Genomic DNA, 461,373 nt, shown 5'->3' on the forward strand with positions numbered 1-461,373 from the left:
CAACAGCTTGGGCGGCCGACGCAGCGTGCCCGAGTCGAGCAGCGCGGCGAGCGCGTCGATATCGAGGCCGTTCTGATCGACGGGAATCGTGCCCACGTCGGCCTCTTGCAGCTTGAGCGCCTGCAAGGTCGCGGGATAAGCGGGCTGCTCGACCAGCACCACGTCGCCGGGCGCGACCATCACGCGCAGCAGCAAATCGAAGCCTTGCTGCGAGCCGGTCGTCACCAGCAAGTCCTGCGGCGTGCAAGACACGCCGCGGCGCGTCATCAGGTGCGCGAGTTGTTCTTTGAGGACAGGCAGGCCGTCGGTCGGGCCGTATTGCAGGCAGAGCGTGGTGTGTTGCGACGCGCGCGATGCAGCGGCATCGAGCCCTTCACGATCGAACAGATCACTCGCCGGATAGCCGCCGGCGAACGAGATCATGCCGGGTTGCGCCAGATACTTGAATAGTTCGCGGATCGGCGAACCGGTCGGCGCTTCGAATGCGGGATTGAACGTGAACATGGTGACGGGCCGCTTCTCAGGAAGAAAGATCGTCGCCGATTGTGGCCATCGGCGAGTTGGGCGGCAAACGATATCTACGCACTACGTATTGCGTTTTCCGCATCACCCCGATGCACGCGGCTACACCACGTTCTTCTCCACGATGGGCCGGTTTTCCAGCACACGCGTGAAGCTCAGCGAGCCCAGATCGAGCGTCGTATAGCGGCCATGCAGAATCAATTCGCTGATGCCGCGCCCCGTTGCCGGACCTTGCTGCAAACCGTGACCGCTAAAACCGTTGGCGAAAATGCAGTTATCGACATCCGGGTGATAGCCGATGATCGCGTTCTGATCGAGCACGTTGTATTCGTAGTAGCCGGACCAGCAATTCTGCACGCGCAGCGCTTCGAATTGCGGCACGCGATGCGCGAGCGTCGGCCAGATCACGTCGTCGAAGAGTGCGTGATCGACTTCGTCGAGCGGCAGGTCGTCGGGGTCGTTATCCGCCGACGGCGACGTGCCGCAGATAAACGATTTTCCTTCGGGACGGAAGTACACGCCGCTCGGATCGATCAGCAACGGACACCGTTCGAGCTGCCCTGGCGAGCTGACGTTGAAAATACTGCGGCGCCGCGCGTAGACCGGAATGTCGATGCCGACCATCTGCGCGACTTTGCGCGACCATGCGCCGGCAGCATTGACCATTACGTCGCAAGCGTAGGTCTCGCCGTCTGCGGTCTGCACTTGCGTGACGCGTTTGCCGTCGCGGTGAATGGCAATGACATCGGCGGCGATGTACCGCGCGCCGAGCGACTGCGCCTTCTTGCGTAGCGCCTGCACGAGTCCATAGCCGTCGAACCAGCCCTCGCCGCTTTCACCGTATGCGCCGGCCACGAGGTCTTCTGTGTTGAGCCAGGGAAAGCGCGCTTGCAATGCGTGCTGGTCGAGCAGACTGATGTCGGCGCCAAGACTCGTTTGCAGCGCGTGATTCTCGCGCAGCGTGGTCTCGCCGGCCGGTGTTGCGAGAAACAGATAACCGCCTTCGTGCAGATCGATCGACGGTTTCGCGCCATCGACCTCGAGCCGTTCGCCGATCGAGCGCAAAAACTCGATGCCGTATAGCGACATCTGAATGGAAAGCGGTGTGGAGAATTGCTGACGAATCGACGCCGCCGATAACGCCGACGACGAGCGCGCATAAGTCGGATCGCGTTCGATCACAGTCACGCTGACTGTCGGATCGGACAGCCGCAAGAAATACGCAATCGAGCTGCCGATCACCCCACCGCCGACGATCACGACTTTGGAACTCACGTCTTACTCCACGAGTAGCGTGGCCGCTCGCAAACGCCGGCGGCGCAAACGGATTGCTGAAGAGGTTCTGTCAGTTAGCAACGGCGCAGGAATGCGCCGTTGCTTTTGCACTGGTCAAGCGAGCGGTATCAGCCGATATTGAAATCGATACCCTGCGCGAGCGGCAACGCCGACGAGTAGTTGACCGTATTGGTAGCGCGGCGCATATAGGCCTTCCACGCATCCGAACCCGACTCGCGGCCGCCGCCGGTTTCCTTCTCGCCACCGAACGCGCCGCCGATTTCCGCGCCGCTCGGTCCGATATTGACGTTCGCGATGCCGCAGTCGCTGCCCGAGTCGGACAGGAAGCGTTCCGCTTCGCGAAGATCGGTAGTGAATACGCACGACGACAGGCCGTGCACCGCCGCGTTGTTCGCCTCGACTGCGTCGGCGAAATCGCTGTAGCGCAACACGTAGAGAATCGGCGCGAAGGTTTCCTTCAACACCACCGACGTTTGCGACGGCATTTCGACGATAGCCGGACGCACGTAATAGCCGTTTTCATAGCCCTTCACGTCGACGCGCTCGCCGCCGAACACCTTGCCACCTTCGGCCGTGGCCTGCTGCAGTGCTTCCTGCATGCGGCCATACGATTGCTTGTCGATCAGCGGGCCCATCAGCGTGCCCTTTTGGAGCGGGTTGCCGATCGGCACCTTGCTGTACAACTGCTTCAGACGCTCGATGGTTTTGTCGTACACGCTCTCGTGCACGAACAAACGGCGCAACGATGTGCAACGCTGACCCGCCGTGCCCACCGCCGAAAACAGAATGCCGCGCATGGCGAGTTCGTGATCCGCCGTTTGCGTGACGATGCCCGCATTGTTGCCGCCGAGTTCGAGCAGCGAGCGGCCGAAGCGCTTCGCCACTTCCACGCCGACCGTGCGGCCCATTTCCGTGCTGCCCGTCGCGCTGACAATCGACGCGCGCGGATCGGCCACCAGCTTCGCGCCTACATCACGGCCGCCGTTGATCAAGGCGGTGAGGCCGGCCGGCGCGTCGCCGAACTCTTGCAGCGCTTCGCTGAGAATCTGATTGACGGCGAGCGCGGTGAGCGGCGTCTTTTCCGACGGCTTCCAGATCACCGCATTGCCGCAGACCAGCGCGAGTGCAGCATTCCACGACCACACCGCGGCCGGAAAATTGAACGCCGAGATCACGACGCAGGTGCCCATGGGATGCCACGTCTCCGCCATGCGATGCCCCGGACGCTCCGAGGCGATCGTCAGGCCGTACAACTGGCGCGACAGACCGACCGCGAAATCGCAGATGTCGATCATTTCCTGCACTTCGCCCAAGCCTTCCTGAAGAATCTTGCCGGTCTCGAGCGTGATGATGCTGCCGAGCGCCTGCTTCTTTTCACGCAGACGGTTGCCGAGCAGACGCACCAGTTCGCCGCGCCGCGGCGCCGGCACGTTGCGCCAGGCGGTGTACGCCTCTTTCGCCTGGGCAAGGGCCGTGTCGACTTCCGCCACCGTGTTGCTGGCCACACGGCCGATGAGTTCGCCGGTGATAGGCGAGTGAACCGCGATGTCGCCGGCTTGCGCCGCGTGGGCGATGCCGAGGTCGGCGAGGATGGTGGAAGCGTCCATGAAAATCCCTTTAATTTCCGATGCGAAACAAGAGTAAGTTCGGAAACTATACACGCGGGCTTTTATGGCGGCAAGGGTATTTGCCCGGAGCGGGCCGGGGCAAAGCCCGCAAAGTCTTGCTGTGCCTATGCGGGTCGGCCCGCCGAATCAATTGTTTCGCGTTTTAGCGGACCGAGGCATTAACTCACGCCCGCACATTGGCTCTGACACATTAGTTTCTTATTGGAAATACATGGCGCCGCCAGAAAGTGCACCCCGAACGACGTCTGGCCCGGCAGCTTGATCGTTACCGATAAATGGCGCGCGATTGAACGCCCGCAACTATCGGCCTTAAACGCCTGCCATCAGCCGGTCGACCAGCACGCGCGCGAACGGCGGCAGGTCTTTGAGGTTGCGCACGCAGATCTTGAGCTTGCGCTCGGCCCAAGGGTCGTTCAGTCCGACCGTGGCGATCTGCATCGTCTTCCTGTGCCGCAGCGCGACCGATTCCGGCACGATGCCGATACCCACTCCCGCTTCGATCATCCGGCAAGCGGCTTCGAAGTTGCCGACCTGGATGCGCAGTTTCAGCCGCGCGCCGAGCGCATCGGCGGCACTCGTGATGAACGCGTGGATCGCGCTAGAGGTCGGCAAGCTCACGAAATTGGCCGTGAGCACTTGCGCAAAGTCCACCGACGCCAGACGCGCCATTGGATGATCGCGCGACGTGACCAGCACGAGCCGGTCGTCGCGATACGGCAGCATTTCCAGATGCTCCGCATGCACGTTGCCCGCGACGATGCCGATATCCGTCGCGCTATCCGCCACACCCTTGACGATTTCACCGCTTAACACTTCGCGCAGGTCGATGTTGACGTCAGGATGATCGCGCAAGAAATGGCTCAGCACGGCCGGCATGAATTCGCTGATCGCCGTGGTATTGGCCCAGATGCGTACGTGTCCCTTGATGCCTTCGCCGTACTCCTGCATGTCGCCGGCCAGATGCTCGACCCGTTCGAGCACGAGCCGCGCGTGATGCACGAAGGCTTCGCCCGCGGGCGTAAGCGTCACGCCCTGGCTGGTGCGATAGAGCAGCTTGAAACCCAGTTGTTCCTCGAGATTCTTGACCCGGTTGCTCGCCGCCGGCGCCGACAGGTGCGAACGCTCCGCGGCGCGCGCCAGATTTTGCGTGTCGGCGATATTGATGAGCAGACGCAAGTCCACGAAATCGAAATGCATGATGACGGCCTGGTTGAAGCGCCGCTGGGCGCTCGCAAGACAAAGGCCAATCTTAACCGGGTGTGAAGAAAGTGCCGGACGGTTTCGGATGAGCCGCCGGTTTTGCCCGCAACTTCGCACATCGATTTCGTATATATAGCCAGGCACGGCACTTGCTTTATGTTGCGGCTCGACAGGCAAGAACACATGGCAATTCAGGCCGCCCTGTCACGGCTGGCGCCACGGACACCCGCGACCCGGTCCAACCGAATATTTCAGGCATAAGCATCATGAGTCGCGTATTACTGGTCGACGACCAACCCGAGGCATTGTCCGCGCTACGCGCCGTGCTGGTCGGCCGTGGTTACACGGTCGCCACGGCGGCGGACGGCGCCGAAGCTTTTGAACGACTGCAACGCACGCGCGTCAGCGCGGTGGTGTGCGACTGGCGCATGCCCAACATGGACGGCGCCGAACTGATCGAATCGATGCAGGCACGCAGTGAACTCGCTTCCGTACCCGTGATTCTGACGAGCGGCAGCGGCGAAGCGCCCGCCTTCCCCGTCAAAGGCTTTCTGAGGAAACCATTCGCGCTGGACAAGCTGCTCTCGTTGCTAGCCGAATGCGAAAGCGATGCGGCGATGCCCGCGGTCTGCTAAGCGCTTAGCGGCCCGCTGGCGAGCGCCGTCGATGCACTCGCTCGCGCGCGTCGCGCACAAAAGCGGGGCACGCGGTGAGTTCGCGAGCGCAGCGGTGCGGCGTCGAGGTGCGGTTACTTTGAAACGCGCTCGCGTCGTAAAGAGCGAATCGACGGACCTCCTCATGCGCTCGATCGGCTACACCGACTTTTCGAACCACTCTCCGCTCGGCGTGAGCTCGGCATCGGGCGAGATGTCCTCTAGCGTCTGCTGACTCGTTTCGATCCGCAGCGCAAGGATCGCCACGCTCAGCAACAGCAGGACGCCGCCGACCATCGTCAGCACGCCAGTCACACCGAAGTGCGTGTACAGCAGCAGCGCCACGTAAGGCGTCGACATGGAGGCGGCGCGTCCGCATGTGCCGGCGACGCCCGTCCCCCGCAACCGGTGCGCGGTCGGAAACAGTTCCGGGATATAGCCGAACAATCCGAGCGTGCATACCGTATAGATCGCCGTCACCAGTGCGAACCCCACAATGGAAATCGCCGCCGGCGCCCGCATCTGCACGTACACGAACCCGAGCGCGATCGTCACGAGCGAGAACAGCACGATGCCGTTACGCCGGCCGATCCGGTCCGTGACCAGATACCCGACCACCGCGCCGGCCGGTGCCCCGAACGACATCAGCAGCACGAATCCCAACGATTGCACGATCGTCAACCCTTCCTTGACGAAGAACGTCGGCAACCACGCGACGAACCCATACAGCGACATGTTGATCGCCATGCAGGTGAGCGCCGCCACCAGCGTGCGGCCGATCATGCCACGCGCGAACAGCGCAGAGAACGGCGCGGCCGGCACCTGGTGGCTCATCACGCGGGCCACCGGCGGCAACTTGCCGACCCGCGCTTCGACTTGCCGCTCGATCGCCGACACCGTCGCCTCGGCTTCGTCGAGCCGTCCGACCGTTTCCAGCCAGCGCGGCGATTCCGGCATGCGGTGCCGCAGAAACCACACGACGAGCGCACCAATCCCGGCAATCGCAAACATATAGCGCCAGCCGAGATGCGGAATCACCCAGTAGCCGATCGCCGTCGCGCCGAGGAGGCCGGAATTGATGATCAACGCGAGCAGTGAAGTCCAGCGTCCGCGCGTGGCCGGCGGCACGAATTCGCACAGCGTCCCGGCCGCCACCACCAGTTCTGCCCCAAGCCCCACGCCCATGATGAAACGCAGCAGGATCAGCCAGTAGATATTCGGCGCGAAACACGCGGCGATCGACGCGAGACCGAAGATCGCCAGATTCGCCTGATACGAATAACGCCGGCCGAAGCGGTCGCCGAGATAACCGGACAGACCCGCGCCGATCATCATGCCCATGAAGGTCGCGGAGATGAAAAACGAGCCGAGCCGCAAATCGGTGAAGCCGCTCTTGACCATCGCGGCTAACGCGCCGTTAGCGAGATAGATATCGAATGCGTCGAGGCAGGCGCCTGCGCCGATCAGGCCGAGAATGTTCCAGTGAAAACGGCTGATGGGCAGGCGATCGAGCCGCGCGCCGGAATTGACGGTTGCCAAATTGTGTCTCCTGATGGGTCCGCGCGCGGTTGGACCGCGCGCGCAAAACAGTGATGCATGGCTGTCTTTTTATGACGACGGCTCTTTGCATGGTGTTGAGTCACGCGGCGCGGATGCGTCCCCCCGCGTGACGTCAAGATTGCGTCACGCCGCGTCTTCAGGGAATTGGCATTATTGGAAGCCGATGTTTTGTCGCGGTTAATGGACGGCTCGCGGCTTCGCGTCCGCGATGCGCTCGCCGCAGCCTACGCGCCCGCGAGGATTCTCCGCGCCTTCAGGATCACCGGCATATCGACCATCTTGCCGTCGACCGCCACCGCCGCGCCCTGGCTCGTTTCCACTGCGGCGAGTACGCGTTGCGCCCAAGTCTTGTCCGCGTCGCTCCATGCGTACGCGCGATGCACCGCATCGATCTGCTTCGGATGAATGCACAGCTTGCCGCCGAAACCGAAGCGCCGGCCGCGACGCGCATCGGCTTCGATGGCCTCGGTATCGGTGATGGTGGTCGACACGCCGTCCACCGGCGCGCCGATGCCGGCAAGCCGCGAGGCCAGCACGATCTGCGAGCGGTACAGATGCAGTTCCTCGCCGTCGCCGTCGATACCCAGATCGATCTGAAAATCCAGCGTGCCGAACGCGATGCGTTGCACGCGCGGCGCGGCGCACAACGCCGCGAGGTTCGCAAACCCACGCGCGGTTTCAACGATCGGCAGCACGTTCAATGTGGCATGCGCCGTCGCCAGCACCGCTTCGATCTGTTCGCGCGTCTCCGCTTTGGGCAACACGATCCCGGCGACACCCGCCTGTCCGGACAGCGCGGCGACATCCTCGGTGAACCAGGGCGTGTCCGAGCTATTGATGCGCACCCACGCGGGCCGTGATGCTTCGCCCGATACAGCGGCTAACACCGCCGCGCGCGCCGCCGGTTTTTCGTCGGGCTGCACAGCATCTTCGAGATCGAGAATCACCGCGTCCGCGCCGGCCGCATGGGCTTTTTCGAAGCGCTCAGGGCGGTTGCCCGGCACGAACAGATAAGAGCGCGGCAGCGCGCCGCTCATGCTGCCACCGTCGCGTCGGACTCGGCTTCAAAGACCGATCCGACCTGCGTTTGTTTCGCGATTTGCCACGCATTGCCGAGCAATCGCGCGGCCTCGCCTTTGGAGGCCGCGCCCGAAAATGCCGCCAGCCGATGCAGCTTGGTGGCGATTTCATCGCGCGACAGCGTATTGCCGGGGTCGCCTTTCGGTTCGTCGACGCGGCCTTTGAACGTGCGGCCGTCGGTGGTCGTGACCGTTACCTTGCCGATCCAGCGCGCGGGATAAGCGGCGTCCACTTCGGCGTCGAAAGCCATCTCGACGTTGTCGCGGAAGGCGGCGATCGCATCCGCGTCGAAGCCCTGCTCGAATTCGGTCACGCCCGCATAGCCGTGATGCGCGACGAGCCCCAGCACCGTGCCCATGTTGAACTTCGCCTGATGAACGGTGCGCGGCGCGACGACCGCGCCGAGCACATCGAGCGCGCCCTGATGGACGTGCGCCACGACCTTCGCGATATCGCGCGGCGCGAGACGGTGTTCCTGCACCACGGCGAGCAACGCGTCGGCGGCGGGATGCGTGTGGCGGCATGCCGCGTGATACTTGAACGACGTCTCCGCCGTCGCCCAGCGGCTGCCCAGGCGGTCGACCAGACGCGCCGGGTCGGCGTCGCTCGACATGCCCGCCGCCATGCCTTGCGCGCCTTCGAGAATGTGCGTCGCGCCCTTGAAGCCGTCGGCGGCGAGTTGCGCGGCCATCAGTCCGTTGGCCGCCGCCATGGCCGTGTGCAGTTGTTTCGAGTCGGCGGCGTCGCGCAGAAACTCCCACAGGCCGCTTGCCTGCGTACCCGCCGAGCCGAACGCGTCGAGCATTTGCACCGGCGACAAACCGAGCAACCGTCCCGCTGTCGCGGCGGCCGCGACCGTGCCCGCCGTACCCGTGGTGTGAAACACCTTGTAGTGCGTGCGCCCAAGAAACTCGCCGATGCGGATGCCGACTTCATAACCCGCGACCGCCGCCGCGATCAAGTCGCGCCCCGACTTGCGATGCGCTTGCGCCAGCGCGAGCGCCACCGGAAACACGACCGTCGCGGGATGAAACACCGAGCCGTTGTGCACGTCGTCCTGTTCGGCGAAGTGCGATGCCGCGCCGTTGATCATCGCCGCGAAATACGGCGTGGTGCGGCTGCGGTCGATCAGCACTTCGCATGCGCCGTCGTTCGACACGCCGCCGGCCTGGCGAGCGAAGCGCGCGATCGTCTCGACCGGCCGCGCGCCTTTGCCCGCCAGCGCCGAGCCGAGCCAGTCGACGTAAAGGTTGACGGTGCGCTCCACCACGGCGTGCGGAATGCTGTCGAACTCGAGTTGAGCGGCAAAGGTGGCAAGCGTCAAACTGGGATGGTCGTTCATGTGAGGTCGCTTCGAGTTCGTTCGGGTTGCCGGCGTGGCGTCGGTCGCACTCCGGCACAGGAAACATTCAGATCGTGCCTGCGGCTCGCAGCGCGTCGATCCGCGCGCTGTCGTAGCCGAGTTCGCGAAGAATCGCGTCGGTATGCTCGCCGAGCGCGGGAACCGGATCCATACGCGGGTCGATATCCGTCGGCAAGCCCGGCGGCAATAACGCGGGCACCACGCCCGCCGGCGTGCCAACCTGATGCCAGCGCTCGCGGGCCTTTAGTTGCGGATGCGCCCATACGTCGCCGAGCGAGTTCATTTGCGCATTGGCAATACCGGCGCTATCCAGCCGCTCGATCACTTGCGCCGCGCTCAGCTTCGCAAAAGCCGCGACGATCACCTCGCGCAACGCGTCACGCGCCGACGTGCGTTTCGAGTTGGAGTTGAAGCGCTCGTCGGTGGCGAGATCGGGTTGCATCAATACGCGTTCGCAGAAGAGCTTCCATTCGCGCTCGTTCTGCAGACCGAGCATCACCGTCTTGCCGTCGCCGGCCGGGAACGGGCCGTACGGATAGATCGTGGCGTGCGCCGCGCCGGAGAGCGCGGGCGGCGCTTGACCGTCGATCGCGTAATAGAGCGGATAACCCATCCACTCGACCATGCTCTCCAGCATCGACACGTCGATGCGGCAACCTCGCCCCGTGCGGCCACGCAATAGCAGCGCGCTGAGAATGTTCGAGTACGCGTACATGCCCGCCGCGATATCCGCAATCGAGCAACCGGCCTTGGCCGGCTCGCCCGGCGAACCGGTGATCGACAGAAAACCGGATTCGCTCTGGATCAGCAGGTCGTAAGCTTTCTTGTCGCGATACGGTCCGTCGGAACCGTAGCCGGAAATATCGCAGACGATCAGCTTCGGATACTTCTCGCTCAGCGTGTCATAACCGAGACCAAGCCGATCCGCGGCGCCGGGGGCGAGGTTCTGCACCAGCACGTCCGCGTCGGCGACGAGGGCATCGAGAATCTCCGTCGCGGCAGGCTGCTTCAGATCGAGCGCAAGACTTTCTTTGGAACGATTGGTCCAGACGAAATGCGACGACAGTCCATGCACGCGTTCGTCGTAACCGCGCGCAAAGTCGCCAACGCCGGGCCGCTCGATCTTGATCACCCGTGCGCCGAGATCCGCGAGTTGGCGCGTGCAGAACGGCGCGGCGATCGCGTGTTCGAGCGTGACGACTTTGATACCGTCGAGTGGTCTCATGTTGTTGGCGCCCGAACGTCAGAACGAACGCGGCAGCCCGAGAATATGCTCGGCCACGTACGAAAGAATCAGATTGGTGGATATCGGCGCGACCTGGTAAAGCCGCGTCTCACGGAATTTGCGCTCGACGTCGTACTCGCAGGCAAAGCCGAAGCCGCCGTGGAATTGCAGACATGCATTGGCCGCTTCCCACGACGCATCGGCCGCGAGCAGCTTCGCCATGTTCGCCTGAGCGCCGCACGGTTGATGCGCGTCGAACCGGCGTGCCGCCTCGAAGCGCATCAGGCTGGCCGCCTCGACATTGATGAACGAGCGCGCGATCGGAAACTGCACGCCCTGGTTCTGACCGATCGGACGGCCGAATACGATGCGCTCTTTCGCGTATTCGGTGACCTTGTCGACGAACCAATAGCCGTCGCCGATACATTCGGCGGCGATCAGCGTGCGCTCGGCATTCAGACCGTCGAGGATGTACTTGAAGCCCTGCCCTTCTTCACCGATCAGATTCTCGGCGGGGATTTCGAGGTTGTCGAAGAACAGTTCGTTGGTCTCGTGATTGACCATGTTCAGAATCGGCTGCACGGTCATGCCGTGACCGATCGCTTCGCGCAGATCGACGATAAAGATCGACATGCCCTCGGATTTCTTCTTCACGTCCGCAAGCGGCGTGGTGCGCGCGAGCAGGATCATCAGATCCGAATGCTGCACGCGCGAGATCCACACCTTTTGTCCGTTGATCACATAGCGGTCGCCGCGCCGCTCGGCGGTGGTCTTGATCTTCGTGGTGTCCGTGCCGGTGGACGGCTCAGTCACGCCCATGGATTGCAGACGCAAATCGCCGCACGCGATCTTCGGCAGATACTTGTGCTTCTGCTCTTCGGAACCGTGGCGCAACAGCGTGCCCATGTTGTACATCTGGCCGTGGCAGGCGCCCGAGTTACCGCCAGCGCGATTGATTTCTTCCATGATGACCGACGCTTCGGTCAGCCCGAGCCCCGAGCCGCCGAAGTCCTGCGGAATCAGCGCGGCCAGCCAGCCGGCTTTGGTGAGCGCGTCGACGAAAGCTTCCGGATAGCCGCGTGCTTCGTCGATCTTGCGAAAGTACTCGCCGGAAAATTGCTGGCACAGATCGCGAACGGCTTCGCGAATGTCCTGAAAGGAATCCTGCTGCGTGGTTTGCATAAACGAATCTCTTGGGGTTCAGGCGAAGCTCAGGCGATAGCGGCCGTGGCGCGCATAGTCAGATAGCCTTCGTGGTCTTTGGCCCACAACTCGATGATCTTGCCGTCGGCGGAAGGCTTACCGCACACCGTGAAAGCCTGGCCGGCGAAGGTCGGACGCACCACCTTGAAAGCGAAACTTTGCAGCGTGGCCTGCGGTTGTTCGCGGCGCACAAGGTCGACCAGCAGGGTTGCAATCAACGGACCGTGGACGATCAGGCCTGGATAGCCTTCGACTTCCGTGACATATGGATAGTCGTAGTGAATGCGGTGACCATTGAAGGTCAGCGCCGAGTAGCGGAACAGCATGACGGCGTCGGCGTCGATCGCGCGGCGCCACGTTTCGCCTTCCGGCGCGAGTTGCGGTTGCGGTGGACGCGCGCCTTCCTGCGGCGCGTCGCGATAGACGATGTCGTGTTCTTCTTCGAGCTTCAGTTCGCCGCCGGCTTCGATAGTGTGCTGCACCGTGACGAACACGAGACGGCCGGAGCGGCCGGTCTTGTCTTCGATATTGGCGATGGTCGAAGTGCGCGTGGCGTGGTCGCCCACCTTGAGGGGCGCGTGAAAAGTCAGGCGGCCGCCGGCCCACATGCGGCGCGGCAGCGGCACGGGCGGCAGGAAACCGCCGCGCTTCGGATGGCCGTCCGGGCCGACTTCGGACATTGGCGCAACCGGTAGAAAGTACAGCCAGTGCCACAGCGGCGGCACGCTGCCGCCGCTTTCTTCGCGATCGAGCGTGGCGGCCATCGCCTTCAATGGAAAGGCGGTGATGTCGTCTTTGAGCACCTCCTGCTTGTCGAGCCAGTCGTCGAGTTTCTGTGGGGAAGCAGACATGGGCACCGTCTCCGTATACGCGTATTGGGCTTAATAGAGTCTTACTATGAACGAGGCAGCATGTGCTGCGAAGTTTGCATTTTCGAAGCGAGTGTTTGGATTTGCTTAAGGCTCGCTGAATCGCCGCGTGGCGGAGCACTGCGACCAAATCCGTCCGCACATCATGCGCTCTTGCCGAGACACCGGCTGCGAACAGCGCGGAATTGAAAAGCAAGAGTCGGGGTGTGCGGCATCACGCCCGTGCTTACACTCAATCATGGCTACGATCGCGTGATGGAGAAATTATGGACACGGTTGCGAAGGTTAGTGAGTCGCGCACGCTGGATTTGGCGTTGGACCTGAAAGCTGGCGCGGGACAGAAGCCAGAGGTGAAAGGCACTGAAACGGAGACGCGCGGCTCGCCTGCGCAGCGTATCGGTGCGATCGACTGGTTCGATGTCGAAGCAGAATTGAACGCGTACGGCTGCGCGATGCTGCGCAATCTGCTCAGCTCAGAGGAATGCGATTCGCTGACCGCGCTCTATCCGCACGATGCCTTGTTTCGTAGCCGCGTCGTCATGGCGCGCCACGGTTTCGGCCGCGGCGAATACAAGTACTTTGCTTATCCGCTGCCGACGTTAATCGCCGATTTGCGCCGCGAGCTTTATCCGCGTCTCGCACCGGTGGCGAATCGCTGGAATCAGGCGATGGGGATCGACGTCCGGTATCCGGCCGCGCACGCGGCATTTATCGAGCGTTGCCACGCCGCCGGTCAGACGCGCCCCACGCCGCTGATGCTCCAATATGCGACCGACGACTACAACTGTCTGCATCAGGACCTCTATGGCGAACACGTATTCCCGCTGCAGGTCGCGATTCTGCTGTCCGAGCCCGGCGCGGACTTCACCGGCGGCGAATTCGTCATGACGGAGCAGCGGCCGCGCATGCAGTCGCGTACGGAAGTGGTGCCGCTCCGCAAGGGCGATGCGGTGGTGTTCGCGGTCCATCACCGGCCGGTTCAGGGAACGCGCGGTGCGTATCGGGTGAATCTGCGGCATGGTGTGAGCCGCTTGCGCTCGGGCCAACGACACACGCTCGGGGTGATTTTCCACGATGCGGCGTGAGGCAGGCCGGGGTTTGGCTTGCCTTGGTTCGACGTCAGCTGCTGCGTTGCGGCAAAAATTCGACACACGCAATTTTGACCCGGTATCATTCGGGAAAACCCGAGCCCGCTGGATGCGCTGCACCACCCTTTGCAGCGCTTTCGGCGTGTCTGTTCGAGTGTTATCGCCCGTCGACGGACGGGGTTGTCAGCCGGTGATCCCGGCATGGCAGCCCAGTTCGGCGATACGAAGGTGGCGGGCCCGCGCGCCCGCCCTGCCGCAATCGGCCAAAAGCCGGTGGCGGCCAATCAGCCTGGATATCATCGATCATGATTGCCGCCGCGTTATCGCGTGTTGCCGACCGTCTGCTAGCCGCGGACGCGGGACTCGTGCGCCTCCATACCGCGCTGCGCGTCGCGCTCGCCTGCCTGCTCGCCGGCGTGGCCACTATCGCGTGGACCGTTTCCCAAGATCAGCCCATTACGCTTGCCGCGCCCGGCATCCTCTTTGCGATGGTCGCGCCGTTGTTCGTGCGCGATGCGCAGCGGACTGCCTGGTTCGGCACGCTCTTCTATCTTTATCTCTGCGCTTGCGTGTGCTTTGCTACGGCGAGCGTGTTGAGCCACTATCCGCTGGCCGGCGATGCGGGCTTCCTGGTGGTGATGTTCGTCGGCATGTTGTGCCAGGCATGCGGACCGCGTGCATTGGGCTGCGCGATGCTGGGCGTGGTGTGTTTTTACCTCGGCCTCTATCTGCATCCTTCGACGGCGCATCTCGTGCAGTCGCTTTTGCTGTCCGCGTTCGGCCCGTTGATGGTCGCGCTGGTGGGCCGCGTAATGGTGCCGATGCGAGCCGCGGCGAGCTTTCGCCTCGCCGTTCATACGGTGACGCTGCGCGCGTCGCGTGTCCTTCACGCTCCGGTTGCCGCGCATCTCTCCGCGTTGAATGAAGCCGCACTGTCGCTCGAAGAACAGTTGGCGCTGCTGAATCCGTCGAATGCGGAAACGATTCGTGAGCGGATCGTCGAAGTGGAAGTCGCTGCTGGACAATATGCGTTTGCATCGGGATCTGTGGATGATGGCGTCAAGGCGAGTGCCTGTGTATTACGTCACGCGATTGCGCGCCTCAAGGAGATTGCGCAACGAGGCGACGCGCGACGCGTTTCGTCTGCACCGGCGAGCACTTCAATTACGCTGACCGCGGCGCAGCGCTTCGCCGACTTGCGCAGCAAGCTCTGCTGGCTCCCCGCCACGCGCGCCACGACCGCTGCATTGCTTGCGATGCTGATAGGCCATTCGCTTTCGCCGGAGCGCTGGTTCTGGGCAGTCATTACGACGTTCGTCGTGTTTCTTGGCACACGGTCGCGCGCGGATACGGTGTATCGCGGTGCGCAGCGTCTCGTGGGGACGCTCGCCGGCGCGCTCGTCAGCGTGTTGCTGGTCGCACCGCTGCATGATTCGCCAGTGTTGCTGGTGATCGCGATGGTGCTGTGCATATTCGGCTGGGCTTACTACATCTTGAGCGCGTATGCGCCGGGCGTGTTTTTCATCACCGTGCTCGTCGGACTGGTCTACGGCGAACTGGGGTTTGCGATGGGGCCGCTGGTCGAACTGCGGATCGAAGAAGTGCTGGTGGGCTGCCTCGTGTCGTTCGCCGTCGCGATTCTAATGATGCCGCTTGCAGCGACACGGCATGTCGAGGCGAGGCTTGCGGCGGTGCTGGGCGCGCTACGCGACGTCGTGCGGCTCTCTGGGGCAGGCGCGCAAGCGGGTGACGCGGTTGCCGCAATGCGTAAGCTCGATCGCGGTTGGCATGATCTGCGGATCGCGCTGCGGCCGCTGCAGACGCAGCGAGTGGTGGTGTGGAATCCGGATGTCGAGCTGGCGACGGGTTCGTTGTTGTGTTGCCTGCATTGGGCGCGGGTTCTGAATGGGCCTGCGCGACGCGGCGTATTGCAGGAAGCGGTAGCGCTCAATGCGGCGGAGGTAAGCGCGGCGCATGTCGAGTCGATCGTGGCGCGGCTCGATACTTTGATTGCGCGTTATGGCGGCGGTGCAACGGGCGCTGCGCGTGGCGGGTCAGATGATCGTGGACCGATGATGCCTGCCGTTGCTTTCGACTTGAACCGGGCATCGGCACTTACACAACTGGACGGCGCCGTCGCGCAGTTGTTCGATCGGTTGACGCAGCCGGTTTCGGATGGGCGGCGCGTTTTCAATTGGGCGTTGAGGGGGAAGAGTGTGTAGAGGGCTTGGGAATGGCGGTAGGTGGAAACTTGTCCACAGAAATTGTTCGCAAGTCCGTGGGTAAGTCTCTCCCCACAGCGCTGAACCCCACTCCATAAGGCTTTGCGGGCCATATGATGGGAAATTGAGCATTCCCCGCAGGCCGCCAAACATCGTTCCCCCGCGTTTCCCCTCAATGGGAAAGGGCCGACATATTAGACATGTGTTTTTTGTAAAGCATTCAAGCTAACGGCGATCCCTAACCAGACCTAACACGGCAAATGACTTGTTTAAATTCGGACAGGTGAGTTTTCTATGCTGCGGTGTGGGCGCATGGGGGACGACATGGATTTTCCCCACGGAGTCTGGTGTTGGGGCGTGGATATACCAGCTACACGATGCTGGATATAGTGGAATGGCCTCGTCCCACCCTCGGTGGTAGTGCACGAAGGTGCTCCGCCTGAGAGCGTGGCAGTATCAGAGCTCCTGATCTGCAGTTGACCGGAGGCCGTCATGAGCGTCGCGTTGCTGAGCATCGATCTTGCAAAAAATATCTTGCAGCTGTACGGCGTGGACGAACGCGGTCATCCAGTGTTGAGTCGGCGAGTCAGCCGCAACAAGCTCCTCGAATCCATTGTCAATCTGCCCTCTTGCCGTATCGTGATGGAAGCCTGTGGTGGAGCGCATTACTGGGCCCGCCGGTTCTCGGCGATGGGACATCATGTGCAGATCATTGCGCCCCGATTCGTCAAGCCGTTCGTCAAATCCCAGAAGAACGATCGCAACGATGCGGAAGCGATCGTCGAAGCTGCGTCCCGTCCGACCATGCGCTACGTTGCGGTCAACAGCGTTCAGCAGCAGGATATCCAGTCCATGCACCGCATCCGCAGCCTGCTCATGCGAGACCGTATCGCGCAGATCAACCAGATACGAGGCCTGTTAGCCGAATACGGTGTGGTCATTGCACAAACCGCACTGAAAGTACGGCAGCAGCTTCCGTCAATTATTGACGACGAACGCAACGAGCTCACAGGGTTGGGTCGATCAATGATGCGGGATATGTACGAGCGACTCGTACTGCTGGATAAGCAGATCGCCCGGTATGATGAATTGATCCATCAAGTGCACAAGGCATCCCCTGTCAGTCAGCGACTTGAGAAGATTCGAGGCGTTGGGCCACTGATCGCAACTGCTGTCATCGCCGCAGCGGGGAGTGCCACTGAATTCTCAAACGGCAGACAGTTTGCGGCGTGGCTGGGCTTGACCCCACGCCAGCACTCATCAGGCGGCAAGGATCGTCTGTTCGGTATCACGAAGCGCGGTAACGGATATCTGCGAATGCTGCTGGTACACGGCGCCAGATCGGTCGTCCAGCAAGCCATAAAACATACCGATACGCTCTCCCGATGGATACGCGAGGTTCAGGCGAGACGGGGAACAAACATCGCCGTCGTGGCACTTGCCAACAAGATCGCCAGGACGATCTGGGTATTGCTCGCACGCGGCCTGGAGTACGCACCGCCGGTATGAACGGAGCAACGATCGGATGGCGGCAATTGTTTTACCTCTTCATTGGTTGCACAAGTGATCTGATTCAATGGCAAACAGGTCGGACCGTCGGTGACAAAACCTGCGCAGTCTTAGGGCTCCCGAAGCCGTGGATATAAGTAGGAGTCGCCGGGCGAAATCCATTGGGGCCAGGCACATGCGTGCCACAGAAAGGCCGAATGTATATATGCAATCCTGCACCTGCTCGCTGTAGAAAAGATCGTTTGGCAAACGGGACGAGGCCATGTATAAGGCTGCAACCGCATGTGGCATGGTGGCCCTGACGCGCGACGGGGACACCGTGGTCCGTGATCCTGTCGTCGCCCTCAATGATGACGTTGGGCACGACCTCAGGGTGGAGCGGACAGGTCACTTCGTCGCCCTTGCGGGCCACGCGCACACCGCCATAGCGCATGACTTCGGAGGCGGTGATAACTTCGCCGCCGTGGTCGGTGGTGTCACCGAGTCGGATCAGGTTCATGGCTTGGGCCTATGCTTGACGCTGGCACGGAAAGCTAGCCTCATTGGCTCTGCTCCCGCAAATGTGTGGCGAATGCCGCATGTTCCTCATGGGTCGTAGGGTAGTCCTGTGTGAATTCAACATAGGTATCGGGCGCAACGAATTCGACGCTTCCTTTCAGGGCTTGAGGCGCCAGAACTTCACGGATCGCAACAGTGATGCCGAGAAGATAACGTCCCATCTTGAAAGGGTTACTCGGCCACACCAGAAAATTAGCCCTGCGAATTTGGCCAGGCTGGATTCGAACTACATCATCAGGAAAGTCCGCGCGATTAAGAAGTGCTTGGCCACCGAACCATGACGTGTCGAACTCTAGTTCCTTTTCATGTTTCTTTAAATTGTCGCTGCGGACGCCGGTAACCAGAATCCACGAGTTCCCATTGATTGGGTTAAAAATCCCTTCCCAAGTAGCAGGGCTGCGGAACACAACTTCGCTTTTACCGGAATTCTGGAACTCTAGCGTAAGGACTAGTCTGCCGTCTCTGGGCGCGATCGTTCCTGTGACGTCAAGTTTTGCCAGCTTCGTCCCGTTCGCGTAGAACGAATGCAGATACTTGTTCACTTGTGTCCAACTGGTATAGGGTCCGCCAGGAGGAGCACTATTTCTAAGCGCCTCAAACTGACTCTCCGTTTCCGCGTCCACTTGGCCCTCGAATACGCCGAACCCCGCCATCTTGGCGTCGAATGTATCGCCGCGCATCGTCATTGTGTAGTGACCATTTTCCACTTTTACGCTTGTCACGACATTGCCGGTAGATGAGCCATTAACCGCGAATTGCATTCCATCCTTACCTGCCATTGCAGCACCACCAATTATTGAAGTTGAGAAACCCAACGCTGCCACCAGAAATAATTTTCTAACGTTACGCACTTGGCTACCTTTCCTTGGTCTAGATTACCTTCCAGGTGATCCCGCTTTTCTGCTTGAACCACTCCGAGATATGTTCGAGGTAGTAGGGCGGCGTGCGAGTTGTCTTGTTAAAGTAGACGCCTCCGCCCATCAGGGTGTCTTGCGTTTTGCCCTGCCACGTATCCTTATTCGGGTTTGACAACGCGAGCGGGATATTAACGGTCTTGTCCGGCTTGATGTACTGCTTATGCACCGCGCCACAGGCGTAATAGTACTCATCGGGGAAGCTGAACAAATGCCCGGCTTCGTGCGTGTGGACATGGTGTACCAGAATTGCGACCTCCTTTCCGTTTTTACGGTCTTCGTACCTGACGGATTCTCCCCAATTCGCAGAGTCGGCCCGCACCACGGAGGGATGCAGATTTACTGTTGCATGCGCTTGACCGTTCGGATCGTTTGTCAAAAATTCAACGCGGAAATGTACCGGAATCTTGCATGAACAGGCGTTACCCTTCAGACAGTCCGCCACGGTTAACTTATAGCCATCTTGATTTAAATCTTTCTCTATTTTCGCCTTGGCATCACTTAGAAAATTAGCAATCGACTCTGCTGTACGTGGTTCGATCTTTCGCTCGGGACCTTTTACTAAACCGCATTCCTTGTCGTGGTTGTAGCTAACAACCGTAAATGTTCCGTCTGCGCTGGCTTCTCGCACCTGTCGCGGACGCATCAAAATACGCACCGTCGCGGTAATTTCTTTCTTCCGCGAATCATAGGCTAACTCGAAGTGACCGCAGTAATTTGCATAACATGCCATGAACTGACCGGTGCCAAACAAGTACGGCGTGCCATCTTCGTTCACAGCGAGATAATCCGCACTGTCCACGTTTCTTGTGATGTTCTCAACAATATCCGCGAGTTGCCACGTACATGGTTCGCCCTTGTTCCCCTGTTGAGGCGCCGTACCGGACGCGCTTCCAGCCGTGGCTCCTCCCAGGCTACCCGAGGCGGTAGCGAAACTGACGGGGGCGGTCGGCGCCGCGAGCGATATGTTCGCTGCGTCCGGGCTGGACGGCATGAATGCCGCCGCGTCTGAACTTGTCCCCGATGATTCCAGCGCCGCAAATGCTGTGCAGTTAAATGTAATAGGATGAGTAGCCAACTGCGGAAGGCGGGCATACATCAGCGACGGTCCGGGCACATCCCAGCTCGCCCCCTTCTCCAGAATCACCCCCGGCGAGCCGTTGATAATCCCGCTGCCGTTGATCTGGATATACGACCCACCCGCGCCGATCCAGACTTCCTTCGACGCGGTGATGACGACCTTGCCGTCCGTGCTGCTGATCGTGATGTCCTTCAGGGCGGCGAGCGCCATCTGGTCGCTCTGCGCCTGAATATCGACGCGGCCTTTCGCGGCGACCAGTTTCAGCCCAAGCTGGTAGGCGAACATCGAGATCGCACCGCGCACCGACGCGAACAGTGAGCGCCCCGCCGACACGCTCACGTCACGTCCTGCTGTCACCGCATGATCCTGTCCACTCACGATGTGCGTTCCCTGCGCGGCGGTCATCCCGATGCCCGCCGCGCTCGCAACGACAAGATCGGGCCGCGTCATTTCGGGGAACGGATTTTCACGCCAGTGGGCGGTGTCGCCCCGGATCGCGTCGTTCTGCGCCTTGATGGCTTTCGCGGCGTCGTGCTGGCTCGCGTCCGACGACTGCGCGTTGTGCTGCTGCGCGAGCTGCGCCATGTCCTCGTGTTGCGCGCGCGCCTGCGTCAGGCGCTGCACCGTCTCGCCCATGTCCTTGGCGGGCGACTGCGCGCCGCTGCGCGTCTCGGTGGTCACCAGCATGCCCCGGTTTGCGCGGACCACGCCCCATGAATCGGTGGCGAGTTCCCAGCCGATGCCGCGCGCCTGTTTGCGTCCCTCGCCGGGCACGATGCGCGTGTTGTAACCCACCACCAGCCGCGAGTTCGCCTGATCGCTCGTCACCTGCGCCTGTAACCGGTCCGGTGTGTCGTCCGCAACGAACTGGTTCGACCCGCTCCCTTCCAGATTGCGACTGAGCAGGCCTGACAGGGCATGGTTGTCCTGCAACGGCCACGGCGGCATGTTGTCCGCGTTGTAGGCCTGCCCGATGACGAACGGCCGGTCCGGGTCGCCGTCGATGAAATCCACGATCACTTCCGTGCCGATGCGAGGCAGGCTGATGGCCCCGTGACCATTGCCCGCCCACGGCGACATGACCCGCGCCCAGCACGACGAATTCTCGTCCCGGTTCGGCGAGCGGTCCCAGCGGAACTTGAGCGTCACGCGGCCATACGGCTCGGTGGACACGACGTTTCTATCGAAGCCCGTCACCACGGCGCTCTGCGGTCCGGTGGTGCGCGGCTTCGGGACCGTGCGCGCCGGACGGAATACATTGGTCGCCGGTTGCACGGTGAAGTCGGTGTCGAACCGGTAGACGCCCGGACCGGTCGATTCCATCGTCTCTTCGGCATCGAGCTTCGCGCGGATCACCATGTATTCCTGGTTCGCCTTGCGATACGGGTGGTTCTCCAGATGGAAGGTCGTCCCGCATACGACATTGCGCAGCGCGCCGCGGCCTTCGGCGCGTTCGCCGCGCGCGAACAGTTCCTCGATGCGGATCTGCGCGGACTTCTCGCCTTCGGCCGGGTCGGTGTAGTCGCCGGGCCACTCGTAGCGCGCCAGATCATTGTGGATCGTCTTCTGCGGCTGGACCTTGCGCACCCCGAGATTGGCTTCGGGCTGCTTGAAGTCATAGTCGCCGGTGGTCCAGACGCCCGACTGCAACGTCTGGGCAATATCGAACGCGTCGATATACTCCGCGTCGATCCTGTGGCCCGGCGGGTAGTACGCGAGCGTGTGATACGCCTCGCTCTGCACCGGCTTGTGCGCGCCCACGTGGTCCACGAACACCATCCGGTGAAAGCCCTTCGAGTGTTCGAAAAACCAGTAGATGCCGTTCTCAGCCATCAGCCGCTGCACGAAACTGAAATCCGTTTCGCCATACTGGACCTGATAGTCCAGTCGCGGGTATATCCGGCTGGTGCGCCAGGCGCAGGAAAACGGATAGATCCGCAGCACTTCGCGAATGATGTCGATAACATTCTTACGCTGGAAGATCCGGTAGTCCGAGCGCTGCCCGGCAAGCCAGAGGCCGGGTTGCAGCGTGAGCCGGTAATGGCTCTGCCGGTCCTGCTGTTCGACAAAGCGCGCGCTGGTCACGATGCCGCTGATCTCACGCATGCCGCAGCCGATGTTCGACGTCCACGAAGGGCCGGAAACCCCGCTCATCCCTTCAAGCTGGATAGCCACGGTCAGTGGCCTGCCGATCATGGCGCGCAGGTCGAGGTTCGCCGCGTCGTCGCCGAACATGTCGAGGTCTTGCGGCGTCACCATGTCCAGCGTGTACGTGTAGATTTCCGACAGGGCTTCCTCGCCACGGATTGATCTGAGCACCAGTGCGGGCTCGCCTGACGGCGATTCCGGCAGCGCCGCGCCGCTCACGGTGATGGTGCGGCGGGTCGAAAAATCCAGCATGAGTGTCCTTCCTCCAGGATGAATGAATGCGGCTCACGGCCACTCAGGCCGCTCAGGCCGCGCTGCGGGTGCCCATGCGGGGCGGCCAGAGCGCGACGGGGCCGCGCTGTACCGAGCGCATCGAGGTCTCCACGAAGGTATGCATCGGGACGTGGCGCGCATGGGCCGGAAACGGCCGGCCGGCGATTTCGTCGGGATCGTGGCCGGCGAGGCTCGCGACAAAAAAGGAGAATGTTTCGTCATCCTTCCGGTCGAGGCCTGCTACGGCCTGTGCGGAGGCCCACGCCCGGTACAGCAGAGTCAGGTAGCGGTGGTGAAAGATGTCGAGGAAGTTGACGAGCGTGGCATCCCGCCGGTTCTGCTCACGCTCGCGTGCAATCTCGGTCATGTGAATCGGCAGTGGCCCGTTCGGCCCGAACATGCCCAGACTGAGAAGCCGTATCTTCAGACGCCCGTTGACCTCACGCACGTCGGCAATCTCGCGCGGCGCGAATGCAAGGCTCGGCGCCTGGCCGAGACGGAACGGCTCCGCCTGTGGACGCCGCGCGGTGCCGACCGGGTCAATGTGGGGATCGGCGCCGATACGGCGCAGCAGGGAAATAAACCCGTAGCGCCAGGGTTCGGCCATCAGACGTTCAACGCTTCCCGGTGAAAGCGCCACGCCAGGCATGGGCAGATCGAAGCGGGCGCGCTCCATCAATCACGACGCGCCTGATGCGGCCCGCACGGGAAAGACAGGAGCCGTGAGGCGTGGATACGTAAGACGTGGATACCTGTCGCAGCGTACAGCTTTCATCGTTTGACCTCTTCCCCGAGTTTTTTCAATCATCGGGGATAGTCGTTCGATAGTCAGCAGGACTATTTCGCAATAACGCTGGGAAATGTCAGCGGCGTCCAGTTGCATTGACGGTTATCCACCCCGTCCTGAGCATGTTATGTATCGTGCATCAACACGGGCCACCGGGCTGGCGTCGGCGCAGGCATAAAAAAGCTTGCGACGGGCGCGGGCAACGCGAGCGCGTCTGCAGATCAGGAGGGGAATTGTGCCGACATGCAGAATCAATGAGAGGGTCGTGTACGCAGCCGTGACATCGGACAAATCCGGGAACGCGCAGCAAGCGACAAGATAAAAAAGGGCGACCGGAGTCGCCCTGAATGGTCACGCAAAACACCTGCCCTGTCCCAATGATGCGGACAACCGGAGGCCGTGTGCCAGCAACCAGGTTGTTAAAGTCGAACGGAACAGATGTTTGTTGCTCTTGAGCATCGCGGGCGAGTTTATCCACAGAAATTGTTCGCAAGCCTGTGGATAACCACCCCACAACCGCCCCAACTCCTTGACGCAGAACCCATCTTGACCACTGCGCGCAAACTGCGGAGAGCGAAGCACGGCGAGCAAACCGCCGAGCGCAACCACCGAAGCGGCCGCACTCGTCACGCCGATCAAGCCGACTTCACCGCCGGCCGTCCTGCCACCCGCATCAACGCAATTCGCTCGACCAGCGCGCCAAACAGCAGCCCGATCGTCGCCCACATAATCGCCTGCATACCGAGCGCCGCGACGCGGAATTTCCACAGCAGCACCGCCGGGAAAGCCTCCGGCACTTCGTTGATCGCGGGCATCGACAACTGCACCGCCGCGATGATCACGATGAACACCACTGCCCCCACGATCGAGCCGTTCCAGGCGCCAAGTTTCATCGCCGCACGGCGCCGCACCTTGAGCGAGAACACCATCGCCGCCAGCGAGATCGCAATCATCAGGAAGAACAGCCCCGTGCGCGTCCCGATCGTCTCAGGGTCGCCGACCGAGGGCGGGTTCGCCGGATACTTCAGGTTCGGCACGATCGCGAGAGCAATGAACGCGCCAAGCGCAAGCCATGCGGACAACGCGCGCGGGCTCAACGCGCCCACTCGCCCATAAGCGTAAGCGAACACCAGCGAGAACAAGCCGCCGAATGCCGCGCCGTAAGTCAGCACGCCAGTCAACAAGCCGATTCCCCGCTGTGTATCGCGGCTCACCATCTCAGGCTCGGGCGCCTCGCCTTTCGCGGCCTCGGCCTTTTCTTCGAATGAAATCGCCTGATTGACCTGCGGCTCGCCCACTACCCGGGCGAAGCCGAACGTGAGGAGTCCCGCGGCGATGCCTGCAAGCATCCCGCGTACCAACAATTTACCCACCATGGTCGACTCCGTTAGTGGCAGGGAAAGCCGAGCAGATGGCGGCCGTCGTGCACGAACTCATGCACGTACATGCCCGGCACCAGCGAGGTGGCGCCCTGTTCCGCACCCACGAAGTAAAGCGCGAGCAACAACAGCAAACCGCCGAACACGACCCAGGGCAACAACTCGCGCAGCGGAATCGGCGTGGGTTGGGCAACGGGCTGATTGGCGGGATCGAAAACAGCTTCGGTCATGATGGACATCTCCTGGGGTAACGCGCCCCGATTGTCATTGCAGAGGATTGGTGCGAAGCTCAGGTCTGGCTTTCGGCTTGTGCTGCCGATTACAGTGGCGCGACCGCGCCGGGCTCTCACCGGCTTCCGCGCTTCGCAGTCCCGCTATTCTACGCGCTAAACTTCGGCACCCGGCAACGCAAAACACACGTTTCATGCCGCCGGCGTTCGGCTTCGGGGCGTGGCTTGACAGGACATGAACGGAATGGACACAAGGCTGTTACTGGTCAGCCACGCATCGACCGCGGCCCAACGCGCAGGCCGTTTTCCCGCCGACGACCCACTTGACGCCCGCGGACTCGCCGAAGCCGAAACCCACGCCGCACGCTTGCGCCTGGCGATCGCGGATGACGCGCCGGCTTTCGTCAGCCCGGCCGCCTGCGCGCGCGAAACGACGACGGCGCTGGGTCTCGCGGCATCGGTCGACGCCGGTCTGGCGGATCTGAACTACGGCACATGGCAAGGACGGCGGCTCGCCGACCTCGCCGCCGAAGCGCCGCAAGACGTCGCCGCCTGGACGCGCGATCCGAACGCCGCGCCTCACGGCGGCGAGTCGTTCAGTCAACTCGTGAAACGGGTAGGAGGATGGCTCGAAGCGTTGTTAGACGGCGAGACGGATCGTGCGTCGTCCCATGTTCGCGACGTGATCGCCGTCACCCACGCGCCGGTGCTGCGGGCAGCGATCGTGTACGCGCTCGGGGCATCGCCCGCGGTTTTTCCGCGCATTGAAATCGCGCCGCTTTCGATCATCGAGTTGCGGCACTCGTCGCGCGGCTGGACATGGTGGCCGGCGACATACTAGCCGCTCTCGCCGGGTGGCTTATTTACCCGACACCACCAGACGCAGCTTGTTCGACCCGGTCGGCGTCAGTGTGATATCGGTCCTCTTACCCTTCGCGCCCAGATAAAAGTGCTGACGTCCCGGCGAATTCTGATCGTGCGTCGCGTCCGGCAGACACGATGCGACGTCCGCCGCGACAGCTTGCAGCGCGTCGGCATTCGAGCCGGCATCGTGATGCGGCGTCCACGTGCATTGATAGGCACCGTGACTCGCAGAACATTGCGCGTCGTCGCCGTAAGGTTGCGCGACACCCTTGCCGTCGTCCGATGTCAATGAGGCGAGCCCGCCAGGGGCCGCCGCGACGATCCGCTTCAGGGATGTGCAAGGGCTAGGCGCATCGTCGGCATACGCACCGCCGGTCAGCAAAACGCCCAGCGACGCAGCGGCGAGCGCGGTGGCAAGCAATCGGGTTCTGTTCATGTCGGCGCGGTCCTTGAAGTCACTCGCAGTACCAGCGCGGTAGCACGCTTCATGCCCATGAGCGCTGACTAGTCAAGACCGCGCTTCAGTCACCATCATTACAATCCAGTACCGAACAAAGCCGCCAGCCCCTGCGCCGACCCGAAAATCCCCTTGGCATCGTGCCCGACACCATCGATCACATACGTCCGATGCTTCGCCAATCCTTGGGGATGCCGCAACGCCATATAGCGCGCGTAAGCCAGGCCGCGCCCGAGCCGGTGTTCACCTTGCGTCAGCGCGGCGCACGAGCGGTCGAGCGCCGGATGCTGTGGATCGCAATCCGCGCCGCCGAGCAGCACGGTCACGTCACGCTGCGCGTAACGCGCTTCGAGCGTGGCCGCTGAAGCCGCGTCGCGAGAGCAAGCGGGCAAATCCTCGAGCCCATATTTCCAGCGATTGAACGACGGACACCTCGCCCGATCGAACGCCGCAAACTCGCCGGACACAGCGGACGCAACCGACCCAACCGGCCGCATTGCATCAAAGTACACATACGACGAAGGATTCGCGACCACATAGCGCAGCGCGATACCGCGCGCCGCGAGCGACGCCTCGTCTCGCGCTACTACCGCGTAGCGCTGCACGACCTGCGCGCCGCCCGAGTGTCCCGCGATCACCACCTCGGCGAGCGACGCGAACTGCTCGCGCGACGCCAACGTGTCCACAATCGCGTCGAGCACATCGAACGAACTGATCGGCGCGGGACCTTCGGCGTTCTCGCCGGCCATCCAGCTCGTCCAGTCCCAATGCAACGTGGACGGCGGCAGCTCATGCGCGTCGACATCCGCGCTCGCGAGAAATTGCGGCACGATCAGCAGCGTATCGGCCGCGCTGCCGCCGGCGAGCGAGCACGAACGCTGCGCGAGTTCGAAATACGTGTCGCCGTTGCGCAAGCGGCCATGAATCAGAATCACGGCGCGTTGGACATCGCGCGTCGGCGCGAGCCAGTCGCCGTTGGAAAACACCGGCACGGTGCCGCTGCCGGCTCGCGTCGTGACGCTCAGATGCCGGCTCGCAACGACCGCGACCGGATGTTCATTCGGCGCGCGTTCGTCGTCTGTGATGAAAGGCTGGGTCATGCAATAGGCTCGTGGTCGATCAATGAGTGGCGGGTCTAGCCGCCGCGCCGCTCGACATGCGTCCGGCGCGCGTGAAGTACACCATCGCGAGCGACACGAAGCCGGCAAAAATCAGGTAAAACGCGGGCGTGAGGCTGCTGCCGGTCACGCGCGTCAAGCCGGTGATGGTGAGCGGCGCCATGCCGCCGAACAGCGTCACCGCAATGTTGTACGACAGCGCCACGCCCGCCGAACGGCTGCGCACGGGGAACAAGGTCGCGAGCATGCCGGGATGCGCGCCGGACATCGCGGCGAGGAACAGCGTCGCGATCATCTGCGCGATGAACAGGTGCCCCGGCGTCGGATTCGTCACCACGAAGTGATAAAGCGGATACACGCAGACCATCCACGCCATCACGATGGGATAGAACAGCCGGTATGCGCCAAAACGATCGGCGAGCTTGCCGGACAGCGGAAACAGAAACAGATTCAGCACACCGGACACGAACGCGCCGAGCAAAGCGGTGGACAACGGCAAATGCAATTGCCGTTCGACATACACCGAGAGATAGGAATGCCAAACATAATTAGTCGCCGCCCCGACGATAATCACGCCCATCGCGCAGATCGCCGCGTCGCCGTTGTCGCGGAAGAACTGGCGGATCGTGACGCGCGGCGGTTTGTCCTTGTGTTCGAGCAGCCGCTCGAACTCCGGTGACTCGGCCACGCGATGCCGGATAAAGAAGCCGAACGGCCCCGCCAGCGCGCCGAACAGAAACGGTAAACGCCAGCCCCACGCCACCAGTTGCTCATGCGTGAGCTGCGTGGTCAGCAGATAGCCGACGCCGGACGACAGCAGCAACGCGAACGCCTGGGCCGACATGTTGAAGCTGCCGTAGAACATCTTCTTGTGCGGGGGCGCGTACTCGACCAGCATCGCGGAAGCCGTCGCGAACTGTCCGCCCACGGATAGCCCCTGCAATAAGCGCGCAAGGACCACCAACAGCGGCGCACCGATGCCGATGCTCGCATAGCCCGGCGTGAGACCCATCAGCAATGTACTGGCCGCCATCGAAATGATCAGCAGCGAGAGCGCCTTGCGGCGCCCAGCGCGGTCCGCGTAGATGCCGAGCAGAATGCCGCCGATCGGCCGCACGATAAAACCGACGGCAAACGTCGCAAGCGTCAGCATGATCGACACGAAGCCGCTGCCGCCGGGAAAGAACACTTGCGCGATGATCTTTGCGAAGTAGCCGTAGATCAGAAAGTCGAACCACTCGAGTCCATTCCCGAGCACGGAGGCGAAGATCGCGCGCCGCACCATCGACGGACTCAAGCTGTTCGCTGCATCGGCTCCAGCCGCGGCACCGTCGCGCTGATTGAAAGTCGCTTCGCTCATTGCCCGCATCCCGGAGTGTCGAACATTGCTGACAGCGCGCATACCGACGTCAGCATGCGCGCACCGTCGTGCCCCACGCCCGGCACGATATGAAAGTGCTGCTTCAGGCCGTCCGGATGACGCGACTGGATATACCGGTAGTACGCTTCGGCGCGCGCCGCGCGTTGCGGTCCTTGCGCTTCGGCGGCACAGGTTCTGTCGAGCGCGCTCTGCTGCGGATCGTCATCAGCGCCGCCGACGAGGTAGTCGACCTGGCGCGACGCGTAGATCGCTTCGAGTTGCGCGGGCGTGCGGTCGTCGAGATACGGCGGCCGGTTGTCCATGCCGTATTTCCATTGATTGAAGTCGGGACATTGCGCGGCATCGAACGGCGCGGCAATACCTTGCGCGTTAGGCCGTTGCGCATCGAAATACGCATACGTGGACGGGCTCGCGACCACGTAACGCACGTCGATGCCTTCGCCGGTCAACGCGGCGATATTACGCGCCGCGACGGCGTAGCGCTGCACGACCTGGCCGCCGCCCGAATGCCCGGCGAACACCACATGCCGCAGATTGGGGAATAGCTTGCGATCGGCGAGCCGCGCGACGATCGCATCGAGCACCTCGTAGGAACTGATCGGAAGCGGCGCGCGCGCCGCTTCGCCGCCCATCCAGGCGTCGCCGGTCCAGCGCAGCAAGTCGGCAGGCTCGTCGTGTACGCGCGTGTCGAGCGTGGCGAGGAACTGCGGCGCGATCAGCAGCGTGGCGTCGGGGTCCGCGTGTGCGGTGTCGCGGGCATTCTGAGCGGTGCGAAAGTACACGTCCGCATTGCGCAGCTTGCCGTGAATCACGACGACCGCGCGCGTCACCTGCGGCTGAGCAACGTTCCAATCCTTCGACAGATACAGCGGGAATTGCGCTTGCCCTTGCGGCGTGGCGAGCGTGAAGCGCGTGTTGGAGATCGTCGCCACCGGCTTCAGATGCGGCTCGTAAGCATGGACCGCGAACGCGGATTGCGCGAACGTCATCAGCACTGCCGCGCCTGTCGACATACACAACGCCGCAATACGTCGTGAAAGATTCAAAGTCATCCAGCTTGCTCCTGATAACCGTGCGCAGTCTTGAACGCGGCGCATCGTCAAATCCGTCGTAGGGAAACCGAATACTCGGAACCGGAGGCGAATACCGACCGTCACGCCGGCCTGATTCGGACGGAATGCGATGGACGAGATCGTAGGAGCGGACATGGTAAATGTAAAATACCTGTTTCATGCACCATTCATACTTAGTATGTATGGCATCGAACCGGCCTTCATGCGCTGGTGAGGAGACGAAACACCATGGAGCTGCGGCATCTGCGTTACTTTCTGGCGGTCGCCGAAGAAGGCCAGTTCACGCGCGCGGCAGAAAGGCTAGCCATGCAACAGCCGCCGCTCTCGCAGCAGATTCGAACGCTGGAAGAAGAGATCGGTTTCGAACTCTTTGTGCGCATGCCGCGCGGCGTCACCTTGACGCCGGCCGGTCAGGCCTTCGCGGAAGACGCGCAACGCCTGCTGCAAAATCTGCAGCAGTCTGTCGAAAAGGCGAGCCGGATTGCGCGTGGAGAACTCGGCACGATTTCGATCGGACTGACCAGTTCCGCGTCGTTCCATCCATTCACGACTGAGGCGATCCGCGCGTTTCGCGCGGTCTGCCCCGAGGTCGCCGTGGACCTCGCCGAGTTCAACGCGGCGGAGATCATCGAGCGTCTGGCCGCGGGCCAGATCCAGGCGGCGTTTCTACGCAAGCCGGTCGACGCCCGCGAGGGCGTGGCGTTCGAGTTGCTGCTCGACGAACCGATGGTCGTGGTGTTGCCGGTGGGTCATCCGTTGCTCAAGGGCAAGAAGCGGCCGCAAGTGTCGCTCAAAGCGTTGGCGCACGAAGACTTCATTTTGGTCCGCCGTCCGGGCGCACCCGGCATGTATGCCGACATCCTCGCCGCTTGCCGGCAAGCGGGCTTCGTCCCGCGCATTGCCCGCGAAGTGCCGCGCATGGCGTCGGGCATCAACCTCGTGGCGGCGGGTCTGGGCGTGACCTTGGTGCCCGCTTCCATGCAGCGTTACGACCAGGTGGGCACCGTGTACTGCACGCTCGCGAACCCTTCGAAACTCAGCGCGCCGCTGCACCTTGCCTATCCCGCGGCACTGCACAACAGCGCGGCCACGCGCTTCATTCAACTGGTGAAGGAGCGCGCCGGCGCATGAATCCGTCAACCGGCACGGATTTTGCATTCTCGCCGTACCGGCTGAATAACCAACAGCCATCCATCGACGTCAAATACGCTACGCCATGTCAAACAGACAAGCCGCCGACAAGCCGGGCCGCCTTTCCTCAGGAATCGATGGAATTGACGACATCCTGGGAGGCGGTCTCACGCCCCATCGCATGTACCTTGTGGAAGGTGCGCCCGGTACAGGTAAAACTACCTTGGCCTTGCAATTCTTACTCAAGGGAGTCGAAGAGGGACAGAGAGGTTTGTACATCACGCTCTCCGAGACCCGCGCCGAACTGATCGCGGTAGCGCAAAGCCACGGCTGGGATATCGGCGGCTTCAACATTCTGGAGCTGGTGTCGGACGAAGGTCTCGACCCGCAGTACGAGCAGACCGTGCTGCACCCGGCCGAGGTCGAACTCGGCGAGACGGTGCGCAACGTCATCCAGCAGGTCGAGGAACTCAAACCCTCGCGCATCGTGCTAGACAGCCTCTCCGAATTGCGTCTGCTGTCGCAGAACCCGCTGCGTTACCGGCGGCAGATTCTCGCGCTCAAGCGCTATTTCGCCACCCGAGAATGCACGGTGCTGCTGCTCGACGACAATTCTTCGGAGCCCGGTGACGTTCAACTGCACAGCATCGCGCACGGCGTGGTCAGTTTGGACAATCTGGTGCGCGACTATGGCGGCAACCGGCGGCGCACGCGCATCGCCAAAATGCGCGGCATCAAATTCCGCGAGGGCTATCACGACTTGACGCTCGACACCGGCGGCATCCGCGTGTATCCGCGCCTTGTCGCGGCGGAACACCACGCGCAGTTCGACACAGAGGCGGTCAGCACCGGCACGCAGGGACTCGACGCGTTGCTCGGCGGCGGTCTGATCCCCGGCACCAATGCACTGATGATCGGCCCTTCGGGCGTCGGCAAGACCACTACGGTGGTGTCGTGCCTGATCGCCGCGCTCGAGCGCGGCGAGCGCTGCGTCTACTACGTGTTCGACGAGACACTCGTCACGTTGACGATCCGCTGCGCGACGCTCGGCATGCATCTGGCGCCGCACGTCGAAAGCGGTCTGCTGACGCTGCGGCAGATCGATCCGGCGGAGATCTCGCCCGGTGAATTCGCCAGCGATGTCCGCCGCTCTGTCGAGCAGGACGGTGCGCGCTTTGTCGCGATAGACAGTCTGAACGCTTATCTGCAGGCAATGCCGGGCGAGCGCTATCTGCTGCTGCAAATGCACGAACTGCTCGGCTATCTGAACCAGCAAGGCGTGATCACGATGCTCGTGCTGGGGCAGCACGGCATCATCGGCGAGGTACAGACCGATATCGACATCAGCTACCTGAGCGACGTGGTGGTGCTGTTCCGCTACTTCGAACACCACGGCGAAGTGCTCACCGCCGTGACGGCCGTAAAGAGCCGCGCCAATGCTCACGAGCGCTCGATCCGCCAGTTCCGGCTCGGCAGCAATGGCGTGGAAGTCGGCGAGGCGTTGCGCGACTTCGAAGGTGTGCTCTCCGGACTGCCGGCTTATCGCGGCAACACTGCACTGCTCGGTGCGACGAACCGCGTCCTCGACACGTCCGGGCAGTAGGCTATGGAGCAACGCGTCCTTATTCTTGCGCCGTTTGGCCGCGACGCCGATGTGATTGCCGAGGTGCTGCACAAAGATCAACGCCTCTGCGTGGCATGCCGCGATGCCGATGCGCTCACCGCTGAACTCGACGCCGGTGCGGGCGCCGCGTTGATCGCGGAAGAAGCGCTCACGGGCAACCATGCGGCCCGTTTGTTCGAGTGGCTGGAGCAGCAGCCCGCGTGGTCGGATTTCCCGATTATTCTGCTCGCCGCCTCACGCGTCGGACATCGCTCGGAACGCGGCCTCGAAGTGCTCGAACGGCTCGGCAACGTTGTCGTGCTTGAACGTCCGCTGAATTCGGAGACGCTGCGGCGCGCGGTGGCGTCGTCATTGCGGGCACGCGCGCGGCAATATGAATCGCGCCGCCATCTCGCCGAGCGGATCGAAGCGCAAGAAGCACTGGTGCAGTTGAACGACTCGCTGGAAAGCCGTATCGCCGAACGTACTCAGGAACTCGCCTCCGCCAACAATCGGCTGATGATGGAAATACACGAGCGCGCCAAAGTGCAGGCGGTGCTCGTGCAGTCGCAGAAAATGGAGGCGCTCGGGCAACTCACCGGCGGCATCGCGCACGACTTCAATAATCTGCTGAACGTCATCATGGTGAACGCCGAGCTGATCGCGCGAGTAACCAGCGATGAGCGCCTTCGCAGCATGGCCGCCACCGTCAAGCGCGCGACCGAGCGCGGCGCGAAACTAACGGGACAGTTGCTCACTTTCTCGCGCAACAGCAACCTCGATCTGAAAGCGGTGGACGTGGTGGCGCTGCTGCAAGGCATGCGCGACATCATTACGGTGTCGCTCGGATCGAGCATCCGTTATACCAACGAGTTCGAAGGCCAGGAGATGTGGACTCAGGCCGACGCCAATCAACTCGAACTGGCCATTCTCAATCTCGCCATCAACGCGCGCGACGCCATGCCGGGCGGCGGCCAGCTCGGCATTCGCGTGAAGCAGCGCGAGGCGCCCGATCAGACACTCGCTGAAGGCCGCTACGTGGTGGTCGAAGTCGCCGATACCGGTTCGGGTGTGCCGCCCGATGTGGTGTCGCGCGTGTTCGATCCGTTCTTCACCACCAAGCCGATCGGCAAGGGAACGGGACTCGGCTTGAGCCAGGTCTACGGCATTGCGAGGCAGGCCGGCGGCACCGCGCGTCTGTTCAGCGAGGAAGGCGTGGGCACCACTGTCGAACTCTGGCTGCCGTTGCGCGAACGCGTGGCGCCGCAGGCCGAAGCGGCGTCGAATGCGGAAGCGAACGTGATCGGCGAAAAGCGCGTGCTGGTGGTCGAAGACGACAGCGAAGTGCGTGCCATGCTGGTCGAGTCGCTGAGAATGCTCGGCTACACCGTGACCGAAGCCGCCGACGGACGCGCGGGTCTGAACCGTTTGCAGGACGACAAACCGGACCTGCTGATGGTGGACTTCGCGATGCCCGGCATGAACGGCATCGACGTGATCGCCGAGGCGCGCAAGATGCGCGAGGATTTGCCGGTGATCCTGGCAACGGGTTATGCGGACGTGGACATCTCCGGGCTGGCGGTGAAGCGCTGCACGATCTTGCGCAAGCCTTTCCAACTGGACGATCTGGCGCGGACGGTCAGGCTCGGGCTGGCGGCCTGAGTCACGCCGACGTAACGAACCTGCGCGCATGCCGACGCGCGCAGCCGTGCCGTATCGTCATAAAAAATTCCAGAATCAATAGTTTGCTAACGAATTTTTTGGAAATACAATACCGGCCATGTCGAATCTCGATGCCTTACGCCGGACAGTCAGCAGCACGCTGGTCGTCGCCGCCCGAAAATGGCGGCGCACGAGCCACGGTGTGCTCGCGGCCTTCAATGTTTCCGAGGCCTGCGCCACGCCGCTCCTCACCGCCAGCCGGCTCGGCGCGGCCGTGCGCCAGGTCACGCTCGCCGATCACATCGGTATTGAAGGGCCTTCGCTCGTGCGGCTGCTCGATCAACTGTGCGCCGCGGGCCTGATGCGTCGCGACGAAGACCCCGAAGACCGGCGCGCGAAAACCGTGGTGCTCACCGAAGAAGGCCGCGCCGTCACCGCGAAAATGGAAGAAGAACTGGTCACGCTGCGGGCGCAAGCGTTAAAAGGCGTTTCGCGCAGCGACCTGGAAGCCACTTTGCGCGTGCTGGCCGCGTTCACGGCCGACGCCGGCGAGCGCGCCGATCAGAACAGCGATCGCAGCGGCGATCCGGCGTAACGCGTTGATGGTCTACCCTTCCCTTCGCGATTGGCTGTTCTCCGTCAAGACATTTGCCGCGGCGATGATCGCGCTCTACATCGGCCTCGCGCTCGAACTGCCGCGGCCTTATTGGGCGATGGCGACCGTCTACATCGTGTCGAATCCGTTTGTCGGCGCCACGCGTTCGAAGGCGCTCTATCGTGCGCTCGGCACCATGCTCGGCGCTTCGGCAGCCGTGCTGCTGGTGCCGCCCTTCGTCGAATCGCCGTATCTGTTCAGCGTGATCGTCGCGCTATGGACCGGCACGATGCTGTATCTGGCGGTGTCCGACCGCACCGCGCGCAGCTACGTGTTCCTGCTGGCCGGCTATACGATGCCGATTATCGCGCTGCCTTCGGTGACCAATCCGGGCGGGGTGTTCGACCTCGCGGTCAGCCGCACCGAGGAGATCACGCTGGGCATCGTCTGCGCGAGCATTGTCGGCAGCGCGCTGTTTCCGAGTCGGCTTGCACCCACGATCATCAATCAGACCGACGCATGGTTTCGCGACGCCGCGTTCTACGCAACCGAAACGCTCTCTGGACGAATTGCCGGTTCGGCCATTTCGGGTGCGCGGCAACGCATCGCGGCCACCATCAATGGCCTTGAATTGCTGCTCAGCCAACTGGCCTACGATCACACGCGGCCCGACATATTGGCGCGCGCACATGAACTGCGCGGGCGCATGCAGTTGCTGCTGCCGATCATGTCGTCGCTCGCCGATCCGCTGATCGCGCTTTATAACAGCGGCCGGCAGACGTGGCCCGACGGGCTGGAAAGCCTGCTCGCCGATGTCATCAAATGGTTCAACGAGCCGATGCCCACCGTGAGCGAGGGCGATCACCCGGACCCGACGGCCGATGCATTGCGTGCGCGCATCGCGGCAATGCAGCCACCACCGTCCGCGCTCGCGGGCTGGGATGGCGCGCTGCTCTCGAACGCGTTGTGGCGTATGAAACAGGTGATCGATGTCTGGCAGGACTGCCGCTCGCTGCGCATCATCATCACCCGGGAAGAAGGCTCGTGGCGTCCGCGCTTCCGTCATTGGCGGCTGGGCGGTACAGAGCGCTTCTACGATCGCGGCATCATGCTGTTCTCCACGGGCACGGCCGCGGCGGCCGTGGTTCTCGCGTGCAGTTTGTGGATCGGCTCGGGGTGGAACGACGGAGCGAGCGCTGTCACGCTCGCGGCCGTGGCATGCTGCTTCTTCGCGGCGCTCGACGAGCCCGCGCCGTTCATCTTCCGCTTCTTCGTGGCGACCGCCATCAGCGTGGTGGCGGCGGGCGTCTATCTGTTCGTCGTGCTGCCGCATGTGCATGACTTTCCCTTGCTGGTGATCATGTTCGCCGCGCCGTTCATCTTCGTCGGCACACTGATTCCGCGCCCGCAGTTCAACCTGGCCACGGTGCTGGTCGCCGTGAACACGGCCACTTTCATCAGCATTCAGGACGCCTACGACGCCAATTTTCTGGTCTTCCTGAACAGCAATCTCGCGGGCCTCGCCGGCTTGCTTTATGCGTATCTGTGGACGCGCGCGACGCGCCCGTTCGGCGCCGAACTCACGGCGTCCCGCCTGTTGCGTTCGAGCTGGGCCGACGTGGCGCTCACGGCATCGACACGGCCGATCGAAGATCCGCGCAATCTCGCCGCGCGCATGCTCGACCGCCTGATGCAGTTGATCCCGCGACTCGCCGCGACCGACGACCATCGTCATCCGTCGATCGAAAGCTTTCGCGATCTGCGCATTGGCCTCAACGCGCTCGATCTGCGCCGCCTGACCCCCAATCTGGGCGGCGACGCGCCGGCCGCGATCGATCACGTGCTCGACGACGTGCGTCAGTACTATGAAAGCTGCGTCGACCGCCGCAAGCGCGAGCCGGTGCCGGAGAGCCTCATGTCGTCGATCGACGCCGCCGTGGCGAGCGTCACGGCACAGGGCCTCGCCAACGCCGGGGCACCGAGCCCAAGCGCGCAGACTTCGGCGCGCCGGTTGCGCGAAGCGCTGCACGCGCTGGTCGGCTTGCGTCTTTCGCTGTTTCCGGCCACGCTGACGACGCCCACGCCGCCCGAACCGGAGGCCGCAGCCTGATGCGCTCATGCCGTTGGCCATTTCCTTTCCTCTTGCCCACCTCCCGCGATGATCGGTGAAATCGATATTTTCGGCGTGTTCGTGCCGGCCGTGCTCGTGCTGATGTTGGTCGCGTATCTGATCAACCTGGTCATTCGCACGGTGCTCGCGCGCGTCGGCTTTTACCGCTTCGTCTGGCATCGCTCCATCTTCGATCTTGGCATCTATGTGCTGGTGCTGGGCCTTGTCGTTGTCGTTTCGCACAGACTAATAACGTGAAAAAAACCTGGTTCTCCGTCGGTCAAATTCTGCTGACCCTGATCGTCGTCGTCGCCGCGGCCCTCGTGCTGTGGAAACTGGTTGGCTATTACATGTTCGCGCCGTGGACTCGCGACGGACATGTGCGCGCCGACGTGATCCAGGTCGCACCGGACATCTCGGGACTGATTTCGTCGGTCGACGTGGTGGACAACCAGCAGGTCAAGCAAGGCCAGGTGCTGTTCGTGATCGATCAAGCCCGCTACACGCTTGCGCTGCGCCAGGCGCAGGCGACCGCGCAACAACGCCGCGCCACGCTCGACCAGGCGCGCCGCGAGGACGCGCGCAACCGCAAGCTCGGCAACCTGGTCGCGGCGGAAGTGGCAGAAGAAAGCCGCTCGCGCGTCGAGGCTGGCGAAGCCGCGCTCGCCGATGCGAACGTGGCGATCGACACCGCGAAACTGAATCTGCAACGCGCCACGATCATGAGCCCGGTGGACGGTTATCTGAACGACCGCGCGCCGCGCGTCGGCGAATATGTCGCGGCGGGGCGCGCGGTGGTCTCGGTGGTGGATATGCATTCGTTCCGTGTTGACGGGTATTTCGAGGAAACCAAGCTGGGTGGCATCGACATCGGCCAGCCGGTCGATATCACGGTGATGGGCGAACCGGCGGTGTTGCGCGGACATGTGCAGAGTATCGTCGCCGCGATCGAGGATCGGGACCGCACGCAAGGTTCGAATCTGCTGCCGAACGTGAATCCGGCCTTCAGTTGGGTGCGTCTCGCGCAACGGATTCCAGTGCGCGTGGCGCTCGATGAAGTGCCCGCGGATTTCCGCATGATCGCGGGGCGGACGGCGACTGTGTCGGTGCGTGATCTGTCGCCTGTCGGGAAGAAGCATCCGGATGCGGGCGCGTCGGGGGCGGTGGCGGCTTCTTCATCCGCGTCTGCTACGTCTACTACGTCTGCTGTTTCGACTGGCTCGGCTGGTTCGGCTGCACAGCCGGCGTCGGCGACGGTCTCGTCATCGGGCGCCTCGCAATGAAGCTGTCGCGCGCCCTGCCCTTATTGCCGTTGCTGCCATTGCTGCCATTGCTGCCATTGGCGGTCGCGCTCAACGGATGCATGAACGTCGGTCCCAACTACGCGTTGCCGCAACAGGCGTTGATCAACGCACCGCTCGCCAACGCGCCGATCGAAGGCGCGGACAGCTCGCTGACCACGCGCCAGAACGTGCCACCCGTGTGGTGGAAGCTGTACGACGATCCGGTGCTGAACCGACTCGTCGACGAAGCGCTTCAATCGAATACCGACTTGCGCGTCGCGGCGGCCAATCTCGCGCGTTCGCGTGAAGCGTTGGGCGTAGCGCAGGCACAGGGCGGTTTTTCCGGCAAGAGTTCGGTGGCGATCGAACGCGCGCAGGAATCCGCCGAGCAATACCTGCTCACCGAAAAGCTGCCGGTCGTCAACGAAGGCGACATCGGCATCAGCATCTCGTATGAAATCGATCTGTTCGGCAAGCTGCGGCGCGGCGTGGAGGCGGCGCAAGCGGACACCGAGTCGGTACAAGCCGCGGCCGATCTCGCGCGAATCACCGTGGTGGCGGACGTGGTGCGCTCTTACGTGGAGCAATGTTCGGCCGCTGAGGAACTCAGGATCGCGCAACAATCGCTGGCGCTGCAGAAACAGCGCGTGGATGTCTCGCGCCGCCTGCGCGACGCGGGCCGCGGCAATCAACCCGACGTGACGCGTGGGCAGACCCAGGTCGATACCTTGTCGGCGGATATTCCGCGTTACACGGCGCGCCGCAAGATCGCGCAGTACCGGCTCGCGGCGCTGCTCGCGCGCGCGCCTTCGGATCTGCCGCCGGCCGTGCTCGCTTGCGACAGGCTGCCGCAACTCCGCCAGCCGATTCCGGTCGGCGACGGCGCTGCGCTGCTCAAACGCCGACCGGATGTGCGCGAGGCCGAGCGTCAATTGGCGTCATCCACGGCGCGGATCGGCGTCGCCACCGGGGCGCTGTATCCGACGGTGAGCATCGGGGCGTCGGCGGGATTGACCGGCGTTCTGGAAGACCTCGGCACGTCGCCCACGGCGCGTTGGGGCTTCGGTCCGCTAATCAGTTGGCAGTTCCCCACGAACGGCGCGCGTGGGCGCGTGCGTGAAGCGCAGGCATCGAGCCAGGTGGCGTTGGCAAAGTTCGATGGTGTGGTGTTGACCGCGTTGCGCGAAACCGAAACAAGTCTCGCGACCTACTCGTCGGATTACGCCCGCGCCGATGCGCTGCGTGCCGCGGTCAAGTCGGCGACCGAGTCGGCGGATGAAACGCATCGGCTGTATCGCGCGGGACGTGAGTCGTTTATTTCGGATCTGGATGCGACGCGCACGCTGACGTCCACAAAGTCTCAGGCCGCGGCCGCGGACGGCCAGGTGGCGATCGATCAGGTGAATCTGTTCCTCGCGCTCGGCGGCGGTTGGGAAGTTGATCCGCACAACGCTTCCGTTGGTTCCACGCCTGCGGTTGTGGTGCCGGTCAAGGCGACGCCAACGACGGCGGCAACGAAAGCGCCTTAAGCGCCCTTGATCTGATTGTCCAATGCGGACCGCTCATCAGGCGACCGCCTTGGACAACCCCGCCTGCCGATCTGTCTAGCACGGCGACACCACTCCACACGCACACTCAGACGCGCGCACATTCCGCACTTCCGTCTTCGAATCACGAGCGATCTGCGCGACCAACATCTTCCGCACGCGCGTAGCCGCGCATGAAAATATTGAGGGCCGCAAAGCGATGCTCCGGCCATGTACACGTCTGGTGGCGACGCACGCTCAGCTTACGAATTATTTTTGATTTCCTTTCTTTTGCCTTTCAATTCAGGTTAAATACACGTCACCAACCACTCATTACGGGGACCTGTATGTCGCAATTCATGAAAAGCGCAGCCACGCTCGGCGGCTGCATCGGCATTTTTACGGCGGTCGTCGCCGTGGTGGAATTGCTGGCAGGTTGAGCGCGCGCAGCGGACTCTTTCGTTAGGGGTGAACGCGAAACTCGTCGGCGGCGTCATGTGGGGCGGCGCTTTGCCGCCGCCTGGTGGATTGCCGCCCGCACCCTTGGATAGGTGCCGCAACGGCACACGATGTGCGACATTGCCGTGTCGATGTCCGCGTCGGTCGGCTTGGGAATGTGCTTGAGCAGCGCGCAGGCCGCCATCAATTGAGCGCTCTGGCAATAGCCGCACTGCACCACGTCGAGATCGATCCACGCGGCCTTCAACGCTTGTGCTTCCGGACCCTGCAAACCCTCAATGGTCGTGATCTTCTGCGTGTGCAGGCTCGACATGAGCGTCTGACAGGCGAAGTTCGGTTCGCCGTCCACATGGATCGTACACGCGCCGCAAATGCCCACGCCACAGCCGAACTTGGTGCCCGTCATGCCGAGTTCGCAACGCAGCACCCACAGAAGCGGCATATCCGGCTCGCTCTGTACCGCCACTGCCCGGCCATTGATGTTCAGCGATCCCATGACTGTCTCCCTGCGTTCTTGAATTCGGCCTGCTTCACGCCAGTTTCAACGGCAGCGAGCGCAAGCGCTGGCCCGTCAGCTTGAACACCGCATTAGCCACCGCCGGCGCGACCGGCGGCACGCCCGCTTCACCCACGCCTTGCGGATGCATCTGGCTCGGTATGATGTCCGTGTCGATCACCGGACAATCGTCGATTCGCACCACCGGGAAATCCAGAAAGTTTTTCTGCTGCACCTGGCCGTCGACGAGTGTGATCTCGTCCTGCAACGCGGTGGATAAACCGAAGACAACCGCGCTTTCCATCTGCTGCCGAATCAGATTCGGATTCACCGGCATGCCGCAATCGATCACGCAGATCACCCGATGCACCCGAATCTTCTTACCCGGCCCGATCGACACCTCCGCGACCTGCGCGACCACACTGCCGAACGCCTCGTGCAACGCGACGCCGCGCGCGCGCGGCGCGCCGTCGGCGGCACGCGCTAGCGGATGCTCCCAGTCCGACAGAGCCGCCACGCGCTTTAACACCGCCAGATGCCGCGGATGCTGCTCGAGCAGCGCGGCGCGAAACGCAAGCGGGTCTTTGTTAGTCGCCACCGCAAGTTCGTCGGTAAAGCCCTCGGTGAAGAACGCCTGATGCGAGTGACCCACCGAGCGCCAGAACCCGACCGGCACCGGCAATTCGACGATCTTGTGCGCGACGCGCGCAGCCGGCCATTCGTAGGGCTGATCGAAGGCGCCTTCGCAGGTGGTCTTGTCGATGGGAAGACGCGGCGCGCCGTAGTACCGCGCGAGCGCTTCCGGCACGATCGCCTGACTTGCCGACGTGGCCTGCCATGCCACCAGTTTGCCGTCGTTGTCGAAACCGGCCTTCAGCCGCGACAGGCACGCCGGACGATAGAAGTCGTGGGTGAAATCCTGCGCTCGCGACCAGAGCGTTTGCACCGGACGGCCCCCGCCTTCGCGCGCGATCGCCGCGGCCTGAGCGATGAAATCCAACTCCAGACGACGGCCGAACGCGCCGCCGAGCAGAAGCGTTTGCACATCGACTTTATCCTCGTCGAGTTCCAGTACTTTTGCCACATGGTGCCGCGCGAGGCCGGGCATCTGCGTGGAGACCCAGACCGTGGCTGTACCGTCCGCGACCTGCACGGTGCAGTTGAGCGGTTCGACCGCGCCGTGCGCGAGATACGGCGCACGATATTCCGCGCTGAGGGTGCGCGCCGCGCGGGTCATGGCCGCATCGACGTCGCCGAGGTGGTAATAGGCGTGGCCGTCGCTGTCGTCGAGTGCTTGCGCGAGGCGGCGGTCCACGTCCGCGTTCGACAGCTTCGCCGCCGGGCCGTCGTGCCAGGTCGCGTCGATGGCGGCGACTGCGTTCATCGCGCGGAACGGGTTGTCGGCGATCACGGCGACGCCGCCGGTCCCGCCGCTGTACGGCGCGACGGCGAACGCCTTGAGGAAGCCCGGCATCTTGCGGGCGGCCGTCGCGTCGAACTTCGCCACCGTGCCGCCGAGCGTTGGACACATTACGACACTCGCGTAGAGCAGGCCGTCGGGCAGCACGTCGATGCCGAAGCGCGCCGTACCGTTGATCTTCGACGCCGCTTCGATACGACGCAGCGGTTTGCCGATCAGTTTGAAGTCGGCGGGATCTTTCAGCGTCACCTTGCGCGGCAGCGGCTGCTGCGCGGCCATCGCCGACAATTCGCCGAAGCTCGCCTTATGGCCTGACGGGTGCAGCACCTGACCGCCTTCAGCGCGGCATTCACCGGGCGGCACTTTCCATTGCGCGGCCGCCGCGCCGATCAGCATGGCCCGGGCCGACGCGCCGGCTTCGCGCATGGGCGTCCATAGATCGTTGATGCTCGACGAACCGCCCGTCATCATCGTGCCGGCTTCGCGCACCAGCTTGCGGGTCATCCAGACGGTGGCGCGCTTGACGGTACTGTCGTTGTCGGGGCGAAACGGCAAGTCGTCGATGATGCTTTGCACGCTGTTGTAGATCCTGTCGATGGGCGAGTCTTCGACGCGCACCCGCGACCAGTCGGCGTCCAGTTCTTCGGCAAGCAGCATGGCGAGACCGGTATGGATGCCCTGCCCCATTTCCGCCTTGCACATCATGATCGTCACGCTGTTGTCGGCGGCAATCTTGACCCAGCCGTTGAGCGCCACTTGCGTGCCTTGCGCCGGCAGCGGCATGGACGTGGTCAAACGCTGTCCTGGCGGCAGCACCGACCAGCCGACCAGCAACGCGCCGACAGCGCCGGCGCCGCCGAGCAGAAAGGTTCTGCGTTTCAACATGGCATGGTTCGATCAGCTTGCACGATGGCTGGAAAGCTGTGAGAGCGCGGGTCGGCGCCTGGGCGTTGTTCCTCGGAATAGTAATAAGACGGGCAGCGGAGGTGGGACTTAAATGCGTGGGTTCAAGTCAGGGCGGCTTGGGGCGGGGGATGGGGAGGATGGTGGGGACGGGGGGTTGTCGTGGGGTGTTTCATTAAATGGGGGTGAGCAGGACGAAGTGGATTAGCCGGCGTGTCCTATTTGCGACGTTATCGGATTTCTGATCTGACTCAAATGTAGGCTGCGCGGAGCACGCAATACCGTGAGTCCAGAGCAAAAATAGCAACTTCATCAAATTCTGCCGACTACCCTCTCATACAAATTTTTGTATAATCGTAAATGATCGATGCGAAGTCACTCAAGTTCTGCGGTAACTCACTGGACGACTTGCGCGCGTTCCCGCTTTCCGCGCGACGCGAGGCCGGCCATCAACTCGATCAGGTCCAGCGCGGTCGTGATCCCGACGACTGGAAACCCATGAATACGATAGGCCCAGGCGCACGGGAAATTCGGATTCGCGACGCAAACGGTGCATTCCGGATCATTTACGTCGCAAAATTTGAAGACGCGATCTACGTGCTGCATTGCTTCCAGAAAAAGACGCAAAAGATCAGCAAAACGGATCTGGATCTCGCCGCCAAGCGCTACCGCGAAATGAAAGAGGTTAAGGCATGAGCAATCGAACATTTTCGAGCGTCTGGGACGCTATCGAAGACACGCCCGAGCAGGCGGAGAACATGAAGCTTCGCTCGGTCCTAATGATGGCGATCAAAGACCATATCGCCCGCACCGGCATGAGTCAGGCGGAAGCGGCCAAGTGCTTCTGCGTCACCCAGCCGCGCGTGTCCGATCTCATGCGCGGCAAGATCAATCTGTTCGCGCTCGACGCGTTGGTCAACATGGCGGTCGCGGCGGATATGCGTATCGAGATGCGAGTGCTGGACGGCCCCTCGAAACGCAGCCCAAGCGCCTCCGGCGATAAATCGGCAGCGCGCAAGAAGCCTGCTGCAGCCGCAAAAAAAACGGCAACTGCAAAGAAGCCGGCCACAAAGGCGCCCGCACGGCGCAGCAAGCTCGGCGCCGCCGTTGGCGCGCAGATGCGCTGATAGACAGCTCACGCGCCACATCAGTAGAAAACAGATGCGACGGCCTCGCGCCGCCGCACCTCCCTTCCACCTCACCGCCGGTTCGACCCCGACACGACATCGATCCACACGGCCAGCACGAGAATGCTGCCCTTCACAATCATCTGCCAATAAGCGTCGACGTCGAGCATCGACATGCCGTTGTCCAGGCTCGCCATCACTAGCGCGCCGATCAGCGCGCCGTAGACCGTGCCGGAACCGCCGCGCATCGACGTCCCGCCGATAAAGCACGCGGCAATCGCATCGAGTTCGCCCATCGATCCCGCCGACGGCGAGCCCGCCGCCAACCGCGCTGTGTTGACGATGCCGCCGAACGCGCACATCAGCCCCATCAGCGCGAAGATCGCCAGTTTCACGCGATTGGTATTGACGCCTGAGAGCCGCGTTGCTTCGAGGTTCGAACCGACCGCGTAGATACGTCGCCCGAACACGGTCTGCGTGGCAATCCACGTGAAGATACCCAGCAACGCGAGCAGCAACAGCACCGGCACCGGAATACCGCCATACCGATCGAGCGTGGCAACGAAACCGGCGAGTATCACACCCGCGCCGACCACCTTCACCACGTCCTGCCAGACCGGCACCACGCGCAACTGATAACGCTCGCGATTGCGGCGCTGCCGTATCGTCAGAAAGGCGAGCAGCAGAAAAAGCACCACCGCGAGCGTATCGCCAGCGAGCCGCGGCAAATACCCTTGGCCGACAAACACGAAACTGTCCGACACCGGCGCGATCGTCGATCCGCCGGTCACGCCGAGCAGAATGCCGCGATACGCGAGCATGCCGCCGAGCCCCACAATGAACGAAGGCACGCGGCGATAGGTGGACCACCATCCGTTGAACATGCCGACCAGCACGCCGAGCAGCATCACCACGGGCAACGTGACGCCGATCGGCCAGTGCCGGTTGACGTCGAGTATCGCCGCCACGCCGCCGAGCAAACCGAGCAGCGATCCGACCGACAGATCGATCTCGCCGGCAATGATCACGAACACCATGCCGCACGCGAGCATGCCGGTAATCGACATCTGCCGCAGCAGGTTCGACAGATTGCGCGGCGTGACGAACGCGCCGTGCGTGAGCATCGAAAAGAAAATCCAGATCGCGGCCACGGCAATCAGCAGCGCGAGAATCTTGTAGCGCGCGAACAATTGCTGAATGCGCTGCGGACCGGCGAATGCGCCTCGCGGCGCGGCTTCGTCGGCGCGTTGGGAAGTAACGTCGGGCGTCATGCGGCACTCGCTGCGGTTGGGTTCGTGGATCGCTGCACGGGACGGATCGCGGCGCTGAGAATGTCCTCTTGCGTGAGGCCGTCGTTGATGAAATCGCCTCGCAACTCGCCTTCACCGATCACCAGCACGCGATCGCTGATGCCGAGCACTTCGGACAGTTCGGAGGACACCATCACGATCGACATGCCACGCTGCGCCAGTTGAAAGATCAGCTTGTAGATTTCATATTTCGCACCGACGTCGACGCCGCGCGTGGGCTCGTCGAGAATCAGCACTTTCGGATTGGTCAGCAACATGCGTGTCAGCACGGCCTTTTGCTGATTGCCGCCCGACAGACTCGCAATCGACAACATGGGATGCGCGGCGCGCACCGAAAGCCGCTTCATCTCCGTATGAATCGTATCGAGTTCGGCGGCCGAGTCGATTCGCCCGCCCGATGCGAAGCGCTGCAACACCGCGAGCGTAATGTTATGGCCGACGCTCAGCCCCGGCACGATGCCGTGGCGCTTGCGATCTTCCGGCACCATGCCGATGCCTGCGCGAATCGCATCGACGGGTGCGCGAATCTTCAGCGGCTTGCCGTCCATCACCACGGTCGCCTCGCTCACGCCGGGATACGCGCCGAAGATCGCCTGCATCAACTCCGTGCGCCCCGCGCCGACCAGACCGGCCACGCCGAGAATCTCGCCATGCCGCAGCGCGAACGACACGTCGTTCACACGCTTGCGGCGCGGATTGGTCACATCGAAACAGGTAACGTGGCGCGCCTCGAAGATCACGTCGCCGATCGGATGCGGCTCGCGTGGAAACAGGTTCTTGATTTCGCGGCCTACCATCAACGAAATGATGCGGTCGGTTGTGAGCGCGCGCATTGGCTCGGTCGCGACATGACGCCCGTCGCGAATCACGCTGATCGTGTCGCACACGGCCGCCACTTCATCGAGTTTGTGCGAGATGTACACGCAGGCCACGCCGCGCCGCTTCAGATCGCGCACGATGTCGAGCAGAATGCGGATCTCGGAAGAAGTCAGCGAAGAAGACGGCTCATCGAGAATCAGCAGCTTGGCGCGCTTGTTCAGCGCCTTCGCAATCTCGATCAACTGTTGATGGCCGCCGCCATAGTTCATCACCGGCTGTGCGGCGTTGATTCCGCTGATGCCAAGTTCGCGCAGCAGTTCGTCGGCGCGCTGGTACATCGCGGCGTAATTCATGCGCCCGCCGGGCAGCGTGATTTCATTGCCGAGAAAGATGTTCTCCGCCACCGACAACTCCGGCACCAGCATCAACTCCTGGTGAATGATGATAATGCCGGCGCGTTCGGTATCGCGCACGCTGGCGGCTTTCAACGGCTCGCCTTCCCAGATGATTTCGCCGTCCCACGTGCCCCACGGATACACGCCCGAGAGCACTTTCATCAGGGTCGATTTGCCCGCGCCGTTCTCGCCGCACAGGCCCACGCATTCGCCGGGCGCGACCGTGAGGTCGATGCCGTCGAGCGCCTTCACGCCGGAAAACGCCTTGACGATGCCACGCATCGTCATGAGAGCTTGCGTCATTCGCTATGCCTCGCTGCAAGGCGCGCGGCGGCGCCGATGCGCATGACACGCATCGAGGTCCGCCGCGCACACGTTACGCTCATTGGCTCGCGAGCTGGGCCTGGCTATAGAAGCCGTCCTTGACGACTACATCGACATTGCTCTTGGTAAGCAACGTGGGTTGCAGGAGCACCGTGTCGACTTTCTTCTTGCCGTTGTCATATTGCGAGTTAAAGGCGGGTTTTTCGCCCTTTGCAAGCGCCACGGAGAGCTTGGCCGCTTCGCCGGCAATCAGTTTCAGCGGTTTGTAGACGGTCATGGTCTGCGTGCCGGCAATCACACGTTTCACGGCCGCGAGGTCCGCGTCCTGGCCCGATACCGGCACTTTGCCCGCCATGTGCTGCGCGGCGAGCGCCTGGATCGCACCGCCCGCGGTGCCGTCGTTCGAGGCGACGATCGCGTCGATCTTGTTGTTATTCGCCGTTAGCGCATCTTCGACAATGCGCAGCGCCGTGGATGCGCTCCATTCTGGCACCCACTGCTGACCGACTACTTTGATGTCGCCTTTATCGATGGCAGGCTTCAGTACCTTGAGCTGACCTTCGCGCAACATCTTGGCGTTGTTGTCGGTCGGCGCGCCACCGAGCAGGAAGTAGTTGCCCTTCGGCTGCGCGTTGTAGACGCCTTGCGCCTGCAATTCGCCGACCTTTTCATTGTCGAACGAGATATAGGCGTCGACATCGGCGTCGAGAATCAGGCGGTCATATGAAACGACCTTGATGCCCGCTTTCTTTGCTTCGGCCACTACGTTGCCGAGCGTCTTCGAATTGAACGGCACGATCACGATGACATCGACGCCGCGCGAGATCAGGTTTTCGATCTGCGAGATCTGCCGCGCTTCGCTCGCATCGGCGGATTGCACCGACACTTTCGCGCCGAGTTTTTCCGCTGCGGCGACGAAATAGTCACGATCGCGTGACCAGCGTTCGACGCGCAGATCGTCGATACAGAAGCCAATTTCCGGGTGATCCTTGCTTGCATGCGCGAGCGGCGCGGCAAGCGACAGGCTGGCGAGCACCGCTCCACATACGAGCGAACTCAATACGTTACGACGCGTTGCGAATTTCATCTCTGTCTCCTTCTTCTGATAGCCGGAATACCGGATTGGACGGTTTGCGCTGCGAGCCACAAGACCGGACAAGCGACAACCCAAAGCTTCCTGTTCCGCGGTCGACGTGGCCGCGCGATTTTTTATTTAGTGTTGCAACTTCTTGATGCACTGCTTCCTGAAACGCTGATCAACGTCCGCTGTAAATCGCCTGATTCACGATGTTTTCCATCAACTCCTGATGGCCGCTTGCATGCTGCGGGTTCAGACCGCGCGCCATTGCGTCCTCAGCCAGCGTAGAGAGCGAATAATCGCCGGAAGTAATCTTGCGACCGAACTCCGCATCCCAGCCCGCGTACCGCTGACGTTTGAATTGATCGAGACGATCGTTTTCAATCAGTACCGCCGCGCGTTCGACGGCGAGCGCAAGGTTATCGATCGCACCAATGTGACCGTAGAACAGATCTTCCGGATCGACGCTTTGGCGCCGTACTTTCGAATCGAAATTCATGCCGCCGGTTGTGAAGCCGCCGTGTTTGAGAATTTCGTAGAAGGCGAGCGTCAGTTCTTCCACACTATTTGGGAATTGATCCGTATCCCAGCCGTTTTGCGGATCGCCGCGATTCGCGTCGACGCTGCCGAAAATACCCAGCGCGTAGGCCGTGGCGATTTCGTGATGAAACGAGTGGCCCGCGAGTGTCGCATGATTGGCCTCGATGTTCACGCGAATCTCTTTGTCGAGCCCATGCTGTAGCAAAAAGCCATGCACGGTCGCGACGTCGTAATCGTATTGATGCTTGGTCGGTTCCTGCGGCTTGGGTTCGATCAGCAGCGAGCCTTTAAAGCCGATCTTGTGCGCATGGTCGACGACCATATGCAGAAAACGGGCGAGTTGATCGCGTTCACGCACGAGGTCGGTATTCAGCAAGGTATCGTAACCCTCGCGGCCGCCCCACAGCACATAATTATCGCCGCCGAGTCGTTGCGTCGCATCGAGCGCGTGGCGCACTTGTGTCGCCGCAAACGCGAAAACCTCAGGATCGGGACTGGTCGCGGCGCCAGCCGCATAACGGGGATGCGAGAACAGATTGGCCGTGCCCCATAGCAGCTTGATGCCCGTGCTTTCCTGCTTGCGCGCCAGATAGTCGGCAATGCGCAAGAAGTTTTCGCTGTATTCCTTCAGGCTCGATCCTTCGGGCGAAACGTCGGTGTCGTGAAACGTGTAGTACGGCGTGCCGAGCTTCGAAAAGAACTCGAATGCGGAGTCCGCTTTCTGCTGCGCGCGCTCCATCGCGTCGCCGGCTTGCTGCCAGGGACGTCGAAACGTGCCTTGCCCGAAAATATCCACACCCGGCCAGACGAACGTATGCCAGTAACATACGGCAATGCGCAGATGTTCTTCGAGCGTCTTTCCGAGTACCTTTTTGCTTTTATCGTAATGGCGGTACGCAAGCGGGTTATCCGATTGAGGGCCTTCGTAGCGGATCTCGGGAATGTGTTCGAAGTAAGACATCAGCGTCTCCAGTTTATGGTGCACCGCAACCCGTGCGACGTCGCCGCGCCGGTTGTCAAGGTGACGCCATGCTGCCGCTTGCACGATGCGTCGGCAATTGCGAAATTGCGCAGCGTGCTTGATGTTTCTTACCGCCCATGATTTTGTTTCGCACCGGCGCGCGATTCGGGGCCTAGAATAACCAGACGCTTAAAACCGGTGCCGTTCAAATTAAGCATCTAACAGGAGACGAAGGCGTGACGGGTCGTTGGCCCGCGCGCCGCTCACCGCCATGACCCGTCCGCAAACACCACAGACGACCCATCGGATCGCGCTGCTGTTCAACGCGAACAAGGTCTACGACCGCGAGATCATTACCGGCATCGGCAACTACCTGCTGTCCACGCGCGTGGCGTGGGACCTGTTCCTCGAAGAAGATTTTCGCTGCCGGCTGACGGGCATCGAACGCTTCGACGGCGACGGCATCATCGCGGATTTCGACGATCCCGCCGTGGGCGAAGCGCTGCGCGATTGTCCATTGCCGGTGGTCGCCGTGGGTTCGTCGTTCGAAGACCCGGCGCACTATCCTCCGGATTTACCCTATATCGCCACCGACAACAGCAAACTCGTCTCACTCGCTTATACGCATCTGATCGGCGCGGGTCTCGAGCACTTCGCGCTGTACAGCCTGCCGCAGGCGCAAGAGAACCGCTGGGCGCAACAGCGCGAACTCGCGTTCGCTCATCTGCGTAGCGCGGATGGACACAGCGCCGAGCAGATCGATGGCGAGATGTATCGCGGACTCTCCACCAGCGCGCCGTCATGGAACCAGGCGACCGAACAGCTCACCGCATGGCTGCGGGATTTGCCGAAGCCGGTCGGCATCATCGCCGTGACCGATGCGCGTGCGCGGCATCTGCTTCAGGCGTGTTTGATCGCCGGCATTCCGGTGCCCGAAGAAGTCGCGATCATCGGCATCGACAATGATCCGTTGACGCGCACGTTGACGCGTATTCCGCTTTCTTCGGTGATTCAGGGCACTGAGGAAATGGGCCGCACCGCGGCTCACCTTTTGCATCAGATGCTGCATGGTGCGCGCTTTCCCGGGCGGCGCATTCTCGTTCCGCCGGTCGGCATCAACGTGCTCGAATCGACGAAGCATCAACCGCTGGCGAGTCCGTATGTGATGCGGGCGCGGCACTTCATCCGGCAGTACGCGTGCCAAGGTATTCGCACCGAACAGGTTGCCGACTATGTGGGCGTTTCGCGTTCGTCGCTCGAAGAGTACTTCCGGCGCGAACGGCAGTGCACCGTGCATCAGGAAATTTTGCGTCATAAACTCGATGTCGCGAAAGCACTGCTGGCAAAGCGCGATGCGTCGAGCGCGGAAGTGGCGATCCGTTGCGGCTTTACGTCGCTGCAATACATGTACGCGGTATTTCGACGCGAACTCGGCTGTACGCCGCGTGAATACCAGGAGCAGGCGAATTCGACGTCCGCGCCGGGCTGAGCATGCCTATTCTCTTTTCTTCTCACTGACGACATGATCAGCATCGCACAACTTTCTTCCGAGCCGTGGGGCACATTGCGCGGTGGCGATTCCGTTCGACTCTTCACGTTGCGCAATGCGCACGGTATGAAGGTCGCCATCAGCGATCTGGGCGCGACGCTGGTCTCGTGGCATGCGCCGGATCGTGCCGGCGTGCTCGGCGATATCCTGCTCGGCCACGACACGCCCGCCGAATATGTGGCGGCCACCACTTATATGGGCGGCCTGATAGGCCGCTGGGCGAACCGCATTGCCGATGCGCGCTTCACGCTCGATGGCATCGAGTACACGCTCGACCGCAATGAAGGCGCGAATCTGCTGCATGGCGGCACGGTGGGTTTTCATCGCGCGCTGTGGGACGTGAGCGAGGACAACGGCGCGTTGCTCATGCGGCTGGAGTCGCCCGAAGGCGACGCCGGTTTTCCCGGCAACGTGACCACGCAAGTGCGCTACTCGCTCGACGACGACGGCACGCTGACCATCGCCTATGAAGCGATCACCGATGCCGCGACGCCGCTCAATCTGACGAGCCATCCGTACTTCAATCTCACGGGCCGGCCGGGGGCCGACATTCGCGGCCACGTGTTGTCGATCGATGCCGACCGCTTCTTTGAAGTCGATGCCGCGATGATTCCGTGCAAGCTCGCGGAAGTGGCAGGCAATGCCTTCGATTTCCGGCAGAGCGCGCCGATCGGCGCGCGGCTCGACTGGCCGCACGCGCAGTTGGCGACCGCTGGCGGCTTCGATCATTGCTACGTGCTGCGCGATGCACGCGACGCCGGCAAGAACGGCGCCACTCCGCCGGTGCGCCAGGTTGCCTGCGCTTACGATCCCGGCAGCGGACGCGAATTGACCGTCTCGACCGATCAACGCGGCTTACAGTTTTATAGCGGCAACTGGTTAAAAGGCGACACAGGACGCGGCGGCGTTGCGTATCAAGCACATGCCGGTTTGTGTCTCGAAGCCGGCGGCTTTCCGAACCAGGTCAATATGGCTGAGCAGGACGAAGTGATCGTGCGAGCCGGCAGCACATATCGGCAAGTGACTGCGTATCGTGTCGATGTACGCCAAGGCGTGTGACGCGATTGTTCACCTATTACGAACGACATTACATCACGCCGACTTACTGTTTGTGGCAACACTGAATTACCGTATCAGGGGTTTCCCCTAGACCCCGCCCTTCCTAGAATCCGTGCGTGGTGCCGAAGATTGTTGCGGCACCCAATAAAATATTCTCGGAGGGAAGCATCATGAAATCGCTTATCAAGGCAGTGGCGCTAGTTGCGGTGTTCGCGGCGCCGGTGGCATCGTTCGCGCAATCCGAGCAGCCGGTCACGCGCGCCGAGGTCAAGGCGCAATTGAAGCAGCTCGAACAGGCCGGCTATAACCCCGCGGTCGCAACCGACTCCACCTACCCCGCTGACATTCAAGCGGCCGAAGCTCGCGTGGCCGCGCAAAACAATGGAGCGACGGGATATGGTCCTTCCACCACTGGCTCGTCCGAAACCGGCTCTAACGTTCCTGCTGGAAACCCGAATCTGCAAGGTCAGTAGGACGCAGTCTGCTCCAGGCAATTCGATGCGAGCGCATGGTTCAGGCATGCGCTCGCGTTTGTGCGTCGGATGCGTGACCGTGACAGAGCGACGGTTGATAGCGCTAGCTTCGGTTGAGTTTAAGGGGTACGTTTTTGTGGTCGTTCTGAGGCTGCTGGTGAAGGAGGCGCATGCGATTGTGCATGACGCCTCGCTTCGTTGATGCTTTTGGTTCACCGCTACCCGTTGATCAGTGCCGCACGGCGACCGCTTGCTGCGTTTGCGTTTTTACGATCGACGCGGTTTTCGCAGGCGTTCTTTTTCGCTTGACGACGTTGGCGGTGGGTTGCGATCCGCTCGCGAGCTTGGATGCTTCGGCAAGAAGGCGCGTTGCGTGGCTGGCCGTCAGACGCGCTTGAGAGACGCCCTTTGCGTCGAGCGCGATCACCTGGAACAGCTCGCGATCGCTTTCGAGGTCTTGCTGATATTGCTCCGCAGTGTCGACGAGTAGTTCAAGCATAATCTGGCGGCGGCGTCTTTCGTCACTCGTAATGGGAGGATTCCTACATATCGAGGACGCGAGTGTGATCAGCGTGTTCAGTTGGCTCAATTGCCGGTCGCAGAAGTCGAATGCAGATAGGGCGAGTTTTTCGTACTGGAGTGCGTCGACAGGTGGGCGTGAAACGGGTTGACTCTTAATGGGCTTGGTCATTTTGCGATCTCCCTGATGCTTGCTCAGATCGCCCGACACTCTCTTTGGGAAGGGTGAGCGGGCACGTAGCGGGATTGGAAGACCGGTGTAATGCCAAGCCGGCGAGCCTCGCGGCCCCCCCACCACAGCCCGCCCATTGGCTACAACAGACGTGCAGGGATAGACGCACGCCCGCCTGGGCGGGTGTGCGGGCATTACATTCAGGCTTCCAAACCTGGCCGCCGGGTGTTTCCCAACGGCGTGGTGATTATAAATCAGGTGGGATTATGAGAGGGTAACGGGGCGGGCTAAAGGCTCGGTTTTGGACGATGCGACAGGTTAATGATGTACTTAGGCTTGTGCGTGCAGACGCCGGTTGCGTTGCACTAAGCGGACTGGCGCAGTGCGCGCCATACATTTCCCGATGTCTGGTCAGCGCGACCTATACGACGATGGTCGATAGTCGATCATTCGTCAGTAGTCCCACTGCACCGGCACGAAATGGAAGCGTTCACCCTTCTTTGCAATGTGACCAATAGACGGGAACGCGACATGCGCTGCGGCCAGCAGAGCGCCCGTTTCAGCGGCTTCGTTGAGCAGCGCGATACGCACATCCGCAGCCACCTCCGGCTCGTGCTCGAAGCCATTTTGCCATCGGGGATTATCGAAGTTGACTTCGAAAATCGCGTCGCCTACGAACGTCAGTTTCTCGCCGTTTGATGCGATGTCCACGACGCAGTGCCCGGGGGTGTGTCCGCCCGTCACGCGAGCCGACACGCCCGCTGCGACTTCCACGGTCTGATCGAATCGCACGATGTTTTCGCCATAGAGCTCGACGAACTTTGCAGCAGCCTTGCGGAGTGCGGGAGGAACCGTTTCCGGCATCACCGTCTTGCTGAAGTCCGGATTTTTCCAGAACTCCACTTCCGCAGCCGACACGTGAATGCGCACGTCCGGACGCAGCTTGGCCTTGACGCCATCAACGTTCAGCCCGCCGACGTGATCCATGTGCATATGCGTAACGACAATGTCGGTGATCGCAGCCAGGTCGATGCCAGCCGATTCCAGGCGCATCACCGACCGACCGGCGCGCGAGAAGTATTCGAAACCGTCACCCACGCCCGAGTCGACCAGGATCAGGCGTTCGCCGCTGCGCACGAGCGCGATATTCAGCGCCCAGTCGAACATGTCACGTTGCAGGAAACGACCATCGAACCATTCGTTGCGGTCCGCTTCGCTCACGTTAGTGGACATGGTGGAGGTCGGCAGTGGCAGAACGCCATCGCTGATCAGCACGATATCGACATCACCCACGCGCACGGCGTAGCGGGAAGGCACGAGTTCGCCTGAACCTTCTTTGCCAAGGTTGGCGGTGACAGGCTGCACGTTACGGGTTGTTTCGCTCATGGCAATAGTCCTCTTAAACAATGGGGTAAGCAGCACTGGGCGGCGTGGTGCACTAACACGAGCGTGAATATCGCGCGCTGCGTGTTGCTCGCGTTTAGACACGACCGTGAGACTGAATCTAGTCAGCGGGGTTGAATGCCAGTAGCGTCGCGAATGTGCTCAGCGTGTTGTCCGAACGGCAACAATCGGCGAGTTTGAGGAGGGTACGTGAATGTCAGAACGCGCTCGAGACGAACGCGGAGGCGCGAGAAGTGAATGCAACCAGGCATGTATGCGTTCGACAAGCCATCGATATTTGCGACGGCCGCTGCCATATGTGGGACGGTGCCTGGCCATCATCGGCTTGATGCCGCAATTGCACAATATCCGCCGATGCCGCTTGGGGTTGTCGCCGCGATCGGCATGGATCACGCGCGGGCGTTGCAGGGGATGACCGCGCAATCCGCGCATCGGCGGAATGGCGTCGCCGGTCGGCTGTGAAGGAAGTACGCCGCTGCTTGCTTAGCGGGTGTGAGCCACGTGACTAAGCAACGGCCGCATGGACTCGCGGAACCGAACATCTATCGGTGCGAGCAAATGCAAACTCGGTCTACTGCCTCTCCCGCTCGTCCGGCATATGTCGCCGCATAAAAACATCAATACCATCCACCCGCGACGAAGCAAACGCCCTGACCACCACAACACCCACAATACCCAAAACAACCACCACAGCCGGGATCTCAAACAAGGTCATATCCACGATAAACCTCCTCATAAACCGGGAGCAGCCACGGCGCGCGACACCATCGCCGCGACCACACCTCACACTCCCAGTTTACGAAGACAGACCTCGACCACCAAACGAGCATTTTTCATCGGTATGTGAGAAATACTCGCCGTAGCGCCGATCCGGCGTCACGTTCACTCAATGCCGCTCCGGATAACGCAATCTCGAATGATTCCGGCCATAAGACATGTAAATAGTCATGCCGATCACAAGCCACACAACAAGCCGCACCCACGTAACAAGCGGCAGGCCGGCCATTAGCAGCAGGCAAAACAGAATCCCCAGGATCGGCACGATCGGCACCCCAGGAACCCTGAAAGGACGTGAAGCATCCGAGTCACTGCGCCGCAAATAAATCACCGCGCCGCACACAAGAATGAACGCGAACAAAGTGCCGATACTGACCATCTCTCCGAGCACGCTAATCGGCGTAAGCGCCGCCACGATTGCAACAACCGAGCCAATCAGAATCTGGCTTAAATGAGGCGTCTGAAGACGCGGATGAACTCGCGCGAAAAGAGGCGGCAGCAAACCATCCGTCGACATCGTGAAGAAAATTCGGCTCTGCCCGTACAGCAGCACGAGAATCACCGTGGTCAATCCTGTCAGCGCACCGATCTTGATCAGAATGGAGAACCAGTTCATGCCGATGGCATCCACACCCTTGGCGATCGGATCAGGAACATTCAGTTCAGCGTAAGGCACGAGCCCAGTGAGCACGCCTGCAACGAGTATGTACAAAATCGTGCAGATGATCAGCGACCCGAGGATGCCGATCGGCATGTCCCGCTGCGGTCTTCTCGCCTCCTGCGCCGCGGTGGAAACCGCATCGAAGCCGATAAACGCGAAGAACACCACGGCCGAGCCGCGCAGAATGCCGCTCATGCCGAAGTTGCCGAACTCGCCGGTATTCGCGGGAATGAACGGATGCCAGTTCGCCGGCTTGATGAAAAACAGGCCGAGGGCGATAAAAGCCACCACCACGACCAGCTTGACTGCCACCATGATGTTGTTGAGCCGCGCCGATTCCTTCGTACCGAGCACGAGCATGATGGTAAGAATGGCGATGATCACTATCGCGGGCAGATTAACGATGCCTGTCGCGGTGGTGCCATCGGCCAGCTTGATGACGGTGCCAGGCGCAGTGGCGAGAACGGGCGGGATATTGATCCCTACGTTATGCAGCAAGCTCACGATATAACCGGACCATCCGACCGCCACCGTGGCGGCCCCCATCGCGTATTCGAGGATCAAGTCCCAGCCGATGATCCACGCGAATATTTCACCCAGCGTGGCATACGTGTACGTGTAACTGCTGCCGCACACCGGCAACATCGCCGCAAGTTCCGAATAACAGAGGCCGACGAACGCGCATGCAATGCCCCCGAGCACGAACGACAAGACGATGCTCGGGCCGGCGAATTGCGCTGCGGCGGTGCCCGTCAGAACGAAGATGCCTGCGCCGATGATGGCGCCGATACCCATCGCCGTGATACTGGTGGCGCCGAGTGTTTTCGATAGTGAGTGGCCTTCTTCCGCGTCGGCGCTTCCTACTATATCGGCGACGGATTTCCGTGCCATGTAGCTCGTATCAGCCATGATGAGTCGTCCCGTTCGAATGGTGTTGGGCACGCGCCGACCCGGCTTGCTTCGGCTCGCGGATCACGACAAAAACATCTGTTACTGAAAACTAGCGGGTAAGGTAAGGGGAATGGAAAATTCAGTGTAGTCCGAATTAAAAGCAAAGTGAATATTTGATTCTGTCCCGCCCACGGTTAAAACTTTGCTCGCTTTCTTAGATAATCCTCAAATCTCCACCCGTGCCCCCAACTCGATCACTCGATTGGCCGGCAGCTTCAGATAAGCCGCGACGTTACCCACGTTATGCAACATGACGGAGAACAAGCGCTCTCGCCACATCGCCATGCCGCTATCACGAGTCGGCACGAGAGTCGCACGGCTCAGAAAGTAGGAAGTCTCGGCCGGCTCGAATGCCAGCCCGTAAGCCTTGCAAACTTCGAGTGCGCGCGGTAGATCGACTTCATCCATGAAACCATACGTAATCGTGACCTGGTAGCATTCCGAATCGAGTGAGCGCACGCTCACACGCTCACTGGCAGGCACCCACGGTATCTCCTCGTTGTCGACCGTCACGAAGACGACGCGTTTGTGCAGCACGCGGTTATGCATCAGATTGTTGATCAGCGAATGCGGCACACCGTCAGGATCCGGCGAAAGAAAGATCGCCGTGCCACCGCAGCGAATCGGCGATTCCTTCAGCAGCGTCGCCAGATAAGGTTTGAGCGGCGTCGTCCCGGCTCTCACGCGCGCTTCGGCACGCATCATCTCCCAGCCTCGTCCCCAGGTTGCCATGATCGTGTAGATAATCAGCCCGACCAGAAGCGGGAACCAGCCGCCTTCCATGAACTTCAGCAGGTTCGCGGAGAAGAATGCCGCGTCGATCACGAAGAAGAAACCGGTCGCAGCCACGCACAGCAGCCAGTTGTAATGCCACGCATAGCGAATGACGAAAAACGTCAGAATGGTCGTGATCAGCATCGTGCCGGTCACGGCGATACCGTACGCGGAACCGAGCGCCGTGGATGAACCGAAGCCGAGCACAGCAGCCACGACTGCAGCCAATAATGTCCAGTTGATGCCTGGCACGTAGATTTGCCCCATCTCCCTTTCCGAGGTATAGACAACGTTCATGCGCGGCAGAAAGCCGAGTTGCATCGCCTGCTTGGTCATCGAATACGTGCCCGAGATAACGGCTTGCGACGCGATCACGGTCGCAACCGTCGAGAGCACGATCATCGGATACAGCGCCCATTGCGGAAACAGTTTGTAAAACGGATTTTGCAACGCGCCCGGATCGGCAAGCAGCAACGCGCCCTGCCCCAGATAGTTCAACGCGAGTGCTGGAAACACGAGGCCGAACCACGTCAGCCGGATCGGCTTCGCGCCGAAATGTCCCATGTCGGCATACAGAGCTTCCGCGCCTGTCAACGACAGAACGACCGCGCCCAAAGCAACGAACGCCAGCCACCGATGATGCATACAGAACGCCAGCCCCGTGAGCGGATTGAGCGCGAAAAGAATCGCGGGCGCCCGCATCATGTTGACGATGCCCACCACCGCAAGCACGATAAACCAGAGCACCATCACCGGTCCGAACACGATGCCGATACCGGCCGTGCCGCGTTTCTGCATCAGGAACAGCGTGACCAGCGCGACCAGCGTCACGGGTATCACACAGGTCTTGAGGAACGGCGCGGCCACTTCGAGACCTTCGACCGCGCTCAGCACCGAGATCGCCGGCGTAATCACACTGTCACCGTAAAAGAGCGCCGCGCCCATGATGCCGATGCCGAGCAACGCATGGCGCAAGCGCGGCCGCGCGGCGACAGACGACGCGGCCAGCGCCAGCAGCGCCATAATCCCGCCCTCACCGTGATTGTTCGCGCGAAGAATCAACGTGACGTATTTGAGCGAGACGACGATGATCAGCGACCAGACGATCAGCGACACAATGCCCACCACATTCAGCGCGTTGAGCGACAGCCCGCTGGCCGGATCGAACACCGTCTGCAACGTATAAAGCGGACTGGTGCCGATGTCGCCATACACCACACCCAACGCTGCCAGCGCGAGTGCAGGCGTCGCCGGGCGGTGATGCTCGCGCCCGCCGGAATTGCCCGCATCGGCCGCGGCGGATACTGACTGGCTCATGTCTCGCTCCCAGTTTCGTGTTCTCGCAGTGCAACATATGGATTGGGCCGGTGCACGTGCAGAACCGATTCCTGCTTTTATCAGGCCTCGTTTTTTTCGAGGAGTCGCCTGCGTCCCACGCAACAGTCCGCCTCGCGGAAGCAACTTTCGTACGAGAAACACGCGTTGCAATCCCTAACGCCTGACGCGCATTCATAATGTTCTGATGTTTCGCGTATCTGCCTTTCGCCAGCGCGATCTGTCTCTTTTCCTGAAGGACGGTGTGCCACTAATTCAACATATACCATCGGCCGTTTGCCACGCTACTGATACGTGAAGTAGTGACAGATTTATTTCTTGGGCAGACATGCAAGGCGCAAGCAAGCGCTGCCCTGCTTTGCCATGCGTATCGCGACCATGGCGATGGTCACGATCGGCGCGATGCTCGGCCATGTCATCGGTCATGTGGCGCGCAGGCCCGCGGATCACCCTTTCTTTAGGTCCACTCCGCGTATGACGCCGCCGACCCCCTGTATGATGGCGGGTCCGCGTCGACCTGAACGTCCGGCCAGAGTCCACGCAAACGCATCCATTCACGACAACCCAGAGGAAGATTGGCATGACGGCCGCAACGCAATTCGATCAGGTTTCCATTGTTAAACGAGCCAACGTCTATTTCGACGGCAAGTGCGTTTCGCACACGGTTCTGTTCGCCGACGGCACGCGCAAAACGCTTGGTGTGATCCTGCCGGGCGCGCTCAACTTCGGCACCGACGCGCCGGAACTCATGGAAGTACAGGCCGGTCAATGCCGCATCCGCCTCGAAGGCAGCGACGAGTGGAAGACGTACGGTGCGGGCGAGTCGTTCTCGGTGCCCGGGAAAAGCCGCTTCGATATCGACGTGATCGAAACACTCGACTACGTCTGCAGCTATCTGTAAAACGCGTCGCGTCGCGCGTCATCGACAATCGCCGGTTGGGCACGAGCCATCACCCAACCGGTGAAGAGACAAGCACGGATTGAAGTTTCCGTTACGATCAACGGTGCTCGTATCATGTTCGCTCAGCCACGCACCGACGTGTTTCGACATTGTTCAACAGCGCCTCAAAATCCTCGATGGGAAGCGGGCGGCAGAAATAATAGCCCTGATACGCGTAGCATCCCGCCGCAGCGAGGAAATCCCGCTGAGCCTCGGTTTCGACGCCTTCGGCAATCACACCCAAACCGAGGCTGCGCGCAAGCGCCACGATAGTTCTGGCAATCACGGCGTCGTTCGGATCGACCAGGACGTCACGCACGAATGAGCGGTCAATTTTCAACTGATCCAAAGGCAGCCGCTTCAGGTAGGACAGCGACGAATAGCCGATGCCAAAATCGTCGAGCGCGAATACGATGCCTTTCGCTTTCAGCGCGCTCATCTTCTCAATGATGTCCTGCACGTTGTCGACCAGCACACTTTCCGTCAGCTCCAGTTTCAGCCTGTCAGGCCGCGCGCCGGTGCGAGCGATAATCGTCAATACGTTGTCCACGAAATCGGCTTCGCGGAACTGTTGAACGCTGACATTGACCGCGATCGTGAGATGCGCCATGTCGGGCCGCGTTGCCCATTGCGCCAGTTGCGCGCAAGCGGCCTCCAGCACCCAGCTTCCCAGCGCAAGGATCAGTCCAGTCTCTTCCGCGAGCGGAATGAACTCGGCAGGCGGCACGATACTGCGCTGCGGATGCTGCCAGCGCACCAGCGCTTCCGCGCCTGTCACTCGCGTGCCCACAACCTGCGCCTGGTAGTGGAGCAGGAACTGATTGTCCTGGATGGCGTTGCGCAAGCCCGCTTCCAGCGCGGCTCGCTGCACCACGACGGTCTGCATGTCGGGATCGAAGAAACGCACGGCATTGCGTCCCCGTTCCTTGGACTTGTACATCGCGAGGTCGGCCTGCTTGAGAAGTTCGTCGATCGAGGCCTGATGTCCTCTGAACACGGTGGCGCCAATGCTCGCACTCGTGCGGTACTCGATCTTGCCAAGCTGGTACGGACTGCCCAGAACAGCGAGGATTCTTTCGCCCACGGCCTCCGTCTGATTGGCCGCCTCCTGCCGGTTCTTGTGCAGATTGCCGAGCACCACCACGAACTCGTCGCCGCCCACTCGCGCCACGGTGTCGCTTTCGAGCACGCTATCTGCCAGACGCCGCGCCACTTGCTGCAGCAGCAGATCGCCTTTGTCGTGGCCCAAGGTATCGTTCAACGTCTTGAAGTGATCCAGGTCGATGAACAGCAGCGCGCCGCATGCTTCGTTGCGGGCGCTGGCCGTGATCGCCTGCCTCAGGCGGTCCAGCAACAGCGTGCGATTGGGCAACCGGGTCAACGCATCGAAGAAGGCCAATTCCTTGATTCTCTCTTCTGCGATCTTGCGCTCGGTAATGTCGTGATGCGTGGCGACATAGTGGCTGACGGTGCCGTCGTCGCTCATCACGGCGGAGATCGTGAGCCATTTCGGGTACACCTCGCCGTTCTTGCGGCGGTCCCAGACTTCTCCTTGCCATCCGCCCGCACTGTGAATCGCTTCCCGCATCTCCTCGAAGAATGCGTCGTCGTGGCGGCCGGATCGCAGCACGCGCGGTGTCTGGCCGACGATCTCCTCGGCCGTATAGCCGGTACATTCGGTGAAGGCCGAGTTCACGCGCAGAATGGTGGCGCTCGCGTCGGTGATCATCATCGGTTCCATCGAGTCGAATGCGACAGCGGCAATGCGCAGTTCAGCCTCGACCTGTTTGCGCTCGGTAATGTCGCGGCCGCTCATGCGAAAGCCGATGAACTCGCCCTTGGAATCGGTAATGGGAACCCAGGACGCGGACAGCCACATGAGCGAGCCGTCCTTGCGAACACAGCGAAACTCAAGGTCATTGCCGCGCAAACCCTGTAGCGCCTTCTGGAATTCAGGCGCCACGCGGGGAATGTCCTCGGGATAAATCACGGTGCCCGCAAAATCCGGTAAGGCCATGCACTCGTCGACCGTATAGCCGATGTACGCCTGCACCGCCGAGTTGATCCAGCGCGGCTTGCCGTCGGGTCCCCACCAGATTTCCCAGTTGACCGTACAGTCGGCGATCGCGCGGAATTTCTCTTCGTTCTCGCGCAATTCCTTTGTCATTGCCGAAGCAAGCCGCATCGCCCGGCCGCGGCCGGTCATCATCAGCCAGGTGAGCAGCGCCAGCAACAAGCTAAGGCCCGTGCCGGTGCTGGCGATGAGGAGCGCGGCGTTGCGGCCGAAGCGGGCCTTGAAGTCGTCGTGGGCGCTCATCGAGAGCGTCCAGTCATGTCCGCCGACAACCAGATATTCATAGGCCGACATGTCCGCAGGCCGATGATGACCGGGCGCCTCCGGCGTCTTGTGCAACAGCGTGGCGGCCGACATCTCGACGCCGTCGTAGATAGCGATGGTGAGACCAGGCGGCTGCTCGCCGTACAGGCTGGCGATGACATCGTGCATGCGGAACGACGCGAACACCCAGCCGACCAGGTGCGCGCGGCGCTGGGCGACGCTGTCTTGCGGCTGGCCTCGTGCATAGATCGGCAGGTACATGACGAATCCGGGGCGAGTATTGCCGCCGGAATCCACCGAGAGGCGAACTTTGCCGGAAAGGGTCGCCATGCCGGAGTCGCGCGCCTGCTCCAGGGCGCGCCGCCGGACCGGATCCGCCCATGCATCGAAGCCGGGCGCCGCGCGATTGATGCCGATGAACGGCTCGCGCTGGATGATGGGCGCATAATTCTCGCGCGAGCCTTCGGGCTCGATCGCGTAGTCGGGCACACCGAGCCGGCGCATGGCCGTTATATGCTCGAGCTTTTGCGTCGCCGGCACCCACGCGACGATGCCTATTGCCTGGATGCCGGAGAAGTTGGCGTCGAGATTGAGCGTGCCGACGTAGTCACGAAACCGGCCGCGATCGATCTCGCCCGTCGCGGCGACCAGGCTCTGTACACCGCGTAGCAAGAGCTCGTACGTGCCCATGCGCTGCTCGATCCGGCTGACGGCGTCGCCCAGCGAATAGTTGAACTGGGACAGCAGTTCATGACGCGTGGCTTGCCGCTCGTGGTCCCACAGCATCCAGGTCACGCTAAGCGCGGCGGACAGGACCAGAAACGGAAGCAGGACGAGGCGTGCCCAGTTCACGGCTGCGTCTTGAAATCGACCATCGAATCGGCGAGGTCGGGTTTGAAGTACTTCTCGAAGATGCGCCGCACGGTGCCGTCCGCGCGCATCTCATTCACCAGCGCGCGCCACTTTTCCCGCTCGGCCGGCGAGAGTGCCTTCTTCGACATGATGAGGCCGTGACGGACGGCGGGGTCGTCGAATTCCACGATGGTGGTGACGTCGCGGATTTTCTTCTCATCGATTGCAGGGTAATCGAAAGGCTCGATGATCATGCCTTGAATGCGCCGCAGGATCAGCGCCTGATACAGCGGATCCAAACCGCCGGCCTGGCTGACACGATTTTCGGCGGAAAGCTTGTCGACCAGCCGGTTTGCCGAGTCGCTATAGCGGAAGCTGCGGATAACGCCGAGCTGAAACTGATCGTTGTGTTCGAAGTCGGCCAGCCGATGAATTCCAGCGTCCTTGCGCACCAGCAGATAGTACTTGTTGCTGAAGTACCAGGCGAAATCCGCGTACTCATTACGCTCGTCGTTGGCAATGCCCGACAGGCTGAAATCCAGAGCGCCGGATTCAATCAGCTTCCAGATCCGGGCTCGCGACATCAGGCTGACTCTGATCTGGCAACCGCTGCGGCGAATCAGTTCGTCGGCGAAGTCCTTGTCGATCCCAGTATCTGTGTCGACGGAATAGAGCAGGCCGTGATCGTGTAAAGCGAGCGTAAACGAACGCGAACATTCCGGACCCGCGGCCATGGCGCTGCCCACGCAGCTTAGCGCCAGCAACAAACCCCCGAGGCAATGTCGAATCACAGTGTCTCCGTCGTACGAAGATGACTTGAGTACCACATTCAGTTTTCCCGACGATGGCCCCGGCGAGATCCTGCTATTGGGTCATTTTGAATGCGGCCAACGAGATGCCATTTCTTTACGGACTGGCCAGCATACACCTGTCCGTAGTGCCAGCGGAACATCCAACCGAAAGCGCTCTTCACGCAATATCGGCAACGGGCTGCAGTTCTTGAGACGGCGGTTGTTATTTTTTTGCGCGGAAGCGGATTCTGTCCATTTGGAGAACTTCCACGATCAGACACCTTCTTTGATCGAGTAAGCACAATTCATCAACCAATGGCACTATTCTCCCCACCCTGCTAGATTTTTACTCAGCCGAATCATTGATCGGGAGAGATCGATGGCCGACAGACCGACTTCCAATGCCTCCGCCGTCCGTTCGCTGGTGCTGATTGCCGTGGTCGTGGCCGCGCTGGTCGCGGCCTTCGCCTATACGGCGGGCTGGCTCTCGCCAGGGCGTCTCACGCCGGCAAAGATCGTCAACGGTCTCGCGCCGCCGGGCGGCGCGGCACTCGGCTTCCGGCGCAATCATGCCAAGGGCGTCTGCTTTACCGGCACTTTCGAATCGAACGGCGGAGCTACGGCTCTCTCGAAGGCGCCGATGTTCGCGCCTGGATCGTATCCGGTCACAGGACGTTTTAACCTCGCTACGGCCGACCCCAAAGCGCCGGATGCCACGGTCAGGGTGCGAGGCCTCAGCCTGCGCATCGTCGGACCGGATGGAAGCGAATGGCGCACGGCGATGATCGACGCGCCCTTCTTCCCGGTCGCCACGCCGCAGGCGTTCTACGCCCTGCTTCAGGCGTCGGCCAACACGAGCGATCCGGACGCGATGAAGAATTTTGTCGCCGCGCACCCGGAGTTCGGCACATTCGTCGGCTGGGCCGGCAGCGCGCCGTGGACAGCCTCGTACGCGCAGGACCGCTACAACAGCCTCAATAGCTTCATCTTCACGAATGCCCAGGGGCAGGAGCAGCCCGTGCGCTGGTCCTTCGTACCGGCCGCGCAGCCCGAGGCTGTCTCCCCCGACCAGTTGAAGGCGAAAGGCGCCGACTTTCTCGCCGCGGATATCACGCAGCGGGTGCAGAGCGCTCCGCAACGCTGGACGCTGGTCATCACCGCCGCCAACCCAGGCGATCCGACCGCCGACCCCACCAAAGCCTGGCCGGAAGACCGACGCAAGGTTGAGGCGGGCACACTGGTGGTCAACGCGATCGAGCCCGAGGCCGACGGTCCGTGTCGCGATCTCAACTTCGATCCCACGGTCCTGCCCTCCGGCATGCACGTCTCGGACGACCCGTTTCCGGCCGCGCGATCAGCCGCCTATTCTGTCTCGTTCAACCGGCGGACCGCCGAGGATAAGGACTATCCGCGCCATCCGGCGGGAGGAGCCACGCCATGACGACCCCGATCCACGCTCGCTTCACACCGCTGCAACGCGCGCTTCACTGGCTCATGGCGATCTGCATTCTGGCGATGCTGTTCATCGGCGTCGGGATGGTGTCCACCGTCCGCCCGGATTATCTTTCGCTGGTGTCGATTCACAAGCCGCTGGGTATCGTGATTCTCGTGCTGGCGCTGATTCGCCTGGTGGTGAGGTTCACGCGCGGCGCGCCGCCGCTGCCGGCGTCGATGCCGGAACCGATGAAACTCGCCGCCCGCCTCTCGCATCTCGCGTTCTATCTATTGATGATCGGGCTGCCGCTAATCGGCTGGGGCATGCTGTCGGCGGCGGACTATCCTGTCGTGGTGTTCGGAATACATTTGCCGTCCATCCTGCCGCATAGCAACGGTCTGCACACGCTGCTCTGGAACGCGCACAGAACGCTCGCGCTGTGTTTTTTTGCGCTGATCGTGCTTCACCTGGCGGCGGCGCTGCTGCACGCGCTAGTGAGACGTGACGGTGTATTCGAGGCGATGGCGTCCTGGTCGAGGCGGTGAGACCCGCGCCTCCGGCGATTGAAGCGAAGCGGGCGACCTGCACAGGCCGCCCGCGTCAAACTCTACTGAGTTACCGCATCGTCACGCTTACCGCACCTTCCCCTGCTTCCACGCAGTCAGCAACTGGTCATACTTGACCGTTTCGCCTTTCGGCTTCTCGTTCGCCAGCTTCTTCCACGGTGCGTGCTGATCCGACAACCATTTGTCCGGTGCGCTTTCCGGATTCAATTCCGGCGCGCAGACCTTCATGCCCGCGCGCTGCAGACGGCCGAGTACCTGGTCCATTTCTTTCGCCAGATTGTCCATCGCGGCTTGCGGCGTCTTCTCGCCGGCGACGGCTGTCGCGACGTTCTTCCACCACAGTTGCGCCATCTTCGGATAATCGGGTACGTTGTTGCCAGTCGGCGTCCACGCGACACGAGCCGGGCTTCGATAGAACTCGATCAACCCGCCGTACTTGTCCGCGTTCTTCGTGAAGTAATCGCTATGAATATCGGAATCGCGAATGAACGTGAGACCGGTAATCGACTTCTTCAGCGAGACGGTTTTGGACGTGACGAACTGCGCGTATAACCACGCGGCAGCGCGCTGATTCGGCGGCGTCGACTTGAAGAAAGTCCACGAACCGACGTCCTGATAGCCGTTCTGCATGCCGTCCTTCCAGTATGGACCGTGCGGCGACGGCGCCATCCGCCACTTCGGCGTGCCGTCCGCGTTGGTCACGTTGCCGGGTTTCAGCATCGACGCGGTGAACGCGCTGTACCAGAAGATCTGCTGGGCGATCTTGCCTTGCGCCGGCACCGGCCCCGCTTCGTTGAAGGTCATGCCCGAGGCTTCGGGCGGCGCGAACTTCTTCAGCCAGTCGATGTATTTGGTGGTCGCGAACACCGCGGCCGGACTATTCGTGCCGCCGCCGCGCGAGACCGACGCACCCACCGCATGGCAACCGTCCGGCGTGACGCGCACGCCCCATTCGTCGACCGGCATGCCGTTCGGAATGCCCTTGTCGGCTTCGCCCGCCATCGAAAGCCATGCATCGGTAAAGCGCCATCCCAACGACGGGTCTTTCTTGCCGTAGTCCATGTGCCCATAGACCTTTTCGCCGTCGATATTCTTGACGTCGTTCGTGAAGAATTCGGCGATGTCCTCATACGCGGACCAGTTCACCGGCACGCCCAGCTCGTAGCCGTATTTCGCCTTGAACTTGTCCTGCAGATCCTTGCGCGCAAACCAGTCGGCGCGGAACCAGTAAAGATTCGCGAACTGCTGGTCGGGCAGCTGATAGAGCTTCTTGTCCGGCGCGGTCGTGAAACTTGTGCCGATAAAATCCTTGATGTCGAGACCAGGGTTCGTATATTTCTTGCCTTCGCCGGTCATATAGTCGGACAGCGGCATGATCACGCCATAGCGATAATGCGTGCCGATCAGGTCGGAGTCGGAAATCCAGCCGTCGTAAATACTCTGGCCGGATTGCATCGAGGTCTGCAGTTTCTCGACGACGTCGCCTTCCTGGATGATGTCGTGCTTGACTGAAATGCCGGTGATTTCGGTGAACGCCTTGGCGAGCGTTTTCGATTCGTACATGTGCGTGTCGAGTGTTTCAGACACCACGTGCACTTCCTTGACGCCTGCCGATTTCAGCGTCGCAGCGGTATCGATGAACCACTTCATCTCGTCCATCTGCTGCTGCTTCGATAGCGTGCTGGGCTGGAACTCGCTATCGACCCACTTCTGCGCTTCGGGCGTGCCGGCGATCGACGCGTGGCTCGTGAAGCCAGTCGCGATGACGCCTGCCACGGCGAGCGTGACGATTCGTCTCCTCTGTTGCATGGCTTTCTCCTGTGTCTCCGCACCCCTTGGATCAACTGCCGAGGTCCGCCCGGGGGCATCAACGGAACCGGTCTGTCCAGATACGCAAACCTTCAGGACGCAATGCTGTTCATCCTTTCCACATGACGATCAGCAGCACGAGCATCGACGCCGCAAAACCGGGCCATGCGCTCGCGCGTTCCGCGCTGATGCCAATCCACGCGAGATTGATATACGCCGCAATCAGCAGTCCGATAAAAAGCCGGTCGCCGCGTGTGGTGCCGATCGGCAGGAAGCCTTTGCGTTCGGCGGTGGGCGAGCGGATTTCCCACACGGTCATGCCCGCCAGCATCACCACGATGCAGCCGAAGAAGATCGCCACTTCCGGTGTCCAATACATCCACGTGAGCATCAGACTCTCCCCATCGCAAAGCCCTTCGCGATGTAGTTCCGCACGAAATAGATGACGAGCGCGCCGGGCACGATGGTCAGCACGCCCGCCGCCGACAGCACGCCCCAATCCATCCCCGCCGCCGATACCGTGCGCGTCATCACCGCGGCAATCGGCTTGGCGTTGACGGTGGTGAGCGTGCGAGCGAGCAGGAGTTCGACCCAGCTGAACATGAAGCAGAAGAACGCGGTCACGCCCACGCCCGACTTGATCAGCGGCAGGAAAATCTTGATGAAGAATGCCGGGAACGTATAGCCGTCGATATAGGCGGTTTCGTCGATTTCACGCGGCACGCCCGACATAAAGCCTTCAAGAATCCACACCGCCAGCGGCACGTTGAACAGCATGTGCGCGAGCGCGACCGCGATATACGTATCCATCAAGCCCACGCTCGAATACAGCTGGAAGAACGGCAGCAGGAACACCGCGGGCGGCGTCATCCGGTTGGTGAGCAGCCAGAAGAACATGTGCTTGTCGCCGAGAAAGCGATAGCGCGAGAACGCGTACGCGGCAGGCAGCGCGACCAGTACCGACATCACCGTATTCATCAGCACGTAGATGATCGAATTGATATAGCCCCAGTACCAGGACGGATCGGTGAAGATGACCTTGTAGTTGTCGAAGGTCACGTGATGCGGCCAGATCGCGAACGCGGACATCGTCTCCTCGTTCGTGCGCAGCGAGATCGACAGCATCCAGTAGAGCGGAATCAGCGCGAACAGGATGTACAACGTCAGCACGGCCACGCGCATCCAGCGGTTATTGCGCATGGTCGTCTCCCAGCGTTGCAGGGCCGCCTTTGCCCACGCGCTCCATCCAGTTGTACAGAATGAAACACAGCAACAGGATGATCAGGAAGTAGATCAGCGAAAATGCCGCTGCCGGGCCGAGGTCGAATTGGCCGACCGCTTTCTGCGTCAGGTACTGCGACAGGAACGTGGTTGAATCGCCGGGGCCGCCGCCCGTCAGCACGAACGGCTCGGTGTAGATCATGAAGCTGTCCATGAAGCGCAGCAGCACGGCGATCATCAACACGCCGCGCATCTTCGGCAGCTCGATATAACGGAATACGGCGAAGCGGCTGGCGCCGTCGATTTCGGCGGCCTGATAGAACGCGTCGGGAATCGCGCGCAAGCCGGCATAGCAGAGCAGCGCGACGAGCGGCGTCCAATGCCAGATGTCCATGACGAGCACCGTGATCCACGCGGCGGCGGGACTGGCCGTGTAGTTATATTCGATGCCCGCGTGATTGAGTGCGTAACCGAGCAGGCCGATATCCGGACGCCCGAAAATCTGCCAGATCGTACCGACCACGTTCCATGGAATCAGCAGCGGCATGGCCAGCACGACCAGCGAAGCCGACGCGCGCCAGCCGGACGCGGGCATTGCGAGTGCAAGTCCGACGCCAAGCGGAATCTCGAACAGCAGCACGCAGGCGGAGAAGATGATCTGCCGTCCGAGCGCGCCGCGCAGGTCGTCGTCGTTGATGATGGCGCGAAACCACTCGGTGCCGACGAACACATGTTGCGTCGGGCTGATAATGTCCTGCACCGAATAATTGACCACCGTCATGAGCGGCAAGATGGCCGAAAACGCGACGCAGATGAACACCGGCACGACCAGCAGCCACGCCTTCTGATTGACGGGCTTGCTCATCGCGTGATCCTTTCGTCGTTGCTGAAGAATACGGTTTCCGCCGTGGCGAGCTTCAACCAGACCGCCCCTTCATCGACACGCAGATGCGGTTCGACCTTTGCCCTGAAGACGTGGCCATCGCACTGCGCCGTAACCAGTTGGTAGTTGCCGAGTTGCTGCACACGCAGCAGGTGAGCTTTCACCGCGCCGGCTTCACTGTCGCTCGCGAGGCGCACGAACTCTGGGCGAATGCCGAGCGTCAACCTGCCGTTGGCGTGCTTCAGCGTATCGAGCGTAGGCGGGTCGAGTTGCAAGTGTTGCGTGCCGATCCTGATGCCGTCGGCGTTCAGTTCGACCGGACAGAGATTCATCCCCGGACTGCCGATGAAATAGCCGACAAACGCATGATCGGGCCGCAAAAACAGGGCGCTCGGATCCCCTTTCTGCACGACGCGGCCGTTCGTCATCACGACGACTTCATCGGCGAAGGTCAGCGCCTCGACCTGATCGTGCGTCACATAGATCAACGTCAGCTTCAGTTGCTGATGAATCTTTTTCAACTGACGACGCAGGATCCACTTCATATGCGGATCGATAACGGTTAAGGGTTCATCGAACAGGATCGCGGCGACGTCCTTGCGCACGAGGCCACGTCCAAGCGAGATTTTCTGCTTCGCATCCGCCGACAGATTGTTCGCCTTGCGCGGCAATTCACGCGTCATGTCGAGAATTTCCGCGACTTCGTGAACACGCTGCTTCACGTCATGTGCCGACATTTTCCGGTTACGCAGCGGGAACGCGAGGTTGTCGAACACGCTCATCGTGTCGTAGATCACCGGGAACTGGAACACTTGCGCAATGTTGCGCTCGCGCGGGCTCTGCGCCGTGATGTCGCTGCCGTCGAACAACACCTTGCCCTCCGAGGGCGTCACCAGACCGGACACAATGTTGAGCAGCGTGGACTTGCCGCAACCGGACGGCCCGAGCAACGCATACGCGCCGCCGTCTTCCCAAACCATGCTCATTGGTTGCAACGCGTAGTCGTCGAGCGTGGCCGGGTTGGGTGCATACGCATGCGCGAGATTCTGGAACTCAATGCGCGCCATGAGCGGCCTCCGGGCCAGACACCAGCGTCGTGTCCGCGCCGAACACGAACAGTTCGTCAGGGTCGATGTACACGTCGAGTTCAGTACCCAGATCGATCTGATGCACGCCTTGCAGTTGCGCCACCAGATCGATGCCGCCTTGCCGCGTATGCAGATGCAAGTAGGTTTCGGAGCCGCTCAGTTCGGCCAGTTCGAGCCGGCACGGCACGGCAACGGAGCGCGGCGTTCGCGGCGCGAGTCGCAGATGGCCGGGACGGACGCCGATGCGGACCGTTTCGTTTGCGCTGACAGCCCGCACGCTGGGCCGCCCGAGCGGCACGTCGATACCGATTGGCAGGCGCGCGGCGCCGTCGGCGGTGAGATTGCTGGCGAGCATATTCATCGGCGGGTCGTTGAAGACGGCCGCGACGTCGATATTGGCCGGCGCGTTGTACACATCGAGCGTCGGTCCGTGCTGCAGCACGCGCCCCTTGTCGACGATCGCCGTATAGCCGCCGAGCAGAAGCGCTTCGAGCGGTTCGGTCGTCGCGTAGACGACGGTGGTTTTGCCGTCCGCGAACAACGTCGCCAATTCCACGCGCAATTCCTCGCGCAGCTTGTAGTCGAGATTGACGAGCGGTTCGTCCAGCAAGACCAGCGACGAGCGCTTGACCAGCGCCCGCGCCAGCGCGCAACGCTGCTGCTGGCCGCCGGACAGTTCGCCCGGACGCCGTTGCAGCAGGTGATCGATATGGAGTTTGGCGGCGACTTCGTGGACGCGCCGTTTGACTTCGTCGGCGGGCGTCTTTTGCAGCTGCAGCGGCGACGCAATGTTGTCGAACACCGTCATGGCCGGATAGTTGATGAACTGCTGGTAGACCATCGCGAGGTTGCGTTGCCTCACGCTGACGCCGGTCACGTCGTTGCCGTCGGCCAGCACCCGGCCGGAAGCCGGGCGGTCGAGTCCGGCCATCACGCGCATCAGGGTGGTCTTGCCGGCTTGCGTCGGTCCGAGCAGCACGTTGATCGCGCCGGGGACAAGCCGCAGATCGACGCCGTACAGGTCCGTGTGGGCGCCCGAAACGACCGTCACCCGCTCCAGTTCCAAGACCAAATCGCTCTCCTTTGTTCTAGTGCGTCTCCGGTACCGCGGGTGCCTTCTGGTCCAACTTGGGGCGGACGGCGAGCGCACCCCTTTTTCTGAAAGGAAATCAAAACAACGGGTTCGATGTTCCTTTTTGTTCGTTTACGTTTAAATTGGTGTTAACCATACAATCGGTCGACAACGAAGTTCACCGGCGCTTACCACATTGATAACGATTGCTTTCGTTGATCGTTTTACTTTGCGTCAATCGTAATCTGGATGTCAGCGTAACAGAATGGCAATCCGACCGACGAATAGCCTGCTCGCGCCGCGCGGATAGGACGCAGGTTTGACGCGCGTGGTCAAATGGGGCTTTTGAGGAGGACCGCATGAGTGCTGTCAACGATAAAGAAGCCGCTGACCGGACCGTCAAGCTCTACTCGGTACGCGACTTTTTCCGCAGGCCCGAAAAACACCAGTTCACGATTTCGCCGGATGGCCGGCATCTCTCGTTCTTGACCCGGCACGCGGGCCGCCAGAACATCTTCGTTCAGGAAGTCGGCCCCGATGGCTCACCGTCAGGGGACGCGCGGGCTTTGACCAACGAAACCGAACGCGACGTGCCGGGCCATACCTGGAAGGGAAACGACCGCATACTGTTCGTTAAGGACTTTGGCGGCGACGAAAACTATCACGTGTTGTCCGTGCCGATCCATGGCGGCGAACCGGTCGACCTGACGCCGTTCGACGGCGTCAAGGCGAGCATCGTCGACGATCTCAGAGACGACGACCGCCATATCCTGATTCAGATGAACCGGCGCGACCCGCAGGTGTTCGACGTGTTTCGCGTCGACGTCGTTACGGGCGCCTTCACTCCAATCGCTGAAAACCCCGGGAACATCCTGGGCTGGATGACCGATCACGCTGGGAACCTGCGCGTCGCGACGGCCTCGGACGGCGTCAACACGACCTTGCTCTACCGCGATACCGAAACCGAACCGTTCCGCCCGATCCTCACGGCGGACTTTCGCGAAACGGTGTCGCCGCTGTTCTTTACCTTCGACGATCAGCGCTTGTACGTGCTCTCCAATCGAGGCCGCGACAAGACGGCCATCTTCGAGTTCGACCCGCAAACCGTGCAGGAGGGCGAGCTGCTGTTCGAAACCGAACACGTGGACGTGGGCGGCATGACCTTTTCGCAACATCGGCGCGTATTGACCGCAGCGTGGTATGTGGATGACCGTTTGCATCGGCACTTCTTCGACGAGTGGGCGCGTTCGATCCACGAAGATCTGGCCCGTCAGTTGCCCGGCCAGGAGATCGCGATCACGAGCATCACGCGCGACGAGTCGCGCGCGATCGTCCACGCTTCGAGCGACCTGTCGCCGGGCTCGATCTGGACGTACGATATCGCCAGCCGCCATCTGTCCCGGCTATGTGATCTGATGCCCTGGCTCGACGCCGCGGACATGGCGCGAATGGAACCGATCAGCTTTGTCGCGCGCGACGGGTTGCGGATCAACGGCTATCTGACGTTGCCTGCGGGCGTCGCACTCGGGCAAAAGCCGGAGCGCCCGCTCCCGTTGATCGTCAATCCGCACGGAGGACCTTGGGCGCGCGATTCGTGGGGATTCAACCCCGAAGTGCAACTGCTCGCCAATCGCGGGTACGCCGTCTTGCAGCTGAACTTCCGCGGATCGACGGGCTATGGACGCGCGTTCTGGGAGGCGAGCTTCGGTCAGTGGGGCAAGTCGATGCAGGACGACATCGACGATGGTATCGACTGGCTCGTCGCGCAAGGTCTGGCCGACCCAGCGCGCGTGGGCATCTACGGCGCGAGCTACGGAGGCTACGCGGTGCTCGCCGGCGTCGCATTCACTCCCACGCGCTATGCGGCAGCGGTCGACTATGTCGGCGTTTCGAATCTGTTCACGTTGCTCGAATCGCTGCCGCCGTATTGGAAGCCGATGCTCGACATGATGTACGAGATGATCGGCAACCCGCAAACCGAAACGGGCAAGCAGGCGCTGCACGATGCGTCACCGCTATTCTTCGTGGATCGAATCGTGACGCCGTTATTCGTCGCGCAAGGCGCCAACGATCCGCGAGTCAAGCAAGCCGAAAGCGACCAGATCGTGAACGCCCTGCGTGAACGTGGGATCGACGTCAAGTACATGCTCAAAGACAACGAAGGACACGGCTTCCACAACGAAGAAAACCAGTTCGAATTCTATGAGGCGATGGAGGTCTTTCTCGCGCAACATCTAGGCGGCCGTTCAGCGGCGTAGCGGGCCGACAGCTTCCGCATGGGAAGGCGGTCGGCGCAAACTCGCGTCGGCCCGCCGTGCCGCTTTACAGACCTCTCAGGAACGCGACTAGCAAGTCGCTCACTTCGGTCGAGCGTTCGCGCTGAATCCAATGACCCGCGCCGTCGAGAATATGGCAGCCACGCAACCCGGGTAGCACGCGTGCCAGATTCTCGATACGCGCCCGCGAGCCCGGAAACTTGAGAACGTCGTCTCTCGCGCCGGCCACGAACATCGAAGGCTGCCGGATCACGGCCCCTCGCCACGCAGCCATGAGTTCCGACGAGCGTCGAATACCGCGATACCAGTTGAGTCCGCCTCTGAAACCCGTGCGCGCGAACTCGCCCGCCACATAGGCAATCTCTTCGCTGGTCAGCCAGGCTGGCAGCGTCTCGGGGTCGAGCGTGTTGTCGAGAAAACCTGCGCCGGGTGCCAATATTCCGGCCACGACGCGTTCGGGCCCATCGCCCGACATGCTGAAGGTGATGCGTCGAATCGCGGCTTCGGGATCCGCCTCGAACTCGCGCTCGGCTACACCGGGCGTCTGGAAGTACTGCATATAGAATGTTCGTATTCCTTGGCGATCCAGTGCAGTAAGCAAATCCTCCCGTGCAGGCGGATGAAACGGCACGCTCATGCCGACAACGGCACGGAACAGATCGGGCCGCAACATCGCCGAGTTCCAGGCGACCGGCGCGCCCCAATCGTGGCCGACGATCACAGCCTCGCTTTCACCGAGCACGTTGACGAGTTCGACCATATCGCCGACGAGATGCAGCATCGTGTACGAGTCCGCATCGGGCGGTGCATCGGTGCCGCCATAGCCGCGCATATCGGGTGCGACGGCGCGAAAGCCCGCGGCGGCGAGCGCCGCCAACTGATGCCGCCAGGAGTACCAGGACTCCGGAAAACCATGACATAGGAGCACCAGCGGGCCGTCGCCCTGGGTGGCCACCCGCATGCGCAATGCGCCGACTTGCAGCGTCTCGAGGCGAAGTTCGTGCAAGGTCGGATCCATGAGATTCAGTTTAGCGTGGCGAGCAACGCAGGGTTCCGGCGATCAAGCAACCCTGATGGACCATTTTGCCTAGTGGCCTATTCGCTCGCCTCAAGGGGATACGTGTGCGCGCGCCTCGATGTTAACCCGCTCATGAATGGCCTCGCAATGGCGAACCAGCGCCGGACGCGAGAGCACGTAATGCTTCAACGGCGTGTCGATCCGGTAGAAATAGATGTTGGCGACAAAGCCGTAGATCGCCGCGTCGACGGTTGTCGGCTCGGGCCCGAAAACAAATCCGTCGTTGCCGAGCAGATCCGCCACGACACGCAAATCGTCGATACCTCTCGCATAGACCTGCTCCGGCTCGTAGCGGCCAATGCCTTGGTAGTGATAGCGCAACCGGTTGTATTCGCGCGCGGCTTCGAGGTCGCTTGCGCTCACGTCCGCGTGGGTGGCGAGAATGGCGTCGCGGAAAGACGGCCAGAAGCGGTCGTCGCGCCAACGTGAAAAGCTCATCGGCCAGTACAGGTCGTCGAGCGTCCTTCGGACCAGGAAGTCGAGATTCAATTGTCCCGGCGAAAGCGCGTGGTCAATGCGCAGGTCGTACCGACGCTTCAAATGGGCGATGATTCCGTCGCTATCGCCGATCGTTGCTTCGCCATCGACCAGATATGGCAACTGTCCGCGCGGTGCGAGGCTCGTATCGAGAATGTGCCGATGCTCGAAGTCCATCCCGCAGAGACGCATGAACGCAAATACCTTGAGACCGAAAGGATTGTTATCGGCGACGCCAAACAGGTCGGGATAGGAATAGAGCGTCAGCATGAGAGACTCCTCGCCAAGGCCGTCACTCCGCGAAGAGGTCACTACTGCGGAGCGTGGAAGTGAGCGGATACGATGCGCTCAAGCTTACGCGACTCCCGGTCGACCGTCATGTGATTGGCGTGCGATGACGGTACATGGGCATAAACGGTTTTTCTCCATGCGCTGTACGCCGTCTCTCAGTGCCCCAGACCGCTCCTGGCGATCTGCTGCTCGACGAACTGCGCAAACAGTGAATGCAGATGCGTGGTCGGATGAAGGTCGTCGGCGAACATGTATGTCTGGTCCGCGTTGCTGGTCACGTAGGTTGGCGGCGAGCATAGCAAGGCCGTGTTGTCGGGCGTCTTCTTGGGGTCGCAGGCCTGGCCGGTGTTCGACACGGCAAAGCCATTGGCCTGAAAGTTGGTGATGATCCCGTTCAGCCACGTATAGGCATCGACCTGGATGACTTTTGCCTGCACACCTGCGGTCTGCAACGCGGTGTTCAGCGTATCGTTAAACAATTGCGATAGCTGGCTCAGGTTAGCCCCGCCATCGGATGAGGCAAGGCCGGTTGGCGAGAGCCCGACGTTTGGAAGATTGACCACCACGACGTGCGCGCCGCCGTTCTGGACGATCTGCCCGATGACCTGAGCCAGGGTGTTCGCCGCCGTCTGCACGGTCGGGGCCGCGGCCGGCAACTGCCCGGCGCGAAGTACATCGTTCGCGCCGGCCCAGACGAGCACCAGTTGATTGGCGTTGAAACTGCCATGCGCCGAGAGATAGCTGGACACCTGCTGATTGACTGGCATCTCGACGTTGCCGATCACCGCGGTCAGAAAATTGGACTGATTGGCCGGGGTCGCTACGGTAGCGCCGCCTTCCGCATAGCCCAAGCCGCCCTGCGCACTGAGTTTATGCGTGACGTCGATCGTATAGGCAGCCTTTAGCGTGTCGCCGTAATACTGCGCGACATCCTGAGTCCACACCTGCCCGGGATTCGTCGTGAAACGGCCGCCGCCAACCGCGCTTGCAAGCGGCGCGTAGGTTCCGACGTCGGAAAGGCTGTCGCCGAACGAGACGATTTGCAGATTGATGCCGCCGGCCGGTGTGGCGGGGCTACCGCTATTATTCGAGTCGCCACCGTGGCCGCCGCACGCGGTAAGTAGTGACAGCGCTACTGCAAAAATTGCAGCGCGTACCGTGTCATTTATTCCTCGCATCGCAGCGTCTCCCTGGCTGTCCCGAGAGCCGTTGCGACATTGCGGCTTTATCGCCGGTCGCGCTCTCCCGATAAGCACACTCTTCAAGCAATAAGCGTGCGCTATCGCGGATGACGCTGCTGCGACGTCATGCGCACTTCGAGAATGGGAGCGACGCGAGGCATTGCAGCGCATATGGCCGCCGTCAATCGAAGGATTCCGTATCAATCCGGCGGCCAGTTGCGGCACGCCCCTCATAGCGTGTCGGGCGCATTTCGCCTGCGTAGAATCACGCATTCACTTCGAAACACGCGCTCTTACTACACGCAAAACGGATCCGAAATAGAAATCAAGTGGATCGAGCACTTCATCGCACTTTCCCAGTATCAAAGCTTCTCGCGCGCGGCGGAGTCTCGGAATGGGAGTTGCCGCTTCTGTTGCCGACGAAGAGCTTCGTAGACACGACCGGCGTGCGCGTCAGTCTGGTCGATCCGACCGATGTCCTTGCACAGCAATGCGTGGCGCTGGCGACGACGTCCGCGCCACCCGCTCCGGTCGTTAGCGAGCCCGGTCGATTGCGCTGACAGCCAACTCCCGCGCAAGATCCGCGTAGAGTTCGGCCCACTTCCCTGTCAAGCTGGGATCATCAGTCAGGAAAAGCGGGTGCTCGGCCCAGGCACTAACATCCGCACCTTTCCAGGCCATTTCGAATATCCGCAGTTCCTCGTCCTCGCTGACACCGACGTCGACCAGTTCGCCGAACGAGGCCATGTTGGAGAGAGACACATTGTCGGCCGCGGTGCCGTGGATAGCGGCCAGCGCGCCGGCCGCCCGCTTGCGCGCATCGTCACGGCTGCCGGCAAGCAAGAACACGATGCTTTCGCCGTGCGCGTTGTTGACCACCGCCCGATACAGCGAAGTTTTGCAGCGCTGGCTCAGTTGCGTGCCCATGGTTGCCCCCGGTTCCGAAAACTGTTCGTCGTTCTGCTCCGCCGCCTGGTTTGCGCTGATTTGCATTTCCAGGCGCTGCTGCCGGCGGCGGTACCTGTCGCTGCTCCAGTACAGGTAAATACCGCACACGAGCAGGCAGGCCAGCGCGAGAATCCCGACGCCTCCAAGTATCGCCAGATCCGCATGCGCCATTTCGGGCCTCCTCAGTCTCGCGCGTGCCGTGCCCGCCATTTGCGGGGCTTGCGGGCACGCCATCTATCAGAATACGGCGGCCCCGCTCGACTTTTTAAACCGTCCCACGCATGAATCGCTCGCGGAGGCGAAGAAGCCGTCTGCTCGCATCGCCAGCGTGGCCATGATCTTGCGAGCGCAGGGACGTTGCTTCGAGTATCTGATGGGAATGGCTAATGATCAACAGAGCACACCTCTCTATTGACCAATCGATCGCGCTATAGGACGCTATCAGGCTTATGCCAATGCGCCGGACGACTGTCACGCCGCCGGCGCCATCTTCCGAAACTACTTGCGCCGCATCTATACCCCGGCCAGCGCCGGCAGTTCCAACTCGTGCAAAACGCGTTCGCGCCAGTTGCTCATCTCTGGCTGATAACCCACGCGACTCTGACGCGGCGCGCTTTCCACACGCCTCGGCAGCGGCGCCGGGTAACGCGCACGCTTCTTCTCAAGAATGGCCTGACTCAAGAACTCCGCGCTATACGCTTTCAACAAGTGCGCATGATGTGCTTCGATATACGCGGCGATCTGCGCCTGTTCGCCGTCGATCATGGCCAGCAACGCCAGCGTCTGCGTATCCCAACGAAAGCGCAGGCCGAGTTCATCGAAAGCGGCGTTATAGGCGCACAGTTGCGCCTGGATTTCAGCATGGTGCGCGCTGTCGCCAGCGTCGAATTGCGAGGGGTTCATGGTCGTCTCCGTCAGGCAGGTGGCATGAACGAAGAGTAGAAGAGCGCATAAATAAACAATAGTTAAAGTTTTTTCGAAAAACGATAGTGCTTTGTTTATATATTGGTTTACCCCAAGTGGCCACAACATCGAGGTGCGCGCACCTTGGACAGCGAGCCACCGCCGGCAATCGAGCCATGGGCAAGGGCGACAGCGCATCCATTAGGAATGCCGAATGCAAACCATAAAATGTTTTAACTTTTCCTTATTGCTGTTCTCGCGCAGCATCCACTCAGACGCGCTGCACGACTCATCGCCTCTCACTCGCCGGTTTTACGCTCAACGGGTAAGGGTTTTCGTTAGTGCAGCTCCCTCTGGCCGACCATTGGCGCCTCGCTGCCGCAAATAAAACGGCGATGAAGCGGTTCGATCACGTAAGTCCAACGCGCCATTTGAGCGCGACGGAATATACAGGAGACGGAGACATGGGACATTCCAGCGCATCGGAAAAAGGCCGCACTGCATTCACGCATCACCGCTGGGTGCAACTCGCGATCGGCATTGTGTGCATGGGACTCGTCGCGAATCTGCAATATGCGTGGACGCTGTTCGTCGTACCAATGGACAACGCGCACCACTGGGGACAAGCGGCGATCCAGACAGCGTTCACGATCTTCATCGTCACCGAAACCTGGCTCGTGCCGGTCGAAGGCTGGCTCGTCGACAAGTTCGGGCCGCGTCCCGTTGTCATTGGCGGCTCGCTGTGCGCGGCGCTCGGCTGGATCATCGACGCCCATGCAAGCAGTCTCGCCGAGCTGTATGCCGCGGCAGTCATTGCCGGGATCGGCGCGGGCTGCGTGTACGGCACCTGTGTGGGCACGGCGCTCAAATGGTTTCCGGATAAGCGCGGTCTCGCGGCGGGTTTGACCGCGGCGGGTTTCGGCGCCGGCGCGGCCGTCACCGTGATCCCGATTGCCGACATGATCCAACGCTCGGGCTACCAGCACACCTTCATGTTCTTCGGCATTTTCCAGGGCGTCTGCATTCTGCTGCTCGCCACCATGCTGATTCGGCCGAAGCCGCCCGCCAACGCTGTCGCCGCCAAACGCATCGTTGCCAGCAAGATCGACTACACGCCAGGCGAGATGATCCGTTCGCCGCTCTTCTGGGTGCTGTATCTGATGTTCGTGTTCGTCGCAGCCGGCGGCATCATCGCGACCGCGCAGCTCGGGCCGATTGCGAAGGAATACGGCTTTGCCAAGCTGCCCGTGAATCTGATGGGCATCACGCTGCCGCTGCTCACGATGACACTGTCCATCGACAACCTGTGCAACGGTTTCACCCGTCCCTTGTGCGGCTTTCTGTCGGATCGCATCGGCCGGGAAAACACGATGTTCATGATCTTTCTCGGCGAAGGCGTCGCGCTGCTGGGACTCATGCAGTTCGGCCATAACCCGTACGCCTTCATGTTCTTCGCGGCTGCCGTGTTCCTGTGCTGGGGCGAAATCTTCTCTATCTTCCCGGCCACCTGCGCCGATACGTTCGGCAGCAAATACGCCGCCGCCAACGCGGGAACGCTGTACACCGCGAAGGGCACCGCGTCGATGCTGGTGCCGCTGGCATCGGTGCTGTCGGCGAACGGCGGATGGAGCACGGTGTTCATCTGCGCCGCCGTGGTGTCGATCGCGGCCGCCGTGTCCGCGAAATTTATCCTCGCCCCCATGAGAAAGCGCTGGATCGAAAACTCAGGCGCGCCGGCCAGCGTCGTTATCGCCGAAGCACGGCTGCAGCCGTCGTCCGGCGGCTCGCCTGATTGACTGACCACGTGAGCGCCCCGCTCACGACACACCACACTACGCCCCGCCAACAAGGAGAGATGTCATGGCAGAAGCCGACCAGCCCACAACAGACAACACGTCGACACAACAGGCGACCGAGACGACCGACGGATTCCATCTCGTCATCGACGCGCTGAAACTGAACGACATCGACACCATCTTTGGCCTGGTCGGCATCCCGATCACCGACCTTGCGCGTCTTGCCCAGGCGGAAGGCATGCGTTTCATCGGCTTTCGCCATGAACAGCACGCGGGCAATGCGGCGGCCGTTTCCGGTTACATGACGAAGAAGCCAGGCATCTGCCTGACAGTGTCGGCGCCGGGCTTTCTGAACGGACTGACCGCACTCGCCAATGCGACCACCAACTGCTTCCCGATGATCCTCATCAGCGGCTCGAGCGAGCGCGAAATCGTCGATCTGCAGCAAGGCGATTACGAAGAGATGGATCAGTTGAACGCAGCCAAGCCGTACGCGAAGGCCGCTTATCGCGTGCTGCATGCGGAAGATATCGGCATCGGCGTGGCGCGCGCGATCCGCGCCGCGGTGTCGGGCCGCCCTGGCGGCGTCTATCTGGACCTGCCCGCCAAGCTGCTCGCGCAAACCCTGGACGCCGTGAAAGCGCAGCAATCGCTGGTGCGCGTGATCGACGCGGCGCCACGTCAATTGCCCGCGCCGGAATCGGTCAAGCGCGCCATTGACGTGCTGAAGAGCGCCAAGCGTCCGCTGATCCTGCTCGGCAAAGGCGCGGCATACGCGCAGGCCGACGCGGAGATTCGCGGCTTCGTCGAACAAAGCGGCATTCCGTATCTGCCGATGTCGATGGCCAAGGGCCTGCTGCCCGATACACACGAGCAATCGGCGTCGGCGGCGCGTTCGTTCGTGTTGCAGGAAGCCGACGTCGTCGTGCTGATCGGTGCGCGTCTGAACTGGCTGCTCTCACATGGCAAGGGCAAGACGTGGGGCGCGGAGCCGAAGAAGTTCGTCCAGGTCGACATCTCGCCGACAGAAATCGACAGTAACGTCGCGATCGCCGCGCCGGTGATCGGCGATATCGGTTCGTGCGTGGCGGCGCTGCGTGAAGGCCTCGATGCGAGCTACAAAAAGCCGGGCAGCGAGTGGACCGGCGCGATCGCGGAGCGCAAGAACAAGAATCTCGCCAAGATGGCCGCGACGCTCGACAAGAACCCGTCGCCGATGAATTTCCACAGCGCGTTGCGCGCGATCCGCGACGTGCTGAAAACACGGCCGGACATCAACGTCGTCAACGAAGGCGCGAACACGCTCGACTACGCCCGCAGCATCATCGACATGTACGAGCCGCGCAAACGCTTCGACTCGGGCACGTGGGGAATCATGGGCATCGGCATGGGCTTCGCGATCGGCGCGGCGGTGACGAGCGGCAAACCGGTCGTCGCGATTGAAGGCGACAGCGCGTTCGGCTTCAGCGGCATGGAACTCGAAACCATTTGCCGCTATGACTTGCCGGTTTGCACCATCGTCTTCAACAACAACGGCGTGTATCGCGGCACCGACGTGAACCCGACCGGCGGCAAGGATGTCGCGCCGACCGTGTTCGTGAAGAACGCGCGCTACGACAAGATGATCGAGGCATTCGGCGGCGTCGGCTATCACGCGACCACGCCGGAAGAACTGACGAAGGCGCTGCTCGAATCGATCGCCTCGGGCAAACCGAGTCTGATCAACGCCGTCATCGACGAAGCGGCCGGCACCGAAAGCGGCCGCTTGACCAATCTGAATCCGCAAAGCGCGGCAATGAAAAAGTAATCTGGGCAACCACGGAGATTCAACATGACCAAACCTCTCGAAGGCATCAGGATCATCGACTTCACCCATGTTCAAGCGGGCCCCGCTTGCACACAGTTGCTCGCCTGGTTCGGCGCGGACGTCATCAAGGTCGAGCGGCCGGGTTCCGGCGACGTGACGCGCAACCAGTTACGCGATATCCCTGATGCCGACGCGCTGTACTTCACGATGCTCAACAGCAACAAGAAGTCGCTCACGCTGGACACCAAGAAACCCGAAGGCAAGGAGGTGCTCGAAAAGCTGATCCGCGAATCGGACGTGCTGGTCGAGAATTTCGGCCCGGGCGCGTTGGACCGGATGGGCTTTTCGTGGGAACGCCTGAACGAACTCAATCCGAAGATGATCGTCGCTTCGGTGAAGGGCTTCAGCGACGGCCATCACTACGACGACCTGAAGGTCTACGAAAACGTCGCGCAATGCGCGGGCGGCGCGGCCTCCACCACCGGCTTCTGGGACGGCCCGCCGACCATCAGCGCGGCCGCCCTCGGCGACAGCAACACCGGCATGCATCTGGCCATCGGCATTCTGACCGCCCTGCTGGGACGCGACAAAACCGGCAAGGGCCAGAAGGTCGCGGTGTCGATGCAGGACAGCGTGCTGAACCTGTGTCGCGTGAAACTGCGCGATCAACAGCGGCTGGAACGCGTCGGCTACCTGGAAGAATATCCGCAGTATCCGCACGGCGAATTCAGCGATGTCGTGCCGCGCGGCGGTAATGCGGGCGGCGGCGGTCAGCCGGGTTGGGTGCTCAAGTGCAAGGGCTGGGAAACGGATCCGAACGCGTACATCTATTTCACGATCCAGGGCCATGCGTGGGAGCCGATCTGCAAGGCGCTCGGCAAGCCGGAGTGGATTGACGACCCGGCCTACAAGACCGCGGAAGCACGTCAACCGCATATCTTCGACATCTTCAACACGATTGAAGGCTGGCTCGCCGACAAGACCAAGTTCGAAGCGGTCGACATCCTGCGCAAGTTCGACATTCCGTGCGCGCCGGTGCTGACCATGAAGGAACTCGCCAACGATCCGTCGTTGCGCGCGAGCGGCACGATTGTCGAAGTGCCGCACAAGAAACGCGGTTCGTATCTGACCGTCGGCAGCCCGATCAAGTTTTCGGATCTGAAGCCGGAAGTCACCGCCTCGCCGCTGCTGGGCGAACACACCGAGGAAGTGCTCGCGAGCCTCGGCTACAGCAAGCAGGACATCTTCAACCTGCGCGAAGTGAAAGCGGTTTAATGGTGCTACGCAAGGCCGGGTATCAGCCCGGCCTTGCCGATGCGGCGTCCTGGCGGCGCCGTATTCTATTGAGCATTCGTGTTTTTCAGATCGAGGGGGAGCGCCATGCAAAACGCCATCGACTTCCAGCAACTTGCCAACGCAATCGGCGACGCGATCGTCATTTCCGACGCGCACGGCAGCATCACATTCTGGAACCCCGCGGCCGAACGCATGTTCGGCTTCACGCAAGGCGAGGCGCTCGGCAATTCGCTAGACCTGATCATCCCGGAGCGTCTGCGCGGCCGGCACTGGGATGGCTATCACAAGACCATGGCGACCGGCGAAACCCGCTATGGCAACGACGTGCTGCGCGTCCCCGCCGTGCACAAGGACGGACGCTCCCTGTCAATCGCCTTTACGGTCGCGTTGCTGCATTCGCCGCAGAATGAACTCACCGGCATCGTCGCCGTGATCCGCGACGAGACCAGCCGCTTCCAGGAGGACCGCCTGCTGCGCAAGCGGCTTGCGGAGCTGGAGGCATCCGCCGGCGCGTGAGCGCCCTTGCCACAACACTGCCTTTCGGTCCATCGCTGTAGACTCTGCCAGATCGCGTTTTCAACCAGACCGGATCAGGCAACATGGACCGCATCGACGCAATGAAGGTGTTCGTCGCCACGCTCGACGAAGGCAGCCTGGCGGGCGCGAGCCGTCGACTCGGCCGCTCGCCCGCCGCGGTTAGCCGCGCTATTGCGTTCCTCGAAGAGCATGTCGGCACGGCCTTGCTGCATCGCACGACGCGCACCATCAAACTAAGCGAAGCCGGCGAACGATATGCCGCCGCCTGCCGCCGCATTCTCACCGATCTCGAAGAGGCCGACCTGCTGATCGCCGGCGAGCGCTCCGCGCCGCGCGGGCTGCTCACGATCACCGCGCCGGTGGCCGCCGGCCAGGACATGCTGCAGCCGATCATCGACGAGTTCGTCGACCGCTATCCGGCTGTGTCGGTCCGCCTGAATATGCTCGATCGTCCGGTGAGCCTCATCGACGAAGGGATGGATCTGGCGTTGCGCATCGCTCACCTGCCCGATTCGACGCTGGTGGCGATCCCCGTCGGCGAAGTGCGGCGGGTCGTTGCCGCGTCGCCTCGCTACCTGGCGAAGCACCCTCCCATTACCGAACCTTCCGATCTGGCCCAGCATCAGATCATCTCCATGACTCACTTCGGCCTGGACTCGTGGAGCTTTCCGCCGCCGAACGGTTCGACGATTCCGCGCGTGGTGCAGTTCACGCCTCGCTTTATCGTCAACAGTATTCAGGCAGCCGTGGCCTCGGCGGTCGCGGGGCACGGCGTCACCCGCATGTTTTCCTATCACGTCGCCGAACAGGTCAAGGAAGGCACGCTGAAGATCGTCCTAAACGACAACGAACCCGCCCCGCTGCCGGTCCACTTGCTGACGCCGCACGGACGCCTTGCCGTGCCCAAGGTGCGCGCGTTCGTCGATTTCGCGACGCCGCGTCTGCGCAAGCATTTCACGCAGTCCGAGCGGATTACCGCTCGAAATTGAATCGTTTCGCGGAAGAATGTCTGCCGTGCAGCGGGGATTCTCTCTTCAATCGGTTCAATCTAGACTTACCTCCATCGAGATCACCTGGCGCAAGCCGTCGGCCATTCCGGTAATTCACTGATACGACCGACGCGACGCTCGACTCGGCAATCTTCGCCACGGACACACATCCGCACATGGACGGCGGCCCCAGCGTGGGCGCTCCAGGCATTGTTTGTCGCATTGCGAGGCATTGCGAGCGGTGACCTTCGTACCTTTCGTGTCGAACCGGCCAGCAAGACGAGTCGGCGCGCAACCGAACCGTGGAGGCAGTGATGCAACGTGCAGTCGTCAACGAACCGATCCCGCCGGCATTCAACGTGTGGCGCGGCGCGCTGGCAGGCGCCAGCGCGAGCCTTGTCGGTATCGGCCTCGCGCGCTTCGCCTACACCCCGTTGTTGCCGGCCATCGTCAGCGCGCACTGGTTTCCGGCGTCGACCGCCGCGTATCTCGGCGCGGCTAATCTCGGCGGCTATCTGGCAGGCGCGCTCGCGGGCGGCTGGCTGGCGCGGCGCTTCGACGCGACCACCGTGTTACGCGCGATGATGCTGCTCGCGACCGTCGCGTTCGTCGCCTGCGCCGTTCCGGTTTCGTTTCTCTGGTTCTTCGTCTGGCGCTTCGCATCGGGCCTCGCGGGCGGCGCGCTGATGGTGCTGGCCGCGCCGACGATTCTCGCGCACGTGACTCCATCGCGCAGGGGTTTTGCGAGCGGCGCGATCTTCAGCGGTATCGGTCTCGGCATCGTGGCATCCGGGACGATCGTGCCGATCCTGCTGCGCCAAGGCCTGATGCAAACGTGGTTGGGACTCGCCGCGATCTCCCTCGCGTTGACGGCCGTCGCATGGAACGGCTGGCCCGGACGAGGCGAATCCGTCGCACAGCACGCCTCGCAACACACACGGCATAGCCAGACCTATCCGGCTGCGTCGCTGCGCGCGCTCTACACCGAGTATGCGTTGAACGCCGTGGGCCTCGTTCCGCACATGATCTTTCTCGTCGATTTCGTGGCGCGCGGCCTCGGCAAGGGTCTCGATGCGGGCGCGCAATACTGGGTGCTGTTTGGACTCGGGGCGATCGTGGGCCCGCTGCTGACAGGTCATCTGGCTGACCGCGCCGGCTTCGGTCCGGCATTGCGTGTCGCCTATGTCCTGCAGATCGTCGCGGTCGCGTTGCCGGCTGTCGTGCGTGGCCCGGCGGCGTTGATCGTGTCGAGCGTCGTGGTCGGCGCATTCGTGCCGGGCATCGTGGCGCTCGTGCTCGGCAGGATCAATGAATTGCTCACTCATCATCCGGCGGCCCAGAAAGGCGCGTGGAGCGCGGCAACCACCAGTTTCGCCGTCTTGCAGGCCGTCGCGGCGTACGGTTTGTCGTTTCTATTCGCGCACGACGGCGGCAACTACACGACGCTGTTCGTGATCGGTGCGGCGTCTTTGGCGCTTGCTCTCGCGGTGGACCTATTCGGCGCGCTTCGGTTCGGTCCGAAGCAAGCCTAGCCACTCCGCTGCAGGCGACTCTACCCATTACTCGAACTGTGAGAACCCCATGACCTCCGATATCCGCTTTCTGCAGGCACTCGGCATGCAGCATCCCATCATTCAGGCGCCGATGGCCGGCATCTCGACGCCCGCCCTCGCCGCCGCTGTTTCCAATGCCGGCGCGCTCGGCTCGATCGCCGTGGGTGCGAGTACCGCGCAGCAGGCGCGCGAGTTGATCGTCGCGACACGCGCGCTCACCAGCAAGGCATTCAACGTCAACGTGTTCTGCCATCGGCCGGCTTACAGCGATCCGCTTCGCGAAGCCACGTGGCTGGCGCATCTGCAACCGCTGTTCGCTGAGTTCGGCGCCAGAACACCGGTCGTGCTCAAGGAGATTTACACCAGCTTCGTGGTCGACGAGGCAATGCTCCAAGTGTTGATCGAAGAACGTCCCGCTGTCGTCAGTTTTCATTTTGGGCTGCCCTCGCGCGAATGGATCGACGCGCTTCATCGCGCCGGCATTCTGCTGTTCGGATGCGCGACCACACCGCACGAAGCCTTGCAGATCGAGCAGGCGGGACTCGATGCGATCGTCGCGCAAGGCGCGGAAGCAGGCGGTCACCGTGGCGTCTTCAATCCGGACGACGACGCGATGATCGGCACCCTGGCGCTGGTCCGGCTGATCGCCAAACAATCGACGCTGCCGGTCATCGCCGCGGGCGGCATCATGGACGGTCAAAGCATTGCCGGCGCATTGCTTCTCGGCGCTAGCGCCGTGCAGATGGGCACCGCGTTCGTGCTGTGTCCGGAATCGGGCGCGGATGCCGCCTACCGGCACGCGTTGACCAGTCAACGCGCGTACCGGACGGCCGTGACGGCCGCAATCTCCGGCCGCCCTGCACGCGGTTTGAGCAACCGGCTGTATATCGACGTAGACTCGCCGGACGCGCCGCCGCTGCCCGACTATCCGATTGCATACGACGCCGCCAAAGCCCTGAACGCCGCAGCCCGCGCCAAGGGCAATTCCGATTTTGCCGTCCAGTGGGCCGGCCAGGGCGCGCCGCTCGCGAGAGCGTTGCCCGCTGCGCAATTGGTTGCCACATTGATGAGCGAACTTGCCGAAGCGGAGGGTCAGTCACGCTCGCATTCGTTTGCCGGGAAGACGATATGAACACCCCCTCGCAAGTTTCCGTGCCGTCCGATCAGCCAACGCGCGGCCTCGACTATTCCGCGCGACATGAACGTTACTGGCGCCGCAATCTGGCCGTGTGCGTATTCGGCTCGTTCACCACGCTCGTCAGCCTGAGCATGCTGCTGCCGTTTTTGCCCATCTACGTCCAGCAACTCGGGGTGCAGTCGCAGTCCGCCGTCATCCAGTGGTCGGGCATCGCGTTCGGCGCCACGTTTCTGGGCACTGCTGTCACCGCGCCCGTGTGGGGGCGCCTTGCCGATCGTTATGGCCGCAAGCCGATGCTGGTGCGCGCGGCCGTCGGCATGGCCGTGGTGATGTCGTTGATCGGCATTGCGCACAACGTGCATCAACTCGTCGCCCTGCGTTTGCTCGCGGGCCTGGTGGGCGGCTACTCGTCGGCGTCGACGGTGATGGTCGGCACTCAGGCGCCGAAGGAACGTGCGGGCTGGGCGCTGGGCGTGTTGTCGACGGGCGCGCTGGCCGGCAACCTGATCGGGCCGCTCGTCGGCGGTTTTTTGCCTGGCTGGCTCGGCATTCGCGGCACGTTCTTCGCCGGCGGCGCCATGATCGCGGTCGCCGCATTGCTCACGATCTTCGTCGTCAAGGAAGATTTTGACCCGGCCGCTCATTCCACGCGGCGTCCCGCCGGGCACGCGCCGGCGAGCACGCATCGCAACAACTATCCGGTGATCGCCGCCTTGCTCGTCACCGCGATGATGGTGCTGCTCGCCAACATGTCGATCGAACCGGTCATCACGGTCTACGTGGGCAGTCTCGGCGTGCCGTCACTTCATCTGGCGCGCGTGGCGGGCATCGTGATGGCGTGTTCGGCTTTCGGCAGCATGCTGACGGCTGCGCGCCTCGGCGCATTGGCCGATCGGGTCGGCAGTTGGAACGTGATCGTCGCTTGCCTGGTGTTGACGGGTCTGGTGATGATTCCGCAAGCGTTCGTTCACGCGTGGTGGCAACTGGCGGGATTACGCGCGCTGATGGGCATGACGCTGGCCGGTCTTCTGCCTGCGATTGCCAAACTGGCCCGGCATGCAGTGGAAGAGCACAAGACCGGTCAGATGCTCGGCTATTTGCAGTCGGCGCAATTCAGCGGACAGGTTGTCGGTCCGATTATCGGCGGCGTGATCGCGGTCCATCTCGGGCTGCACTCCGTGTTCTTCGTCACCGGGTCGCTGCTGGTGGCGTGCGCCGCGCTTGCGCAGTGGGCGCGCACTCGTCAGAGTCTCGCTGCCTGAGCGGCGAGACTGCCGCCGTCATTCGCCTGCGACTGTTTTACCCGCCGGATTCTTCACCCGCGCGTGCAACTGCGTGCGAATCTCGCTCGCGACCGACGGCGGCAGCGGAATATAGTCCAGGTCCTCCGCAGCCTGGCTGCCGTTCGTCAGCGCCCAGTCGAGGAATCTCAGCGTTTCCTCGCCGCGCTCCGGTTTGTCCTGCGTGCTGTGCAGCAAGACATACGTCGCGCCGACAACGGGCCATGCGTTCGCGCCCGCCTCGTTGGTCAGGATCGGAAAGCGCGATCTGGACCAGTCGGCGCTCGCGGCGGCGGCCTTGAAAGTTTCGGGTCCTGGCTGTACCACGGCACCCGACGCATTTTCCATGGCCGCGTACGCCATATGATTCTGCTTCGTGAAGTCCCATGCCACGTAGCCGATCGCGCCCGGCAAATGTTGTACGAAGGTGGCGACCCCTTCGTTGCCTCGCCCGCCTATTCCGCGCGGCCAGCGCACTGAAGTCCCCTCGCCGACCTTGCTCTTCCACTCGGGGCTCACCTGCGCGAGAAAGTGCGTCCAGATCAGCGTGGTGCCTGAACCGTCGAGCCGACGAACCACGGCGATAGGCGTGTCGGGCAGCTTGATCGTGGGATTGATGGCGGCGATAGCCGGAGCATTCCAGCTGACGATTTTGCCCAGGTAGATATCTCCAAGCACACGCCCCGAGAGAATCAACTCGCCTGGCTTGATACCCGGCAGATTGACGACCGGCACGACGCCGCCGATTACGGTTGGAAACTGAATCAGCCCGTTCTTCATCAACTCGTCGTCGCTCAGCGGTGCGTCCGAGCCGGCGAAATCGACCTGGCTGACCATGATCTCCTTCAAGCCTTCCGTCGACCCGACAGCGCGATAGCTCACCGTGCCGCCACCCGCACGCTGGTATGCGGTGGCCCATTTCGTATAAATAGGCGCGGCAAAGGTGCTGCCGGCGCCAGTGATGTCAGCGCTGTGCGCCGCGACCGCCAGAAAAGCGCCGGCCACGCCGGCCAACAATGTTTGTGTATAGCTCACGAAAGACCTCACTCGGAATTGTTGTTGAAGCTCATGAAGTGAAGCTCGCCGGGTAACGACGCGTGGCGTGGAGAAACTATTGTCTGGCGGACTTTCTTACGCTTTCTATTTCCACCGGTTGTTCGTCGCGCTGTGGTGTGCCGATTTGAAAGAGGGCTCGCGCAGCGCGGTAATGACAACTTTTCTTATTACAGGTCGGTGACGAGCGGGAAGCAAATTGAATCGCTCTATCAACACAGCACGGAAACGACACACCATTCGATTCGCCATACTGAACAGCGTGGCGTCTTCCTCCGAGCGAAGGTAGGGTGAATCGTCGCGCGAATTCCGTTTTGTCCACAGTACCGGCATGCCCCTCAGGATTTTTACGTTGTAGGATGGATATCGCAGTTGCTAAGCTATCCGACACGCGTCACCTTACGTTCACCTCACTTCCGTCCGCTTCAGGGACTCATGCGACTCGAGCCGATGAACTCCACACCTGACACGCGTGATCCCGCATCTGCAACCGCCTCCACACAGGAGCGGGTCGCAGACAATCCCAACAAACGAGGCGGCACGATTGCGCCGGACATGTCACCGGCAGTGGCTTTTTCGACGCTGGCCACGCCAATGGCCGCGCAAGTGGCGCTACGCATCGGCAGCTTGTGCGTGAGCGCGGATGCGGAAAGTCCGCACAAACTGCGTGTCGTGCTGCGGCGCTTGCGTTCGCTATGGTGGGCTTACGATCCGCTTATCGACAGATCGCGGGCAAGATGGCAGCGGCGTGAATTCAAGGCGCTCGCCGATTCCGCCGGTCAAACGCGTGACTGGGATATCCTGAAACACTTACTGGCGGAAGACGTGTCGACACCGCATGCTTTCGCGGCGCTCATCGAACGTCTCGATCTATTGCGTGGCAATGCACTGTTGCGCAGTCGCGCAACGATTGCAGACGCGAACGCCGAAGCCATGCTGACACAGCGAATAGCGAGTGTGATTCAGCAACTCGACGCGTGCTCGTTCGACGAACCGCTCACGGCGTTCGCCGCGAACCGTGTTGCAACGGCGAAGCGGACGCTGCGAAAACGTTTGAAGCGTGTGCTGGAAAATCCGGACGCCGGTTACGCCGAACTTCACGACGTCCGCGTCGCGGGAAAGAAAGTTCGCTATCTGCTGGAGTTTTTCGCGCCGCTACTCGATAGCAGCAACGAGATCAGCGTCGCGGAACTGACGCAATTGCAGGACGAACTAGGCAAGCTCAACGATATTGTTTCGAGCGAAGCGCTGCTTCTGGCGCATGCGGATCGGCTGGGTGAGCCTGGCATGGTAGGCGACGCAATCGCGTATCTCAGGAATCGCAAAGACCAGCACATGCAGCGTGCGAATGCAGAAATACGCGCACTCAACGACCGGCTTGCCCTTGAGCGTCCCAGCACCGGCGTGAACTGACGCTGACGATATCGCGCTATACGGCGACTGCCAGTACCGCCGAAGCCGGACACAACAGCTCTTATCGTTCCTTGCGGCGGCGAAATGCCCACCATCCCGCGAGCCCGGTAAAGCCGGCGACAAGCAACACCATCACCCAGAAGCCGTGCCGGTTTTCAGCGAGCGGAATACCGCCCACATTCATGCCGAAAAAACCCGCGACGATATTGATCGGCATCGCCAAAACCGTCACCAGCGTGAGCGTAAACAGCGTACGGTTGTTCTGCTCTTCGAGGCGGGAGATGATCTCCTCCTGCAGCAGCCTGACCCGTTCGATCAGCCCGGCCACATCGGAGAGAACCACGGAAAACTCTTCCGTCGACTCGCGCAGATCCTGCACGTCCTCCGCATGAAGCCAGCGCGGCGGCCGTGCCAGCAGGCGGAAGATCGCGCCGGGTTCAGGCGCCAGCATGCGCTGCAAGCGCGTCAGCATACGGCGCATCGCGCCCAGATCGATCCGGTTCTGTGTGGGCCGCTGCGACAGGAACCGGTCCTCGATCCGGTCGACGTCGGCGCTGGTCCGCCGGACGATCTGCACCAACAGGTCAGCCTGGTCATGCATCAGATGAACCAGCAATTCCGCCGGCGACCTGAATACTTCTCCCTCCCGAACCGACGCACGCAGTCGGTCCACCGAGCGCAGCGGCTTGAGACGCGCGGTCACGATGATTCGCTGATTCGCGTAAATCCACAGCGTCGCAATCTCGGAGGGAGTGAACTCGAGATTGAACATGACGTCGTTCACGACCGCGCGTAATGCGCCGTCCGCGTGTTCGATGCGTGTGGAGTGCGAGCCTTCGCGCAATGCGTCGAAAAACGTCTCGGGCAATTCGAGCTGGGCTCTCATCCAACGCTCACTGGCGCTATGTGCGAGATTGAAGTGAAGCCAGAGAAACTCGCTGCCTTCCTTCGCGGGGCCGTGGGCGTCGTGGGCCTGGAGCCATTCGGCGACTTCGTCGGCGTCGATCGAGCGACCGGCGCGATTCGAAGAAAAGAGAAAGCCGCAGACCATGCCGGACGAGTCCGCGCCGTAGGTTTGCAGTAGCAGATCAGATTTCATAGGTCATTCAGCGTTTGCTTCCCATGCGGGATTGGCCTATCCGGCAATCTGGCGGCCAAAATCAGAACCGTGGCTGTCACCACCCGATTCCAACTTCCGGCGCCGCGCAGATTGAACCGGAATCAAAGGTCCGAGCATATCGCGGCGGATCAAAAGAAGGTTAACCCGCTAGTTTTCATGACGTCGGCTTAGCGAATGCTTAAGCTTAGCCAAGCGGATCATTTAATTTGAGTAGTCACAAGAACGTCATATTTCGCCCTTAAGTTGCAGCCAATCGAAGGCGATTGCGTCGCCGTGAGGAGTCTCACCATGAATCTCAAGCAACTTACGCTGGTTGTGTGTGCGCTGTGTGCCGGCGCCGCACACGCCGCCGACATCACGGGTGCCGGTAGCACCTTCGCCGCGCCGATCTATACGAAATGGGCCGACGCCTATCAAAAGACCGGCGGCGGCAAGGTCAACTATCAGGGCATCGGTTCGTCGGGCGGCATCAAACAGATCATTGCGAAGACCGTGGATTTCGCCGGCTCGGACGCTCCGCTCAAAGACGACGAACTGGCCAAGGACGGCTTGTTCCAGTTCCCGACCGTTGTCGGCGGCGTGGTGCCGGCAATCAACGTGCCGGGTGTAAAGGCCGGCGAACTGGTGCTGTCGGGCGAAGTGCTCGGCGATATCTATCTCGGCAAGATCAAGAAGTGGAACGATCCCGCGATCGTCGCGCTGAACCCGAAGGTCAAGCTGCCGGATACCGATATCGCCGTGGTTCGCCGCGCCGACGGTTCGGGCACCAGCTTCATCTGGACGAACTATCTGTCGAAGGTCAACGCAGACTGGAAGTCGAAGGTCGGTGAAGGTTCCACGGTCAACTGGCCGACGGGCACGGGCGGCAAGGGCAACGACGGCGTCGCAGCCTTCGTGCAGCGTCTGCCGGGCGCGATCGGCTACGTCGAGTGGGCGTACGCGAAGCAGAACCACATGACCTATGCGTCGCTGAAAAATGCAGCGGGTACCGTGGTCGCACCGGCGACCGACACCTTCAAGGCAGCGGCAGCAGGCGCGGACTGGTCGAAGTCGTTCTACCAGATTCTGACGAACGAGCCGGGCAAGAACGCATGGCCGATCGTCGGCGCGACGTTCGTGCTGTTGCACACGGCGCAGGACAAGCCGGCGCAGGGTGCCGAAACACTGAAGTTTTTCGATTGGGCGTTCAAGAACGGCGGCAAGGCAGCGGATGATCTCGACTACATTTCGCTGCCGGAATCCGTGACAGCTGAAATCCGCACGCAGTGGAAACAGAAAGTGAAGGACGCGTCGGGCAAGCCGGTCGCGCCGTAAGCGTCGGATTCATGGGGCGCGCGTCGCATGCGCGCGCCTTTCTCCATTGCGCGTCTGACCGGTGGCTAACGTCAGGTCGCGACTTTCGACATCACCGCCGTGGCCGGATCGTAACGGTAGCCCTTCTGCGCGAGCTGGTGCGTCATCGTCGCGGCAATCAGTTTTTGCTGCGTCTCCCGCGAGACCAATTCGTGATCCGGCTTGAGCCGCTCCAGTTCGGATGAAAGCCGCCTGACAAGCGCCACCTCGCCGGTGCTGCGTGCGTCGATGAACAAGATCTTCTCGCTTGCCAGACCGAGCCGCTGCTTGAGGTCTTTTGCATGCGCGACCCACTGCTCGGCTGTCGTGCGAAGCTCGCTCATGGCCTTTGCATGGGCTTTGGCCTGCGTCGACATCTGCCGCTGCAAAGCCGCGACCTCCTCCGTATTGTCGTTCTGCTCGGCACGGGCTGCTAGCTGCTGGGCGCGTTGTGCGTGTTGCGCTATGGCCGCGGTTTGTGCCACGACGCGCTGCTCCAACTCCGCGACATGGCGTTCGGCGGCCTCCGCGCGCTCTCTCACGGCGGAGGCATCCTGCGATAGCCGAGCGAGGTTTGCACTCACGAGTGTCTTCGCCTCGGTCACGGCGCTGATCTGCTCGCGCGCCTCGTCCAGTTCATGCGTGACGCGCTGCAACTCGCTGAGTTGCGCCGACGCTTCCTCGGCCCGCACCCGGGCCGCCTCGCGCTCCGCGATCAGCAGAGCACGCGCTTGTTTCAACTCAGCTTCCACTGCGACGAACTGCGCGTGGTTCTCGCTTGCCTGCGCTTCAACAGCCTGTACCTGCGACGAAGCCGCGTTCAACTCTGTCAGCAAGCGTGCCGACTCTTCTTCCTTGGCCTGATAGGCGCTGTTCAACGCGGCGATCTGCTGCTGGGCTTGATCGCGTTCCTCAGTGGCTCGCGCTATTTCATCGTGCTTTGCCGATAGCTCTGCGGCCAACTCCGCTCGAGCCTTGCGTTCTTCTTCTAGCGAAGCCGTCGCGGCTTGCTGTTCGGCAACTTGCGACGCTGCGCGCTGCGCGAGTTCTTCCACCCGCGCTTCGGCTGCCTGCGCGCGCGATGTTGCCGCGCTCAACTCCTCAGACAATCGCGTCGCTTCTTCCGACTTCGCCTGATGGGCCTCGCGCAAAGCGGCGAACTGCTGTCGCGTTTGATCGTGTTCCTGCGTGATTCGCGTTACATCGTCGTTCCTGGCTGAGACAACCGCGGTCAACTCTTCACGTGCTTTGCGTTCTTCGTCCAGCAACGCGTTCGTCGCTGTCAGACTGGCATGATCCGCCGATGCACGCTGTTCGAGCTCTTCTACACGCGTCTCTGCTGCTTGAGCGCGTGACGCCGCCGTGCTCGCTTCCTGCGACCAACGCGTCGCTTCTTGCGAGCTCGCCTGATACGCGGCTTCCAACGTCGCGACTTGCTGCAGCGCCCGGTCGCGCTCCTGAGTGAGCTGCGTTATTTCGTCGGTCTTGCTGGAGATGGCTGAAGCCAGCTCTTGACGTGCCTTGCGTTCCTCTTCGAGCGACGCCTCATAGGCGCTACGCAGCGACGTGATTTCCTCCAGCGCAAGATCACGCTCCTGGGTGACGCGCGTCATCTCATCGTTCGTGACGGAGACGATCGAAGCTAATTCCTCGCGTGCTCTGCGTTCCTGTTCGATCGATACCTTCGCAGATTCCAACTCCTGGTCTTGCAACGACACACGCCGCGCCAGTTCTTCCGCGCGCGCCTCCGCGGCTTGTGCACGCGACGAAGCCGCGCTCGCCTCCTGCGACCATTGCGTGAGTTCTTGCGACTTCGCCTCATGGGCGTCGCGCAACGCGGCGATTTCCTGCTGAGCGTGATCGCGTTCCTGCGTGACTCGCGTTACCTCATCGTTCTTGCTCGTCACAACCGCGGCCAACGCTTCGCGCGCCTGGCGTTCCTCTTCGAGCAACGCGCTCGCGGCTTCCAGTTTGGTCTGGTCCTCGGACGCGCGCTGCACGAATTCCTCGATGCGTGCCTCCGCAGCTTCAGCGCGCAAAGTAGCCGCGCTTGCCTCTTGCGCGAATCGCGTCGCCTCCTCTGTCTTCGCCTGACAGGCATCGCTCAATGTTGCGGCCTCGTGCCGCGCCTGATCACGCTCCTGAATGACCTGCGCGACTTCATCGGTTTTGCCGGTCAGCGCCGTGGCCAACTCTTCACGTGCGAGGCGTTCCTCGTCAAGCGAGGCCTTTATGCCTTCCAGTTCGGCGTCGTGTGCGGACGTACGCTGCTCCAGTTCGGCGACGTGAGTTTCGGCCGCTTCGGCGCGACCGGCGGCGCTCGCGCGTTCCGCTTCGAGGCGTAGGGCAGCGCTTTCCGACGCGCTCAGCGCGTCCGTCAGCGCGCTGAGACGGTTGCGCCCCGTTTCGATTTCGTCGATGCTCTTTTGATACTCGGCAAGCGCTTCGTCCCGTTCCGCGAGGGCTGCTTCCAGGTCCTGGTTCACCGCGGCGAGGCGTTGATTGAACGCCTTCTCCGCATCGTGCTGGGACGCCGTCCAGATCCGATCCGCGGCGCTGATGACCGTTTCGGCGAGGCCCTCCGGCAATCCGGGCTGGACCTGTGCTTGCGGTGTGTCGGCCTGCCGCGCCTCGCGCCAGCGTTGCAAGGCCGCGACTATCGCCACCAGCGAACCGCCGCGAACCTCTTTCCAGATTGTCACTGGCGAAACTCTTTTGCCCTCTTCGACCATGCGATCGGCAATTGCAGCGATCTGTTCGTCGGTGATTGGGTCTGTGTCCGTGGACATATGCGCCTCAAGAATCAATGTAGCGGGGCGAAAGGTTAAATTTTCAATACGTTACTACGTCTGCGGACGTCCGGCGACGTTCGGGATCCAAGCTAAATGACAGCTAATGGCACGCGGACCGATGATATTAGGGCTCGACGGTCTTCTCGAATGCGCGGAATAGCGGACCATAAGGCCGCTATATCGTCGCGGATCGTTCGCGCAAGAGAGGTATCGGCGATACCGGTAGAGGCGCTTGCCTTGTTAGCCCGCACCGACGTTGCAAGAATGCAGCGGCACCGAGTGGGACACCGTCGGCGAGGAAATGCGAAGCGGCGTCGACATGACACACCTGATACCGAGGTATATGGCAATGCGTATTTCGTTTCTGCATACGATGGATGGGAACCGCCAGGTGTTTGAGCAGGCAGCAAAAACGCTTGGATTGCGGGCCGAAGATCTCCACCATGAAGTGAGAGCGGACCTTCGCGAGGCCGTGGATCAAACGGGGGCGTTTTACGACGAGTTGCGCGCCCGCACAAAGCAGCGTCTTCTCGCGCTGGCAGCCGATTCCGAGGCTGTCGTTCTCACCTGCGGCACGCTCGGCCCCGCGGTGGCCGATATCGCGAGTCCGCCTGTGCCCATCGTCCGGGCGGATGTCGCTTTGGCTGTCGCGGCAGCAGAAGTGGGCGGGAGCATCGTCGTGTTGTGTGCGGCTGAATCGGCTATCGAGTCGACGAGGAAGCTCTTTACGGAGCATGCGAGCAAAAGCGCTGCGTCCGTGGAAGTCGTTCACGTCGGCCACGTTTGGGCGCTGTTCAAAGCGGACGAGATTCAAGCATGCCTCGCGGCGACGGCGTCATCAGCCGACGCCGCGTATGAGGCAGGCGCGAGCGTTGTCGCATTCGCTCATCCATGGATGGCGGCCGCCGCCGGCTTGGTCCAAAAGGGTAGACGGCCGCTCGATAGTCCGAGCGCGGCGCTGCACGCCGCCACACAGCGATTCAGCGAACGCTCGGGAGACGCCTCATGATGCCCGCCTCCACGATAACCGCCTGCGACGACCCACACTTCGAAGCCGTCACGCTTCGAATCCGCTTACCACGGCGATCGTTTATCGCTCTGGCCGAAGCGCACAACGCGTAACTCAGCTTCGTCCACGGCGAACACCGGCGCTGTTTGCAGCTGCTGCTCGTGCAAATCGAGAAGCCTCGTGATCGGCGCACAGTCCGCTGCCGCGATTCGCCAGATTTCCCGGGTCGCGCTACGAGCGGCGGCATCCAGAATACGTTCAGCTTCGAGATAAAGGTCACGCCCCAGCGCGCCGAACCCGGCCTGCTGAAGATACCAGGCCAGGTAAAGCGTCTTCACCAGCTTTGCCAGTAATTCGCCGTTGCCCTTGCCCGCCTGGAATGCGGCCAAAGCGAGATGCCAGCGCAACGACTGTTCGCGCACGTATGTGGTGGTATGCGGCAAAAGTTTGGCTTTACCCAGCGGCTTTCTGCGCACCTGATTCCCCGTTGGTCGTTTTTTACGATTCTGAGACATGGATCGATTATTTTGTCGATGCTGCTTTTAATTTCAGCATCGTAATGCATACGACAACGGAAAATTCATTACCGAGACGATTTAACAGAATTTATTAATATTCCGATTGCATAACGGACTTGTGATTAATCGCAAGCGAGGCTATAGGCATCTGGCAAGCCTATGTTTTACCTATCTTTTCTTAATCGCGATCACCGGGTTTCGGCGCCGGCATGGCGAGGCAGTGATCAAGGCTTATTGGATCGCGAGAGACAACAAAGCGCGCTGCGCAGTATCTGAACTAATGCCTTCCCCGCAAAGGCAACACGATTATCAAACCACGATATCAAACGCGACCGGCGACCCGGATTAATATTGGACGTTACAACGACGCCATCGGCCCTTGCTCGCCCGCGATGATTCAAAGTTTCCGATGAGAAAAGTACGCGAATGCCGCGCTCGCTTCGATCGCGCCAATCCAAACGACCGCTCAGGCCATACCCACGGCTCAAAGTGCGCGCGACGATCCCATTGACAGCGCCTGAAACTCGCCTGCGGACTTGCGGCCCGCCTCAAATGTTATTATCGGAAACAACATTGCCCCTCCAAGCGCGCATTCAGAGCATCAAGCCCCATGGACACCCATCTCGCCAAATCCGCCGATCCGTCCATCACCGACCTCGGCCGCCGCGTCCGCGCCGCCCGCCAGGCGCAGGATCTGACGCTGGAAACCGCCAGCCGCCTGTGCGGCGTGTCCCGCTCGACGCTCTCGAAGGTCGAAAACGGCCTGATGTCCCCCACTTTCGACGTGCTGCAGAAAATCGTCCTCGGACTGAAGATCGAAATCGGCGAGCTGTTCGGCTCCACGCCCAAAGTCAGCGCGAGCGGCCGCCGCGCGCTGACCCGCAAAAACGAAGGCCAGCGCCACGCCTATCGCGGCTATCAGATGGAACTGCTCGCCACCGACCTCGCGCACAAGGCGATGCTGCCGTTTCGTATCCGCATCTCCGCGCACACGCTCGACGCCTTCGACGATTGGGGCCGTCACGAAGGCGAGGAGTTTCTGTATGTGATCAGCGGCAGCGTGTGCCTCTATTCGGAGTTGTATGCGCCGACGCATCTGAATGCCGGCGACAGCCTCTACTTCGACAGCCGCACCGGGCACGCAGCGGTCTCCACGAGCGAAGAAGACGCCGAAGTGTTGTGGATGGCGACCAGCGCCGATATTCCTCAAGCGCCGGCCACCATCGAATCGACGAAGAAGTAAATGCAAGCGCGTGAGCGCGCTTAGCGCGCCGCCAACGCCCGCTGCGCCAGTTGCGCGATATGCATTACGTGACGCCCAGTCCCCTGCTCGATCTGTTCACGGCAACTGAAGCCGTTGGTCAATACGATCGTCTCCGCAGCCGCCGCACGCACCGCCGGAAACAGCGCGTCTTCGCCAATCTTCGTGGAAAGCGCGTGATGCTCCGCGTTGAAGCCGAACGATCCCGCCATGCCGCAACACCCCGTGTCGAGCAGTTTCCATTTAACGCCGAGCTTGTTCAGCAGCGCCGTATCACCCTGCATGCCGAACAGCGCCTTCTGATGGCAATGTCCGTGCACGATCACGTCCGCGGCCAGCGTCGGCCAATCGAACGGCTGACGCGCGACGAAATCGGAGAACAGGAACGTTTGCGCCGACAGCTTCTTCGCCAATGCATGATCGGGCAATTGCTTCAGCAGCTCGTCCTTGAACACCGACAAGCAGCCCGGTTCGAGACCGACTAGCGGCACGCCCGCGGCGATATCGTCCGCGAGATCGTCGAGAATACGCGTGAGAAGTTCGCGTGCGCGTTCGAGCAGCCCGAAGTCATACAGCGGACGCCCGCAGCACAACCGGTCCTTCGGCAACACGACATGCCAGCCCAATTGCTTCAAAACATCGGCGGCGGCCTGCGCGATCTCGGGCGTGAAGTGATCGTTGAATGTATCGACCCACAGAATCACTTTCTTCACGTCGCCGTGGGCATCACGCGCCGATTGCGGCGAACGTCGCGCGATCTGCCTGTATGTGGCATTCGCGAAACGAGGCAGTTCGCGCGTTTGCGCCACGCCGGCCAGCCACTTGCCGATCGAAGACAAACCCGGCGCCGACGTCATGAAGTTCGTCAGACGTGGAAAACGCGCCGCCCACGGCGCCCATTCGCTGATCCGTCCCATGAACAGCGCCTGCCGTGGCCGACGCTTCGTCTCGTAGTAATGCGAAAGAAATTCCGCCTTGTAGGAAGCCATGTCCGTATGCGTTGGGCAATCGGATTTGCAGCCCTTGCACGCGAGGCACGTATCGAGCGCTTCCTTCACCTCGCGGCTTTGCCAGCCGCCGGGGATCACGTCGCCTTGCAGCATTTCCCAGAACAGATGCGCGCGGCCCCGCGTCGAATACTTCTCTTCACGTGTCGCGCGATAACTCGGGCACATCGTGCCGCCTTCGAGCGAGCGGCATTTTCCCATGCCGATGCATCGCTCGATCTCGCGCTGAAAACCGTCGCCTTGCTGGCTCGCAAACGTCAATCTGGTTTGCAACGTGACCGGCTTGTAGGCGGGGCCCATGCGAAGGTTTTCATCGGCGCGATACGCATGCACGACCTTGCCTGGATTCAGACGATTGGCCGGATCCCAGATCGCCTTGAACTGCTCCATCGCTTGCATCAAATCGGGGCCGTACATGATGGGCAGAAACTCGGCCTTGGCCTGGCCGTCGCCGTGTTCGCCCGACAGCGAACCGCCGAACTCGACGACCAGTTCGGCCGCTTCGCGCAGAAACTTGCGCCACGTCGCGACGCCTTCCGCACTGCGTAGATCGAAGGTAATGCGCGCGTGCACGCAGCCATCGCCGAAATGGCCATAGAGGCTCGTCTCGTAACCGTAGCGATCCACCAGCGCCTGGAACGCGCGCAGATAATCGCCGAGACGCAGCGGATCGACCGCGGCATCTTCCCAGCCGACAATCGGGTCCGGCGTGCCGGAATCGACCGACAATGCCACCGCCGACGCGCCTGTCTCACGGATCGACCAGACCTTGGCCTGCAACGCCCGGTCTTCGACAAGCATCGCCGACACATTCGGCCCTGCCTGCCCCGAGGCAAAGTAAGCGGCGGCGGCTCGCGCTTTAAGCATCACGTCGGCTTGCGTGTCCGCGCCGAATTCGAGCACGACCCATGCATCGCCTTCAGGCAGCAACGCGATCTCGTCCTGCTTCAAGCCGCGCGCCTGCAAACCCCGAATGATCGCGCGGTCCAATCCTTCGATGGCGATCGGCCCGCAGCGCATGAAATGCGGCACGGCATCCGCCGCCGTGTAGATATCCGTGAAGCCGACCACGACGACCACGCGCATCGCCGGACTTTTCACGAGGCGCACTTTCGCCTGCAAGGTGAGCGCACACGTTCCTTCGGTGCCGACCAGTGCGCGCGCGACGTTAAAGCCGTTTTCCGGCAGCAGCTGATCGAGATTGAAGCCGGACACGCGCCGCTTGATCCGCGGGAATTTCGCGCGAATCTGCTCGGCGTAGGTATCGCGCAACTGCTTCAGCGCGGCGTAGATTTCACCCTGACGGCCGCCCTCGGCGATGATGCGTTCGAGCTCCTGATCGGAGGTTGGACCGACCCAGAAACGCGCGCCGTCGAAGGTCGCAACTTCCAGCGCCTCGACGTTTTCGACCGTTTTGCCGGCCATCACCGAATGCGCGCCGCACGAGTTGTTGGCGATCATGCCGCCGAGCGTGCAGCGGCTGTGCGTCGCCGGGTCGGGTGCGAAGGTAAGGCCGTGCTGTTCGGCGGCATCGCGCAAGGTGTCGCAGACCACGCCGGGTTCGACGATCGCGACGCGCGCCAGTGGATCGACGGACACGACGCGGTTCACATACTTGCTCGCGTCCGCGACCACCGCGACGTTGACGCATTGCCCGTTCTGCGACGTGCCGCCGCCGCGCGCGAGAAACGGCACGTCGTTACGGCGGCAGGCGGCGAGCGTGGCCAACAGGTCGTCGACATCCGCGGGCACGACGACGGCGAGCGGCACTTGCCGATAGTTCGACGCATCCGCCGCATACAGCGCTTTTGAACCCTGATCGAAGCGCACTTCGCCACGCACATGGCTGCGCAAATCCGCTTCGAGCGCCTGCAGCACAGCCGCGGTGCCGGTGAAAGGCGTGGCCACGCGCGGCGCCCGCTTCAGTGCGCTAGTGCCGTTTTCGTGCAGTTCGTCGACGCCCGCGCCCTGTTCCTCATCAAATGACGTTCCCACTGCGCTCCCCGTCTCACGTGCCTGTGCGCCGCCGCTTCGCGCTCAGGCAGCCTGGCTCGCGGTCATCTTGAAGATGCCCTGTGCGTTGCCCGCGTCGAAACGCAGGTCCGTTTCCCAACGACGCGCGTCCTGATCGAAAGTCCGCTTGCGCGTGATGAACTCGTAGAACGAGCCCGGCACTTCGCGCGTCACGACGCTGCCGTCAGCCGCGCGAAACTCGCGCTGCACGAGGTCGGCACGATACGCCGTCTGAAACACGCGTCCCGAACGCGAGCGCTCCACTTCCGGTTTCATCGGACGACCCTTGGCCTTCTCGTCGTCGGACAATTGAAAGACATCCGCGACGCGGTCCGTGGCATGGTTGAACGCGTTGCCTTCCGTGGCGATCCACGCCATCTCCGCCGATTCGTTCAACAATACTTCGTAATCGGCTTCGCGTGGCGTGTCGTGCTGGCGCGCAAACGCGCCGACGATCACCGGCAGCAATTCGTGCGCGGCGTCGACCGGCAGCACGCCGTCGCGCTCGAGCTCCCACAACTGGCCGACGGCGCGCGGCGTCAACGGATCGCGCGACGCGCCGATCACGTTGGTCACGGCCCGCTGAAACTCCGCCGAGAACCGCTCGGGATGCAATTCGCTGACGAAGAACTGCGCGATTTCATCGGGCGCGTCGTCATGCGCCCACGCGCGGCCGGTCATGCCGAGTCGGTCGAGTGGATAGCGGCCGTTGATGCTGAAGCCGAGCGGACGAAGAATGCGCGCGAACGCGGCTTCGCCCGTCGGCAGCGCGCCGCTGTGCGGCCAGCGCACCGTGCGCAACGCGCCATGATCGAAGTACACGCTGCCGCCCGCCGCGATCGTCTCCTCGGTGTACTGGCGGCCGTTCGCCGAGCGCGCCAGCAGATCCTCGAACAGCGCCATGTTCATCGCCTGCGCGAGCTCGGCGCGCGTGACGATGCCGTCCTCCCATTCATCCAGAATGCGCGGATGATTCAGCGTGGCGAAGAGCCGTGCGGTTTTTTCGGCGCCGAGCAATTTCAGCAGCAGTTGTTCGACATTCGCATTCCTGGTGTTTCGCATAGCGGTTCTCTACGTTGCTTTGATGAGCGCTGATTCGCATGTTCGATCCGACCTGCCGAGCCGGACGCAAGGCGCCGGACGGCACGATCGAAGACGTGATTATTCAAATCGCCGGGCTCGCCGTAAAGCGAGATAAAATCGCCACTTGATGCGTTTTTGGAATCAAGGTGCGAAAGTTCAAGATCCCCAACATGGGCGCGCTGCTCGCCTTCGAAGCCGCCGCGCGGCATGAGAGCTTCACGCACGCGGCGCGCGAACTCTTTCTCACCGAGAGCGCGGTGTCGCGACAGATCAACACGCTGGAGAGCAATCTTGGCGTGCGGCTGTTCGTACGCGTCAAACAGCGCGTCGTGCTGACGAAGGCGGGCAAGGTGTATAGCGCGCAGGTGCGGCGCTCGCTGGAGCAACTCGATCGCGACACGCTATCCATCATCGCGCACGGCAGCGGCGGCGGTTATCTGGAACTGGCGGTTCTGCCGACTTTCGCATCGCAATGGTTGATTCCGCGGCTCGCGGCATTCAACGCGCAGTATCCGGACGTGCGCGTGAACATGGGCGTTCGAACCGGCACGTTCCCGTTCGCCGAGACCCATTTCGAGGCTGCGATTCACTACGGCAAGCCCACGTGGCCGGGCACGTCGGCGGATTTCCTGTTCAGCGAAGAAGTCGTGCCGGTGTGCGCGGCGAATCTGCTGAAGCGGCCCGTTCAAAGCGCCGCTGAGCTGTTGGACTATCCGCTGCTGCATTCCACCACCCGGCCGGACGGCTGGGCGTCATGGTTCGCGAGCGTGGGCGTCGATGACAACCGGGCCATGCAGGGCGTGCGCTACGAACTCCACACTATGCTGATCAGCGCGGCCGCGGCCGGTCTCGGGATTGCGCTCGTGCCGCGCTTTTTCATCGATACGCAACTCGATCAGCTCGGGCTCATGATGCCGCTCGATGCGCCCGCCCTCGCCGACTCGGCGTACTACCTCGTCTATCCGACCGAGTTGAGTCACGGCAAGCCGCTGGCGAGTTTTCGCGAGTGGCTGTTGCATGAGGCCGCGGCCTACAGCGCGGTGAATCCCCTGGTGGGCGGGCCTCCCGATTCCGCTTGAGCCCGCGTTACTCCAAGCCTTAAGCACCAGCTTGTTCCCGCGCTTTGGCCAGTGCGCTCAGATTGCCCTCGCCGAAGCCGTGATGACCTTGACGCTGCACGATCTCGAAGAATATTTCGCCGGCGCGGCGCCGCACGAAAGTCTGGAAAAACAGCAGCGGCACGCCGTCCGCGCCGATTTCGCCGTCCACCAGCACGTGGGTGCGCTTGAGCCGCGCGACATCGAGCCCATGACCCGGCAGACGCGCGTCGAGCTGATCGTAGTACCGCGGCGGCGGCTCGACGAATTCGACACCGTTCGCAAGCAACTGCTCGACGCAGGCGAAAATATCGTCGGTGGCGAGGGCGATATGCTGCACGCCTTCGCCCGGATGGTCCGGCAAATACTCGTGCATCAGGTTGGTCCGGCTCGTGCCTTCCTCGTACAAGGGCACGCGAATCGCACCGCACGGCGACACCATCACGCGCGATTCCGCCGATACATGCCAATTAGCGTGCAACTCGTGAATCTCGCGGAAGTTGAGCAGGTCGCGATAGAAGTCGAGCCACTCCTGCATCCGGCCTTCACCGACCGTTTGCGTCAGGTGATCCACGGCGACGAGGCCGTGGCCCGCATGACTCAAGTCGGCATGCGCCGTGTCGATTTCGATGGGCCGAAAGTCGATGTCGAAGATCGAAATGTCGCCGAGTCCGCCACGCTGGCCGCCGCGCCCGCGCCAACGGTCGACGAAATAGATATGCGAGTCGCCGATGCCCTGAATGGCCGGAATCAGCAACTCGCCCGTGCCGATCTTCTCGCCTTCGAACGCCCATGCGCCGAGTTCGATCGCGCGGTCGAAGGCGCGCTGCGCGTCCGCCACGCGAATGCCGATCGCACAGATGCCCGCGCCGTACTCCTCGGCATAGCGCGCGGCGAACGAGTCCGGCTCGGCGTTGATCAGAAACTGCATCTCGCCCTGACGATAGAGCGTGACGTCTTTGCTGATATGCCGCGCAATCGCTTTGAAGCCGAGCTTGGTGAAGGTTTCACCGAGCGCCTGCGGATCGCGCGCGGCGAATTCCACGAATTCGAGGCCGGCAGTGCCGAGCGGATTATGCTCAGGCGCCGCGACGGCGCGCAGCGCGGCGTCTGGAGTGGGCAAGTCGCTGGGCATGGCAATCTCCTTTACAGTCTTTCGACGCGGTTCGCACTGTTTCTGGTGTCGGTGCAGCCGCCGCCACTTCCGCAGTGAGACACTGCAAGCGTGGTGTGCCGCGGCATCGTGGCCCGCGACGGCTTTTGCACCGTGTTTGTACACCGGGTAGCGGGGCGTTCGCAACCTTCATTTTGTACCGGATGGTTCACACAATGGCGCCGCCGCACGCGTCGCGCTACCCGACCTTCACGATCGAGTGCGAAGCGCCCTATTTGCGGCTCCGCTTCTGCGCCCTCTTTCCTGTTGCCTTGTCCGCGCTCGACGCCATGCGCTGTTGCGCGACCTCACGCACCGCCTCGATAAACGCCCGCCCTACCGGCGACGGCTGCGTGTCCGAGCGCCGGATCAATCCGACCGGCTCGCCGGTGCCGGCGAAGGGCAATGGCAAACGTACCAGCATGCCATGCGCCAGTTCGTATTCGACCGCGCTCAGTGGAACGAACCACACCGCGCCGTTCTCCAGCGTCAACGCGCGGCCCGTCGAAACCGACAACACCTCGATGAACGCCGACAACGGCGGCACGCCCCATGCGCTCAACAGACTGTCCGCCGATTGCCGGATCAATGTGCCGAACGGCGGCAACACAACCGGAAAGTCCTCGAGCGACGTGGCCGGCAACCCCGTGCCCGCCGCCAACGGATGCCCGGCGCGGACCACCGCGATCAACGGCTCGCTGAACAATTGCTCGAAACTGAGCCCGACCATCCGCTCGGGATCGGCCAGCCGCCCGATCGCAAATTCGATCGTGCCCGCTTTCAGGCGCTCGAGCAATTCGGGGTTGGCGCCGGTCGCGAGGCGCACAATCACGCGCGGCCACAGCGTGGCGAACTGCTTCAGCACCGGCGGCATCAATGCCGCCGCGACGGTCGGCAGAATGCCGATTTCCAGCGTGGCCGCGGCCGCGCCTTCCGCGCGCGCCAGCAAATCCACACCTTGGCGCAGCGCGCTAACGCAGGCGCTCGCGTGCGGCATGAAAAGCTGCCCCTCGCGGGTCGGCAGCGCACCGTGGCGGCCGCGCTCGAACAGCTTCACGCCGAGAATCGCCTCGAGTTCGGCGACGGTCTTGGAGACCGCGGGCTGGGTGATCGAGAGGCTGTCGGCCGCCCGCTGGACGCTGCCGAACTGCGCAACGGCCAGAAAGCATTGGAGGTGACGGAATTTGACGCGGCTGTCCGCGAGACTGCGTTGCATAACGACAGGTTATACGAAACGAGCGAAAACGTCATTTTGCATAACCTCTTAGGTTAGATAAAGTCTTTCCATAACGCCGTATCTCACAATTCCTCGAAGGAGACACTGATGGACGATTCCTTTCTCAGCGCGCGTGACTTCACGTCGCATCCCGCTTACGTCTACCCCGACTATGGTTCGTCGGTCAAACGCGGCCCGACGCGTCCGCTGATTCCGCTGAAGGAAAAGCTGCGCGACCAGCGCGTGCCGGTCTACGGCAGCGACGACCTCGGCGCGCTCGATCACGACCTGACACGTAATGCCATGCGCAACGGCGAACCGCTCGGCGAACGCATCATCGTGACGGGCCGTGTGCTCGACGAAGGCAACCGCCCGGTGCGCAATACGCTGGTCGAAATCTGGCAAGCCAACGCCGCCGGCCGCTATGTCCACAAGGCCGATCAGCACGACGCGCCGCTCGACCCGAATTTTCTGGGCGCGGGCCGCTGCATCACGGACAAAGAAGGCCGCTACCGTTTCCTGACGATCAAGCCGGGCGCGTATCCGTGGGGCAACCATCCGAACGCGTGGCGTCCGAACCATATCCACTTCTCGCTCTTCGGCGACCATTTCGGCTCGCGCCTCGTCACGCAGATGTACTTTCCCGGCGATCCGCTGCTGGCGTTCGATCCGATCTTCCAAGGCACGCCGGAGCACGCCCGTGACCGCCTGATCGCGGATTTCTCGCTCGACACCACGCAAGAGGCCTATGCGCTCGGCTACGACTTCGACATCGTGCTGCGCGGCCGTAACGAAACTCCGATGGAGCGCTAAGCCATGACCACCCTCAAGCAAACGCCTTCGCAAACGGTTGGGCCTTACTTCGCGTACGGTCTATGTCCGCAGCAATACGATTTCGACTTCAAGAGCCTGTTCACGCCGGTTCTGGCTGATCGCGAAGCGGCCGGCGAACACATCACGATCGTCGGCCAGGTGTTCGATGGCGACGGCAAGATCATTGGCGACGCCATGCTCGAAGCCTCCCAGGTGGACGCGAACGGGCACTTCCCGGAGTCGCGTGAGGAAATCCTGAAGACCGGCTTTCGCGGTTTCGCCCGCGTGGGCACCGGAACGGGTCCGCACAATCGCTTCGTCGTGGAAACGGTGAAACCGGGCCGCGCCAGTCCGGATGAAGCGCCGCATCTGAACGTGATCCTGACCATGCGCGGCATGCTGTTGCACACGTTCACCCGCATCTATTTCGAGGACGAAGCGGCGGCAAACGAGAAAGACCCCGTGCTGGCAGCGGTTCCAGCGGACCGGCGCGACACGCTGATCGCGCGCCGCGAGCCGAATGTGGCGAACGTTTACCGTTTCGATATCCACATGCAAGGCGCTAAGGAAACCGTATTTTTCGATCTTTGATCGCGGTTTTTCTACACTTTCATATAGCTTTCACATACACTGATCACGATCCTTCTAGCGACTGGATCGCGAAACTCCGAGTAGTTGAGCCCGCTTGCGCGGGCTTTTTTTTGGTCTTTCTTTACTTTCTCGTCTGATGAATGGCGCTCACTGTAACGAGCAGCGCAGCCAGCGGCTGATTCTCACCACGTCGGCGATGTGATCGTGCGCGCCCGGCGCACCCAGCACGACGATGTCCACCGGCCTGCCGCGCACCTTCATTCGCACCACGACGCAGTGTCCGGCCTCGTTGATGAAACCGGTTTTCTGCAGCACGATCGACCGGTCGCCGCCTCGCACCAGCGCATTCGAGTTGTGATAACTCAGGCTCGCCCGTCCGCCGCCGGGTAAAACCACCTGATCGCGATCGGTGGAATAAGCGCGAATCAACGGATAACGGCTGGCTGCGGCAACCAGCAACGACAAATCCCGCGCGGTCGAAACGTTCTGCGGCGACAAGCCGGTGCCATTCACGAACGCCGTATGCCGCATGCCGAGCGAGCGCGCCTTCGCATTCATCGCGGCGACGAAGCCCGGGCGGCCGCCCGTGTAATCGCGGCTAAGCGCGGCCGCAGCGCGGTTCTCCGACGACATCAGGGCGATATGCAGCATGTCATGGCGCGACAACGTCGAACCGACATTCAAACGCGAGCCGGTGAACTTGTCGAAATCCTGGTCCTGAACGGTAACGTTGAGCGGCGCGTTCAACGCATGCTTTGCGTCGAGCGACACGACCGCGGTCATCAGTTTGGATACCGAAGCGATTGGCATGACCCGGTCAGCCTGCTTTTCGGTAAGAACGGTTTGTGTTCGTTCGTCGACGACGTAGACGGATCTGCCGCGAAGCAGCGCGCGCGATTTGGGGGTGTAGCCGCAGCGCGCCAACAGACGAGGGCCCTTATGCGGCATCGACGCACGCGAGGCTGACGCGTGTTGCGTATCGCCCTTTGCCGCCAGGACCGCGGGGCGTCTCACGGCGCGTGGATCCCGCGCATTGCGCGCCGCTTGCCGGCGATGTTTGGGTGTGACTTTGCCGACGTGCATCGTCCGCTTGGGGCTCGTCACGTGCTTGGTCTTGTGCGCGACACGACGCCGAGTCTTGCCGGCGGCCGGCTGCCTCGCTTTGTTCGAGTGTTTGGCTTTCGCTTTCGACGTGTGTTTCGTGGATGGCTCGACATGCCGATTCGCGCGCGCGGACGGCTGGCGTGCCGCCGCGTGCTCCGCGCCAAACGACCCGCCGATATTCAGCCACAACAGGCCGAATACCGCGAAACAACGGAGCCAGACAGGGAAACGAAAAGCCGGAAATTCAGATGAAGGAGTTCGACGACCGTACGGCATGCAGCTTCCAGTTCTGTGCCGCATGCGCCCGCATGAATGGGCACGGAATCGGCAACGACCCGCCGATCTTAAGGCAGATCGTACATGCGATCAACGGCAAAGGACCGCGCCAACTTGCTATGCGACAACTGTACGCAAGCAGAAGACGCCACCCTTAGCCACCCTTAGCAACGGAAATGATCGATGTTCTGTCCAGCGTAAATTGCACGCGCGAGCCAGTCCGGTTTCTCCCCGTGACCGTCCCAGGTATTGCCGTATGCGTCGCGATACATGACGGCCCGGGTTGCGGCCGCATCGGTTTCGATCGCTTCGGCGAGCGCTTCTATGGTAATGCCGTATTCGTCCATGCGCCGGCGAATCCATGCGACCAGGCGCTCACGTGCATTCCCGTCGAAGTCGAGCTGCCGTTGTTCCGCAAGCTCTTTCATAACGTACCAGTGTCGCGGCTAATAATGCTCGCGTTAGAAAAACAAAAGGCTTCGCTAAAACAACGCGAAGCCTATGCGTGATTCAGATGGCTCGAGTGCGAATCGAACTCGCGATGCCTCTCCCGATGCGGGAAAACTCGCACCTGGAAATCATGCCCATTAAATCCTGGATTATGGGGAATTCGTCGGCAACCGGATCGAATTGCGCTCGTGTCTCGCCCCGTGGTTCGGGGCTGCTTCAGCGTATGGAAAGCGATTCTAGCATCCAATTTCTTTTGCTTGCAGCAACGAATTGTTAGTCCGCGATGCACGGCTTTCAATACGCTCGGGTTATCCGGACCGCAAGCAGAAGCGGTAATACTCATTGACAGGAAATGCATGCACAGCAAGGGCAAAAAAGCAGAGCCGCTTCTCTCATGTTATGTTCACTGACTAGCACGCTAGCGCATAGGAGACATTCGATCATGACCGCTTCAACCGCCATCATCACCATCCTCGCCGCACTGCTGTTAGGCGCCATGAGTCCGGGACCGAGCTTCGTCATTGTCGCTCGCAATGCGATCGGGCTGTCGCGCGGCGACGGTCTCGCTACCGCACTCGGCATGGGTGTGGGCGGCGTGTTCTTTAGCGGCATTGCGTTACTCGGTCTCTATACCTTGCTGGCGAGTGTCGAATGGCTCTACGTCGGCTTGAAAGTGGCGGGCGGGCTGTATCTGATCTACCTCGCGTCGAAAATCTGGCGCGGCGCCGCCAAGCCGCTTGCCTTCGATGCCGCGCAAGCGGTCCCGGGCAATGCTCGCAAATCGTTCTGGATCGGCTTGAGCACCCAACTCAGCAATCCGAAGACAGCCGTCTACTACGGCAGTATTTTCGCAGCGCTGCTGCCGCAACATCCGCCGTTGTGGTGCTACTTTGCGTTGCCGCCCGCGATCTTCGCTATCGAAGCCGGCTGGTACACTGTCGTCGCACTGTGTTTTTCGAGCAAGCGGCCGCGCGAAATCTACCTGCAATGGAAAGCCTGGGTCGATCGCGTCGCGGCGAGCGCAGTCGCCGCGCTGGGATTGCGCCTGATCCTGACGGCACACAAAGTGGGCATCTGAAAACGCGTAATGCTCGAACGGTTTGTCGTGCTCCGCAGCACGGCAAGCCGGGGAGCCAAGGCCTTATGGGCAAGCGCTCAACACGCGCCGCGCCCCGCGCCCGACAAAACAGTTACAAGATAAGTGTTGACGCTGATACACCCCGGCGGTTAATGTGGCACCCGAAGTTCAAGAAGTTCGATTGCTGTTCATCAATGTCTCGCTCCCTCAGCGGTATTCGTTGTCCTCTCCCTCCTTGACGCTTCACACGCTCTCGCACAGAGCACATCTTTCTATTTTTTACCTCAAGGATTCTTCATGGATACCGGTACCGTTAAGTGGTTCAACGACAGCAAAGGCTTTGGCTTCATCACTCCGGACAAGGGCGGCGACGACCTGTTCGCGCACTTCTCCGAAATCACCGGCGACGGCTTCAAGACGCTGGCTGAGAATCAGAAAGTGAGCTTCGAAACGAAGCAAGGCCCGAAGGGTCTGCAAGCGGCTAACATCAAGCCGCTGTAAGTTTGAAGGGCTCGGTGTCCGGCAACGGACATCGGGCTGCAGCGACATCCTCGCGGAGCTTTGTCTCCCACAGTTGGCGCGTATCGCTTTGAGCTGCATGTCATTCCAAGCAGCTTGCCTGAGCGCCAAACGCCTCGTTGCACCTCATTCTCCCCTCCGGCTTCAACGCCCATTTTCCGCTTTCCGACTGCATCAGGATTCGGCTCGCAATGGCTTGAATCAGCTCGTCCGCGCGACTCGTACAACGGTCTGCAAGGCAGGCGCGCACTCGAACATCATTAAAATATAAAATGCAAAACAAACATATTCAGCACTACAACGGCTATGCCGTCAAACCCTCGGCGCACCGTTTGCCCGATGGCACTTTTTCATCCAATCTGTTGCTCGAACGCGCTGACAGCGCGCGCACCGAAGGGCGCTACCAGTTCTATTCGCTCGATTACTTCACGAACGAAGAACAGGCCTTGCAGCACTCGGCACGTTGGGCACGTCATTGGGTCGACACGCGCGGCTAAGCCCGCGACCGGCGTGGCATTCGCCACGCCACATCATCACGCGCGCGAGCTTCACGGCTTTTCTTCGGCCTTGATCCGCGCGCGCAATTCGAACTTCTGAATTTTTCCCGTCGATGTCTTCGGCAATTCGCCGAAGCGCACCGCTTTCGGCAACTTGTATCCCGCAAGAAAGAGCCGGCAGTGCGCAATGATCTCTTCTGCGCTCACCTCAGCCCCCTCCTTGAGTTCGACGAAGGCACACGGCACCTCGCCCCACTTCGGATCAGCCATCGCCACCACGGCCGCTACAGAGACCGCGGGGTGACGGTACAGCGTATCTTCAACCTCGATGCTCGAAATGTTCTCGCCGCCGGAAATGATGATGTCCTTGCTGCGATCGCGAATGCGAATATAGCCGTCGGGCATTCGCACGCCGAGATCGCCGGTATGGAACCAGCCGCCCTGGAAGGTGGCTTCCGTCGCGCGCTCGTTCTTCAGATAGCCCTTCATGCAAATGTTGCCGCGGAACATGATCTCGCCGATCGTCTCGCCATCGTCGGGCACGGGTGTCAGCGTGTCCGGGTCGAGCACGGTCACCGCGGCCTGCAAGTGATAGCGCACGCCTTGCCGCGCGTTCAGTTCGGCGCGCTCGCTGTCGTCGAGCGCCTCCCACTCCTCCTGTTTCGCGCAGACCGCGGCCGGCCCGTAGGTTTCGGTGAGTCCGTACACATGCGTGAGATCGAAGCCGATCTCCTTCATCTTCGCGATCACCGCGGGCGCGGGCGCGGCGCCCGCCACCATCGTCGACACGCGATGCTCGATGCCCTCGCGCCATTCGGCCGGCGCATTCGCGAGCGCGCTCTGCACGATCGGCGCGCCGCAGTAGTGCGTGATGCGTTCGCGGCGAATCAGATCGAACACCGTCTTCGCATCGAATTTGCGCAGACAGACATTGACGCCGGCGCGCGCGGCCACCGTCCACGGAAAACACCAGCCGTTGCAGTGGAATAGCGGCAAGGTCCACAGGTAGACGGCGTGCTTGGGCATATCCCATTCGAGGATATTGCTCAGCGCGTTCAGATAGGCGCCACGATGGTGATAGACCACGCCCTTCGGATCGCCGGTCGTGCCGGAGGTGTAGTTCAGCGCGATGGCGTCCCATTCGTCGGCCGGCAGGGTCCACGCGAATTCGGGGTCGCCGGATTGCAGGAACGCCTCGTAATCCGTGGCGCGGATGAATTGAGCCGGGTCGGCCGGCATCGCGTCCGCCACGCTGATCACGCGCAAGTTCGGGAATTCCAGCGCGGCGCGATGCGCGAACTCGCCATACTCGGTATCGACGATCAACGCCTTCGCCTCGCCGTGGCGCAGCATGAACAACAGCGACGATACGTCGAGCCGCGTATTCAGCGTATTGAGCACGGCGCCGGCCATGGGCACGCCGAAGTGCGCTTCTATCATCTGAGGAATATTGGGCAGCAGGGCCGCGACCGTGTCGCCACGCTGGATGCCGGCCCGCTGCAGCGCGCTGGCCAGACGCCGGGCGCGCTCGTAGGTCTCGCGCCAGTTGCGGCGAATCTCCCCATGGACGACCGCCGGCCGCTCACCGTAGACTTCCGCCGCGCGCACGATGAAATCGACCGGCGTTAGCGGGACATAGTTGGCTTCACGGCGCTCGAGGCCTGCTTCGAACATGTGTTTCATCGCATCGTCTCCTGTCGACCAGAGTTAGCGCTTTAGCGCTTACTCTGGTCCCATGCAACATGGTTGCTAAGGCGCTGAGCGCGCCGTCGATTATTCTGATTGATGAACTAGGCTAACAATGGTTATGGTGAACTGTCTGTCATTCAAATGACAGAGTGGCGCGCCCTGGCGCTTCCGCACTCACCTCCGTCCGAAAACCCGCCAGCCGCCATGAACGACGCTCCGCTCACCGCCCCCGCCGATGCCCGCCCACGTAGGCCGGAACGGGTCGCGCGCGCCGATCTGCCGGGCCTGTTCGCTACTTGCGCGTGGTTCCGGGCGCTCGCCGCGGAGCATCAGTCCATGGTGCTCGCCAGCGCGCACGCGGAGCATCTGGAAGGCGGCGCATGGATCGCGCGCCGCCAGGAACCGTCGGACTACTGGATCGGCGTGCATTCCGGCCTCATCAAACTTGCAATCTATAGCCCTTCGGGACGCAGTTGCACGCTTTCCGGCGTGCCGCCCGGCGGCTGGTTCGGCGAAGGCAGCGTGATCAAGCGTGAGTTGCGCAAGTACGACGTGGCGGCGATTCAGCCTTCACTGGTCATGTTCGTGCCATCGGAGACGTTTCACACGCTACTGGGATCCAGCTTGCCGTTCAATGCGTTCGTGATTCGCCAACTGAATAACCGCATGGGCGAATTCATCGCGTCGATCCAGAATAGCCGGTTACTCGATGTCGATGCGCGCGTCGCGCAGTCGCTCGCGCAACTGTTCAACCCGGATCTCTACCCCGACACCGGCCGCACGCTTGCCATTTCGCAGGAAGAAGTCGGCCTGTTGGCGGGCGTTTCCCGTCAGCGGATCAATCAGGCGCTGCAAAACCTCGAGCGGCTGCAGATTTTACGCCTCGCGTATAACCAGATCGACGTGCTCGACCTCGAACGCCTGGGTGCGTTCGGCCGGGAACAGCTCTAGCACCCAACGCCTTGGCAGCCCCTTCAGCTCCGCATGTTTCGGCGGTCGCCTGCGCGCGCCCGTTCGACTGTATTTTGAGCACCCGGATAAAGAAAGCGCCGCACGCGCCGTTATGCGAGCTATGCAGCGCAGATTGCAGCGCGTCCCTATTCCAAGCTCAACGTATTGTCGAATCCGATAATGAACCGTCTGACACTGAAACAGAAGTTGTGGGTGCCGTTGCTGCTGTGCTGGGCCGCGCTCCTGATCGTGACCGTTGTGAACGCGTACGAAGCACGTAACGGTCAAATGGACGCACGGCGCGCCGATCTGGCCGACGTGACCGACATGGCGGTATCGATCGTCGCGGACTATGCGAAGCAAGCCGACGCCGGCAAGCTCTCCGTCGACGACGCGAAGCAACAAGCGATTGCCCGCGTCAATGCGCAACGTTACGGCGCCTCCGGCTACGTGACGATCGTGCGTAGCGACTCGGTCATGATCGACCATCCGATGAGCCCGAAGCTGAACGGCAAGGATATGGGCGGCTTCCGCGACGCCAAAGGCAACGCGCTGTATCACGACATCGCACAGGCCGGCGGCTCGGCGGCCGGCGCCGGCTACCTGCGCTACTGGTGGCCGAAACCCGGCGAAACGACGCCGAGCGAGAAGATCGGGTACGTGAAGCGCTTCGGCCCGTGGGGCTGGGACTTTATCGCGGGCGCTTACATGGACGACATTCAGGCGCAGTTCTACACGACGCTCGCACGCTCGGCCGGCATGCTGGCGGTACTCGGCGTGATCGTGTCGTTCGTGGCGTCGCGCGTGGTGCGCAGCGTGTCGCGCTCGATTGGCGGCGAGCCTTCCGCCGCGGCCTCGATCGCGATGCAGATCGCGCGCGGCGACCTGGCCACTCGCATCGACCTGCGCCGCGACGACACGTTGAGCCTGCTGTTCTCGTTGCGTGAGATGCGCAATCAGCTTGCGTCCACCGTCGCGCGGATCAAGAACTCGGCGGAGACGATCACCGTGGCATCGAAGGAAATCGCCGCGGGCAATCTGGATCTGTCGAGCCGCACCGAGGAACAGGCCGCGTCGTTGCAGCAGACCGCCGCCAGCATGGACGAACTCACCAAGACCGTCACGCAGAACGCCGACAATGCGGCCACCGCGTCCGAACTGGCCAGCGACGCGTCGAGCATCGCCGCGCGCGGCGGTCAGGTGGTCAACGACGTGGTCAAGAAAATGGCGGGCATCACCGATAGTTCGCGCAAGATCGGCGAGATCATCAGCGTGATCGAAGGCATTGCGTTCCAGACCAACATTCTGGCGCTGAACGCCGCGGTGGAAGCCGCGCGCGCCGGCGAAGAAGGCCGCGGCTTCGCGGTGGTCGCGGGCGAGGTGCGCAATCTCGCGCAACGCAGCGCGACGGCGGCCAAGGAGATCAAGGTGTTGATCGATCAATCGGTCGCGCAAGTCGGCGAAGGCTCGACGCTCGCCGGCAGGGCGGGCAGCACGATCGGCGAGGTGGTCGAGGCGGTGCGCCGCGTGACGGCCATCATGAATGAAATCTCGGCGGCTTCGAAGGAGCAGAGTTCAGGTATCGGCGAAGTCAATCTCGCAATCCGTCAGATGGACGATGTGACGCAGCGCAATGCCGCACTCGTCGAGCAGGCGGCCGCCGCGGCCGGTTCGCTCGACGAGCAGACCGAACACCTGCGACATGCCGTCGCCGTGTTCAAGGTCGAGCAAACTGCGTGGTCGGGTCATACGGGCCAGGGTCCACCTGAACGATCAGCGATTAACGGTCAGATAAGGCTGTCGCCGGAATCCGGTGACAGCCTTTTTTATTTGTCGTTGCGAAACTGCGATTTACCCCGCACGCGCATGCCGCTCCTTCGCGTGACAGGCCGCTCGAGGATCGCATCGGTCTCGAACAGCGTGAACACGATGTCGGCCAGCACGCCCGACTTCTTCCAGCGCAGGTAGTAGCGATGCGCCGTTTGATACGGCGCGTAGCGCTCCGGCATCGCGCTCCATGGCGCGCGCGCGTGCAGCACCCAGAGCATGCTATTCACCACCCAGCGGATATCGATGCTGGGACGCCCACGGCGAGGTCCTGGAGCCTTCATCTCAGGTAGCAGCGGGACTATGCGATGCCATTGCTCGTCAGTGAGATCGTAAGTGGTCGGCAAATGAGGCTGCGGCTCGCGAGTGGAATTATTCATGCGGTAAAAGCGCGCGGCCGCTGCATAGGCTGGCGTCGCCGTGAAATAGCGTCTATCAATCAATGGATTTCAGACTAACCGAAGCACGCTCGCGCGAAGGTTAACTCTTGTCAGCCAGCGCGGGACCATGGTTAGAAACTGCAATAAGTTATTGCGCCGAGGACTTTTGGCGCGACGAGGGTGCGGGTCTATCATCGGCGCGCCGGCGCACGGCCAGCGCGCGCGGCGGACTCGAATGAATAATCCATAACCGCATAGCAGATATTTCAATGAGACAAATTAAGCTCCTGAAAACCGCAGCCGTCGTGAGTGGCACCGCCCTTGCGATGACCTCCGAGCACGCCTTGGCACAGAGCTCGATTACGTTGTACGGCGTCGCCGATGTGAGCGTGCGCTATCTGACCAACTCCAACGCCAAAAACGACGGCCGTCTGTTCATGACGAACGGCGCGATCACCAATAGCCGCTGGGGTCTGCGCGGCTCGGAGGATCTGGGCGGCGGCATGAAGGCGGTCTTCGATCTGGAAAGCGGCATCAATCTGCAGGACGGTTCCGCCTCCGACAGCCAGCGGCTCTTCAATCGCAATGCGTACGTGGGCCTGAGCAGCCAATACGGGACGCTAACGCTGGGGCGTCAGAAGACACCGTTGTTCGACCTGCTCGGCGACACCTACGACCCGCTCACGGTCGGCAACTACTTCGAGAACTCATGGTTGCCGGGAGCGCTCGGCGCGGGCCTCTACGCGGACAACGCAGTCAAATACACCGGCAGGTACAAAGGCCTGACCATGGCCGCGATGTACTCGTTCGGCACCAACTCGGAATCGAGCGGCGCGGGCGGTTTCTCCGGCCAGGTGCCGGGCCATCTCGGCGCGGGCACGATGTACGGCTTCACGTTGTCGTATGCGGCCGGCCCGTTGAGCGTCGCCGGCGGTGTGCAGCAGAACAGCGACAACAGCAATCACAAGCAGACCATCTTCAATGCGAACGCGGTGTATGCGTTCAGCACGACGAAGGTGTACGTCGGCTATCTGCACTCGAAAGACGACACGGGTTTCGTCGACACCGCGCTGGCACAGCAGACGCTCGCGCCGGGCGTCGATATCCTGAAGGGCTCGGGCCGCGTCGACAACGGTCCATTCGCCGGCGTCACGTGGCAGGCAACACCCGCGCTCACGTTGACGGGCGCGGCGTACTACGACCACATGTCCAACGCGGCGATCGGCAACGGACAACTGGGCAGCGGCAATCGCTATACGCTGGTGGCGTTGGCTGAGTACGCCTTGTCCAAGCGCACCGAGGTGTACGGAACGGTCGATTTCGACAAGGTATCGGGCGCGGCTTCGGTCGAATTGCCGGGCAAGAACAACCAGACCGGCGTTGCACTCGGTCTGCGCACGATTTTCTAAAAGAGACAGGGCCGCGTGTGCCCAGCACGGCGCGCGGCATCCGGCATTCTCGCCGGGTGCCGACCATCGAATCGCGCGCGCATAAAAAAAGGTGCCGCGTGAACTGCACCCCAAAAGTTGGACATCGATCCAACCTTTGGGGTGTTTTTCATGACGAAGCACAGTGAGCAGCTAAAAGTAAAAATGGTGAAGCAGTACCTGGCCGGGGTTGCTGGGACCGGGGTGCTGGCACAACGATATGGAGTGGGTCGTTCTGTGTTGCGTCGCTGGATAGCGGCCTATGAGCAACACGGACGTGAGGGATTGCGCAAGAAGTTCAGTCATTACGATGCGCGGTTCAGGATGTCGGTTCTTGCTCACATGTGGAAGAAGGATTTGTCACATGAGCAGGTGGCAGCGGTGTTCGACATTCGCAGTCCGGCTTGCATAGCGAGGTGGGAACGCCAGTATCATATTGGCGGTATTGACGCATTGGCACCCCGCCCCCGAGGGCGACGCCCCAAGGTAATGACCCAACCCGATCACGACAAGCCGACCGAAGATGGTGCGCCGGATGAGCGCACGCGCGAGCAGTTGCTCAAGGAAAACGAATACCTGCGCGCGGAGGTGGCGTACCTAAAAAAGCTCGATGCCCTGCTTCAGGCGAAGAAGCAGGCCGCGCAAAAGAAAAAACGCAAATAGTGCAGGCACTTCGGCAGCACCACCCGGTGGCCGCCCTGCTCAAGGCCGCGGGTCTGGCGCGCAGCACGTTCTACTACCAATTGAACGTGCTGACTGCTGGCGACCGGCACGCAGATCTCAAGACCCGGATCAAGGCCGTGTATGAAAGTCATAAGGGTCGCTATGGCTACCGACGCATCACGGCATCGATCCGGCAAACCGGTCAGCGCGTGAACCACAAGACCGTGCAACGTCTGATGGGACAGCTGAAACTGAAATCGCTGGTGCGGGCGAAGAAATACCGCTCCTGGCGCGGCGAAGTCGGGCGTATTGCACCGAACCTGCTGAACCGCGAGTTCAGCGCGCAACAGCCGAACCAGAAGTGGGTCACGGATGTGACGGAGTTCAACGTGCTGGGACAGAAGTTGTATCTGTCGCCGGTCATGGATCTGTATAACGGCGAGATCGTCGCTTACCAGATGAGCGAGCGTCCAGTCTTTGAACTGGTGAGCAGCATGCTCAAAAAGGCGCTGGCAAAGCTGGGCAGGCAGGACGCACCGCTACTCCATTCAGATCAGGGCTGGCAGTATCAGATGTCTGCCTATCGAAGGTTGTTGCATCAACGCGGCCTGACCCAGAGCATGTCACGGCGGGCAAACTGTTATGACAATGCGGCAATGGAAAGCTTCTTTGGCACTCTCAAGTCGGAGTTCTTCCGGCTGAACAGATTTGAGAGCGTCGACGCACTGAAGGCCGGCATCAAACAGTACATTCATTACTACAACCACAAACGCATCAGGCTGAAGTTAAACGGCCTGAGTCCTGTGATGTACAGGACTCAGGCCTCCGCAACCTAGCCGCAAACTGTCCAACTTTGCGGGGTCAGTTCACGAACGGCACCTTTTTGTACAACAACCAGCTTCTGCCGAAGCTTAGAAGCGGTGACGCAGACCGACCGTAGCAGCCGTCTGGTTCTTCGACGACGACGGCAGTTGCGTGTTGTCGCCGCTGTAAATCGAAGCGACACCGCCGTCGCCCATTGCGTGCTGGTACACGGCTTGAGCGTAGACGTCCGTACGACGCGACAGCGAGTAGTCAGCCTGCACGCCGATCTGGTGGTAGCGCACCGATTCCGAACCACCGTTCGCGCCAACGCCGTAGCCCTTGCCGTCCGTGAACGTGTAAGCAACACCCAGGCCCAGAGCCGGGGTCAGGTTGTACTTGCCGTTGACTTCGTAGTTGTTAGCGCGCAGCGATTGCTGACCGCCCACGAAGTTGTCCGAACGCGATTGCGTCCATGCCAGACCGACGGTTGCCGGGCCGAATGCGTACGAACCAGCAACGCCGAATTCACGTTGACGGAAGTTGCCGACGTTGCCTGCCAGCGTGTTGACGTACGAACCGTCCGAAGCGCCCGTGTTACCTGCGCCCGGGTTGTTTTGCTGTGCGTAAGCAGCGCCCAGGTGCAGACCTTGCCACTGGTATGCAGCACCCACGCTGTATTCGCGGTTGTTTGCGAATGCGCCAGCCTGGTTCGAGAAGCCGTACGTGCCGCCGAACGAGAAGCCAGCGTAGTTAGCGCTCGAGTACTTGATCGAGTTGTTGACTGCGTAGCCGCCGTTCGTGTTCAGGTTGTCGTTGTTGAACGGGTGCGCGAAGTACGTACCGCCCCAGCTGCCCGTTGCGGTCAGCGGTGCCAGGTAGTCTTGAGCTGCGTCATATTGACGACCCAGCGTGACCGTACCGAATTGCGCGCTCGACAGACCGACGAACGCTTGACGGTTGAACATGCCGTTGTTGTTAGCGAACTTGCCGTTGTTGATGTTGAAGCCGCTTTCCAACGTGAAGATTGCTTTCAGACCGCCGCCCAGATCTTCCGAACCGCGCAGACCGAACATGCTTTGGTTGATGCCGCCGCTACCGGCTGCCCACTTTGCGTTGTGGTTGACGTTGCTGGTGTACGTCAGGCCCGCGTCCAGCAGACCATACAGAGTCACGCTGCTTTGTGCGTGAGCGACGGATGCGAACGATGCGGCAACCGCAACGACGATGAGACTCTTTTTCATGCGTGGGACTCCTGTTCGATAAATTTACGCGGGGAGCGGGACCTGCCTCGGCAGCATGTGCATCGCACCTGTTGCCGCCCTTTGACCGACCCGTTTCGGATCGCCGGGCACCCTTGAAACGAAGCGTGAGTGTAGGGGGACGCCCTAGTAGCGCGGCCTGCAATTCACGCAACAGGATTTTTCGTAATCAGCAACAATGCAACTGCCTCGTGCACTAAGTCTTTGTTTTCCCAACGTTTACGGCAAAATTAGCTTGATGTCGCACCTGCTATGGCGATAAGTAATTTGCAACTTCTCAATATTGTCAGTTGTATGCAAGCAACAGCGTTTTAATAATCGTGACGTAATCGGGTCGGAGCAATTAGGAAATGAGAGATGTCTGATTGCTCGAAAAGGAGGCAATTAGCCGCATGCACGCGGGCACAGTAAATTTATTTTGGAAAACCGGGAACTTAATTGAATTAATACTGTCGTCGATTACCGCTTAATCGAGTTAGCTGGCATTAACTGGTTTTGACCATGGTTTCTTTTGCGAGGGGTAATTGATTTTGATGGCGTGCTGTTATTCCGGCGCTGTGCAGGGGGAGCGGTTCGACAGCGTTGCAGCTCCGGGCGCGGCGGCTGTGCTGCCGCATGTATGGATGTAGCGAGCAATGGGTCACAGCGTACGGCTCGGCAAGTGCGCATAACACCCGCCAGCGTCATTTAGTGTGAGCGACGCCCGTTTTACAAAGCCTAGACACCTTGTAGGAGAAGGGGAAGCCTTCAGCACGGGCGTTGCCCGGAGGTGAAATGCGGCGCCGACCGCCGCGTGACAGAAACCCGTGCTGAAAGCGGATGGCAAACATCGAACAGCCTTCCGCCTTCATTAAACGGCACGAGCGTGCCATTTTTTTACGCGGAGTTTCCCCTGGTTCCTCGCAACCACGGCCTCATGGGTCGTCTCGCGACCGCCCGCCGGAGCGCCTCCTCGTCCTCGGGCGAAGCGCCCGGTGCGAGCGGATCGATTTCGGGTGGCACACCGGGCAATGGCCGCGGCTGCTCATCGGGTTCGTCCAGCGGTTGATTCGCAGGATCGGCGACGGGGTCAATAGTGGGGTCGGTTTGTATGTTGAGCGTCCTGAGCATGGGAATGTCTCCAACGATTAGCGTGCAACGTGTATTCCCGAGGTTCCAGCGCTGCGGTCAATCTGCCGCGACTTCGCGGGACGGTTTCGATCGGTTGATGTCCGGCTGTAGAAAGTGCCTCAACGCGCGGCGAAACTTTCAACGCCCAACCGCGCGACTGCGCGCGCCGCGCCGTGTCACCAACTATTGCCGATCAAGCCGCGAGCGCGTCGTTTCGCCAGCCGAGCCGGTCAGGAACGGCTCCAGCCCGAACAGCCACGCAAAACAGAAAGTGACACGCGACAACGCGCTGGTCTGCCGCCGAGGCACGCTTCCGCGATCGCTTTCCAGCGGCGTGGGCAACAAGGGTCGAATCTGGGCAAACTCAGCAGCGGTGTGGTCGCGTCGCATGGTCATTCTCGTTATTGATATGGTGTGGAAGCCGTGCTTATGCAAACGACGTGCCACTCTCACGGGGCGGACTTCGGGCCGATTGGATTTCCGATTAGCGCTGCTATCGCGACGGAGTCTGCGCGCCAGAGCGCCAACGGAAAACCGCGAATGACGAGACGAATCCCGGAAGTGAAAGATTAAATCTGACGGAGATTGCACCAACGAGCGCAAAAGGAATAACGAGATTTCCGCAGCGCGAAACGTGTTGTTTAACGCGCGCGCGTGGGTTCCGCATCGATCAATCTCAAGCGCTTCTGAATGCCGCCACCTTATGGCGACGACACCTTTTATCCAACTGAATGGAAATCCAAGGCGCGATTTAATAGCGGAACGGAAGTGACATATTGCCGCGCACACTACCGCCTTCGCCCTATACAAACAAAAAAGGGTTCCGACATTGTGCCGTTAGCTGAAAGGCGTCCGCAGATTAAAGAATATGTTGTCCGCCGAAGGCGATTCCAGCGCCCGCGGTGACTCGCTCGAAAAGCATAATCTGGCCGATCGACCAGAAATGAAGCATAAGGTGTCTTTTCGAACATCTCCTTCCAGCGCGCGCCCTTTTTCGGGGTCGCGCTGCGGCATTCCGGAGAACTCGTGCCGCCACCGCGACCGGAGCAACGCTGGATGCGTAAGGCGCAGCAGAAAACCCCGCGCCCTTAGCGAGGGCAGCGACTTGAACATACCAGCCGTCATTATGACGATTTCATAGAAATTATCACAAACAACTTGACGACGGCCGTGGCTGCGGCCATACTCGTGCCATGATGATTACTTGGAAAACATCACTAATATGAACCCTGAGCCGCATGCTTGGCGACGCTGGGAGATGACGCCGCGGTCAGTGGAGGAAGAACAGTTGCAATCGCTGTTCATAGATCTACTCGTCCACTTACTCAAATCGTTGGACGCCATCTTCGGTGAGACCGGGCTAGACCATCGCCTCTTTCGCTTTGCCATTCCACAGCTTCGTCCGGCGTATCTCGGCGCGGGGATCGACACGGAAGTGCACCAACGAATCAAAAAGCAGCTACCAGAACTGGACGCGTGGAGATGCATCAAGTCCGTGTATGACTTCGGAGTCAGAGGCATCCCCGACGAAACTGGGAAAAGCATGTATGAAATCAACAAGTTCGCTCGGGTGATTACCGCACTGTTTAGCGCGGTCTTCCCTGACAAAGCGAAACTGTTCAACGAACTTGTGTTTCTTTCGGAAGCACGCGTCGAACTCCAGCGCCCTCTCGGCCATGTGACGGTCGAAACCCTAGTGGCCCTTGCTAGCGTTGACGTTCGAACGGTTCGAAACGCGATGGCGGCTGGCGATATTGCGTTCAAGAAGGTTGGCTCGCTGGTCGAGTTCGACCCAGCGTCTGCGCGCCAATGGCTCACCGGTCGCCGCGGATTTGTCCCAACAAAACCATCGATCCACGGTGTCGAGGTTGACAACATCAAGACGCCGACGGAATTCGGACAGTTTCTGGGCGCCGTTAGAGCAAAGCTCGCGGCAGATGGCTGCAGTTCCGAGCCACCAGTGAATGCGTCCACGATGGCAGAGTTAGAAAGCGGGCTATTTAAACTCCCACTAGATTCGGCATTCTCCCTTGCCGATTATTTCGGAATTCAACGGGAGCGCTTCCTGAAGTGCGTGATGCGCGTCTTTTTTCCTGCGCAATATGCCTTGTTATCGTCGTAATCGTTTTGGTTTTTTTGAAAACTGGTTTCTCTTCTACATACCAATTGGAGCCGATATGTCGAATGACACCTCGAAGGGTACCGCCAACATCCTGCATCAATTTTCCGAGTACATAATCCTTCAGCAGGAATACTCAACCCAGACAGCGAACGAACTGGCCGCTCGAAGCCTCGCGAAGCATGGGGTAGAAGCGACCCCAGCAGAAGTCGGCACTTGGCACAAGCTCAACATGGCCGCTACGCAGGGAAAGATGGATATTTACGCCGAACGCATGGAGGCGGAATCATCTGCGCGAGTTGTCGCGACGGCCATGATCGCGTTGGCACAGAATGCCTCCGAATCCCAATTCACTTTCGAGGAAGACGTGGAACAAGACGACGAGAGCGACAGTTGTCATGATGTCGACGACGACCGGCTAACGATCGACGAAATTTACGGGTACGACGATCCTGAAGACAATGCCGAGGCAGCTCTCGACGACGTGCTGAAGATTCAGGAACGCGGAGAGTAGTCCGAGTTCGATGGCCGTCAATCGTTGGCGGATCCAACGTAATACGGCTAGCCAGACCAGAGATTCCTTTCTGCGGCGCGGCGGTCTCATCGACAGGATGCGCGCTCGGGTGAAATGCGCCGCCCGCTGGAAATTGCTTAAGGCGCACGCGGCGCGTTCGATTTGCGATGCCGAAAAGCTATGACATATCGAAGACTTCTTGTGGCTGCGGCGCTCGCGGACCCCATCGGATGGAATCAGCCCAAACGCATCAACGCTTGCTGGAACGCTCCTCCCGAGAGCAATACGCTTTTGAGCTTTCTGAATATTCATGACCCCGTCAACTACCTCACAGCTCCCCCAGTTAGATTTACTTGAAGCCCATCAAGTTTTGGCGCCGAGATTCACGTACTCTACCGCGTTGACTGAAGACGGCCCCGAAGGACATCTGTTCATGGAGGGGTTCACCCATTCTCAAGTCGATCCCACGAAGTGGGCATCAATGGCAATAGAGGCTTGGCCGCTAGTTGCAACGGTGACGTGCTACTACCTCCGGATGTATCCCGTCTTCTCGAATCCCCACGCTCAGCGTTATCTAACGCCGAAGCATCATCCCTTTCAATACGTGGAGTATAGAGACGGCAACGGTCATGACATTCCGTCCACTGCGGACGACGCCATCGCAGAAGTTACGTCGCGACTACCGTGGGGAGTATTTAAGCGGCCAGATGAAGGGTTCGGATTCGCGAAAGAACTCGAGCATGTGGTTCGCACCGTAGGTCGAATTGTGAATACCCAAGCGCTCATTGTCGTGAGCGAGGGAAACTCGCGCCTCGCCGATGGTGAAGTAATCGTATCTGAAGATGATATGGACGCTCTTAGAAGAGCCATGAACCGAATCGACAGGCGCAAACGCGACGGCATTAGTCGCGAGAAGTCGAATTTTGTCTTCAATCATCTTCTCGTAAAGCTGGATCCGGAGCATTTTGGCCGCATTGGGTATTTTCCGGCTGATTCCACTCCGCCCAGCGCCAAGACCTCTTTTTCTCGTCAAGCAACCAAGCTTCGTCGGCAAGCAGACGCGGCCGCGGTCGCCCGCGTACGCGCCAGTTTGCCTTCTCTCGCCGCGGAAGCTCCATCCGTCCTCATGCAGCTGCGGGCCGAGATAGAAAAGGTCACTCTCTCCGAAATGATTGACAAGTTTGATCGATTACTCGCAGAAGATTTGTCCGAATCGGGCTGGCAGACCTTTTTTGAAGCCCATCAGTTCATCCTTGAGATGGTGTTCGCGCGTCCGGTACAATTACTAGTAACCCAGTTTCATGCACAAGTCTCATCACTTATGGGAACCGGTGCGCAAATAGGAGACTTCCTGTTTCGGCGCGCGGGAAGAGGCTTAGCGATCGTCGAGATAAAGAAGCCAGCAACGCAGTTGGTCTCAGTAACCCCGTATAGGAACACGACTGTCTTCGCACCGTCAAAGGAACTAAGCGGTGCAGTGACGCAGGTGCTGTTTCAACAGAGCGCCATACGGTCCAATTGGTTGGTTCACCAAGGCACAACACACCTGCGCGATGCGAGTCCAGATGCAGTTTCATGCATCGTCATAGCCGGACGCCTTCCAACAGAGGAAAATCAACTGCGGAGCTTCGACGTCTTCCGTAACGCGTGCAAGGATGTTGAGGTAGTGACGTTCGACGAATTGCTCGCGAAGCTCCGGCACGTTCGCAATCAGCTAGGAGACTCGAGCCCCGATGGTGCGAGCGTAAGTACCTAACGTTCGCCACGCCCGGCTTGAGCAGAACTGCACGAGCTTCTATCACCATGCATGCTCGAATTCGGTGGAGATTGCAGGAGCTGAGCCGGACTCGAAGCGAGCGTCGGAGTCGGCTGCGCATCGGCTGTCGCTTCCGACAGTTGCCGCTCTTTGGTAACCATACCTCAAACGCCTACTCCGTCCGAGCAAGATGCGCGCACCTGCACCCCGAATCACCTGCAAGTCGTGGGCGACATCTGGCATCCCTTGAGTCGCTGTTGTTGCGCGATGAGATGAGCGCATTGAATGTGAAAGTCAGAAGTGGTGCGCCCTCCGCGAGTGTGCTCGATATAACCGGATAGCCGCAGCACGACGCTCTGCGGCACGATCTGTCGTTGTTATAATTTGCGCCAAGCACGCCGCATCGGATTTCTATTGAGCTGCTGCGCCGCGTCCAAGAACCAATCACCTACAAACGCCGCCGCTGCCATGAACTCCATGGCGCGGTGTGAGTTAGCCGACGAACCGCCGCGTCCTAGTCTAGTGTTCTAACCATGAGCTTAAAACTTTTTCCCCAGATCGCCCATATGACCGTCGTTGAGCAAATTGGTCGTACGCCATACTTAGATCTACAGTGGCAGTTTTTAGACGTGACGGAACTCGCGCGTCGAGCCGATGAGACGAAACCGTACGTCACTCGGGGACAAAAATTTAGCGTTTGGAACGCCGAACGCGATCGGAAACTCTCACCGATCATCAGCTATTCTCCGCCAGATGCTCAGTTCCACAAGCTAGACCGCTATAGCGATTATGTTCTTGGACTTCATGCTAGCGACTTCAAAGCAAAGCATCTGACTGACTTGTGTCGCCGGTTTCAACAATATATAGAGACTGATCTGATCGAAGAGCCAGTTGCCATCTCAGGAGCTGTCATCAGCTCACTTTTGCTCGCCCCACTGCTCAAGTGGAGGGCTTCCGCACAGAATGTCAGTCGCGACCTGGTAGACTCGCTTGAAGATATAATCAACGCAATCTCGGCCAAGCTCCGTCGTGCTTTTAACGCAGATCTCCTTACGATTCAAAACTGGATTTTTTTCACTTATATCGTCATTGCGGATATCGCCGCAGTAGGAATCAGTGCTACTGTGGGTTGCTACTTCCTAAAGGTGTTTCGTTCGACCAGTACTAGCAAATGGATAGCGACGAGGACTGATATTCGGGTACAGTTCGCGGCTCTTATGTTGGCATTCACAATGCGCTTTTACGAATTGGAAAAGCCATTTGAAACTAAACTTGGTTTTAGCCATAGCGTTCTGGCTGAACTCCGTTCTGTTTTTCAGGAGGCCGGGAATGCCGAACTCGAAGCAACATTCACTCCATCGCAGTGGATCTTCCGATGGCTAGTGGACAAGCTAGACGCGGAAGTCTTTAGCCCGCTCCGCCGCACTGAGATTTCAGGATTGGCAGCCTTAAGTCCAACAGAACAAAACTTGGCCGTAGAACTCGTTCGACGGTTTGCAACATATAGAGTGCCAATCACGGTGGAGTCCCTTGCTGGCTTCCTACTTCAGTTCGGCACAACACAACGAATCCGCGGTGCACTTCGTTTGCTGGCGCACGTAAAGTTTTATCCGCTTTGGGAGCTTGCTCACGCGATCGAAAGAACGCTTGCCGCCGAGCTTAATCGCACCGGTGAAGAAAAATTGGTGATCTCGGCTTTCGGCGAGCACACAGGAAGCGCTGCAATCATGAACTACCTCATTGCACACTCTCCGCTAGCTAGCGCGCTCAAGTTTGAACCGAACTTGCCAGCTGCGCTTGCAGCCACTCCAACCGATGGCTGCATTTATATCGTCGACGATTGCCTCCTGAGCGGGACGCAAGGACTCAATACGCTCGGAGACTTAATGGGGACGCGACTCAGAAAAAGTCATCACACCCTACACGCGCCAGAGCTGTCCACGGGAGACAAGAGACGTCTTAAGAATCGCCACCTTCGATTTACATATGGGGTGGTAATGGACGAAGGGATAAAGCGCTTTCAAGGCAAGGACTACGCGAAGACGGGATTAGACAAGCGACAAGCAAAGGTACTTTTTGGGACCATTGAACCGAGCAGCTCGAAGATCTTCAATCCTCTTGGACCGGTTGGCTGGCTCAGCGAAGAAGAACGTGATGACATGAAGGCTTTTTGCGAGGAAATTGGCTACAACGTTCTTGAGCGTCGATCGGCGGAGAAGGCATGGACCGACAACCGACGAAAGGAAAGCGCGTTAGGATTCTCGGACATGCAGCGCCTACTCGTTTTCCCTTACAACGTTCCAAAGACTACATTGACCCTGCTTTGGGAACGATCTATCGGCGATTTCAAATGGAACCCGCTGTTCCCAGGTTTCGATTGAAGATCAACCGCTTATGGCAATCAGCTAGCCGCGCCTCCATACTCTGAGTGCGTAGCAGCTCCGATGGCCCCACGCGATCGCGCAACCGAAAGCTGGCTACGTTTGTTCCGACGTAAGCGCTCAGCAGAGCCGCGTCTTGACCGATGGAGCTATCGCTGAAGCTGAGGCAGACTCGAAGTGCGACATCGAAGTCGGCTGCGGATCGGCTGTCGCTTCTGGCGGTTGCCACGGCACTCGTACCCGTCCCGCGAGCGCGTGCTCCCATCCGGACAAGATGCGCACTTGCACCATAAATCACCTGCACGTTGTGGGCGACACATGGCATCCGACGAGTCGCTGTTATTGCACGATGAGACAGAAGGGCGCAGAGCGCTGTTCGGTCGATTTCCGCTGTATGCAAACACTTTTTGTGTGGCCATCGCAGATATCCGAGCCAGACATCTTCTGATGCTCGACGCAATCGATGCCCGAGCGATTGCCTTTCACACCAGCCACATAGCTAAGCGTGCTTGGTCGAAGAAGTATTTCTTCGCGAGGTTTTCGGTAGACGGCAGGGCGGCGCCGTAGGTGCGGCAGCGCAATCAGGTTGGAAGATATTTCTTCGCGCGACGCGCCGACTTGGAAGGCACAGAGCTCTCATCAGCGAGCACCGCGTGCGCGGACTGGTCGTACTCCCCGCTCACGATTCCGCGAGAACGAGCTGGCTATCGCCACCGCACCCAACTCCGTTTAAGGCTAGTGGGCAGCCAAGGGCTAACAATCCGCGCGCCGATCGTTCTTCGTCGTTATCCTTCTTGCCAGTTGCCGCGCCCTTTCTCTCCGTCGCCGACATCGGGGCCACATTCCTAGCAGTTGCCTGAACTGCCGAGACGTTTGTTGACCGTCTTGTTCGCGGCGGCCTCCTTCGTCTGACCGTCGTCGCGGCCGCCACTTGTTTGGACCGCCGGGTCTCTCGCCCATTTTAGCGCGCCGCGACGCCGGAAATCATGCTTCCAAGCGTAAAACACCGAGGTCTCGCAGTTTTTGACTGCCATGACGTTGCCACGTCTCCCAATGTGCGCCAAGTCGCCAGCGTTACCGGATATCGCAACTCCGTCTGGCGACGCGGGCAAAATGTTATATTTGACAGCTGAAACAAAAAATGCTTTTTTGCATCTGCTGCGATGCCGCTGATCATAACGGATGCAGGAGCAATCGAGCTACACCTACAGAGAGCGGGCCGATGTTCCAGTCAATATCAAAAGAAGCTTTTGAAGCTCGATTTTACGGTCGCACACCGTTCGCACGATTGTTTTCCAGCGAAATTGAATGGTTTTCCGACGAGCGCGACATGACTACGGTTCTCGCCGTCATGCTTCGCTGTGAAATCGACAAGGATTTGAACGCGATTGTACTGGGCCGGGACATGGACCGCCGGTTCCGGGCGATCCACATGATTGTGTCAAAAGATACTCGCGAAGAAATTCTTGAAGCGCTCGATGCTTGCGTCGACAACCTGTTTGAATCACACGTCGACGGGCGATTCCCTCAAGGGGACGAATCCACCCCGTTCGCGATTTTTGATCCCCGTATCGCCGAGCACCGTCGGAACCGATACTACCGCCTGTTGACCGATGATCCCGTCCACTTTCCAGCGCGCGTTATGATGGAGGAGCTGGCGCACTGGTTTAAAGATCCAGATGGAATATTCATTCGTGCCCTTCAAGGCAATGAATTTAACTCACGTCTTTTCGAACTCTACCTGCACGCTGTTTTCTACGAACTCGAGTTCGAAATAAGCCGGGAGCACCCTCAGCCGGACTATTGCCTTCAGAAAGGCTCCAACCAGGTGTTCATTGAGGCTGTGACTGTCGCTGAGATGGAAGGCACGGCGCAACGGGAGTTGAACCCGGAAACAATCGAAGAGGTTCAGCGCCATGCCGCTGAAGAGATGCCTTTCAAATTCTCTCGAGCCCTCTTGAACAAAGTTCGACACCGACCAGAACCCAATCGAGTTCATTACTGGGAGCTGGATCACGTACGAGGAGGACCTTTCGTCATCGCTCTTCACGATTACTCCAGGCCATTGTCAATGGCTTTTTCGAGCTTGGCGTTGCAGGAATACTTGTACGGCGTGCGCGTGACGGAAGATGGGCACTGCGAAAATTTCGAAAGACACGTGCTGGGCGAACGAAGCATTCCGGCAAACTTCTTCGCACATGACCGCCATACACATATTGCAGCGGTCATGCTGGCAACCCAAGCGACCATCCCCAAGTTCAATCGGATGGGTCGCCTCGCTGGTCTACGTAGCCCGAATTCCCTAGCGGTTGTTACCGGGACTCGAACAGACGCGCACGGCATTCCACGGCCATTTCACGCAGTCGTCGAAAAGCGTGACTACACAGAACAATGGCACGACGGTATCTATGTCTTTCACAACCCTCGGGCAGTCCACCCATTGGATCACAACCTGTTCCCGCACGTCATCCATGTATTCAAAACTGACAGCGGAATAGAGCAACTTGTGCCAAGCAATTTCATCGTTTCAAGCATCACCAACATGCTTATCACAGATCCTAGCGGAATCGACGACGCACTCCGGCGCTTTGACGGAACAGATGCTCCGCTGGAGGACAGTCAAACAACCGCAGACCTCGACGCAGGAACGTCAGCCTCATCTCTTGATGAGATAATTTCGTCGAGTGTCGCATAGTGCTCTGCACGCGAACATCGCGTTCATAAGTACGGCCGCTCAACCAATCCAAGACGACAAGATTAACACGCCTTATGCGAACTACCGAATATCATCTGTATCGCATTAAATTCATCAAACCCGCTCAGGTGGCACTCTTTGACCCAGGCATAACGCCGCGAGAGCTCTTTGAACTGGGATTGGCAGCCAGGCCATCCTTAGAGATCAAATACAAAAACACGTGGCACATTGGCAACGTCGAATATCTCACAGATGATGCGGGCCGCTTTGCCGTGGGTCGCATCACCCGCACGACCGTGGAAAAATTTGACGAAAACTCCAAGAACTTTCAAGAGGTGGCGGATGATTCGGGGCCTTACACGTTTGTCTACTTCGACGCCGCTCTTGGGCTTCTCGGCATCGGTCGCAAGGCACGCGTAGCCAACGATGTAGCGTCCATTGCACAAAAGATTGAAAAGCTGATGCAAGCTACTCCGTTGGTAATCGAGAATGAAATTCACGTGAAGGTCGACAAGATCAGAGATCCCAGGTCTTTCGTTCAAAAAATCAACAGTTGTATCTCGGTAAAGAAATTCAAAGCAAATTTCACTGGCCCGAATCCAATTGACGCCGATGAGCTATTTCAGAAACCAATGTCGTACTTTTGTCAGCAGATAGACGGGGAACAAGGAAGCGTAGCCGTTTCTGGATCTGCCCTCAATCCAGAGGCTGTCATTGCTATCGCAAAATCGACTGCCGCAACCGGCAATATGGCCTCGGCCGCTATCCAGGAAGAGCGAGGTAAGGCACCTGTAACAGTTTCCATTCGTGGTGACGCACGGAAAGTCGCTGTCGAGGGAGTTGCTACGAAGGAAAGCACTCTTGACCAGATACGGCGAGCGTATGCCGAGGTCCGAGAATGATCAACGAGATCAAAGTAGCCTCCATGGAAGAACTCGGTCAGCGATTAAATTGTCTTCCCAACAATTACGTTTTTCGAGGACAGGCTAATGCCAACTGGGGCCTGCAATCGTCCTTGGAGCGCGTTCTAGGCAATGCCTGGAACGTCGAGAAAGCGCGAATGTTTGAAGCTCACGCTCTGAACTCCTTCAAGTCAAAGTACCACAACTACTGCGGAGGCGAGCACCGTCCGGCATCCAAGCTTTCTTGGCTCTCCATCATGCAGCACTATGGCGGTCCAACACGGCTCATCGACTTTACCACTAGCCCGTACATCGCATTATTCTTCGCGCTAGAGACTTATAACCCTCAAACCCCGAACGATTTTTCGATCTTCTACATCGATTACAATTCGCTGATGCAAAAATCGATTGACTTCGTTAGCAGCAAAGACAACAAATTCAGGGAAACACGGCTTTCTATCAACGAGCGACAGGACGAGATCTTCGGAGATGTGGTCGATCGATACACTTACGATGTTGCATGGATATCGGAACCGAACGAATCAAACGCCCGTATCGATCGTCAAAACGGCACCTTTCTAATTTCGGGCAGCCTAGAACGCAGAATGGACGAAATTCTGAGCCTCGATCTGTATGCTGGTGTGGACATGATGAAGCTTCGCATCCCACCATCCGCCTTCGAAGGCGCATACGTCGCATTGCGTAAGATGGGGATCAACGCGAAGATGATCTATGGCGACCTCGCGGGGTTATCAAAGTCGATCCGGATGGAATTGCTCGCTTACGCTTGATTTTTTGGAGCGTACGTCGGTGTTCCGATAAGACCATCGAGTCAGCAGAACTGGCATCGAAGCATACGATCGGACTCAATCGCCGCAACTGCTGAATCCAACCATGCCCTTCATTTATTGCGTCGCTCATACGAAGTCTCCCACTCTACTTGTCTGCCAACTAGCTGAAGCGCCCCGCTTCACAAAATTGGACCGGCGCAACAGCACCTCCTCCCTGGTCAGCCAGCCGCGCAGCGACAACGACACTGACCTGCCGAGCGAGAAACATATGCTCACTCGAGCACGTTCTCCCAAACCCAAAGAAGATCCTCAAGGGAGGATATGTTTTTTGAGGGTTGCTAGTGTTCTGTCCCAGAAATAACTTTGTAAATAACTATGTTGTCCTATGATCGAGTGATGTTGAGCGGAGACGATCATGGGACGCAAGGGAATCGAGGTCGTGGTCTCGGAACTGGAGCGGGAGCAATTGCTGTCGATGAGTCGGTCGCGCTCGCTACCTCACTCTCTGGTCCGTAGGGCAAAGATTGTCTTGATGGCCGCCGACGGCCAAACGACAAATGAAATTGCGTTGCTTTGCGAAGTGACGCCGCCGGCGATCACGCACTGGAAAAAGCGATTTGTCGCGCAGGGGCTGGCAGGTCTGCATGACGAAGCGCGGCCGGGGCGACCGCGCGAGCATGACGATGAGGCCGTGGCGGAACTGCTTGCGAAGGTGCTCCACGAGAAGCCAGATGGGGCTACGCACTGGAGCGTGCGTTCTGCTGCTGCGCAAACGGGTATCTCGAAGAGCTCGGTGGCGCGATATCTGTCGCTATTCGGTGTGCAGCCTCATCGATCGAAGAGCTTTAAGCTTTCTACGGATCCGTACTTCGTCGAAAAGGTCCGCGATATTGTCGGGCTGTATCTGAGCCCGCCGACCAACGCCTTGGTGCTGTGTGTCGATGAGAAGACCCAGTGCCAGGCGCTCGAGCGTACGCAGCCTGTGTTGCCCATGGGTCTGGGCTACCTGGAGGGCGTTACGCACGACTACATACGGCATAGCACAACAACCTTGTTTGCTGCGCTCAATGCGGCGACCGGCGAAGTCATCACGCAATGCAAGTCACGTCATCGACATCAGGAATTTCTGGCTTTCCTGAATCACGTTAATCAGGCAGTTCCGGAAGAACTTGAGGTTCATCTCATCGTCGATAACTATGCAACGCACAAGCACCCGAAAGTCAAGGCGTGGCTCGCAAGGCACTCGCGCTATCACATGCACTTCACTCCAACGTACTCGAGCTGGATCAATCAGGTAGAGCGCTGGTTTGGACTGATCACGCAGCAGGCCATCCGGCGCGGCTCTTTCAGAAACGTACGCCAGCTGGTTCTCAGCATCGACCGCTATGTAGAGCAGTACAACCAGCACAAACGTCCGTTCGTCTGGACGGCAACCGCAGATTCCATCCTTCGGAAAGTAGCTCGGCTATGCAAAGTTATTTCTGGGACAGAACACTAGTGAGGATATGCTTACGTAAGAAGAGCGGCAATGCCGTAGGCCCCCAGCGATGTCGCTGAGTGCCTTCTTCATCGCTCATGCAATGACTCCGCCAGACTATTTGCAGGTCCCGCGCCTCTAGCTTCGCCAGCGCGTTCGTTATCTCAGGACCGATCCCCGTGGAACGAATTTCCCTAGCGCGCCACCGGTCACAACCCGTCCACGCTAGCGGTCACCGCCAGCGCCCTTCAGTCGGAAGGACGGGCACTCTCATCGGGCGGCTATCAGCTCGGCCGACGCGTGACATGTAAGGTATAACAGCGCGCCCCCAGCATCGTCAACGCCGCAAGAAGGAAAGACGACGAGACGCATTCGCTCAGTTTTTAAGAACGCAGTTCCTCACAAAGAGTATTTCGGAAGTTTTCCTAGTGAAGTCTTTTGTAACAATACATGGTTGGCAGTGCGAGCATGCTCTCGAACAGACTAACGGCCCAGCAACGCGGAGCAGCAGCGGGTTTCACTCCCAATAACGCGTCAGTCCGCATCAACCGGAGCAGCACTTCGATGGTTCGGGTACGGCAGGCGACGTCGGGTCAACAACACCTAAACAAGCTCAATCAAAGTGGTACGGTCCAAATGTCGTATATCCCGCCGTCAACCTCCTCGTACTGCGAATCTGCGATTCCCGCCAGCGCAGTTAGGCATTCCACATGTGCTCAGTCGCCTCCTCCCCTGCGCCGTAACAACGTGCATCGTCAAAAGTTCCGGTGTCTGTCGGAATACTGACCGCGGCTCGTAAAGTATTCGGCAGCCAGAGAATGCGGTCCTCGGGGCAAATCATCTAGGCCCACTTACCTATATTGATCTGCCCGCGAACAAAGTCCCACGGCATTCCATCAACCAAGAACGCAACCATATGAGCACCGCAGAACGAAATCAGCAAGACTCAAAAAACATTTACAACGAAGTCGCGAAGGCGGCCGTCTGCTTTCTAGTCGACTCCGGACTCGAAGACGCCGACCTGAACACAAGAAATCTTTCCCTCGAGTACGCGTACAAGCCGCTTCCAAGGTTCTGGCGCGACCTCGACCCCACGACCGTGGTCGAAGCCATTTCGGAGCGTTTCCCCAATTGGCGCTCAGCCGCTCAGGATGACGAGCAGAATCCAGCAAACGTATTACTCGACCTCGAAGCGATTGTGTATTGCAACGCGCTCGACGAAGCAAACGCGGAGATGATGATGGCTCTGCCCCTACCCGCACGACCGAAAACCGGGGCAGCGGCCGCTGAATGGATTTTCGCGGAGCTTCGAAAAAGGGGCCTCGCGATTGAGCTGATATTTGCGCAACGGGGCGGCAATCGCTGCGGGGAAGCTGCACTCGAGGTTTTGCATTGCCTTGAGCATGCCGCGATGGGCAAAGAGTACGACAGACTTGGAACGAAGGCCGCTCAACTCTTTCGACGCCGAAGCCTAGCTGCCCTGGAAAAAAGACACGCGCATCCCGAGGTTGAATGATAGACGTGGCGTCGTAGCCCCTTCGACCGGCACTGCGTCGCCGCTAACCGGGCATTGGCGCTGGATGCGTTCCGGATCTGCGTCAGGCCAACGAAATCCTGGGCCAGGCGTCGGCGTATTTGTTAGGCGAAGCTCGACCGCCGAGTCGAGGTGATGATCGCCTTCAATGACGATCACCGACCGGAGTATGGACACTCGAGTCGAGCTTCAAAATGCTGCCGGTCGCCCCGTCGGCGCATCACCTGCATGCGTCTCGCCGCGCTGCTCCGCGTCGGCTGCGGCCGCGGATCGGCGCGATGCATTGCTGCTGTGCATCGACGGCTAGCGCGGCCTGGCGCCTGCGGACGGCGGCCAGTCGACATCACGCGTCGGTACAACTTCTGCTATTGCAGCCGAACTCACAGTTCCAGTTCGCACCAACTCATCAGCCCGAGCCAAAACTCGGCTCAGATTTCCGGCCGTCGCAAGTGCATGGCCGGGCTCGTGAATACAGACCATCCGGCGGATGACCGATGGTTGCGCGCGGCATCGATGCTCATACGGGACCTAGGTACGAAATCTGGCTGGAACCGCGCATACAGCGCAGTTCCCTTTCGGCCACGTTTTATTTCCCGTCGCCACTGTAGCGGCCACCTCTCTCTGAAACGCTTGTGAAAGAAAAGCTCGCTTCACTCGTATTGCAGCCACACGCCGCCGTCGGTCTTCGCGTACTCAAACATTCGCCGCATGGAAGCAAACCACGCATAGAAGCTGCGCTTTCCGATTGCCCGCGCGCACTCGTCCCAAGTCGCAAATTCGGCAGCGAGCTTTGCGGAGGTTACCGGGCCGATAGTGCCGAACTGACCCGGATGGCGAAACAAGTCACGGAATGGGCCAGGGCCATCCGCGCCAGCCATCCGCCAGTGATAACCAACCATATCCGCCAACTGCTCCATGCACTTGGCGAAATCGTCACCTTTCTTCGCAACCGAGAACGATTGCTCCTCCTGGAATTGGTACGCACGGCCGACTTCCAGTCCGTCTGCGGCCTGCGGGCAATCCGGATTTCCAATCACTTCGACGACGTTGTCCAGGCTTTTGGCCCAGAAATCTGCTTCGAACTTCTCGTCTAGCTTCGTCAAACCCTTGCGTGCAACGAAAACGACCGGCATAACACATTCCTTTGATATTGAATAAAAACGCGCCGCCCGATCACGGACCGGGCATAAGGCGCGTCCACGATCAATCTGAATTAAACGTCGCAGATCGTATAGTGCGATTGGAGGGGCATGAAGGGTCGAGAAACTAACTGGTAGATTGAGAGATTTTTTGGAGGCCGAATACTGCCGCGAATGGAAGGAGTATTTCGCGGCAGTTTCGCCGACTTTTGTCAATTGTCGAGCCATCTTCTTGGCTGTGATCTTTGTCGCTGATGCCTTCCTGGTTGCGGCTTCTTCGCACAAACGGCAGAAGTCGCGGCGGCGGCGCCCTCGCCGCTTAAAGCACCGGCGCGAGCGCCAGGTTGCATGTCACTGCTCGAGGAGGCGACTGTGACCACGCCACCTGGTAGCGGCAGACGGCGGCCAGTCGACATCAGGCGCCGGGAGAAACGCCTCGCTGTGTCGAATGCGGCCACGATTCGCTGCCTGCCGGCGCGACCGCATGACGTTGAACGTAAGAGGCACCCGAGGCGTCGATAACAGCATGGCCAGCCTCGTGGACGCAGATGCGGCGAAATTGACGTGTGAGCATTTTTTCTCAGCGCAAAGCAGTGCGCGTTGAATCGACAGCATTCAGGATCGTTCGAGGCGCCCCACGCGGCTCGGCAACGTCGAGCCGCAGGGATACAGCCACCCAAGAACATTTCAGTCAGGCAGCGTTCCATCCGACCAGCTGAGAATCACGCAACCATCGTTCATTGCGAATTCAAAAATCTTGCGCATATGACGGTAGAACTTATAGAAGTCATCGTCCCCGAGCGCCTTAATCGGCTCTTCCCATTCGACGAAATCAGCCACCAACTTCGCGGAAACAACAGGACCAATCACTCCTTCGGCTGCCCAACGAAACAGTTCGCGGAACGGTTTTGGGTCGTCGGCAGCTGCCATCCGGCAGTCATAACCAGCGAAAACGGCGAGCTCGTTCAGGTTCACGACAAAATCAAGCCTGCTCTTGAAGCCAAATCCAGCGCTCTCTGTGAACATGTAGACGGAGCCGAGCTCGAGGTCGTCAGCAAGACATGGCCAACCAGCGTTCACTTCTATCTCAAGCGCGTCCACGTTAATGTGCTTCCGTCGAAAATCATCATCAACGATACCCTCGAATTTTTTAAGGCCCTTGCATGCTACAAACATTACGGACATCGGTGCTGCTCCCTTTGAATAATTGAGGATCGCGCCGCAGGCTCGAATGAGCCAATTTATTGGCGCGCTGATCAAGGGAACGACGAAACCGGTGCGCTTTTTGCGCATCACAGGGGCAAAGGAACAACGTGTTGAGAACAGTCATGATGCAGAACATGTATTGGCAGAAAACTTTCAAACTTCGCGATTTCTTTGAAAAAAATCCCAAACAGATTTATCGCGAATCGGTTGATTAAGGTATGGTGTGAATTATAATGTCGGAATATCTCCCTTGAAAAGAGGCCTGGATGAGCCAAGACACATTCGAAATACTCGCTTCGAAAAATCTCTAAATATTCATTAACTGATTTTCGGATTAGAGCAATTGCTCTAAAGAACTCGGCCGCCTTGAGCACGGCCCTGCCAACCGCTCCAACAGGAACTCCGGTGTGTAGCGTCACGGCGACTTCTCCTTCCAGCTGAGCAAGCCGAAGCAAGTTGATCCACAACAGCCGCTTCGCCTTCGTCAGCAACGTCGCATTGGATTCCGCCAATTGCAACACTTTGTCGCCGACCAGGTGTAGAAGCGCGCTTCGTGCACCTTCGAAATCCTGATACAGCCATGGATTAAAGGTGACGACTTAGCGTCTGCTCCTGCACTGCCTGTTGAAGGTCGCTTTTGCAGGGTCCGCATCGCCGCTGTCGGAACTAGGCAACCGCAAAGCTCGAGTAGGCAGCCGATCGACTACGATTGAATGCGACATTATGCTCTTGCACGTGTTAAAACGCCGCCAATCTTCACAAAGCCAAGTGACAGGAACGCTGGTGTCATGCGCAAAGGTTTCACTGCGAAATCTATCCTGTATCAAGGCTGCGTGGAGCCCTTGTTGTTCCACGCGATCTTGCCACGCCGAGATGTGGTCAACCCGGCAATCGACCTTGAAGCCGAGCAAGTTGCACTTCAATCTCGGCCGCCAAGGCCGGCGATGCGCGAGCGAGATCGGCCAGTTCCGGAGCCTTGGACGCCACCCGCGCAAGATTTGGCGAAACAACAGCCAACTCCGCCAATTCCGGATTCTCCTGGGCCAACCGGGCTAGCTCTGGCGAGGCGAGTTCGAGCGCTGCGAGTTCGGGAGAGGCCATAATTGCTTTCGCCAGGTCCGGTGAGCTCGCTGCAGCCGCTGTGAATCGTGACGAAGTCACCGAGACACCGCTTACTACTTGCGCCCCGCTAATATTCTCGTTAGGCGGTGCACCTGCAGTCAGCGCGTACGCGGCGGCCCGTACCGCGCTCAGAAATTCCTCTGCCAGTTTCTTGAGTTCAGGGAGTTGTCCAGCTTGCGGCATCGCTATTCCTTTTGGGTTGTTGAGGAAACCGACTTCAATGGAACAATCCTTCGGGATACTATAGACGCTCGCGAGGGAAATATGGACAAATCTCCAGGCCGATCACAGGTGGGCGCTACCTCTTCCGAATCGGCTTTGGATGTATGCGGGTTTTCCCCAGCGGAGGGGGAAATCCAGACCTACGAACAGATGGGGTATTACATAACCCCGCGCCCGATTCTCCCTCCCGACCTAATCGCCCGTGCCATTGACGGCGTAGAGCGTTACTACTGCGGCGAACGCGATTGGAGCCTTCCTATTAGCGGCGGTTTTCTCGATTGGCGACCGGAGCACGGGGGATTGCTGCGCATAAACGACTATGTCTCGCTGCAAAACGAAGGCCTTCACGCGCTATGCACGTATGGCGCGATCGCCAGCATTGCAGGTCGCCTAGCACGAGCTCGTGCGATACGTCTTTTTCACGACCAACTTATTACCAAGATGCCTTCATCCGACGGAGCCACCGCAGTTGGTTGGCATGTCGACAAGGCATATTGGCGCGCGTGCACGTCAGAAAAATTGCTGACCGCATGGATACCGCTTGTAGACATCGACGAAAACTCGGGAGGTATCGCTTTCGTCTCGGAAAGTCACCGCCAACCGCTGCAGGACTGGATGACAACCTTCAATGACCAGAATCTGGATCAATTGGCGGAGCGGGCTCAAAAGGCCGGAATCACGATGCGGGCAGTAACGCCAACAGTGCCGCTAGGCCACGTCAGCTTTCACCATGGTCGGACAATCCATGGTAGCAAGCCAAATCGTGGCCACCAGCCGCGTATTGCGCTCACTGTGCACTTCCAAGACCAAGATAATCGCTACCAATTGGTAGCCGACAGCCATGGCAGACCGGTCCTTCACGTGAACGACCTCCTTTGCCGACGCGGCCCAGATGGGCTGCCGGACTACGCCGACCCCGACGTCTGTCCAACGCTCTGGAGCGAGGAGGATCCCCGATGACCGTCACTCTGTCGTGGCCGCAGCAAATCCAATCACCCGTTACGTTGCCGTTCGAGGGGCGTCGCTCGACGGTGCGCTCCGACAAATTCGCAACTGCAGAGTTAGCATTGCCGCTCATGGCGGAGACAGCAGCGGAGCGCGCCGTACTCCTCCTGACCGCCACAGTTGTGATCCTTGCCAGATATAACAACGCCGACCACATTTCCGTGGGTGTCGCCAAGGCGGGTTCGGCACTTGGCCTGTTTCTCTCTACGCCACAGCATCTTTCAGTTCGCGCGCTGGCAGACGATCTACGCGCTGCTCTGGAGGGTTTGCACATTGGACCTTCTGACCTTGACAAGCAAGTCGCAAGCGCGGAGCGCGATGCCGCTGTAGGCAGGGACCCGCTTTTCGCCATAATGATGGCGTTAGATGACGCGCCCGCGCCATTTGTCCAACAAGACCTAACCCTGCACTTTGACGATACTTCAGGCCGGCTTGTGGCGAACTATTCCGCCCGGCTTTTTCGCCCAGAGATAGTCAGTGGTTTTCTTCGCCATTTGCGTTGTGTCCGCCAGGCCATTGAGGCAGATGCGTCCGCAACTGTCGGTTGCGTGCAGTATATTGACGCTGCTGAACAAAGCGATCTTCGCGGTCTAGGTAGCGGAGGCGCACCAGCCCATTACGGTACCGTAGCGCAACATCTCTCGGCGGCATTAACTTGTGGCACGGACGAACCGGTGCTTGAGTTCCACGATCAATCCTGGACCTTGGGCGACTTGATGCGCCACGCCGACCAAATCATCTCGGGTCTGGGACCTCTCGTACAGAAAGGCGCGCGATTCGGTATCGGATTGCGCCCCGGACCGGACCAAATCGCCGCAATCCTGGCTGCAGTACGCGTTGGCGCAGTCATTGTTCCGTTAGACACAACCCTGCCCGCACGGCGACTCGCCGCAATCCTAGCCGACGCCGCTCTGAGCGTCATTATTACCGAGATGGCTCTCGTCGCGCACTTTGCAGATTTCGCAGTCGACGCTTTGTTGATAGAAACTTTGCCCGCTTCGGATGCTCGCTTGTCAAGCTGGTCAGTCATCACGATCGAACCGGATTCTGCGCTTTACCTACTTTTCACCTCCGGTTCAACTGGTCGACCCAAGGGTGTTTTAGTTCCCCATCGGACGTTGGCAAACCTCGTAGCATGGGAAGACCAACAACGACCAACACGTGGCAAACGCACATTAGGTCGGACCTCAATTGCGTTCGATGTCGGTCTCCAAGAGATCTTCGCGACGATCTTGTTTGGTGGGATTCTCGTCCTGGCATCCGATAACGAAAGGTCCAATGTTGGAGCTCTTGCCAACCTTCTGGCGCGCCTACGGATTTCGAGGGTGTATCTTCCACCCGTGGCGCTCCACCAGATGGCGGAGTCAGCGCCAGATAACGTTACCGCGCTTGACTGCCTGGAGCACGTTATCGTAGCTGGAGAGGTTCTGCGAATCTCCCAGGCCATTCGTCGCTTCTTTCGTTCGACTCGCGCCAGACTTATTAATCAGTACGGCCCGACAGAGACGCACGTTGCGACAGAGGTTGTTTTGGATGACGCACCACTCCGTTGGCCGGATCTTCCCGTCATTGGTCGCCCTATTGCAGGCGTCGACGTGCACATCCTTGATGCCGCCGGTGTTCCAGTCCCGCTGCTTGTGCCGGGAGAAGTCGCGATCGGCGGTATCGTGCCAGCGATAGGCTATGTTTCGAAACCGGAGCTTACCGAGGTGCGGTTTGTCGACGACGCACGCGCGGGTCGTGTGTACCGCTCGGGTGACCGCGCCAAGTGGCGGCTGGACGGGGCCTTGGAGTTTGTCGGGCGCACAGATGACCAGGTGAAGGTTCGTGGCTATCGCATTGAACTGCTTGATTTGGAGGTCAATGCGGCCAGTTTGGCCGGCGTGCGTCAGGCTGCTGCGAAATTCTGGACCTCCGGTGACTGGAAGGGTTTGGCACTTTACTTTGTTCTGGACCCTGTTCAAGCGCCCACTATGCGTGAACTTAGGGAAGCGCTCCGGGAACGCGTACCGGAATATATGCTCCCTCCCCTACATGCGATGTTCGCTCTCAAAGAGCTTCCGCTAACAGCGTCCGGGAAAATCGACCGCGGTCAACTTCCTGAGCCGTCTGTCTCTGAAGTCGTCGAGGCAGAACCACTCGATGTTGGAGGACGCATACGGGCAATCTGGTCTCGGCGCCTCGGATTGGCCCAATTCGAACCTGACGAGGATTTCATTGACCTCGGAGGTGACTCACTGCTTGCGATCCAGGTCGTGTCAGAGATCAACGACGCGTTCAAGATTGCAGTTCCATTGTCCACGCTCTTACGCGGGACATCGCTTCGTCGACTAACTGGGGTCGTGGAAGGATTTATCACAAGTCGTACGACACGAATCAATCTCACGACCGTTGCACCGGGCCAACTGGAAACCTCGACGATGGGGGAACCGAGGCACGACAGAAGAGTAGCAAGCGTCGATTTGCCGTGCGGTCGTTTTGTTACGCCTTCACCGTCGGAAACCCGTCACCTCTGGCAAGAAATATATGGTCAGCGCGCCTATCACCCGGACACGATTCGTTACGCACACGGCGATACCATTGTCGATGTGGGAGCGAACGTCGGCGTCTTCAGCCGCTTTGCGCTCGACATAACAGGCGGATGCCGGCTAATCGCAATTGAACCCGCTGATGAACTTTTTCAGTGTCTGCGAAGCAATCTCGCTGCCCGCAGCAGCGGCGTGACGCTTCTGAAACTTGGTTGCCGGCGCGAGGATTCTGAAGCGACCACTTTCTTCTATTTTCCGCGGGTACCAGCAATGTCCAGTTTTCGCCCCGATTCCGCGAGGGATCGTAGTTTGCTTGAAGAGTTGTTGAAGAACGATCCGGTTTGGTCGGAAGCGGACGACCGCCATCAAAAAGAGCAGTTCTTGAAAACCGCTTTCGCAGCTGAGTCTCAACCGTGCCCCACACGCCGCCTCTCAACCATCTTTGCAGAAAGTGGTTTGGATCACATTGATATTCTCAAGGTCGATGTGCAGCGAGGCGAAGAGGATGTGCTTGCAGGGCTATCCGAGACGGACTGGCCAAAAATTCGACAATGCGTAGTCGAGCTTCAGGACCACAAAGGATCGGTCGCGGCTATGCGCAGTTTTCTCCAGGCGCGCGAATTCAGCGTCGATGTATCAACGATTCCGCTTCATGAAGGAACTGACGTGCGTTTTGTCTACGCCTGGCGTCGAGTATAGAGTGCAGCCGAATATCCGCCTTTGCTGTCAGGCCGAGCCCGGCGGCTCCGGGCGACATTTCTAGAAGCTTACGATGCAGAGACACCGGCCGAATATAACCGAAGAAGATGTCGCGTTTTATCGCGCACATGGATGGTGGGTTTCCGATGTAATCTTACCTGATGAATTGTTGGATGACCTGGCATACGCCATCGATCGCTACGCCGCGGGCGAACGGGATCGCCCGCTACCCCAACCACTTCTTCCGCAATGGGCTGGAGCGCCAGAGCGCGGACTTCGTCAAGCTGATTACCTCTCTCTGCAACTCGATTCGGTTATGGACTTCGTTCGCACCCCGCTGCTGCCGCTATTGGCCAGCACCTTGAGCGGCACCGACGAAATCCGCTTGTTCCACGACCAACTCATCTGGAAAGATCCCGACGGCCAGACAACCCGGTCGACGGTCGGCTGGCATACCGACCGGGCATACTGGAAAACTTGCACATCGGAGAAGATGCTCACTGCGTGGGTGCCACTGCAAGACACGTCCGAGGAAATGGGAACGCTGGCCGTGTGGGATGCGAGTCATCTTTGGTCCGGCACCGATGACCTGCATACGTTCAACGAGCCCGAGCTAGATATCATTGAATCGCGCGTACGGGCTTCGAACCATACTCCTAACATAATGCTCCTGCCTCTGCGCCGGGGCCAGGTAAGCTTTCATCATTGTCGGCTCGTGCATGGGAGTTACCCCAATCGCACAGGTCGTCCGCGCATAGCGTTCGCGATCCACTACCAAGATGGAGAAAATCGACACATCGCGCCGCGCGCTTCCGAGAAAAGTCCGGTCCATTTGAACGATATGCTCTGCCGGAGCTGCCCTGATGGCACTCCGGACTACGCCGACCCGGAAGTCTGCCCCGTCCTGTTTTCGACGTCGCGCCAAGCGTGACATTCATTCACGAGAAACGCTCCAGTCGGCGATAAGGATTGGGGCGCCCCGATCATCTGTGGCACCGTCCGGAACTCGACAGATGCTCCGCAGAGCAGCCTCATAGCTCGCCAGAAGTAGGGCAACGTCTTTTCGGTCGGCATAACAAGGGCTGTACTCCAACGTGACGACAACCGATTCCGGAAGCATGCACATCGTCCAGTCCATGGTCGGCTTGCTCGGTGCCTTTCCAAATCGAAGCACTGTCGGACCGGAATATCCCAAAGTCGTCGAGCCATGCGTAGTGAGATCAAAGTCCCATAAGCGACACCGAGAGAGTCGAAAGTCCTTGAGCGGATGATCAATCACGTTGAAGGTGACCGGTATCAGGTCCGGTAATGCAAGACCACCCCGGCGAACAGCACCCAGGCTGATCAAGGGTGCAGGCACATTTTGGTGGTCAAGTGCGTCAAAGAGCGTATTCGCGGCGGCGGAAATGGCCGTCGAGTCGGAGACGTTGGAAGACAGGACTAACGGCACTGAGTTGTAACACGCGCCAGAAGTCGAGGCGGCACCTGGCAGGCTTCGCCCGGGCACGTTTGTGATGACGCACGGGAAAGCGCCTCTGTTCGATGCGACTTGCGCATAGGTGGCCAGGAATACGGCAGCAAGCGGCGCGCGGTTGCTTCGGGCCGTTTGCACGACCGCATTCCGCAAAACGGTTGGCAAACGAAGTTCCTGTCGTTCCAAGCTAACATTCGACTGTTCGACTGGTGGTCGAACAGGAATTGCGACACGCGGCACCGCCTCGAGCTTGCACAACCACCAGTTCAACTCTGCCTGCGCGTCGGAGGAATCGAGCCAGGTTCGCAGTGCCTGAGCGTACTCAATCGACGTCGTTGGCTTCGGCGAGTCCGACAACGGTCGAACATAACTAGAGCAAAAAGTCTCGGCATAAAGCTTCAATGAGATCGCATCCGCCGCCATGTGATGGGTTGCGAACATCCATATGTGGTCGTTCTCACTGCGTCGAAAGAGCCAGTGGCGCATGTGCGGAGGCCTTCCGGCGGCAAGCAAAGTCGGAACTGCGGCGACCAAGCCTTCCAAGATTCCACGTGAGTCTGCTGCGAGCTCAGTCACCGTCGTCGACGGTGGCAAACTATCCGCGGACTTTACCTGTGCAACCGGCTCGCCTTGGCGCCAAGTCCAAGTTGTGCGAAGTGGTTCGTGACCAGCAATCGTCGAGTCGGCCGCCCGCCTGAATGCATCGATATCCAACGGTCCATCGATATGCGCAACGCGTGAAACGGCCGGAGGATACCCGGTGAATATCTCGTTAAACAGAAGGAGTTCCTGGCAGAAAGACAGCGGTCCTTCCCGAGTAACATCGCTATTCTGCAATGGAAGACTCCGATACAACGTTTCGGACCCCGCGCGCGGCGGTAGACTTGATTGGACAGACTCTCGAATGATAGTCAAATCGAGGAAAATTGTCGCTTAAACACTCATCGCGCGGAGGCCACTCGGCGACAATCGCTTCGACGGCTCTTTCAGTCAAGCGTGCCGCAACCTATCTGGACAGCGACGATCACAACGCTCACTGCACCTCCCGTTTACGGCCGCCCGAGCCTTACTTCGAACGCGCCTTGCTTCAGTATGTTTCCGGGCAGTTCAACACACCCGTCGGAGATCGACACCGCACCGAGCCGCACGCACGTCTTCTGCATGGACGCGCACAGAAAGATGTTTGATGAGAGCCGCGCGAGCAGTCTCATGGGCAAAAACGCCAACCTGCATTGGTTGGCGTTTTTCTTGGGGTATTACCGAATCAGAACTGGTTCATCGTGTTGTCTTTACCCGCCGCTTTCAGGGCCGCTTCGCCGCTGAAATACTCCTTGTGGTCGTCGCCAATGTCCGAGCCGGACATGTTCTGGTGCTTGACGCACGCGATGCCCTGACGGATTTCCTTGCGCTGCACGCCAGCCACATAACCAACATGCCCTGGTCGCCGAAGTATTCCTTCGCCAGATTGTCGGTCGACAGCGCGGCGGTGTGGTAGGTCGGCAGCGTAATCGAGTGGTGAAAGATGCCCGCTTCGCGCGACGCGTCGGCCTGGAAGGTGCGGATCTTTTCGTCGGCGAGCTTCGCCAGTTCGGTCTGATCGTATTCCACGCTCATCAACTGGGCGCGGTCGTATGCCGATACATCCTTGCCTGCAGCCTTCATCGCGTCATACATCTGCTGGCGGAAATTCAGCGTCCAGTTGAACGACGGGCTGTCGTTGTACACCAGCTTGGCATTCGGGATGACTTTGCGAATCTCGCTGACCATGCCGCCGATCTGCGCGATGTGCGGCTTTTCGGTTTCGATCCACAGAAGGTCAGCGCCGTTTTGCAGCGCGCTTCGCCCGAGCTGGCGCGGAACTGGAACAGGTTGCTGGGCAGGCGTTTGGGGCGCAGCAGCTTGCCGTCACGCTTGATGACGACGTCACGATTGCCCAGTGTATCGGCTGACAATTCTTCGCAATCGAGGAAGGAATTGTATTGGTCGCCCAGGTCTCTCGGCGTGTTAGTCACCGCGATTTGCTTGGTCAGGCCGGCGCCCAGCGAGTCGGTACGGGCCAACGATGATGCCGTCGCGTAGCGGATGGCGCGAATCTTCGCCAGGAAGTCTTCGTGAGGCACGGTGACTTTTCCATGCTGGCGGCCACATTGTTCCTCGTCGGACACCTGGTTTTCGATTTGAATGCAGCATGCGCCCGCTTCGATGAACTGCTTGGCCAGCAAATAGGTTGCTTCGGAGTTGCCGAAACCCGCGTCGATGGCGGCGATGATCGGCACGACGTGGGTGACGTGTTTGTCGACTTTTGCTTGGACAGCAAAAGACGACATGCAACCTCTGGCCGTGCATCAAGAGTTTTGAACCTGGACTCAGAAATTTGATTTCCGCGCGACCAAGTTATCGTCTCCAGTTTTTCCAAAAATTAGCACTCCGTCGTCAACAAATTGCTCGAAACGCTTTGTGCGAAGTAAATTCTGATACACCCGCCGCAGCGGAAGTGCCTCATCGTCAGACTCCGCAGCCAGTATCAGAAAGCCGCACTCCGCAATGTCCAACATGTGGTCCCACGCTACATTTGCTTGTGGTGCAGACCTGTGCTGAAATTCCGCATAGGGATTCTCTTCTATGAATTCGGGTTTCATGATGAACGAACGCTCATCAATCGCCCATTGCCCTTGTACCTTGAAATGCACCAGCACGGATTTCGCCCGTAGCCACTGGTCCATAGCCTCCCAGATTTCCGAGTCCGTAACATCCGTAAGCCAGAAAACCTGCGTGTCTTCGACTTGAAGACGGAAGCAATGAACGAGAACCTCGCCCCATTCGATAATGCTAAAGGAAAAGCCAATGCGCGCATTCTCGATGCGGAACAAATCCACCTCGGGCTCTTCGATTGGTATAGTCAGTACGGGGAAGTTATCGGGCAAACCATCTGCGCACTTCGGTTTGTACTTGAGTGACTGCAAGGGCTCCAGCCGCCCGATTGCATACGGGGCCGGGCGTGTCTCGGTGACGTCGATTCCGTTCATAGCGTTTTCAGCCTTCGTTTGAGATTTTTCCGACACTTGTTGCGCGCCTCGAATTCAGATCCGTCACCCGATTCGACCGTTTCACCACAAACATCAATGTCGTGCATTTCTATCTGCATCGTTGCCATCAATATGAGTACGCAACCGGATCGCAACCACGTGCGACCGCCCCAGGTCCGCATGCCGGGGCCACGTTCCATGTTTCTCGTCGCCACTGCAGCGGCCGGCTCTTCCTGGCACGCTTGCGAAACAGGAGCTCGCTTTACTCGTACTGCAGCCACACGCCGCCATCGGTCTTCGCGTACTCAAACATTCGGCGCATGGACGCAAACCACGCGTAGAAGCTGCGTTTCTCAAGTGCCCGCGCGCGCTCGTCCCACTTTTCAAAATCCGCAGCAAGCTTTGCTGAGGCTACCGGGCCGATAGTTCCGAACTGACCCGGATGGCGAAACAAATCACGGAATGGGCCTGGGCCATCCGCGCCAGCCATCCGCCAGTCATACCCAACCAACCCCGCCAACTGCTCCATGCACTTGGCGAAATCGGCACCTTTCTTCGCAACCGCGAACGATTGCTCCTCCTGGAATTGGTACGCACCGCCGACTTCCAGTCCGTCTGCGGCCTGCGGGCAATCCGGGTTACCAATCACTTCGACGACGTTGTTCAGGCTTTTGGCCCAGAAATCTGCTTCGAAATTTCCATCCAACTTTGTCAAACCCTTGCGTGCAACGAAAACTACCGGCATAACACGTTCCTTTGATAATTGAGTAAGAACACGCCACCCGGCGCTGAGCCGGGCACAAGGCGCGTCGACGATCAATCTGAATTAAACGTCGCAGATCGTATAGTGCGATTGAAGGCACATGATGGGTTTAAAAATAAACGAGCGGAACGGGAGATTTTTTGCGAGGCCGAATACTGCCGCGAATGGAAGGAGTTTTTCGAGACAGATTCGCCACCTTTCTTCATTGCCAAGTCACTCATTTTGCTGGGTAAAGACCAGCTCTCAAAATAGAGAGGGCTAACGAAACACGTATTGAGAGCAGTCACGATGTAAAACATGTATTGGCAGAAAATATTCAACCTTCGCAATTTTTTTCGAAAATCCCAACAACAGATTTCTCGCGAGAAGATTGATTACGGTATGGTTTGGATTCTAACGGTAAAGCATTTCAGTTGAAAAGCTCCCCGGCGCGGCCAAAAAGCATTCGAAATAGTCGCATCGAAAAATCTCTAATATTCACTAAGCGATTTTCAGATAGAGCAATTCCTCTAAAACATCGATTGCGGGCTGCATTGAGGCCTCCGGGACCGCCTCGAGTGTGGCCAGCGTCGAATGGATGGCTCGATCGGTGCGGCGTGAAGTACAGGTGACCCGAACAGAGCCGCCGGTGTGCACAACAGCGAGACTCTTCCGCAAAACGGGTCTCGGTATTGGCGCCGGACCTGACTCAATGCTTTCCTGGTTGGCAGCCAGGGACAGACGTTCCGCGCGCGCCACGCCTATTTCGCTGCTGCGTTCTTGCCAGTTGCCGCGCCCTGCATCACCTGTTGCCTTCTTCGCGGTTGGCGGCTCGGAGCCACATTCCTGGTTGCCGCTTTAAATGTCACGACCTTCTTGCTGGCGACCGTCTTCGCCGACCCCTTCTACGACCGACCTTCGTCGCGGTCGCGGTCTTGGCGGCGCTCTTCTTCACCTGGAGCGCCCTCCACAGGCTCCATCGGCACCGTGCCGGCAGCGTCCGACGGGACATTCGCCATGAGCCGCCCCTTATTGTCGGCGCGAGTGTGCGGCATTTCGGCCGGGCCGACAGCTAGCGCGACCGGCCGTCTATGGCGGGCTCCCACGCGAGTTGCCGTTTCTAAATCGGCGATCAAATGCACGGCCCGCGACCTCGAGCATGCGGTCCGTCTTCGCGATCGACTCGTGCCGCGAAAACAACAACCGCCTGCTGCAAAAAGACCGCTTATTTACAGGGAGATTTTTCATCAAAACGCCGTTACACTGAAATTTATCACCACTTCTTATTGATTATTGAGCATTTTATGTTATAGTAGACACATCAAGCGCTATCAACCATGCGTCCAAAGGACGCGAATAGTTTCTGACACGGTAACTTTAATCCTCATGGTCTCGGCCCGCGCTTTGACCTTTGCTCCGCCCCAACAATGGAAGAAGTTTTGCGTTCGCCTTCGAAAAAAACGACCTGCGATTTCGGCCGGGTGCCATCCCACTGATCTCGCTCAGATCACGCCCTTGAGCACGCCACGTTTGCGTGCTGTTTCGACACCACCGTCGAAACTTCGAGGACGTACGCGCAGCGTGATGTCATCCGCTCCGGGTCATCACGGCTGCTTCGTCGTCGCATTTTCATTTGCAGAGGTAACGCATGACCTGTAGTTCTGAAATCACAATTGGCGGCCACGAGCTAACTGTAATGAGGCGCTCTTACACCGTTTGGGAGTTCTTCAAGGCAGAGGACAGGGTTATCCGGGCCCGAGGTCTACCGGCTAATCCCCTTCAAAATATCTACTATAGACATCGGGATTTCGCATACTCGGTGACCGCAGATGTCCTTCGCCGACGTCTGGGACGCGCCGGTTTCACCCGGACAACGTTGGAGCAAGAGTTTCAGGCGTACTACCACGCCGTCTGCCGACTGCCAGACACGATGTTCTTCAGAACCTATCCCGACCCTGAAAGGGCACAGGCTCGTGCCGATGCATTCCGAGCTGCCACGCTGAACGACTGGCTAGATGCACTCGCGAAGACTGTCGAGATTGGCGTGACTCGCGTTGGCCGCAATGCATTTGAGTTTGCTCAACCCAAAAATATCCTCGTTGACATTATAAGTGGTCCTGATGAACCGGATAATCGCGACCTGAGGTCGAAGCACTGTCTCCTTGGGTTTCCGTGTAGTTCGCTCAACAACATGTCGGTCGCGTTGTTGGAAGTGGTTCCAGGAGAGGCACTCTGCGAACAGGAGGTAACCATGTTCGTCGAATTCGATGGCGACACTTCGTTCGACGACATGATGCTTCGAAAAAAGCCTCTGCAAAACGATGAACCTGCGTACGACGATATCTGAACTCTCGCGGCTTCCGCGACGAATTTTCAGCATCTGACTAGTGCCCACAATTCAAGGCGATCCTGCCGCGAGAGGTCGTATAGGAAGACTCTTTGCGCGGCAAGGCATCTCTTCATCATCAACTGAACAAAGAAATCAAATGGACTGCATCGTACACACCACCATCGGTGGTTATCCACTCACAACGACCGTCGACCAATACGACTCGTGGTACTTCCGTCCAGAGGACAGAATCATTCGGTGCCGGAAAAAGGAACGGCTAAACCCGCTGACTTACGGTCTGCCAATCAACGATGTCTCGGAGACCGTCGACGTGGAATTCGTATATTCGATTACGGCTGCGACGCTCCGCCGGCGGCTGGGACGTGCCGGATATGACCGTGGTTCGCTAGAGAAAGAGCGATGGGAATACTACAGGAAGGTCGTCTATCAATCGGATTCGAAGCACTTGTATTTCACCGGCGAGTCCGCCGAAGCAAAAAGTGACGCGTTCCGCCGCTCAATGCTCGACGATTGGCTTGATGCTCTGGAGCATGTGGTGAAGAGTCGCCTGAATCCTGGTCCCCGCGTGAAACCGACGGAAAGTCCGCTCGTCGACATCATCACCGGCGCAGAAAAGCCGCCATTTCTTGAGCTTGAGCCTGAACATGGATTACCGGGATTCCCATGCAGCACATTCAACAACATGGCAGTAGCGCTCCTCGAGGTCACTGACAGCAAAGCGGTATGCGAGATGGATGTCACGCCTTTCATCCTCCATCGAGACGACACCAATTTCGATGACCTGCTGGGAAGACATGAAGAGTGTTACGAGCTTTGAACGCAGCGCGCGCGATCGTAGTGCGCGCTTGTTCTCGTCGAATCGAAGATTGGTCAGCGTAACCCAAGTATTTGACAACATGGTCATCGAAGTCGCGTTGCCCGCTCTCACAACTAACAACACCATGAGCATCAAAGAACCCAACCAACAAGCTGCAACGAAAACTCACAATGAAGTGGCCAAAACCATCGTCGACTTTATGTCCGACTGCGGACTCGGAGACGCCGACGTGAACGCGGGCCACCTGTTTTTCGCGTTCGAATTTGCGTACAGGCCGCTACCCAGATTTTGGCGCGACTTCGACATGCCAGCGCTCGTCGAGGCCATCTCAGAGCGTTTTCCCAATTGGCGTTCTGCCGTGCAGGAACCGGACTGGAGTGCTGATGATGTACTGCGCGAGGTCGAAGAGTTCTTGCATTCCAATGCATTCGATGAAGCGAATGCTCAGATGATGATGGGTCTTCCCACGCACGCTCGTCCAACTGAATGGCAAGAAGCCGCCGATTGGATTTGCGGGGAGCTTCGCAAGAGGAAGCTGGGAGCAGAGTTGAGATTTGCCGACAGGCTTGGCAAACGTTGCGGCGAAGGCGCCCTGCAGGAACTGCGCTGCCTAGAGTGCATTGCAAATGGGGTTGCGTTCGAAAGAATCGGAACTAGTGTCGCCCGGACCTGGCGCAACCGGGTGTTGGCTGAGCGTCAAAAAGGCGGTTGCAAAGCCTGAGAGGGCTGGGGCACTCGGTCGATGTGATTGATAGAAACTGTATCAATTCCTGAGTGCCGTTGACAGTAGCGTTCCGCATGGTCCTGGTTGCCCTACATCTCCGCGCTCGTGTCGCGTGGCTGTGCTGCGAATCGCTCGATCTTTGAGAACAGCGTTGGCCCCACCGGGACGCAGCTGAGCCGCAATGACAGCGTAGAATGCTATACCGGCCACGTCTGGCGGTTGTAGCGGGCGGAATGCTCAGACAACATGGAGCACCGCCGAAGCGGCGACGTCGAACATCACGTAGCGCAGTAGGAATGCCTTCCCGGCCTCTGGCAGGCGCGCGACAGCGAGAGCGGGAACGGTCAGCTCATTCCTCGTCAGATCCGAATATCCTGTAGGCTTTGCTGCAGTCTGGCAGGCGGCTTGATAATGCAGCACCGACGCCCTCGTCACATATCGGTTATTCCCAGTCTTATGATGGAGCTTCAGCTTCCCTTGTTCCTGCAGATTCACCACATGTGAGCGACTGACGCAACCGCCGTGGGAGGATTAGCAGCTCCGAGACCTGTCTGTCGGCAGCGCCCGTATGCAGTGGTCGGAGTGCCCCCTTCCCCCACCACCTACACTTTCTAAAATAGTAGCGAACAAACCGGTGGTCGGAACAGTTGAGCGTGACCGCGAGGTACCACGTTTCTGATACCCCGCCGCGTCAAATGTGCAATCAAGCAACCATCGATGCTTGCGCCTCGTCGACCACCTGCTCGGGCGCTTGAACCAACGGCTCCGCTGTCGAAATCGTCTTTCTGCTGACGACTTTCTTCGTAGCCGGCTTTTCCGTCGCAGGCTTCTTGGCGATGGACTTTTTCCCCGTTGACTGCCTGGACGCCGCCGCAATCTTCTTCGCCATCGTTGGCTTCTTGGCTGCGACTTTCTTGGTAGTCAGTTTATGCGTCGGAACCTTTTTGACAGCGGTCTGCTTCGGTGCGACATCGATCCCAGCCGCGATTAGGAATTTTGTTCGGTCTTTTGCCTCCGCAATCCACGCCGGGGCGCGCCCACGCCCGCTCCAAGTTGCCCCGGTTTTCGGGTCACGATATTGCGGCGGCTGTGGCCCGCGAACATAGTTTCCGGCTTTCGCCGGTTTCTTGCTCGCAACCGCCGACTCCACGACATCCTCGCCGATCAAAAACTTGCTTCGGTCTTTCGCTTTCGCAATCCAGCCCGGCGCACGGCCCATGCCGCTCCATGTCGCTCCTGATTTCGGGTCACGGTATTTCGCGGTTACTGCCGGCTTGCCAGCCGCTCGTGTGCTTGCAGGCTTGGGACCTCGCTTTTGACCTCGACCGTACGTCTCGATGTCAGATATGGTTAGCCCGTGCTCTTGCATAAGCTCACGAATTTTCGCGATAACTGTCGACGACTGATCTTTAACAATCGCTTCGGCTTGCGCCTGCAGCTTTGCTATTTTCGCTCGTAGATTTTCTAGCGTGGCCATTGTTTCCCCTTGTGTGGTTGATCGATAACTATGCCACATGGAGCTTCGAATCGGTAAGGCAGCCAGAAGAACGCAATGCCAATGCCGTGCGATGTCTATGACGAGTCCCGGCAAGCAAATGTCTCCGTCTCTCCCTTTAAGTTATCTGTTCGTGCCCGGGTCGCGCGGAAACCGGTTTTGCGAAAGCCGTCGCATCTTGCGCGGACGCGGTGATCATTGATCTGGAAGACGCTGTCTGCCGTCGGGAAGGAGGCCGCGCGACAATCTGTCGTCAATGCGTGGCCTGCCCTCCGCATCAAAGCTCGCGAAAGTCGATGCGCGCTCCTCGCGCGCATTAACGCCGCGGGTAAACATCGACTTGGCGCTCCGACTCGGCCTCGACGACCGTTTGCTCGCAATCACCCCCACATCCACGATTCCGGGACAACGTTCAAGGCAGAAACGCATTTTTGAGGATTGCACTTTATTTCACGTACCGGCTGACTGAACACTGCGGAGCCTGCGCAAGTTCCATACGATGGGTTGTCACGGCAAGCTCACGACTAAACGCGGGTTGCGCTACTATTACTGTCGTACCGTCCGGAGGACAAATCATGAACGTTAAGGCGACGCTGTTGATTGCACTGGCGCTGGGAGCTTCGAACGTTTGCCTTGCGGGCGGTGGCGCTGGTAACGCACACGGCGCGGCGACGGCGGGACCGACATACGGGGGCGACAACACGTCCACTCCAACAAGTACACACAAGGGCGGCTTCCACCTGAAGCACAAGAAAAAAACTCCAACGGCAGTAAGTCCGGCTGCTGCGAGTCAATGATGATTGCGCCGCCGTGAGAGGCTCCGATCCATCTGAGTTGCTCAGCCAGGTCTTCTGAGTGGTCATCGCGCGCCTGGCTGAGATGTTCTCGGATTACTCGGCCAAACCTGAAGCCGATGTGGTGGCCGCGCGGTGATTTCACATTGCCTCAGGAATGCCGGTTCCCAGCAATCCGGGCGCGTGCGCAAAGTATCGGCTGACAAACGGCAGAGTTGCAGACGGCTGTTGCTGACCTCACCGCTTGCATGCAGGACTGGGCAACCTGCCGAGATTGTCAATGATTGAGGATCCAATGTCGAACGGCCGGTTGTGGGCCGAACTGAGCATAAGACTCACCTCGCAGCATGAACAAAGTTGGCGGAGTCGGCTCGGTCGCAAATTAGCCACCCCGGACTATCATGGTGGGTTCGACGAGGGCGCACATGGGTACCTCGAAGCCGACCCGAATGATGCCCCGGCTGTTCACGAATCAGGATGTCATAGCGGACATGCGAGTCGTGTCAAACATCAAAAGCCAGTTGCTGATGGCCGCGGCATTCGCGCTCCCCGCGTTCGTGTTCATCAACGGATGCAAGTCGACAGCGACGCAGGCCGTGACCGCGCCGGGGAAGGTCGCCACTGACGACGCTGCGCTCGCCGCCAGGGTGAAGCAGGCGCTCGTCGCAGACCCAGGGCTGACATCCTTGCCGATCAGCGTCGCCACGTATCGAGGCGTCGTGCAGTTGTCAGGATACGTGGATGCAGAGGTACAGATTCAGCAAGCGCTTGCCGTGACGCGCGGCGTGGCGGGGGTGCAATCCGTGAGCAACGATCTACACCTGAGGCCGCAATAACGCGCGCTCGCGGGAAAACAAATGACGGACGAGACAGCGATGCCTGGGGTGCGCGCGACCAGCGGTTCCGTCAAAGGAACAGTGCGTCTGCGCCTTGACGGGCATTCCCCTGCGCTCTATCACGTTCGCCGGTCGCGTGGCCGACCGTGATCGACCCTGTTCGGACGGTGGAGCAAATGCCATCGAGTTGACCGCTTCGCGGGTCTCAACGGCCATTCGCTCGATCTCGTCGAACGCGTGACTATGCCTTCTTTGCTTCTTTTCGACCGCGCCTAGATTTTGCGGATGTTCTCTAGAGCAGAGCGTTTCTCCGACATTTGTTCACTACACGTGACCTTGTTTGGAAGAACGCGACAGAGTAATTATCTTTATCGACGCGGCCTAGGTCTTGAACGCTTTCCGCCACGCGGCTAGTCCTTTTGCGAACTTTAGGCAAAGAGCGGCAATCAAGACGAATGGCCAGATATTGGAGTAAATTATCTTCTCCTGATTCGGCAACGTTGCATCGGCCTCTTTGATAGTTTTCTGCTTTCGCTTTAATTCGTCAATTTTCGTGGCTTGACTGGACTCATTTTCGCTCCAACTCTTGAGCGCATCGAGGTCTTTTTTCGAACCAACAATGCAAGGATATAATCCTTCAATAATATTTTATCCGAAATCAACCTCCTTTGTATATATCTTTACTACCAAATCATAATTGCTTCCATCATTTGGCATCATTTTTCGGATATTATCAATTTTTCGTAGACTGCGGCTCTTGAACTCAGTTGCTTGTGCAGAAACTGACTCGAGCGCCAGCCGCGGAATGTTGCTAGCGACAGCCGTGCGATATTGGCTAATTAGTTCCTCACTAACCAGTGAGGACATTGCGCCCGAGGAGCTTAAATCATTTAACATTTCGACCGCAGCAGTGCAAGAACGCTGAAGTTTGAGTTCAGGCGTACCACTCGCCTGCCGAACTTTTTCCAAAAATGCGGAAACGGACGGCTCTAAGCGTGTCGCAACTAAACATGAGCGCTCCGTCGAAAACCCTTTTTCGCAAACCTTGCCAAGCTCAGACAGGCTTCCGATGATTGAAAAACTCGATGAGATCACTTCAACGTTATTCTCGACTTCGACGCGTGGCTGCTGGTGTCTGATCTCATTGAGTTGAATTTCATTCTCAGAGAGGCGCGCGCTGACGTCGAATAGTTCTCGCTGATTGACATTTGATCCAAATAGCAATATCACGCCGAATGCCGCGATTGGGTAATAGAGCACGTCCATGAAGTTCCAGTGCGTCCATCTATCCACCTCCATCCAGCAAACGCCGCTATACTAAATAAAGCAAAGGTTACTAAAGTTATTGTCAGCATAATTTGTAAATAGGAAGTGACGTTGGTCAACAGTCGCCCAGATATTTCGAACTGACTGTAGCAGATGCTTCGACCCTTCCGGCTCAGATTGCGCTCCGATGCCACGAGAGTCCAGTCCGCAGACCTTGGTCGGCAGGATGTGGTCAGCGCAGGTGGAAGTCGAACATGTGAGATCTGTGGACGACAAGGACCACCGGCCAACGTCATAAGTAGTAGGCCGAACCCGGCCCCATCCTGGATCGACGGCGTACAATGAGCGACCGCTGTTGAAGCCCAGCCGACACCCGAATGGCTCAGCCCGTACACCAGCCAGTGACGCTTCTTGGCCGAGAACGGCAGATCGCGCGAGTAAACGGCAGCGCACTGATACACTGCTGCCGCCAAAGCAACTTTACATCTGACCCATGGTTGCACCCGCAACAGCCGCCGGATCGCCTGCGGCCCATTCTCCCGTGATGCAGCAGTATCTCGCTCCCGGCAGATAAGCCTTTGCGCGACGGCCTACGCCATAGCCCACGCCGCCAGTTTCCAGTCAGACCGTTCTCGACCCTTTAGACATTTGCCTCATCGCGCGACGAATGTCTCTGTTGGGGGCGCTCGAGACGTTAGACCTTCGCATGGCGCATTGAAGCCCCAGATGGGATTCTAGAGTCGCTGAGCAAATGAGTATCCTTTAGAGGTCCACGCAATCCTCCCCTTCCAAGTATTTCAGTCACGTCTTCTTCCCAGAATTGATGTTATTGGAATATACACATAACGAAGAAATGCCCGAACGCCCGAGCTTACCTGCCATCTGCAGCCGGCCGTTACGCCAATCGATCTGCCTTTGGATTCTCTGCTTGCGCGCATCCGACATTGCGGGGTGGGAATTCAGCAGTTCTAGGATATTGCCAACGCCCGCCGTACCAGTTCAACGCATTTTCGAAGAAACGGTTGCAACCGCAAGCAGCGTCGCGGAGTTTGCGAAATTCTGAATGCCTGTATGCAGCATCAGGTAGTCATATGTCCCCGAAGATTCGCATGTCATCAGAATCCCGTGCGCGACCAGCTATCTCCTCCGTGATCAACCGCGATGCGTCCTCAAGCGCGGACACGGTCGAGGGTTCATTCCCTTCACTCGCCGAGTGCAGAGCAGCCAGCAACCGGTTTCCCTGTGCTGCGGAACTCATCCAAGCTTTTGCTAGATTCGCGGCAAGGCGAGGATCTCCTTGTGCACGAACAATTCGGACCAGGACGCCAGCAAACGCGTCCTCTCCTATTCTTAAAAGGACCGCACCTTGTGCGGACAGGTGCTCTTGGAGAGCGCGGTGGATAAATTGCAGGCGATCGTGATCAGCCAGAATCAGGCCACAACTTACCCATTCCCGAATTATCGATCTGGCATGAACCCCGTGTCCATGCACGACGATGTTGATCGATCGATCAACAATTTTTTCAAACTCGTCATGTCGGAACCCCTGCTGGTCGGTCAACAGCGTCATCAAGGCGACCATCCCCAAGAGTGGTCGCATTTCGGAGCGCGGTAGAACCGATTCGCGTTGAAACCCGTGTTTTGACTGGTCGTGGCGGTACATTAGTGTATCGACGACCGCATCGTAAAGCTCATCGGGACTTGAAGGAACCGCCCCATGATGCGAGATGACCTGAAGAAACAGCGATAGCATGATGGGACTGCGGAAGTAGTCCGGGTCATACTCCATCAGGCGTTTCGCATCATCCGTCACGCTCTCGTTTGCATTTTTATGGATGTAGGCCAGCGCGCGGTCACTTGACCATTCGTTCAACGTGACCATTGAATACCCCTCAAGCTCTCGAAGTTTGTCCCCGGTTGGGCGAGTTGAAATGACCGCCGCAATTTTGGCGTTCGTCCTTTGCAGTTCGGCTAGCTTGTAGAGAAACGCTGAGCGTTCGCGATCGTTCGCGATCTCGTCCATGCCATCAAAGAGCAATACGAGATTGTGCTTCTTCAACGCATATTCGATCGTGCCGGACTCAAGTCCCGTGGAGCGAGCGACGGATATCAGTAATGGCAGATCTTGGCGAAGCTCGCGCAGCGGAACATACAGATGCAGCAGGATCGATTGATCGACGTGTGTAGACGTTAGGTCAATCGCACACTTCTGAAGCAGCCAGCTCTTCCCTACGCCTGCCGAACCCGTGAGCAGGATGTTTTTTCCGGGTTCACTGACTATGCGAAGAAATTGTTCATAATCAATCGGTCCGCCATCGTCTCCACTAAGCGAAGGCTCAACAAACCTCTCGAATACTGACTTTCCGAGAAAGCCAGGCGTCTGCGTCAGCGCGGCATTCCGACTCTCAACGTACCGGACGAGTTTCGTGTCGAGTGATTCTTCCGCAAGATCTGCGCTGGCTGGCGCCTTCAATGAGGGACGCAACAAGCGGCAACGCACGATATCGCCCTTCTGAGTGAAGATGACCGAGGTTTCTCCCCGCGACTCACGGTACTCCCGCAACCTGTAAAATCCTCGCCCAATTCCATCGTAGCTGCCGACCCGCTGCAGGTGGTTCGCGACTCTTCGATTCGGCGTCAGGGACAAGCCAGGATCTTCGAGCAGGCTTTCCCAGGAGTGGCCCTCGGGGAAATGCCCCGGATTTGTAACGTCGACGTATTTTTCATCAACATGTACGTGCACTCGCCCCACCGCGAAAAAGTCCCGATGCGCGAGCGCATTCGATATCACTTCCCGGATAACCTGTGCAGGTATCTCGTATTCGTCTTCGCGTAAGGCCGTGTTGTGAAACGAAGCAATCGTTCTCAAATGCGCAAGCGTCAACCGCACGAGGGCGTCAAACTGGCTGATCAGAGGGCCCTCGACCGGTGCGCGCTCGAGCGTCAACGATGTTCTGTCGCCTTGGGAAAACATTGACGATACTTCTGGAAAAAACCGTTCAGGGCGGCGTCCGAAGCAAATTACCGCTGCATCATTCGGCTCACTCGCACCTGACGAGACGAACAAATCCAGCTCGCGGATGATGTCGGCCAACCTTCCCCACCCGGTGCCAAGATAGCTGTCGGCGTATCGTTTCAGCAGATCCTCGTCCAAGTCCTCGATGGTGGCTCCGACGGATGCAAATCGCAGCCTGTCAGAGTCGGGAGACCCAGGATTCGCTGCCGCGCCGTTCGGAACCGAGCCGGAGACGTTTTTTGCAATCCATGCCACCCCCTCCTCGTTTTTAATACTGTAGCGAGGAGTCTGCAGTCCGGCGTTATGTTTGGTGGCTTCGTTGAAGCATTTGCGGACGTAGGCGGCCGCATCAGGAATGGTAATCAACCCGTTCGTCGTCGCCTGACCGCCGTTTCCACTCGTTACACACTGGCATAAGTAGTGTGTGAAAAGACTGCCTAGATCGGGGTCTTCATGGCTCAGCTCGATGTCTTTTGAGGACGCAAAGACGCAGGAACCAGTGGAGGCAGGAATGTGCAGCGGGTCGTCGCTCTTAAGGCCACCAAGGTCTGCTGCGCCGCTATGGCATGTGTCCAGAATAAACAGCGTCTTTGCGCGGCCCTTCCCTTTCAGGAGCGCAATTAAAGCGCTGAATGCGACAAAGTCGTCTCCCCCGTTAAACACGAACCCGTACTCGCCATCCTTCACACGCCCGTGGCCGGTGAAGTACACTATTCGCTGATCAGCGGTAGCCGACAGTTTGAAGAACTTCGAGATGTGACCAAGAAACTCTTCTTCCGTCGCACAATCCTGCACCACGGGCGCCGATAGGGCTTCGTCATGGCCACCGTATTGCGGATCCGCCAGAATTGAGTAAATCTTCTGACAGTCGTTTTTACCTTGTGTCAATTCCGGGCCGGACTTGGCGTTTGCGGCGAAGAGTGCTCTACTGACCATATGTTTCGTCTTCTACTTTAAAGTGAGTTGCACAATGGCCCTGCGTATATCCCTGAGTGGCGGCTTCACCTCTCAAGTTTCCGCTGATCTTCGTGAGCTCGGCGAAAAACTGGAGGAACACGGCGTAACTGTCAGCTTGAACACTGTCTCGGTGCAAGGTGCCAAGATGGATCTTGCCGTCGGCCTAGCGATCGCAAGTCTGGCAGTCAGCTCGATCAGCACATTGATCAATGTTATCAATTTTTGGAAAGGTCAGAAGAAGAGCTCATATCGGTTGAAGCTCGAAGGCGACGAAGCCGCAAACGAGGATTCAGAAGTGACAGACGAAGTGCTCAAGACCGCACTGCAGTCGGGTCGACCGGTAACGTTGCTCGTCGAAAAGCTATAAGCGCGTGCGGCCGCACCGTGCCAGTGCGTTTCAAACGATTCCACGCCAAACCACCCTCGGTTGCCCCACTCATCCGTTTGGGAAGGAAAAACTGCGCGCCGTCCATAAACTCTTTAAGCGTCCCTTTAATAATCCGGTTAGCGTTGCTTGATAGCTCGCCTGTCCCTTTCTCGTCGTTGCTGAAGTGCACGACGGCGGAATCCGAAATGTAGATGCCGTAATGGTCGTATAGCCCGAGGCAGCGGCTCACCTTGATCACTGCACCCTTCGAAAGCGTCTTTGTCATCGAGAGCTTCGGCGTCTTTACGTGCCCGATCGATACGGCGTACGGGTCCTTCATGATCTCGGGGAAGGTCTCTACTGCGTCTTTGATGCCGCCGAATGCGTCTGCAATTGAATCCCAGATGGACATGACTTGATCGCTGAATCTAATTGTAGATATCTTCTTTATCGACCGATGCCCGGAAATCTTTAGAGCCTTCGTGACCCTTTGAGTGCGATCTTCTGATACGTCTCCGTCGCCGTTTGTCGCAGGTGTGCCGAGAAGCATCCGATGGAAAGGCGCGCAACCCTGCGGATCGTCGGGTGCTACCGAGTCGAATGGCGGTTTGTCGTGCCCGATTAGACATTTGGATGTCTAGGCTGCGGCGATCGTGAGCGGCTGAAGCTGGCCGGCTTCCGACGTTCACTGGTCAAATAACCGATCGGGCGCTGCGTCCGCGCGGCGGTCTTCAGTACTCGACCTCTCTCGGTCGTTCGACATTCGATTGGCCGTACGTCGCTTGATGCAGATACAACGGTCGACCGCGGCCCTAGTCGACAACAACGTGTCGTCGCGGCTACCCACGTAGGCTCGGCCATGATGTGCTCAATATGTGCGAGTAGTGCGCCTTGCCAACTGCTATCTTTCCTTAAGCGTCGGCGAGCCGGGCGGGCACTGGAGGTGCCGACGAACGAACGGCTCACCGTTCGTCCAAACGGGCTTGCCGTAATGCGTGGCTACTCATGCTGTCGGAGTTCCTATGAAAAAGCCTTTGTGGTCCGATGCACGACGCAAGACGGTTATCCGTGTTGTTCGGGTAAGGCAGTTTCGCATGTCGCGGCGGGCACAAAACCTGGGGAGTATGCTCGACACGTTTGTGCGGCATCCGCTTACTTTACTCGTTTTGGGATTTGCAATGACGGCCGGAGTCGGGCGATGGATCCAGGGGCGCGTGGAGAAGGCAGAAAATGTGCGCGTGGAGTTTGTCCGCGCAAACCAGGCGATCGATCATGTTCTACTCGCGATCAATCAACTCGAGATTCGTTCCCGACTTTATGTCCTCGGAAAGCAAGCACATGCGCCGAACCAGGCGGAGTTGAGAACTCGCCTTGACGAGGCGTTCATCACCTTGAACTCAGTATTCACCACGGAAGGCGATGCAATAATCGGCCCCTTGGTAAGAGAAAACGTTCCGTGGTCGAAAGAATACTTGGCGGTTTACTCTCGTTTGGGCGCAATGAGCGCTTTTCTCAAGGCTGCTCTAGTTGCGCCTGCATATGCGGCATTTGACGGAAAAAGTGATTCCGAATTGGACTACGTTGAGAGCGTTGCGCGTTGTGGTTACAATTTTGTTTATACCGCTCGGATCGCGATCGATTCGCCTGAGCTTGTTAGAGAACTCGGTTTTTCCCAACCAAATGATGCTAACGGTTGGCACGGGCTGGAATCGCTGAGCCGTTATTGGCAAGAAACTGCAAGTCGCTTCATGGACCGACAAATCGGGAAATGCCCGGCATGGTGAAGGGAAAACTTTCGTGTAACGAATCAGCGAAAGGATTGACGCGGTGAACGGCCGTTGTCTGCGTCGGCGAGCCGTCCGAACGTCTCCGCTCCCCGACAATGAACGACCGAAAGTGGCCGGCTGCTGCCCCACATGTCTGACGCGCGCCGACCCAGCATAGGAAGCCAGACCTCCAAGCCGACACGCTCCCGACTGTAAGTTAGCTGAATGTTTTCGTCAGAGAATCCGGACATACCGGATTTTCCCGATCTGCGCCGAGCGCTTCAGGATCAGGTCGGCAATGAATTCCGGCAGGAGCGCGCGCGGCACATTAGACGGTATATCTTCCACGAGCTGCGAAGGGACACGGACGATAAATTCGTCCGGCGCATTCTTCAGGCTGTGTTCGTAGCTGACACGATAATCCATGACTGTCCTGTCCTTCGAGGGCGATGCTTCTGCGCCACATTTTATCAGCGCGCTACCCAGGGACGCCGCGTAACCATTCCGCGAGCTTCGACCAGCGACGTTCCGTTTGCTTGCCCTTGACCGCGATCGCCAGTGCACGCTTTTGCCCGACCAGTACAACGAGGCGCTTGCCGCGCGTGATGCCGGTGTAGATCAGGTTCCGCTTGAGCATCATATAGTGCTGCGTCGAGACGGGAATCACCACAACCGGATATTCCGATCCCTGGGACTTGTGGATGGTTGTCGCGTAACACAGCACCAGCTCATCCAGTTCGCCAAATGCGTAGGTTACGATGTGCTCATCAAAGGTCGCTGTGAGCTCCTGCTCTTCAGCGTCGATGTGGGTCACAAATCCGATGTCGCCGTTGTAGACGTCCTTGTCGTAGTTGTTCTCAATCTGCATGACCTTGTCGGCGACACTGAAGCGATAGCCAAACTTCTCGATACTGTGTTCGCCCGGCGGGTTCAGTGCTTCCTGCAACATCTGGTTGATGCCGCGAGCACCGGTGAGGCTGCGGTTCATCGGGCACAGCACCTGAATATCGCGCACCGGGTCCAGCTGGAATTTTCTGGGCAGCCGGGTCTTGACCAGGTCTACGACGGTTTGGGCAACCGCTTCAGGATCGTCGGCCGGCACGAAATAGAAATCCGACTCTTCGCCTTTTTCCGGCAGTGACGGGAACAGCCCCTGATTGATCTGGTGGGCGCTCCGGACGATGCGCGACGTGGCGGCCTGCCGGAACACCTCGGTCAAGCGGACGACAGGCACCGCGCCCGACTCGATCAGATCCGCGAGAACCTGACCGGGGCCAACGGACGGCAGCTGATCCACGTCCCCGACGAAGATCACCGCAGTGGCGCTCGCCACCGCCTTGAGCAACTGGTTCGCCAGCGGCACGTCGACCATCGAGCACTCGTCGGCCACCAGCAGATCACATTCGAGCGGCGACTCCTCGTTGCGCTTGAATTGCCCATTGGCTGGATTGACTTCAAGCAGCCGGTGGATCGTCTTCGCCTCTAGCCCGGTCGATTCGGACAGTCGCTTGGCCGCCCGCCCGGTTGGCGCGCACAACAGCGCCTTCACCTGTTTTGCACGCAGGATCGTCAGTATAGAATTGACCAGCGTGGTCTTTCCCACACCGGGGCCGCCGGTGATGACCAGCAGCTTTGACGAAAGGGCGAGGCGGATCGCCTGCTTCTGGCTATCGGCAAGTTGGATCGCGAGTTTTTGCTCAACCCACGGAATGGCCTTGTCGGCGTCAAATGCGGTCCATGGCGGGGATCCAGACTTCAGGCGCTTCACCTCTGAAACGATGGAGCGCTCGGCGTTGTACAGCTGCGCGAGGAAAACGCTCGGAACGCCGTCAACGGTATCGGCGATCACGATTTCCTCTGCCAGTTCCTGGTCGATCGCATCCTCGATGATGGGTTGCGGGATTTCGAGCAGCTTCACGGCAAGCGACACGAGCTGGCTCCGTGGCAAGCCACAGTGACCTTCCCCGGCTGCTTCTGACAATGCGTAAGAGACGCCGGCCCGCGCACGCAGCGGGGAATCACGTGCGATACCGATCTTCTGCGCGATGGTATCGGCCGACAGGAACCCGATGCCGCGAATGTCCCGGGCCAACCGATAGGGATTTTCCGCGACGATAGCGATGGCGTCCTGGCCATAGGTCTTGAAAATCCGCACGGCGCGGGACGTCGAAACGCCATTGCCATGCAGGAAGACCATGATCTCGCGAATGATCTTCTGGTCAGCCCAGCCCGATGTGATCTTTCTGGCACGAACTTCCCCGATTCCATCGACCTCTCGCAGCCGCGCGGGCGTTTGCTCGATGATGTCGAATACGGCGGCGCCGAAGGCCTTGACCAGCCGGCCGGCGTATACCGGACCGATACCCTTGACCATCCCGGAGCCGAGGTAGCGTTCGATGCCGGTCAACGTGTTCGGTGGCGAAATCCTGACGAAGACCGCCTTGAACTGTCTGCCGTGCTCGCGATCCGTGACCCATGTACCCGACGCCGAGGCGTACTCGCCTGGCGCTACCGTCGGGGTGTGCCCGACCAGGGTGATGAGTTCACGCTCGCCCTTGACCTTCAACCGCAGGACGCAGAATCCGCTATCGGCGTTGTGGAACGTGACGCGCTCGACGAGTCCCGCGAGGCGATCCGGTTCGGGCCTGGGCGCGGCGTTGGGTGGACTTGGTGACATGAATGAGGCGCGGCTTGTTGTATCGCTACTGCAATGCTGACAGGATCGGAATCCTACCGTGTAACAAGGCAAGCGGGCCGGAGATGTCGAAGATAATGCTGGTCATCTTTCCTGACAGGCACACCAATTTTTGCCAATGAACACGTTGAACGAAGTGCTCCCCCGCCTCACCGTCGACCAGCTGAAATCGCTGATGCGCTGGCTTCCTGATGCCTCTCCCACTGGCAGGAAAGACCTGCTGGTCGGGGCAATCCTGCGAAGTCTCGCTGGGGACGGACTGCGCGCACTCTGGGATCGTCTGGACGACATCCAGCGTATGGCGGTGGCGGAAACTGCGTACGCCCTGGACCGCCTCTTTGATGGAAACCGGTTCCGGGCGAAATACGGACGGTTGCCCGATTTCACGATCAAGGAGAATGGCCGCCACTATTCGGATTATGGATCGCCGACGGCGTTGGGCCTTTTTTTGTACTACCAGGATGGGGGTTACAGCCTGCCCAGTGATCTGCTCGAGCGATTAAAAGCCTTCGTGCCCAAACCCGAGCCCGTCAGACTGAGCACAATCGAAACGCTTCCGGAGGAGATCGGTGAAAACCGGCTGACGGTGCGACACACCGAGCGCGATGCAATGGTGGATCTGTCGGTTCTGCTGCGTCTGACGGATCAGGGCAAGATCCAGGTCAGCGACAAGACATCGCTGCCAGGCTCAGCCACGCTGCGCCTGTTGACGGAGAACCTCGCTGGCGGTGATTTCTATGCCGATAAACCAAAGCAGGATCGATGGGATCAGGAAATCGGCCCGATCAAGGCGTTCTCGTGGCCGCTGCTGCTTCAGGCGGCCGGCCTGCTGCAACGGAACGGCAGCAAACTGGCTTTGAGCACGGCAGGGCGGAAAGCTTTGGCTTCCTCCCCAGCCAGCGTATTGAGCGCGATCTGGAACAAATGGCTCAAGTCCAGTCTGTTTGACGAGTTCAGCCGCGTCGACGTCATCAAGGGACAGAAATCGAAAGGTCGCGTCATGACCGCCGCAGCGCCGCGGCGCGCCGCTATCAATGAAATGCTGCAGCTCTGCCCGGTCGGAGCATGGTCGATGCTGATGACATTTCCCGGTTCATGCAGGCGACAGGTCGCACGTTTGACGTGACGCACAACCCGTGGAAGCTTTATATCAGCCACCAGCAATATGGCAGCCTGGGCCACGATGGCTACCATAGCTGGGAAATTCTGCAGTTCCGCTATCTGCTCTGCGTCCTGTTCGAATACGCCGCCGCCCTTGGCATCATTGATGTCGCCTACGTTGAACCAACTGGCGCGCGTAACGACTTTGGCGACCTGTGGGGGACGGACGATCTGGAATTCCTTAGCCGCTACGACGGCCTGATCTACTTTCGCGTGACGCCGCTGGGTGCCTGGTGCCTCGGACTGGCTGATGATTACACGCCCGCTCCGATCCAGCCGAGCGTCAAGCTTTCTGTGTTGCCCGGTTTACAGGTCAATGTCGTCGGCGGAAACCTGTCGACGGAAGAATCGCTGACGCTGGATACCTGGGCTGTAGAGGCAACGGACAGGAGTTGGCGGCTGAACCGTCAAAAGGCCGTCGGAGCGATTGAAAAAGGACGCGACATTGCCGAACTTCGAGCGTTTCTGCAGACCCGGGAAGATCAGCCCCTGCCAGAAACGGTAGAGTCCTTCATCAGGATCACGGGGAAGCAGGGCAAGGCGCTGAAAATCTCGGGCACCGCATTGCTGATCGATTGTGAGAATGAGGAAATCGCCACCATGATCGCCACGCGTAAGGAAGCAATCGGTCTGTGTTTGCGCGCCGGCGATCGACAACTGGTGGTCCGTCTGGAAAACGAAGAAAAATTCCGCACTTTAATTCGCGTTCTGGGTTTTGGCATGGCAACCTGAAGCCCGACCGTGAGGCGGAACAGATGCGGCAGATGTTGACTAAAGGGCGCTCAGCGAAATCCGCGAACGTCGCCTTTTTTCGAAAGCGGCGTTCCCGTCACGGTACCTGTCACTGTCGATGCGCGAAGGTCCGTTGACTGGGCGGAGCTGACGTTCGAATGTCCGGGCGATAGCGCACGCCAATGGCCGCAACTGGCCGACTCTGGCCTTTGGGAGCTCACGCTATTTTTGGCATCGGCGAACACGGTTGACAGGTCGAAATCAACTTCTAAAACGTAAGCGGTCCATCTTCGACGTCTATCGGCTGGCGGCATGAGCGAGGAGCATAGGTGTCCACCTACGTGGAGGTGGACACCTATGGCTGGCAATGACTCAGAGTTAAGAGTAGTTCGTCTAAGCCGCGACGGGCGCCGTCGCTATGACGAGGACGGTAAGCGCGCGCTGGTCGAGGCTGCATTGCGCCCGGGCGTGTCGGTAGCCCGTCTGGCACAGGAGCATGGGATCAACGCCAACCTGCTGCGCAAATGGACCACGAAGTACCTGATGGAACGTGAGAAAGGCATCTCATTGGCATCGCTGAAGGACGACGCCGACGAGCGCGCCCCATCACCACCCGCAGTCGAAGTGATGGATGGCAACGCCATCGATATGCCGGATTCACGTAAGCGGCCCACGCCGGCAGAATCCTCCTCTGCATTTGTTCCTGTCGTGTCGCTACCACCGGCACTGCTGCCACCACCCGTATCTCCGGCACCGCCGATGACACTCTCACTGCATGTATGTCTGTCGAACGGCGTGGAGCTCGATCTCAGTGCAGCAAGCATCGACGAACTGAGCACTGTGGTCCAGATGTTCGGGAGGATGCCGTGTTCCGGTTCGACGCAAAGCTGACGGTATACCTGCACCGCGATCCCGTCGACTTCCGGTACGGAATGAACAGTCTGTCGATTCTCGTCGAACAGGCGATGCGCCTGAATCCGATGGATTCCTCGCTCTACGTTTTTACCAACCGGCGATGCGATCGCGTCAAGATCCTGGGCTGGCAGCACAATGGTTTCTGGCTGATGCTCAAGAGACTCGAGGCCAATGATCGCTTCGTCTGGCCTGACAGCAAAACCGAAGTCGTGACGTTGACTGTCGATCTGCTGCACTGGCTTCTCGAAGGTGCCGACATCGCTGCTCTTCAGCGGCATCCGAAACGCCACTATGCTCGCGTGAGTTGAACACGGCATCGGCGTGCCGGTCTAAGTGGCATGCCGATCAACGTGACCATCGACGCTGACGAACTCAGGGCGCTCCTCGCGATACGCGAGGAGCATGACGCCCTTCAGTCAGAGCGTGACGGGTTACGCAGCGCACTGCGTCTCGTGACTGCGGAGCGCGACCTGGCCGAGGAACGACTGCGCGCTTACCGGCGCGAGCTGTTCGGCGCGAAGAGCGAAGCTCGCGCATCGGATCAGCCCGGTCTGTTCAATGAAGCCGAAGTGCTCGGCACGAACGCAACACCCGCGCAGGAAGATACTCCCGAAACCACGATCGCAGCGCACACGCGCAAGAAGCGCGGTCATCGCAAGCCGCTCGATCCCAGTCTGCCGCGCGAAGTCGTTCGGCACGAGCTTCCCGAAGCCGAACGCTTCTGCAACCACGACGGACACGCGCTCGTCGAGATCGGCGTCGAAACGAGCGAGCAGCTCGACGTGATCCCCGAGCAGGTTCGCGTCATCCAGCACCAGCGCGTCAAATATGCCTGTCCGTGCTGCGACCTCGGCATCAAGGTTACGCCCGCGCCAGCGCGCATCATCCCGCGTGGGCTGCTCACGGAATCGGCACTCGCGTGGGTCGCCACCGGCAAGTATCAGTTCGGCATGCCGATCTATCGTCAGGCTGGCCTGCTGCGACGCTTCGGTGGCGACATCTCGTCGAACACGCTCGCCGCGAGCATGGTCCGCATCGGTCTCGCAACGCAGCCCGTTATCAACCTGATGCGCGACGCGTTGCTCGATGCGGACGTGATCTACTGCGACGAGACGACGTTCCAGGTCCTGAAGGAAGAAGGGCGCAAGCCGCAAACGAAAAGCTATCTCTGGGCGCAAATGACCGGATCGGGAACGCCCATCCGCTGTTTCGCCTATACGGCTGGTCGCGGCGCGAAGCTGGCCGACAAACTGTTCGCCGGCATTCGCAAGGGTGCGGTTCTGATGACCGACGGATACGAGCCGTACAACGGCATCGCGCAACAGTATCAGCTCGTGCATCTCGGATGCTGGGCTCATGCAAGACGGTATCTGGTCAAGGCCGAAGATAACGTGCCCAAGGCGGCCCGCTCGCCCGGTCTGCTCGCCACACGCTTCATCAAACTGATCGGCAAGCTGTTCGCGGCGGAGTCGCGCAGTGAAACGTGGCCGGCTGAACGACGACAGCGATTGCGACGACGATACAGTGCGCGCGTACTCGATGCCATCGAAAAGCTGATGCTTGAACAGTTGCCCGGCGTCGTGCCGCAAAGCTTACTCGGCAAGGCGCTGGCCTATCTGCATGGGCAGTGGCCCAAGCTGATCCGTTACGTCGAGAACGGCAACTGGCCCATATCGAACAATCCCTGCGAGAATTCCATTCGCCCGTTTGTTGTCGCACGCAAAAGCTTCCTGTTTGCCGATACAGTTGCTGGCGCACATGCGAGTGCGAATCTTTATTCGCTGGTCGAGTCAGCAAAAGCCAACGGCATCGACCCATACTGCTATCTCAGCTGGCTGTTCCAACGTCTGCCACTGGCGAAGACCGCCGACGACTACGACGCGCTGTTGCCGTGGAAGATGCCCGCCAATCTCCGCTGACCCTTCTCACTACCACACAATTTACGCCTCAGAGCACCTCTGAGTGGCGTCGTTCGTGGACCGCATACTCTAAAACAAAGCCCCACGAGACGGTGCCCTCCGGTCAAGCGGGTTGCGCTTTGCGAAGCCACTGGCGGTCGTAGGCCGTGGAGGCCGTCGCTTTTGACCTCGCTCCAAGGCGACTTCGTCGGCTCGCTGATCAGCGAAATCGCGCGATTCGCAGATACCGGCATGACGGTGGCGAACCAGCCGACGAGCGGACCGGAACTGTTCGGCGGCGCCGTGCGCTATGCGACCAACGCGCGTCAGGAATTCACGAACGACTGGGCCACTCCTGTCATGAGGTCCGACGCAGGGTTTCCCCATTTAGTTGCCTTTGCCGCTCGCTACATTTCGTTCTTTCTGTTGATTTATTGCCTCTTGGACGCGCTGCAAGCCTTGTTTAGCCATTTGAGTGTACAAGTCGGCCTTCGCAGCTTGAAACACGATAAGTGCAGCTTGGTAAGCGTTCGCAGCGTCCTCGAGTCGCACCCGCTCTGACTCGCGTTCCCCAAGCGTCATAAGTGCTGTGCCGAGGTTGTTCTGCGTCAATGCCCAATCAAGGGGCACCTGCTCGCGGGTGCGCTCTTCGAGTGCCTCGCGAAACGAGCTCACCGCTTCCTGCAGCAGCGATAGGCCTGACTGGCCTGACTCGCTCGCGCCGAGCGCTGTAAGCACGAGGCCGAGGTTATTCTGCGTCGCCGCCCAATCGAGCGGTACCTTTTCTCGGCTGCGCTCCTTGAGCGCCTCGCGGCAAGCGATCACCGCTTCCCGCAGCCGCGCCGGGTCTGACTCGCGCTCCCCGAGTGCCCCGAGCGCGATGCCGAGGTTATTCTGCGTCATAGCCCAATCGAGTGGCATCTTCTCCCGGGTTCGCTCCTTGAGTGCCTCGCGGTAGGCCGTCACTGCCTCCTTAAGTCGCGCCGGGTCGGCCTCGCGGTCCCCGAGCGCCGCGAGTGCGATGCCGAGGTTATTCTGTGTCATCGCCCAATCGAGCGGCATCTTCTCGCGGGTGTATTCCTTGAGCGCCTCGCGATGGGCAGTCACCGCCTCCTTTAGCCGCGCCGGGTCGGCTTCGCGTCTACCGAACGTCTCTAACGCGCTGCCGAGGTTGTTCTGCGTCCACGCCCAATCCAGGGACGCCTTGTCGCGGGTATATTCCTTAAGTGCCTCGCGGTAGGCCATCACTGCCTCCTGCATCCGCGCCGGGTCCGACTCGCGTTCCCCAAGCCTCACAAGTGCTGTGCCGAGGTTGTTCTGCGTCAACGCCCAATCGAGCGGCGCCTTGTCGCGCGTGCGCTCCTTGAGTGCCTCGCGGTAGGCCACCACTGCTTCTTGCAGCCGCGCCGGGTCCGAATCGCGCGTACCAAGCGTCTGGAGCGCGTTGCCGAGGTTATTCTGCGTCATCGCCCAATCCACTGGCACCTTCTCCCGGGTGCGCTCCGTGAGCGCCTCGCGAAGGGCAATCACAGCTTCCTGCAGCTTTGCAGGATCCGACTCGCGTTCCCCGAGCCGCATGAGCGCAACTCCTAGGTTGGCCTGCGTCCTCGCCCAATCGAGCGGCATCGTCTCGCGGATGTACTCCTTGAGCGCCTCGCGATAGGCCGTCACCGCTTCCTGCAGGCGCGCAGTGTCCGACTCATGTGCCCCAAGAGCCTCGAGCACTACGCCAAGGTTGTTCTGCGTAGTTGCCCAATCAAGCGGCAATTTCTCGCGGGTGCGCTCTTGGAGCGCCTCCCGATAGGCGGTCACAGCTTCCAGCAGCCGCGCGGAATCAGCTTCGTGCTCCCCGAGCGCCGCGAGTGTGACGCCGAGGTTGTTGAGCGTCATCGCCCAAGCGAGGGGCGCCTTCTCGCGAGTAAGCTCCTTGAGCGCCTCGCGAATGGTCATCTCCGCTTCCCGCAGCTTTGCCGGATCTGACTCGCGTTCCCCCAGCGCCTCGAGCGCGTTTCCGAGATTGGCCAGCGTGGTCGCCCACTCAAGAGGTGCCTTCGCGCGGCTGCGCTCCTTGAGCGCCTCGCGAAAGGCAATTACCGCTTCCTGCGTTCGCGTCGGAGTCGATTCGTGTCGCCCGAGCGTATCAAGCGCGGCACCGAGGTTGTTCTGGGTAGCCGCCCATTCGAGCGGCGTCTTCTCACGGGTGTAGGTCCTCAGCACCTCGCGGTAGGCTATCACGGCTTCCTGCAACGAGTCGTATCTCCCCGATTGATCGCCGAAAGTTGCGAGCGCGTTGCCGAGAATGAACTGCACGTTCGCACGCGCGTTCGCGTTCCATTGGTCGGCTTGACTGCCTCGCAACAGCTGCCGTACGCGCTGAATAAAGGGAGAAAGTTTGTTCGCCTGGTATCGCCCCTCATAGGCATCGAAATCAGCCGCGCTGGTTGCGACGAGTAGGCCGAGCACGTCGGTTAGATCTTGCCAGAATAAGGGCGGGAGGTTCATATCCTCCGTGGTCGTCTGATAGCGCCCTGCGGTAATCGTCTTCCGCTCGTCTCGAGAAATGGTCAAGTGAAGCCTGGCTAGGCATTTGCCATCTTTTACTTCCTTTAGGCACTCGCCCCACACCATCACATCAAAACCCGAGTTTTTGAGCATCGCTTGCGCGCGCTCGTGGCCTTCGAGTTCGCCTCGTTCAGGCGCAATCAACCGATCGAACGGCATCGTGTTAACGATCGGGAACTTGTCAACGAGCGAGGCGCGGATTCGTCCCTCCAGGGAGTGGTCTTCGTCGCCTTCGAGGTGTGCGATAGCGACGTTGAATCGTCCTGGCTCGGCCTTGGGTAGCGATTTCTCTGTGAGCTTTTGGTCGATTTTGGCGACGAGGAATTCGATCCCGGGTAGCTTGGCAATGCGGTCCCATTGTGACCAGCCGAGCGCACAGGCCAGCACGATAGCCAGTCCAGGCCAACCAAACCGCTTCCATACCCAGCCTTGAAAAGACTTCCAAGGGTCCGGCAGTTCCTGCGCAGACTGCGCAGGAACCGCGGATTTGTCCTTCACAGCCTGAGTGATCCGCTCTTCTGGTTGTTTCTCGGAAGGCATCATTCCCCCTGGGCCGTCCCGAATGTGGGGACCGCACTCAACCATAGACCGACCCGAAATAAAGGCAACCCCCATTATTTAGGAAGACCCCGCCGATCCTTCTACCAGTCCCGAAAACGAACGTTTGGTGAAAAGCATAACGTTCGATTGCGTTCCTCCGTGAAAACTAAGGCGAACCGTCAGGCCGTTATTGCAGTTTGCGGTGGAAGTTTTGGAGATCGCCGCCCACCGGGCCGACCCATTTGGCGCATTGCGACCCAAAACGGACTTTCGGCCTGCTCAAGACCGAACGACCGAAGTCGGGCCGTTATCGCCCTTAGGGAAACTCCCACCTACTTGCTGGGTGAACGCCGGGGGCGCGTGACTAGTGATCTTCAGTTTCATGGATTCGTCGAGGGACGAGGCGGACACAAACTGAGGCAGCGAGCGCTCGAATCCATGAGGGTGGTACTCTTGGGCATCCGATTCGCAACTTTACGCTTTCTCTTCGCAGCTGCTCGCCGAGAGTAGATATTCTTTGGGGAATGTTGATGGGCAAGAAATCGTTTTCTGACGATGCCAGCGATTCGAATGAAACAAATGAACAGGCGTTAGTGGCATTGACAATACAGATCAAGGAGTTCGTTCAGAACAGAATGCTCGATAGCCGGTTTGCTGCCAAACTCGTCAAGCGGCTGAAGAAGGAAGCTGATGCCATCTCGGAAGGCGGCAATACAACGAAGCTTGGGAAAAAAGCTCTAAAAGAGGCCTTCGACACAGTCGACGCAGTGCTGCGGGATCACGATGCGGCATTGTTGGTCACGGCAAACGCGGCGCTGCGCGAGACGGACGACGCGACCAGTGGCAAGAAGTCACGGCAACGACCAAAGGAAGATTGAGCAAGCCTCTTCCTGTCGAAAGCGTTCCTCAAGCCGGGAGCGAAGTTTTTCCTTGAGTCACAGACTTGCTCAGTTCGGTGGCGAAACGCGCCTGAAACGTTTCCACCGCTTCTTCAATGTCGGATGATCGGCGGCGACGCGCGAAGCAAGATAACCTCGCGCGAAGGCCGCACCCGGGGCCGCTTCGGGCGATGCTCGTGGCAGCAGCTTCAGAAGCTGGTCGGCGACAACGGCATCGTTGCGCCAGCCCAGATCATCCTGGAGCTCGGTCAACGCGCCGACATAATGCCGGACGGCGCTCCTCGCAAACAGCGACGCAAAAAACTCGGTCGCGTATCGTACTTTCTTGGCGGCAATGCGGGCGCGGTGGCGACGGTGATCGTCGAGATCGGCGAGCCGCTTCCCACGTTTGGCCAGTTTCGTGTGTCGGCGGCGCACGACTTGCGCGGCGAATTGCCCGACGGGCCTGCCAATCGCCTCGCGCTGCTTGTCGGACATCCCGTCTTGCCAGCCCTTTCGGTTTAACCAGAGCGCGAGTCGGAGAACCAGCCGGGTATAGCGAACCGACTCGACTGCGGCCGCCGCCCGCTGTCGGTTGTTTGCGGCGATCCGCTCGCACGCCCGCTGGACAGGCAGGATTTCATCGGCGTCTCCGTTCGCCCCCGCATGTTCAAGCGTCGATCCTGCGAGTACTTCCCAATCACGCGCGGCGCCGAGCTCCGATGCGATCCACCGCAGTTCCTCGTCGAGGGCGGGATAAGCCGGAATCACCTTTGCAAACAGGTCGAGGGCCGAACGCAGCCGACGGAGCCCCACGCGCATCTGATGGACGCTCGACGGATCGTGGCCGGACACAACGCCACGTTCGTTCGCGTTGACCTGAACCAGACAGTTGCGCGCGATACTGCAGAATGCGTCCTCGACTGAATCGCGCTTGTTCAGATGCACCGGTTGGGCCTTGACCGCGTCGCTTTGCCCCGCGACGAGCAATTCGTAGCCGCGATCGGCCTTGCTGAGATGGTCTATGCGCAGTGGCACGATTTCCAGCAACTCAAGCGCGGTGCCGTACAGGCTCTCTGGCTGGCCGTGTTTCAGTTCCAGCTCAACAGCCGCGATTTGCACCGAGCCGGAGTCCGCGTCAATCGTCCCTTCGTCGAGCGCAACTTCGAGTTCGTCTCCAGACGGTAAGCGCAGCGGAATAGTGGATCGCGTGATCCGCGTGACAAATACAGGCTGCAAGCGGGCGGCAGCAGCCTCGTCACGGATCAACCCGCCGCAGTCGGTATCAGCGGGTATCTGGTCCCGCAGCAGTTTCAGATCGGGCGTGTCGCTATCGACCGGCATCTCAAACTCGTCCCTGTCGAACAGGCCCGCCTGCACCGATCCTTCCAGTTTCAACGTCTGAAGTCGCTCGTTGCCGACGGCACGCACGCGCAGCGAAGCCTTGCACCAGTGGAAGGCAAGCTCGGGCGTATCGAAATACGTGCTTGTCAATAGCTGGGGGGCATTGGCCGCGCTTTCCGCTTGCGCGAGCACGGGCGCCCGACGCAATTTGTCGAAATCTTCGATCGGTACTCGCAGCTTTAGCTCTCTTTCCATACCGCCTCCGATTTCCGTACCTCACTATCAGGCTATACGGAAACCGCCGGAATGCTGGACTGGTTTGACCACCATGCTGCTGTGCCTACGATGGCGAAACTGCACTCACGCTCCTTCGTGCCAACCGGCGATGCCAAACTGGCGGTCCTCGATCCGCGTCCGTCGCTGGTCGACCCGCGACGGTCCGTGGATGCCGCAGCCGTCAACGGCGGCTGGCAAGGGCGCAACGGTCACCCTATCCTTGTACAACCTGTGCCGGGCCTTGTGCAGGCGCATCGAAAATGTCGCACGCTGTCTTGTTCCACTCCCAACGGTTGAACAGGCAGACACGAAAATATCGAGTCATTGCCCGGCGACGGCTTTGCGCAAGATATCAGTGCTCGCTTTGGTACGCCATTGCGAGCGAATTTCCGTCACAACCGAGTCCGGCAGTGGAATGTAGTCCAGGTCTTCCGCAGCCCTGCCCCCGTTTATGAACGCCCAATCGAAAAACTTCAGCGTTTCGTCGCTGTGGCCTGGCTTGTCCTGCGTTGGATGCAACAACACATAGGTGGCGCCAATAACCGGCCACGCATCCTTACCCAGTTGGTTGGTCAGCAGTTGATAGAGTGATCTGGACCAATCCGTGCTGGCGGCAGCCGCTTTGAAGGTTCGCGAACTGGGCTCGACAGCGGCGCCCGACGCATTTCTCATGGCCGCGTATGTCATGTGGTTCTGCTTTGTGAAATCCCATGCGACATAGCCTATGGCGCCCGGAAGATAGCCGACGTAAGTGGCCACGCCCTCATTACCCTTGCCGCCAATTCCAAGCGGCCAGTGCACGCTGGTGCCTTCACCCACCTTGCGCTTCCACTCTGGACTAACCTGCGCGAGGTAGTGCGTCCAGATTAGGGTTGTGCCCGAACCATCCTGACGCCGCACCACTGCAATGGGGGTGTCAGGTAATTTAATCTTCGGATTCAACTGAGCGATAGCCGGATCATCCCAATATTTGATCTTGCCAAGGAAGATTTCTCCAAGCAACGGACCTGACAGCATCAGCTCACCCGCCTTGATGCCCGGAAGGTTGACGACGGGCACCACGCCGCCGATCGCCGTCGGGAACTGCAACAACCCGTCCTTCATCAGCTCGCCGTCGCTAAGTGGCGCGTCCGAACCCGCGAAGTCGACCTCTTTCGCAACGATCTGTTTGAGGCCATCCGATGAGCCTACACCGTAGTAGCTCACCTTGCCTCCGCCGGACTTCTGGTAACCGGCGGCCCACGTATTGTAAAGGGGAGCCGCGAAAGTGCTGCCGGCGCCAGTAATGTCGGTGGCGTAGGTCGGGACGACGAACGACCCGGCAGCCAGCGCGGTGACGAACGTTAGATAATGTCTCACGAATATCTCGCTTTAAATTCTTTTGCGACATCGATGAGCCGGTACTGTGCTGTCCCACCCGTGTCTAGCTCGCCAATGTTTGAGCATAGCCCCAGTTACAGGACTATGAAAGAACGAGTCCGTATTGATGTTGGGCATTGAGAGAACGACCAGCGAAGGTCCGCTACCCGAACGGCAGCCGACGTTCGAACGTGCCGCTATCAGCGAGGTTGAACGGCTGATCCTGGCCGAACGCGGGCCGACGGCGAACGCACCAAACCGACCCTAAGCGGTCCTTGTTGACTCCCGAAAGCCGCCGCTCACGCGCTTTGGGTAACCGGCACTGGAGCAGGATGTGCAGAGGATACCGGCTTGTGCCGTGAAGGTGACGAAGGCGTGGCCCAAGTTGACGTCAGCGTTGAACCCCTAGTTAGCTTTGGAGCGGCGCTTCATGAATTTACGAGAGGCTTATGAGGGATGCACCACCGCGATTTGAATTTGCCCGTGTGGTGCGTCGACGGTATGTTCTTTGACCGCCTGTTGTTTGTCCGGCGATAGGGCAGGAATGAACACTATCCCTTGGTGTAGGCTGCAGGCAATCAAGTAATGCCTGATCTGTTCAATACCCTCGCGGGCGCGCCGAGCCCAATCTGTCTGCGACCGTTTAAGCTCGACAACTACTGATGCATCGCCTTTCTCCAGAAGAAGGTCTAGACGCAGTTGACTCGATCCATACCGGATTGGCTTGTCGAAGGACATTCGAATATCTGCATCTGCGGCAGCAATGAACCCCGACAGCTTTCCAAGTAACTCTTGCTCTAACAATACTGTTCCTTTCGGTGTTTCCCTCCGAAACTGCGTGGAGAAGTGAGTCAGCAATTCGACGCATTGATGCATGAACCCCATAGAACGGTAGTTCGGAACGTCGGAAAAGATGGATCTGGCGATCTTGCTTAAGCGCTCTTTCTCCGCTTCGAAAAAGTGCTTCTCAAGCATTTGATCGAGCAGAATTGCGAAGAAGGCTGAGACACTTACGATTGCAAGCATCGCCTCTTGCGACGAGAAAAAGAGCTGATAGTCATGTGTGGACGCATTTCGCCACTCAGTACGATAGTTTCTGAACTGACTCAGAACTCGCTCTTTGAGTATTCCAGCGGATTCAAAGTAACTCTCAACGTCAAAAGGCTTCTTCTTGACAGGATCGGCTCCAGTTAGCACTCGGTATGCCTCTTTGAGCGCGCCTTCGAACGCCTGATTGGTTCGATAAATCACATCCGTATAACAAGTGTTCGCCGAGGTCCTTGCTACGTTCAAAATGGCTCTCCGCGATCTCAATGTGGTGAATGATGGACTCAATTCCACGTTGAGAAGTCGTGCCTTCGAACGATCTCGCCTTCGACCTTATTAGCGCTGTTAGATCCATGGTGTCGCCGTACTTAACAAGTTCCTGTGGATTTCATACTAGAAGAGCCTACGCCACGCAAACAGGCACGCGACAGTCGCCGCTGAGCGGCAGCTTTATGTCGCGTGTCCGGGTTGAGCAACGACTTATATTTCACTCATGATTTGCTTTACTCTTTCGCCGCCTACGCGGCCGCCTCTTTCAAGCTCGTCTACAGCGTTGGCGATTGCCGTCTTATATTGGCGAATGATTGACGCCACGTTATTGATTGGAAAGCGTCAAGCAGGAAGTCCGGTTTACCGACAACCATCTTGGCCGGTCGGCCGAGGTGATTGTCGCTGCGTCAGGGGGTCATGGTTGTCGCTCCGTTCGTGTTGTCAGTGGGTAATTGACGGCGGCGCTCTTTCTGTTTGTCGCTGGCCGTGCGGCGCCGATAGCTTTCGACATTGAGCTCGAAGATCGTCGAGTGATGAACGAGCCGGTCGATAGCGGCCACTGTCATGCCGGGGTCCGGGAAGACGTCGTTCCAGCCCGAGAACGGCTGGTTGGCCGTTATCAGAAGACTTTTCCGCTCGTATCGTTCGGCTATCAACTCGAACAGCACGCTGGTTTCGGCTTGGTCCTTTCTCACATACGACAGATCGTCCAGGATGATCAGGTCGAACCGGTCGAGTTTGGCGAGCGCTGAAGGCAGTTGCAGACTCTGACGCGCAACCTGGAGCTTCTGCACGATTTCGCCGGTCCGGGTGAACAACACACGATAGCCGGCATCGATCAGGGCATGTCCGATTGCACTTCCAAGATGACTTTTTCCCGCCCCGGGCGAACCCGCAACATACTGCCCATCGTCATTACGATGATGCGGTCATTCAATATCCATTTCACCCTCGCTGCGGCGAGCGAATCGTCGTCGTCGGATTGAACAACTATCGCGGCGAGTCGTATCTGATCGTCAGACAGCCCGATGGCACTCGCGCTCATCTCCCGCCATGGATGGCAGACGAGGATGCTGCTCGTATGTCTATCGTCATCCAGCCAGAATTACCACATGCGGTGCTTATCGAACTCCTGCGCCTGGTCGACACGGCGTTATCTTCCTTTGCGTTGTCCACACGTGAGGGAGGCGACGATGCGCAGGCAAGTGATGAGGCAGAAGGACCTGTTCGAGGAAGCTGTACGGGAAGCACTGGTGCCAGAGGAGATGCAAGCAGAGCTGGTGACGCAGCTGGCCCTGCTGATGTTCGCGTTGATCGACGTCATCGAAACGGAGGTGCATGATGAGCAAGATCGGCGCTGAGCACCTTTCCCGTCGCGCATACGTGTACGTCCGTCAGTCAACGCTGGACCAGGTCCGCCACAATCGCGAGAGCCAGTTACGCCAGTACGGACTGGCTGATCGCGCGCGTGGACTTGGCTGGCCAGATGTGACGGTCATCGATGATGACCTGGGTCGCTCCGGCTCCGGTACCCTTCGCCCCGGCTTCGAGCGCCTGCTGGTGGCGCTGTGCAGTGGCGAAGTGGGTGCCGTATTCTGTATCGAAGCGTCCCGCCTCGCACGCAACGGGCGCGACTGGCACACGCTGCTGGAATTCTGCCGTCTCGTAGGATGCCTGCTGATTGACGAGGACGGAATTTACGATCCACGACAGCCTAATGATCGACTGCTGTTGGGCATGAAGGGCACGCTCTCCGAGATGGAGCTCTCGACCTTTCGCCAACGCTCACAAGCTGCTCTCGACCAGAAGGCCAAACGCGGCGAGCTGTTCACATCGGTGCCAATCGGCTACGTGCGTGCACAGGGGAATCGTATCGAGAAGGACCCTGACGTACGCATCCGCGAAGCGCTCGATCTGGCGTTCCGGAAGTTTCGCGAGTTTGGTAGCGTCAGGCAGGTGCTTTTATGGATTCGGCAGGAACGCATCGAGTTACCAGCGGTGAACTATGGACCGGACGGGCGCAACATTGTCTGGAAGCTTCCGGTCTATAACACCCTGCTGCACATCCTGACGAATCCGACGTATGGTGGTGCGTACGCCTTTGGCAAGACCCGGACCATCGCGCGCATCGTGGATGGCCGCAAGCGGGTCTTTGCAGGCAATCCCCTTCGGCGCGAGGACTGGCAGGCCTTGATCATCGAGCATCACGCGGGCTACATTAGCTGGGACGAGTACGAGGCGAACCGCAAATTGATTACCCACAACGCGAACATGAAGGGCAACATGGTCCGCGGCGCCGTCAAGCGCGGCAGTTCGCTTCTGGCGGGACTGCTACGTTGCGGTCACTGCGGGCGCAAACTGCACGTTGCCTATTCGGGTACCAAAGGCACCGTCGCCCGCTACAACTGCCAGGGCAGCATGATCAATCACGGAGGCCCGCGCTGTATCTCATTCGGCGCGGTTCGCGTTGACCATCGGGTCTCTAAAGAAGTTTTGCAACAGCTGCAGCCCTTAGGGATTCGTGCATCACTCGAGGCTATTGAACGTGCGCGAACAGAACAGGACGAACGTGTACGGCACAAGGAGCTGGCGCTTGAACAGGCCCGGTATGAAGCTGCGCGTGCGCGCCGGCAATACGATGCCATTGATCCAGAGAATCGGCTGGTTGCTGCGGAACTCGAGCGACGCTGGAATGAAACGTTGAAGACACAGGCTGAACTGCAGACCGAGCTCGACTTCCTGCGCGAACAGTCTTCAAGGGCGCTGAGTGCGGGCGCACGTGACGAGCTTCTTCGACTGGGCGAGGACCTGCCCCGGCTATGGCATCACCCGGGCAGCTCCGTTGAGATCAAGAAACGGATACTGAGAATTGTGATCAAGGAGATCGTAGTCACAAAGAAGGACGACACGATTCGCGCACTCGTGCATTGGCAAGGTGGCGATCATACCGAGATCGTATTCGAGAAGAGCCAGACAGGTGAGCATCGTTGGACTACGGATGTCGAAACCATAGACATCGTTCGAGCATTGGCAAGAACGCTGCCGGACCAGGCTATCGCAGCGGTCATCAACCGTTTGGGCAAACGTACGGCGAGAGGACACACATGGACGACCGCGAGAGTCTGCACGTTGCGTAATCATCACCACATCGCAACGTATCGCGAGGGCGAGCGGCAGGAGCGCGGTGAATTGACCGTCGCCGAAGTCTCAGGTCTCGTGGGCGTTAGTGGACCGACCGTCATCCGCCTTATTCGAGTGCGAAGGTTGTCCGCGTCACAGGCATGTCCCGGTGCACCCTGGATCATCCGCCAGTCGGATGTCGATGCTTATCTGGCGCGGCAGGCTGAGAGCGGTCCGCAATCAGCGGATCCCAATCAATTATCCATTGATCTTCAATAACATACGGAGGTGTGCATTATGTCTCGTGTCCGGGGGGCCCGAACAGGAGAATCGTGGCGCCTTTCTCAAGCCACGAATCGCCGGTGGCCAGCGCCATCACATGCGCCTTCGAGACCATAGGCACAACACCGAAGTCGAAGGTGGCGAGCGTCTTGGTCGGATCCAGATGTGACTCGGCACGATGACGCTCGATTCTTCGTTTGGCGCGCTCGGCGAGTTCATGTTCGAGCAACGCACCGAGTAACCGGGACGCCTGCCAGCTTTCCTTGTCCGAACGTTCTGCGAAGTCCGGCCACAACCGGCCGATCGTTGGCAGACGCAGTTCGTTGAGCATAAGTGCGATACGACCAGCATCGTAGGCGGTGTTCATGCGGGCGCCTCCTCATCGAGCAACGTGTCATAAAGCGCGGCGGACGGCATCTCGACGACAACCACTGGACACTCGGTCTGGCGCGGCGCGAACTCATCGAACAACGCTTTCAAATCGGGCAGCTCACCGAGTTCGAGCAATGCATCGAGCCGCTCGGCCAGTTGCGCCTCGACGCCGTGGTGCCCGGCGAGCTCAAGCAGGCCCACCATGGTCTTGCAGGCGCTACGCGGCGTCAGTGCCTCCTCCAGGCGCTCCCAGGTCCGTCGGTAGGCTTCACGCGGAAACAGATCGTCACGGAACGCGAGGCCCCTGAACGCCTGCGGCTTGCGTTTGAGCGAATCGATGAAGTGCCGATAGTCGATGCCGCGACCGCGCCGTTTGCTCGTGTGCGTGGCTCTCGCCGTGCTGTGTACGAGTGCGCCGGACAGATAGCAATCAAGCCGGTCACTGTAAAGGCGTACCTTCAGGCGATGACCGATCAACCGCGACGGGGCGCTGTACAGGACACAACGCACGGTGAATGTGCCGCAGCGTGTCACGCGAGCTTCTTCCTCGGCGAAGTCGGTGGTCCGGTGCCCGGGCAGATCCAGCAGGTGTTCGCGCTCGATCTGGAACGCTGCAGCATTGCGCCGGTTGCGGCGCATTCCCACCCCGCGCACGAACTCGTCATATGCGGTCCGGTCAGCGAAATCGCGGTGACCGCGCAACTCGAGGGCCTGATCGACCTGATCCTTCAGATAACGATGCGAGGATTCAACGCTGCCATTCTCATGACCCATGCCACGATTGTTGCGCGTGCCTTCCATTCCATAATGTTCGAGCAGTGCTGCATAGCGAACCGTGAAGTCTTCCTCTTCCTGCAGGTTTCTGAACGCCGCCGACAGGCTGTCGGAGCGGTGCTCGCGTGGGCAGCCGCCGGCCTGCCACAGCGCGTTCTGCAGCCCCGTCGCGAGCGCCTGGAAGCTCTCACCACCATCGACCACGCTGGCGTATTCCCAGCGCGAGAACGCCAGCACGAAGTGATACAGCATGTGGTTGAACGGGATGCCACCAATCGTTACGCACAACTTGTCCATGTGCGTGAAGTCCGACAGGCCTCGCGCGACGGGCTGATACGTTTGAGGGAAGAATACTTCCTTGTTTGGCCCTTCAAGCGCGCGCCACTGGCTGACATGTCGCTCAAACGTGCGCCGCATGCTGTCGGGAAAGGCATCTGGATGATCCTCCTGCAATTTGCGCAACAGGGTAATCGCCTTTAGCCTTGGCGCAGCGCGTAGCAACGGGACCACCTGGCTCTCCCAGACATCGGCGAACGGATCAGGGCGCGAACGCCAGTAGCGCCGGGGCTGCTGCGACGGTAGTCCGGCCTCGTGTTCCACGCGTCGCGCCGTGCGCTCGCTCATGCCTGACTTCGCCGCAGCGAGCTTCTGTGGATGATGTTTGCGATTGTTCATGTAGAGGCGGACCTGCTGGTCGGTGATGCGGGTTCCAGACATGGGCTGACCGCCTCTTTTTAGATTCAGTCAGCCATCCTAGACCTCGCCGACCCGGCGCCGCCGGCAGCTCGTCGTCTGCGGCGGCTACGCCGCCTCCGACTCCTCACTACCGGCCAAGATGATTGTCGGCACACCGGACGAAATCATTGTCGCCCCCCAATTGATCGCACAATTCATAAACTCACGGTCTTGAACGGCAGAAAAATCGGTGCCGGAAGCGAGCGAATGATACATTTCTCTATGGATGGTAGCGTTCCGAAAGAGAACCTGTGTGATCTCTCTTTCATCCTGAGGCCCAATATCGCCGTCTCGAAGCAGCACGAACTCGGCCGCGAATCCGCCACAAGCGACTCGTTGCCTGATGTTTGGATTTGTATTGCACCTCGCTCGGGCACGTCCAAATTCGTGATTGTCGAGAAGCTCAACGCACTGCACGTCGCCACCCAGCGCGATACATACAAAGGCATGTCCCATCTCATGCCAGCATTCATAGGTAACGCTATTTAGTCGAGCCTGAACAATCCGGTGAGCCTTATATGGCATGGCTTTGGGGCAGAACTGGTGTTGTGGGAATTGCAGAGACCTGGCATATTGATGCGTGAATCCTGCAAATCCTGACGAGGTGCAGATGGGTCCGAAGCCGCCTTAACTGAGCGAGATTTCTTCCGGCAACCGCTGCGAGAACAGATCAACCTGAAGCATCCGTTGGTACGCCTGACTGAGCCGATTAACTGGGAGCGGCTGGACGCATTGATGAGAGAAAGCTTCGTGTCGCGCAAGGGGCGGCCAGCGACGTCGCCGCGCCTCATTGCCGGACTGCTGTATCTGCAGCATGCGTTCGACCTGTCCGACGAAGAGGTGGTCTGGCAATGGGTGGAGAACCCGTATTGGCAGGTGTTCACCGGCGAAACCTATTTGCAAACCGAACCGCCGATCGATCCGTCGAGCCTGACGCGCTGGAGGAAGCGCCTGAGCGAAGCCGGCGTTGAGGAGTTGCTGGCGGAGACGATCGACGCAGCCAGACGTGCCGGCGTGATCAAGGCGTCGAGCGTGAAGCGGGTGATCGTCGACACCACGGTCATGGAGAAAGCGATTGCCCATCCAACCGACTCGCGATTGCTTGAGCGGTGTCGCGAACACCTTGTGAAGGCCGCGGCGCGGCACGGACTGAAGCTCAGGCAGAACTACAACCGCGAAGCACCACGGCTTGCATTGCAGATTGGCCGCTACGCGCACGCGAAGCAGTTCAAACGAATGAGAAAGGCACTGCGCACGCTGCGCTCCCGGGTTGGTCGCGTCATGCGTGACGTGGAACGACAGGCCGGCCAGGTAGGCGGCAGCGGTCATGCGGCGCTGCTGGATCTGGTTGCTCGCACGAAGCGCATCCTGTCGCAAAAGCCGAAGGACAAAAACAAGCTGTATGCGCTGCACGCGCCGGAAGTCGAGTGTCTGGCCAAGGGTAAGGCACGCACCCCTTACGAGTTCGGCGTGAAAGTGTCGATCACGACAACACACAAGGAAGGGCTGGTGGTCGGCATGCGCTCGATGCCGGGCAATCCATACGACGGGCATACGCTGGCTGAAGCGCTGGAACAGGCCGAGATCCTGAGTGACACGAAGCCCGAGGTGGTAATCGTGGATCGTGGTTACAAGGGCGTCGCCATCGACGGCGTGAAGATGTACCACCCGGGTTTGCGGCGCGGCATAACACGCACACTACGCGCGATGATCAGGCGGCGCAGCGCGATCGAGCCAGCCATTGGCCATATGAAGATGGACGGAAAACTCGATCGGAACTGGCTCAAAGGCGCGCTCGGCGATGCGATGCACGCGGTGCTGTGCGGCGCTGGCTACAACCTGCGGATGATCCTCCGGAAGCTGCGGCTTCTTTGCGCCTTCGTTCTCGCCGCTCTGATCAACCGCCGGATTGCCGCCGACGTGATGGTGTGATGCCGGTGGCACGAGAAACGAATTGTTCAGGGCCGACTATTTATCTGCATCCGTACTTCCTTGAAGCATAACTGCTTAATTCAACAGGACAGCGCATATACATATCCCCAATCTCGACTACTGGGCATGGAACACCCCCAACCCTTTCATATTCGCAGTGCAGTACCCGTACCGCCAGCAAGCTAGTCCCTTGCGGGCGGTTTTGTTTGGTGGATTTCGTAGACCTGTGGAGTTGCCTTCAACCCAACCACAAGGAGTTCTTCAATTCGCGAGAAGTCCTATAGTCGTGGAGGATCTCAAATCCGCGTTGCTACCCCGAAACCAAGTGAGAAACACCGAGATCGTGGAGTTGAGATTCAGGATGGCAACTTGCTGTTGTTCAGAGAACGGATTTTTGCCGAACCAACCGTAGATTTTCTGCTTAAGAAGGCTAAAAATACCCCAAGGACGAATGATCTTTCGCAGGCATGCGATATCGCCTACGAATGCTCCACACGTTTGATCGGCTTCGCGATTTTTCGACTGAACCGCCGGTAGCACTTCGTTCATGGAGTCGATTAGCTCCCGCAGCTTTACCGTGGCCCCCTCTACCTTTGTTGTCTCTTCCTCAATTTCTTTGGCTTTCTTATGCGTGCCCTTGGCGGCAACGATGACAAGTGGAATCGCGACGAGACCACCTAAAACGATTGCCCCTCCGCTCATGCCCGCGCCACCCACTGCCAAGGAGCCACCGCCGAACCAAGCAAGCGTGGCATTCGTTGCCGCGACGCCCGACAACTCAGCGATGACTGCCCCCGTTGAAGCCGCGCCGAACGTAGAGACGAGCGCCCAAGAACCAATCGCCATCGTACTGCCCGTGACTACGCCCGCGCCGATTGACGAAACAGAACCGTACTCTTTTTGGAATTTGGCTACTTGTGTCAATGTAGACGTAGTGGCCGCGATATTGCCAATCCATTTCGTTTTGGCCCGCAGCGTTCCGTTCAGAACGGCTTCACCCTTGTCCAGCGACTTTTTGGCTTTTTTGAGCGCCATACCGATGGCATTTACATTCGCATGAATCTCGGATTCGACCGACTTGGCATTTTTGTACGTATTCTGGTACCTGTCGAAGCTTTCCTGGTAAGCCGTCTGCGCATCTTCCAAGCGCGACACGCCACCCAGAGTCACTACGTTACCCACCAACTTGAGCGAACCTTTAATGATCCCCATGCTTCTACCTTTGATTATTTTTGCGACTATCCGGATTTCGTTCGAATACGGTTGAGATCAGCTTTACGTAAGCGCGCGATTTCGCACACCTAGCTTCCGTTGTTGAGAAGGCTCACGATTGCGTCCGCAAGCCGAATCGCTTCAATCGTAGAGCAAGAATCGCAGCCGCATCTCGAAAATGCCGGGCAAAAGCCAGGAGGTGGCTTTGTGTCAGCGCGAAACGATGGTTCCCATCTCGAAGTAAAGACGCCCCCGAAAGCAAACTCAGCTTTCGAAAGGCGTCGTACCGACTGACTACTGATGCGAGAGCACCTTCAACGCGCTCGCTGCCGCAACCTTGATGCTCGAATCTTCATCACTGTCGGCGATGCCGCGGAGATACGTCAGCGTCTTGTCACGATTCGACGAGAACTGAAAGGACAACACGAAGGAGGCAGTTGCCTGATCGGCCCGACCCTTCTTCGCGTACACATCCGCGAGATTCGCCCACGCGGACGTCCGGCCCGGAGCCTGCGAGAGCACCGTCCCGAGTTCGAATTCCGAACGATCGAGCTCGTTCGCCTTGTAGAGCGCGAAAGCCAAGTTGTTTCTCACCTCGACGTCCGAAGGGTCCGCCGACACTGCCGTTCCCAGCGTCTCGGCAGCCGCCGCCGCATCACCCGCTTGCAGCGCCTTCAGCCCCAGTTCATTCGTCGTTCTCGCCAACTTGCGATCGCCGCGCGCCGGTTTGGCAAGCGCCTCGATCTGACCCTTCAGATCCGCGACTTTGACCGCGTTCGTGCTGGCGTCGAGCATCTGCGAGAGCAAGCCGGCCGCCGATGCAGGAGCTTTGACGGCAAAACCGCTTGCCGTGGCGGTCGCGTCGCCAGCCTGGAAGCTAACGGGCAGCACGGCGGACGAGTTCTCCGAGACCGCATGCGCGTCGCCAGTCGAAGCCGTCACGCTAGAATTCTGCCCTGCGTCTGCGCTTTCTGTGCTTGCTGCATCGGGCTTGGTGCTCGTGGCGGTTGCATCGGCAGTCTGGGCGTTCTCGCTGGCCTGCTCTGTCGGGCTCGCCACGGGATGAGGTGCAGGTCCTACCGCCTGAACGACCGGCGCGGCCGGTGCCTCCGGAGCGGACAAATCGGCTGCGGCAGTGGTCGTCGAACCGGCGTTTTTGTTCTTCGAGCCCGTCGCTCCGACACCGATGAGAAGGAGCATGACCAGCGTCGCCGGAACCCATACCTTGGGCTTCTTGAACGTCTGCATCAGGCCGCCGGACGCCGCAACGGTCGCCACGTCGGAGTGATCCGCCCCAGACGAGGCCTCGGCGCTCTCCTGTGCTTTACGGAAGATTCGCTGAACGTCCTTGTGTTGAGCGGCCAGCCACTTCGTGAAACTCGTCGAGTCCTCGCCAGTTGTGGTCCGGGCGACGTTCACGAAGAAATCCTTGAACGCTTGCGTCTTCGACTTGGCGACACCCATGCCTTCTAACTGGATGAGGGAGTCGAACATCAGGCCGGCGACCGACAGGCGCAGCGTTGCATCGGTCGGCTGAAGAATGAAAACGTCCTGAACGGCCTTGATGCCACGAGCCGCTTCTTCGAAGGCGCTTTGAGCGGCATCGCGGTTCTCGCCATAGGCGACGTATTTCTTCTTGGCAGTCGAGAAGAAATACTGCATCGCGCGCGTCGCGGATTCGAGGAACTGGTTGCCTAGCACGACTCGCGAATACACGACGTTTTCGGAGTCGCCAGCGTGCTTCGACGCGCGCTCGATATATTGAATCGCCAGCGCGAGACTTTTGTCGAAATTAGAAGGCTTCAGCTGACACGCCTTGCAAAGCGCGAGATATATCCACGCGTCGGCCGGGAAAGACGTGGGCTGCGTCACGCAAGACGTCAGGCTCTTCTCAGCTTCGACGAAATCATTGGCGAGGTATTGCGACAGCCCGACCTGATAGACGCGATCTTCCGTTGTCGCTTCCACATCTCTCGCCAGGGTCTTGAAGAACTCTTCATCGACGTTGAGCGCACCACAGTAGTCACAGGTGAACTTGCGTGCCGCAGAAGCGCCGGGCGCACCACATTGTTTGCATGTCAATGGGTTCATTGCGGCCTCACATCGGACGGCGGAAGACGAGTTGATAGATCTTGAAGTCGCCATCCTGAGTGTTCTGATTGAAGACCTTTAACAGCCCATCGAAGCAACCGCCTTTGACCTGCACGTCGAACGTGTACTGACCTTGCAGTTCCCAGCCGTCCCGCGCGTGCTCTTGGAGTAGCACTTCGAGTTGTGCCGTGACCTTGCGCCCCGCGTTGCCCTTGCGGACGTCGGCCGTCGTGACTTCAGCCTTGAAATTAGTGACCTTGTATTCGTATTCCATTTTTTTCCGTTCTACCGGTTCTTTTTAGGTACTGGATCAGCACCGCCCTCGTAATGTGATGGCCGACACCTACAAACACGGCCAACCGCCAATTTCCCCCCACGCATCAACCCATGACGCCTGATTGCCTGAAACGCGTATTTCGAACACGAGGGTGTGTAAATGCATTGAGCCGACGCCCGTAGACCGGCGCCGATATGTCCTCGCCGATACTTGACGATTTGCCACAACAGCAGTCTCGTCAATATCACGACCGTCTCCTGAAATCCTGAAGCAGCCTGGCGCGACGCCCTACGAGTTCGTCTAGCTTGCGCACTGATACATGCGCGAAAGAAAGGTCGTTCCCATTGCTCGGAAAGCCCGTGAGCAGCGCCTCCAGTTCGGCATCGACGCCGTGACTCAGTTCGCGCGCGGGGGATGGTCCGTATCGCACTTTGTCGGCGATCTTCTCGACTGCTTGGCGAAGCGACTCGTCGTTTAGGCTGTCGCGCAGATCGAACAGGCGGTTGACCAGAGCCAGATTCAGGCCGCGATCCCGATCGTTGCGCGTCACCGCGTCGATCTTGTTCTGACTCACGCGGATCAGAAGCTGCACACACAAAAAGCCGCCGCACGCCAGTACGTCGAGCGCATAGGCAACGGTGGGAAGACCGTGGATGGCAGCCGAGAGCGATGCGACGACGCACGCGATCAGCAGGCCGCCCGCGACGTATTGCGGACCTAGCGATGCGATCGCGCTCGCGTCGCTCGCTCTTGCCTGCACCAATGCGGGCGTGACGAACAGTGAGAACACACTAAGCCCGAGCAGCACGAGATTCACGTCGACCGCCGTCGTGACCAAGGCGGCAGGCAGGAGCAGCAGCAGCGCGGCATCCAGACTCGCCGCGAGGATCGCCCCTGCGAGCATCAGCAGAACTCGCATGTCACGGCCCCAGGATCAATGACTTTTGCTGAGCGAACTCTTCGTCAGTGAGGATGCCCGCGTTCTTCAACTCGGAAAGCTCCTTGATTTGCCGGATCTTGTCTTCCATCGACAAGCGAGGTTGCGTGGGTGCTTGCGCGGTTTCCATCGACGGAACGATTTTCGCGAATTCCCTGCCCATGCCGCCGCCGATGTTGACGCCCATTCCGGCGCCCAGACCTGCGCCCATCAGCGATCCCGCTGTACCTTCGTTCGACGCGGCCGCCTGCAGAATGTCGAGGCTGCGTTGCTGTTGATAGTCGAATCCCAGGATGGACATTTCAGCGCGTTTCGCCAGCGCCTCACGGAGTTTGGTGACGCCAGCATCGTCCTCCGGCACGTTGATCGAATGGATGCTGAACTGGGGAATCGTGACGCCGTATTCCTGAGCGTGAGGCAGCATCGATTGCCTCACTTTCTCGGAGATGGTTTCGATATTCGCGTTCACTTCAAGGATCGACAGCCGTTCGTTGCTCACCGCGCGCGCAAGCTCACCCTTGATTCGCTTGATGAGCTCTCCGCTCAGATAGCGGGAGATTTCCTCGGCGCCGAAAGACGGCAGTGTCCCGACGATCTTGTTCAGGAACAGCTTGCTGTTTTCGATGCGAATCCCGTATTGGCCAAACGACCGGACCGAAACCATGATTCCGAACTTCGGATCCTGAAGCTGGATCGGATCAGGCGTACCCCACTTGACGTTGAGGTTGGTCGCCTTGTTGACGTACCAAACCTCAGCAGTGAAAGGGCTGCGGCCGCCGAAAGGAAGTCCGAACAGGCTCCGGATGACGGGGACGTTTTCCGTCGAGAGCGTATGCCGGCCTGCGCCGAACGGGCCTTCATAGACGCCGCCCCGAACCAGGAATGCCTCCTGCGATTCATTGACTATGAGTTGCGTCCACGTGGACAGTTCCTGTGAAGGGCATTTCCACACGACCGACGAGTCGCTTTGCGCGTCCCACTTAACCAGGTCAAGTATTGCCATCTTGTTATGCGTTGTTGTCTGTTCAATATGCTCGGACATCGCCAAATGTCTGCATCGAAGCAATGCAGAACGATGACGTTGCAGTCATTTTCCGGCGATCGGAGATTGGTCCCGCCAAACATTTATCGGCAAAAGACAGCGGCACTTTAGACCTACGCTTGAAAAATTCGAGAGAAACGGGGAACCTGAAGAAGCTTCGCGCTTCTTGATGCTGTCAGCAGCTTATCTGCGTGACGGAATTGTTGACCATCTAGGTGTCGCTGTCGACCGACGGTTTTTGGCCGACCTCGGAAATTGGCGGCCGACCCGAGCAGCGCCTCGCGCGGCCCGAACGCTCAACTTCCGTCGACGACCCACTGGGGCTCTTCAGGTCGGTGCGGAATCAACAGCCGCATTTCACGCTGCAACGCCCATTCGCTAAGAGCGGGTAACGCAATAGGGACTGTCGACTTGGTCAGCTGTCCGGACAAGCTTCATGCCGATGAGGCTTGTCCTTGACCGTATTCGCGGGCTCGAGCCTGGCCTCAAGAACCAGACCAGCAGCTACGAAGACGGAGCGCTTGACTATATCAAGGGAAATCTGTTCGATCCACGGAAGATGCGTGTGCTGCCGAGCCAGAGCCGAGGCGGGGACGATCTCGTTCACCGTCTTTCGGCGTTGCTTACGCTCGCTCGAGATCAAAACGACGATATCGTCATTTTCGGGAGCCAGTTCCGCACTTCGCCACACCAGACCGATGCTGTCTTCGGTGAGACTCCCCGGTTTGGCATCGACAACACCCATATGGCACAAGGCGATCCGCCGGACATCGACGAGCGACTCCACGAAAATGGACCTTGGCACGACGGAGCAATTTTTCTTTTGAGCACCAACACCGATCGTGTCACTGTCATCTTCCTTGCTTTCCAGACCCAGTCCTGGCAAACAGATTCGCAGGGGCAGAAGGTCGATGGGAGCACTAGGTTCGAGGCGCCGCGCTACGATTTCGCCGGCGGCGGTCTCGGAAATCCTGTGCCGACGCCTTCGCCGAAGGCGGAACTCACTTCGCTCAATCGGCTTTCGGATGGCACCGGGAAACTGGTGGTCGCGAACATGTCCTCTGAAGCGTTGGACGTCTCCGGCTGGTCAGTCGTGACACCGACAACCTCGTTTTCCATTCCCCCTACAACCATCGAACCGGGCCAGCCGCTCACAGTCGCGCTGACCAATGACCTCATTAACGACGCCGGCGGTATCCTCTCTCTGATCGACGATCGGGGTCTTAAGGTCGACGGAGTCGCGTACTCCGGCGGCCCGGCGGCAGGATGGAGCACGAGCTTCGCAGATTGACGCGTCCTCCTTCCGCCTCGGCGGCTCTTCTGTAGCTACCAGTGAACGCAGTCTGGGCAGCAGCGTCTCCCCCGACGCTGCTCGCGCCGATGGTCAACGTGGAAGTGTGATAGGAGGAATTGTGAAGCGGTCATCCGCCGACGCGATGGTTCAGCTTTGCCGCGACGTCTACATCCTCGGCGTGAACGACGAGGTCTTCCGCGCGCTCCGATGAAGCTCTGAGGCCCGGCGAAAGGGCATAGACTCGCCCGCGATCCCGAGAAACGGCGGCCGTAGCCGGCGCGCCAGGCTTCGGAACGCTGAGTGGCGAATTATCCCGCACACGACGGCGCATACCTTCGAAAGACTGCCACTCATCCCTAGTCTTACTGTGTCACATAATTAGTTGCGCGCTCTATTGCCGTACAGGAAGAGAGCCATCGTTGCATGAGCCTTAGTCCAAGCAGGATGCGCAACGTAGTAATGGAATCAGGAACGTGGCGTTGAGCGCGCTGGACTGCCCCGGGGGATGTAATCCGGGGGAAGGGCAGGCAGCGCGCGTTCAAGGAAGTTTTTTTTATCGCGTCCATCTGATTGCATCCGGAGTCGCTGAGCCATCAGAAACCCGTACGCAGCGATACTCAGTGTGGCGTGGTGGTGAAAGCCACGCCAGCCTCGCCCTTCATAATGACCGAGCCCGAACTCCTGTTTCAGGTCCTGATAGTCGCGCTCGATGCGCCAGCGCATCTTGGTCACGAACACAAGCTGCTCAAGTGTCGCCTCCTCGGGCGCGGTAGTGAGAAAGTATTTGAGCGGCTCCGGATCGCCATCAGGCCATTCAATAAGCAGCCACTCTTCGTCGCGAACGGTGCTTCGCCAATAGTCGCGATGTGCGGGACGAACCCGTACGGCGGCAAAGCGCGAGGAAAGTGCTGCGTTGCTGCCTTCGCGCCAGGTTACGGATTGCCAGGCGTTCATGGGTAATTGCATGGCTAGCTCCTTCACCACGAGCGGTTTATGGCCGGGCGCACGGCGCAACAATGTCGGTGGCTTGCCGCGCCCGCTCCAGGGCTTGGGCGGAAGCGGCGCCGTACCGGGTGCCCACACAGAGGTGCCCGGCCGGATCCCTACCGCGGACAACAAACCCAGTTCCGTTACGCCCTCCCGGAAAGCGGTTTCGTCGCCATACCCAGCATCGGCCAGCACGATGCCCGGTGCAATGCCGGATGCTATAGCCTCGCGAAGCTGGGCCAGCGCAATCTGAGGCTTGGTCTCGAAGGCCAGATCGTCGGGAATGCCCGCACGACGGGCACGTTCCCGGTCGTCAATCCATTCCTTGGGGACATACAGCTGCCAGGCAATCGGCAGGCTGCCGCGTTGCGTCGCGATCGACAGGCTCACTGCAACCTGGCAGTTGTCCTGCTTTCCGAGTTGTCCACAGTACTGACGTGCCACCCCGACCGAATGACGTCCCTTCTTTGGAAAGCCGGTGTCGTCAATGATCCAGTAGTAGCCGCTTTCTTCAGCAGCGTGCGCGTCTAACGCTGGCATCACCCATTCGCGTACCCGCTGCAGGACCGCCGGGTCAGACCATTCTGCCTTGGCCACAAAGTGATGGAGTGACTGGTGCTTCGCACTCGCGTGAAGTGGGTCAATGTGCGCGGCCATCGGCTCGACGCTCTTGCGCGACAGCGGCAACACCAGGCCCGAACAATAGCCCTTGAGGCCGGCATGACGATCGGCGTGTCCTAACGCCTGCCCCAGATGATTCAGATACGCGTCAAATTCGTCGACATCTCCGCTCATCGCGATCGCCCAAAGTCTGTATTATTTAATACTACCAGGTATCACCTTGCTGCAAATGAATTTTGTGACACAGTAAGACTAGTGTGCTGAGTTAGAAATTCGCAGACAAAATCGCTTGACGCTGGCGAGGATGTCGTCGGCGGATTTGGTCCAGTTAAAAGGTCTGGGATCCGTATTGTTGATCTCGATGTATTGGCGAATAGCCTGTTCGAGTTGGCGGGTGGAGCGATGAGTACCACGGCGGATATATGTTTCGCTGAGCGTTGCAAACCATCGTTCGACCTGGTTGATCCATGAAGCAGAGGTCGGGGTGAAATGCACATGAAAACGCGGATGGCGCGCCATCCAGGCATTGATCGAGGACGTCTTGTGCGTCCCATAATTGTCCATTACCAGATGCACATCCAGTTGCGGTCGCACGTTGGCCTCGATGGTGCGCAGGAACTGCAAAAATTCGTTGCTGCGATGACGTCGATGCAGCTCGCCGATGATTTTGCCCGTGGCGATGTCCAGTGCTGCAAACAGGGTGGTCGTGCCATGGCGCATGTAGTCATGCGTGCGCCGCTCAGGAAGACCGGGGGCCAGTGGCAGCATGGGCTGGGTGCGATCAAGCGCCTGAATCTGGCTCTTCTCGTCTACGCATAACACCAGGGCCTTCAGCGGCGGGTCCAGGTACAGCCCGACGATATCGCGCACCTTGTCAACAAAGAATGGATCAGTGGAGAGCTTGAAGGTCTCCTGCCGATGCGGCTGCAATCCGAAGGCATGCCAGATCCGCGTCACGGCCGTCTGCGACATCCCCATTTCGCGGGCCATTGTGCGCGTGCTCCAGTGAGTCGCACCTTTGGGTACGGACTCGAGCGTGCGTGCGACGACCGCCTCCACCTGCGCGTCCTCGATCGTCCTGGGGGCTCCCGGGCGCGGCGCATCGAGCAACCCGTCCAGGCGGTGCTGGATAAATCGCGAACGCCACTTCGAAACCGTATGCGAGGTGACACGCTGTCTTGCCGCGACCGTCTTGTTGTCGATGCCCTCGGCGCAGGCCAGCACAATGCGTGCGCGCAAGGCCAGCGCCTGTGCGCTCTTGCGCCGCATTGTCAGTGCCATGAGCTGTTCGCGTTCCGGTTCATTCAAGACCAGCGGCGCCTTCGGTCTTCCTCTCATCATCGCCTCACTTATTTGCACACCCTGCAACCCAGGTTAGTACACCACGCAAATAAGGCAATGAATTCTTAACTCGGGACACTAGTTTCGATTGCTCCAAAGCAAGGTCGAATGCAGAGCATCTAATTTGCAGCGACGCTGAACTTGCGTCGGATGATGTGGCGCTGGCAAGCATTTTCGTCAGGGCAAAGACTGCTGTCGTCGACCAGACAGGCTTCAAGGAACGCGTTCGCCAGCAGTGGAACTACCGGGAGCAACATTGTCACGATCGTGAATGCTTGCTGCGATGGTACGCAGACCAGAAGGCAGCGCTTTCGCAGATTGCGCAGACCGGGCATCTGGAATAACAATCGTGTGCAACAGGCAGTCGACATTGTGGACTGCCTCTTCCGTCGGCTAAAGGCAAGGCGTCTGCTTCGAAAAAAACGCTAGACTCATCTACAGGAAGCGTCAGGAACATCCGACGGGAGCGCCCTATGGCCATCGACCTAAAGGCATTGAGCAAACGGCTAACTCCGGTGATGGACGAAGAGGTAGCAAAGATTGTGGAGGCCCGCACTGCTGCAAATGCTCATCGCTATGTGCGCGCGACGAGGACCAAAACCATTTAGGAGAACAGTGAGGCGCTGATGGAAGACGAGAGTAATCCCGACGGATGCAACAAAGCTTGACCATCCTGCTCATCAAACTCTATCGCCATAGCTTGGACCATCGACCACGATTGTTCGACCTGCTCGAGACGCCGGTCTGTCGCGGGACGCTGGTCTCCCAACCTCCCGGTGCACGTTACGTCGTCGACTTCCTCCCCGGTCGGCCGGGTGCTGGCGGCTAGCGGCTCAAAGACTCGCAAATGAGCTTCAACCGACCTTGTGGCGGTTTACAGAGCTTCGTCACTTCTGCACTCAATACGCCCAAGCCTCATCACTGCGGCGCCTACATTCGGCATCTATCCCCTTCTGTTGATGATCGGCTCAACTCGGGCGGCTCGGCACATGTCTACTGTTGACTCGCGCTGTGTCGATACCGGCCATCTTCAGCGTAGCGTCAATCATCCCCAACTCCTGACCGAAACCAAGCGCGGACGCTCAGGCGAGTCAGTACGGAGATGAGCCTTCAGGTGTTGGCCTATAGCCTGAAGCGGGTGATGAACATACTGGGCGTTGCGGGGACGTGGAATGCCATGAAGATGGCCGCAAGCTAAAGCCCCGAGCGGCTTTGTTGTGCTCGCGATGTTCGATTAGTGCAAACTCGCCGTATTAAACTCGATCGATCTGACCAGTAACCAACCGCCCAGTGGAAAAATGGAGTTTCCACACACTCTGGATCGGCCACTGCCGACGGCCTCGGCCACAATGCGCCGTTCAGCGACTCAACTGCGGGATGCAAGGTGCTTCCAATGCTGCATAATCGGGCCCGCCCATCGTCGGCTGCGCGATGTGATGGAGATAGCGTCGCAGCTCGCTTCAACGACAGCGAACGCTCAGTCCGCGTTGCCCTACGATTTCAAACAAAAGAGATTCTCCTTGCCTGATTGCAGAAATCGGAAGTACGCCTATAATAGGTGTGTACACACGTTTTCAGAAGTACGGCGCGCCTAGGGAAAACCCGCAACCACTAGGCGGCCACTGCCAAAAGGATGAGCCATGCTGGAGAAACGCGCGATCTGTTCAGGATGCGATATTTATTGCCAAGTGCGTACGGAAGTACCCGAGTCAGGAAACGTCGGTGACGTGTTGGTCAAGGCGATCGATCCTCGCCCATTGCGCGCCAACATTTGTATGAAGGGAGTACATGCACCGCAAGGGCTATCACATCCGAAGCGAGTTCTGCACCCGTTGAAGCGTGTAGGCGCCAGAGGCGAGGGAAAGTGGGAACAAGTCACTTGGGACGAGGCTATGGACGACATCGCCGAGCGACTCTCTCAGGTGATCGAAAGATATGGGCCAGAAGCGCTCGCGGTCTCGACCTCCCAATGGAACACACAGACCGATAACGGAGCCGGCCGTCGGTTCATGAATTTTCTGGGCTCACCAAACTGGATCAGCGGTGTCGCAATTTGCGCAGGGAACACTGCTGCAGTCAACCGGCTCGTCTATGGCTGGTACCCCTATCCCGATTATCCACAGACACAATGCGTCGTCCTCTTTGGGCATAATCCCAAGCAACACTCGTGGACGCCGGTTTACAACGCTATTCGTCGGGCTCAGCAGCGCGGCGCGAAATTAATCGTTTTGGATCCTCGCAAGAGCGAAAACGCTGAGCTAGCGGATCTCTGGCTTCCTTTAAAGCCCGGCACCGACGCAGCCATGTGTTTCGGCTGGCTTAAGGTGATTCTCGACGAAGAACTGTATGACAAAGAGTTCGTGGCCGAGTGGACCTCGGGATTCGAAGAGTTCCGCGCACGAGTGAATGAATTTCCCCTTGATCGTGTCGAAGCGATTACAGGCGTTTCGGCCGAACTCATCCGGCAAGCGGCCCGTATGTATGCGACGAACGGACCAGCGGTAATACCGTGGACACCTATCACCGACCAGCAGCGCAATTCGACCTCTGCCATCAGGCTGATGTGCATCTTGCGCGCAATCTGCGGCAATCTCGACGTCCCGGGCGGCGAACTCCTGCATGGCTTTCATCCAGACATTGTTCACGAATCGGAACTTGAGCGCCACGACGTGCTTTCGGACGAACAAAAGGCGAAGCAATTGGGCGCGGTCGATCACCCGTTGTTCACGTACCGAGGCATGGCCGCATTGCGGGAGCCCGCGAAACGTGTATGGGGCCATGAGTGGCCGAATTTGATAACGGGCTGCTATATGGCAACCCCATCTGCCACGTTCAGAGCGATGGCTGATGAGAAACCCTATCCGGTCAAGGCATTCATCACACTCGGAAACAACACGTTGATGAGCTTTGCGAACATGCAACTGATCCACCGAGCCCTATTAAATCAAGATCTCGTCGTAGCCTTCGAGCATTTTCGCACGCCCACCGCGCAGCTTGCGGACTATATTCTTCCCGGCGATGCATGGCTCGAGCGAAACTGTTTGGCAGATGGCTTCGGCTGGACGTCAATCTACCGACCATCGCAAAAGACTGTCGAGGCCCCCGGTGAATGCCGTACTGTATATGAGTTCTGGAGAGATCTGGCGGTCCGAATGGGATTGGGCGAGCATTTTCCCTGGGAGACGAACGAAGCGATGCTTGATCATCGACTCAATCGGCTCGAAATAGACTTCGCAACCTTTTCCGAAAAATTTCCTTACCATGCCCGCCCATTCGAGTACCAAAAATATCGCAAGACTGGCTTTGCCACACCTTCTGGACGCGTAGAGTTGTTCTCCTCAGTGCTAAACGATTTGGGCCTAGACCCTCTACCTTACTGGCGTGATGCGCCCCCTGCTAACCCGGCATTTCCGTTGACCATGTTCATGGGCGTAAGAGATGATGAATACTTTCAGACCGGTCACCGCCATATTCCCGCGTTACGCGCGCGAAAGCCCCATCCGATTATGTTCATCCATGCTGAGGACGCCCGTGTAGCAGGCGTTGCTGAAGACGATTGGGCAGAGGTAGTCACGCCTCAAGGCCGTATCCGGCTCAAAACGGCAATCCGACCCGATATGCCCAAAGGTGTTGTACGTGTTCCACATGGGTGGTGGCTGCCGGAACGCGACGAAGGCGATGGCACGCTTTCAGGTGCATGGGAACTCGCCGATGCTCAGCTCTGCCCTGACGATGAAGACCACCTCGATCGTGAACAGGGAATCCCACACATGAAGGGTATCGCGTGCCGAGTCGAATTACTTAAAACTTGAATGTACACATGGCTCCCGTGTCGAACACGGGAGCCAATTCAATCGCCGGGCAGAAGGAACTCCTAACTCACAGTTTTGGGTTCCTAACATCTCTTAATGATTCCCCTCCTTTCCAGTCACTTCGAAGCAACGCTATTTGTGCTGTACCTTTCCGATTTGTAAAGCCAGAGGGCGTACGATTGTCGTGGAGCGTCTGTCAGTATGATCGACGCCATCGTTGGTCTTGCACTGGTCTATCTCCAAAGACTGCAATCGCAGGGGACCCAGATGGTAATCTCGACGCCTTGATGCAAACGTTCCCACGCGTGACCGCCCCACGACCGGGAACTGCTTACGTGAGGGATTCGAGCAAGTTAAGGTCACGCGCGATGACCTGCGGCAGGTACGCACGGAGAAACTCCACCCAGGCCCTTGTTCGCGCATCAATATATGTCCGGGAACGATAGGCAACGTAAACGTTGCTTGCCTGGACTGTGTGATTCGGTAAGACTCGTACGAGCGTTCCATCGCGCAAGCCGTCTATCGCCGCATATACCGGCAGCATGCCAATACCCAGACCTTCGGAGATTGCCACCGCCAGCGATCCGGGAACGTTCACTCGCACCGGGCCATCTACTTGAACTTCAGTTGTTTCTTCGGGACTGTGGAGCGTCCAACCACGCGAGTCGAAAGCTGGGGACTTCAGGATCAGGCATTCGTGAAGCAATAGATCCGCCGGCTTGCGTGGCGTACCATGCTTTAGTAGATACGCGGGCGAGGCACACAAGACGCTGAACGTCACCCCGACGTCATGTGCTACAAGTTCGGGATCAGACAACGAAGAAGCAGAAATGAGCGAAACGTCCCCGTTCTCTCGCGCGAGTTGGGGCATTTGTTGCGACAAGGTCAGTTCGAACGTGACCTGTGGATGTGCCTTGCGGTATTGCACGATCGCGGGTAGCACATATTGTTGGCCAATACCAGCAAAACTGTGCATACGTAACATGCCTGCACGAAGCACATGCGCCGAGCCAGCTTCCTCTTCGGCATTTTCAACATCTGAAAGAATCTTCTGACACCGTCCGAAATACCGTTCTCCTGCTGGTGTTAACGCAAACCGACGTGACGAACGATTCAGCAGACGTATGCTCAGATGCGCTTCAAGTTCCGATACTGCGCGCGACAATATGCCAGTCCGCGAGTCAAGGGACTTGGCTGCTGCAGTATAGCTACCCGCTTCCACAACGCGGACGAACATCCGCATTTTTTGTAACGTATTCACCTTCTCTTTCTACGCCTTCGTTCTGTGCCGGCCAACAGAGGCGCCCACTACGGAGCGCTGGGAAATGAAACAGCTGGTTTAAAACGATTGCAGGGCCACTAATTGTGCTTTCGTCACCAACAAGGATGGCCACGATCATCGACGACGACATATTGGACTGCGGTACATCGTGACCAAGGCCGCCGCGGCAATTAAAATCCTCCGGCCTACCTACCTTATGCTGATGCACGTAATGAATGGTTCGGAGGAGCGCATTACCATGCGCTCCTCCTCGACCTATCGTTGAGTGATGAACTTAGTGGTCACATATCCATCGAATGTCTCACTACCTCCTTCGACACCAATTCCGCTATCTTTAATACCGCCGAATGGTGTCTCGGGCAGAGATATTCCGAAGTGGTTGATGTTCACCATTCCAGCTTCGATGGCATTAGAGACGTTCGTTGCGGTTTGCAGTGAACCGGTGAAAACGTAGGAAGCCAAGCCGAAGGGAAGACTGTTGGCGCGACGAATTCCTTCGCCAACATCCTTAAAACGCACGACCGGTGCGATCGGACCGAAAGGCTCTTCACGCATCAGTTTCGCGCTGTCAGGCAACCCAGTAATGAGCGTAGGCGGAAAGAAATGCCCCGTCCGCTCGAGCGGTTCGCCACCAAAAAGCACGTTACCCCCAAGACGTTTCGCATCCTCCACGAACGAGGACATCGCCGCTACGCGTCGCTCAGAGGTGGCTCCGGAAATTCGGACAGTTCATTGAGTGGAAAAGCTGGGGCGTGAGTCGGTCATAATGGCCGGCGACAAGGAACCAGAAGATGACGAAACGAAACCGACGGACACACTCACCGGCATTCAAGGCAAAGGTGGCACTAGCGGCGCTCAAGGGCGACAAGACGCTGGCAGAGTTGGCCCAGCAATTTGATGTCCATCCGAACCAGATCACGGACTGGAAGAAGCAGTTGCAGGAGCGGGTTGCCGATGTGTTCGACGCGGGCAACGCGCCCCCAGCTGCACCGCCAATCGACGTGAGGGTGTTGCACGCGAAGATCGGACAGTTGACGTTGGAGAATGATTTTTTAGAAAGCGCGCTCAGCAAGGCGGGACTGCTGGGCGTAAAGCGATGATCGATCGTGATCACGCCCTGCCGGTGACGCAGCAGGCCCGGCTGTTAGGCATAAGCCGCTCGAGTGCCTATTATCAGCCGCGTGAGGTCAGCGAAGCGGATCTGAAATTGATGCGCCGGATTGACGAGCTTCACCTCGACCATCCATTTGCCGGGGCGCGAATGTTGGCACGTCTACTGCGTCGCGAAAGTATCACAGTCGGACGCAGGCACGTTGGCACCTTGATGAAGCGCATGGGCGTCGAGGCGTTGTATCGCAAGCCAAACACGAGCCGCAAGCATGCAGCCCACAGGATCTGGCCGTACCTGCTGCGCAACCGGAAAATCGATCGGGCCAATCAGGTCTGGGCGCTCGATACGAGCTATATCCCGATGGCGCGGGGCTTCGTCTATCTGACGGCCGTCGTGGACTGGGCGAGCCGCCGGGTGTTGGCGCACCGGGTGGCGATCACACTAGAGAGCTGCCATGCTGTCGAGGCGCTGGAGGAAGCGTTTGCGAAATACGGGCCGCCTGAGATCGTCAACACGGATCAAGGAAGCCAGTTCACCGCAACCGAATTCACCGACGCGGTTCTCGGCCGGAAGGTTCTCCTGTCGATGGACGGAAAAGGCGCCTGGCGTGACAACGTGTTCGTCGAACGGGTGTGGCGCAGCGTCAAATATGAAGAGGTTTATTTGAAAGCGTACGACTCGGTAGGCCACGCGCGTCGCTCAATCGGCAATTACCTGAACTGGTATAACCAGAATCGGCCTCATTCGAGGCTGGCCGATCAGACGCCGGATGAAGCATACTTCGCCACGCTGCCAGCGATAAAATCGGCAGCTTGATTGCCCCAACAATTCCACTTAAAAATCTCGGGACCCTGTCCGAACAAGCGGCGCCACCTCTCTCGTTGGCCACCGGGCCCATAGTGACGTCGGCCTGCAACCCATCGTCGACTTTGACAGATGCAAGGGTGTCGCGGAAGATCGAAACGAAATCGTCGTATGCACCCTCTTGTACAAAGAAGCGCGTCGGAGAAACACAGGCTTGACCTGCATTAAGTACTTTGAGTTTGGCGAGCATCTTCGCGGCGCGGGGAACGTCACTATCGTCAAAAACGAGGACTGGCGCGTGCCCACCAAGCTCCATGGTCACTCGCTTCATGTGACTGCCTGCCAGGGCCGCCAGCTGTTTTCCGACTTCGACCGAGCCCGTAAAGGAGATCTTACGGACAATCGGAGACGTGATAAGTCGATGTGATATTTCCGCCGGCTTTCCCCACACAATATTGAGGCACCCTTTCGGCAATCCGGCGTCGTGAAACAACCGAGCAATCGCCATAACCGCACTTGGTGACTCCTCGGGCCCCTTCAGTATAAGCGTACATCCGGCGCCCAACGCAGCTGCGACTTTCCGGATCGCCTGGTTAAAGGGGAAATTCCACGGCGTAAATGCGGCACACACGCCTACGGGTTCATGGACCACTATCTGACGGATCGATGAATGACGCGCTGGAATAACTCGACCGTAGATGCGGCGACTTTCTTCCGCGTGCCAATCGACGTGCTCCGCACACGCCAGAACCTCCACTTTGGCTTCCGCGAGTGGCTTGCCCTGATCCAGCGTGATATTGCGCGCGATCGTATCGATGTCATTCCGAATCCTTGTCGCAACATTGCGGAGAATCGACGCACGATCAACCGGGGACGTCTGCCGCCACGATTCGAACGCGCGATGTGCAGCAGCGATGGCACGGTCGATATCTACTTCATTGGCATGCGGAAGATGAGCGAGTGTTTCGAGCGTAGATGGATTCGTCACGACCTGACTCGATCGGAGCCCTCCATCGACAAACTCGCCGTCTATATACAGAGATAACGCTTCATACATGATTTTTGACCTCGGTGAATATCAAAAAGGGGGCCAACGGCTCTCAAACCGAAGGACGTCCTGGATCCGCGAGTCCGCGCCCCTTAAATTTCCGAAGGTTCGGCCACCCTTGCCGAAGCCGGATCCAGCGCCCCGTGCATATTTCCGTGTTTCTGGTAATGCGTGTGCCACGCGAGAGCGCTCTCAAGCAAATGAGGCGTATGGCCGCCGCGGGTTCCCGCTCTCGTAACGTAGTCACGTAACGCATTTCGATACGATGGATCGACGCAGTTGTTGATTATTTGCTGCGCCCGTTCTCGCGGCGCAAGCCCCCGTAGATCGGCCAGTCCGTGCTCTGTTACGAGGACGTCCACGTCGTGACTGATGTGGTCAACATGCGAAACCATCGGTACGATGCTGGAAATATCGCCACCCTTCGCCAGCGATTTTGTCACGAAGACCGACAGGTACGCGTTCCGCGCATAGTCTCCCGAACCGCCCAGGCCATTCATCATGTGCGTACCGCAGACGTGCGTCGAATTCACGTTCCCATAAATGTCGCACTCTAGAGCCGTGTTCACCGCAATGACGCCAAGGCGACGAATGACTTCGGGGTTGTTGCTGATTTCCTGCGGTCGTAGGAGGATGCGGGACCTGTACTTCTCGATACCATCAAAAAACCGAGCCTGATATGGTGCGGATAGCATGAGCGCCGACGCGCAGGCAAACTCTAGGCACCCCGCGTCCAACAATTCGATTGCACTATCCTGCAGTACCTCTGAGTACATGCGTAGGCCACGATAGCCAGAGTCGACCAAACCATGTAGGACAGCATTCGCAATGGAGCCGACACCCGCCTGAAGTGGTTGCAACGACGACTGCAGCCGCCCCGTTTTTACCTCGTTTGCCAGGAACTCATTCAAGTGCCCCGCAATCTGCATGGTCTCTGCGTCGGGTGGTTGAACGTTGTTTGGACTGTCACGCTTATGGGTTATAACGATGGCGGCAATCTTCTCGCGATCCACAGGAATGTATGGCAGACCAATTCGCTGCTCTGTCGACGTGATCGGAATTGGCCAGCGATGGGTGCGAGGACCCGGTGCATACACGTCGTGCAATCCTTCCAGCGCAAGTGGCATTTCAAGGTTGATCTCGACAATCACCTGCTTCGCGAGCGCCGCAAACACCGCTGAGTTACCAACTGACATCGTTGGCACAATTCCATCTTCTGTCACCGCGATGGCTTCGATAATGGCGACGTCTACCGGACCTAAGTGACCGTCGCGCAGTTGCTCGGCCATCTCTGAGAGATGGAGATCGAAGAACATGACCTCTCCAGCGTTGATCTGGTTACGGAGGGTCTTGTCAGACTGATAGGGTATGCGCCGACGAATGGCTTTGGCTTCAGCAAGCACGCCATCGCTGTCGTACCCACCCGACGCGCCCGTCATCAAGGTGATCCGCAGTCCTTCTCTCACAGCCCGGTCGGCGAGCGCACGTGGCACGACCTTGCAGTCGCCAGCAGCCCCAAAACCACTTGTCCCGACAGTCATACCCTCACGAATCAGCGATGCCGCCTCCTCTGCTGTCGTAATTTTGCTGCGAAGCAGCGGCAATCGAACACGATCCTCAAACAATTCAATCTCCTTTAATTTCGTGTCAGTCCGCGCCGAGGTCTCCGACCACTCCGCACGGCCCGTCAGCTAACGTTGCTCCACGAAAGTGTAGTTAAAGTTTTGTCATTCTCAGTACGATTAATTATCATGGAAGGTATTCGCTTTTTTCCGCTCAGAAGCAACCAGCATGTCTATGGACATCCGCGCCCTGCGCTATTTCGTCGAGACTGTAAAACTTGGCAGCTTCACGCACGCCGCTGCGGCAGTGTTCGTCACACAGTCGACGATCAGCAAAATGGTCCGGCAACTAGAGGAGGAGATCGGTCAACCGCTTTTGATTCGTGAAGGCAGGACGGTCCGTCCCACGGACGTAGGGCGCGTCGTTTATGAACGAGGCTTGCAGGCGTTGGGCGTGATCCGCGAATTGCAGCTCGAAGTTGCTGATGTCGCGCAACTTGGCCGCGGTGAATTGACGGTAGGCATGCCACGGATGGGCAACCTTTCCTTCCCAGCTGTCGTGAGCGAATTTCGACGGCGATACCCAAAGCTTGAGCTATGTCTCGCTGAGCATGGAGGTAGCGTCCTGGAACAGAAGATCATAAGCGGCGAACTGGAGGTTGCCGCAACTGTCCTGTTTTCGGATACCGCTCAGGAGAAATTTTCCACTCGGGTCGTTGCACGTTACGCGATATGCGCAGTCGGCCCGCGGCATGTCCCATGGGCCGGCTGTCCTACCGTCGAGATCTCCGCATTCAAGGACGAACCGCTGGTTCTCCTTGAGGAAGGGTCCGCCTTGACCCGTCGGCTTCGTATCGCGTTTCGCGAGTTAGACATCGAGCCTCATATTGTGGCCCAAAGCGGGCATTGGGAATTTCTAGCGGCGTTGGCTGAAGCGGGGCTCGGGACAACATTTCTACCTCAGCCGTTTCTGGCACGAATAGACGTTAGCCAACTTTCGATTGCGCGCGTCGTTGAACCGGAACTGGAGTGGACCTTGGCCAATATCTGGTCACGCGATCGATATTTGTCCCATGCCGCACGCGCGTGGCTAGAGGTATGCGAAGAAGTGCTCAAGCCGATATGACTCACGCTTGGGAGTGGCTTCTCGGCGCGTACGGGTGCCCTAACCATCCACAAGCCAGACAAGCGCCGCGGGACTCCCGGAACACGGCGATACGTCAGGGGGTGGGTACAGCGCACATCATCGTCGCCGTGCCGATTCTGTAGACCAAACTCTCGCGGCCCCATTTTGTCGGCTCGCAGAAGGGACCCAAATCGCGTCCCGCTCTACGCGATGCGCGGCTAACATGGCGTCACTCACCGCCAGCCCGGCTACCGATTACCGTACCACGTAGTTGTGCGACTGACGAGGTTCCAAGCATCGCCATGTCTCGGTCCACTTCATCTCGGAGCAGCGAGATCGCGTGCCGCACTCCTGGAGCCCCGCCCACTGCAGCCGCATACATGAACGGTCGACCGACGAATACGAAATGCGCTCCAAGCGCCAGCGCCTTGAGTACGTCCCCTCCCCGCCTGATTCCGCTATCCATCATCACGACAATTTTATGGCCAATGGCTTCGCTAATCTGCGGCAAGACGCTCAGCGGCTCAACGGCGCCGTCTAGCTGGCGTCCTCCGTGGTTAGATACAATGATTCCGTCGGCACCAATTGAGGTCGCTCGTTTCGCATCGTCAACGTGGAGAATCCCCTTGATCACCAGGTTACCGCTCCAACGTCGGCGAATTCGCTCAATGTCCACCCACGAAAGATGATCACGCCCAGTTGTATCGCGAATGGCCGTAGCCGACAACATCGGCGCACCTCGTGTCGCGAACGAGTTTTCGAAGTGCGGCATACCATGATTCATCAACGTACGCAGAAAGGTGCCTGCCAACCATTTTGGTCTTGAGATGCCGTCGATCGCCAAACGGAGTGACGGGCGCAACGGCAACGAGAAGCCCGTTCGAACATTATTTTCCCGGTTTGCCCAAACCGGTATATCGACAGTCAAGACCAGTGTAGAAAATCCCGCAATCTTGACTCTGTCTATCAGTGCATCGATGCGGGCAGTGTCACCAGGGAGATATGCCTGAAACCATGTGTCTGGCGCAGCAGATCGAACCGTCTCCATGGGAATGAGTGAAGAGCCGCTCATGATCGCGGGGATGTTCTCTTCCTTCGCGGCCATCGCCAAGACAACGTCGCCGCGATAGGCGGAGATTGCGCTAATTCCTATAGGAGCAATTCCAAAGGGTGACGCATACGTCTTTCCAAAGATCGTGACAGCCTGCGATCGTCGAGAAACATCTACAAGTACACGAGGATGGAACTTAAGCCGCTCGAATGCGGCGCGGTTTGCGGCATGAGAAGACCCGTCTTCTGCCGCACCGGCGATATATCCGAACAAGGGTCGCGGCAGAATTTTTCGCGCGGCCAGCTCAAAGTCCGCTAGCGACAGCAGACTGCGAAGGTTCGCGGGCACGTCGTTCCTGACACCATATGCAGTCTGATTTGGCGTACCACCGCGTGACATATGATTCACTGTTTCACTGTCGACGTGATCTTTCATCTTTCTCTCCACAAAAACCCCTCCCGCACGACCGCGGGGCGCCGCGAGTATGCGGCATTCCGAAAATCCCCGCTTACGAGAACATGCCCCGTTGTCGCATCAGTTCGCGGTGCAACGCTTCGTTCCTTTCGAACGGCGCCCGACCATGGAGGTAGAAGTAGTTGTTCAGAACGACAAGGTCACCGACCGGCAATACCACCTCCTTAGTACCGCTCGAGGCTTCCATCGACTCAGAAAGTGACCGGAGGAACGCTCCCTCTTCCCGATTGGCTGGCTGCACGAACTGGTCAATGAACGAAATCGACAAACCAAAATCACTTTGGAAAAATATCGGGCGCTGCACCTTTTCGGTGACGTTTTTTGAACCGGGTGCCTTGTAAAGGAACGGCGTGGTTCCGAAGGGCTGATTTACGTACACATCGCGATCTTGCCAATCGTCGATGTGCAGAAACCTCGACTCGCCACCGATTGCATTGGTCTCGGCAAACTTCATCATTAGCAGCCAATCGGTCGCTTCGCTAACAAAGGTACCATCGGTGTGCATAGTGAACAGCCGATAAGCTTGACGGAGGTATGAATCGCTGTCGTCAGTGTGTTTCACAAGAAAACGTGCATAGTAGGTACCCGACATTGCATCGTGGTTTGCCGGGCCGAGAATATGACCGACAGCAGTGCCGAATTTTACGAAGTCAGCGGGGTCGTCTGATAGACCTTGCAATCCCAAGGTGAACCCGCCGTGCCGCCGATCCTTGACGAGTTCGATCAACGCTTTCGCAAATCCATCACCGAGTCGCTGAATCAGGAGGTTGGCCAGGTGATGACGCATGAACGGCACATATTCCAAATTTTGCAGGTCAATGTCGCGGGCATCCTGGATGAAGCCAACTAACGCGTCGGCATCAGTGGTCAGATGCATGATCCGGTGGTGAGTTGGGTGTGGCGAAACAAGGAATAGATCGTTCGGCGCGCAAATCGTGTCATCAGTCATCAATTCGTTCATGGTTGTCTCCGTAAGAATCTAGCTACATTTAAGCGCTCTTTCTTGATACCATCCAGACCAGAATCGTGAATGTTTATACGGAAATTCAGATTAGATGGTCGATGCCCGTCAACTCCGTTATTTCGTCGCCCTTGTTGAAGAGTTGCACTTCGCACGCGCGGCCGATCGGTTGGAGATTGCACAGTCTGCGTTGAGCAGCCAGATTCAACGGCTCGAGGGCGACCTCGGCGTCCGCCTGATAAGCCGGAACAAACGTCAACCCGTCGCGCTTACCGACGCGGGCAAGCTGTTTCACGCAGAGGCCGTAGCTGCATTGCGGCATATTGAGCGTGCCGATCAGATAGGGCGACTGGCAGCAAGAGGACTTGCCGGTATTGTGCGAATTGGCTCTGTTGCGTCGGGGGTGACCAGCGGCGTCTTGTCTGGAATCTTGCGGGACTTTCGTCTCTCACATTCGAGTGTCCGAATCGAAGTGCTTTCGATGGAGACGCCCCGACAGTTCGAGGCGCTCGACAGTGGCGAGATCGACGTAGGAATCGTACGGCCCAGACGTCAGTATCCGCCGGAAGTCGTAGCTACGATCCTCCAAACCGAGCGTCTTATGGTGGCGCTCGCCGAGGATCATCCCCTGGCAAGCCGCGGCACGCTAAAGGCGTGTGACCTGAAGGGGCAGTCGTTCATTTCGCCACACTTCGAGGAGGATGAGGGCTTTGGCGAGGTTTTGTCAGTCTTAGGCACCACAGGCGGCTTTAGTGCCCTCCTTGACTATCGTGTCCATGACTTTATCTCCGCCCTGAGCCTGGCTTCCGCTGGCTACGGTGTCTCTGTCGTACCCGAATCGATGCGAAATTTTGCGCAGCCCGGTCTTTGTTTCAGATCAATCGCAGACTTCGAGTTTCCCGTTCATCTCGCTTTAGCGAACAGACGGCGCGAATTGTCTCCTGCTGTTCGTGCCTTTGTGGAAATAGCCTCGAAGCACCATAGCACGACAACGTCCTCAGGGCGAAGATGAAAGGCTCAAGTCGACGACGCAGTCGGAATGCCGCAATGAGCCAAAAGCAAACCCAGGGCTCCCCGGCATCCTGCAATTCAGTCTGAAAGACAAACCCAGGCAGCTACTGAGTGGGCACGCTTTCAGGGTCAGCGTGGTGGTCAACTGCGCAACGCAGCATCTAACGCGCCGGGGCGTTTCGAGCGATGACACACTCTGCTCGACTCGTATCTTTGGCACGACCCGCTTTTGTCTCCCGGAGAACCACTTGGCCCCGTTATCTGTCATGTTTGTAACAGCGATCATCGTGGAGCGGATTTACCAAAGGGCAGCAAAGCATGGAAACGCTTGACCTACGATTTGGTTCACATCATGGGCTGGTCGTCGCGACGATCATCTTGTTCTTGACCATGAAACGCATCCACCGTAGATGGCCCCGCGTCTGGCTCATGCCGATCGCAGTGGCTCCCTACAGCTGATTGGCTTGGTACTCTGACTTCATCAGACGTACCATGACTACATCGGAGGAACGGGCTGGCTCGTGGCGCTACTTGAGCCCACTACGGTTGCATTTGCTGCGCCGATTTATGAGAAGCGGCAATTGATTCGCGAGCACTGGTTGATCCTTATCTCGGTTCTGTCGCGGGATCGTTGACTGCCTTCGTAACTTCCTACGCATTCGCATCGCAATTGCACATCGCGCCCGACGTCCTGCGGAGCCTGCTTCCGAGATCGCTCAATATGCCATTTGCCATGGCCGTCTCAGGAGAGATTGGCGGCATTCCAAGCCTGACCGCATTCTTTGTAGGCGTTACAAGTGTCGTCGGTGCGATCGCGGGCGATGTGATGATTTCTTGGCTCCCAGTCCGCTCATCTCTTGCACGGGGCGCATTTCCGAGCATGAGTGCACACGGCGCCGGGACCGCAAGAGCCTATCAGTTGGGCACAGCCGAGGGTACAGTTGCAGGTCTCGTGATGATTCTGAGCGGCATGCTCAATGTCACCATCTCTCCAGTTTTAGCGCCATTTCTCAAATGGCTATTGCTTCACGCAGGCTGAACCCCGCACGCGCAAGCAACGGGACTTCAACTCATATGCTGTCTTGGCGTGCTAAGGCAAGTGCGCTCGTTCAGTCCTCGGCGAGGAACTGGAAGCCACGGCGGCGCTCCCCAGGAACTCTGACAATACCGAAGAAAATATCTCGAAGCTGTGATCCGGTGGTCTCCCTCGCGTTGATCGCGCGTGGGAGACTTTGGCAGAGGCGGCAAGGCGCTTTCAGTGCGACCACTCTCGCATTACGGTTGTTCCAGCGATGAGCGATCCAAGTTTTGTTCCAATTCCCAACCCACCGATTGGTCGAAACGTTAAGCCCTCCATGTGGGGCTGAGCTCACCGGGGGGAGGGTCTACGAGTCCACGGGGCGAGCTTCTTTTATAAAGAGAGAGACGACAACTGGTCACATGTGGATTCGACGGCCTTTGCATGCAGAACAGGCGCCGAACACGCCCCGAACCAAGCTAGTTCGTCGACGTCCGCACCTCAAGCTCAACGTAGAGACCGGAAGCTCGCGCGAACTTCTTCCGTGAAAGCCTTCGGCTGCTCCCAAGCGGCGAAATGCCCGCCTTTGGGTAGACGGTTATAGTGAATCAGCTCCGAATACGCCTGCTTTGCCCAGCTTTGTGGGGCCGCGTACAGCTCGTCCGGAAAGACGCTGACGGCAACTGGGATGGCAACATGCTTCGGTTCAAAGAAGTTAAGCTTGTTTTCCCAATATAGGCGGGCCGACGAGATGCCGGTGTTGGTCAGCCAATAGAGGGTGACGTTGTCGAGAACGTCATCCCGAGTGAGACCTTCTGACTGTCCGTCAAACACTCGGGTAATCAGCGCAAGGCTCGCTGCATCGTGGTCAAGCATCCACGACGCGAGGCCGATTGGCGAATCTTCGATTCCGTACAGCGTCTGCGGTCGGCCTGCCATCTCCTGCGCATAACCGAGACCGTGCTTGTAGAAAAAGTCGAGCTGATCAAACGCGTGCTTTTCGTCCGGAGAGAGTCCGGCGGGGGCCGAGTCGCCAAACTTGAGTGCCTTCGCAACGTTGTCCGGCACGGTCGCCGGCATGTTGGTATGTATGCCCAGCAGTCCTGGTGGCTGAAGTAACGCCATCTGCTCCGTGACAGCGTTCCCCCAATCACCACCTTGCGCAACGTATCGGCTGTATCCAAGGCGCTGCATCAATTCAACCCAAGCGCGTGCGATCCGCGCAGGATCCCAGCCCGTCGCGGTTGGCTTGCCTGAGAAGCCGTAACCGGGCAGGGACGGAATCACGACATCGAATGCGTCCGACGGATTCCCGCCATGAGCCGTCGGATTGGTCAACGGATCGATAATCTTCATCTGCTCAATAATCGATCCGGGCCATCCGTGCGTGATGACGATCGGCAATGCGTTCTGACGCTTCGAACGAACATGGATGAAGTGAATGTCTAGCCCGTCGATCTCGGTGACGAATTGCGGCAAGGCATTTAGCCGTGCCTCGACCTTGCGCCAGTCGTACCCGGTCGACCAGTAACGCGCGAGTTTCTGCATGGTCGCCAGTTGCACGCCTTGCGATGCATCCGCGACCGTTTCCCGTTCAGGCCATCGCGTCGCCTTGATGCGCCGGCGCAAATCGGCAAGCCGCGATTCCGGCGCATGGATACGGAGTGGACGAATCGCGGTCTTGTCGCTGCCCTTCGGTGGCGCAACCTCAGTGATAGACTGATCCGTTTCGGCAAAGGCTACCTGGCTTAATGAGGCTGCCGCAACGGTCGCCGCCGCAACTCCAATGAAGCGACGTCTCGGCAAAATATCTGGAAAATCGGTTGTCATGTTAAGCCATCCCAAAAACATTCATTTCCGAGCACGAGGCCGAGTAACCGCCCTCTGATGTTTTTGCCTTCGCGGACCACCAAGGCATCTAACAAGGTCGTCCCATCGGGTAGACGCGTGAACTTGTAGGTATGACCCGATTTGCCGCCCCATACGTTGGAGTCGGTTGTCTTCATGACGACACAATCGGGATTCGACCAGTCGTAGTGCAGGCGTTCCCATATGCCGCCGGACCCCTCCGTTACGTCGGCGTCAGAGATACCACGATGATGCACCGCGAGGTATGTGTCGGCACTGTTGCTAAAAAGCTTTGAGCGGCCAGGCCCGAAGTCGATGAGCCCCGCGATAAACTGCTCGGGCGTCGAAGTGGTGTTGTAGTGAAAGTGGATCGTCGACATGATGAGTTTCTTCTTTGAGACGTGGATGCTTGATCCCGTCTTTACGGTCGGCCGCCGTCTACAACGCTAAAAACGGAAGCCAAGTTGCATCCGCACGCGTTCAGGCAGCGACCTCCAGCGCGGGATAGTCGGTATATCCGGTTTCACCCTCCCCGTAATACGTGGCAGGATTAGGCGTGTTCAGCGGCGCGTCCAACTCAAAACGGCGCGGCAGGTCCGGGTTCGCAATGAACAGTTGGCCCCAGGCGACAGCATCGGCCTCACCAGCGTCGAGAACCGATTGAGCAGTCTCCTTTGTGAACTTCTCGTTCGCGATCAGCGGACCGCCGAATGCTGCCTTCAGTTGCGGGGCAAGGCGGTCGGCACCGAGCGGCTCCCGAACAACGATGAACCCAATCTGGCGTTTCCCGAGTTCGCGTGCCACATAACCGAAAGTAGCGCCGGGATCGGAATCTCCCATCGAGTGCACCTCACCACGGGGCGAGAGGTGCATCCCAACCCGACCCGCTCCCCATACGGCAATACACGCATCCGTCGCTTCGAGGAGCAGCCGTGCGCGATTTTCGATAGATCCGCCGTAAGAGTCGGTACGCTGATTCGTGCCGTCCCGCAAAAACTGGTCGAGCAGATAGCCATTCGCGCCGTGAAGCTCGACGCCGTCAAAGCCGGCTGCTTTGGCGTTTTCCGCACCTTTGCGATAGGCATCGACGATTCCGGAGACTTCTGACAATTCGAGAGCACGCGGCGTAACGTATGGCCGTTGCGGACGCACCAAGCTCACGTGACCACTCGCTGCAAGTGCAGTAGGCGCAACCGGCAATTCGCCGTCCAGGAACATCGGATCCGAAATACGACCAACATGCCACAATTGCATGAATATCCGGCCGCCTGCTGCATGAACAGCGTCAGTGACGAGCCTCCAACCCACGACCTGTTCATCAGACCAGATGCCCGGTGTCGCTGCATAACCGACACCTTGAGGAATCACTGACGTGGCCTCGCTGATAATCAAACCCGCTGAAGCCCTTTCAGCGTAGTACTTCGCCATCAGCGCGTTGGGTAAACGAATGTCGCCGGCACGCTGACGGGTCAGCGGCGCCATCACAATGCGGTTCGGCAATGTGAGGTCACCAATTTTGATAGGATCGAAAAGAGTAGGCATGACAGTTCTCCACAATATGAGCATCGGCCCGAATCTGAGCCGTACCTTAAGTTGCTAGATGCGTCACCATCTAGGCGCTACATCCGCTAGCTGGGCGATTCCACGTCCGAACGAAAAATTTTCGTTTGGTACGGGGACAAGCGCGACGAATACATCGTCGGGATCAATTCCGACATCTCTTTCGAGCAGACGCGTGATCGCAGCCAGCAACGCCTGCTTGTCTGCGGAGGGTCGGTGAGCGCCGATGAGAACGGTGATAATCATCGCGTTTTCCGTTCGGTTCATCTCCATGAAAGTGGGATCGATGAAGAGCTCGTCGTCGCCGTGCTCGCTGAGCATTACAAAGCGATCGCCGCTGGGAATGTTCAACGACTCGACTAACGACTGATTCAGCGCGTTTCCCAGAGCGATCTTCTGGTCTCGAGAAAAGCGGCCCTTTGGGATATGCGCGTGAAATACAGGCATGTTAGTGCTCCATTTGTATTGAAAGATTGCATCGCTATGCGATTCCCGGTCATAGCCGGAACGGACCACTCGAGTTCACGTGTTTGATACCGGGTGAACTCAGAGCGTCAACGAAGATGCAACTTGAACCAATCGACTGCGGCTTCGCTGGACTCCTGGAACTTCGACAGATAAGGATCGAAATGTCCACCGTCGATCGTCACAAGGCGCTTCGGTTGCAACGCACGTTCGTATGCGGCCAGTTCCAAATCGGTCAGCGTGATGGTGTCGTGGCTTGCTACGACCATCAGGAGTGGTGTCGGCGATACTCGGGCAACCCAATGTCCCGGCTCGTACATGCGTGCCGCACGTGTTGAACGAACCGTAACGGTGTTCTCCCATGCGCCTTCCGGCACTGGCTGTAGGTAAAACTCAATGGCGTCTTTCGCCCGGTAGGACGCTGCGACGCTTGGGTCGTCGCTCACGACCGCCTGTCGGCGCGGCGCTTCGCCTCGCAATTGAGCGCGGTCATCGTCATTAAATAATTCTTCAATCGCGCGAACGTTCTCGGGCGCAATGCGGCGCAGCCCCTGCTCGTACCCGCTGATAGTCGGGACCTGTGCCACGACACAGCGCAGCCGGCGGTCCGTCGCACCGAGCACGATTGCGTGACCGCCGGCATAGCTCGTTCCCCACAAACCAATGCGTTTCGCGTCGACGAAGTTCAGCGTTTCGAGGTAACTGATTGCGCGTCGCCAATCGACGATTTGACGCCAAGGATCAATATCGTTGCGCGGAGTGCCATCGCTTGCACCGAATCCACGGTGGTCGTGCAGTAGCACCACGAAACCGGCCTGCGCAAACGCGTTAGCAAACGGCTCGAGTGCAAACTCCTTCACCCCGGCGTAGCCGTGCGCCATTGTGATGGCCGGCCGTCGCCCATCCCCGGGCGGCACAAAGAGCCAGCCACGAAGCTTGACTCCGCCGTCAACTTCAAATTCCACATCGGTACGTCTAATCATTTCGAATTCCTGAGGCTGCTTACCGTTCAAATGAGACTGTGGAGAAGACAGAAGACCTTATTGCCCGTGCAGTCGAAAGACCACTCTCAACAAAGAGTCTCTGTACGATGCTCAACGAACGACGCATGGTTCAATTGCCGCCAGAAACGCATCGAGGGTGGCGGCAACAGAATCCGGTTGCTCGACGTGCGGCCAGTGCCCCGCCTTCCCAATGATGGTGACAGTCGGGTTGACAAAACGTGGTTTGACAGAACCGGCGATGATTTCGGAGGTGATAAGAGCGTCTCCATCGCCACCGACGATCAAGACAGGGCCTCGATATTGGCTATCTTGAGTGCCCAACGGATGACCCCGGTTCCAGATATCGGCGAATTCGCCAACGGAATCACTCTTGACGAGATCGCCAAGGCGGCCGAGTTTCTCGAGATGGGCATCATCAAGATGGACCGAATACTGAACGCGCAGCTCCCGCTGGGCTTGTGGGTTCCCACCTAACTCGTGGAAACTTTGCATGGTCTCTTCCGGCATTCCGGTACCCTGCAAAGGAATTGGGGTGAGCAACACCAATGAATGAATACGCCCGTCCAACCGTCCTGCCGCCAGTTCGGCAATTTGCGCGCCCATGCTATGGCCAACGAGAATCACCGGACGATTCAGCGCGTTGACACCTCTGACCACTTCATCGGCAACCCGGTCCAGGCTGTACGGCCCGCCCTCGTCTGCGCGTTTCCCCATGCCGGGAAGATCCACACATACGGCATCCGCCGCCCGTTTGCCCAAGGCACCTACCACTTCGTCCCAGACGATCGCCCCGTCGAGAAAGCCGTGTATGAAAACAAAAATGGGCGGACGCGACTGCGCGCCGACAGGTGCGACACTATTTGGTGTATCCATAACTCTTTCACTTTTCGGGGTCTCTGGTTTGCGCGTTAGGTGTCGCGCGAACTCCGCCAACCTTACCGGTTGAATAACAGTCTTCGCGTGCGATAAGAAATCGGCGACTCGCGACGGACGAGCTCAGCTCATGCGGACGGTTAGAACGAGTGGTCCGATGAAGCAAATCGCTAGTGGTGGAGTCAGCCAACAATCACTTTCGGGTAGCGTTGTGGTGGCCGGCCTTCCAAAATATCTCGACCGCGTGCGGTGTCCGCATAGAGTCGGCCGTGCACGATCTGACCGTCATGGACCTTGAACAGAAACAGATGTTCGTTCTGCATCGAATAGCCGTTGGTGGCCCTCGCTCGCACAACCACCGGCACGATGATGAAGTCTTCGGCTTCCAGAATCGCCCTGGCGTCGTAGTTGAGGTACTCCCATTTCAGGTTCACATGTTTCCAGAACGCAAGGAACTCCGCTTTCCCACGATAGGTTCCACCGTACGGGAGCGAGTCGGAAAATTCGAACTCGATATGATCTGCAAGGAGCGCAATGAGATCCGTCTTATCATTGCGATCGAAACCAGTAAATGCGTTCTTGCAGGCTTCGATGATGTTCTGGTGCTTCATGTCATCTCTCCTAATACTGGATCAAACAATTCACTCTATATGTGCATATGCACAGACCGACAAAAAATTTATCTCTGTGACCACTCTGTCTTAACATCGCCGATGTGACGGGAAACCCTGTCCATGCATTCCTGCTTATTCCTATGGTGTCGTCTGGTCTTCGGCCCATGGACTGAAACCGCTTCTCAACACCTTACGCAATGAATCGCGTAACGTTTCCGCTCGCTTCCGCCCAAACTGGTCCTCAAATTCCTTCTGTACAGCCAGCCACAGAGGAAATGCCATATCGTATTGCGACACGCCCGCCGCTGTAACCATCACTTTCTTCACACGGCGATCTCGCCCCGGCACCATCGCGATCAGTCCGTCGCGCTCAAGGGGCTTCAGGTTAGATGACAGGGTGGTGCGATCCATGGCCATAGCAGCGGCGAGTTCACCGATCGTGACTGGGCCATCCCATGTCAGCTTATGCAGGATCGAGAATTGAGTCGCACGAAGATTCGCAAGACTAAGCGCCTGATCGTACGCTGCCGTCAGATATCGCGAAGCCTGACGTGCCGCAAGACAGTTACAGCGACCGTTGATGTCGTCCAGTACTGCCTTAGATATTCCGACCTGTGCTTCCATGATTGCTCCCCTTCATTCAGTCATCCTCTGCGACACATAATATGCGCATATCAACGTATTGTAAAGGCGAAAATTCGGGAATACTGGGACAACCGCTAGTTCGAGGAAGAGAGTTTGCTTTCCGCGAACGGTATAAACGCCTTGATTCCGTTGCGTGGGTGTGCAAAAGAGAGTGGGAGTCTGCTGCGCGCACGACTCGCATCAGCGCGCGTGATAGAGGTGATTAGTGAGCGGACTCATGCGCCCGCTCGTTTCAGCATGTGCGCTCGAGATCCCTGTCATCTGACTGCGGGGCGCTGAGGAAAGCGGGCGATCTGTAGCTCCACGTCCGGGCGCGTTAAGGCATTGCTCGCAATTTGCGACATCCGATCGATGGGTAGGCGGAAGGCGCCGCATACACCGCCTCCGAAAATAGGGTCTGCCGGGGCGCGCTAAAGGCGTTTGGCTGGTCAATAGTAAGACTACTGCAGCTCAAACGGTCGCACTGTCCCATTTCGCTTCGTGATCAACATGTCACCCCTTTAAACGCGGACATCTGCTTTGATTGAGTGGCTGAAATGCCGCATCTCCCGGAATCGTTGACACAACGTTGTAGAGATCCCATTTTCCTCTCGACTGGCTTGGCGACTTCACCTGCATCAGGTATATGTCGTGCACCATTCTGCCGTCTTCGCGGATGCGGCCATTTTTGGCAAAGAAGTCGTTTACCGGCAGTTCGCGCATCTTCCGCATTACAGCGCTTGCGTCCGAAGTTCCTGCAGCCTTAACGGCCTTAAGGTAATGCAGCGTCGCCGAATAATCACCGGCCTGCATCGCGCTAGGCATCTTGCCTGTCTCCTTCAGAAACCGTCGCGACCAGGCACGCGCTTCGTCGCTAAGATCCCAATAGAACGCTTCGGTCACGTAGATCCCCTGCGTTGTCTGAAGACCTATGGCGGCTATGTCCGTATTGAACAGGGACAGCGCCACGAGTCGCTGATTGCCACTCTTAAGCAACCCGAATTCCGAGGCCGATTTGACGGCGTTTTGTGCGTCTTGGCCACCGTCCGCCAATGCAACCACCTGTGCGCCCGACATCTGGGCACGCAACATGAAGGATGAAAAGTCTGCGGCAGCCAGTGGATGACGGGCCGAGCCTAGCACCTTTCCACCGGAACCTTTCACGACCCTGGTTGCATTGATCTCGAGAGACTTCCCGAATGAATAGTCCGCAGTAACGAAGAACCATGAGTTACCGCCTTGCTTCGTCACCGAACGCGCCATGCCCGTTGCCATCGCGTAACTGTCCCATGCGTAGTGGACCGTCACCGGCGTGCAATCTTCGTTTGTGAGCGTATCGGTGCCTGCGCCGTTGATGATGGCGATGCGAGACTTCTCAGCAGCAACTTTGGACACGGCGACAGCCACCCCTGAATTCATAAGGTCCGTGATCATCGTGACCTTATCGACATCGAACCATTCGCGTGCTCGAGTCGCGCCGATGTCAGGCTTGTTTTGATGATTCGCCGATATAACCTTAATAGGCTTACCAAACATCTCCCCGCCGAAATCCGCAACCGCCATCTCGACGGCTTTCACAGCTCCGGATCCGCTTAGATCCGCGTATGTACCCGACATATCCGCAAGCACCCCAATTTTCACCTGTTCGATCGGGTCGCACCGAGCCGAAAGCGGTATTGCTGCTACCGTGGTTGACAGAACGACGAAAATCGCTCGAATGTTCACGCTTGTCTCCTCTGCTTTATAAGCAAGACCGTTGCAGTCGACCCATATGCCATCAAAATCAGAATGTCATTTCCTTCACGAGCTCACGTAGCCTAAATTTTTGTACCTTACCGGTAGCGGTTCTCTCCAGCGGACCGAATATGATTCGCTTTGGCACCTTGTATCGCGCAAGCCTCGATGAGCAATAGGCAATAATTTCTTCATCCGTTGACGGGCAATCAGTGCGCAAACTCACGAATGCGACAGGCACTTCACCCCATTTCACATGCGGAGCGGCGACCACAGCTGCTTCGAAAATGGCCGGATGATCGAGTAGCACTTCCTCGATTTCAAGCGACGACATCTTCTCCCCACCCGAGTTGATCATGTCCTTGGAGCGATCACAGATTGCGATATAGCCGTCTGGGTAGCGTATGGCCAGATCCCCCGTGTGAAACCATCCGCCTTGAAAAGCTTCACTCGTTGCGATGGGATTCTTGAGATACCCTCGCATTACCGTGTTGCCTCGAACAACAACCTCGCCAACTGTCTTTCCATCCCGAGGAACGGGAACAAGGTGATCTCCAACAACATCGAGGTCTTCACAAGCGGGAAAGCGAACACCAGCTCTCGACTTCAACCTGTACTGCTCTTGCGGCGGATAGCTGCTCCACTCGGTCTTCCACGCGCTGATTACTGTCGAAGAATACGTTTCAGTCAGTCCGTACACCTGCGTCACTGCTGCGTTGAGTCGCTCGACGTCTTCGATGACGCGCGGCGCTGGTGCCGCGCCAGCGGTCAGAATTCTGACCCGGCTCTCGAATGTCAGGCCTTCGCGTGCGCAGTCCGCAAGCATCGACAGGACTACAGGTGCTGCGCACAAGTGTGTCACTTCGTGTTGGTTAACGAGCCGGATAATCTCTTTCGGATCTGGTTTTCTAAGACAGACGTGTTTTCCCGCGAGCAGCGTGATCGTCCATGGGAAACACCATCCGTTGCAGTGGAACATCGGCAATACCCAAAGATAGGTCGCGTGATACTGCATCGACCACGCAACCGTGTTCGCCATGGCGTTCAGATACGCACCGCGATGATGCGTAACAACGCCCTTTGGATTGCCTGTCGTGCCAGATGTATAGCTGAGAGCAATCGGTTCCCATTCGTCCTCTGGACCGCGAAGATGCGCTGCCTCCAGTCCATCATCAATAGCACGCTCATAGGAAATAGATCCGCTCACCAGGCCGGATTGAAAGTTTGCGCTTGGGTCATTCACCTCCACAAGGATCGGCGTAGCATTCATGCCGCGTATGGCGTCCTTGACTATAAGCGCGTATTCACTATCGAACACCAGTACTTTGGATTCGCAGTGCTCCAGTTGGAACCGAATCGATGCAGCGTCGAGTCTCGTATTGATCGTGTGCAGGACGCGACCGGCAGTGTTTGCCGAGAAGTGCAACTCAACCATTTGGGGAATGTTTGGCAGCATGACAGAAACGGTGTCGCCTCTGCCAAGGCCAATCGTATCGAGGAAGCCAGCGAACGCCCTGCATCGGTCAATCAGGCCTCGATACGTCAAGCTACGTTCACCATAGATTAGCGCCACGTACTCTGGATATATCTCTGCTGAGCGCCTGAGAAACGAAAGCGGAGTCAGCGGTTCATGGTTCGCCCCACGCTTTTCCAGTCCCTCATCGAAAATGGTCGGCATCGATGTCTCCTGTTTTGTTATGCCTTGGTATGCCGTGGTTAGACCGCATCCTCGCGTGGTCTGCGTAGCACCGGTCTTCATCAACAATCGAATCTTTCACCTGCTCATTGGTCGTCACGCGCGAGCGGACTTCGCTCGAACGGTCTTACGTCTTCGCGTTTTAACCGTCTTCAGTTGAATGTATGATAGGTGTGTTCACTCCTATTTACAAGGATATCGACTCACCCGTGAAAACACCTACCCCCTATTGGACTGATCTGCACCATGAAAACTGACGACGAACTTGCACCTCAGCAAGCAGGCAAACAGGCCCGACGTCGCAAAATTCCGTCTCGTGATGCGCGCAAAGCCATCCTGGATGCAGCGGAGATTTTGTCCGTTCGCCGCAGCTTCAGCGTGGTTACGGTGGACTCAGTCGCTAAACAGGCTGGCCTGCACAAGATGGCGATTTACCGCACATTCGGATCGAGAGAGGCGCTCATCCGTGCCTGCGTTGAGCGCGCACGCGCGCAAAGACGGGTCCGATGGCTTGCTATAGTGCAGCTCGAGAGTGAAGACCCGCGCGAAAGAATCGTTGCGTTGTTCAAAGAGTTATCACGTGGCATCGCCTACCAAACAGACGGTCAATTTCTGGCACCGGACTCACTTGCACGGTGCTCAGACGCCACGCGCGATAAATTCATGGAGTATCGAGAGGACATTCGAACGTTACTTAAAGACCTGGTCGGCCAGTTGCCTGTTTTAGATCGCGAAGGCCTTGTAGACGCGTTGATGTTGGTTTGGCGAGGTGCTGTGACGGAGCTTCTCAGCCCTGCTGAGGAGCGACGTGTCGCGACATTGCTACCGGCATTGGTAAGACAAATTTCGCGCTGCTTCGAATCAGACGATGAATGTCAGCACCTCCCATTTGCAAATCTCACCGGTTGAACGTACGATACGTGTATTCACACGTATATTCACGGAGATAAATCGATGGATAGGTCCAGCACCCCAAACGTAGCGCTTGTCATGGGCGCCGGTGATAGCCTCGGCGCTGCGCTGGCCAGAAAGTTTGCCCGAGAAGGGATGCAAGTATGCGTCGCGCGACGCAACGCCGAGCAGCTTGATCCTCTAGTCCAGCAGATCCGGGCCTTGGGGGGGACTGTCCACGCGTTTGCGTGCGATGCACGTAAGGAGGAACAGGTTGTCTCACTGTTCGAGAGAATCGAGAAGGATATTGGGTCCGTTGGGATCGCGGTATTCAACATCGGAGCGAACATTCAGTTCAACATTCGCGAAACTACCGCGCAGAAGTACTACAAGGTCTGGGAGATGGCATGCTTTGCCGGATTCCTTACAGGCCGGGAGGCAGCCCGCCATATGGCGCCGCGCGGTCAGGGAACCATATTCTTTACAGGGGCCACTGCCAGCATCCGCGGCGCCGAAGGGTACGCCGCCTTCGCTGGCGCCAAGCATGGATTACGTTCCCTCGCTCAATCCATGGCTCGTGAGTTCGGCAAGCAGGGGCTGCACATTGTCCACCCCGTCATTGATGGTCCCATCGATACGCCGTTTGTGCGCGAACGCTTTCCCGATCTCGTCGCGCAACGTCCCGCAGACGGGCTGCTAGCTCCGGAAGACATCGCCGACACCTACTGGTTCCTGCATACCCAAAAACGTAGTGCGTGGACATTTGAACTGGACATCCGTCCCTGGCTCGAGCCGATCTCCAATTTCTGACCAAATTTCGCACGGAGCACGCAGATGGATCGCACCATTGATTTTTATTTCGACTACGGCAGCCCGACGAGCTACCTCGCATACAGGCAGCTGCCGGGCCTGATCGCCCGAACGGGCGTAGCGGTAAATTACCGCCCTATCCTGCTTGGCGGCCTACTTCAACAGGTGGCCAACTCGTCACCCATGGACCTCCCGGCTAAACGGACCTGGATGCTCGCCGATATGCAGTTCTTTGCCAAACGATATGGCGTGGCATTTGCGCTCAACCCGCATTTTCCGATCAATACATTGGTTTTGATGCGTGGCGCTGTCTTTGCGCAGCAGGAAGGGTTTCTCGACCGATACTCAGACGCCGTGTTTGACGCAATGTGGGGCCGTCCTATGGATATGCGCGAACCGGATGTCATCGCGAATGTTCTGCGCTCTGCAAATCTCGATGTCGAGAGGGTCATTGCGGCAGTACAGGATCCTGTCATCAAGGAACGATTGAAGGCAAACACCCAAGAAGCCATTGATCGCGGGGCCTTTGGCGCGCCTACGGTTTTCGTGGGCGACCGCATGTTCTTCGGACAGGACCGCATGCAATACGTCGAAGAGGCGTTGACCAGCAAGCGCTAATCAGTGCTACGTCCAAATATCATGATTGAGGTGGGAACCAATGACAGCTTTGTCTGAAGTTTATGTTGTGAGCGCAGTGCGCACGGCAATTGGCACATTTGGTGGTAGCTTGAAGGACACCCCGCTCTCGGAACTTGCAAGCCTCGTGGTAAAAGAGGCGTTGACGAGAAGCGGAGCGCCTGCTGACGATATCGGCCAAGTTGTAATGGGCAATGTCGTGCCGACCGAGCCCAAGGATGCGTACCTCAGCCGAGTGGCTGCCTTGAATTCTGGCATGCCAGAGAGTACGCCCGCGTTCAACGTTAATCGGCTTTGCGGCTCGGGAGTCCAAGCGATCATATCTGCAGCCCAGGCGATCGCCGTTGGTTCCTGCGACATAGCTGTTGCTGGTGGCGCTGAATCGATGTCGCGCGGCCCTTACCTGATGCGCTCAGCGCGATGGGGAACCCGCATGGGCGACACCGACTTATTGGACTATATGGTGGGCGTATTGCACGATCCGCTCCATGCCATTCATATGGGAATCACTGCAGAAAATGTAGCTGATCAGTTTGACGTATCTCGAATCGACATGGACAGACTTTCTGCCGAAAGCCACCGCCGCGCTTCGATTGCATCCGCAGCAGGCTACTTTCGCAATCAGATTGTTCCCGTGCCGATAGCAAAACGAAAAGAGACTGTTCTCTTTGATACCGACGAGCATGTGAAAGCAGACAGCAGCGTTGAGGCGCTTTCGAAAATGAAACCGGCCTTCAAGAAGGACGGCTCAGTCACGGCAGGAAATTCATCGGGTATCAACGACGGCGCTGCAGCACTGGTACTCGCATCGGCCGATGCAGTGAAGAAGCATTCTCTGACGCCGCTCGCCCGATTGGTAAGCTACGGACATGCCGGAGTCGACCCCAAGATCATGGGGATCGGCTCTGTGCCGGCCGCGCGCCAGGCGCTAGCTCGGGCTGGACTGTCCAGCGCAGATATCGACGTGACGGAAGCGAACGAAGCTTTCGCGGCACAAGCATGCGCAGTAACACGTCAGCTTGAGCTCGATCCAGCGAAGGTCAATCCAAATGGTTCGGGGATTTCGCTGGGTCATCCAATTGGGGCAACGGGAGCAATCATTTCCACCAAGGCGATTCACGAATTGCATCGGATCGCTGGAAAGTACGCGCTCGTGACAATGTGCATTGGCGGTGGCCAGGGCATCGCCGCTGTATTCGAACGTATGTAACCGATGAAAGTATGAGGGCCGCCAATTGAACTGACCCCGCAAAGTTGGACAGTTTGTGGCTAGGTTGCGGAGGCCTGAGTCCTGTACATCACAGGACTCAGGCCGTTTAACTTCAGCCTGATGCGTTTGTGGTTGTAGTAATGAATGTACTGTTTGATGCCGGCCTTCAGTGCGTCGACGCTCTCAAATCTGTTCAGCCGGAAGAACTCCGACTTGAGAGTGCCAAAGAAGCTTTCCATTGCCGCATTGTCATAACAGTTTGCCCGCCGTGACATGCTCTGGGTCAGGCCGCGTTGATGCAACAACCTTCGATAGGCAGACATCTGATACTGCCAGCCCTGATCTGAATGGAGTAGCGGTGCGTCCTGCCTGCCCAGCTTTGCCAGCGCCTTTTTGAGCATGCTGCTCACCAGTTCAAAGACTGGACGCTCGCTCATCTGGTAAGCGACGATCTCGCCGTTATACAGATCCATGACCGGCGACAGATACAACTTCTGTCCCAGCACGTTGAACTCCGTCACATCCGTGACCCACTTCTGGTTCGGCTGTTGCGCGCTGAACTCGCGGTTCAGCAGGTTCGGTGCAATACGCCCGACTTCGCCGCGCCAGGAGCGGTATTTCTTCGCCCGCACCAGCGATTTCAGTTTCAGCTGTCCCATCAGACGTTGCACGGTCTTGTGGTTCACGCTCTGACCGGTTTGCCGGATCGATGCCGTGATGCGTCGGTAGCCATAGCGACCCTTATGACTTTCATACACGGCCTTGATCCGGGTCTTGAGATCTGCGTGCCGGTCGCCAGCAGTCAGCACGTTCAACTGGTAGTAGAACGTGCTGCGCGCCAGACCCGCGGCCTTGAGCAGGGCGGCCACCGGGTGGTGTTGCCGAAGTGCCTGCACTATTTGCGTTTTTTCTTTTGCGCGGCCTGCTTCTTCGCCTGAAGCAGGGCATCGAGCTTTTTTAGGTACGCCACCTCCGCGCGCAGGTATTCGTTTTCCTTGAGCAACTGCTCGCGCGTGCGCTCATCCGGCGCACCATCTTCGGTCGGCTTGTCGTGATCGGGTTGGGTCATTACCTTGGGGCGTCGCCCTCGGGGGCGGGGTGCCAATGCGTCAATACCGCCAATATGATACTGGCGTTCCCACCTCGCTATGCAAGCCGGACTGCGAATGTCGAACACCGCTGCCACCTGCTCATGTGACAAATCCTTCTTCCACATGTGAGCAAGAACCGACATCCTGAACCGCGCATCGTAATGACTGAACTTCTTGCGCAATCCCTCACGTCCGTGTTGCTCATAGGCCGCTATCCAGCGACGCAACACAGAACGACCCACTCCATATCGTTGTGCCAGCACCCCGGTCCCAGCAACCCCGGCCAGGTACTGCTTCACCATTTTTACTTTTAGCTGCTCACTGTGCTTCGTCATGAAAAACACCCCAAAGGTTGGATCGATGTCCAACTTTTGGGGTGCAGTTCAAATGGCGGCCCTTTTTCTTCCGCGGTACCAGTCACTCGCGACCGAATCGGAAACCTGATATTGCGATCACTCCGGCGCCGCAATTTCACCGTCCTGGCGATCGCGCACAAGATGTATTGTCTCGCGCAGCGTCTTCCGCAGCAGCATCCACTTCTCTGCCCCAATGACGCTGAAGAACTCTTGCTGTGCCTCCCGCCATGCACGTCCGCTCTTTTCCAAGGCGACTCGTCCCTTGGAAGTTACGGTCAAAATTCTCGCGCGGCGATCCTCTTCGTCCTGTTCCATCCTTAAGAAACCACGGGAAATAAGAGGTTCAATCAGCCGCGTGACGCTGGTCCGGTCCATCAGCATTGCGGCCGCGACTTCGGTAACTCTGGCGGGCTGAAGCGCTGCAATGTTGGTAACGAGTGTGTACTGAGAGATTGACATCGGAACGTCTTTCATCCTCGCATTGTAGAGCCCCGTCAATATACGTCCGAGACGATGGACATCAAACAATGCACACTGCGCCAACAGGTCGTCCTCATCACAGGACGCACCTGCCTTCTTAGTTTTAACCTTCTGCTGCATCTGCGGACCCCCGATCCATTTACCGAAAAAACCTGACATCAGATCGCCCTGTAAACTTGCAGAATGGAGAAACCAACGTCACCCCCACTCCGCCTGATTTAACATAATAGGTGCGAACGCACATATTATCAAGACTCTACCTGGCTCGACATTGGTACGAAGAAGAAAGCTATTCGGTACGGGACCTAACGAGGGGCAGTTCAGAGGGTAAAGTTAGATTCCGAGTGATGAGACTATTTTGCTACAAAGCCAGCAATCGCAGCCTGAGCGTCCGCGCTAGCAAGGAGCTCGCGGAATATCCGTGCCTCGGCGATGATTCGCGTCCGCACTTCGTCTGCGTCCGCACCACGTAGGAGCTTTCGCGTCGCCCGAAGCGCTGCAACAGGCTGCCCTGCAAGCCTCCGGGCTATGCTTTCAGCACGGGAAAATACTTCTGAAGGCGATACCACGAAGTTGACGATGCCGTATCGTTCCGCGAGTTCGGCATCAATCCTTTCACCCAGAAGCAGCAGTTCGCAGGCGCGATGGTAGCCTATCATTCGCGGTAGCAACAAACTGGAAGCTGCCTCCGGACAAACCCCGAGATTGACGAAGGGCAATCCGAATTTGGCATTGGTGCCCGCGACAACAATGTCCGCTTGCAGTAGCAGCGTCGTGCCAATCCCGATTGCCGGACCGCAAACAGCCGCCACTACAGGCTTGGTAAGGCTACTCAATGTTTGCAGGAATTTCCAGACGGGAGCATCGTCCGCATTCGGCGGATTGACGAGAAAATCTTCCAGGTCATTACCCGCCGTGAACGCCTGCTCGGTGCCCCGAATTAACAATGCGCGCACCCGCTCGTCGCGTTCTGCTTCGTCGATAAACGATGCCAGCTCGACATACATGTCGCCCGTCAACGCGTTCTTGCGAGCCGGCCGGTCAAGAACGATCGTGAGAATTCCTTGATCAAAACTACGTTGCACTTCGGACATCTACCCCTCCTCTTTCCAGAATCCAACTATAAAATTGCTCAGTTCCTGACCACTTCACCCTTTCAGAGTCTTCGGGCGGAGCGTCTCATCAAAGTCCCCAAGGCTCGGGAATTTCATAGTTTCAAGGTCGTCAATCGATCGGAGGCACGCCCGATATTCATCGAGAATGGCGGCACGGGCCTCCCCGCTGATGTACGGCACGTGCCATCCGATGAACGGTGGCAAGACTTCGAATCCCAAATATCCAAGCGTTCCACGCAACAAGTGTCTCAGCATCTCCTGCAGAGGCCCGTGAACGCCGTCCTCATCAAACATGTGCGGCTGGCCGCCAAGCGTCACGGAAACCAACGCCTTTTTCCCTCTCAATCCGCCTCGGTCGTAGAAACGCATCCCTCCGTAGAATCGTCCAGAGACAAACACCCTATCGACCCATCCTTTCATGATCGCTGGCATCGAGAACCAGTAAATCGGAAAGTTAAAAATTACGAGGTCTGCCCAAACCACCTTTTCAATCTCCGCATTTATGTCGGGAGACAATAAGCCGTTGGAATCCGCGTTTCGCTGTTCCAGCGCATACACGAGGTAGTCCTCATTTGCTCTCCCCATGAAATCGTTTTCGCTCGCGACGGGATTGAAGTCCATCTGGTAGAGGTCGGATACCCGAACGTGGTGTCCATCCGCGGATAGTGTGTCAACAGCGGCGTCCCTCATTGAGCTTGTAAATGATGCCGATTCGGGGTGTGCGTGTACGATCAAAACATTCATCTTCGAGTTACCAGGAGAGGAAACAAGAACGCATCACGCGCGTAGTTGCGCGCGGATCGCAGTCAATTTAACGCTTGAGAATCAGCCCTACCGGCGAGGCCGTTATCTTCCAACGCATAATACGTGTATTCACACATATATGCAATCTCGGAGCCTTGAACGAAAGCCACACATGACCAGAACGGGACGTTCGGATCTGTGCGTCAGAGTCAATAATGTGATGATTCTAGACAATACGATAGACCGGCGCTTTCGCTCGTTGGCCACATCTGTGTTTGATGCGGTACTAATTCCGACCCTGTCGGGCGAGCCTCTGGTGCAATACCGGCAGTCCGCCTAGGCTGCGTTTACTTTTGCTTATACCGAGGCGGCTGACGGCAAGGCGACGCGAAGAGCACCGCTTGCCGCGTAGCTGCTTAAGGTTTCCCTCACTAGCCTGTTGGATCACAATCCACCGCCGACCGGCGCGGAGCTCACTTGACTAAACTTTTAGCCGATTGTCTCCGCGCCATCCAACTGACTCCTTGTCGGGGCCGCTAGGCCTTTAGGCCGTGCGCTGATAGCGGACGGCAGCGCGCTGTTGCCTCAAGTTCGGTAGCATCGCAGTTCGGGCTGCCTCGTACCGCTCCCATTGCGCCAGATCTGGTAACGCAGGAATCGTCACCGTCTCGCGCTTATCAAACCCCACCAGTGCCGCATCGACAAGTTCATCGACATCCATAACACCTTCGATTGCGTTGACGTCTCTCCCGGCATGTTGCCAGAGTTCAGTGCGAGTCCCCGACGGTAGAACGGCCTGCACGTATACCCCCTTTGGGCCAAGTTCCAGGTGCAAACCTTGAGAAAGAAAGAGTACGAACGCCTTGGTGGCGCCATATACACTCATGCCAAGCTCGGGCGCGAGCCCGACCACCGACCCGATATTAACAATTGCGCCCTGGCCGGCGCGGGCAAAGCGTGGCGCCACCGCGCTCGCCAGCCTGGTCAACGCCGTGACGTTTAGGCCGACCAACCGTGTCACGTCCTCGCTGCTTTGCTCAATAAAGGTGCCCGGCAACGCGGTTCCAGCGTTGTTTACCAGAACACCGAGATTCGAGTCGTCGCGCAGGCGCGTTTCTATCTTCATGACGTCGGCCGACTCATTCAGGTCGGCCTTGAGGATTTCGATCTCCACTGCTGTCTCAATGCGCAACCGTGCTGCGATTTTTTGCATGCGTTCTATATCGCGTGCGACCATTACGATCGGGTGACCGCGACGTGCGAATCGGTCCGCGTACACCGCGCCGATGCCAGTCGATGCACCCGTGATCAAAACCGTCGGTTTCTGCTGCATGATGTTCTCTCGTGGATAGGTTGATAGTGTCCTGCATGCAATCCAGGGCGACGGCGAAGTAGATGCGCCCGGCGTCCTCGTCTGCCGTCAGTAAATCCAAGGGCGCAACGCGCGGTCCGTTTGTCGGAACACACCGATCGGCGCGCTTAGACTGAGGATGAAATCGATCTCGTCGACGCCAGCTAGCATCATCTGCCGGAGTACGCCTGGCGACTGGAAACCAAACCGCTGACCATTGGGAGCGGTCACACTCTGCGACTCGAGATCAACGGTCACGGCACCGTCCTTGGCCTGTTGCGCGAGACACTGTACTTCGTTGATCGGCAGTTCAACCGGCAAAACGCCATTGCGAAAACAGTTGTTGAAGAAGATTCCGCCAAAGCTCGGCGCAATCACTACTCGGATGCCGAACGCGCGTAACGCCTTGGGCGCGTCTTCACGAGACGATCCACAGCCGAAGTTCTCAGCGCTCAGCAGGATTGCAGCATTCCTCCAGGGTGACTGGTTGAGCAAGAAATCCGGATTGATCGTCCTGTCGCCAATGTAGCGCGAAGTCGCGAACAGGCTCGCCTCATAGCCTTCACTGTGGACGCGAACCAACTCCTTGCTCGGCACAATCTGGTCCGTGTCGACGTTCGAGCGCATCATCGGCGCAGCTATACCGGTAATCACGCGAAGCGCTTCCATAATGAATTCCGTTCAGTTCACTCTCGGATCGGCGATCTCACCGCAAATCGCTGACTGCGCGACCGTGACCGGGCTCGCCAGATGCGTTCTCGTGCCCGGCCCCTGACGGCCCTCGAAGTTACGGTTTGTCGTACCGATCACGCGCTTTCCCGCGAGGACATGTGCGCCGCCCGCCGCGCACATGCCGCAGCCCGACTCATGCCATTGGAAACCGGCAGCCTTGAAGATAAGATCCAACCCTTCCTCTTCGGCAGCGCGCTTGACAACGGTGGAACCGGGTATGCAGATTCCCAGTACGTGTGGCGCTAGGCGTCTGCCCTTTAGCACGTCGGCCGCTGCTCGCAGATCCGATAGCCGTGCGTTCGTGCAAGAACCGATGTATGCGACGTCGATCTTCGTCCCTTGCAACTTCGCACCGGGTTCCAACTGCATGTACGCGAGCGCGCGTTCAACACCCTCGCGCTCGACCGGATCGACAAACGACCGCGGCTGCGGCACGACCGAATCGATTGCGCAGGCGTGCGCCGGATTGGTGCCCCAAGTGACTTGCGGTGCGACATCCGTCATGTCAATCACCACTTCATGCTCGCAACGCGCGCCAGAGTCGCTGCGCAGTCCTCGCCAGTACGCCACCGCGGCGTCCCAATGTTCTAATGTAGGGGAGAACGCACGCCCTCTCAGGTAGTCGATCGTGATGTCGTCGGGTGCGACGAAGCCGTACTTCGCCTGGAACTCGATTGCCATGTTGCAAATCGTCAGTCTGCCTTCGACGGGCATGTCACGCATCAACGATCCGCCGAACTCGACCGCATAGCCGATGCCAGCCTCGATTCCGATCGACGCGATAAGGTGCAGCACCATGTCCTTCGGCGACACATAAGTGCCTAGCCGGCCTTCGAATCGTACCAGCATTGTCTTCGGCTTCGCCTGAACAATGGTTTGCGTTGCGAGCACATGTTCCACTTCTGACGTTCCCACGCCCCATGCCAATACGCCGATACCGCCGAGTGTCGAAGTATGCGAATCGCCACATACGACGGTCATACCAGGCTGCACAATGCCTTGCTCTGGCCCCACAACATGCACGATGCCTTGGCGCGCATCGTCTGTATCGAAGAAGGTGAGCCCATAGTGCTTCGTCAGAATCCGTGTATCGCGGATCATCTGGGCGCCACCACTTGGACCGACATCGTCGATGCCACGGTCGGGCTGCGTTGCGACCAGATGATCAATCACCGCGAACACCTGCCGCGGACTATCCGGCCGACGCCCTGCTGCTTCGAGCGCGCGCAAGGGCTGCGCGCCCGACAACTCGTGCATGAGCAGCCGGTCGACCTGGAGCAGATAGGTATCTTGCCCCAGATGCGCGATGACATGCTGATCCCAAAGCTTTTCAAAAAAGGTTTGACTCACTGCCACGCTCCTTGTGTCACCATCTGCTTCCGGCAGTGGACTTTCGCGCTTGCCCGTCACGCGGATATGATTAGCTGTTGATTGCCACCGACGCCTGCCCCGAGCGGATCGCATCCCATTCGTCCGCACCCATCCGCTGGAAGAACCGTTTGAGCGTCAGCGTATCGTCCGCGTCGGGCAGCGCGCGGGTTTTTGCCAGGGTATGCAGCGCCTCGTCACACGCGTGGACGACTGCATTGATCAGGAGGCCAGGCGCGATGGCGATCCGGTACCCGAACGCCTCGATCTCGTCGAGTGAGAAAACCGGTGTTTTGCCGCCAGACGCTAGAATGAACAGGCACGGTCCTCGCACCTCGCGTGGTACCGCCGCCACCTCCTCGCGATTTCGCGGTGCCTCGACAAACGCGATGTCGGCGCCCGCCTCGATCGCGGCATTGGCTCGCCAAATCGCCTCGTCGAGACCAGCGACGCCGCATGCGTCGGTGCGCGCGATCAATAGCATACCGCCGGCCGAGCGCGCTGCCGAAGCGGAGCGGATCTTCGATATGAAATCGCTGCGTGGCACGATCTCCTTGCCATCCAGGTGGCCACAGCGCTTGGGCGATACCTGATCTTCGATCTGGATTGCCGCCACGCCACGCATCTCGTACTCGCGCATCGTTCGGGTCACATTCAGCTCATTGCCAAAACCCGTATCCGCATCGGCGATTAACGGTACACGCGTAGCGTGGGCGATGATTCCAGCGGTCTCAGCCATCTCAGTGAGCGTGATCAGCCCGTAGTCAGGATAACCGCGTGCCGCCGCGGCGCCCGCACCCGTCATGTACAAGGTCTCGAATCCCGCCTGCTCGGCAAGCCGAGCCTGCAGTCCGTCGAATACGCCGGGCGCCACGATCATTCTTTCTGACGCCAACTGTTCCCGTAGTCTTGCTGCTCCGTTCATATCGCTCCCTTCAAAAATGGCATTCCGCGTTATCGATAGGGCCTACAACGCGTTATTGCGTGACCGGATCCTGCGACAGCATCACGCCAGGTCAGCTACTTATCGATTCGAGCGAGCGGTTTTTCGTGCGAGGGCCGCCCACAAGAATCACGAGCGCGGCAATCAACATTGCGCCAGCGATCAACGCGAGCGCCCCTCGCACGCCAGAGTGCTTGAGCGCATGCGCGACGAGGAAGCCACTGAGCATCGCGGACAGCCGACTCCACGAATACACCCAGCCCACTGCCCTCGCTCTGATGGCCGTCGGAAACAGTTCTGCCTGGTAGGCGTGAAAGTTGTAGTTGAGGATCGTGGAAGTGAGCGCCACGATTCCGCCGCACACCACGATGCCGACCGCGTTCCGGATTTCGGCGAAGGCAAGTCCAAAGGAAGCCACGATGAACGCGCCGACAATCATTTGCCACTTACGTTCGAAGCGGTCGGCGAAGGTCATCGCGACCAGCGCACCAATTGGCATCACGAACGCAATGTAGAACGTATAGCCAAGGCTACTTGTAAGCCCAATCCCCTGCGCGACGAGATACGTCGGTATCCAGTTAACGAATCCATACAGGCCGATCGCCTGGAAGAAGTTGAACACGCTGAGCATAACGGTTCGCTTAAGGTACCTCGCGCTCCACATGTCGCGTGCCGCACTCTGGGTCTGGTCTAGTGCAGCTGCGCTCGGCAGCGATCCGAGCGGGCGACCTGTCGCCCGCTCGACACGAGCCTCGAGCGCTGCAACGATGCGTGCCGCGGCATCAATGCGACCGTGGGCGACGAGCCAGCGCGGGCTCTCTGGAATGCCGAGCCGCAGAAACCAGATGACGACGGCGCCCGCACAACCGATGAGCACGACCCAGCGCCATCCTTCGAGCCCGAGTGGCGTGAGCGGCACCAGCCGCCATGCGACGAACGCGGAAACTGGCAGTGCGGAAAAGATGATCGCCGAATTGAGCGCGAAAGCGCGTCCGCGAAGGTTCTTTGGCATGAGCTCGCTCAGGTAGGCGTCCATCGTCACCATCTCTACGCCAAGCCCGATGCCCGCGACGAAGCGCCATGCGTTCAAACCGAACGCCGTCGTCTGGAAAGCCATGATCGCGCAGGCGACCGAGTATCCGATCAGCGCGAACGTGAACACTGAGCGTCGTCCGAGTTTGTCAGCAACGAAGCCCAAACATAGCGTACCGACCAACAGGCCCGCGAAGGTAGCGGCAATGAAGCTCGCGATTCCCGTCATGCCGAAGAAGCTTGTCGTCGTCGCCGTCAGGATGCCGCTGCGGATGATTCCCGGGGCAATATAAGCAACCGAGAATAGTTCGTAGTACTCGAAGAATCCACCGCATGAAATCAGAATGACGAGCGCCCAGATCGAGCGGCTCGACGCGATCCTGTCGAGTCTCGCAGTGATATCCGCCGCCCCGTCGGCCGGTTGTGCCGCGTCGACCTGGCTCCCTGCCAAGTCCTCCTTCGAAGCGATCCAAGACATGTGCCTCCTCCATTCGGTATTCATTGCCCGTTGGCGTCGGTCCGTTTTGAGCTACCGCGGCCCGATATCCCATGATTAGGATATTATTATACTTTTATAATAATCGCGCACCGGGGTTTACGCGGAAAATTTGTAGCATAACGACGCCCCTCCCTGCGTGGTCTACGCTGATGCTCCAGCAGTGCAAGAGCGTGGTCTTATGAGGATAGGTACGTGTTTCGTTAGATGATGGAGCAATGCGCAAACTGCGCAGCCGCACACTCGAGCGGGACGCCGAAGCATATCCACATGTAGGTGAATCCTGTCGATTTCCGCCACACGCAAAGGTAGCGCATCTCCCGCTGATCACTGGGCCCACCGCATCGAAAAACGCAGGGGACGTCGCAGCGAAGCTCGACGGGTCAGCTCTCTCCCAACTATTAACGTGAGGCACGGGCATCCGATGCCGCGAGCTGTGCATCCAACGCGGTATCGCTGAGGTCGGGCGCTCGCTGGCGCTGACCGATGCCGACGAGCGATATGTCGACGCCGTGTGAGGCGTCGCAAACACTAAACAGGTTCGCCGCCGGAGTGCGCTTGCGCTTCACTATCGAGCCGATCTCCAGCGCCATGGACGAAATAACGCCTATGCACGCCCTCGTTGGTATCGATCGAAGCATCTGTCAGGATGCGGCTACGTTCCGGCAACATTGTCAGCGTCAGATGCTGCACCGGCTGATGGTCGGTGTCGTAGATCAGACGAGTCATGCGGATGAGCGGAATCCCGACGCCACAATGCAGCGTTCCCGCAAGATCGGGATCCGCGCCAATCGCAGTGAACTCCTCGACCACTCGACCGAAGCGCACCCCTTGCTTCATCAACAGTTCATGCAGCGGAGCCTTCCTGAGCACACGCGCGTTCAATTTCTTTCCGAGCCGGTCCGGTAGCCACGTGTCGAGCACCATTACCGGCACCTCGCCCAATGCGCGCAGTCGTAGCGTGTGCGTGGCGCCCGCGCCAGAATCGATGTTCAGCTGCATCGCGATATCGGCCGGTGGCGTGCATCTCTCGAAGCTCAGCACCCTGACGCTCGTTTCGTCGGCCACCGTGCGCAGCGACTCGAGAAAACTCAGCGTCGCCGAAGGCCGCACAACGCAGACATCGTTGCGCACATACACGCCCTGCCCCTGCTTGCTCTCAAGCAACCCTTCCGCTTTCAGGTCCATCACGGCCCGCCTGACGGTAATTCGCGATACGCCGTACTGCTGGCTCAGGTCGCCCTCGGTGCCAATGATTTGGCCCGGCGCATAAGCGCCGCGCAGAATACGGTCGCGCAGAGTCATGAACAACTGCCGATGTAGCGACGTCCCATTGCCGCGTACAAGCGCCGAAGACGAAACCGTTTGCATGGGTAACACCTGGAACTCGTGGAGATTGTCATACTACTATAACGACCGGTCGACGCGCTTTATGCAGCATCTGTGCCAAAGTTGCCGAGCGTGCTTTGATTACCATAGCCACGACGGAGAACTACGCGACCGAACCTGAGCAACGACTCATAGTGCGTACTTGAGAATCTCAGGACTGGTTTCCTATGTCGACAGCTATCGGCCGTGGGACTGCATGGCGTCATCGATGACATCGATGCTGCGTTTCGCGCCACGCTCTATCGTAGCTTGGCCATCGGCCCTGATGCGTCATCGTCGTCTTTGCTCTCTGGACGGCGAACCCGCCTATGCCGAAGAGATCGCCACGCAGACGCGCACATTGGGGCGCGCGACGAAATCCTGGCGTTCTTCGCGCATCGCCTCAAAAAATGAAACCGGCAGCCAGTCATGGCACTCTCCGATTCCCGCCTATGTGGCGCTCGTGAGAGCGCTTTTCTGGCTGGCTTAGTTGCTACTTGGGTAAATCGGACATTGCGCTCGCGGTCCCAATGGGCAGCTATTGCGCTGACTTTGGCTTCACGGCGACCGATATTTTCGGCGGGCGCCGGTTGAAGCGCTCCCCCACTACATCGCTTTTCCGCAACCCGGAGACGGGCGCAACCTGGAGTGGCCGTGGTCGCGAGCCGCATTGGATCGAAGGCAAGGACCGCGAAGCCTTCCGCATTTCCGCCTTGATCGTCGTGGTTGGTTTGACGCTGGCGCAGTTGACCATGAAGCCGTCGCGCCCTCGCTTCTTGCTATTGAAGCGCGGGGCGCGCGCACAGATTGGGAAGAGCCCTTCCCCTTATGGACTCGGTGGCGAATCGCAGATTCGCCATGTCGGGCGATGAACGCCAACCCTGTATACAAACTGATATGGACGATCATTCCTCGTGGCTTGACCAGCCCGCGCAAGCCCGTCTCCAGTGGCAAACGACGGAGGCCGCTGGCGCGGACCGCAAGCCGTTTGCGGCACGTTCGATCGTGCAATACCGCGCCATGTTCGACCGCTTCGTGCGGCATATGGCCGCTCATCAGGTCAATCTGGCCACGTTCAGCACACAAACGCTTGAAGCGTTCTTCGCCGATGTTGAGAACCGCTGCGCGCCCGGCACGATCACCCGCTTGCGCTATGTGAAGGTGCTCGATCGGCTCTGCCGCCACCTGGTGGAGATCGGACTGCGGACCGTTTTGCCAGACGATGCCTGCAACGGACTTGTGCCGCACAACGCCGCCAGCGCAGCTTCGTTCTTTAGTCGTTCAGGGTTATCTCCCGCAACGGCAACCAATACTGCGGCGGTCTGTGGGCCGACACCAAATCGATCGGAGCCGCCCGGCATGCTGCCTCGTCAACTGGTGAAGCATGGCATCGAGCGCGTTCAATTCCTCGGCCAACGCCAGCCAGCGCTTCGCCAGCAAACGCAACGTCGTGGTCAGCGTTTGCAACATAGGCGTGGTGCAGCTCGCAACGCATTCGGCAGTCTTGGTCTTCAGAAGACGTTCGCGGATGTCCTGCGGCGCGCTCACCAGAGCAAGGCTCGCAACTGATTGATCGCCTGCGTCTGGGCCTTGACGGCGCTGCGCCGGGCAAGAGAGAAAGCGCGCATCGCCTCGGCCGCGCCGGACTGTTCCTTGGGAATTGCCGTCGCCCTTCCAGAAAGAACCAAAGAACCGCTCGTGCGGCGTTTTCGGCGTCGGTAGGCTCGGACTTACCACGAGAGAGGCGCATTGCCCGGTCGGGACGATTGACTTCCAGCACCTCAACCTCGTGATCGCCCAATAGACGAGCTAGGCTGCGCCATACGTGCCAGTCCCTTCAACACCAGCGCGGTGCAGGTCACCGAGCGAATTCGCCCAGGTCAGCAGTTTGAGATATCCCGCCGTGTCGGCAGACACCGACAGCGTTCTAAGGAGCTTTCCTGCTCGCTGACTATTGCCCCGAAGTTTGGTGCTCCATGAAAACGTACCAGCATAACGGCGGCCGAGGATTGTATTTCGATGACCTTGTTGGGCGCTTTCTTAAGGTGGTGACGCGGCCTTATAAGGTTGGCGCGTAGCGGATTGTGGTTTTACTTCGCTCCGCGCCAACACCTGGGATTGGTGGTCCTGCCTACGCCGTCGCCCCCTGCCTATCAAACGCCGCCTTCAACACCTCAGCCGAAAACGGCACGCGCCTGAAGCGAATACCGGTAGCGTCGAACAACGCATTCGACAGCGCCGCTGCCATCGGCCTGCCGGCAGGCTCACCCGCGCCTGAAGAAGGATGGTCCGGATGGTTGTTGACCATCACGATTTCCACCGCATCGGGCACATCCGCGATCTCGGCGATCGGGTATGTGAGCCAGTCCACGCTGGCGACGCGATGGCTGTCGAAGCGCACGCTCTCATACTTGGCGCGGCTCATGCCCATCATCAGGTTCGCTTCGATCGTGCCGGTCAGATTGCGCGGATTGATCACATAGCCGCAGTCGTGTGCCACCACGAAGCGCGTGACATGGAACTGTCCGGTATCGCGATATACCTCTATTTCGGCAACCAGTGCCACCGTGGTCTTGCCGCGCGGCGCATAGGCAATGCCCCGCCCCGTCGCCACATTGCCGGGCTGCGCGGGCCTCGGAGACGGACGCGATTGCCAGCCGGCTTTTTCAGCGGCAGCGCGAATCACGCCTTTGTCGCGTTCGTCCTTCAGGTAGCGCAGGCGAAATTCCACAGGGTCGGCTTTGGCAGCCGCGGCAAGTTCGTCGATAAAGCATTCGCTGGCAAAGCACGTTGCCATGCCGTCCGGATCGCGCAGGTGAGCAGTGCGCAGCCCTGTGCTAAGCGAGCGTTCCCAATCGAGCAGGTCGCTGCGCCGGCGTTTGTTGTCGAACTGATAATGCTCGTCGGCTAACTGAAAAGCCTGCGCACCACTGTTGCGAAAGCCGCCGATCAACTGCGCGGACAAGGTGTCGCCGGCCACTTCGGTACCGGCGGGACGAATCAGGCTGGAATACCCGCGCGCCAGATATGAAAACGCAACGACCTTTCCGTCACGGTCGAGCGCACCCTGCATGCGGAAACTGGTTGGGGAACTCTTCGGGTCCCAGCCTACCGCATCGGCGCGCATATATTGCACGCGCACCGGGTGGCCCACGGCCTTCGAGAGCAGCATCGCGTCCATCGCTGCATCATCGGCATCGTTTGTTCCATAGGAGCCGGGGCCGGGCATCCATGTGACGCGTACCTTCTCCAACGGCATATTCGCCATTTGCGCCAGCGCGCGGCGCAGCGGGTAGGGCTTCTGGCCCGCGGCCCAGATGACGGCTCGCTCTGCGTTGACGTCGGCAACCGCGCATCCCGGTCCCATGCTTGCGTGCGAATGAAACGGAAAGTCGTAATCGGCGGCAAGCTTCGTGTGCGCGCCGGCCATTGCCGCATCGACGTCCCCCACGTTCTGCGCGGTTTTGGACACCACGGCGCCTTCGTTGCGCAAGCGCGCATACAACGCGACGTAGTCGGGATCGAATGCAGCGGCGGGCTCCGTCCACTTGATCTGCAAATCGCGGGAAACGCTGATGGCCTGCTCTTCTCGTTCACATACCACGCCCACAAAGTTGCCCTGTGTCACGATCGCAACGAGGCCCCGAAAGGACTGACCACGCGGCACCTCGACCAGTTCTGCGCCGGCTTGCGGCGGCCGGATCACACGCCCGTGCAGCATGCCGGGTAGCTTCAGGTCGACCAGGTAGCGATATTCGCCGCGTGCCTTGGCGGGAATATCCATGCGCGGTACCGGTTGCCCGACGACGCTATAGGTTGCGGGATCCTTGAGCGGCACTTGTTCGTCGACCGTCACATGAAACTGTTCACCGCCGACCAGCTCGCCATAGCTGACATGTTTGGCCGCGTCGGACCTCGACTGTACGACGCCGTCGCGCACCGTCAATTGCGCTTCGTCCGTTTGCAGATGTTGCGCAGCCATGCGAACCAGCGCTTGCCGCGCCCGTGCGCCTGCGTGACGCAAGGACTTGCCTCCATCTTCGATACCGTTGCTGCCGCCGGTGCCGCGCTGATCGACCGTGGTGGCTGTATCGCCCATATTCACGGTGACGCGCGACAACGGTACATCCAGCTCCTCAGCGACGATTTGCGCGAACGCGGTGCTGATGCCCATGCCCGCCTCAATCTTGCCGACGCTGGCAATCACGTCGCCATCCTGTGTCACAGCGATCCACGAGTCGAGCTGGTTCGGCGGCAGAGTGGCAGGCCAGGGAGCCCTCTGCGGTTCGAGCACCGCATCGGGCGGCACCCCATGTGCGACGACGTCCGCTCGCTCCGGCGCCGTCGTTGCGCTGGCGAGCGTTGGCCACGCGAACGACACAATCAAAGCGCCGCCCGTGCCGAGGAACTGACGCCGCGAAACCTTCAATGCAATCTTGGGCATGTCGATCTCCAGGTCGGGGCGGGCATTACGCCATGGCCTTGGCGGCACGTTTGACGGCACGCAAGATCGCGATATGGGTTCCGCAACGGCATTTGAGTCCGGTTAGGCCCGCGCGAATCTCGGCATCGGACGCATGCGGATTCTGCTTGAGGAACGCCGCGCTGTTCATGATCCAGCTATTCATACAGTACCCGCACTGCGCCGCCTGTTCTTCGATGAACGCGTGCTGTACCGGATGCAAACCATCGACACGCTGTTCTGCGGGGATGGTTTGCGCAAGGCCTTGCAACGTGGTGGTCTGATGACCTGCCGCTGCGGCGACTGGAACCACGCATGAGCGCACAGCCGCCCCGTCCAGATGCACCGTGCATGCGCCACATTGCGCGAGGCCGCAGCCGAATCGCGGGCCGGTGAGATTCAGTTCATTACGCAATACATAGAGCAGTGGCGTATCTGGCGTGGCTTGTACAACGTGTGCTTTACTATCCACCGCGATCGTCAGAGCGGACGCGGCACCGGTCGATCCGGCAGCGGTGGCGGAAAATGCAGTGTTCGATGAATGCGAGTGATGCGACGAGGGTGCGCTTTGCGGCGAATGCGCTGGCATATGCAGCTCCTTGAATCGTTCTTTTATGAAAGGGACTTGCGCTTAGCTAACAGCGAGCTGCAGTCCGTTTCAGCTACTGCGGCCCCATTGGAATATTATTATATTTTTATGATTATCGAAGGCGGGTTTACGCGGAAGATGTGTGGCGAGACGACTGCCAAGCTGATGCTCCAGCAGTGCAAGAGCATGGTCTTATCGACGATAGGGTGCTTGTTTTCGTTAGATGCGAGAGCAATGCGCCAAGGTGGCGCACATTTCGTGGTGCTTACTGGGTCAACGGTATTGAAACGCAGGGGACGTCGCAGCGAAGCTCGACGGGTCAGCTCTCTCCCAACTATTAACGTGAGGCACGGGCATCCGATGCCGCGAGCTGTGCATCCAACGCGGTATCGCTGAGGTCGGGCGCTCGCTGGCGCTGACCGATGCCGACGAGCGATATGTCGACGCCGTGTGAGGCGTCGCAAACACTAAACAGGTTCGCCGCCGGAGTGCGCTTGCGCTTCACTATCGAGCCGATCTCCAGCGCCATGGACGAAATAACGCCTATGCACGCCCTCGTTGGTATCGATCGAAGCATCTGTCAGGATGCGGCTACGTTCCGGCAACATTGTCAGCGTCAGATGCTGCACCGGCTGATGGTCGGTGTCGTAGATCAGACGAGTCATGCGGATGAGCGGAATCCCGACGCCACAATGCAGCGTTCCCGCAAGATCGGGATCCGCGCCAATCGCAGTGAACTCCTCGACCACTCGACCGAAGCGCACCCCTTGCTTCATCAACAGTTCATGCAGCGGAGCCTTCCTGAGCACACGCGCGTTCAATTTCTTTCCGAGCCGGTCCGGTAGCCACGTGTCGAGCACCATTACCGGCACCTCGCCCAATGCGCGCAGTCGTAGCGTGTGCGTGGCGCCCGCGCCAGAATCGATGTTCAGCTGCATCGCGATATCGGCCGGCGGCGTGCATCTCTCGAAGCTCAGCACCCTGACGCTCGTTTCGTCGGCCACCGTGCGCAGCGACTCGAGAAAACTCAGCGTCGCCGAAGGCCGCACAACGCAGACATCGTTGCGCACATACACGCCCTGCCCCTGCTTGCTCTCAAGCAACCCTTCCGCTTTCAGGTCCATCACGGCCCGCCTGACGGTAATTCGCGATACGCCGTACTGCTGGCTCAGGTCGCCCTCGGTGCCAATGATTTGGCCCGGCGCATAAGCGCCGCGCAGAATACGGTCGCGCAGAGTCATGAACAACTGCCGATGTAGCGACGTCCCATTGCCGCGTACAAGCGCCGAAGACGAAACCGTTTGCATGGGTAACACCTGGAACTCGTGGAGATTGTCATACTACTATAACGACCGGTCGACGCGCCCCATTTCACGTAGCATCTGTGCCAGCGCGCCAATTCGTGAATGATCGGGCTTTCGCACCGGTCAGCGTCGCCATCTGCACCGAATCATTCATGTACCCGTCGTGGCTTCTGCCTTGGCCCTATGGAAACTCACTTATGTTGGGATCCCCTCGTACAACCGCCCGTGTCGCGGGCGGTACCAGTGTGCCATTTGAGAGGGCAGCATATTGGCGCCGCAGAAGGGGCGAAGCATTCGTGCCAGCAATGCCGGGGGGAGCGCGATTCGTGTTTTCAAGTCGGTACGCACCGTTCCAGTAGAACGGTGCTTCCATTGCCAACCGGCGGTTGAAATTGTTCTAGGACCGCAAAGTCCGTGCTCCTATCCGGCAAGGCAAAACAGACTGCGATATCACTAGCGGCACCCTGCTGGAACGTAAGCCGCTGTGAACCGTGCAACGCCCATGTCGCGGCGCGAGGATAAGCCAGATCCCGCCTATCCCTGCTGATGACACTACATTACCTCTGTATTTGACTGCTCGCCACGCTTATCGCTCAGTTGCGTGTCCAGCGTCGAACCATTTCCGTGAGAAACTTTGAAGCTGGCGGCTGCTGTCTTGCCGCACACCCGGATTCATCCGCCCGCTCTACGGCATCAATGCTATACCGGCTGTTCTGTATCGCGGGCCTCTGCCCGATGGAACCTGTTTTCCTTTCTTTTGCGTATCACAGCCCGAAACGTGAAGCCAACCTGCAGCAGGATCAGCAGCGCTGACACACATATGAAGGCTGCGCTGATCGGGCGGTGCAGGAAGACCGTTAAGTTTCCGTGTGAGAGCACCAGTGAGCGGCGGAAATTCTCCTCTACCAGCGGTCCGAGCACGAATCCGAGGAGGATAGGAGCAATTGGGAAATCCAGCGCCAGGAATACAGCACCGAGCACCCCGAACACCAAGACTTCGCCCACTGCGAACAGACTGTTATGCGTGCTGTAAACGCCCACCGCAATAAAGAACAGTGCCGAAGGGTACAGACAGCGGTATGGGACTTGCAGCACCTTCACCCAGAGACCGATCAACGGAACATTCAGCACCACGAGCAAAATATTGCCCACCCAAAAGCTGGCTATCAGCCCCCAGAATAGATCAGCGTGCTCCGTAACTAGTGACGGTCCTGGTTGAATCCCATGAATCAGCAACGCACCGAGAATCAACGCCATTACTGCGTCGCCAGGAATTCCCAGGCTCATTGTCGGGATGAAGTCCACCTGGGTCTTCGAGTGGGATGCCGCTTCCGGTGCAGCTACGCCTTCGAGTGCTCCATGACCGAACCGTTCAGGTGTCTTCGAAACCTTCTTCTCTACCGCGTAGGCAAGAAACGTGGTGATCGTCGGCCCCGTGCCGGGAATTGCGCCGAAAAGGGTCCCCATGAGGGTACCGCGCACCATCGGCAGAAACGCCTGCTTGAGTTCCCCGCGACTTGGGCGCATTTCCCGAAGTCGTACATTGATGCTACCGCCAACCGCATTCATCCGGTTCACATTGCGCAGAAACTCCGCAACACCGAACAGTCCCAGTGCGAGTGCTACCAGTTCGACGCCATCGGACAATGGGTAGAGGCCGAATGTATAGCGCGTAATGCCGCTGTTCACGTCGGTGCCCACCACACCGAGCAGTAACCCAAACGCGGTCATCGAGATGCCCTTAATGCGCGAACCCCGCGACATTGTGCTGCCCGCCAGTAGCCCCAGTATCATGATCGAGAATAGTTCCGTGGGGCCGAACTTGAACGCTACCTGCACCAACAAAGGAGACGCGAAAACCATCACAACGATTCCAAACGACGCGGCAAAGAACGACGAAATCATCGTTATGCCCAGTGCGGTGCCCCCTTTTCCTTTTCTCGTTAGTGGATAACCGTCTAGGCAGGTGACCGCGTGCGGTGGATGACATGGCAGGTTCAACAGGATTGCACCGATCGCACCGCCGTATTGCGAGCCGTAAAAAATGCCCGCCAGCATCAGGATGGCCGGTATTGGATGCATCGTATATGTGAGCGGCAGCAGAATCGAAATAGCGGAGAGCGGACCCATACCGGGCAACACACCAATCAAATTTCCCATCAGGACACCAATGAACGACCACAGGAGGTTATGCAGTTCCAGTGCAACACCGAAGCCATGCCAAAGATCACTCAGCGACTGTCCGATCATCATTTAACCCCAAGAAAACAGCGGAAACTGCAGTTGGAGCCCCCACTGGAATACAACGACTGCCAGCGTCACCATCGACAACGAGAGAATCAGCGCACTCTTCCACGTATTCTTTCGGTCTCCCATCGCCGAAATGAATACAATCGCAAACGTCGCAGGTACAAGACCACCATATTTTCCAAGAACCCCGAATGCACCGATACCGGTGAGAATCGAGACATAAGCAACCCATTCGAGATGCAGCTTCGTTTCTTTCGTCTTTTGTACCGCCATCACCGCAAACAGCTTCGCAAAGGTCAGTATCGCGACACCGGAAAGGGCCAGTATGATGCCCAGTGAAACCGGGAAGAAGCCCGGCCCCATGTCTGTCAGCGTACCGATTCTGTACCTAGATCCCAGCACCGTAGCACCGAGGCCGATCAAGAACATGAGTGCCCCGCCGAGGTAATCCTTGCGTGTCTCGTCAGCAAACCTTTGCATATCTGAAACCTCCTCGTAGTTCAAGCAATCTAGGTCGGGCACGATTGGGCTATCCGAACGACGGCGGTGCTTATAAAGCAGACACCTTATCGTTTAGGCCGGACAGCATTTCGAACGACGCGCGCAGTGATATCTTTCGGATCCGGCGCCACGCGTATCAATTCAGCAATTCCTCAACGACAATCATCCCAGTCCCTGTCATGATCGGATCCGACCATGACAATGGCCATAACTTGATATGAAGTGATCCTTGAAGTGGCTCCACAACCTATCCAGCAGGATCCTCGCAGTCAAATTATTTCAGGTTGCTAAAGCAATGGCTTGATCCAGCTGAGCCGCAGACAGGTCTTCCAAGTTCCACAACCTCTCTAGTAACTGACCGGTACGATCCCGGCCCAACATGGGTTCCATCAGTTCCCGCGCCTTGTCATCAACTTCCCCTCGAGGCATTGGGTTGCCCCATGTTCCCCGAACGTGGCGCGTACGATGTTCGACCTGTCTGCCGGCGATATCGATCACGGTCACGATTGCTTGGCGCCCACCTTCATTCTGCAAAGCTTCACTGCCACTTAGGGAAATTTTGTCACGCAGAGCCACCACTACCGGGTCGGTCAGGCGTGCGACATCATGCACAGAATCGAAAGTCAACCCGCCGTCGACCAGGAATAATGCTACGAGATGCTGTAGGCTGATACTGGCCATATCTCGGTTATTCACAATGGTCGCTTCGAAAGTCGGAAGCTGTATCAACACTTTCGAAACCGTGTCTGCAGAAGGTAGCGACTCGCCTAACGCATCGAGCGAATCCAGCGCAGCTTGGATTGGCGAGCCAACGCACCACTTTTTGATATTCGAGCGTAGGATTTCGTCGCCCAAGGAAAACGGCTCAGTCAGACCGCGACCGGCGCCGCTCTGACCGAATACCGAAAATAAGCCGCTTTCCCCCTCCAAGGAATACTCGACGCCCGTCCATCCGCTGTGCGTGATTGCCGCCGCTATTAAAGCGTTCTTGACCGACATCGCGCCAAATACATATGCCTTTTGGATATGGTCACGATCACGAAGCCAACTGCTCAGCCCCGACGCCTCATGGGTTAGATAAGAGATCAGTCGTGTTGCTGATGACGCGTCGAATCGATACAACGTACTGGCTGCCGCGCCAGCGCCGAAGAGGCTTCCGCATGCATGTGTCGAATGGCCTCTCTGATGGATACCGAGTGGTCCGAGCGCCTCTAATATGCGCGCGCCTGTGTCATAGCCGCAAGCGACGGCGCGTAGCATTTCCGCTCCCGAACGGCGGTCGCGCTGGCATATCGCCATTGCTGCAGGAACGATCGCACATCCTGGATGGAACTTGCTCATCTCGTGTGAGTCGTCCGTCTCGTCGGCATGCGCCAGCATCGCATTGATCATCCCCGCGGCGTATGCTGGCAAGCGCCTCTGGGCTCCAATGGTGGTGGCATCGGGGGCACCAGCCAGCGCATCCGTCGCGCGCAGGGCGGAGACGCCGACATTCAGTCGAGCGCCGGAAATCATGGCAGCAAACGTATCGACGATATGGTGCTTCGTCTTCTCGATTACAGCGGCGCGCAGCGGCGACGTCGTCGCCTCCTCGAGAAACGTGGCAAGGGCGGCCGTCGGCGACGTCGATTGGTCTCTCTCGTACATTGGGCTAACCTCCTGAACCACGCCTGGGACGTGGAAAAATCCGAGTTACTTGATCAGTGAATGCGTCAGCGGCTAATAAATCAATTCCCCGCCATTGACGTGCAGTACCTGCCCCGTCACGAAGTCAGCTGCGACGGAGCAGAGATAAGCGCAAGCACCAGCGATTTCGTCTGGCCTACCGATCCGGCCGACGGCGGTACGCTTGCGGCGCGCCTCAAAAGTCTGCGCGGCGTCCGGGTATCGCTGGAAATCGCGGAGTGTATCGATGATGCCCGGTGCGATCGTATTTGCAGTCACTCCACTGTTGCCAAATTCCACAGCGATCGCCTTCGCCAGCGCGTGTACACCTCCCTTGGCTGTCACATTAGCAGCCCGCCCGGGGGCCGGCGCGAATCCATCTCGCCCAGAAATATGGATGATGCGACCCCAGCCTCGCGACACCATGTACGGTAGGCATGCTTGCGCAAGAAAAAACGCAGAACTCAGATTCGTTGTGATCGTTCGGTTCCAATCGTCAACACTGATATCAAGAAACGATTGATGCATTCGCATCGAGACATTTGATACCGCGATATCGACGCCTCCAAATTCACACGCCGCACGCTCTATCATCCGATTGACCTCGTGGGCATCGCCGACGTTGGCGCGCACTGCGATAGCGCCTACATCTAAAGCACGCGCGTCCGCCGCAACTGCCTCGATCGCCTCCGTGTCGCTTTGGCCATTGATGACGACATTGGCGCCTTGCCGAGCCAAGCTCAGCACAATTGATCTACCGATATTTCGCCCGGAGCCTGTCACAACCGCGCACTTTCCAGAAAGCGGACGCGATTGAGATCCCGACTCGGTCCGGTTCGATTCACTTTCGTGCCTTGGATCCATATACGACTACACCTCAATGAACGTTGTAAAAGCATTTACTTGCCGTTTCGATGAAGGAAAATCTCGACATTTTTATGAGGCTTATTGACGCTTCCCGCCGATTTGATGATTTATTGCGGCCTGATACCAGCACGAGCATATATCGCCCTATTCTCACGCAACTGGTCAGCGATCCACTTTTTCAAAGCGCCAGGCGTAATATCTTCGTATTGGCCGCCGATGGTGTCGATGTATTTCTGTGCGGCGGGCGTTTTGTAATAGTCGACTATCGCTTGATGAAGCTTGTTCACCTCTTCGACCGGCGCGTCCTTACGCAGGAAAAAGCCGTTCCATTCATAGATGACGACGCCAGGATAACCCGCCTCGGTCATCGTTGGCACATCTGGTAGCGCATTCAAACGTTTTTTCGAGGTAAATGCCAGCGCGCGAATCAAGCCCGAGCGGATCATCGGACTGGCTGCAATTGAATCGACGAGCATGAAATTGATGGAACCACCGATTAGGTCGGTGAGCGCTGCGGGACTGCTGCGATAGTTTACGTTAACAGCCGACAGGTGCGCATTTTGTAGAAACAGTTCCGTTGCCACCCGGTTGACGCCCGAGCTGGCGTAGAAATACTTGTTTGGATTAGCACGGAGCTTCTCCACCAAATCGGCGACCGAAGTGATGGGTGACTTGGCCGGAACGACCAACGTATCGGGCACAACGATCGATAGTGCGACGGGCGTGAAGTCCTTAACCGTGTCGTATCGCACATCCTTATAAGCTACCGGACTATACGTCATCGCGCTCGTCCCACCGGCGAACAGAGTGTACCCGTCAGTCGCAGTGTGCGTGAACTCCTCGGCCGCGATCATGCCATTGGCCCCACCCAAGTTTTGCACCACAGCATGCCATCCACGGCTCTCCGCCAGATACTTGGCTAGGCGCCGGGTGCTATCGTCTGTCCCACTGCCCGCGTTGGATGGCACAATGATCCGTATAACCTTAGACGGATAGTCGTCTTGCGCCAGTGCAGGTAGCGACGAGCCGATCAGTACCCCGACGCTCATGAGCAGTCTGGCGATCGCATCAGTTTTGCTTCGCTTTTTCATGCCTTAATTGCCCCTCCGGTGGCCGATAAATCAATGTTCACGAATAAGCAAATCAGAACAAGTGTCGGATTCCTACTCGAAACACAGTCTGCATATTTGAACTTGAGATCGTAATAGCGTGAATCGCGGCAGCCGCGCCGTCGTATCCTCGTAGATTGACCAACGCAGCGTAGAGATCGGTGCGCACTGAGAGCCGATAGTCGATCGTCGCGGCAGCCATCCCGTATCGTTCGCCTTGAAAAGTCTCGAATGCATAGCTGGCCGCAATAAAGAAAAACGGCGATGGGCTGTAACTTCCAGTCGCCTCATAGGTCATGAAATTGCCCGAGTTGGTCCCGATCACAAGCTTGTTGCCCGTCACTAATCCGAGCAGCGTGAATTTAGTCCATTTGTAGCCGGCACCCAGTGCGATCGTTTGCGTACGGTCGACATTAATTGACGGTCCGGCAATTACGCCAGTCTTCGGATTTACTGCACCGATTGTTTTTCCGAATAAGGACGTCACACCGAATACGGTTGCAAGCGGTATCGCCTGATCATAGACCGCTGTATAGGCCGCACCTGCGGAAAATCCACCACGTTCGAAGTGGCCGCCAAAACTGACGACGCGGTTGGTGTCGGGAGAGCGCGTAGAAGGATCTCCGTACGCGTACATTGCTCCAAACGTGAAGCCGCTCAAATTAGCCGAATACAACTTTATTGCACTATCAGCTCGCTGGCCGGACAAACGGTCGATGTCTCCCGCGTGGAATGCATACGACGTGTTATAAAGCGACGACGAGAACGAAGCACCGACGTAGTCAACGATGAAGTCATACTGACGACCCAGTGCGATCGTGCCGAACCGATTTGCGAGACCAACAAACGCTTGCCGACCGAACTCTAGCCCTCCCTGTGCTGCCGTTCCATTCTCGAGATTAAGTCCACCCTCGATTGTAAAAATCGCTCTCAGACCACCGCCCAAATCCTCCTTTCCTGTCATGCCCCAACGATTGCCACGCATTATGGAAGACTGCTGCATCAGTTGACGGGCTCCGCCAGCGTTCGTCGCGTATGTGATCCCGTTGTCGAGCATGCCGTATAGCGTCACACTGTTTTGTGCAAACGCATGCTCGCACATCAATCCCACCGCGAGTCCAACCACCTTTCTTTTCATCCCGTCTCCACTGATCTAATGGGTGTTAAAAGCGGTTCCAGCAGCAAAGTTCCTTCAAAGTGGGGAGTACGTGGGCTTGCTCCGTCTAGAAGCTTGCTCTTGAAGGATGTGGAAGTATTGTCCGTACATTCGGATATATAAATAAGGTTTACTACTAGCCGTCGCCGTGCCCGTTCGCTGGACCAGCACCCCCTGCAAAGTGATCGGCCGTTTCATGCGCGTTCGCACACTCGCCCCTGCTCGGCACTCGAATGGTGAAGGGCGCGGTGATTCGATCGCCAAACTGTAACGCTGCGGTGGATTCGCCTTCTTCGAATTTGCTGTCCAAAACAGCGCCTCGGAATCTAAGCCCCGTCCGTTGCACGATCAGCTGAATCTCTGTATATTGTCCGTACATTCGAATGTATCAGGGCAAGTTGCGGTTCCCCACATGTTTGGCAAAAGGAGGAGACATGGATCAGACGGGTCTGTCAGGCGACGCCGTACTGCAACGTTTTCACGAAGAGCCGCCGCGGACGCGAGGCCGGGTTTACGAGGATTTCGAAATTGGCGCACGCTACTCGCATCACTGGGGGCGTACGGTGACGGCAGCGGACAATACGTTGTTCTCGACCATGACACTGCACTTCAATCCGCTTTATTTCAACGATGAGTTTGCACAAGCTCACGGTTATCGTCATGGCGTGGTCAATCCGTATCTCCTCTTTGGCATTGTCTTCGGTCTTTCGGTAGAAGATCTGTCGGAGCGCGGTGGTGCTTTTCTCGGCGTTGAAGATCTCGCCTTCGTTCGACCGTTCCATGTTGGAGAGACCCTGCTTGCCCATAGCACAGTGAGGAGCATGCGCCCTTCGTCTAAGGACACGATTGGCATCGTCACGTGGCACACCGTCGGGTGCGATGCGAATGGTGAAACTGTGCTCAGCTTTGATCGGACGAACATGGTACTCCGGAGGGTCGCATGACTTATATGACCGAAGAGCGCTTGATGATTCAGCGCACCGCGCAAGAGTTTGCGAGAGAAATTGTTTTGCCGGTTGCAAACAGACTGGATCCCCTTAAAGAAGACATTCCTGAGTCTCTTCGCAAGCAACTTGCGGAAATGGGCTACTTCGGCATTCTCGTTCCCGAGCAATATGGTGGACTCGGTCTCGGCTGTTTCGAATATTGCTTGATTACCGAGGAGCTCTCGCGAGCGTGGATGAGCGTCGGAAGCATTATCCGTAACGTCGGTCTTATGGTCGCCCAAGGTATGACAGAAGAGCAGAAATCCGCCTACCTGCCGCGGATGGCAAGGGGTGAATTTCTCGGTGCATTTTCGATGTCGGAACCGAACGCCGGCTCGGACATTTCCAATCTTAGTACACGCGCGGAGAAGGTAGCCGGTGGCTGGAAGATTACAGGCAGTAAGTACTGGTGCACATTCGCGGACGGCGCCGACTACATCGTCGTAATCGCGCGTACCGCTCCGCCTCCCGCGCAAAGCAAACGCCATCTGGGCCTTTCTGCGTTCATGATTGAAAAGGCCCGCGGCAGTCTGCCTGAAGGTGTGAGCGGAGCACCTATCCCAAAGATTGGTTATTTTGGCTGGAAAACATGGGAACTGGCATTCGACGGGTTCTTCGTGTCCGAAAACAGTCTAATCGGCAAAGAAGGGGAAGCGTTTTATCTCGTTACACATGGCCTCGAAACTGCACGAGCACATACGGCAGCCCGTTCGATCGGCCTCGCGCAAGGCGCGCTTGAGGATGCGATCGAATACGCTGGCATGCGCGAACAATTCGGCGCCCCGATTGACACCTTCCAATCCCTACGCTTTCGCATCGCTCACATGGCGACGGAAGTCGAAGCGTCGCGTCAACTTATGTATTCCGTCTGCGACAAGATCGACAGTGGCGTTCGCTGCGACAAGGAAGCAGCAATGGTCAAGTACCTTGCGAGCGAGATGTCCGAACGTGTGACAAGCGATTCCCTGCAGATTCATGGTGGTGCGGGCTACACGCAGCACTTTGCAGTAGAACGCCATTGGCGCGACGCACGGCTCACAAAGATTTTTGAGGGTACGTCCGAGATCCAGCAGCGCATTATTGCCGACCACTTGCTCGGGAGGGCGAAATGAAAGTTTCGGAACTCACAAGCCCCAATACCTATTTCGAGGACTTCGAGCCTGGTCAAGTGATTCGTCATATGCGCGGCAAAACGATGACCGAGATGGACAACGTGCTGATCACCAATCTGACGATGAACTCGGCGCAGGCGCATTTCAACGAAGACTTTATGAAGGAGCTGCCGTTCGGTCAGCGTGTGACGTTCGGCGGCATCACCGCGTCGCTAGTCATCGGCCTGGCCTCTCAGGACACTGCGGAGAACGCGCTCGCAGAGCTAAATCTGACTGGCATGCGTCTGAAGTCACCGGTGTTCCATGGCGACACCTTGTATGCACTCACCGAGGTCCTTTCGGTCGAGGACGATCCTGCACATGACGATGCGGGCATCGTACGTTTTCATCACTGGGGCATCAACCAGAAAGACGAGATCGTCTTCGAAGCATCGCGCACTGTTCGTATCAAACGCAAGTCGCACTGGGGGAATCGATGAACACGTGCTCTTTTGGAGCACTTCGAGGCCTCGTAGTGCTCGATCTGACCCAAATGCTATCTGGTCCGTACTGCACGCAACTCCTCGCAGATCACGGTGGGGAGGTCATCAAGATCGAGCCGCCGCACGGTGACGCGACACGGGGGTTTGGGCCATTCAAGCCTGATGACAATTTGCGCGCGTATGGAGGCTATTTTCAGAGCGTCAACCGCAACAAGCAAAGCGTCGTCCTCAACCTGAAATGCACGGAGGATACCGATCGTCTGCGCGCCATGGTTGTCAAGGCCGATGTACTCGTCGAGAACTTCCGCTCGGGCGTCATGGAGAGACTGGGACTCGACTATGAGAGCCTGAGCGCGATTAACCCCAAGCTAGTCTATGCGTCGATTCGGGGTTTCGGCGACGGTCGACATGGCGTGTCACCGTACCAGGAATGGCCCGCCTACGACGTTATCGCGCAGGCGATGAGCGGCCTGATGGGCATCACGGGCAAGCCGGATCAGCCGGTGAAAATTGGTCCCGGCATCGGAGATATCGTACCCGGAATGATGGCTGCGTTCGGCATCGTGTCTGCGGTATTGCACGCGAGACAAAGCGGGACGGGTCAGTACGTCGATGTTTCAATGACGGATACGCTCCTGTCGCTATGCGAACGGATCGTCTACCAGCATTCTTATCAAGATGCTATTCCGGGTCCTGAGGGTCAGCACCATCCCGTGTTCTCGCCCTTCGGCCTCTTTCGCGCGCTCGACGGCTTCGTGGCGCTCGCCTGTCCTTCCGACGCCTTCTGGCGAAGCTTCTGCGAAGCGGTTGGCGAGCCTGCGTGGAGCGACGATGCTCGCTTTCGAAGCGCAAACCAACGCAGCGCACATCGTCATGATGTGAACAGCTTGGTCGAAAGCGTGACGGCCCGGCACACAAAACAGGAACTCGCACGCTTGCTCGGCGGGCGGATTCCATTCGGGCCGGTAATGAACGCACAAGAAATCTTCGCCGATCCTCATTTTCGTGCTCGCGACATGCTGTGCGAGGTTGAACAACCCGGTTCGACCTCGTGCGTGACGATTGCTGGCGTGCCGATGAAGCTGTCCGCCACGCCTGGTGGCATTTTCAATCGAGCGCCTCTTCTCGGAGAACACACGCAGGCAGTGTTTGAGCGCTTCGGCCTCGCGCCAGTTTCTCTTACCTCGGAGACTCACCTATGAACGCAACGTTAGCCGCAATTGCTCCTCGTCCGACTCGTCCCCGACGTGTTCAGCTTGCCGTGCCAGGAAGTAACGCCCGTATGATCGAAAAGGCTGCCGCCTGCGACGCAGATCATGTGTTTCTTGACCTCGAGGACGCCGTCGCCCCGAACGCAAAAGTGGGTGCTCGCCGTACCGTCAGCGAGGCGCTGCTGCATCTCGATTGGGGAACGAAAACCCGGTGTGTACGCATCAACGATCTCGACACCCCCTACGCCTATGACGATCTAACCGAAGTGATCGGCGTGGCGGGTTCACACCTCGATGTCGTGATGCTGCCCAAAGTAACCAGACCGGAGCATATCCAGTTTGTCGACCGACTCCTTACGATGCTCGAACACAAACATGATATTGCACATTCAATCGGCTTGGAGATCCTGATCGAGGAGATCGAAGGACTGGTCAACGTGGAGTCATTATGCAAGACCAGCCGGCGTCTCGAAGCGGCGATCCTCGGCGTCGGCGATTACTCTGCCGCGCAAGGCATCGCACCAAGCGCCGTGCGCGGAACATCAGGCTACCCGGGCGATCTGTGGCACTACCCGCGATTCAAGTTGGTCGCCGCTGCACGCGCGGCCGGCATCGCCGCAATTGACGGTCCGTTTGCCGACGTGCGCAACGGCGCAGCTTACGCAGAGGAGTGCCGAACCGGGGCGTTGCTCGGATTTGACGGTAAGTGGGCACTGCATCCTTCGCAGATCGGAATTGCCAAACAGGCATTCACGCCGGACCTCGAAGACGTCAGGCGGGCGCGCGCAATCGCGGCAGCTTATGCTGACGCGCAGGCCCAAGGCATCGGCGCCGTCGAGCTTGATGGGATGATGATCGATGTGGCATCGGTGAGGCTGGTTTCGAATACTCTGCGCAAGGCCGACCTTTTCGGTATGTAAACTGCACCAGGAGTGCTGCAATCGGGCGAGAAACGCAAAAGAAGCGGTTAAAATGATGAAATGTCATGCTATTCGCCTCGTCAGGATCTCACATGCCACGCCGTCCTCGCGACACTACCTGGGAATCGCCCGCCGATGAAATCGCCGAAGCTTCGCCAATCGCAGGCACGCGCGCGCCGCGGTATGCCGAGTTGGCACGCGTGCTCATTGAGCGCATCAACAGCGGCACGTATGCCGTCGGCCAGTCGCTGCCACCGGAAACCGAACTGTGCGTGATGTTTGGCGCAAGTCGCCATACGGTTCGCGAGGCAATCCGCATTCTCAGTGAACAGGGGATGGTATCGCGGCGCCAAGGGGTCGGCACTATCGTCACGGCGTCCTCGACGCAGGCTCGCTACACCGCCACGCTGAGCTCGCTCAGTGACCTGATGCAGCATCTTGACGCGACTGAACTCCACTTCCTCTCCGACGAAGAAGTCGCGGCGGACAGCGTCCTGGCTGAATTGCTCGAGTGTCCTGTGGGACAGCGTTGGATCCGCATTCGAGCGCTGCGAGTGCTCAAGCGCTCGTCCGAAGTAGTCTCCGCGGTCGAAATGTACGTACAATTGCGCTTCGCGGGGCTCACCGAAATGCTTGGAAAGACACAGAATTCGGTTTATCGCCTGATTGAAGACCATTACCACACACGTGTAGTCGAATGCCGTCAAGATGTCGTACCAATCATAATTTCGGGAGAGGAGGCGAAAAAGCTGCACGTCCCCTCTGGTACACCCGGTCTGCATGTCACACGGCACTATCTTGACGACAAGCTCGATATACTGTCCGTGTCAATCAACCGCTATCCGAAGAATCGTTTTCGCTTCCAAATGCGGTGGCGTCTTTCGTGAGCGACACGTTCCGGGATGGACGCCGGAGAGCACAACCACACCCTTGATCGCATCCTTTCGAAGCTCAACATGATGCGTACTATCATGCGACCACGCTTGGATTTTTTGATTGCCTGGCGTCGCGCACCCGTCACCGGCGAAACTGGTGTATCCGTTTCGCATGCGACATCAAGCAATCGCGATTACATCTCCATGGGCGAAGGGCGCGCATGTCAAACCAGTCATGCATGCGGCGGCCGCTGAGAATGTTTGCATCATTTTATGTTTGCACCGCTACTGCGCCGCAAATGCGGCCATCAGATCGTCGAGGCACTCGATGGTCTCCATCCGCGTCAGGTGCTCGAACAGGGTGGTTCGTTTGCGTGAATCCATGATCGTTCGGCTTGCGCATTCGTGAAACTTCTGTTCAAGCAACGCCATGATCATAGGACGGCGGGCATGTCCAATCGCGTGTTTGACCGGTTCGCTGGTGACCCGTGTTCCGTCTTTTAGAACGATCACGACCCAGTCCGCAGGTGAAAAAAGCGGATCTTCGGGATCGCGCTCATGGTTCGTTACGACGCGCACACGCTGCATCAACGAACGGAGCGCTGGATCGTCGATACGCTCACCGCCCAAGTCGTCGAGCGTGATGTGGCCGCGCTCGGCAACGCAGGCAAGACCGAAGCTCAAGCTAAATTTTGCAGACAGCGCGTCTTCTGGTATCGAATCGCGCAGCATTGCTGCCTGTGCAACACCTATGTGCGCGTCGATGCGCGCAATCTGGGACGGATCGATGCTTGCGTCAGCGCATACCTGCGCCATCGCGTCAACGATGCGATGCATCGCATAACACACTGGATATCGCTTAATGTTGATGCCAAATTGCAGCACCGCACTGGAGCGTTCGTTGATGTGGTCGTGTGACGCGCCAAATTCAAGGTTGCCGCGCGGCGATAGTGCATGCAGCAGACCGACGGGATGCTCAAGTGCACCGGATGACGCAGTCAGCCCGGCTGCGGCGAGCCGCGCCGCGCGCACGCCGTTCGACACGGCAAGGCCGACCTGCAGCGGTTTCATCATCGAGCCAAAGTTCGCGACCACGCCTGCGGCCATCGATGCGGCAATCGACAATGCCCGTGCCGTCATCGTCATGCTCAAACCCGCCACGCGCGCTGCCGCAGCAGCTGCAGCCACCGCACCAATTGTCGAACTCGGATGCCAGCCCTTCGAATGAATCTTGTCCGCCTCGACGATACGCAGGCGTGCCCAAACTTCATAGCCAGCGGCGTAGGCAGTCAGTACGTCCCGACCGCTCGCACCAAGCCGTTCGCCTTCGGCCAATGATGCCGGCAACAGTACGACGCTAGGATGACCATCAAGGGCCGTGTCGTCATAATCGAGTGCATGAGCTGCCGTCGCATTCAACAAGGCCGCCTGAACTGACGACACGCGACGGCCGCTCACGAGCGTCGTCGCCTCATGCAACCTGCCCTCCATCGTGGCGAACGTCGCAGATGCAATGCGAACGACCTCCTCGCCGCGTGCCGCGAGGGTAACGCCAATACAATCAGCGATGCCTAACTTGATCAGCCTGACTGTCTCAGGCTCAAGCGCGTCGAAGTGTAGCGCTGTAACGCGATTTGCGAGATTATGCGTGAAATCTGACACTCATCGTCTCCAGTCGGAATGCGGCCCGCGAACACGTGAAACACGGGCTCTTCCGTCTCGGACGCGTATATCGGTCTTCCCCAGAACAATCTCGCGCTTGCTTACCGTGTAGTCCATGAGAAACCTTACGTCGCGAGGTCGTGGGGTTGCGAATATGCGACGCAATGATGATCGCCGACATCAAGCGATTTTTTCTACAAATTTCTAACCCACGACACCGACAAATATGGACCGAGTCAAGAGTTGTTCGACTCTTGGGTCACACGCATCGCCGGCCGCTCTCGATCCGGTGGAAATATCCGCCATGCGCCGTCCTGGTGACGAAAAAAATATAGTGTAACGGGACCGGAATCCCTTAATGTCTCGACACATACATAGCATTCATGTCGCGATCGTCTGTTCCTGAACTCAATGACCCGCACCGCCTGCGCGGGATCCGGAGCGAGCCACTGCTCGACCATCAAACGCAGTGAATTATTCGCGCTTGCCATTGCCTTCCTCATCATCTCACTCGAACCCCGCTCCTGTTTCGTCAGATATGACATAACCCGGCGGGCCTAACGTTACTCACTTCCACGTTGGTTAAATTTCACCCGCCATTCGAACAATTAAAAAAATCGAACTTTCTAACTCGCGACAATAGCGGCCCACCGCGCAAAGTGCAGCGATCAGATTGAGTCGCGAGACCAATAACGCAATTGATTTATCTGACATACCATCGCCTTCCCAAGCGTTCCAATTCGCACATGTACATTGATCACCGCGATTCAACGGAAAGCCAGACTGTAATCGAAAATCTGACTTTCATAGTTTATTAGGTTGACTTGTACTGTGCTGCTCTAATCGCCTCGTCAAAAGTTTCGTCGGTGGCAACATGCTTATGATTGACAGTGACCAACCACTTGTTATCGGTGTGCAACCATCGGATCCTCCGATCTTCTACATGCGCAGAAAACCAACGCCAAAGCTCCGCATCTTCGGCATTTGCCGCGGCGCTCGCCTCGCGTCGCCTTCTTTCGAAACCCTGCAGGAAATCAGGCTCGCGCATCGAATCGTCACCTCCCGTACCTATTGCCTCACGGGGCGTGGCGACGCTTCTCTTACTCATGTATAAACTCCGGATCTATTTCCTACATTCTTCGGGAGGAGCGCAACAGCTATCGCACCGGCGACCAAAATGCCAGCGATTATCCATAGCGCGATCTCAGTCCTTCCAGTCACATCTCGCACGAATCCAATAAGGAAAGGACTCGCGAATCCGCCGAGATTTCCGGTCGCGCTGATTAAAGCAACGCCGGCCGAAGCACCCGTTCCGCGCAGGAACTCGGACGGAAGCGCCCAGAATGGAGGTGCAGCAGCGATTGCGCCGCTTAACGCAAGCGCCAGGCAGAACAGAGAGGCTATCGTGTCGTGTGTGAAATACGTACTCGATACGAGTCCGACGGCGGCAATGAGTTGAGGAACAATGACGTGCCAGCGGTACTCGTTACGTTGATCGGCACTACGACTGACAAAATACGTCATCACGATCGCTGCGATGTACGGCAGGCTACTGAGAATGCCTGCCTTTTCGACACTCTTTACACCGCTCGAATGAATAAGAGAAGGCAGCCAGAGAGTCATCCCTACATAACCAGCGGCCTGACTAAAGTAGATAAACGTCAGCCACCATAGTCGACCGCTTCGCAATGCACCGCCGATCGTGTCTCGTGCACCCGGCCCCGGATGCGTATCGAGTCTAGCAATGACAAGCTCTTTTTCGGGGGAGCTCAGCCATTTTGCATCTTGCGGGGCGTCGTCAAGCGTAAAATAGAGCACGGCCGCAAGGACAAGTGCGGGAAGTCCTTCGAGAACGAACATCCATTGCCAACCTCCGAGTCCACCAAAATGCTCCAAGCGTCCCATCAGGTAGCCGGATAAGGGCCCACCAATGATGCCGGATAAGGCACTGCCCGAGTAGATGATGGCAATGAACCGTGATCTGCGAACCCTTGGCAGCCAGCTGAGCAGAAAGAAGATGACGCCAGGCAGTAGTCCAGCCTCAGCAACACCCAGCAGAAATCGAAGAATATAAAAGGTCAAGGGCGAATGTACTGTGCACATCAAGATTGATACCACGCCCCAACTGACCATGATCCGCGAAATCCACCGTCTAGCGCCATAGCGTTGCAGAAATAGATTGCTAGGCAGCTCGAACAGAAAGTAGCCTATAAAAAATATTCCCGCGCCAAAGCCGTATACTGTGTCAGTAAGGCCAATCTCGCTCTGCATTTGGATTTTCGCAAATCCGATGTTCGTTCGGTCGATGCAAGCAATCACGTAAGAGAAGAAAAGTATCGGGCACAGTCGCCATACAATTCTCCGGTACACAGACTGTGCATCGTCGCAACTGTCTGTCTCGCTTCTCGAAATAGATAAAGGCGCTCGCTGCTGCACGTCTGTCTCCTGAATCCCGCATTTGGGATGTGAGTTCTGTTCGGATCCGCGCTCCCTTCGTCCGCCGTTCATTCACCTAAGCGAAGTATGTCCGCACAGATTGCGCGCGCGAGGGCGAATGTTCGAATGTCCGTACAATACAAACATGCGCATTTCTTGTCAATGGTCGGTTTAAGCAGGTGCGCGCGACCGTCGAGCGCCGAAACGCAAAGCAATGGTCAACTGGCCGCGCTCTAAACTTGCGACCCGCACTTCCCAATCTAAAGACCTTCAGCTTCAGTGCACAGCTGCTACGATGCTCGTCCACGAGAATCAGGAACCGCCTTCATATATCAGCTTCTTCAGCGTTCACGGACCGCACCGCTTCTTTCCGGCGTCCCTGTATCTGCTTAATCGCATCGTGATTCATGGATCCGTGTTCCTCGGCCTGTTACGTGAATTCAGCAGCCAGCTGTGGCACCAAGCCGAACAGATCACCAACCAGACCGTAGTCCGCAACGCTGAAAATCGGCGCTTCTTCGTCGTTGTTGATCGCGACGATGACCTTCGAGTCCTTCATGCCGGCGAGATGCTGGATCGCGCCCGAAATGCCGACCGCGATGTAAAGCTGCGGCGCGACGATCTTGCCGGTTTGACCGACCTGATAGTCATTCGGCACATAGCCAGCATCGACGGCAGCGCGCGATGCGCCCATTGCCGCGCCGAGTTTGTCGGCGAGCGGTTCGAGAACCTTGTTGTAGTTCTCGCCGCTACCCAGACCACGGCCACCCGACACGATGATGTTCGCGCTCGTCAGTTCCGGACGATCCAGCTTCGTCACTTCACGGCTCACGAACTGCGAGATGCCTGCGTCAGCCGCGGCTTCGATCTTCTCGACCGATGCGCTGCCGCCTTCCGCCGCCACCGGGTCGAAGCCCGTTGCACGCACCGTGATGACCTTGATGGGATCCGCCGATTGCACGATCGCGATCGCGTTGCCCGCGTAGATCGGGCGCTCGAACGTATCGGCGGAATCGACGGCCGTGATGTCGCTGATCTGCGCGACGTCGAGCTTCGCCGCGATACGCGGTGCGATGTTCTTGCCGTATGCCGTTGCCGGCGCGAGGATGTGCGAATAGTCCTTCGCGATGTTCAGCACCGTCGCCTCGACATTTTCCGCGAGGCCTTCGGCCAGTTGCGGCGCGTCGGCCAGCAGCACCTTCGCCACGCCTGCGATCTTCGCAGCGGCATCAGCGGCAGCCTGGGCGTTGTGACCTGCCACCAGCACATGAACGTCGCCACCGATCTTCTGCGCGGCAGCCACCGTATTCAGCGTTGCAGCCTTGATCGACGCGTTGTCGTGTTCAGCAATTACCAGAATCGTCATTTCATTCGTCTCCGCGTTCCGTACATCAAAGCACCTTGGCTTCGTTCTTGAGCTTCTCGACCAGCGTCTTCACGTCGGCCACCTTCACGCCAGCGGAGCGCTTCGGCGGCTCGCTGACCTTCAGCGTCGTCAGACGCGGCGTGACATCGACGCCCAGGTCTTCCGGCTTCACGGTTTCCAGCGGCTTCTTCTTCGCCTCCATGATGTTCGGCAGCGTCACGTAGCGCGGCTCGTTCAGGCGCAGATCGGCCGTCACCACGGCGGGCAACTTCAGCGACAACGTTTCCGCGCCGCCGTCCACTTCGCGCGACACCGTCGCCTTGCCGTCGGCCACGACAACCTTCGAGGCGAACGTCGCTTGCGGCAGATTCGCCAGCGCGGCCAGCATCTGACCGGTCTGATTGGAGTCGTCGTCGATGGCCTGCTTGCCGAGGATCACCAGTTGCGGCTGCTCCTTGTCGACCAACGCCTTGAGCACCTTCGCGACAGCCAGCGGCTGCAGGTCTTCGTTCGATTCGATCAGGATCGCGCGGTCCGCACCGATGGCGAGCGCCCTACGCAGCGTTTCCTGACTTTGCGTCACACCTGCAGACACGGCAATCACTTCCGTCGCCACGCCCGTTTCCTTCAGACGCACGGCCTCTTCGATAGCGATTTCGTCGAACGGATTCATCGACATCTTCACATTTGCAGTGTCGACACCCGTATTGTCCGACTTCACGCGGACCTTCACGTTGTAGTCGACCACGCGTTTGACTGCGACCACGATCTTCATATTGGACTTCATTGAGTATCAAAGCAGCGGTTGATAAGTCCGCCGGCGGGTTACCCACACTGCTCTGCAGCGATCAATAGGCGTAGAACCCGCGCCCGCTCTTCCGTCCCAAGTGCCCTGCGTCGACCAATTCGCGCAGAAGCGGTGCAGGTCGATATTTCGGGTCGTTGAAATCGCGACACAATACGTCCATGATTGCAAGCAACGTATCGAGACCGATGAGATCGGCCAATGCGAGTGGCCCCATCGGATGACCGGCACCCAGTTTCATCCCGGCATCGATCTCCTCTGCGCCCGCGAGTCGCTCATGAAGCGCGAAGATCGCTTCGTTAATCATGGGCACAAGAATCCGGTTCACGACAAAACCCGGAGAGTTCTTGACGTCAATCGGCGATTTACCGATGCGCTTCGCAAACGCGATCACAGTATCGAACGTCTCGTCACTCGTCTGGATACCTCGAATTACCTCCACCAGTTCCATCACAGGAACCGGGTTGAAAAAATGCAAACCCGTAAAACGCTCCGGGTTTGCAAGTGCTGCACCCAGCTTCGTCACCGATACTGACGACGTATTGGTTGCAACAATGGTGTCCTGCCTAACAATCGAGTCTAGGCGCGCGAGAATATCCTGTTTGACTCGCAGGTCCTCGGTTGCCGCTTCTATCACCAAATCACACGTTGCCAGGTCTTGTAAGGTCACGCTGCCCGTAATACGGGCACCTATAGCCGTTGCATCTGATTCGGAGATTTTTCCTTTCGACGCCAGCCGGTCGAGTGCAGAGGAGATGCCGTTGATCCCGGACCGCATTGCTGTCTCGCCGATATCATTGAGTAAGACGCTCAGCCCTGACGCCGCACAAACCTGAGCAATTCCACGCCCCATCTGCCCGGCGCCAACGATCCCTACAGTCTGGATTTTCATTTCATGTTTCCTGCACGTAATGCATCGATTTCGGCCGCGGTCGCGGCTAGCCAGTCCGAGAGCACTGGATCGTTGCTGGCCATGCGTCGGCGGTGCATAACGATATTGCACCGGCTATTTCGGTAGCCGAATTGAGTTTGCAACCAACGTCATGTTGTCGCGAGCGGATGCCCACGCGAATCCGCGAACACACGGTCAAGGGTATTGATCGGACCGCAAGGTGCGCCAACTGCTTTCAGCCGACCTTAGAGATTCCGTGCTCCAACGTCTCGTTCATGTCGGTCAGAACGCGGCAATGCCAGTCATTGCACGACCGAGGATCAGCGCGTGGATGTCGTGTGTGCCTTCGTATGTGTTGACGACTTCAAGATTTACGAGGTGGCGTGCGATGCCAAACTCGTCGCTGATACCATTACCGCCCATCATGTCGCGCGCGACTCGGGCAATATCGAGAGCCTTACCGCAGCAGTTGCGTTTCATGATTGACGTGATTTCTACCGCCGCGGTACCGTCATCTTTCATGCGACCAAGGCGGAGACAGCCTTGCAGACCAAGGGTAATTTCGGTCTGCATGTCCGCCAATTTTTTCTGGACGAGCTGGGTCGCAGCGAGCGGCTTTCCAAACTGCTTGCGGTCCAGAACGTACTGGCGAGCACGATGCCAGCAATCTTCAGCTGCACCCAATGCACCCCAGGCAATACCGTACCGCGCGCTGTTGAGACAGGTAAATGGCCCCTTCAGACCACGCACATCCGCGAACGCATCTTCTTCCGGGCAAAACACCTCGTCCATCACGATTTCGCCCGTAATCGAAGAACGCAGACCGACCTTGCCATGAATGGCGGGCGCGGAGAGTCCTTTCGCGCCCTTTTCCAGCACAAAGCCTCGGATAGCTCCTTCGTCGTCTTTCGCCCAGACGACGAACACATCCGCGATCGGGCTGTTGGTGATCCACATTTTGTTGCCCGTCAGGAGGTATCCACCCGGCACTTTTTTCGCACGGGTCGCCATACTTCCTGGATCCGATCCGTGATTGGGCTCTGTTAAGCCGAAACATCCGATCCACTCGCCCGACGCCAGCCGGGGCAGATACTTCTGCTTCATAGGCTCACTTCCGAACTCATTGATCGGAACCATCACGAGCGAAGACTGTACGCTCATCATTGAGCGATATCCGGAATCGACCCGCTCGACTTCGCGCGCGACGAGACCGTAGCTGACATGGTTGAGCCCTACGCCGCCATAGATCTCGGGAATCGTTACACCGAGCAGTCCCAGTTCACCCATTTCGCGGAAGATCGCCACGTCGGTCCGCTCGTGGCGAAACGCTTCGAGGACCCGGGGCGCAAGCTGCTCCTGGCAGTATGCGTACGCCGACTCTCCTACCATGCGCTCCTCCTCACTTAACTGCTGCGAGAGTAAAAGCGGATCATCCCATTGAAACGAAGGTGACTTGTGCTGACGACTCATTTCACGTCCGATGAAAGTATAACCATACCGCCAATTTAGTGACGTCGATTGAGCAACACAACCGATTTGTTCGCACCCACATGTGCGAAAATCGCACAAATCAACTGCGCCGCGGAGTACGTGAAATGCGCCGAAAAATTCCGTCCACTACCGCGCTATCGGCTTTTGAGGCTGCTGCACGCCATCAGAGCTTCACAAAAGCGGCGGATGAGCTCGCGGTCACTCAAAGCGCGATCTGCCGGCAGATCGCCTCGCTGGAAGCGTTTCTCGGCCTGAAGCTATTTCGGCGTGACAGACGAGGTGTGGCCCTTACGGAGGCCGGCGTCGCGTATAGCCAAAAGGTTGCCTCGCGTCTAGACGACGTGGAGCGCGACACACTGGAATTGATGTCCACTGGCGGTCAAGGTGGCACTCTCGAGGTTGCTGTCGTTCCGACGTTTGCCACCAAGTGGCTGTTACCGCGCATGCCTGGCTTCATCGTCGCGCATCCAGACATCACGATCAATCTATCGACCCGCACGCGCCCGTTCCTGTTCAGCGATTCTGAGTTCGACGCTGCAATCCACGCAAGCGCCGCAAAGTGGCCTGGAACGAGCAATCAATTCTTGATGCGTGAAAGCCTCATCGCCGTGTGCAGTCCGGACTTGATCCCGCGCGGACGCAAGCTGACGACGGCAGACTGGACGCGATACCGCTTGCTCCAACAGAGTACGCGCCCGTATGCGTGGCGCGACTGGTTCGCATCGCGCGGCATGCGAGTCGAGGGCGATATGTCAGGACCACGATTCGAGCTGTTCTCGATGCAGACTGAAGCAGCGATTCGAGGAATAGGCATTGCACTGATCCCGCGACTCTTGATCGAGGATGAACTGCGACAACGTTCATTGATTCCCGTAGCGCAACATGACTACCTGAGCGATCGGTCTTACTACCTCTTCTATCCCGAACAGAAGTCGGACAACGTCGCGTTGGGGATATTCCGGTCATGGATTCAAGAGCAGGCGCGCCAATATCGGGGACCGCTGGGGCTCGAATAAGGGCAATCGTGCGTCGGCGGCATGTCCCACATGCGCGCCCGTGTTCTTGTCGAGTGATGTACGAAAGAGGGTGTAAAAAGTTTTGTGTAAACGGTCATTTGGCAGGAGACTGCCAGTAACAGGAGCATAGATGACCGTAGCGAAACGCAATAAAAGAGAGAAACCCGATGCTGAACTCGTCAAGCTGGCAGACAGCCTGCTGGCGAATTACCAGAAGCCGGAAGACCTGATAGGCGAGAACGGCCTGCTCAAGCAGCTTACCAAGATGCTGGTGGAGCGTGCGTTAGAGACGGAGATGTCCGAACACCTGGGCCATGGCAAAAGCGAAACGGTGACCAATGCCACGGGCAACACCCGTAATGGCCATAGCGCCAAGACGCTGCAGGGGGAGTTTGGCGAGTTGCCGCTCAATATCCCGCGCGACCGTCAGGGGGCGTTCGAGCCGAAGCTGGTGGAGCGCCATCAGACGCGCTGGACGGGTTTCGACGACAAGATCATTTCGCTGTATGCGCGTGGCCTGAGCGTGCGCGAGATCCAGGGGCACCTGGAAGAAATGTACGGCACGGAGGTCTCGCCGACGCTGATCTCGGCGGTCACCGACGCCGTCAATGATGAGGTGAAGGTCTGGCAGGCCCGTGCGCTCGACGCGCTTTATCCGATTGTCTATCTCGACTGCATTCACGTCAAAGTGCGCGACAGCGGCGCGGTGCGGACCAAGGCGGTGTACCTGGCCATCGGCGTGAACATGGCCGGCCACAAGGAGGTCCTGGGACTGTGGATCGCCCAGACCGAGGGGGCCAAGTTCTGGCTGCAGGTGGTCACTGAGCTGAAGACGCGCGGCGTGCAGGACATCTTTATCGCCTGCGTCGACGGGCTTAAAGGCTTTCCTGAAGCCATTGAAGCGGTCTACCCAAAAGCGGCCGTGCAACTGTGCATCGTGCATATGGTGCGCAACAGCCTGAACTTCGTGCCGTGGAAAATGCAGCCGGAAGTCGCCGCCGACCTGAAGACGATTTACACTTCATCGACCGTCGAGATGGCCGAACAGATGCTGGGCACCTTCGAGGCCAGGTGGGACAAGGACTATCCGTCCATCGGACAGAGCTGGCGACGCAACTGGGCACGTGTGATTCCGTTCTTCGATTACCCACCGGAGATCAGGAAGGTGATCTACACCACGAATGCCATAGAATCGATCAACATGAGCCTGCGCAAGGTGATCAAGACCCGCAGTTCGTTCCCGACCGATGAGGCCGTCACCAAGCTGTTTTACCTGGCCCTGAACAACATCAGCAAGAAGTGGACGATGCCGATCCGCGACTGGAAGGCCGCACTGAACCGCTTCACGATCCAGTTCGAAGAGCGGCTGGTGCCGGGCTAAACCCTCAACCCCGTTTACACAAAATTCCGGACACCCCGTACGAAAGGTCGCTGAGGAACGTCTCGTCGACACCCGGCAGTCGCAGGATCGAGTGCGTAGGTGAGCAAAGATGCGACAAAGCGTTGCCAGTTCGCCCCGTCTCGCTGCCAGATCAATCGCGCGAATTTGCGACACGCTGTCTGCGATATCTGCTATCTCGTGGGCCATTTCGCGCGTGCTCCAATAGCGCTCGTTGAGCTCGCGCACGATCTGCAGCTTGCGGATGACTTCCACGACGGCCGGTGCGACAGCCTTGTCGGCGCCCGCCCCATCGCTTGCCTTCAAAACGCTGGGCAGCGCGCTCTCAGCTTTTCGATCCATGCTGTATGCCATGTTTCTCTCGTGTCTCTTGGGATTATTCAAGAGGCGGCCAGCGGCTGCCTGTCGTGCAGGCCTCGCGCGCGGCCGCACGAACGTTCATTGAATCGGGACGGCCTCACGTGCTCTCATCGAGCAGCACCGATGAAGGCGACATGGTTGGCGGCGTCGTGCGCGACGCGCACTCATTGGGCGCCGGCGGCGCTTGATTTCGGCTGCGAATCCGGGCGACGCCTGCGCCATGTGCAGCGGAATCACGACGCCGAGCAATTGCGCCGCAAGTCCTCCCGGCGGCTGCGCAGCATGGCCGAGTCGACTACCTCGTAGGGGCCTTTGAAGACGATCGGCCGCATTCGATCTGCGCAATCGATGGGGCGCTCGGCGGATCACGCATCGCATCCCGGATCATCGATTCCCAGGGAGTTCCAAGCGGTCGACGCGCCCGATCTGCTGCTCGACCACGCCCGCATTCCACTGGAGATGAGCACGACGGTCCGGCACGCCTTGTGGAGATTTAGGCCTTCGCGCCCCATCATCGACTGCGCATTCTGCGCGTCTCGGACCGCGTCTAGCCGTACATCAGGCGCGCAAAGCCGCCTGCCAGGGCGGTTGTATTTATCCTTGAGGCGCTCCTCTACACCGGCTCACGGGGCATCAAAATCGAAAACGGTGGGGTCGCGGAAGCATCCGCACCGAAGACTGTCAGCTGCTGCATGCACACCGGCGGGCCTTGTCCGCCGACGCATGGAAGGCGACCCGACTATTGACGAATCGTCAATGAGGTATTCATCCGCGCCACCTTCCCTCCGTTGATGACTTTTTCTACATTAGCCACAAGCCCTGCCCCAACGCCGACACCACTGACGGGACGAGCGACAACGCAATCTCGAACAGATGAACCTACGAGTCCGGAGACACGACCATGATCATCGATCCCTCTACCCAGAATGCCGCGGAGAATTACAAACTTCTGATCGGCTCCATTCTTCCGCGCCCCATTGCCTGGGTCAGCACGCTTTCTGAAGCGCGAGTGGCAAATCTCGCGCCCATTTCGTTCTTCACCGCCGTCGGGCGCAAACCGCCGATGATTTCGATTTCGCTCCAACCGCGCTCCGATGGCGTCACCCTGAAAGATACGTTTGTCAACATCCGAGACACGGGCGAGTTCGTGGTCAACGTGGTTAATCTAGATCTGGCCCACGCGATGCATCGCTCGGCCTTCGAATTCTCGTCCGACGTCGACGAATTCACTGCGATCGGTCTCGAGAAGGCTCAATCCGCCGTCGTGCGCCCACCGCGCGTAAAGCAATCGCCGATCGCTATGGAGTGCAAGGTCGAGCGCATTATCCCAATCGGCGACCAAGGCGAACATGTCGTATTCGGCGAAGTGCTCCGCTTCCAGATCCGCGACGAGCTATACCTCGATCGCGGCCGGATCGATACAGGCGCCCTACAGGCGATCGGCCGCCTCGCCGCCGAATATACGCTGGTGCAAAACGCCTTCACGACCCCGGTGGACGAACAGATTCTTTCGTCGCTCAGCCGCAAACGGCTGGGCCGGCTGGATGGTCATGAGGACGGCTACTCGCCGATCGACTCGAAGAGTTGGAGTGCCTCCGGCGCCACGCTCTAAGCTGATAACCAGACAACAAGGAATATCCATGACTTCGCATGCTCAAAACGGCGTGACGCCGAACATCCCCCAAGACTCTCAATCCACCCTTGTATTCATTCACGGGTTCCTTGACGGAGCCGCCGCCTGGGACGATACGGTTGCAGCCCTTGGGGAACGCGCCAACGATTCGGTGTGTGTCGACCTTCCGGGCATGGGTGGACGCGTAGATGCAGACGGTCCGTACAGTCTCGATCGCTTTGCCGACGAAGTCGTCGACCGTGTCCGCACGCTGAACCGTCCCGTGGTTCTCGTTGGCCATAGCATGGGCACGCAGGTAGCAGAGCTGGCGGCAAGCGTACTGGGATCGCAGGTGCGCGCGCTCGCCCTGCTTACGCCGGTGCCACTTCATGGCGCCGGCCTGCCGGACGAGGTCATGCAGTCCTTTTACTCTCTTGCCGGAAATCCGACCGCGCAGCGCGAACTCCGTCGCCAGGAGTCGGTGAACCTCGATGACGCACGCCTTGAAAAGCTCGGTCGCATCGGCGATCGGGTCAAGGCGGAATCCGTCGGCATTTTCGCCGACATCTGGAACAAGGGCCATCCGTCAGGCACCGAGCACACATGTTACAGCGGTCCCGTCTTAATTGTCAGGAGTGCGGGTGACTTGTTTGTTAACGAGGAAATGATCTTCTCGTCCGTGGCCCCGCATTTCACCAACCCCACCATTGCGGTCGTTGAAGATGCAGGCCACTGGCCGCACGTGGAGCAACCGGAGTCCGTCGCCGCTATCCTCAGCGAATTCCTGGCCGTGGTCGATCAGCCGGTCAAAGCTGGGGTTGTCGCCCAAGGTTGGACGCGCGCTTTCGAGCAGAAGTCGGCGGATGCTTTCAGCGACGCATTCGCAGCAAACGTGGTGCTTGAAGCGAGCGTGCTCACCAGGCCAGTGGAAGGAGCGGAGAACGTCAAGACCGTGTTGACAATTGCGAGCTCGATCTATGAGTCGCTGAGGTTCACGCATCAAGCCACACATGGCCTGCGCAACTACCTTGAATGGGAGGTCCAGGCCTTTGGGGGCGAGAAGTTCTCCGGCGTCACTGTCCTAACAATGGACGAGGCCGGGAATATCGTCCGCGCTGCCATTCACCATCGGCCGCTTGGCAGCGCACTGAAATTTTCTTCCGAACTATCACGCCGACTGGTAGGCAAGATTGACGCCAGCTTTTTCTACGATCCCGCTCATTGAGCTAATAATCTCTGGAGGTTGTAATGGTGAAACGTACTGATGTGGAATTTGAAGTCGATGGGGGCGTCAAGCTCCGCGGCTGGCTCTTCGTCCCGCCCGGAGAAGGGCGCCGGCCAGCCATCACGATGGCGCACGGCTATGCCGGCGTGAAAGAGATGGGCCTTGAGCCCTTTGCAGAAGCCTTTGCTGCGGCGGGATTCGTTGTCCTGCTGCACGACCATCGCGGCTTCGGCGCGAGCGAAGGCGCGCCTCGAAACGATATCGATCCGTGGCGTCAAATAGCCGACTGGCGACGCGCGATCAGCTTTCTCGAGACCCAGGAGTTCGTGGACCCGAACCGTATTGGCCTGTGGGGCACGAGCTACGCGGGCGGCCACGCCATCGTGCTGGGCGCGACGGATCGGCGACTGCGTTGCATCGTCGCACAGGTTCCGACCATCAGCGGCTATGAGCAGGGCCTTCGCCGCATTCCCCCCGAAAATGTCGGTGCAGTCGAAGAAGCGTTCTCGGATGACGATCGTGCGCAATTGCGCGGTGAGCCTCCGCGCCGCCAAGCGATCGTCAGCGACGACCCCAGCATTGCGGCCTCGTATCGTGCGAAAGATGCGATCGCTTTCTACACCCAGCCGCTTCCGGAGGGAGCGTGGCAGAACGATGTAACCGTCCGGTCCACGCGCGCCGCCCGCATGTACGAGCCGGGGCAATGGATTGCCCGCGTCTCACCCACTCCGCTTCTGATGGTCGTGGCCACTAATGACACCATCACGCTGACCGACTTGGAGCTTGCCGCCTACGAACGCGCGCTGCAGCCCAAGCGTCTTGTAACCATTGAAGGCGGACACTTCGATCCGTATCTGTCGATGTTCAAGCACTCCAGCGAAGCCGCAATCGAGTGGTTCAACCAGCACCTGGGCTAATCCAGCCATTTGTTCATAAGGAAAACGATATGCCCAACCTGACTATACAATTCATCGACGGCATTGCAACTATTGTTCTGAATCGCCCGCCGCAGAATCGCATCGACGACCAACTAGTCGACGAGCTCGCGGCGGCAGTCACCGCCATCGAAAGCAGCGACGCGCGGGCTGTCGTTCTCCGAAGCGAGGGCAATGACTTTTCGTTCGGGGGCGACATCCTCGAATGGCCGGATGCGACCGTGCATGAACTGCGTGCGCGCTTCGAGCACTATATGTCGGTGTTCAACCGCTTCGAACGGCTGCCCATGCCGGTGATCGCCGCGGTGCATGGCCTATGCTTCGGCGGCGGCCTTGAGCTGGCGCTGCGTGCGGACGTGATCTTTGCTGCGGAGTCGGCAACTTTTGGGCATCCTGAGCAGACGCTTGGCATCGTCACCGTTCTCGGCGGCATATACCGCATGGCAGAACGAGCTGGACGCTCGCGTGCTTCCGAGTGGGCCATCACGTCTGAAAAAGTGCCGGCCGCCACGATGGCGCACTTCGGCATCGTCAATCATGTCGTTGCGGACGATAAACTTCGGCAGGAATCGATGGCATTCGCAGAAAAGTGCGCGCGCGGACCCACTCGTGCGTATGCAGCGCACAAGGCGCTGCTGCGCGCGTGGGCTATCGGTGGTGTTGCGGCCGCGGACGACGCAATGTTAGACATCGCCATGCCGCTGTTCGAAACCGAAGATGCGCGGCGCGGCATCCAGTCTGCGGTTGACGCTCTCAAAAGCGGCCGCCCACGACCAGTGCTCGAATTCAAGGGGCGCTAGCGGGAGGTACAAAGTTTGCGGTCTAATAGTGCCTCCGTCGCCCGGAGACAAAAATGGACCGCATCGCCGCAATGAACGTCTTTGTCCGGGTCGTTGAAGCCGGCACCTTCACCAAGGCGGCCGAGACGCTGGATCTGCAGAATGCTACGGTGACGAGACTCATCCAGCAACTGGAAAACGACCTGAAAGTCCGATTGCTGCACCGCACGACGCGCTCGCTCACGTTGACGCCCGAAGGGGCAAGCTATTACGAGCGCGTTGTGCGCGTGCTTGCCGAGATAGCCGATATCGAATCTTCGACTCGCCAGTCGCGCGCGAGGCCGTCGGGGAGAATCCGTGTCGATACTGCCGCAGCGATTGGCACAGTCGTCCTCATACCGGCCCTGTCCGACTTCTATCGCCTGTTTCCCGAAGTCGACATCGAGCTCGAAATCGGCAGCAAGCATACCGATCTCGTGGCGGAAGGCATCGACTGTGCGATCAGAGCTGGCGTCGTGGATGAGCCGTTCATGACAGCACGGCGCATTGGCGAATTCGGCTTTGTCACCTGCGCGACGCCGGACTACCTGCGCTCTTACGGCGCGCCCCGATTGCCCGATGATCTGCGCGAGCGACCGACCATCGGCATGACATGGGCCCGCGACGGGCGAGCCCGGCCATTTCAATTCGTGAACGGAGATCAAAACGTCGAACCAACGTTGAACCACAAGCTCGTGGTCAACGACGCCAACGCCTATCTGGCTGCGGGTTTGGCGAGCCTGGGAATCATTCAAGCGCCCGCCTATACCGTGCAGCATGCGATCTCGAGCGGCCAACTGGTGCCCGTCCTGCGGGACTGGAGTCAAGATGTGATCCCCGTGAATGTCGTCTATGCGCCCAACCGGTATTTGAGCGTGAAGGTCCGCGTCTTCATCGACTGGGTTGTCGAGTTGTTCGAGCGCAATGAATGTCTGCGCCGCCGTTGAAGCAACACGGTCTCTGGCCAAGAGTCCACCTGGAACAGCGCCATTGCCGGCGGTGGACTGCTGCGCGGCCTGTTGCTCAGCGGTTTGGGCGTTGCGTCGTTCCCGTGGGTCGCGTTGATCCTGGTGTTGGCCAGTATGTGGATCGCACGCGGGGCGCGCGCACATGGATTTCCACCGGGACACAGGGCGTCGAACTCCGCTGTCGCGCGGTACTAATGCCAAATCAATGGCACATCCTGACTATATTTCGATATTTCGGACACTGAGTTGCGCAGATTCAACCATCCGGGGCGGTCCGCTTGTGGCCGCGCACCGTCGCTCGGGAAAATCAGCTGCCGCACGCGCGAACCGGTGTTTGGCCGTGTCGAAGTGACGGGCCGCGGGTACCATAGACAGTTCATAGGTGAGTCTCAGGAGGCGCCATGAAAGCGGTGTGCCCGCTGCACGGGCCAACGAATATCATCCGCACGAACGTGTACGGATTTCCGGTCTATGCGTGCTGCTGCGACGACGTGCGCTATGTATCGCCCCCGGACGCATGTAAAGGGCTCCGACGCAACGCGGACCTGACCCACAGCATCAACCTCAACAACCGAAAACGACAAAGGAATAGTACTGACGATCGGCCTGCCGCCTGAGTATTGAACCGCCGCGCGATCATCCAACAAGAAGCAAGGACCCGTGTCGACCCGCTACGGCCCTTCGGCCAAGCAAGATTAAATGGCTGTTTGCAAGGTAGAACGGCCTTTCGCTCAGTTAGGTCAGCGGGTAGACCCTCGCACAGGGCGGTTGTCGGCGGCCGGCCTTGTAAACGAACGTCCGGTTCGAAGGATTTAGTGCGCGCGCTCGCCCTTGACCGACCGAGCTAATTCTTTCCACGCAGGCGTTCAGCTTGCGGCCTGCCCGTTTCCAGTGATTCTCGTCCAGGAATGCTTTTGCGCTAAGGACTCAGCAAGGCTGAGGCTTATCTCCTTTACGGATACCTCTGTCCATTTTCGGAAAGGCGGCGCGACGGAAACGATTCGGGTCGCGGCGCCCACATCGCGAAGTTCACTCGACCAGAAGAGTCGATTTCAAGGCGACTGCATTCGCCAGATTGTAGACGTTGGGAGAAGTGGCCATTACCGCGTCATGGATTTCGGCGAACTGTTGCTTAGTAGCGCTACCCTTGATACGAACGGTGTAACGCAGGCTTTCGTAGCCGTTTGCCACGTCCGCGTCGATCCCAAGAAATCCTCTAAGATCGATGTCACCCTCAGTCTCAATCTCCAGAGATTGCAGCGTGATCCCGCGAACGGCGCATTGCGCCACGTAACCCACCGTTATGCAGGCGTTCAGCGCCGCGATCAGATGCTCCTGAGGATTGGCGAATTGGTTCGAGCCACCAAGTTCGCAAGGCTCATCGATATCGATCGTGAATCGACGCGACACCTCCTGCCCTCCGATCGCAAACCCCTCTACCTCGGCGCGACTCCGGGTCTGGCCCTGCCAGGTCGTTGCAACGCGCCAACTGGTGGCGGCTTTCGATGCATCGCCCCTGACGCCCTCGATCAGGGCGAACAGGTCGTCGACGTTGACGCCGTTAACGATGTTAGGTTCATTGATCTGTGCATTGGCAATCATGTTCCATCTCCTTTACAAACGTGGATTGTTTCAGTTTCGGCAAATCGCATTGCAGGGTGGCGAGCGCAGCCTGGATGCGCATGCCCTGGTCTTCGGAGATGAGGCTATAAAGCACCTCCCTGAAACGGGGATGACGTACCCCCGAGTGGATGTATTGCCACCTGTAAGCCTCAAGGAAATTCGCTTCGACCGACAGGGTTTCCAGTTCGTAGACTGCGCGGCCGCAGTTGGCCACGAAGTAACGCGCGTCGGCGGCGGCCTGCGCCTGCAGAATGCCGTCGATCGCGGCGACCAGTTCAATGAACTCGTCAACAGCCTTGTCGCGATCACCGGCCGTGACAGTGGCGTCGTGACGCCCCCATTCGAGCTCGTCGAGGATGGCGTGCTGACTCTCCTCCTTCCAGTGGTAGAGAAATACATTCTTGAACAGTTCGGAAAGCTGACCGTCCGGGTTGATGCTATGGCGGTAGTGGAGTTGGGTGAACAGTTCGATATGCAGTGTCAGCGCCAGTACGGCCCAGGTGCTCTTGCCGAGGACCACGGCGGCAATGGCATCAGGGTCGACGTTAAAGCGATAGCCAGCGGGCAGGGTTTCCCCGATCATCATGTCGATGCGGCGAAACAGCGCCTGATGCTTAAGCTCCTCGTCGCTAAAGCGGACCAGCGCCTCAAGCGCCACCTGGTCACCGAGCCAATAGTCACGGCTGACTTCCAGCACCTTGGCATTGATGAAGCGCTCTACCAGTCCGAACACGTTGGCATACGTGCGTCCCTGAATCTGGCTGACGAAACGCTTCTCGCCATCGGACAGCGTGACGAAATTCGGAGCCAGGGAGAGTCCGTCGGGCAGATATTTCTGAGACGCGTCGAAGGTGCGGCCTCCAATCACGTCACGGTCGATGTCCCAACTGACCAACTTTGAGGCGCGAATGCACCGGGCATAACGATCGCGGTCGGTGAGTCGCGATACTGCGTTCATAGCATTTCTCCCAATATGGACCGACATGCGGTCGGGATTTGAGTGTTTATCTACCGGCCAGGACCAGACGGTTGAGCTGGCATTCCGGTACGCTCAAATGTACGACTGGGAGACGCGAGGTTCTATGATCAGGCCGCCGTGAGATATGACCGAAACCCCCGGTCGGATTTGACGCGTGTGAATGAACGTTGCGTCGGGCATGGCACGGGGCACGTTTGCGATTTGGTCAATTGGCGCAATGAGTCACCGTTCACGTCGTGCGCCTGCTGGTGTTGTCGAAGCACGTTGGGCTTAGTGGTCGGTGTCACTGATCCGGTGGTGGTGTGATGCCAATCGCGCCGAGTGCGGCCGGCCCAGACTCGGTAGCACCGTTCACCTTTCCTTTGCTCTTGCGCCAACCGGCCGGTGGCATTCCAAATTCCCGCCTGAAGGCCCTACTGAACGCTGCCTCCGACTCATAACCAATGTGCTCCGCTACAGCTGCGAGTGACTTACTGCCAATCAGAAGTTGCTGCGCCGCGATCTGCATGCGCCATCGCGCCAGGTACTGCATTGGCGGTTGTCCAAGAAGATCGGTGAAACGTTGCGCCAACGCGGAGCGCGATAACCCCACCTTGCGCGCAAGCTCATCAACGGTCCAAGGGTGGACTGATCTTGCATGGAGCAACGAAAGCGCACGTCCAACATAGCGATCGCGCACGCCAGCCAGCCATCCTGTCTGGTCAGCAGGTAGCGCTTCAATACAGCTACGGACCGCTTCGACAAACAAGAGTTCGGACAGTCTGGCGAGGACGATCGTACCGCCCGCCCGCGAACCGGCTGCCTCGGCGGCAGCCAACTTGAGAGAGGACTCAAGCCATGCTGCACGCGGATCGTGACGCATATCAATCTTGAAGAGTCGCGGCAGCGATGAAAGCAGTGGGTTACTTAGCGTATCGTCGCAGGCCAGAAAGCCACATACGATGCGAGTCGTAGGTCCTCCGCCTCCGTGGGATAGCGTCATCACCTCACCGGGTTCTGTCTCCATCGGCCCGACTAATAGCGACTCCGTTGGCGTGGGCGCAAGATCCACGGCGCTGCCCATCACGTGTGTTTCGCCTTGCGGCACCACGAGCAGTTCGCCGGCATTGAGATGAATAGCCGAATCGGGGTCGCCTGCCAGTTGTGCCCAGCAGCTACCTTCTATGATCATATGGTATGAAACTACACGCTCGGATCGTGGTAAATATGCTGCACAGAGTGCAGCATCAGTGCGGCCTATCAAGCACCACGGTGCCGTGAAGGTTCCATTCAGATACACCGCGCCGCTTAGCCGCACAGCGCGCAGGACGTCAGAAACTGCATCCATGAATAGCTCGCGTGAAATGCGATTTCCCGGGCAAGTGAACAGGGATGCCGGCCATTTCTTCAATCTGGCCGACGGGTACATGTTAAACCTGCTGCGGCGGTACATAACAAATACCTTACCGATGATTTTTCAGCACGCATGATGCATCGCCGCGCGATTCGTGCGGATGTTCGCGGGTGGCCCTTAGCGAGCATGTCTGATCTCGATTGATTCCGGCAGCAGGTCGTCCTGAGTCTCCGCATCGTTCTGTCGTTCATGGTCTGCGGGGCAATCGCGACCGGGATTCGAGGTGTGCGGGCACGGCGACGTACTGCCCCATCATCACAGCTCCTTCGGGTCTGCCTCGATACTTTTGAGTGTGAGCGCATCGCTGTGTGACACAACCGCGTGCAACCAGGTCGCGCCCTTCTGCAGGAGGACCGGACAACCCTTCTGGACGCGCTGCAATGGCCAGGCGAACCGGAGGCAAGACCTGGACGATCGGGCAAAAAACATCGACGCACGGGCAGGACGGCAACAGGTTGCGAGAGGCAAGGTTCGTCGCAGGGCGGGACGTGACAGATCAACGTCATCCGCACTTCGCAGCCAAACCTTCCACCGATTTCGGAACCTGGCCGCCTCCAAACTTGCGCAGATCGGTTCACGCACAGTGGCTTACCGGTTCGGGCAAACGAAACAGCGTGAGATGCCGATGAAAAACCTGATAAGCCGTGTGATGTACCACCCGCTCATCGCACTATTCATGTTCTATTTGACCGACCTGATGCACCATGTCGACTACAGTATGGCCGGCGCTCTGTTCGTTCTGGCAGCGAAATCCATGTCCCGCGTCGTGAACCTGTTTCAACAAAGGGTAGCGCCATACGTCGGTGCGGCACGCCAGGTGGATTAATACGACGCAAGATGGAAGCATCGGGTTAGACAAGCGAGAGCATGGAATATCCTAATGGTTAGCTTTTCGGAATGGCCAACGCCCGATGGACACGATCGGGACGCATGCGTCCCTTGCCAACGTGAAGCCGACGTTCGAATGACTGCGTGAGAGAGCTTGCCAACGACGGTAGATGGCCGGGTACGGACGAACCCAATCGCCGCGTCGCCGATCAAGTGACGCCAATGCACCGTTGCCGCGATCCGTGCACGTAGTGTCCGGACATCGATATGTACAAGGAAGGGCACTATCAAAACTGAGCGTGTCTTCGCAACGTATACGGAAGGGCGTAACCTCGTATGAACGGAGGAAGCCGCGCTATGCCGAGCGACGAGCGCAGATCTTCGTCGCTACGTAGCCACCTTCCCTTAAGGCTTAAGGTGCGGAAGAGGTCGTCATGCCTGATACCGAGGTGTACAAATTTCAATACGCGCGTCGACAGGGACTGCAGCGTACCTATGATGTAGTTCTGAATATCTGTCGGCTGGAATCCGGCGTCTGTTCTTACGCGGCATGGGTCCATTTCGCCGGCGCATTCAAGGGGAACGGACTGATTTTCCCACTGATCGCAAAAACTACGGAGGAAGCGGCGGTGGAAGCGCGAGGACGTATTGAAAACGACATCGAAGACCTCGCCGGCATCGCTGAATAACATTGCATTGGTTGTCTGGAGTTGGCCATGGAAGAGCAACAGGTGCACCGAGGCTACATTATCACGGTCAGCGCGCGAGAGGACTGCGACGGCGGGTCGACCGTTACATTGCTTGTGGAGCAGATGTCGCGGCGTGGCGAAATCGACCGCAAGGGCGGCCGCATACCTGAGCCGGAGCACTACCGCTCATTGCTCAGCGTAGCGGCCGCAGTCAGCGACGCGATAGACCTCGCCAGGCGCGCGATCGATGCCCAGCCTGGCGGATCTCCGCGCGAACATTAGCCTCCTACCCGTCCACCCTTTGCCGGGCAAGCGGCGGCAAGCGTCGTATCCTCGAGCAGACCCCACACGCACGTCAAAATCACATCAAGTGGACAGTGCAGTCGCTTCAGCACCTTGCCGACGCCAGGGGCAAGGTCCTGCGCGGTCTTCGTCGTCCTGGCCATCGGGGTCGTCAGCACTTTCCGGCCACCGGATCTTGCCTTAACGCCTTGTTGCGACATAGTGCGTAACGCCAGCCGTATTCGACGTGGCGAGTGCGCGCGCCTTCCGACGGGACTTTACTGCAAGGTACCCCATCGCCCGACCGCCGGCTCGGCCGAAGCCCACTTCCAACCGTCCTGATCCTTACAGATCGACGCGACGAACCAGTCAGCGGGCGCACCGGGCTTCTCCCCAGCAATGACCGAAAATGCAAACTCGCGACAGGTCGCCAGCGCGCTGTCGAACTCGCGCAGCACGCGGACCTCGCCGTGACCATTTTCGAGCGGCAGCGCGTGTTTGACCCGCCACGGCTTCGTCTCGCCGACCGGCAATGCTCCCGCCGTGGCCGCGATCGCCATCTGCTGGTCGCCGTGCAGCGATTTCGTCACGCGCCTGACGGCTTCGTCGGCGGCGGCCTGCACCGCGATGCCCACGCCGATGCCGATGGCAGGATTGCTGGTGACGGCGCCCGTCGATACGGCGGCGACCGCACCGGCCACCGCGCCGATCGACGTGCAGCCACCCATCATTACCGTCAAACTCGCCACAACGCCGGCCGCCAGCATCGCATCAAGGCGGCGCTTCATTGCAATGCACCCCAGCGTGCTGTGGCCGGCTCCGCCGAGGCCCATTTCCAGTCATCGCCATCACGGCACACCGCAGCGATGTAGAACGAACTGGTCGCGGGCTGATCCTTCTTCGCATCGGTATCGACGGAAAAGACAATTTCCTTGCAGTCGAGCATGCCGGTACTGATCATCCGGCTCACAGTCACGCGGCCTTTTTCGTCTGGCTCGATCGGTACGCTGTGCCTGGTGAACCAGGGTGCCACGGCGCCGACCGCGAGCGGTCCCGCCGCGGTCGCAATCTGCGCCTGCGTATACGCGTGCATCACGCGTTCCGAATACTGCACGCCGGCTCGGGCAGCGGCCACTGCGCCGAGGCCGATGCCGGTGGCAACGGCCGCGTTGCTGGTCACCGTGCCGGCGACGGCCGCCCCGGCGACACCGGCACCCGCAATGGCGCCTTCACTGTAAAGTGAACTGCAGCCAGTCAGACTGGTACTGACGGCTGCCAACGCGAGATAGGTCGCCAGCGCGACAACGTTCAGGCAATGCCGCCGAATCGCGCTCTGCATGATCCTTTTCCTCGCTCCGGATGGCTTGTCTCGATCGATGCAGTAGCCGATTGCGCGAAAGCTGCAGACGCATCGCGAGAGCGGGCGCATTCCACATTTTGACGCGAGTGGATTAGTGAAACCAGCGAAATTCGCAGGAGCGTTGACACCCTGTCAGCGACGTCTCGGCCGTTGTACGCTTAGCCCGAATAGGAGGGGCCATGACTCAAAAGGCGCGAGAGCTTTACAGGAGCGCGAACGGAGACCGTTGGTCCCTCGTCCACGAATACGACTCTGGCCGGGTTTTCGTCCGACATGAGCCAAACCTCTCGTCAGGTGGCCGGCCGTCCGACATCTCAATTGGCGACTTCCTTGTTCGAGATGGCAAAGGGCCGGAGCATACCGAACTGCTGCGCCTGATCGGGACATCGGTGGAGACGCCAGCCGATAACTAGCGCTTACCTTTTACGGTTGTTCAACTCGCGTCGGTGACTGCGCAGGCCTGCTCCGTGCCAGTATGGCTTTCAACGCCGATGCTTTGCGCTGCTGGCGGTGGACGCCGACGCCGCCCCTCAAGGTAATACCGTGGTTGGACGACATCTGCCTGGGGACGCTTCAAAAAACGGAAAACAGGCACGGTAGCGACAGAACGATCTGTCGCAAATCGACCGAGGCTGTGTGAAAACACGTCGATCGCCTGTCGTTAGTCAACACGTTTTCCGATGGTGGCCCATGAAGCGATACATCGAAAGCGCGGCGCGAGAGCAAGTCGCGTTGCTGCCTGAGTCTCTCGACGATTACGTCGACGCTGATAACCCTGTACGTGTGATTGACGTATTTGTCGACGAACCTGATCTGATGAGTCTTGGCTTCGAGCGTGCTGCACCAGCTGTAACCGGTCGACCAGCATATCACCCATCGACCTTGCTCAAGCTGTACATCTATGGGTACCTGAACCGGCTTCAATCGAGTCGTCGTCTTGAGCGCGAAACACAGCGCAATCTGGAACTGATCTGGCTGACGGGCCAGTTGACCCCGGACTTCAAAACCATCGCTGACTTCCGCAAAGACAACGGCGGTGCGATCCGCAAAGTCTGCCGGGAGTTTGTAATGCTTTGCCGGCAATCGAAGCTGTTCTCGGATGCCACCGTTGCCATCGATGGAAGTAAGTTCAAAGCGGTCAACAACCGCGACAAGAACTTCACGGACCACAAGCTTAAGGCTCGCATGGAGCAACTCGAGCAAAGCATCGGCCGTTACATGGATGAACTGGATCGGGCCGATCGTGAGCCAGCGAGCCTACCGGAGGGACGCGTCCCGCACCTGAAAGAAAAGATATTGAAGATCAAGGCGCAGATGCAGAAACTCGGCGAGATCGAAACGCGCATGCGTGCAGCTCCAGACGGCCAGATCTCGCTAACTGATCCGGACGCGCGCTCAATGGCAACCAGCGGTTGTGGCACAGGAATGGTCGGCTATAACGTGCAGACCGCTGTGGATCTCAAGAACCACATGATCGTTGCGCATGAGGTCGTCAATGTCGGCCACGATCGTTCCCAGTTAGCGGCGATGGCCAACCTGGCGCGAGATGCGATTGGTGCAAATCAGCTAACCGCATTTGCTGATCGCGGTACAAGAGTGAGGAAATTCTGCGATGCGAGCAAGACGGAATCCAGACGCTGGTCCCGAAACCGCTGGCCTCAAACAGCGGAACAGCAAGGCCGAGGGTCGCTTTGATAAACGAGACTTCGTCTACATCGAATCCGACGACGAGTATCGTTGCCCGGCTGGAGAGCGAGCCAATTGGCGCTTCACGACTGTTGAGGCCGGCCTGACGATCCATAAGTACTGGCCGTCAGCGTGTCCGAAATGCCAACTGAAACCGCAGTGCACGCCGAGTCCATACCGAAGAGTCACGCGGTGGGAACATGAGAAGGTGCTTGAAGAAATGCAGTGCCGACTCGATCAGACGCCGGACGCCGCGAGGCTGAGACGACAGACGGTCGAGCACCCGTTCGGAACGCTCAAGTTCTGGATGGGCTCTGTGCACTTTCTAACCAAGACGCTGCCACGTGTTCGAACCGAGATGAGCCTTCACGTATTAGCCTACAACCTCAAGCGCGCGATGAACATTCTGGGTACGAAGGCATTGATCGAGGCGATGAGGGCCTGAGAACGCCCATCGCCGCGCCACCAATTGAAAAGCTGCGAAGTTGTTTCCTTCGATCGCGCTTTACCCCAACTTATCACCGCTACGCGCCGAACGTTTCCACACAGCCTCGACCCGTTTCGGACAATGACAGGGAGCCACGTCAACGGCAGCTTCCAAGGTACAACGGTCATCCTCGCCTATTGCTGGCCGACCTACGACGCAGTCGCAGGCATTCGCTGCACGGCGAAAGCTCATCGTTTGCAATTTGTAAATATGGCTGCCTTTTGTCGGAAATTCATCAGCCACCCTCCGAATATCGTGAAGTACAGTATTTATTTGCTATGCCACTTTAAGCTCGGCCGACTCACGAAGTCACAATTTCGCGGACTTTCGTGCACCCCATCTGCACGTGTCTGCCGACACCGGGCGAAAAAATGACTGCTTGGTGAAGCGTTTCGCCATTCATTCCATTGCCCCACGCATGGGCTTTCTCGCCTCAGGCTCGGGAAGAGGCCGTCGCACCGACGCTCTCTCGCTCCCTCATCGCTTGCTCCGCAAACCGCGGTAGCCGGGGTAGCACTGCGGCCGCTTTTATTTCCATTCGTTTGGATTGGGCGCCTATCTCGCCAGGTACTAGGCGCCTGCGCGCTGTGATGTTACGTGCCTGGTTCGGTGACAAGGAGATATGGCCGTGAAGATCAACCATTTAAGCATTTTGTCAGCAACCGCCGTTGCACTTCTCACGCTCAGTGGCGCCGCGCAGGCCGGCGGCTCCGGCGACCGCGGCGACCGCGGCGACCGCGGCGGCCTTTGCTCGAACGCAACGCTAAAGGGACCGTTTGGGTTTATCGGTCACGGAGAGATACTTGGATTGAAAGCTGCCGATGGCACGTTGCATCCGTATGCTGCCCCGTCGATCCTCGATGACGTCGCCCTGGTGACGTTCGACGGCAGGGGCACTTTTCAACGCACCGACTTTGGCATGATTGGCGGGTTGCCGAAAGGGGGGCAGACGACATTCAATCCGAACCAGATGGGCACCTACACGGTGAACTCCGATTGCACCGGCACTATGAAAATCGTCTATACCGCTGGCGGAGCCGTGCCGGCCGGCGTCGAAACTGATCTGAACATCGTCGTCGCTGACGACGGGACGCTCGTCGAATCCGTTGTCTACAGGGCCGTCACCGTGTCAGGCGTGAGCGGGGACGGCAACGTAAAGTGTCCATCGGATTGCGAGCAAGGTGTGCAAGAAAGTTTTGAAGGGAAAAAGGTCCTGGTCTACGGCTTCCGTTAGTCGAGTCCCGCATGGGCTCGCGCTCGCTAAGGCGCTTGCCATGAGTGGCGCTGAGCCCGACCTTGGGCGCAGGTTTTCGGTCCTTTAAGCCTGACGACTAGGTCATTTCGCCGACCTATCGCGATACGGCGCGCGCCGGTGCGAGTGATGCCAGCGGACACCGACGCCACCAACTTGATCATGGCTGCGCAAGGAGGCGGAGCGTCGATCACATGATGCGAGCGCAAGGCCGTTGTTGGCGGCGCAGCGGAGGTTCGAACGCCCGCGTGAAGGTCTGGTCGAACCTCCCTTGCCGGCCGACTACTGCCCAATGAAGGCGGCATACGAGGCCAGATCCTTGTCCGGCTGCGATCGGCAGCGCGCAACTGCGGGTCGTCAATCCTCTCCGAAGCAGCCGTTCAACGTTCGACATGAGTCACATGCGCAGCTTGTCCGCAACTCGCCGTTCGACGAAGAGAAAAACGGATTGCTGTATGTTGAACCGGCGAGCGGCGTGGTACTGCTGGCTCCCGGAGAGCGCTGCCGGGTTCAACGCGCTGCCAGTCGCGAGGCGAAGTTACTTCAGGTGAATGAGGACTGATCCCTCCGAGATTTTCGGCGCGGCCGCGCCCGTGTTTCCGGCGTTTTTCTCGATCCAGTCCTTCGCCTTTTCGACGCTTTCATCAATGCCTGCCTTGTCCTGGCAGACAGTAACCGAGAATCCGCCATCGCCGCTGCGTGCGAGGGTGTATCCGACAAAGCCCTTGACCGAACGCAGCAGTTCTTCGACGTCAGCCGCTCGTTTCTCCAGCAGATCGAATAACTCCTTTGCACCCTTTCCGGAATATGTCCTTATAACAGTTTGCATGATTGGATCCTCCTGTTTGATGGACCGCCGAGACGAGCACGCCGCACAAACAATGTGTGCAGCCTCCTCTCCGACCGCGTGGAGTGTGTGCAACTCATTGAGCAGGCCGCGTACCTAATATCCGCGAGCCTTACCTAGTCTAGTCACTGTGCCGCCGCAGTAAACCTGGGGGAAGCGATGGAAAATCCTGGCGCCTTCACCCAACGTCCGCAATTGGCCCCGGCATTGCCCTCCTGGCGGTCGGCCGCACCCGTGGACTAGACTAAAGAGCGGCCGCCGATGGGTCGGGTTTCATTCGACTGGTTGCTCGGTCGTCTTGCTGTCAGTGTCGTCACTCGGAAGTTCCTTCCGGCAATTGCGTCGGAGCAAGCTCGCGAACGGCTACCGGATAGGTGCATAGATGCCGATCGATCACACGCGCCCCGAGGTCGTTCTTGTCGACAGTCCGGCGGGAGGCTTCTTGGTACGGCAGCCCGTCGTCGCGCGGGCGCGCGATGGATAACCCTTCAAGGAGGCAGCGTCATGGGCGAGTTTGCGATTCAGGAATTTCGCGGGAGGCTGATCGGTCCGTCAGACAAGGACTACGACGAGGCGCGAGCGCTCTACAACGGCATGATCGATAAGCGGCCCAAGGTGATCGCTCGCTGCACCGACGCCGCCGATGTCATGGCGGCGGTCAACTACGCGCGCGATAACAAACTGCTTCTCGCAATCCGCGGAGGCGGACACAGCGGCCCCGGTTTGGGCAGTTGCGACGGTGGGCTGGTCATCGACCTGTCGCAGATGCGCAGCGTGCGCGTCGACCCAGCGAGCCGCACCGTGCGTGTCGAACCAGGCTGCACTGCAGCGGATGTCGATCACGCGACCCACGCTTTTGGCCTCGCCGTACCGCTCGGCATCGTCGGCAGCACGGGGGTCGCGGGGCTGACCTTGGGCGGAGGAACCGGCTACCTCACGCGCAAGCACGGCCTCACGGTCGATAATTTGCTCGAGGTGGATGTAGTGCTGGCCGACGGCTCTTTCGTCACCGCTAACAAGGACCAGCACGTTGATCTCTTCTGGGCGGTGCGCGGTGGCGGCGGTAACTTCGGCGTGGTCACCAGTTTTCTCTTTCAGGCCCACCAAGCCAATATGGTGTTCGCCGGCCCGATCTTCTGGGACGCCAAGGAAGCCAGGCAAGTTATGGCGATGTACCGCGACTTCATCCCACACGCTCCCGAAGAGCTTGGCCTATTTGTCGGCCTGAAAACCGTGCCTCCAGTCGATCCCTTCCCTAAGGAGCACTGGAACAAACCCGCCTGCGCCTTGATCGGCGCTTTCAACGGGCCGATCGCAGAGGGTCAGAAGCTCATGGCCTCGCTGCTCGAAAAACTGGCCGCCCCGCTGTTCAACTGGATGGGCGAGATGCCGTGGACTGCCATCAACAGTCTGTTCGACCCGTTCTTCCCTAAAGGCTTGCAGTGGTACTGGAAGGGCGACTTTGTCAAGGCGCTACCTGACGAGGCGATCGACGTGCACATCGCCAACGCGCTCAAGGCACCGACCACACTCTGCCTGATGCACCTTTACCCGATAGACGGTGCCGTTCGGCGCGTCGCCAGGGATGCCACGCCGTGGAGCGCCCGGGACGCGTCTTTTTCGATGGTTATTGCCGCGATCAGCCCCGATCCCAAGGACGCCGAGGCGCTTAAGACCTGGGGCCGTGCCTACTGGAGGGCTATCCACCCGTTCAATCTGGAAGGCGCCTATGTCAACTTCCTGGACGCCGACGAGGCGGAGAACCGAGTCGAACTAAGCTACGGCGAGAACTACGCGCGCCTTGCCTCGATCAAGGCGAAGTACGATCCCAACAACCTGTTGCGAGTCAACCAGAACATTAAACCGAAAGCGTGAAAATCTACGTGCGCGGCCTCGCGCGCCCGCGCCGCGTGGTGGTGTTCAGCGCGAACACGCGGCGGAGATTGCCGTCGTCGGTTGCCGGGTGACTTGGCTGGGCCGCGCACGTTTGAAGAGCGTCCACGTCGCGCCAACCTGATCAGGCGACGCGTGAATCAAATCGGGGCTAACCGAACTCCGCGGAGTTCACGTTCCCGGCACTCAAGGATCCTGGACCTCTCCGGTGCGTGCAAGCTACGCGAAACAGTTCTCGAGAGTCCGCTTCGGAGCAATCCTAACTGGTACGTCGACGTCCGTTCCTGGCCGAGATGGAATGGACACCCCATCTCAATCTTTCGGTCGGCGGTGCGATCATTGTCGAAACAGGTTGGCTCGATGGCTCGACGCAAAATATCGCACTTGGACGTTTGATCGGACGGCTATTAGGGCGACGCATGCATGGATGCATGCGCGGAATGTCGCTGCCTCGGGGACTTCCAGCGAGGGACCGGATCTTGCTCGCGATGTCCCTGTCCTGCTGATGGAAGGGAGCGCGTCATGATCAAGCTACTTGGCATCCTGGCTTTAGCGTTCAGTATTGCGGGTTGCGTCGCTGCCCAGCCGCCCTACTACGGCTACGGCGACCCGCCCGGCTATTATGCGCCGCGCCCCAGTGTCGGCATCGGGATCGGGGCAGGCAGTTTCGGTGGGAGTGGTTTCGGAGGCGTCGGCGTCGGTCTCGGGTTTTAGATGGGGCGATACTGCCGTCAATCATGCGTCGTCTTTGGCCAGCAGTCCGACATGAAGCACGCCACTGTCCCGGGCACAGCCTCATGCGCGACGTAGCGGGAGCGTCAGTTCATTGCGCCCAGAGATATCAGCCATGAAACCGATTCTCTCGCCGGCATCACTTCGCATTCGTCCCGTTTTTGCGCCGCGTTGGTCCCACACCGATCCAACTGCGTCATCTGGACTGAACGAATGGATGACCGCTTTCCGCACAGCAGGTGCCCGCGACGACCAATGTCGACGGGGCGCTTCGCCTCGCTGCGACGGACCCTCAACGCCCTGTTGCGATCCCGTCTGCACGCGGGAGTGACACCGAAAATGAGGTCTCTCTTTCGTCGGACCGCGCTTCGATCGTACCCTGATGGGCCGCGGCGATTTCACGGGCAATGTACAGACCCAGTCCGAGGCTACCCGCACTTTCATGGTTGCTCTGCTGGTCCGGCCCCCGCGTCAGGGGATCGAAGATGCGCGCCAGCGTCGCGCGCTCGATGGCAGGCCCGCAGTTAGTGACGTCGATACGGACATGCGTTGCATCGCCGGTCACGTCCACGCACACCGGCGTGTCCTGTGCTCCATACCTGATGGCATTGAGTACAAGATTTTGAAGCAGTTGCTGCAGGCGCTGGCCGTCCCAGACGCCCTGTGAATTGCCACTCACGTGTAGCTCGAGTTGCCTGTCAGGATGAACTGCCCGCAATTCGTCCACTTCGTCGGCAAGCACGTCCGCCAGATCGATACTGGTGGGCGTGACGTTGATGCCCAGACCAAGCTTGCTTCGGTTGAAATCGCTCAAGTCGTCAAGCAGCGCCTGCATCCGGGCCCCGCTTCGTATCAGTCGGGCGGCTGCGCCCGATACTCGCTCGCCCGCATTCAGTGCAGCCAGATACGATGCGGTCACCTGAATCGCCTGAAGCGGGCTACGCATGTCGTGCCCCAGCATGCCAAGCAGCAGGTTCCGGTTCTGCTGGACCTGCATGCTGAAAAAGGCGACCGATTCCGCAAGTGCCTGGTCGATCGCTTCATTGAAGCGAATGACGTCGTCCAGATCAGGCACCGCGGGTTCGCAGTCGTCCATCCACAAGCGAAGTACACTTGCGCGCAGTGCGCGATATTCGGCGGCGAGCTGGTTGATACTGAAGCCGGCCCGTGCCCTCAGCAGGGCATGCGTTTGTGCGGCTGTTTCGCTCGCGTCGATCGACTCGGGCGCTCGTCCCATCGATTTCTCGCGTTGGGCGTCCCTGGTTTGCGAAGTCCGCAAGTCCTTTGCCACCGCGAGCAGGATCTGCGCCGCATGGTCGCGCAACGCCAACGACTCCATGTTTGCCGCCGCCGGCAGCAGGGAGGCCGCGAACGTCTCCCACTGAGCCAGAATCGGCTCGACGTCCCGGGAGATAAAGTCAGCAAGTCGCATGTAGGCGTCTCCACTACGCAAATGGGCTGTCATCGCGGCCATCAGCGTACCGTATGTTACGCGCAAATTGGTGCCGGATTTCGCGCGACTGGCTGTCCCCGCAAACTTGATGACGCCAGCGCGATCTCGGTGCGCAGCCTGAATCCAACAACGGCCGTTCGAACCAAATACGCGACTGTCGCATGGTGGCCGGTTGCCGAAGATCGCAGTTCGAGCGCCGCGCATCCCCGGCGACCTCGGCCCGAACTTCCGGAGCCGACCCGTTCCAGCCGACCGACCAGTTTTCGCGAAGGTCTTCATGACGTATTGAAGCGGCTGTGGATGTGGGCTGTATCTGCGCTTGATCGACGACCGGTTGCGTCGCGTTGATAGGGGTTCCGCCACAGAGCGGGCCGCATAGTGCGCACCCGGCACGCAGTCCACGCAATTGATCGCGTAGCCATGGGCACGCGCCGACAGCCACAGATGCTCGATCCCTTGATTTGGTTGTTCTGGCCGGATATCGTATCCGGTCCGGGTGCGATTCCCCGGTGTGTGTTTCCTGGCCTGTCCTTCAGTTGAAGGACAGGCTATTTTTTGCGCAGCCCCGCGCTTGCCGACTATCGGCTGAACATGTCGTCAATAATGCGCTGCCCGGCGCTGAACCCCGCCATGAGAGCATCGGCGTGCGTCGCAAAGGGCCGTTGCCGTTCTTCTGTCAGGCGCACCGGTGGGGCCACCGGATGACCATTCACGTTTTTCACATACACGATCGCCACAAAGCCCTTCGGTGGCAATAAGGTAACGTTTCCAGAAATTTCCCGCATAGCCTCAAGCTCGACGGCGACCTCGAAACCTTTGTACCTGTACGTTTTTTTCATGGCATTCCCGAACTACATGCGCGGGCACAGTGTACGCTTTACTGACCGGCCCGACGGTCGGACTTATACTGAAGCACACGGCAGCCGGTAGCCGCGACACGAGCGCTCGCGACCGGACTTAAAGAGTGCAGCCGTTCGTCAGCTCCGCCACCAGGCTGGCAAGTTCGGGCCCGCACCAAGTCGCCTCGCCGAGTGGCGACTTGTTGTTCCATCAGCAGACGTCCGCCATGCGACTGTGAATGGCCGCAACTGGCCGATTGGGTGAGGTCGCCAACGGCCGCTTATTGGCACTCCAGGTTGCAAAACCTAAATCTGGCTGACTGACCGGTTTGGAGAAAGTTGTCTGACCGGAGTGGGTGTTCCTGTCATTTGGCGACCCTCGACCGTTTGCAGCAGAAATCCGCGACGCGGGCGCCGCGTTGATCTGCCAGGTGCAGTTCTTGTCGCAGATCGACGCGGCCTTGGACGCTGGCACCGCAGCGATCGTAGTACGGGGCACTGAGGCAGGGGGGCACGGAGGAAACCGTTCAACGTTTCCGTTTGTACCGGAAGCTGCCGACTACTTGAAACAACGCTCGCCCGAGACTTTGCTGGTTGCCGCCGGAGGCATAGCGGACGGGAGAGGACTGGCAGCAGCCCTGATGCTTGGTGCAGACGCGGTGGTGGTGGGGACGCGTCTGTGGGCGTCGGCCGAAGCGCTCACCCCAAAGGCGCACACTGACAAGGCCATCGGTGTGACCGGCGATTCGACCATTCGGACGAACGTGCTCGATGCGCTGCGAGGGTTTCCGTGGCCGACAGAATACTCACTTCGCTTCCTAAAGAATAAGCTGACCGACGAATGGGCTGACCGGGAAGCCGAGGCATTCCGCGCCTTTGGTACGCTGTCTGAGAAATACGCCCAGGCACGCGCGCAGAACGACCTGGGTACGGTTGCAGTCGTCTGCGGAGAGGCTGTGGGTCTGTTGGAAGACCGCCCGAGTGCTGAATCAATCGTGCAATCGATGGCAGCACAGGCGGCCGATCTCCTCCGTAACGGCAGCAAGCTCAAGTTCACCTCGCCGTCGTGATAGTGGGCGAGCTGACCCTTCACCGGGCTGACCGGCCGGCCCGACTACCAACGCTTTTGATCAAACAACTTCCGACGCCGGAAAGCGGCCAGTCGTGACGGTCCGCAGAAGGTCTGTCCACACTTGTTCTCTAACCGTAGCTGTTTCCAACTACTACCTCCAAATGGCAATCGCCGGACAGCCTTTAACGTAATTGCGATAATGGGAGATGCTGAATCGTCCGGAACGGGATTTGCCAATACATTCTCGTCGACGGTTGCCCGACGTTCGTCGCAGGCATTTGACTGCCGGGTTGCGGACGGAATCGTGGAATGACGCACGGACAATCGAGGCGGGAATGCCTCCGGGGGAGACATTACGGAAGCGACTCAGCGAACCGCCCGCAACCCTTCCGGCCTGCTAGACTGGAAGCTACCTGCAAACCATGGAGGGTGACATGGTGTCCGTCTATGTGGTGAAGACCGGTGAGCAGTTCCTCTGCACCGCCGAGGACGGCGACATCGGCATGGCATCGGCGATTGAAAATGCCACGTCCTTTCTTTCGTATGAGGACGCGGAAAAAGCGGCGAACGAGCACGCTGATCCCGGATACGAAATCGTGGCCGTCTGCGTTATCAGACACTGACGCGGAGTCCGCTGCTGGGCGCTCAGCGAGGGAGGCCACTGCCAATTTCGCTGGCGCCACGCGATATGGTGCTCCGGTTGACTGCGTCCGAAATCATCTGCGAATGGGCCTGCGTTGCGCATCGAGATTCGCACGATGCGGTCAATGCGCGCGTTGATCGCCTTCATCACGGGCTCATGGCCGCGAACGACGAACCGTCTTCCACGAACGCTCTCAGAAGCGCCGCAGGCCCTCCATAACTTATCGTAGAGAGTGGGCGCATGGAGACCCGTCACCTTGGCTATTCACCCAACACCCTACCGCCGTTTCCGTGGCGTGGTGAATACCGCCACTGGGCGGCCGCCACGGTCTGGCGCGCCTCGTGAGCACGGCGCTGTTTCGTCTCAGTGCGGCCAGGAGCCGCCTGTTGAAGGCGGTCAACGTCCGTCGGGAGATGCGCTGAGACCGGACACTGGCTACTTTCGTGACTGCTTATCCATTAATCCTCGGAAGAATTACGCCCGCCCCCGTTGAGCGATTTTGAAAAGTATTTGCATTTTGGAAACACTTTCCACTATCATCACTCTCACATCGAATGACTCAACTCGAGTAATCACATGAGCGCTATAGCGGAACGCATCCTCCGTGTACTGGAAGAGCTCGCCAGTGCGCCAGAAGGCAAAACGCTTTCAGAACTTTCCGCTAAGTTCGATTTGCCAGTTAGCGCTACTCATCGTCTTCTTGCGGACCTGGTCGAGCAGGGTTATGTGCGCAAGGACGAACGGCGCGGCGAATTTTCGCTGACCATGAAACTTCCTTCGCTGGGACTGCGATTTCTCAGCGCAGGTGGGGTCGTTGACGTCGCCCAACCCATTCTGGAACGACTTGCGGCTACTTCGGGCGAATTGGTTCGGCTTGCGATCGTCGATGGCGAGCAGTTGATTTACGTTGCCAAGGCGCAAGGCGCGCGACAAGGTATCCGCTACGACCCGGAGATGGGCCGGGCGGTGACTCTTTCATGCAGTGCAGCAGGAATGACCTGGCTGGCTGGCAAGAGCGAAGAAGATGCGATTCGGCTTGTGTCGAAACAAGGCTTTGGCATGCCGTCAGACTTTGGTCCGCTTGCGCCGACCACGTTCAAAGCTCTACTGCCAATGATCGAGCTTGCGCGCAAGAATGGCTACGCAACGACGCAAGACATGTTTCTGCCGGCAATGAGTTCTATGGCTACGCCTGTGCATTTGAGCAATGGCGAAGTGCGCGCAATCCTGATCATCGCGGGACCGATGTCACGGTTGACTGAAGAGAGAATGAAAGAGCTCGCCCCGGCGCTCATGGCGACGGCAACAGAATTGTCCGATGCAAGCGGTGTGTCACCCATGCTTAAGCAGGCGATGCAAGGCGCCAGCCGCACAGCAGGCGCTGAGCGCTAGGCCAAGGCGTCCATTGCTAGACGTTATCCGTTCGTGACTTGATGTAGTGACATGGCGAATTGAAATTCGCCAATGATTCAGATCAGATATTTAGCAGTAGAAATCAAAATCAGCGATTGACGCAAGAGCAGCACAGACTCTTTTTAAGACAGCAGGAGACACGCATGAACCATGTTTCAGAGCAACCTACCTCACATTCCATGGCGAACAGGGCGGTGAGCGCCGCCACGCTTGGCACCGCACTTGAATGGTTTGACTTTACGCTCTACGGATCAGTCGCAGCCACGGTGTTACCAAAGTTGTTCTTCCCGGCGATGGATTCGAGTTCCGCCATGCTTGCCTCGTTGGCAACTTTCAGCGTCGGACTGGCCGCGCGTCCACTCGGCGCGATCATCTGCGGATACTTTGGCGACAAGGTTGGACGTCGCAATCTCATGCTCGGTACGGTGTCGGTGATGGGTCTGACATCGGTACTGATGGGTTTGCTGCCGACGTATGCGCAGATTGGCGTTTATGCGCCCCTGCTGCTTGTCATTCTTCGCATCGTTCAGGGTTTTGCACTTGGCGGCGAATCTACTGGTGGCCAACTGATGGCGCTAGAGCATGCTCCAGCAGACCGGCGAGGTAAATACTCCGGTCTGATCGGCATGTGCGCTCCGCTGAGCCAAATCGTTGCTAACGCGGTGCTTCTGCTACTTTCTTCGACGATGAGCGCGGGTGCCTTCATCAGCTATGGCTGGCGAATTCCGTTCGTGCTGAGCTTCGTGCTGGTGTTCGTCGGCATTTACATCCGACTGCGCGTTGCGGAGACTCCGGCTTTCGTCAAGATGCAGCAGTCCGCTGTTGCCAAGGTCGGGAGCCCTTTAAGGGATGCGTTCCGCCTTCACTACAAGACGATCATTCGCATGATGCTGTTCTTCTGCGGACCGACTGCACTTTTCTATCTTGCCGTCGTGTTCACGTTGAGCTATCTGACGAATACGCTCGGCGTGCCCAAGCAGACCGGCTTCATGTTGCTGATGATCGCCAATGCCTGCGCCATCGCGGGTTCGATCTTTGGCGGCCTGCTGAGTGACCGGATTGGCCGTAAGCGCGCATTGCTGTTCGCGTCCGCCGCGACCTTCGTGATCATGCTGTTTTATTTTCAGGTCCTAGCTACTCGAAGCTTCGTACCGATGGCGATAGCTATGGGGCTTTTCATGGCATTCACGCAGGTCCAAACGGGGATTCAACCGGTCGCGTTCGCTGAGGCGTTTCCAACCAATGTTCGCTATTCCGGTTCGGCCCTCGCATTCACCGGTGCAAGCCTGTTCGCTGGTGGGCCGATTCCGGTGGTCGCCGCTTGGTTGTTACACCTTGGCAACGGTTCCCCGTGGCCGCTCGTCGCATTGGTTGGAGCACTCAACATCCTGTCGTTCTGCATGATTGCCATCGGACCAGAGACCGCAGGCATCGACATGAACCGCCTCGACTCAGCGGCCGAGATCGCCGGTGAGCATCAACGTGTCTCTGGGCAGGCCACATATTGATCTCGCGCTGTGCCTTCGCTTTGCACTGGAAGAAGCACAGCCTTTGAGCACTCGAAAGCAGATGGAGCAAACACAATTGGACAACGCAAACACTGGCCTTCTCGCGATCTGGAGCACGATCGCGGCCGAATCAGAAACTGACTACATGCACTGGCTCACCCGGGAGCACATCTTTGAACGGGTAGGCGTACCGGGTTTTCGCTCAGGGCGTGTCTTCAAGCGACGCAACAACCGGCCCTCCGAGTACATGATGCTGTACGAACTCGACAACGCAGACGTGATGGCGAGTTCTGGCTATCTGGAACGGTTGAATAACCCGACTGCGTGGACGCGCCGGATCATGCCGACGCTCGAGCAGTTTCGCCGAGGCGGCGGAACTATTCTCGCTCGGGGTGCGAACTCGGCCGGACACGGCGGTCACCTCGCCATCGCACGATTTGAAGACGCACTACCGGAATGCCTGACAGCCCAGCAAGGGCAGGCAATCGTTGATGCGCTCGCGAAAGGCGACTGGGTTGTGAACGCGCAGATCATGGCCGTGAAAAACGGGGCGACAGCCATTGCCACGCAGGAGAAGTCGATGCGGCGAAGTTCAGAAGGTGAATTCGCGGGACTACTTCTCGTGGAGTCGCTCGATAATGGCTCGCTTGACCGGGCGATGATGCAGGCGAGCAAGGCAGCCGGGACCAATCCTGATTTGTTCGAATCATACGACCTCGTCTTCGTCTGCCATTCCAGGTAGGCGACTGCGTAAGAGCATCTGATGTCTGGAATAACTCAGAGAGGGAGGCGGTCCGGCCAAGGCGAGACGTTGCATCGGATGTCCGTGAGAATGTCTGTAACGGTCATTCGGTCAATTTACGCGGCGGTGCGCTTTGGGTGGCGTGCTGCCGCTCGCGGCAAGCCGCGAGTCGATCACGTGACGGTCGGCAAGGTTCGGCCAGGTGCTGACATTCGGACCCGCACGAGTGTGGCCATTCAAGCGGCCGCTCCGCCCCTGGCAGCGGACCTTCATGCGCGAACCATGTCCGTCGCGTCGTCGGATGGCACGGCCGGTCGCATCAGCCTTTGTTTGCGGTTTCGAGAGCTTGCTTGAGCAACGTAAAAACGGGCCCGGCCCACGGCATTATCAATACACCGCAGGCATACCCGGTGGACGATGTTTGAAGCGTCGATGCACCCAGTAGTATTGGGCGGGGAATTTCAGTATCTGGGTCTCGAGAAACGCATTCATACAACGCGCGTCATCCGTGTCGCTTTTCGATGGGAAATCGCTGAGTGGGTCAAAGACGGTCAACCGATACCCTTTGAAATCCGGCAGTACTTCTGTGACGAACGGCACAACCCGCGCGCCCCCCATTCGCGCAAGTCGCGAGACGGAATGTTGATTTGCACGGAATCCTGACCCACGGGAGCTGCGGACGAAAACTTGGACTACCTGGAGGTAGTTCATGTACTCGTACGAAGACCGCATGCGAGCGGTCCGGCTTTATTTGAAGTTGGGTAAGCGCGTCGGGGCGACCATCCGACAGCTGGGGTTATCCGACCAAGAATTCTCTGAAATCGTGGCATCTCGAATACGAGCGATGTCATGATTTGCGGACCGGCTATGTTCGTTCCAGGCCGGTATATTCGGCCGAACGGAAGAAGGTGGCCGTCGATCATTACTTAGGCCAGGGCCGTTGTGCTGCTGCAACCTTGAGGGCGTTGGGATATCCCAGTCGCGGGACGCTCGCCGCCTGGATCGAAGAACTGCATCCCGAAATCGGAAAACGCATTGTCGGCAGAGCAACTGGCAGCATTCCGAAATCGCCGGCGGTGAAGCAGGCGGCAGTCATCGAACTGTGCACCAGAGAGGAAAGCGCGCGCCTGCTTGCGCAGAAAGCAGGCGTGAGCAGGCCGACGCTTTACAATTGGAAGAACCAGCTACTCGGTCGTGAAGCCCCAGCATCCATGAAACGCCAGAAGAAGCCAGCGCCTGACAGTGAGCGTGCGAAACTGGAACAGCAGCTCGAATCGCTTCGACGCGACGTCCGGCAACTGCAGCTCGAGCACGACATCCTGAAGAAGGCGAACGAACTGATAAAAAAAGGAATGGGCATCGTCCCGCAACTCCTGAGCAACCGGGAGAAGACGATGCTGGTTGATGCCCTGAAAAACACCTACACGTTGTCAGAGCTTTTAGCCGTATTGGGGCTAGCTCGCAGTTCCTACTTCTATCATCGTGCGCGTCTGCTCGTGACCGACAAGTATGCTGGCGCTCGCCGAGTCATCGCAGACATCTTTGAAGTCAATCACCGGTGTTATGGCTATCGCCGGATACGCGCTGCACTGGGCAGGCAGAAGGTCGTTATCTCGGAGAAAGTGGTGCGACGTTTGATGAGGCAGGATGGGCTGACCGCTGCCACAGCAAGACGACGTCGCTACCGCTCCTACGGCGGAGAAATAAGCCCTGCGCCGGAGAACATCATCAATCGTGACTTCCGCGCAGGAGCCCCGAACGAGAAGTGGCTCACCGACATTACCGAATTCCAGATCCCGGCCGGCAAGGTGTATCTGTCTCCGTTGATCGACTGCTTCGATGGACTGGTGGTGAGCTGGACAATCGGCACGCGGCCGGATGCCGAACTTGTAAATACCATGCTTGATGAGGGCATCAAGACGGTAGCCAACAGTAATAAACGGCCTGTGGTCCACTCTGATCGCGGGGCGCACTATCGCTGGCCTGGATGGCTCGCACGCATACGTGATGCCAAACTAGTTCGCTCGATGTCACGCAAAGGATGCTCACCCGATAACGCGGCCTGCGAAGGCTTCTTCGGGCGGCTCAAAACGGAGTGGTTCCATTCCCGTGATTGGCGGACTACGACCGTCGAGCAATTCATTGAGGTACTTGACTCCTACATACGCTGGTATAACGCGAAGCGGATCAAGGTCTCGCTAGGCGCTCTCAGCCCGCTCGAATACCGGGAGAGCCTGGGAATCGCAGCATAAACCAGTCCAAGTATTTAGCCGCACCCCCGGTGGGTCAGGATTCCGTGCAAATCAACAGATTCGAAGCCTTTCGACCATTCTTGGGTGGAGGCTGGACCATTGATCTATGACGTTGCAGTATGTTTACCGTTGGAGGGCGGCCACCCAACAGGCGGGCCGGTTTTTGCGTCACATGATTTACTGACTAGCCAATGGGTACATCACGCGTATCTTCAATCCGACACCGACTCTCTTGACTCAGTTGCCAAGCAGGTTGCTGCCTGGTCGTTGGCCAAGTATGGAGAAGAAATCTGGGTGCGAGATAGGCGCCGGCTCTGGGAAACAATCGCAATAATCGGCTCCAAAGTCGGGTTCAGGTTTGATCCCGTTGCATTGGAGATTCGCCACGGTTCAGCGCTTCGTTTTCGTGTGTCGCATCTGAACAACGGCGAATCTCATACCGGCTAGCCGGAGACGCTTGTGCCGCTTGCAGCAAGATCTCTGGATGCTTTGAATGTCCGTCTTCCGCCAAAACCATTGGCTCTTCAGGGTCGAGACGAGTTATTCGCCAATAACGAAAGTTGACACTCACCGACAGCATCCTAGGTGACGCTCGGCATGACCTTACCCCCAAACCCGAATACCTACCAGAAAACGTTTCAGAGATCTGTCGGCCCTTTTGGTTGCTTCAGGAACGAGGCCGCGATCACAGCGACGAACAGGCCAAAGAAGATGTAGCCGGCCAATGCCTCGGCGGCTGCGACCAAGCGAAGTTCTTTCGTCGGATGGTAGTCGCCGTAGCCCGTCGTCGTGAAAGTGACGATGCTGAAATAAAGCGCGGCGATCCATCGCGAAAACTCGCATGAGCTGACTACGAGCACAACTTGGACGTGGCGCGACTGTCGAACATGAAATTTCCGATGCGTGGGTGCGGACCGTTCATTCATAATGATGAACAGGATCGCCCCGCGGCGACGTTCGCTGGGACGACCACCCTCCACGCGAGCAAGTCTCACCAACCTTTCCTATTTGTTCCCACTCTGTCAAAGACACAGTAAGGCAATTTGCATAACGCCGCGCCCCACCCTCAGTGGGTCGCGAGAACATTTTCGGTGACAACGTGGTTCGCAAAAATTGATCGGTGGCACGACGGCGCAGTCGCTCGACCGTCATCACGCATCCATCTCCCTGCAATTGCCCTGCGACCTGCGACAGAGCCGTAGACCGGTCACCTCACACGTCAAAGGTATTTCATGACAGGCCTCAACGGCTCTTGGGGAAATACGCGCCACATCCCGTCTGCATGCCGAAAAAACAGTATCTCGATGACACCGGTCGCTCGCGACGCCTCGACGCGCACCGCTCTACCGCGCCTGGCATCGCCAGTCCAGAAAGGCGTGATCCGCGTTGGCTCGGCGCCATTCGAGATCAGCCAATTGTTTACTATTGCTAGTAATGAATTCGTCGATGCATCCATTAACAGCTCCGTCCACGCGCTCAGAATGAGCGAGGCAGCCCAAGAATGTGTTTTGCGACTACAACAGAATCAGGTTGTCGAAATCGGCGCAACCTGATACAGACGTGTCTCTCTGAACTTCCGCTCGACATCGTATTCGCAGGCAAAACCGAACCCGCCAAAAGTCTGAAGGCACACATTCGTTGGCGCCCATGAAGCCTTGGCTGCGAGGTAGTTCTCGGCACGGCGACGACACCTAGCGCAGACGCAGCATTCACAATCGAACCGCCGCCCGTTCCAGCATGGCTGCAATTTCGTGCTTCATGCAGAGAAACGCGCCTGTGAGATCAACGTCGACGACGCGTTGCCATTCCGCCACACCGATGTCATGAAGGGGTTTGTGACTTGGCGCAATACCGGCATTGTTGAAGGCTCCATCAAGTTTGCCGTATGCTGAGACTGTCTGTTTCACGAGCGCCGCCACGCTCGCTTCATTCGTGATGTCTGTCTTCACAAACATCGCCGTACAACCTTGCGCATAAATCTGGTGGACAGTTTCTTCGCCGTTCGTCGCATCGACGTCGGAAACGACTACGCACGCACCGGCTTGGGCGAAAATCAGGCTTGCTGCACGCCCGATTCCGCCGCCTGCGCCAGTCACGATGATTCCACGACCGTCTAGGGTTCCTTGCATGTCTAGCTCTCAGTCGGTTGGTATCATCAAAGCCTCAATCCAGAACTTCTGCCGGCCTTCCGAATGGAAAACTGAGGTTCAGACAGCTGTCCAGCCGCCGTCGACTCCCATCGAATGTCCCGTTACGAACGACGCAGCATCAGACAGCAGCCACTTCACTGCAGCGGCGACCTCTTCTGGTTGCCCTGGGCGCCCCAGCAGATGCTTCGCCTTGATCTCATCAAAGTGTTCGGCATAGGCAGGCGCGCGAAGTGCTTCCACGACGATAGGCGTCATAATGAGGCCCGGCAGTACCGCATTGACCCGGATTCCCCGCGTTCCGTAGTCGACCGCTGCTGCCTTCGTCAGGCCAATCACACCATGTTTGGCCGCGGTGTAGTCACCCGCAACGGGCATCCCCACTACGCCGAGTACCGATGCGGTGTTCACAATCGCGCCGCCACCTCGTTTGAGCATCGCTTCGATCTCGTACTTCATGCACAAGAACACGCCCGTCAGATCGACATTGATCACCCGCTGCCATTCTTCCAAGCCGATCTCATGCAGCACTTTATGACTCTGTGCGATGCCCGCGTTGTTGAAAGCGCCGTCGAGTCGTCCGCAAGTAGTGAGCACCTTCTCAACCATGCTCGCGACGCTGTCTTCGCTCGCAACGTCGGTCTTGATAAACATCGCGTCGCCGCCCTGCGCAGCGATCAGTTCTACCGTCTCTTCGCCATTCAGTTCGTCGCGGTCAGACACAACGACCCTGGCGCCAGCAGCGGCAAGCGAAAGACTGGCCGCGCGGCCGATGCCACCGCCTGCGCCCGTAACGATAATTGCCCGGCCGTCCAGTTCCTTGTCCATGACTTCCTCCATGTCTCAAATCGGGATGTAATTGCACTGCGGTGAACAGCCGTACGCCCCGTCAGCGCGGGGCGATCTCACGGCGTTAACTTGTCATTGCGGTCGATTCAGCTGTGATGCATCGACATACACGCGGTAATCCGTGATGAGGCCATGCGCGTTGATGTCCAAAACATCGACGAACGGAGCATCGAGCTTCTGGCGCAGACCATCAACGTACAGGACGCGCCCTTCGCAAATAGCCACGCCATCGAGGGACCAGAATCGTTGCGCCGTGTGTGCAATCGACGTCAGTGACTGAAGGACCGACGTCACCACGCTAACAATGGACTCACGACCATGAATCGCTTCGCCATTGCCAAAGACAAAACGCGCGTCGTCAGCGAGAAACTTTCCGAAAGCAGACATGTCCTGCCTGTCGATTGCAGAGAGCATTTCGCGAATTTTCTGTTCCATAGTTTTTCCTGTCTCCATGAAGTTATAGAAATGCGGCCGGCAACCCTGTTAAAAGATGCTTCCTGGGTCCACATGAACGACGATCGCCGTCCGGTGCAATTCATCCGACCTTCTTATATTTAACAGTAGTACTATTTAATAATGGATGAAATGACCACCCTTTAACGCCGAAACCTTGTTCGAACAGAATCCAACTCGCGGCGCAGACCGCTGCACATCCGCTAACCGGTGCCCGGCCTACGAACTACGCCGTCTTAAGCCTGATTCAGCAGCGCTTTGCCCTCTTTCAACCTGCGACAATTCTCGACCAGCACGTCAATGCTTCGCGCGAGAGTCTGAGGCGTGAGCCATGCCACATGAGGGGTAGCAATGACATTCGGCAATCCGAGCAGCGGGTTGTTCTCGGCGACCGGTTCCGTTGCGAACACATCCAGCCCGGCGGCCGCCAGCTTGCCCGACACCAGCGCGTCGTGGAGCGCGCGTTCGTCGATCAACTCACCGCGCGCGGTGTTGATGAGAACAGCGCCGGGCTTCATCGCACTGAGAGCCGTGGCGTCTATCAGGCGACGCGTCTCCGGCGTTAGCGGAATGTGCAACGAGACAATGTCGGCCTCGTGAAGCAAAGCCTCGAGGGACGCCACCTTCCGCGCAGCATCATCTGACGCCGTATGGCGGGCGTAATAGATGACCTCCGCGCCGAGCGCGGCCAGGGCCGCCGTCAGCTTGCTTGGTATTGAGCCATATCCGACGAATCCCACAGTACGGCCTGACAGTTCACTCACGCTGTCGTATGTGTCCGGTGGCAGATCCCATCCCGCACCGCGACGGCTGGCATTGTCGAGAAAGCCAAGCCGCCGCAGCGACGCCAGCATTAGCGTCAGCGTGTGTTCCGCGACGGCCTGGCTGTTGCAACCAGGCATATTGGCTACTGCAATGCCAAGAGAGCGGGCTGTCTCGAGATCGATCGTATTCACGCCTACGCCGATTTTTTGCACGAGCTTCAGTCTCGGCGCCGCCTTGAGGACCGCCGCGGTCACGGGCGTCAGGACGTGAAGCAGGACATCGGCGTCCTCAAGTTCGTGGCGCAGGGCATTCGCGTCGCTTTCATCCACGAAGGCGATGTCGAGCCACTCGGGCGCGCTCGCCAGCAAGGCCTCGCGGAAGCCCGTGCTTGCGCGATATTGCAGTACGGCTTTCATGCATGGCTCCGCGCCGGCAAAGCGGACCAGCCGGCAAAGGTGGCGCTAGCGCCGAGTTGCTCCTCGATGCGCAGGCCCTCGTTCCACTTCGCCATCCTCTCGGAGCGCGAGAAAGAACCAACCTTCAACTGTCCGGTGTTCCAGCCGGTCGCGAGATGAGCGATGGTGGTGTCCTCGCTTTCTCCGGACCGGGCCGACACGATCATCCCCCAGCCAAGCTTCCTCGCGGCCTCCATCGTCTCGCGGGTTTCTGTGACAGTGCCCGCCTGGTTGGGCTTAAGCAGCACGGCGTTGCACTGACCCTGCGCCGCAGCAGCGCTCACCCGCGCTGCATTGGTGACGAGGAAGTCGTCGCCGATGACCTGCACGCTGTCGCCGACCGCCGCCGTGAAAGCACGCATTCCTTCTGGGTCGTCTTCACCGAACGGGTCTTCGACAGAGACGATCGGATAGCGCTTCAGCCAGCCAAGCATGACCTCGAGCCATTCGCTCGTATCGTACTCCCGGCTCTCCAGCGCCAACTTGTAACGCCCGTTCCGGCCAAATTCGGAGGCGGCGATATCGAGTGAGATTGCCACCTCATCGTGTCGGTACCCGGCCCGCTCGATGGAGCGCGTCAGCATCTCCAGCGCCTCCTCGTTCGAAGAGAACTCCGGCCACCATCCACCCTCGTCGGCCACACCCATCCGGCGGCCAAGCGAGTCCATCAGATCGCCTGCAGCGCGATAGACTTCCGCTACCATGCAGAGCGCTTCGTCAAAGCTCTGGGCACCGAGCGGCATCACCAGAAAATCCTGAATATCGGTGCGACGGCCGGCATGCGCGCCGCCGCCGAAAATCTGGATCTCCGGTAGCGGCAAGCGCACTTGCTCACCTGCTGCGAGGTATCGCCACAATGGCACGCTAGCGGCCGCAGCAGCCGCATTCAACACTGCCATCGAGGTCGCGATGGTGGCGTTGCCGCCAAGGCGTGCCTTGTTCGGCGTCCCATCGAGAGCAATCAATGCAGCGTCCACACCCGCTTGGTTCATCGCGTCCGTGCCGGTCAGGGCGGGCGAAATAATACCGTTGATATTGGCCAGCGCGCACTGCACATCAAAGCCGGCTAGCCTCATGCCGCCGTCGCGCAGATCGATCGCTTCGTTGCTGCCGCGCGATGCGCCTGCCGGGGCAATCCCGCGGCCACGTGCGCCGTCGGCCAGTTCGACGTCGACTTCGACCGTGGGCCGACCGCGTGAATCCCAAATGCGGCGACCGGTAATTTTTTTGATAGTTGTTTTCATGCCTGTTCCTTGTTCCAGCGGTTGCGGATAGCGTCGAGCGTTCGCGGTGCCTCCACCACAAATCGTTTCGCAAAGTGCCGCACCTTGGCACGGTCTTCTTCTGTTTTCAGATATTCCACGGGAGACTTCCCGTCGACCCTCGCAAGCAGCAGCGCCGGCAGTAGTCTTGCGGCGCGTGCCTCGAGGGCAGCCGCGTCTTCCCACGACGCACCGGCGAAGTACACGTCGTTGAGCGCGTCGAAACAGGCGAGATAACCAGCGGACGAGTCAGGGCGGAGGACACATTTGAGCAGTAGATGTGTCAGGCAGAACGCAACATCGAATGCGGGGTCGCCGTACCATGCGCACTCGGCATCGAGGAAGACCGGGCCGGCCTTACCTACCAAAATGTTCTTCGGACTCACATCGCCGTGAACGAGCGCGCGCCGGGTTCTCGCCGTGTCATTGCTAAGTCGTTCGAGAGCCTCTGCGCAGTCCGGATTGGCCGCCGCAGTCGCCAGAAAATACGGTTCCAGACGCAACGCGAAGAAATTTGCGTCAGTAGAAAACTCGCTTGCCAACGCTCCGTCGTCCGCAGTCGCACGATGAATGGTTGCGAGCGTCGTGCCCACTGCGCGGGCGGTCTCCACGCTTGCGACACCGTCCATCAGATCCCCCTTCCACAGGCGATAGTCGGCTGGCTTCAGAAATGTCATAGCGAAAGCGCAGCCTTCTTCATCTTCGCCCAGGATTGACGGGACGCACCCCGGAACCAAGGTTGCTGCGAGCCGCATCCATGCCACTTCTGCCGCATTGCGCTCAAGCGGCGCCGACCAGTCGGCGGCGACCTTGAGCTTGGCGAGTGCTCGCTTCACACAGAACACACCAGTTGAAGTATCGACGCGCACGATTTCCGAGGAGACGCCACCCGTTAGCGGCGTCAGCACTGGCTGTTCAGCCGGACGGATAAGCCGCATCCTGCGTAACGATTCCAAAAGCGCGAGCGCGCTATCCGCTTCCAACGCAACTTCCATCCCACCGTCTCCCGTCATTTGGTCCGTGTTGAAACTACTATAGCCACGAAGGCACACGTGTGCAATAGAAATTTATGTGAATCGAAATATTACCCGTTGCTGGATGCCCGTCACCGCCGAAGGTGACTTGATGATTACCAAATTTGGGCGTCTTGTTCGAAAAAGAACGCTTTGACAAACGAAGTTTCAGCTCCGATAATGGGCACACGTGAATCCTTTCGTTTTACCCAGCTATGGAAGGGTCAGGCCGCTTACCACTGGAGCATCGTATGAAAATCATCCGCTTCCAACAGGACGAACTCATCGCATTCGGCAATCTGCGCGATGACGGCAGCATCGAATATTTGTCAGGCTCACCGTTCGAGGAAAAGGCGCACCTGACCGGCGAATTTGTCGCGCTCGACAGCGTGAAAATCTTGTCCCCGGTTGCGCGGCCGCGCATCTTCGGCGCTGGTTTTAACTATGTCTCGCACATCAAGGAGACGGGATGGAACACGCCTACGCGACCGGCGCTATTCGTAAAACCTGAATCGTCACTCGCGGGCCCGAACGACCCGATCGTGTACCCGTCAGCGGGCGAGGTGGTCCACTACGAGGCTGAACTCGTCGTGGTGATCGGACGTACCGCGAGGCGCGTGTCGGAAGCAGATGCGCTCGACTATGTGCTCGGCTACACGTGCGGCAACGACGTTAGCGAACGGGTGGTCCAGAAGGAAGAAATGGCATTTGGATGCCTGTTCGCCGGTAAGGCCTTCGACACGTTTGCACCGCTGGGTCCCGTCATCAACACCGAACTCGACCCGTCCAACCTGAACATCATCGGACGCCTGAACGGAGAGGTAGTGCAGAACGGCAACAGCTCCGACCTGCTCTTTTCGGTGCCCTACCTGGTTGCCTACCTCAGCTCCTTTATGACGCTGGAACCGGGCGACGTCATCATGACGGGAACGCCTTCCGGTGTCGGAGAAATCAAACCGGGCGACGTCTTCGAAGTTGAAATTGAAGGAATTGGGGTGCTCTCCAATCCTGTGATTGCCGACCGCTAGTGTGCTGAGTTAGAAATTCGCAGACAAAATCGCTTGACGCTGGCGAGGATGTCGTCGGCGGATTTGGTCCAGTTAAAAGGTCTGGGATCCGTATTGTTGATCTCGATGTATTGGCGAATAGCCTGTTCGAGTTGGCGGGTGGAGCGATGAGTACCACGGCGGATATATGTTTCGCTGAGCGTTGCAAACCATCGTTCGACCTGGTTGATCCATGAAGCAGAGGTCGGGGTGAAATGCACATGAAAACGCGGATGGCGCGCCATCCAGGCATTGATCGAGGACGTCTTGTGCGTCCCATAGTTGTCCATTACCAGATGCACATCCAGTTGCGGTCGCACGTTGGCCTCGATGGTGCGCAGGAACTGCAAAAATTCGTTGCTGCGATGACGTCGATGCAGCTCGCCGATGATTTTGCCCGTGGCGATGTCCAGTGCTGCAAACAGGGTGGTCGTGCCATGGCGCATGTAGTCATGCGTGCGCCGCTCAGGAAGACCGGGGGCCAGTGGCAGCATGGGCTGGGTGCGATCAAGCGCCTGAATCTGGCTCTTCTCGTCTACGCATAACACCAGGGCCTTCAGCGGCGGGTCCAGGTACAGCCCGACGATATCGCGCACCTTGTCAACAAAGAATGGATCAGTGGAGAGCTTGAAGGTCTCCTGCCGATGCGGCTGCAATCCGAAGGCATGCCAGATCCGCGTCACGGCCGTCTGCGACATCCCCATTTCGCGGGCCATTGTGCGCGTGCTCCAGTGAGTCGCACCTTTGGGTACGGACTCGAGCGTGCGTGCGACGACCGCCTCCACCTGCGCGTCCTCGATCGTCCTGGGGGCTCCCGGGCGCGGCGCATCGAGCAACCCGTCCAGGCGGTGCTGGATAAATCGCGAACGCCACTTCGAAACCGTATGCGAGGTGACACGCTGTCTTGCCGCGACCGTCTTGTTGTCGATGCCCTCGGCGCAGGCCAGCACAATGCGTGCGCGCAAGGCCAGCGCCTGTGCGCTCTTGCGCCGCATTGTCAGTGCCATGAGCTGTTCGCGTTCCGGTTCATTCAAGACCAGCGGCGCCTTCGGTCTTCCTCTCATCATCGCCTCACTTATTTGCACACCCTGCAACCCAGGTTAGTACACAACGCAAATAAGGCAATGAATTCTTAACTCGGGACACTAGGAAGCCGCGCCGGTCGGACCCTGCCGGCGGCCGGAATTGAGCCGCCGAGGTTCCATGCTATAAAAGCAACTACAAATAACACGGAATGCAGGTAACCAACATGTGGAGCGACGCAACGTCCGACCCCAAGGCACCCGCCCGCGGCGGCGCGGGTGTGACCATTCGAGACATTGCGCAGGCGCTGAACGTCTCGCATACGACCGTTTCCCGCGCTCTCGCTGATAGCCCGAAGATCAGCGAAGAGACAAAAGCGCGCGTGCGAAATGCCGTCGAGCAGCTCGGCTACGTGCCGTCCGCGTCCGCGCGCATGATGCGCGGCGGCCGCAGCTCACTCGTGGGACTTGTTATCCCGGACGTCCAGAACGATTTTTATGCGACGGTCGCAAAAAGTGTCGCCGACGCACTTGCCGCGCGCTCTATGCATCTGCTGCTGTCCGTCACGGACGACAACAGCGACCGGGAATTACGCGAATTGCGAGCCATTCTGGAAACCCGCCCTGCCGGCGTTATCATTGTCCCCACGGCCTCGCCACGCGCTGAGACGCTCGCGCTCCTCGAAAACGTCGAAACAGTCCAACTTGTGCGGGTCGCCGCGCGCCTGACGACGCAGGCCGTCGTCATCAACGACCGCGAAGGCATCCAGATGGCGGCCCGGCATCTGCTCGCCTACGGTCACAAGCGCCTTGCGTTCGTAGGCGGTGACGCTTCGCTTAGCACAGGACGTAACCGCCTCGCAGGTTTCGAAGATGCTCTCAGTCACGAAGGCCTAAAACCGGCAGCAGTGGCACTTGGCGCGCCAAGGCCGGAGTTTGCGCGACATGCCGTCACCAGCATGATGTCGGTACGAAACCGGCCGACCGGCCTCGTGCTCGGAAGCGCCGAACTCACGTTGGGCGCACTGCAAGCGCTGCGCGCGTTGCATCTCGACTGGCCACGCGATGTGTCCGTCGTCGGATATCACGACCCCGCCTGGTTCGAACTGGCGGTCGGCGGCATCACCACGGTTCGACTACCGGTACAGGACATTGCATCCACTGCGACGAGCGTGCTGCTGTCCCGTGCGCTCGGCAACCATCTGGACGGAGAGCACGACGATCAGTCGGCAAACATCGAATTCGCACCCACGCTGATTCTCCGCGGATCAACTGCCCCGTACGTCGGCTAGCGCGTCGACAACACCTTGCATGTGCAAAACCGGCCCATCTCGCGGCCGGTCTCGTCTGCCTTGTAACCCGAGATCAGTTGCGCGTGGTTGCCCACTTTCTAAGCTCACCGTGCGCGATCAGCTCGGCGCGGAGCATGAACTCCTCGGCCGAAGGTGGCGAATAGCACAGTTCAAGATTCATACCGCCGGGATCTTTCAGGTAAAGCGAGTGAAACGCCCCGTGGTCGACGTAAGTGCAAGCGTAGCCCTCACTCTCGAGTTTGGCGCGAAAGTACTCAATCGCTTCGTCGCTGTCTACGTTGACGGCAATGTGATGGTGATAGACAGTTGGCACCGTGAACGGTGGCTCGCCGTCGTAGAAATCGGGATAGTCGAAAAATGCGAGCGAACTGCCATCTCCCATTTCGAAGAAGAAATGGCAGTACGGCGATGGCTTGCCGGTGAACACTTCGTCGGGAATGCGCAATGCGATCGTCATTGGCATTTCAAGAATGTCTTCGTAGAAATGACGCGTCTTTTCGACGTCGTTGCAGTAGTACGCGTGATGATTGACCCCGCGGACCCTGCTCTTCGCACGGCGGGCGATGCCACGCTCTCTATCCTTCGGGTCGATAGTGGCTTCACCGACTGCGCCAAGAACGTTCTCTTCCTGATTGGACATTTCTTGTACTCCTCCGTTGGACTCTGAAACCCGGCCCTTTCGAGACCGGCCGTGTTGTCACGCGGCGGCTAGGCAATCGTTCTGTTTGCGACACTGGACGCTACCCATTCAGCCAATTCCGAACAGGTTGCAAGCCATACGTCGTCGCGAGCCTTGAGCCGCACAAGGAATCGGCGCATGACTTGCCACAGACGCTCGTCGGCGCCGAACAGATACGGGTGAAAAATAACCGTGAGTTGCTCACCGTTGGCATGTGCGGCGTCGAATCCGTCATTGAGAATCCGTTCCCACTCGGTGGCGGTCGCGGGCCTTGCCATATCACCGTGCGCGACACGAAAGTCACCAAGGTCGGGGTCGATCAGGTAAGCGTCGACGTAGCGCCAGGCGAAAGGAAGGACCGTGAGTTCCTCCTCGAGGTGAACGCTGGGGTCGCTGGAGACGGGCGAGCAATAGGTAAACCCGTGCTGCCTAAGGAGCGCCATGGACGGCGCGTCTGCCAGACCTCCAGGAGGGCGGAAGCCCACCGGGAAAATATCGATCGTTCGCAGCATGGCGAGGCTCTTTTCCAGGTTCGATCGCTTCTCGTCGAGCGACATACGTGACCAGTTTTCGTGCCCCCATGTATGCCAGCCGACTTCATGTCCAGCAGACTTCACGGCCCTCATCTGCTCTGGATATCGCAGCGCGTTCACCGATTCGATGAAGTAAGTGATCCTCAGACCGTCGAGATCTTCGAGCAGCTTCGGCAAAACGTGGGTCGCAGTAAAGTGTCTGCCGACTGCATTGGCTGCAGGCCACCGGCCCATGTTGATGTCGCAAGCCTCGCCGAGGTTGTCGAACGTCACGCATACGCAGGCGCGACGACGCTGTGGCCCCCACGCTCTCGACTCGAACAGTGCCATTACCTCTCCCGAAATTGTGATGGCGGGGTGCCATCTTCCAACGTCAGTACTCAAACCAAAGAATAGGAGATAAGGCACACGTGTGCAATAGGGTATACCCTCCATCTTCCAGTCGGTCGTGGTCGGTGTCTATCTAATCTGGCTTCTGCCAGCTCGACCAACAGCGCGCGCAGAATTAAAGCATTTTGAAAAGCACCAACGGCAACAAGTCAAATCCGACACAGCGTTGGCGCACCCCGTTTGGCCAACACCCATACGTCACAACGCGTCGAAGCGTTGCGGTCGGGTCGGGATAGACCGTTCAGATATTCAAAACAATATCACGCTGCGTTGCGTCGCGCACGGGCCCCAAGGTCGGCGTTCAGAACGGCACCACCACCCTTGCCCAGACACTGATACCTTCCGGACGATTGCGAGCGGCGCGAATTCCTTCAGCACTTTGAGGTCGATGCCGACCCTGCCATACTGGTAGTGGGCGGCTGGGCCGATAGCGGCCACGCGTCCCCGAAACCCATCGCCATTCACGCGACTACCAAACTGGTAGTCGTCTGAGGTCTGGTTGATGTAATAGCCATTGACACAGAGACGGAGGTCATTCGTGATCGGATAGCTCGCCGAGTAATCGAAGTGGAAGATTTGACCCGAACGGTAATCGGTGTCCGGGTTGCGTACGTTAAATGTGTAAGTGATCTTTGCCGAAACTTCGAGTCCGATTGCAGGCCAATACGTGAAAGCGAAAATCGGTCGAAACGAATAGTACTTGCCTCCGGTATTCAGGCCACGCGCCATGTCATATCCCCCGACAGGCAGCACGATATCCAGCGCGACGAGCGGATGGAATGCGCCGAAGTCCCAGCCCAATGTCGGGCCGACTGTCATATCCCCTACGCCGTTGCGATGGTCCTTACCCGATGCCGAGCTGCTTTGCAGCGATGCAACCGAACCTATCGCGAAAGCGCCCACCCGGCCGCCAGCGATCTTGAGGTTCGACATATAGAAGAGTCTTGCGGCAAGCACTTCAGCCGAAAAATTGAAGCCAGGGATGGAAGAATTACCGTGGCTGTCGTTGAACCGGCTCGTGTGATAGTAGTTAGCGTAAAGCACTCCATACCAACCCGGTGTATGCAGCATCCCGGCAAAGAATCCTTCCGAACCCTGACCGATGTTGTCACCGCCGCCTCCCGTTGCCATCACTGATTGCGACAGTGCCGTGGTAACCACGGAAAACAAACCGGCAAGAATACATTTCTTGAGGGTTTTCATAAATCTCACTATGAGACATAAATTTCAAAATAACGATTTTTAAAATAATCAGGATTGCGATGTCTATGCAAGTTAAGCCTGCTGGCAAGTCGATAAGACTTACCCACACGGCGTGTCCAATGCTTTGCTGGATACAGCAGAAAATTCGGAAGAACGACAGCGACTGTCAGACCAATTCGACTGAGTTGAACTGTTCTTGAGCAGCGTGAATCGCCGCGAGGGCGATTGGAAAGCCTGCAGTGACGCCGAGTTGTATAAAAATGTCGATAACTTCTTCCATTGACACGCCAGCTTTGAGTGTCGACGTGATGCGAAGTCTTAATACCGAAGCCGCCGTCGCGCCAAGCATGGCTAAGGATGTAATCGCAACGATTTCACGCGTGCGCGCGTCAATTGACGACTCGCCAACCATGTCTGCGAACTCCCACTCCATCACGTAACGCGCGAAGCGCGGCGCTACGTTGGCGAGGCTTGCGGTGAAGGCGTCGGCTGGTAGGCCAAGCGTCTCCGCGAATATCGCGCTGCCGCGAGCGTACCGGCTACCGGTATCGGGATGCTGGTTGTCTTTCATTAAATACCTCAAAGTCGAACTGTATTGATGTGCGCTTAGCTGTGTTTCGTCAACGCTTGCACGAGGGAGTTACCAAAGAGTGTCAGGCAGACGCCCGTCAGCATGACCAGCGCGCCAGCGAGTTTGATACCTGACACCTGACGCGTCACCGCGCCGATAAGCCCGAATTGGTCAATTGCGAGTGACGATAGCAACTGTCCGGCGATTACCAAGGCCAACATGTTGGCTAGACCAATGCGAGGGACGAGTAATACCGTGCAGAAAATTGCAGCTGCGCCTAGCAGGCCGCCGCCAAAGCGCCAGAGCGGCTGCGACGGAAGACTGACAACCGCGGCATGCAATCCGCCTTTGCTCACAGCAATCGCCGCAAGCGCGACGGTACCTATCGAGAACGACACCAGCGCGGCTGCCACGACGTTCCCGCCGATACCACCTGCGAGTTGACTATTGACTGCTGCCTGAATCGAGATGGCTGAACCGGCACAGAATGCGATAAGCAGAAAAATCAGATTCACGACATACCTCCTTTCGTTAGGCAACGAGCCTCAGGCCTGCGCGACTTCCGGCGACACATCCGCGAACTGATCAGGGGTGTAGTTGACAGCGGCGAACAGGTGGCTGCGGGATGCTTCCGTCGCCTGCTTGAGTGCCGGAAAGTTCAGGCCGATGAGCTTGCCGCCAGACTTGCGAACGCGGCCGCCGATAATCACCGTATCCACGTTGCTGCGTTCTGCAGCGTGAACGATTGTGCCGATCGCGTTGTTTGAGGGATAGAGATTTAGATCGTCGGCGCGAATCAGAACAATGTCTGCCTTCTTGCCCGGCGCAAGAGAACCGGTCTTTTCAGCTAGACCCGCCACGCGCGCGCCGTTGATCGTCGCCGTCTCAAGAATGCTCCGTACGGAGACGGCGGCCGGTGACGTCTCGTCGCCCTTAAAACGACGGTTTTGAGCTTGAGCACGCTGCATGATGTATGCGGCACGCATCTCCGCGAACATGTCGCCACCATATGAGGCTTCGACATCGGTGCTGATTGCCGGTGCAATGCCATTGTCGATCGCGCGCTGATAGACGCAAAGCCCTTCTTCCAGACCATATTGTGCGTCTGAGCGCGGGCACACGTCGACGTTGACGCCTGTCTCACGGAGAATGCCCCACTGCTCGTCGGTCAGACCGGTGCAATGATTGAAGATGTTGTCCGGTCCAAGAAGCCCTTCTTCCTTCAGCCCCGGCAGCAACTTGCCCATGTCCTCGCCGAGGAATTCAGTGATGATGCGCAGGCCAACGGCGCGCGCGGCAGCCCATGTCTCGCGGTCCCATTGCGACATCATCGCCATCGTGACGAGTTGGTCCTCGGAATCGAAGCGTTCCTGCTTCAGGCGTCCGAGGTCCTGCGGCCAATGCTGCGCCCATTCACCTGCTAGAGGCTTACCCGGTGCGTAGACCGCGCGAATACCTGCGTCTTCTAGCGCATCAACCGATGCATCGGAGTGCGCAGGACTACGAGCATTGTGCGAATTGTCGACCATGGTAGTAATGCCGGCGTCGATCGCACCTAATGCTGTGATCAAGTTGCCGATGTACATGTCCTCCGGACGGTAATGCGTCGCAAACGAGAAGTGCGTCGACTTCAGGTAGTCCATCAGGGTCGGCGAGTTCGGATCGATGCGGCGTAGCTGTCCTTCCCATGCATGACGGTGCGAATCGACAAATCCGGGCATAACGATCATGTCCTTCGCGTCAATGACTTCCGCTCCATCTGCCGCAATCGAAGGTGCGATCGCGGTAATACGGTCACCTTCGATCAGAACGTCACCGTGCGTCAGGTCGCCCACGTGCGGGTTCATACTAACGATCGTCCCGCGCTTGATAAGGAGACGTCCTTTCGGATCAATCGATTTAAGCGGCTCTACAATTGCGCGAAGGTGCTCCCATGCGCTAGGAGGATAGTTATCGAATGACATTGTTCAATTCCAGCGAATAATAAAGAGATCTACCGTCGTCGGGACGGGCAAATTTTGAGAAACTTTCGCGCGCCGCTCAGGCGTTTGTACCGCCGTCGATTTGCAGCACGGTGCCTGTAGTGAATCCGTTACCCATCACAAATAGCGCCGCATCAGCCAGTTCGTCGACGGTACTTACTCGTCCGACGAGCAGGCCGGCGCCTATGGATGCGAAGGCATTGCTACGAGCTTGTTCCGGCAGGAAGTTCGGAACGGGGCTATCGACGACGCCTGGGGACACCACATTCACACGAACCGGTGCCAGTGCGAGCGATGCCGTCGAGCGAAGCGTTCAGCGCCGCAGCGATGCTGGCCCCGACCGAGGCCTAGTAAGCAGCTGAGCCACTAAACGGGGTCACAGATGCCTCTTTGCTCAGACTGCTTTGAAAATGGCGCAAGATGTACATAGGGCCCCAAAACTTAGCGCCCAACATCAAAGTGATTTCCTCGTCGCTAAGCTGTGAATAAGGTTTAAACACAAGGTTCGCAGCTGTGACGACGAGATGGTCGACATTTGGAATTCGGCTAGCGACTGATGCCACGTCGGACTCGCAGCAACGTTCGTAGTGTCAGCTGCAACGTACAGCCTTAGCTGCTGCCAGCTTCTCCTCCGATCGACCGACGATGTGAAGACTCGCGCCGGCCGCCGCGGCTTTTCGTGCAAGCGCCAGACCCATTCCTGAGCTGCCGCCTGCGACGACGACACTCTTATTTTTGAGAAAGTTTTCCATATCGCAACTCATCCGTTTTCTAGTGAGAAAGACCCGAGGTCGTCGCATTAATCGCTCGCCTCATCTGTCACGGACCCAAATGTAGTTGCGCGCACCAAACCTAACAATCACCTATACTTTTCATACTCTATGAAGCGGGAGGTACACAATGCGAGGGAGCGATTTCGCTGATGCGCGAGCCTTTGTTTCCGTCGCGGAACAAGGTTCGTTCGCCCGCGCTGCGGGAACGCTGGCGGTGTCTCCGTCAGCATTGAGTCAGACTATTCGCGGATTTGAAGAGCGCTTGGGAGTGCGCTTGTTCAATCGGACGACACGAAGCACGCATCTCACCGACGCTGGGGCACGGTTGCTCTTGCGCATGCAACCTCTCTTGGCTGAATTCGATGCCGCGCTTGAAGAAGCTTCAGGCAATCGAAAGCCATCGGGCACACTTCGCGTATGTGCGCCGCAAATGGCAATCATCCACTTGCTGCAACCAATGCTCGGCATCTTTCAGGAACAGTATCCTGACGTCGTTCTTGACCTCACAAGTGACGAGAGTCTGGGGGACATCGTCGCCCGTGGCTTCGATGCCGGCATTCGCCTTGGCGAGCACGTCGATCAGGATATGGTGGCAGTGCGCGTTGGCCCTGATCTACGCCAGATTGCAATCGCGTCACCTGACTACCTCCAAAAGCATGGCGTACCTCAATCGCCTCAAGATTTGCACGAACATCGGTGCATCAACTGGCGTCGAACCGGACAGACAAGCGTATATAACTGGGAGTTTGCCCGGGACGGGCAGTGGTTCGACCTTTCTGTCAAAGGGACGCTGATCGTCAACGACTGCGCGGTAGCGCTCCAGGCCGCACTCGACGGCCTTGGCATTACGGTTTGGACTGAAGACTGGATGAAGCCGCAGCTAGAATCCGGGCGGCTCGTTCCGTTGCTGCGCGATTGGTCACCGCCCTTTCCGGGTTTTTTCCTGTATCACCCGAGCCGAACGCGCATGCCGTCCGCACTGCGAGCGTTTATCGACGTCGTGAAGAGCGTTTCTATGGGCGCAGATGCAGCAGGTCCGGTATTGCCCTCGGAATTGCTCCCATCTGTCCAGCGCGAACCCGCCCTCGCAGGATCAAAAGTCGGAGCGTAGATTTCGCACCTCTTGACAATACTGGGTTCCCAGCGCTATACCCGTCGCAGTCGCGCGCGGATCGATCGTTGCATGACAGCTGCTCGGCATACGGCATGAACCGTCAAATTTGAATGGCTTCGATTCCGAGGCCTGCCTGCGCCGAGTTATCTGTCGAACCGCCGAGTATCTTGTCAATCAGGTTGACGAATCGTCGGCCCGGTTGCCGCCGATGCGCTTCGTCACAACACGCGCCTGCACTCAGCGCGCTGCGTTTACCTGTTCACTATCAACATGCAATCAAGAAAGGTCATCGCCCGGCGGTTATGGTCGGCGGGTGTCCCCGCTCGACCTGTCTCGCTCTATGCGCGCGTTGCTGCCCACTTCCTGAGTTCGTCTTGCGCCACTCTTTCGGCTCGAAGAAAGAATTCTTCCGTGGCGGGCGGCGAATAGCATAGTTCGAGATTCATTCCATTCGGGTCGCGCAAATAGAGTGAATGGAAAGCACCGTGATCGACAAACGTAGACGGGTAGCCTTCGTTCTCAAGCTTCTCACGGAAATATTCTATCGACTCATCGGAGTCAACATTGACCGCGATGTGATGATGATAGACGGTCGACACCTCAAATGGTGGCTTGCCATCGAAGAAATCTGGATAGTCAAAAAACGCAATGCTGCTGCCGTCGCCCATTTCAAAGAAGAAGTGGCAATACGGTGCTTCCTTTCCGGTAAACACTTCCTCCGGAATACGAAGGGCGATCGTCATTCTCATCTCGAGAATATCTTCATAGAAGTGCCGCGTTTTTTCCGCATCCGTGCAGTAGTAAGCATGGTGGTTGAGTCCCCGGACTCGGGATTTCGCGCGACGCTCGATCACCGCCTGTTTTTCAATGGGATCGACTTCTGCATCGCCTACGGCGGCAATAACGTTCTCGTCGTGATGGGACATTCTCTTATCTCCTCAAGATGGTTAGATGACCCGCATAGGTCATCCGAAAATTTCGCTGGTGCCTAACCGGCCACGAACCTGCCGCCATACGGCTTTGATGCTCGGCAACCTCGCTTCAAGTTGCAAGTCGAGCCTCGTGTTGCTCCACGATCCATTCCACGAATGTTGCGCGCCACGCCGTGGAGACTAACGAATAAGGCACACGTGTGCAACACAGGGTTTTCACTCAGGACCATACGACGCGGTAACCGTCGCAAAATTACCCACCTGGCGGATTACCCTGGATTGCACACGTGTGCCCACCTAGATAATCTGCGCGGCATAGCAGCGAATGTGATCGCGCTCCCGTCCTCGATGGTAGATCGGCCACAGGCGATAACGGAAATTCGTCGCGGGCTGGCGACTGCCTCGGGCGCTGCATCGAGCGTCCTTCTGCATTGCAATTGCGTCGCTATCGGCTTTTTGCCGCGGCGCACGCTTGCTAACTGAGTAATCACAGAGTCGACAATAACAAACAAGGAGATAGGGATGCGTCACCACTCGAGAGTTGCATCACGTTTAGCAATGTGCGCGGTAGGTATGTTGATCGGAGGGGCCGCGCAGGCTCAGACCAATGTCACATTATTCGGCTTGCTCGACAGCGGCTTGCTTTATACAAGCAAAACACTGAACGCTCAGAGCGGCGGCAATTCCGGGCGGCAGTTTGTGCTGATCGATGGAGGCTCATCTTATTCGCAATTCGGCATATTCGGAATCGAGGATCTCGGTGGCGGACTGAGCGCGAAATTCAAGCTTGAGAGCGGTATAAGCGTGGCGACCGGTAGCCTTGCACACTGCAATGGCAATCTTTTCGGATGCGAAGCGTGGATTTCATTGGACAGCAAGTTCGGTGAACTCAAAGCTGGCTTGCAGTTCTCCCCGTTCTTTCTTTCGCTTTACTCATCGGATCCGCGGGGCATGTCGTTCTTCGGTAGTGGTGGCGTTACACTTGTCGATAATTTTCTCGGCACCAGCATCTTTGCTCCCAGCGCTTTGTCTTACACAAGCCCGGAATTCTGGGGACTTCAGGCCAGCGTGCTGTACTCATTCGGCGGTCAACCGGGCGAGTTTCAGGCGGGTCGACAATACTCCGCGAGCATCAAATACCAGTATGGCGGGCTGATGCTCAACGCTGCGATATTTGACGGAAACCGCGGTGGAGCGAACCCGACACCCACCCCGACGAACCTCCAAGTTGAGGGACGCACGCTTGGGACAGCATTCAAGTTTGGTGCCTTGACCGCGAAGGCGTCGTTCGTCAATTACAAGGTCGCCGGTTCGTTTAACAACAATGTGTACGGAGGCGGCCTATCATGGTATGTGATGCCGACACTTAGCGTCGATGGCGGCATCTGGATAACCAGCGACCGGAACCATACTGCGAATCACTCCCTACTCGCGGCAATGGGTTTGAACTACTTCCTGTCAAAGAGAACTGTCCTCTACGGCCAGGTCGCGTCCGTGGCTAATCATGGGGACATGAATACAGGCTTGTCAGTCAATGGAGCGCTTTTTGGCGCACACGGTACGACTATGGGTGTCACGGGGGGCCTTCGCCACTCGTTTTGACAAATACCGTCTTACCTCGCATTGCCCGGTGGTGATATGCCTCTGTCGGGACTGATATCGATCAATAAATTCCAGAGGAAAAAATTGAAATCCATTCACTACAGCATGTTATTCGTCGGCCTTTGTGTCGCATTGTGCACTGGTGCGAGCGTCCTTGCGCAAACCACTACGGTCACTACTGACGCATCCGTACCAGCCAGCGGCATGAGCAACCCGAAGGCGGCCAAGGCCGCCAACCAGGCGCTGAGAACAACTGTGATGCGCCAGCTCTCGAGGACGCGCGGCCTCAACGCGGATGGAATTAATGTAGTCGCTTCCTCTGGAATTGTGACACTTATGGGAACGGTACCCGACAGCCGTCAAATTGAGATCGCGACGGACGCGACACGAGACGTAGGTGGTGTCCGAGAAGTTAAAAATAGTTTGACGCTGCAGGCTAACGGGAAGTAGCGCAGACGGCCTCCGATAAGCGGGGCGTCGCTTCAACTTTCGCGGTTTCTATCTACAGCGCCCAACCCCATTGGAAACCTGACGGGAATGATGGTCACAGAACCTCCGGAGTAATTCGACTCACAGCGATCGGTCGCATGCCTTTTTGCACCAATGCGTCCGATCCGCTGTGCCTGTCCGCTGCATCACTCGTGAGGGCCCGCTCCAAAGACCATGAATCTATTCACGTCTGATGGACTACCGAAAGCACAAACGAGCTGTATCGGCATTAAATTTACCATCCAGCGGTCCGCCTCTTCCATGCAGACCATTCTTTAGCGTCGAGCAAGTCCATCGCATACTTTCCTGTCGCACGACCTTTTCCGTCATTGCGACAAGCACCTGAGAACCGACACGTTTTGAACATCAGCGCGTTCTATTTGATTGTGGCCGATACAGCGCGACGGACCGCCTCGGCATCACGTTGTGCTTTGCGAGCACGCCGTTTGCGCACAGCACTGAGTAATGTCAAGGCACTAACGATCTGCGACAACATCCATCGAATCATAAGCGTCACCCGTGGCACATTGCCCGCGGCGATCACCCTGACCAGGTGCAGTGAAGCGAGCAGCTTTGAAATGTCGTCGGCGCTGATCCTCATTTCAGCATAATCAGTCGGTGGTCGATATTGTTTGCAATTGCCTGGACGAAAAGACACATGTGCGCAATCTCGCCGTCTCCGCATTCGCGTTCTCTTCAGCTCGCGCGCGAAATTGCCGCCACACTGACTCCATAGTCACCCGGCAGGAAGCTTCGTCGCACCTCCCGGGAGCAGGACGAGCGAAGTAGAAACCTTGAACGAAATCTGCATCACAGTCCATTGCAATCATAGCCTCACGCGCCGTCTCTACGCCTTCTGCCAATACCAAAGCACCTGCGTCATGCAACAGCGATACCAGTCGTGGAAGTAAGCGTGCGACGCGAGAGTTTTGGGCTGCTTGCTCAATAACACCGCGGTCGAGCTTGACAATATCGGGCTGAAGTTGCCAGACCCTATCAATGTTGGAGTGCCCCGCTCCGAAGTCATCGAGCGCTATCAGAAATCCCTGCTTCCGGAATGAGGCGATACCCTCAACCAATTGCTGTAAATTCCCACCAGGAACTTCGAGCACTTCCAAGACGATACGGTCGGGCGACAGATGCATGCGCTTCAAGGTCGCTTCAACGAGGTGGCGATACTCGCCAGATACGATGAAGCCATTTGGTCTGGTGTTGAGAAACAACCGGTCGTGGACATCCGCTATTCGCGTGAAGTTGGATGCATGTAGCAGTTGGACGCCGCGCTCAAGATTGTTCCAATGCCCATTCGGAGAGGTGCGGCCGAGTAACGACATCGGCGGAACGTTGTTGCCGGCAGGGTCTTGTGCCCGGAGGAGGGCCTCGTAGCCAATGAGACGTCGATGCGACAAGCTGAATATTGGCTGAAACGCGCTACAAAGAGTCAAATCCCCGAAGCGCGCGAAAGAGGGATCGCATAGCGAGTCGCTTTCGGGAAATTGCAAGAGGTATGGAGGTTCCAACTGGATAGTCCTGTGATAACACATCGCACTTGACATCGACTCGCGACATAGCTTGCCTACCGTACCCAAGCGAAGTAACCGAGCCGACGCCGATGCATCCTCGTTTGCCGCATGGCACAGCTACTAGCTATTAATTGGGATTCCCACGCGCGATCGAGAATCGATAAGATCCGATTAGGCACATTACTCCGCTTGGAGATCAGTAGAAATGGCACACGAAATGCCATGTTCTCGCCGGCCAGTACGACTACTCCTCCATAGCTTGTCTTTCTGGATAGTGATCTGAAAATTCATCGGTATTGTTAGTCGTTAAGCACCACAGCGACATCCCGAGTTTTCGGAGCAGACCGATGCGGACCATGTCCATCAGGTACGCTAGTGAGCTATTTCGACTAATTACCAATACGACCCACCACAGTGAGCATCAATTTTCTTGAAAATCCATTCAACTTTCAGCTCTATTGATGACCGTTGAGAAGATGTAGCATTCGGCATTTGCTTAGTGTCTACTTCCGAAACATGCCTGAACGGCATCCTCAGGCGACAGTCCAGCCCGGAAGTAGCCTCGCAAACGGTCCACGATCTCGACGTCAGGACGATAGAAAGCGCTGACAAATTTCGCGTCGAGTGCTTCTTCATACCAGACGCAAACCCAAATCTCGAGCGCCCGTATGTATTCGATTGTCAGGTCCGTTGAATCGTCCATCGCGGTGATCCTGCTCATTTGTCGCGTTCGCTGAGACGCTTCACTACCGGTAAGCCGCCCGCACTACCCGCACCGCAAGACCCTGTGCGGCAAAACGATGCGAGTACATTTGATACGTCGTCGAACTCAAGCGCAGCATTCATCTCAATGCTCCCCCGGTGTAGTGACGGTTCTTCAATAGACGGCTCGTGGTGCACACGTGTGTCTCATGATAGCGCAGGGTTTTCCATTAGGCAACAATCAAACTGCCGCGACAGTGTGAACGCATCGTGGCCGCTCAGCTCGTGTCACATCTGCTTTTTCGACGCGGGCTGCGGCTTCGATCACGCATTCGGTTGCGCGGATGTTAGCAAGTTGAAAATGTGGCTCTGCGAAAAAGCACACGTGTGCATTGGAATTCAATATAATCTCCGGTCAACTGCGCATCAGAGCAACCTGCTGCTGCCTGCCCCGCCAGTTACTACCTTTGCGGAAGTTCGACGTGACGCCCATCAAACATGCGCCCCCAACACAATCTCATTCGGTGACCGGCATCGCCTCCGAAGCTAGCGTCACCACTATCACCGGGGGCGACAGAGATTTCCTGGCGAAGTCGAAGAAGACGCACCCAAGTTCAGATGAGGAACCGTCGAGCCGGCGTGCTAATCACACCGGCGAGGACAAGGACCATCCGCTGTTCCAGGACATCCGCTATCTCGGACGCCTGCTCGGCGACGTGCTGCGCGAACAGGAAGGCGACGCGGTGTTCGACGTGGTCGAAACGATCCGCCAGACCGCCGTGCGCTTTCGCCGCGAAGACGACAGCGCCGCCGCGCAAACGCTCGACAAGAAACTGCGCTCGCTGAGCCCCGAGCAAACGGTCAGCGTGGTGCGCGCGTTCAGCTACTTTTCGCATCTCGCGAACATTGCTGAAGACCGCCACCGCAATCGCCGTCACCGGATTCACGAACTGGCCGGTTCGACTTCGCAACCGGGCACGATTGCCCATGCGCTCGAACGGCTCGTCGAAGCCAATGCGGCCGCCACGCCGGTCCTGCAGCAGTTCTTCAACGACGCGTTGATCGTGCCGGTGCTCACCGCGCACCCGACCGAAGTGCAACGCAAGAGCATTCTCGACGCGCAGCACGACGTCGCGCGCCTGCTCGCCGAACGCGATCAGCAGTTGACCGACCGCGAGCGAGCGCACAACGAAGCGATGCTGCGCGCCCGCGTTACGTCGCTATGGCAAACGCGCATGTTGCGCGATTCGCGCCTCTCCGTGGCCGACGAAATCGAGAACGCGCTGTCGTACTACCGCGCCACCTTCCTCTCTGAAATCCCGGCGCTCTACGCCGATATCGAAGAAGCGCTCGTCGAGCACGGCATCGACGCGCGCCTGCCGCCGTTCTTCCAGATGGGCAGCTGGATCGGCGGCGACCGCGACGGCAATCCGAACGTCACGGCCGAGACGCTCGAAAACGCGATTACCCGCCAGGCCGCGGTGATCTTCGAGCACTACATGGAGCAGGTGCACAAACTCGGCGCGGAGTTGTCGGTGTCGAACCTGCTGGCCGGCGCCAGCGACGCCCTGAAGGAACTCGCCGCCGCCTCGCCCGACCAGTCGCCGCATCGTACCGACGAGCCGTATCGCCGGGCGTTGATCGGCATGTACACGCGGCTCGCCGCGAGCGCGCGCGTACGCCTTGGCGAAGGCAGCGTGCCGGTGCGCAGCGCGGGCCGCGGCGCAGCGCCGATCCGCGCCACGCCGTACGGCGACTCGGCCGAATTCGTGCGCGACCTGCACGTGCTGATCGATTCGCTCGCCGAGCATCATGGCGCACCGCTCGCCGCACCGCGTCTGTCGCCGCTCGCGCGCGCCGCCGAAGTGTTCGGCTTCCATCTGGCGAGCATCGACTTGCGCCAGAGCTCCGACATTCACGAAGCGGTGATCGCCGAACTGCTCAAGCGCGCCGGCGTCGAGGACGACTACGCGGCGCTCACGGAAGAAGACAAGCTCAAGGTGCTGCTCGCCGAACTGGCGCAGCCGCGTCCGTTGCGCCTGCCGTACGCGGACTACTCCGACCTCGTGAAGAGCGAGCTCGGCGTGCTCGAGGAAGCGCGCATCACGCGCGAGAAATTCGGCGCGCGCGCGGTGCGCAACTACATCATCTCGCACACGGAAACCGTGAGCGATCTGGTCGAAGTGATGTTGCTGCAAAAGGAAACCGGCCTGCTGCACGGCCGTCTGGGCGACGCGAACGATCCGGCGCAAGCGGGCCTGATGGTCATCCCGTTGTTCGAGACGATCCCCGACTTGCGCAACGCGCCGCACATCATGCGCGACCTGATCGCGCTGCCGGGCGTCGACGCGCTGATCGAACATCAGGGCAACGAGCAGGAAGTGATGCTCGGCTATTCGGACAGCAACAAGGACGGCGGCTTCCTCACATCGAACTGGGAGCTGTACCGCGCCGAACTCGCGCTGGTGTCGCTCTTCAACGAACGCGGCGTGACGCTGCGCCTGTTCCATGGACGCGGAGGCACCGTGGGCCGTGGCGGTGGTCCGACCTATCAGGCGATTCTGTCGCAGCCGCCGGGCACCGTCGACGGCCAGATCCGTTTGACCGAGCAAGGCGAAGTGATCGCCAGCAAGTTCGGCAATCCGGAAATCGGCCGGCGCAATCTGGAAACGGTGGTCGCCGCCACGCTCGAAGCGTCGTTGCTACCGCACGGCATCGCACCGGCGCAACTGCCCGCGTTCGAGGAAACGATGCAGCAGTTGTCCGACGCGGCGATGGCGTCCTACCGCGCGCTGGTCTACGAAACACCAGGCTTCAAGGAGTATTTCTTCGAGTCGACGCCGATCGCGGAGATCGCCGAGTTGAACATTGGCAGCCGGCCGGCCTCGCGCAAACTACAAGATCCGAAGCAACGCAAGATCGAAGATCTGCGCGCGATTCCATGGGGTTTCTCATGGGGCCAATGCCGGTTGCTGCTGACCGGCTGGTACGGTTTCGGCAGCGCGGTGGCCGCGCATCTGGACAGCGCGCCGACCGACGCTGAACGCAAGACCCGTCTCGCGCTGCTGAAGAAAATGCACAAGACGTGGCCGTTCTTCGCCAACCTGTTGTCGAACATGGACATGGTGCTGGCAAAGACCGACCTCGCGGTCGCTTCGCGCTACGCCGCGCTCGTGTCCGACAAGAAGCTGCGCAAGCACGTGTTCGAGCGGATCGTCGCGGAGTGGGAGCGCACGTCGAAGGTGTTGTCGGAGATCACGGGCAAGAGCGAACGGCTCGCGGAGAACCCGCTGCTCGCGCGTTCCATCAAGAATCGCTTCCCGTATCTCGACCCGCTGAATCACCTGCAGGTGGAGTTGCTCAAGCGCCACCGCGCCGGCGACACGAACGCGCGCGTGCGGCGCGGAATTCATTTGAGCATCAACGGGATTGCGGCGGGTTTACGCAATACGGGTTGAAAAATATTCCAATATAGGACAAAAAAGATCGAACAGTCGCAAGGTCGCTCCGAGGGCCGCGGAATAGCACGCTGATCCTGATTTCTACGCTGAACTGCGATCCTGTTGCGAAGTTCGCAATGCGGCACCTCGACTGGCCTCAGACCTTGGCCGCCCCCAATACGTGCCTATGTGTAGTTCGATGTCGCGGCAAGCTCTTTGTAGACTTCGAAGTTTACGATGTCGTAGTCCCGGAATGTGGCAGCTAAGTCGAGCATTTCGCCTGCGTACTCCGGCCCTTCGATCCGCGCGAGCGTCTCGACAAACGCTATGACTTCCTCGGCGCCGCCCAGGTGGCCAGCTAACCTGCCCCGTTCTGCGATGAAAGAGTTCAGGCGCCCAGTCAGATGAGTAGTTTGAAGAGCGTACGCGGCAGTTGAGGCGTGGAAAGCGCGACCTATCCTCCCGGCCAAAACTGTGCGGAACCGGTCGCGAATTCGTACATTGGAACTCCAACTGGGCTAAAACAACGGCGGTTGCCACAACACTCCGTATAGTGCGTCCGGGTCGGCCTGAAGAGTCCTGCTTGCGGGCTCACTCTGATTGCCTACTCCGCGTCGAGAAGTGAGCAACCCGGTGGGTGATTGCCCATCGAGTGCGAAGCCGCGTCGGTGGCTAGGTGTGGAATATCCGCACAGCTAGAGCGAAAAGTGAAGGCAGACGTCAGAAGCTAACCTCGCAACGGAAACCAGCAGCAACAAGGAAATGCGCGACCACCGGCCGCGCATCAGAAGAATTGAAACCTGCCCTCCGCGCATTATTCCCTGCCGGAAGACCGGCTCGACCGGCATCGGCATTTCGACAATCTCATCGGCGTCAACACACGGCTTGAAGCACTCCGTCATCAATAGATTCACGAAGACCCGACTTAACGGGATTTCCTCGATATCCGTTTCGGCTTGTCTCCGCCTCCTGACTTTGCAGCGTGGCTATCACGTGACTGGGCAGCGATGCGCCTGAACAAAACTCCTTGCTCTACATATCGCTTCTTGATGCGTATCACGAGCAAGCTGAGCATGAAACCAATCGCCGGCACATACAGCAGATGCGGATTGTTCATAGCAAAGGTCCAAATATCTCTCATGATTTCAATGATTTCGGGTACCGGACACCTTGCCCTTCTCGAGCTTGTTCGAGCGCGCGATAAAAGCATCAGCTGTCTGCAAGACCGGCTTCATTTCGCCATGCAAGAGCGCTTGCAGTGGCGTCAAATTGGCAAGCGACGCCTTCGGCTCTGTGAAAAATCTCCATTTAGCCCAGCCGGTCAACCCGTCCAGCCGTCGCACGACCTTCGCTAATTGCCTGCGGTCAAGTTCACTTGCAAGGAAGAACGCGGGGTAGAATTCGTCGGCATTAATATCAACGTTGAAGATACGTCCCGCAGCGAGGTCACTGGTCAGCTGCCGTTCAGTGATACCTAGGGCCGCGCAGACAATTGCTGCGCGCAGCAACTTTCCCTCGGCAACGAGGGAATCCCGTGCCGGCCTTCGTCGCTCCGAGCCACGTTTGCTGCGACCGTCTTCCTCACGAATCGAAGCAAGGTCGACATTCAACACTGTGGCCCTCCCGATTAGCCGCGCGAGAGAGATCTTAAAGCGCCGACCGACTTCGGCATCCGGTAGGTCCAAAAGTGCCTTGGCTCCAATAGGATCGAACAGGATCGCTGCCACAGCAGCGCGGCGCAACAGGTATTGCACCCGAGCGTCGTCGAGGGAAGGATTGTCCTTCGTAGCGCGTATAGACCGTGGCATCTTCGTCCCCTACTCTTCGCTCCCGACCAACCTCTCACAAAACTTCGAGTCGCCGCGTGGTCGACGCAAATCTCGACACGAATCGAGGTGCGACGCCAAGGCAAAAGCGCCACCGGGAACTGGCGATGGAACGCTACACCCTGAGCAATGAAAGACCTCGCCCACACGTCGCGACAGGCAGCAGGCTGCGTCAACAGCCTGGCTGCCCTCGTCGTCGATGCTCCCTGCGGCTTGCGATCAGCGCTGATTCCGCCCAAATATTCGGCAGCGCAAATGCCGACGCGTCAATATCGGCCTCGCTCGGGAAGTGTCGAAGCAGCGCCATGGCCAAGGTTCGCACGAGGTCGGCGCAGTATGGACCGCGACCATCCGCGAGAGTAGCGAGCAAATCGCGCGCACCGACAACCGCTCGCGTCCTTTCCTCAGCGGTCGTCATGCGCGTCCCCCAAATCAAGCGAGTCAGTGACATCGACGTATGCCTTCACGCCGTTGACGTCACACCATCGAGCCCAAACGTACCGCGCCTCATCGGCATACCCGCTTTCGCCGACAAGCATGTAGACGCGCCCGGACTGGGTTGTGCCTCGCGAGGCTTCAACATCGAAAGTCTCGATGGCCGAACTGACTCGTCCCGTTCGATCGCTCGCGTTCAAGCCGACGAAATGACGGGTATCTTGGGGAAGGATCTCGAAGATGCGCCATTCGAGCAGGCGGATGCAAGGCTCACTAGAGACAGGCGGAAGGGACCAGATAGGCATGATTGCCCTCGGCAAGAGGGCCGGCAAGTATGTACTCAGCTTTATATGCCGGCTGCCCGATATACCAGGCGGCGAATGTCGCGGCGAGACAGTTGAAATTTGACTTGTTAGCTCCGCGGGTCACATGGGATTTCTCACGCGTTCAACTATAGATCGTCGTACGCGGAATTCAAGAAGAACTTCCTTCGCCCAAGACCGTTGCTAACAGAGCTTTCTGTTCGATGCGACTTCGTTGACAGCTGCGATGTCAAGATAGAGCCACAGGGCGTCGAAGCGGCAGACTGTGGCGCACTGAAAATAAAGGGCAGCGCTGAACGTGCCGTCGTCGATCTGGCTCTCAAGCGATTCCGCTTCGACATGAACGCCGAGTTCCTCAAGGCGTCGGCACAGCATGTTCGTATCCAACCAAGGCTGAGCTGAGAGGTCCGCCTTGAAAACCCGTGTCGCTCGTGCTTCCCAAGATTCTTCAATCTGTTGCGGATACAGCCAAGTACCGGGAAGCGCAGAGCCCGCTGCGCTAAGCACCTGAAGAAAAAACGTGAAACGAAAGGTACCTCGATGCACCTTACCTTCGATCGAACGCGCAGATTCCCGAACCCCGCTCGCAACAAGCCTGTGCGATAGGTCCTCATAGCTCACGCCCTTGTGGACCAACGCAGCCCGAAGCGCTCTGGAGGCAAGATGAGCCCAGGCTGAATCGACGGACTGCGCCTTTTCCCCTTGTATTGTTGCCGCCATGTGCTTTAATTTCCATGTGGAAACCCATGTAACCTCTCCACCACGAAGACAAAGTCAATCGAGAGGGCCCCCTTCCGCCGCAATCCAACAATCCAGGCTGTTCGCCTGCAGAAAACACGCGGCTCAGAGAACGGTCGCCATGGACTCAATTCTTTACCTGGGCGTCGAAGGAGTGCTATTTCGCGTTCACGCACACAGCCATACTGTTGAGTGCCGCGCGCACGTACCACCTTCCACAGAACCCTTGCCGCTGCTCGAACCAGTGTCTGCGATCGTCGCGCACGAAACGAAGCTCAAAATCGTGCTCAACAGTTGGCTGGTGTTCGACTATGGTTTCCGGCGACTCCTCCGTCTGCTCCCCGCTGGTATAGCACAAAAAACGATTGGCGCAACTATCGCCGGGAATCGGCTGCACAGTCGTCCCATGGCTTACCGTGCGAGAGCCGAATTGCTACGTGAGGACGTGGAGAGACGCAAGCCCACTCAGATCACCATCGTCGATGCCTCGCGAAGTGCAATCCCTACCGAGCTACTGCACCGATCTATCTGTGTGAACGAGTCGGACTTCCTGTGCCCAGCCGAGTTCTCCGCGATTCTACGTCGTTTCGTTGATTCGGAAAACCAAGATTAGATGGCAGTGCTTGCCTTTCGTTGTGCGTTCGCCCACGCTCGAACTCAAAGCCGGCACTCCCGACCCGTCGATATGGGAATCGTGCGTTCCTTGCGTCGACCAGTTCTGTACACGCACTGAGTGGACGACCTTGTTCGTCCCCCGAGCAAACTTCTGGGAGTTTGCAAATGAAGGTATCGAAGAGAGAACTTCCCGAAGCATGGGCCGAAAAGATCTGGCTCACCTTGGACTTCTGGATGCTCAGATCGCATGTCAGCCGACGCGATTTCGACGTCGACGCGCTGGAAGAGGTCGTCTCGATGGTTCGAAGTATTCCGACCTTTAAAGCGTACTGCAAGGCGGTGAGACGGGACACGCAGAGACACGGGAAAAGGACTTACCCGCATGCCGTCCCATTGTTCCGAGTGCCCCCGGCTGGGCAAATTCTCGCCCATACATTCGACCTCCGCCGGTTGTTGGCGCAGTGGCAGCGCGAAGCGCTTCCTCGCACTGAGCCGGAATAGACGCCACATGGGCGGAGTTTACGATGAGCAACTCCAACATTGCACGAGCGGCGACCTATGCAACGGCAAGATCACTTCCGCTAGGCAGAGTCCTCCTCGTCCATCGCGTCAAGACATGCAAGGAAGAAGGCCGCGGAGAACCGCTTGCGGTTGATCTTTCGATTGAGCTGGTCCGCAGACTCCACAATTCCGAGCCGCTCGAGCCGCAACGCCAACGCCTTGTAACTGAGCTTGCGCTCGATCATCTTCGACACGATGAGTTCCCTCGCCTCCTCCTCCCACTCCTCGTAGACATTCTCCGCTTCCGGAGCCGTGTTCGGTCGTTTGCTCATAGCTGTATTTTGTCGTATATGGGTGCCTCGGTCTTCATGGACTCCGCGTCTTCCTACACGTTCTCACTCGGGTCGGTTTCCCGCGACGAGCCATGATGACTCAATCCCAACTCGCCGATCTCTTCGACCGGCTCGGAACGCCGCCTGCCGGCCAGCAACTCATCCTCAACGCGATGCTTCAAACGCCAGTTCGCAAGGTGACGTCGCAACGTAGCAAAGTCATCGCCTTTCGAACGAGTCAGAAGATGGCGCGCCATCAGGCTGAAAGTCGACACGTCGAGTTCATGGTTACCGTGACCGAAGAGCAGGCGAACCACGTCCTCGAATACTGCGCGCAGCCTTGCGAGCCCATGCTCAGCATGGACACCGCCTCTTCCTACAGGTTCTCGTTCGGCTCGGTTTCCCGCGACATGCCGTGCTAACAAAATCCCAACTCGCCGAGCTATTCGAACGACTCGGCACCCCGCCTGCCGGCCAGAATCTCATTGCCAAAGCGAGGATCGAAGCGCCAGTTCGCGAGGTGACGTCGCGCGGTGGAAATGTCATCACCGTTCTTGCGAGTCAGAAGATGGCGCGCGAAATCCGGACTGAGAGTCGACACATAGAATTCGCCGTTGCCGTCACCAAAGAGCGCGCAGAAGATGTCCTGGAATACTACCCGCAGCCATGCGAACTCAAGCTCAGTCTCACAGATGAGTCAACCGGCGAAATCGAAAAGATCAAGCACATCCCGGATTATCTCACCATTCGCAGTGACGGCTTCGCGCTCGAGGAATGGAAGGCTGAAGCGAAGCTGCTGCGCCTGGCTGACAATTATCCGTACCGCTATGTCCGCGCCGGCGACGGACAATGGTACTCACCGCAGATTGAGAAGCAACTTGCTGAACTAGGCCTGCGGTACCGGATCTTTAGCGAGGATTGCATTCCGCGTCGACGCGTGGAAAACTTCCTGCACCTCGCCGACTATTTTCTCCCGGGTGCAGAACCGCTTGATCCAGACAGCGTTGACCGGTTGCATGTTGCTCTGAATGAACACGGCGCTCTGTCGTTCCTCGAGCTGCTTCAAGCCCCATACAACTTCTGCGCCGACTTCCTCAATCAGGCTATTGCTGACAATGTCGTCGCGACCGCCCTTGATCGAGAGACCTTCGCAGACAAGCGAGCGTTCTTTCTCTACCGTGACGCTGCGCTACGCGACCTGCTCATCGCGGACGCAAAGCTCGGACAGATGCCCGGAGCGGAGTCCTTTTCGCTCGATATCGCAGCGGGTTCTCGCTTCCTGTTCGAAGGCCAAGAGCTAACGATGGTGTTGGTCGGAGAGGAGTCGATCGTATGCAGTAGGCAGGATGGCACGAACATCGAGCTTACGCGCGAGTGGATTGAGCTTGCACACGAGAAGAATCAGATCACAGCCGTCCAAAAGGACGGGACGACCTCAGGCACGGACGTTAGCCGCTTCTCACACGAGGAACTGCAGACCGCCCTCCGTAGACAGGCGATTCTCGACTCCATGAATTCCGAGGCGAAAGTATCGTCACGGACGCTGCGACGTTGGGTGGCTCGGAGACTTGTCGCTCTAGCCAACGGAGATAACGCTGCTCTCGCGTTGGTACCCAGGAATGCGGCGAAGGGCAATCGGACGCCAAGGCTGACCGAGACACAGATCTGTCGCATGGACGAGGTCATTGACGCCGAGTGGCGCACTAGCAATGCCATCAACTACATGACCTGTTACCGGAACATGGAAGTCGCCTTCAACGGCACGGACGAGAAGGCGCCGTCATACCCGACCTTGATTGCGCGAATCAAGGCACGGCAGACCAACCGCGACGTGCGAACCCGCCATGGGAAACGCGCCGCGTATCAGGAAGATGTATTCGTCGATGTGCTGTATTTCGACACTCCCGTGCACGGCAGTCGACCTTTTCAATACGTCCATATCGACCATACTGAGGTCGACATTGAACTCATCTCGAGTCGTACCGGTAAGCCGTTGGGACGCCCTTGGCTAACGTTGGCGGTTGACGCCTGGTCGAGGCGAATTCTTGCCTTCTATTTAACGTTCGATACTCCTTCGTATCACGCGGTCATGATGGTCGTCCGCGATATGGTGCGCCGGTTTAACCGGCTTCCCGAGTTCATCATAGTCGACAATGGTCCCGACTTCATGTCACATGCGTTCGAAACGTTCCTTCGCGTCATGGGCACGCATCTACGCTTTCGCCCTGCGGGACAGCCAAGGCATGGAGCAGTGCTCGAGCGTATGTTCGGTCGCTTAAACACCGAGTACATCCACAACCTTGCGGGTAACACGAAAGCGACAAAGAATGTACGCATGGTGAGCGGCTCCCATCTGCCCAAGAATCTGGCCGAGTGGACGCTGCGCAGCCTCTATTACGGGCTCCAGCATTGGGCATTCGAATACTATGACCAGGAGATACATCCTGCATTGGACGAATCTCCGCGAGATGCATTTCGGCGCGGCGTGCGGGAGAACGGACACCGCCCTCAGCGGCACATCGTGTTTAATCGGGATTTCCTGATCGCCACCTGCCCGCCCGTCGACCGCTCCGGCGTACGTGTTGTCAATCCTCAGCGCGGCGTGAAATACGACCACCACTTCTACGCGAACAAGGTTTTCAAAGCCTCAAACATCGCCGGCGAGTCGCTGCCGGTGAGATACGACCCTTGGGACGGGTCATCCGTCTATGTACGGCTGAAGGACGAATGGGTTCAAGCTCTCTGTAGAAGCCTTCATGGTCTCGGTCAACTAACCGACGTTGAGAAACGTGCGCTGACTGCAGAATACCGGGACCATTACAAGGCGCCTGATGACGACGAGCAACATGCGCAGCGCCTGCGAGAGTTCCTGCAGGTATTCACGCCAAAGGGCGCACTCGCATTGGAGTTGGAGCGGCAGTCGGAAAACAAAGGCCTGTACAACACGCTGCAGATGGCAAGCATCGAGCCTATCGCTGCACCTCATCACTTTGGCTTGGCGAACGAGCCGCTCGCTCCAACCGTGCCGGCACCCCTCTGCGAAGCCTCCGATAAGGTCCCGCAATCTCAGGATCTTGCTGCGGGTAGTTTTGCATTACCTGATTTTGACGATTTTTCTGATATTTAGGAGTTGACATGAATACTAAGGATAGCAAGGATGGGGCATCCGTCAATTCGCAGATTGAAGCCTTGGCTGCGAAGCGGATCAAACATACCCGTGTGAGCGAGGTTATGACTGAACTCGACACGCTCATTTACCCAGGCAGCCAAGACAGCATTCTGCTGGTGTGCGGCCCAAGTGGCGCCGGTAAGACGACGCTCGCCAGACACATGGTCAATATAGCCCTCACACAGGCGCATCGTGAGATGCAGGAGAAGCGGGGAATCATTCCCGCGCTCTTCATAGAGGCGCCCTCATCCGGGGAAAGCGTCTTTTCTTGGCGACTTTTCTACCAACGCATCTTGTCGCAGCTGGACGACGATGCCATCTCACCCAAGCTGCTCTATGGAATTGACGCAGAAACTGGCCGAATGAGCCGATCTCGCGCTACCAACCGGGGAACAACACTCGCGGCCCTTCGCACCGCAGTCGAGCGCGGTCTTCGTGTGCGTCAGGTGCGATTCCTGGTTATTGACGAAGCGGCGCACATCATTCGGCAGACTCGCGGCAACAATAGGCTCGAAATTCAACTTGACACTTTGAAGTCGCTCGCGAATCAGTGCGGAACGCAGATGGTGATGGTCGGATCCTACGATCTGTACGACTTGGTTTCTCTCTCCGGGCAACTCGCTCGTCGCACACATGTGCTGCATTTCGAGCGCTACCGGCAAGATCGGCCCGAAGATGTTCAAGCGTTCGACCGTTGCGTCTCCGGGTTTGAGAAAACGCTTCCCGAACTGTGGGGCGGGCAGCTCACGAGACACACAAAAGCGCTCCATGAGAACACACTGGGCTGCATAGGCACCCTCAGCGGCGTGCTCACGCGTGCTGCAAAGCTCGCAGGCATCACGAATGCGTGGACGACAGCCTCTCTCCAGCGCGCATTCTTAACCGAAGCTCAACACAATCGGATTCTGGAGGAAATTCTTGACGGCGAAGCCGGAATCAGCCCGAACTTGGTGAGCTCGGTGGGCCAGTTCAAGATGGCTAGTTGAGAGGCGTTCCCGATGAAAGAGGTCACGTGCCCCGCTCGCTCGGCGCTCTACCCCTTGCCGCCTATCGGCGTGGGAACCGCCAGCGTAGAGAGCCTTGTGAGCTTCTTCTGTCGCTTGGCAGCAGCACATTGCGTTTCTACAACGGACTTGTTAGGCAGAATCTCGAACACGTGCGGCTGGGAGGTCCCAGCGAAAAATTTCTGGAAGAACGTGAACCTAATCGGCATGGGCGAGGTCGCCCACCGTTATGCGTCCGCGTTGTCGATGATGACGAGTGTCGAGCGCCTGGATTTGTTGACGCTTCGGCCATGGCGAAACGTGATCGCGCAAGCGAGTCATGCGCCCGCTAAAGCTCGATGGTGCGGCGCATGCTTTGCACATGACCTCGCTCGGGGAGAATCGCCGTATTTTCGGCTAGCCTGGGACGTCGGAGACGTCGACGTTTGCCCAACAGACGGCATCCGACTCTTAGACACTTGCCACGATTGCGGCAATACGGGCGCAAGGAACAACGCGACATGTGTCGTTCCTGGTTGGTGTTGCTTTTGCGGGGCGTCGCTCGCCAGCGTCGGCGTCGCGCCGTTGCCAGCGACTCCCGCCGAGACGTGGAAGGCCGCGCAGATCGGGCGACTTCTGGCTGCGCAAGCGTCTTTGATTTCGGCGCCAGTTCGCCGCACCATGACGGAGGTAATTCTGAAGCTCATTGGCCAACTCGACGACGGACAGAGCGCGAGGTTTGCTCGGCGTATCGGCTTGAACAGATCTACGGTGCACTATTGGCTGAACCAAGGGGGTGTTCCGACGCTAGCCGCTCACCTGCGCATCGCATCACAAACAGGCGTTTCGCTCGAGGCCTTGCTGACCGGATATGATGGTGGCGAGGCTTCGAGATTGTATGAATCTCCTTCGTTGGCAGAGCTCTTCCCCGACTACAGGAAGCGCGCATCGCCGCGTCAACTTGACCTTGGTCGGATCAAGGCCCAAATGGACGACCTAAGCAGGCCAGATGTCACCGTCAGCGTCATGGAAGCGGCGCGACGACTGAACATGCATCCGCGAGAACTGTACCGTGTAGAGAATGAGAAAGCGCGCACCATCGGGGCGAAGTGGCGCAAGGATCAACGCGACCGTAGCGAGCAACACCGACTCGAAGCCGTCCGTGCGATCGAAGCAGCAGTCAAGGATATTCTTTCAAGAGGAAGGGCAGCCAACCTCCGCGAGGTGCAGCAGCTAGTTCCTCGAGAGGTTCTTGGCAGTGTTCGTGGAGTTGTCGCGATGATCCAGGAGGCAGCACGCAAAATCGAGGGCTCGAAGGACGAAACCTGCCTGTGAGAACAGTTCCTTTCCGTCGCTAGACGGTCGTTGCGCCCTCAACTCAAATAGGCAAGCGTCAGCGACGACACGACCAGGTCGAGCGACATTGGGTCGCCAAACGTGCAGTCTTCCTTGGCCTGCTAGCAGCATAGCGGCCATCAAATCGGCCACTCAGCTTCTCAAACGGCAATTCTCTTGCTCGGAAGAGCATCGAACACCCGCGGACCAGGAAGCAGAGGCACGACTCAATCTCCCGCCTTCCAGACGGGCCCACACACCGACACGGCGACTCGCGATCATCGAGTCCTGAACATCGCCTTCCTGGCTGCCAGCCGCGCAGCGGCCATAAAACCGCGCAGGCAAACACACGAATCACTTGCTCGCGAGAGAGCATCGAGAGGAAAGCGCTGAGCAAGATTGCGACTGAACCCCCTCCCCTCCGGGAAGGCTTCGCGCCGACAACGGGCGACACATGATCGTCGCGCCCGCCACACTCCTCCTTGGCTGCCAGCCGCGCAGCGGCCCTCAATCGCTGAAACACAAAACGCCAAAAGCATATGCTTACGTGAGCATACGCTTTTAAAGATCGAGCATATCTTTCAGTAAGAATGTGCTCTTTTGAGATATGGTTTGGATATGCTCACGAAAGAAAATCCTTAGTGAGCATATCCTTACTTTAGAGTAGAAAGGCAATGCCGGGGCCCCCGACCATTAGCGCGGGTGCCCCTTCCATCGTCATTAGATATGACGACTCCGCCAGACTATTTCGGGTCCCGCGCCTCTAGCTTCGCCAGCGCGTCCGCTTTCTCAGGTCCCATCCCCGTGGTGCGGAATCTTCTCCAGCGCGCCACCGGTCACAACCCGTCCACGCTTGGAGGCCACCGCCGGACCTCTTCAGTCGGAAGAGGCGGCACCAACGTCGGGCGGCTTGCGCTCGGCCGACGCGTGACTATGGGGATGTATAACATCGGCACGCGATTAAAACAATGCGGCATTTTCGCTGCAATTCGCTTGCAATTCAGCGCCGCTCAAAAACGCCGCTATCTAGTAATTCATTTTCAAAAATGTGATCGTGACTTTAATTGTAACAATACGGATTTCGAGTCGATGCCGCGACCAACCGCCCATTTCTTGCCGATGAGCGATGCATGAGGCACGCGCGCCGAAGCATCAGCTCGGGCACCACCGATGGTGCGCTTCACAACCGTCGTTTCCGGTAGCCAGCTCGGTGACGATGAGCGCGTCGCTCGGTTGAGCGGCGACGCGGGCTGCCGCGATGTGCGCGTCGGTCGTTGTCATGAGCGCAGCCATCCCCGAGACGCAAACCGCCGATGAGCGAAGGTTTATCCGCAACTGCACGGCGATTTGCGGGCAGCAAACTCAGCGACTCGTTCCACATCTTCTCCAGACGTTCAGACAGCAAACAGTATGGCCGAAAGGTAAGTGGCAGAACCGCGGACTAGAACGAACTGAGTTTCGCAACGGCGGGTGCGATGTCTTCGTTGGCAGGCCCTATATCCCACTCGCTCGCTTGAATGACCTCGCGACGACAGAGATCGCGCTCTCGCCGCATCTGACGAAGCGAGGGCCAAACGGGCTTTGGTTCATTGGCCGTGGTGTCGAGCATGAGCTGGTGAACCGAGCCAGCCAGATTATGTTGTTTGGCCACGTGGACTCAGACGGCCAACCTGTCGAAATTCAATGCGTCAATTCATGTGGTTACGAAGCCGCATCGTTCGACTTGTTCTTAAGGGAATCCGATGCAGAACAGCAAGCTCGAGAAGATGAAAAGGAGTTCGAGATGAAGGTTGGCGTCCGCTCGATTTGAGGCGAGGACGTTCTGGCGCTCCTGGCTCGCGCCGACGTCATCTTCTGCGATGACACAGAAGTCCCACTCACCGCCGCAGGTCAGCGTTTCCTCGAAGTGGCATCTGTCCCGGACGCAATGACTGTGCTGGAGCTGCTGCAGTCAATGACTTGCCGTTGATCGAAATGGATGGCAAACCAAGTCCTTTCAGGGGCGAGGAAGCATAGACCGACGCTGCAGGCGACCCCCAGACGCCCGAAGCGGTGAAAGACCCGTGAGACGAAGGTCGAGGCCCGCGTTGACGTCGCACTGCAGGGCTCGGAGCCGGACCGATCACCAAAATCAACAACGTCCTAGACCGACACGATGCGCGGCCATAGGGAGCCGGAAACGGCCCGTATGTCGTCCAAGGTGCGAAGTGACCCGCTCGGCGCGTCAGTGACGGTCACAATGCCTCGTCGGATCCTTCCGGCAATCCCCAAATTTCGGGTGATTCCAGCGACCACAAGATGACGTCGGTTGGTGTCGGGTCGCTGATGAGAAGCCCCCTCGCGAGGGCTCGGACGGCACCGGGGACTTCGTACGTCTTCCCGTCCGCCAGCGTTTTCAGGAAATCCCGCGTTGCCACCACGGATGCAGTGCGCTTCTCGGGCGTCGTCATGACAGTTTCTCCTCAAAAAGCTCCACATACTGGCCTACCGAAGATGGCGCCGCACTGCTTTTCCGGTGTTGAGCTTGTGCAGCACGCCCTTGCGGCAAGCCTTCGCTTCCGCATGAAAGGCAGGGCCCGCGACATTTCCTGACACGCTGAGCGGCGGCTCGTCTTGCGTTGCATCCATTAGCGACATCGCCTTCGTTCAAGAAAAGCGTATCCTGGAAGACGAGCACGCAGTCCGGTACGCGAGATCACTGCGCGGTACCCTTTAACCGCGCACCGTCATCTCGGATCGCCTATAGTTCACATAGAGCGTAGTGGTCAGGACGAGGTAAAGTTCGCATTCGGCTTTGCGCCATGCGACCGCCCTTTTATGAGTTGTTCTACTCGCTTCGTTGCGAGCAGATTGACTAGCATGCTCTCCAGACGGAACTCGGGTAAGACACTTACTGCGACGTGTTGCAGCAGCCCGCTGTCAGCGATTTTTGTCATGATTTTCCAGACGTAATCCGCTGGTGCGTCTTTTTTGAATCCGTGTAGGTCTTCAAATTCGAGGCGTTTCCTTGATATTTCCGGAACGCAAAGCGTGCAATCGCGCTTATTACCCTCATTGAAGTCGAGCAATACGGGTAGCCTCCCAGCCTCCTTCCACCTGTTATACGCCGCCCTAACCTCCGGGTCTGTAAAGTCCGCCAGCCAGTAGATTTGCACGTCGTTTAACTGGAGTAGCATGGTCATCACCGGCAAATCGTTCGCGGGAAGGCACGCGATATTCATTTCGTACCTGATATCGCCAGTCGGAAGGAAACTCGCGCCGTCAGTTGGGATTGGACAGCGCAGCACGGGAAAGTCCGCCGGCAGACCGTCAGCCAGTTCCGATGTATTGAATTCCGAGAGTTGCTGGAGGTTGGTAATGTCACCGACAGCGAAGGATGGGGCGGCATCGAGAGAGATGAGAGCTTCCATTACGTCTATTCCTTGATTTCGACTGAGAGCCGCGCTATGACACAAATGCCATAGTCCCGGTGCTTCTCCGCCCCATGGGACGGAGGATCAACTGAAGCCGATTTGCTTCAGGGCCACCGACGTGACTAGACACGCCACATCGGCACCAAGATCAAAAGGAAGTAGAACCATTGCGGCCACTACTCCAGCACCAGAGAACTCTCGTCTCCGGAATTCTGCACTTGCTCACTTGTAATGAGTCAATCCAGAATGGAAAACTGTGTGTGCATTATAGCCGAGTACGGTGGTTTGCTCAATAGATGTTGCTGATAACTTAGCCTTTTTAAGGCGTCATCCGAATAAAGCCTGATACAAACGGACGACACAACGGCCTTCTGCTGGAGGTGTTTTGTTAGTGCCCGGACAGAGACGATAAGTGAGCCAACTTCAATGGGCGACTCGATCATTGAATTCGGTTATCGCAGCCAAGTAGATTGCCAAGATTCGGGGCAAATCAACATCCCTGTAGATTTTGTAGTGGACATCATCATGGTCTGCAGGACTGGCAGCCAAGTCGACGAGTTCACATGCGCTCTCGCGTCAGCCACTCCGCGCGAGTACCTCAACTAGGAAAATGCGCGACCACTGGCCGCGCATCAAGAGACTGAATAGATTTCCTTTTCAGAAAATTTACCGCTGAAAGACTATTTTCATAGGTGTTGGCATTTCGACCATTTTGTCGGCGGCTACCCAGGGCTTGAAACGTCCTGTGAGTAAAACATTCACAAAGACCCGACGCAGTTGCATGCCTTCAATATCAGATTCTGCCTGGCGCTGAAGTTTCCCACTCATAGCCAAGGTTGCCATACCATCCCATATGAGCTGCGCCGAAGGAGCTGGCACGTTGCGAAACTGTTCGTTGCGGTAAGTGCCGTGCGGTACACCCGCCTTAAGGAAAAGAGAGTACCCCAGCTCCTCCGTCTGACCCCGGACATCGAATTGAATCAAAGCGTGCCCGGCCTTCCTCCACTTATCTAATGCGGCCCACACTTCCGGGTCGGTCATGTCGGCCAGCCAGTAAATCTGCACATCGTTTAATTGCAGGCGAATGCTCTGAACCAGCCCATGTTGCGTTTGGATAGTTCCGAACCCGAAGTTGAGTTGACCATCCTTCATGCTGAAGCATTCCGCGTCATGAGCCGCAACCGGACACGTTAGGACCGGCATGTCTTGAGGCAGACCGATGGACTGTTTCGGCCGGTATCCCAGAGATTTAAGTTGCTCCAGGCGGCCGAGCGGGACGAGGTCGGAATACATATCGATAATTTGAAATTCGTTCATTGCTTTACCTATCATGTTTGATTAGCCTCTGGCGCGAGCGCCGCGCCTTCACCGCATATCCGCTACCGCAGGATCGGTCGCCAAAGACGCGATCCTTCGACAACTGACTGCTTATTCGTATAGCGCTAACACGCCTTGACGAATTGATTCGAATACAGCTCTGCGAAACCCGACGAAATGGCGCAAAACACCGACATATGCACCAGCGCCGTCATACAGTCCACCATCGCAGTTGGCTGTCGAATGCTCAAAAGATCAGGATGCGCAGCATGAGGCAGGCACAACAGTTCGGTTGAGCGGAAACGGATGCGCGATGATCTTTAACCGCGCATCGTCATCCAGCACAGCCCACGTTTATGATTGTGTCTGCCGGTCAGAACGACCGAACAGCGGATTTTGGCTTTACGCCACACAATCGCTCTTTACGAACGGCTCTACTCGCTTTGTAGCGAGAACATTGACAAGCACCCGCTCCAGACGAACATCAGGAAGCATGCTCACTGCGACGCGCGGCAGAAATCCACTGACGGACAGTGTCGCCATCGTTTTCCAGACGGAATCCGCCGTCGGGATTCCCTTGTGTGTGCGAAGTTGTTCGAAGGCTAAGTGTTGCCTCGGTATTTCCGGAACGCAGAACGTGCAATCCCGCTCGTTGTCCTCATCGAAGTCGAGCAAAATTGGCAGCCGCCCGGCCTCCTTCCACACATCGTACGTTGCCCAGACCTCGGGGTCCGCAAGGTCTGCCAGCCAGTAGATTTGCACGCCGTTTATCTGGACCTGGATTGTCAGCAGCGACAGATTGTTTACGGGAAGGCACCCGAAGGTCGTTCGGTACCTGATAACGCCTGTCGGGACGAAGTGCGCATCTTCAGCTGCGATTGGACAGCGCAGCATTGGGAAATCCGCTTGCAGACCGTCTGCCAGCTTCGATGCTCGGAATGCCGGGAATTGCTTAAGTTCGGTGATGTCACCGACGGCAATGACAGGGTCGGTATTGAGAGAGATGACAGCTTTCATTACTTCCATTCCTTTGATTTCGACTGAGAGCCGCGCTATGACACAAAGTGTCATAGTCCCGGTGCTTCTCCGCCCCATAGGACGAAGGATCAACTGAAGCCAATTTGCTTCAGGGCCACCGACGTGACTAGACACGCCACATCGGCACCAAGATCAAAAGGAAGTAGAACCATTGCGGCCACTACTTCAGCACCAGAGGACTCTCGTCTCCGGAACCTGCATTTGCCCACTCGTGATGAGCGAATACAGAATGGAAAGCTATGTTCGCATTATAGCGGAACACGGCGTCTCGCTCAACAGCCGCTGCGCATTCTCTGCAACCTTCTTATTGCCGCCTTAGCGCGGCAAAGAAAACGCAAAGTACATCGATTAGACACGTACCCTCATCTATACGTGTCTCGACCCCCGACTGAACACGCGAAATCGGATCGACTTCTGCAAGCGACCAACTTATTGAATTTTGCCAACGCAGCTAGGTCAGTTGGCCAACATTGAACACGGAAGCCGCAAATAGCCAGGCCGCCGGCTTGAAGAACCGACTTGCACGCGAAGTCGCTACGACGCATTGGTCACATTGCATTATGACTGGCAGATGGGCCGTAGCACAGCCGACAGAGACGATGCCTACCTCCACCTACTGTGCCCACCACAGACTGATCGCAGCGCCCGCCAACGAGGCCCTGGAGATCGCCTCCCTGGCTGCCCACCGCGTAGCGGCTAGGTGTGCATCGAAACCGGCGAAGAAGGGGGCTTGCAAGCGCTCGCGTGAGAACATTAAATGAATCGCTCAACACACTCAATCCGCGTATCGGTGTCTGTTGCGGCAACCAGCTATTCGCACAATCCAAACAGACATCACACTCGTTCTTTATCAGACGGTATTGAGCGTTGAAACTAACAGGGTCGCAATGAGCGCAAAAACATATGCTTACGTAAGCATATGTTCTGAAGATCGAGGATATGCTTCAGTGAGCATATGTTTTTTGAGAGTTGATTGCAGATGCTTACGTAAGCATAGAAGGGAATACCGAGGCCCCTGCCAGCTGACGCTGGCGCCCCTTCCACCATTCACTTTTGAAATGGCTCCGACAGACTTTCAGGTCGCGGTTCTATCTTCGCTGCCGCATGGACTGTTTCAACCTACCCCCGTGGTAGTCCAGTTTCTTCAAACGCGCCACCGGTCGCACCCGTCCACGCTGAAGGTCAACGCACGTCTCTTCAGTCGGAAAAGCGGCGTAACGTCGGGCGGCCAGTGCTCGGCCGACCTATGACTCTTCAAGTATAAATGCCGGGATTGCGAGATGCCAACGTAATTCGTTCGCTCTCTTCGCGGATTAAAATAGGAAGTAGAAAAACAGATTTGATTCACGCGGCTTTTTCGAAAATCGAAAACATCAAAATAAATCGCTCAATACCTATCACAGGAACCTCTGCGTCGTGTGACGAGAGGCGGATCGCAGAAGTTGCGCGGGGAGGATCGCTGCGGTCAAGGTCTCAGGCGGATGCGAAGTGGCTTAGCGCCCCAGCGTGTGCTGTGAAACTTCCCTATGACCATGAACAGTTGCTCCAGTCAAGCGCACCCAGCGGGCCGGAGAATAGAGACCCTTGAGACTCTGGCGCTTCATGAATCTCGTTTCCAGGATATTTGAGTAATTTTCGGTCGAATACGACCGAAATGCGAAACATGGATCGCAGACATCCCTACACCTCTATATACGCCCAACATTTTGAACTCAGATGCTCGACAAGATTCACCTCACCAACCTCTTCGACAAACTCGGCACGCCCGACAAGGGTCGCCAGCTTATTCAGACCGCGCGCATCCAAGCGCCCGTGACACCACCGACGGTGCAAGGTGGAAGCGTGGCTACCATCCTATCCAGCAAAAAGATGGGGCGAGAAATTCGCACTGAGACACGTCACATCGAGTTCCCTGCTGCTGTGACGAAGGAGCACTCGGACGACGTTCTCGAATACTACGAGCGTCCGTGTGAACTGAAACTTCAATTAGTGGACGAGTCTACCGGCGAGATTCGCAATGCTCGCATCAGTCCCAACTTCCTTACGATTCGTGACGACGGCTTTACTCTCGAAGAGTGGAAATCGGAGGCAAAACTTGCCCGACTCGCTGAGAAGTATCCATGGTTCTATTCCAAGGGAAGCGATGGTCAATGGTATGCCCCGCAAATCGAGAAACAACTCGCCGACCTCGGCATCCGCTATCGGGTGTTCAGCGATGCTTCGATTCCTCGTCGGCGCGTGGATAACCTTCTCTACCTAGCTGACTATCTGCACCTCGCAGAACCGTGTCCGGACAATGTCCTGACGCGACTTCATAACGCGCTGCAGGAGCATGGTTCCTTGACCTTCATGGAGCTTCTTGGAGCCCCGCACGAATTCGATGCCGACTTTCTGAATCGAGCGATCGCGGGAAACCGCGTCGCAACCGACCTCGACAGTCAATCACTGGGCGACAAGCGAAGCTTCCGTCTCTTCCGCGATGAAGCGTTGCGAGACTTCGTGCTTGCAGACACGCGCTCTGGCAGTTTGCCTGGCATCGACCGCTTCGCCCTCAACATTGCCAACGGCGCCAAGTTCGTCTTCGAAGGCAATGAACTCACTATCGTGATGGTGGCCGGTGATTCCGTCGTCTGCAACAGAGAGGATGGCTCGACCATTACGTTGACGCGTAGCTGGCTTGAGAATGCACACGAAAAAGGCCAGGTGAAGTGCCCTCAGCAAGACCAGCAATCCAGCCAGGACCTGAGCCGCTATTCGAAGGAGGACTTCAAGACCGCGCTTCGTAGGCAAGCGCTGCTGGAGGCTGAAGCGGAGCCCACCAATGTGTCTGAGCGAACGCTTCGCCGCTGGAAAGCCCGTCAGGAAATCGCTCTAGCCAATGGTTCCAACGAAGTTCTCGCGCTGGTGCCGGATTCGGGCTCTAGAGGTAACCGCAAACCCCGATTGAGCACGCGCCAGGTCGAATTGATGGACGAGGTCATTGATGAGCAATGGCTCAAGAGCAATGCAATCAACTACAAAGCCTGCCACCGCATGCTGCTCGCCGCGTTCTCAGAGGAAGGCGAGGTGCCGCCGTCGTATCCCACGTTGATCGCGCGAATCAAAGCGCGCGAAACCAACAGAGACGTTCGTACGCGATACGGGAAACGAATTGCTTACCAGCAGAGTACCTTCATTGACGTCTTGCACCACGACTCACCTGTCCATGGTAGCCGGCCGTTCCAGTACGTGCACATTGACCACACGCAACTCGACATCGAGGTCATCTCAAGCCGCACTGGGAAGCCACTTGGCCGCCCATGGCTGTCGCTCGCGGTCGACTCATGGTCGCGACGGATTGTTGCGATTTATCTCACCTTTGATTCGCCATCTTACACATCGGTGATGATGACCATCAGGGATATGGTTAAGCGGTTCAACCGCCTTCCAGAATTCATCGTTGTCGATAACGGCAGTGACTTCATGTCCAATGCGTTCGAGTCCTTCCTTAAGGCAATGGGCACGCACCTGCGCTTCCGCCCTGCGGGACAGCCACGGCATGGCGCGGTTCTGGAACGTATGTTCGGTCGCTTGAACACCGAGTACATCCACAATCTGGCAGGCAACACGAAAGCCACGAAAAATGTTCGCATGGTCACCGGTTCCCACCTGCCCCAGAAGCTCGCAGAGTGGACCCTCGGTGCACTCTATCTCGGTATTCAGCACTGGGCATGGGAGTTCTACGATGAGAACACGCATCCCGCTCTCGACGAGTCACCACGCGAGGCTTTCGTACGAGGCGTCCGCGAAAACGGTGCACGTGCGCAAAGGCACATCCAGTTCAATCGAGACTTTTTGGTTGCAACGTGTCCGCCCGTCGACCGAACTGGCACGCGACAGATTCACCGCCAGCGCGGCGTAAAGGTAGACCAACGGTTTTATTGGAACGAAGCGTTCAATGATGCACTGCTCCATGGGGAGAGCCTGCTCGTTCGATATGACCCGTGGGACGCATCTTCCGTCTATGTTCGCGTGAAAGACACTTGGGTTCGTGCAGTTTGCCGAAACCTGCATGGCCTCGGCTTACATACCGACGTTGAGAAGCGCGCGTTGACAGAGGAGTACAACCGCCGCCACGGATCGCTCGCCGACAACGAGCGCGACACGAAGCGACTCCGCGAATTCATCCAAGTCTTCACGCCAGAGGGCGCGCTTGCGACTGAATTTGAGCGTCAAGCTGAAAACCGACTTTTGTACACCGACCTTGACCTTGCCAGCGTTGAACCGGTCGCCGTGTCGCGACGAATCGGCATTGATGCGAAAGCGCCGAGCGCCTTTGAAGCGCCGAACAAAACCGCAGTACCGATTCGGACGCAACAACCTATTAGCCATCCGTCACCGTCGCCGGACGAGACATCTGACAGCGAAGACGACCTTATCGATTTCGAGGATTTTTGAAAATACTTATGTCACAAGCTAATCAAACCACGGCGTCCACGGCTGTTGACGTGGCTCGTACGCTTTCAACAAAGCGCATTAAGCACAATCGTGTCACAGAAGTAATGGGAGAACTTGACACACTGATTTATCCAAATAGTCAAGACAGCATCCTCCTTGTCTGCGGACCAACCGGTGCGGGCAAGACAACACTGTCGAGAGTTATGGTTGACTCCGCTCTTGAAAAGGGTGTTTCGCAAATGCAAGCAAATGGTGGGGTAATTCCCGCGGTATATGTTGAAGCTCCCTCCTCGGGCGAGAACAATTTTTCATGGAAGCTGTTCTATCATCGAATCCTGACGCAGCTAGGCGACAACCTTAACGTGCCCAAGATGCTGTATGGCGTCGATGAGCAGACCGGAAGAGTCGTTCGGCCAAAAGGCATGAACGGCAATAGCTTGGCTGCCCTCCGCACGGCTGTAGAACGCGGCTTGCGTGAGCGACAAGTGCAGTTCTTGGTGATTGATGAGGCGGCCCATATCATTCGCCAGACGCGTGGGAATCAGCGTCTGGAGATTCAACTCGACACGCTCAAGTCGCTGGCAAACCAATGTGGCACTCAGATAGTCCTAGTCGGCTCCTACGACTTGTACCAACTTGTGTCGCTTTCAGCGCAGCTCGCGCGGCGAACGCACGTACTTCATTTCGAGCGCTATCGTGACGACCGCCCCGAAGACGTGAAGGCGTTCGAAAGCTGCGTGGCGCTATTCGAGAAAACGTTGCCGAATCTTTGGGAAAAAGGTCAGCTTAGACGTTACACGAAAGAGCTTCTTGAGAACACGTTGGGATGCGTCGGCACTTTGAGTAGCGTTCTCATTCGCGCGGCAAAACTCGCAGAGGCCGCGGGTTCATGGTCGGTGAGCTCTTTGGAGCGCGCGCTCCTTAACGAAGCACAACGCAACCGAATCCTCGAAGAAATCATCGATGGAGAGACTGCCATCGGGCCAAGTTTCACCCGAATGATGCCCAAGACTAAGCGTGCAGTTGTATAAACATGGAACATCCAGTAACGAAAGACCTACTAATGACGCGCTCGGTTCTGAATCCGGTCGCGCCGATCGGCGTCGGAACGCCGGAAGTCGAAAGTCTGGTTAGCTATTTCTGCCGGCTCGCCGTGTCGCACTGCGTTTCTACGAAGAATCTCGGGCGGTACGTCGTGGCTACGATGCAGCGCGAACTTTCAGAAGACAATACATGGCTGATGACAAACAATTTCAGCGGCATGTCGGAGACGGTGGGAGACTGGGCGCGCACATTGTCGGAATTGACGAGCGTGGGGAGTTTGGAATCCCTGACTATGCGTCCATGGCGAAACGTCATCGCAGAGCGAAGCCCCTGTTCGGTGTCGGCTCGCTGGTGCCCGCAGTGTTTGGCAGAAGACCGTGCTACGGGTGTTTCGCCCTATTTCCGGCTTTCGTGGGATGTAGGAGCCGTCACCGCGTGCGCGAAACACAAGACCAGACTCGCACATGTTTGTACGAATTGTGGAGGCATCGACACGAGGCACAAATCATCCTATGTGCTGCCTGGCTGGTGTACGGCTTGCGACAACTTTTTAGGCTGCCCGGACAACGTCGAGCCTGCGACGTCTCCGGAAATCTGGGTCGCTTCGCAGGTCGGCGCTACGTTAGCTGTCCAGAGTACGCTACCTTCGACGCCAACGACGAAGGGTTTGCTCGATACTATTCGGGAGTTGGTTGACCGTCTAGACGATGGAAAGAGTGCAATATTCGCTCGCCGCATTGGCCTCGGTAAGACAACCGTCCACTATTGGCTAAAGGAAGGAGGCTGCCCGACACTTCCCGCTCTATTGCGCATTGCCTCACAAACGGGACTTGCATTGCCCAAGCTGCTGACGGGCGATCTGGTCGACTGGTTGCCAGCCTCCGCCGAGATACACGAACTTCAGCCACTATTTCCGGAAGCCCCAAAGCGAGCGCCGCGTCGACGCCATGACTGGAAGCAAATCCGCGCCGAAATGGCCGCATTGAATAAACTGTCTGTAGCCGTCAGCTTGACTGAAGCGGCGCGCAAGTTGAATATTGGTCCGCGTCTCCTCTATAGAAGAGCTAACGAAGAAGCGCGCATTTTGTCTAAGCGATGGAATGAGCATCAGCGACACAGCGCAGAACAAAACCGTAAAAAGACGAGCGAGCTTATCGAGCGGTTGTATCCTGAGATAGTAGCGCATGGCCGAGCCGTAAATCTTCGCGAGTTGATGGCACACGTTCCGAAGGATAGTGCCGTCAAGTTGCGAGACGTGTACCACCTTCTTAAGGAAATCAAGGAAAGGGACGATTCAAAGTAGCCAATTAAAAAATGGGGCACAGCATGGCCTGTACTCCCTTCAGTCTTTTGGTCAATCGGAATGGATCACCCGGAAACACGCGATCCTGGTGGCCATTTATTGGAAAGCCACGCATGGGGTGTGTAGCGCCGACCGCTTAAGTACCTGGAAAGTACGGGGCTGTTGCGAGGCTTGCGCTAGCAGTTCGCAAGGCGCGCTCGTGTTACCTGTCGTCAAACTCGCGAATAATGCTTTCAGCCCGTCAATTTCATCTTGCGGTACTGCCGGTGCGTGCCACCCAAGGCGGACGCTTTCCTAACTCCTTGCCTCCTGATACCAAGCTGGTTAGCTTCTAACACCATTTGCAATAGGCATCTTGGTCATTACTAGAATTATAAATATGCATTTAATCCGTTGGGGGCTGGCACTTCGGTAAATTCAGAGCAAAGCGATCCTCGTGGAACTACCACATGCATTATCGCCATATGACGTCAATAATGTGCTTCGCACACTTCTCTCGTCCGGCTAGATTATTGACTGGCTGCAAGCGCTCGCGCACTGACACAAACCGAGCGCAGATTATCTGCGCTCGCTAGAGCATCCGTTACAACGCCCTTGTATCAAGTATCGTCATACGCTCGCTCGATAATATAGCCGCGTCACTGTCCCACCGCGGTGGTTGTGGAACTTTAACTTCGCAACCTTTTCTATTCCGAGTTTTGGTTCCATGTCCTGAGTCCACTGCCATGGATACCGGACCATTCCGGTTCCGCTTTCGCTGGCAATGTAGAACGCCGACCCAATATGGTCGCACATAAAGGAAAAATGTGAATCACCCGATGCCTGGGCTACATATCCCCAGTTTATGAAATCATCCGCGAGTTTTTTGCAGACGGCGGGCCCGAAGGTCATTCCTCGCATTCCGTAGCGGAACAGCTCCCAAAACGGCCCCCGCCCCTCGGTTTTTGGATACCCTTTCTTATCCACAACCAGTTCTGACAGCTTATTCGACCATTCGGTTTTGTCGTTCGGTCGTTCCTTTAACCTTTTACCGTTAGTCACAAAACTAGCTAGCTTCTCGCACCAATCGTAATATTCGTCGAGAGGACCGAGCTCATGCAAAATCCCGCTACGCCCGTCGGGCCCCGGTACGTCCCGATATAGAGCGCCAATTTCCAGCCCTTCAGCGAGTTGAGGGTAGTCGGGAGGTGCAACAACCAACGTATTTTCATCTGGAGAGAATGGCTTCCCAGTGACGGGGTCTACCAAATTCGTTGGATATGGTCCTTCAATTTTCTTCGTAGCCAGCGAAACCGCGAAATATCCTTCCATGTTGTGATCCGAGTATTTGAATTATCGACAACGAGTCGAAAAAAACGCCGTGACAGCGCACGCCGTGCCCAGCGCAGTAGATCAAATAGAATTCAAAACACAACACTACCTCCCAGCTTGTTTAATTGATTAAATGAACAGTCATGTATGTTGGGCAAGCGAGTAGTTACTACAAGCTATGGAAACCGCTTTTCGTATGGCTCGCTCAATCAGATAGACGAATTTTAAAGTGCGGATGAACTACAAGGAAGAGCTGTAACCTTGAACGCTGACGCTGCCGATCTTCAAAAATCGGAAATCCGGTACTGAATAGGCAGATTATTCATAGTTTAGAAAAAGCGCTCTAAACAGAAACCTTGGTGGTCTTGTGAGTTCTGTCCAATCGCAAACAGCCGCCGAGTGGTCGCCATCGACGCGCCCATCTTGCGACAGCCATAGCGATCTGCGAGGGGTCGCTGCGGCGCTTTTCACCGAAATGCCGTCGGCCAATTGGGCCAGAGAGTCGATCGAGGCATTTCAGCCTTGGCCGCCTACAACTCGTGAAAAGGCGCTCGTAGGCGGAGTAGGGACATGCTGAAAAACCCTAGGCTGTCTGGATGAAACCGCAACTCGCAGAACGAGGCTATCGCCGACGTTCATGTGTTCCCCGTATACGAGCGCGACATGGCGACAGTGCTATTGAGCGCAACACAAAGGAAATTGTGGGCAGTATTTGCAGTTATTCCGCCGCTAACGCTGAAAAAACTCATCGCCGCGTGCTGCTCGCAGGCCGGTTCAGGTTACGAATATCGGCGACTGAGGTTGGGGACAGTTGAAATTCACTACGCGGCTGCCTCACGACGGCTACACGAGGCAGTCAAGGCTGTCGCGGAGGAATGGAAGCACGATAACCGCCAGAGGGCGTCCAACGCCGCTGAGAAGAGAAAAAGGGGGACAGGATGCTAGGCAGGAGCAGGCCGAAATTACACGGGAGTGGTGGCTGCGGCCCACTGGCCGCAGCCTTACAACAAAGAGTTCGCAGGGGCAAAGCCCCCTCGGGCCTAGCAATAAAACACAACTTGGCCCATCGGACAATCAAGCATAACCTGTCCAGGTGGCCATTTTATGCTTAACGGCACAGACATTATCGGAACCCTTTCTTTGCATCGATGGTGGGCCGGGTCGGAGTCGAACCGACGGTGTCCTTTCGGAGGCGGATTATGAGTCCGCTGCCTGCAACCAGCACGGCGTCCGGCCCAAGAAAAAAGACCCGGTCGTGAAGGCCGGGCCTATTCGTTGATTGGCCGACATACTACACGAAAAAGGGACCTTCGCAACCGCTTCGCTACGGCGAAACAACCGCGAGGCCCCTTCAAACCGCGACATCACCTGCAACCAACGCCGGCTTCGATCAATTCCCTTCAAGGAACGATTTCAGCTTGTCCGAACGGCTCGGGTGACGCAACTTGCGCAGCGCCTTCGCCTCGATCTGACGGATCCGTTCACGCGTCACGTCGAACTGCTTGCCGACTTCTTCGAGCGTGTGATCGGTGCTCATCTCGATACCGAAACGCATGCGCAGCACCTTTGCTTCACGCGGCGTCAGCGAGTCGAGCACATCCTTCACGACATCGCGCATGCTGGCATGCAAGGCGGCGTCGGCCGGCGCAACCGTGTTGTTGTCTTCGATGAAGTCGCCCAGATGCGAATCGTCGTCGTCACCGATCGGCGTTTCCATCGAGATCGGCTCCTTCGCGATCTTCATGATCTTGCGGATCTTGTCTTCCGGCATTTCCATCTTCTCGGCCAGCGTCGCGGGATCCGGTTCGAGACCGGTTTCCTGCAAAATCTGACGCGAGATGCGGTTCATCTTGTTGATCGTTTCGATCATGTGAACCGGAATCCGAATCGTGCGCGCCTGGTCGGCGATCGAACGCGTAATGGCCTGACGGATCCACCACGTTGCGTACGTGGAGAACTTGTAGCCACGACGGTATTCGAACTTGTCCACCGCCTTCATCAGACCGATGTTGCCTTCCTGAATCAGGTCGAGGAACTGCAGACCACGGTTCGTGTACTTCTTCGCGATCGAGATCACGAGACGCAAATTCGCCTCGGTCATTTCGCGCTTCGCCTGACGCGCCTTCAGTTCACCCGCCGCCATCTGACGGTTGGTTTCTTTCAGGTCCTTCAGCGGCAGGACGACACGCGCCTGCAAATCCAGCAGACGTTGCTGCTGCTCGCGAATGGCCGGAATGTTCCGCGTGAGGATCGCGCTATAAGCGTGACCTTCACCGACGATCTTGTCAGCCCACTCGAGATCCGTTTCGCTGCCCGGGAAACGCGCAATGAATTCCGCACGCGGCATGCCGCATTTGTCGACCACCGTGTGCAGGATCTGACGCTCGACCTGACGCACTTCGTCCACCTGCGCGCGCAACGTGTCGCACAGACGCTCGACGGTACGCGCGGTGAAGCGGATCGTCATGAGCTCGTTCTGGATCGTTTCCTGTGCCTTCAGATACGACTTGGACTTGTAGCCTTCCTTCTCGAACGCGCGACGCATCTTGTCGAACCATTCGCTGATCATCGCGAATTTTTCGAGCGAAGCACGCTTGAGCGCTTCCATCTGCGCTGCGTTGGCCGTGGCTTGCGCCGTGCCGTCGTCTTCTTCCTCGTCTTCTTCCGAGTCTTCTTCGACTTCCTCGTCTTCGCTCTCGATCGCTTCCGCTTCCTGCGCGGAGAAACCGTCCGCGTCTTCCGCGTTGGCGTCGATCAGGCCGTCGACCAGTTCGTCGATGCGAATTTCCTCATTCGCGACGCGCTCGGCCATTGCCAGGATGTCGGCGATCGTGGTCGGGCAGGCGGAGATGGCCATCACCATGTGCTTCAGGCCGTCTTCGATCCGCTTGGCGATTTCGATTTCGCCTTCGCGCGTGAGCAGCTCGACCGTGCCCATTTCACGCATGTACATGCGGACCGGGTCCGTAGTGCGGCCGAATTCCGAGTCGACGGTGGACAGCGCAACTTCCGCTTCTTCTTCCACTTCGTCGTCCGACGAAGCCGCCGGCGCGTTGTCGTTCAGCAGCAGGGTTTCAGCGTCAGGGGCCTGCTCGTACACCGCCACGCCCATGTCGTTGAACGTGCTGATGATGCCTTCGATCGCCTCGGTCTCGGTGAAGTTGTCCGGCAGGTGGTCGTTGATCTCAGCGTACGTGAGGAAGCCGCGCTCCTTGCCGAGCTTGATCAGCGCGCGCAGTTTCGAGCGGCGCTCCTCGAGCTCCTCGACCGTGCCCGGCTGTGACGACGCGAAAGCGTCTTTCAGCAGCGCTTTTTCCTTTGCACGACGGTCGCGAGCCTTGGCCTTTTCAACCTTGGCCGGAGCAGCAGCCGTGGGGTTTTCTTCGCTTTGGGTTGCGTCGTCATCGACGGGTACTTCGTTCAGCTTTTTCGTCATGGAGTTCGCCGTACCGGCTGTAGTCTCGACTCGCGGCTGGTGGACGCCAGCCGGTTGAACCGTGGATACTGGAACCTCGCGCACTGCCGCATCGTCCTGCGCGGCAGCCGCTTCCCTTGCGCTTCTGACACCCGACCCCTTCGTGGCCGGCACTGCTACAGCTTTTGCCGCCCTGACCGGCTCCGCTCGCGCAGCCGAAGTGGTCGAGGACTTCTTCCCGGCAACCGGTGCAACACTGACCGCAGACGCTTTTTTGGCAGAAGAAACTAACCTGGCTTCGGTGACCTTTCTGGTCGGCTCCTTGGAGCTTGTGCCTGTTGTTTTCCTTCCGCCCATTGTTCCGTCCGCAGTCTTTGCCATCGCATCGCCTTTTCGCCTTTGCTAGGAAAACCCTTGAAAAACAATCCGCTGGAAACCTTTTATTATAGCACCGAGGGTCTCCGCGCTCCGCCTACAGCCCGAGCTGGCGCTTCATGTCAGCCCGCTTCCGATTGAGCTCCGACAGCTCCGCAAACTCCTCCGGCGTGTGCCGGGATTGCCGCGAAAGCTGCTCGAGACGATCGCAGTAAGCGTCGTACCGCATCTTCAGGATCGCCGCCTTCAACTCCTCTCCGACGATCCGTTCCTGCTCGCGCCGCTCCTCGATAACGGTCGCATCTTCCGGGTCCTTCAGCAGCAAATCCCGGACGTTTTCATCATAGTCTAGAATTTTGCGAAAGATTTCCTCGAAAGTTGGGGCGTTCGCACCGTTTCGCAATAGGTCGGACAACAACTGAAACTCCGCCGAATCGCCCAGCGCACGTGCGTGCGTGGTCACTTCCTCGAACAGTTCACCGTGCCGCGTAACCGTGAGCAACGCCTGTTCAGCCTCTTCGTCCAGCACGCCCACGGTGCGCGGATACATCACCAGATTGCGCAGCGTTTTTTCCTCGATGCCCGTCACACTGCGCCGGTCTTTGCGGGCCGGTGCGGCGCGGGCCGCCGCCGCGATCCGGGAATCGACCTCGCACAGCGCGGCGACTTCGTCGAACGGCACATCGAGCCGGTCGGCGAACATATGCATGATCTGCGCGCGCAGGGCATTGGCCGGCAGCGCCTGCAGCAGCGGTTTGGCGTCGAACAGCGCGCGGGCACGGCCTTCCGGCTGATCCAGCTCCTTGCCGGTCAACACTTCGTTCAGCATGAACTGCGACAGCGGCATGGCCCGCTCGACCTGCTCGGCAAAGGCCTCGGTGCCGTATTCACGCACATAGCTGTCCGGATCGTGCTCGGACGGCAAAAACAGGAACCGGATGGTCCGGTTGTCCGCCGCATGCGGCAAACAGGCATCCAGCGCGCGGCGAGCGGCGCGCCGGCCGGCCGAATCGCCGTCGAAACTGAAGATGACCGTATCGGTCTGGCGCATCAGTTTCTGCACATGAATCGGCGTGCAGGCCGTACCGAGCGTGGCGACCGCGTTCTGGAACCCCAGTTGGGCCAGTGCAACCACGTCCATGTAACCTTCCACGACCAGCACGTAGTGTTGTTCGCGGATCGCCAGACGCGCCTCGAACAGCCCATACAGCTCGCTGCCCTTGTTAAATAATGGCGTTTCGGGCGAATTCAAATATTTGGGCTCGCCGCTGTCCAGCACGCGGCCGCCGAAGCCGATCACCTGCCCCTTCACATTGCGAATCGGGAACATGATCCGCTCGCGAAAGCGGTCGTACCGCCGGTTCTGGCCCTGAGCGTCGGACTTTTCGCTGACGATCACCAAACCCGATTCGACCAGTGCATCGTCGCGATAGTTCGGAAAGGCCGGTTCGAGGTTCTGCCAGCCGTCCGGGGCGTAGCCGAGTCCGAACCGGGCCGCGATCTCACCGGTCAAGCCGCGCTTCTTCAGATACTGGATCGCGGCCGGCGCGCCGCGCAGTTGCTTGCGATAGAAGTCGCACGCGGTCTGCATGACATCCGAAAGCGCCGTCGTAACCGCTTTGGATGCTGCCGGCGCATAGCCGCCGCCGGCCCCGCTGCCGCCATAGCCGGGCGACGGCTCGTTCGGCACGGTCAACCCGACGGACTGCGCCAACTCATTGACCGCCTCGGGAAACGAGGACCCGACGTGTTCCATCAGGAAACCAATGGCCGTACCGTGCGCGCCGCAGCCGAAGCAGTGATAGAACTGCTTAGTCGGACTAACCGTAAACGATGGGCTTTTCTCGTTGTGGAACGGGCACAGCCCCATGAAGTTCGCGCCGCCCTTTTTTAACTGCACATACCGGCCGACCACGTCGACGATATCGACGCGGTTGAGCAGGTCCTGCAGGAATGACGGAGGAATCACAGTAAATGACGCTGCCTTAAAAAACTCAACGCCGTGCACGCCGTCGAAAAACAGCATGCACGACGCGAAAAAAACGGAAATTTACTTCGCGAGCGCGGCTTTGACTTGCGCCGAAACAGCGGTCATGTCGGCGCGGCCGGCCAGCTTCGGCTTGAGTACGCCCATCACCCTGCCCATGTCCTGCGGTCCGGCTGCGCCGGTTTGCGCCACCGCTGCCTGGACTTCGGCGACGATCTCCGCCTCGGACATCTGCTCCGGCATATAAGCAGACAAGATCGCCAGTTCGGCCTTTTCCTTGTCGGCCAGATCGGTGCGGCCGGCGGCTTCGAACTGACTGATCGAGTCCTTGCGCTGTTTGATCATCTTGTCGATGACAGCGGTGATCGCGGTGTCGTCGAGCGTGATGCGCTCGTCGACTTCGCGCTGCTTGATCGCGGCAAGCAGCAGGCGGACCGTGCCGAGGCGCTCGGTCTCACGGGCCCGCACGGCGGCCTTCATATCGTCGTTGATCCGGTCCTTGAGACTCATCACTCACCTGAATGCGTTGAAATTGGAAAAACCGGCCAGACTAACCACTCAACACGCGCATCAACACGAATACCCGCTTGGGACTGCTTCCTCAAGCGGGTTGGCACACTGTGCGTGGTGGTTGCGACCCTGCCGGCTGGCCCGAAGGGCCGTGTTTTCCGTGACGACGCCTGTCGCGCCCTCACCGGTTGGATGTCGCCGCTCCGTCAGACGGGAACCGCGGCAACGCCAGAATCAGTAGAACTTCTTTGGCAGCATCTGGCTACGCAGACGCTTGAAATGACGCTTCACCGCCGACGCCTTCTTACGCTTGCGCTCAGCCGTAGGCTTTTCGTAAAACTCGCGAGCGCGAAGTTCCGTCAACAAGCCGCTTTTCTCCATGGTGCGCTTGAACCGGCGCATGGCAACTTCAAACGGCTCGTTGTCTTTTACGCGGATGGTCGTCATTTTTCAATAACGGAACTTTGTCAAGGTTCAGGAGTATAGCAGAGCTTTCTCACAAAGCCAGAGCGCCGTCAAGCCCCTCTGGCATACTCCGCGGCCGCCTCGCCAGCCGCCACACCCGACGCCCACGCCCACTGAAAATTGTAGCCGCCCAGCCAGCCGGTTACGTCGACGGCTTCGCCGATGAAGTACAAGCCCGGCGCACGCGCGCTCATCATCGTCGATGACGACAGGTCGCGCGTGTCGATGCCGCCGCGCGTCACTTCGGCTTTGCGATAGCCTTCCGTGCCGTTGGGCGTGAGCGTCCAGCGCGACAGCGCCTCGCCGACGCGACGCAGGGTTTTGTCCGGCAGATCGGCCACGCGCGCTTCGGCGGGAATCTGGTGGGTTTCCAGCCAGACATGGGCGAGCCGCTGCGGGACCCATTCCGACAACAGATTGGCGATCTGCCGCTTCGTGCCGGTCTTCGCTTCCAGCAAGGCGGTCGTAGCGTCCTGCTCCGGCAGCAGGTTGATGTGAATCGGTTCGCCGGGCTGCCAGTAGCTCGATATCTGCAGCACACCCGGCCCGGAAAGACCGCGGTGAGTGAGCAGCAGGTCTTCGTTGAATTCGGCGCCGGTCTTCTTGTTGCCGGTCGCCAGTTGCACTTGCAGCGAGACGCCGGAAAGCGCCGCGAACGGCTCCCAGTCGCCAGCGGCGAAGGTCAGCGGGACCAACGCGGGGCGCGTGTCGATCAGCTTGTGACCGAACTGCTTGGCAAGGCGATAGGCGAAATCGGTGGCGCCGATCTTGGGAATCGACAGCCCGCCGGTCGCGATCACAAGCGCGCGCGCCGTAATCGGCCCCGCCTGCGTATCCAGCGTGAAGCGCCCTTCCGGATCCTGCCGCACCTGCTCGACCGACAAAGGCGTGCGCCACGCCACGCGGCCCGCGTCGCACTCGCTCTTCAGCACATTGATGACCGCGTCGCTCGACTGGTCGCAGAAGAGCTGGCCTTTGTGTTTCTCGTGCCACGTCACATGATGGCGCTTAAGAAGCGCCATGAAGTCGCGCGGCGTATAGCGCGCGAGCGCCGAGCGGCAAAAATGCGGATTGGCCGACAAATAATTGGCCGGGCCGGCATACAGATTCGTGAAGTTGCAGCGGCCGCCGCCGGAGATGCGGATCTTCTCCGCGAGACGCTGCGAGTGGTCGATCAGCACCACGCGGCGGCCGAGTTGCCCGGCCACCGCCGCGCACATCATGCCGGCCGCACCCGCGCCGATCACTGCGATATCGAAGGATTCCATGGGGCCGCATTGTACCCGCGCGTCGGCGGCGCCTTGCCCGCACTGCTATACTTTCAGGCTTGCCTCCTCACTGTCGGGCGCCGGAGTTTTGCCACTTCTGCGTCCGCTCAAGCCCACCATCATGCTCGTTCTCGGCATCGAAAGCTCCTGCGACGAAACCGGTCTCGCGCTCTACGACACGGAGCGCGGCCTGCTCGCGCACGCGCTGCATTCGCAAATTGCGATGCATCGGGAGTACGGCGGCGTGGTGCCGGAACTGGCGTCGCGCGATCACATCCGGCGCGCGCTGCCGCTGCTCGAAGAGGTAATGGAACGCGCGGGCGCGGCCCGCAGCGACATCGACGCGATCGCCTACACGCAAGGCCCCGGTCTCGCGGGCGCGCTGCTCGTTGGCGCGAGCGTCGCCAATTCGCTGGCCATGGCGTGGGACAAGCCGACCATCGGCATTCATCATCTCGAAGGGCATTTGCTGTCGCCGCTGCTGGTGGATGAGCCGCCGCCCTTCCCGTTTGTCGCGCTGCTGGTTTCGGGCGGTCATACGCAGTTGATGCGCGTGACCGACGTGGGCGTCTACGAGACGCTCGGCGAAACGCTGGACGACGCCGCCGGCGAAGCCTTCGACAAAACCGCCAAGCTGCTCGGCCTCGGTTATCCGGGCGGCCCGGAAGTCTCGCGCATGGCTGAATTCGGCACGCCCGGCGCGGTGGTCCTGCCGCGTCCCATGCTGCATTCCGGCGACCTGGATTTCAGTTTCAGCGGCTTGAAAACCGCCGTTCTCACGCACGCCAAGAAGCTCGGCGGGTCGAATATTTGCGAGCAGGCGAAAGCCGATCTGGCGCGCGGTTTCGTCGACGCGGCAGTCGACGTGCTGGCGGCGAAGTCGCTGGCCGCACTCAAGAAGACGAAGCTCAACCGGTTGGTCGTTGCAGGTGGTGTCGGCGCGAACCGGCAGTTGCGCGAAGCACTGTCCGCTGCCGCGAAGAAGCGCAATTTCTACGTGCACTATCCGGACCTGTCGCTGTGCACGGACAACGGCGCGATGATCGCGCTGGCGGGCGCCCTGCGACTGCAGCGCTGGCCGGATCAGTCGGGCAAGGACTACGCGTTCACGGTGAAGCCCCGCTGGGATCTGACCTCCCTCGCACGCTAAGCCCGTAATGTTCTAGTCGTAAAAAAAGCCGCTCTGAAACGAAGCGGCTTTTTTCATGCATCGGCAAACGCGCGTATCAAGCAACGCGCTTATCCCGTTCGATCACCGCGTACGCGCTGTGATTATGAATCGACTCGAAGTTCTCGGCTTCCAGCACATAGGCGACGATCCGCTCGTCCGCGTTCAAACGCTGCGCGACATCGCGCACGAGGTCTTCGACGAACTTAGGATTTTCATAAGCGCGCTCGGTCACGAACTTCTCGTCCGGGCGCTTGAGCAAGCCCCACAGTTCGCATGAGGCTTCTTCTTCGGCGATACGGATCAGTTCTTCCACGGCCACATCGCCCGCCAGTTCGGCGTTGATCGTGACGTGCGAGCGCTGGTTATGCGCGCCGTACTGCGAGATCTTCTTTGAACACGGGCACAGGCTCGTCACCGGCACCAGCACCTGCAGGAACAGGCGCGTCGCACCGTTGCGCGTCTCACCCGTGAGCGTGACTTCGTAGTCGAGCAGGCTTTGCACGCCCGACACCGGCGCGGTCTTGTTCACGAAATACGGGAACGACACCTCGATGCGGCCAGCCTCGGCCTCGAGCTTTTCGAGCATCGCGGCGAGCATGGTGCGGAACGTGGCTGGCTCCAGCGGCGCCTTGTTCTCTTCGAGCAACGCGACGAAACGCGACATGTGCGTGCCCTTCTGGTCAGCCGGCAGATGCACGTCGAGATTCCACGTGCCGACCGTCGGTTGCACCTCGCCGCCTTGCGTGCGCACCGTCAGCGGATGGCGCACGGCCTTCACGCCGACCCGTTGAATCGGGATCTGACGGGTGTCGGGCGTGCTTTGCACGTCGGGCATCACAAAGGCGGGATTCATCTGATTCATTTTCTTGTCCTTTCAGGAAACGCCGAACCGCCCCGAGTCTTCGCCCCGAAGAAGTCCCCGTTGGGGACTCCCCTCGCGAGGGCCGGCGCGAAGCGACAGGTTCGGCGGCTTCCAGCGGCCGCGCGGATCAAGGCGCGCAACGGCGAACGCCGGCCCCTGCCGGCGTTGGATGATGGGCCCGAAGGCCCACCGATTCAAGTTGGAGATTGCTTATGGCCGCCATGGCGCGGCGGCCGCACCGCGAGCGACGACGCTTTACGCGACGCGCTTCACCGACGACTGGCCGCCGACCGCGCCGCTCGACAGGAAGCGCCTGCGGATCGACCTGGTGATACCCGCGGCGTCGAGACCACACGCGGCGAGCAGCTTGGCCGGGTCCCCATGATCGATGAACCGATCGGGAAGGCCTAATTGTAGTACGGGTCGCATAACCCCACTTTCAAGCAGGGCTTCGACGCAAGCAGAGCCCGCGCCGCCCATCACGCAGCCTTCTTCGACGGTCACGATAGCGTCGTGCGTTTCGGCCAGCTGACGGACCAGCGCGGCGTCCAGCGGCTTCACGAAGCGCATATTCGCGACGGTCGCGTCCAGTTGCTCGGCGGCTGCCAGCGACGGCGCCACCATCGTGCCGAACGCCAGAATCGCAATGCGCTTGCCGGCCGGCTGCGACGTTTCGCGACGAATCTCGCCCTTGCCGAGCGGCAGCGCCGCCATCTGCTTGACAGTGGCGACGCCCGTGCCGGCGCCGCGCGGATAGCGCACCGCCGTCGGGTTCGGCTGCTGCAACGCCGTGTACAGCATCTGGCGGCATTCGTTTTCGTCCGACGCGGCCATCACCGTCATGTTCGGGATGCAGCGCAGGAACGCCAGGTCGTAAGCGCCCGCGTGCGTGGCGCCGTCCGCGCCGACCAGACCCGCGCGGTCGATGGCGAACACCACCGGCAGGTTCTGCAGCGCGACGTCGTGAATCAGTTGGTCGTAAGCGCGTTGCAGGAAGGTCGAGTAGATCGCGACCACCGGCTTCATGCCTTCCGCGGCCAGACCGCCGGCGAACGTCACCGCGTGTTGCTCGGCGATGCCGACGTCGAAGTAACGATCCGGGAAGCGCTTCTCGAACTCCACCATGCCCGAGCCTTCGCGCATGGCGGGCGTGATGCCGACCACGCGCGCGTCCAACTCGGCAGCGTCGCACAGCCATTCGCCGAACACCTGCGTGTACGTCTTCTTCGACGGCGTGGTGGCCGGCTTGATGCCTTCAGCCGGATTGAACTTGCCCGGCCCGTGGTACAACACCGGATCGGCTTCGGCCAGCTTGTAGCCTTGGCCCTTCTTCGTCACGACGTGCAGGAATTGCGGACCGCGCAGTTCCTTGATGTTCTGCAGCGTCGGGATCAGCGAATCGAGGTCGTGTCCGTCGATCGGGCCGATGTAGTTAAAGCCGAACTCTTCGAACAGCGTGGCCGGCACGATCATGCCCTTGGCGTGCTCTTCGAGCTTGCGGGCGAGATCGAGCATGGGCGGCGCGACGCGCAGCACACGTTCGACACCGGCACGCGCGGCGGCGTAGAAACGGCCCGACATCAGGCGCGCCAGATGGCGATTCAGCGCGCCGACCGGCGGCGAAATCGACATGTCGTTGTCGTTCAGGATGACCAGCAGCGGCACGTCGTCTTCGACGCCGGCGTTGTTCATCGCCTCGAACGCCATGCCGGCCGTCATGGCGCCGTCGCCGATCACGGCGATGCCCGTACGGTTGTCGCCCTGCAGCTTGCTCGCGATCGCCATGCCGAGCGCGGCGGAGATCGACGTGCTGGAGTGCGCGGTGCCAAAGGTGTCGTATTCAGACTCGTCACGCTTCGGGAAGCCCGAGATGCCGCCCAGTTGACGCAGCGTGTGCATCTGGTCGCGGCGGCCCGTCAGAATTTTGTGCGGATAGGTTTGATGGCCGACGTCCCAGACGATCCGGTCGCGCGGCGTATCGAACACGTAGTGCAGAGCAATGGTCAACTCGACCGTGCCGAGGTTGGACGAAAGATGGCCGCCCGTCTGCGATACGCTGTCGAGCACGAAGGCACGCAACTCGTCGGCAAGCGGTTGCAGTTGGCGGCGATCGAGGCGGCGCAAGGCTGCCGGGTCGTCAATGGTTTTCAGCAAGTCGTACATCGTCGTTCCATTGTAGGAAAACTTACGCGCCCGCACTTCATACATGCGCCTCATAACGGAGACGCGCGGCGGCGGGCTTTCGCGTTCAGCTAACCCGGTTCACCACCAGGTCGGCCAATTCGGCAAGACGCTGCGCGCGTGCGCCGAACGGCGCCAGCGAGGCGTGAGCGTCGCTGCGCAACTGCGCCGCGAGCGCGCGCGATGCGTCGAGCCCAATAATCGACACGTAGGTCGGCTTGCCGTCCTTCGCGTCTTTACCTGCCGTTTTGCCGAGCGTCGCGGAATCGGTCGTGACGTCGAGAATATCGTCCACGACCTGAAACGCGAGACCGACAGCGGCCGAATACGCATCCAGCGAACGCATGGCGTCCGCGTCCGGCGTTTCGCCCGCCAGTGCGCCCATGCGCACCGCGGCGCGCAGCAACGCGCCGGTCTTCATGCGATGCATGGTTTCGAGTTGCGTGCGCGTCAGCGTGTGGCCGACGCTCGCCAGGTCGATGGCCTGCCCGCCGCACATGCCGATCGAACCGCTCGCCAGCGCCAGTTCACGCACCAGCGCGGCCTGCTGCGCGGGGGCGAGAACGTCCGACGTCAGCGAAACGAACGCTTGGGATTGCAACGCGTCGCCGACCAGCAATGCCGTTGCTTCGTCATATTTGACGTGTACGGTAGGCTTGCCGCGACGCAGCGCGTCGTCGTCCATGCACGGCATGTCGTCGTGGACGAGCGAGTACACGTGGATCATTTCCAGCGCCGCCGCGGCCGCGTCGAGGCACTCGGCGCGCGCGCCGGTCAGTTCGCCGGCCGCGTGGCACAGCAGCGGGCGAACCCGCTTGCCGCCGCCCAGCACGGCGTAGCGCATGGCTTCATGCAGCGTGGCGGGCGCGGTTGCCTCGGTGGGCAGGCAATGTTCTAGCGCCGTTTCGACGCGCTCCAGTACCGAGCGCATCCATTGTTCGAATGTCATAGGTCGTCCCCGCTTTCAGTAGCGGCTGTGCCTGCGGTATTCATGGGCAGCGGCTTGAGCGTCTCGCCGTCGAGCACGCGCACCTGCTGCTCGACCTTTTCGAGCTGCTGCTGGCAAAACGCCACGAGGGCAGCGCCGCGCCGGTAGGCGGTGAGCGACTCCTCGAGGCTGAGGTTGCCGCTTTCCATGCGTGCAACCAGCCCTTCCAACTCTGACTGGGCGGCCTCGTAATTCTCGGGCAGCGGCGTGGTGTCGACGCCTTCGGCTGGCGTGGCAGCAGTATCTTTCGACGCGGTCTTCGCCATGAATAGTCGCAAAATTAAAACAAGTCGGACATTCTACGGCAAAAGCGATATTTCCGAGCCGCCACCGCCCTACGCCTCGCCTTCCCACTGTGCGCCGTCCCAGCAGTCTCGCAGAAAAAAAACGATCGGTCTGCGGCGAAAACGTCGAACTTTCCTGAGAATTTTGACCCAAATCAGGCACTTAACGGCCCCAAAGAAGGGGAAACAGGTATAATTGCGGGCTCCCTAAATCGAAACCTTCGATGGTTGGGTTGTTCACTGCTTTCACGTCTTCACGGGAGTGGGAATGTCCAATCTGAGCAATGCATTGCAGTTGCGGTCTGTCCACAGCCAGCTGCCAGTCACGGCTTACTTTGACGAAGCGCTTTTAACGCGCGAAATCGAAACCCTTTTCAAGAAAGGTCCTCGTTACATCGGCCACGATCTCATGGTGCCCGAAGCGGGGAATTATTTTGCTTTGCCCAGCGAGAGCGAAGGGCGTGTGCTCGTCCGTAACCAGCAGTCGCAAGTCGAACTGCTGTCGAACGTGTGCCGCCACCGGCAAGCCATCATGCTCAACGGCCGCGGCCAGACGGAGAATATCGTCTGCCCCCTGCATCGCTGGACGTACGATCTGCATGGCGAACTCCTCGGTGCACCGCATTTCGCTGACAACCCCTGCCTGAATCTCGGCGCAACGTCGTTGCAGAACTGGCAAGGTCTGCTGTTCGAAGCGCAGGGACGTGACGTCGCGCGCGATCTGGCGCGGCTCGGCACGAAGGACCACTTCGATTTTTCGGGCTTCATGTTCGATCACGTCGAAGTGCACGAGTGCAACTACAACTGGAAGACCTTTATCGAGGTCTATCTGGAGGATTACCACGTCGCACCGTTCCATCCGGGCCTCGGCAGTTTCGTCAATTGCGACGATCTGACGTGGGAGTTCGGCGAGTGGTACAGCGTGCAGACGGTCGGCGTGCACAAGGATCTGGAGCAGCCGGGCAGCCCCACGTACCGCAAGTGGCACGACGAGGTGCTGCGCTTCCGTGGCGGGAACCCGCCAGAATTCGGCGCGATCTGGATGGTGTACTACCCGGGCATCATGATCGAGTGGTATCCGCACGTGCTGGTGGTGTCATGGCTGATTCCGCGCGGCCCGCAGAAAACTACGAACGTGGTGGAGTTCTATTACCCTGAGGAAATCGCGCTGTTCGAGCGCGAGTTCGTCGAAGCCGAGCGCGCCGCCTACATGGAAACGGCGCGCGAAGACGACGAGATCGCCGAACGCATGGACGCCGGCCGCCGCGCGCTGATGAATCGCGGCGAATCGCAGGTCGGCCCGTATCAGAGCCCGATGGAAGACGGCATGCAGCACTTCCACGAATTCTTGCGGCGTGAACTCGGTACGATCTGATCGGCTGAGTCAGCTCACCAGATTCTTCTGGCTGCAATAAGGCATGGAAAGACGGGCTTCGGTCCGTCTTTTTTGTTTAGACTAACGACATAAGCCGGCCATCCGTTGGTGGCAGAAAGTCGCCGCCAGCGGAGCCGCCATTGCCCGCATCGAGCTTTGCATGGGACCCAGGTAAACGCTAAAGCGCCAACTCGGGTCGACCGCTTTGCATGGGACCCAAGTAAGCACTGAAGCGCTAAGTCGGGTCGACCGCTTTGCATGGGACCCGACTAAGCGCTAAAGCTCTAACTCGGGTCGACAGGAGACGTCATGCCGCACACTCACTACACCACTCTGATTTCCGCGACCAATCTCGCGGAACGGCTTGCCGCCGCGCCGGGCAGCGTGTTCGTCATCGATTGCCGGTTCGATCTGGCCGACACGGAAGCGGGCGAAAAAGCCTATCTGGCCGGGCATCTGCCGGGCGCGCATTACCTGCATCTGGATCGCGACCTGTCGGGGCCGAAGAACGGTCACAACGGCCGCCATCCGTTGCCGGATCGCGCGCGGCTGGTGGAGACGCTGGAATCGCGCGGCCTGAAGCAAGGCCAGCAGGTCGTCGCGTATGACGCGCAAGGCGGCATGTACGCCGCCCGTGCGTGGTGGCTGCTGCGCTGGCTCGGTCACGACGCTGTCGCGCTGCTCGACGGCGGGCTCCAGGCATGGGAAGCCGGCGGTTATCCGCTGACGCAGGACGCACCGGCTCAAAACACGGGCGACTTCAAAGCAGGCGCTCCGCTGTCCGTCACGGTCGATGCGCAAACGGTCGAACGCAATCTGGGTTCGAAGGAACGCGTGGTGGTCGACGCGCGCGCGGCCGACCGTTATCGCGGCGAGAACGAGACACTGGACCGTGTCGGCGGCCACATTCCGGGCGCGCTCAATCGCTTCTTTAAAGACAACCTCACCGCCGACGGCCGCTTCAAACCGGCTCACACGTTGCGCGAGGAATACCACGCGCTGCTCGCCGACACGCCGCCGGAGCACGTGGTCCTGCAATGCGGCTCGGGCGTGACGGCATGCGTGAATGCCCTGGCGATGGAAGTCGCCGGCCTGCACGGCGCGGCGTTGTACGCGGGCTCGTGGAGCGAGTGGAGTTCGGATCCGAAGCGGCCCATTGCGACGGGCGCAAATCCTTGAGCGCCGCAGCGAACACCACAGCACGCCATTAGCAAAAGGCCGTTGCCGCCCGAAAGCCGCAACGGCCTTTTCTTATCGCAAGCGAGGAAGCGCGGGCCTGCTGGCCGCCTTAAATCGCAATCGCAGCCACCCCATGCTGTTTGAACCATGCCAGCGCACGGCGCCAGCCGTCTTCCGCGTCGGCCTTCCTGTAGCTCGGCCGGTAGTCCGCAAAAAACGCGTGACCCGCATCGTTATACACGACGAACTGCGAACCGCGTCCCACTTGCGGACCTTGCGCGATAGCCTGCTTCATCTGTTCGAGCGTTCCCTGCGGGATGCTCTGATCCTGCAATCCGTAAAGCCCCAGCACCGGCGCGCGAAGCTGCGCGACCTGATCGAGCGGATTCTCCGGCATCATCGCGTTTTTTGCGCCCGTTACTCGCCCATACCAGGCAACCCCCGCCTTCAGCCCCGGGTTATGTTCGGCGTACAACCACGCCATCCGCCCGCCCCAGCAGAACCCATTCACCCCCAGCCGGTTCAGATCGCCGCCATGCTCGCCAGCCCAAACGACGGTCGCGTCGAGGTCGCGCATCACCTGATCGTCCGGCACTTTGCTGACCAGCAGATTCGGCGCGATCGCGAGATAACCCTGTTTGGCGAAGCGCCGGCACACGTCGGCGATATGTTCGTGCACGCCGAAAATCTCGTGCACGACGATGATCACCGGTAAGTGCGTCTTGCCTTTCGGCTGCGCGCGATAGGCCGGCACCAGCGTGTCGCCGGAGCGCACCGCCACTTCGCCGGCTTCGAGGCCGTCGCTATCGGTATGGATGGTTTGCGCCGAGACCGGCAGCACGGCGGCGGCGAAGCCAGTGCCGAGCGCAGCCTTGATGAAGGTACGGCGGTCGAAGGGGACGTGCGGGACCAGGCTGTCGATGTCGGGTTGCAGCATGCGGCGCTCCTCGGTTGAACGTTGGAGGCAACAGGATACGCCTGACACGCATCCTGTTGCAGATGCAACGTTTCCGAGCGTCGACCCGGCGCCTCAGTGCAGCTTGACCCGCGGCAGCGTGGTACGGCGCAACCAGTGAGCAAACGTATCGAGCACCATTCGCGCGTAGCCGTGCAGCGCGGCGATGTGCAGCCGGTACAGCGACATGTACATGAAGCGGGCGAACAACCCTTCGATCAGCATATTGCCGCCGATCACCCCACCCATCAGATTCCCGACCGCGCTGAAATGCCCGAGTGACACCAGCGACCCAAAGTCTCGATAGGTGAACTCCGGCAGCGGCTTGTTTTCGAGCCGTGCCGTCAGCGCCTTCATCAGGAAGCTCGCCTGCTGGTGCGCCGCCTGCGCGCGCGGCGGCACGTTGCGCTCGTTGCCCGGCCACGGACAAGCGGCACAATCGCCGAGCGCGAAGACGTTGTCGTCGGATTCTGTTTGCAGCGTACGGCGCACGATAAGCTGACCGAGCCGGTTGACCGGCAAGCCGTCGAGCTCGCTCAAAATCGCCGGCGCCTTGATGCCGGCCGCCCACACCGTCAAGTCGGCGCGCACGGTTTTGCCGCTCGCGGTGCGGATCATGCCGGGCGCGACTTCGGCCACGGTCTCGCCGATCATCAACTTCACGCCGAGCTTGGTGAGCAGCTCGGCCGTGGCCGTCGAAACGCGCTCCTGCAAAGCCGGCAGAATGCGCGGCCCCGCTTCGATCAACACAATGCCGACATCATGCCGCGGATCGAGCTTGTGCAGACCGTAGGCGGATAGCACCTGCGCCGTGTTGCGCAATTCCGCCGACAGTTCCACGCCCGTCGCGCCGCCGCCGACAATCGCCACCTGAATGCGCGGCTCGCTGGGCGCGCCGGCGTCCGGCGCTGCTTCGACGGGTTCATGCACCTGATGCTCGGCGCGCATGCAGGCCGCGATCAGACGTTTGCGAAAACGCTCGGCCTGGCTAACGGTGTCGAGTGCGAGGGAAAATTCAGGCGCGCCTTTCACGCCGAAGAAGGCGGTCGTGCTGCCGATCGCGACGATCAGCGTGTCGTATTCGAGCTCGCGTTCGGGCAGCAGCTCGGCGCCGTCATCGTCGAGCACGGTGCCGAGCGTGAGGCGCTTGTTCGCGCGGTCCAGCCCGGTCAGGTCGCCTTGCTGAAATTCGAAGCCGTGCCAACGCGCTTGCGCCGCATACTCGAGCTCCTGGGTGAACGGGTCCATGCTGCCCGCCGCCACTTCATGCAGGAGCGGCTTCCAGATATGTGTGGGGTTGCGGTCGACGAGCGTGACCTGCGCCTGCACACCGCCCTTGTTCTTATGGGGTGCATAGCGATCGCCCAAACGCGTCGCCAGCTCCAATCCCCCCGCGCCTCCGCCAACGACGATAAAACGATGCATGGAACTCTCCGTATTTGCCGATGGGTTATGCGTCGTGCGGCGCACACGAGAATCACATGGGCGCCGTCTTTCAGCGATTGTCCGCGAGCAGCACGGGTTGTCACAAGCCATCAATACGCATGTGTGACATGCGCACGACGATATCGCGCCCCGTCACACGCACGTCAATGCGCTTCTTCCCAGTTCAGGCCGGCGCCCACTTCGGCGACCAGCGGCACCTTCAGGTCGGCGACACCGCACATCAACTCGGGCAGGCGCTTGCGAACATCGGACAATTCCGCGTCTGGTACTTCGAGAATCAATTCATCGTGCACCTGCATGATCATGCGCGTGCCGATGTTCGACGCTTCGAGCCAATTCTGCACCGCGATCATCGAGAGCTTGATCAGATCGGCGGCCGTGCCTTGCATGGGCGCGTTGATCGCGGCGCGCTCGGCCGCCTGACGGCGCGGACCATTGCCGCCGTTGATCTCCGGCAGCCACAGGCGGCGGCCGAACACTGTTTCGACATAACCCTTGGCCTTCGCGCTCACGCGCGTTTCGTCCATATACCGCGCCACGCCGGGATAACGCGCGAAATAGCGGTCGATATAGAGCTTGGCTGCGTCGCGCGTGATGCCGAGGTTCGCGGCGAGACCGAACGAACTCATGCCGTAGATCAGGCCAAAATTAATGACCTTGGCCACGCGGCGCTGATCGTTCGACACTTCGAGCGGCGTCACGCTGAAAATCTCCGCGGCCGTGGCGCGGTGAATGTCTTCGCCCTGCGAGAACGCGCGCAGCAGCGATTCGTCGCCGGAAATGTGCGCCATGATGCGCAATTCGATCTGCGAATAATCCGCCGAGACCAGCTTGTGTCCGGGCGGTGCGATAAACGCTTCGCGAATACGGCGGCCTTCGCCGGTGCGCACGGGAATGTTCTGCAGGTTCGGATCGTTCGACGCGAGGCGCCCCGTGACCGCCACGGCCTGCGCGTAGTTCGTATGCACGCGGCCCGTGGTGGCGTTGACCATGCGCGGCAGCTTGTCGGTGTAGGTCGACTTCAGCTTCGACAAGCCGCGGTGTTCGAGCAGAATCTTCGGCAGCGGATAGTCTTCGGCGAGCTTTTGCAGCACTTCTTCGTCGGTAGAGGGCGCGCCGCTCGGCGTCTTCTTGACCACCGGCAACTCCAGCTTCTCGAAGAAGATCTGCCCGATCTGCTTGGGCGAACCCAGGTTGAATTCGCCGCCGGCCAGCACATACGCTTCGCTTTCCAACTGGATCAGACGCGTGGCAATTTCGCTGCTTTGCTGGCGCAGTTTCTCCGCGTCGATCAGCACGCCGGTGCGCTCCATCTTGCGCAGCACACGCGAGGTCGGAAGTTCGATCGCGCGATACACGTACTCAAGAGTCTTCTCGGCAGTCACTTGCGGATACAGCGCCTGGTGCAGCCGCAAGGTGATGTCGGCGTCTTCCGCCGCGTATTCGGCGGCCTTGTCCAACGCGACTTCGTCGAAACCGATCTGCCCGGCGCCCTTGCCTGCGACCTCTTCGTACTTGATCGTTTTCACGCCGAGATGGCGCAGCGCGAGGCTGTCCATATCATGCGTGCGATGCGATTCGACCACGTACGATTGCAGCAGCGTATCGTGTTCGACACCGCGCATTTCAATGCCGTAGTTCGCCAGCACCTGCTCGTCGTACTTGAGATGCTGACCGACCTTCTTGTGCTCGGCGCTTTCGAGCCACGGCTTAAGCCTGGCGAGGGCTTCGTCGCGCGGCAATTGCACGGGCGCGTCCGGGCCGCGATGCGCGAGCGGCACATACGCCGCGCGGCCGGCTTCCACCGACAACGACAGCCCCACGATCTGAGCAGTCATGGGATCGAGCGAGGTGGTTTCGGTATCGAACGAGGTCAACTCGGCCGCGTTGATCTTCTCGAGCCACGCGTCGAATTGTTCCCACGTCTGCACGGTGTCGTAGTGCCGCTCGTGATCCACGGACAAAGCCGGCGGCACATCCGTTTCCGGGCCTTCCACGGCATCCGCGATTTCCACTTCGCGCAACCACGTCTTGAAGCCGTGGCGCGTGAACACCTCGCGCAGTTCCTCGCGCGATTCCGGCCGGCTTTGCAGGCTTTCCTCGATCGACACGATATGGTCGGTCATGTCGCAGTTGCGCTCGACGGTGACGAGTTTCCTCGCCATTGGCAGAAAATCGAGCGCTCTGCGCAGATTGTCTCCTACCGCACCTTTTATTTCGTCAGCATGTGCGACGATGCCATCTAGCGAATCGAATTGCGTCAGCCATTTGATCGCTGTTTTCGGCCCGCATTTCTCGACGCCGGGCACGTTGTCAACGGTATCGCCGATCAACGACAGGTAGTCGACAATGCGCTCCGGCGGCACGCCGAACTTGGCGAGCACGCCGGCGCGGTCGAGCGTTTCGTTAGTCATCGTATTGATGAGGGTGACATGATCCGACACAAGCTGCGCCAGATCCTTGTCACCCGTCGACACGATCACATTCATGCCACGCTTTTCCGCTTCCGTGCTGAGGGTGCCGATGACGTCGTCGGCCTCGACGCCGTCTATCATCAACAAGGGCCAGCCGAGCGCCCGCACGGCCACATGAATCGGCTCGATCTGACGCGACAGGTCGTCCGGCATCGACGGGCGGTTCGCCTTATAGTCCGGATACCAGTCGTCGCGAAACGTTTTGCCCTTGGCGTCGAACACGCACGCGCTATACTCTGCTGTGACTTCCTTGCGCATGCGCCGCAGCATGTTGATCATCCCGTAGAGCGCGCCCGTGGGATTACCGTCGGGGCTGCGCAGATCCGGCATCGCATGGTAGGCCCGGTACAGATAACTCGAACCGTCGACCAATAGCAGGGTCTTACCTTCAAGGCTTCGTTCTTCAGGCATTATGACTAAGAGAAAAGTGATTCCGAGTCTGCGATCACTCGCAGATCAAGAGCGCGCAACGGCCAAAAAGGCCCGCGCATCGTGGCAGATGTTCACGATTATGGCAGAGTTTATCGAGGCGACCGAGTACCTCTCGGAGATTCGTCCGGCTGTCAGCATCTATGGTTCAGCGCGCCTGAAACCGAACTCACCCTACTACAAACTGGCCACGCAAATCGCGCGCAAGCTCTCGGATGCCGGCTTCGCAGTGATCTCGGGCGGCGGCCCGGGCATCATGGAAGCGGCCAACAAGGGCGCGCATGCGGGCAAGGCGCCTTCGGTCGGTCTGAACATCGAATTGCCGCACGAGCAGTCGGGCAATCAGTGGCAAGACATCTCGTTGCGCTTCCGCCATTTCTTCACGCGCAAGGTCACGTTCGTGAAGAACTCGGACGCGGTGATCGTCATGCCCGGCGGCTTCGGCACGCTGGACGAACTCGCCGAAGTGCTCACGCTGATCCAGACCAAGAAGTCGCGCCATGTGCCGATCATCCTGGTGGGTGCCGAGTTCTGGGAAGGCCTGCTCGCGTGGTTCAAGAACTCGCTCACGCCCATGGGCCTGATCAATCCGACCGACATGGACCTCATGCAGGTCATCGACGATCCGGACCAGGTGCTCGAAGCGGTGCTGAAGTTCTATGAAGACCGCGAAGAAACCGAGCCGCAGCCGACCAAGTCGGACGAAGATCGGATGTTCTATCTGTGAGGCTGCGCGCTTCGCGCCATGGCGCGAAATGATGCACGCAGCGGTGTGGATATGCAGATCCTAACGGGCAGCCTCAAGGCTGCCCGTTTCCATTTGATCGAACTGATCGCCTTGCGCTTGCAGCCATTCGCAGAACTGGCTCACGAGCGGTGCATCCGCGACTTCGCGCCTCGCCACCCACCAGTAGCCGCGCGCATCGATACGCGGACCCGCCAGCGGCATCACGAGCCGTCCCGAAGTTAGCTCATCCGCCAGCATGGGCACTGGGCCGAGCGCCACGCCGAGGCCGTCCACCGCAGCCTGCAAGGCCAGATAGAAGTGATCGAACGACTGTTTTTTGCGACATTTCGCCGTCACGCCAGCCGTTGCTAACCAGTTGTGCCAGGCATCCGGCCGCGTGTCGGAATGCAGCAGCACGTGCCGCGCGAGATCGTCGGCAACCTTGATCGGCGAGCGTTGCAGCAACGCGGGGCTGCACACCGGGATCTCGGTCTCGCCGAGAAAATGGCTGCTCACGCAATTGGGCCAATGCGCGGGACCACGCCGCACGGCAACGTCGAAAGCGTCCAGCGTCTCGACCGGCGCATTCGAGGTTGCCAGTCGCAACTCTACGTTCGGCACCTTACGCTGGAACTGATGCAGCCGCGGCAGCAGCCATTTCATCGCGAAGGTAGGCAACGCATTCACGCGCAGCACATGGACGACACCGGTGTCGCGCAATTGATCCGTGGCGTGCGCGATGCTGTCGAATGCAGCCTGGACAGTGGACAGGTAGCGGCGTCCGTCGTCGGTCAAACGCACGCGTTTGCCGCGACGCTGAAACACCTGCACGCCGAGCCATGTTTCGAAAGCCGCGACTTGCCGGCTGATTGCACCGTGCGTCACATGCAATTCGTTCGCTGCCGCGGTGAAGCTCTCATGCCGCGCGGCAGCTTCGAATGCGCGCAACGCGGGAAACGGAGGAAGGTTACGGGCCATGCTTGTGATTCTAGATCACAAAGCGGTGCTCAAAAATCGTTTTGCTCGAGGCCGGTTCGGCGCTAACCTCCTGAGCTTGAACTGGAAGCTAACCGATATGGACCACGATCTGACCTCGTCCGAGCCCGCGCTTGCGCCTACGCCCACCTTGCGGGAAATCTTCGGCGGCTTTCTCGGCCTCGGGCTGATCTCGTTCGGCGGCGCACTGCCGCTGGCGCGGCGCGCACTGGTCGAGCAACGCCGCTGGCTCAGCGCCGACGAATTCGCCGACTTGCTCGGCCTCTGCCAGTTTTTGCCGGGCGGCAATGTGATCAACCTTTCGGTGGCAATGGGCATGCGCTTTCGCGGCGTGCCGGGCGCGCTGGCCGGTCTGCTTGGACTGATCGCGGGACCGTCGCTGGTGGTGATCGGGCTCGGCGTGCTGTACGAACACACGCAAAACGACCCGCACGTTCGTCATCTGTTTGCCGGTCTCGCCGCCGCAGCCGCTGGCCTGCTGATCTCAATGGCCCTGAAAATCGTGCTGCCGCTGCGGCGCAGCCCAATGGCCGCGTTCATCGCGGCACTCGGCTTCATTGCAATTGCGATCATGCGGCTGCCGCTTCTGCCCACCATGCTGGTGCTGACGCCGCTCAGCATCTACATCGCGTCGAGAAGCGCGCGATGAACGACACGCTCATTTCCCTCGCCGTTATTTTCAGTCAGCTTTCGCTGCTCGCGTTCGGCGGCGGCAATACGATTCTTCCGGAGATGCAGCGGCAAGTGGTGGATGTGCATCACTGGATGCCGGCCAGCGAATTCAGCGCGCTGTTCGCGCTCGCGCAGGCCGCACCGGGGCCGAATCTGATGATCGTCACGCTAATCGGTTGGCATGTGGCCGGCTGGGCGGGCATGCTCGTGACGTCGGTGGCGAAGTTCGGACCGTCGTCGCTGGTGACGATCCTCGCGATGCATGCGTGGGAGCGCTTCAAGGACCGCCCGTGGCGGCGCTATGCGCAGCTGGGACTGGTGCCGGTGACCGCCGGCATCATCGCGGCGAGCGCTGCGCTGATTGCCGAAGCGTCGAATCCAACCGCCATTGCCTGGGCGATTACGGCGTTCACCGCTGTCATGGCGATGACCACGCGCATCCATCCGCTCTGGCTTCTCGCGGCTGGCAGTCTGATCGGCTTAACCGGCTTCGGGCAGTTTTGACTTTGATCGGGCAAGAGCGAGCCGATGTGGCGCTCGCCCTTGCTCGCAAAAAACACGCTCACTGAAACGCGACTTCCGCAAAGCTGCGCAGCTTGCGGCTATGCAAACGATGCAGGCCGTTCATCCGCAATAGCTCCATCGCCTTCACGCCGATCTGCAGATGCTGATCGACCTGCGCGCGATAGAACTGATCGGCCATGCCGGGCAGCTTCAATTCGCCATGCAAGGGCTTATCCGACACGCACAGCAAGGTGCCGTAAGGCACGCGGAAACGGAAACCGTTTGCGGCGATGGTCGCGCTCTCCATATCGAGCGCAACCGCCCGGCTTTGCGAGAGCCGCTGCACCGGCTCGCGATGATCGCGCAACTCCCAGTTGCGATTGTCCACACTCGCCACCGTGCCCGTGCGCATCACGCGCTTCAGTTCGACGCCGTCCAGCTGCGTGACCTGCGCGACCGCGCGCTCCAGCGCCACCTGCACTTCGGCGAGCGCCGGAATCGGCACCCACAGCGGCAAGTCGTCGTCGAGCACGTGGTCCTCGCGCACATAGCCGTGCGCCAGCACGTAGTCGCCGAGACGCTGCGTGTTGCGCAGCCCCGCGCAGTGACCGAGCATGATCCACGCATGCGGACGCAGCACGGCGATGTGATCGGTGATGGTCTTCGCGTTCGACGGTCCGACGCCGATGTTGATCATCGTGATGCCGCTGCCGTCGGCGCGCTTCAGGTGATACGCGGGCATCTGCGGCAAACGCGGCGGCGCCGTGCCTTCCTGTTCCTGCTCACCGAGATTCGCGTTGTACGTGACCACGTCGCCCGGCTCGACAAACGACGTGTATTCGCTGCGATAGGCGCGCAGTTCTTCGTCGTCGATATGGGCCATCATCGTGCGGCCGAGTTTGACGAACTCGTCGATATAGAACTGGTAGTTCGTGTACAGCACGTAGTTCTGGCAGTGCGTGGGCGAGGTCGCCGTATAGTGCTTCAGCCGATGCAGCGAGAAATCGACCCGCGCCGCCGTGAACAGCGCAAGCGGATGCGGCTCGCCCGGCAGCGGTTCATACGTACCGTTGACGATGCGGTCGTCGAGCAGCGCCAGGTCCGGCGTGTCGAACACGTCGCGCATGAGGAACAGGCGCTCGCGATCCAGATCGCCTTCGAGGTGGATGCCCTCGGCGAAAGCGAAATGAATTGGAATGGGCTGGTCCGACACGCCGACTTCGATCTGCACGTGATGGTTTTTGGCCAGCAGGCGCAATTGCTCGCGATAGTAGTTGCCGAACAGATCGGGCCGCGTGACGGTCGTCTCGAACACGCCCGGACCCGCGACGAAACCATATGAGCGGCGTGAGTCGATATGCGTGTTGACCTCGGTGCACACCCGCACGAACGGATAGCAGGCGCGCACCCGGCGTTCGAACAACTCGTTGCGGCGATAGCGCGCGAAGGCGTCGCGCAGGAACGAAGTGTTCGCTTCGTAGATCGCCGAGAGACGGGTGACGGCCTCGGTCGCGTCGTCGAAGGATTCGGTTGGGAAGCTGTTGGCGGGAGTCTGCACCGCGCGTTGATTGGTATCGTTGTTCATCTTCATTCGCCTCTAATGATGAGGCCACATTACCACGGAACCGTTACTCGCCAAATCACCTGACGGTGCTGCAACACACGTTGCGGCGGTGCCCGCAAGTTTGCGCGCACGCCGCGCGAAAGCGGCGCAAAATAAGGCGGTCGCGCCCGAGGACCAGGTGGGATTTGCTAGAATCGGGGCACCACATTGGAGAATCACCATGAAGCCGCTCCTTCCCGTCGCCGTTGCACTGGCCTTCGCCTTTGGCAACGCCGCGATGGCTGCCCAGCCTGTCGACGATACACCGGCTCCCGGCGTGCCTCAGTCCGCCAACGAACGGGCCGGCCTGCCCGACCTGGAGAAGATCAATCGTCCGGCTGCGGAGGTCAGTTCGAAGGTCGAAATCAACGTCCCACGCACGCCGAGCTTCTACGAACGCAGCGCCAACGGCACCGAAATCACCGAATACCGCGACAAAGGCAAGCCTGTCGAAATCAACGTGCATTCGAACCTCGGCACGCGCTATCAAATGAGCGCGCCGCTCGACACGTCGCCCTCCGTGCGCGACAACGGCCGCGCAAGCACGCGTTTGCCGTCGGTGCACCTGACCTATTGACGCATGCCGGGGCGGCGCCGCGGTGTGCGCCGGCGCCCGGATCCACTCGCCGGCAAGACGCCGTCCCGAGCCTCAGACTGCCTGGCCGGCCGCCTTGGCGGTAAGGCATTGAAAATACCGCCGCGCTTCACGGCGCCGCAAAAACGCTTTCCCGATACCGCATTTGCCGCACATCGCACTGGCCGAATCGCGCCAGCCCGACCAACCTGATCCGACGTTTCCCGCATGGCTGTCTTCACCGCTGTCACCGAACCCCAACTTGCAGAATGGATGAGCCATTACGATCTCGGCGACGTCGTCGAATTTCGCGGCATTTCCTCCGGTATTGAGAACAGCAACTTCTTCCTGACGACGACGCGCGGCGAATACGTCCTCACGATTTTCGAAAAGCTGACGGCCGAACAGCTGCCGTTCTATCTCGACCTCATGCGGCATCTGGCCGCGCACCGCGTACCGGTGCCGGACCCCATGCCGCGCGAAGACGGCGCGCTGTTCGGCACCTTGCATGGCAAACCCGCGGCCATCGTGACCAAGCTCGAAGGCACGCCGGAACTGGCGCCGGGCGTCGAGCACTGCATCGAAGTCGGGCAAATGCTGGCGCGCATGCACCTCGCAGGACGTGATTACGCCGGGTATCAGCCGAATCTGCGCAGCCTGCCGTGGTGGCAGGAAACCGTGCCGACCATCCTGCCGTTTCTGGAAGGCGAGCAACGCGACCTGCTGTCGTCCGAACTGGCGCATCAGGAAGCCTTCTTCGCCTCCGCCGACTACGCCGCGCTGCCCGAAGGCCCGTGCCACGCCGATCTGTTCCGCGACAACGCCATGTTCGCGCACGCCGCGCCGGAGACAGGCCACGAAGTGCGCCTCGGCGGTTTCTTCGACTTCTATTTCGCCGGCTGCGACAAATGGCTGTTCGACGTGGCGGTGACGGTCAACGACTGGTGCGTCGACCTCGCCACCGGCAAGCTCGACGACGCGCGCACCGAAGCCATGCTGCGCGCCTACCAGACCGTGCGCCCCTTCACCGCCGAAGAAAACCGCCATTGGGGCGACATGCTGCGAGCGGGCGCGTACCGTTTCTGGGTCTCGCGCCTGTATGATTTTTATTTGCCGCGCGCGGCCGAATTGCTCAAACCGCACGACCCCGGCCATTTCGAGCGCATTCTGCGCGAACGCCTGACCGGCGTTGCACTTCCAGGCATTCATACCTCATGCAACTGATCGAAGTCCCCGCGAAAGCCGGCTATGTGTGGTTCCGGCAGGGTATCTGGCTGTTCCGCAAGAACCCGCTCGCGTTCCTGACGCTGTTCTTCACCTATCTGCTGGTGATGACGCTCGTGGCGCAGATTCCGGTGGTCGGCGGCGTGTTGCCGCTGGCCTTCATTCCGGGCGTCGCGGTCGGCTTCATGGCGGCGTGCCGCAACACGATCGCCGGCAAACCGGTGTTCCCTACCATTCTGGTGGACGGTTTTCACTCGTACGGCCCGGTGGTCGCCAAACGGCTGCTGGTGCTCGGCGTGCTCTACGTCGTCGCGATGGCATTGGTGCTGGCCGCCTCAGCGCTCGCGGACGGCGGCATGCTGCTGAAGGTCATGCTCGGCGCCGCCACGATGGATCAGGACGCGATCGCCAACAGCAATATACCGCTGGCGGTGATCACAGCTTTCGTGGTCTACATTCCAATGGCGATGATTTTCTGGTTCTCGCCCATTCTCGCCGCGTGGCATGACGTGCCGCCCGTCAAGGCGATGTTCTTCAGCCTCGTCAGTTGCTGGCGCAACCGCGGCGCGTTCATCGTGTTCGGCGCGCTGTGGTTCGCGGTGGCGATGACGGTGTCGCTCGGCTTGTCCGCGCTGATGCAGGCGCTGGGCGCGGGCGACTTCGCGTTCGCCATCCTGATGCCCGCCACGATGATCGTCACGACCATGCTGTACTGCTCGTTCTACGCGACCTATCGCGGCTGCTTCGGCGTGCAAACGCCCGAAGCACCGGACTTGCCGACCACGCCGGCGGCCTGATTCCGTTCTGACGCGTGCGCTGCTCCGGCGCCCGCGCCGCGCTCGCGGCGGCGCCTGCCCTCGCCGTTCCCTGCATCTCCAAACTGCACTCGTCAACCTGCGTCGATTTGCGGCACAATGGTTTGCGCGCAATCCATTTGCACGCTCTTTTTATACGAGATGCATCATGACCCAGCGCCCCGCTTTGCCCTTCACGCTCGACGAGCAACTCTGCTTCGCCCTCTACTCGACCTCGCTTGCCATGACCAAGGCATACAAGCCGCTGCTGGACAAGCTGGGCCTCACGTATCCGCAATATCTGGCCATGCTGGTGCTGTGGGAGAGCGACGACGTCACGGTCAAGGACATGGCCGCGCGTCTGAACCTCGATTCGGCGACGGTCACGCCGCTGCTTAAACGCCTCGAAACTCAAGGACTGCTGGAGCGGGTACGCGGTGTCGAGGATGAGCGTCTCGTGTATATCCGGCTCACCAAAGCCGGCTCGGCACTCAAGCGCCAGGCGCGCGAAGTGCCCGCGGAAATCTTCTGCGCGACCCAGCAGACGCCCGAATTTCTGCTGCGTTTGCGCGACGATCTGACTCGCCTGCGCGCCACCCTCAACGATTACATGGACCACTAGCCGGTTCGCTGCAAAACGCGCGCTATCGCTGCGATGCGAAAATTCATTTGCACACAAATGATTTGTGTACTATCTTACTCACATGCCGCTGCGACAGCGCTCCGCCAGAACGGCGGGCTCAGCAAAGAGCGGCAAATTTGCAGATCCTGACAACCCAGACAAAGGAGCAGCACCATGAACATCCTCTACAAAGCAAGCGCAACGAGCACCGGTGGCCGCGACGGCCGTGCAGTGTCGTCGGACAATGCATTGGACGTGAAGCTGGCAGCACCGCGTGAATTGGGCGGCACGGGCGCAGCGGGCACGAATCCGGAACAGCTCTTTGCTGCAGGCTACTCGGCGTGTTTCCTGAGCGCCATGAAGTTCGTCGCCGGACAGAAGAAGCAGACTCTGCCGGCTGACACGCAAGTTACGGCGGAAGTCGGCATCGGCCCGAACGACAAGGGCGGCTTCGCACTCGACATCGATCTGCGCGTCTCGCTGCCGGGTCTGGACGCCGGCGCGGCCAAGGAACTGGTCGACGCAGCGCATCAGGTCTGCCCGTACTCGAACGCCACGCGTAACAACGTCGACGTCCGCTTGCAAATCGCCTGAGCGACGGATTCGATGCATCGCTAGAGAATCGCTAGAGCGGCGCGGAACACTGCGCCGCTCGTCACGAACAGCGCCCGCACCCTGCACAATAGGGGCGGGCGCTGTGCCGTTCGCGGACGCGGCATGCAATGTGCAATGCAGGTCCACAACGCAGCCGGCAAGAGCGCCGCCATTCACCTTATTTTCACTATCCACGTTCCAGATGACACGCGTCCGACGCTTGAACGACTCTTTCGACACCGGTCTGGTCTGGTTTCGCCGCGATCTGCGCAGCACGGACAACGCCGCGCTCTATTACGCCCTCAAACATTGCCAGCGCGTGTGGTGCGCATTCGTGTTCGATACGACGATCCTGCAGCCGCTGATCGACGCCTGGCAGGCTCGTCATCCGGATACGCAGCCCCAGGATCGCCGCGTCGAGTTGATTCTCGCCGCCGTGGGCGAACTGGACGAAGCATTACGTGCCAAGGGCGGCGGCCTGATCGTGCTGTACGGCGACCCCACACACCTGGTGCCGAAGCTCGCCGACGAACTCCGCGTGGACGCGGTTTTCGCGAATCACGATTACGAACCGGTCGCGATCGCGCGCGACGAGACGGTCCGCGAGACGCTTACCGGAGCCGGACGCCAATGGCTGAGTTTCAAGGATCAGGTGATTTTCGAGCGCGACGAGGTACTCACTGGGCAGAACAAGCCGTTTACGGTGTTCACGCCCTACAAGAACGTGTGGCTCAAGCAGTTGACGGCTTTCGATCTGAAGCCGTATCCGGTGGAAACGTACGAGAAACATCTGGCGGCAGTGCCGTCAAAGCTCAATCGCCGTTTGCCGACGCTAGATCAGCTCGGCTTTGCGCCGAGCAACCTCGCTGAACTGGATCTGCCCACTGGCATGAGCGGCGCGCAGCGCCTGCTCGACGATTTCGCGACGCGCATCGACAGCTACAAGGACCGGCGCGATTTTCCCGCTGTCAAAGGCCCGAGCTATCTGTCGATGCATCTGCGTTTCGGCACGGTCTCGATCCGCACGCTCGCGCGCCTCGCCCACGAGATGTCGCTGCAACCCGATGGGGAAGGTTCGGCGACGTGGCTGTCGGAACTGATCTGGCGAGACTTCTACTTCATGATCCTGGCGCATCATCCGCGGCTCGCGAGCGGCGCGTCGTTCAAGGAAGAGTACGACCGGCTGCGCTGGGAGCAAGGCCCGGAAGCCCACGAGGCGTTCGCCGCATGGTGCGACGGCCGCACCGGCTACCCGCTCGTCGACGCGGCGATGCTGCAGCTGAACCGCACCGGCTATATGCACAACCGCCTGAGGATGGTGACAGCAAGTTTTCTGGTCAAGGATCTCGGCGTGGACTGGCGGCTCGGCGAGCGGTACTTCGCCGAACAGTTGAACGACTTCGATTTCTCGGCAAATAACGGCGGCTGGCAATGGGCGGCGTCGACAGGATGCGACGCACAGCCTTACTTCCGGATCTTCAATCCGATCACGCAGTCTGAAAAATTCGACGCCGAAGGACGCTTCATTAAGCGGTATCTGCCCCAGCTCGCGAAGCTGCCGTCGAAGTGGATTCATGCGCCGTGGCTGGCGGGCAGCGAAAAGCTCGCGGAGTTCGGCGTGACATTGGGCAAGGACTATCCGGCGCCGATCGTCGACCATGCCGAAGCGCGGGCGCGCACGCTGGCCCGTTTCGGCAAGTGAGCACACGCTTACGTCGGCGGCCTGAGCACAGCGATCGTTTTTTGGCTGGTGCAGTTGCTGTTTAACGCAGCTTAGGTGTGACTTTTCTTCGGCCTGCATCGACCGGACGTGGCGCTGGCCGATTTTCTGATGGTGCCGATATTGATTGTCGCGCTGACACTTGCATTCTGGCGACGAGCCCGCTGGGCAGGCGGACTATTGATGCCTTACGCGGCTTGGGTGTGGCTTGGGTGGCGTTCGCCGCGGTGTTGAATCACGCGTTGTGGCAATTGAATCCGGCTGTCTGAGCGCTTGCAACGATTTGCGACAGCTTGGGCGCCTCACCCCCGAACACCGGCGTTGCATCCACGCCGATGCTTTAACTAACGCAGCTTAGTGCTGGGTCATCCACGACGGTTGGCGAACGTTCGCCTCACGGTCCAGCTTACGCATACGGAATTCCAGATCGTACAGATCCGTTGCTTCAGCGAGGAAAGCGTCAGCGCGTTCTTTCGCGAGTTGGTCGGGCGATTTGGTCAGAAACAGAAACAGGCGGCTAAGCAGATACATGGTCAACCTCGACAATGAGTTTAGGCGTTAACGCCTAAGGGATAACCCTCATTATAGGGAAAACCCTAGGAACATGCCAGCACTCATTTCGAAGTGTTGCAACGAGATCACCGCGCCCCCGCCGAGGCCGTTGCGGCGTCGGCTTCCGCGACACGGCCGGCGCCCGTGCGGCGCTGGTGCTTGAAGAATTCCCACACCATCGCGCTTGCGTCGGGACCTTTGGCGGAATGAAACGGCACGGCGTCGTCCCCGCCGCTCCAGGCATGGGCAAGCCCTTGCACGCGGCACAGCCGGACCACACGTCGTCCGCCGCGAAGATAATCGCGCATGACCACGCCACCCTTGCGGTCTTCGCGGACTTCGCCGGATTTGCGCGCGCCGTTCTGGTCGACGATGCGGTTCAGCCGCAGAAACTGCACCGCCAGTTGATCGGCATTGACCGGCGAGACCACATGGTCGGCGTCGCCGTGGATGATGATGGCCGGCATGCCGGGGTAACGCGCCACGTCGGCGGTTTCGTCGACCAGTTCGGCCGGCTCGCGGCGCGCGCCGCGCCGCATGACGTCCATCGCCGTAATGCCGGAACGCGCCTCGCCAAAAGCAGGGCCGGAATGCAGCGCGACCGCCGCGAAATGCTCCGGATGATTGAGGGCAAGCAGCGCCGTCAGGCCTGCGCCAGCGGAGATTCCAGCGACATACACGCGCTCGCCGTCGAACCCGTGCTGGGCGACCAGCGCATCCACTAGCGAGACTACCGCGCGTGCTTCGGCGCCGCCGGCGCTTTCGCCCGCGTCGTACCAATGCCAGCAGCGGTGCGAGTGCACGTGCTTCGACTGTTCCGGATAGACCACGGCAAAGCCGAAGCGGTCGGCCAGCACGTTCATCCGCGTGCCTTCGGCGAATTCTTCGATCGACTGCGTGCAGCCGTGCAGCATCACCACTAGCGGCATGGCCTCGAGCGCGTGGCCCGTCGGGACATACAAGCCGTACTGAAGATGATTGACGAGCCGGCCGGGCGCGGCAGGCGCCGAGTGGAACGAGCGCGTCCACGACCCGCTCGCCCACGCCGAGGCGCGCGGACGCACCCGCGATTCACGAGCCATGGCGCGCGGCGCCTCGCGTTTGGCGGGCGCGCGCACGATCGCTGCCGGCTTGATCGGGCGAACTTTGGTGGACGGCTTACTGGTGGCGGGTCGCGCCGGTCGCGTCGTGGTGCGTTTGGTAGTCTTGCGGGCGTGCTCGGTCTGGATCGCGAGCAGGCGCTTGAGACCGCGCAACCAGATTTTCGATAGACTTTTTGCCATTGGCAGAAAAACCTCGCAAAAAGGGACAGGGTCCGTCCGGTGGAACGGTACTTTGTTGTGCAATGCACAATAACACCAATCCCCATGCAATGCTGGAACCTTGGAGTAGTATCCGGGACCCCGATTTCCGCTGGGCGAACCTTGTGGCGAGGCCAGCGTCAAAGCTCGGCGAAGGCTCGTTCGCTGCCCGGCCGCCGCCCGCTTGTCGCATTGTTTGCCACTTGTCAGCCGAATGTTTGCCGCCTGTTCGCCAGCGAACTCCCCTGCGACAGAAAAGTCTCACGGGCAGCGCAACCGCCCTGCAGCACCCGTCTATACTGGCGGTTAATTCTTTGCCGCACGGACTTTGCCGCGCCGCCGCGTCGGCGATTTGCGCCGTTCGTGCGTTAACTCATCACCAATCCGATTCTACGCGGCCTTGGTCGCCCTTTTGCCATGCCCGATTTAGCTCCCCACCTTTGGTATTCGATCACCAGCCTCGGCAGCGCCGGCATGACGCTGCCGCTCGCGTTCGCCATCGCGTTATGGCTGGCGGTCGGCTACACGTGGCGCATGGCGGCCGGTTGGCTGCTGCTGCTCGGCGCGGCCATCGGCATCGTGACGGTGACGAAGCTGGCGTTTCTCGGCTGGGGTGTCGGCGTGCGCGAACTGGACTTCACCGGCGTCAGCGGTCACGCCATGCTGTCCACTGCCGTTTATCCGGTCGTTCTGTTCCTTATGCTCTTGCCGACGCGGCCGGTCATCCGGCTGGCCGGCGTGCTGCTCGGCCTTGCGGCGGGGATCGCGGTGGGTTTGTCGCGCGTGGTACTGAGCGCCCACTCGCCATCTGAAGCCATTACCGGCTGTCTGACCGGTGCCATAACGGCGCTGGTGTTCGTCCGACTCGCCTGGCACGCTGAGCCGGGTCGGTTGTCGGCGCTGCCCGTCGCCGTCAGCATGATGGCCCTCGCGGTGCTGGCGCACGGCGTGCACGTGCCGACGCAGCGCTGGGTCACGCACATCGCGCTGAAAGTGTCCGGTCACGACCGGCCGTTCATTCGCGCAAAGTGGAAGGCTGTGCGCGACGTCCGTCCCGCCATGGCGCCGCTGTCGCAAACGCTCAACACGCTGGCGCCGCCGCATTCGTCCGACATCTGAATCGTCTCCCGTTGTTTGACATACCGCTTCATGCGCGGGGCTGAATAATTGTCATAGGTCACCGTTATAACCTTGCATATATTACGATAGCGTTTTAACCCCGCCGATCCGGTTCACGCCGGACTTCCAGGTCTTCATGACACTCTCCCGCCGGCTTCTAAAGCAAGCGCTGTTCGTCGCCAGCGCCGTCTCCGTCGCCATTAGCGCCAATGCGCGCGCCGACGAACTGGTGGTCTCTGCCGCCGCCAGCCTGACCAACGCGTTCAAGGCGGTCAGCGAAGTGTTCGAGCAGCAGCATCCGGGCACCAAGGTGCTGTTGAATTTCGGCGCCTCCGACGTGCTGATGCAACAGATCGCCAAGGGAGCGCCCGCCGACGTGTTCGCGTCCGCGGATCAAAAAGCCATGGACAAGGCCGCCGCCGAAAAAGTGATCGTGCCGGCCACGCGCAAGGACTTCGCCGCCAATTCGCTGGTGCTGATCGTGCCGACCGACAGCCATTTCGCGCCGACCAGGCTGAACGATCTGACGTCGGCGAATGTCAAGCGCGTGGCGTACGGCGATCCGGCGTCCGTGCCGGTCGGCCGTTACACGCAGGGCGCGCTGCAGGCTGCTGGCGTGTGGGACGCCGTGAGCGCGAAGGCCGTGCTGGCGTCGAACGTCCGTCAAAACCTCGACTACGTATCGCGCGGCGAAGTCGACGCCGGCTTCGTGTTCAGCACCGACGCCGCCGTCATGCCGGACAAGGTCAAGGTCGCGCTGGACGTGCCGACGCAAACGCCGATCACCTATCCGATCGCGCAAGTGGAAGGCAGCCGCCATGCCGCGGACGCGCAAGCGTTCATGAACTTCGTGCTGTCGCCGGGCGGTCAGGCCGTGCTCGCCAAGCACGGTTTCAAACCCGCGCACTAACTTCACCAGACGACGCTTGCTCATGCAACAGGCCTGGATTCCGCTCCTGCTGTCGTTGAAAGTGGCGGGCTGGGCCACCGCGCTCAATCTGCTATTCGGCGTCGCCGCGGGCTTCGGTTTATCGCGCTGGCGCTCCGGCGCGCGCGACGTGATCGATTCGCTGCTGATGCTGCCGCTCGTCATGCCGCCCACCGTGCTCGGCTATTACCTGCTCGTCCTGCTCGGACGGCGCGGTGTGATCGGCGGCTGGCTCGAGCGTTTCGATATTCGGTTGGTGTTCACATGGCAGGGCGCGGTGATCGCGTCGACGGTCGTGGCGTTTCCGCTTGTGCTGAAATCGGCGCGCGCCGCCTTCGAGGCCGTCGATCCGCAACTCGAACGGGCCGCGCGCACGCTCGGCGTCAGCGAAGCGGCCGTGTTCTTTCGCGTGACGCTGCCGCTCGCCGCGCGCGGCATTCTCGCCGGCGGCCTGCTGGCTTTCGCGCGAGCGCTCGGCGAATTCGGCGCGACGCTGATGATCGCGGGCAATCTGCCGGGCCGCACGCAAACTTTGTCCGTGGCGGTTTACTCGGCCGTGCAAGCCGGCGACGACAGCACCGCGAATTTCCTCGTGCTCGTGACCTCGGTGACGTGCGTCGTGATCCTGTTGCTCGCGGGGCGCCTCGTTCCGCAGCACACGCTGTTGAAGTCGGGCTGATATGCTGCTCGCCGTCGACATCCGCAAGACCTTCGAAAGCGCCGAGCGCCGCTTCACGCTCGACGTCGCCTTCAAGGCCACCTCGCAACGCGTGGTACTGTTCGGACCATCGGGTGCGGGCAAGAGTCTGACGTTGCAGGCTATCGCCGGCCTGCTGCGTCCCGACGAAGGCTCGATCACGCTGCATGGCAACGCGCTGTTCGACAGCGCGCGCGGCGTCGATCTGAAACCGCAAGCGCGCAAGCTCGCCTATCTGTTTCAGGACTACGCGCTATTTCCGCATCTGAACGTGCGGCAGAACATCGGCTTCGGCTTGCAGCAGGGCTGGCTCAATCCGCGCAGGCGCATTACGCATCCGCAGATTGACTACTGGCTCGACGCGCTGGAATTGAAGAGTGTGGCTGGTAATCATCCAGCGCAGCTTTCCGGTGGGCAAAAGCAGCGCGTGGCGCTGGCGCGAGCGCTCGTCGCGCAACCTCGGGTGCTGTTGCTGGACGAGCCGTTTTCGGCACTCGACAGCGCTTTGCGTCAGCGCATGCGCCGCGAGTTATCGGATCTGCAGACGCGGCTCGATATTCCGATGGTGTTGATCACGCACGATCCCGACGATGTCGCCGCCTTCGGCGATCAGGTCGTGCAGGTCAGCGACGGCCGCGTGCGCGAGGACCATCCGTTCGCGGGCTATGCACGCAGCGAGCCTTGACGGGCAACAGCAAGCGCTTCCCGCGCTCAATCCTTTACGCCAAGTATCACGCTCGACGCCTTGAACGCCGCAACAGCGCTGTGGCCTTCCACGAGGCCAAGCGTGTCGACGCTTTCATTGGTGACCACCGCCGTGATCACCGTCCCGCCCTCCAGCATCAGCGATACCTCGGCATTGACCGCGCCGCGCTTCACGCTCTGCACCGTGCCGCGCAGCTGATTGCGCGCCGAGAGTTTGAGCGGCGCGCCGCTCGCGTTGTCGACGAGCAGCACGACCCACGAGGCCTTGATCAACGCGAACGCCGCCACGCCCTCGACAAGCCCCAGCGTCTCGGTGCTCTCATGCGTGATGACGGAAACGATCGCGTGGCCGCCGGGCAGCGCCAGCGTGATTTCGTCGTTGACGGTGCCGCGCGTGATCGTCGACACCGTGCCATATAGTTGATTGCGCGCACTCGTCTTTACGCCGATGCGGCCGATCAGATCCCAGTCCGTCGCGAATCCTTCGATCGCCGCGCCCGCGCGTTCGAGAAAGCGTCGATGCTCGCGCTCCACCGCGCGAAACGTCTCGATCAGTTTGAGGGCGCGCGGCGTCAGCGTGGTGCCGCCACCGCCTTTGCCGCCGGTCAGACGCACGACGAGCGGCTCGCCCGCGAGATTGTTCATCGTATCGACGGCGTCCCACGCGCCTTTGTAGCTGATGCCGACAGCTTTCGCCGCGCTGGTGATCGAACCGGTCTCGCCGATCGCCGCAAGCAGCGCGATCCGCGACGCGCCGCCGAGCGTCTGCGCGCCCGCCTGAAACCACACGGAGCCGCCGAGTTCAAGCGTTTCGCGGGAAGGATCGGTACGGTCGGGTGTCATGGCGAAGAGCGGTCGATGACCGAGGAGAGGACGACGAATCATTATAGCGACGCGAGCCTGCGCCACCGGCCGCCAACCTGGCGGACCTCGAAAACGGATAGATGGGATACTTCGAGTTCGACGCTTCGAACACTAGGCCCTTTGCATTTTCGGCGCGGCTGGCCACGGCCGGTGCGCTGCAACTTCAACAAGGAGCAAGACAGTGAACATCGATTTATCGGGCAAGACCGCTATCGTCAGTGCATCCACGGCGGGCATCGGCCTTGCCATCGCCACTGGCATTGCCGCATCAGGCGCGCAGACCATCATCAACGGACGCAAGCAGGAAGCGGTGGACCGCGCGATCGAGACGATCCGCAAGAGCACGCCGCAAGCGAAATTGCAGGGCTTCGCGGGCGACCTCGGCACGCTGGAGGGTTGCGAGGCGTTGACGAAAGCCGTGCCGCAGGCGGATATCCTGGTGAATAACCTCGGTATCTTCGGACCCGGCGACATCTTCACCACCGAAGACGATGACTGGGAGCGCTACTTCCAGGTCAACGTGATGTCGGGCGTGCGGCTTACGCGCCACTACCTCAAAGGGATGATGGAGCGCAAATGGGGCCGTGTGGTGTTCATCTCGTCCGAATCGGGATTGAATATTCCGCCGGATATGCTCGCTTATGGTTTCTCGAAGACGGCGCAACTAAGCATCGCGCGCGGCATCGCCAAACAGGCGGCCGGCAGCGGCGTGACGGTGAATGCCGTGCTGCCCGGACCGACCTTGTCCGACGGCTTCCGTTCGATGGTCGAAGACACGGCCAAAGAGCAAGGCAAAACCGTCGAGCAGGTCGCCACGGAGTTCGTCCGCGAGCATCGAAGCAGTTCGATCATTCAGCGCGCGGCCACCACCGAGGAAGTGGCGAACATGGTCGTGTATGTCTGCTCGCCGCAGGCCTCGGCGACGACCGGCGCGGCGCTGCGCGTCGACGGCGGCGTGATCGATACGATTGCGTGACGTTGCCGCTTTTTTCAGCAAACGGCGGGCGGCATGGCCGCCCGTTTTCACATCACATGACGGCTGCAGCCATCACAATGCGTACTGCGCAATCCCATTGCCGAACGACCAGTTCTCCTTCAGCACTTCGACGAGGTTGATGAATACATCCTCTCGTCGCAGTCCGGGCGATTCCGCCAGTTCGTCCGCCATCCGCTTGTACAGCGCCTTTTTCATCTCAAGGGTGCGGGTGTTGTTCAGCGTGATTTGAATGATCACGAGATCGTCGCTTCGCTCGACGTTCAGATACTGGTTGTCGTACACGAAATTGCCGGCCTCATGCTCGGTGATCAGCATGAAGATGTCGTCCTTCGGCACGTTGAAGGTGTCCACCAGCGCACGCTGGATGCTCTGCGTCACCGCCTTGCGGTACTCGACGGGCTTGCCTGCGCGCAATGCGATTCGTGTGAGCGGCATGATGAAATCTCCTTGGCTGCGTTGATTGGGTAAACACAGCTTAGGCGCGCTCAGTCATAATGAACAGACATCATTGTTGATTTCATCTATATTCATCAGAAATGAAAGTTCTCGATCTCGATGCGGTCCGGGCCTTCGTTCTGGTCGCCGATCTGCACAGCTTCACGCGTGCCGCAGATGCGCTGGACACGACCCAATCGGCCGTCAGTCTTAAGCTCAAGCGGCTGGAAGCGCATCTGGGTAAGCAATTGCTGGAGCGCACGCCGCGCGTGGTGCGCCTTTCCGCGGACGGCAACGCGTTCCTCAGCGCCGCGCGCGATCTGCTGAACGCGCATGAACGCGCGCTCGGGTCGCTGTCGGTCGAACGACGGCGGCTCGCGCTGGGACTCAGCGAGCATGTCGCGGGACCGGACCTGCCGCACCTGCTCGGCAAGCTCAATGCGCACGACCCGGGTCTGGTGATCGAATTGCATCTGGGCACGTCGGCCGCGCTGCTTGCGCAATTCGACGAACGCCGCCTCGACGCGGTGATTGTCCGCTATGGCGCCGACGAACCGCCGCGCGACGATGCCCAGGTGCTGTTCAGCGAACCGCTCGGCTGGCTCGCCACGCCGGCGTGGCTGCCGCGAGTCGGCGAGCCATTGGCGCTCGCGCTGTTGAGCCCGCCGTGCAACGTGCGCGACGTTGCGCTCCGCGCGCTCGCGCAGGCGGGCGTCGGCTGGCAGGAGGTGTTCGTCGGTGGCGGCGTGGCGGCCGTCGGCGCGGCCGTGGCGGCAGGACTGGCGGTGTCGCCGCTGGCGCGCCGCGTGGCGCCGCGCGGGCTGATCGACGTCGGCCCCCGGCTGGGTTTGCCAACGCTGCCGGAATCGCGCGTGACGCTGCATTCGCGGGTGAGAGACGAGCGGTCGGTGGAGACGTTGCGGCTGGTGACGAATGGGTTGGCGAGCGTTTGAGTTACTGACGGCGTCCATTCAGATGCCGCGCCTGGAAAAGCCATCGGTGCGCATCCTCGAACTTGGACGCACAACGTTAGGTCTGCCGCGCAGCAAACCGAAACGCAAACGCCCAGCCTGATTGCGGATCAGTGAAGGATTGGCGGCAGCGAACCACTGCTGGCGGTAGCGGGATTGCTCGTTGCGTTCGCCGGATTGGCGCTAACGTTTGCGGATGAGGCCGGCACATTCACGTGAGATGCAGCCGGTTTCGCCGCGCCGGTTTTTGCCACGACCTTGGCCGTTTGCGGATGAGCCTGACGAGCCGGAACCACCAGATTCGCGCGCACAACCTTGCCCTGGCCCGCTTTCGTCTGGACCAGCTGCGCGTGCGGCTTTTTACCCTGCGCGACCACGGCCGCTTTCGATACGGTTTTGCCTGTGTGCGTGGCGTTGGTCCCGCTCTTCGTGGCGCCCTTGGCGGCCACCTTGTTCACGCCGGCATGCGCCGCGCGCTGATCACCGTGCGCTGTCGCCGCTGCAACGCGCTTCGAGACGACCTTTGAAGTGGCCTTCGACGCCGTCTTCGAACCGGCATTAGACTTGACCTTGGCCGCCCCCCGCTTCTTTGCCTGGCTTCCGACATGCCCGCTCGCCTCGGGCGGATTCCACACTTCGGCGTAACCGGCGGCCGTCGCCGCGCTCGACATACACCACACGGCAAGCGCCGCTCCTGCTGCTACTGCTCGAACGCCCATCTCCTGCTTCTCCTGATCTTCGATTTATGACGAGCCAGGATTATATTCTCTTGCAAAAATCCATATTTAGACTAATATCATTTTCAAGTACAAATTAGGACTTACCCGCTCATGGCTCACGCTGCCCGCGCCACCCAATCCGAAGAGCCGATTCGTCGGCCGGTTTCGGAACCCACGCTAACGGAAATGTCCGCGGCGGGTCTGCGTGCGTTCTTCAACATTGCGCGCGACTGGGACCTGAGCGCGGAAGAACAGATCGTGCTGCTCGGTTCGCCGGGCCGCTCCACCTATTTCAAATGGAAGGCCACGCCTGAAACGGCCCGCCTCGGGCGCGACACGCTCGAACGCCTATCGCTGCTGCTCGGCATCTACAAGGCACTGCAAATCCTGCTGCCGCAAGCCAGTGCCGCCGACACCTGGATCAAACGCTCCAACAGCGCGCCACCGTTCGGCGGCCGCCGCGCGCTGGACCGCATGCTGGCGGGCAACATTAGCGACCTCGTGGCCGTGCGCCAGTACCTCGACGCAATGCGAGGCGGCTGGGCGTGACACAACCGCATTGGCAGGACCGCTGGCGCACGGCGCCGCTCGACTGGTCGCCCGCGTATCGCGTGATTCCGACGCGCTTTCCGGCCGTCAATCTGTTCGACCGGGTTGCCTCGCCAGAAGATTTCGACGCGCTGTACGCGCTCGAAGCAATGACCAACGACCGCCTGCGCACCGAAGTCGGCGAACTCGAACTGGTGCCGCGCGAGGAGCGCCGCTTCGGGCCGGGCTACGGGCCGATCATGGCCGCGTTGACGCATCTCAATCCGCTCGGCAGCCGTTTCTCGGACGGCACGTACGGCGTGTTCTATTGCGCCCGCTCACGCGCCACCGCCATCGCCGAAACGCGTTTTCACACGGGGAAATTTCTGGAAGCGACGGCCGAGCCGCCCATGCGCCAGCAGATGCGTCTCTACACCGTCGTCGCGCAAGGCAACGTGGTGGACATTCGCGACGACACGTCGGTGGATCTCGCGGTGCTGTCCCCGGACGACTACCTGGCCGGACAGTCGCTCGGCCGAGCCGTCCGCGAGGCGGGTGCGCCGGGTATCGTGTATCCGTCGGTGCGCGATGACGGCGGCGAATGTCTCGCCGCATTCAAGACCACGCTGCTACGCGACTGCCATCACGCGGCGTATCTGGAATACAACTGGAACGGCGCGAGCGTGGATATGGTGTTCGAACTCAGCCAGGTCGGCTGATCGCGCGGCGTGAATGGTCGATGCGTGGCCCATTCGTGGCCGATGCGTGGCTGATGCGCGACCGGAGCGCGGCCGGCGTATGGCCCATGTGCGGCCAATACGTGGCCAACGTGTCGGCCGGCGCGCGCCGCCCGCCGTCAAGGCAGCGCCAGCGCCGCCGCGCCTTCCGCGCGCGCTTCTTCGGTCGAGATCGACCAGCGCCGCAACGCGAGCGGCTCCACGATCGTGAGCTTGCCGCCCGGTCCGAACGCACCGGTGTCGATGAACAACTGCGAGCCGACCTGCTTGATGTCGCGCATCGGCGTGTGGCCGCAATAAGTCAGCGAGAGTCCGCGCTGCCGCTGCGGATCGCCATTGCCCAACGCCAGGTCGCGGCCCCACAGCAATCGCTGGCGAGTTTCTTCGGAGAAATTGCCCGCGTCGAGTTCCGCGTCCGAGCCGAAAAATTCGGCATGCAGAACATTAAAGCGCTCCTTGCCGCTGCCGACCACGCGCACAAGCGGCAACCCGCGCAAGATCTCAGCGTAATGCTGTAAGCGTTCGTTGGACAATTGCGCCGCCCAGATGCCGCCGATTCCATACCACCATTGACGCCGCAAGCGTCCGTCGGCCACCGCGCACAGGGTGTCTTCGTGATTGCCGAGCACAGCGAAAAACCAGGGTTTGTCGAGCAACGCCAAGGCCAGTTCAGAATGCTCGCCGCGGTCCACCAGATCGCCGACCGAAAACAACCGGTCCCGCGCCGGATCGAACGTGATCACGCGCAGCAGATAGCGCAATGCATCGACGCAGCCATGCAGATCGCCTACCACGAAGTCGCGGCCGTTCTGGTTCGCGGCGTGATGCTGGACGGAATTGACGAGTACGGAAGCCATGGTTTCATGATAATGCGGCATCCGCGATACGTATGCGCGCTGGCCATCGTTTCCTGGCGCCGCAGCGGCCTGAAATGACGCAAATTAACGCCAAATCGATGCGTTTCCGGCAGGCTTTACCGGAAAGACCCGTTCGCGTGGTCACTATTGCTGAGTTCGCAATTTGCCGACTTGATCGGCCGTCACGGTGGACTGCGGATTGCCGAAGTGCTTGGTCACATAGTTGGCGATGGCGGCCACCTGCTCGTCACTGAGTTGATTGGCGAATGCGGGCATCAGCACGTCGGCCTGTTTCGTCGTACGCGTGACGCCGTGCAGAATCACCATCGCCAGATTGTTGGAGTCGCTCGCGCCCACAGCCGAGTTGTGAATCAACGACGGATACGCCCCCGGCGCGCTCGCGCCGACGCCTTGCCCGGTCCAGCCATGGCAGCTCGCGCAATTGGCGACGAACAGTTGCGCACCGTTCACGGCGTGGACAGCAGTGCCGCGCAGCGCCGTCACGTCGTCGGCGGGATTGCCCCACTGGTCGCGCGGCCGCGATTCGCCGCCGCTGATCGGCGGCACCGCACGCAGATACGCGACGATCGAGCTGAGATCTTCACGCGTCAGATATTGCGTGCTGTCGGTCACCACTTCGGCCATCGGACCGGCTGCATTGGCGCGGCCCGGCGCCGCACCGGTCGACAGATACGACATCAGTTCGTCGTCGCTCCAGTTGCCCACTCCGCTGTTCTTGTCGGACGTGATGTTGTACGCGTGCCAGCCGGCCTGCACCGCGCCGGCGAAACGCGCGCTCGACTTCAAACCCTGAGTGAAATTGCGCGGCGTATGGCATTCCTCGCAATGCGCAAGCCCTTGCACCAGATACGCGCCGCGATTCCATTCGGCGCTTTGCCGGGGATCGGGCACGAAACGGCCTTCGGTGAAATTGAACAGGTTCCAGAACACCATCAGCCAGCGTTGATTGAACGGGAAGTTCAGGCTGTTGCCGGGCGGCGTGTAGTGGATCGGCGTGAGGGTGTTCAGATACGCGCGAATAGCCAGCACGTCCTGCTCGGTGACCTTGGTGTACTCCGCATATGGGAAGGCCGGATAGAGGCGCTCGCCGCCTTTGCCGATGCCCTCATGCATGGCACGCAGAAAATCGGCGTCGGTCCATTGACCGATGCCTGTGTCCGGATCGGGCGTGATATTCGGTGTCACGATAGTGCCGAACGGCGTGTTGATCGGCAGACCGCCCGCGAAAGGCCGTGCTTTGTCCGCGGTATGGCACGCCATGCAATCGCCGGCGCGCGCGAGGTATGCGCCGCGCTTGACCAGGTCGCTGCCGGCCGCCGTCACCGGCAAGGCCGCGCCGTTGACCGCTTGCGCGGCGTCGTCGGCGCGGGCCTGGGTGATCGGCAGTTCATCGTTGCGCTGTGTGCCGGGACCGTGTGCCTCATACCAGGCGACATACAGCGCGAACAGCGAAAAAATCGCGGCCAGCGTCGCGACCCGGAGATGGCGGCGCCGGGCCTTCTGCGCCAGCGCCTCGAGCCGCTCCGCGCGAGAGGTGTTCTTCGTCATTGTGGCTCTCCGTTCACGCTCAGATTTCATGCTTGAGCTTGTCGGCCAGCTTCAGCGACAAAGCCGCGATCGTCAGTGTGCAATTCACCGACGCCGCGGTCGGCATCACGCCGCTGCTGGCGATGAACAGATTGGAGTGGTCGTGCGTGCGGCAGTCCGCATCGACGACCGAATCCGCCGGATCGCTACCCATGATCGTGGTGCCCATGATGTGATTGTTCGGCGCGAAGGTGTCGTCGAAAGTGACCTCGGCGCCGCCGAACAGCGCGGCGATCTGCGCATACAGTTCGTGCGTGTTGGCCGCGCTTTTCTTCACGTAGTCGTTGATCGAGTAATAGATTTCCGGCTGCGGAATGCCGAGCGAATCCTTATGATCCGCCGACGGCACGACGCGGTTCTGCGGCTCCGCCAGATGCTCGTGGAAGCTGTTGATATTCAGCGTGCGTGCCGCGCGGTCGCGTATCTGCCGGTCGAGTTCGGCGCCGGTCAGACCTTGCTTGAGCAGTGCGGCGGTCACGCTCATCGTGGGCACGCCGTTCGAGAGATGCAGCTTCTTCGCGGCGTAGTCCGAGCGAAACGCGCCATCGCGAAAGTTGACGATCGAGGTCATCTCCATCGGCCCGCGTCCGGGCCACAACGGTTCATTGGCGAGGAACGTGACACCCGTGCCCGGATGGTCCATCAGATTGCGGCCCACCTGGTCGGAACTGTTGCCGACGCCGTGCGGGAATTTATCGGACGTCGACATCAGCATCAGCTTCGGCGTTTCAATGCCGTTCGCGGCGAGCACGAACAGTTTGCCGGTCACGCGCGTGCTGTTGCCGTTCGGGTCCTTGTAGTGGACTGCCGTGATCAACCCTTTGTTGTCCGCTTCGACGCGATACACCACCGCTTCCGGAATCAGTTTCGCGCCGGCCTGTTCGGCTTTCTCCGCATGCACGACGCCGTTGTACATCGCGGCGATCGGGCAGATCGGCATGCAGTTGTTATTGCCGCAGCAGGTAGGCCGCGCATCATACGGACGGCTGTTGCGCGCCACCGGCTCGGGCACGACCTTGAAGCCTTGCGCATTGAGCACGTCGCTGAAACGCTGATCCATGTACGAAAGCGGAAGCGGGTTCATCGGATACGGCTTCGAGCGCGGCGAGCCGAGATCGATCGAACTGCCCGGGCCGGACACGCCGAGTTGCACTTCAGCCGCCGAATACCAAGGCTCCAGCGTTTCATACGGATACGGCCAATCGCGTCCCACGCCATACAGCTTGTGCAACTGGAAGTCCGAGGGCAACAGCCGCCAGGCGGCCGCAGCCCAATGCCAGGTCGTGCCGCCTACCAGCCGCAGATACTGCGAGCTATACGGATAGTCGCCTTTCTGGATCAGATAATTGTTGGCGGGCGCGTACTCGGGATGCGGCGCGTAAGGCGTCGATGGATACGGTGTCGCGAAGTCCGACTTGACCGGCGAGTTGCGGAAGTTCTCGACGATCTGCCAACGCGGAATGCGTGGCCCGGCTTCGAGCAGAATCACCGACGCGCCGGCGAGCGCCATCTGATGCGCGACCAGTCCGCCCGCCACGCCCGAACCGACCACGACGATGTCGGCGGAATTTGAGTTTGCCATTGTTGCCCTCTTGCAGGCTTGCTGTGCTGCCTGTTGTGCTGCCTGTTTGTGCTTGCTGTATTCACGTACCGGCGCTGCGTCGAATGATTCAATCGAGCGATGCGGCACGCGCGAGAGGAATGTCTTTAAGCGCTCAGCGGTTTCTTCGTCCAGTAGAACGGCACGTCCCGGCAATAGGACGGAATCGTGAGCACGTCCTTGACGGGCTCGAACATCAAGGCTTTTTCATAAGCGACCACGTCCACATGCGGCATGTCGCCGACGAGGCCGAGATACCACGCGCGCATGATCGCGCTCACGGTTTTGGCGAGCGCGGGCTGGTCGACTTGCAAAGCCTGCGTGACGGTATCGGACGGTACGCCGCCATGGCCCTGCAGCCATGTGTTGAGCGCGCCGACGTTCTGCGTGAACTGACTGTCGGATTTGACGAGGGCATCGTAGACGCGCTTGCCGAGCGGGGCATCGAAGCCCGTGCGGCCGGTGAGGCGCTGCGAGAGTGCGAGGAAAGCGTCGAGGCCGCCGCCTGCAGGCGCGTCCGCAAACGCCGGCGTGATCCATGAAAGCGAGCGGCCGGCGCCGGCAAACGCGAGCGCCGCGGCCGCCGCACATGCGCCGAGCACCCATGCTCTGCGCGAGGCGGAAACCGATGCTGACGGCGACAACTCTGCTGGATGCGTCGCTTCGTGGCGCGCATCATTGTTCTTGGGTACATCTGTCATGGAGACTCCAGATGGTGAGTGATTCTCAACGTGCCTCGCGACCGTGGCGTGCTGCCATTCGCGCGTGGCGTCGATCTCTACCCCAAACCTGGTCTAAGCGCCGCTTGAGCGGTCTTTTATGAGCAAGCGCGTACCCAGTGCGAACTGGAGCGACGCGGTGCTGATGACATCCGTATGAAACCGCATGCACGGCATGGCATGCGTGGCAAAAAAAGACGGGCCGCCTGCCAATCGCCTTTCAACTGAAAGCGGCGCGCAAGGGCGTTGCGAAAGACTATAGCCTGTGACCCGTCCATTCGACAAATGATGGACCCGGCGCGGGTAGAATCCGCGACACCGAGAGCCCGACACCCTACATTCCATGCTCACCAAATACTACCCTCAGGTTCTTCGCAATCGACCGCGCATGCTGGTCGGCCTTGCGCTCGGCATCATCGCCGCGGTGCTCGTGCCCGCGCATACACGTCCGATGGTCCGCGTGCTGGCCGGCTGGGACGCTGCCGTCTGGAGTTATCTGGCGATGATCTGGGTGCACATGGCCGTCGCCGACGAAGGCCGCGTGCGCGAATTCGCCCGTCGCGACGACGAGAACGCCGGCGTGGTGCTGATCGTGATCTGTATGGCGACCATCGCGAGTATTGCCGCCATCGTGATGGAACTGGCCTCGGTCAAGGGGACGGCAGGCGCTTCCACAGTTTGGCACTACGTGCTGACCGGGCTCACGCTGTTCGGCGCATGGTTCCTGATCCCGACCATCTTCACGCTGCACTATGCGCGGCTTTACTACGATCTCGAAGCAAAGGAAACGCCGCTACTGTTTCCCGACAAGGCGCTCCAGCCGGACTATTGGGATTTTCTGTATTTTTCGTTCACTATCGCCGTCGCCTCGCAAACGTCGGACGTGGCGTTGCGCTCGCGTTCGTTCCGCCGCGCCGCGCTCGCGCAATCCGTCCTGTCGTTCTACTTCAACGTGGCTGTGCTGGGCTTGTGCGTCAACATCGCGGCAGGTTTGCTCGGCTCGTAATACTGCCGACACAACGCGAACTCGCGAACACCCCTCCTCCATGAAGCTCCGCCTTTTGCGGTCATCGCCCCGCCTCTGACGCGTCACGTGTAAATCCCGGACCGCGGTCGCCCGTTTTACACGCGGCGGCCGTCCATTCGACGTCCGTTGGCGCCTCGCGCCTTTTTTGCGCCTCCGTCGGAAGCTTACTGCGAGGCGTACGCTCCCCTCTCCATCACTCCCGTTCGAGCCGCACTGGCACAGCGTTTGCTGCGTCTCCCGAAGCGATCTGGCCGGCCCGCGCAATCGACGCCTGGCGTCAAAGCACCCTTTACTGGCCAGCGGCGTGACGATCTTTGCACTACATTGACCAGTACGCGCCTTCGCTTTATGCATCGCGCGGTATCCGGCTCTGGAAGCCCAATGAGCGCTGTGATCGCATGCCAACTGCATCCACACCGCAGCAGGACGAATCTGGAAACCACCGATGGAACCTCGAAACGGGTACGCGCCGCGGATTTACTTTTTTCATTCACTTCTGGTCGGGCCGCTCGATGCGTGGCCAGCGCAGTTCGCCCACGCAGCCGCGCTGGGCTTCGATCACGCGCTGATCGGCAGCCTCTTCGAGCCTGGACAGGCCGGCCACGGACAGGTGGTCGGCAACCACGCCCGCTTGCATCCGGTATTCGAAACCCAACAGCAGTCGGCCACCGAGGCGATTCGCACGCTTGCGAACGCGGCCAAGCAGAATGGCCTGACCTTGCTGGTCGATCTGGTGATCGACCGGATGGCTGCGGACGGAACGCTGTACGCCGAGCATGCCGACTGGTTCCACCCCTTCGAATCTGAAGAGGCGCGGCTCGATCCGCGCCATGTGCATCGCGAGGACAACGTCGCGTATGCGAACTTCAACGAGGCCGGCAGCAGTGCCGCGCTGGTCGGCTGGTGGACGCAGCAATTGCTGGCGCTCGCCGAGGCCGGCGTGGGCGGGTTCCGCTTCGATTCGCCGCATCGCGTGCCGGCCGCCGTCTGGCGGCAATTGGGCGACGCCGTCCGCGCGCAGCATCCTGAGGTGCGTTTTCTCGCCGCCACGCCTGGCCTGGCGCGTGACGATCTGCTCGGCCTGCAAGGCGCCGGCTTCGACAGCGTGTTCTCGTCGGTGCGCTGGTGGGACTTCCGCGCAAGCTGGATGGTCGAGGAGCATGCCGCGCTCGCGCGCATCGCCGCGCCGATCGGCTTTCCTGAAGCGCCGTACGGCACTCGTCTCGCCGCCGAACTGACCGATGTGCACGACGCCGCCATCGTCGAGCGGGCTTACCGACGCGCTTTGTTTACCTCGGCGTCGATCGGCACGGGCTGGATGATGCCGATGGGTTTCGAGTACGGTATCGCCGAGCCCATGTCGCAAACTCGCGGCGACGCGGCGCAGTTCGCCCGCGCCGCCCAGGCGAAAAAATTCGATCTCACTGAAGCCATCACGCATGTGAACCTGGTGGCGAGTAAATCGAAAACGCTGCACGCCAACGGTGAGTTGCGCCCGCTCAGCGGGCCCGGCGCACCGGCCGCGATATTGCTGCGCGCCGATCAGCCCGACTTGCGCCATGCCGACGAAGCCATCCTGATCGCGATCAATCCCGAACTCGGCGCGCCGGTACGCGTCGATCCCGCGCGCTTCCTCGCGGGCGTGCCCGGCAACTTCACGCGCTTCGTGCCGCTCGACGCGCCCGCCAACGCCTCACCCGCCACACTCACGCCATTCACACTTGCACCTGGCGCGGTCCGTCTGTTCCGCGCGGTCACGGAGAAGCCGATCCGCCTCGCGCCGCCCATCGACAAACCGAACAGCAAGCGCAGCGGCCGCAAGACCGTAGTCGAGGCGTTGAGCGCACCTCGCGTGGCCATTGAGAGCGTGACGCCCTCGGTCGACAACGGCCGTTTCGCGGCCAAGCGCAGCGTGGGTGAACGCGCGGAAATCACCGCCGCGATCTTCGCCGAAGGTCACGACAAGATCGCCGCCGCCGTGATCTGGCGCGCCGCCGACGAAACCGCCTGGCACGAAGTGCTGATGGAACCGGCCCAACCCGCCGGCCTCGATATCTGGAAAGCGCGCATCCCGCTCGACCGCATGGGCCGTCACGAATTCACCGTGATCGCATGGCGCGACGACTTCGCTTCGCTCGTCGAGCACGTGCAGAAGAAGCTGAAGGCGGGACAAACCGTCGAGCTCGAACTCGACGAAGCGTCGCATCTGTTCGCGCTCGTCCTAGCCGAGGTCGAAACCTCGGAAGGCGCGCTTATCGAACCGCTCGAACATATCGTCAAGCTCTTCACCAAGGCCGACGCGGAGACGAAGCTCGCGCTGCTGCTCTCGCCGACCACGGCGAAGGCGATGACCGCCGCGCGCCACCGGCCGTTCCTGAGCCGCGATCCCGTCATCTACAAGATCGACGCCGATCGCACCGCCGCGCGCTTCGCGAGCTGGTACGAAATCTTCCCGCGCTCGATGAGTGACGACGAATCGCGCCACGGCACTTTCGCCGACGTCACGGCCAAACTGCCGCGCATTCGCGATATGGGTTTCGACGTGCTGTATTTCCCGCCGATTCACCCGATCGGCGCGGCGAATCGCAAAGGCCGTAACAATACGCTGACGGCGCAGCCGGGCGACGTCGGCAGCCCGTACGCGATCGGCGGAGTCGAAGGCGGCCATACGGCCGTGCATCCGCAACTCGGCACGCTGGACGACTTCAAGGCGATGCTCGCCGCCGCGCACGCGCACGGCCTGGAAATCGCGCTCGATTTCGCGGTGCAATGTTCGCCGGATCATCCGTGGCTGAAGGAGCATCCGACGTGGTTCGCGTGGCGCCCCGACGGCACGCTGCGCTACGCGGAGAATCCGCCGAAGAAGTATCAGGACATCGTCAATCCCGACTTCTATGCGCACGACGCCAAGCCCGATTTGTGGCTCGCGCTGCGCGACGTCTTCCTGTTCTGGATCGAAGCGGGCGTGCACATTTTCCGCATCGACAATCCGCACACCAAGCCGCTGCCGTTCTGGGAGTGGGTAATCGGCGATGTACGGGCGCGCTATCCCGACACGATCTTCCTCGCCGAAGCCTTCACGCGCCCGCGCATGATGAACCGGCTCGGCAAGATCGGTTTCTCGCAGTCGTACACGTACTTCACGTGGCGGGAATCCAAGCGCGATTTCATCGAGTACATGACCGAGCTCACGCAAACAGGCGCGCGTGATTCGTACCGGCCGAACTTCTTCGTCAATACGCCGGATATCAACCCGCGGCATTTGCAATCGCAGGGACGCACGGGATTTCTGATTCGCGCCGCGCTCGCTTCGACACTGGCCGGTTTGTGGGGCGTGTATAGTGGTTTCGAGCTATGCGAGGCCGCCGCCCTGCCGAACAGCGAGGAATATCTCGACTCCGAGAAGTACCAGTTGCGCGCGTGGGACTGGAACCGGCCCGGCAACATCGTCCCCGAGATTACGGCGCTGAACCGGATTCGCCGCGCGAACCCGGCGCTGCAAACGCATCTCGGCCTGACATTCCTGCCCGCGCATAACGATCACATCCTGTTCTTCGAAAAGGCAACCGAAGCGCGCGACAACGTAATCCTCGTCGCAATCAATCTCGACCCGTTCAACGAACAGGGCGCGGATATCGAATTGTCGTGGGAGACTTTCCAGAAATGGAATCTGCACGATCATGGCCCGCTGGAAGTCACCGACCAGATGACCGGCGCCCGCTTCGAATGGCACGGCCGCTGGCAGCACGTTCAGCTCGGGTCGGGCCAGCCGTTCTCGATCTGGCACATCGCGCCGCTCGGCGGCCTGCCCGCCGAACGGCCTGATGAAGCCGACAGCGACTATCACGCAGACGCTGGCAACCCAACCTCAACGGAAGGTGCGACATGAAGCGTGACGACCCAGCTCAAACCACCACACAGTCACCGGTGGGCAATGCCCCCGGCAACACGGCTAGGCCGCGCACCAATCGGCGCGGCAAGCCCGCGGCCTTGAGCGACGATCCGCTCTGGTACAAAGACGCGATCATCTATCAGGTGCATATCAAGTCGTTCTTCGACGCGAATAACGACGGCGTGGGCGATTTTCCCGGCCTGATCGCGAAGCTCGACTACATTGCCGAACTCGGTGTGAACGCGATCTGGCTGCTGCCGTTCTATCCGTCGCCGCGACGCGACGACGGCTACGACATCGCCGATTATCGCAGCGTGCACCCCGACTACGGTCAGATCGCCGACGTGAAGCGCTTCATTCAGGAAGCGCACGCACGCGGTATTCGCGTGATTACCGAACTGGTCATCAACCATACGTCGGATCAGCATCCGTGGTTTCAGCGCGCGCGCCGCGCGAAGCCGGGCTCGAACCACCGCAACTACTACGTGTGGTCCGACACGGATCAGAAGTACCAGGAAACGCGCATCATCTTTATCGACTCGGAGCCGTCCAACTGGACGCACGATCCGGTGGCGGGCGCGTACTACTGGCATCGTTTTTACTCGCATCAGCCCGATCTGAATTTCGACAATCCGGCCGTGCTGAAGGAAGTGCTGCAGGTGATGCGCTTCTGGCTCGATATGGGCATCGACGGGTTGCGGCTCGACGCGGTGCCGTATCTCGTGGAGCGTGAAGGCACGAACAACGAGAACCTGCCGGAAACCCACGCGATCCTGAAGAAGATCCGCGCCACCATCGACGCCGAGTATCCGAACCGGATGCTGCTCGCCGAAGCCAACCAGTGGCCGGAAGACGTAAAGGAATATTTCGGCGACGAAGACGAATGCCACATGGCATTCCACTTCCCGCTGATGCCGCGCATCTACATGTCGATCGCGAGCGAAGACCGTTTTCCGATCACCGACATCATGCGGCAAACGCCGGACCTCGCAGCAACGAACCAGTGGGCGATTTTCCTGCGCAATCACGACGAGCTGACGCTGGAAATGGTCACGGATTCCGAGCGCGACTATTTGTGGAACACCTACGCGAGCGACCGCCGCGCCCGTTTGAATCTCGGCATTCGCCGCCGCCTCGCGCCGCTGATGGAGCGCGACCGCCGCCGTATCGAACTGATCAATTCGCTGCTGCTTTCCATGCCCGGCACACCCGTGATCTATTACGGCGACGAACTCGGCATGGGCGACAACATCCACTTGGGCGACCGCGACGGCGTACGTACGCCGATGCAGTGGTCATCCGATCGCAACGGCGGATTCTCACGCGCCGACCCTGAGCAACTGGTGCTGCCGCCGGTCATGGGCTCGCTATACGGTTTCGACGCGGTGAACGTGGAGGCGCAAAGCCGCGACCCGCATTCGCTGCTGAACTGGACCCGGCGCATGCTCGCCACGCGCCGCGCGAAGCAGACGTTCGGGCGCGGCACGATCCGCTTCCTGAAGCCGGAAAACCGCAAGATTCTCGCGTATCTGCGTGAAATGCCGGGTGAACCGCCGATCCTGTGCGTGGCGAATCTGTCGCGCGCGCCGCAAGCGGTGGAGCTCGATCTGTCCGAGTTCAACGGTTCGGTGCCGATCGAAATGACCGCGGACTCTGTGTTCCCGGCCATCGGCCAATTGACTTATCTGCTGACGTTTCCGCCGTACGGCTTCTTGTGGTTCATGCTGTGCCCCGGCGGCCAGCGTCCGACGTGGGCACAGGCCCATTCGGAATCGCTGCCGGAATTCGTCACGATCGTGATCCGCGAAGGCCAGGTCGGTCCGACGCCGGAAAACGTACGTCTGCTCGAATCGGAAGTCCTGCCTTCGTGGCTAAGCCGGCGCCGCTGGTTTGCGTCGAAGGATCAGAAGCTCAACGCGGTGCGGCTCGCGGCATTGACCACGATTCCGCACGGCGGCTTCGCCTTTACCGAAATCGAAGCGGACGTGGGCGGTCACACCGAACGCTACGTCGTGCCGATCGCCATCACGTGGGGCGGAGAAACCACTTTCCCGCTGTTCAAGCAACTGGCCTTCGCGCGCGTGCGGCGCGGCCGCAATGTGGGGCATCTGACGGATGCCTTCGCCTTGCCGATCTTCGCGCATGGCGTGATGCGCAAATTGCGCGAACGCGCCGTCGTGCCCACCGTGCAGAAGAGCGAAATCAAGTTCCTGCCGACCGAGCGTTTCGCCGAACTCGAAGGACTCGGCGAGCGGCCGGAGATCCGCTGGCTCGCCGCTGAGCAGAGCAACAGTTCGCTGATCATCGCCGACGCAGTCGTGCTGAAGCTGGTGCGTCGCCTCGTGAGCGGCATTCATCCGGAAGCCGAAATCAGCCGCTACCTCACGCAATTGGGTTACGCGAATACCGCGCCGCTGTATGGCGAAGTGGTGCGCGTCGATCCCGAAGGCGTGCCGCACACGCTCTGTATCCTGCAAGGCTATATCGAGAATCAGGGCGACGCGTGGAACTGGTCACTCGATTATCTGCGCCGCTCGGTGGACGAACTCGCTATCGCTGTCGATACCGAAGCGCAATCGGCACCGGACCGCACCAACGAATCAATTTTGCTGGAAGGCTACGGCGCGTTGGCCGGCACGATCGGCAGACGGCTGGGCGAACTGCACGTGGCGCTCGCCTCGCCGACGGACGACCCGGCGTTCGCGCCGGAAGCGGCCGGCGCGGAGCAGGTGAAGGCATGGGTGGACGGCACGCAAGCCATGCTCGCCAGCGCGCTTGATTTGCTCGCGCCGCGCATCGAGCAGATGAGCGATCCGGAAACCAAGGCGCTGGCGCAAAGTCTGATTGACCGGCGCAAGGAACTGGTGGCCGCCGTCGACAAGCTGGTTGCCGCCGACGCGGGCGCGCTGCGCATCCGCATTCATGGCGACTTCCACCTCGGCCAGGTACTGGTCGCTCAGGGCGACGCATTCCTGATCGACTTCGAAGGCGAGCCGGCACGGTCGCTTGAAGAACGTCGTCAGAAATCGAGCCCGCTGCGTGACGTGGCCGGTTTGATGCGTTCGCTGTCGTATGCGAGCGCGGCGGCGCAGTCCACCACGGAGGCGGCGCCGCAACAGACTGCCGATCGCAAGCGCGCGCTGTTCGACCGTTTCCGCGTGCATGCCACCGAAACGTTCCTCAGCGAGTATCGCGCGGCTGCCGCGCAAGCGTCGACGCCGCTCGTCGCGCCCGAAGCAGAACAGGCCTTGCTCGATCTGTTCCTGATCGAAAAAGCCGCCTACGAAATCCGTTACGAAGCGGCCAACCGTCCGACGTGGCTCAGTTTGCCGGTACGCGGCCTTGCCGCGCTCACCAGCCGATTGCTCGGCGACACCGGTGCGCCCAGCCACCATTCATCAACCCAGGCGCCAGGCGCCGCCACACCGCCTAATCCGGCCGAGGGCGACTATGAGTGAGCATGATCCGGCCGTAGGCCTCCAACCGCTCGAGATCGACGCGCTCGTCGAAGCGCGCCACCCCGATCCTTTCTCGCAACTCGGGATGCATCAGACCGACGCCGGCCCCGTGGTACGCGCGCTGTTGCCGAACGCCTCGCATGTCAGCGTGATTGCGCGTGCCGACGGTGCGCTGCTCGGCGAACTCCAACAAGTGCGGCCGGGGCTGTTTGCCGGCCGCGTCACGACTGCGGCGCCGTACCGTTTGCGGATCGACTGGCATGGCGTGGTGCAGGAGATCGAGGACACGTATTCGTTCGGTCCGGTTCTCGGCGACGAGCCGCTTGGCCGGCTCGCCGGCGGCGATCCGTATGCGGTGCTTGAATGTCTCGGCGCTCGCCCGATGGAATTCGAAGGCGTGCCGGGCGTGCGCTTCGCCGTATGGGCGCCGAACGCGCGGCGCGTTTCGGTGGTGGGCGACTTCAATGCGTGGGACGGCCGGCGTCATCCGATGCGGCTGCGGCATCAGGCCGGCGTATGGGAATTGTTCGTGCCGCGTGTCGGGCCGGGTACGCGCTACAAATACGAGCTGCTCTCGCGCGATGGTCATCCGTTACCTCTGAAGGCCGATCCTTGCGCGATGCAAACGGAGAAGCCGCCGGGCACCGCGTCCATCGTCGCGCATGTCGACGAGATCGAGCAGTTTCCGTGGACCGATCACGAATGGATCCAGTCGCGCGCCGGCAAGCAGACGCCGCGCTCGCCGATCTCGATCTACGAAGCGCATGCCGAGTCCTGGCTGCGCGTCGCAGAACAAGGTCAGCGCGGGCTCGATTGGGACGAACTCGCGGAACGCATGATCCCGTACGTGAAAAGCATGGGCTTTACGCACGTGGAGTTCATGCCGATTGCCGAGCACCCGTTCGGCGGATCGTGGGGTTATCAGCCGCTCGGGCAGTTCGCACCGTCGGCGCGCTTCGGCAAGCCCGAACAGTTCGCGAGATTCGTCGACAAAGCGCATGAAGCGGGACTCGGCGTGATTCTCGATTGGGTGCCGGCGCACTTTCCGAACGACGCTCATGGTCTGATCGACTTCGACGGCACGCCGCTCTACGAGCATGCGGACCCACGCGAAGGCTATCACCAGGACTGGAACACGATGATCTACAACCTCGGCCGCAACGAGGTGAGCGCGTTCCTGGTCGCTTCTGGGCTGGCATGGCTGAAGCGCTATCACGTTGACGGTCTGCGCGTGGACGCGGTCGCGTCGATGTTGTATCGCGACTATTCGCGCGCCGCCGGCGAGTGGGTGCCGAATATTTACGGCGGCCGCGAGAACCTCGAATCGATTGCGTTCCTGAAACGCCTGAATCACGAAGTCGGCTATGTGCCGGGCGTGCCGGGTGCGATCACGATCGCCGAGGAATCGACCGCATGGCCGGGCGTCACGGCGCGCGTCGAAGACGGCGGCCTAGGTTTCCAGTTCAAGTGGAACATGGGCTGGATGCACGATACGCTGCACTACATGGAGGAAGATCCGGTCTACCGCCAATACCATCACCATATGCTGACGTTCGGGATGGTGTACGCGTACTCGGAGCGCTTCGTGCTGCCGCTCTCGCACGACGAAGTGGTGCACGGCAAGGGCTCGCTGCTCGGCAAGATGCCCGGCGACAGGTGGCAGAAGTTCGCCAACCTGCGCGCGTATTTCGGCTTCATGTGGACGCATCCCGGCAAGAAGCTGCTATTCATGGGCGGCGAATTCGGCCAGTTGGCGGAGTTCGACCACGATACGTCGCCGCATTGGCATCTGCTCGACGATCCGAACCACCACGGCGTGCAAAAGCTGGTGCGCGACCTGAACCGGCTGTACAGCGAAGAGCCCGCGCTGCATCTGCTCGATTGCGAGCCGGGCGGCTTCGAGTGGCTGATCGGCGACGACAGCGGCAACAGCGTGTTCGCCTATCGCCGCACCGATGGCGCCGGCCGCGAACTGGTCGTAGTTTGCAATATGACGCCGGTGCCTAGGGTGGGTTACCGGATCGGCATGCCGCGCGGCGGACGCTGGTCGGAAGTGCTCAATACGGACGCCGGCGTGTATGGCGGGTCGAACATGGGCAACGGCGGCCTGATCCATACCGATGAACAATCGAGCCATGGCTGGCCGCATTCCGCTTCGCTAACGCTGCCGCCGCTTGCAACGATCGTATTGCGCGCGGACTAAAGAAGGACGAGCGGTGAAGCGAGCGCGCGGCGTGCGAATTCTTCGCGCCGCGCGCTCGTTGCATGAAGACCCACGATCGCGTTCAACAATCAGAACAAGGAAGGGGAATCATGTCGCATGCAATGCCCGACCGGCTTCTGCCCGGTTCGCCCTATCCGCTCGGCGCTAGCTGGGATGGCCTCGGCGTCAACTTTGCGGTGTTCTCGGCGAACGCGCAAAAAATCGAGCTTTGCCTGTTCGACCCCACGGGCCGCAAGGAAATCCGCCGCTACACGCTGCCCGAATGCACCGACGAAGTCTGGCACGGCTATCTGCCCAACGCGCATCCGGGCACCGCCTATGGGTTTCGCGCGCATGGGCCGTATCAGCCGCAGCATGGGCATCGCTTCAACCCGCACAAACTGCTGCTCGATCCATACGCGCGCAAACTGGTCGGCCAGTTTCGCTGGTCGGATGCGCTGTTCGGTTATCGCGTGCACTCGAATCGCGCGGACCTTTCGATCGACCGGCGCGATTCGGCGCCGGCCATGCCGAAGTGCGTGGTGATCGACGAAGCGTTCGACTGGTCGCACGACAAACGCCCTAACGTGCCTTGGGGCGAAACCATCGTCTACGAGACGCATGTGCGCGGCGCCTCGATGTTGCGCGCCGATTTGCGTCAGCATGAACGCGGCACGTTCGCGGCACTGGCTTCGCCGGAGTTCATCGAACATATGGTGAAGCTCGGCGTGACCGCGATCGAACTGCTGCCCGTGCATGCGTTTCTTAACGACCGCTTCCTGGTGGAGCGCGGCCTGCGCAACTACTGGGGTTACAACACGGCGGCTTTTTTCGCGCCGGAGCCGTCGTATCTGAGTACGCACCGGCTCGACGAAATGCGCATCGCCGTGCGTCAGTTGCACGCGGCCGGCATCGAAGTGATTCTCGACGTGGTCTACAACCACACCTGCGAAGGCAACGAGATGGGGCCGACGGTGTCATGGCGCGGCCTCGACAACGCCAGCTATTACCGCTTGATTCCCGGCGACGAACGTCACCATATCAATGACACAGGCTGTGGCAATACCGTGAATCTGCCACACCCGCGCGTGCTGCAAATGGTGATGGATTCGCTGCGCTACTGGTCAACGGCGTTCAATATCGACGGCTTCCGTTTCGATCTCGGCGTCACGCTCGGCCGTGAGCAGCACGGGTTCGATCCCGGCTCCGGTTTCTTCGACGCATTGCGTCAGGACCCGATCCTGTCGCAACGCAAGCTGATTTCCGAGCCGTGGGACATCGGTCCTGGCGGTTATCAGCTCGGCAATCATCCGCCAGGCTTCAGCGAATGGAACGACCGTTTCCGCGACACCGTGCGGCGCTTCTGGCGCGGCGACGCCGGTTTGCGGCCCGACCTCGCCGCGCGCTTGACCGGTTCGGCGGACCTCTTCAACCGGCGGGCGAGGAAGCCGTGGGCATCGGTCAATTTTGTCACCTCGCATGACGGTTTTACGTTGGCCGACGTCACCTCTTACGAGCAGAAGCACAACGACGCCAATCGCGAAGGCAACAACGACGGCCACAATGAAAATTGCAGCCGCAACTGGGGCGTTGAAGGACCGACCGACGACCCCGCGATTCTCGCCACTCGCAAACGTGTGGCGCGCTCGCTGATCACCACGCTGCTGGTGGCGCTCGGCACGCCGATGGTGCTGGCCGGCGACGAATCGCTGCGCACGCAGAACGGCAACAACAACGCGTATTGCCAGGACAACGAAATCTCCTGGATCGACTGGGAACGCGCGGATTCGCCGGACGGGCGGCAGATGACCGCGTTCGTCGCGCGCGTGATCGCGCTGCGCAAGCAACATCCGCTGCTGCGCGAAACGCGTTTTCTGTTTGGCGATCGTGAAGTGTTGCCGGGCCTGTTCGACGTCGGCTGGTTCGACGAACACGGCGACCCGCTCACCATCGAAGCCTGGCAGGATCCCGAAGGCCGCGCGTTCACGCTGCGTCGCGCGGGTCCAGGCTTAAACGGCGAAACAGAAGTATTGTTAATGATGCTCAACGCCAACGAGGAAACACTGCGTTTTACGCCGCCCGCACCGCACCTGGAATGGCACGTGCTGTTAGACACTGCGGAGCCGGAGAGCGCGCCGCATCGGCTGGCGGCGGCGGAGGTCGAAGTGGCCGCGCACAGCCTCGTGATGCTGGCCGCGCAGCCAGTGGGTGACGCCGATTGGCAAGCGGGCTGGAAGGCCGGTGCGCAGCATGGGCCAAGGCTTCTGACTGCGCTGCCGCCCGATCCGGGTGCGCATCCGCCCAGTAGCGATACGTCGCCGACCACTTAGCCGGCGGCGCCGCGACCCGACAGCATGCGGGCTGCGTTATTGCGCGTTGTCGTCGTACGCGTTGTGCGAGTGTCTCAGGCGCCGGCGAGCGACGTGTAACACGCGGCTCGAAAGCAAAAACTGAATGGTGACGAATCATGTCCGAAAGTCCGATTGATCCTCATGCGCATCATCACGCGCATTGTTTGCCGTTCGGCGCGCAGTTGCTAGGCGCGACGGGCGCGAAGCCGCGCACGCGGTTTCGCTTCTGGGCGCCTTCCTGTCAACACGTCCAGGTGGAAATCGAGAACGGCCCCGCGCAAGGCGCGCACGATATGACGCCCGCCGGCAACGGCTGGTTCGAAGCGAGCGTCGACAGCGGCGCGGGCACGCTCTACCGCTTCCGGCTGGATGGCGAGCACGCGGTGCCCGATCCGGCGTCGCGTTTTCAGCCGCAAGACGTGCATGGGCCGAGCGAAGTCATCGATCCGCGTGCGTACCGTTGGGAACATACGAACTGGCACGGCCGGCCGTGGGAAGAAACGGTGTTGTACGAGTTGCACGTCGGCGCAATGGGCGGTTATGCGGGCGTGCAAAAGCGGCTGCCGGAACTCGCCGCGCTCGGCGTTACCGCCATCGAGTTAATGCCGTTGAACGACTTTCCCGGCAAACACAATTGGGGCTACGACGGCGTGCTGCCGTATGCGCCCGATTCCGCTTACGGCCGCCCCGAAGAGTTGAAAGCGTTGATCGACACCGCGCATGGCCTCGGCCTGATGGTGTTTCTCGACGTGGTCTACAACCACTTCGGCCCGGACGGCAATTATCTGCATGAATACGCGCGTTCTTTTTTCCGCGAAGGTACGCATACACCGTGGGGCCCGGCGATCGATTTCGAGCGCAACGAAGTGAGCGACTTCTTCACGGATAACGCCGTCTACTGGATCAACGAATATCGGCTCGACGGGCTGCGTTTCGACGCGGTGCACGCCATCGACAACCACGCGTGGCTGCGCGAATTATCCGACCATATCCGCGCCAAAGTGCAGCACGGCCGGCACGTGCATCTGGTGCTGGAAAACGAGCACAACAGCGCGAGCCTGCTGGAAACGCATTTCGACGCGCAATGGAACGACGACGCGCACAATACCTTGCACGTGCTGCTGACCGGCGAAACTGAAGGCTATTACCACGCGTACGAAGACCAGCCGATCCGGCGTCTTGCGCGCGTGCTGTCCGAAGGCTTTGCGTATCAGGGCGACCCGTCGCCGATTCACGACGGCAAGCCGCGTGGCGAAGCGAGCGGTCATTTGCCGCCCACGTCGTTCGTGATGTTCCTTCAGAACCACGATCAGATCGGCAACCGCGCGTTCGGCGAACGTCTGCGCAAGCTGACCACGGACGATGCCTTGCGCGCCGCCACCGGCCTGCTGCTGCTGTCGCCGCAAATCCCGCTGCTTTTCATGGACGAGGAATACGGCTCGACGCAACCGTTCCTGTTTTTCACCGACTACAGCGGCGATCTCGCCGACGCGGTCCGCGAAGGACGCCGCCGCGAATTCGCGCGCTTTTCTTCGTTCAGCGACGAGAAACGCCGCGCCCAGATTTCCGATCCGAACGACGTCAAGACGTTCGAGGCCTCATCGCCGCCGGCGTCGCACGAAGCGGCGAAGCAGGACAGCGATGAAGCGAAAGACCGGCTCGAGTGGATGCACTTCTACAAGTCCGCGCTTGCCGTGCGCGCCAAGCTGATCACGCCGCGCCTGCAACACAGCAAGTCGTGCGGCGCGACCGTGCTGACCGCGGCGAATGGCGGCGACGCCAATGCGCTGATCGCGCGCTGGAAACTCTGCGACGGGGAGACGTTATCGGTTGCGCTGAACCTCTCGAAAGAGAGCGTGGCGTGCACTGAGATTCCCGCCGGCAAGGTGATTTTCGAAACGCCGCCGCGCGCGCGCGAGCAGGTCGAAGTCAACGTGTTGCCGCCGCATGCGTTCGTCGCATGGTTGACGGGCGACGTCTGCGGCTACGCCATCGGCCACGATGCTCGCGTCGCGGGACAACAGGAGCGCCACGCGTGACTACCCGACGCCCTCACGACACGATCGTCACTCTCGCCTCGCGCGCCGGCTTCGAGGTGGAATGGCAGGATGCGCACCATACGACGCAGCGTGTGCCCGAAAGCACACTGACCGTACTGCTCGAACGGATGGGATTGCCGTGTGGCAACGCCACGGAAATCCGCCACAGCGCCGCCGCACTGGAAGCCGAATTGTCGGGCCGCAAACTGCCGCCGCTGATGACCGCGGAAGTCGGACGCGGCATCGCCTTGCCCATTGCGGCGATCAAATCCGGCAGCCACTATCGGATCGAACTGGAAAGCGGCTCGATCATCGACGGCCGGTTTACGGCGCCCAAAGGCGAAGAAGCCTTACTCGCACCGATCGACGAAGCGGGCTATCACACGCTCGTGATCCACGATCAACGCATCACGCTGGCTGTGGCGCCACCGCGCTGCTACACGGTCGCCGACGCCTGGCGCACGCTGGACGACGACGCAGGCAGCGATGACACGCCCGCGCCGCCGCTTTGGAGCATCGCCGCGCAGTTGTACGGCTTGCGCCGTACAGGCGACGGCGGCATCGGCGACTATTCCGCGCTCGCGCAAATCGCCGTGGAAAGCGCGAAGCGTGGCGCGCATGCGCTCGCCGTCAGTCCGACGCATGCGATGTTCAGCGCGGAGCCGGAGCGCTTCAGCCCGTATTCGCCGTCGTCGCGTTTGTGGCTGAACGTCACACATATCGATCCCGCCGCCGTGTTCGGCGCGGATGCGGCCCACGCCGCGCTCGAAGCCGCCCAGGCCGGCGAGGCGTGGTCGAAACTCGAACGCTTGCCGCTGATCGACTGGCCGAACGCGGTCGTGCTGAAGCTGAAGGTCTTGCGCGCGCTGTATGAGCAATTCTGCGAACACGAACGCGCGCAAAACACGCCGCGCGCGCTGGAGTTTCACGGCTTCTGCGAACGCGCCGGACGCGCGCTCGAAGACCACGCGCGCTTCGAAGCGTTGCAGGCGGCGCAACTCTCGCAAGAAGGCGGCAATGGACATTGGCGCAACTGGCCCGAGGCATTGCGTGATCCGCGCAGCCCGGAAGTCGAAGCCTTCGCCGAGAGCAACCGTCACGAGGTCGATTTCCATCTGTTCCTGCAATGGCTGGCCGCCAAGGGTTTGTCGCACGCGCAACATGCGGCGCGCGATGCCGGCATGGCCGTCGGCCTGATCGCCGATCTCGCGGTGGGCTGCGATAGCGCCGGCAGTCATGCATGGTCGTATCGCGACGACATGCTGCAAGGCGTATCGGTCGGCGCGCCGCCGGATCTGTTCAACCAGGCCGGTCAGGCATGGGGACTCACCACGTTCTCGCCGCGCGCCATGCGCACGCAGGGCTTCTCCGCGTTCGTCGACATGTTGCGCGCGGCGTTCGCGCACGCCGGCGGCATCCGCATCGATCACATTCTCGGCTTGCGGCGGCTGTGGCTTGTGCCGGAAGGCGAAAGCGCGCGTAACGGCGCGTACCTGCGCTACCCGCTCGAAGACTTGCTGCGGCTGATCGCGCTCGAATCGTGGCGGCATCGCGCGATCGTGATCGGCGAAGATCTCGGCACCGTGCCGCCGGGTTTTCGCGAGCGGCTCGAGGAGCACGGCATCGCCGGCATTCGCGTGCTGTGGTTCGAAGGCGCGCACGACGGCAAAGGATTCAAGCCGCCTTCGGCTTGGGACCGCAATGCGGTCGGCACCACGACCACGCACGATCTGCCGACAGTCGCCGGTTGGTGGCGCGGCAGCGACATCACATGGCGCAACAAGATCGGCCAGACGATGGCGCGCGCTGACGGCCGCGATCCCGAGGAAGCCGCTCAGGAAGAGCGCGCGAAAGATCGGGCCGAGCTGTGGCGAGCTTTTCAACTGGCGGGCGTGGCCGCGCCCGACGTCGCCGCGCCGCCGCCCGACCGCGCACCAGTGGACGAAGCGCTCGCCTTCGTTGCCGCGACGCCTGGCCCGTTGGTGACGTTTCCGCTCGAAGATTTGCTCGCGCAAGTCGAGCAGCCGAATCTGCCCGGCTCGATCGACGAACATCCGAACTGGCGCCGCCGCGTGAGCGTGCCGATCGACGAACTATTCGAAGACGACACGTTCTGCGACCGGCTCCTCGCGGTGGATCGCGCGCGCCGCGCCGCGACCGCCCCGGTTCCTTCTTCCAATGCTTCTTCGGAGCCTGATACGCCATGACCGTCCCGCGCTCCACGCTTCGCCTCCAGTTTCATCGAGGCTTTACCTTCGACGATGCCGCAAAGCACGTCGACTACTTCGCCGCGCTCGGCATCAGCCACGTCTACGCGTCGCCCATCACGACGGCCGAGCCGGGCTCGATGCACGGCTACGACACCGTCGACTACACCCAGGTCAGCGCCGAATGCGGCGGCGAGGCGGGTTTGAAACGCCTCGTCGACAAACTGCGCGCGCACAACATGGGGCTGATCATCGACACGGTGCCCAACCATATGGGCGTCGGCGGATCGAGCAACGCGTGGTGGCTCGATATTCTCGAATGGGGCCGTCACAGCGCCTATGCGCGCCATTTCGACGTGGACTGGCATTCGCCCGATCCCGCCTTGCGCGGCAAGGTGCTGCTGCCCACGCTCGGCGCGGCGTACGGCGAGGAACTCGCGGCGGGTCGCATCGCGCTGCATTTCGCGGCCGACATTGGGCGCTTTTACATCGGCTACGGCCCGCACGTGTTCCCGGTATGTCCGACCGACTACGCGTCGATTCTGCAAAGTGCCGACCGCTCCGATCTCAACGCGCTCGCCGAGCGCTTCCATGGACTCACGACGCAGCCCAACGATCATGCGCGCGCCGCCGAAGGTCGCGACATGCTGCGCGAATTCGTCGCGCAAAACGGTGACTCGGCGATCGAGATCGCGCTGCAGGCCTATTCTCCCGAGGACCCGGTCACGCGTGACCGTCTGCATCGGCTGATCGAGCGGCAACACTTTCGCCTGGCGTGGTGGCGCACCGCGTCCGACGAGGTGAACTGGCGGCGCTTCTTCGACATCTCGACGCTCGCCGGTGTGCGCGTGGAACGGCCCGAAGTGTTCGAGGCCGTGCATGCGCTGCCCTTCCGTCTGTACCAGGAAGGCGTGGTGGACGGCCTGCGTATCGACCACGTCGACGGCCTCGCCGAGCCGCGTGAATACTGCCAGCGTTTGCGGCAGCGTCTAACGGAACTGCGTGACACCACGCCGTATGTGGTGGTCGAGAAGATTCTCGGACGTGGCGAACCGCTGCGTGACGATTGGCCGGTGGACGGCACGACCGGCTACGATTTCATGAGCGACGTGGGCGCGCTGCTGCACGATCCCGCCGGCGCCGAACCGCTCGCGCAAACGTGGACCGAACTGACCGGCCGCAGCCCGCGTTTTGCCGACGAAGCGCTGGTCGCGCGCCGCAAGATTCTCGCGGAAAATCTCTCGGCGGAACTCGACCGCGCGGCCCGCGCGCTGCATCGCATTGCACGCGATTCGCTGGCCACCCGCGACTTTACTTTCACGACGCTGCGGCGAGTGCTGACCGAACTGGTCGTGCATTTCCCGGTGTATCGAATCTATCCGCAGAACGGTCTGCGCAGCGCGACGGATAACGTCTATTTCGACCAGGCTTTGGAGGGCGCGCGACAAACCCTTTCGCGCGCGGACCTCGTCGCGCTCGATCGTGTGAACGCGTGGCTCGGCGGCAGCGCCGAAGAGCCGCCGTCCGGCCGCGGCGGCACGCCACCACAAGGCCAGAACGGTGCGCCGCCGAGCCATGCCGGTTCCGCGCGACGCACCGCACAGACGTTGTTTTCGCAGTTGACCGCGCCCGTCGCCGCGAAGGCGGTCGAGGATACGGCGTGCTATCGCTACGGCCGGCTGTTGTCGCGCAATGAGGTCGGCTCGGACCCGGGCGAGTTCGCGTTGTCGGTCGAAGCGTTTCATGCGGCAAATCTGGAGCGCTCGCAGCGCTTCCCTCACGCGATGCTCGCGACCGCCACGCACGATCACAAACGTGGCGAAGACGTGCGCGCACGGCTTGCCGTGTTGAGCGAGATCGCGCGCGACTGGAGCGCGACGTTGCGCGCGTGGTCCACATTGAATGCGCCGCATCGTCGCGCGCTCGACGGCAATTCCGTCAGCAGCGTCGGCCAGGACACGAGCTACGACTGGGCGCCCGGCCCCGCCGCCGAAGCGATGCTCTATCAAACGCTGGTGGGCTGCTGGCCCCCGGATCTGCGACCCGACGACGAAGCCGGCGTAAAGGAGCTAGCCGAGCGCGTCGCGCAATGGCAGTTGAAGGCGCTGCGCGAGGCCAAGCTGCAAACCAACTGGCTCGCACCCGACGAAGCGTACGAGGCCGCCTGTCGCGATTTCCTGTTCGACATCCTCGCGCCGCAACGGCGCGACGGTTTCTTGAAGGAGTTGTCCGCGTTCGTTGCGCGAATCGGGCGTGCCGGTGCGCTCAACAGTTTGCAGCAGACGGTTCTGCGGCTGGCATCGCCTGGGATTCCCGATCTTTATCAGGGCACCGAGTTGTGGGACTTCAGTCTGGTCGATCCGGACAATCGCCGGCCCGTCGATTTCGCCAAACGCGAGGCGTGGCTCGTGCAAACGCCGCCGTCGGAATTCCTGCCGGGCTGGCGCGATGGACGAGTGAAGCTCGCGGTGGTGCAGCGCGTGCTCGCGTTGCGGGCGCATTTGCCGGAATTGTTGAGTCAGAGCGAGTATCTGCCGCTTGCGGTGCGCGGCAAGCACGCGTCGAGCGTGATCGCGTTTGCGCGGCGGCATGGCAATGCGTGGGCCGTGGTGGTGGCGAGCCGGCTCGCGGCTGGATTGCTCGGCGAGGAAAGTGACTTGCCGATGGTCGAGCCGGCCAAATGGGAAGACACCGCGCTGGAGATGCCGTCGGATTTGTCCGCGAGAGCGCTATTCGACTGGTTGAGTCCCGCTGCGCCGAAGGTTGATGAAAACGGTCTGCTGTATCTGCGCGATGCGCTGGGCGCAATGCCGGTCGCGGTGTTGGTGGAGGATGGCGTGCCGCGCGGGTGATTTTGCAGATTTTGTAGGTGAAGGCGGTTGGAGCGTATGTGCTTCAGCCGCCTTTTTGTTTCAGGCGTCCGTCGGCGAGGTGGCCGCACGGCTTTATCGAGGCTAGCGCCGCGCCGCCCAAAGTAGCGCCGTCACCGCTCAACCGCCTTCGTCGTCAAAGGTTTTCGGATAAACCCGCACAAGCACGATACGCGGCCCTTTCATTTTCTTGACCACGACGTCGAAGCGGTCGAACTCGACTCTCTGCCCTTCGCTAGGCAAATCGTTGAGCGCCTGAATCACGAGGCCGCCGACCGATTCGGCCTTGCCTTCGTCAATGTCGATCCCCAACGCGCGTTCCAGCGACACCACCGGCAAGCTGCCCTTGCCCATCAAGGTGCCGTCGTCCATGCGCGTCCAGTCGGCGTCGCCTTGACGGAACTCGTCGTGGATCTGGCCCACCAGCGCGCCGAGCAGATTGTCGAGCGTCAGGAAACCGATCGGCTTCTCCCGCTTATGGCCGACCAGCGCGAAGTGCGGCGCGCCCTTGCGGAAGCGGCGAAACAGTTCGAGCGCGGGCATTTCCGGCGTGACGTATTGCACCGGCCGCGCGTATTTGGAGAGATCCTCAAGTGTGCTGCCCGCATGACGGGCCAGCAGCAAGTCCTTCAAGTGGATCATGCCGGCCACGCGTTCGCCGGATGCGTCTTCGAACAGCGGATAACGGCTAAAGCGATGCCGCGCCACCACCTGCATGTTTTCGCGCAACGGCAAATCGCGGCGCAAGCCGATCATTTCGTAGGCCGGACGCATGAGGTCCGACACGGTCATGCGCGAAAAATCGAGCGAGTGCGCGATCGTGTTCCACTCGTCCTGACTGTAGGCGCCGTCCGTCGAACCCAGTTCCGTGGCAACGTTGGCGCGGCGGCCGCGCAGGATCAGCTTGAGTTCGTCGGTGGAGTAGTGCGAGTCGTGGCCGTGATCGGCGTCGAGGCCGGCCAGTTTGAGCACGGCGTTGGCGCTCGTATTGAGCACCCAGATTGCCGGATACATGGCCCAGTAAAAGCCGTAGAGCGGCGTGGCGGCCCAGAGCGAAACCTTTTCCGCCTCGCGGATCGCCAGCGACTTCGGCGCCAGTTCGCCCACCACGATGTGCAGGAACGAAATGCACGAGAACGCGAAGAACAGCGAAATGCCGTGGATTAGCTTCTCCGACTCCACGCCGAGCAGGCTGAAGACCGGAGTGAGCAACTCCGCGAACGCGGGCTCGCCGATCCAGCCGAGCCCGAGCGATGCCAGCGTGATGCCGAGTTGGCAGGCGGATAGATAGGCGTCGAGCCGCCCGTGCACTTTGGCCAGCAGACGCCCGCGCATGCCATGTTTGGCAGCGAGGCTTTGAACGCGTGTCTGCCGCAGTTTGACCAGACCGAATTCAGCGGCAACAAAGAAGCCGTTGAGGGCAACGAGAAACAACGCACCGATAAGGGCGACAACCTGGATCAAAGCGAAAGGCTCCGGCAACAAAAGTTGTCAGTATAGAGGGTGAAAGCTCGGTGAAATCTGAATCGTGCGAACGAAGTGGCCGAGCCAATCGTTCACTTTGCGGCGGTTGCGCTCAGTGGGATGCGTAGCGCGAGCGTGGCGGTATTGCTGCCGGCTGTGTCGCCGCCGGTTGCTTCGCCTTGCTCGAAACTGCCGCCGTGCGCTTCCGCGACGCGCTTGCACAACGCCAGCACCCACGCGATCCGTTTCGCTTCGCGCGGCTCGCGCGCCTGCTTGCGGGCAAACGCTTCGAGCACATGAGGCAAGGTGGGATCCAGCAATGCGGCGCTGTTCGTGTCGTACGCGAGGCTGGCGTGCCACGTGCCACTGTCTGCTTTCGTGGACAGGACGACCGCGGCGCCTTCCGGGCTCGTTTCGACCGCGAACGTCAACATTAGCCATAGCGCGGCAGCGAGGCGCTCGCGGTCGCCGTTGAGTTGCTCGGTGGCGAGTTGCGAGTCGAGCGACACTTCCACGCCGCGCGTGCGAGCGAGGCCCGTGCGGACTTCTTCAACCGTTTCATCGAGCAACGGATGCAGCGGGAATGACGCACGGTTCAGCGCCAGCGATTTGGTTTCGGCGCGCGTAGCGTCGACGATCGTTTCGAGCAACTTGACCTGCTGGTCTACACCATTGCGAATGCCGGTGACGGCGCGCTGAGAGTTGGGGTCGTTCGCGTCGAGCTTGCGCTCCAGCACATACGCCCAGCTGTGAATGGCATTCAACGGACCACGCAGATCATGCGACACCAGCGACAGCACATGGTCACGCATGAACAGCGCAGTTTCCGCGCGCAGATGCGCGGTCCGTTCGGATACGGCGAAGCCGGAAGGGACCGGCTTTTCGCCGGCAGTTCCGGTTGAAGACGTTGTCACGATCGAGCCTCTCAGGCAGTTCATGATGGTTGAAAGAAGCCCCATTATAGGCATGCCGTCCGGCGCGACCAGCCTGGCCGGACGGCCAACTGGCACGCAATCCGTGTGCCACGCGGCAATCCTCGGCATGCGGCGCCAACACGCCTACAATGTCGGTTTTTACATTTCTGACTGAGGAGCGACATATGTCGACTGTGACTACCGAATCCGGCTTGAAGTACGAAGACATCGTTGAAGGCACCGGCGCCGAAGCCGTGGCCGGCAAGACCGTCAGCGTGCATTACACCGGCTGGCTGACCGATGGCCAGAAGTTCGACTCGAGCAAGGACCGCAATGACCCGTTCGCATTCGTGCTGGGCGGCGGCATGGTCATCAAGGGCTGGGACGAAGGCGTGCAAGGCATGAAGGTAGGCGGCACACGCAAGCTGACCATCCCGCCGCAACTCGGCTACGGCGTGCGCGGCGCGGGCGGCGTGATTCCGCCGAACGCAACGCTCGTGTTCGAAGTCGAATTGCTGGGCGTCTAAGTTTTCGCTGTCCTGTCACTGCGCACCGTCGATGAGCCACGCCGCCGTTACCGCTCCTAGCGTTTCGCTGCGCCGCTACGGCGCGATCGAAGCGTCGGACGTGCACGACTTTCACCAGGTCGTGCTCGGGCTCGACGGCGCGATGGTGATGGCGGTGGACGGCATCGCGCAACGGCTGGATGCCGGCTCCGGCTGGCTCATCCCGGCGGGCGCGCGGCACGATTACGTGGGCGTCGGCGAAAACCGGCAGTTAGTGCTGGATTTGCCGGCCACATCGCTGGCCGTACCGGAACGCCTGTTTGACCGCGCGCGGGCCGTCCGTGTGGAGGGCTCGCTTGCGCAACTCGTGCAACGCATCGCGGCGCACGCGACCGGCGACGCTCTCGGCGACGAGCTCGACTCTCGGCGTTTTCATTGGGACGCGGCCGCGCGCCTCGGCGCGGCGTTGGTGGCCGACGCGGGCGCATTGGTTGGCGCACCGGCAGCCGGCGCGGGGCTCGACTTTACGCGTATCGACCGCTGGTTGCGCGCGCATTTGTCAGAGCCTCTGCGGATCGCCGACCTCGCCGCGCATTGCGGCTTCGGCATGCGGCGCTTTCATCAACTTTTTATCGAGGCCTTCGGTGAGACGCCGCATCGCTATTTGCAGCGGCTGCGGCTCGATACGTCGCTCGCGCTGCTCGCCGATCCGCGCCGTTCGCTGACGGATATCGCGTTGGATATCGGCTTCGGCGATCAGAGCGCGTACACGCACGCGTTCACGCGGCGTTTCGGACTGGCGCCCGGTCAGTGGCGCACGTTGCGTCACTGAGTTTTCGCGGCACCAGATTGCATTCCACTGAGTGTCGCCGCGTTGGCTCTATTGCACTGACGAACCACAATGAGGCTCGTTGCGCGAGCCGCCTGAACAGAGCGGCCCGCTTGTCCTGCTTCACGCTGTTATTCGAGCCTTTGTCGCTCGAACCTTGTTCACTCAACCCGCCAGACCGCGCTCCAGATCGCCGCGGATATCGCCGGCATTTTCCAGACCGACGGCAAGACGAATCAGGCCTTCGCTAATGCCTGCCGCCGCGCGCGCTTCCGGCGTCACGCGACCATGCGTGGTCGTAGCCGGATGCGTGATGGTGGTACGCGTATCGCCGAGGTTGCCGGTAATCGAGCAGATCTTCGTGTTGTCGATCACGCGCCATGCATTCGCGCGCATCTGCTCGGGCGTCTCGCCTTTCAATTCGAAGGAAAGAATCGCGCCGCCCGCCTTCTGCTGACGCATGGCCAGCGCGTGCTGCGGATGCGATTCAAGCCCCGGATAGAACACGCGATTCACGGCCGGATGCGCTTCCAGCCAGCGCGCGATCTCGTGCGCATTCGCCGACTGCTTTTCGACGCGCAGCGACAGCGTTTCCATACCCTTGAGCAATACCCATGCGTTGAACGCGGACAACGTCGGCCCGGCGCTGCGCACGAACGGAAAGACCTTTTCCATGATGAACTGCTTCGAGCCGACCAGCGCGCCGCCAAGCACGCGGCCCTGACCGTCGAGGAACTTGGTGGCCGAATGCATCACGACGTCCGCGCCGAGCTTCAGCGGCTGCTGCAAGGCCGGACTGCAGAAACAGTTGTCGACCACGAACAGCGCGTTCGACGCCTTGGCGATCTTGCTGATTGCTTCGATGTCGGCGACTTCGGTCAGCGGATTCGACGGCGTTTCGAGGAAGAACATCTTCGTCTCCGGACGTACGGCGTTTTTCCACGCGTCCAGATCGGTCGGATCGACGAACGTGGTCGTGATGCCGAACTTGCTGAAGATCTGCGAGAACATGCCAAGCGTCGAACCGAACAGCGCCTGCGAGCTGACCAGATGGTCGCCCGCCTGCAACGCCGACATCACCACCGACATGATCGCGGCCATGCCCGACGCCGTCGCCATGCAGGCTTCGCCGCCTTCGAGCGCGGCTAGGCGATCCTGGAACATCGAGACGGTCGGATTCGTGAAGCGCGAGTAGGTGTAGTTGTCTTCGGAATTCTTGAATTTTTCGGCGGCGTCTGCGGCGCTCTCGAACACGAAGCTCGAGGTCAGGAAAATCGCTTCCGAATGCTCGTTGAAGTCGCTGCGCACCGTGCCCGAGCGGACTGCCAGCGTGTCGAAGTTCAGGGAGTCGTCCATGTTGGTTCTGGTTTCCAATGTTCCATGGCTGCGGTTGGTGTCTGCGGCTCACATGCTCACATGAAGTGAGCTGAGCGCATCAAGCCGAATCGCAGCAACAAAAAAGCCCGCTTTTGCGTCGGCATAAGCGGGCTTCATGTGCGGGGAAAGCTGGAGCGGAGGTAGATGAATGCGGCTTTTCCACCATTCGCTTTAGCTGTTTCGGGTTGCCCCGCGTCCGCAAGCTGAGTTCAAATCGACGCAAGCCGTCATGCTAACACGCTCCCGGCACGGCGTGCAGCGTGCCTTGCCGGGAGCGTGTAACTCGAATTGCGCTCAACCCACTGACAGTTGCAAATGCAGTTGCGAACGGGCCGGCGCGCCGCCGTCGATCGCTTCGCTCGCGGCGTCGCGGTCCGATTGCGAGGACGGTGCGAGACGCGCGGTTTCGATGCGGTCGAGGTACTCGGTGGTCACGTCGCCGGTCACGTAGTTGCCGTCGAAACACGACGCTTCGAATTCCTTCAGCGCCGGGTTGATATCGCGCACCGCCTGTTTCAACGCGTCGACGTCCTGATAGACGAGGTGGTCCGCGCCGATCATGCGCGCGACTTCGTCGTCCGTACGGCCGTGGGCGACGAGTTCGCCGCGCGTCGGCATGTCGATACCGTAGACGTTCGGGAATTTCACCGGCGGCGCCGCCGAAGCGAAGATCACCTTGTTCGCGCCCGCATCGCGCGCCATCTGCACGATTTCATGCGACGTGGTGCCGCGCACGATCGAGTCGTCGACGATCAGCACGTTCTTGCCCTTGAACTCGATGCCCATGGCGTTCAGCTTCTGGCGCACCGACTTCTTGCGCACGGCCTGGCCCGGCATGATGAAGGTACGGCCGACGTAACGGTTCTTGAAGAAGCCTTCGCGGTATTCGACGCCCAGTTTCTTCGCGACCTGCATCGCGGCCGGACGGGACGAATCGGGAATCGGCATCACGACGTCGATCGGAACGTCGGGCAGCTCGCGCTTGATCTTCTCGGCGAGGTAGTCGCCCATGCGCAGACGCACGTTGTAGACCGGCACGCCGTCGAGCACCGAATCCGGACGCGCCAGATAGACGAGTTCGAAAATGCAGGGATTCAGGCTCGGGTTGGTGGCGCATTGCTGCGAGTGCAGATTGCCTTCGATGTCGATGAAAATCGCTTCGCCCGGCGCCACGTCGCGCACGAATTCGAAGCCGATACCTTCAATCGCCACCGACTCCGACGCCAGGATCCACTCGACGCCTTCCGCCGTTTCCTGCTTGCCGAGGCACAGCGGACGAATACCGAACGGGTCACGGAAGCCCAGCAGGCCGTAGCCGGCGATCAGCGACACGATCGCATACGACCCGCGCACCCGGCGATGCACGCCGGACACCGCCTTAAACAGCGCAGCCGGATCGAGTTGCAGGCCCGAGCTGGAAAGCTGCAGTTCGTGCGCGAGCACGTTGAGCATGACTTCCGTGTCGGAATTGGTATTGATGTGGCGGCGATCGATGCGGAACATCTCATCTTTCAGCTGCTGCCAGTTGGTCAAGTTGCCGTTGTGGGCGAGGATGATGCCGAACGGCGCGTTCACGTAGAACGGCTGGGCTTCTTCTTCGCTCGACGCGGAACCAGCAGTCGGGTAACGGACCTGGCCGATACCGGTGGTGCCGGGCAGGCTGCGCATGTTGCGCGTGCGGAACACGTCGCGCACCATGCCGTTGGCCTTGTGCATGTGGAAGTTGCTGCCGTTCGCCGTCGCGATGCCGGCGGCGTCCTGACCGCGGTGCTGCAGAAGCAGCAGGCTGTCATAGATCAGCTGGTTGACCGGAGAGTGGGAAACTACGCCTACGATGCCGCACATGGCATGTCCTTCAAAGGTACGAAATTCGTCATGGCGGCCGCTGCCTGCGATCGTGTCCCAAGGGACTTCTTTCGAGACGTTAGCGAAGCTAAGCGACCGAACGTAAAGGCAGCCGGTTTGCGCCGGTGTCCTGCTGCGTCTCCCGCGCCGCTCGCCTGATCGTCACACTCGGACGTAAGCAGCAAGCGGCTCGGGAAGCAGCGGTTTCATTACGTGCACGCCCTCGACCGCATAGGGCCGAAGCAAGGCGTTGCGCCAGAATTCCTGTTGGGGCAGTTCGGTCAAGCCAGCCAGGGCGACCAGAATCAGCACCAGAATGACCCCGCGCACGAGGCCGAACATCAAACCGAGCGAGCGGTCCACGCCGCTCAAGCCGGTTGCCTGCACGATGCGGCTCAAAAGGGCGTTCAGCACGCTCGCCACCAGCACCACACCGACCACCACCAGCGCAAAGGCCAGCAGCCATTGGGTCAATGCGCCGCCCGGCCAGGTGGACGGGATATACGGAACAACATAACCGACAAAGCGGCAAGCAATGAAAAACGCCGCGATCCAGCCGATCAGCCCGAATATCTCCGACAAAAACCCGCGCCATGTGCCGCGCAGCGCTGACAAACCGATCACCGCCATTACAGCGTAGTCGAAGGCAGTGAACATCGCTCGCTTACTGTGCGGTGCCGCTGTTCGCGCCCGACGTCAAGCCGACCTCGCGAACCTTTGCAATGGCCGCGCTCGCTGCTGCGCGGTCGGCGAACGGGCCGGCTCGCAGCAACGTGAGCGTGGAGCCGTCAGCCTGCTTGCGATGTTCGGTATATGCGGGCACACCCGCCGCTTTCAACTTGGCCGCCCAATTGCGTGCGTTGGCGTCGTTCGCGAAGGCGCCGAGTTGGACGGCGAAACGGCTGCCCGCCGGCGATGCCGGCGTGCCGGAATTCGCGTTCGCGCTGGCGGCCGTGTTCGAGTTGTCGGAGCTTGGAGCTTGAGCAGCCGGCGCGGTCGCGGCGTTATGCGTGACCGCCGGTTTGGCAGGCGTTGCGGGCGCCGCCGGCGTAGTGTTCGCCGCCACGGACGGTGCTTGCGGTTTCGCTGCCGGCTTGGCTGCGGACGCCGCTGCGTTCGTCTCCGTGCTCGCTTGCTTCGTGGTGCCCGACTGGCCTTGCCTTGCTGCCGTTGCCGGCGCAAGACCGGATGCGGCGAGTGCCGCGTCTGGCGTTGCGGGATTATCCGGCGCTACGCCGGCCTGCGTGTCTTCCTGAGCTTTAGCGAGCTTCGGCGCGGGACGGCTGGGAATGTCGATGGAGATGTCGTCTGTGACGGGCTTGGGGTGCGAGTCCAGCACCATGGGCAGGATGACGACCGCCGCCACGACCATCGCGATCGCGCCGACGAGCCGGCGACGCGCACGCTGCTTTTCCGGCAGCGTAGGGTCGAGCAGCATCGCATCGGCGTCGACGGTGCGCTCCGTGCGGCGGGTTCGCCGCTCCACGCGCTCGCCACGGGCGGCCCGGGAGGAACTGGTGTTTGCGCCGCGCCGGGTGGGCGCGTCGTCTTTCTTGCCGAACGAGAAAATTCCCATGAATCGCTTGGTTCGAGCCTGGCGCCCGTTCAGTGTTGCTGCGATTTACGGTAGGCCATCACGCCTGCTACCGTATAGAAACTGCCGAAAACCACGATTCTATCATTCTCTGACGCTCGTTTTAGCGCGTCTTGGAAAGCCTCTGCCGGCGTGGCGTAACGCGTCACGCTGCTGTCAACTCCCTCTTCCACGCCCTGCTCGCGCAAGGCCGCTTCGAGTTCTTCCGCTGACGCCGCCCGCGGTGTCGGCAAATCGGTGACGCACCAGTGATCGATTTCGCCTTTCAGGTGCGCCAGCACGCCGGCAATGTCCTTGTCGCGCATCGCGCCGAACACCGCGTAGGTGTACGGGAAAAAACCCATGTTGCCGAGATTTTGCGTCAACACCGCGGCCGCGTGCGGATTGTGGCCGACATCCAGCACGACGGCCGGCTTGCCCGGCAGCACCTGGAAACGTCCCGGCAGTTCCACGTTGGCAAGGCCGAGGCGGATGTCTTGTGCCGAAACCGGCAGACGGTCACGCAGCGCTTCGAGCCCGGCCAACGCCGCCGACGTGTTGATCAACTGGTTCGCGCCGCGCAGTGCCGGGTAAGCCAACGCCGAGCGCCGCATGGTCGGGCCGACGTAACTCCATTGCTGGCGCTCGCTGCCGGCCTGGCCTTCATAGCGGAAGTCGCGGCCGAACAGCCACAATTCGGCGCCGATTTTCTCCGCGTGATCGATCAGCGATTGCGGCGGCACCGGGTCCGCGCAAATCGCCGGCTTGCCAGGACGGAAAATACCGGCTTTTTCGAAGCCGATTTTCTCGCGCGTGTCGCCGAGATATTCCGTGTGATCGATATCGATGCTGGTGATGATCGCGCAATCCGTGTCGAGGATATTGACCGCATCAAGGCGACCGCCCAGGCCGACTTCGAAAATCACCGCGTCCAGTCCGCGCGATGCGAACAGGCTCATGATCGCCAGCGTCGTGAATTCGAAGTAGGTCAGCGTGACCGGTTCGGCGAGGCTCAAGCGCGCGGCTTCGACGGCTTCGAAGTGCGGCAGCAGATCGGCGTCGCTTGCCATTTCGCCGTTGACCCGCGCGCGCTCGTTGAACGTGAGCAAATGCGGCGAGGTGTGACAGCCAACCGTGAATCCGGCGCGCAACAGAATCGATTCGAGGATCGCGCACGTGGAACCCTTGCCGTTCGTGCCGCCGACGGTGATGACCGGACACGCGAACGACAGTTGCATCGCGTCGCGCACCTGGCTGATGCGGGCCAGCCCCATGTCGATGCCGACCGGATGCGCGGATTCAAGGTGCGTGAGCCACGCGTCGAGGGTGGGGAATGTGGTCATCGGGCGAATCGCGAGTAAATCGAGTAGGCAGTGTTGCGAATGGGCGCGGAGCGAAGCGGGCGGCTGCGGCTGCGGCTGCGGCTGCGGCTGCGGCTGCGGCTGCGGCTGCGGCTGCGGCTGCGGCTGCGGCTGCGGCTGCGGCTGCGGTCAGAGTCTAGTCCTGACGGGCGCCACTTTATGCGCGCAAACCACGCATACCTGCGCTGGCCGCGCCGTCAGTAACCGTCGCCGCGTTGCGAGACCGTGATTATCCCGGAAATGACAGCGCGCCGCTTGATCACTCACGCGGCGCGCTATTTTTTTCTACTTTTCTAACGGCCGCCGCGCTCGCGAAAGCGCGACGACGGTTCACGGCGGAGCCTGCTTACGCGACTGCGTCAGCCGGTTGATGACTCAGCAGCGCCATCAGTTGAGCAAGCTCTTCACGCAGCTTGCGACGGTCGACGATCATGTCGATCGCGCCCTTGGTCAGCAGGAACTCGGCGCGCTGGAAGCCTTCCGGCAGCTTCTCACGCACGGTTTGTTCGATCACGCGCGGACCGGCAAAGCCGATCAACGCCTTCGGCTCCGCGATCACCACGTCGCCGAGGAACGCGAAACTGGCCGACACGCCGCCCATGGTCGGGTCGGTCAGCACGGAGATGAACGGCAGCTTGGCTTCGGCCAGCTTGGTCAGCATGGCCGTGGTCTTGGCCATCTGCATCAGCGACAGCAGACTTTCCTGCATGCGCGCGCCGCCCGAAGCGGTAAAGCAGATGAACGGCACTTTCTGTTCGAGTGCGTTCTGCGCGCCGCGCGCAAAGCGTTCGCCGACCACCGAGCCCATCGAGCCGCCCATGAACGAGAACTCGAAGCAGGCCACCACCACCGGCAGCGTATGGATCGCACCGCCCATGACGACCATCGCGTCGGTTTCGTCGGTGTCGTCCATCGCCTCTTTCAGGCGGTCCGGATACTTGCGGCTGTCTTTGAACTTGAGCGCGTCGACCGGAACGATTTCCTGGCCGATCTCATAACGACCTTCCGGATCGAGCAGGCCGTCGAGCCGCTCACGCGCGCCAATGCGCATGTGATGGTCGCACTTCGGGCAAACATGCAGATTGGCCTCGACGTCGTTACGGTATAGCACCGCTTCACACGACGGGCACTTGATCCACAGCCCTTCCGGAATCCCCTTGCGGTTCTTCGGGTCGGTTTGTTTGATTTTCGGCGGCAGCAGCTTGTCGAGCCAGCTCATAGTGAATCCTTCTCGGGTCTACGATCGCGCAAACGGCGGGACAAGCCCGCCGCTCACACTACAGAAGACAAAAATAACTGTTATCGGGCAGTCGCGACGCTATCCAGCGCCTCGCGCACTTCGGCGACGAAACGCGTCAACGTCTCGGCAGCGGCTTCGGGCGCGGCCTGTTCGAGCAGTTGCACGATGCGGCTGCCGATCACGACGGCATCGGACACTTCGGCCACCGAACGCGCGGTTTGCGCGTCGCGGATGCCGAAACCGACGCCCACCGGCAGGGGAACGCGCGACTTGATGCCCGGGATTTTACTCGCGATGCTGGAAACGTCCAGATTTGCCGCTCCGGTCACGCCTGTTAACGACACATAATAGACGTAGCCGCTGGCAATCTTGCCGACTTCCGCGATACGCTCGTCGGTCGACGTGGGCGCCAACAAGAAAATCGGATCGATGCCGGCAGATCGCATCTGTTCAGCGAAGTTAGCACACTCTTCGGGCGGATAATCGACAACCAGTACGCCGTCTACGCCGGCGTCCTTCGCCGTCTTCGCGAAGGTTTCGGTACCCATGCGTTCGATCGGATTGGCGTAACCCATCAGCACGACGGGCGTGGTGTCGTTGGTCTCGCGGAAGCGTTTCACGTCGGCGATCACAGTGCGCAACGACACACCTTGGGCCAACGCCCGTTCCGACGACTGCTGAATCACCGGACCGTCGGCCATTGGGTCGGAAAACGGCACGCCGAGCTCGATCACATCCGCGCCGCCGGCAGCGAGCGCATGCATGAATTCGACGGTGCGAGCGGGATCCGGGTCGCCGGCCGTCATGAACGGAATCAGGCCTTTCTTACCCTGGGCGGACAGCGCAGCAAACGTGTTCTTGATACGGGACATGGAATATTCTCGGATTTGGGCTACCGCGCGGCGTGCTGATGGCGCGTCGCTCATTGCACTTCGGTCTGCCGTTGAGTTTTGGCTTTGACCCGACGCGCTACAGGCGGATTAGCAGCCGCGCTGACGCGTTCGCGCGCAATCGCGCAGTAACTCTCATTGATTTCATAGCCGACGAATTCGCGCTGCTGACGGGCGCAAGCGACTGCGGTGGTGCCGCTGCCCATGAAAGGATCGAGCACGCGCCCGCCCTTCGGACAACTTGCCAGTACCATCCGCTCGACAATTTCCAGAGGCTTCTGGGTGGGGTGCGCGACGCGCTCGGCGTGTTGCCGATGCAGCCGCGAAACCGACCAGACATCTTTTGGATTATAGCCAACCTCGAGCCACTTGCTGCCCTCGAACAATTTACGCGAACGCGCCTTCTTCGTGGCGGCATCGTACGGGATGCGGACGGGATCGAGATCGAAGAAGTAATCCTTCGACACCGCGAAAAAGCCGATGTTGTCGTGCACCGAAGTGAACCGGCGCACCGTTCCGCCCATGCTCGGCACACGCCGGTCCCAGATGATTTCGTTGATCATCGTGAGTTTTGTCTTCAGGAAGCTGAAGATTTCCGGCGCGTACTGCCAGGTGCAGAAAATGTACAGCGAACCTGACGGTTTGAGCTTCGGAATAGCCAATTCGAGCCAGCCACGCGTCCAGGCGAGAAAATCTTCGCCCGTGCGCATGTCGGAGTCGTTGCCATAGTCCTTGCCAAGCCCGTAGGGCGGATCACATACGATCAGATCGATCGATCCGTCGGGAATGTTCGCAACATCGGTCAGAAAATCGCGGTTCAACAGCTGGATGCCGGCAGGCACCTGCGGCAGCAGCAGTGCAGGCGCCTCGGCCGCCGGACTATCGGCGGCCGGCGTTTCCGTGGTTTCAATGGCCGGCTGCGGCTCGTCGAACTCGTCACGCATCGTCGCCGCGCTCAGAACTGAATGCCCGATCGCTCAGCGACCGTATGCATGTCCTTGTCGCCGCGGCCCGACAGATTGACCAGAAGGTACTTGTCCTTCGGCAGCGTCGGCGCGAGTTTCGCGGCATAGGCCAGCGCGTGACTGGATTCCAATGCCGGAATGATGCCTTCGATCCGGCAGCAATCGTGGAACGCCTTGAGCGCTTCTTCGTCGGTGATGCCGACATATTCAGCGCGTTTGCTGTCTTTTAGCCACGCGTGCTCGGGGCCCACACCCGGATAGTCCAAGCCCGCCGACACCGAATGCGTCTCGATGATCTGGCCGTTCTCGTCCTGAAGCAGATACGTGCGGTTGCCATGCAGTATGCCAGGGCTTCCGCCAATCAGCGACGCAGCGTGCCGGCCGGATTCGATGCCGTCGCCCGCTGCTTCGACGCCTATCAGTTTCACCGAAGTGTCGTCAATGTACGGGTAAAAGATGCCCATGGCGTTCGAACCGCCGCCAACGCACGCAATCACCGCGTCCGGCTGACGACCGACCAGCTCAGGCATCTGCACTTTGCATTCGTCGCCAATCACGCGCTGGAAGTCGCGCACCATCATCGGGTAAGGATGCGGTCCCGCCACCGTGCCGATGATGTAAAACGTGTTTTCGACGTTGGTGACCCAGTCGCGCATGGCTTCGTTCAACGCGTCCTTCAAGGTCCGCGAGCCGGACTCGACCGGCACGACGGTCGCGCCGAGCAGTTTCATGCGGTACACGTTGGCCGCCTGGCGGCGCACGTCCTCGGCGCCCATATAGACGACGCATTCCATGCCGAAACGCGCGGCGATGGTCGCCGTGGCCACGCCGTGCTGACCGGCGCCGGTTTCCGCGATCACGCGCGGTTTGCCCATGCGCTTGGCGAGCAGCGCCTGGCCGATCACATTGTTGACCTTGTGTGCGCCGGTGTGATTCAGGTCTTCGCGCTTGAGGAAAATCTGCGCGCCGCCGAGCATTTCGCTCCAGCGCTGTGCGTGATAAATCGGCGACGGACGGCCGACGAAATACTTCAATTCGCGCTCGTATTCGGCAACGAATTCCGGGTCTTGCTTGTATTTGTCGTATGCCGCACGCAACTCGTCGAGCGCATGGACCAGCGTTTCAGCGACGAACACGCCGCCAAATTGGCCGAAATGGCCTCTTTCGTCAGGCAAGTTATACATGGTGATCACTTTTCTCAGTGTGGCGCGCGACTCTCATGCGAGACCACCGCGGCGCCGGAATCATTCGGCGTCCGCCGCGCGCACCGCGCGTACGAATGCCGCCATCCGGGCGTGATCTTTCACGCCCTTGGCGCCCGGCGTTTCGATGCCGCTCGAGACATCGACCGCGTACGGGCGCACGCGATGGATCGCTTCACTGACGTTTTGCGCGTTCAACCCACCACTCAAAACGGCCCGACGCGCGAGCTCTGCTGGAATAAGTGACCAATCGAAGACCTTCCCGCCGCCGCCGTATCCTTCGACATGGGTGTCGAACAGAAGGCTGCTGGCTGCTGAATAGCTAAGAGCCGATTTTACCAAATCGGCCGGCTGAGTATCCGCCGCAACGCGCAATGCGCGCAACCAAGGCAAACCCGCAACGCCAGCGAGCGATTCGCACTGCTCCGGCGTCTCATCGCCGTGAAACTGCAGCAGCGTAAGTCCGACGTTGCTCACGACCTCGCGGATCCAGTCCGGCGTGGCGTTGACGAACAAGCCGACCACCGAGACGAACGGCGGCACATCGTGCACCAGCTCGACCGCCTGCGCGACGCTGACCGACCGCGGGCTTGGCGGGTAGAACACGAGGCCGATTGCATCGGCGCCGAGGTCGATCGCGTGGAACACGTCCTCGGGCTTTGACAGGCCGCACAGCTTGATGCGTGTGCGATGCGGCGCGGCCTGCTGCGGGGCGCCTTGGTGGGATTCGTTTGCGAGGTTTTCGGTTGAGTTCATGTTTGCGCTTGCTCGGTCCATACGGTACTCCACGGCACGCTGCCCGTGTGCGGCGCGGGCACGGCGAATTGCGCAGGATAGCCCACCTGCCCCAGATACAAACCGTCCGGCATGAAGGTCGGCGCGGCGAAATCGCGATCGCGGCTCGCGAGCACCTCGGCCATCCATTCGACCGGACGACGGCCACCGCCGATGTAGACGAGGCAGCCCATCAGGTTGCGCACCATGTGGTGCAGGAACGCGTTCGCCCGAAAACGGAAATGGACGAAGTCGCCCTGTTGCTTCACGTCGATCTGATACAGGTGCTTGACCGGCGTTTTCGCCTGGCATTGCGACGAACGGAATGCCGAAAAGTCGTGTTCGCCGAGCAGATGAGCGGCGGCCTTCCGCATCGCGGCGACATCGAGCGCCGTATGCACCCAGCCGGCCCGTGTCGCCAGCATCGGCGAGCGCACCGGATGGACATACAGCACGTAGTAATAGGTCCGCTCGAACGCGGAAAAACGCGCGTGGAACTCATCGGGCATCGGCTTGGCCCACTGCACCGAGATCGTCTTCGGCAGGAACGAATTGGTGCCGCGAACCCAGGAAACGTCGGCACGATCCAGTTCGGTATCGAAGTGCACGACCTGCCCAAGGCCATGCACGCCCGTATCCGTGCGACCTGCGACGACGGTTTGCACCGGTGTCTGTGCAAACTCGCGCAGCGCTCGTTCAAGCTCGTCCTGCACGGTGTTACGGTGCGGTTGCGACTGCCAGCCACAGAATGCCGAACCGTCGTACTGCACGCCTAGAGCAATACGCTTCACGACAACGGAGCGAGCGTCGAGAGCAACGCGCGGGCCTCGGTGCGCGTACCCGGATCGTTCGCCTCGATCACTTCGTTGATGAGCGCGCGCGCGCCGGACAGATCGCCAAGTTCGATGTATTCGGCCGCCAGTTCGAGCTTGTTGCGGGCGATGCGGCTCAGATCGTTCTGCGTAAACGCCGGCAACGGCTGGGCCGGGCTCGGCGGTAACTCGAGGTCGAAATCGAGCTTCAACGCGCCGAAGCCGGCCGCACCCAGACCGCTGCCAAAACCCGCGCCCAAGCCCGCGACGGCGGCGTGGCCTGCGGTGCCGGCAGTGATTTCGTCGGCGATATGCGGCGTGTCGTCGTCCGGGTGGAGCAATGGCACGGCTTGTTGTGCCGTGGTTTCCGGCGACGCGACCGGCTGGCTCGACAGTGAGGCGGGCGCTTGCAAGCCATCGGCGGACGACTCGACGCGCGGGGGCAATGGCATGTCGAGGCTGCCGAACGCATCGACGGCGTCGCGCGGGAATTCGGTCGGCACGGCCGCGGGTGCGGATTGCGGTTGCGCTCGCGGTTCTGGCTCGCTCGACGGTTCCAGCCGCGCAGCCGGCGCATCATCCCATTGCAGGCGGTGGGAGGGTTCCTCGTGCAAGAAGGCTTCGTCGACGGGCTCCAGCGGCGCCAGGGGCAAGGCCTCTGCGCCTAGTTCCGCCGCGGCGGCAAGGCTCGCGGCCGTGGTCGCGCTGTCGAAGTCGTCGTGGTGGGACGCTGGGAGGGGTTCGAGATTGGAACCGCTCTGAGCGGACGGAGCAATGGCTGGATTCGATTGCTCAGGTTCGACGGATGCGGGTGTTGCGGCGCGCTCTTGTGAGATGTGGTCGGGCGCGCTGAGGTCGGGTGAAGGGAAAGCCGTGTGGGCTGTGGGAAGGTCTTGTGCTGGGTGGTCTGCGGCTGCCTGCTCGGCGTCCACTTGCTCGGCTGCCGTGCTTTCGGCGGCGGTATGTTGGGCCTCGGCGTGCTCGGCGGCCGTGCGTTCCGCAGCAGCACGCTCAACCTCTGCGTGCTCCGCCGCCGTGCGCTCTGCCGCTGCGTGCTCTGCCGCTGCGTGCTCTGCTGCAGCCTGCTCCGCTGCCGTGCGCTCTGCCGCTGCATGTGCTGTCGCGGCCTGTTCTGCCGCAGCGCGCTCCGCTGCCACGCGCTCCGCCGCTGCATGTTCTGCCGCTGCATGTTCTGCCGCTGCCTGCTCCGCCGCCGCCTGTTCTGCCGCAGCGCGTTCTGCTGCTGCCTGTTCTGCTGCTGCCTGTTCTGCTGCTGCCTGTTCTGCTGCTGCCTGTTCTGCCGCTGCCTGTTCTGCCGCAGCCTGCTCCGCTGCCGCGCGCTCCGCCGCTGTATGTTCTGCCGCAGCCAGCTGCGCCGCTGCATGTTCCGCTGCCGTGCGTTCCGCCGCGGCCCGCTCTGCCGCGGCTTGTTCTTCCGCTACACGTTCCGCCGCCGGTTTCTCCGCCTCCCGCGCAGCAGCCTGACGAATCTCCGCGTCGCGCTCTGCCGCGACCCGTTCCGCCATTTCACGCGCCGCCGCGTTGCCTTCCGCAGCTTCACGCTCCGCAGCCGCCTGTGCCGCCGCATTTCCAACGACCGCATCATCGCCGATGTCAGACGCTCCGCGCGCCGGAATCTGCTCGGGCGTCGAAGCGGCGTCCTGCAAGCCCGTTGCCCGCGCGGACACTCCCGTAGCGCCCTCCGCCGACGCAGCCTCCGCCGCCGCCCGTTCGCGCTTCCGCCGCCCCATACGCAGCGCCGTCAGCAGCGCGACCAGCGCCGCGCCAATCGCCGCCGCCACGCTCAACTCCGTCTGCGACATGCCGGCTTCATTCGACGTCGATGCCACCGGCGTAGCACCATGACTCGGCACAGCCGCCGCTGACGATGCGCCGGCCGGCGGCTGCGCGACCCCGGACGACGCCGTGCTCGTAGCGGGCGGCGTCCCACCGATGCCGTGCTTCTGCAACTCCATCAGCACGCGATTTTTCAGCGCGAGCAATTGCTGCAAGCTCGACACCTGCGCGCGCGGTTGCGATGCCGGCTGCGCGGCGGTCATCGCCGGAGTCGTTCCGGCGCCCGCCGTTGATGCGCCCTCAGCCTCGCTAGCCGAGGGCTGAATCGAACCGGCCCACTCATGGGTGCCGCTGGCCGGCGATGCCGCCGCCTGCGATCCCGCGACCGGCGCGGATGCAGCCGTGCCGCCCGGCGTCGCCGAGCTTGCTTCGGTGGCCGCACTGGCCATCGCCGAAACAGCGGGAGCGGCCGGCGTCGTCGCGCGCGCCGCCGCACTTGCTGCGCTTGCCGCGTTGGTTGTCGCGTTCGATGCCGGACCAGGCGCCGCCGCAACACCCGCCGCCGACGCCGCCAGCGCACCCGACGCATCCAGCACCGGCACCGTCAACACCGCGCCCAGCCGCAACCGGCTCGGGTCGTGGCTCATGAAGGCATTCGGGTTCGCATCGAATAACGCGCGCGAGGCGCGAGCGAGCGTCGCCTTGTCATGCGACTGCGTGACGGCAATCGCCACGTCGTTCAGCGACTGCCCGGGCCGCACCGTCACCTGGCCGCCGTTCGCGTACGAAACGGAGGCGGCGTCGCCCGGCGCGGCGAGCGCGCTGCCCACGCCAGCGCACGCGAGCGCGGCGGACACAGCGGCGGAGGCCGTCAATCGGCTCGCACCCTGAAGATTGAACATAGCCCGAAGGGATGAGAGTCGAAGGTTCATCGGGACTCCTGGCGCGTCAGCGCGCAGCCCTTTTTTGCGGTTGGAAAGAGACAAGATAATCGGAGCACACAATGAAAAAAGCGCCGCGCAAGCGCGACGCTTCTTGAGTTTTCTACGCGTCGTGAGCGCGTAGTTTACTTTACTTGTCGAGCACAATGCGAAGCATACGACGCAGCGGTTCCGCGGCGCCCCACAACAGCTGATCGCCGACCGTGAAAGCCGACAGATATTCGCCGCCCATCGCCAGTTTGCGCACGCGGCCGACCGGCACCGTCAGCGTACCCGTCACCACCGCCGGGGACAGATCGCGCATCGACGCTTCACGCTCGTTCGGCACGACCTTGACCCAGTCGTTGCCCGACGCGAGGATGCTGTTCACCTCGTCCAGCGGCACGTCCTTATTCAGCTTGATGGTCAATGCCTGCGAGTGGCAGCGCATGGCGCCAATCCGCACGCACAGGCCGTCCACGGGAATCGAACCCGGCCTGCCCATGGCCGGCTTGCCGAGAATCTTGTTGGTTTCCGCGCCGCCCTTCCACTCTTCCTTCGACATGCCGTTGCCGAGATCCTTGTCGATCCACGGAATCAGCGAGCCGGCGAGCGGCACGCCGAAGTTGTCGGTCGGCATGCGGTCGCTGTTCATCGCGGCGAGCACGCGACGGTCGATATCGAGAATCGCCGACGACGGATCCGCCAGGTCTTCCTTGGCCGCGCCGTAGAGCGTGCCCATTTGCTGCAGCAGTTCGCGCATGTTTTGCGCGCCTGCGCCCGAAGCGGCCTGATACGTCATGGCCGTCATCCAGTCGACGAGGTTTTCGCGGAACAGGCCGCCGAGCGCCATCAGCATCAGGCTAACCGTGCAGTTGCCGCCGATGAAATTCTTCTGGCCCTTGACCAGCGCATTCTTGATCACGTCGAGGTTGACCGGATCGAGAATGATGACGGCGTCGTCCTTCATGCGCAGCGACGAAGCCGCGTCGATCCAGTAGCCGTTCCAGCCCGCAGCGCGCAGCTTCGGGAACACTTCGTTCGTGTAGTCGCCGCCCTGGCACGAGATGATCGCTTCGCACTTCTTCAGGTCGTCGATGCTTGTTGCATCTTTGAGCTTGGTCTCGTTTTTGGCGAACGACGGCGCGTTGCCGCCCGCGTTGCTGGTGCTGAAAAACACCGGTTCGATAAGATCGAAATCGCCTTCCTGCTGCATGCGTTGCATCAGGACGCTGCCGACCATGCCGCGCCAACCTACGAGACCTACGTTCATGACTTCATACCCTTCGAATGGAAACTTCCCCGCATCTTTGCCCGCAGTGACCGCGCGGGGAAGATGAGCGGGCACGACGGACGATCAGCGTTTCGTGATCGTTTTCGGGGTAATCGTTTTGGTGGTGGTAATGGCGAGCTCAACCGCACGGGCCGTTTTGCCGTGCAGTGTCGAAATCGAGGAGATTTGAACTGTATGCGCCATCGCCACAATATACACGAAAACCGGAATCCGGCGACGTCAATGTCCGCCGTTGCCGTCCGTCGCTGTTGTCTGAATTACGCGCGAATCGGCCTGTTTCGAGGCAAATTCGCGCTTTAAGGCCGTATGTGAACCTGACGACCGCTTATCTTGCCTGCGAGCTTAGAGCGCGGCCACAACCGCGTCGCCCATCGCGACAGTGCCGACCTGCTTGCAACCCGGTGTGAGAATGTCGCCGGTACGATAGCCCTGTTCGAGCACCTTTTTGACCGCGTTTTCGATGCGATCCGCCTGCTCCGCCTTGTTGAGCGAATAGCGCAGCATCATGGCCGCCGACAGAATCGTGGCGAGCGGATTCGCGACGCCCTTGCCGGCGATGTCCGGCGCCGAACCGTGCGACGGTTCGTACAAGCCCTTGTTGTCCTTGTCGAGCGAGGCCGACGGCAGCATGCCGATCGAACCCGTCAACATGGCCGCTTCGTCGGAGAGAATGTCGCCGAACATGTTGCCGGTGACAACCACGTCGAACGCCTTCGGCGCCTTCACCAACTGCATGGCGGCGTTGTCGACGTACATGTGCGACAGTTCTACGTCCGCATATTCCTTCGACACGTCGATCATCACGTCGCGCCAGAACTGCGAGGTTTCGAGCACATTGGCCTTGTCCACGCTCGTCAGCTTCTTCTGGCGCTTTTGCGCCGCCTGAAACGCGACGTGCGCGATGCGGCGCACTTCAGGCTCCGAATAGCGCATTGTGTCGAAGCCTTCCTTCGCGCCTTCGAACAGGCCGTCCGGCGACGAACGCACGCCACGCGGCGCGCCAAAATAGATGTCGCCGTTCAGTTCGCGCACGATCAGGATGTCGAGGCCGGAAACGATCTCTTCCTTCAACGACGACGCGCCCGTAAGCTGCGGATAGCAGATCGCCGGACGGAAGTTCGCGAACAGTTGCAGGTGCTTGCGCAAACCCAGAATGGCCTGCTCCGGACGCAGCGCGCGTTCGAGCGAGTCGTACTTCCAGTCACCGACCGCGCCGAACAGGATCGCGTCGGCTTCTTTCGCCAGCGCCAGTGTCGAATCGGGCAGCGGGTGGCCCTTCGCTTCGTAGCCCGCGCCGCCAACCGGCGCCTCTTCGAGTTCGAATTTTTCGCCGAGCACGTTCAGAACCTTGACGGCTTCCTTGACGATTTCGGGACCGATGCCGTCGCCCGGCAACACTGCGATTTTCATGCGAATTCCTTGAGGTTTGCTTCGAGACTGTTGAGTGCCCCTGGACCCGTCGCTTCGCGCCAACCAGCCGCGCGGGACAAGAAAAGTCGGAGCGGCCTTGGCGTTTTTCTGAGAACTTGAATTAGCGGGCGGGCCTGGCTAGGCTCTGACGAATGCCCTTACCCGACGATGCGGTGATTCAGCCAGGGCTGCTTCGCAATACGCTCCGCTTCGAACTGGCGAATCTTGTCCGCGTGTCGCAACGTGAGGCCGATGTCGTCGAAACCGTTCAGCAGGCAGTACTTGCGGAACGCCGCGACTTCGAACGGATATTCGGTGCCGCCGTCCGACGTACGCACGACTTGCGCCTCGAGATCGATCGTCAGGCTGAAGCCGTTGAACGCATACGTTTCGTTGAACAGGTGATCGACTTGCTGCTCAGTCAGCACGATCGGCAACACGCCGTTCTTGAAGCAGTTGTTATAGAAGATGTCGGCGAAACTCGGCGCGATCAGCGCGCGAAAGCCGTATTGCTCCAACGCCCACGGCGCGTGCTCACGCGAGCTGCCGCAGCCGAAGTTCTTACGCGCCAGCAGCACCGAAGCGCCCTGATAACGCGGCTGGTTCAGCACGAAATCCGGATTCAGCGGACGCTTCGAATTGTCCTGACCCGGCTCGCCGTGGTCGAGGTAGCGCCATTCGTCGAACGCGTTCGGGCCGAAACCGGTGCGCTTGATCGACTTCAGGAATTGCTTCGGAATGATCGCGTCCGTGTCGACGTTCTCGCGATCGAGCGGCGCCACGACGCCGGTGTGTACGATGAATTTATCCATGACGCTTGCGCCTGTTTCAAGACCGGGCAATGCGCGCGGCGGCCGGAAAGCCGCTCGGCGCAAAGCCGGCAAAAAATCAAAAACCGCTTATTTTTCAGCGTGGTTGCTGATCGAATTGCCGAGGTGCGACATGTCCTCGCCGAATCCGTGCACCGTGTTGCAACCGGCCAGGCCGAGCAATAGCCCAGCCAGCGTACCGAGAGCGAAGCGGCGCAATAGAGTGGTGCGATTCATGTTCTTCATCATGCGTGTTTATCCAAGCTTGCGAATATCGACGAAATGCCCTTCGATGGCCGCAGCCGCAGCCATTGCGGGGCTCACCAGGTGGGTACGGCCACCGGCGCCCTGACGACCCTCGAAGTTCCGATTCGAGGTGGACGCGCAACGCTCGCCCGGATCCAGCCTGTCGGCGTTCATGGCGAGACACATCGAGCAACCCGGTTCACGCCATTCGAAACCGGCATCGGTAAAGACCTTGTCGAGGCCTTCACGTTCCGCCTGCGCCTTCACGAGACCCGAACCCGGCACCACCATGGCCAGACGAATGTTCGGCGCCACGCGGCGGCCCAGCTTCTTCACGACGTAAGCCGCGGCGCGAATGTCCTCAATGCGCGCGTTGGTGCACGACCCGATGAAGATTTTATCCGGCTTGATCGATTCGATCGGCGCATTCGGTTCAAGCGCCATGTATTTCAGCGCGCGCTCGATGGCGTCGCGCTTGACCGGGTCTTTCTCGCGATCCGGATCCGGCACGTAGCCGTCCACGGCCGTGACCATTTCCGGCGACGTGCCCCACGTGACTTGCGGCACGATCTCAGCGGCGTTCAGCTCGACCACGCGGTCGAATTGCGCGCCTTCGTCCGACTTGAACTGCTTCCAGTACTCGACCGCGTGATCCCACTCCAAGCCTTCCGGCGAGAACGGGCGGCCTTTCAGATATTCGATCGTGGTGTCGTCGACCGCGACCATGCCGGCGCGCGCGCCTGCTTCGATCGCCATGTTGCAGACCGTCATGCGGCCTTCCATGGAGAGCGCGCGAATGGTCGAACCGCCGAACTCGATCGCGTAACCCGTGCCGCCTGCCGTGCCGATCTTGCCGATGATGGCCAGCACGATGTCTTTCGCGGTGCAACCGCGCGGCAACGCGCCTTCGACCTTCACCAGCATGTTCTTGCTCTTCTTCTGCAAGAGGGTTTGCGTGGCCAGCACGTGCTCGACTTCCGACGTGCCGATGCCATGCGCCAGCGCGCCGAACGCGCCGTGCGTGGACGTGTGCGAGTCGCCGCAGACGATCGTCATGCCCGGCAGCGTGGCGCCCTGCTCCGGCCCGATGATGTGCACGATGCCCTGACGCAGATCGTTCATCTTGAACTGCGTGATGCCGTAGGCGTCGCAGTTCGAATCGAGCGTATCGACTTGCAACTTGGAAACCGGATCGGCGATGCCGTGGCTGCGGTCGGTGGTCGGGACGTTATGGTCCGAGACCGCCAGGTTCGCGCTAATACGCCACACCGGACGCTTGGCCAGCTTCAGGCCTTCGAACGCTTGAGGGCTGGTGACTTCGTGCAGCAGGTGACGGTCGATATAGAGAATCGTCGTGCCGTCTTCTTCCGTGTGGACCACATGTGTGTTCCACAATTTGTCGTAGAGAGTCTGTGCCATGGTATGCGGGGTAGTAATGACTTCGGGCTGACTGTGTCGGTCGATTATGCCACGCAGAACCTCGCTCCGGGCCGCTGAATTTCGCGAAAAAACCGATAAAAAACAGGGAGTTGGGTGGTAGTGACGATACCTGTATCGGCGTTACCCGGCAAGGGCGGGCGCGTAAGCTGGTTGCTTGCAAACGAAATCTGTTCCGGTGCGAACAAACCTGTTCGTTGGAAATGGAACAAAGAAAGCTGCTCTGGCGGCAAGGATCCATCTCTGAATTTGCGTCTCAAGGACCAGGATCTTCGATACTGGCAGCGTGCAGGCGATCAAAATCAAGAATAACGATCTCCCCGAATTTCAGATCGACGATACCCTGACTCTCGAGGTTCTTGAGCAGCTGGTTCGTCGTCTGCCGTGTAAGCGAAACCATTGAAGCCAAGGTGTCTTGCGAAAGCTTTATCCTGCTCCGTTCGGCATTAATCCCGCCGTAGCCACCAGCGATCAGCAATAAGCGACTTGCCAAGCGTTGAGCGGCCGGCAACAGTGTCATGGCTTCGTTGTTTTCGAAGGAGATTCGGATTTTTTGCGCCATCAACAAGCCAAAATTCCGCCAGTAAGCAGGGTTAGCCTTAAGCAGGCTTTCCAACGGTGCACCGGGTACGTGAAGCATGAGAGTGTCACTTATCGCTGAGGCATCGTGCGGACGAGGCAGCCCGTCGAACATCGAGATTTCCTCGATCCAGGCGGTCGGCCCAAGTACGGCGAGCAGCGCCTCTTTTCCATCCGCGCCGACAGTACCGATCGACAATGCACCGTCGAGAACCGCGTACAGGCCGAACGACTGTTCGCCGCGCCGATAAAGCTGTTGCCCCTTCTTTAGCCGGAGCAGGTCAGAGTGAGCGACAAGATAGTCCTGAAGCTCGATCGGTAAATCCTTGAACCACGGTGTTGTTGCCAGTTGTGGCCTATAGCTTTGTACATGGGAATTCATTTGGCGCCAATCTGTCGGGTAGCTGATAGATATTAGCCGGTTTTGACGACATGATCGGGGCTCATGTCTGACGGCGCGGAGAGGTTATCGCGGGCGTCGGCCCTGTTCGAGCGGCACGAGTGGCAGCAATGGCAAAATGCCTGGGGCATGCCGCGCCACGCGAGTCGAACGAATCTCTTTCTTTGCGAGGTACGCAGTCGTGGAACACAAACATATTCCGGGTCTTGTCGATGTCATCAAGGTGGATCAGCCTGCCGGCATCCTTCAAATCGCGCGTGACGGCACGCTCGACCGCGCCTTTGGGTCAGGCAAGCCATTGCTCAACAGTCTGTTGGTCCGCCGCATACTCGGGGTGCTGTCGTACAAAGGTCATCGATTCCCGACGATGAGCGCGAGAAAGGCAACTGGACGCGAGATCCAGCAGGACGCGTTGTGGCACAAACTCAACGCCGCCGCACCGGATATCCGCGCGGCCCCCGCCGACCTGGAGCCATTGGCAGCGTGGGTTCGCGGCACAAACACTGACGTTGCAGTCGGGCCGCTTGTGCAGCAGGTCATAGGTCGTTTATTCAGTCCCACCTTCGAAGCTGGCGAGGCCACCTGGGCCGCTGCGCAAGTGCTTGCCGCGTCCCTTGCGCCGGGTAATGCGCTGCGTAATCTGGCCTGGAAAGTAACCGGCAAGGTGACGCGCGCCAAGGCGTTACTCGTTTCGATGGTCGGTGGAGACCTTGCAGGCGTCCACGCCGTCAGCGTAGCAATACACAATGTCGTAAAAGGCCTGAATCACATGCGTGGCCTTTATCTCGACGCCTCGGTGCGGCAGACACTCACGGCCGAAGTGGCCAGCCATCGCTGCCTTTTCGCCCCAGGCGTGGTCCTTCGTCAAGCGACATCGAGTGGATCGGTCGGTGGCTGCCCTTACTCCGCGGGTACGCTGCTGTTGTTGGAGCTGGAGAAGGCTCGGCAGACGAGTGGCGACGAATCGATGATTTTCCTTGCCGACACCTGGAGTCGCTGCCCGGCCGAGCAATGGGTGCCTGCGATGCTGGAAGGCGTATGGAGGCGAGCCACAAGCGCTCGCGAACAGTAAGACCCGCTTCGTTTGCACCGTAGCCGGTGTGTACGCGTCGAGCAAGCATATCGGCAGTCGAGACATTCTCATGGTCATTCGGCCGCCGGTCTTCGTGATGGCACCTGCTAGACTTTCTCTCCATGGACACTCTCGAACGAAACCGCCCGTTGTCTGCATCCGAGATGTCGCTCGCTCGTTGGATGCTTGAGCATGGCGAGCCAAAGGCGCAAGAGTTTCTCGAACAGCTCGCAGCGGCCGAGGTAACGCCTTCGCGCTGTCCTTGCGGCTGTGGGTCCATCAATTTCCAGATCAAGGGCCGCGAACCTGCTCCACCGGGCGTACACATCCTCGGGGACTTCATTTTCGGCCCGGTCAATGCGCCGGCCGGAATATTCATATTCGAGAGCGGCGGTTTGTTGAGCGGCATTGAGGTCTACGGGCTGGCGGGCGACGCTCCTGCACAGTTGCCCCGAGAAGAGACGCTTCGGCATTTCTCTACCGGTGGCGGTGTCGTCGAAGGTCCAACCCCGCGATCGTCGAAGTCGAGAAGCAGTTGACTCGGCAGTCGATCTCAGTCGACCAGCTCGACGCCGCACTGTCCGCCGCCAAAACAGCACGGCAATCGATGCAAGCCGCGCCCGTCACATGCCCAGCGCGCCGCGATCCTGGCCTGGCACGCATGTCGAACTGGCTAATGCCTTTAGCGGCAGATCTCGCCTTTCGACACGGCACTTGAGGGCTGTCAGTTTGTAAGCGTCGTACGAGTTGGCACAGTCGTTGCGCGAAGGCAGAGACTAATAGGGCTCTTGCTATGTCTGTCATCCTGATCGTTGACGACGACTCGGATTCGTTATGGCTACTCCAGGTTGTTTTAGAGGGGCGCGGCCACCACGTCGTACTCGCTGACGATGGGCATCCGGCGTTGCAGATTGCAAGTCGTTACCTTCCCGATGTAATTGTCACTGACTGGAACATGCCATGCATGGACGGGGACGTCCTGTGCGAGCGGCTCAGGTGTTATCCGGCGCTGGCCCTGATTCCGATCATCATGACCTCGGCGCAATCTGCGCCATCAGATAGAACTGGGCTATGGAATATTTTTTTCCGCAAGCCTGTCGATATCGAACTACTCGCGACGACCGTCGATTCCCTGGCGGCAAAGCGCTTGGAAAACAGGTCAATCCGACCCCACTGCGGAGCCACGCCGCTATGTAGGTGGCCTGCGGAAGCTCTGAAGTACTGGGCATAGCAGCGGCGCATTTGAGGCGGCAGGCAGCAGTGACTTTCCACAGATTGTCCTGCGTTTTCCAGCGGCGCTCGACCATCTCTTACACGATGGCAGCGCAGCAAACGAAAATCGGTGCCGCGTTCCGAGCAGGAGGAGTAAAGGACACGGACAACTCGACGTCGAGTGTCGTTCGCTATCCAAGGCGTGAGGCCGATAATTCACCAAAGACACCGCCCACCTGTCAGCTCGACCACTGCGCAAAATCTACAAAGAATGACCAACTGCGTCTTGCTCATTCCTTGCTCTCAGGAAAGAGACATCCGCCGTTGCGGACCAGCGCCTTTATCTCTTCGCCCACCTGCAAGGGGCTTCCGCGTAAACGAGCAACGAAATCCTTGCGACGCCGCACGTACGACTTCGAATCGTGCTTCGCGCTCCAAAGAACGATGGCAAGCACGATGGGAATGAGATCCAGGCCCTTCTCGGTTAGCGTGTAAAAGTCCTTGCGCCTGTCGTCGGGGTTGGGCGCCCTCGAGAGAATGCCTTGCTCGTCAAGAAAGGCAAGGCGCGAAGCAAGCACATTGGTCGCGATCCCTTCTTCCGATTTCAGGAACTCGCCATACGTCTTCTTGCCGACGAAAACGATATCGCGAATGATCAGGAGCGACCACCGGTCGCCGAAGATCTCCACGCCGTAGTTCACCGCGCAATGGGACCGAACGTCTTCTTTGGATGTCGTCGTCTTCATGGCTGGATTTTAACATCGCTTGCGTAACGCAAGTAAATTCCCTTGTTTACTTGTTTTTTGCAAGTAATGTGGCTAGCATGGTCGTTCGGGGTACGGGCACCGCTTACCTCACCAGGAGACTGCGTGATCACTATCAGCATCATCGGCGCAGGCGGCATGGCCGCGGCGATCGGCGGCCCTCGGCTTAGTGCGCCCGTACCACCGCTTCTCGCATCACATCGCCTATAAGGAGCAATAACATGCACGTTTTCGTCACCGGCGGCACCGGTCATATCGGTCCGTACATCATCTCCGACCTCATCGCCGCCGGGCACGAGGTCACCGGCTTAGCCAGGTCGGACAAGTCCGCAGCGGCGGTGTCCGCGCTCGGCGCCAAGGTGCGTCGCGGAGATATCTCAGACCTCGATGGGCTCAAGGCGGCTGCGGCGCAGGCCGACGGCGTCATCCACATCGCGCATAGGCAAGACCTGCTTCCCTCCGGCGGACTTGACGCCGTGGCCGCTGCGGAACTTCAGATCATGCTCGCGTATGGCGAGGCACTGGCCGGAAGCGGAAAGCCGCTGGTCGTGTCGGCAAGCATCGGCTCTCCCGGATGGGAAAACCTGGGCCGGCCAGCCACCGAGCAGGATCCGGCCCTTCCCGGCGGCGATGCGTACAAGGGGACTCTGCGAGTTCGCAACGTCGTGGAGCTCACCGTAGTCGATCTCGCGGAGCGGGGCGTGCGGTCTTCGGTCGTGCGGATTCCTCCTATTGCACACAGCACGACCGATACCGGCTTCCTCCCGCTGCTGATCGGGCTCGCGAAGGAGAAGGGTGTCGTCGGCTACCCCGGGGACGGCGCGAACCGGTGGCCGGCCGTGCACAGCCGCGACCTCGCTTCCTTGTTCCGCCTGGCGCTGGAGAAGGGTCCGGCTGGCAAAAGCTGGCACGGGATTGAGGGGGAGGGCATCCGGTTCCGCGAGATCGCCGAGGCTATTGGCAGTCGTCTGGGCCTGCCGGCGGTGAGTATTCCGGAGGACGTACTGATGTTGCCGGGATACTTTGGATTCCTCGCGAATCTTGTCACGCTGGACCTCCCGGCGTCCAACCTCATCACGCGCCAGACCCTCGGCTGGGAGCCTGCTCAGCCCGACCTGCTTAAGGACCTCGACAATGGCCACTACTTCCCGGCCCTTTGAGTTGAGCTGAGGCGGGAAGCCGAGTCGCAACGAGCCCGGCGGACAGCAATGTCGCGACGCCGTGATTCATCCGCGAAGACTCTGCTGACCCAAGGATTGCATGAGGGACGGCCGACGCGGCTCGGCGCACACAAAACATTCACCGGGGAAGCCCCGTTTTGAAAGTACGAGCACCGCTTAACTGACCAGGAGACTGCACATGAGCACTATCAGTATCATCGGCACAGGTGGCATGGCCACGGCGATCGGCGACCGCATCGCCAAGGCTGGACACACCGTCGAGGTGATATCTCGCGACTCTGCCAGGGCGCGGGCGCTGGCCGACAAGCTCGCAGCTGGGGCGACCACAGGGACGTACGGCGTCGCGCCGGCGGGCGACATCGTCATCCTCGCCGTGCCGTACGGCAGTGCGGCGGCGGTGGTGACCGACTTCGGCGAGGCGCTCGGCGGCAAGGTGATTCTCGACATCACCAACCCGATCGCCCCCGACCTCACGGGCCTCGTCACCCCCCACGGCAGTTCTGGTGCGCAGGAGATCGCCAGGAGCGCCCCCGCCAGCGCGCATGTCGTGAAGGCGCTCAACACCCTCTTCGGCCCGGTACTTGCGCGGCGTGGACGCCTCGACGCGTTCATCGCCGCTGACGATCCGAAGGCCAAGGCGCGGGTTTCTGCCTTCCTGGAAAGTCTCGGGCTGCGTCCGTTCGATATCGGCGGCCTGCACATGGCTTCGACGCTCGAGTCGCTCGGCCTGATGCTCATCGGCCTGGCCAAAAACGGCGCCGGCACCTTCGACATCGCCTTGAACGTCGATGTCGGCTGAATCAACACCAACGCGGACGGTCGTCCGACCCCACGGTTCTTCAGCATCCCGCTAACGCAACCGGTCCCGCTCGGCAAGCATGCTCACCATTTCCGCCATGTTCTCGGTGCCCCAGGTACAGAGCGGGACAATCTTGTCGGCCAGACTGCGGCCGAGCGGGGTCAGCGCGTAGTCCACGCGCGGTGGCACCTCCTTGTAGTCGGTCCGCGCCAGCACATGATCGGCCTCCAGTTCCTTCAATTGCTGGATCAGCACCTTGGCGCTGACGCCGTGGACGTTGCGCTTGAGCTCGCCGTAGCGCTTCGGGCCGTCGAGCAGGAAGTACAGGATCAGCGGTTTCCACTTGCCCGAGATGATGCTGAGGGTGGCGGCAAGCCCGTAGGAATAGCGCCCGCCGCAATTTTGAGAACAGTCAGTCATTTTCGTGGTTACCAAAAGGTGCATACTTGTTGTTAGGTTATCATAACTGCATACTCGTCTCAAGTAAGCAGTTCTTCTGCTTCCGTACAACTCCAAGGAAGGATGCACCTCATGACCAGGTTGAATGGAAAGACCGCAGTGATCACCGGCGGCGCTACCGGCATCGGCCGCGCCGCAGCAAAGCGCTTTATCGAGGAAGGCGCCTTCGTCTTCATCTTCGGCCGCCGGCAGGAAGCGCTCGACGCTGCTCTGGCCGAGCTCGGGCCTAATGCCCGCGCGGTGAAGGGCTCGGTCTCGGACGAGGCCGACCTCGCCCGACTCTACGCGGCGGTGAAGTCCGAGCGCGCAAGCCTGGACATCGTCTTCGCCAATGCCGGGGCGGGAAGCCAGCTTGCGCTCGGCAAGATTACCGCCGAGCACATCGACGAAACCTTCGACACCAATGTGAAGGGCACGATTTTCACGGTCCAGCAAGCGCTGCCGCTGATGAGCGAAGGCGGTTCGATAATCCTGACCGGATCGAGCGCCGGCACCACGGGCGCCCCGGCAATGAGCGCCTACAGCGCGAGCAAGGCGGCCGTGCGCAACCTCGCGCGGACCTGGGCAGAGGAACTGAAGGGCACCGGCATCCGCGTGAACGTGCTGTCGCCCGGGGCAACGGCGACCGAACTCGCTAAGGAAGCGCTAGGCGAGGAAGGCCAGAAGGTCTTCGCCTCGATGACTCCGCTCCAGCGCATGGCCGATCCGGCGGAGATCGCAGCGGTGGCCGCCTTCCTCGCGTCGCCGGACAGCAGCTTCATGACCGCCAGCGAGGTCGCCGTCGACGGCGGCCTGGCGCAAATCTGACGCTACGCCCTACGGCGCTCCATTCGATTACTCGGAGCGCCGTAGGGCTCGGTAAACCAAAGGAAAATATATGAGCTACGCAATCATCGGCTTCGGCAAGATCGGCCAGGCCCTGGCCAAGGCGTTTGCCCGCAACGGCATGGAAGTATCCGTTGCGACCACTCGCGACCCGGAAAGCTTTGCATCCGCTGCGGCCGCAATTGGACCTGAGATCATTCCCAAAAGGCTGGCGGAAGCCGTCAAGGCGGACATCATCTTTTTGGCGGTCCGTTTCGAGTCGCACCGGGATGTCGCAAAGGCGCTGCCCACCTGGCAGGGGAAGACCATCGTCGATGTGACCAATGCCTACGGCGTGCCCCCTGAGCAACTGGGAGGACAGCCCTCTTCCAGGGTCGTCGCGCACGCCTTCACTGGCGCAAGACTGGTCAAGGGCTTCAATCATCTGGGCGCTGCTGTACTTGAGCAGGATCTGGCCGTGCACGGTGGCAGGAGAGTCGTGTTCCTCGCGAGCGACGACGACGGCGCCGCAGCGGAGATCAGCGCGCTTGCGGAAAATCTCGGTTTCTCGCCGATCAAACTTGGTGGACTTTCCGAAGGTGGACTGCTTGTGCAGGCGCGCGGAAATAGCTGGGGTCAACTGGTCTTCAAGGACCTGATCAAGTTCGACCGATAAATCGTTATCGCGAATCTTTATGCGATCCTGGCTCGTGGACAAACGGCGACCGCCGTTTTATTGAGGGGCACACGTCTCTCACGTCGTTCAACCCGGAAAACCTGTCGCGGGTCGAGGGAATAGAGACTGTCCGACGTCAAGGACGCGATCGTTCCCTCGCTTGCTTCAGTCGTGGGTCTACTTCGATCGTATCCGATGCAACAGTAATGGAGAGAGTTCGATGAGCACGCAAGAGAATGTCCAGATTGTGAAGGATTTTTTTGCAGCAATGGGCCGCTGCGATAAGCAAGGTCTGCTGGCGATTTCTGCCGAAGACATTGAGTGGATCATTCCGGGCGAGTGGCCGCTAGCCGGCACACACCGCAGACACGCCGGATTGGCGGATTTGCTTCAGAAAGCTTCAGAAACGGTGGAAACATCATACCCAGAGTCCCCTGAATTCGTAGCGCAGGGCGACAGGGTTCTGGCCGTCGGCTTCGCCACGGGCAGAATCAAAGCCACGAACAGGAGGTTCGAAGACCATTGGATCTTCGCCATTACCGTTCAAAATGGCAAAGTGACGAAGATCCGGGAATATATCGACACACTTGCACTCGCGCGGGCCTCCGAACCTTAAAGCTGAAGCTGGCGATGAATCCAACAACAACAGCCAATCAGTTGGGTCGAACTGAGTACGCCCATATCGCGGGCAGGCGTGTTAGTGCGGTTACTTACCCCGTTGAGACGCGAACCCATCGAGCTTCACATGTGTGATTCACACTGATCGTTCCAACTAAAATGGGGCGTCCAGAAACAGGGGCTCGTCAAACCCTGGCCACAGGGTGATGCGTAGACGAGCGCTTCAACCAAGTCCGAATGTTTTTCTCAAGCTTGAATCGACGGGACCAGCGGGCATGAAGCGGCGTAACTTGCTCAGCAACGACGCCTGTCCGGCAGGCGTGCGACGCATCCGCCAGGCGCCAAGCGCCGCTTCGACAATGGTGTTTGCCACGCCCTCGGGCTCGGGCGCACCTTTGACACTCTTCACGACTGCGCTCGTTGCAAGGGCACGTTCGCGGTCATAGTCGGCGATTTTCGAACCCGCCTGGGGCGCATTGATGTCGAGATTGGTTCTGGTAAAGGACGGCTCGACCACCGTTGCGCGTATGCCGAACTGGCGCACCTCATGATCCAGGGTTTCGGTCAGCCCCTCGACGGCATGCTTGGTAGCCGAATAAAGACCCATATACGGAGCCGGCAAAAAGCCAAGCACCGAACTAACATTGACGATCCTTCCGCCATGTTGTGCCCGCATGTGGGGAAGTACCGCGCGTATTGTGCGCAGGATGCTGAATACATTGGTGTCGAACAGCGCCGCAGCCTCGGTAACAGAGGCCTCCTCCACCGCACCGATCAGACTCGTTCCCGCATTGTTGACGAGCACATCGATACGCCCCGCGCGATCGAAGATGATCTGGACTCCGGATTGAACGGAGGCATCGTCGCGAACATCCATCTCGACAAGCTCGACGCCAGAGATAGGCGTCGCTTTTGCGATGCTTCGCACGGTGCCCAACACGCGGCAACCGCGGCTGGCAAACTTCTCGGCGGCGGCGCGTCCGATACCGGATGACACACCGGTCACGACGACAACGGTAGAGTTCGACATTGCAGTTTCCTTCGATACAGTGAATTGATTGTGTTTTAGCCGCGCACGTCGAGCGCATCCTGTGGCATCTGTTCGGAAGGTGATGTCCGCTCATGCCGGCCTTGTTGCGAACCTGCGGCATGGTCGGGCCTGATCCTGAACCAGATCGAATACATGGCCGGCAGGAAGACCAGAGTCAGAATCGTTCCTGCAAAAGTGCCGCCGATCAGCGTGTACGCAAGGGTTCCCCAGAACACCGAATGCGTCAGCGGAATGAACGCAAGAACCGCCGCCATGGCGGTCAGGATCACCGGGCGGGCACGCTGCACGGTGGCTTCGACAACGGCATGAAACGGATCCAGTCCGGCGTGCTCGTTCTGGTGAATCTGCCCGATCAGGATCAGCGTGTTTCGCATCAGAATCCCCGACAGCGCGATAAGGCCGACCAGCGCGTTGATGCCGAACGGCTGCCGGAACAGAATCAGCGTCGGCACCACGCCGATCAAACCGAGCGGGCTGGTGAGGAACACCATCACCATCGCGGAGATCGAGCGCACCTGGAAAATGATGATGATGAGCGTAACCGCCAGCATGATGGGGAAGAGCGGCAACATGGCTTGCGTCGCTTTAGCCGATTCCTCGATGGAGCCCGCCTCTTCGATACGGTAGCCGGCCGGAAGCCTGGCGATGACAGGTTGCAACTGCCTGGTGATTGCCGTCGATACGTCCGGCGGCTGCAGGTTGTCGGCAATGTCGCCGCGTACCGTGATCGTCGGCACACGATCGCGCCAGCGCATGATCGGCTCCTCCATGCGCACGTCGACCTTGCCCACCTGCGACAGCGGAATGCGTTGCCCGTTCGCGCCGGCCAGCGTGAAGTCGCCGAGCCGTGCCGGGTCGAGACGCACATCGCCGGCCGAACGCGCGACGACTTGCACCGTTCGAATATCCTCACGCACGGCGGTGACAGGCACGCCGGTAAGGAGGAATTGCAGTTGCTGCGCTACGGCGCTGGACGTCAGCCCCACCGCCTGCAACCGGTCCTGCTGCAACGTGAAGTGCAGCGTGGGCGAGCGCGTACCCCAGTCAGCGTTGACCGTGCGCATGATCGGGCTGGCCTGCATGCCCTGCTCAACTTCTCCCGCAATACCGCGCAGCTTGTCCGGGTCGGGACCGGAGATACGGTAGGCGACCGGGTATGGCGAATACGGACCGAATACGAGTTGCGTGACCCGCACGCGCGCCTCGGAGGCGAGACCGTTGGCGACTGCCTGACGCAGTCGCTGCTTCAATGCGTCGCGTTCATCCTGGCTGTCCGTGCGCACTACGATCTTGGCAAACGACGGATCGGGCAGTTCCGGTCCCATCGCCAGGTAAAAGCGGGGCGCGCCTTGCCCGACGTATGCGGTGACGATCCTGGCTTCCTTCTGCTTCGCGAGCCACGCTTCGACCTTCGTCGTGGCGGCGCTGGTTTGCGAGATCGACGTGCCATAGGGCATCTGCACTTCGACCAGCACTTCCGGACGGTCGGAGATCGGGAAAAACTGTTTTTTGACCACGCCCATGCCGAGGATGGCCAGGACGAAGAGACCCACGACCGAACCGGCAACCAGCCATTTGCGCGCGATGACGCGCGTGAGCAGCTGACGGAAGCGGTTGTAGCGCGGCGTGTCGTAGATCGCGTCGTGACCGCCTTCGACCTTTTTGAAGTCGGGCAGCATCTTCACACCCAGGTAGGGCGTGAAGACCACGGCGACGACCCACGATGCGATCAGCGCAATGCCGACGATCCAGAACATGTTGCTGGTGTATTCGCCGGCCGTGGAGCGCGCGAAGCCATTGGGCATGAAGCCGACGGCGGTCACCAGCGTGCCCGCCAGCATCGGCGCGGCCGTATGACTCCACGCGTAGGCGGAGGCGGCGATGCGGCTGTAGCCTTCCTCCATCTTCACCACCATCATTTCGATCGCTATGATCGCGTCGTCCACCAGCAGGCCGAGCGCCAGGATCAGGGACCCCAACGTGATGCGGTCAAAGTTTTTGCCGGTTGCCGCCATCACGACGAACACGACCGCGAGTGTCAGCGGTACGGCCGCGGCAACGACCAGGCCGACACGCCAGCCCATGCTGACAAAGCTCACCAGCATGACCACCAGCAGCGCGACGAAAAACTTCACCATGAACTCGTCGACCGCCGAATGAATGTTGACGGCCTGATCCGTGACCTTGGTCAGGCTCATGCCCAGCGGCAGCCCGGCGTTGATTGCGCCGACCTCGCCGTCCAGCGCCTTGCCGAGATCGAGCCCGTTCCAGCCGTCGCACATGACGATGCCCAGCAGCAGCGCAGGTTCGCCGTCGTTGCGGATCATGAACGTCGCCGGATCTTCATAACCACGCGTAACCGTGGCAATGTCCGACAGCTTCAACGTGCGGCCCTGCGCGACGACCGGCGTGTCGCGGATTTTCTGCAGGTTGTCAAAGGCACCGTCCAGGCGAATGAACACCTCCGGACCTTTGGTTTCCACGGAGCCGGCCGGCGTCAGAGCGTTCTGACCGTTGAGCGCGGCGAATACGTCCTGGGGGCTCACGCCCAGCGTTGCCAGCCGGTCATGTGAGAGCTGGATATAGATTCGCTCCGACTGCTCGCCGATGATGTCGACCTTCTTCACGCCCGGCACATGCAGCAACCGTTGGCGCAGCGTTTCGGCATCGCGCACGAGCAGGCGCTGCGGCTCGCCCTTCGCCTTCAGCGCAAACAGCGCGAAGGTGACATCGGCATACTCGTCGTTGACCAGCGGTCCAATCACGCCAGACGGAAGGTTGGCCGCTTCGTCGCTAATTTTTTTCCGAGCCTGGTAGAACTGCTCCTGCACTTCCGAAGGCGGCGTGCTGTCGAGCAAGGTCAAGGTCGTGAAGGCCAGCCCAGGCCGTGTGTAGGTCTCGGTCCGGTCGTACCAGCGCAGCTCCTGCATGCGCTTTTCGATCTTCTCGGCGACCTGGTCGTGCATTTCCTGCGCCGTGGCTCCCGGCCACGCGGTGATGATGGTCATCACCTTGACCGTGAACGCGGGGTCTTCCGCCCGGCCCAGCTTGAAGAACGAAACGAGGCCCGCCAGCGAGATCAGGCAGATCAGGAACAGGGTAATGGAGCGCTCACGGACAGCGAGCGCCGACAGATTGAAACGGCCTTCGCTCACGGACGGACTCCCTCGGAAGCGACGGCGACGGCTTGACCCGTCACCCGGACCTGCTCCCCTTCGCGCAGCAGTTGCGCGCCGAGCGCGACGATCCGGTCGCCTTGCTTGATCTTGCCGGCGACGCGGGCACTATCGTCGTCAAGATGTTCGACAGTGACCGGCCGCCAGGAAACCTTCGCAGGTTCGCCGTTGATGATCCACACCCCTGGTCCCTTGCCCGCGTCGAACAGCGCGCCGATCGGCACCTGTAAACCGCTTGGCACCGCGGAACGCGCATCCGGAATCTGGACCGTCACCGTGGCGCCCAGCGGGGCGTCGGCCAGTTCTCCTTGCAGCACATACCGCGCTTCGAAGGTCCGGGTACGTGCATCCGCCGCCTCCGAGAGCTGGCGCAGCGTCGCCGGTACGCTCGCGCCGCCGTTGCCGAACAGCGTGGCCTGGGCGACCGAACCGACGGCGGGGCGCAAGGTTTCGGGTAACTGGATCACAGCCTCGCGGCGCCCGGCGTGGGCCAAACGCACCACGGGCTGTCCGGCGCTCACGACCTGGCCCGGCTCCGCCAACGTTTCCATCACGACGCCATCGCCGTCCGCTACCAGCCCGGCATAACCCGTCGCATTGCGCGCGACGCCGGCGTCGGCCTCGGCCGCACTGAGCTGAGCTTTGGCGGCATCGGCCGCCGCCTTGATCTGGTCATAGGCCGATGCCGATATCGCGCCGGTGCCGCGCAGGTCGCGGTAGCGCTCTTCATCCTGCGCGGTCTGCTGCGCCCGGGCTCGCGCGGCGGTGACCGCGTCCTGCCGGGCCTGCGCGGCAAGCTGTAGATCGATGGGATCGATGCGCATCAGCGGCTGACCACGCTTGACGGTTTGCCCGGCATCCACCAGCCGCTCCAGCACCTTGCCGGAGACGCGAAATCCGAGATCGCTCTGCACGCGCGCGGCGACGGTTCCGGTAAACGAACGGGAGGCGGGGATCGCCGTCTGAGCGATGGCGGTGCGCACCAAGGGCGCTTCGGTGCGCGGATCGGACGGTGCTTTTGCGCCGCAGGCGACTAGCGCAAGTGGCAGTGCACAGACGACTGTAGAGGTAGCAAGGCGACGCCGGAGCATGAAAGACCCATAGACGGAGTGATCGGGGCTTTCATTGTGGTTCTTGTGACCAATTTAGTCAATGGTCACAATGGAGAATTTCCGTCAAGGCGACAGACTGCGGAGCACAAGACTGGACAGTTGCGCAGGGGCGACCTTGGTGTAATCGAAGCTGTACTGCAGTAGCAATGGGTTGAGGTAGGGGCGCATCACCAGATAGATCGCCATCGCGGTCTCATCGAGAGGCGTTTTGCGCTCGAAGTCTCCGCTCTGCCGGCCCTCCTGCAGGACGTCCTGAAGCAACTTCTGGATGCGCTCTTCGTACGAAACTACCGCCTGCCAGTTCTCTGTCGCCGCCGATGCGGCAATCTCGTAGAGCTTACGGTCCTGGAAAAAAAGCCGGAGGCTCGCTTCGGTGAATACGCTGAACATCCGCCGCAGCTTCTCTGGCGGCAGATCGGTCTGTGCGACGGCCGCCCTGACTTCGGTTTCAATCTCGTTCAGGCAGTTCGCGCAGATCATCTCGCCGATGGCCTGCTTGGACTCGAAGAACTTGTAGATGTAGGCCTTCGAAAAACCGATGGCTTTCGCGAGGTCGGAGACCGTCGTTTTCTCGTAGCCATACCGGCTGAAGTGCTCCGTGGCGGCGCCAACAATCTGGTCCCGCACTTCGTGGTCTGCGGGGCCGCGCGACGGGATGGAGGGAGTGGTGGTGTTTTTCATAGGTATAGCATACAGGAGTAGACAACTAGTGACCATTTGGTATTATAGTCACACTCGGACCTTGCGAAGACGCTCATGCTACGTGTACACATCCTCGCCGCCGTCATGGCCGCCGGCCTCTCGGCAGGCTGCGCTGTAGGCCCCGATTATGTCCGGCCCAAGGTTGCCATGCCGGACCATTTCCAGGGCCAGGCCGCGGTGGATTACCGGCAAGCGGCGGCCAGTGCCGACCTTGTCACGTGGTGGACCGGCTTCGGCGATCCGCAACTTACACGATTCGTTACGCTAGCGCTGGAGCAGAACCTTGACCTTGCGCAGGCCGCCGCTCGCGTCGCTCAGGCGCGCTCGGGCCTCGGTGCGGCGACTGCCGCGTTGCTGCCCTCCGGTAACGTCGGCGGCCAGGCGGCGAGAGTCTATCAATCTGTAGAGACCCCCTTGGGGCAGGTCCTGAATTCGACTCCCGGTTTCGACCGTTACGGCAACGACTATGAGGCCAATTTCAACGCGAGCTGGGAACTGGACGTGTTCGGGGGACTGCGCCGCGGCCGGGAAGCGTCACTTGCCGAATATCAGGCTTCGGAAGCGGGCGCGGCGGCCACGCGCCTGGCTGTGGCGGCGCAGACTGCCGATATCTACATCACGATTCGTGGCTTGCAGGCTCGCCTGAAGGTCGCCCGATGGCAGGTGCAGACGCAGCAGAGTCTGCTTTCGACCATCAACCTCCTGTATAGCAAAGGATTGGCGGCCGACCTTCAGGTGAGCCAAACCGAAGGTGCGCTATCGCAGGTTAAGGCATCCGTCCCGGTTCTCGAGGCGGGGCTGGATGCGGCGATGAACGCGCTGGACGTAATGCTGGGTTCACAGCCCGGCACGCACCGAGCCGAGCTGGCCGACGCTGGCGACATCCCGGTCGCCCCGCGCATCGCGGACACAGGATCCCCGGGAGAGTTGCTCAGGCGCCGGCCCGACCTGATCGTGGCCGAGCGTCGCCTTGCTGCATCGAACGCGCGCATCGGCGTGGCCATCGCCGAGTATTACCCCAAGGTGTCGCTCAGTGGACTGCTCGGCAGCGCCACATCCGTGGCCAGCGGCAACCTGTTCAGTACCGGCGCCAATCAGGCCGCCGGCGTGCTCGGGCTGCGCTGGCGTCTGTTCGATTTCGGCCGCATCAATGCGCAGATCGAGCAGGCTAAGGGGCAGCAGGCGGAAATGCTGGCGGCGTATCGGCTCGCCGCGCTTCATGCAACCGAAGACGTCGAGAACTCATTCTCGGCACTCGTCAAGCGGGAGGAAGAGGCTACGGTACTCGCACAGGGAGTGAACTCGCTCGGCCGGGCGCGAGCCGCCTCCTTCGCGGCCTATCAAAAAGGCGTCGTCAGCCTGATCGAAGTCTTGCAGGCCGACGACAACCTGCTACGCGCCTCCGATGAGCGGGTGCAGGCGCAAACGGAATCGGCACGCGCAGCGGTTGCCGCCTTCAAGGCGCTCGGCGGCGGATGGCAACCTCGCGAATCCGAAGCGGTCGCCGTCAAATAGCAACCCGACGCGCCCCGCGATTTGCCGGTAGCGTGGATTCTGGCCATCGTTCTTCGCTATATGAGCGCTTTGCCGCATGCCACACAAACGAACGACGCGAGCCGAAAGTCGCGAGCGAACCCGGCGGCGCTTGCTGGACGCAGCAGCGTCGAGCATCGCCGAAAAAGGGTTTGCCGCAACTAGCGTGGAGGATATCGCAGCCCAAGCCGGCTATAGCCGTGGCGCGTTCTACTCGAACTTCAGCAGCAAGAGCGATCTTTTCGTCGAACTGCTCCGGCTCGATCACCAGAACATGCAAGAAAGCTTGCAGAAGCTGCGAGACACCGCACCGTCCAGCGGAAATCTGCAAGCACAGCTCACCTTGTTGTACGCGCAGTGCTATCGCGACAACAACAGCTGCATCATCTGGGCTGAGGCACGTTTGCATGCCATGCGTGATGCGAAATTCCGCCGACATGTGAACGCCCTATACCTGCAAAAGCACGACATGGTCGCGTACTTCCTTGAGCAGTTATGCAAGCGCCTCAACATACGGTTGCCGGGTCCTTTCGCCGACCAGGTGCTCGGCGTTATCGCATTGATCGACGGCATCCTCTGCTTCAACATGACCATGCCCAATGATCTGTCGGACGCTTCGGCCGAAGCAGAATCGCAGTGGTGATCCGACCGCGTCGCGAGACTCCGCGCTCGACCCATTTTCTGCGAGTTGAAACGTTGAAGGCCGCTGCAGATGTCAACGGCAATTGCGAGCAGCGATGGAGACAACCCGCCGAGCGTCAAAACAGATTTGGCTTGCAAAGAACCACCGCCGCCTGCTGCACCGCCGCGCAAATGCAGGCTCAGTGCGCGGGACAGGAAGCTGAAAACAAAACAAAACGCCCCGACGAAAAACCCGTCGGGCGTCTTTATCAGCAGTCTCCGCCCTCACTCGCAGCGCACGCCGCCACTACGAATCAAGCGGGCTCAAACCCGATCAACGTTGCGCGATCGGCTTCGCTTCACGCTGCGTGTCGCCGATGAACAGCTGACGCGGACGACCAATCTTCTGTTCCGGATCCGCAATCATTTCGTTCCACTGTGCAATCCAGCCGACCGTACGCGCCATCGCAAAGATACACGTGAACATCGACGTCGGGATGCCCAGCGCGCGCTGCACGATACCCGAGTAGAAATCGACGTTCGGGTACAGCTTGCGCGACACGAAGTATTCGTCTTCGAGCGCGATCTTTTCCAGCGCCATGGCCAGCTTGAACAGCGGGTCGTCGTGCAGACCCAGCTCTTCCAGCACTTCGTGGCAGGTTTCGCGCATCAGCTTCGCACGCGGGTCGTAGTTCTTGTAGACGCGGTGACCGAAGCCCATCAGCTTCACGCCCGAGTTCTTGTCCTTCACCTGCTTGATGAACTCAGGAATGTTGTCGACCGAGCCGATTTCTTCCAGCATGTTCAATGCGGCTTCGTTCGCACCGCCGTGCGCCGGGCCCCACAGACACGCGATACCCGCTGCGATACACGCGAACGGGTTCGCACCCGACGAACCGGCGAGACGCACGGTCGAGGTCGATGCATTCTGCTCGTGATCCGCGTGCAGGATCAGGATACGGTCCAGCGCGCGCACCAGCACGTCGTTGACCTTGTACTCTTCGCACGGGTTCGAGAACATCATGTGCATGAAGTTCGCGCTGTACGACAGGTCGTTCTTCGGGTACGCAAACGGCTGGCCGATGCTGTACTTGTACGCCATGGCGACCAGCGTCGGCAGCTTCGCGATCATGCGAATGGCCGACACTTCACGGTGACGCGGGTTGTTGATGTCGAGCGAGTCGTGATAGAACGCCGACAATGCGCCGACCGCGGCGACCAGAATCGCCATCGGGTGCGCGTCGCGACGGAAACCACGGAAGAAGAAGTGCATTTGCTCATGCACCATCGTGTGGTTCGTGACCGTCTTCACGAATTCGGCGTTCTGCTCCGCGTTCGGCAATTCGCCCTTCAGCAGCAGGTAGCACGTTTCGAGGAAGTCGGCGTTCTGCGCCAGATTGTCGATCGGATAACCGCGATACAGCAGCTCGCCCTTGTCGCCGTCGATGTAGGTGATCGCCGAATTGCAAGCCGCCGTCGACATGAAGCCCGGGTCGTACGTGAACTTGCCGGTCTGGCCGTACAGTTTGCGGATGTCGATCACGTCCGGGCCGAGAGTGCCCTTGTAAATCGGCATTTCAACGCTCGGCGAATTGTCGCTGAACGATAGCGTGGCTTTAACATCTGACGGGGTCATAGCACATCCTCAATCGAAGTATGGAAACAGGGTTTCGATAATTGCACGCCTGGAACAACGGACAAGCTGCGCTCAAAGCCGGCTACGCCGGTCAGGCATTCCGCAGCAGCTCCAGCACCCGGATTACATCCGGGTCGGCAAGGTCGCCTTCCGGTTCCTTGCGTACGAGCAGCAAGTCCATCAGGTCGTTATCGCTCAGCTCGAGCAGGCGCGTGAGGGCGCCCACATCTGCATCGCTGAGGTCATGCTCATATCGGCTGAAAAAACGCTCAAAGATCAGATCGTTTTCCAGCAGGCCCCGCCGCGCGCGCCAGCGAAGACGCGCGCGGCGGAGAGGGTCGGACTGATGCGATGTTGATTCCATCTCAGACAGCGCGGCGAACCATCAATTCCTTGATCTTGCCAATCGCCTTGGTCGGGTTCAGGCCCTTCGGGCAAACGTCGACACAGTTCATGATGGTATGGCAACGGAACAGACGGTACGGATCTTCCAGGTTGTCCAGCCGTTCGCCCGTCGCTTCGTCGCGGCTGTCCGCGATGAAACGGTAGGCTTGCAGCAGGCCAGCCGGGCCGACGAACTTGTCCGGATTCCACCAGAAGCTCGGGCACGAAGTCGAGCAGCTAGCGCACAGAATACATTCGTACAGGCCGTCGAGCTCGTCGCGCTCTTCCGGCGACTGCAGACGTTCCTTTTCCGGCGGCGGCGTGTCGTTGATCAGGTACGGCTTGATCGAATGATACTGGTTGAAGAACTGCGTCATGTCGACAATCAGGTCGCGAATGACCGGCAGTCCCGGCAGCGGACGCAGCACGATCTTTTGCGGCAGATCGTTCATGTTCTGCAGGCAGGCCAGACCGTTCTTGCCGTTGATGTTCATGGCGTCCGAACCGCACACGCCTTCGCGGCACGAACGGCGGAACGACAGCGTCTCGTCAACTGCCTTCAACTTCAGCAGCGCGTCGAGCAGCATGCGTTCGTGCGAGTCGATCTCGATCTCGTACGTTTGCATGCGCGGCGCTGCGTCCTTGTCCGGGTCGTAGCGGTAAATTTCAAATGTACGCTTTGCCATTTCTGAATTCCTTTGACTTGTGCCTTAGAAGGTCCGCGCTTTCGGCGGAACCGATTCGACCGTCAGCGGTTGCATGTGAACCGGCTTGTAGTCGAGGCGATCGCCTTCGCTGAACCACAGCGTATGGCGCAGCCAGTTTTCGTCGTCGCGATGTTCGAAGTCGTTCTGCGCGTGCGCGCCACGGCTTTCCTTGCGCGCTTCGGCGGAAACCATCGTGGCGCGGGCCACTTCGATCAGGTTCGCCACTTCCAGCGCTTCGACGCGCGCCGTGTTGAACACCTTCGACTTGTCTTTCAGGTGGATGCTGTCGACGCGGTCAGCTACTTCGCGGATGCGCTCGACGCCCTCGGCCAGCAACGCCGAGGTACGGAACACGCCGGCGTGCTTCTGCATCGTGCCGCGGATGTCGTTGGCAACCGATTGCGCGTACTCGCCCGAGGACGAGCTATCGAGCTTCGCCAGACGCGACAGCGCGAAATCAGCGGCGTCGGCCGGCAGCGGCTTGTGCTCCTTGATTTCCTTCACGTGCTTGACGATATGGTTGCCGGCTGCGCGGCCGAACACCACCAGGTCGAGCAGCGAGTTCGTGCCGAGGCGGTTCGCGCCGTGCACCGACACGCACGAGCATTCGCCCACTGCGTAGAAACCGTTGACCGGCACTTCGTGACCCTTCGACGTACCCACGACCTGGCCATGGATGTTCGTCGGAATACCACCCATCTGATAGTGGATGGTCGGCACGACCGGGATCGGCTCTTTGATGCAATCGACGTTCGCGAACTTCAGCGCGATTTCGCGGATGGACGGCAGACGCTTCATGATCGTCTCGGCGCCGATGTGCGACAGGTCGAGCAGCACGTGATCCTTGTTCGGACCCACGCCGCGGCCTTCCTTGATTTCCTGGTCCATCGAACGCGACACGAAGTCACGCGGCGCCAGATCCTTCAACGTAGGCGCGTAGCGTTCCATGAAACGCTCGCCGTTCGAGTTGCGCAGAATGCCGCCTTCGCCGCGCACGCCTTCAGTAATCAGCACGCCCGCGCCGGCCACGCCGGTGGGGTGGAACTGCCAGAATTCCATGTCTTGCAGCGCGATGCCCGAACGCGCCGCCATGCCCAGGCCGTCGCCGGTGTTGATGAACGCGTTGGTCGATGCCGCGAAGATCCGGCCCGCGCCGCCCGTGGCGAACAGCGTGGTCTTGCCTTCCAGAATGTAGACGTCGCCGGTTTCCATTTCCAGCGCGGTCACGCCGAGCACGTCGCCTTCGGCGTCGCGGATCAGATCCAGCGCCATCCATTCGACGAAGAACTGCGTCTTGGCCTCGACGTTTTGCTGATACAGCGTGTGCAGCAGCGCGTGACCGGTACGGTCAGCCGCCGCGCAAGCGCGTTGCACCGGCTTTTCACCGTAGTTCGCGGTGTGGCCGCCAAACGGGCGTTGATAGATCGTGCCGTCTGCGTTACGGTCGAACGGCATGCCGAAGTGTTCGAGTTCGTAGACGGCGTTCGGTGCTTCGCGGCACATGAACTCGATCGCGTCCTGGTCGCCGAGCCAGTCGGAACCCTTGATCGTGTCGTAGAAGTGGTAATGCCAGTTGTCTTCGCTCATGTTGCCGAGCGATGCGCCGATGCCGCCTTGAGCAGCAACCGTGTGCGAACGCGTCGGGAACACCTTGGACAGCACGCAGACCGACAGGCCGGCACGCGCGAGTTGCAGCGAAGCGCGCATCCCCGAGCCGCCCGCGCCGACGATAACCACGTCAAACTTGCGACGCGGCAGAGAATTCTTGATTGCAGCCATTCTTTTACACTCTCCAGAGAATCTGCGCAGCGTAGCCCGCCGACGCGAGCAGCCAGACGATCGTCAGCGCTTGAAGCAACAGGCGGATGCCAACGGGCTTCACGTAGTCCATCCAGATGTCGCGGATACCCACCCACGCGTGATAGAACAGCGAAAGCAGCATGACGAACGTGGCAAGCTTCATCCATTGCGTGGCGAAAATCGAGGCCCAGCCGTCGTACGAGAAATCGCGCGCGCCGAAGAACCAGGCGAGCAGGATGACGGTGTAGACCGCCATGATCGTGGCCGTGATGCGCTGCGCCAGCCAGTCGCGCAGACCGTAATGCGCGCCGACAACAAGACGCTTCGAACCGATTCGGTTATTTGATGACATTTTTTAGAATGCTCCGAACAGTTTTGCCGCGAATGCAATGGTGAGCAACGACGACACGACGAGAACGACGATGGAGGTCGACTTGCCCTTTTCCTTCGTTACTGCGTCATGGTTCGTGTCCATCAGCAAGTGACGGACGCCGGCGCAGAAGTGAAACAGAAAGGCCCACGCGAGAACGAGCGTGATGAGCTTGACGATGATGTTGGAGAGGAAACCTTTGAAGACTTCGAAACTGAGTTCAGAAGTGAGGCTCTGATCGAAGAGGTACAGCAGGAACGGAAGAAAAACAAAAAGCAGACCACCGCTCAGGCGGTGCAAGATCGATACTCGCCCCGCTAGCGGTAGACGGTACGCCGTCAATATCTGCCCGATACCGATGTTCCGGAATTCCGGCCTCGGTTTTTTTACGGCTTCAGCCATGCTAGACCCCTACTATGTAGTCACACTAATCCGCAATTTTAGCGCCTTTTTATATCGCGCTGCAGCGAAAACCACGACAGGTCCGTTACAGCACGCGCGATAGAGGCGCCTTCAAACAGGCGCGCGTGTGGGACGCAGCGCCCTTATTCAGCCCGATTCAGCTTAGGTCGTTCTGATAGTAATAC

General features: G+C 59.7%; 384 protein-coding genes, 1 tRNA gene, 16 pseudogenes and 1 riboswitch (2 of these 402 cut by a window edge). Of the genes and pseudogenes, 170 read left to right on the forward strand and 231 right to left on the reverse strand.

The window, feature by feature from the left end:
- The 4 genes from B0G80_RS35135 to B0G80_RS35150 all read right to left on the reverse strand — a co-directional run.
- A protein-coding gene (locus tag B0G80_RS35135; RefSeq protein ID WP_116122351.1) for a PLP-dependent aminotransferase family protein crosses the window boundary here: on the reverse strand, positions 1-504 show its start. 702 nt of this gene lie to the left of the window's left edge; the window shows 504 of its 1,206 coding nt (coding positions 1-504); the start codon lies at positions 502-504; the stop codon falls past the left edge of the window.
- Positions 505-624: 120 nt separating this feature from the next.
- Entirely contained in the window at positions 625-1,797 is a 1,173-nt protein-coding gene (locus B0G80_RS35140; RefSeq protein WP_116122352.1) for an FAD-binding oxidoreductase, read from the reverse strand.
- 128 nt (positions 1,798-1,925) lie between these two features.
- A complete protein-coding gene (locus B0G80_RS35145) occupies positions 1,926-3,425 on the reverse strand; it encodes an aldehyde dehydrogenase family protein (RefSeq protein ID WP_116122353.1) in 1,500 nt (499 codons plus the stop codon).
- Between the two features lie 330 nt (positions 3,426-3,755).
- Positions 3,756-4,643 carry a LysR family transcriptional regulator gene (locus B0G80_RS35150; protein WP_116122354.1) on the reverse strand — a complete coding sequence of 296 codons (888 nt, stop codon included), beginning with the start codon at positions 4,641-4,643 and terminating at the stop codon, positions 3,756-3,758.
- A gap of 269 nt (positions 4,644-4,912) precedes the next feature.
- Between B0G80_RS35150 and B0G80_RS35155 the strand changes: the two genes are divergently transcribed.
- Positions 4,913-5,281: a response regulator gene (locus B0G80_RS35155; RefSeq protein ID WP_012428397.1), complete on the forward strand. Its 369-nt coding sequence runs from the start codon at positions 4,913-4,915 to the stop codon at positions 5,279-5,281.
- 177 nt (positions 5,282-5,458) lie between these two features.
- On the opposite strand, the gene B0G80_RS35160 is transcribed toward B0G80_RS35155, so the two are convergent.
- From B0G80_RS35160 to B0G80_RS35185, 6 genes are all read right to left on the reverse strand, one after another.
- A complete protein-coding gene (locus B0G80_RS35160; protein ID WP_116122355.1) occupies positions 5,459-6,838 on the reverse strand; it encodes an MFS transporter in 1,380 nt (459 codons plus the stop codon).
- A 245-nt stretch (positions 6,839-7,083) separates the two neighbouring features.
- Positions 7,084-7,896, reverse strand: coding sequence for a CoA ester lyase (locus B0G80_RS35165; protein WP_116122356.1), 813 nt, complete (start codon positions 7,894-7,896; stop codon positions 7,084-7,086).
- On the reverse strand, positions 7,893-9,281 hold the full coding sequence (locus B0G80_RS35170; protein ID WP_116122357.1) for an MmgE/PrpD family protein: 1,389 nt from the start codon (positions 9,279-9,281) through the stop codon (positions 7,893-7,895). Before B0G80_RS35170 ends, B0G80_RS35165 begins: the two co-directional genes overlap by 4 nt.
- Positions 9,282-9,348: 67 nt before the next feature.
- Entirely contained in the window at positions 9,349-10,527 is a 1,179-nt protein-coding gene (locus B0G80_RS35175) for a CaiB/BaiF CoA-transferase family protein (protein ID WP_116122358.1), read from the reverse strand.
- An 18-nt stretch (positions 10,528-10,545) separates the two neighbouring features.
- Positions 10,546-11,709: an acyl-CoA dehydrogenase family protein gene (locus B0G80_RS35180; RefSeq protein ID WP_106282754.1), complete on the reverse strand. Its 1,164-nt coding sequence runs from the start codon at positions 11,707-11,709 to the stop codon at positions 10,546-10,548.
- A 29-nt stretch (positions 11,710-11,738) separates the two neighbouring features.
- Positions 11,739-12,581 (reverse strand): MaoC family dehydratase N-terminal domain-containing protein, encoded by an 843-nt coding sequence (locus B0G80_RS35185; protein WP_116122359.1) that lies wholly within the window; start codon positions 12,579-12,581, stop codon positions 11,739-11,741.
- Between the two features lie 284 nt (positions 12,582-12,865).
- Here B0G80_RS35185 and B0G80_RS35190 point away from each other — a divergent pair, with 284 nt between their 5' ends.
- The 3 genes from B0G80_RS35190 (at position 12,866) to B0G80_RS35200 (ending at position 17,418) form a co-directional block, all read left to right on the forward strand.
- Positions 12,866-13,684, forward strand: coding sequence for a 2OG-Fe(II) oxygenase (locus B0G80_RS35190; RefSeq protein ID WP_116122360.1), 819 nt, complete (start codon positions 12,866-12,868; stop codon positions 13,682-13,684).
- 308 nt (positions 13,685-13,992) lie between these two features.
- Positions 13,993-15,909, forward strand: a complete 1,917-nt coding sequence (locus B0G80_RS35195; RefSeq protein ID WP_116122361.1) for an FUSC family protein — start codon at positions 13,993-13,995, stop codon at positions 15,907-15,909.
- 492 nt (positions 15,910-16,401) lie between these two features.
- Positions 16,402-17,418, forward strand: a complete 1,017-nt coding sequence (locus B0G80_RS35200; protein ID WP_116121208.1) for an IS110 family transposase — start codon at positions 16,402-16,404, stop codon at positions 17,416-17,418.
- Between the two features lie 253 nt (positions 17,419-17,671).
- On the opposite strand, the pseudogene B0G80_RS47465 reads toward B0G80_RS35200, so the two are convergent.
- From B0G80_RS47465 to B0G80_RS35230, 6 genes and pseudogenes are all read right to left on the reverse strand, one after another.
- Positions 17,672-17,917, reverse strand: a pseudogene (locus B0G80_RS47465) (PAAR domain-containing protein); the annotation flags it as partial.
- A gap of 40 nt (positions 17,918-17,957) precedes the next feature.
- Positions 17,958-18,827 carry a hypothetical protein gene (locus tag B0G80_RS35210; RefSeq protein ID WP_147309954.1) on the reverse strand — a complete coding sequence of 290 codons (870 nt, stop codon included), beginning with the start codon at positions 18,825-18,827 and terminating at the stop codon, positions 17,958-17,960.
- 19 nt (positions 18,828-18,846) lie between these two features.
- Entirely contained in the window at positions 18,847-22,371 is a 3,525-nt protein-coding gene (locus B0G80_RS35215) for a type VI secretion system Vgr family protein (RefSeq protein ID WP_258879140.1), read from the reverse strand.
- Between the two features lie 112 nt (positions 22,372-22,483).
- Positions 22,484-23,068: pseudogene (tssG, locus tag B0G80_RS35220) on the reverse strand (type VI secretion system baseplate subunit TssG); the annotation flags it as partial.
- A gap of 746 nt (positions 23,069-23,814) precedes the next feature.
- Complete coding sequence (locus tag B0G80_RS35225; RefSeq protein WP_116122364.1) at positions 23,815-24,555, reverse strand: CbtA family protein; 741 nt, start codon at positions 24,553-24,555, stop codon at positions 23,815-23,817.
- 11 nt (positions 24,556-24,566) lie between these two features.
- Entirely contained in the window at positions 24,567-24,788 is a 222-nt protein-coding gene (locus tag B0G80_RS35230; RefSeq protein ID WP_012428410.1) for a CbtB-domain containing protein, read from the reverse strand.
- Between the two features lie 38 nt (positions 24,789-24,826).
- A riboswitch (cobalamin riboswitch) is annotated at positions 24,827-24,969 on the reverse strand.
- A 63-nt stretch (positions 24,970-25,032) separates the two neighbouring features.
- Between B0G80_RS35230 and B0G80_RS35235 the strand changes: the two genes are divergently transcribed.
- Entirely contained in the window at positions 25,033-25,629 is a 597-nt protein-coding gene (locus tag B0G80_RS35235; RefSeq protein ID WP_116122365.1) for a histidine phosphatase family protein, read from the forward strand.
- A gap of 18 nt (positions 25,630-25,647) precedes the next feature.
- On the opposite strand, the gene B0G80_RS35240 is transcribed toward B0G80_RS35235, so the two are convergent.
- The 4 genes from B0G80_RS35240 to B0G80_RS35255 form a co-directional block, all read right to left on the reverse strand.
- Positions 25,648-26,088: a hypothetical protein gene (locus tag B0G80_RS35240; protein WP_116122366.1), complete on the reverse strand. Its 441-nt coding sequence runs from the start codon at positions 26,086-26,088 to the stop codon at positions 25,648-25,650.
- 98 nt (positions 26,089-26,186) lie between these two features.
- Positions 26,187-27,209, reverse strand: coding sequence for an alpha/beta hydrolase (locus B0G80_RS35245; RefSeq protein ID WP_116122367.1), 1,023 nt, complete (start codon positions 27,207-27,209; stop codon positions 26,187-26,189).
- 19 nt (positions 27,210-27,228) lie between these two features.
- On the reverse strand, positions 27,229-28,587 hold the full coding sequence (locus B0G80_RS35250) for an MFS transporter (protein WP_116122368.1): 1,359 nt from the start codon (positions 28,585-28,587) through the stop codon (positions 27,229-27,231).
- The gene (locus tag B0G80_RS35255) at positions 28,584-29,660 is read right to left on the reverse strand and encodes an alpha/beta hydrolase (RefSeq protein ID WP_116122369.1); all 1,077 of its coding nucleotides are present in this window, start codon (positions 29,658-29,660) and stop codon (positions 28,584-28,586) included. Before B0G80_RS35255 ends, B0G80_RS35250 begins: the two co-directional genes overlap by 4 nt.
- A 249-nt stretch (positions 29,661-29,909) precedes the next feature.
- Between B0G80_RS35255 and B0G80_RS35260 the strand changes: the two genes are divergently transcribed.
- The 8 genes from B0G80_RS35260 (at position 29,910) to B0G80_RS35295 (ending at position 39,594) form a co-directional block, all read left to right on the forward strand.
- Entirely contained in the window at positions 29,910-30,812 is a 903-nt protein-coding gene (locus B0G80_RS35260) for a LysR family transcriptional regulator (protein WP_116122370.1), read from the forward strand.
- An 85-nt stretch (positions 30,813-30,897) separates the two neighbouring features.
- Positions 30,898-32,415 (forward strand): ATPase domain-containing protein, encoded by a 1,518-nt coding sequence (locus B0G80_RS35265; protein WP_116122371.1) that lies wholly within the window; start codon positions 30,898-30,900, stop codon positions 32,413-32,415.
- A 3-nt stretch (positions 32,416-32,418) separates the two neighbouring features.
- Positions 32,419-34,077 (forward strand): response regulator, encoded by a 1,659-nt coding sequence (locus B0G80_RS35270; RefSeq protein ID WP_116122372.1) that lies wholly within the window; start codon positions 32,419-32,421, stop codon positions 34,075-34,077.
- A 118-nt stretch (positions 34,078-34,195) separates the two neighbouring features.
- Positions 34,196-34,672, forward strand: a complete 477-nt coding sequence (locus tag B0G80_RS35275; RefSeq protein ID WP_116122373.1) for a MarR family winged helix-turn-helix transcriptional regulator — start codon at positions 34,196-34,198, stop codon at positions 34,670-34,672.
- A gap of 7 nt (positions 34,673-34,679) precedes the next feature.
- Entirely contained in the window at positions 34,680-36,782 is a 2,103-nt protein-coding gene (locus B0G80_RS35280; RefSeq protein WP_116122374.1) for an FUSC family protein, read from the forward strand.
- A 48-nt stretch (positions 36,783-36,830) separates the two neighbouring features.
- Positions 36,831-37,040, forward strand: a complete 210-nt coding sequence (locus tag B0G80_RS35285; protein ID WP_116122375.1) for a DUF1656 domain-containing protein — start codon at positions 36,831-36,833, stop codon at positions 37,038-37,040.
- Positions 37,037-38,065 (forward strand): efflux RND transporter periplasmic adaptor subunit, encoded by a 1,029-nt coding sequence (locus B0G80_RS35290; RefSeq protein ID WP_116122376.1) that lies wholly within the window; start codon positions 37,037-37,039, stop codon positions 38,063-38,065. Before B0G80_RS35285 ends, B0G80_RS35290 begins: the two co-directional genes overlap by 4 nt.
- Entirely contained in the window at positions 38,062-39,594 is a 1,533-nt protein-coding gene (locus tag B0G80_RS35295) for an efflux transporter outer membrane subunit (RefSeq protein ID WP_116122377.1), read from the forward strand. The genes B0G80_RS35290 and B0G80_RS35295 overlap by 4 nt, the downstream gene beginning before the upstream one ends.
- A gap of 490 nt (positions 39,595-40,084) precedes the next feature.
- On the opposite strand, the gene B0G80_RS35300 is transcribed toward B0G80_RS35295, so the two are convergent.
- A complete protein-coding gene (locus B0G80_RS35300; RefSeq protein ID WP_116122378.1) occupies positions 40,085-40,546 on the reverse strand; it encodes a (2Fe-2S)-binding protein in 462 nt (153 codons plus the stop codon).
- Positions 40,547-40,580: 34 nt separating this feature from the next.
- Positions 40,581-42,851 carry a xanthine dehydrogenase family protein molybdopterin-binding subunit gene (locus tag B0G80_RS35305; protein WP_116122379.1) on the reverse strand — a complete coding sequence of 757 codons (2,271 nt, stop codon included), beginning with the start codon at positions 42,849-42,851 and terminating at the stop codon, positions 40,581-40,583.
- Positions 42,852-43,229: 378 nt separating this feature from the next.
- Here B0G80_RS35305 and B0G80_RS35310 point away from each other — a divergent pair, with 378 nt between their 5' ends.
- Both B0G80_RS35310 and B0G80_RS47470 read left to right on the forward strand, forming a co-directional pair.
- Complete coding sequence (locus B0G80_RS35310) at positions 43,230-43,565, forward strand: type II toxin-antitoxin system RelE/ParE family toxin (protein WP_116122380.1); 336 nt, start codon at positions 43,230-43,232, stop codon at positions 43,563-43,565.
- Positions 43,562-43,834, forward strand: a pseudogene (locus B0G80_RS47470) (helix-turn-helix domain-containing protein); the annotation flags it as partial. The gene B0G80_RS35310 and the pseudogene B0G80_RS47470, both read left to right, overlap by 4 nt.
- Positions 43,835-44,067: 233 nt before the next feature.
- Here B0G80_RS47470 and B0G80_RS35320 read toward each other — a convergent pair.
- The 4 genes from B0G80_RS35320 to xylA all read right to left on the reverse strand — a co-directional run bounded on the left by B0G80_RS35320 (position 44,068) and on the right by xylA (position 49,423).
- Positions 44,068-45,267 carry a sugar ABC transporter permease gene (locus tag B0G80_RS35320; protein ID WP_116122382.1) on the reverse strand — a complete coding sequence of 400 codons (1,200 nt, stop codon included), beginning with the start codon at positions 45,265-45,267 and terminating at the stop codon, positions 44,068-44,070.
- Positions 45,264-46,823 (reverse strand): D-xylose ABC transporter ATP-binding protein, encoded by a 1,560-nt coding sequence (gene xylG, locus B0G80_RS35325; protein ID WP_116122383.1) that lies wholly within the window; start codon positions 46,821-46,823, stop codon positions 45,264-45,266. The genes B0G80_RS35320 and xylG overlap by 4 nt, the downstream gene beginning before the upstream one ends.
- 79 nt (positions 46,824-46,902) lie before the next feature.
- Positions 46,903-47,931 carry a D-xylose ABC transporter substrate-binding protein gene (xylF, locus tag B0G80_RS35330; protein WP_116122384.1) on the reverse strand — a complete coding sequence of 343 codons (1,029 nt, stop codon included), beginning with the start codon at positions 47,929-47,931 and terminating at the stop codon, positions 46,903-46,905.
- A gap of 169 nt (positions 47,932-48,100) precedes the next feature.
- Positions 48,101-49,423: a xylose isomerase gene (gene xylA, locus B0G80_RS35335; RefSeq protein WP_116122385.1), complete on the reverse strand. Its 1,323-nt coding sequence runs from the start codon at positions 49,421-49,423 to the stop codon at positions 48,101-48,103.
- 271 nt (positions 49,424-49,694) lie between these two features.
- Here xylA and B0G80_RS35340 point away from each other — a divergent pair, with 271 nt between their 5' ends.
- From B0G80_RS35340 to B0G80_RS35350, 3 genes are all read left to right on the forward strand, one after another.
- On the forward strand, positions 49,695-50,912 hold the full coding sequence (locus B0G80_RS35340; protein ID WP_106282778.1) for a DNA-binding transcriptional regulator: 1,218 nt from the start codon (positions 49,695-49,697) through the stop codon (positions 50,910-50,912).
- Between the two features lie 33 nt (positions 50,913-50,945).
- Positions 50,946-52,031, forward strand: a complete 1,086-nt coding sequence (locus B0G80_RS35345) for an aldose epimerase family protein (protein WP_116122386.1) — start codon at positions 50,946-50,948, stop codon at positions 52,029-52,031.
- A gap of 170 nt (positions 52,032-52,201) precedes the next feature.
- Entirely contained in the window at positions 52,202-52,504 is a 303-nt protein-coding gene (locus tag B0G80_RS35350) for a DUF4148 domain-containing protein (protein WP_116122387.1), read from the forward strand.
- 229 nt (positions 52,505-52,733) lie between these two features.
- On the opposite strand, the gene B0G80_RS35355 is transcribed toward B0G80_RS35350, so the two are convergent.
- From B0G80_RS35355 to B0G80_RS35375, 6 genes and pseudogenes are all read right to left on the reverse strand, one after another.
- Entirely contained in the window at positions 52,734-53,195 is a 462-nt protein-coding gene (locus tag B0G80_RS35355; RefSeq protein ID WP_116122388.1) for a hypothetical protein, read from the reverse strand.
- Between the two features lie 453 nt (positions 53,196-53,648).
- Entirely contained in the window at positions 53,649-54,581 is a 933-nt protein-coding gene (locus B0G80_RS35360) for an MBL fold metallo-hydrolase (protein WP_116122389.1), read from the reverse strand.
- Between the two features lie 221 nt (positions 54,582-54,802).
- Positions 54,803-55,055 (reverse strand): annotated as a pseudogene (locus B0G80_RS47475) (IS5/IS1182 family transposase); the annotation flags it as partial.
- Between the two features lie 115 nt (positions 55,056-55,170).
- Positions 55,171-55,320: a hypothetical protein gene (locus tag B0G80_RS46205; RefSeq protein WP_181196579.1), complete on the reverse strand. Its 150-nt coding sequence runs from the start codon at positions 55,318-55,320 to the stop codon at positions 55,171-55,173.
- Between the two features lie 165 nt (positions 55,321-55,485).
- A complete protein-coding gene (locus B0G80_RS35370; protein WP_116122391.1) occupies positions 55,486-56,946 on the reverse strand; it encodes an amino acid permease in 1,461 nt (486 codons plus the stop codon).
- A gap of 207 nt (positions 56,947-57,153) precedes the next feature.
- Positions 57,154-59,079, reverse strand: coding sequence for a potassium transporter Kup (locus tag B0G80_RS35375; protein WP_116122392.1), 1,926 nt, complete (start codon positions 59,077-59,079; stop codon positions 57,154-57,156).
- Between the two features lie 598 nt (positions 59,080-59,677).
- On the opposite strand from B0G80_RS35375, the gene B0G80_RS35385 reads away from it, so the two are divergent.
- Positions 59,678-59,998 carry a pyrimidine/purine nucleoside phosphorylase gene (locus B0G80_RS35385; protein WP_116122394.1) on the forward strand — a complete coding sequence of 107 codons (321 nt, stop codon included), beginning with the start codon at positions 59,678-59,680 and terminating at the stop codon, positions 59,996-59,998.
- A 112-nt stretch (positions 59,999-60,110) separates the two neighbouring features.
- Here B0G80_RS35385 and B0G80_RS35390 read toward each other — a convergent pair whose 3' ends face one another.
- Both B0G80_RS35390 and B0G80_RS35395 read right to left on the reverse strand, forming a co-directional pair.
- Positions 60,111-63,227, reverse strand: coding sequence for an EAL domain-containing protein (locus B0G80_RS35390; protein ID WP_116122395.1), 3,117 nt, complete (start codon positions 63,225-63,227; stop codon positions 60,111-60,113).
- Positions 63,224-64,018, reverse strand: a complete 795-nt coding sequence (locus tag B0G80_RS35395) for an ABC transporter substrate-binding protein (RefSeq protein ID WP_106282717.1) — start codon at positions 64,016-64,018, stop codon at positions 63,224-63,226. The genes B0G80_RS35390 and B0G80_RS35395 overlap by 4 nt, the downstream gene beginning before the upstream one ends.
- Positions 64,019-64,397: 379 nt before the next feature.
- On the opposite strand from B0G80_RS35395, the gene B0G80_RS35400 reads away from it, so the two are divergent.
- Together B0G80_RS35400 and B0G80_RS35405 are read left to right on the forward strand one after the other, a co-directional pair.
- Positions 64,398-65,459 (forward strand): catalase family peroxidase, encoded by a 1,062-nt coding sequence (locus tag B0G80_RS35400; protein WP_116122396.1) that lies wholly within the window; start codon positions 64,398-64,400, stop codon positions 65,457-65,459.
- The gene (locus B0G80_RS35405) at positions 65,456-65,998 is read left to right on the forward strand and encodes a cytochrome b (RefSeq protein ID WP_116122397.1); all 543 of its coding nucleotides are present in this window, start codon (positions 65,456-65,458) and stop codon (positions 65,996-65,998) included. The genes B0G80_RS35400 and B0G80_RS35405 overlap by 4 nt, the downstream gene beginning before the upstream one ends.
- 87 nt (positions 65,999-66,085) lie before the next feature.
- On the opposite strand, the gene B0G80_RS35410 is transcribed toward B0G80_RS35405, so the two are convergent.
- The 6 genes from B0G80_RS35410 to B0G80_RS35435 form a co-directional block, all read right to left on the reverse strand.
- Entirely contained in the window at positions 66,086-67,828 is a 1,743-nt protein-coding gene (locus B0G80_RS35410) for an ABC transporter substrate-binding protein (protein ID WP_106282714.1), read from the reverse strand.
- A 109-nt stretch (positions 67,829-67,937) separates the two neighbouring features.
- Positions 67,938-68,219 (reverse strand): DUF2160 domain-containing protein, encoded by a 282-nt coding sequence (locus B0G80_RS35415; RefSeq protein ID WP_116122398.1) that lies wholly within the window; start codon positions 68,217-68,219, stop codon positions 67,938-67,940.
- A complete protein-coding gene (locus tag B0G80_RS35420; protein WP_116122399.1) occupies positions 68,219-69,028 on the reverse strand; it encodes a carbohydrate ABC transporter permease in 810 nt (269 codons plus the stop codon). The genes B0G80_RS35415 and B0G80_RS35420 overlap by 1 nt, the downstream gene beginning before the upstream one ends.
- Positions 69,018-69,914: a carbohydrate ABC transporter permease gene (locus tag B0G80_RS35425; RefSeq protein ID WP_116122400.1), complete on the reverse strand. Its 897-nt coding sequence runs from the start codon at positions 69,912-69,914 to the stop codon at positions 69,018-69,020. The genes B0G80_RS35420 and B0G80_RS35425 overlap by 11 nt, the downstream gene beginning before the upstream one ends.
- Positions 69,911-70,999: an ABC transporter ATP-binding protein gene (locus B0G80_RS35430; RefSeq protein ID WP_116122401.1), complete on the reverse strand. Its 1,089-nt coding sequence runs from the start codon at positions 70,997-70,999 to the stop codon at positions 69,911-69,913. Before B0G80_RS35430 ends, B0G80_RS35425 begins: the two co-directional genes overlap by 4 nt.
- Positions 70,986-72,092, reverse strand: coding sequence for an ABC transporter ATP-binding protein (locus B0G80_RS35435; RefSeq protein WP_116122402.1), 1,107 nt, complete (start codon positions 72,090-72,092; stop codon positions 70,986-70,988). The genes B0G80_RS35430 and B0G80_RS35435 overlap by 14 nt, the downstream gene beginning before the upstream one ends.
- Positions 72,093-72,451: 359 nt before the next feature.
- Between B0G80_RS35435 and B0G80_RS35440 the strand changes: the two genes are divergently transcribed.
- Complete coding sequence (locus B0G80_RS35440; protein ID WP_116122403.1) at positions 72,452-74,350, forward strand: S9 family peptidase; 1,899 nt, start codon at positions 72,452-72,454, stop codon at positions 74,348-74,350.
- Between the two features lie 64 nt (positions 74,351-74,414).
- Here the strand turns inward: B0G80_RS35440 and B0G80_RS35445 are convergent, their stop codons facing one another.
- From B0G80_RS35445 to B0G80_RS35475, 5 genes are all read right to left on the reverse strand, one after another.
- Positions 74,415-75,374 (reverse strand): alpha/beta fold hydrolase, encoded by a 960-nt coding sequence (locus B0G80_RS35445; RefSeq protein ID WP_241974851.1) that lies wholly within the window; start codon positions 75,372-75,374, stop codon positions 74,415-74,417.
- Between the two features lie 102 nt (positions 75,375-75,476).
- The gene (locus B0G80_RS35450) at positions 75,477-76,193 is read right to left on the reverse strand and encodes a glutathione S-transferase C-terminal domain-containing protein (protein WP_116122404.1); all 717 of its coding nucleotides are present in this window, start codon (positions 76,191-76,193) and stop codon (positions 75,477-75,479) included.
- A gap of 176 nt (positions 76,194-76,369) precedes the next feature.
- Positions 76,370-77,392, reverse strand: coding sequence for an SGNH/GDSL hydrolase family protein (locus B0G80_RS35455; protein ID WP_116122405.1), 1,023 nt, complete (start codon positions 77,390-77,392; stop codon positions 76,370-76,372).
- A 537-nt stretch (positions 77,393-77,929) separates the two neighbouring features.
- Positions 77,930-78,514 carry a hypothetical protein gene (locus B0G80_RS35465; protein ID WP_116122407.1) on the reverse strand — a complete coding sequence of 195 codons (585 nt, stop codon included), beginning with the start codon at positions 78,512-78,514 and terminating at the stop codon, positions 77,930-77,932.
- 342 nt (positions 78,515-78,856) lie between these two features.
- On the reverse strand, positions 78,857-79,375 hold the full coding sequence (locus B0G80_RS35475) for a hypothetical protein (protein ID WP_309568802.1): 519 nt from the start codon (positions 79,373-79,375) through the stop codon (positions 78,857-78,859).
- Between the two features lie 335 nt (positions 79,376-79,710).
- Between B0G80_RS35475 and oxlT the strand changes: the two genes are divergently transcribed.
- The 8 genes from oxlT to B0G80_RS35515 all read left to right on the forward strand — a co-directional run bounded on the left by oxlT (position 79,711) and on the right by B0G80_RS35515 (position 89,624).
- A complete protein-coding gene (gene oxlT, locus B0G80_RS35480) occupies positions 79,711-81,042 on the forward strand; it encodes an oxalate/formate MFS antiporter (protein ID WP_116122409.1) in 1,332 nt (443 codons plus the stop codon).
- Between the two features lie 64 nt (positions 81,043-81,106).
- Positions 81,107-82,849 carry an oxalyl-CoA decarboxylase gene (gene oxc, locus B0G80_RS35485; protein WP_116122410.1) on the forward strand — a complete coding sequence of 581 codons (1,743 nt, stop codon included), beginning with the start codon at positions 81,107-81,109 and terminating at the stop codon, positions 82,847-82,849.
- Between the two features lie 24 nt (positions 82,850-82,873).
- Complete coding sequence (frc, locus tag B0G80_RS35490) at positions 82,874-84,124, forward strand: formyl-CoA transferase (protein ID WP_106282699.1); 1,251 nt, start codon at positions 82,874-82,876, stop codon at positions 84,122-84,124.
- 105 nt (positions 84,125-84,229) lie between these two features.
- Positions 84,230-84,661, forward strand: a complete 432-nt coding sequence (locus B0G80_RS35495; protein ID WP_116122411.1) for a PAS domain-containing protein — start codon at positions 84,230-84,232, stop codon at positions 84,659-84,661.
- 83 nt (positions 84,662-84,744) lie between these two features.
- Complete coding sequence (locus B0G80_RS35500) at positions 84,745-85,671, forward strand: LysR family transcriptional regulator (RefSeq protein WP_116122412.1); 927 nt, start codon at positions 84,745-84,747, stop codon at positions 85,669-85,671.
- 314 nt (positions 85,672-85,985) lie between these two features.
- Entirely contained in the window at positions 85,986-87,203 is a 1,218-nt protein-coding gene (locus B0G80_RS35505) for a YbfB/YjiJ family MFS transporter (protein WP_116122413.1), read from the forward strand.
- A gap of 49 nt (positions 87,204-87,252) precedes the next feature.
- Positions 87,253-88,356, forward strand: coding sequence for a nitronate monooxygenase family protein (locus B0G80_RS35510; protein WP_116122414.1), 1,104 nt, complete (start codon positions 87,253-87,255; stop codon positions 88,354-88,356).
- Positions 88,353-89,624 (forward strand): MFS transporter, encoded by a 1,272-nt coding sequence (locus B0G80_RS35515; protein WP_116122415.1) that lies wholly within the window; start codon positions 88,353-88,355, stop codon positions 89,622-89,624. Before B0G80_RS35510 ends, B0G80_RS35515 begins: the two co-directional genes overlap by 4 nt.
- An 18-nt stretch (positions 89,625-89,642) precedes the next feature.
- On the opposite strand, the gene pstS (B0G80_RS35520) is transcribed toward B0G80_RS35515, so the two are convergent.
- The gene (gene pstS, locus B0G80_RS35520; RefSeq protein ID WP_116122416.1) at positions 89,643-90,677 is read right to left on the reverse strand and encodes a phosphate ABC transporter substrate-binding protein PstS; all 1,035 of its coding nucleotides are present in this window, start codon (positions 90,675-90,677) and stop codon (positions 89,643-89,645) included.
- Positions 90,678-91,145: 468 nt separating this feature from the next.
- On the opposite strand from pstS (B0G80_RS35520), the gene B0G80_RS35525 reads away from it, so the two are divergent.
- Positions 91,146-92,108: a CHAD domain-containing protein gene (locus tag B0G80_RS35525; RefSeq protein WP_258879141.1), complete on the forward strand. Its 963-nt coding sequence runs from the start codon at positions 91,146-91,148 to the stop codon at positions 92,106-92,108.
- 61 nt (positions 92,109-92,169) lie between these two features.
- Here B0G80_RS35525 and B0G80_RS35530 read toward each other — a convergent pair whose 3' ends face one another.
- Positions 92,170-93,207 carry a transporter gene (locus B0G80_RS35530; protein WP_106282692.1) on the reverse strand — a complete coding sequence of 346 codons (1,038 nt, stop codon included), beginning with the start codon at positions 93,205-93,207 and terminating at the stop codon, positions 92,170-92,172.
- A gap of 309 nt (positions 93,208-93,516) precedes the next feature.
- On the opposite strand from B0G80_RS35530, the gene pstS (B0G80_RS35535) reads away from it, so the two are divergent.
- Positions 93,517-94,542: a phosphate ABC transporter substrate-binding protein PstS gene (gene pstS, locus B0G80_RS35535; RefSeq protein ID WP_116122418.1), complete on the forward strand. Its 1,026-nt coding sequence runs from the start codon at positions 93,517-93,519 to the stop codon at positions 94,540-94,542.
- A 71-nt stretch (positions 94,543-94,613) separates the two neighbouring features.
- Here the strand turns inward: pstS (B0G80_RS35535) and B0G80_RS35540 are convergent, their stop codons facing one another.
- Entirely contained in the window at positions 94,614-97,349 is a 2,736-nt protein-coding gene (locus tag B0G80_RS35540; RefSeq protein WP_116122419.1) for a DNA-binding protein, read from the reverse strand.
- 346 nt (positions 97,350-97,695) lie between these two features.
- Here B0G80_RS35540 and B0G80_RS35545 point away from each other — a divergent pair, with 346 nt between their 5' ends.
- A complete protein-coding gene (locus B0G80_RS35545; RefSeq protein ID WP_258879142.1) occupies positions 97,696-98,361 on the forward strand; it encodes an arylsulfatase in 666 nt (221 codons plus the stop codon).
- A 65-nt stretch (positions 98,362-98,426) separates the two neighbouring features.
- Here B0G80_RS35545 and B0G80_RS35550 read toward each other — a convergent pair whose 3' ends face one another.
- On the reverse strand, positions 98,427-98,876 hold the full coding sequence (locus B0G80_RS35550) for a hypothetical protein (protein WP_116122421.1): 450 nt from the start codon (positions 98,874-98,876) through the stop codon (positions 98,427-98,429).
- A 613-nt stretch (positions 98,877-99,489) separates the two neighbouring features.
- Between B0G80_RS35550 and B0G80_RS35555 the strand changes: the two genes are divergently transcribed.
- Entirely contained in the window at positions 99,490-100,122 is a 633-nt protein-coding gene (locus tag B0G80_RS35555; RefSeq protein WP_106282688.1) for a helix-turn-helix domain-containing protein, read from the forward strand.
- Positions 100,123-100,142: 20 nt separating this feature from the next.
- Here B0G80_RS35555 and B0G80_RS35560 read toward each other — a convergent pair whose 3' ends face one another.
- Complete coding sequence (locus tag B0G80_RS35560) at positions 100,143-103,142, reverse strand: FAD-binding and (Fe-S)-binding domain-containing protein (protein ID WP_116122422.1); 3,000 nt, start codon at positions 103,140-103,142, stop codon at positions 100,143-100,145.
- A 42-nt stretch (positions 103,143-103,184) separates the two neighbouring features.
- Positions 103,185-104,222 carry a DUF1338 domain-containing protein gene (locus B0G80_RS35565; protein WP_116122423.1) on the reverse strand — a complete coding sequence of 346 codons (1,038 nt, stop codon included), beginning with the start codon at positions 104,220-104,222 and terminating at the stop codon, positions 103,185-103,187.
- 167 nt (positions 104,223-104,389) lie between these two features.
- Between B0G80_RS35565 and B0G80_RS35570 the strand changes: the two genes are divergently transcribed.
- Entirely contained in the window at positions 104,390-105,322 is a 933-nt protein-coding gene (locus B0G80_RS35570) for a LysR substrate-binding domain-containing protein (protein ID WP_181920128.1), read from the forward strand.
- A 19-nt stretch (positions 105,323-105,341) separates the two neighbouring features.
- Here B0G80_RS35570 and B0G80_RS35575 read toward each other — a convergent pair whose 3' ends face one another.
- Positions 105,342-106,475 carry a 4-hydroxyphenylpyruvate dioxygenase family protein gene (locus B0G80_RS35575; RefSeq protein WP_106282684.1) on the reverse strand — a complete coding sequence of 378 codons (1,134 nt, stop codon included), beginning with the start codon at positions 106,473-106,475 and terminating at the stop codon, positions 105,342-105,344.
- 250 nt (positions 106,476-106,725) lie between these two features.
- Positions 106,726-107,709, reverse strand: coding sequence for a pca operon transcription factor PcaQ (gene pcaQ, locus B0G80_RS35580; RefSeq protein ID WP_116122425.1), 984 nt, complete (start codon positions 107,707-107,709; stop codon positions 106,726-106,728).
- A gap of 108 nt (positions 107,710-107,817) precedes the next feature.
- Here pcaQ and pcaH point away from each other — a divergent pair, with 108 nt between their 5' ends.
- Positions 107,818-108,522: a protocatechuate 3,4-dioxygenase subunit beta gene (gene pcaH, locus B0G80_RS35585; protein ID WP_116122426.1), complete on the forward strand. Its 705-nt coding sequence runs from the start codon at positions 107,818-107,820 to the stop codon at positions 108,520-108,522.
- A gap of 3 nt (positions 108,523-108,525) precedes the next feature.
- Positions 108,526-109,113 carry a protocatechuate 3,4-dioxygenase subunit alpha gene (gene pcaG, locus B0G80_RS35590; protein ID WP_116122427.1) on the forward strand — a complete coding sequence of 196 codons (588 nt, stop codon included), beginning with the start codon at positions 108,526-108,528 and terminating at the stop codon, positions 109,111-109,113.
- A gap of 147 nt (positions 109,114-109,260) precedes the next feature.
- On the opposite strand, the gene B0G80_RS35595 is transcribed toward pcaG, so the two are convergent.
- The gene (locus B0G80_RS35595) at positions 109,261-110,493 is read right to left on the reverse strand and encodes a serine hydrolase (RefSeq protein ID WP_116122428.1); all 1,233 of its coding nucleotides are present in this window, start codon (positions 110,491-110,493) and stop codon (positions 109,261-109,263) included.
- Between the two features lie 164 nt (positions 110,494-110,657).
- On the reverse strand, positions 110,658-110,921 hold the full coding sequence (locus B0G80_RS35600) for an H-NS histone family protein (protein WP_116122429.1): 264 nt from the start codon (positions 110,919-110,921) through the stop codon (positions 110,658-110,660).
- Between the two features lie 464 nt (positions 110,922-111,385).
- Between B0G80_RS35600 and B0G80_RS35605 the strand changes: the two genes are divergently transcribed.
- The 3 genes from B0G80_RS35605 to B0G80_RS35615 all read left to right on the forward strand — a co-directional run bounded on the left by B0G80_RS35605 (position 111,386) and on the right by B0G80_RS35615 (position 113,037).
- Complete coding sequence (locus tag B0G80_RS35605) at positions 111,386-112,021, forward strand: LysE family translocator (RefSeq protein ID WP_116122430.1); 636 nt, start codon at positions 111,386-111,388, stop codon at positions 112,019-112,021.
- A 297-nt stretch (positions 112,022-112,318) separates the two neighbouring features.
- Positions 112,319-112,522, forward strand: a complete 204-nt coding sequence (locus B0G80_RS35610) for a cold-shock protein (protein WP_106282677.1) — start codon at positions 112,319-112,321, stop codon at positions 112,520-112,522.
- 290 nt (positions 112,523-112,812) lie between these two features.
- Positions 112,813-113,037, forward strand: coding sequence for a hypothetical protein (locus B0G80_RS35615; protein ID WP_106282676.1), 225 nt, complete (start codon positions 112,813-112,815; stop codon positions 113,035-113,037).
- 51 nt (positions 113,038-113,088) lie between these two features.
- On the opposite strand, the gene B0G80_RS35620 is transcribed toward B0G80_RS35615, so the two are convergent.
- On the reverse strand, positions 113,089-114,720 hold the full coding sequence (locus tag B0G80_RS35620) for an acyl-CoA synthetase (RefSeq protein WP_116122431.1): 1,632 nt from the start codon (positions 114,718-114,720) through the stop codon (positions 113,089-113,091).
- A gap of 147 nt (positions 114,721-114,867) precedes the next feature.
- On the opposite strand from B0G80_RS35620, the gene B0G80_RS35625 reads away from it, so the two are divergent.
- Positions 114,868-115,677, forward strand: a complete 810-nt coding sequence (locus tag B0G80_RS35625; RefSeq protein WP_258879143.1) for a Crp/Fnr family transcriptional regulator — start codon at positions 114,868-114,870, stop codon at positions 115,675-115,677.
- Between the two features lie 180 nt (positions 115,678-115,857).
- Positions 115,858-117,645: a methyl-accepting chemotaxis protein gene (locus tag B0G80_RS35630; protein WP_258879144.1), complete on the forward strand. Its 1,788-nt coding sequence runs from the start codon at positions 115,858-115,860 to the stop codon at positions 117,643-117,645.
- Positions 117,646-117,665: 20 nt separating this feature from the next.
- Here the strand turns inward: B0G80_RS35630 and B0G80_RS48310 are convergent.
- Positions 117,666-117,884, reverse strand: a pseudogene (locus B0G80_RS48310) (transposase); the annotation flags it as partial.
- 326 nt (positions 117,885-118,210) lie between these two features.
- Between B0G80_RS48310 and B0G80_RS35640 the strand changes: the two are divergent.
- Together B0G80_RS35640 and B0G80_RS35645 are read left to right on the forward strand one after the other, a co-directional pair.
- Positions 118,211-119,293, forward strand: coding sequence for a porin (locus B0G80_RS35640; RefSeq protein WP_258879254.1), 1,083 nt, complete (start codon positions 118,211-118,213; stop codon positions 119,291-119,293).
- A gap of 150 nt (positions 119,294-119,443) precedes the next feature.
- Positions 119,444-120,810, forward strand: a protein-coding gene (locus B0G80_RS35645; RefSeq protein WP_116119473.1) for an IS3 family transposase whose coding sequence is annotated in 2 segments (ribosomal slippage) — positions 119,444-119,909 and positions 119,909-120,810 — 1,368 coding nt in all. Because the reading frame shifts where the segments join, the coding sequence is not laid out codon by codon here.
- Between the two features lie 75 nt (positions 120,811-120,885).
- On the opposite strand, the gene B0G80_RS35650 is transcribed toward B0G80_RS35645, so the two are convergent.
- The 3 genes from B0G80_RS35650 to B0G80_RS35660 all read right to left on the reverse strand — a co-directional run bounded on the left by B0G80_RS35650 (position 120,886) and on the right by B0G80_RS35660 (position 123,537).
- Positions 120,886-122,019 carry a porin gene (locus B0G80_RS35650; RefSeq protein ID WP_116122434.1) on the reverse strand — a complete coding sequence of 378 codons (1,134 nt, stop codon included), beginning with the start codon at positions 122,017-122,019 and terminating at the stop codon, positions 120,886-120,888.
- An 894-nt stretch (positions 122,020-122,913) separates the two neighbouring features.
- On the reverse strand, positions 122,914-123,129 hold the full coding sequence (locus tag B0G80_RS47480) for a hypothetical protein (protein WP_116123845.1): 216 nt from the start codon (positions 123,127-123,129) through the stop codon (positions 122,914-122,916).
- Positions 123,130-123,330: 201 nt separating this feature from the next.
- The gene (locus B0G80_RS35660; RefSeq protein WP_181920129.1) at positions 123,331-123,537 is read right to left on the reverse strand and encodes a hypothetical protein; all 207 of its coding nucleotides are present in this window, start codon (positions 123,535-123,537) and stop codon (positions 123,331-123,333) included.
- An 814-nt stretch (positions 123,538-124,351) separates the two neighbouring features.
- Between B0G80_RS35660 and B0G80_RS35665 the strand changes: the two genes are divergently transcribed.
- The 9 genes from B0G80_RS35665 to B0G80_RS47485 all read left to right on the forward strand — a co-directional run bounded on the left by B0G80_RS35665 (position 124,352) and on the right by B0G80_RS47485 (position 137,298).
- Entirely contained in the window at positions 124,352-125,269 is a 918-nt protein-coding gene (locus B0G80_RS35665) for a hypothetical protein (protein ID WP_147309955.1), read from the forward strand.
- 55 nt (positions 125,270-125,324) lie between these two features.
- Entirely contained in the window at positions 125,325-125,780 is a 456-nt protein-coding gene (locus B0G80_RS35670) for a hypothetical protein (protein WP_116122437.1), read from the forward strand.
- Positions 125,781-126,213: 433 nt separating this feature from the next.
- Complete coding sequence (locus tag B0G80_RS35675; protein WP_181920130.1) at positions 126,214-127,536, forward strand: Shedu immune nuclease family protein; 1,323 nt, start codon at positions 126,214-126,216, stop codon at positions 127,534-127,536.
- 533 nt (positions 127,537-128,069) lie between these two features.
- Entirely contained in the window at positions 128,070-129,917 is a 1,848-nt protein-coding gene (locus B0G80_RS35680; protein WP_147309956.1) for a hypothetical protein, read from the forward strand.
- 1,222 nt (positions 129,918-131,139) lie between these two features.
- Complete coding sequence (locus tag B0G80_RS35695; RefSeq protein ID WP_181920131.1) at positions 131,140-132,612, forward strand: hypothetical protein; 1,473 nt, start codon at positions 131,140-131,142, stop codon at positions 132,610-132,612.
- A gap of 74 nt (positions 132,613-132,686) precedes the next feature.
- On the forward strand, positions 132,687-133,514 hold the full coding sequence (locus B0G80_RS35700) for a hypothetical protein (protein WP_116122442.1): 828 nt from the start codon (positions 132,687-132,689) through the stop codon (positions 133,512-133,514).
- On the forward strand, positions 133,511-134,305 hold the full coding sequence (locus B0G80_RS35705) for an FRG domain-containing protein (protein WP_116122443.1): 795 nt from the start codon (positions 133,511-133,513) through the stop codon (positions 134,303-134,305). Before B0G80_RS35700 ends, B0G80_RS35705 begins: the two co-directional genes overlap by 4 nt.
- A 415-nt stretch (positions 134,306-134,720) precedes the next feature.
- Positions 134,721-135,803: an IS630 family transposase gene (locus B0G80_RS35710; protein ID WP_116122444.1), complete on the forward strand. Its 1,083-nt coding sequence runs from the start codon at positions 134,721-134,723 to the stop codon at positions 135,801-135,803.
- An 895-nt stretch (positions 135,804-136,698) separates the two neighbouring features.
- Positions 136,699-137,298: a hypothetical protein gene (locus tag B0G80_RS47485; protein ID WP_258879145.1), complete on the forward strand. Its 600-nt coding sequence runs from the start codon at positions 136,699-136,701 to the stop codon at positions 137,296-137,298.
- A 668-nt stretch (positions 137,299-137,966) separates the two neighbouring features.
- On the opposite strand, the gene B0G80_RS35720 is transcribed toward B0G80_RS47485, so the two are convergent.
- Both B0G80_RS35720 and B0G80_RS35725 read right to left on the reverse strand, forming a co-directional pair.
- Positions 137,967-138,449, reverse strand: a complete 483-nt coding sequence (locus B0G80_RS35720; RefSeq protein ID WP_116122445.1) for a hypothetical protein — start codon at positions 138,447-138,449, stop codon at positions 137,967-137,969.
- A gap of 693 nt (positions 138,450-139,142) precedes the next feature.
- Positions 139,143-139,640 carry a hypothetical protein gene (locus tag B0G80_RS35725; RefSeq protein ID WP_116122446.1) on the reverse strand — a complete coding sequence of 166 codons (498 nt, stop codon included), beginning with the start codon at positions 139,638-139,640 and terminating at the stop codon, positions 139,143-139,145.
- A 46-nt stretch (positions 139,641-139,686) separates the two neighbouring features.
- Between B0G80_RS35725 and B0G80_RS46210 the strand changes: the two genes are divergently transcribed.
- Positions 139,687-139,836, forward strand: coding sequence for a hypothetical protein (locus B0G80_RS46210; protein WP_181920132.1), 150 nt, complete (start codon positions 139,687-139,689; stop codon positions 139,834-139,836).
- A 704-nt stretch (positions 139,837-140,540) separates the two neighbouring features.
- Here the strand turns inward: B0G80_RS46210 and B0G80_RS35730 are convergent.
- A complete protein-coding gene (locus B0G80_RS35730; RefSeq protein WP_116122447.1) occupies positions 140,541-140,966 on the reverse strand; it encodes a hypothetical protein in 426 nt (141 codons plus the stop codon).
- An 81-nt stretch (positions 140,967-141,047) separates the two neighbouring features.
- On the opposite strand from B0G80_RS35730, the gene B0G80_RS35735 reads away from it, so the two are divergent.
- From B0G80_RS35735 to B0G80_RS35745, 3 genes are all read left to right on the forward strand, one after another.
- Entirely contained in the window at positions 141,048-141,965 is a 918-nt protein-coding gene (locus B0G80_RS35735) for a phytanoyl-CoA dioxygenase family protein (RefSeq protein ID WP_116122448.1), read from the forward strand.
- Entirely contained in the window at positions 141,962-145,237 is a 3,276-nt protein-coding gene (locus B0G80_RS35740; RefSeq protein ID WP_116122449.1) for an amino acid adenylation domain-containing protein, read from the forward strand. The genes B0G80_RS35735 and B0G80_RS35740 overlap by 4 nt, the downstream gene beginning before the upstream one ends.
- Before the next feature lie 73 nt (positions 145,238-145,310).
- Positions 145,311-146,168, forward strand: a complete 858-nt coding sequence (locus B0G80_RS35745; RefSeq protein WP_116122450.1) for a phytanoyl-CoA dioxygenase family protein — start codon at positions 145,311-145,313, stop codon at positions 146,166-146,168.
- Positions 146,169-146,171: 3 nt separating this feature from the next.
- Here B0G80_RS35745 and B0G80_RS35750 read toward each other — a convergent pair whose 3' ends face one another.
- From B0G80_RS35750 to B0G80_RS35765, 4 genes and pseudogenes are all read right to left on the reverse strand, one after another.
- Positions 146,172-147,626, reverse strand: a complete 1,455-nt coding sequence (locus B0G80_RS35750; protein WP_309568803.1) for a condensation domain-containing protein — start codon at positions 147,624-147,626, stop codon at positions 146,172-146,174.
- A 349-nt stretch (positions 147,627-147,975) separates the two neighbouring features.
- Positions 147,976-149,026: pseudogene (locus B0G80_RS35755) on the reverse strand (isocitrate lyase); the annotation flags it as partial.
- A gap of 51 nt (positions 149,027-149,077) precedes the next feature.
- Positions 149,078-149,773, reverse strand: a complete 696-nt coding sequence (locus B0G80_RS35760) for a hypothetical protein (RefSeq protein ID WP_220377507.1) — start codon at positions 149,771-149,773, stop codon at positions 149,078-149,080.
- A gap of 226 nt (positions 149,774-149,999) precedes the next feature.
- Positions 150,000-150,482: a hypothetical protein gene (locus B0G80_RS35765; RefSeq protein WP_116122453.1), complete on the reverse strand. Its 483-nt coding sequence runs from the start codon at positions 150,480-150,482 to the stop codon at positions 150,000-150,002.
- Positions 150,483-152,127: 1,645 nt separating this feature from the next.
- Between B0G80_RS35765 and B0G80_RS35775 the strand changes: the two genes are divergently transcribed.
- The 3 genes from B0G80_RS35775 (at position 152,128) to B0G80_RS35785 (ending at position 154,367) form a co-directional block, all read left to right on the forward strand.
- The gene (locus B0G80_RS35775) at positions 152,128-152,826 is read left to right on the forward strand and encodes a HEPN/Toprim-associated domain-containing protein (RefSeq protein ID WP_181920134.1); all 699 of its coding nucleotides are present in this window, start codon (positions 152,128-152,130) and stop codon (positions 152,824-152,826) included.
- Positions 152,827-152,965: 139 nt separating this feature from the next.
- Positions 152,966-153,646, forward strand: a complete 681-nt coding sequence (locus B0G80_RS35780) for a HEPN/Toprim-associated domain-containing protein (protein WP_116122455.1) — start codon at positions 152,966-152,968, stop codon at positions 153,644-153,646.
- Positions 153,624-154,367, forward strand: coding sequence for a hypothetical protein (locus B0G80_RS35785; protein WP_147309959.1), 744 nt, complete (start codon positions 153,624-153,626; stop codon positions 154,365-154,367). The genes B0G80_RS35780 and B0G80_RS35785 overlap by 23 nt, the downstream gene beginning before the upstream one ends.
- Positions 154,368-154,607: 240 nt before the next feature.
- Here the strand turns inward: B0G80_RS35785 and B0G80_RS35790 are convergent, their stop codons facing one another.
- Both B0G80_RS35790 and B0G80_RS35795 read right to left on the reverse strand, forming a co-directional pair.
- Positions 154,608-154,790: a hypothetical protein gene (locus tag B0G80_RS35790; protein ID WP_147309960.1), complete on the reverse strand. Its 183-nt coding sequence runs from the start codon at positions 154,788-154,790 to the stop codon at positions 154,608-154,610.
- A gap of 283 nt (positions 154,791-155,073) precedes the next feature.
- Entirely contained in the window at positions 155,074-155,847 is a 774-nt protein-coding gene (locus tag B0G80_RS35795; protein ID WP_116122458.1) for an H-NS family nucleoid-associated regulatory protein, read from the reverse strand.
- Positions 155,848-157,150: 1,303 nt separating this feature from the next.
- Between B0G80_RS35795 and B0G80_RS35810 the strand changes: the two genes are divergently transcribed.
- Positions 157,151-157,495 carry a BON domain-containing protein gene (locus B0G80_RS35810; protein ID WP_116123848.1) on the forward strand — a complete coding sequence of 115 codons (345 nt, stop codon included), beginning with the start codon at positions 157,151-157,153 and terminating at the stop codon, positions 157,493-157,495.
- Positions 157,496-158,143: 648 nt separating this feature from the next.
- Here the strand turns inward: B0G80_RS35810 and B0G80_RS35815 are convergent.
- From B0G80_RS35815 to B0G80_RS48320, 3 genes and pseudogenes are all read right to left on the reverse strand, one after another.
- Positions 158,144-158,761: a hypothetical protein gene (locus B0G80_RS35815; RefSeq protein WP_116122459.1), complete on the reverse strand. Its 618-nt coding sequence runs from the start codon at positions 158,759-158,761 to the stop codon at positions 158,144-158,146.
- 1,087 nt (positions 158,762-159,848) lie between these two features.
- The gene (locus B0G80_RS48315; RefSeq protein ID WP_408969479.1) at positions 159,849-161,261 is read right to left on the reverse strand and encodes an NACHT domain-containing protein; all 1,413 of its coding nucleotides are present in this window, start codon (positions 161,259-161,261) and stop codon (positions 159,849-159,851) included.
- 801 nt (positions 161,262-162,062) lie between these two features.
- Positions 162,063-162,713 (reverse strand): annotated as a pseudogene (locus B0G80_RS48320) (caspase domain-containing protein); the annotation flags it as partial.
- Positions 162,714-162,747: 34 nt separating this feature from the next.
- Here B0G80_RS48320 and B0G80_RS35825 point away from each other — a divergent pair.
- Positions 162,748-163,101, forward strand: a complete 354-nt coding sequence (locus B0G80_RS35825) for a hypothetical protein (protein ID WP_147309961.1) — start codon at positions 162,748-162,750, stop codon at positions 163,099-163,101.
- Here the strand turns inward: B0G80_RS35825 and B0G80_RS35830 are convergent.
- Positions 163,046-163,513, reverse strand: coding sequence for a lecithin retinol acyltransferase family protein (locus B0G80_RS35830; protein ID WP_181920135.1), 468 nt, complete (start codon positions 163,511-163,513; stop codon positions 163,046-163,048). The genes B0G80_RS35825 and B0G80_RS35830 overlap by 56 nt on opposite strands.
- 610 nt (positions 163,514-164,123) lie before the next feature.
- On the opposite strand from B0G80_RS35830, the gene B0G80_RS35835 reads away from it, so the two are divergent.
- Positions 164,124-164,885, forward strand: a complete 762-nt coding sequence (locus tag B0G80_RS35835) for a hypothetical protein (RefSeq protein WP_147309962.1) — start codon at positions 164,124-164,126, stop codon at positions 164,883-164,885.
- A 216-nt stretch (positions 164,886-165,101) separates the two neighbouring features.
- Here the strand turns inward: B0G80_RS35835 and B0G80_RS35840 are convergent, their stop codons facing one another.
- Positions 165,102-165,293: a hypothetical protein gene (locus B0G80_RS35840; RefSeq protein ID WP_116122464.1), complete on the reverse strand. Its 192-nt coding sequence runs from the start codon at positions 165,291-165,293 to the stop codon at positions 165,102-165,104.
- A 52-nt stretch (positions 165,294-165,345) separates the two neighbouring features.
- The gene (locus B0G80_RS35845) at positions 165,346-167,544 is read right to left on the reverse strand and encodes an ATP-dependent RecD-like DNA helicase (RefSeq protein ID WP_116122465.1); all 2,199 of its coding nucleotides are present in this window, start codon (positions 167,542-167,544) and stop codon (positions 165,346-165,348) included.
- A 136-nt stretch (positions 167,545-167,680) separates the two neighbouring features.
- Between B0G80_RS35845 and B0G80_RS47490 the strand changes: the two genes are divergently transcribed.
- The 5 genes from B0G80_RS47490 (at position 167,681) to tnpC (ending at position 172,289) form a co-directional block, all read left to right on the forward strand.
- Positions 167,681-168,688: a hypothetical protein gene (locus B0G80_RS47490; protein WP_258879146.1), complete on the forward strand. Its 1,008-nt coding sequence runs from the start codon at positions 167,681-167,683 to the stop codon at positions 168,686-168,688.
- Positions 168,628-169,455 carry a hypothetical protein gene (locus B0G80_RS47495; protein ID WP_258879147.1) on the forward strand — a complete coding sequence of 276 codons (828 nt, stop codon included), beginning with the start codon at positions 168,628-168,630 and terminating at the stop codon, positions 169,453-169,455. The genes B0G80_RS47490 and B0G80_RS47495 overlap by 61 nt, the downstream gene beginning before the upstream one ends.
- Positions 169,456-169,812: 357 nt before the next feature.
- Positions 169,813-170,346: a transposase gene (locus tag B0G80_RS35855; protein ID WP_116122466.1), complete on the forward strand. Its 534-nt coding sequence runs from the start codon at positions 169,813-169,815 to the stop codon at positions 170,344-170,346.
- Positions 170,322-170,678, forward strand: a complete 357-nt coding sequence (gene tnpB / locus B0G80_RS35860) for an IS66 family insertion sequence element accessory protein TnpB (RefSeq protein ID WP_181920136.1) — start codon at positions 170,322-170,324, stop codon at positions 170,676-170,678. Before B0G80_RS35855 ends, tnpB begins: the two co-directional genes overlap by 25 nt.
- A 30-nt stretch (positions 170,679-170,708) precedes the next feature.
- Positions 170,709-172,289: an IS66 family transposase gene (tnpC, locus tag B0G80_RS35865; RefSeq protein ID WP_116122468.1), complete on the forward strand. Its 1,581-nt coding sequence runs from the start codon at positions 170,709-170,711 to the stop codon at positions 172,287-172,289.
- Between the two features lie 366 nt (positions 172,290-172,655).
- Here tnpC and B0G80_RS35870 read toward each other — a convergent pair whose 3' ends face one another.
- Positions 172,656-175,373, reverse strand: coding sequence for a tetratricopeptide repeat protein (locus tag B0G80_RS35870; protein WP_181920137.1), 2,718 nt, complete (start codon positions 175,371-175,373; stop codon positions 172,656-172,658).
- A gap of 527 nt (positions 175,374-175,900) precedes the next feature.
- On the opposite strand from B0G80_RS35870, the gene B0G80_RS35875 reads away from it, so the two are divergent.
- A complete protein-coding gene (locus B0G80_RS35875) occupies positions 175,901-176,248 on the forward strand; it encodes a hypothetical protein (RefSeq protein ID WP_116123849.1) in 348 nt (115 codons plus the stop codon).
- Between the two features lie 69 nt (positions 176,249-176,317).
- On the opposite strand, the gene B0G80_RS35880 is transcribed toward B0G80_RS35875, so the two are convergent.
- From B0G80_RS35880 to B0G80_RS47500, 5 genes and pseudogenes are all read right to left on the reverse strand, one after another.
- A complete protein-coding gene (locus tag B0G80_RS35880; RefSeq protein ID WP_116122470.1) occupies positions 176,318-177,847 on the reverse strand; it encodes a CYTH and CHAD domain-containing protein in 1,530 nt (509 codons plus the stop codon).
- A gap of 342 nt (positions 177,848-178,189) precedes the next feature.
- Positions 178,190-179,227: a phosphate ABC transporter substrate-binding protein PstS gene (gene pstS, locus B0G80_RS35885; RefSeq protein WP_116122471.1), complete on the reverse strand. Its 1,038-nt coding sequence runs from the start codon at positions 179,225-179,227 to the stop codon at positions 178,190-178,192.
- Positions 179,228-179,674: 447 nt separating this feature from the next.
- Positions 179,675-180,520, reverse strand: coding sequence for a hypothetical protein (locus tag B0G80_RS35890; RefSeq protein WP_147309963.1), 846 nt, complete (start codon positions 180,518-180,520; stop codon positions 179,675-179,677).
- Between the two features lie 431 nt (positions 180,521-180,951).
- Positions 180,952-181,437: pseudogene (locus B0G80_RS35895) on the reverse strand (ATP-binding protein); the annotation flags it as partial.
- Positions 181,383-181,589 carry a hypothetical protein gene (locus B0G80_RS47500; RefSeq protein WP_116122473.1) on the reverse strand — a complete coding sequence of 69 codons (207 nt, stop codon included), beginning with the start codon at positions 181,587-181,589 and terminating at the stop codon, positions 181,383-181,385. The gene B0G80_RS47500 and the pseudogene B0G80_RS35895, both read right to left, overlap by 55 nt.
- 148 nt (positions 181,590-181,737) lie before the next feature.
- On the opposite strand from B0G80_RS47500, the gene B0G80_RS47505 reads away from it, so the two are divergent.
- Entirely contained in the window at positions 181,738-181,905 is a 168-nt protein-coding gene (locus B0G80_RS47505) for a hypothetical protein (RefSeq protein WP_181920138.1), read from the forward strand.
- Positions 181,883-183,943, forward strand: a complete 2,061-nt coding sequence (locus B0G80_RS35905; RefSeq protein ID WP_258879148.1) for a recombinase family protein — start codon at positions 181,883-181,885, stop codon at positions 183,941-183,943. Before B0G80_RS47505 ends, B0G80_RS35905 begins: the two co-directional genes overlap by 23 nt.
- 16 nt (positions 183,944-183,959) lie before the next feature.
- Here the strand turns inward: B0G80_RS35905 and B0G80_RS35910 are convergent, their stop codons facing one another.
- Together B0G80_RS35910 and istA are read right to left on the reverse strand one after the other, a co-directional pair.
- On the reverse strand, positions 183,960-184,313 hold the full coding sequence (locus tag B0G80_RS35910; protein ID WP_309568804.1) for an ATP-binding protein: 354 nt from the start codon (positions 184,311-184,313) through the stop codon (positions 183,960-183,962).
- On the reverse strand, positions 184,310-185,767 hold the full coding sequence (istA, locus tag B0G80_RS35915; RefSeq protein ID WP_408969481.1) for an IS21 family transposase: 1,458 nt from the start codon (positions 185,765-185,767) through the stop codon (positions 184,310-184,312). The genes B0G80_RS35910 and istA overlap by 4 nt, the downstream gene beginning before the upstream one ends.
- Before the next feature lie 231 nt (positions 185,768-185,998).
- On the opposite strand from istA, the gene B0G80_RS35920 reads away from it, so the two are divergent.
- Together B0G80_RS35920 and B0G80_RS35925 are read left to right on the forward strand one after the other, a co-directional pair.
- A complete protein-coding gene (locus B0G80_RS35920; RefSeq protein WP_147309964.1) occupies positions 185,999-186,316 on the forward strand; it encodes a hypothetical protein in 318 nt (105 codons plus the stop codon).
- Positions 186,317-186,437: 121 nt separating this feature from the next.
- Positions 186,438-187,759: pseudogene (locus B0G80_RS35925) on the forward strand (IS5 family transposase).
- A gap of 261 nt (positions 187,760-188,020) precedes the next feature.
- On the opposite strand, the gene B0G80_RS35930 reads toward B0G80_RS35925, so the two are convergent.
- The 6 genes from B0G80_RS35930 to B0G80_RS35955 all read right to left on the reverse strand — a co-directional run bounded on the left by B0G80_RS35930 (position 188,021) and on the right by B0G80_RS35955 (position 193,279).
- A complete protein-coding gene (locus tag B0G80_RS35930; protein WP_116122478.1) occupies positions 188,021-188,971 on the reverse strand; it encodes a hypothetical protein in 951 nt (316 codons plus the stop codon).
- A gap of 294 nt (positions 188,972-189,265) precedes the next feature.
- Positions 189,266-191,062 carry a tetratricopeptide repeat protein gene (locus tag B0G80_RS35935; protein ID WP_181920139.1) on the reverse strand — a complete coding sequence of 599 codons (1,797 nt, stop codon included), beginning with the start codon at positions 191,060-191,062 and terminating at the stop codon, positions 189,266-189,268.
- A 7-nt stretch (positions 191,063-191,069) separates the two neighbouring features.
- Positions 191,070-191,336: a hypothetical protein gene (locus B0G80_RS35940; RefSeq protein ID WP_116122480.1), complete on the reverse strand. Its 267-nt coding sequence runs from the start codon at positions 191,334-191,336 to the stop codon at positions 191,070-191,072.
- Between the two features lie 11 nt (positions 191,337-191,347).
- Positions 191,348-191,587 carry a membrane protein insertion efficiency factor YidD gene (gene yidD / locus B0G80_RS35945; protein ID WP_220377509.1) on the reverse strand — a complete coding sequence of 80 codons (240 nt, stop codon included), beginning with the start codon at positions 191,585-191,587 and terminating at the stop codon, positions 191,348-191,350.
- Entirely contained in the window at positions 191,584-192,258 is a 675-nt protein-coding gene (locus B0G80_RS35950; protein WP_116122481.1) for a hypothetical protein, read from the reverse strand. Before B0G80_RS35950 ends, yidD begins: the two co-directional genes overlap by 4 nt.
- 1 nt (position 192,259) lies before the next feature.
- On the reverse strand, positions 192,260-193,279 hold the full coding sequence (locus B0G80_RS35955) for an SPFH domain-containing protein (protein WP_181920140.1): 1,020 nt from the start codon (positions 193,277-193,279) through the stop codon (positions 192,260-192,262).
- A gap of 475 nt (positions 193,280-193,754) precedes the next feature.
- On the opposite strand from B0G80_RS35955, the gene B0G80_RS35960 reads away from it, so the two are divergent.
- Entirely contained in the window at positions 193,755-194,609 is an 855-nt protein-coding gene (locus tag B0G80_RS35960; RefSeq protein WP_116122482.1) for a DUF2278 family protein, read from the forward strand.
- Between the two features lie 468 nt (positions 194,610-195,077).
- Here B0G80_RS35960 and B0G80_RS35965 read toward each other — a convergent pair whose 3' ends face one another.
- Positions 195,078-196,394: an IS701 family transposase gene (locus B0G80_RS35965; RefSeq protein WP_116122483.1), complete on the reverse strand. Its 1,317-nt coding sequence runs from the start codon at positions 196,392-196,394 to the stop codon at positions 195,078-195,080.
- A gap of 78 nt (positions 196,395-196,472) precedes the next feature.
- Positions 196,473-197,561 carry an IS630 family transposase gene (locus B0G80_RS35970; RefSeq protein ID WP_181920141.1) on the reverse strand — a complete coding sequence of 363 codons (1,089 nt, stop codon included), beginning with the start codon at positions 197,559-197,561 and terminating at the stop codon, positions 196,473-196,475.
- Positions 197,562-198,034: 473 nt separating this feature from the next.
- On the opposite strand from B0G80_RS35970, the gene B0G80_RS47510 reads away from it, so the two are divergent.
- Positions 198,035-198,169, forward strand: a complete 135-nt coding sequence (locus B0G80_RS47510) for a hypothetical protein (protein ID WP_258879149.1) — start codon at positions 198,035-198,037, stop codon at positions 198,167-198,169.
- 1,032 nt (positions 198,170-199,201) lie between these two features.
- Positions 199,202-201,373, forward strand: a complete 2,172-nt coding sequence (locus B0G80_RS35985; protein ID WP_116122486.1) for a molybdopterin-dependent oxidoreductase — start codon at positions 199,202-199,204, stop codon at positions 201,371-201,373.
- Positions 201,374-201,704: 331 nt separating this feature from the next.
- Here the strand turns inward: B0G80_RS35985 and B0G80_RS35990 are convergent, their stop codons facing one another.
- Positions 201,705-202,634, reverse strand: coding sequence for a LysR family transcriptional regulator (locus tag B0G80_RS35990; RefSeq protein WP_116122487.1), 930 nt, complete (start codon positions 202,632-202,634; stop codon positions 201,705-201,707).
- Positions 202,635-202,910: 276 nt separating this feature from the next.
- Positions 202,911-203,357 (reverse strand): annotated as a pseudogene (locus tag B0G80_RS35995) (aldehyde dehydrogenase family protein); the annotation flags it as partial.
- 89 nt (positions 203,358-203,446) lie between these two features.
- Here B0G80_RS35995 and B0G80_RS36000 point away from each other — a divergent pair.
- Positions 203,447-204,582, forward strand: a protein-coding gene (locus B0G80_RS36000; protein WP_408967691.1) for an IS3 family transposase whose coding sequence is annotated in 2 segments (ribosomal slippage) — positions 203,447-203,711 and positions 203,711-204,582 — 1,137 coding nt in all. Because the reading frame shifts where the segments join, the coding sequence is not laid out codon by codon here.
- Here B0G80_RS36000 and B0G80_RS36005 read toward each other — a convergent pair.
- Both B0G80_RS36005 and B0G80_RS36010 read right to left on the reverse strand, forming a co-directional pair.
- Positions 204,578-205,627, reverse strand: a pseudogene (locus B0G80_RS36005) (aldehyde dehydrogenase family protein); the annotation flags it as partial. The gene B0G80_RS36000 and the pseudogene B0G80_RS36005 overlap by 5 nt on opposite strands.
- A gap of 83 nt (positions 205,628-205,710) precedes the next feature.
- Complete coding sequence (locus B0G80_RS36010) at positions 205,711-207,243, reverse strand: acetyl-CoA hydrolase/transferase family protein (RefSeq protein ID WP_116122489.1); 1,533 nt, start codon at positions 207,241-207,243, stop codon at positions 205,711-205,713.
- Between the two features lie 166 nt (positions 207,244-207,409).
- Between B0G80_RS36010 and B0G80_RS36015 the strand changes: the two genes are divergently transcribed.
- Positions 207,410-208,306: a LysR family transcriptional regulator gene (locus B0G80_RS36015; RefSeq protein WP_116122490.1), complete on the forward strand. Its 897-nt coding sequence runs from the start codon at positions 207,410-207,412 to the stop codon at positions 208,304-208,306.
- Between the two features lie 229 nt (positions 208,307-208,535).
- Here the strand turns inward: B0G80_RS36015 and B0G80_RS36020 are convergent, their stop codons facing one another.
- Positions 208,536-209,756: an alpha-hydroxy acid oxidase gene (locus B0G80_RS36020; protein ID WP_116123852.1), complete on the reverse strand. Its 1,221-nt coding sequence runs from the start codon at positions 209,754-209,756 to the stop codon at positions 208,536-208,538.
- Between the two features lie 109 nt (positions 209,757-209,865).
- Positions 209,866-210,792 (reverse strand): glutarate dioxygenase GlaH, encoded by a 927-nt coding sequence (gene glaH / locus B0G80_RS36025; protein WP_181920142.1) that lies wholly within the window; start codon positions 210,790-210,792, stop codon positions 209,866-209,868.
- A 94-nt stretch (positions 210,793-210,886) separates the two neighbouring features.
- On the opposite strand from glaH, the gene B0G80_RS36030 reads away from it, so the two are divergent.
- Positions 210,887-211,804, forward strand: a complete 918-nt coding sequence (locus tag B0G80_RS36030; protein ID WP_116122491.1) for a LysR family transcriptional regulator — start codon at positions 210,887-210,889, stop codon at positions 211,802-211,804.
- Positions 211,805-212,324: 520 nt separating this feature from the next.
- A pseudogene (locus B0G80_RS46515) lies at positions 212,325-212,842 on the forward strand (LrgB family protein).
- Positions 212,843-213,328: 486 nt separating this feature from the next.
- Here B0G80_RS46515 and B0G80_RS36040 read toward each other — a convergent pair.
- The 10 genes from B0G80_RS36040 to B0G80_RS36085 all read right to left on the reverse strand — a co-directional run bounded on the left by B0G80_RS36040 (position 213,329) and on the right by B0G80_RS36085 (position 223,221).
- On the reverse strand, positions 213,329-214,651 hold the full coding sequence (locus B0G80_RS36040; protein ID WP_116122492.1) for an epoxide hydrolase family protein: 1,323 nt from the start codon (positions 214,649-214,651) through the stop codon (positions 213,329-213,331).
- Positions 214,648-215,049, reverse strand: coding sequence for a hypothetical protein (locus tag B0G80_RS36045; RefSeq protein WP_116122493.1), 402 nt, complete (start codon positions 215,047-215,049; stop codon positions 214,648-214,650). Before B0G80_RS36045 ends, B0G80_RS36040 begins: the two co-directional genes overlap by 4 nt.
- Before the next feature lie 100 nt (positions 215,050-215,149).
- Entirely contained in the window at positions 215,150-216,211 is a 1,062-nt protein-coding gene (locus B0G80_RS36050) for an alkene reductase (protein ID WP_116122494.1), read from the reverse strand.
- Between the two features lie 63 nt (positions 216,212-216,274).
- Positions 216,275-216,676: a tautomerase family protein gene (locus B0G80_RS36055; RefSeq protein WP_116122495.1), complete on the reverse strand. Its 402-nt coding sequence runs from the start codon at positions 216,674-216,676 to the stop codon at positions 216,275-216,277.
- Between the two features lie 107 nt (positions 216,677-216,783).
- Positions 216,784-217,677 carry an alpha/beta hydrolase gene (locus B0G80_RS36060; protein WP_116122496.1) on the reverse strand — a complete coding sequence of 298 codons (894 nt, stop codon included), beginning with the start codon at positions 217,675-217,677 and terminating at the stop codon, positions 216,784-216,786.
- A 111-nt stretch (positions 217,678-217,788) separates the two neighbouring features.
- Positions 217,789-218,571, reverse strand: coding sequence for an alpha/beta fold hydrolase (locus B0G80_RS36065; protein ID WP_116122497.1), 783 nt, complete (start codon positions 218,569-218,571; stop codon positions 217,789-217,791).
- Positions 218,572-218,753: 182 nt separating this feature from the next.
- On the reverse strand, positions 218,754-219,182 hold the full coding sequence (locus B0G80_RS36070) for a nuclear transport factor 2 family protein (RefSeq protein ID WP_116122498.1): 429 nt from the start codon (positions 219,180-219,182) through the stop codon (positions 218,754-218,756).
- A gap of 141 nt (positions 219,183-219,323) precedes the next feature.
- On the reverse strand, positions 219,324-219,809 hold the full coding sequence (locus tag B0G80_RS36075; protein WP_116122499.1) for a MarR family winged helix-turn-helix transcriptional regulator: 486 nt from the start codon (positions 219,807-219,809) through the stop codon (positions 219,324-219,326).
- Between the two features lie 513 nt (positions 219,810-220,322).
- On the reverse strand, positions 220,323-221,534 hold the full coding sequence (locus B0G80_RS36080) for an ABC transporter substrate-binding protein (RefSeq protein WP_258879150.1): 1,212 nt from the start codon (positions 221,532-221,534) through the stop codon (positions 220,323-220,325).
- A 58-nt stretch (positions 221,535-221,592) separates the two neighbouring features.
- Positions 221,593-223,221 (reverse strand): AMP-binding protein, encoded by a 1,629-nt coding sequence (locus B0G80_RS36085; RefSeq protein WP_116122501.1) that lies wholly within the window; start codon positions 223,219-223,221, stop codon positions 221,593-221,595.
- A 264-nt stretch (positions 223,222-223,485) separates the two neighbouring features.
- On the opposite strand from B0G80_RS36085, the gene B0G80_RS36090 reads away from it, so the two are divergent.
- From B0G80_RS36090 to B0G80_RS36105, 4 genes are read left to right on the forward strand one after another with little or no spacing between them, the layout of a single operon-like run.
- The gene (locus B0G80_RS36090; RefSeq protein ID WP_116122502.1) at positions 223,486-224,148 is read left to right on the forward strand and encodes a TetR/AcrR family transcriptional regulator; all 663 of its coding nucleotides are present in this window, start codon (positions 223,486-223,488) and stop codon (positions 224,146-224,148) included.
- A 45-nt stretch (positions 224,149-224,193) separates the two neighbouring features.
- Positions 224,194-224,940, forward strand: a complete 747-nt coding sequence (locus tag B0G80_RS36095) for an SDR family oxidoreductase (protein WP_258879151.1) — start codon at positions 224,194-224,196, stop codon at positions 224,938-224,940.
- 24 nt (positions 224,941-224,964) lie between these two features.
- Positions 224,965-225,558: a 2-hydroxychromene-2-carboxylate isomerase gene (locus tag B0G80_RS36100; RefSeq protein ID WP_116122503.1), complete on the forward strand. Its 594-nt coding sequence runs from the start codon at positions 224,965-224,967 to the stop codon at positions 225,556-225,558.
- 40 nt (positions 225,559-225,598) lie between these two features.
- The gene (locus B0G80_RS36105; RefSeq protein ID WP_116122504.1) at positions 225,599-226,786 is read left to right on the forward strand and encodes an acetyl-CoA C-acyltransferase family protein; all 1,188 of its coding nucleotides are present in this window, start codon (positions 225,599-225,601) and stop codon (positions 226,784-226,786) included.
- A 59-nt stretch (positions 226,787-226,845) separates the two neighbouring features.
- Here B0G80_RS36105 and B0G80_RS36110 read toward each other — a convergent pair.
- From B0G80_RS36110 to B0G80_RS36155, 10 genes are all read right to left on the reverse strand, one after another.
- Positions 226,846-228,212, reverse strand: a protein-coding gene (locus B0G80_RS36110; RefSeq protein ID WP_116119582.1) for an IS3 family transposase whose coding sequence is annotated in 2 segments (ribosomal slippage) — positions 226,846-227,747 and positions 227,747-228,212 — 1,368 coding nt in all. Because the reading frame shifts where the segments join, the coding sequence is not laid out codon by codon here.
- Between the two features lie 117 nt (positions 228,213-228,329).
- A complete protein-coding gene (locus B0G80_RS36115) occupies positions 228,330-228,872 on the reverse strand; it encodes a MarR family winged helix-turn-helix transcriptional regulator (RefSeq protein ID WP_258879152.1) in 543 nt (180 codons plus the stop codon).
- Between the two features lie 194 nt (positions 228,873-229,066).
- Positions 229,067-229,807, reverse strand: coding sequence for an enoyl-CoA hydratase (locus tag B0G80_RS36120; protein ID WP_116122506.1), 741 nt, complete (start codon positions 229,805-229,807; stop codon positions 229,067-229,069).
- A gap of 54 nt (positions 229,808-229,861) precedes the next feature.
- The gene (locus tag B0G80_RS36125) at positions 229,862-230,572 is read right to left on the reverse strand and encodes an NAD(P)H-dependent oxidoreductase (RefSeq protein ID WP_116122507.1); all 711 of its coding nucleotides are present in this window, start codon (positions 230,570-230,572) and stop codon (positions 229,862-229,864) included.
- 544 nt (positions 230,573-231,116) lie between these two features.
- Positions 231,117-231,905: an SDR family oxidoreductase gene (locus tag B0G80_RS36130; protein ID WP_116122508.1), complete on the reverse strand. Its 789-nt coding sequence runs from the start codon at positions 231,903-231,905 to the stop codon at positions 231,117-231,119.
- Positions 231,906-231,992: 87 nt separating this feature from the next.
- Positions 231,993-232,592, reverse strand: a complete 600-nt coding sequence (gene leuD, locus B0G80_RS36135) for a 3-isopropylmalate dehydratase small subunit (protein WP_116122509.1) — start codon at positions 232,590-232,592, stop codon at positions 231,993-231,995.
- 12 nt (positions 232,593-232,604) lie between these two features.
- Positions 232,605-234,005 carry a 3-isopropylmalate dehydratase large subunit gene (locus tag B0G80_RS36140; protein WP_116122510.1) on the reverse strand — a complete coding sequence of 467 codons (1,401 nt, stop codon included), beginning with the start codon at positions 234,003-234,005 and terminating at the stop codon, positions 232,605-232,607.
- A 70-nt stretch (positions 234,006-234,075) separates the two neighbouring features.
- Positions 234,076-234,948, reverse strand: a complete 873-nt coding sequence (locus tag B0G80_RS36145) for an oxaloacetate decarboxylase (protein WP_116122511.1) — start codon at positions 234,946-234,948, stop codon at positions 234,076-234,078.
- A gap of 91 nt (positions 234,949-235,039) precedes the next feature.
- Positions 235,040-236,476, reverse strand: coding sequence for an MFS transporter (locus tag B0G80_RS36150; protein WP_181920144.1), 1,437 nt, complete (start codon positions 236,474-236,476; stop codon positions 235,040-235,042).
- A 549-nt stretch (positions 236,477-237,025) separates the two neighbouring features.
- Entirely contained in the window at positions 237,026-237,865 is an 840-nt protein-coding gene (locus B0G80_RS36155) for a GntR family transcriptional regulator (protein ID WP_116122513.1), read from the reverse strand.
- A 226-nt stretch (positions 237,866-238,091) separates the two neighbouring features.
- On the opposite strand from B0G80_RS36155, the gene B0G80_RS36160 reads away from it, so the two are divergent.
- Positions 238,092-238,352 carry a hypothetical protein gene (locus B0G80_RS36160; RefSeq protein ID WP_116122514.1) on the forward strand — a complete coding sequence of 87 codons (261 nt, stop codon included), beginning with the start codon at positions 238,092-238,094 and terminating at the stop codon, positions 238,350-238,352.
- 40 nt (positions 238,353-238,392) lie between these two features.
- Positions 238,393-238,734 (forward strand): H-NS family nucleoid-associated regulatory protein, encoded by a 342-nt coding sequence (locus B0G80_RS36165; RefSeq protein WP_116122515.1) that lies wholly within the window; start codon positions 238,393-238,395, stop codon positions 238,732-238,734.
- 279 nt (positions 238,735-239,013) lie between these two features.
- On the opposite strand, the gene B0G80_RS47515 is transcribed toward B0G80_RS36165, so the two are convergent.
- The 10 genes from B0G80_RS47515 to B0G80_RS36225 form a co-directional block, all read right to left on the reverse strand.
- Positions 239,014-239,223: a transposase gene (locus B0G80_RS47515; protein WP_258879153.1), complete on the reverse strand. Its 210-nt coding sequence runs from the start codon at positions 239,221-239,223 to the stop codon at positions 239,014-239,016.
- Between the two features lie 770 nt (positions 239,224-239,993).
- Entirely contained in the window at positions 239,994-242,306 is a 2,313-nt protein-coding gene (locus B0G80_RS36180) for a molybdopterin cofactor-binding domain-containing protein (RefSeq protein ID WP_116122516.1), read from the reverse strand.
- A gap of 25 nt (positions 242,307-242,331) precedes the next feature.
- Complete coding sequence (locus B0G80_RS36185) at positions 242,332-242,913, reverse strand: (2Fe-2S)-binding protein (RefSeq protein WP_116122517.1); 582 nt, start codon at positions 242,911-242,913, stop codon at positions 242,332-242,334.
- 467 nt (positions 242,914-243,380) lie between these two features.
- A complete protein-coding gene (locus tag B0G80_RS36195; protein ID WP_116122513.1) occupies positions 243,381-244,220 on the reverse strand; it encodes a GntR family transcriptional regulator in 840 nt (279 codons plus the stop codon).
- Between the two features lie 696 nt (positions 244,221-244,916).
- A complete protein-coding gene (locus B0G80_RS36200; RefSeq protein ID WP_116123855.1) occupies positions 244,917-246,467 on the reverse strand; it encodes a tripartite tricarboxylate transporter permease in 1,551 nt (516 codons plus the stop codon).
- A gap of 3 nt (positions 246,468-246,470) precedes the next feature.
- Positions 246,471-246,947: a tripartite tricarboxylate transporter TctB family protein gene (locus B0G80_RS36205; RefSeq protein ID WP_116122519.1), complete on the reverse strand. Its 477-nt coding sequence runs from the start codon at positions 246,945-246,947 to the stop codon at positions 246,471-246,473.
- A gap of 300 nt (positions 246,948-247,247) precedes the next feature.
- Complete coding sequence (locus tag B0G80_RS36210) at positions 247,248-248,615, reverse strand: MmgE/PrpD family protein (RefSeq protein WP_116122520.1); 1,368 nt, start codon at positions 248,613-248,615, stop codon at positions 247,248-247,250.
- 72 nt (positions 248,616-248,687) lie between these two features.
- Positions 248,688-249,497: an SDR family NAD(P)-dependent oxidoreductase gene (locus tag B0G80_RS36215; RefSeq protein ID WP_116122521.1), complete on the reverse strand. Its 810-nt coding sequence runs from the start codon at positions 249,495-249,497 to the stop codon at positions 248,688-248,690.
- 110 nt (positions 249,498-249,607) lie between these two features.
- A complete protein-coding gene (locus B0G80_RS36220) occupies positions 249,608-250,591 on the reverse strand; it encodes a tripartite tricarboxylate transporter substrate binding protein (protein ID WP_116122522.1) in 984 nt (327 codons plus the stop codon).
- Between the two features lie 52 nt (positions 250,592-250,643).
- A complete protein-coding gene (locus tag B0G80_RS36225; protein ID WP_116122523.1) occupies positions 250,644-251,747 on the reverse strand; it encodes a porin in 1,104 nt (367 codons plus the stop codon).
- A gap of 452 nt (positions 251,748-252,199) precedes the next feature.
- Here B0G80_RS36225 and B0G80_RS36235 point away from each other — a divergent pair, with 452 nt between their 5' ends.
- From B0G80_RS36235 to B0G80_RS36260, 6 genes are all read left to right on the forward strand, one after another.
- Positions 252,200-252,709 (forward strand): MaoC family dehydratase, encoded by a 510-nt coding sequence (locus tag B0G80_RS36235; protein ID WP_116122525.1) that lies wholly within the window; start codon positions 252,200-252,202, stop codon positions 252,707-252,709.
- The gene (locus B0G80_RS36240; RefSeq protein ID WP_116122526.1) at positions 252,706-253,863 is read left to right on the forward strand and encodes an acyl-CoA dehydrogenase family protein; all 1,158 of its coding nucleotides are present in this window, start codon (positions 252,706-252,708) and stop codon (positions 253,861-253,863) included. The genes B0G80_RS36235 and B0G80_RS36240 overlap by 4 nt, the downstream gene beginning before the upstream one ends.
- Positions 253,860-254,342, forward strand: coding sequence for a MaoC family dehydratase (locus B0G80_RS36245; protein WP_116122527.1), 483 nt, complete (start codon positions 253,860-253,862; stop codon positions 254,340-254,342). Before B0G80_RS36240 ends, B0G80_RS36245 begins: the two co-directional genes overlap by 4 nt.
- The gene (locus B0G80_RS36250) at positions 254,339-255,547 is read left to right on the forward strand and encodes a CaiB/BaiF CoA-transferase family protein (protein ID WP_116122528.1); all 1,209 of its coding nucleotides are present in this window, start codon (positions 254,339-254,341) and stop codon (positions 255,545-255,547) included. The genes B0G80_RS36245 and B0G80_RS36250 overlap by 4 nt, the downstream gene beginning before the upstream one ends.
- On the forward strand, positions 255,544-256,476 hold the full coding sequence (locus B0G80_RS36255; protein WP_116122529.1) for a CoA ester lyase: 933 nt from the start codon (positions 255,544-255,546) through the stop codon (positions 256,474-256,476). Before B0G80_RS36250 ends, B0G80_RS36255 begins: the two co-directional genes overlap by 4 nt.
- Positions 256,477-256,568: 92 nt before the next feature.
- Entirely contained in the window at positions 256,569-257,363 is a 795-nt protein-coding gene (locus tag B0G80_RS36260; protein WP_181920146.1) for a GntR family transcriptional regulator, read from the forward strand.
- Positions 257,364-257,636: 273 nt separating this feature from the next.
- On the opposite strand, the gene B0G80_RS36265 is transcribed toward B0G80_RS36260, so the two are convergent.
- From B0G80_RS36265 to B0G80_RS36300, 7 genes are all read right to left on the reverse strand, one after another.
- Positions 257,637-259,013 carry an MmgE/PrpD family protein gene (locus tag B0G80_RS36265; RefSeq protein WP_116122531.1) on the reverse strand — a complete coding sequence of 459 codons (1,377 nt, stop codon included), beginning with the start codon at positions 259,011-259,013 and terminating at the stop codon, positions 257,637-257,639.
- An 814-nt stretch (positions 259,014-259,827) separates the two neighbouring features.
- Complete coding sequence (locus B0G80_RS36275; protein ID WP_258879154.1) at positions 259,828-260,121, reverse strand: hypothetical protein; 294 nt, start codon at positions 260,119-260,121, stop codon at positions 259,828-259,830.
- A complete protein-coding gene (locus B0G80_RS36280) occupies positions 260,118-261,521 on the reverse strand; it encodes an MFS transporter (protein WP_116122532.1) in 1,404 nt (467 codons plus the stop codon). Before B0G80_RS36280 ends, B0G80_RS36275 begins: the two co-directional genes overlap by 4 nt.
- A 358-nt stretch (positions 261,522-261,879) precedes the next feature.
- Entirely contained in the window at positions 261,880-262,815 is a 936-nt protein-coding gene (locus tag B0G80_RS36285; RefSeq protein WP_116122533.1) for an electron transfer flavoprotein subunit alpha/FixB family protein, read from the reverse strand.
- A gap of 25 nt (positions 262,816-262,840) precedes the next feature.
- Positions 262,841-263,590 carry an electron transfer flavoprotein subunit beta/FixA family protein gene (locus tag B0G80_RS36290; protein ID WP_116122534.1) on the reverse strand — a complete coding sequence of 250 codons (750 nt, stop codon included), beginning with the start codon at positions 263,588-263,590 and terminating at the stop codon, positions 262,841-262,843.
- Positions 263,591-263,663: 73 nt separating this feature from the next.
- On the reverse strand, positions 263,664-264,512 hold the full coding sequence (locus tag B0G80_RS36295; RefSeq protein WP_116122535.1) for a 3-hydroxybutyryl-CoA dehydrogenase: 849 nt from the start codon (positions 264,510-264,512) through the stop codon (positions 263,664-263,666).
- 282 nt (positions 264,513-264,794) lie between these two features.
- The gene (locus B0G80_RS36300) at positions 264,795-265,982 is read right to left on the reverse strand and encodes an acyl-CoA dehydrogenase (RefSeq protein ID WP_116122536.1); all 1,188 of its coding nucleotides are present in this window, start codon (positions 265,980-265,982) and stop codon (positions 264,795-264,797) included.
- A 125-nt stretch (positions 265,983-266,107) separates the two neighbouring features.
- Between B0G80_RS36300 and B0G80_RS36305 the strand changes: the two genes are divergently transcribed.
- The 8 genes from B0G80_RS36305 to B0G80_RS36345 all read left to right on the forward strand — a co-directional run bounded on the left by B0G80_RS36305 (position 266,108) and on the right by B0G80_RS36345 (position 274,315).
- Positions 266,108-267,019 carry a LysR substrate-binding domain-containing protein gene (locus tag B0G80_RS36305; RefSeq protein ID WP_116123858.1) on the forward strand — a complete coding sequence of 304 codons (912 nt, stop codon included), beginning with the start codon at positions 266,108-266,110 and terminating at the stop codon, positions 267,017-267,019.
- 130 nt (positions 267,020-267,149) lie between these two features.
- Complete coding sequence (locus tag B0G80_RS36310) at positions 267,150-268,400, forward strand: IS256 family transposase (protein WP_116122537.1); 1,251 nt, start codon at positions 267,150-267,152, stop codon at positions 268,398-268,400.
- 99 nt (positions 268,401-268,499) lie between these two features.
- Positions 268,500-269,084, forward strand: coding sequence for a hypothetical protein (locus tag B0G80_RS45520; protein WP_147309966.1), 585 nt, complete (start codon positions 268,500-268,502; stop codon positions 269,082-269,084).
- A 595-nt stretch (positions 269,085-269,679) separates the two neighbouring features.
- A complete protein-coding gene (locus B0G80_RS36320; RefSeq protein ID WP_116122539.1) occupies positions 269,680-270,390 on the forward strand; it encodes a flavin reductase family protein in 711 nt (236 codons plus the stop codon).
- A 28-nt stretch (positions 270,391-270,418) separates the two neighbouring features.
- Entirely contained in the window at positions 270,419-271,615 is a 1,197-nt protein-coding gene (locus B0G80_RS45530; protein ID WP_181920148.1) for an alpha/beta fold hydrolase, read from the forward strand.
- A 23-nt stretch (positions 271,616-271,638) separates the two neighbouring features.
- On the forward strand, positions 271,639-272,532 hold the full coding sequence (locus B0G80_RS36335; protein WP_116122540.1) for an alpha/beta hydrolase: 894 nt from the start codon (positions 271,639-271,641) through the stop codon (positions 272,530-272,532).
- Entirely contained in the window at positions 272,508-273,350 is an 843-nt protein-coding gene (locus B0G80_RS36340) for an enoyl-CoA hydratase/isomerase family protein (protein WP_258879155.1), read from the forward strand. The genes B0G80_RS36335 and B0G80_RS36340 overlap by 25 nt, the downstream gene beginning before the upstream one ends.
- 53 nt (positions 273,351-273,403) lie before the next feature.
- A complete protein-coding gene (locus B0G80_RS36345; RefSeq protein ID WP_116122542.1) occupies positions 273,404-274,315 on the forward strand; it encodes a LysR family transcriptional regulator in 912 nt (303 codons plus the stop codon).
- Between the two features lie 1,050 nt (positions 274,316-275,365).
- Here B0G80_RS36345 and B0G80_RS36355 read toward each other — a convergent pair.
- The 3 genes from B0G80_RS36355 to B0G80_RS36365 form a co-directional block, all read right to left on the reverse strand.
- Positions 275,366-275,938 carry an OsmC family protein gene (locus tag B0G80_RS36355; protein ID WP_116122543.1) on the reverse strand — a complete coding sequence of 191 codons (573 nt, stop codon included), beginning with the start codon at positions 275,936-275,938 and terminating at the stop codon, positions 275,366-275,368.
- On the reverse strand, positions 275,913-276,917 hold the full coding sequence (locus tag B0G80_RS36360; RefSeq protein ID WP_258879156.1) for a hypothetical protein: 1,005 nt from the start codon (positions 276,915-276,917) through the stop codon (positions 275,913-275,915). Before B0G80_RS36360 ends, B0G80_RS36355 begins: the two co-directional genes overlap by 26 nt.
- Positions 276,918-277,221: 304 nt before the next feature.
- Positions 277,222-278,265: an AraC family transcriptional regulator gene (locus tag B0G80_RS36365; RefSeq protein WP_116122544.1), complete on the reverse strand. Its 1,044-nt coding sequence runs from the start codon at positions 278,263-278,265 to the stop codon at positions 277,222-277,224.
- 691 nt (positions 278,266-278,956) lie between these two features.
- Between B0G80_RS36365 and B0G80_RS36370 the strand changes: the two genes are divergently transcribed.
- From B0G80_RS36370 to B0G80_RS36380, 3 genes are all read left to right on the forward strand, one after another.
- Complete coding sequence (locus B0G80_RS36370; protein WP_258879157.1) at positions 278,957-279,157, forward strand: hypothetical protein; 201 nt, start codon at positions 278,957-278,959, stop codon at positions 279,155-279,157.
- Positions 279,158-279,593: 436 nt separating this feature from the next.
- Entirely contained in the window at positions 279,594-279,848 is a 255-nt protein-coding gene (locus tag B0G80_RS36375; protein ID WP_018420610.1) for a hypothetical protein, read from the forward strand.
- Between the two features lie 27 nt (positions 279,849-279,875).
- On the forward strand, positions 279,876-280,130 hold the full coding sequence (locus B0G80_RS36380; protein WP_116122546.1) for a hypothetical protein: 255 nt from the start codon (positions 279,876-279,878) through the stop codon (positions 280,128-280,130).
- Positions 280,131-280,195: 65 nt separating this feature from the next.
- Here the strand turns inward: B0G80_RS36380 and B0G80_RS36385 are convergent.
- From B0G80_RS36385 to B0G80_RS36395, 3 genes and pseudogenes are all read right to left on the reverse strand, one after another.
- Positions 280,196-280,294 (reverse strand): annotated as a pseudogene (locus tag B0G80_RS36385) (IS6 family transposase); the annotation flags it as partial.
- A gap of 114 nt (positions 280,295-280,408) precedes the next feature.
- Positions 280,409-280,918 (reverse strand): hypothetical protein, encoded by a 510-nt coding sequence (locus B0G80_RS36390; protein ID WP_116122547.1) that lies wholly within the window; start codon positions 280,916-280,918, stop codon positions 280,409-280,411.
- Positions 280,915-281,469 (reverse strand): hypothetical protein, encoded by a 555-nt coding sequence (locus B0G80_RS36395; protein ID WP_116122548.1) that lies wholly within the window; start codon positions 281,467-281,469, stop codon positions 280,915-280,917. The genes B0G80_RS36390 and B0G80_RS36395 overlap by 4 nt, the downstream gene beginning before the upstream one ends.
- Before the next feature lie 711 nt (positions 281,470-282,180).
- Here B0G80_RS36395 and B0G80_RS36405 point away from each other — a divergent pair.
- Together B0G80_RS36405 and B0G80_RS36410 are read left to right on the forward strand one after the other, a co-directional pair.
- Positions 282,181-283,621: pseudogene (locus B0G80_RS36405) on the forward strand (IS1182 family transposase).
- Positions 283,622-284,285: 664 nt separating this feature from the next.
- Positions 284,286-284,897, forward strand: coding sequence for a hypothetical protein (locus tag B0G80_RS36410; RefSeq protein ID WP_258879158.1), 612 nt, complete (start codon positions 284,286-284,288; stop codon positions 284,895-284,897).
- A 556-nt stretch (positions 284,898-285,453) separates the two neighbouring features.
- Here the strand turns inward: B0G80_RS36410 and B0G80_RS36415 are convergent.
- Positions 285,454-285,744 (reverse strand): hypothetical protein, encoded by a 291-nt coding sequence (locus B0G80_RS36415; protein ID WP_116122550.1) that lies wholly within the window; start codon positions 285,742-285,744, stop codon positions 285,454-285,456.
- 522 nt (positions 285,745-286,266) lie between these two features.
- Between B0G80_RS36415 and B0G80_RS36420 the strand changes: the two genes are divergently transcribed.
- Both B0G80_RS36420 and B0G80_RS36425 read left to right on the forward strand, forming a co-directional pair.
- The gene (locus tag B0G80_RS36420; protein WP_116122551.1) at positions 286,267-287,637 is read left to right on the forward strand and encodes an FAD-binding oxidoreductase; all 1,371 of its coding nucleotides are present in this window, start codon (positions 286,267-286,269) and stop codon (positions 287,635-287,637) included.
- A 540-nt stretch (positions 287,638-288,177) separates the two neighbouring features.
- The gene (locus B0G80_RS36425; protein ID WP_116122552.1) at positions 288,178-288,369 is read left to right on the forward strand and encodes a hypothetical protein; all 192 of its coding nucleotides are present in this window, start codon (positions 288,178-288,180) and stop codon (positions 288,367-288,369) included.
- A gap of 310 nt (positions 288,370-288,679) precedes the next feature.
- Here the strand turns inward: B0G80_RS36425 and B0G80_RS36430 are convergent, their stop codons facing one another.
- Positions 288,680-289,819 carry a sensor histidine kinase gene (locus tag B0G80_RS36430; RefSeq protein WP_116122553.1) on the reverse strand — a complete coding sequence of 380 codons (1,140 nt, stop codon included), beginning with the start codon at positions 289,817-289,819 and terminating at the stop codon, positions 288,680-288,682.
- A gap of 599 nt (positions 289,820-290,418) precedes the next feature.
- Positions 290,419-290,679: a hypothetical protein gene (locus B0G80_RS36435; protein WP_116122554.1), complete on the reverse strand. Its 261-nt coding sequence runs from the start codon at positions 290,677-290,679 to the stop codon at positions 290,419-290,421.
- Positions 290,680-291,035: 356 nt separating this feature from the next.
- On the opposite strand from B0G80_RS36435, the gene B0G80_RS36440 reads away from it, so the two are divergent.
- The 5 genes from B0G80_RS36440 (at position 291,036) to B0G80_RS36460 (ending at position 296,057) form a co-directional block, all read left to right on the forward strand.
- Positions 291,036-291,749, forward strand: a complete 714-nt coding sequence (locus tag B0G80_RS36440) for a nitronate monooxygenase family protein (RefSeq protein ID WP_116122555.1) — start codon at positions 291,036-291,038, stop codon at positions 291,747-291,749.
- Positions 291,750-292,185: 436 nt separating this feature from the next.
- A complete protein-coding gene (locus B0G80_RS36445; protein WP_116122556.1) occupies positions 292,186-292,374 on the forward strand; it encodes a hypothetical protein in 189 nt (62 codons plus the stop codon).
- 596 nt (positions 292,375-292,970) lie between these two features.
- Positions 292,971-293,786, forward strand: a complete 816-nt coding sequence (locus tag B0G80_RS36450) for an IclR family transcriptional regulator (RefSeq protein WP_116122557.1) — start codon at positions 292,971-292,973, stop codon at positions 293,784-293,786.
- A 164-nt stretch (positions 293,787-293,950) separates the two neighbouring features.
- Positions 293,951-295,315, forward strand: coding sequence for an MFS transporter (locus tag B0G80_RS36455; RefSeq protein WP_116122558.1), 1,365 nt, complete (start codon positions 293,951-293,953; stop codon positions 295,313-295,315).
- Complete coding sequence (locus B0G80_RS36460) at positions 295,278-296,057, forward strand: DUF4286 family protein (protein ID WP_258879159.1); 780 nt, start codon at positions 295,278-295,280, stop codon at positions 296,055-296,057. The genes B0G80_RS36455 and B0G80_RS36460 overlap by 38 nt, the downstream gene beginning before the upstream one ends.
- Before the next feature lie 387 nt (positions 296,058-296,444).
- Here B0G80_RS36460 and B0G80_RS36465 read toward each other — a convergent pair.
- Positions 296,445-296,696, reverse strand: a pseudogene (locus B0G80_RS36465) (lipid A biosynthesis lauroyl acyltransferase); the annotation flags it as partial.
- Between the two features lie 70 nt (positions 296,697-296,766).
- On the opposite strand from B0G80_RS36465, the gene B0G80_RS36470 reads away from it, so the two are divergent.
- A protein-coding gene (locus tag B0G80_RS36470) for an IS3 family transposase (protein WP_116122559.1) occupies positions 296,767-298,309 on the forward strand; the annotation gives its coding sequence in 2 pieces (ribosomal slippage) (positions 296,767-296,850 and positions 296,852-298,309; 1,542 coding nt in all).
- Positions 298,310-298,947: 638 nt separating this feature from the next.
- On the opposite strand, the gene B0G80_RS36475 is transcribed toward B0G80_RS36470, so the two are convergent.
- From B0G80_RS36475 to B0G80_RS36515, 8 genes and pseudogenes are all read right to left on the reverse strand, one after another.
- On the reverse strand, positions 298,948-299,304 hold the full coding sequence (locus B0G80_RS36475; RefSeq protein WP_220377513.1) for a potassium channel family protein: 357 nt from the start codon (positions 299,302-299,304) through the stop codon (positions 298,948-298,950).
- A 481-nt stretch (positions 299,305-299,785) separates the two neighbouring features.
- A pseudogene (locus tag B0G80_RS47525) lies at positions 299,786-299,978 on the reverse strand (acyl-CoA dehydrogenase); the annotation flags it as partial.
- Between the two features lie 40 nt (positions 299,979-300,018).
- Positions 300,019-300,438: an SDR family NAD(P)-dependent oxidoreductase gene (locus B0G80_RS36490; RefSeq protein WP_116122561.1), complete on the reverse strand. Its 420-nt coding sequence runs from the start codon at positions 300,436-300,438 to the stop codon at positions 300,019-300,021.
- Between the two features lie 78 nt (positions 300,439-300,516).
- A complete protein-coding gene (locus tag B0G80_RS36495) occupies positions 300,517-301,284 on the reverse strand; it encodes an SDR family oxidoreductase (RefSeq protein WP_116122562.1) in 768 nt (255 codons plus the stop codon).
- 93 nt (positions 301,285-301,377) lie between these two features.
- On the reverse strand, positions 301,378-301,740 hold the full coding sequence (locus tag B0G80_RS36500) for a nuclear transport factor 2 family protein (RefSeq protein WP_181920150.1): 363 nt from the start codon (positions 301,738-301,740) through the stop codon (positions 301,378-301,380).
- A 254-nt stretch (positions 301,741-301,994) separates the two neighbouring features.
- Positions 301,995-302,891 (reverse strand): 2-hydroxyacid dehydrogenase, encoded by an 897-nt coding sequence (locus B0G80_RS36505; RefSeq protein ID WP_220377514.1) that lies wholly within the window; start codon positions 302,889-302,891, stop codon positions 301,995-301,997.
- 44 nt (positions 302,892-302,935) lie between these two features.
- The gene (eno, locus tag B0G80_RS36510; RefSeq protein WP_116122565.1) at positions 302,936-304,222 is read right to left on the reverse strand and encodes a phosphopyruvate hydratase; all 1,287 of its coding nucleotides are present in this window, start codon (positions 304,220-304,222) and stop codon (positions 302,936-302,938) included.
- Positions 304,219-305,235, reverse strand: a complete 1,017-nt coding sequence (locus B0G80_RS36515) for a phosphotransferase family protein (protein ID WP_116122566.1) — start codon at positions 305,233-305,235, stop codon at positions 304,219-304,221. Before B0G80_RS36515 ends, eno begins: the two co-directional genes overlap by 4 nt.
- 269 nt (positions 305,236-305,504) lie before the next feature.
- On the opposite strand from B0G80_RS36515, the gene B0G80_RS36520 reads away from it, so the two are divergent.
- A complete protein-coding gene (locus B0G80_RS36520; RefSeq protein ID WP_116122567.1) occupies positions 305,505-306,281 on the forward strand; it encodes a fumarylacetoacetate hydrolase family protein in 777 nt (258 codons plus the stop codon).
- Here the strand turns inward: B0G80_RS36520 and B0G80_RS36525 are convergent.
- Positions 306,278-307,366: an IS630 family transposase gene (locus B0G80_RS36525; RefSeq protein WP_181920141.1), complete on the reverse strand. Its 1,089-nt coding sequence runs from the start codon at positions 307,364-307,366 to the stop codon at positions 306,278-306,280. The two genes, B0G80_RS36520 and B0G80_RS36525, sit on opposite strands and share 4 nt — an antisense overlap.
- A gap of 182 nt (positions 307,367-307,548) precedes the next feature.
- On the opposite strand from B0G80_RS36525, the gene B0G80_RS36530 reads away from it, so the two are divergent.
- A complete protein-coding gene (locus B0G80_RS36530; RefSeq protein ID WP_181920151.1) occupies positions 307,549-308,613 on the forward strand; it encodes a LacI family DNA-binding transcriptional regulator in 1,065 nt (354 codons plus the stop codon).
- A 73-nt stretch (positions 308,614-308,686) separates the two neighbouring features.
- On the opposite strand, the gene B0G80_RS36535 is transcribed toward B0G80_RS36530, so the two are convergent.
- The 8 genes from B0G80_RS36535 to B0G80_RS36570 form a co-directional block, all read right to left on the reverse strand.
- Complete coding sequence (locus B0G80_RS36535; protein WP_116122569.1) at positions 308,687-309,274, reverse strand: VOC family protein; 588 nt, start codon at positions 309,272-309,274, stop codon at positions 308,687-308,689.
- A 68-nt stretch (positions 309,275-309,342) separates the two neighbouring features.
- Positions 309,343-310,176: a polysaccharide deacetylase family protein gene (locus tag B0G80_RS36540; protein WP_181920152.1), complete on the reverse strand. Its 834-nt coding sequence runs from the start codon at positions 310,174-310,176 to the stop codon at positions 309,343-309,345.
- A 309-nt stretch (positions 310,177-310,485) separates the two neighbouring features.
- Complete coding sequence (locus tag B0G80_RS36545) at positions 310,486-311,439, reverse strand: transporter (protein ID WP_116122571.1); 954 nt, start codon at positions 311,437-311,439, stop codon at positions 310,486-310,488.
- 166 nt (positions 311,440-311,605) lie between these two features.
- Entirely contained in the window at positions 311,606-312,010 is a 405-nt protein-coding gene (locus tag B0G80_RS36550) for a carboxymuconolactone decarboxylase family protein (protein WP_116122572.1), read from the reverse strand.
- Between the two features lie 35 nt (positions 312,011-312,045).
- A complete protein-coding gene (locus B0G80_RS36555) occupies positions 312,046-312,525 on the reverse strand; it encodes a DMT family transporter (protein WP_116122573.1) in 480 nt (159 codons plus the stop codon).
- 30 nt (positions 312,526-312,555) lie between these two features.
- Positions 312,556-313,974: an amidohydrolase family protein gene (locus B0G80_RS36560; protein ID WP_116122574.1), complete on the reverse strand. Its 1,419-nt coding sequence runs from the start codon at positions 313,972-313,974 to the stop codon at positions 312,556-312,558.
- A gap of 76 nt (positions 313,975-314,050) precedes the next feature.
- The gene (locus tag B0G80_RS36565; protein ID WP_181920153.1) at positions 314,051-314,263 is read right to left on the reverse strand and encodes an SDR family oxidoreductase; all 213 of its coding nucleotides are present in this window, start codon (positions 314,261-314,263) and stop codon (positions 314,051-314,053) included.
- 319 nt (positions 314,264-314,582) lie between these two features.
- Entirely contained in the window at positions 314,583-314,744 is a 162-nt protein-coding gene (locus tag B0G80_RS36570) for an SDR family NAD(P)-dependent oxidoreductase (protein ID WP_258879160.1), read from the reverse strand.
- Positions 314,745-314,892: 148 nt separating this feature from the next.
- Here B0G80_RS36570 and B0G80_RS36575 point away from each other — a divergent pair, with 148 nt between their 5' ends.
- A complete protein-coding gene (locus B0G80_RS36575; protein ID WP_116122577.1) occupies positions 314,893-315,876 on the forward strand; it encodes a LysR family transcriptional regulator in 984 nt (327 codons plus the stop codon).
- A gap of 341 nt (positions 315,877-316,217) precedes the next feature.
- Here B0G80_RS36575 and B0G80_RS36580 read toward each other — a convergent pair whose 3' ends face one another.
- Complete coding sequence (locus B0G80_RS36580; protein ID WP_116122578.1) at positions 316,218-316,805, reverse strand: VOC family protein; 588 nt, start codon at positions 316,803-316,805, stop codon at positions 316,218-316,220.
- A gap of 528 nt (positions 316,806-317,333) precedes the next feature.
- Here B0G80_RS36580 and B0G80_RS36585 point away from each other — a divergent pair.
- Entirely contained in the window at positions 317,334-318,413 is a 1,080-nt protein-coding gene (locus tag B0G80_RS36585) for a porin (RefSeq protein ID WP_408968945.1), read from the forward strand.
- A 36-nt stretch (positions 318,414-318,449) separates the two neighbouring features.
- Positions 318,450-318,863 carry a BON domain-containing protein gene (locus tag B0G80_RS36590; RefSeq protein ID WP_258879161.1) on the forward strand — a complete coding sequence of 138 codons (414 nt, stop codon included), beginning with the start codon at positions 318,450-318,452 and terminating at the stop codon, positions 318,861-318,863.
- Positions 318,864-319,513: 650 nt separating this feature from the next.
- Here B0G80_RS36590 and B0G80_RS36600 read toward each other — a convergent pair.
- Positions 319,514-320,404: an EAL domain-containing protein gene (locus B0G80_RS36600; protein WP_181920154.1), complete on the reverse strand. Its 891-nt coding sequence runs from the start codon at positions 320,402-320,404 to the stop codon at positions 319,514-319,516.
- Positions 320,405-321,609: 1,205 nt separating this feature from the next.
- Here B0G80_RS36600 and ppc point away from each other — a divergent pair.
- Positions 321,610-324,585 carry a phosphoenolpyruvate carboxylase gene (gene ppc, locus B0G80_RS36610; RefSeq protein WP_258879162.1) on the forward strand — a complete coding sequence of 992 codons (2,976 nt, stop codon included), beginning with the start codon at positions 321,610-321,612 and terminating at the stop codon, positions 324,583-324,585.
- Positions 324,586-325,712: 1,127 nt separating this feature from the next.
- Here ppc and B0G80_RS36630 read toward each other — a convergent pair.
- From B0G80_RS36630 to B0G80_RS36645, 4 genes are all read right to left on the reverse strand, one after another.
- A complete protein-coding gene (locus B0G80_RS36630; RefSeq protein WP_147309969.1) occupies positions 325,713-326,321 on the reverse strand; it encodes a hypothetical protein in 609 nt (202 codons plus the stop codon).
- Between the two features lie 244 nt (positions 326,322-326,565).
- Positions 326,566-326,844, reverse strand: a complete 279-nt coding sequence (locus B0G80_RS47895) for a BPSL0761 family protein (protein WP_309568805.1) — start codon at positions 326,842-326,844, stop codon at positions 326,566-326,568.
- Positions 326,798-327,133, reverse strand: coding sequence for a hypothetical protein (locus B0G80_RS36640; RefSeq protein WP_116122587.1), 336 nt, complete (start codon positions 327,131-327,133; stop codon positions 326,798-326,800). Before B0G80_RS36640 ends, B0G80_RS47895 begins: the two co-directional genes overlap by 47 nt.
- A 201-nt stretch (positions 327,134-327,334) precedes the next feature.
- Complete coding sequence (locus tag B0G80_RS36645; RefSeq protein WP_116122588.1) at positions 327,335-327,871, reverse strand: DUF6471 domain-containing protein; 537 nt, start codon at positions 327,869-327,871, stop codon at positions 327,335-327,337.
- A 139-nt stretch (positions 327,872-328,010) separates the two neighbouring features.
- Here B0G80_RS36645 and B0G80_RS36650 point away from each other — a divergent pair, with 139 nt between their 5' ends.
- On the forward strand, positions 328,011-328,502 hold the full coding sequence (locus B0G80_RS36650; RefSeq protein WP_147309970.1) for a hypothetical protein: 492 nt from the start codon (positions 328,011-328,013) through the stop codon (positions 328,500-328,502).
- Positions 328,503-328,669: 167 nt separating this feature from the next.
- Entirely contained in the window at positions 328,670-329,005 is a 336-nt protein-coding gene (locus B0G80_RS36655) for a hypothetical protein (protein ID WP_116122590.1), read from the forward strand.
- An 80-nt stretch (positions 329,006-329,085) separates the two neighbouring features.
- Here B0G80_RS36655 and B0G80_RS36660 read toward each other — a convergent pair whose 3' ends face one another.
- Positions 329,086-329,337 carry a DUF6471 domain-containing protein gene (locus B0G80_RS36660; protein ID WP_116122591.1) on the reverse strand — a complete coding sequence of 84 codons (252 nt, stop codon included), beginning with the start codon at positions 329,335-329,337 and terminating at the stop codon, positions 329,086-329,088.
- Between the two features lie 92 nt (positions 329,338-329,429).
- Here B0G80_RS36660 and B0G80_RS36665 point away from each other — a divergent pair, with 92 nt between their 5' ends.
- The 4 genes from B0G80_RS36665 to B0G80_RS36680 are packed head-to-tail and all read left to right on the forward strand — an operon-like array spanning position 329,430 to position 334,824.
- Positions 329,430-329,759, forward strand: a complete 330-nt coding sequence (locus tag B0G80_RS36665; protein WP_116122592.1) for a hypothetical protein — start codon at positions 329,430-329,432, stop codon at positions 329,757-329,759.
- Positions 329,753-332,464: a DDE-type integrase/transposase/recombinase gene (locus B0G80_RS36670; RefSeq protein WP_116122593.1), complete on the forward strand. Its 2,712-nt coding sequence runs from the start codon at positions 329,753-329,755 to the stop codon at positions 332,462-332,464. The genes B0G80_RS36665 and B0G80_RS36670 overlap by 7 nt, the downstream gene beginning before the upstream one ends.
- 8 nt (positions 332,465-332,472) lie before the next feature.
- The gene (locus B0G80_RS36675) at positions 332,473-333,492 is read left to right on the forward strand and encodes an AAA family ATPase (protein WP_116122594.1); all 1,020 of its coding nucleotides are present in this window, start codon (positions 332,473-332,475) and stop codon (positions 333,490-333,492) included.
- A 12-nt stretch (positions 333,493-333,504) separates the two neighbouring features.
- Entirely contained in the window at positions 333,505-334,824 is a 1,320-nt protein-coding gene (locus tag B0G80_RS36680) for a TniQ family protein (protein ID WP_116122595.1), read from the forward strand.
- A gap of 1,040 nt (positions 334,825-335,864) precedes the next feature.
- Here the strand turns inward: B0G80_RS36680 and B0G80_RS46230 are convergent.
- Positions 335,865-336,008: a hypothetical protein gene (locus B0G80_RS46230; protein WP_181920155.1), complete on the reverse strand. Its 144-nt coding sequence runs from the start codon at positions 336,006-336,008 to the stop codon at positions 335,865-335,867.
- A gap of 95 nt (positions 336,009-336,103) precedes the next feature.
- Between B0G80_RS46230 and B0G80_RS36685 the strand changes: the two genes are divergently transcribed.
- Positions 336,104-336,634 carry a hypothetical protein gene (locus tag B0G80_RS36685; protein ID WP_147309971.1) on the forward strand — a complete coding sequence of 177 codons (531 nt, stop codon included), beginning with the start codon at positions 336,104-336,106 and terminating at the stop codon, positions 336,632-336,634.
- A 424-nt stretch (positions 336,635-337,058) separates the two neighbouring features.
- Here B0G80_RS36685 and B0G80_RS36690 read toward each other — a convergent pair whose 3' ends face one another.
- From B0G80_RS36690 to B0G80_RS36710, 4 genes are all read right to left on the reverse strand, one after another.
- Positions 337,059-337,274 (reverse strand): BPSL0761 family protein, encoded by a 216-nt coding sequence (locus B0G80_RS36690; RefSeq protein WP_116122597.1) that lies wholly within the window; start codon positions 337,272-337,274, stop codon positions 337,059-337,061.
- A 315-nt stretch (positions 337,275-337,589) separates the two neighbouring features.
- On the reverse strand, positions 337,590-338,234 hold the full coding sequence (locus B0G80_RS36695; RefSeq protein ID WP_116122598.1) for a hypothetical protein: 645 nt from the start codon (positions 338,232-338,234) through the stop codon (positions 337,590-337,592).
- A 669-nt stretch (positions 338,235-338,903) separates the two neighbouring features.
- On the reverse strand, positions 338,904-339,554 hold the full coding sequence (locus B0G80_RS36705; protein WP_147309972.1) for a hypothetical protein: 651 nt from the start codon (positions 339,552-339,554) through the stop codon (positions 338,904-338,906).
- 402 nt (positions 339,555-339,956) lie between these two features.
- The gene (locus B0G80_RS36710; RefSeq protein WP_116122601.1) at positions 339,957-340,571 is read right to left on the reverse strand and encodes a hypothetical protein; all 615 of its coding nucleotides are present in this window, start codon (positions 340,569-340,571) and stop codon (positions 339,957-339,959) included.
- Between the two features lie 1,737 nt (positions 340,572-342,308).
- On the opposite strand from B0G80_RS36710, the gene B0G80_RS36715 reads away from it, so the two are divergent.
- From B0G80_RS36715 to B0G80_RS36725, 3 genes are read left to right on the forward strand one after another with little or no spacing between them, the layout of a single operon-like run.
- Positions 342,309-345,029, forward strand: a complete 2,721-nt coding sequence (locus B0G80_RS36715; protein WP_116122602.1) for a DDE-type integrase/transposase/recombinase — start codon at positions 342,309-342,311, stop codon at positions 345,027-345,029.
- Positions 345,030-345,037: 8 nt separating this feature from the next.
- Complete coding sequence (locus tag B0G80_RS36720; RefSeq protein ID WP_116122603.1) at positions 345,038-346,060, forward strand: AAA family ATPase; 1,023 nt, start codon at positions 345,038-345,040, stop codon at positions 346,058-346,060.
- A gap of 2 nt (positions 346,061-346,062) precedes the next feature.
- Complete coding sequence (locus B0G80_RS36725) at positions 346,063-347,376, forward strand: TniQ family protein (protein ID WP_116122604.1); 1,314 nt, start codon at positions 346,063-346,065, stop codon at positions 347,374-347,376.
- 609 nt (positions 347,377-347,985) lie between these two features.
- On the opposite strand, the gene B0G80_RS36730 is transcribed toward B0G80_RS36725, so the two are convergent.
- The 7 genes from B0G80_RS36730 to B0G80_RS36760 form a co-directional block, all read right to left on the reverse strand.
- Positions 347,986-348,687: a hypothetical protein gene (locus tag B0G80_RS36730; protein WP_116122605.1), complete on the reverse strand. Its 702-nt coding sequence runs from the start codon at positions 348,685-348,687 to the stop codon at positions 347,986-347,988.
- Between the two features lie 1,149 nt (positions 348,688-349,836).
- A tRNA-Ile gene (locus B0G80_RS36735) sits at positions 349,837-349,924 on the reverse strand.
- Between the two features lie 153 nt (positions 349,925-350,077).
- Positions 350,078-352,483 (reverse strand): RNA polymerase sigma factor RpoD, encoded by a 2,406-nt coding sequence (rpoD, locus tag B0G80_RS36740; protein WP_116122606.1) that lies wholly within the window; start codon positions 352,481-352,483, stop codon positions 350,078-350,080.
- Positions 352,484-352,574: 91 nt separating this feature from the next.
- Positions 352,575-354,446 carry a DNA primase gene (gene dnaG / locus B0G80_RS36745; protein ID WP_116123865.1) on the reverse strand — a complete coding sequence of 624 codons (1,872 nt, stop codon included), beginning with the start codon at positions 354,444-354,446 and terminating at the stop codon, positions 352,575-352,577.
- A gap of 81 nt (positions 354,447-354,527) precedes the next feature.
- A complete protein-coding gene (locus B0G80_RS36750; protein ID WP_116122607.1) occupies positions 354,528-354,974 on the reverse strand; it encodes a GatB/YqeY domain-containing protein in 447 nt (148 codons plus the stop codon).
- A 234-nt stretch (positions 354,975-355,208) separates the two neighbouring features.
- Complete coding sequence (rpsU, locus tag B0G80_RS36755) at positions 355,209-355,421, reverse strand: 30S ribosomal protein S21 (RefSeq protein ID WP_106282666.1); 213 nt, start codon at positions 355,419-355,421, stop codon at positions 355,209-355,211.
- A gap of 68 nt (positions 355,422-355,489) precedes the next feature.
- Positions 355,490-356,707: an NAD(P)/FAD-dependent oxidoreductase gene (locus B0G80_RS36760; RefSeq protein WP_116122608.1), complete on the reverse strand. Its 1,218-nt coding sequence runs from the start codon at positions 356,705-356,707 to the stop codon at positions 355,490-355,492.
- Positions 356,708-356,828: 121 nt separating this feature from the next.
- Here B0G80_RS36760 and tsaD point away from each other — a divergent pair, with 121 nt between their 5' ends.
- Positions 356,829-357,857 (forward strand): tRNA (adenosine(37)-N6)-threonylcarbamoyltransferase complex transferase subunit TsaD, encoded by a 1,029-nt coding sequence (gene tsaD / locus B0G80_RS36765; RefSeq protein ID WP_116123866.1) that lies wholly within the window; start codon positions 356,829-356,831, stop codon positions 357,855-357,857.
- A gap of 76 nt (positions 357,858-357,933) precedes the next feature.
- Here tsaD and folE2 read toward each other — a convergent pair whose 3' ends face one another.
- The 4 genes from folE2 to B0G80_RS36785 form a co-directional block, all read right to left on the reverse strand.
- Positions 357,934-358,740 (reverse strand): GTP cyclohydrolase FolE2, encoded by an 807-nt coding sequence (folE2, locus tag B0G80_RS36770; protein WP_106282664.1) that lies wholly within the window; start codon positions 358,738-358,740, stop codon positions 357,934-357,936.
- Between the two features lie 255 nt (positions 358,741-358,995).
- A complete protein-coding gene (gene dxs / locus B0G80_RS36775; RefSeq protein WP_116122609.1) occupies positions 358,996-360,903 on the reverse strand; it encodes a 1-deoxy-D-xylulose-5-phosphate synthase in 1,908 nt (635 codons plus the stop codon).
- 85 nt (positions 360,904-360,988) lie between these two features.
- Positions 360,989-361,870 carry a polyprenyl synthetase family protein gene (locus tag B0G80_RS36780; protein ID WP_116122610.1) on the reverse strand — a complete coding sequence of 294 codons (882 nt, stop codon included), beginning with the start codon at positions 361,868-361,870 and terminating at the stop codon, positions 360,989-360,991.
- Complete coding sequence (locus B0G80_RS36785) at positions 361,867-362,175, reverse strand: exodeoxyribonuclease VII small subunit (protein WP_106282661.1); 309 nt, start codon at positions 362,173-362,175, stop codon at positions 361,867-361,869. Before B0G80_RS36785 ends, B0G80_RS36780 begins: the two co-directional genes overlap by 4 nt.
- 286 nt (positions 362,176-362,461) lie before the next feature.
- Between B0G80_RS36785 and B0G80_RS36790 the strand changes: the two genes are divergently transcribed.
- Together B0G80_RS36790 and B0G80_RS36795 are read left to right on the forward strand one after the other, a co-directional pair.
- Positions 362,462-363,568 carry an aromatic ring-hydroxylating dioxygenase subunit alpha gene (locus tag B0G80_RS36790; RefSeq protein ID WP_106282660.1) on the forward strand — a complete coding sequence of 369 codons (1,107 nt, stop codon included), beginning with the start codon at positions 362,462-362,464 and terminating at the stop codon, positions 363,566-363,568.
- A 309-nt stretch (positions 363,569-363,877) separates the two neighbouring features.
- Positions 363,878-364,747: a sulfurtransferase gene (locus B0G80_RS36795; protein ID WP_116122611.1), complete on the forward strand. Its 870-nt coding sequence runs from the start codon at positions 363,878-363,880 to the stop codon at positions 364,745-364,747.
- A 109-nt stretch (positions 364,748-364,856) separates the two neighbouring features.
- Here B0G80_RS36795 and B0G80_RS36800 read toward each other — a convergent pair whose 3' ends face one another.
- From B0G80_RS36800 to polA, 3 genes are all read right to left on the reverse strand, one after another.
- On the reverse strand, positions 364,857-365,684 hold the full coding sequence (locus tag B0G80_RS36800) for a dienelactone hydrolase family protein (RefSeq protein ID WP_116122612.1): 828 nt from the start codon (positions 365,682-365,684) through the stop codon (positions 364,857-364,859).
- Positions 365,685-365,777: 93 nt separating this feature from the next.
- Positions 365,778-367,127, reverse strand: a complete 1,350-nt coding sequence (locus B0G80_RS36805; protein WP_116122613.1) for an NAD(P)/FAD-dependent oxidoreductase — start codon at positions 367,125-367,127, stop codon at positions 365,778-365,780.
- Positions 367,128-367,291: 164 nt separating this feature from the next.
- Entirely contained in the window at positions 367,292-370,033 is a 2,742-nt protein-coding gene (polA, locus tag B0G80_RS36810; protein WP_116122614.1) for a DNA polymerase I, read from the reverse strand.
- Between the two features lies 1 nt (position 370,034).
- On the opposite strand from polA, the gene B0G80_RS36815 reads away from it, so the two are divergent.
- Entirely contained in the window at positions 370,035-370,778 is a 744-nt protein-coding gene (locus tag B0G80_RS36815; RefSeq protein ID WP_106282655.1) for a TIGR00730 family Rossman fold protein, read from the forward strand.
- A gap of 60 nt (positions 370,779-370,838) precedes the next feature.
- Here the strand turns inward: B0G80_RS36815 and B0G80_RS36820 are convergent, their stop codons facing one another.
- Complete coding sequence (locus tag B0G80_RS36820; RefSeq protein ID WP_116122615.1) at positions 370,839-371,756, reverse strand: transcriptional regulator GcvA; 918 nt, start codon at positions 371,754-371,756, stop codon at positions 370,839-370,841.
- Positions 371,757-371,853: 97 nt separating this feature from the next.
- Here B0G80_RS36820 and B0G80_RS36825 point away from each other — a divergent pair, with 97 nt between their 5' ends.
- Both B0G80_RS36825 and B0G80_RS36830 read left to right on the forward strand, forming a co-directional pair.
- Positions 371,854-372,423: a chromate transporter gene (locus B0G80_RS36825; protein ID WP_116123867.1), complete on the forward strand. Its 570-nt coding sequence runs from the start codon at positions 371,854-371,856 to the stop codon at positions 372,421-372,423.
- Positions 372,420-372,950 carry a chromate transporter gene (locus B0G80_RS36830; RefSeq protein ID WP_106282652.1) on the forward strand — a complete coding sequence of 177 codons (531 nt, stop codon included), beginning with the start codon at positions 372,420-372,422 and terminating at the stop codon, positions 372,948-372,950. Before B0G80_RS36825 ends, B0G80_RS36830 begins: the two co-directional genes overlap by 4 nt.
- A gap of 58 nt (positions 372,951-373,008) precedes the next feature.
- On the opposite strand, the gene B0G80_RS36835 is transcribed toward B0G80_RS36830, so the two are convergent.
- On the reverse strand, positions 373,009-374,535 hold the full coding sequence (locus B0G80_RS36835) for an AMP nucleosidase (RefSeq protein ID WP_116122616.1): 1,527 nt from the start codon (positions 374,533-374,535) through the stop codon (positions 373,009-373,011).
- Positions 374,536-374,734: 199 nt separating this feature from the next.
- Here B0G80_RS36835 and B0G80_RS36840 point away from each other — a divergent pair, with 199 nt between their 5' ends.
- The 7 genes from B0G80_RS36840 (at position 374,735) to B0G80_RS47530 (ending at position 380,315) form a co-directional block, all read left to right on the forward strand.
- Entirely contained in the window at positions 374,735-375,130 is a 396-nt protein-coding gene (locus B0G80_RS36840) for a hypothetical protein (RefSeq protein WP_012428587.1), read from the forward strand.
- A 225-nt stretch (positions 375,131-375,355) separates the two neighbouring features.
- The gene (locus B0G80_RS36845) at positions 375,356-376,351 is read left to right on the forward strand and encodes a homoserine kinase (RefSeq protein WP_116122617.1); all 996 of its coding nucleotides are present in this window, start codon (positions 375,356-375,358) and stop codon (positions 376,349-376,351) included.
- A complete protein-coding gene (locus B0G80_RS36850; RefSeq protein ID WP_106282650.1) occupies positions 376,342-377,148 on the forward strand; it encodes a BPSS1780 family membrane protein in 807 nt (268 codons plus the stop codon). Before B0G80_RS36845 ends, B0G80_RS36850 begins: the two co-directional genes overlap by 10 nt.
- Positions 377,149-377,314: 166 nt before the next feature.
- Complete coding sequence (locus B0G80_RS36855) at positions 377,315-377,767, forward strand: MarR family winged helix-turn-helix transcriptional regulator (RefSeq protein ID WP_012428590.1); 453 nt, start codon at positions 377,315-377,317, stop codon at positions 377,765-377,767.
- A 174-nt stretch (positions 377,768-377,941) separates the two neighbouring features.
- A complete protein-coding gene (locus tag B0G80_RS36860; RefSeq protein WP_106282649.1) occupies positions 377,942-378,361 on the forward strand; it encodes an organic hydroperoxide resistance protein in 420 nt (139 codons plus the stop codon).
- A gap of 202 nt (positions 378,362-378,563) precedes the next feature.
- On the forward strand, positions 378,564-380,063 hold the full coding sequence (locus B0G80_RS36865) for a deoxyribodipyrimidine photo-lyase (RefSeq protein WP_116122618.1): 1,500 nt from the start codon (positions 378,564-378,566) through the stop codon (positions 380,061-380,063).
- Between the two features lie 129 nt (positions 380,064-380,192).
- The gene (locus tag B0G80_RS47530; RefSeq protein ID WP_258879255.1) at positions 380,193-380,315 is read left to right on the forward strand and encodes a hypothetical protein; all 123 of its coding nucleotides are present in this window, start codon (positions 380,193-380,195) and stop codon (positions 380,313-380,315) included.
- 120 nt (positions 380,316-380,435) lie between these two features.
- Here the strand turns inward: B0G80_RS47530 and B0G80_RS36875 are convergent, their stop codons facing one another.
- Positions 380,436-380,612: a DUF3563 family protein gene (locus tag B0G80_RS36875; RefSeq protein WP_095422103.1), complete on the reverse strand. Its 177-nt coding sequence runs from the start codon at positions 380,610-380,612 to the stop codon at positions 380,436-380,438.
- 107 nt (positions 380,613-380,719) lie between these two features.
- A complete protein-coding gene (locus B0G80_RS36880) occupies positions 380,720-381,916 on the reverse strand; it encodes a PHB depolymerase family esterase (protein ID WP_116122619.1) in 1,197 nt (398 codons plus the stop codon).
- A gap of 435 nt (positions 381,917-382,351) precedes the next feature.
- On the opposite strand from B0G80_RS36880, the gene B0G80_RS36885 reads away from it, so the two are divergent.
- From B0G80_RS36885 to B0G80_RS36900, 4 genes are all read left to right on the forward strand, one after another.
- Positions 382,352-383,053, forward strand: coding sequence for a phosphatase PAP2 family protein (locus B0G80_RS36885; protein ID WP_116122620.1), 702 nt, complete (start codon positions 382,352-382,354; stop codon positions 383,051-383,053).
- 136 nt (positions 383,054-383,189) lie between these two features.
- Complete coding sequence (gene modA, locus B0G80_RS36890) at positions 383,190-383,963, forward strand: molybdate ABC transporter substrate-binding protein (RefSeq protein ID WP_116122621.1); 774 nt, start codon at positions 383,190-383,192, stop codon at positions 383,961-383,963.
- A 22-nt stretch (positions 383,964-383,985) separates the two neighbouring features.
- Positions 383,986-384,660: a molybdate ABC transporter permease subunit gene (gene modB, locus B0G80_RS36895; RefSeq protein WP_116122622.1), complete on the forward strand. Its 675-nt coding sequence runs from the start codon at positions 383,986-383,988 to the stop codon at positions 384,658-384,660.
- A 1-nt stretch (position 384,661) separates the two neighbouring features.
- Positions 384,662-385,363 (forward strand): sulfate/molybdate ABC transporter ATP-binding protein, encoded by a 702-nt coding sequence (locus B0G80_RS36900; protein WP_116122623.1) that lies wholly within the window; start codon positions 384,662-384,664, stop codon positions 385,361-385,363.
- 26 nt (positions 385,364-385,389) lie between these two features.
- Here the strand turns inward: B0G80_RS36900 and B0G80_RS36905 are convergent, their stop codons facing one another.
- Positions 385,390-386,226 (reverse strand): TOBE domain-containing protein, encoded by an 837-nt coding sequence (locus B0G80_RS36905; RefSeq protein ID WP_116123868.1) that lies wholly within the window; start codon positions 386,224-386,226, stop codon positions 385,390-385,392.
- 202 nt (positions 386,227-386,428) lie between these two features.
- Here B0G80_RS36905 and B0G80_RS36910 point away from each other — a divergent pair, with 202 nt between their 5' ends.
- Positions 386,429-387,223, forward strand: coding sequence for an SDR family NAD(P)-dependent oxidoreductase (locus tag B0G80_RS36910; protein WP_116122624.1), 795 nt, complete (start codon positions 386,429-386,431; stop codon positions 387,221-387,223).
- A 72-nt stretch (positions 387,224-387,295) separates the two neighbouring features.
- Here B0G80_RS36910 and B0G80_RS36915 read toward each other — a convergent pair whose 3' ends face one another.
- On the reverse strand, positions 387,296-387,679 hold the full coding sequence (locus tag B0G80_RS36915) for a tautomerase family protein (RefSeq protein ID WP_116122625.1): 384 nt from the start codon (positions 387,677-387,679) through the stop codon (positions 387,296-387,298).
- Positions 387,680-387,780: 101 nt separating this feature from the next.
- On the opposite strand from B0G80_RS36915, the gene B0G80_RS36920 reads away from it, so the two are divergent.
- Positions 387,781-388,632, forward strand: a complete 852-nt coding sequence (locus tag B0G80_RS36920) for a LysR family transcriptional regulator (RefSeq protein WP_116122626.1) — start codon at positions 387,781-387,783, stop codon at positions 388,630-388,632.
- Positions 388,633-388,760: 128 nt separating this feature from the next.
- Here the strand turns inward: B0G80_RS36920 and B0G80_RS36925 are convergent, their stop codons facing one another.
- Complete coding sequence (locus tag B0G80_RS36925; protein WP_116122627.1) at positions 388,761-389,369, reverse strand: hypothetical protein; 609 nt, start codon at positions 389,367-389,369, stop codon at positions 388,761-388,763.
- A gap of 111 nt (positions 389,370-389,480) precedes the next feature.
- Between B0G80_RS36925 and B0G80_RS36930 the strand changes: the two genes are divergently transcribed.
- Together B0G80_RS36930 and B0G80_RS36935 are read left to right on the forward strand one after the other, a co-directional pair.
- The gene (locus tag B0G80_RS36930) at positions 389,481-389,918 is read left to right on the forward strand and encodes an MbcA/ParS/Xre antitoxin family protein (protein ID WP_116122628.1); all 438 of its coding nucleotides are present in this window, start codon (positions 389,481-389,483) and stop codon (positions 389,916-389,918) included.
- Positions 389,915-390,616, forward strand: coding sequence for an RES family NAD+ phosphorylase (locus B0G80_RS36935; protein WP_116122629.1), 702 nt, complete (start codon positions 389,915-389,917; stop codon positions 390,614-390,616). The genes B0G80_RS36930 and B0G80_RS36935 overlap by 4 nt, the downstream gene beginning before the upstream one ends.
- A gap of 137 nt (positions 390,617-390,753) precedes the next feature.
- Here the strand turns inward: B0G80_RS36935 and B0G80_RS36940 are convergent, their stop codons facing one another.
- The 4 genes from B0G80_RS36940 to B0G80_RS36955 all read right to left on the reverse strand — a co-directional run bounded on the left by B0G80_RS36940 (position 390,754) and on the right by B0G80_RS36955 (position 395,400).
- Entirely contained in the window at positions 390,754-391,491 is a 738-nt protein-coding gene (locus tag B0G80_RS36940; protein ID WP_181920156.1) for a metallophosphoesterase, read from the reverse strand.
- 144 nt (positions 391,492-391,635) lie between these two features.
- Positions 391,636-393,060 carry a cytochrome c gene (locus tag B0G80_RS36945; protein WP_116122631.1) on the reverse strand — a complete coding sequence of 475 codons (1,425 nt, stop codon included), beginning with the start codon at positions 393,058-393,060 and terminating at the stop codon, positions 391,636-391,638.
- 19 nt (positions 393,061-393,079) lie between these two features.
- Positions 393,080-394,681, reverse strand: a complete 1,602-nt coding sequence (locus tag B0G80_RS36950) for a GMC family oxidoreductase (RefSeq protein WP_116122632.1) — start codon at positions 394,679-394,681, stop codon at positions 393,080-393,082.
- Between the two features lie 125 nt (positions 394,682-394,806).
- Complete coding sequence (locus tag B0G80_RS36955) at positions 394,807-395,400, reverse strand: sugar dehydrogenase complex small subunit (protein WP_181920157.1); 594 nt, start codon at positions 395,398-395,400, stop codon at positions 394,807-394,809.
- A gap of 361 nt (positions 395,401-395,761) precedes the next feature.
- On the opposite strand from B0G80_RS36955, the gene B0G80_RS36960 reads away from it, so the two are divergent.
- From B0G80_RS36960 to treY, 8 genes are all read left to right on the forward strand, one after another.
- Complete coding sequence (locus tag B0G80_RS36960) at positions 395,762-396,424, forward strand: DUF1345 domain-containing protein (protein ID WP_106282631.1); 663 nt, start codon at positions 395,762-395,764, stop codon at positions 396,422-396,424.
- A gap of 466 nt (positions 396,425-396,890) precedes the next feature.
- On the forward strand, positions 396,891-400,334 hold the full coding sequence (locus tag B0G80_RS36965; protein WP_116122633.1) for an alpha-1,4-glucan--maltose-1-phosphate maltosyltransferase: 3,444 nt from the start codon (positions 396,891-396,893) through the stop codon (positions 400,332-400,334).
- Positions 400,331-403,795 carry a maltose alpha-D-glucosyltransferase gene (treS, locus tag B0G80_RS36970; protein ID WP_116122634.1) on the forward strand — a complete coding sequence of 1,155 codons (3,465 nt, stop codon included), beginning with the start codon at positions 400,331-400,333 and terminating at the stop codon, positions 403,793-403,795. Before B0G80_RS36965 ends, treS begins: the two co-directional genes overlap by 4 nt.
- Positions 403,788-405,998 (forward strand): 1,4-alpha-glucan branching protein GlgB, encoded by a 2,211-nt coding sequence (glgB, locus tag B0G80_RS36975; RefSeq protein ID WP_116122635.1) that lies wholly within the window; start codon positions 403,788-403,790, stop codon positions 405,996-405,998. Before treS ends, glgB begins: the two co-directional genes overlap by 8 nt.
- A 110-nt stretch (positions 405,999-406,108) precedes the next feature.
- On the forward strand, positions 406,109-408,328 hold the full coding sequence (gene glgX / locus B0G80_RS36980) for a glycogen debranching protein GlgX (protein ID WP_116122636.1): 2,220 nt from the start codon (positions 406,109-406,111) through the stop codon (positions 408,326-408,328).
- A 137-nt stretch (positions 408,329-408,465) separates the two neighbouring features.
- Positions 408,466-410,388, forward strand: coding sequence for a malto-oligosyltrehalose trehalohydrolase (gene treZ, locus B0G80_RS36985; RefSeq protein WP_116122637.1), 1,923 nt, complete (start codon positions 408,466-408,468; stop codon positions 410,386-410,388).
- Positions 410,385-412,595: a 4-alpha-glucanotransferase gene (gene malQ / locus B0G80_RS36990; protein ID WP_116122638.1), complete on the forward strand. Its 2,211-nt coding sequence runs from the start codon at positions 410,385-410,387 to the stop codon at positions 412,593-412,595. The genes treZ and malQ overlap by 4 nt, the downstream gene beginning before the upstream one ends.
- A complete protein-coding gene (gene treY, locus B0G80_RS36995) occupies positions 412,592-415,447 on the forward strand; it encodes a malto-oligosyltrehalose synthase (protein ID WP_116122639.1) in 2,856 nt (951 codons plus the stop codon). The genes malQ and treY overlap by 4 nt, the downstream gene beginning before the upstream one ends.
- 138 nt (positions 415,448-415,585) lie before the next feature.
- Here the strand turns inward: treY and B0G80_RS37000 are convergent, their stop codons facing one another.
- Positions 415,586-416,929, reverse strand: a complete 1,344-nt coding sequence (locus B0G80_RS37000; protein WP_116123870.1) for a hemolysin family protein — start codon at positions 416,927-416,929, stop codon at positions 415,586-415,588.
- A 92-nt stretch (positions 416,930-417,021) separates the two neighbouring features.
- Entirely contained in the window at positions 417,022-417,843 is an 822-nt protein-coding gene (locus B0G80_RS37005) for a sensor histidine kinase KdpD (RefSeq protein ID WP_116123871.1), read from the reverse strand.
- 185 nt (positions 417,844-418,028) lie between these two features.
- Between B0G80_RS37005 and B0G80_RS37010 the strand changes: the two genes are divergently transcribed.
- On the forward strand, positions 418,029-418,370 hold the full coding sequence (locus tag B0G80_RS37010) for an FKBP-type peptidyl-prolyl cis-trans isomerase (protein WP_027803023.1): 342 nt from the start codon (positions 418,029-418,031) through the stop codon (positions 418,368-418,370).
- 31 nt (positions 418,371-418,401) lie between these two features.
- Positions 418,402-419,181, forward strand: a complete 780-nt coding sequence (locus tag B0G80_RS37015; RefSeq protein ID WP_116122640.1) for an AraC family transcriptional regulator — start codon at positions 418,402-418,404, stop codon at positions 419,179-419,181.
- 162 nt (positions 419,182-419,343) lie between these two features.
- Here B0G80_RS37015 and B0G80_RS37020 read toward each other — a convergent pair whose 3' ends face one another.
- The 18 genes from B0G80_RS37020 to B0G80_RS37110 all read right to left on the reverse strand — a co-directional run bounded on the left by B0G80_RS37020 (position 419,344) and on the right by B0G80_RS37110 (position 440,091).
- Positions 419,344-420,534: an O-succinylhomoserine sulfhydrylase gene (locus B0G80_RS37020; protein ID WP_116122641.1), complete on the reverse strand. Its 1,191-nt coding sequence runs from the start codon at positions 420,532-420,534 to the stop codon at positions 419,344-419,346.
- A 315-nt stretch (positions 420,535-420,849) separates the two neighbouring features.
- Positions 420,850-422,400 carry an amidophosphoribosyltransferase gene (gene purF / locus B0G80_RS37025; RefSeq protein WP_106282621.1) on the reverse strand — a complete coding sequence of 517 codons (1,551 nt, stop codon included), beginning with the start codon at positions 422,398-422,400 and terminating at the stop codon, positions 420,850-420,852.
- 162 nt (positions 422,401-422,562) lie between these two features.
- A complete protein-coding gene (locus B0G80_RS37030; protein ID WP_116122642.1) occupies positions 422,563-423,057 on the reverse strand; it encodes a CvpA family protein in 495 nt (164 codons plus the stop codon).
- 7 nt (positions 423,058-423,064) lie between these two features.
- Entirely contained in the window at positions 423,065-423,976 is a 912-nt protein-coding gene (locus tag B0G80_RS37035) for an SPOR domain-containing protein (protein WP_116122643.1), read from the reverse strand.
- Positions 423,977-424,005: 29 nt separating this feature from the next.
- Positions 424,006-425,316, reverse strand: coding sequence for a bifunctional tetrahydrofolate synthase/dihydrofolate synthase (gene folC / locus B0G80_RS37040; RefSeq protein WP_116122644.1), 1,311 nt, complete (start codon positions 425,314-425,316; stop codon positions 424,006-424,008).
- Positions 425,317-425,680: 364 nt separating this feature from the next.
- Positions 425,681-426,553 (reverse strand): acetyl-CoA carboxylase, carboxyltransferase subunit beta, encoded by an 873-nt coding sequence (gene accD, locus B0G80_RS37050; protein ID WP_012428630.1) that lies wholly within the window; start codon positions 426,551-426,553, stop codon positions 425,681-425,683.
- Between the two features lie 80 nt (positions 426,554-426,633).
- Positions 426,634-427,446 carry a tryptophan synthase subunit alpha gene (gene trpA, locus B0G80_RS37055; RefSeq protein ID WP_116122646.1) on the reverse strand — a complete coding sequence of 271 codons (813 nt, stop codon included), beginning with the start codon at positions 427,444-427,446 and terminating at the stop codon, positions 426,634-426,636.
- 50 nt (positions 427,447-427,496) lie between these two features.
- Positions 427,497-428,408, reverse strand: coding sequence for a site-specific DNA-methyltransferase (locus B0G80_RS37060; RefSeq protein ID WP_106282616.1), 912 nt, complete (start codon positions 428,406-428,408; stop codon positions 427,497-427,499).
- 11 nt (positions 428,409-428,419) lie between these two features.
- On the reverse strand, positions 428,420-429,613 hold the full coding sequence (gene trpB, locus B0G80_RS37065; protein ID WP_116122647.1) for a tryptophan synthase subunit beta: 1,194 nt from the start codon (positions 429,611-429,613) through the stop codon (positions 428,420-428,422).
- 60 nt (positions 429,614-429,673) lie between these two features.
- Positions 429,674-430,387 (reverse strand): phosphoribosylanthranilate isomerase, encoded by a 714-nt coding sequence (locus tag B0G80_RS37070; protein ID WP_116122648.1) that lies wholly within the window; start codon positions 430,385-430,387, stop codon positions 429,674-429,676.
- A complete protein-coding gene (gene truA, locus B0G80_RS37075) occupies positions 430,384-431,196 on the reverse strand; it encodes a tRNA pseudouridine(38-40) synthase TruA (RefSeq protein WP_116122649.1) in 813 nt (270 codons plus the stop codon). Before truA ends, B0G80_RS37070 begins: the two co-directional genes overlap by 4 nt.
- Positions 431,193-433,946, reverse strand: a complete 2,754-nt coding sequence (locus B0G80_RS37080; protein ID WP_116122650.1) for a FimV/HubP family polar landmark protein — start codon at positions 433,944-433,946, stop codon at positions 431,193-431,195. Before B0G80_RS37080 ends, truA begins: the two co-directional genes overlap by 4 nt.
- Positions 433,947-434,085: 139 nt before the next feature.
- Positions 434,086-435,207: an aspartate-semialdehyde dehydrogenase gene (gene asd / locus B0G80_RS37085; protein WP_116122651.1), complete on the reverse strand. Its 1,122-nt coding sequence runs from the start codon at positions 435,205-435,207 to the stop codon at positions 434,086-434,088.
- Between the two features lie 363 nt (positions 435,208-435,570).
- Entirely contained in the window at positions 435,571-436,638 is a 1,068-nt protein-coding gene (leuB, locus tag B0G80_RS37090) for a 3-isopropylmalate dehydrogenase (RefSeq protein ID WP_106313336.1), read from the reverse strand.
- A 158-nt stretch (positions 436,639-436,796) separates the two neighbouring features.
- Positions 436,797-437,450 carry a 3-isopropylmalate dehydratase small subunit gene (leuD, locus tag B0G80_RS37095; RefSeq protein ID WP_116122652.1) on the reverse strand — a complete coding sequence of 218 codons (654 nt, stop codon included), beginning with the start codon at positions 437,448-437,450 and terminating at the stop codon, positions 436,797-436,799.
- An 87-nt stretch (positions 437,451-437,537) separates the two neighbouring features.
- On the reverse strand, positions 437,538-437,696 hold the full coding sequence (locus tag B0G80_RS37100; RefSeq protein ID WP_116122653.1) for an entericidin A/B family lipoprotein: 159 nt from the start codon (positions 437,694-437,696) through the stop codon (positions 437,538-437,540).
- Between the two features lie 6 nt (positions 437,697-437,702).
- Positions 437,703-439,112, reverse strand: coding sequence for a 3-isopropylmalate dehydratase large subunit (leuC, locus tag B0G80_RS37105; RefSeq protein WP_116122654.1), 1,410 nt, complete (start codon positions 439,110-439,112; stop codon positions 437,703-437,705).
- A gap of 274 nt (positions 439,113-439,386) precedes the next feature.
- Complete coding sequence (locus B0G80_RS37110) at positions 439,387-440,091, reverse strand: Crp/Fnr family transcriptional regulator (protein ID WP_116122655.1); 705 nt, start codon at positions 440,089-440,091, stop codon at positions 439,387-439,389.
- 199 nt (positions 440,092-440,290) lie between these two features.
- On the opposite strand from B0G80_RS37110, the gene B0G80_RS37115 reads away from it, so the two are divergent.
- The 3 genes from B0G80_RS37115 to B0G80_RS37125 all read left to right on the forward strand — a co-directional run bounded on the left by B0G80_RS37115 (position 440,291) and on the right by B0G80_RS37125 (position 442,412).
- The gene (locus B0G80_RS37115; RefSeq protein WP_116123872.1) at positions 440,291-441,181 is read left to right on the forward strand and encodes a hypothetical protein; all 891 of its coding nucleotides are present in this window, start codon (positions 440,291-440,293) and stop codon (positions 441,179-441,181) included.
- A gap of 122 nt (positions 441,182-441,303) precedes the next feature.
- Entirely contained in the window at positions 441,304-441,720 is a 417-nt protein-coding gene (locus tag B0G80_RS37120) for a hypothetical protein (protein ID WP_147309973.1), read from the forward strand.
- Between the two features lie 254 nt (positions 441,721-441,974).
- Entirely contained in the window at positions 441,975-442,412 is a 438-nt protein-coding gene (locus B0G80_RS37125) for a PleD family two-component system response regulator (RefSeq protein WP_116122657.1), read from the forward strand.
- 271 nt (positions 442,413-442,683) lie between these two features.
- On the opposite strand, the gene B0G80_RS37130 is transcribed toward B0G80_RS37125, so the two are convergent.
- On the reverse strand, positions 442,684-443,139 hold the full coding sequence (locus tag B0G80_RS37130) for a helix-turn-helix domain-containing protein (RefSeq protein WP_106282603.1): 456 nt from the start codon (positions 443,137-443,139) through the stop codon (positions 442,684-442,686).
- A 239-nt stretch (positions 443,140-443,378) separates the two neighbouring features.
- Here B0G80_RS37130 and B0G80_RS37135 point away from each other — a divergent pair, with 239 nt between their 5' ends.
- Together B0G80_RS37135 and B0G80_RS37140 are read left to right on the forward strand one after the other, a co-directional pair.
- The gene (locus B0G80_RS37135) at positions 443,379-444,317 is read left to right on the forward strand and encodes an SDR family oxidoreductase (protein ID WP_116122658.1); all 939 of its coding nucleotides are present in this window, start codon (positions 443,379-443,381) and stop codon (positions 444,315-444,317) included.
- 199 nt (positions 444,318-444,516) lie between these two features.
- Positions 444,517-445,137 (forward strand): NADPH-dependent F420 reductase, encoded by a 621-nt coding sequence (locus B0G80_RS37140; RefSeq protein ID WP_116122659.1) that lies wholly within the window; start codon positions 444,517-444,519, stop codon positions 445,135-445,137.
- A gap of 51 nt (positions 445,138-445,188) precedes the next feature.
- Here the strand turns inward: B0G80_RS37140 and B0G80_RS37145 are convergent, their stop codons facing one another.
- The gene (locus B0G80_RS37145; RefSeq protein ID WP_116122660.1) at positions 445,189-445,557 is read right to left on the reverse strand and encodes a helix-turn-helix domain-containing protein; all 369 of its coding nucleotides are present in this window, start codon (positions 445,555-445,557) and stop codon (positions 445,189-445,191) included.
- 111 nt (positions 445,558-445,668) lie between these two features.
- Here B0G80_RS37145 and B0G80_RS37150 point away from each other — a divergent pair, with 111 nt between their 5' ends.
- The 3 genes from B0G80_RS37150 to B0G80_RS37160 all read left to right on the forward strand — a co-directional run bounded on the left by B0G80_RS37150 (position 445,669) and on the right by B0G80_RS37160 (position 447,692).
- Entirely contained in the window at positions 445,669-446,403 is a 735-nt protein-coding gene (locus B0G80_RS37150) for an SDR family NAD(P)-dependent oxidoreductase (protein ID WP_116122661.1), read from the forward strand.
- Positions 446,404-446,473: 70 nt separating this feature from the next.
- The gene (locus B0G80_RS37155) at positions 446,474-447,076 is read left to right on the forward strand and encodes an NADPH-dependent F420 reductase (protein WP_116122662.1); all 603 of its coding nucleotides are present in this window, start codon (positions 446,474-446,476) and stop codon (positions 447,074-447,076) included.
- Between the two features lie 220 nt (positions 447,077-447,296).
- The gene (locus tag B0G80_RS37160; protein WP_116122663.1) at positions 447,297-447,692 is read left to right on the forward strand and encodes a nuclear transport factor 2 family protein; all 396 of its coding nucleotides are present in this window, start codon (positions 447,297-447,299) and stop codon (positions 447,690-447,692) included.
- 225 nt (positions 447,693-447,917) lie between these two features.
- On the opposite strand, the gene B0G80_RS37165 is transcribed toward B0G80_RS37160, so the two are convergent.
- The 4 genes from B0G80_RS37165 to B0G80_RS37180 form a co-directional block, all read right to left on the reverse strand.
- Positions 447,918-448,724: an oxidoreductase gene (locus tag B0G80_RS37165; RefSeq protein WP_116122664.1), complete on the reverse strand. Its 807-nt coding sequence runs from the start codon at positions 448,722-448,724 to the stop codon at positions 447,918-447,920.
- A gap of 35 nt (positions 448,725-448,759) precedes the next feature.
- Positions 448,760-451,900 (reverse strand): efflux RND transporter permease subunit, encoded by a 3,141-nt coding sequence (locus B0G80_RS37170; RefSeq protein WP_116122665.1) that lies wholly within the window; start codon positions 451,898-451,900, stop codon positions 448,760-448,762.
- Positions 451,897-453,012, reverse strand: coding sequence for an efflux RND transporter periplasmic adaptor subunit (locus B0G80_RS37175; RefSeq protein ID WP_116122666.1), 1,116 nt, complete (start codon positions 453,010-453,012; stop codon positions 451,897-451,899). Before B0G80_RS37175 ends, B0G80_RS37170 begins: the two co-directional genes overlap by 4 nt.
- A gap of 84 nt (positions 453,013-453,096) precedes the next feature.
- Entirely contained in the window at positions 453,097-453,714 is a 618-nt protein-coding gene (locus B0G80_RS37180) for a TetR/AcrR family transcriptional regulator (protein WP_116122667.1), read from the reverse strand.
- Positions 453,715-453,789: 75 nt separating this feature from the next.
- Between B0G80_RS37180 and B0G80_RS37185 the strand changes: the two genes are divergently transcribed.
- Both B0G80_RS37185 and B0G80_RS37190 read left to right on the forward strand, forming a co-directional pair.
- Positions 453,790-455,250 carry an efflux transporter outer membrane subunit gene (locus B0G80_RS37185; RefSeq protein ID WP_116122668.1) on the forward strand — a complete coding sequence of 487 codons (1,461 nt, stop codon included), beginning with the start codon at positions 453,790-453,792 and terminating at the stop codon, positions 455,248-455,250.
- Positions 455,251-455,380: 130 nt separating this feature from the next.
- A complete protein-coding gene (locus B0G80_RS37190) occupies positions 455,381-455,911 on the forward strand; it encodes a TetR/AcrR family transcriptional regulator (RefSeq protein WP_258879163.1) in 531 nt (176 codons plus the stop codon).
- 312 nt (positions 455,912-456,223) lie between these two features.
- Here the strand turns inward: B0G80_RS37190 and gltA are convergent, their stop codons facing one another.
- From gltA to B0G80_RS37225, 7 genes are all read right to left on the reverse strand, one after another.
- Positions 456,224-457,525, reverse strand: coding sequence for a citrate synthase (gltA, locus tag B0G80_RS37195; RefSeq protein WP_012428642.1), 1,302 nt, complete (start codon positions 457,523-457,525; stop codon positions 456,224-456,226).
- A 91-nt stretch (positions 457,526-457,616) separates the two neighbouring features.
- Positions 457,617-457,889, reverse strand: coding sequence for a succinate dehydrogenase assembly factor 2 (locus tag B0G80_RS37200; protein ID WP_106282590.1), 273 nt, complete (start codon positions 457,887-457,889; stop codon positions 457,617-457,619).
- A gap of 1 nt (position 457,890) precedes the next feature.
- A complete protein-coding gene (locus B0G80_RS37205; RefSeq protein ID WP_012428644.1) occupies positions 457,891-458,595 on the reverse strand; it encodes a succinate dehydrogenase iron-sulfur subunit in 705 nt (234 codons plus the stop codon).
- A gap of 24 nt (positions 458,596-458,619) precedes the next feature.
- The gene (gene sdhA / locus B0G80_RS37210) at positions 458,620-460,395 is read right to left on the reverse strand and encodes a succinate dehydrogenase flavoprotein subunit (protein ID WP_116122670.1); all 1,776 of its coding nucleotides are present in this window, start codon (positions 460,393-460,395) and stop codon (positions 458,620-458,622) included.
- A 4-nt stretch (positions 460,396-460,399) separates the two neighbouring features.
- Positions 460,400-460,768 carry a succinate dehydrogenase, hydrophobic membrane anchor protein gene (gene sdhD, locus B0G80_RS37215; RefSeq protein ID WP_106282588.1) on the reverse strand — a complete coding sequence of 123 codons (369 nt, stop codon included), beginning with the start codon at positions 460,766-460,768 and terminating at the stop codon, positions 460,400-460,402.
- 3 nt (positions 460,769-460,771) lie between these two features.
- Entirely contained in the window at positions 460,772-461,188 is a 417-nt protein-coding gene (gene sdhC, locus B0G80_RS37220; protein WP_106282587.1) for a succinate dehydrogenase, cytochrome b556 subunit, read from the reverse strand.
- A 157-nt stretch (positions 461,189-461,345) separates the two neighbouring features.
- On the reverse strand, positions 461,346-461,373 hold the 3' portion of the coding sequence (locus B0G80_RS37225; RefSeq protein WP_106282586.1) for a GntR family transcriptional regulator. It continues 773 nt past the right edge of the window; the window shows 28 of its 801 coding nt (coding positions 774-801); its start codon lies off the right edge, out of view — the gene reads right to left on this strand; it ends in the stop codon at positions 461,346-461,348.

The organism is Paraburkholderia sp. BL6669N2, from assembly GCF_003387275.1.
Taxonomy (GTDB): domain Bacteria; phylum Pseudomonadota; class Gammaproteobacteria; order Burkholderiales; family Burkholderiaceae; genus Paraburkholderia.

Coding starts and splice junctions, on each gene's coding strand:
- B0G80_RS36795 (WP_116122611.1), top strand. CDS start 363,878: ATGCCGCACACTCACTACACCACTCTGATTTCCGCGACCAATCTCGCG.
- B0G80_RS35425 (WP_116122400.1), bottom strand. CDS start 69,914: ATGAGCAAGCCCGTCAATCAGAAGGCGTGGCTGCTGGTCGTGCCGGTG.
- B0G80_RS36155 (WP_116122513.1), bottom strand. CDS start 237,865: ATGCAAACGGTTTCGTCTTCGGCGCTTGTACGCGGCAATGGGACGTCG.
- B0G80_RS35905 (WP_258879148.1), top strand. CDS start 181,883: ATGATGAGCAAGATCGGCGCTGAGCACCTTTCCCGTCGCGCATACGTG.
- B0G80_RS36220 (WP_116122522.1), bottom strand. CDS start 250,591: ATGAAAAAGCGAAGCAAAACTGATGCGATCGCCAGACTGCTCATGAGC.
- xylF (WP_116122384.1), bottom strand. CDS start 47,931: ATGAAATTCGCAACGCGTCGTAACGTATTGAGTTCGCTCGTATGTGGA.
- B0G80_RS36410 (WP_258879158.1), top strand. CDS start 284,286: ATGGCCGTGAAGATCAACCATTTAAGCATTTTGTCAGCAACCGCCGTT.
- glaH (WP_181920142.1), bottom strand. CDS start 210,792: ATGAACGAATTGATGACTGATGACACGATTTGCGCGCCGAACGATCTA.
- B0G80_RS37160 (WP_116122663.1), top strand. CDS start 447,297: ATGAGCACGCAAGAGAATGTCCAGATTGTGAAGGATTTTTTTGCAGCA.
- B0G80_RS36165 (WP_116122515.1), top strand. CDS start 238,393: ATGGGCAGCTATTGCGCTGACTTTGGCTTCACGGCGACCGATATTTTC.
- B0G80_RS36060 (WP_116122496.1), bottom strand. CDS start 217,677: ATGATTAGACGTACCGATGTGGAATTTGAAGTTGACGGCGGAGTCAAG.
- glgB (WP_116122635.1), top strand. CDS start 403,788: ATGAGTGAGCATGATCCGGCCGTAGGCCTCCAACCGCTCGAGATCGAC.
- B0G80_RS35255 (WP_116122369.1), bottom strand. CDS start 29,660: ATGACTTTGAATCTTTCACGACGTATTGCGGCGTTGTGTATGTCGACA.
- B0G80_RS36395 (WP_116122548.1), bottom strand. CDS start 281,469: ATGCAGAGCGCGATTCGGCGGCATTGCCTGAACGTTGTCGCGCTGGCG.
- B0G80_RS35935 (WP_181920139.1), bottom strand. CDS start 191,062: ATGAACCCATTGACATGCAAACAATGTGGTGCGCCCGGCGCTTCTGCG.
- B0G80_RS36805 (WP_116122613.1), bottom strand. CDS start 367,127: ATGCATCGTTTTATCGTCGTTGGCGGAGGCGCGGGGGGATTGGAGCTG.
- B0G80_RS36580 (WP_116122578.1), bottom strand. CDS start 316,805: ATGTCCCATCACGACGAGAACGTTATTGCCGCCGTAGGCGATGCAGAA.
- B0G80_RS36295 (WP_116122535.1), bottom strand. CDS start 264,512: ATGAAAATCCAGACTGTAGGGATCGTTGGCGCCGGGCAGATGGGGCGT.
- B0G80_RS37125 (WP_116122657.1), top strand. CDS start 441,975: ATGTCTGTCATCCTGATCGTTGACGACGACTCGGATTCGTTATGGCTA.
- B0G80_RS36865 (WP_116122618.1), top strand. CDS start 378,564: ATGACACGCGTCCGACGCTTGAACGACTCTTTCGACACCGGTCTGGTC.
- B0G80_RS35670 (WP_116122437.1), top strand. CDS start 125,325: ATGTCGAATGACACCTCGAAGGGTACCGCCAACATCCTGCATCAATTT.
- B0G80_RS37130 (WP_106282603.1), bottom strand. CDS start 443,139: ATGAAGACGACGACATCCAAAGAAGACGTTCGGTCCCATTGCGCGGTG.
- B0G80_RS35420 (WP_116122399.1), bottom strand. CDS start 69,028: ATGCGCAATAACCGCTGGATGCGCGTGGCCGTGCTGACGTTGTACATC.
- B0G80_RS35700 (WP_116122442.1), top strand. CDS start 132,687: ATGCGAACTACCGAATATCATCTGTATCGCATTAAATTCATCAAACCC.
- B0G80_RS36030 (WP_116122491.1), top strand. CDS start 210,887: ATGGTCGATGCCCGTCAACTCCGTTATTTCGTCGCCCTTGTTGAAGAG.
- B0G80_RS36420 (WP_116122551.1), top strand. CDS start 286,267: ATGGGCGAGTTTGCGATTCAGGAATTTCGCGGGAGGCTGATCGGTCCG.
- B0G80_RS36050 (WP_116122494.1), bottom strand. CDS start 216,211: ATGCCTACTCTTTTCGATCCTATCAAAATTGGTGACCTCACATTGCCG.
- B0G80_RS35615 (WP_106282676.1), top strand. CDS start 112,813: ATGCAAAACAAACATATTCAGCACTACAACGGCTATGCCGTCAAACCC.
- B0G80_RS35525 (WP_258879141.1), top strand. CDS start 91,146: ATGAACTCCACACCTGACACGCGTGATCCCGCATCTGCAACCGCCTCC.
- B0G80_RS35940 (WP_116122480.1), bottom strand. CDS start 191,336: ATGGAATACGAATACAAGGTCACTAATTTCAAGGCTGAAGTCACGACG.
- B0G80_RS36045 (WP_116122493.1), bottom strand. CDS start 215,049: ATGTCGACGATCCACTTTCACTACAACACCACTTCGACGCCCGAGCAG.
- B0G80_RS36850 (WP_106282650.1), top strand. CDS start 376,342: ATGCAACTGATCGAAGTCCCCGCGAAAGCCGGCTATGTGTGGTTCCGG.
- B0G80_RS36660 (WP_116122591.1), bottom strand. CDS start 329,337: ATGAGCAAACGACCGAACACGGCTCCGGAAGCGGAGAATGTCTACGAG.
- oxlT (WP_116122409.1), top strand. CDS start 79,711: ATGGGACATTCCAGCGCATCGGAAAAAGGCCGCACTGCATTCACGCAT.
- B0G80_RS37200 (WP_106282590.1), bottom strand. CDS start 457,889: ATGGAATCAACATCGCATCAGTCCGACCCTCTCCGCCGCGCGCGTCTT.
- B0G80_RS35855 (WP_116122466.1), top strand. CDS start 169,813: ATGGCTGGCAATGACTCAGAGTTAAGAGTAGTTCGTCTAAGCCGCGAC.
- B0G80_RS35295 (WP_116122377.1), top strand. CDS start 38,062: ATGAAGCTGTCGCGCGCCCTGCCCTTATTGCCGTTGCTGCCATTGCTG.
- B0G80_RS35360 (WP_116122389.1), bottom strand. CDS start 54,581: ATGAGCGAAACAACCCGTAACGTGCAGCCTGTCACCGCCAACCTTGGC.
- sdhC (WP_106282587.1), bottom strand. CDS start 461,188: ATGGCTGAAGCCGTAAAAAAACCGAGGCCGGAATTCCGGAACATCGGT.
- B0G80_RS35500 (WP_116122412.1), top strand. CDS start 84,745: ATGGACCGCATCGACGCAATGAAGGTGTTCGTCGCCACGCTCGACGAA.
- B0G80_RS35175 (WP_116122358.1), bottom strand. CDS start 10,527: ATGAGACCACTCGACGGTATCAAAGTCGTCACGCTCGAACACGCGATC.
- B0G80_RS37030 (WP_116122642.1), bottom strand. CDS start 423,057: ATGTTCACTGCCTTCGACTACGCTGTAATGGCGGTGATCGGTTTGTCA.
- B0G80_RS36820 (WP_116122615.1), bottom strand. CDS start 371,756: ATGGCCCGTAACCTTCCTCCGTTTCCCGCGTTGCGCGCATTCGAAGCT.
- B0G80_RS47485 (WP_258879145.1), top strand. CDS start 136,699: ATGAGCACCGCAGAACGAAATCAGCAAGACTCAAAAAACATTTACAAC.
- tnpC (WP_116122468.1), top strand. CDS start 170,709: ATGCCGATCAACGTGACCATCGACGCTGACGAACTCAGGGCGCTCCTC.
- B0G80_RS47500 (WP_116122473.1), bottom strand. CDS start 181,589: ATGAGCGCGAGTGCCATCGGGCTGTCTGACGATCAGATACGACTCGCC.
- B0G80_RS36585 (WP_408968945.1), top strand. CDS start 317,334: ATGCGTCACCACTCGAGAGTTGCATCACGTTTAGCAATGTGCGCGGTA.
- B0G80_RS37175 (WP_116122666.1), bottom strand. CDS start 453,012: ATGCTCCGGCGTCGCCTTGCTACCTCTACAGTCGTCTGTGCACTGCCA.
- B0G80_RS36425 (WP_116122552.1), top strand. CDS start 288,178: ATGATCAAGCTACTTGGCATCCTGGCTTTAGCGTTCAGTATTGCGGGT.
- B0G80_RS35575 (WP_106282684.1), bottom strand. CDS start 106,475: ATGCCCAGCGACTTGCCCACTCCAGACGCCGCGCTGCGCGCCGTCGCG.
- B0G80_RS36720 (WP_116122603.1), top strand. CDS start 345,038: ATGTCACAAGCTAATCAAACCACGGCGTCCACGGCTGTTGACGTGGCT.
- frc (WP_106282699.1), top strand. CDS start 82,874: ATGACCAAACCTCTCGAAGGCATCAGGATCATCGACTTCACCCATGTT.
- B0G80_RS46210 (WP_181920132.1), top strand. CDS start 139,687: ATGAGCCAATTTATTGGCGCGCTGATCAAGGGAACGACGAAACCGGTG.
- B0G80_RS36105 (WP_116122504.1), top strand. CDS start 225,599: ATGACAGCTTTGTCTGAAGTTTATGTTGTGAGCGCAGTGCGCACGGCA.
- xylG (WP_116122383.1), bottom strand. CDS start 46,823: ATGACGCAAGCTCTCATGACGATGCGTGGCATCGTCAAGGCGTTTTCC.
- B0G80_RS36360 (WP_258879156.1), bottom strand. CDS start 276,917: ATGAACGCAGTATCGCGACTCACCGACCGCGATCGTTATGCCCGGTGC.
- B0G80_RS36285 (WP_116122533.1), bottom strand. CDS start 262,815: ATGACGATTCTGGTAATTGCTGAACACGACAACGCGTCGATCAAGGCT.
- trpB (WP_116122647.1), bottom strand. CDS start 429,613: ATGTATAACTTGCCTGACGAAAGAGGCCATTTCGGCCAATTTGGCGGC.
- B0G80_RS37180 (WP_116122667.1), bottom strand. CDS start 453,714: ATGAAAAACACCACCACTCCCTCCATCCCGTCGCGCGGCCCCGCAGAC.
- B0G80_RS35400 (WP_116122396.1), top strand. CDS start 64,398: ATGGCCGACAGACCGACTTCCAATGCCTCCGCCGTCCGTTCGCTGGTG.
- B0G80_RS35410 (WP_106282714.1), bottom strand. CDS start 67,828: ATGCAACAGAGGAGACGAATCGTCACGCTCGCCGTGGCAGGCGTCATC.
- B0G80_RS36880 (WP_116122619.1), bottom strand. CDS start 381,916: ATGGCAAAAAGTCTATCGAAAATCTGGTTGCGCGGTCTCAAGCGCCTG.
- B0G80_RS36380 (WP_116122546.1), top strand. CDS start 279,876: ATGGAAGAGCAACAGGTGCACCGAGGCTACATTATCACGGTCAGCGCG.
- B0G80_RS36920 (WP_116122626.1), top strand. CDS start 387,781: ATGAAAGTTCTCGATCTCGATGCGGTCCGGGCCTTCGTTCTGGTCGCC.
- B0G80_RS35660 (WP_181920129.1), bottom strand. CDS start 123,537: ATGCGACGCGACCACACCGCTGCTGAGTTTGCCCAGATTCGACCCTTG.
- B0G80_RS47895 (WP_309568805.1), bottom strand. CDS start 326,844: ATGTCACTGACTCGCTTGATTTGGGGGACGCGCATGACGACCGCTGAG.
- istA (WP_408969481.1), bottom strand. CDS start 185,767: ATGAACAATCGCAAACATCATCCACAGAAGCTCGCTGCGGCGAAGTCA.
- pcaQ (WP_116122425.1), bottom strand. CDS start 107,709: ATGCAACGCAGTCTCGCGGACAGCCGCGTCAAATTCCGTCACCTCCAA.
- B0G80_RS36545 (WP_116122571.1), bottom strand. CDS start 311,439: ATGAAAACCCTCAAGAAATGTATTCTTGCCGGTTTGTTTTCCGTGGTT.
- B0G80_RS36275 (WP_258879154.1), bottom strand. CDS start 260,121: ATGAGTAAGAGAAGCGTCGCCACGCCCCGTGAGGCAATAGGTACGGGA.
- B0G80_RS36815 (WP_106282655.1), top strand. CDS start 370,035: ATGACTAAGAGAAAAGTGATTCCGAGTCTGCGATCACTCGCAGATCAA.
- B0G80_RS37035 (WP_116122643.1), bottom strand. CDS start 423,976: ATGGGAATTTTCTCGTTCGGCAAGAAAGACGACGCGCCCACCCGGCGC.
- B0G80_RS36075 (WP_116122499.1), bottom strand. CDS start 219,809: ATGGAAGCACAGGTCGGAATATCTAAGGCAGTACTGGACGACATCAAC.
- B0G80_RS35985 (WP_116122486.1), top strand. CDS start 199,202: ATGCTGGAGAAACGCGCGATCTGTTCAGGATGCGATATTTATTGCCAA.
- B0G80_RS35265 (WP_116122371.1), top strand. CDS start 30,898: ATGTCAAACAGACAAGCCGCCGACAAGCCGGGCCGCCTTTCCTCAGGA.
- B0G80_RS36785 (WP_106282661.1), bottom strand. CDS start 362,175: ATGGCGAAGACCGCGTCGAAAGATACTGCTGCCACGCCAGCCGAAGGC.
- purF (WP_106282621.1), bottom strand. CDS start 422,400: ATGTGCGGCATCGTAGGCGTAGTTTCCCACTCTCCGGTCAACCAGCTG.
- rpsU (WP_106282666.1), bottom strand. CDS start 355,421: ATGACGACCATCCGCGTAAAAGACAACGAGCCGTTTGAAGTTGCCATG.
- B0G80_RS36160 (WP_116122514.1), top strand. CDS start 238,092: ATGACATCGATGCTGCGTTTCGCGCCACGCTCTATCGTAGCTTGGCCA.
- B0G80_RS35745 (WP_116122450.1), top strand. CDS start 145,311: ATGCAGAGACACCGGCCGAATATAACCGAAGAAGATGTCGCGTTTTAT.
- B0G80_RS35565 (WP_116122423.1), bottom strand. CDS start 104,222: ATGCGAAACACCAGGAATGCGAATGTCGAACAACTGCTGCTGAAATTG.
- B0G80_RS36430 (WP_116122553.1), bottom strand. CDS start 289,819: ATGCGACTTGCTGACTTTATCTCCCGGGACGTCGAGCCGATTCTGGCT.
- B0G80_RS35675 (WP_181920130.1), top strand. CDS start 126,214: ATGGAGGGGTTCACCCATTCTCAAGTCGATCCCACGAAGTGGGCATCA.
- B0G80_RS35795 (WP_116122458.1), bottom strand. CDS start 155,847: ATGGCCACGCTAGAAAATCTACGAGCGAAAATAGCAAAGCTGCAGGCG.
- B0G80_RS37080 (WP_116122650.1), bottom strand. CDS start 433,946: ATGAACCTTCGACTCTCATCCCTTCGGGCTATGTTCAATCTTCAGGGT.
- B0G80_RS36070 (WP_116122498.1), bottom strand. CDS start 219,182: ATGAAGCACCAGAACATCATCGAAGCCTGCAAGAACGCATTTACTGGT.
- B0G80_RS35385 (WP_116122394.1), top strand. CDS start 59,678: ATGACGGCCGCAACGCAATTCGATCAGGTTTCCATTGTTAAACGAGCC.
- B0G80_RS35595 (WP_116122428.1), bottom strand. CDS start 110,493: ATGCCGTACGGTCGTCGAACTCCTTCATCTGAATTTCCGGCTTTTCGT.
- B0G80_RS37070 (WP_116122648.1), bottom strand. CDS start 430,387: ATGAACTCAACCGAAAACCTCGCAAACGAATCCCACCAAGGCGCCCCG.
- B0G80_RS36790 (WP_106282660.1), top strand. CDS start 362,462: ATGTCCAATCTGAGCAATGCATTGCAGTTGCGGTCTGTCCACAGCCAG.
- B0G80_RS35725 (WP_116122446.1), bottom strand. CDS start 139,640: ATGTCCGTAATGTTTGTAGCATGCAAGGGCCTTAAAAAATTCGAGGGT.
- B0G80_RS35355 (WP_116122388.1), bottom strand. CDS start 53,195: ATGACCAAGCCCATTAAGAGTCAACCCGTTTCACGCCCACCTGTCGAC.
- B0G80_RS36945 (WP_116122631.1), bottom strand. CDS start 393,060: ATGACGAAGAACACCTCTCGCGCGGAGCGGCTCGAGGCGCTGGCGCAG.
- accD (WP_012428630.1), bottom strand. CDS start 426,553: ATGAGCTGGCTCGACAAGCTGCTGCCGCCGAAAATCAAACAAACCGAC.
- B0G80_RS35235 (WP_116122365.1), top strand. CDS start 25,033: ATGGACACAAGGCTGTTACTGGTCAGCCACGCATCGACCGCGGCCCAA.
- B0G80_RS37020 (WP_116122641.1), bottom strand. CDS start 420,534: ATGGACGACTCCCTGAACTTCGACACGCTGGCAGTCCGCTCGGGCACG.
- B0G80_RS36450 (WP_116122557.1), top strand. CDS start 292,971: ATGAGCGCTATAGCGGAACGCATCCTCCGTGTACTGGAAGAGCTCGCC.
- B0G80_RS36130 (WP_116122508.1), bottom strand. CDS start 231,905: ATGCAGCAGAAACCGACGGTTTTGATCACGGGTGCATCGACTGGCATC.
- pcaH (WP_116122426.1), top strand. CDS start 107,818: ATGGACGATTCCTTTCTCAGCGCGCGTGACTTCACGTCGCATCCCGCT.
- B0G80_RS36260 (WP_181920146.1), top strand. CDS start 256,569: ATGCCACGCCGTCCTCGCGACACTACCTGGGAATCGCCCGCCGATGAA.
- B0G80_RS37150 (WP_116122661.1), top strand. CDS start 445,669: ATGACCAGGTTGAATGGAAAGACCGCAGTGATCACCGGCGGCGCTACC.
- B0G80_RS47530 (WP_258879255.1), top strand. CDS start 380,193: ATGGTGCCGATATTGATTGTCGCGCTGACACTTGCATTCTGGCGACGA.
- B0G80_RS35970 (WP_181920141.1), bottom strand. CDS start 197,561: ATGATGAGAGGAAGACCGAAGGCGCCGCTGGTCTTGAATGAACCGGAA.
- B0G80_RS35440 (WP_116122403.1), top strand. CDS start 72,452: ATGAGTGCTGTCAACGATAAAGAAGCCGCTGACCGGACCGTCAAGCTC.
- trpA (WP_116122646.1), bottom strand. CDS start 427,446: ATGTCCCGTATCAAGAACACGTTTGCTGCGCTGTCCGCCCAGGGTAAG.
- B0G80_RS35825 (WP_147309961.1), top strand. CDS start 162,748: ATGGCCCTGCGTATATCCCTGAGTGGCGGCTTCACCTCTCAAGTTTCC.
- B0G80_RS35415 (WP_116122398.1), bottom strand. CDS start 68,219: ATGCTCACGTGGATGTATTGGACACCGGAAGTGGCGATCTTCTTCGGC.
- B0G80_RS35340 (WP_106282778.1), top strand. CDS start 49,695: ATGACCCGTCCGCAAACACCACAGACGACCCATCGGATCGCGCTGCTG.
- B0G80_RS35155 (WP_012428397.1), top strand. CDS start 4,913: ATGAGTCGCGTATTACTGGTCGACGACCAACCCGAGGCATTGTCCGCG.
- B0G80_RS36685 (WP_147309971.1), top strand. CDS start 336,104: ATGAGCGCAGCCATCCCCGAGACGCAAACCGCCGATGAGCGAAGGTTT.
- B0G80_RS35430 (WP_116122401.1), bottom strand. CDS start 70,999: ATGGCGCGCATTGAGTTCCAGAATCTCGCGCATGCGTATGCACCCAAC.
- B0G80_RS35910 (WP_309568804.1), bottom strand. CDS start 184,313: ATGAACACCGCCTACGATGCTGGTCGTATCGCACTTATGCTCAACGAA.
- B0G80_RS37135 (WP_116122658.1), top strand. CDS start 443,379: ATGCACGTTTTCGTCACCGGCGGCACCGGTCATATCGGTCCGTACATC.
- B0G80_RS35530 (WP_106282692.1), bottom strand. CDS start 93,207: ATGAAATCTGATCTGCTACTGCAAACCTACGGCGCGGACTCGTCCGGC.
- B0G80_RS36375 (WP_018420610.1), top strand. CDS start 279,594: ATGCCTGATACCGAGGTGTACAAATTTCAATACGCGCGTCGACAGGGA.
- B0G80_RS36530 (WP_181920151.1), top strand. CDS start 307,549: ATGTGGAGCGACGCAACGTCCGACCCCAAGGCACCCGCCCGCGGCGGC.
- sdhD (WP_106282588.1), bottom strand. CDS start 460,768: ATGTCATCAAATAACCGAATCGGTTCGAAGCGTCTTGTTGTCGGCGCG.
- B0G80_RS36235 (WP_116122525.1), top strand. CDS start 252,200: ATGGATCAGACGGGTCTGTCAGGCGACGCCGTACTGCAACGTTTTCAC.
- B0G80_RS35275 (WP_116122373.1), top strand. CDS start 34,196: ATGTCGAATCTCGATGCCTTACGCCGGACAGTCAGCAGCACGCTGGTC.
- B0G80_RS36145 (WP_116122511.1), bottom strand. CDS start 234,948: ATGAACGGAGCAGCAAGACTACGGGAACAGTTGGCGTCAGAAAGAATG.
- B0G80_RS36915 (WP_116122625.1), bottom strand. CDS start 387,679: ATGCCGCTCACACGAATCGCATTGCGCGCAGGCAAGCCCGTCGAGTAC.
- B0G80_RS35630 (WP_258879144.1), top strand. CDS start 115,858: ATGAACCGTCTGACACTGAAACAGAAGTTGTGGGTGCCGTTGCTGCTG.
- pstS (WP_116122418.1), top strand. CDS start 93,517: ATGAATCTCAAGCAACTTACGCTGGTTGTGTGTGCGCTGTGTGCCGGC.
- B0G80_RS36760 (WP_116122608.1), bottom strand. CDS start 356,707: ATGGAATCCTTCGATATCGCAGTGATCGGCGCGGGTGCGGCCGGCATG.
- B0G80_RS36940 (WP_181920156.1), bottom strand. CDS start 391,491: ATGGCTTCCGTACTCGTCAATTCCGTCCAGCATCACGCCGCGAACCAG.
- B0G80_RS35545 (WP_258879142.1), top strand. CDS start 97,696: ATGGCAATGCGTATTTCGTTTCTGCATACGATGGATGGGAACCGCCAG.
- B0G80_RS36715 (WP_116122602.1), top strand. CDS start 342,309: ATGCTCGACAAGATTCACCTCACCAACCTCTTCGACAAACTCGGCACG.
- B0G80_RS35260 (WP_116122370.1), top strand. CDS start 29,910: ATGGAGCTGCGGCATCTGCGTTACTTTCTGGCGGTCGCCGAAGAAGGC.
- B0G80_RS35230 (WP_012428410.1), bottom strand. CDS start 24,788: ATGACCGAAGCTGTTTTCGATCCCGCCAATCAGCCCGTTGCCCAACCC.
- B0G80_RS36925 (WP_116122627.1), bottom strand. CDS start 389,369: ATGGGCGTTCGAGCAGTAGCAGCAGGAGCGGCGCTTGCCGTGTGGTGT.
- B0G80_RS35190 (WP_116122360.1), top strand. CDS start 12,866: ATGGACACGGTTGCGAAGGTTAGTGAGTCGCGCACGCTGGATTTGGCG.
- treS (WP_116122634.1), top strand. CDS start 400,331: ATGAAGCGTGACGACCCAGCTCAAACCACCACACAGTCACCGGTGGGC.
- B0G80_RS36195 (WP_116122513.1), bottom strand. CDS start 244,220: ATGCAAACGGTTTCGTCTTCGGCGCTTGTACGCGGCAATGGGACGTCG.
- B0G80_RS36655 (WP_116122590.1), top strand. CDS start 328,670: ATGAAGGTATCGAAGAGAGAACTTCCCGAAGCATGGGCCGAAAAGATC.
- B0G80_RS35510 (WP_116122414.1), top strand. CDS start 87,253: ATGACCTCCGATATCCGCTTTCTGCAGGCACTCGGCATGCAGCATCCC.
- B0G80_RS35780 (WP_116122455.1), top strand. CDS start 152,966: ATGGACTGCATCGTACACACCACCATCGGTGGTTATCCACTCACAACG.
- B0G80_RS37110 (WP_116122655.1), bottom strand. CDS start 440,091: ATGAATTCCCATGTACAAAGCTATAGGCCACAACTGGCAACAACACCG.
- B0G80_RS35555 (WP_106282688.1), top strand. CDS start 99,490: ATGGACACCCATCTCGCCAAATCCGCCGATCCGTCCATCACCGACCTC.
- B0G80_RS36500 (WP_181920150.1), bottom strand. CDS start 301,740: ATGGAACAGAAAATTCGCGAAATGCTCTCTGCAATCGACAGGCAGGAC.
- B0G80_RS36525 (WP_181920141.1), bottom strand. CDS start 307,366: ATGATGAGAGGAAGACCGAAGGCGCCGCTGGTCTTGAATGAACCGGAA.
- B0G80_RS36675 (WP_116122594.1), top strand. CDS start 332,473: ATGAATACTAAGGATAGCAAGGATGGGGCATCCGTCAATTCGCAGATT.
- B0G80_RS36180 (WP_116122516.1), bottom strand. CDS start 242,306: ATGCCCAAGATTGCATTGAAGGTTTCGCGGCGTCAGTTCCTCGGCACG.
- B0G80_RS36930 (WP_116122628.1), top strand. CDS start 389,481: ATGGCTCACGCTGCCCGCGCCACCCAATCCGAAGAGCCGATTCGTCGG.
- B0G80_RS36345 (WP_116122542.1), top strand. CDS start 273,404: ATGGACCGCATCGCCGCAATGAACGTCTTTGTCCGGGTCGTTGAAGCC.
- B0G80_RS36100 (WP_116122503.1), top strand. CDS start 224,965: ATGGATCGCACCATTGATTTTTATTTCGACTACGGCAGCCCGACGAGC.
- B0G80_RS36590 (WP_258879161.1), top strand. CDS start 318,450: ATGCCTCTGTCGGGACTGATATCGATCAATAAATTCCAGAGGAAAAAA.
- B0G80_RS35375 (WP_116122392.1), bottom strand. CDS start 59,079: ATGAGCCAGTCAGTATCCGCCGCGGCCGATGCGGGCAATTCCGGCGGG.
- B0G80_RS36445 (WP_116122556.1), top strand. CDS start 292,186: ATGGTGTCCGTCTATGTGGTGAAGACCGGTGAGCAGTTCCTCTGCACC.
- B0G80_RS35930 (WP_116122478.1), bottom strand. CDS start 188,971: ATGGGGATCATTAAAGGTTCGCTCAAGTTGGTGGGTAACGTAGTGACT.
- asd (WP_116122651.1), bottom strand. CDS start 435,207: ATGAACGTAGGTCTCGTAGGTTGGCGCGGCATGGTCGGCAGCGTCCTG.
- B0G80_RS35640 (WP_258879254.1), top strand. CDS start 118,211: ATGACCTCCGAGCACGCCTTGGCACAGAGCTCGATTACGTTGTACGGC.
- B0G80_RS36390 (WP_116122547.1), bottom strand. CDS start 280,918: ATGAAGCGCCGCCTTGATGCGATGCTGGCGGCCGGCGTTGTGGCGAGT.
- B0G80_RS35310 (WP_116122380.1), top strand. CDS start 43,230: ATGATCGATGCGAAGTCACTCAAGTTCTGCGGTAACTCACTGGACGAC.
- B0G80_RS35215 (WP_258879140.1), bottom strand. CDS start 22,371: ATGCTGGATTTTTCGACCCGCCGCACCATCACCGTGAGCGGCGCGGCG.
- B0G80_RS35870 (WP_181920137.1), bottom strand. CDS start 175,373: ATGATGCCTTCCGAGAAACAACCAGAAGAGCGGATCACTCAGGCTGTG.
- B0G80_RS36085 (WP_116122501.1), bottom strand. CDS start 223,221: ATGCCGACCATTTTCGATGAGGGACTGGAAAAGCGTGGGGCGAACCAT.
- B0G80_RS36550 (WP_116122572.1), bottom strand. CDS start 312,010: ATGAAAGACAACCAGCATCCCGATACCGGTAGCCGGTACGCTCGCGGC.
- B0G80_RS36150 (WP_181920144.1), bottom strand. CDS start 236,476: ATGTCTTGGATCGCTTCGAAGGAGGACTTGGCAGGGAGCCAGGTCGAC.
- B0G80_RS36645 (WP_116122588.1), bottom strand. CDS start 327,871: ATGGCGGCAACAATACAAGGGGAAAAGGCGCAGTCCGTCGATTCAGCC.
- B0G80_RS36695 (WP_116122598.1), bottom strand. CDS start 338,234: ATGGAAGCTCTCATCTCTCTCGATGCCGCCCCATCCTTCGCTGTCGGT.
- dxs (WP_116122609.1), bottom strand. CDS start 360,903: ATGTACGACTTGCTGAAAACCATTGACGACCCGGCAGCCTTGCGCCGC.
- oxc (WP_116122410.1), top strand. CDS start 81,107: ATGGCAGAAGCCGACCAGCCCACAACAGACAACACGTCGACACAACAG.
- B0G80_RS37165 (WP_116122664.1), bottom strand. CDS start 448,724: ATGTCGAACTCTACCGTTGTCGTCGTGACCGGTGTGTCATCCGGTATC.
- B0G80_RS36020 (WP_116123852.1), bottom strand. CDS start 209,756: ATGTCACGCGGTGGTACGCCAAATCAGACTGCATATGGTGTCAGGAAC.
- B0G80_RS36240 (WP_116122526.1), top strand. CDS start 252,706: ATGACTTATATGACCGAAGAGCGCTTGATGATTCAGCGCACCGCGCAA.
- B0G80_RS35620 (WP_116122431.1), bottom strand. CDS start 114,720: ATGAAACACATGTTCGAAGCAGGCCTCGAGCGCCGTGAAGCCAACTAT.
- B0G80_RS35225 (WP_116122364.1), bottom strand. CDS start 24,555: ATGGTGGGTAAATTGTTGGTACGCGGGATGCTTGCAGGCATCGCCGCG.
- glgX (WP_116122636.1), top strand. CDS start 406,109: ATGTCGCATGCAATGCCCGACCGGCTTCTGCCCGGTTCGCCCTATCCG.
- folE2 (WP_106282664.1), bottom strand. CDS start 358,740: ATGAATCAGATGAATCCCGCCTTTGTGATGCCCGACGTGCAAAGCACG.
- B0G80_RS35950 (WP_116122481.1), bottom strand. CDS start 192,258: ATGCGAGTTCTGCTGATGCTCGCAGGGGCGATCCTCGCGGCGAGTCTG.
- B0G80_RS36435 (WP_116122554.1), bottom strand. CDS start 290,679: ATGAAAAAAACGTACAGGTACAAAGGTTTCGAGGTCGCCGTCGAGCTT.
- rpoD (WP_116122606.1), bottom strand. CDS start 352,483: ATGGCAAAGACTGCGGACGGAACAATGGGCGGAAGGAAAACAACAGGC.
- B0G80_RS36210 (WP_116122520.1), bottom strand. CDS start 248,615: ATGTACGAGAGAGACCAATCGACGTCGCCGACGGCCGCCCTTGCCACG.
- B0G80_RS37120 (WP_147309973.1), top strand. CDS start 441,304: ATGGACACTCTCGAACGAAACCGCCCGTTGTCTGCATCCGAGATGTCG.
- B0G80_RS37155 (WP_116122662.1), top strand. CDS start 446,474: ATGAGCTACGCAATCATCGGCTTCGGCAAGATCGGCCAGGCCCTGGCC.
- B0G80_RS36310 (WP_116122537.1), top strand. CDS start 267,150: ATGACCGTAGCGAAACGCAATAAAAGAGAGAAACCCGATGCTGAACTC.
- modA (WP_116122621.1), top strand. CDS start 383,190: ATGACACTCTCCCGCCGGCTTCTAAAGCAAGCGCTGTTCGTCGCCAGC.
- B0G80_RS36120 (WP_116122506.1), bottom strand. CDS start 229,807: ATGTCCGAAGTGCAACGTAGTTTTGATCAAGGAATTCTCACGATCGTT.
- B0G80_RS35625 (WP_258879143.1), top strand. CDS start 114,868: ATGACAGAGTGGCGCGCCCTGGCGCTTCCGCACTCACCTCCGTCCGAA.
- B0G80_RS36845 (WP_116122617.1), top strand. CDS start 375,356: ATGGCTGTCTTCACCGCTGTCACCGAACCCCAACTTGCAGAATGGATG.
- B0G80_RS35180 (WP_106282754.1), bottom strand. CDS start 11,709: ATGCAAACCACGCAGCAGGATTCCTTTCAGGACATTCGCGAAGCCGTT.
- B0G80_RS35840 (WP_116122464.1), bottom strand. CDS start 165,293: ATGGATTATCGTGTCAGCTACGAACACAGCCTGAAGAATGCGCCGGAC.
- B0G80_RS37185 (WP_116122668.1), top strand. CDS start 453,790: ATGCTACGTGTACACATCCTCGCCGCCGTCATGGCCGCCGGCCTCTCG.
- B0G80_RS36355 (WP_116122543.1), bottom strand. CDS start 275,938: ATGATTGCCAATGCACAGATCAATGAACCTAACATCGTTAACGGCGTC.
- B0G80_RS36200 (WP_116123855.1), bottom strand. CDS start 246,467: ATGATCGGACAGTCGCTGAGTGATCTTTGGCATGGCTTCGGTGTTGCA.
- B0G80_RS36650 (WP_147309970.1), top strand. CDS start 328,011: ATGGACTCAATTCTTTACCTGGGCGTCGAAGGAGTGCTATTTCGCGTT.
- B0G80_RS35505 (WP_116122413.1), top strand. CDS start 85,986: ATGCAACGTGCAGTCGTCAACGAACCGATCCCGCCGGCATTCAACGTG.
- B0G80_RS36125 (WP_116122507.1), bottom strand. CDS start 230,572: ATGAATGTTTTGATCGTACACGCACACCCCGAATCGGCATCATTTACA.
- B0G80_RS36305 (WP_116123858.1), top strand. CDS start 266,108: ATGCGCCGAAAAATTCCGTCCACTACCGCGCTATCGGCTTTTGAGGCT.
- B0G80_RS36560 (WP_116122574.1), bottom strand. CDS start 313,974: ATGTCATTCGATAACTATCCTCCTAGCGCATGGGAGCACCTTCGCGCA.
- B0G80_RS36335 (WP_116122540.1), top strand. CDS start 271,639: ATGGTGAAACGTACTGATGTGGAATTTGAAGTCGATGGGGGCGTCAAG.
- B0G80_RS36250 (WP_116122528.1), top strand. CDS start 254,339: ATGAACACGTGCTCTTTTGGAGCACTTCGAGGCCTCGTAGTGCTCGAT.
- B0G80_RS36665 (WP_116122592.1), top strand. CDS start 329,430: ATGATGACTCAATCCCAACTCGCCGATCTCTTCGACCGGCTCGGAACG.
- B0G80_RS35515 (WP_116122415.1), top strand. CDS start 88,353: ATGAACACCCCCTCGCAAGTTTCCGTGCCGTCCGATCAGCCAACGCGC.
- B0G80_RS36215 (WP_116122521.1), bottom strand. CDS start 249,497: ATGGATCCAAGGCACGAAAGTGAATCGAACCGGACCGAGTCGGGATCT.
- B0G80_RS36830 (WP_106282652.1), top strand. CDS start 372,420: ATGAACGACACGCTCATTTCCCTCGCCGTTATTTTCAGTCAGCTTTCG.
- B0G80_RS36860 (WP_106282649.1), top strand. CDS start 377,942: ATGAACATCCTCTACAAAGCAAGCGCAACGAGCACCGGTGGCCGCGAC.
- B0G80_RS36015 (WP_116122490.1), top strand. CDS start 207,410: ATGTCTATGGACATCCGCGCCCTGCGCTATTTCGTCGAGACTGTAAAA.
- B0G80_RS36900 (WP_116122623.1), top strand. CDS start 384,662: ATGCTGCTCGCCGTCGACATCCGCAAGACCTTCGAAAGCGCCGAGCGC.
- B0G80_RS36490 (WP_116122561.1), bottom strand. CDS start 300,438: ATGCAAGGAACCCTAGACGGTCGTGGAATCATCGTGACTGGCGCAGGC.
- B0G80_RS35280 (WP_116122374.1), top strand. CDS start 34,680: ATGGTCTACCCTTCCCTTCGCGATTGGCTGTTCTCCGTCAAGACATTT.
- B0G80_RS35285 (WP_116122375.1), top strand. CDS start 36,831: ATGATCGGTGAAATCGATATTTTCGGCGTGTTCGTGCCGGCCGTGCTC.
- leuD (WP_116122652.1), bottom strand. CDS start 437,450: ATGGATAAATTCATCGTACACACCGGCGTCGTGGCGCCGCTCGATCGC.
- B0G80_RS36185 (WP_116122517.1), bottom strand. CDS start 242,913: ATGCCAGCGCATTCGCCGCAAAGCGCACCCTCGTCGCATCACTCGCAT.
- B0G80_RS36835 (WP_116122616.1), bottom strand. CDS start 374,535: ATGAACAACGATACCAATCAACGCGCGGTGCAGACTCCCGCCAACAGC.
- gltA (WP_012428642.1), bottom strand. CDS start 457,525: ATGACCCCGTCAGATGTTAAAGCCACGCTATCGTTCAGCGACAATTCG.
- modB (WP_116122622.1), top strand. CDS start 383,986: ATGCAACAGGCCTGGATTCCGCTCCTGCTGTCGTTGAAAGTGGCGGGC.
- B0G80_RS36955 (WP_181920157.1), bottom strand. CDS start 395,400: ATGACAGATGTACCCAAGAACAATGATGCGCGCCACGAAGCGACGCAT.
- B0G80_RS47495 (WP_258879147.1), top strand. CDS start 168,628: ATGGTCGATGCTGATGACATTTCCCGGTTCATGCAGGCGACAGGTCGC.
- B0G80_RS36540 (WP_181920152.1), bottom strand. CDS start 310,176: ATGGCACTGTTCGAGTCGAGAGCGTGGGGGCCACAGCGTCGTCGCGCC.
- B0G80_RS36280 (WP_116122532.1), bottom strand. CDS start 261,521: ATGAACGGCGGACGAAGGGAGCGCGGATCCGAACAGAACTCACATCCC.
- B0G80_RS35495 (WP_116122411.1), top strand. CDS start 84,230: ATGCAAAACGCCATCGACTTCCAGCAACTTGCCAACGCAATCGGCGAC.
- B0G80_RS35300 (WP_116122378.1), bottom strand. CDS start 40,546: ATGGGATCGCTGAACATCAATGGCCGGGCAGTGGCGGTACAGAGCGAG.
- B0G80_RS35785 (WP_147309959.1), top strand. CDS start 153,624: ATGAAGAGTGTTACGAGCTTTGAACGCAGCGCGCGCGATCGTAGTGCG.
- B0G80_RS36680 (WP_116122595.1), top strand. CDS start 333,505: ATGAAAGAGGTCACGTGCCCCGCTCGCTCGGCGCTCTACCCCTTGCCG.
- eno (WP_116122565.1), bottom strand. CDS start 304,222: ATGAAAACAACTATCAAAAAAATTACCGGTCGCCGCATTTGGGATTCA.
- B0G80_RS35880 (WP_116122470.1), bottom strand. CDS start 177,847: ATGGAAAGAGAGCTAAAGCTGCGAGTACCGATCGAAGATTTCGACAAA.
- B0G80_RS36090 (WP_116122502.1), top strand. CDS start 223,486: ATGAAAACTGACGACGAACTTGCACCTCAGCAAGCAGGCAAACAGGCC.
- B0G80_RS37205 (WP_012428644.1), bottom strand. CDS start 458,595: ATGGCAAAGCGTACATTTGAAATTTACCGCTACGACCCGGACAAGGAC.
- sdhA (WP_116122670.1), bottom strand. CDS start 460,395: ATGGCTGCAATCAAGAATTCTCTGCCGCGTCGCAAGTTTGACGTGGTT.
- B0G80_RS35765 (WP_116122453.1), bottom strand. CDS start 150,482: ATGCCGGTAGTTTTCGTTGCACGCAAGGGTTTGACAAAGTTGGATGGA.
- B0G80_RS36515 (WP_116122566.1), bottom strand. CDS start 305,235: ATGGAAGTTGCGTTGGAAGCGGATAGCGCGCTCGCGCTTTTGGAATCG.
- B0G80_RS35650 (WP_116122434.1), bottom strand. CDS start 122,019: ATGAAAAAGAGTCTCATCGTCGTTGCGGTTGCCGCATCGTTCGCATCC.
- B0G80_RS36300 (WP_116122536.1), bottom strand. CDS start 265,982: ATGAGTCGTCAGCACAAGTCACCTTCGTTTCAATGGGATGATCCGCTT.
- B0G80_RS37015 (WP_116122640.1), top strand. CDS start 418,402: ATGAGCCACGCCGCCGTTACCGCTCCTAGCGTTTCGCTGCGCCGCTAC.
- B0G80_RS36055 (WP_116122495.1), bottom strand. CDS start 216,676: ATGCCTGTATTTCACGCGCATATCCCAAAGGGCCGCTTTTCTCGAGAC.
- B0G80_RS35170 (WP_116122357.1), bottom strand. CDS start 9,281: ATGAACGACCATCCCAGTTTGACGCTTGCCACCTTTGCCGCTCAACTC.
- B0G80_RS35845 (WP_116122465.1), bottom strand. CDS start 167,544: ATGTCACCAAGTCCACCCAACGCCGCGCCCAGGCCCGAACCGGATCGC.
- B0G80_RS35695 (WP_181920131.1), top strand. CDS start 131,140: ATGTTCCAGTCAATATCAAAAGAAGCTTTTGAAGCTCGATTTTACGGT.
- B0G80_RS35835 (WP_147309962.1), top strand. CDS start 164,124: ATGAAAAAGCCTTTGTGGTCCGATGCACGACGCAAGACGGTTATCCGT.
- B0G80_RS35145 (WP_116122353.1), bottom strand. CDS start 3,425: ATGGACGCTTCCACCATCCTCGCCGACCTCGGCATCGCCCACGCGGCG.
- B0G80_RS36570 (WP_258879160.1), bottom strand. CDS start 314,744: ATGGAAAACTTTCTCAAAAATAAGAGTGTCGTCGTCGCAGGCGGCAGC.
- B0G80_RS45530 (WP_181920148.1), top strand. CDS start 270,419: ATGACTTCGCATGCTCAAAACGGCGTGACGCCGAACATCCCCCAAGAC.
- B0G80_RS36875 (WP_095422103.1), bottom strand. CDS start 380,612: ATGTATCTGCTTAGCCGCCTGTTTCTGTTTCTGACCAAATCGCCCGAC.
- B0G80_RS36225 (WP_116122523.1), bottom strand. CDS start 251,747: ATGAAAAGAAAGGTGGTTGGACTCGCGGTGGGATTGATGTGCGAGCAT.
- B0G80_RS35250 (WP_116122368.1), bottom strand. CDS start 28,587: ATGAGCGAAGCGACTTTCAATCAGCGCGACGGTGCCGCGGCTGGAGCC.
- B0G80_RS47515 (WP_258879153.1), bottom strand. CDS start 239,223: ATGCCGGGCGGCTCCGATCGATTTGGTGTCGGCCCACAGACCGCCGCA.
- B0G80_RS36040 (WP_116122492.1), bottom strand. CDS start 214,651: ATGACAACCGATTTTCCAGATATTTTGCCGAGACGTCGCTTCATTGGA.
- B0G80_RS36370 (WP_258879157.1), top strand. CDS start 278,957: ATGAAAAACCTGATAAGCCGTGTGATGTACCACCCGCTCATCGCACTA.
- B0G80_RS35680 (WP_147309956.1), top strand. CDS start 128,070: ATGAGCTTAAAACTTTTTCCCCAGATCGCCCATATGACCGTCGTTGAG.
- B0G80_RS36725 (WP_116122604.1), top strand. CDS start 346,063: ATGGAACATCCAGTAACGAAAGACCTACTAATGACGCGCTCGGTTCTG.
- pcaG (WP_116122427.1), top strand. CDS start 108,526: ATGACCACCCTCAAGCAAACGCCTTCGCAAACGGTTGGGCCTTACTTC.
- B0G80_RS35550 (WP_116122421.1), bottom strand. CDS start 98,876: ATGTCTCAGAATCGTAAAAAACGACCAACGGGGAATCAGGTGCGCAGA.
- B0G80_RS35540 (WP_116122419.1), bottom strand. CDS start 97,349: ATGTCCACGGACACAGACCCAATCACCGACGAACAGATCGCTGCAATT.
- folC (WP_116122644.1), bottom strand. CDS start 425,316: ATGACCACATTCCCCACCCTCGACGCGTGGCTCACGCACCTTGAATCC.
- B0G80_RS36855 (WP_012428590.1), top strand. CDS start 377,315: ATGACCCAGCGCCCCGCTTTGCCCTTCACGCTCGACGAGCAACTCTGC.
- B0G80_RS36730 (WP_116122605.1), bottom strand. CDS start 348,687: ATGGAAGGATATTTCGCGGTTTCGCTGGCTACGAAGAAAATTGAAGGA.
- treY (WP_116122639.1), top strand. CDS start 412,592: ATGACCGTCCCGCGCTCCACGCTTCGCCTCCAGTTTCATCGAGGCTTT.
- B0G80_RS36205 (WP_116122519.1), bottom strand. CDS start 246,947: ATGCAAAGGTTTGCTGACGAGACACGCAAGGATTACCTCGGCGGGGCA.
- B0G80_RS35450 (WP_116122404.1), bottom strand. CDS start 76,193: ATGCTGACGCTCTATTCCTATCCCGACCTGTTTGGCGTCGCCGATAAC.
- B0G80_RS35305 (WP_116122379.1), bottom strand. CDS start 42,851: ATGTTGAAACGCAGAACCTTTCTGCTCGGCGGCGCCGGCGCTGTCGGC.
- B0G80_RS36750 (WP_116122607.1), bottom strand. CDS start 354,974: ATGAGTCTCAAGGACCGGATCAACGACGATATGAAGGCCGCCGTGCGG.
- xylA (WP_116122385.1), bottom strand. CDS start 49,423: ATGTCTTACTTCGAACACATTCCCGAGATCCGCTACGAAGGCCCTCAA.
- B0G80_RS36800 (WP_116122612.1), bottom strand. CDS start 365,684: ATGCTGCAACCCGACATCGACAGCCTGGTCCCGCACGTCCCCTTCGAC.
- B0G80_RS37010 (WP_027803023.1), top strand. CDS start 418,029: ATGTCGACTGTGACTACCGAATCCGGCTTGAAGTACGAAGACATCGTT.
- B0G80_RS36825 (WP_116123867.1), top strand. CDS start 371,854: ATGGACCACGATCTGACCTCGTCCGAGCCCGCGCTTGCGCCTACGCCC.
- B0G80_RS36705 (WP_147309972.1), bottom strand. CDS start 339,554: ATGAACGAATTTCAAATTATCGATATGTATTCCGACCTCGTCCCGCTC.
- B0G80_RS35350 (WP_116122387.1), top strand. CDS start 52,202: ATGAAATCGCTTATCAAGGCAGTGGCGCTAGTTGCGGTGTTCGCGGCG.
- B0G80_RS36065 (WP_116122497.1), bottom strand. CDS start 218,571: ATGGATACACCAAATAGTGTCGCACCTGTCGGCGCGCAGTCGCGTCCG.
- B0G80_RS35200 (WP_116121208.1), top strand. CDS start 16,402: ATGAGCGTCGCGTTGCTGAGCATCGATCTTGCAAAAAATATCTTGCAG.
- B0G80_RS36520 (WP_116122567.1), top strand. CDS start 305,505: ATGAAAATCATCCGCTTCCAACAGGACGAACTCATCGCATTCGGCAAT.
- tsaD (WP_116123866.1), top strand. CDS start 356,829: ATGCTCGTTCTCGGCATCGAAAGCTCCTGCGACGAAACCGGTCTCGCG.
- B0G80_RS36960 (WP_106282631.1), top strand. CDS start 395,762: ATGCTCACCAAATACTACCCTCAGGTTCTTCGCAATCGACCGCGCATG.
- B0G80_RS35455 (WP_116122405.1), bottom strand. CDS start 77,392: ATGCGAGGAATAAATGACACGGTACGCGCTGCAATTTTTGCAGTAGCG.
- B0G80_RS36885 (WP_116122620.1), top strand. CDS start 382,352: ATGCCCGATTTAGCTCCCCACCTTTGGTATTCGATCACCAGCCTCGGC.
- B0G80_RS35955 (WP_181920140.1), bottom strand. CDS start 193,279: ATGGCAATACTTGACCTGGTTAAGTGGGACGCGCAAAGCGACTCGTCG.
- B0G80_RS36415 (WP_116122550.1), bottom strand. CDS start 285,744: ATGCAAACTGTTATAAGGACATATTCCGGAAAGGGTGCAAAGGAGTTA.
- B0G80_RS36640 (WP_116122587.1), bottom strand. CDS start 327,133: ATGCCTATCTGGTCCCTTCCGCCTGTCTCTAGTGAGCCTTGCATCCGC.
- B0G80_RS36905 (WP_116123868.1), bottom strand. CDS start 386,226: ATGACACCCGACCGTACCGATCCTTCCCGCGAAACGCTTGAACTCGGC.
- B0G80_RS35465 (WP_116122407.1), bottom strand. CDS start 78,514: ATGGCGCATGCGGATCTGGCGATACTTGGAGGCGTCGGGATTCTCGCG.
- B0G80_RS35815 (WP_116122459.1), bottom strand. CDS start 158,761: ATGGACGTGCTCTATTACCCAATCGCGGCATTCGGCGTGATATTGCTA.
- leuC (WP_116122654.1), bottom strand. CDS start 439,112: ATGGCACAGACTCTCTACGACAAATTGTGGAACACACATGTGGTCCAC.
- B0G80_RS35405 (WP_116122397.1), top strand. CDS start 65,456: ATGACGACCCCGATCCACGCTCGCTTCACACCGCTGCAACGCGCGCTT.
- B0G80_RS36710 (WP_116122601.1), bottom strand. CDS start 340,571: ATGAAAGCTGTCATCTCTCTCAATACCGACCCTGTCATTGCCGTCGGT.
- B0G80_RS36115 (WP_258879152.1), bottom strand. CDS start 228,872: ATGTCAGGTTTTTTCGGTAAATGGATCGGGGGTCCGCAGATGCAGCAG.
- B0G80_RS36780 (WP_116122610.1), bottom strand. CDS start 361,870: ATGACATTCGAACAATGGATGCGCTCGGTACTGGAGCGCGTCGAAACG.
- B0G80_RS35475 (WP_309568802.1), bottom strand. CDS start 79,375: ATGTTGTGGCCACTTGGGGTAAACCAATATATAAACAAAGCACTATCG.
- B0G80_RS35735 (WP_116122448.1), top strand. CDS start 141,048: ATGGACAAATCTCCAGGCCGATCACAGGTGGGCGCTACCTCTTCCGAA.
- treZ (WP_116122637.1), top strand. CDS start 408,466: ATGTCCGAAAGTCCGATTGATCCTCATGCGCATCATCACGCGCATTGT.
- B0G80_RS35270 (WP_116122372.1), top strand. CDS start 32,419: ATGGAGCAACGCGTCCTTATTCTTGCGCCGTTTGGCCGCGACGCCGAT.
- B0G80_RS47490 (WP_258879146.1), top strand. CDS start 167,681: ATGAACACGTTGAACGAAGTGCTCCCCCGCCTCACCGTCGACCAGCTG.
- B0G80_RS35605 (WP_116122430.1), top strand. CDS start 111,386: ATGACCGCTTCAACCGCCATCATCACCATCCTCGCCGCACTGCTGTTA.
- B0G80_RS35320 (WP_116122382.1), bottom strand. CDS start 45,267: ATGACGCCCGACGTTACTTCCCAACGCGCCGACGAAGCCGCGCCGCGA.
- B0G80_RS36965 (WP_116122633.1), top strand. CDS start 396,891: ATGGAACCTCGAAACGGGTACGCGCCGCGGATTTACTTTTTTCATTCA.
- B0G80_RS36495 (WP_116122562.1), bottom strand. CDS start 301,284: ATGGACAAGGAACTGGACGGCCGGGCAATTATCGTTACGGGCGCAGGC.
- B0G80_RS37100 (WP_116122653.1), bottom strand. CDS start 437,696: ATGATGAAGAACATGAATCGCACCACTCTATTGCGCCGCTTCGCTCTC.
- leuB (WP_106313336.1), bottom strand. CDS start 436,638: ATGAAAATCGCAGTGTTGCCGGGCGACGGCATCGGTCCCGAAATCGTC.
- B0G80_RS36290 (WP_116122534.1), bottom strand. CDS start 263,590: ATGAAGATCGTGGTCGCAGTCAAACGCGTGGTCGACTACAACGTGAAG.
- B0G80_RS37140 (WP_116122659.1), top strand. CDS start 444,517: ATGAGCACTATCAGTATCATCGGCACAGGTGGCATGGCCACGGCGATC.
- B0G80_RS36535 (WP_116122569.1), bottom strand. CDS start 309,274: ATGTCCAATCAGGAAGAGAACGTTCTTGGCGCAGTCGGTGAAGCCACT.
- B0G80_RS35240 (WP_116122366.1), bottom strand. CDS start 26,088: ATGAACAGAACCCGATTGCTTGCCACCGCGCTCGCCGCTGCGTCGCTG.
- B0G80_RS35875 (WP_116123849.1), top strand. CDS start 175,901: ATGGGCAAGAAATCGTTTTCTGACGATGCCAGCGATTCGAATGAAACA.
- B0G80_RS36255 (WP_116122529.1), top strand. CDS start 255,544: ATGAACGCAACGTTAGCCGCAATTGCTCCTCGTCCGACTCGTCCCCGA.
- B0G80_RS35345 (WP_116122386.1), top strand. CDS start 50,946: ATGATCAGCATCGCACAACTTTCTTCCGAGCCGTGGGGCACATTGCGC.
- B0G80_RS35610 (WP_106282677.1), top strand. CDS start 112,319: ATGGATACCGGTACCGTTAAGTGGTTCAACGACAGCAAAGGCTTTGGC.
- B0G80_RS35705 (WP_116122443.1), top strand. CDS start 133,511: ATGATCAACGAGATCAAAGTAGCCTCCATGGAAGAACTCGGTCAGCGA.
- B0G80_RS35165 (WP_116122356.1), bottom strand. CDS start 7,896: ATGAGCGGCGCGCTGCCGCGCTCTTATCTGTTCGTGCCGGGCAACCGC.
- B0G80_RS36365 (WP_116122544.1), bottom strand. CDS start 278,265: ATGGATGCAGTTTCTGACGTCCTGCGCGCTGTGCGGCTAAGCGGCGCG.
- B0G80_RS35185 (WP_116122359.1), bottom strand. CDS start 12,581: ATGTCTGCTTCCCCACAGAAACTCGACGACTGGCTCGACAAGCAGGAG.
- B0G80_RS35195 (WP_116122361.1), top strand. CDS start 13,993: ATGATTGCCGCCGCGTTATCGCGTGTTGCCGACCGTCTGCTAGCCGCG.
- B0G80_RS35965 (WP_116122483.1), bottom strand. CDS start 196,394: ATGAGCGGAGATGTCGACGAATTTGACGCGTATCTGAATCATCTGGGG.
- B0G80_RS36455 (WP_116122558.1), top strand. CDS start 293,951: ATGAACCATGTTTCAGAGCAACCTACCTCACATTCCATGGCGAACAGG.
- B0G80_RS36575 (WP_116122577.1), top strand. CDS start 314,893: ATGCGAGGGAGCGATTTCGCTGATGCGCGAGCCTTTGTTTCCGTCGCG.
- B0G80_RS47510 (WP_258879149.1), top strand. CDS start 198,035: ATGGCCATCGACCTAAAGGCATTGAGCAAACGGCTAACTCCGGTGATG.
- polA (WP_116122614.1), bottom strand. CDS start 370,033: ATGCCTGAAGAACGAAGCCTTGAAGGTAAGACCCTGCTATTGGTCGAC.
- B0G80_RS35710 (WP_116122444.1), top strand. CDS start 134,721: ATGGGACGCAAGGGAATCGAGGTCGTGGTCTCGGAACTGGAGCGGGAG.
- B0G80_RS35600 (WP_116122429.1), bottom strand. CDS start 110,921: ATGAAAGAGCTTGCGGAACAACGGCAGCTCGACTTCGACGGGAATGCA.
- B0G80_RS35370 (WP_116122391.1), bottom strand. CDS start 56,946: ATGGCTGATACGAGCTACATGGCACGGAAATCCGTCGCCGATATAGTA.
- B0G80_RS36690 (WP_116122597.1), bottom strand. CDS start 337,274: ATGACGACGCCCGAGAAGCGCACTGCATCCGTGGTGGCAACGCGGGAT.
- B0G80_RS35245 (WP_116122367.1), bottom strand. CDS start 27,209: ATGACCCAGCCTTTCATCACAGACGACGAACGCGCGCCGAATGAACAT.
- B0G80_RS35830 (WP_181920135.1), bottom strand. CDS start 163,513: ATGTCCATCTGGGATTCAATTGCAGACGCATTCGGCGGCATCAAAGAC.
- B0G80_RS36245 (WP_116122527.1), top strand. CDS start 253,860: ATGAAAGTTTCGGAACTCACAAGCCCCAATACCTATTTCGAGGACTTC.
- B0G80_RS35730 (WP_116122447.1), bottom strand. CDS start 140,966: ATGCCGCAAGCTGGACAACTCCCTGAACTCAAGAAACTGGCAGAGGAA.
- B0G80_RS35960 (WP_116122482.1), top strand. CDS start 193,755: ATGCCGATGAGGCTTGTCCTTGACCGTATTCGCGGGCTCGAGCCTGGC.
- B0G80_RS36950 (WP_116122632.1), bottom strand. CDS start 394,681: ATGGCAAACTCAAATTCCGCCGACATCGTCGTGGTCGGTTCGGGCGTG.
- B0G80_RS36095 (WP_258879151.1), top strand. CDS start 224,194: ATGGATAGGTCCAGCACCCCAAACGTAGCGCTTGTCATGGGCGCCGGT.
- B0G80_RS37145 (WP_116122660.1), bottom strand. CDS start 445,557: ATGACTGACTGTTCTCAAAATTGCGGCGGGCGCTATTCCTACGGGCTT.
- B0G80_RS35740 (WP_116122449.1), top strand. CDS start 141,962: ATGACCGTCACTCTGTCGTGGCCGCAGCAAATCCAATCACCCGTTACG.
- B0G80_RS35150 (WP_116122354.1), bottom strand. CDS start 4,643: ATGCATTTCGATTTCGTGGACTTGCGTCTGCTCATCAATATCGCCGAC.
- B0G80_RS36320 (WP_116122539.1), top strand. CDS start 269,680: ATGATCATCGATCCCTCTACCCAGAATGCCGCGGAGAATTACAAACTT.
- B0G80_RS35720 (WP_116122445.1), bottom strand. CDS start 138,449: ATGCCGGTCGTTTTCGTTGCACGCAAGGGTTTGACGAAGCTAGACGAG.
- B0G80_RS37060 (WP_106282616.1), bottom strand. CDS start 428,408: ATGCGTGACGAGTTCGACGAGCCGCAGCCGGCCATTGAAACCACGGAA.
- B0G80_RS36840 (WP_012428587.1), top strand. CDS start 374,735: ATGAAGCCGCTCCTTCCCGTCGCCGTTGCACTGGCCTTCGCCTTTGGC.
- B0G80_RS35775 (WP_181920134.1), top strand. CDS start 152,128: ATGACCTGTAGTTCTGAAATCACAATTGGCGGCCACGAGCTAACTGTA.
- B0G80_RS47505 (WP_181920138.1), top strand. CDS start 181,738: ATGCGCAGGCAAGTGATGAGGCAGAAGGACCTGTTCGAGGAAGCTGTA.
- B0G80_RS35810 (WP_116123848.1), top strand. CDS start 157,151: ATGCGAGTCGTGTCAAACATCAAAAGCCAGTTGCTGATGGCCGCGGCA.
- leuD (WP_116122509.1), bottom strand. CDS start 232,592: ATGGAAGCGCTTCGCGTGATTACCGGTATAGCTGCGCCGATGATGCGC.